Below are 461,373 nucleotides of genomic sequence, written 5' to 3'. Positions count from 1 at the left end.
CGTCGACCCGGACCTGCTGCTCACCGTCTCCGATATGAAGGACGGCTACAAGGTGCTGGCCAGCCCCTCGGATCCGGACGGCAGCACCCGCGCGGGCACCGGCGAACACGCCGCCAAGGCCTGGCTGGAACGGCTGCGCACGCTCGCACCCACCATGTGCGTGGTCGCGCTGCCGTTCGCACAGGTCGACCCGGAGGCGCTCGCCACCACCGGCGACATCACCCTGTCGGATCGGGCTCTCAACGCACCCGCCGACCTCATCGATCAATTGCTGTCGGTGAAATCCGTACGCGGTGTGGCCCTGCCCGACACGGCCAGCATCGACAACGAGGGCGCCGAACTGCTCGCACACCACGGGTACAGCACCGCGATCCTGGCCGACAATGCCGTGACACCCGCCGACGGCCGCGCCAATATCTCCAGCGCCAAAAACCCAGGGACCCCGGCCGATTCGGCCAGCCCGGACCTGGTGCGACTGGGCGGACTCACGCTGCCCGCGCCCGGCGGCGGGGAGGCCGCACCCGGCGCGCCCGAATTGCACGCCGCCACCTTCGACATCTGGTCCGCCACTGCACTGGCCGCCGTCGGCTCGCACCCGCCGACCCCACCGTTCACCCCGGACAAGGTGCGCTACGACGTCACCAACGACTCCCGGGCCGCCCGGCTGCAGGACGCGCTCGGGGCGATCACCTGGTCCGCGCTCAATCCACAACCCGGCCGGCCGCGCTCGGCGCTGCTCATGCCGCCGCAGCAGTGGGGCCCCAATCGAGATGAGGCCACCGCCCTGCTCGGCCAGCTCGACCTGATGTACCGCGCCAACCTCGCCGCACCGCGTTCGCTCACCGAACTGCTTGCGCAACAGGTGGATCCGCAACCCTACGACCTCGACTATCTGCCCGCCGCGGCCGCCGAAGCCGTCCCCGACCACTTCGCCGAACCCGTCCGGCAGCAGGCCCACAACCTCACCGAATTGATGAGCGCCCTGGTCGAGCAGCCGCAGCAGGAGCTCACCCCGCGCGGCTTCCTCACCCCGCTGCGCGACGACCTCATCCGCGTGCTCACCATGTCCGACCGGCGCGGCGCGCCCGCCCTGGCCGACACCACCGCGCAACGCCGCGTCGACCAGACCACCCGCACCGTCGACGAGCTGTTCCACTCGGTGACCGTGCTGCCACCCGGCGGCGTCTACACCCTCGCTTCGGAACAGAGCCCGCTGCTGCTGGTCGCCCGCAATGACCTGCCCGTCGCCGTTCGCATCAAATTCCGCATCGACGCGCCCGCCGAAACCAATATCACCGATATCGGCGAGCAGGTGCTGCCGGCCAAGGGCACCCGGTCCTTCCAGATTCCGACCGAGGTCTCCGACAGTCGAAACCTGGCGATACCCATCGCCCTTACCACACCCGACGGGGTGCCACTCGGCAATGCCGTATCGGTTTCGGTGCGGTCCAACGCCTACGGTCGAGTGTTGGCAATAATTACCGCAAGTGTCGGTGCACTGTTGCTCCTGCTCGTCGCCCGCCGACTCTGGCACCGCTTCCGCGGCCAGTCCGATCCGGCGGACGAGGGATTCGATTCCGAAACCCGGCGCAGGGTGAACAGGTTCCGGCGGGCGCGCAAGCGCGAACTGCGACACGAGGAGGCACGGTGAGCGAGTACGGCGGACCACGCTCGACCGGCCGACCCGAAGGCCAGGACGGGCCGCCCCCACGCACACCCGGGCGCGGCGACGGACCCGACGCTCCGGCACCGCGGCGCGCGCCCTCCGCACCATGGGAACGGGGAGTACCGCAGCAACGCGGCCCCCGACCGGGACCCCCGAGCCCCGGACCACGGGCGGGAAATCCTCCGTCACAGGGCATTCCGACCGTGCTGCCCGGTCGGCCACAATCGGGTCAACCGTCCGGTCCCGCTCCGGTGCGCGGACCACGCCCCGGCGAATCCGGGCCCATCATGGCGCGCCCACCCGGCCAGCCGCCGCGCCGGCCACAGCCGAACCCGCAGCAGCCGCAACCCAACCCACAGCCACCGCGACCCGCCGGACCACCGCCGGGCGGTGCGCACATCGCACCGGAAGACCGCTACCACTGGGGACACCGCCCCGGCGACCCGAACCAGCCACTCGGACCGGTCATGCGCAATACGCCCCCCGGCGGACAGCGCTACCCGACACCACAGTCGAATCCGCTGCCGCGCCCGGCACCACCGCTACCGCGCAGCGGACCGAACACCCGCGAACAGCACGCCGCCACGGCCCCCAAACCGGAGAGCTCGAACGCCAAACTGGTCCGGGACTCCGGCTCGATCGCCATCGCGACCCTGGCCAGCCGCATCACCGGCTTCGGAAAACAGCTCCTGCTGCTGACCGTGCTCGGCCCGGCCATCGCCTCCGCCTTCACCGTCGCCAGCACCATCCCGACCATGATCTCCGAGCTACTGCTCGGCGCCGTGCTGACCGCCATCGTGGTACCGACCCTGGTACGCGCGGAGAAAGAGGACCCGGACGGCGGCAGCGCCTTCGTCCGGCGACTCTTCACCGCCGCGCTCACCGTGCTCGCCACCGGAACCGTCATAGTCCTCGTCCTCGCGCCGGTCCTGACCACACACGTCTTCCTGTCCGACGACGGCAAAGTCAGCACCGCGCTCACCACCGCGCTCGCCTTCCTGCTGTTACCGGCCGTGCTGTTCTACGGCACCTCGGCGCTGCTCATGGCCATCCTCAATACCCACGGGGTGTTCAAACCCGGTGCGTGGGCGCCGGTGCTGAACAATCTCGTCGTCCTCACCGTGCTCATCGCCTACCGGATGACACCGGGTGAGATCAGCCTCGACCCCGTCCGCATGGGCGAACCGAAACTGCTCATCCTGGGCATCGGCGTGACCCTCGGCGTGGTCGTGCAGATGGTGAGCCTGCTGCCCGCCATCCGCCGCGAAGGCATCAACCTGCGGCCGCTGTGGGGAGTCGACGCCCGGCTCAAGCAATTCGCGGGCATGGGCGCGGCCATCATCCTGTACGTCGGCATCAGCCAGATCGGCTGGACCTTCGCCACCCGGATCTCCTCACACTGGGACAAAGCCGGACCCGCCATCTACCAAAACGCCTGGCTGCTCCTGCAATTGCCGTACGGCGTGCTCGGCGTGACCCTGCTGACCGCGATCATGCCGCGCCTGAGCCGCAATGCCGCCGCCGACGACACACCGGCCGTGGTCGACGATCTCGGCACCGCCACCCGGCTCACCATGATCGCGCTCGTCCCCGTGGTCACCTTCATGACCTTCGCCGGACCGCAGATCGGTGAAGCCCTCTTCGGCTACGGCCACTTCGGACCCGAACAGGCCGGCCGACTCGGCGAAGCCGTCTCCTGGTCCGCGTTCACGCTGATCCCGTACTCGCTGGTACTGATCCACCTCCGAGTGTTCTACGCGCGCGAACAGGCTTGGACGCCGACCTGGATCATCCTCGGCATCACCGGCGTGAAGATCCTGCTCTCGGCGCTGGCCCCGACGCTCGTCGCCGAGAACCACATCGTCATCGCGCTCGGCGTCGCCAACGGCCTCGGCTTCGTCACCGGTGCCGTCATCGGCGGCTGGCTGCTGCACCGCAGCCTCGGCGATCTGCGCATGACCAATGTCGGGCGCACCATCACCCGGGTGGTCCTGGCCTCGATGGCCGGCGGCGCGGTCATGCTGATCGCGGACAAGGTGATCGGCCTGCACCGGCTCTCGGACTCCTTCGGCGGACTCGGTTCACTGGTGCGCGTCGGCCTGACCGCCATCATCATGTTCGGCGTCGCCTTCGGTCTCATGCGACTCGCGGGCATTCCGGAGATCGTCGCCATCACCGTGGCCATCTCGCGGCGGCTCGGTTTCACCGCGCCCGCACCTGATCTCGAACTCGACGGCGGCACACTCGGCGATATGGGCGACACCACGCTGCTGCCCAAACCGGATCTGCGCGCCGCGCCCTACTACTACCGGTTCGACCCGTACCTCGACGCGCAGACCATGGTGCTGCCCGTCATCCGACCCGATGCGGTTGACAACACCGGCAAGGGTGAGTTCCCGTACCCTGATCGGCAGGCGAGCGCAGGCGCCGAAGGCTCTCGCGCGGCCTCGGACGAGGGTGTCCGCGGGACACCGGGTCCGGCCCAGCAACATCGGTCTCCGACATACCAGGGCGAAGGAGGAACGAGGGTGAGCGACGACGCGGCGAGCGGCGTCCCGGCCGCCGAATCCGCAGCGGCCGCGGGCGGTGGGCTCTCCACGGATGCGCCCCCGACTCCGGATCGCACGGACGGAAAACAGGGCGGTACGGGCCAATCCGCGCACCGGGACACCGGTCGCGATCGGCACGACTCCGGGGAGCTACCGGAGCAGGAGGCCCACGCGGGCCCCGAAACCGGTGTCTACGAGGCGATTTCGCCACAGATGCCGCCCATGCGGGTGGAGGCCACCAAGCGCATCCAGCGCGGGCCCAAGCTGCTGCCGGGCGCATCCGTCGCGGGCGGACGCTACCGACTGCTGGCCGGTCACGGCGGCGCGCGCGGCCTCAAATTCTGGCAGGCCCTGGATGTGAAGCTGGACCGCGAGGTCGCACTCACCTTCGTCGACGCCGACCAGCAGGCCGCCGACAACTCCGGACACGATGGGCCGCAGGCGATCCTGTCCCGCACCCTGCGCCTCGGGCGGATCAACTCGCCCGGCCTGGCCCGCGTGCTCGACGTGGTGCGCGGCTCCTCCGGCGGCATCGTGGTCGCCGAATGGACGCCGGGCCGCTCGCTCAAGGAGATGGCCGATACCGTGCCGTCCCCGATCGGCGCGGCCCGCGCCATCCGGGCGCTCGCGGCCGCGGCCGAACTCGCGCATCGCGGCGGCGGCTCGCTATCCATCGACCATCCGGATCGGGTGCGCATCAGCGCCTCCGGTGACGCCGTGCTCGCCTTCCCCGGCACCCTCGGCGACTCCGACGCACAGTCGGACGTACGCGGGCTCGGGGCCATGCTCTACGCGCTCATCACCGCGCACTGGCCGATCCGCACGGGCGGGGTCACCGGTTCGGCCGCGACCGTCGGCGGACTACCCCTGGCCGACTTCGGTCCGGACGGAACTCCGGTGGAGCCCAGGACAATTCGACCCGAGGTGCCCTTCGAGATCTCCGCGGTCGCGGTGCGCTCGCTGGAGTCCAACAAGGGTGTGCGCACCGCCGCCACCGTCCAGCACGTGCTGGAGCAGGCGTCGGTGGTCGATCAGAAGACCGATCTGATTCCGGTACTGCGGCTGGGCCAGCGCCCGCCGTCCGCGCCGGACGAGACCCTCGCCGATCCGGAACTCCTCGCCGCCGTGAAGGAACGCTCGCAGCGGATGATGTGGATTCTGGTCGGGCTCGGCGTGCTCGCCGCGCTGGTGGTCGGTGTCATCATCTGGTGGCTGCTGAGCGTCTTCGCGCCCGGTAGCTCCGACGCGCCGCTCAACGAACAGCGCAATATCGGACTCACCACCTCCAGCGTCGCGCCTCCGGCGCCGGGTGCGCCGGAGACCACCCCGGCCGCTGCCGTGGGCGTGCCGGTACCGGTGACCGGGGCCATGGTGTTCTCGCCCGAGGGCACCCCGGACGGTGTCGGCAGCATCGGGGCGGTACTGGACAACAATCCGACCACCGTGTGGCGTACCGACGCGTACTTCCAGCAGTTCCCCGCCCTCAAGAAGGGGGTCGGGATCCTGGCCACGCTGGGCAGCCCCAGCAAGCTCACCAAGGTGATCATCGATTCGCCGACGGCGGGCGCGCAGGTCGAGATCCGGACCTCGCCGACCGCCTCGCCGACACTGGATCAGACCCAGCTGATCGGGGCGGCGACGCTCGGCAACGGGACCACCGAGATCGCGGTGCAGGCCGATCAGCCCGCCCGATACGTGCTGGTGTGGATTACCGCGCTGGCGCAGAACGGCGGTCAGTACCAGACCTCCATCGCCGAGGTCCGGTTCGAAGCCGCGCCATGATTTCGTGATTTTCGGGTCGTTCCGGTTATCCGAGCCGCTGTCCGGTTCGCCCGAAAATGCCCGCTAGCTGCGCTTTTATCACGCAATCCATTGCTACCGAATCGTTATCTTCGATATGATCCTGCGTACTCTCTGCTGGTCTCAGGAGTTGCATTGTCGTATGCGAAGGATTCCGGAGTAGCGACCGAGCCACGAACTCGGCCCGCATCCACGGCTGTCCGCACCCGCCACCGGGTCTGCGAGGCCACCGATCGCGCCCTGCTCGCCGCGCACGCCCAGGGCGAACCGCACGCCTTCGCCGAGCTATTGCGCCGCCACCGCGACCACCTCTGGCAGACCGCGCTACGCGCCTCCTACACGCCCGAGGACGCCGCCGACTCACTCCAGGACGCCCTGCTCTCCGCACACCGCGGCGCGGGCGGCTTCCGCGGCGACTCCGAGGTGCGCAGCTGGCTGCATCGCATCGTGGTGAACGCCTGCCTGGATCGGATCCGTCGCAACAAACTGCGCCGCACGGTACCTTTGTCCGACGAGTCCGTACTCGAACCCCTTTATCCCCGCGACGATTTCGCGCGTCTGGACGCCACCCTGGTGGTCGATGCCGCGCTGTTCACGCTGCCCGCCGAACAGCGCACCGCCTTGGTCGCCGTGGAGCTGGAAGGGTATTCGATCGCGGAAGCCGCTGTGCTGCTCGGTGTTCCGGCCGGAACCATAAAAAGCCGGTGCGCCCGCGGGCGGCGGCGACTCGAAGAACACCTGAAGTCGATGAACACCTGAAGTCGGCGCGCGCGGCGCAGGATATTCGGGAACCGGAGGCGACTCCGGTGCGTCAAAAACTTAAGACAGGTCTGCGAATTCCCACACGGGTCCGATCTGGAGGGGCGATGAACGAGGACGACGCAGTAACCGGAGGAACAGTGGCGCAGGGACCGGTGGCCGCCGGAACCATCCCGCGACCGCCCTGGACCACCGAACTGCTCGCCGATCTGCACGCCGGGAACGTCCCGGCGGACCTGTCCGCACAACTGTGGACACAGGTACGCCGCGATCCCGACGCCATGCGCTATCTGCGCTCCCTCGACCAGGTGAACCTGCACCTGCGCGAGCTGGGCCGCGACGAGCACATCGCCCACCCCATGCCCACCGAGGTCACCGACCGGCTGGAGCGGATGATCGGCGATCTCGCCGCCACCGAGCTCACCGATCCGGGCCTGCTCGCCACCGTGCACCGACTGCCCGTCCATCGCCAATCCACCTATCCCGCAACACCTTCCACCACACCCATGCCGGTCTTGAACGGCTCCGCCATGTTCGACACCGGTCAACTCGACCCGCGCGAACTCGGCGAGCCGGCACCGGAGGAGCTGGAACAGGAGCCGGGGGAGTACGAGACGGCCGCGGAGCCCGTTCGCCCGGCCGAACCGCCCTCCCGCCGCCTGCGCTGGCTCACCACCGCCGCCGCGGCCGCCGCCGTGCTCGCCGGTGGCGTGGTCGCATTCGACGCCGTGCAGAACCGCACCGCCACACCCGCAACGGCACAGCCCGCCGACAGCACCCTCGCCCCGGGACTCGCTCCCGCCGATGTGCTGACCGCCATGGGCCGGCATGAGATCAGCGGCCCACTCGCCAAGGGCAACTCACTATCGGCCTGCCTCGCCGCGGCCCGGCTGGACCGTCCGGTGCTCGGCTCCCGCACCGTCACCTACACCGGTCAGCCCGCCGTCCTGGTGCTCCTGGCCGGGCCACACGCCCCGCAGATCACCGCCGCCGTACTCGGCAACGGCTGCACCGCGAACAACCCGCAGGTGCTCGCCAGCGCCGATATCGGCTGAGGCACAACGCCACTGGTCGGAAGGGGTTCGGGGCGCGGTTCCCGCAACCTTTTTCGGGGGAGTGTGCGGGCTCACCCCCGCGCCCTGCCCCCCGAGCCCCGGGAACAACACCGTTTACCCTGTTGTTGACCGACCTGCCTGATTCACATCTGCCTTCGGAGGCCCTCTTGACTACCGCTGTTCGCGACCTGATCATCGTCGGTTCCGGACCGGCCGGATACACGGCTGCCGTGTACGCCGCGCGAGCGGAGTTGCAGCCGTTGCTCTTCGAGGGCACCCAATTCGGTGGCGCGCTCATGACCACCACCGAGGTGGAGAACTTCCCCGGCTTCCGCGACGGCATCATGGGCCCCGACCTCATGGAGGAGATGCGCGAGCAGGCCAAGCGGTTCGGCGCGGACATCCGCAGTGAGGACGTCGACGCCCTCGACCTCTCCGGCACCATCAAGAAGGTCACCGTCGGCGGTGAGACCTTCGAGGCCTACTCCGTCATCCTGGCCATGGGCTCGGCCGCCCGCTACCTGAACATCCCCGGTGAGCAGGACCTACTGGGCCGCGGCGTCAGCGCCTGCGCCACCTGCGACGGCTTCTTCTTCAAGGGCCAGGACATCGTGGTGGTCGGCGGCGGCGACTCCGCCATGGAAGAGGCCACCTTCCTCACCAAGTTCGCCTCCAGCGTCACCGTCATCCACCGCCGCGAGGAGTTCCGCGCCTCCCGCATCATGCTCGAGCGCGCCAAGTCCAATGACAAGATCCGCTTCCTGCTGAACTCCGAAGTCACTGCGGTGCACGGTGATTCGGCCGTCACCAGCCTCACCGTTCGCGACACCCGCACCGGTGAGACCAGCGAACTGCCCGCCACCGGCCTGTTCGTCGCCATCGGCCACGATCCGCGCAGCGAACTCGTCACCGGCCAGGTCGAACTGGACGACGAGGGCTATGTGAAGGTGCAGGGCCAGTCCACCTACACCTCGGTGCCCGGCGTCTTCGCCGCCGGCGATCTGGTCGACCACACCTACCGGCAGGCCATCACCGCCGCCGGGACCGGCTGCCGCTCGGCCATCGACGCCGAACGCTGGCTCGCCGAGCAGGGTGACATCACCAGCAATACCCTCGATCACGCCGGTCGCCCGGTGGAAGTCAACAACTAAGGAGATCGACCATGTCCGACGCCAAGACCACCGCCACCATCACGGTCAGCGACAAGACATTCGCACAGGATGTGCTGGCCAGCGAGAAGCCGGTCCTGGTCGACTTCTGGGCGGCCTGGTGCGGTCCGTGCAAGATGGTCGCCCCCGTGCTCGAGGAGATCGCCGCCACCCATCCGGACGCGCTGACCATCGCGAAGGTCGACGCGGACGCCAATCCGGAGACCTCGAAGGACTACGGCATTCTGTCGTTGCCTACCATGGTGCTGTTCCAAGGGGGCAAGGAGATCAAGCGGATCGTCGGCGCAAAGGGCAAAGCGGCTCTTCTGCGCGAACTCGAGGGTGTTATCTAACGACGCGCCGTACGATGCCTGCACTCGACAGTTGCCGAAATCCGGTCCGGGTCTGAGACAATCGACCGACGCTCCGGTCGCGCATAGGTGTACACCTATGCGCGAGTGGGTACCCGGGTTGGCGGAAGGAAAGGGCTCTTACGCATGCACCGACTTCGTCACGGCGATACTGGACCAGCCGTAGCTGAGGTTCGGAGCACCCTCGCAAGTCTCGGATTCCTGAACTCACACCCCACTGCCGAAACCAATGGCCACGGCGCCATCGGCAATGGCGAGTACTGGAAAGACGTAGCAGCCACCTTCGACCACGACCTCGACTCCGCGGTGCGCGCCTTCCAGCAGTACCGCGGCCTGCTCGTCGACGGCGTGGTGGGCCCGGCCACCTACCGGGCCCTCAAGGAAGCCTCGTACCGCCTCGGCGCACGCACCCTGATCTATCAGCTCTCCGCACCGCTGTACGGCGACGATGTCGCCACCCTGCAGCGCCGGTTGCAGGATCTGGGGTTCTACGTGGGCCGGGTGGACGGCTACTTCGGACCGCACACACACGAGGGGCTCACCTCCTTCCAGCGCGAGATCGGCCTCGCCGGCGACGGCATCTGCGGGCCGGACACGCTGCGCTCACTCGAACTGCTGGGCGCGCGCGTCACCGGCGGCAATCCGCATCGCATCGCCGAGGAAGAAGTGGTGCACCGCGCCGGTCCACAGCTGACCGGTAAGCGCATCGTCATCGATCCGGGCCTGGGCGGGCCGGACAAGGGCTCGTCCGTACCCAGCGAATTCGGTGACGTCTACGAATCGGAGATCCTCTGGGATCTGGCCAGCCGCCTCGAAGGACGCATGGCCGCAACGGGTATGGAGACTTTCCTGTCCCGGCCGTGGGGAGCCAATCCCTCCGATGCCGAACGTGCCGAAACCTCCAATACCTTCGACGCCGATCTGATGATCTCGCTGCGCTGTGCCGGGAATCCCAGCACCTCCGCCAGCGGGGTGGCGAGCTTCCACTTCGGCAATTCACACGGCTCCACCTCGATGATCGGCCAGGTACTGGCCGGCTTCATCCAGCGCGAGATCGTGGCACGCACCTCGCTGCAGGACTGCCGCACGCACGCCCGCACCTGGGATCTGCTGCGGCTCACCAAGATGCCGACCGTGCAGGTCGATATCGGCTATCTGACAAGCGATTACGACTCGTCGGTGCTCACCAACCCGCGCATGCGGGATGTGATCGCCGAGGCGATTCTGATCTCGGTCAAGCGGCTGTACCTGCTCGGGCAGGACGATCAGCCGACCGGTACCTACACCTTCGCCGAGCTCCTCGCCGAGGAACTGGCTGCCGCAGACCGCATCTGAGATACGGATTTGAAGTACAAACAAGCCCTTTGCCCGTTGGACGGGCAAAGGGCTTGTTTTCCTTGGGGGGTTCAGGGGCGAAGCCTCTGAGAGCCTACGAGAGTTCTGTCATCGAGTCAGAGCGTGATCAGGCGGTTCGGCATGGCCAGCGCCGCGGTCGCGAGCAGTTGATCGAGCGCACGCTCCACGTCTTCCTTCCAGAGATGGTCACTATCCAGCTCCAGTCGCAGCCGCGGGAAACGGTGATGCGCGGCAACCACTTTGAAGCCGACCTCCTCCAGGAAATCGGCATCGATCATGCACGTCTCCGGCGAACACCCGGCCGACGGCGGCGGGGTCTTGGAGGCGCGCGGGGGAGTGGGGGCGATGCGCTCCATGAACATCATCGAACCCAGATCCGCCATGGCCGTGGTGGGCGGATCCCAGCGAATACCGAACGCCTCGATGGCCCGCACACCACGCCGCACCAGATCGCCCACCACAGCGTGAATGAGCTGCTGGGCGACATCCGTGCTGTCATACGGGAATTCGGCCCGCAGCGTGGTCAGCAGGACGGCATCCGGGCTCACCGGGGAGGTGGGGAAGAGTCCGGCGCGCGGCACCACATTCGGCGGAGAGTAGAGCGCGACGCCGGCCGACTGACCATCGACCAGAGCGACCTGCCCACACGACCCCCACTCCAGGAGTACGGTCGAGAGCCAGGCCTCCTTCTCGAAGACCGGGTCACTGAATTCGCGGGAGTCCGCTGCCACCGCCGGATCCATCTCCCAGAACACGCAACGCCGTGCGTGCGCCGGAAGTTTGTCGAGTCCGCCGAGGGTCAATGCGGTAACGCTGGTCGACACCGCTCTGCTCAGCCTCCAGCTGTCCGATTCATCCACACTCACGCCGCATCGATATCTACTCGCCAGCAAGAATAAGCGATCAAAGCAACACGCCTCTCGGGGGATAAAAACATGTGCGTCACAGTGACGTTTCCGCCTCGACCCCAGAGTAGGGCCGATTTCAGAGCTTCGATTGCTCCATCAGGCTGACAATTCGCTCGAGATCATCGATCGAACCGAACTCGACCGTGATCTTGCCCTTGCGCTTACCCAGCGCCACCGTCACTCGCGTGTCGAAGGATTCCGACAGTCGCTCGGCGACATCCTGCAGACCCGGCATTTGAATCGGCTTGCGCTTCGGCGCCAGGGGAGTGGCCGCCGCATCCGGATTCCGATTGGCCAACTTGACGGCTTCCTCGGTCGAGCGCACCGACATACCCTCGGCCACAATCCGCTTCGCGAGCTCCTCCTGCGCCTCGGCTCCCGCCTCCAGTGCGAGCACCGCGCGGGCATGCCCGGCGGAGAGCACACCGGCCGCTACCCGGCGCTGCACCGGAATCGGAAGTCTCAGCAGGCGAATCATATTCGTCACGACGGGTCGGGAACGGCCGATTCGCGAAGCCAGTTCCTCATGGGTGACACCGAACTCCTCGAGCAGCTGTTCGTAGGCCGCCGCCTCTTCGAGGGGATTCAACTGCACGCGATGGATGTTCTCCAGCAACGCATCCCGCAGCAGCGCGTCATCGGCGGTCTCACGCACGATCGCCGGAATGGCATCGAGCCCGGCGGCCTGGCTGGCTCGCCAGCGCCGCTCACCCATGATGAGCTGATACCGCGGTTCCGGCAGGCTCTCCACCTGACGCACCACGATCGGCTGCATGAGGCCGAACTCCTTGATGGAGTGCACCAGTTCGGCCAGCGCCTCATCATCGAAGACCTGACGCGGCTGCTTGGGATTCGGCACGATCTGCTCGGGCGGAATCTCCCGATAGGTCGCACCCGCGTCGATCTCCTCCACCACCACTTCGGCGGGATCCGGAACCCGGTGCAGGAAGGCCGAAGCCGGCTGCGGGCCGATCGGATCGAGACCGATGACAACATTGGCGGCAGCGCTGCCCAGACCTCCGGGTGTGGCTGCGGGCCCGGTGGGGATCAGCGCGGCGAGACCGCGTCCCAGTCCACCCTTCTTCGCCTGGCTCATCGGTCTAGGACCCCTTTCGTTGTACACCATGCACCGCAGCCGAGATTGTCATTACACACCGGATCCGGCGTCGGTGGTCGGCACCGACTCCGGGCGCGCCGCCTTGGCTGCCATCTCGCGACCCGCGTCCAAATAGCTCATGGCGCCGCGTGAACCCGGATCGTAATCGAGCACCGTCATGCCGTAGCCCGGCGCCTCGGAGACCTTCACACTGCGGGGGATGACCGAGCGCAGCACCGCGTCACCGAAGTGCGCGCGCACCTCCTCGGCCACCTGATCGGCCAGCTTGGTGCGACCGTCGTACATGGTGAGAACGACGGTGGAGACATGCAATTCGGGATTCAGATGCGACTGCACCAGACCGATATTGCGGAGCAGCTGACCCACACCCTCCAGCGCGTAGTACTCGCACTGAATGGGGATCAGCACCTCCTTGGCGGCCACGAGCGCGTTCACCGTGAGCAGGCCGAGTGACGGTGGGCAGTCGATCATGACGTAGTCGATGTCGTATCCGGCGAGGTTCGCCTCCTGGATGGCGGCCTTCAACCGGCCCTCGCGGGCGACCATGGAGACGAGTTCGATCTCCGCACCGGCGAGGTCGATGGTGGCGGGAATGCACAGCAGTCGCTCATTGTGCGGGCTCTGCTGGATCGCGTCACGGACCGTGCACTCGCCGATGAGTAGCTCATAGCTGGACGGGATTCCGGAGTGATGCGGGATGCCGAGCGCGGTGCTGGCATTGCCCTGCGGATCGAGATCGACCACCAGCACCCGCATCCCCTGCAGTGCCAGCGCGGCCGCGAGATTCACGGCGGTGGTCGTCTTACCCACCCCGCCCTTCTGATTCGCGATGGTGATGACGCGCTGTTCACGCGGGCGCGCGATCGCGGAGTTGCCGGGGTGCAGAACCTGACTGGCGCGCTGCGCTTCCGCCGCGATCGGGGTGTCGGTGGGGGAGATATTGCCGAACGGGGTGCGGCTGAACTCCTCTGCATCGAAGGCTCCGGTATCGAGCATGCCGGGTACCCGGGACGTTGTTTCCCGTGAAACATTCGCCGGACCGTTGGACATACAGGCTCCTAACCCCGAGAAACTCAAAGACACGTGGCCGAGTGGATGCGCGTAGGGAGAGCCGCCGGGCACCGCCACTGTGGGGCACTCACGCTCGACGTTCATAGCTTGCCAGTACGGGACACAATACGGAAGTTGAACGACAATCCCGCACCCGCGACACGCATAATCGCTCACCCCGAAGCGAATTCGACCGATGTTTCACGGGAAACCAAGCCGGACAACCGCTCTGCCCGATCATATGAAGATGGAACGGGCGCGACGGCGAGGCTTGCCGTCGCGCCCGTTCCGGGTCACGGTGGGGGAGTGGACTACTGGGCCGCGTGGCTTACCGAGCCATGCGGCCTACCGAACGGAGAGCGTGCCCGGTAATCCGGCGAGCGGGTTGCTTCCGAAGGAGCCGATGCCCCCACCCGGAGCAGTCGGCCGAGTCGTCACAGTGACGATGGCGGCCTCGGCTGATTTCAGCTACTTCTTGGGGCGAGCCTTGCGGCGATCGGCCCGCGGTAGCTTCTCCGCACTGATCACCATCGTGGGCGTCTCCAGTACGCCCACACCGCATTCCAGGACCTCGGTGCGGCCCGCGCCCGCTTTGGTGAGCTCGTCGCGATCGCGCTCCAATTCCTCGATCGCGCTGATTCCCTTGAGCGCCAACATCCGTCCGTGATCGCGGACCAGCGGCATGGACCAACCCGCCAGCTTCGCCAGGGGAGCGACCGCGCGGGAGGTGACGACATCCGCGCCGCCCGCCTCCTTCTTCACGCCGGGCTGCTCCGCGCGCCCGCGCACCACGGTCACCTCGAGCCCGGCGGCTTCGATGAACTCGGCCAGGAAGACGGTCCGGCGAAGCAGCGGCTCCACCAAGGTGATTCGAAGATCCGGCCGCGCGATGGCGAGTGGGATACCCGGCAGGCCCGCGCCGGAACCGATATCGACGACGGTCGCGCCCTGGGGGATGAGCTCACCGATGACCGCGCAATTGAGGATGTGCCGATCCCAGAGCCGGGGCACCTCGCGCGGTCCGATGAGTCCGCGTTCCACACCCGCACTCGCGAGGACCGCGTAGTACCGCTTGGCGATCTCCAGCCGATCGCCGAAAATCACGGCGGCAGCGGCGGGTGGCTCGATACCCAGATCTGTCATCTCGGTGCCAGGTTCCACGTGAAACATCCTTCCGACTAAACCCGACTCGCGGGACTCTCAGGGGCGCCGCCCCCGAACTCCCGGAAACACGTCGGGTACAACTCAGACGACTCCGGACAAGCGTAGGGCCCCCGGTCTCTTCGACGCGGGGGCCCTGTGTTCAGTGCGGTGCGCGTGTCACGCGGGGAGGACGACGACCCGTCGGCTCGGCTCCACGCCTTCACTTTCGCTGACGACACCGTCGACGGCGGCGACCGCGTCGTGCACGATCTTGCGCTCGAACGGAGTCATCGGGGTGAGCGCCTCCCGCTCGCCCGACTCCAGCACGCGCTTGGCGGTCTCGGTGCCCAGCGCGCTCAACTCACTACGACGGTTGGCGCGCCAGCCCGCGACATCAAGCATGAGCCGGCTGCGCACTCCGGTCGACTGCTGCACGGCCAGCCGGGTGAGCTCCTGCAGTGCGTCCAGCACCTCACCGCGACGCCCGACCAGCTTGGCCAGATCCTTGCCACCGTCGATGCTCACGATGGCCCGGTCGCCCTCGACATCGAGGTCGATATCGCCGTCGAAGTCCAGGACGTCCAGTAGCTGCTCCAGGTAATCCCCGGCGATTTCGCCTTCTTCGATGAGGGCTTCCTCGGCATCGACCACGGGCTCGGCCGCAGTCGCGGGCTCGGTCTCCGGTGCCGCCGTCGCAGCCGTCACTGTGGGGTCCCCTCCGTCGGTTTCAACAGTCATGGTTGTTTCCTTCATCTGGAGTTGTCGGCGCCGCTGCCGGTTGTCGCAGCGAGCGCCTCGAGAAGATCAGCGGCGCCGCTTCTGGTTGGCGCGCCCACGATTGCCGGACCGCTTCTTGGCCTGGCCCTGCTTGGCCTGACCCGACTTGGCGGAGCCGTTCTGATTGGCCTGCGGCGCATCGTTCTTGGCCATATCCACACCATTGGTGTCGGCCGGCGACGGGGCATCGACAACGGGCTTCTTACGCGTATCGACAGGCTTCGCGCCCGGCTTCGGTGCGTTCTGCACGCGACGCTCCAGGGCGGCGTCCTTCTTCTCCTGGTCTTCCTTCTCCATACGACCGAAGACGAGGTGCTGCTGCGCGTAGGTCCAGATGTTGTTGGAGACCCAGTAGATGAGGATGGCGATCGGCAGGAACGGACCACCGACGAGCACGCCCAGCGGGAACACGTACAGCGCCAGCTTGTTCATCATGGCGGCCTGCGGGTTGGCGGCGGCCGCCTCGCTCTGCCGCTCCACCGAGGCGCGCGCGTTGAAGTGCGTCGCCAGGCCCGCGATGATCATCAGCGGTACCGAGACGGCGATGATGGCGACCTTGCTCGGCACGCCGCCGTACTCGGCGAAGGACTGCAGCACGGTGTTCGTCTCGGTGATGTAGCCCGACAGCGGGGCACCGAAAAGGCGTGCGGTGAGGAAGGACTGGACGTCACCCGCGCTGAAGATGTAGTTCGCGGTGTGCGCGTTGTCGTACGGGGTCATACCGAGCTGACCGATACCGGTACCGGTCCGGTTGAACGAGCGCAGCACATGGAACAGACCCAGGAACACCGGCACCTGCAGCAGCACGGGCAGACAGCCCATGAGCGGATTGAAGCCGTGTTCCTTCTGCAGTTTCTGCATCTCGACCGTCATCTGCTGACGATCGTTCTTGTACTTCTTCTGCAGTTCCTTGATCTGCGGCTGCAGTTCCTGCATCTGTTTCGTCGTGCGGACCTGCTTCACGAACGGCTTGTACAGCACCAACCGCAACGTGAACACCAGGAACACCACGGCCAGCGCCCAGGCGAAACCACTGTCGTCGCCCAGCGCCCACCCGAAGACGCGATGCCAGAACCAGAGGATGGCCGACACCGGGTAATAGATGAAATCGAGCACGGCGTTATGTACTCCCGTCGTTCGTATCGCCGGTCACCGCGGACGGTGACCCTTCATTGGCTGCTGCCGCGTGCCGGTGACGCGAACGTTCCGGTACGGGGTCCCACCCACCAGGGTGCCAGGGCGCGCATTTCGCTATGCGCACGGCTGCCAGTGCGAGTCCGACGAACAGACCGCGCGTGCGCAGCGCCGTCACCGCGTACTCACTACAGCTGGGAGTGAAGCGGCAGACGGGCATGCGCGTGGGGGAGACGTAGGTCCGATACAGCTCGATGAGGAATATCAGAGCTTTGGCCGGTAAACGGGCAGCGGCGCGCAGGACGTTCATGAGTCGCTGCCAGCTGTTCCCGATTCGCCACCGGCCGGGCCGGATTCGCTGAGGGTGCCGAGTTTGCGCAAACCGCCCCGGATCTGTTTTTCGAGATCGACGGAGCAGGCTGTCGCCGCGCCCGGCAGAGCGCGCAGAACCACATCCGTGCTGTCGGGCAGATCCGCCGCGACGCTCGCACAGATATGACGCAGGCGGCGGGCCACCCGGTGGCGTACCACCGCGTTACCCACCGCCTTGCTGACGATCAAGCCGAAACGCGGACCGCCCACCCTGATGGATGGTTCCGGTCCGCTCGACTGATCGTCGTGTAGCAGTACGTGCACAACGAGATCCCGTCTCCCGATCCGCCGGCCTTGGCGCACCGTCCGGGAAAAGTCGGTACGTCGATGCAGCCGATACGGCTCAGGCAGCACCGACGATCTCGAATCAGGCCGTCAGAGACTTGCGGCCCTTGCCACGGCGCGCCGAAACGATGGCGCGACCCGCACGGGTACGCATCCGGAGACGGAAGCCGTGGACGCGCGCCCGACGACGGTTGTTCGGCTGGAACGTCCGCTTGCCCTTGGCCACGGTCAACACTCCTCTAGGTGGTGGGCGTCGGTTGACGCCCGAAGCTTTGTCGGTGAAACGGTCTGCCATCCGGCGAATCTGAGATCCATCGGCGCAAATACCCTTGTCGGCACGGGCAGCACACAGCCGCCACCGCACCATAGGGTGACTGTAGAAGGGTACTGATCTGCTGGACGAGGGTCAAACTCGGGGTAAAGACCGGGCTTTGGGCCGCTTCCAGGCGGTTCGACTGGGTGGCCCCGGTTCATGTACGGTCCATCGAGGCATTGGAGCGGCCTAGCGTGCAGTTGCCAGCTGATAGCTGAAGAACCGCAGGTCTACGCCCGATTCGGGGGATTCGACGGGATGCGACGCGCATCCCCAGGTTGTCCACATCTGTGGATAATTGTGTGGAAACACCCTTGGAGTGGCATATTCGTGGGGCTGACGGAGCTCGTCGACGCCCGGTTACCTGGGGGAATCGAGCAGTCGCCGCCCGTCTGCTCCAATCGACCTTGCTCCGGGGAGGACTACGTTCGTGGACGACGAGCAGAATGTGCTGACAGCTGTCTGGCCCGAGGTGATCGCCGAACTCGCGAGCGGATCCGCGGACGGGGAGATCCAGCCGGTCAGCAAGGCGCACAAAGCCTGGCTCGGCATCATCGAACCGATCACCTTCGCGCAGGGATTCGCCCTGCTCTCGGTGCCCGGAACCATGGCCCAGGAGGTGGTGGAGCGCGATCTGCGCGAGCCGATCCTGCGCTCGCTGGCCAGGCGTGGACTTCAGGTCGAGGGCCTCGGCGTGCGGATAAGGGCACAGCAGAATTCGCCTGTGGATCGCTCACCCAACGCGCCCCGGCACGCCCGGATGACCTCCCGCCCGGAACGCCCGCGTGAGCCCGATCACGCGCCGATGAGCTACCAGCCCGCACCCCCGCCACCGGCCCCGGTGGAGCGTCAGCAACCCCACTACCAGGCACAGCCGGAGTATCCACAGCCCCGCTACGCCCCTGCACAGGACTACCCCGCCGAGTACGGCGAGCGCGAATCTTATCCACCGGTGGAATTCGGTCAGCCACAGATGGCCGAAGAGTTGCCGGTCCCCGCGCCGGAGCCGCAGCAACAGCCGCGCCGCCGGGAGAACCACCGGCCGCCGGCCATGCCGCCCGGCCAGGAGTCACTGTTCTCGCCCGAACCGCCCACGCAATTCTCCGAGCCCGAACCCGCTCCCATGCCCGTCCAGCAGGCCCGCCGTCCCGTGGACGAGGACCATCACCAGGACGAGCCGGTCGTGAACGCGCGCAATTCGTGGCCGACCTACTTCAACAAGTCGCCCGAGCGGGAGACTCCACAGCCGTCCTCGGCGAACAGCCTGAACGCCAAGTACACCTTCGAGACCTTCGTCATCGGCGCGTCCAACCGGTTCGCGCACGCGGCCGCGGTCGCCATCGCGGAGGCCCCGGCGCGCGCCTACAATCCGCTATTCGTTTGGGGCGCTTCGGGTTTGGGCAAGACGCACCTGCTGCACGCGGCCGGGCACTACGCCCAGCGGCTGTTCCCGGGCATGCGGGTGAAGTACGTCTCCACCGAGGAATTCACCAACGACTTCATCAACTCGCTGCGTGACGACCGCAAGGTCGCGTTCAAGCGCCGCTACCGCGAGACCGACATCCTGCTGGTGGACGACATCCAGTTCATCGAGGGCAAGGAAGGTATCCAGGAAGAGTTCTTCCACACCTTCAACACCCTGCACAACGCGAACAAGCAGATCGTGGTCTCCTCGGACCGGCCGCCCAAGCAGCTGGCCACCCTGGAGGAGCGGCTGCGCACCCGCTTCGAATGGGGCCTCATCACCGATGTGCAGCCGCCGGAGCTGGAGACGCGAATCGCGATCCTGCGCAAGAAGGCCCGGATGGATCGCCTGGATGTGCCGCACGACGTGCTGGAACTCATCGCCAGCCGGGTGGAGCGCAATATCCGCGAGCTGGAGGGTGCGCTGATCCGGGTGACGGCGTTCGCCTCGCTCAACGGGCAGCCCCTGGACCTGTCATTGGCCGAGGTGGTGCTGCGGGATCTCATGCCCGATGCCGCCACCATGGAGATCACGGCGTCCACGATCATGGCCGTGACCGCGGAGTACTTCAACACCACCCTGGAAGAACTGACCGGTCCGGGTAAGGCCCGGCCGCTGGCGCAGGCCCGGCAGATCGCCATGTACCTGTGCCGCGAACTGACCGACCTATCCCTGCCCAAGATCGGTCAGGCCTTCGGCCGCGACCACACGACGGTCATGTACGCCGACAAGAAAGTGCGCAAGGAGATGACCGAGCGCAGGCGGGTGTACGACCAGGTTCAAGAACTCACAGCCCGAATTAAACAGCGTTCCCGCTGATCCACAGCTAACAGGCCCCCACGTCGGTTGACGTGGGGGTCTTGTGTTTTCGGGGTTGTGGATTCCTCGAGGAGTCCTCGAGGAAACTCTGTGGAATCCTCGAGTTGTGCACCGGTTTACCCACAGGCCGCTACTAACAGGCGTGCACAACCGGTAGTCCACAGTTCCCACAGGTGGATTCATCCTCGAGGTCTGACCTGGGGTGATGGAAGTTATGCCCTGTGGATTCCTCGAGGAGTCCCATGGGAGTCCTCGAGGAAACTCCGAGTTGTCCACCGATTCGCCCCCATGTGCGCAGGTAGCCCGGAAACCGGGGAGCAACTCGAGGATGACTCGAGGATGGATGTGGAAACTGGGTGTGACTCCACAGCCATCGGCCGTTCATCCTCGAGACACCCTCGAGACATCCACACGCCGCCGCACCCTCGGACCTGCGGAAAGGGGGGAAGTCCACAGATTCCACACCGCCTACTACTACTTCATTTCTCTCTAATTAGATTTCTCTTCTAAAACAGGTGTGTGGAAAGTCGGCCTGGGAGTGAACGGTTCGCTCGGATCGGTTCCCGGCTCGTGCACAGGGACGCCTGGAGAAGAACGGGCACCCCGGACTCCTAGGACCCCTCCGGCCCGGCGCGCGCAGATCGCGGGTACGGTTTGATGTCGGCCGCCTGTGCGAGACTGCATGGGTTCCAGGGGGAAGCCCCTGACGAATTCGCAGATCACTACTTGATCGAGACTTGGGAGAGGAACAGACCGGGCGATGGAGCTTGCAAGCATGAAGTTTCGGGTCGCTCGCGAGGACTTCGCCGAATCCGTAGCCTGGGTGGCCCGCAGCCTGCCGTCGCGGCCTCCGGTGCCTGTGCTCGGCGGTGTGCTCCTCGTGGCCGACGAAGATGGTCTTACCGTGTCCGGCTTCGACTACGAGGTCTCCGCGCAGATGCGCGTGGCCGCCGAGGTCGCCGGGCCCGGGCAGGTGCTGGTCTCCGGCCGCCTGCTGGCCGATATCACCAAAGCACTCTCCAACAAGCCGATCGATGTGTCCCTCGACGGCACGCGCGTCCTGATCGCCTGCGGCAGTGCGAAGTTCTCGCTGCCGACCATGCCGGTCGAGGATTATCCCCAGCTTCCCGAACTTCCTCCCCAAACCGGTGAGCTCGCGGTGGATCTGTTCTCCGAGGCGGTCGGCCAGGTCGCCGTCGCCGCGGGCCGCGATGACACCCTCCCCATGCTCACCGGTATCCGAGTGGAGATCGAGGGCCCCAAGGTCGTGCTGGCCGCCACCGACCGCTTCCGTCTCGCCGTGCGTGAGCTGGAGTGGAATCCGGGTCGCGCCGATGTGGAGACCGCGGTGCTGGTCCCGGCTCGCACGCTGTCCGAGGCCGGTAAGACGCTCGGCTCCTCCGACAAGCCAGTGCAGCTGGCATTCGGTACCGGTTCCGACGGCCTGCTGGGCATTGTGAACGGCGGCCGCCGCACCACCACGCGCCTGCTCGATGCCGAATTCCCCAAGTTCCGTCAGTTGCTCCCCAAGGAGCACACCTCCATCGCCACGCTCTCGGTGAGCGCACTGGTCGAGGCCATCAAACGTGTTGCCCTGGTGGCCGAGCGCGGCGCCCAGGTGCGGATGGAGTTCTCCGAAGAGGGCCTGCTGCTCTCGGCCGGTGGTGACGATGCCGGTCGCGCCGAGGAGTGGCTGGAGGCCGACTTCCGGGGTGAGCCGCTGACCATCGCCTTCAACCCGGGCTACCTGGTGGACGGTCTGGGCGCGCTGCGCACCGACAAGGTGACCTTCGGTTTCACCACCCCCAGCCGTCCGGCCGTATTCGTGCCCGCACCGGAAGAGGATCCGGCACAGCTGGATTCGGGTGCGTTCGCGGCGCTGGCCAGCAGCTACATCTACCTGCTGATGCCGGTGCGCCTGCCGGGCTGATCAAGCACAGGTCGGCGAAACACTGTGCACAGTGTTGACAAAGCTGTGAAAAACTCGGTGCGCGTTGGGGTTTCATCCCCCGCCGCCGGGTTTTTTCGCTGCACGGGCTGGGGCATCCCCAGTTCTACGAATGTTTTCCCCAGGTCGAAGGGCAGGGTGGGCTAGCCGGATGTATGTGCGCACCCTGTCGCTGCGCGATTTCCGGTCCTGGGAAGCCGCCGAGCTCGAATTACCGCCCGGCCGAACGGTTTTCCTCGGGTCCAACGGCAATGGCAAGACGAATCTGATCGAGGCCGTGGGGTATCTGTCCACCCTCGGCTCGCATCGGGTCTCCGCCGATGCCCCGCTGATCCGGATCGGCGCGCAGAAGGCTCGTATCGGTGCGACGGTGGTGAATACCGGCCGTGAGTTGCGCGTGGATATGGAGCTCAATCAGGGCGTCGCCAATCGCGCGCAGATCAATCGCTCGCCGGTGCGGCGGCCGCGCGAGATCCTGGGGATTCTGCAGACGGTGTTGTTCGCGCCGGAGGATCTGTCGCTGGTGCGCGGGGATCCGTCCGAGCGCAGGCGCTTCCTCGATGAGCTCGGTACCGCGCGACTGCCGCGCCTGGCGGGTGTGCGCGCGGATTACGACAAGGTGCTGCGGCAGCGCTCGGCGCTGTTGAAAACCGCTGGGCGACTGGCCCGTTCGGGTGGGCGCGGGGCGGAGTTGAGCACCCTCGATGTGTGGGACGGGCATCTCGCCGCGCACGGCGCGGTGCTGCTGGCGCAACGACTGCGACTGGTGCACGAACTTTATCCACATCTCGCACAGGCCTATGGATCGATTGCGCCGGAGTCGCGGCCGGCCTCCATCGTGTACCGAAGTGGTTATCTGCCACCGGAATTGCTCGATCCGGCGCGTACTCCACAGCTCGACGACGACGCCGATCTGGAGGCGATCCTGTTGCGCGAGTTGGCGAATGCGCGGCAGAAGGAGCTCGAGCGCGGGGTCTGCCTGGTCGGCCCGCACCGCGACGATCTGGATCTGATGCTGGGTTCCGCGCCCGCGAAGGGTTTCGCCAGTCACGGCGAATCCTGGTCCTTCGCACTGGCTTTGCGCCTGGGCGCGTTCGAACTGCTGCGCACGGCGGGCACCGATCCGGTACTCATCCTCGATGACGTGTTCGCCGAATTGGATCGCCGCCGCCGCACCGCACTGGCGGCGGTAGCGGCCGAAGCCGAACAGGTCCTCATCACCGCAGCGGTGCCCGAGGACGTCCCCGCCGAACTCGAGGCCGCGCCCATGCGAGTCGAGACCAGCGGCGCAGCCGACAGCCGCACCTCCCGCATCGCGGAGTAGACCGGGTCCATCCAGGAGTTATCCCCAATTCCCCAGGTTTCTCCCCAAGCACGCTTCACCCCGGTCGATGGCGCGAGTGCGACATCACCGCTGGCCATGGCGTGGCCGTCGGCGGCATGCGGCAGAATCCTCGGGAATGCTCACACGCGGACGAAGGGACTTGTGAATGGCCGAACAGCCGCAAGCACACGATCCCGCGCGTCCCGCCGCGGCGGGGGAATCCGGTTCGGCAGGTCCGGAATCCGAGTTGCGCGGTGTGGATCTCGCACGTCGTGCCCTCGAGGAGGCGCGGGCCGCCGCGCGTGCGGCCGGTAAGTCCGTGGGTCAGGGCCGGGCGTCGCCGCGTACGGGTGGGGTGCGGGCGCTGCGTGGTCGCCGTCGTGGCTGGTCCGGTTCGGGTCCCGATGAGCGCGATCCGCAATTGCTGGGCGCGTTGACCGGCAAGCTGGCCAAGGGGCGTGGCTGGTCCGGCAAGGTGGCCGAGGGCATGGTGTTCGGTCAGTGGGCGAAGGTGGTGGGGGAGGACATCGCCTCGCACGCGCAGCCGGTCTCGCTGGAGAACGGTGTGCTGAGCGTGCAGGCGGAGTCGACCGCGTGGGCGACGCAGCTGCGCATGTTCCAGTCGCAGATGCTGGCGAAAATCGCGGCCGCGGTGGGTCACGGGGTGGTCAAACAGTTGCGAATCAATGGCCCGACGGCTCCGAGTTGGCGCAAGGGGGAGCGGCATATCAAGGGTCGCGGCCCGCGCGACACCTACGGATAGACACCCGAAAACGCTTGTGCGCGAGACTGCTCCGCTGGTCAGGTGATCGTTTCACGTGGAACGTGGCGGAAAATCGCGGGTCCCGCGTACCGGGCCGGCGGTCCGCGGATCTCGATCGAGGCGAACCCTGTCGCAAACTCTCCCGACGCCGCACTGCCATCGCCCGCTGAAGGTCTCCGAACCCCCGTCACCCATGACCGGACATATTGCTGGTCGATTTCACGCACGTATGAGCCACTCAGGGGTGTCATAGGTGCATTCTGTGTCGGTCGTACCAGTAGGATGGTGGAGTAACTAGCGGCGATACCTCCCGGCGCGTTCGGCGACAGCTCGCGCGTGGACCCGTAACCCTCGAGCAGACATGCCCTGGGGCCCAGCGTGTGCTCCCCGTCCGGCGCCCGGAGGATCAGCAAGTAAGGAGAGCTACCGACCAGTGGCTGCCATGGACTCCAACGCAGACGGCTCGACCCAGCCCAAGTCGGGCAACCCCAGCTACGGTGCCGACTCCATCACTGTCCTCGAGGGCCTGGAAGCGGTCCGCAAACGTCCCGGTATGTACATCGGCTCCACCGGCGAGCGCGGTCTGCATCACCTGATCTGGGAAGTTGTGGACAACTCGGTCGACGAGGCGATGGCCGGTTATGCCAGCCGCGTCGATGTGACCCTGCTGGCCGACGGCGGTGTGGAGGTCGTCGACGACGGCCGTGGCATCCCGGTCGCCATGCACGCGCAGGGGGTGCCCACCATCGAGGTGGTCATGACCCAGCTGCACGCGGGCGGCAAGTTCGACTCCGACGCGTACGCCGTTTCCGGCGGTCTGCACGGCGTCGGTATCTCGGTGGTGAACGCGCTGTCCACCCGCTTGGAAGCGGATATCGATGTCGACGGCTACCACTGGACCCAGGAGTACAAGGATTCCAAGCCGGGCAAGCTGGTGCAGGGTGAGGCGACCAAGCGCACCGGTACCACCATCCGGTTCTGGTCGGATCCGAATATCTTCGAGACCACCGTCTACAACTTCGAGACGGTCGCGCGCCGCCTGCAGGAGATGGCGTTCCTGAACAAGGGACTCACCATCACCCTGACCGATCAGCGGGTGGCGGACACCGACATCACCGACGAGGTGGTCAGCGATACCGCCGAGGCGCCCAAGCATCTCGACGAGAACGCCCCGGCCGCCGCGCCGAAGGTGAAGACCCGCACCTACCACTACCCGGGTGGGCTCGAGGACTTCGTCAAGCACATCAACCGCACCAAGTCGCCGATCCACAATTCGGTGGTGGGGTTCACCGGCAAGGGCCCCGGGCATGAGCTCGAGGTCGCCATGCAGTGGAACTCGGGTTACTCCGAGTCCGTGCACACCTTCGCCAACACCATCAACACCCATGAGGGTGGTACGCACGAAGAGGGCTTCCGTGCGGCGCTCACCACGGTGGTGAACAAGTACGCGAAGGACAAGAAGCTTCTCAAGGAGAAGGAAGGCAACCTCACCGGTGACGACATCCGTGAGGGCCTGGCCGCGATCGTCTCGGTGAAGATCGCGGATCCGCAGTTCGAGGGTCAGACCAAGACCAAGCTCGGCAATACCGAGGTCAAGTCGTTCGTGCAGCGCACCTGCAACGAGCACCTCGCGCACTGGTTCGAGGCGAACCCGGCCGATGCGAAGACCATTGTCACGAAGGCGGTTTCGTCGGCGCAGGCCCGGGTGGCCGCGCGTAAGGCGCGAGAGTTGGTGCGCCGCAAGTCCGCCACCGACCTCGGTGGTCTGCCGGGCAAGCTGGCCGACTGCCGCTCCAAGGATCCGGTGAAGTCCGAGATCTACATCGTGGAGGGCGACTCCGCCGGTGGTTCGGCCAAGTCCGGCCGCGACTCGATGTACCAGGCGATCCTGCCGTTGCGCGGCAAGATCATCAATGTCGAGAAGTCGCGAATCGACAAGGTGCTCAAGAACAACGAGGTCCAGGCGATCATCACCGCCTTCGGCACCGGTATCCACGACGAGTTCGATATCGCCAAGCTGCGTTATCACAAGATCGTGCTGATGGCCGACGCCGACGTGGACGGCCAGCACATCTCGACCCTGCTGCTCACCCTGCTGTTCCGCTTCATGCGGCCGCTGGTCGAGCAGGGGCACGTGTACCTCGCGCAGCCGCCGCTGTACAAGCTCAAGTGGCAGCGCACCGAGCCGGAGTTCGCCTACTCCGACCGCGAGCGCGACGGTCTGCTGGAGCGCGGTATGGCCTCGGGCAAGAAGATCAACAAGGACGACGGCATCCAGCGCTACAAGGGTCTCGGTGAGATGAACCCGAAGGAGCTGTGGGAAACCACCATGGATCCGAGCGTGCGCGTGCTGCGCCTGGTCACCCTCGATGACGCCGCGGCCGCGGACGAGCTGTTCTCCATCCTCATGGGTGAGGACGTCGAGGCTCGCCGCAGCTTCATCACTCGCAATGCCAAGGACGTTCGGTTCCTCGACGTGTAGTGAGCCGGGGGTCGGGGGTTCGAATCCCCCAACCCCCTCCTGCGTCGAGCACCCTCCCAAAAGACTTCCTACGGAGACCAATTCATGACTGAAACTGAGCTTCCGCCGTCGGGCGGCGACCGCATCGAGCCGGTCGATATCCAGCAGGAGATGCAGAACTCCTACATCGACTACGCCATGAGCGTCATCGTCGGGCGCGCGCTGCCCGAGGTACGCGACGGTATGAAGCCGGTGCACCGCCGGATCCTGTACGCGATGTACGACAACGGTTACCGCCCGGACCGCAGCTATGTGAAGTCCGCGCGCCCGGTCGCCGACACCATGGGTAACTACCACCCGCACGGTGACACGGCCATCTACGACACCCTCGTGCGTATGGCGCAGCCGTGGTCGCTGCGGTATCCGCTGGTCGACGGTCAGGGCAACTTCGGTTCACGCGGTAATGACGGCGCGGCCGCCATGCGTTACACCGAGTGCCGCCTGACCCCCCTGGCGATGGAGATGCTGCGCGAGATCGACCACGAGACGGTCGATTTCACGCCGAACTACGACGGTAAGACGCAGGAGCCGACCGTGCTCCCGGCGCGTGTGCCGGCGCTGTTGATGAACGGCTCCAACGGTATTGCCGTCGGTATGGCGACCAATATCCCGCCGCACAATCTGACCGAGCTGGCCCAGGCCATCTTCTGGGCCCTGGACAATCACCTCGCGGATGAGGAAGCCACCCTGGAAGCCTGCATGGAGCGGGTGAAGGGCCCGGACTTCCCGACCTCGGGCCTGATCGTCGGCACCCAGGGCATCAATGACGCGTACCGCACCGGTCGCGGTTCCATCCGCATGCGCGGCGTGGTGGAGATCGAGGAGGACGCCCGCGGGCGCACCACGATCGTCATCACCGAACTGCCGTTCCAGGTCAATACCGACAATTTCGTGAATGCCATTGCCGAGCAGGTGAAGGACGGCAAGATCGCGGGTGTCGCCGACATCCACGACGAGTCCTCGGACCGTGTCGGTATGCGCATCGTGGTCACGGTCAAGCGTGACGCGATCGCCAAGGTGGTGCTGAACAACCTCTACAAGCACACCCAGCTGCAGACCTCGTTCGGCGCGAACATGCTCTCGATCGTGGACGGGGTGCCGCGCACGCTGCGCCTGGATCAGATGATCCGGCTGTACGTGAATCACCAGTTGGACGTGATCGTCCGGCGCACCAGGTACCTGCTGCGCAAGGCCGAGGAGCGGGCCCACATCCTGCGCGGTTTGGTGAAGGCGCTGGATCAGCTGGACGCGGTGATCGCGTTGATCCGCCGTTCGGCCGATACCGATACCGCGCGCACCGGCCTGATGCAGCTGCTGGAGATCGACGAGGTCCAGGCGACCGCGATCCTCGATATGCAGTTGCGTCGTCTGTCGGCTCTCGAGCGTCAGAAGCTGATCGACGAATTGGCGAAGATCGAGCTCGAGATCGCCGATCTGAAGGACATTCTGGAGAAGCCGGAGCGGCAGCGCGCGATCGTGCGCGACGAGCTCACCGAGATCGTCGACAAGTATGGCGACGATCGCCGCACCAAGATCATCGCGGCCGACGGCGATGTGCAGGACGAGGACCTGATCGCCCGCGAGGACGTCGTCGTCACCATCACCGAGACCGGTTACGCCAAGCGCACCAAGACCGACCTGTACCGCTCGCAGAAGCGCGGCGGCAAGGGCGTGCAGGGCGCGGGTCTCAAGCAGGACGACATCGTCCGGCACTTCTTCATCAGCTCCACGCACGACTGGCTGCTGTTCTTCACCAACAAAGGCCGGGTGTACCGGGCCAAGGCGTACGAGTTGCCCGAGGCCATGCGTACCGCGCGCGGCCAGCACGTGGCCAACCTGCTGGCGTTCCAGCCGGACGAGAAGATCGCGCAGGTCATTCAGCTCAAGACCTACGAGGATGCCCCGTACCTGGTCCTGGCCACCCGCAACGGTCTGGTGAAGAAGTCCCGCCTGACCGATTTCGACTCCAACCGCACCGGCGGCATCGTCGCGGTCAACCTGCGCGATACCGACGAATTGGTCGGCGCCGCACTGTGTTCCGCGGATGACGATCTGCTGCTGGTCTCGGCGCACGGTCAGTCGATCCGTTTCTCCGCCAATGACGAGGTGCTGCGCCCGATGGGCCGCGCCACCTCCGGCGTGCAGGGCATGCGGTTCAACACCACCGATGAACTGTTGTCGCTCAATGTGGTTCGCGAGGGCGACCAGACCTACCTGCTCGTCGCGACGGCCGGCGGATACTCCAAGCGCACGGCGATCGAGGAGTACACCGCGCAGGGTCGTGGCGGAAAGGGCGTATTGACAATCCAATACGACGTGAAACGTGGCAGTCTGGTCGGAGCGCTCATCGTCAATGACGATGATGAGCTGTACGCCATCACATCCGGCGGCGGTGTTATCCGGACAGCGGCCAATCAGGTTCGCAAGGCCGGACGCCAGACCAAGGGTGTGCGATTGATGAACCTCGGCGAAGGCGATACGTTGCTCGCGATCGCGCGTAACGCGGACGAGCCCGACCAGGTTGCCGAAGATGACACCAGCGGTTCGGCGAAGCAGTAGTTTCACCCCAGCAGCGGCGGCACAACGGATCGAAGGATTCACCATTGACCAATCAGCCGAATGACCAGCGCGGTCATGCCAATGGCGTGACCGAGAGAATCGCTCCGTCTCCGATTCCGCCGCGGCCGATTCCGCGCCCGGGTTCGGGAAATGAGGGTGGTGCGCCGCAGGTGCCGTCCAATAACGAAATGCCGGACAATTCCGGCGATTTCGGTTCGGACGTCACCGGGCGAATGAGCGATCCGACGGAGGTGACCGCCCCCGAAGCCGTGGAGGGTCAGTCCGCCGGTTCCCCCTACCAGGACGGCGGGTGGTCGCAGCTGCCGCAGCGGGAACCGCAGTCCAACCTGTACCGCCCGGGTCAGGCCCCCACCACCGGTCGTCCCGGTGGCGTGGGTCTGAACGCGGGAGTCTCCAATGCGCGCACCACGGCCGATCTGGCGGCCAAGGCGGCGCGTAAGGAGGCGGCCATGGTGAAGTCCGTCGGTATCGACGGGCCCACCCGCAGCATCGCCCGCCCGGAACTGGTGAAGGATCTGCCGGATCTGTCGGAGATCCGGCATCCGCTGCCGCCGCCGGAGCCGATTCCGCCGGCCGGTCCGGTCTCGCCGTCCGCCCCCGCGGCGGTGGCCGCCGCTGCCGCCACCGGTGAGCCGCTGCGCGCCACCGTGCAGGTCCGCCACATCGATCCGTGGTCGACCCTGAAGGTGTCGCTGGTCATCAGCGTCGCACTGTTCTTCGTGTGGATGCTGGCGGTCGGTCTGCTGTACCTGGTGCTCGAGGGTATGGGTGTGTGGGAGCGGTTGAATTCCACCTTCACCGATATGGTCTCGGACTCCTCGTCCGCCGGACTGATCGACGCGGGCACGGTGTTCGGCTACGCCGGTGTCATCGGAATGATCAATGTGGTGTTGCTTACAGCACTCTCGACCGTCGGCGTCTTCGTCTACAACCAGTGCACCGATCTGGTAGGCGGCATCCAGTTGACGCTCGCCGATCCGGACTAGAAACAGCTCTGCCGAACGGCCGGTCACACACCCTCGAACAGGGCTGTGACCGGCCGTTTTGCTTATCTGTACAACCTTCGGGTAATCTTCGGTCTCGGTTCGAGTGACACACTCGGAACCGGATGAGGGCCTATAGCTCAGGCGGTTAGAGCGCTTCGCTGATAACGAAGAGGTCGGAGGTTCAAGTCCTCCTAGGCCCACTCTCGAACATCACAGTAGGGTGGGATTCATGAAATTTCTCCTCATGGTCGGCGTCATCGCCGCGGTGGTCTTCGGAATCAGCAAGCTGCGTCAGCGCAATGACGCGGACCTCTGGCATGAGGTCACCACTCGCTGATCCGGCTCGGGGCCTTAGCTCAATTGGCAGAGCACTGCCTTTGCAAGGCAGGGGTTAGGGGTTCGATTCCCCTAGGCTCCACAAATTTTTCCCGTGCGTTGTGACACACGCTGTGTTCACACACGACATCGCCATATTTCCGGGTGCGTTCGCCCCGTAAGGTGGCGGCATGGCTTCCCCGGAGATCCTCAAACTGGTCCAGTCGGTGGTGGAGCCGTACCTGCTGAACGGGCCGCGTAAATACAATCGCCGTCAGGTCGCTCAGCGCACCGGTGTGCCTTCGTCTTTGGCTCGCAGGCTGTGGGTTTCGCTCGGATTTCCCGCCGATCCCGATGATGACGCGGTCGAGTACACCGATGCCGATGTCGAGGCCGCGCAGGCGTTCAGTCGGCTGAATGTGCTGGCGTCCGCGGACATTCACCGTCAGACCACCGCCGCGCGCACGCTGGGGCGGTCCATGGCTCGCCTCGCCGAGTGGCAGGTGGATCTGGTGACCGAGGAGATTCTGGCCCGGATCGCCGCGCGGACCGAGGCAGATCCCGGCGCCGACCGCGAGGAACTGGCCCGGACCGCCACCGCGGAGGTGCTGGAGGAGTTCGAAGCCTTGCAGCGCTACGCCTTTCGGCGTCATCTGGACGCGGCGCTGGCGCGTTCGCTGGACGAGGGCGCGGTCGCGGGTGACACCGTGCGGGTGCTGTCGGTCGGCTTCGCCGATATGGTCGGCTACACCCGCCTGACCCGCCACCTGGATCCGGAGGAGCTCTCGGCCCTGCTGGAAGCCTTCGAAACCGCCACCAGCAATGCGATTACGGCCAATGGCGGCTGGGTGATCAAGAACGTAGGCGACGAGGTCATGTTCGCCGCCAATACCGCCGACCAAGGCGCGTGCATCGCGCTGGCCATCCAGGAGGCCGCCACGGCCTCGTACGGCGTCACCCAGGAACTGCGGGTGGGTCTGGCCTACGGCGACGTCCTACAGCGCTTCGGCGACCTCTACGGCTCCGTCGTGAACGTCGCCGCCCGCCTCACCGGCGTGGCCCGCCCCGGCACCGTCCTCATCGACGAGGGCGCCGCCCAAGCCGTACAAGGCAATCCCCATTTCGATCTGCGCGATCTGCGCACCGTTCGTGTCCGCGGCATCAACCGTCTGCACGGACATGTCCTGCGCCGCAACGAAATTCGCCCGTTGGTATAACGCGACAACTGATCTGGTTCCGGTCGGGGTAACTCCGGGGGGACGGGCTGACTTGGCGACCGCGGAACCGCCGGTGGCCGACGTAACCGGGGTGGCACCTGAGCCGGGCTGAAAGTCGCCGAGAGGGGGTGCAGGCATAGGGGCGGGCCTCGGCGAAGGGGGGGAGTTAGCCGAGGCCCGCGTAGGTCGGCCCGGGGGGGAGGGGCCGACGGGAACGATCCTACGCGACACCGGGGGTTTGCGTGTAAATCGGGGCACTGCGTTCGAAGATTTTTTCCCGGAAAAGATGTCGTACCCGCGTGCGAACATACGTTCGTGCCCGGGATCACCGTGTCGGCGAATCGAATTCGAGTAGCGAACTACTCGCGTTCGGCCCCGCGTGCGGGCGGACCATCGAGGTGGCCGCATCCCGTACCGGTGACCCCGAGCACCGCCGGACCCCAAACGGGATGCGGCCTTCGCCGTGTTCGGGTGTGTGCGTTCGCCACGGAAAACGCGTGGCCTCCAGCCCCTCCCAGGGGCATACTCAGACCCGTATGTCCGGATTGTTCAGCAGCATCTGTGCAGTTCACAGCCCCCTGCGGCTGCCGCATCGCGAGACATCAGGAGAATCATGCCCGACGCAATAGTCGCCGCGGGTCTGGTCAAGAAGTACGGCAAACTGGTCGCTCTTGACGGACTCGATCTCTCGGTGCCCGAGGGCACCGTCACCGCCCTGCTCGGCCCGAACGGCGCGGGCAAGACCACCACCGTCCGTGTCTTCACCACCCTGCTCATCCCGGATTCGGGTCGTGCGACCGTCGCCGGGGTGGATGTGTTGCGGGATCCGCAGCTGCTGCGCGCTCGCATCGGCGCGTCCGGTCAGTACGCCGCGGTCGACGAATACCTCACGGGTTTCGAGAATCTCGAAATGGTGGGGCGTCTCTATCACATGGGCACGCAGCGCAGTAAGGATCGCGCCCGGGAGCTGCTGGACCGCTTCCGCCTCGCCGATGCCGCGGATCGGCCGGTCAAGGGCTACTCCGGCGGTATGCGCCGCCGGCTCGATCTGGCGGGCGCGCTGGTCGCGAATCCGCCGGTGCTGTTCCTGGACGAACCGACCACCGGCCTGGATCCCCGTGCGCGCCAGGATCTCTGGGATGTCATCGAGGAGTTGGTGGCGGGCGGTACCACGCTGCTGCTGACCACCCAGCACATGGAGGAGGCGGACCGGCTGGCCGATTCCATCGCCGTCATCGATCACGGCAGGGTGATCGCCGAGGGCACCGCGGACGAGCTCAAGGCCCTGGTGGGCGGCGACCGTATCGAATTGGTGGTGGACCGGGTGGACAATCTCGCGGTGGCACAGCGGGCCCTGGAAGGCTTGGCGCAGGGCGAGATTCGGCTCGAACCGAGTCTGCGGCGCATTATCGTGCCGGTGAACGACGGCTCGCAGGCGCTGGTGGATGCCATCGGTCAGCTCGCGAAACATGAAGTGGGGATTCATGATGTCGGCCTGCGGCGGCCCTCGCTCGATGATGTGTTCCTGTCTCTGACCGGTCACGAGGCCGATGAATTGATCAATGGCGCGAAGTCCGTCGCGTCGTCCGAGGGTGGCAAGCGATGACCGCCACCGGTCTCACCGCCGAAAAGCCCGCGCTCACAGCGCGTCTGGCGATGGTGTTCACCGACAGTGTCACCGTCACCAAACGCAATGTGATCAAGATTCGGCGCGTACCCGATGTGCTGATCTTCTCGACACTGTCGCCGATCATGTTCGTGCTGTTGTTCGCCTATGTCTTCGGTTCGGCAATCGAGTTGCAGGGCACCTCGTATCGCGAATTCCTGATCGCGGGCATCTTTGCGCAGACCGTGGTGTTCGGTGCGACCTTCACCGGTTTGAGCCTGGCCGAGGATATGCAGAAGGGCATTATCGACCGGTTCCGGTCCCTGCCCATGGCGCCGTCGGCGGTGCTGATCGGGCGCACCCTGGCCGATGTGTGCCTCAATGTGGTGAGCCTGATCGTCATGTCGCTGACCGGTTTGGCGGTGGGCTGGCGGATTCGCGGATCGTTCCTGGACGCGGTCTTCGCCTATGTGCTGCTATTGCTGTTCGCCCACGCCATCTCGTGGATCATGGCGGTGGTCGGCCTGCTGGTGCGAGCGCCGGAGGTCTACAACAATGCCAGCTTCATGGTGATCTTCCCGCTCACCTTCATCGCCAATACCTTCGTGCCGACCGCCACGCTGCCGACGGTGTTGCGGGTGATCGCGGAGTGGAATCCGGTGTCGGCGGTGACGCAGGCCAGCCGCAATCTGTTCGGCAATACCAGCCCGCTGGGGCCGAGCGCGGATGTGTGGCCGATGCGGCATCCCGAGGTGGCCACGTTGATGTGGGTCGTGGTCATTCTCGTTATTTTCGTGCCGCTGGCGTTGAAGCAGTACAAGCGCTCGGTGAGCCGCTAGGCCCGAAGAGCACGAATTACCGACTCAGCGAGCGGATTCCGCGAGCGGGGTGGGGGTGGAGCCGTTGCGGGAGTAGCCCAAACGCGGCGGCTCCGCCGCGGGGGCCGGCGGCTGCGGTCGTCGGCTCACGAAGAATGCGACGGCACCGCCCGCGATCGCGAGCGCTGCCGCAACGATGAATCGAGTCCGAAAACGCCCCATGCCCATCCGACCACTTTGGCACAGCAACGGATTTCGCGCACCCACGGGTTATCCGTAGTTACTCGACGGTAACGCTCTTGGCCAGGTTCCTGGGCTTGTCCACATCCCGGTTCAGGGCGATGGCCATGTGATAGGCCAGCAGCTGCAATGGAATCGTGAGGATGATCGGGTCGAGTTCGGTCGCGACGGCGGGAACGCGGATCACCGCGTCGGCCAGCCCGGCGGGCAGATCGGTATTGGTGATGGCGATGACCGGTCCGCCACGGGCCTTGATCTGCTCGATGGTGCTGATGTTCTTGGACAGCAGTTCATCGCCCGGAATGAGCACCACGCTCGGCATCTCCGGATCGATGAGGGCCAGCGGGCCGTGCTTGAGTTCGGAGCCCTGGTACGCCTCGGCGTGAATGTAGGAGATCTCCTTGAGCTTCTGCGCACCCTCGCGCGCCACCGGCCAGCCGCGCACCCGGCCCACGAAGAACATGCTGCGCGCCTTGGCGAAGCGTTCGGCGATCTCGGCGATCTCCTTGTCCTGTTCCAGGACCGCCTCGATGGCATCGGGCAGGGCGCGCAAGCCGGTGACGATGCGCTCGCCGCCCGCGGCGGAGAGGTCGCGCACCCGGCCGAGCAGTAGCGCCAGCATGGCGAAGGAGACGGTCATATTGGTGAGCGCCTTGGTGGAGGCCACCGACACCTCGGGTCCGGCGTGCAGGAAGATGCCCGCACCGCATTCGCGGGCGATGGCGCTGCCGACCGCGTTCACCGCGCCGATGACCCGGCCGCCCTTGCGCTGCAATTCCTGAACGGCCGCAAGGGTATCCAGGGTCTCCCCGGATTGGCTGATGGCGATGTACAGCGCGTCCGGATCGACCACCGGATTGCGGTAGCGGAATTCCGAGGCGGGTTCGGCGGTGGCGGGGATGCGGGCGAGTTCTTCGACCAGTTGCGCACCGAGCTGGCCCGCGTAATAGGCGGAGCCGCAACCCAGGAACACCACCTTGCGAATACCGCGCAGTTCCCGCGCGTCCATATTCAGGCCGCCGAGAATGGCGGTGGCGAAGCGTTCGTCGAGTCGCCCGCGCAGTGCGCGGCGGACGGCGTCCGGCTGTTCGGCCATTTCCTTGCGCATGAAGTCCGGGAATCCGCCGAGCGCGTAGTCCTCGGCCGCCATATCGATGGTGGTGGGTGTCTTGTCGGTGCGGCTGGCATCCAATCCGAGTGTGCTGGTGCGGAATTCGCCCGCGCGCACGGTGGCCAGTTCGCCGTCGTCGAGGAAGACCACGCGCTGGGTGTGATGCACGAGCGCGGCCACATCGGAGGCGACGAACATCTCACCGTCGCCGACGCCGAGCACGATGGGGCTGCCATTGCGGGCGACCACCAGTTCGTCGGGGCGGCGTGAATCCAGTACCAGCAGACCGAAAGTGCCTTCGACGCGGTGCAGTGCGGTGCGGACGGCGTCTTCCAGGGTTTCGCTGTCGTCGAGGGCGGCGGCGATGAGGTGTGCGATGGCCTCGGTGTCGGTGTCGGAGAGGAATTCGACGCCGTCGGCGGTGAGGGCGGCGCGTAGTTGTTCGGCGTTCTCGACGATCCCGTTGTGCACCACGGCGATTCGCCCGGATCCGTCGGTGTGCGGGTGCGCGTTGGCGTCACTGGGTTCGCCGTGTGTGGCCCAGCGGGTGTGTGCGATGCCGACGGTGCCGCGCAGGCGGGTGCCCTCGGCGTCCACGCGATTGCGCAGATCCTGTACGCGCCCCTGGGTTTTGGTGATGCGCAGTCGGCCGCGATGCGGTATGGCGAGTCCGGCGGAGTCGTAGCCCCGGTATTCGAGCCGGTGCAGCCCCTCCAGCAGGACCGGTACCGATTCGCGGTGCCCGATGTATCCGACGATTCCACACATTGCGCGAAGGTCTCCTCTTGGTAAGGCGTTGCGACTCAGCCGTACACGATCCGGCGTAGTTGGCGTTCGGTGAATTCGGGGGCGGCGACCCGCCGTTCGGCGAGTTCGGTGGTGACGCGCTGCCAGATTTCGGCATTGCGTACCTGCCTGCGTTGCAGTTCGGCGTGTCTGCGACGCACGAACTCCTCGGCGGTCTCGTCGAAATATCCGACGACATCGGCGACCACCCGGGCCGCTACGGCGCTGGGCAGCCCGGTGGAGGCCGCCACATGGCGTACCAGGTCGTCCGGAACCCCGTCGGTCACCGGACCGAGCCTGCCCTATCGCGGCGCTTTCGCCAACATCTGTGCCCGAATTCAGGCACAGAATCACAGCTGACCGGAGGTTGCGGGCGCTGGTGTGCCGTCAACGGCGCGGTCGGGGGCACCACCTACGCTGTTGGCGTGACCTCACCGAATCAGACTGCTGTTGCGACGCTGCACACCAATCATGGCGACATCAAGGTCGCGCTCTTCGGTAACCACGCTCCCGCGACGGTGCGGAACTTCCTCGGTCTGGCCGACGGCTCCGCGCCGTACAAGACGAAGAACGCCTCCGGTACCGCTGAGGGCCCGTTCTACGACGGTTCCGTCTTCTACCGGATCATCGACGGATTCATGATCCAGAGCGGCGATCCGACCGGTACCGGTCGCGGCGGGCCGGGCTACGAGTTCAAGGACGAGTTCCATCCGGAGCTGCGTTTCGATCGCGGCTACCTGCTGGCCATGGCGAATGCCGGTCCGGCGACCAATGGTTCGCAGTTCTTCATCACCGTCGGCCCGCAGCCGCATCTGAACCGCAAGCACACCATCTTCGGTGAGGTGGTGGACCCGGATTCGCGCAAGGTCGTGGATCTGATCGCCGATGTCGCGACCGACCGCGATGATCGTCCCAAGGACGACGTCGTGATCGAGAAGATCACCATCGCCTGAATCAGGCCGACTCCGAAGAGAATTCGTCATGAATCCGCAGCAGCCCGCCCAGAGTTGTTACCGCCATCCCGATCGGCCCACCGGTTTGGGGTGTAGCCGCTGCGGGCGTCCGGCCTGCCCGGAATGCCTGACCCCGGCGGCGGTCGGACAGCACTGCGCGGAGTGTGTGCAGCAGGGTCGCGCCGATGTGCGGCCGGTGCGCAATCAGGCGGGCGCGGTGGCGGGTAAACGCCCGGAACCGTATGTCACCTGGTCGCTCATCGCCGCGAATGTGATCGTCTTCGCGATTACGGCGATCCAGGCGCACAGCCTGATGGACAACAAATTCTCCCGGCTGTTCCTGGACTGGGTGCTGGTGCCGGCGCTGGTCGGGCACGGTGACTGGTGGCGGGTGCTCGGCTCCGGCTTCCTGCATATCGGCCCGATTCACCTGCTGGCCAATATGTTCGCGCTGTATGTGCTCGGTCCCTACTGTGAGACGGCACTGGGGCGGGCGCGGTTCCTGAGCGTGTATCTGGTGTCGCTGCTGGGCGGTTCGGCCGCGGTGACCGTCATGTCCGATCCGGTGTCGGCCTCGGCGGGTGCGTCGGGCGCGATCTTCGGCATCTTCGGCGCGGTCGCGGTGGTGATGCTGCGGACACGGCAGAACCTGACGCAGATTCTGGTGCTGTTGGTGATCAACCTGATCATCACCTTCGCGGTGCCCGGTATCTCGATCTGGGCGCATCTGGGCGGCCTGCTCACCGGTACCGCGGCGGCCGCCGGAATCCTGTATCTGCCGCGCTGGCTACGGGCGCGTACGCCCGCGGTGGCCATGCGGATCGGCTGGATCGCGGTGGCGGCGGTCGGTGCGATCGCCGTGCTGGCGACGCTGCTGGGCGCACCGACGCTGTTCTGAGTGCTCGCGTCTACTCTTCGACGAGGTAGGCGCGCAGCGTGTCCAGGACGTTCTCCGGGCGCGTGCCCAGATCCCAGCGGCCGAAGATGATGAGCTTCTCCTCGCCGTCGTGCCGCACATCCATTTCCAGCATGGGCATCCGGCGGCCGAGGCGGCGGTAATTCACAATGCGGGCGCGCAGCACCTGCTGTGGTGTGTAGTACTGCGGCCCGGTGAGGCCGCGCACCACGATCTTCGGCTCCGGTCCGGGTTCCACGGCCAGGCGCGGTCGCTGTCGTACTCCCATGAAGGCCAGGAACAGCAGGCCGAGCGCGGCCAGGCCGATGAGCAACCGGCCCGCACCGTCGTCGGTGACGAAGGCGGCGACGGTCATGATGACGCCACCGATGCCGCAGACGGCCACCGCGGCCGGGGGTGTGGACCAGGAGAGCTGGGGGTCGGTGGTCACTTTCCCCACTCTGTCCTCGAGTTGTCCACAAGGTCATCCACAGGTGTGTATGAATAACAATCGTGTAAGGCGGTCATCGCCAGCGCATGGTCATGATCAGGCCGACGACCATGAGGCCGAACCCGATCAGGAAGTTCCACGCGCCCATATCGCTCATCCAGGCGATGTGATCGGCTGCCAGGTAGTAGACGAGCAGCCATACCAGGCCGGCGAGCATGAAGCCCAGCATGATGGAGACGTACCAGACCGGCGACGGACCTGCCGACTTCACCTTCACAGGCGTGCGGCTGGCCGGGTTGATCGTGTAGTCGGTCTTCTTCCGGACCTTCGACTTGGGCATGACGTCCTCAGTTTCGGCGTGCAGTCTCAATAGACATTATCCCAGGTAACCCGAGCGCAACGGCCGCCAGCCACCCGCGGGGAATAAACGGCGGTATTGCATGCGACTCGAGCGCGCGAGCCAACTAGGCTCAATCCATGCGTGTTCTGGTGGTCGACAACTACGACAGCTTCGTGTTCAACCTGGTCCAGTATCTCGGACAGCTCGGTGTGGACGCGGTCGTCTGGCGTAACGACGACGCGCAACTGGCGGATGTGGACGCGGTTGTGCAGGACTTCGACGGAATTCTGATCAGCCCCGGCCCGGGCACGCCGGAGCGCGCGGGCGCCAGCATCGAGCTGGTTAAGGCCGCCGCCCGGCACGAGACGCCGCTGCTGGGCGTGTGCCTGGGCCATCAGGCCATCGGAGTCGCGTTCGGCGCCACCGTGACCCGCGCCCCCGAACTGCTGCACGGTAAGACCAGCGATGTCTTCCATATCGGCGCGGGCGTACTGGCCGGACTGCCGGACCCGTTCACCGCCACCCGCTACCACTCGCTGACCGTGCTCGAGGAGACCATGCCGCCCGAGCTGGAAGTGCTGGGCCGCACCGAATCCGGGATCGTCATGGCGCTGCGGCATCGCACCCTGCCCATCCAGGGCGTGCAATTCCATCCCGAATCCGTGCTCACCCAGGGCGGGCATCGGATGCTCGCCAATTGGCTGGGCGTGGTCGGGCAGCGCCCGCCGGAGGGTCTGATCGAAACCCTCGAGGCGGAGGTCGCGGCCCTGGTATGAGCGGTCAGGGGCGGCCGCGGGTGCTGCTGTCGGTGGCGGTGAGCCTCGACGGTTATATCGACGATGCGGGACCGGACCGGCTGCTGCTGTCCAATGCCGCCGATTTCGATCGGGTGGACGCGCTGCGCGCGGAATCGGATGCGATTCTGATCGGCGCGCGGACGCTGCGCAGTGACAATCCGCGGCTGCTGGTCAACAGTGCCGATCGGCGCGTGCAACGGGTGGCCGACGGGAAACCGGAGTATCCGCTGCGCGTGATCGTCACGGCCGCAGGGGATCTCGATCCCGAGCAGCGGCTGTGGCAGTGCGGTGGCGAAAGAATCGTCTACACAACCGATTCCGGGGCCGAGCGGATCGGGCAGCGCCTGGACGGTCTCGCCAAGGTCGTATCCCTCGGTGCGACAGTCGATTTCGCGGCCCTGCTGGATGATCTCGGCCGGCACGGTGTCGAACGGCTCATGGTGGAGGGCGGTGGTTCCATCCACACCGCGTTCCTGGCCGCCGATCTGGTCGACGAGATCAGCATGGCGGTCGCGCCCATCGTGGTCGGTGATCCGGCCGCACCGCGTTTCCTCGGGCCCGCGGAGTTCCCGGGCGGCCCGAACCATCGCATGCGGCTGGCCGAGGTCGCCCGCATCGGTGATATCGCCCTACTGCGCTATCTGCCGAAGGAGGATTCGAGTGTCGGATGAAGCACGGTCGGATCGCGGCTGGATGCGGCACGCCATCGGCCTGGCGCGACTGTGCCCGCCCAGCGATACCGCCTTCTCGGTGGGCGCGGTACTCATCGGCGCGGACGGGGTGGAGATCATCCACGGCTGGTCCCGCGAGACCGACGAGAAGGTGCACGCGGAGGAGTCCGCGCTGAACAAACTCGAACCCGATGACGATCGCCTGTCCTCGGCCACTCTCTACAGCACCCTCGAACCGTGCTCACAGCGTGCGAGCAAAGATCGCGCCCCGTGCACGGATCGCATTCTGGCGGCGGGCATTCGGCGCGTGGTCATCGCCTGGCGCGAACCCGGAACGTTTGTGGACAACTGCCAGGGTGTGGAGAAACTCCGCGAGCACGGCGTCGAGGTGGTGGAGCTCGCCGATCTCGCCGAAGAGGCGATATCGATGAACCGGCATCTGCGCCTCTAGACCGAAAAACGGGGTGTGGGGCAGTGCCCACACCCCGATTTCACAGACTCACGGCGGTCCGAGCGAAAGGACTCCGGTCGTGATGGTCACGGTCTGATTCTTGGCGATCGATGATCCGGCGGACGGCTGCTGGGCGATGACCCGGCCGACACTGCCGGCATCCAGAGTGCTCTGCGTGCTCTGGGTGATCTGCCCGTTCCAGCCGCGCTGGCGGAGGATATCCACAGCCTGTGCGGGAGTGAGCCCGATCAGGTTCGGCATCTGGATATTGTCGCCGGTGGAGACCTGCACGGTGACGGTGGAGCCCTTGTCGGCCATGGTGCCCGCGGCCGGGTTGGTGCCGATCACGGTGCCCTTGGGCAGGTTGTTGGGGACTTCCTGGACGCTTACCTTGAAGCCGGCGCTGTCGGCCAGATTGGGTTGCGCCACATCGATGTTCTGGCCGATCACATCGGGTACGCGGACCTTCTCGGGTCCGGAGCCCAGGGTGATGGTGACCTGTCCGCCGGCGTCGATCTTCTGCGCCTCGCCGGGGCTCTGGCTGGTGACCTTGTCTTTCTCGTCGACGCTGGACGCTTCGCGTTTCACATCGGTATTGAGGCGCAGGCCGACCGAGTTCAATTGCTGTTCGGCCTGCGATTGGGTCAGGCCCGCCAGGCGCGGCACCGGGACCTGCGACGGTCCGGTGGAGACCTGCAGGGTGACGGTGCTGCCCTTGTCGATGCGTGATCCGCCGAGCGGCTGGGTGGCGATCACATTGCCCTGGGCGATCTTGCTGTCCGGCTTCTCCTGGACGGCGACGCTGAATCCGAGCTTCTCCAGATCCCGCTGTGCGAGTTGGGAATTGTGATTCGACAACTCCGGGACGGCGATCTGATCGGCGTGACTGCCGGGACCGAGCAGCATCCAGAACAGCACCCCGCCGACCGCGACGACCGCGGCCACGACCGCCGCGATGAGTCCGGCGCGGCGGCCACCGCTGTCGGCAGGTTGGACGAGTTCCTGTTCGGTGGTGTCGTCGCGCCGCTCCACCGTGCGGTAGGAGCGCGGCGGCGGCAGTTCGTCGTCGAGGAAGCTGTTGCGGTCCTCGTCGTTCATGACCATGGGCGCGGTGGGCTTCTGCCCGCCCAGCACCCGGATCAGGTCGGCGCGCATTTCGGCGGCGGTCTGATACCGGTTGGCGGGGTTCTTGCTCATGGCCTTGAGTACGACGGAGTCGAGTTCGCGTGGCACGCCCGGATGCACATGCGAGGGCAGCCGCGGGTCCTCGCGCACATGCTGGTAGGCGACGGCGACGGGCGAATCACCGGTGAAAGGTGGTTCGCCGGTGAGGATTTCGTAGAGTACGCAGCCCACCGAGTACACGTCCGAGCGTGCGTCGACCTGTTCGCCGCGGGCCTGTTCGGGGGAGAGGTACTGGGCGGTGCCGATGACCGCCGCGGTCTGGGTCATGGGGTTGGAGCTGTCGGCCAGCGCGCGTGCGATACCGAAGTCCATCACCTTCACCGCGCCCGCGCGGTTGATCATGATGTTGGCGGGCTTCATATCCCGGTGCACGATGCCGTTGCGGTGCGAGAAGTCCAGTGCCGCACACACATCCGCGATGACCTCCATCGCGCGCCGGGGCGCCATCGGGCCCTTGCCACGCACGATATCGCGCAGGGTGTCGCCGTCGACGTACTCCATCACGATGTACGGCAGTGGGCCGCCGTCGATCTCGGCCTCGCCGGTGTCGTAGACCGCGACGATGGCGGGATGGTTCAGCGCCGCCGCGTTCTGCGCTTCACGCTTGAATCGCAGATAGAACGTGGGGTCGCGGGCCAGGTCGGCGCGCAGCACCTTGATCGCCACATCGCGGCCGAGCCGCAGATCGCGCGCCTTGTGGACCTCCGACATACCGCCGAAGCCGATGATCTCACCCAGCTCATAGCGGGAGGAGAGATTCTTCGGGGTCGTCATGACTGTCCTTGGGGGAGGGCTGGAGCACTGCTGTCAGTCTGTCCGAAATTGCCCCGGGCGCCACCGGGAACCGCCGGCCATGATGGTAGGTCCCACGGCGGTCGCGGGCCGCGGCTGGTGGTGGTCGGCGCGGTCGTGGTCTTGGGGACCGTGGTGGTGACCGGCGGCGTGGTCGTCGCGGGCGCTGTGGTGGTCGGTGGTGTGGTGGTGACGGGCGGTGTGGTGGTGACCGGAGGTTCGGTGGTCGGATCGTAGGTGGGCGGCGGCGGAACCGGCTTCTCCCTGGTGGTGGTGGTCGGCGGCACGGTCGTGGTGGTGATGGGTGGTGGCGGTGCGACCACGGCACTGGTGCGGGTGGCCGGGGTCGATTCGGTCGGCGAACCGCTCAGCAGTACGACCGCGGCGGCGGCGCCGAGGATCAGCGCGCCCACACCGAGTCCGGCCATGGCCTTCTGACTATTGCTGAAACGCCCGCCGTCCTCATTTCCGCCGTGGTCGCCGACCATGGCCGGGCCGGGCGGGGTGGGCGGTCCGGCGGGGGTGTGCGGACCCGACATCATGACCGTCGCACCGGTCATCTGCGGTTGCTGGGGCTGCCGCATGGATTGCGGCGGAGTCGGATAGCGGGTGGTGGCCTGATCGGCCCGGCCGCCCGGAATCATCATGGTCGGGCCGGGCGGCAGCACTCTGGTCGCACCGGTGGGGATGGCGGGATTGCCGCCACCGGGCGTGTGCGCTCTGCGCCCGGAGCGCACCGCGGCCACCGCATCGGCGAATTCGCCACCGGTGGCGAATCTTTGGGTCGGATCCTTGGCCATGGTGATCTCGATGAGTTCACGCACATTCGGCGGCAGATCCGCCGGCAGCGGCGGCGGGGCCTCGCGCACATGCTTCATGGCGACGGTCAGCGCGCCGTCGCCGGTGAACGGCCGCTCACCCGCGAGCGCCTCGTAACCGACCACGCCGAGCGCGTACACATCCGAGGCGGAGGTGGCGTCCTCACCGGTGGCCTGTTCGGGCGCGATGTACTGGGCGGTGCCCATGACCATGCCGGTCTTGGTGACCGGGGAGGCGTCCACCGCCTTGGCGATACCGAAGTCGGTGATCTTCACCTGGCCGGTCGGCGTCACGAGGATGTTGCCGGGCTTCACATCTCGATGTACCACACCCGCCGCGTGCGCGACCTGCAGCGCGCGACCGGTCTGCTCGAGCATGTCCAGACCCTGCTGGACCGAGAGCCGCCCGAGCCGGTTGAGCACCGCGTTCAGCGGTTCACCCTGCACGAGTTCCATGACCAGATAGGCGGTTTCGCCGCCGGAGGGGTCCATGGTCTCGCCGTAGTCGTAGATTCCGGCGATGCCCGGATGATTGAGCTGCGCGGTGGTGCGGGCCTCGGTGCGGAAGCGGTGCCGGAAGGTGGGGTCGGCGGAGAATTCCGCCTTGAGCACCTTCACCGCGACCCGGCGATCCAGCCGGGTGTCGAGAGCTTCCCAGACCTGGCCCATGCCACCGGTGGCGATCAGCCGATGCAGCCGGTAGCGGTCCGCGATCATCGCACCGTTGTTCAGCATTTGCGACCCTGTCTACCTTGCCCTGTCATGTAGTTCAGCCCCCCAGCCCGGCATCGAGTACCGCGCGCGCGACCGGCGCTGCCACCGAACCGCCGGTGGCGGCCAGGGCGCGATCGCCACCGTTCTCGACGATCACCGCGATGGCGATCTTCGGGTTCTGCGCGGGCGCGAACGCGATGTACCAGGCGTGCGGAGGCGTATTGCGCGGATCGTTGCCGTGTTCGGCGGTGCCCGTCTTCGACGCGATCTGGTAGCCGCGCTGCTGGGTGCCCCCCTGGGTGTTCTTCTCCGACTCGATCATCAGATTGGTCAGCTGACTGGCCACCGGTGCGCTGATCGCCTGCCCGACCGACATGGGTTTGACGGTCTCGAGCGTGCTCAGGTCCGGTGCCTGCAATTGATCCACCAGATGCGGTTGCATGCGGACGCCGCCATTGGCGACGGTGGCGGCGATGACCGCGTTGTCGAGCGGAGTCAGCGCCACATCGCGCTGTCCGATGCTGCTCTGGCCGAGGGCGGGAGCGTCGGGGATGGTGCCGACGGTGCTGTCCGCCCACGGAATCGGAATATTGGGATGGGTGCCGATACCGAACGCGGCCGCCTCGTCCTTGAGCTTCGCGGCCCCCACCTTGATACCGAGGTCCACGAAGGCGGTGTTACACGAAAACCTGAACGCGTCGGTCAGCGATGCGGTCGGCGCGTCACCGGGACCGCAGTGGCTGCCGTTGTAGTTCTCCAGCGTGGTCGTGGTGTCCGGCAGGGTGATTCGCGGCTGCGCGGTCAGCTGATCCTCCGGCTTGGCGATGCCGTTGGACAGCGCCGCGGCGGTCACGATCACCTTGAAGGTGGAGCCCGGCGGATAGGTCTGTGAGACAGCGCGATTCAGCATCGGCTGGCGCGGATCGGCCTGCAGCGTCTGCCACGCCTGCGATGCGGCCGCACCGTCGTGCCCGGACAGCAGGTTCGGATCGTAGGACGGCGTCGACACCATGGTGAGAATGCGCCCGGTGCTCGGCTCGATGGCCACCACCGAACCGGTGTAACCCTTGGCGGTCAACTGCTCGTACGCGACCTTCTGCATGACCGGGTTGATCGTGGTGATCACATTGCCGCCGCGCGGATCCCGGCCCGACACCATATCGATGAAGCGCCGCCCGAACAGCTGATTGTCCGACCCGTTCAGCACCGAGTCCTCGGCGTGCTCTAGCCCGGTGCTGCCGTACTGCATGGAGTAGAAACCGGTCGCGGGCGCGTATGCCAGGGGATCGGTCGGGTAGGTGCGCAGGTACTTGTAGCGGTCGTCGGTGGAGACCGAACTCGCGAGAACCGTTCCCTGCGCGGAGATCTGGCCGCGCTGGCGGGCGTACTCGTCGAGCAGTACCCGGCCGTTGCGCGGATCATTGCGCAGGCTGTCCGCCTTGCCGATGGGACCGAACTGCACCTGAATGTAGGTGGCGTTGATCAGCAGCGCGACGATCATCAGCATGACCGCCATCGCGACCCGGCGCAGGGGTGTGTTCACGCGGTACCACCCTTCGGTCGCCGGACCATTTCGGTGGGCGCGTCCGCGAGCGGCTCCGGAGCCCGTTTCCGGACCGGGGCCGGCGCGCGCGCGGCATCGGACACCTTGATCAGCAGGGCCAGGAGTGCGTAGTTGGCCAGTAGTGAGGAACCGCCGTAGGAGACGAACGGTGTGGTCAGGCCGGTCAGCGGAATCAGCTTGGTGACACCGCCGACGACCACGAACAATTGGATGGCGATGGTGAACGCCAGGCCCGCCGCGAGCAGTTTGCCGAAGCTGTCGCGTACCGCGATGGCGGTGCGCAGGCCGCGAATCACGAAGACGCAGAACAGCATCAGCACCGCGGCCAGTCCGATCAGGCCCAGTTCCTCGCCGATGGCGGAGATGATGAAGTCGGTCTTGGCGAACGGCACCTGCGAGGGCCGCCCGCTACCCAGTCCGGTGCCCGCGAGCCCGCCGGTGGCGAGTCCGAACAGCGACTGCGAGATCTGATAGCCGGTGTTGTTGTAGTCGGCGAACGGATGCAGCCAGGTCTCCACCCGCACCCGCACATGCCCGAAAGCGTTGTAGGCGAACACGAATCCGATGGCCAGCAGTATCGTGCCGACCGCCACCCAGCCGACCCGCTCGGTGGCGATGTAGAGCATGCACAGCACGGTGCAGAAGATGAGCAGCGAGGTGCCGAGGTCCTTCTCCAGCACCAGTACGCCGACGCAGACGATCCAGACCGCCAGCATCGGGCCCATATCGCGGGCGCGCGGCAGTTCCATCCCGAAGACATGCTTGCCGGCGGCGGTGAACAGGTCACGCTTGGCGACCAGTACACCGGCGAAGAAGATGATCAGCAGGATCTTGGCGAACTCACCGGGCTGAACACTGAAGCCGGGCAGTCGAATCCAGATCTTCGCGCCGTTCACCTGCGAGAACCGGTCCGGCAGGATCGCCGGAATGGCAAGCAGCACCAGGCCGATCAGCCCGAGCGTGTACGCGTAGCGGGCGAGCGTGCGGTAGTCGCGGAGCAGGATCAAAAGCCCCGTGAAAACCACCATCCCCAACCCCGTCCACAGCACCTGCTGGTTCGCATCGGGGGAGGGGATGGGCTGCGAGGCGAAGATCGCATCCTGCTTCTCGGCCAGGTCGAGGCGATGGATCAGTACCAGCCCGAGCCCGTTCAGCAGGGCCACGATCGGTAGTAGGAGTGGGTCCGCGAAGGCCGCGAACCGGCGCACCGCGAGATGGGCGACGCCGAACAACGCCAGATAGGCCGCGCCGAGTTTGGCGATCTCCCAGGTGATCGCCTGTTCCTGACTGGCCTCCACCAGCACCAGCGACACCGTGGTGACCACTGCCGCGAGCCCGAGCAGCAGCAGTTCCACATTCCGCCGGGTGGACGGCGGGGGCGCGGGAGCGAATCCGCCCGGTGGACTGGGAAAGGCCCCAGCGGACGGTGGTGCCGGTGCGGACATCAGTCCGCCACCCTGCAGTTCTGCCCCGGTGTCTGCGGAGCGATCGTGGTGGTGGGCACGGGCGCTGTGCTCGGTGCGGTGGTGACGGGTGCCGCGGGCGGGGTGGTGCCGCCCGGGGCGTTCGGATCGGCGGGCGGGATGCTCGTCGGCGGGGTGACGGGCGGGGTCGCGACGGGCTGCTTCTCGCACGGCGGCAGCAGGTCGTTGCGGGTCAGGCTCTGCAGCTGCTTCACCGCGTCCTCGCGGGAACCGGGCGGCAGGCCCTTGCTGACCGAATCCCGGCCGGTCGGCTTCAGATCCACCAGGCGCAGTTCACGGCAACCGGACGGAAAGTCCGAACCCGGTGCGGCCGTCTGCAAGTCACCATTGCGGGTGACACAGCCGATCTGATCCACATCGTGAATCGAGTAGCCCAGCACCGAACCCGGCAGGCCACGCAGCACCACGACCCGGTCACTCTCGGTGCCCACGTAGTAGTTGCTGCGAATCATGTTGTAGCCCACGGTGAGTCCCGCGCCGATGGCGACCAGCAGGGCCAGCGACAGCGCGATCCAGCGCAGCTTGTGACTCTTGCGCGGCGGCTCCGGCTCGGGCTGTTGCACCGCGCGACGCGGTGCGGCCCGCGGCGGGCGCATGGCGGCGGCCCGGCCGGCGGCGGTATTCGGCGGGGGCGTGTCATCGTCCTCGCCGGAGGCCGCACCGGCCACGATCGGATGGCTCTGCCCGTAGTCGAGGTCGATGACATCGGCGACCACGACGGTCACATTGTCGGGACCGCCACTGCGCAGAGCCAATTCGATGAGCCGGTCCGCCGATTCGTCGGTCGAGCCCTCGCGCATGGTGTTGGCGATGGTCTCATCGCTCACCACATCGGAGAGGCCGTCCGAGCACAGCAGATACCGATCCCCGGCCCGAGCCTCGCGCACCACCAGGGTGGGGTCGATCTCATTGCCGGTGAGCGCCCGCATGATGAGCGAACGCTGCGGATGGGTGTGCGCCTGCTCCGGTGTGATCCGCCCCTCGTCGACCAGCGACTGCACGAAGGTGTCGTCGCGGGTGATCTGGGTGAGCTCACCATTGCGGAGCATGTAGGCACGGGAGTCGCCGATATGGGCGAGACCCATTTTGCGGCCCGCGAACAGGATGGCGGTGAGCGTGGTGCCCATACCGTCGAGTTCGGGTTCCTCCTCGACCTGATCGGCGATGGAGGCATTGCCCTCGTGTACCGCGCGATCGAGTTTGCCGAGCAGATCATCGCCCGGTTCGTCGTCGTCGAGATGCGCGAGTGCCGCGATCATCAGTTGGGAGGCGACTTCACCGGCGGCGTGGCCGCCCATGCCGTCCGCGAGCGCGAGTAGGCGCGCGCCCGCGTAGACGGAGTCCTCGTTGTTGGCTCTTACGAGACCGCGGTCGCTACGGGCGGCGTAGCGCAGAACAAGAGTCACGATCGCAGCTCGATCACTGTCTTACCGACACGGACGGGGGTGCCGAGTGGAACTCGCACCGGGGTGGTGACCTTCGACCGGTCGAGGTAGGTCCCATTGGTGGAACCGAGATCCTCGACGTACCAATCTTCCCCGCGCGGCGACAGGCGCGCATGCCGGGTGGAGGCGTAGTCGTCGGTGAGGACCAGCGTGGAGTCGTCCGCGCGCCCGATCAGCACCGGCTGTGAGCCGAGTGAGATCCGAGTGCCGGCGAGTGAACCCTGAGTCACCACGAGATATTTGGCGCCCTTCTGGCCTCGGCGCAAGGATGGGAGCACCGCGGAACCGCCTTGGGCCCGCGGCGGCACCCGGATGCCGGAGGCCGCGTAGATATCGCTGCGCAGGGTCCGGAGCACCGCCCACACGAACAGCCACAACAACAGCAGGAACCCCGCACGGGTCAGTTGCAGGATCAATCCCTGCACGGTGCTCCACCTCCTGTTCGACCGTGTCGTAGGTACGGGCTGTCAGTACGGAGAAAAAGCTCCGCGACCCCCAACCGGTGCGCCTGGCCGGCGCGGCCCGTCGAGCCGCGAGTAATGGCAGCATCATAGGGCCGTCGACCGGTTGCGATCACGATACGGACGAGGAAAATCCCGCCATATCGTGATCTGCACCGCGAGCTTACGGGATCAGACGATCCGGATCAGGATCTCGGAATGCCCGGCGCGGATGACATCCCCGTCGGCGAGCTGCCAGTCCTGTACGGGCGAGCCGTTGACCAGCGTGCCATTGGTGGAACCGAGGTCCGAGAGCATGGCCGTCTGGCCGTCCCAGCGAACCTCGATGTGCCGCCGCGAAACCCCGGTGTCGGGCAACCGGAAGTGCGCGTCCTGGCCGCGGCCGATGATGTTGGAACCCTCACGCAACTGGTAGGTGCGACCGGAGCCGTCGTCCAGCTGCAGCGTGGCGGAGTAGCCGGAGCCGGTGCGCGCGGGTGCGGCATAACCGCCCGCGGCGGGCTGCTGGCCGTACCCGGCCGGCTGACCGTACTGGTCGTCGCCGTACCCGGCGGCGGGCTCGGCATAGCCCGGATCGGCGTACCCGGCCTGGCCGTACCCGGCCTGCTGGCCGTAGCCCTGCTGATCCGCGTAGCCCGGGTCGGCGTAGCCCGGCTGCTGCTGGCCGTACGCCTGATCGGCATAGCCCTGCTGCTGGCCGTAGCCCTGCTGGTCGTACGCCTGCTGGCCGTAGCCCTGCTGGCCGCCCTGATCGGCGTAGCCGCCGCCCTGCTGCTGGCCGTAGCCGGGATCGGCGTAACCGCCGCCCTGCTGGCCGCCGTAGCCCGGGTCGGCGTAGCCCGGCTGCTGCTGGCCGTACGCCTGATCGGCATAGCCCTGCTGCTGGCCGTAGCCCTGCTCGCCGTAGCCCGGCTGCTGGCCGTAGCCCTGCTGACCACCCTGGGCACCGGGCTGGTTGTAGTCGTAGCCGTTCTGGTACTCGCCGTAGCCCTGCTGATCGGGCGCGGCGCCGTAGCCCTGCTGATCCGGGTACTGCGGGGCAGCACCACCACGGCCGTATTCGCCGTAGCCCTGCGGAGCGGGTCGGCTCGCGGGCGGGGGCGCGTACCCGCGGTTACGTGGATCGGACTCCGCGGGCTCACGGCTTGGGTCGTAGCCTGAGTTCTGCGTCATGGGGCCAGCTCCTGGTTGCGGGTTGGGTCGTGGTGTGCGTTCAGGTCCCACCGCCGGACCCGCCCGGCGGTCGACACTACCGCCGACGGCGTCCGGGTCCACTCGACCGCGTGTCCTGAACTGTCCGGTGTGCAGCGTAGGGGATGCCTCGAATTCCACGTGCACTTCGCCGTAGGTCTGCCAGCCTTGCTCACGGATGTAGTCCTGTAAGTGTTTGGCGAAAGCCCGTACCGCGAGGTCGTGGTCGGCCTGTCCCTCGCCCTGGACGAGCTGCCCCAGGTCCGACTCGTTGATGGTGATGACGTAGCTGTTCGGCGCCAGCAGATGCCCGCCGCCGAGGTCCTGCAACCGGTCGGTGGCCTCGCGCTGCAACGCGGCCTCGACCTCCTGCGGAACCACGCTACCGCCGAAGACACGGGCGAAGACATCGCCGACAGCACCCTGGAGGCGACGTTCGAATCGCGAAACGATCCCCATCGGCCCTCCTCTCGGGTCAGGACGCTCCCTCGAGTGAAGCGTGCTGCGTGTGTAGTCGGTCTCCTGCCGGTGTCAAGCGACACGCGGACATGGCGTGTCGCCGTGGGGACACGGTCTTTGCATGATATCCACGATCGTCCACCCCTGTAACTCTTGGAAGCGGGTCCGGGTTCCCGCGTCGCCATCGGCCGCCCCCAGCGCCGATAACCAGGCGATTTCTTTTTGGCGCGTATCCCGTGATACGTTCTTTCAGTCGCTCGGGCGAGTGGCGGAATGGCAGACGCGCTGGCTTCAGGTGCCAGTGTCCGTAAGGACGTGGGGGTTCAAGTCCCCCTTCGCCCACCACGCAGAGAGCCCCATCCGGAATCGGATGGGGCTCTTCGCTTTTCGTCCGTGTTGTTTCCCCGCACGCACGTAGGCCGTCCGCGCCCCGCGGCAAACCGGGTGTGATGAAGATCGCAGGCATGCTGATGACTCCTCGGCCGAGGCGTTGCCGGGTGGCCTCCGGCGGTCCGCGGAGGGGTGAAAATCGATTGCCGGAAGGTGTCGGTTCGAGTATGCGCCCGATTTTCTCCGGCCATTGCCTGATGCTTGTTTAGCCAAAACTGAGTTAAACAGACTTGGGGTTTGTTTACTCGCTGGCGACTGCTTGGCAATGGTGCCGAGCTGGCGCGAAACACCAGCTTAACGCGGGTTGAACCACCGATGTTGGGTAATGGGGGAGTTATCGGCAAACCGGGCGACAGGGGTCATCACGAAGTCCGTGCGAGGGGTTGAAACTCGGTCGCTGAACGGTACCGCGCGGGTGGTTTCATAAGCCTCCGCAGACCGCCCGCAAAGGGTAAGCCAGCAATTAGCCAACGCAGCGGGTTGACTTCGCGCAAAAGGCATTTCGCCTGGTCGCCGCCTACGCCCACTCGGCAGGTAGGAGGTTGCGTAGCCATAACGATTGTGTAGAGTCAACGGCAACGCTGGCCGCAGCTGAGCCGGACTCGCTGCGGCCAGTGGAAATCACTTCAGGGCCGTTGCCGCCAGTGTCGAACCGAGCACTCCCGCAACCGGTTCCGGGTTCCCGCCCGGTATGTTGCCCGACATGTGCTCCCGCGCCGCGGCCGTCTCCTCCTCCAGCACCGCACGCCGGCCCAACCCGAACACGTAAGCCAGGAAACCGAGTTCGGCGAGCGCGCCGATACCGATCCGAACGGCCGTCGGCAGCCCGCTCGGGGTCACGAAGCCTTCCAGGAATCCGGAGACCAACAGGACTCCGACCAGTCCCGATGCGATAACGGCGGTGGCACGGCCCTGCCTGGCCAGGGCCTGCGGGCGACTCTCCCGACCCGGATCCACGAGTGTCCAGCCCAGTTTCAAACCCGCGCCGCCGGCCACGAAAATGGCGGTCAGCTCCAGCATTCCGTGCGGCAGGATGTACGCGAAGAAGGCGTCCAGGCGGCCCGCATCGGCCATCAGCCCGGCGCTCACACCCACATTGAGCGCGTTCATGGCCAGCGCGTACACCGCCGGCAGGATGAGTACCCCCATGAACAGGGCGACCGCGGCGACCGCCGCATTGTTGGTCCACACCTGGGCGGCGAAGGCGTCGTGCGGGTGCTCGTAGTAGTAGGTCTCGAAGTCGCCGCCCGCCCGGGTCAACCGGTCGGTATCGGTATCCAGTCCCAGATGCCGCCGCGCGGACTCCGAGCGTGCCACCCAGGTGCCCAGTACGGCCGAGGCGAGCACGAACACCGTCGCCACCGACACCCACCACGGCCAGGACCGGTACAGCGCCGCCGGGAAACGGTGGGTGAAGAAGCGGCCGATCTCGCGCAACGTGTCGGTGCGCGCGCCCAGCACCCGGCCGCGGGCCCGGGTCAGTACCGCGGAGAGCCCGGCCACCAATTCGGCGTCGGCGGAACGGGATTGCAGACGGGCCAGCTGTTGGGAGGTCAGGCGGTAGAGCCGGACCAGTTCGTCGGCCTCCGGGCCGGTGAGTTTCTTGCGGCGGGTGGCGAGATGATCCAGCCGATCCCAGGAAGGTCTGTGCAGGAACGTATACGCGTCCAGGTCCATTCGGTTGCCTTCCTGTGCCTTCGCTCGGAAGAATGCTAGTCGCCCCCCAGCAGGAGTGACATGGCACTTTTCACCACCGGCGAGGCAGTCGCCGTAGAACTGCCCATCGCGCGCATCCCCACGCGGGCCGCGGCGTTCCTGCTCGACCTGATGATCCAGCTGGTGATCGGGGTGACGGTGTTCGCCCTCGGCAGGTACCTGCTGTTCCGCTGGGACGCGGACACCGCGTGGATCGCCACCCTGGTGGTGGTGGTCCTCACGATGACGCTGATCGGTTATCCGGTGCTGAGCGAAACCCTCACGCGCGGAAGATCACTCGGCAAGATGGCGCTGGGCTTGCGGGTGGTCTGCGCGGACGGTGGCCCGGTCGACTTCCGGCACGCGATCACGCGTGGCCTGGCGGGCATTGTGGACTTCTGGATCCTGGGTACGGGATTGATCGCGGTGGTGGTGTCGCTGTGCTCCCCGAATGCCCGGCGTATCGGTGACGCGCTCGCGGGCACGGTGGTGGTGCACGATCGCAGCCGCCTGCCGTGGGCGGCCCTGGTGGTGCCGGTGCCGTGGTTGCAGGGCTGGGTGCGCCAACTCGATCTCACCGGTCTGCCGGACGAACTCGCGATCGCCATGCGCCAGTACCTGACTCGCTTCCACACCCTCACCCCCGAGGTGCAGGACCGCCTGGGCCGCACCCTGGTGATCACGGTCTGCGCCCGCCTGCGCACCCCGCCTCTGAACGGCTACCCGCCCGTCCAGATCCTGGGCGCGGTGCTCGCCGAACGCCAGCGTCGCGCCTTCCCGCCTCCGCCGAAGCCCGATAACGCCATCTACCAGCGCACCGCCGCCTGACGCAACATCCCCTCGTCATCCGGCGGAATCCCGGGGGCTATTCGCGCGGCATGGTCGGGATTACATTGCGCCGGTTTGCTTGAGCTCGAGGTACTCGTCCGCGAGTGCGCCCGGCAGCCGGTCCGGGGATTCGGTGATGACGCGTACTCCCATGCGGCGCAGGGTTTCCCGGGCGACCGCGTGTTCGGCGAGGACATTCTCGGCGGCGGCCGCGGCGTAGAGGTCGACGCGATGGGTGGCGGCGGCCGCGACATCCGGGTCGGTGACGGCGACGATCAGGACGCGGTGGCGTTCTGCCAGGACCGGCAGGACCGGGAGCAGACCCTCCTGCACGGTGGCGGCATCGAGGTGGGTGAACCAGACGACGAGGCTGCGGCGGCGGGCGCGTTGCAGGGTGGTGCGCAGCAGGCCCTGATAGTCGGTGTCGACCAGTTGCGGTGTGACGCTCGCGAGGGCGTGCATGAGCTTGTACTGCAGGCGTTTTCCGCCGATGCCACGTACCTCGGCGCGCAGCGAATTGTCGTAGGCGAGCAGGTCCACCGAGTCGCCGCCGGCCGCGGCGAGCCCGCCGAGCAGTAGCGCGGCCTCGATGGTGGCGTCGAGTCGGGTGCCGTCGCCGACCCGGCCCGCGCTGACCCGCCCGGTGTCCAGGAGCATGACCACGTGCCGATTGCGTTCGGGCCGCCAGGTGCGCACCAGGACGTCATTGGCGCGCGCGGTGGCCCGCCAGTCGATGGTGCGCACATCGTCGCCCGCGACGTATTCGCGGAAGGAGTCGAATTCGGTGCCCTGGCCGCGACGGTTGACGGTATTGCGGCCCTCGAGTTGTTGCAGCTGTTTGACTTTGGAGGCGAGCAGCTTCTCACTGCGGAACGGTGGCAGCGCGCGCAGCCGGGCCGGGACCTCGCGGCGCACCTGCCGTCCGGCCATGCCGAGTGGTCCGACCAGCCGCACGGTGACCGGTCCGGCGATCCGGTCGCCCCGGTATTCGGGGGTGAGTTCGGTGTGCAGCCGAATCCTGGTGTTGGGCGGCAGTTTCAGCGTGTGCGCGCGTCGCTGGGCGTGCGTGCTGGCGGGCCAGTCGTCCCACAGCCGTCCGCGCAGGATGCGGTCGCCGGTGTTCAACGCGCCGAGTTCGACCTCGATGCTGCGGCCGGAGCGCACGGTGGTGATCGGATCACGCGAAAACTCCAGTGCCCCGGGCGAACCCAGCAGCAGCACATCGGCGATCACGAGCGCGGCGAGCACCGCCGTCGCGGCGAGCAGTCCCACCCACGACGGCAGTACGAAGGTGACGAAGAGTGCGGCGACGCCCGCCGCGATGGCCAACCGGCCGGTGACGACCACGGCCTACACCGGTACGGGGACGGACATCAGCAGTGATGCCATCACCCCTTCGGCGGTGACGCCCTCCACCTCGTGTTCGGGCCGCAGTTGCAGGCGGTGCCGGAGCACCGTCGTGGCAACGGCTTTCACATCGTCGGGGGTGACGAAACCGCGGCCGTTGAGCCAGGCGAAGGCGCGGGCCGCCGCCATGAGCGCGGTCGCGCCGCGAGTGGACGCGCCGTGTGCGACGGCGGGGGAGGTGCGCGTGGCGCGGCACAGGTCCACGGTGTACGCCAATACCTCCGGGCTCAGCGTCACCTGGGTGACGGCCTTGCGGGCGGCGGCGATGTGCTCGGGTCCGGCCACCGGCCGTAACCCGGCGGCGTTCAGGTCGCGGGGATCGAATCCGGCGGCGTGCCGTTGCAGAATCCGGAATTCGTCCTCGCGCCCGGGCAATTGGACCTCGAGCTTGAACAGGAACCGGTCCAGCTGCGCCTCCGGCAGCGGATAGGTGCCCTCCTGTTCGATGGGGTTCTGGGTGGCGATGACCACGAACGGGTCAGGGAGCGACTGTGGGACGCCGTCCACCGTGACCTGGCGCTCCTCCATGGATTCCAGTAGCGCGGACTGGGTTTTCGGTGGGGTGCGGTTGATTTCGTCGGCGAGCAGCAGATTGGTGAAGACGGGTCCGCGCCGGAAGGTGAACTCGGCCGAGTGCGGATCGTAGATCTGCGAGCCGGTGACATCGCCGGGCATCAGGTCCGGGGTGAACTGGACGCGACTGTGCCGCAGGTCGAGGGCGGTGGCCAGGGCGCGTACCAGCAGCGTCTTGGCCACGCCCGGAACGCCTTCCAGCAGTACGTGACCCCGGCACAGCAGGGCGAGTACCAGGTACATGACCGCCTGGTCGTTGCCGACCACCGCCTTCCCGATCTCGGCGCGCAGGGCGAGCAGCGCCTGCTGGGCCTGTTCGGGTGTCGGCGTGTGGTTGGTATCCACGACGACTGTGGGCTCTGATCGGGTCACAAGACCTCCGCTTCGATCCATTCGAGTTGTGCGGCCACGAGTTCGAGGGCGCCCCGATCCGGGACCGGGTCGTACAGTGCGGCCCGCAGGGTGGCCGGGTCGGCGCGCAGGCGGGTGGCCAGGCCCGCGATCACCAGTTCGGGTGCGGTCTCGGCGGTGACGCCGAGCGCGGGTCGCAGCCGCCGCAGGGTGGCCGCCCGCAGTTTGGCCGCCACATGGTCGTGATCGCGGGATTTGCGGTACAGCCCGGCCTGTCCGGCGAGCACCTCATTGGCGGGGGCTTCCACCGGAAGAGGTTCGCGCACCACGGATCCGCGCCGACGGCCGCGCCACCAGAGCACGGTGCCCCAGGCGATGAGCAGCTGTGCGCCGCCGAAAGCCGCCCAGGCGGGCATGGTTTCGAAGATGGAGTCGTCGCCCTCGCCGAAGTTCGGTGCGTGCCGGGTGGTCGGCGGCGGCCGGGTCGTGGTGGTCGTCGACGTGTAGTGCGTGTTGTCATGATGCGGCGCGGGCGGCGGTGCGCCGATATTGGTCACCAGATAGACCAGCAGCACGATGGCGAGCAGCGCGCCCATGCCGGCCCAGAACCGCCAATTCCGCAGCAGCGCGGGCAGTTTCAGGGGTTCGCGTTCTTTCTTCGCGCGCGGGGCCCGCTTCTTCTTGGTGCGGCGTTCCTCGGTGATCTCCACCGGGGCGTGCTTGGGCGGCGGCGCGACCGAGAATTGGTCGGCCTGCTCCAGCCTGCGGTATTCGGCCTCCGCGCCGGGGCGGCCGCCGTACACGATCTCGTCGAAACTGTGTGCCGCCGAGGGCAATTCGGTGGCCTCAGGTAGTACCGCGGTGGCGGCCTGCGCGGTTTCGCGCGCGGTGCGGGCCCGCTGCTCCTGGAGAATGCCGCGCTGTTCCAGGCCGCGGGTGACGGCTCGGTAGCGCTCGCGCAGGGCGGTGCCGAAGTCGGCGCGCCGGGCGGCGTCCTCGGCGGCGGCCAGATGTGCGGCGGCGGGACCGAGTGCGGGTTCGGGCGGTACCGGCGGCGCGCCGAAGTCATTGCGCGGCAGACTGTCCGAATGCGGTGGTGGGGGAGTGCTCATGGGCGGTCCTCCGCGGGAATCTTGATATCCCAGCCTTCGCGGCGGCACCGGCGGTCCACGTATGCGATGACCTGGGTCGCGGACTCCACCAGTTCGGCGAGGGCGACGAAGAGCAGTGCGGCGGTAATGAGCAGGACGGTGACCGCCCAGCGCCGGGTCCCGGTGATACCCGCCGCGAATTGCGGCAGTGCCAGCAGCGGGACGATCAGCACCAGCAGTAGGCCGCGCAGATAGAGCAGTACTCCGACGAGCTGCCACTGGGTGCCGGCGGTCAGCAGTTTCGAGCGCTGCGTGCCGATCCGATAGCCGGTGGATTCGTCGAAAATGGCCGGGACCGTGGCGAATCGGCGGCCCCGCAGCCACAGCAGCCACACCACCGCGAACGGCGCGGTGAACATGAGTGGCGTCCCGATAGCGAGTACGCCGACTCCGATGAGGGTGTACATGGCCTGGTAGCTGAGCAGCGGTCCCGCCGCGGCGGACAGCTGGATCACCGCCTGCTGCCAGGTCATCGGCTGCCGGTGCACGACGGCGAGTCCGATGGGTACGGTGACGCCGCGCACGAACAGGCGCAGTACCCAGGCGGCGATGAGCGTGGTGAGCAGTGCGCCCCAGAAGGTTCCGCTGTCCGAATCGCCGGTGGCGAGGGAGACGAAGACGGTGACGCCGACCGAGATGCCGGCGGCCACCGCGACCGCGACCCCGAAGACGGCGGCGAAGGTACTGATCCGCGCCTGGATCAGCGCGAACGGCAGATCCAGCAGTTCACGGAACTGCATGGGGCGGACAGGGACCGGCGCCGGATCGGTGTGCGGTTCCCCCACCGAGCCGGCCGGCGGACCGACAGGGTCGGCGGCGGCTGGCAACACGCGCCGAACACTACCGCCTCCCCGCGCCTTTAGCGCGCGGCCTGGGAGCCGTTCGCCATTGGGGACGCGTGGTGCGGGTGGGTGCCGTTACCCATTTCGGGGGTGCCCCGGGAGGTACCCCGATCTTGCGAAATCAGTTGTCGCGGTCCCGAGGTGGTGGGGCGTCGCCGAGCACCCTGGTGACGATTCGGCGGTACAGCTCGGGCTCGACGGGCGGTTGGCCGAGCAGGGCGCGCAGGTAGACGCCGTCGCCGACCAGTCGCACGATCTCGGCTTTGACCGGATCGTGGATCTCGTTGTCCAGGGCGGCTTTCCAGCCGCTCATCATTTCGTCGAGGGCGCGGTCGGACTCGTCGACCGGGGCGTCCTGTGGGCCGTCGACGGTGCGCATGGCGGCCAGCATGGAGCGGTACATGGCCAGCTCGATGGCATCGGAGTCATTGTCCGGGTGCGGGGTCTGCAGATACCACTCGGCGACGGATTCGCCCTTGGCGAGGGCCTTGTTCAATTGCTGGTCGGCGCGTTCGCCGACGCGGCGCACCAGGCCGGCGAGCAGGGCGTCCTTGCTCTTGAAGTGGTAGAGCAGTCCGCCCTTGGAGACGCCGGCCGCGGCGGCGACGCTCTCCAGGGTCACCTGGGACATGCCCTTGTCGAGCAGCAAGGTTTCGAGTGCGTCGAGGATCCGATTGCGGGTGCCCGCCGGATCACGAGGGGTTGTCACGAGCATTCACTGTACGGCTCGCGGTCATGGTCACAGTGCATAACTGTACCGTCCGGACGGTAAGTCTGTTACTGTACCGTCCAGACGGTTCAACTCTGGAAAAGAAAGACTCATGACCACCCACACCACCGCCCGGTCCGGCACCGGATCCGAGGCGGTAACCCCGAAACCGAATCGTGCGACCCTTCGCGACTGGGCGGGCCTGGGCGTACTCGCCCTCGCCCTGCTGCTGGTCTCGGTCGACGCCACCGTGCTCGACCTCGCGGTACCCGCCATCTCCGGCGATCTCACCCCCACCACGCCGCAGCTGCTGTGGATCATCGACGTCTACTCGTTCGTGCTGGCGGGCCTGCTCATCACCATGGGCACGCTCGGCGACCGCATCGGCCGCCGCCGCCTGCTGCTGATCGGCGCGGCCGGATTCGGTCTCGCCTCGGCCGTCGCGGCCTTCTCGGTGAGCCCCGAAATGCTCATCGCCGCACGCGTTCTGCAGGGTGTCGCCGGTGCGACCCTCATGCCCGCCACCCTGGGCCTGATCCGGTCCATGTTCACCGACGCGCGCCAGCGCACCCTCGCCATCTCGGTATGGGGTGCGATGGCGGGCTCCGGTGCCGCCATGGGCCCGCTGCTGGGCGGCTGGCTGCTGGAGCACTTCTGGTGGGGTTCGGTGTTCTTGGTGAACCTGCCGGTGATGGCACTGCTGATCGTGCTCGGTCCGATGCTGGTGCCGGAGTCGCGCGATCCGAATCCGGGCCGCTTCGACCTGCTCAGCGCGGGGCTCTCGATGCTGGCGCTGATCCCGATCGTGTACGCGGTCAAGGAATTCGCCGCGCACGGCCCGGCCCTGAATCAGCTCATCGCGGGTGTGATCGGTGTGGTCTCGAGTGTGGTGTTCATTCGCCGTCAGCGTGAACTGGACTCGCCGCTGATCGACCTGGACCTATTCAAGCTGCCGCCGTTCCGGGCCGCCGTGCTCACCAACCTGCTGTCGGTGTTCGCACTGGCCGGTGTGCTGTTCTTCGGTTCGCAGTACCTGCAGTTGGTGCTGGACAAGGCGCCATTGCAGGCCGGATTACTGCTGATTCCAGGCACCTTCGGCAGTATGGCGGGTTCGCTCTTCGCGGCCTGGCTGGTCGGGCGCTGGCGTCCGGTGAGCGTGCTGTGTGGCGCGCTGATCACCGCCGCCGCGGGTGCCGCCCTGTTCTGGCTGCTCGAGGCCGATCCGTCCGCCTCGGTGCTGCCGTTCATGATCGGATTCCTGCTGATCGGCCTGGGTGTGGGTGTGGCACTGACGGTTTCGGCCGACATGATCATCACCACCGCTCCGGCCGAGCGCGCGGGTAATGCCGCGGCGATCTCCGAGACCGCCCTGGAAGCCGGTGTGGCGCTGGGTGTCGCGGTACTGGGCAGTGGTGTGATGGCCGCGTTCCGGCACGGCCTGGATCTGTCCGCGGTTCCGGCCGCGCACACCGAGGCGGCGCGGGAATCCCTCGGTGGTGCGGTGGAAGCCGCACGCACCCTGGATGAACCGGCGGCCTCGTCCATGCTGAGCGCCGCGCACAACGCGTTCGTGGACGGTGTCCATATCGCCGCGACCGGCACCACGCTGATCCTGCTGGTCACGGCGGTCATCACCTACCGCGCCGCGACCGCGAAGCGCAGGGCGAAGTAACAAACGCCGGTGTCTGTTCAATGAAAAAGGCTGTGGCCCGGCTGTTTCCGTGTTCTACGTGAAACATTCCGGGCCACAGCCCTATTGCGAGTACTTCGATACCGCTACCGCTTGCCCGGCGGGAGTTCGCGCGGGCCGCGATATTCCAGTTCCGGATTGTGCCGGCCCGGGATCTCGCCCTGCTGCTGTCCGGCGGGGAGCGGGTAGCCCGGCTCGACGACCTGACCTGGCGGCAGCGCACCGTAATTCGGGTACTGCTGGTAGGGCTGATCCACCACGGTCGAGGCCACGCGCTGCGCATGCTGCTGCGCGCCCGGGGGCAGTTGATATCCGTACTGCGGCTGATACATCTGCTGTGCCTGGGCGGAATCCGTGGAATCCATCGTCACCTTGCGAGTCCGCTTGAGCGTGAAGGTGATCTCCTCCGCCTCTTCGAACGCCTGTCGCACGGTGCGCAGCGGATGCGTGGCGGTGTCGATGGCATTGGCGACGAAGCTCGGCACCAGTGGCCGGATCCAGCGGGCGGCGGTATCGGTGAACGGCACCGTGCCGATGATCGGAAGTTCCAGTCCGCCACCCTTGTTCGCGGGTGCGGGCTGCGGTGCGGGTACGGCCGGTGCGAGCGCGCCGCCGTGGCCCACCGGCGTGACCGCCCCCTGGGTGAGCTGGGCGGGCAGGTTCGGCGTCGGTGTCACTATCCCCTCCTGGGACACGGAGCTGGCTGTTCTATTCCCGGCCGGCAGTTCAGGCTGTGCGGCACGGTCGAATTCGTCGATGGCGCGCTGTTGCGCCGGTTCGGTGATGCCGATCTGGAAATTGCCGATGGCCGCGATGATGCGGGTGCGCTGCTTCTCCCGGTCGATGGCGGTATCGGCGTGCAGGGCCAGTTCGGCGGCGGTGAGCTGCTGTTCGGCGCGCAGCTTCTCGGCTTCGACGCGCGTTTCGGCCTGCTTCTCCGCGATGGCGGTGGCGGCGGCCTGTGCGGCGCGGTCGGTGGCGGTGCGGGTGGCGAGTTCGCGATCGAAAGCTGTTTCGCCGCGCCAGAATCGGAGCAGCACCGGCAGCAGTGCGAGCACGATCAGCAGTAGAGCTACCGCCAGGCGTAAGGCCAGTGGTCCGGCGTGGCCGGTGGTGTAGTCGTTCATGGCGACCCAGCGCGCGCCGAGTCCGCGATCGCCGTCGGTGTAGGCGGCGGTGCGTGCGGTGCCGAGGGCCCGGTCCTTGTCGGTGATCTTGCTGTCGAGGCCGTCGATCTTGGCGCGTGCGGCGGTGAGCTGTGCGCGCGCGTCGTCGAGCATCTGATTGGCGGTGCGCGCCTCCGGCCCGTACCCGGGTACCCGGGTGATGCGGGTCGAGGGGCACTGCGGGTCGGGGTTGGTTTCGCAGCGCGCGGTCACCAGTGCGGTGTCGACATCGTTCTGCGCCTTGGTGATCTGCTGGTCCAGGTCTTTGCGATCGGTGCGGGCCTGGTCGAGTTCGGTGCGGGCGGTGACCACGGCGGGCGCGGATTCGACTCCGCGCCTGGCGGTTTCGTCGAGTAGCCGGTTGACGCTGCCGCCGAACAGTACGGTGCAGGCCATTTCGGCGATGACGATGCCGACGACCGCGGCGACGCCGATGCGCGCCCCGAATTCGGCTCGTGCTCGGGTGTTTTCGTCTTTACCTGGGGCGGCGGCGGTGGCGAGGGTGCGGGATATCGCACCTACCAGCAGTGTCGCCGTCGATGCCACCGCGACCGTGCCCGCGATGGGCCAGTTCGCGGCCCCCGTGGCGAGTGCGGTGATCACCCCCGCTGTCAGCGCGAACAGCGCCACCACGGCTCCGGTCACCGAGTATCCGGTGCGTTCGTGCCTGTCGGTGACTCCCGCGTGTGCGCCGCCGAGCCAGGTGAGCAGAACGGTCATGGGAGCTCACATCCTCTAAGTCCCAGGCTGATTCGGCTTCTCGAAACCGTCGCTTGATCGTTATAGCGGACACAATGTGGTCTCAGCCTGACAGGCGCGGACGGGTTACACCGAGCGTGGCGGCTGGGATGTGGCCAGGTTCACATCGGCATGTTTCCGGCGCGTGACGTGGTGTTGATCACGCTGGTACCGGGCCGTTTGCCGTCCGAAATAGTGACCCATCGATCGCTCACTGTTTGCCGGACGTGTGCTGAACCCCACAATTCGTAAAGATTCCGTACGGTCGGAACGTTGCATTGGCTTGTCGCCCGGACCGCCGAGTCGCGCACCGGACGGCGCCGGAAAGTTAGCCGCCCATCGCCCGGTTTGCCGGAAGCCTCTGTGGGGAAATCAGTTTCATTGCAGGTGAGAGGCTGTCCGGAGGCTGCGCCGACGTGGATCACCCGCGCTCTCGCGCGCGCGGAATCAAGTGGGCAAGTCAACTGAAACGGCCCTGCGCACCTGCTTTACACTGGACAACGCGCAGGCAGTGGAGGATCAATGAAAATGCCCAGCTAGGCACTGTTATTAGTGCTACCTAAGTTGGTTGGGCTGGAGTCCTGACTTATCGTTTGCTCTTACGCCGAACGCGACAAGTTCGGCATATCGCCTCATATCGCCAGAGACCCGATCGGTGCTCAGCGTATGGGCGAGAACGGCGCGGTTGGTAGCGAACACGTAAGCGTTCGGTTACCGCCGAGCACCCGACCGAGTACTCGAAGCGGGTGAACAACTGGAGAGTTGACTGCACGGGATGACCATCAGCGCCGCTGGTCTCTGACACGTCCGGGCGCAGTCCGACGGAGGCGTTCGACGAAGGCCGCAATTCTTCGAAGGCCTGTTTTTTGTGAAGGCAGAGGCATGACGCAAACTCCTGGCCACAGGTCCCCTACCGGCGGTGCCGGCTATGGACATGGACCCCGCGGGCTCTATGACCCGGCGAATGAACATGACGCCTGCGGCGTCGCATTCGTCGTCGATATGCACGGCCGTCGTAGCCGCGACATTGTCGACAAGGCTATTACCGCCCTGCTGAACCTGGAGCACCGTGGAGCGGCCGGCGCCGAACCCAACTCGGGTGACGGCGCGGGCATTCTGATCCAGCTCCCGGACAAGTTCTTCCGCGCGATCGTCGACTTCGACCTTCCCGCCGAGGGCTCGTACGCCACGGGTATCGCCTTCCTGCCGCAGGCTCGCCGCGAGGCCGCCCGCGCCGGTTACGGCGTGGAGAAGATCGTCCGCGAGGAGGGCCTCGAGGTCCTGGGCTGGCGTGAGGTTCCCATCGACGAATCGTCGCTGGGCGCGCTCTCGCGTGACGCCATGCCGACCTTCCGGCAGATCTTCATCGCCTCCCCGAAGGATGCGGCCGAGCCGCTCACCGGGATGGACCTGGAGCGCCGCGCCTACGTCGTCCGCAAGCGCATCGAGCACGAGCTCGGCAAGGCGGGCGCCGGCGAGGGCAGCGTGGGCAAGGAATCGGTCTACTTCCCGAGCCTTTCCGGTCAGACCTTCGTCTACAAGGGCATGTTCACCACGCCGCAGCTGCGCGCGTTCTACATCGACCTGCAGGACGATCGCGTCGAATCCGCGCTCGGCATCGTGCACTCGCGCTTCTCCACCAACACCTTCCCGTCGTGGCCGCTGGCGCACCCCTTCCGGCGCGTCGCCCACAACGGTGAGATCAACACCGTCTCCGGTAACGAGAACTGGATGCGGGCGCGTGAGGCGCTGCTGAAGTCGAACGCCTTCGGTATCGATCACGAGGGCAACAACCGCCTGGAGAAGATCTTCCCGGTCTGCACCCCCGGCGCGTCCGACACCGCTCGCTTCGACGAGGTGCTCGAGCTGCTGCACCTGGGTGGGCGCCCGCTGCAGCACGCGGTGCTCATGATGATCCCCGAGGCGTGGGAACGGCACGAGTCCATGGACCCGGCCCAGCGCGCCTTCTACCGCTACCACTCGTTCCTGATGGAGCCGTGGGACGGCCCGGCGTCGGTGGCCTTCACCGACGGCACCGTGGTCGGCGCGGTACTGGACCGCAACGGTCTGCGCCCCGGCCGTATCTGGGTGACCGAGGACGGCCTGGTCGTCATGGCCTCCGAAGTCGGTGTGCTGGATATCGATCCGGCCAAGGTGGTGCAGAAGACCCGCCTCAAGCCCGGTCGGATGTTCCTGGTCGACACCTCCAAGGGCCGCATCATCAGCGATGACGAGGTCAAGTCGGAGCTGGCCAACGAGCACCCGTACCAGGAGTGGCTGGACAACGGCCCGACCAAGCTGTCGGACCTGCAGGACCGCCCGCACGAGCACATGTCGCACGACCGCGTGCTGATCCGCCAGCAGATCTTCGGATACTCCATCGAGGAGCTGAACCTGCTGATCTCGCCGATGGCGCAGACCGGTGGCGAGGCGCTCGGCTCGATGGGCACCGACACCCCGATCGCGGTGCTGTCCTCGCGTCCGCGACTGCTGTTCGACTACTTCTCGCAGCTGTTCGCGCAGGTCACCAACCCTCCGCTGGATGCCATCCGCGAAGAGGTGGTCACCTCGCTGCGCAGCATGATCGGCCCCGAGGCCGACCTGCTGAACCCGAACCAGGACTCCTGTCGTCAGATCACCCTGACCCAGCCGATTCTGGACAATGACGAGCTGTCCAAGCTCGTGCACATCAATGACGACGGCTCGCGCCCCGACCTGCGTTCGGTCGTCGTGCACGGCCTGTACCCGGTCAAGAAGGGCGGCAAGGGGCTGCGCAAGGCCATCGAGGCTGTGCAGCAACAGGTTTCGACCGCCATCGACGGTGGCGCGCGCATCATCATCCTGTCCGACCGCGAGTCCAACGAGAAGCTGGCGCCGATCCCGTCGCTGCTGCTCACCGCCGCCGTCCATCATCACCTGGTGAAGGAGCGCACCCGCACCCAGGTCGGCCTGGTCGTGGAGGCCGGTGACGCCCGCGAGGTGCATCACATGGCGCTGCTCGTCGGTTTCGGCGCGGCCGCCATCAACCCCTACATGGCCTTCGAGTCGATCGAGGACATGCTGGAGCGCGGTCAGCTGGTCATGCCGGGAAGCACCGGCGATCATGCCGAGGACTTCAAGAAGGCCGTCTACAACTACAACAAGGCCGCCGGCAAGGGCGTGCTGAAGGTGATGTCCAAGATGGGCATCTCCACCATCGCCTCCTACCGGGGCGCGCAGCTGTTCCAGGTCGTCGGCCTGGCGCAGGAACTGGTGGACGAGTACTTCACCGGACTGCGTTCGCCGCTGGACGGCATCACCCTCGATGACATCGCGGGCGAGGTCGCCACCCGGCACCGGGTCGCGTTCCTGGAGAACCGCAATGAGCGCGCGCACCGCGAGCTCGAGGTCGGCGGCGAATACCAGTGGCGTCGCGAGGGCGAATACCACCTGTTCAACCCGGACTCGGTGTTCAAGCTGCAGCACGCGACCCGCTCGGGCCAGTACAAGGTCTTCAAGGAGTACACCAAGCTCGTCGACGATCAGTCGGAGCGTTTGGCGTCGCTGCGTGGCCTGTTCAAGTTCAAGTCCGGTCGCAACCCGATCTCCATCGACGAGGTCGAGTCCGCCGCCGCGATCGTGAAGCGCTTCTCGACCGGTGCGATGAGCTACGGCTCCATCTCCGCCGAGGCGCACGAGACCCTCGCCGTGGCCATGAACCGCCTCGGCGGTCGCTCCAACTCCGGTGAGGGCGGCGAACATCCGGCCCGCTTCGAGCCGGAGGAGAACGGCGACTGGCGTCGCAGTGCGATCAAGCAGGTGGCCTCGGGTCGCTTCGGTGTGACCGCGCACTACCTGACCAACTGCACCGATATCCAGATCAAGATGGCGCAGGGTGCCAAGCCCGGCGAGGGCGGTCAGCTGCCCGCGCACAAGGTGTACCCGTGGGTCGCCGAGGTCCGGCACTCCACGCCCGGCGTGGGCCTGATCTCGCCGCCGCCGCACCACGACATCTACTCGATCGAGGATCTCGCCCAGCTGATCCACGACCTGAAGAACGCGAACCCGCAGGCGCGGATTCACGTGAAACTTGTCGCGGAGCCGGGCGTCGGCACCGTCGCCGCGGGTGTGTCCAAGGCGCACGCGGATGTGGTGCTCATCTCCGGTCATGACGGTGGCACCGGTGCCTCGCCGCTGACCTCGCTCAAGCACGCGGGCGGTCCCTGGGAGCTCGGCCTCGCCGAGACCCAGCAGACGCTGCTGCTCAACGGGTTGCGCGACCGCATCGTGGTGCAGGTCGACGGTCAGATGAAGACCGGCCGCGATGTCATGATCGCCGCCCTGCTGGGCGCCGAGGAGTACGGTTTCGCGACCGCTCCGCTGGTGGTCTCGGGCTGCATCATGATGCGCGTCTGCCACCTCGACACCTGCCCCGTCGGCGTCGCCACCCAGAACCCTGTGCTGCGTGAGCGTTTCACCGGTAAGCCGGAGTTCGTCGAGAACTTCATGCTCTACATCGCCGAGGAAGTGCGCGAGCTGCTCGCATCGCTGGGTCTGCGCACCCTGGACGAGGCCATCGGCCGGGTCGACCTGCTCGACACCGCCGCGGCCAAGGAGCATTGGAAGGCCGCCAAGCTGGATCTGTCCCCGATCCTCGACGATGTCGAGACGGCGTTCATGATGCAGGACCGCCGCAACACCAAGAGCCAGGACCACGGTCTGGAGAAGGCTCTGGACAACCAGCTCATCGCGCAGGCCGCGGATGCGCTGGAGCGCGGTAAGCCGGTCAAGTTCGACACCAAGATCACCAATGTGAACCGCACCGTCGGCACCATGCTCGGCCACGAAGTGACCAAGCTGTACGGCGGAGTCGGCCTGCCGGACAACACCATCGACATCACGTTCACCGGTTCCGCCGGTAACTCGTTCGGTGCGTTCGTCCCGGCCGGTATCACCCTGCGGGTGAACGGCGACACCAACGACTATGTCGGCAAGGGTCTTTCGGGTGGCCGCCTCATCGTGCGGCCGTCCCTGAACGTGCCCGCCGACTTCGTCGCGGAGCGGAACATCATCGCGGGCAACGTGATCCTGTTCGGCGCCACCAGCGGTCAGGCCTTCATTCGCGGTGTGGCCGGCGAGCGCTTCGGCGTCCGCAACTCGGGTGCCACCGCCGTGGTCGAGGGCGTGGGTGACCATGCCTGCGAGTACATGACCGGTGGCAAGGTGGTCATTCTCGGCGAGACCGGCCGTAACTTCGGCGCGGGTATGTCGGGCGGTATCGCCTACATCTACAACCCGAACGGCACCTTCGAGAAGAACCTCAACACCGAACTGGTCGATCTCGAGCAGCTCTCCGCCGAGGAGACCTCGTGGCTGCGCGACACCGTCGCCCAGCATCGCGACGAGACCGGTTCGGCTGTGGCGGAACGTATCCTGAGCGACTGGTCGCAGCAGGTGAACCATTTCGTGAAGGTCATGCCGCGGGACTACAAGAAGGTCCTGCTGGCCATCTCGGAGGCCGAGAAGGCCGGCCGTGATGTCGACGCGGCGATCATGGAGGCCGCACGTGGCTGATCACAACCGTTTCATGTCGACGCGGCACCGTGATTATTCAAGGCCGCACGTGGCTGATCGCAACCGTTTCATGTCGACGCGGCACCGTGATTATTCAAGGCCGCACGTGGCTGACATGACCCGCACCGGATTTGATGGATGCGCCGAACACGGCGCGAAGTACGGAGTCGTAAATGGGTGACGCACAGGGCTTCCTGAAGCACACGAGTCGGGAACTGCCGAAGCGCCGTCCGGTCGAGCTGCGCCTGATGGACTGGAAAGAGGTCTACGAGGAGAAGTTCTCCCACGAGACCCTCCAGAAGCAGGCCAGCCGCTGTATGGACTGCGGTATCCCCTTCTGCCACAACGGTTGTCCGCTCGGGAACCTGATTCCCGAATGGAACGACCTGGTGTACAAGGGTTCCTGGAAGGAATCGTTCGACCGGCTGCACGCCACGAACAACTTCCCGGAGTTCACCGGCCGGCTCTGCCCCGCGCCCTGTGAGGCGTCCTGTGTCCTGGGTATCAACCAGGATCCGGTGACGATCAAGCAGGTCGAGGTCGAGATCATCGAGAACGGTTTCGACGAGGGCTGGGTCACCCCGGTGTACCCGACCCGTCTGACCGGTCGCAAGATCGCCGTCGTCGGCTCCGGCCCGGCCGGACTGGCCGCCGCCCAGCAGCTGACCCGCGCCGGCCACACCGTGACCGTGTACGAGCGCGACGACCGCATCGGCGGCCTGATGCGCTACGGCATCCCGGAATTCAAGATGGAGAAGCGCTTCATCGACCGCCGGATCGCGCAGATGGAGGCCGAAGGCACCATCTTCAAGACCGGCGTGAATGTGGGCGTGGACATCACCGCCGATCAGCTGCGCGAGCGTTTCGACGCCGTGGTGCTCTCCGGTGGCGCGACCATCGCGCGTGACCTGCCCATCCCGGGCCGCGATCTGGACGGCATCCATCAGGCGATGGAGTTCCTGCCGCTGGCCAACCGCGTGCAGCTGGGCGACCCGATCACCGATGAGAACGGCCTGCCGCGCATCAACGCGCACGGCAAGAAGGTCATCATCATCGGCGGCGGCGACACCGGCGCGGACTGCCTGGGCACCTCGCACCGTCAGGGCGCGGAGTCGGTCCACCAGTTCGAGATCATGCCGCGTCCGCCGCAGGAGCGCGCGGGTTCCACCCCGTGGCCGACCTACCCGCTCATGTACCGGGTCGCCTCGGCGCACGAGGAGGGCGGCGAGCGCCTGTTCTCCGTCAATACCGAGCGTTTCATCGGTACCGACGGCAAGGTCACCGGCCTGCAGGCGCACGAGGTCTCCATGGTGAACGGCCGCTTCGAGAAGGTCGAGGGCACCGACTTCACCCTCGAGGCCGATCTGGTGCTGCTGTCCATGGGCTTCGTCGGACCGCAGAAGAACGGTCTGCTCGAGGGTCTGGGCGTGGGCTACGACCAGCGCGGCAACGTCAAGCGCGATAACGACTGGGCCACTACGGTTCCGGGCGTCTTCGTCGCCGGTGACATGGGCCGCGGTCAGTCGCTCATCGTGTGGGCCATTGCCGAGGGTCGCGCCTGCGCGTCGGCCGTCGACAAGTTCCTCGAGGGCGAGACGGCGCTGCCGTCCCCGATCCGCCCGACCGATGTCGCACAGCGGTGATGAACCAGCTCTGAGCTGAATAATGAAGCGCCCGTGGACTCTTGGAGTCCACGGGCGCTTTCGTCGTTCGGCGACCCCGTCATTCCGGTGTGTCTTCGGCCGGAATCCACCACCGGAATGTGTTCAGCCGCAGGTAATCGCGATGCGGTAGTCGCCGGATGCGGTGGTGGCGGCGGTGATTCGCCAGCCGCCCGGCACCTGCAGTCGTCCGGTCTGGGCGATATTGCTTCCGGTGACCGTCGGATTCGCGCAGCGTTGCGAGACCCATAGATCCGCGGTGCTGCCGCTCTTGTCCGCCGTTCCGGTGAGAGTCATTGCGCCGGAAGGGATATCGGAGGTCATGGCGGTGAGGCCCGGTGCCGCGCGCGGATAGGAGCGGGCGATCACCGCGGCGGTGGCCGGATCATGATCCAGGCCGGTGTCCGGCGCGGTGCAGGTCGGGCGGTGGCCGCGGGTCTGGATATTGTGCGGATCGCCGCACGCCTGCCGCCACTGCCAATAGGTGCCGCCGACGAGGTACTTGTCCTCGAGCGCGGCGTAGCGGCGGGTCTTGTCGGCGATGACGGCCGGATCGCTGTCCCAGAATCCCCATTCACCGTTGAAGAACGTGGTTCCGTAGCCCGCCGCCGCGCTCGCCGTATCCGCGAAACCCGATGCGAGCGAACCGGGTAGCGGGCTGATGGATTCGTTGTACTGGTGCGGGGCGTAGACCAGGTTCTCGTCGCCCGATGACCCCGAAGCCGATCCGGAGGCTGATCCGGTGGCGGACCCCAGACCCGATCCGGTACCTGAACCGGAGGCCGATCCCGATGCGCTGGTGAATATCGGCAGCGGCCCCGGGAACGCCAATCCGCCTGTGATCACCGAGGGTTCGAAGAACATGATGTGCCGGAATCCACCCGCCGCCTGTTCGGCCGAGCGGATGGCGGCCATGGCGCGCCGATAGAAGTTGCCGAGCAGGACATAGTCGTCGAAGCCGACCAGCAGTCCCGGATTGGGTTCATTGAGCAGGTCGTAGCCGACGACGGCCGGATCATGTGCGAAGCGTGCCGCCACCGCCGCCCAGGTGTTCACCAGTTCGGTTTGGACGCCGTTGACATCGAGATAGAAGTTCTGGAACGAGGATTGGACGGCGACCGAGAGTTCGCGTTCGCTCACCCGGCAGGTCGCGGAGCTGCCGACCAGTGCGGTGGCCCAGGCCGGTGCGCCGTCCCAGCCGACGCCGGGCTGGCTGAACGGCGGGCAGTAGGCGCCGTCGGGGGTGTTCACCGCGGTGCCCCAGGCGTCCTGGTGCATATCGAGCTGGACGTAGATGTCATGTGCGCGAGCCCATTCGACGGCCTGCGCGATGCGGTCGAGGTAACCGTGGTCGATGACGCCACGCACGGGTTCGAGCGCGGACCAGGAAATGATGAGACGCACCACACTCGAGCCCAGTGCGGCGATGCGTTCGAAGTCGTCTTCGGTCAGTGTCGTGGTGGCCGGGAGGTCGGGCCATTCCTGGTAGTACTGCCCGAGTCCGTTCACATTGACCCCGCGCAGCAGTACGGTGCGGCCGGTGTCGTCGACTATCCGGGCATCGTGTCCCATGGTCGCGTGCAGGGGGTGTTCGACCTGGTGGGCCGGGGTTTCGAGGGCGGGGGAGGAGTGTGCCGCGGCGGGGCTTCCGGCGAGCGGAAGGGTAAGGGCGGCAAGGACTGTGAGGGCGCGGCGGCGCAATGTGAAATACGTTCTGGTCATTTGACCAGCAGACGTTAGCAAAGGCCGACCGGCCGTGCGAGCGGAAAGTTGGAATCGGACAACTTGTGATGGTCGCGTGGCGCGGGGCCTATTGCACCTTTATTGTTATCGGCGTTGTATCGCTGATCTCTGTCATACGGTCTGGTTTGCGCATCTCATACGGGGCGGCTACTTCGGTTAACCCCTGGTGCACCTGATTGTCATCCGGCGACGACACCATGATCAGGAATCGGGACGGCCAAGTAGTCCCGGGCAAGCGTGAACTGGGAGCAGTAGTGCGGTTGAAAAGAATTGTCGCGGCTGCGGGGGCAGCGGCGAGCGTGCTCATCACCGGAGTCGCACTGGGCAGCGGCAACGTTACGGCGGATCCCGGATGCCCGGTCATGTACACCGTGGCCATCCCCGGTACCTGGGAAACCGGTCACGACAAGTCACCCGGCCCCGGAATGCTGTCGCAGGTTACCAACGGGCTACCCGGCGAGGTGGACTACGTGACCTACGCGGCCACCGCCTTCCCCTGGGAGGGTGACGTCTACGGTGCCTCCAAGAAGGAAGCCACCGACAATGCGCGCGGCCTCATCCAGGCCATGGGGGCGCGCTGCCCGGGAACCAAGATCGCCATCACCGGCTACAGCCAGGGCGCCGACGCCGCCGGCGATATCGCCTCCGAGATCGGGTCCGGACTCGGCGTCGTACCGGCGGATCGCATTGTGGCCGTAGCGCTCATCTCCGATCCGCGCCGCTCGATGACGGACGTCCAGGTCGGTCCGATTGCGCCCGGTGCGGGTGCGGGCGGGGCGCGCGTGGGCGGCTTCGGCTGGATCGCCGACAAGGTACGGACCGTCTGCGCCGTCGGCGACCTGTACTGCTCCACCGAGGAGACCGATTTCATCAGCCGCTTCGCCGGATTCCTGGCGCAGACGTCCGATCCGAACCCGGCCAACCTGTGGCGCTACCAGCTCGAGGTCGGCGCGATCATCAACGATCTGATGGCAGAGGGCGGTATCCCCACCCTGCAGTCGCAGCTCAGCGATGGCGCGAATGAACAGCGCGCCAAGCAGTTCGAGCAGTTCTTCCGCACCGGACGGCACACCAGCTACGGCAACTACTCGGTCGGCGGCGGGCAGACCGCGCTGACCTGGATGCACAACTGGCTCGCTAACGCCGCCTAACTCTTGATCCCGAGGATCGCTCCCTGACGGGAGCGATCCTCGGCGGGAGGGATGAGGCGCGGCCCGCGGAGAGTCTCTGACGGGGGCGATCCTCGGTGAGACGGATGAGGTGCGCGGCCCGCAGGGGAGTCCCTGACGGGGAGGCGATCCTCGGCGGGAGAGAAGTGCGCGGCCCGCATACAGTCGAAGGTCGCTCCCATTCATATTGGGGGCGGCCTTCTTTCGTTATCCGAAGGAGCCGGTGCTCGGCGGGGTCCAGGCGGGCGGCTGATTGTTGTCGGGCTGCCGGTCGTGGTCGTGGTCGCCGCGGTCGTTGCGATGGTCGCGGTCGTGGTGATCGCGGTCCTGGTTCTGGTCCCAGCCGGGCTGATCGATCTGGATGGCGGCGGGGGTGTCCGGGGTGGCCGCGTTGGCGGGGAGGGCGACCAGGGCGAGCGTGATGGCGGCGAGTGCGCCGGCGGCGGCCAGGCGCAGGCCCATGCGGCGGGATTTGCGGGGAGTCGAGTTGGCGGTCAAGGTGAGTCCTTCCTCGGGGAGTCGCGGTGTGCGGCTCGTGTTCCCCATCGAAGGTTCCGGCGCTGGGAGCCCGATGCGACGACTCTGGGAATCGACTGCGAGACCCGATTCGGCTCCCGGCGGGGCCTCAGCCTCGGTGTCCGCTATTGCGTGGCAACAGGTCCCAGACATGCGCGTTCTCGTTCACGGTGGCTACGGTGCGGCGGCCGGTGCGCGAGTACAGGATTCGGGTGATCGAGCAGTAGTCGATCGGGAAGGTGAGCGGGCGCTCGAGGCCGAGCACGTCCTGGAGTAGGACATTGATCACGCCGCCGTGTGCGAAGGCGACCACGGTATCGGTGTGTGCGGTGGTGGCGGCGATATCGCCCGCGCTGTCCAGGACTCGGCGTATGAAGGCGTCGCCGTCGATCTGCTCGGGCAGGTATCCGGCTTTGATGCGGTCGTAGACGGCGCGGAAGTCCTGCTGCGCGTCCTCGATCGGGATGTACGCGGGCAGATCGCGATCGTATTCGGCGAGACCGTCGCAGATCTCCGCCTCCAGGCCGAGCTTTTCGGCTGTGGGCCTGGCGGTTTCGCGGGCGCGCAATTGCGGGCTGCTCACCACGCGCGCGATGTGATGCTGGGCGAGGGCGGCGGGCACCCGGCCCGCCTGCTCGACCCCGATCTCGGTGAGATCGGGGTCAGCCGGACCGCTGGCTCCCTGGACGCGTCGCGGCTGGGCGTGGCGTACGAGGATCAACTGCATATCCCCACTCTGCCGCACACGGCCGGAGCGTCTCGCCGGGGGGAAGCCCTACTGTCCCTGGTTCTTCTTCTTATTGGTCATCAGGTACACGATGCCGAGGATCAGCGCGATGACGCCGATGCAGCAGACGGCGGCGAAGATCCAGACGCTGCCGCCCTTCTTGGACGACTTCTTCTTGGCGGTGTACTCCAGGGCGGAGTTCCAGGTGTCCGGGTTGGTCCACACGTGGTGGTCCAGCAGGTTGGCCTGGGTCATCAGGTCTAGGTAATGCATCGAAACCCCATCCTCATCAATCGGTGCGCCCCCTCCCCGGGGCCGCACCAAAGATTAACTGGCGGAACCGGATCTGGGAGTCCACTGTGAATCGGCTGTGAACGCGGAAACGTTCACAAGATCGACGAAATTCTCGAATCGGTTATCCGGTACGGGGTTTCACGAGCGGGAACGGCAGGGTTTCGCGAATGCTGCGCCCGATGATGAGCATGACCACGCGGTCCACCCCGACGCCGAGACCACCGGTCGGCGGCATGGCGTGTTCGAGGGCCTGCAGGAAGTCCTCATCCAACTCCATGGCCTCCGGATCGCCGCCCGCGGCCAGCATGGACTGCTCGGTGAGGCGTTTGCGCTGCTCCACCGGATCGGTCAATTCGCTGTAGGCGGTACCCAATTCGACCCCCCAGGCGACCAGATCCCAGCGTTCGGTCACCCCGGCGATATGCCGGTGCGCGCGGGTGAGCGGGGAGACCGAGGTCGGGAAGTCGATATAGAAGGTGGGCTCCTCGGTGCTCGACTCCACCAGGTGCTCGTACATCTCGAGCACGAGTTGTCCGGCGTCCCAACCCAATTGCCACGGCACCCCGGCCTTGTCGCAGAGTATGCGCAGGCGTTCGGTATCGGTCTCCGGGGTGATGGTCTCGCCGAGCTTGTCCGAGACCGCGCCGTGCACGGTCTGCACCGGCCATTCGCCGGAGATGTCCACCTCGGTGAGTGTGCCGTCCGGGCCGGGCCGCATGGCCACCATCTTCCCGTTGGCGGCCAGCGCCGCCTCCTGGATGAGCTGGCGGCAGGCGTGCATCATGCGCTCGTAATCACTGTGCGCCTCATAGGCTTCCAGGATGGTGAACTCGGGATTGTGGCTGTAGTCCACGCCCTCGTTGCGGAAGACGCGCCCGAGTTCGAACACCTTCTCCATACCGCCGACGCACAGTCGCTTGAGGTACAGCTCGGGTGCGATACGCAGGTACAGGTCGAGATCGTAGGCATTGATGTGTGTGGTGAACGGGGTGGCGTTCGCGCCGCCGTGCACCTGCTGCAGCACCGGTGTCTCGACTTCCAGGAATCCCCAGCCGTGCAATGTGTCTCGCAGTGAGCGCACCACGGCGCTGCGCTTGGCCATCACCTCGCGGATATCGGTATTGATGGCCATGTCGACGTAGCGCTGGCGCACGCGCGCCTCGGGATCGGCCAGGCCCTTCCACTTGTCGGGCAAGGGGTGCAGGCATTTTCCGATCATGCGCCAGTCGGCGGCGAGCAGGGACAGCTCTCCGCTGCGACTGTGCCCGATCTTGCCGCTGACCTCGATCAGGTCGCCGAGGTCGAAGAATTCGTCGAAGTCGCCGCTGCGTTCGTCGCCGACCCGGCCGCGGTCGATGACCAGCTGGATCTCCCCGGACCAGTCGCGCAGCAGCGCGAAGGTGACGCCGCCGTAATCGCGAATCCGCAAGAGCCGCCCGCAGACTCGCACGGTGGTGCCCTGCGGCGATCGTCGTGCGGCGGCGACCGTATGGGTGGGCGGGTAGGCGACCGGATACGCGTCCACCCCGGAGTCGGTGAGTTTGCGCAGTTTGTCCATGCGCACCCGCACCTGTTCGGGGCGGCGCGGTCCGGACTCGTCGGGATCCTCCGGCGGCAGGTCCGGCAGGCTGCCGTCGGCGTGCAGTCCGCTCATGGTCGCCGGCACCGAGGAGCGCAGACCGGTATGCGCGGTCGCGTTCTGCTCCTTGCCGATTCGCGGTAGGAAGCCCTCGGCGAGCGCACTGGCGATGGCCACGCGCGGCAGTTGCCGGCGCTCCTCGAAGAGTGAGAAGCGCGGCACCCAATCTGGTTGGTACTTCACATTGGAGCGGTACAGCGCCTCCAACTGGTACCAGCGCGAGAAGAACATGAGCACCGAACGCCACAGTCGCAGTACGGGTCCCGCGCCGATCCGGCTGCCCTCCTCGAAGACGGCGCGGAAGACCGCGAAGTTCAACGAGATTCGGGTGATGCCGTACTGGTCGGAGGTGAGCGCCAGTTTGGAGATCATCAATTCCATGACGCCATTGGGGCTGTGGCGATCACGGCGCATGAGATCGAGCGAGACGCCGGTGCGGCCCCACGGCACCAGGGACAGCATGCCGAGGACGTGTTCGTCCGCATCGATGGCCTCCACCAGCAGGCAGTCCCCATCGTGCGGGTCGCCGAGCCGGTCCAGCGCCATGGAGAAGCCGCGTTCGGTCTCGGTATCGCGCCACAGGTCGGCGCGCCGCATGACATCGGCCATCTCCTCGGGGGAGATCTCCTTGTGCCGTCGCACGCGAACGGTGATGCCCTGCTTGGCAAGTCGGTTCACGGCCTGCCGGACCTGTTTCATCTCCGGGCCGGCGAGGGTGAAGGTGCGGGTCTCCAGAATGGCCTCGTCGCCCAGGCGCAGGGCGGAGAGTCCGGCGCGGCGGTAGGCGGTCGCGCCGAGCTCGCTCGCGCCCATTACGGCCGGGGCCCAACCGTATTCGTCGGCCAGGCGCAGCCAGGCGTCGATGGCGTGCGGCCAGGCTTCCTTCTTACCGATCGGATCACCGGATGCCAGGCAGACGCCGAGCTCCACGCGATAGGTGACGGCGGCCTTACCGCTGGGCGCGAACACCACGGCCTTGTCGCGGCGGGTGGCGAAGTAGCCGAGCGAATCCTCCACATCGGAGCGTTCGATGAGCCCGCGCAATGCGGATTCGTCGAGTCCGGTGAGTGCGTTGGAGGCGCGCTGCGACCGGAACAGCACCATCACCGCGGCCAGCAGCGCGATCGCGCCGAACAGGCCGAGCAGCAGGTTCACCAGGTGTGGCGGATGCCCGTCGAAGTCCTCATTGCTGACCAGGATCGCGCCGGTGACCCGGGAGACGGCCCACAGCGGCCGCTGCTCGTCCGGCGGCAGGCTGCCGGGGAACAGTTCCACCAGACCCCAGCCGATCAGGCAGCCGAGCGTCAGGCCGCCGATCAGTACACCGAACGCGCGCAGGATGGTGCCGCTGCGCACCCGGGTGTAGAACTCGGACCAGGCGGCGCCCAGCACGGCCATCACACCGAGGTGGATGATCAGCGCGACCAGCGCGTTGAGATCGCCTTCGGCGGCGAAGTCCAGGGCATTGGCCAGCGCGTACGCCGCCATATAGCCGAACAGTAACCACCAGGCGATGCGCTTACGGCTGGCGGTCGCGCCGGCGAGCAGGCCGACCACCAGCGCCCACACCAGCGAGGTGTCGGGCGAGTCGAAGTAATAGGTGTCGACGTAGTGCCGCAGGCCCGAGGTCAGGTAGCGCAGCCCGGGCGAAATACTCCACATGGCGCACAGGACCGCGAAGACGCCCAGGACCAGCCCCGCGACGTGCGGGACTTCCCGGAGCCGCCCGTGGCCGCGGTGCGGCACCTCGGGCGACGGCGCGTCGGGTCTGTGTTCGAGTTCCCGGTGCTGCCGGTCCTGCGTCGAAGTCACCGCACCAGTGTGTATGTTGCGCTCGCCCATGTGCACTCGGAACCCGGTTCGTGTCTCGTTGCGGGCCCCTTACCGGTTGGTTGCGGGGGCGATATTTGGTCTCCTGGAACCGGCGGGTGAGGATGTAAACATGTCGGATCCAGTCGATGTGCCGATCGAAGACGATGTCATTCGGCTCGGCCAATTCCTGAAGCTGGCGAACCTCATCGATTCCGGTTCGGAAGCCAAACAAGTCATCGCCGAGGGCCTGGTGCGGGTGAACGACGAGGTGGAGCTACGCCGCGGGCGTCAACTCTGCGCCGGAGACATCATCACCCTCGCCGGTCACAAGGTCCGCGTCGCCAACGGCTGAGCATCTTCGCCGCGCAACCCCGCTCACCCCGGCCCCACCCTGTACGCCGGGTGGCGAACGGGGTCGCTGAGAGTCTCCCCGGAGTTTCTCGAGAAGGCTCAGTCCTCGGCGCGGACGACAACCCCGTCGTGGTCGCTGTAGACCATCTCGCCCGGGACGAACTTCACGCCGCCGAACTCGACCGGCACGTCCTTGTCCCCGGATCCGGTCTGGGTGCTCTTGCGCGGGTTGGTGCCGAGCGCCTTGACGCCGATGTCCAGGGTGCGCAGGATCGCCGAATCCCGTACCGCGCCATTGACGATTACGCCGGACCAGCCGTTGTCCACTCCGCGGCCCGCGATGATGTCGCCGACCAGCGCGGTGTGAATGCTCGCCCCGCCGTCCACGACCAGTACGCGACCCTCGCCGGGCTCACCGAGGGTCTGCTTCACCAGGAGGTTGTCCTGGAAGCAGCGGATGGTCACGATGCGGCCCGCGAAGGCTTCCCGGCCGCCGAATTGGATGAACTGGGTATCGCAGCTGCGGATCTCGGGGCCGATCTCATCGGCCAGGTCAGCAGTGGCGACAAAGTTTGCTGATTCGGTCACCGGCCTATCTTGTCAGGCGGAATTCGGTACGCCCGTGCCGACCTGCGAGCGCATACTTGAATCCAAGTGACATCCACCGGGGAGGACCGGTTGTCATGGTTCGTGCGGAGGGCATGAGGTTGGAGTCTGCGATCGAGTCGGACGCTGTCGGCGAGACCCGCTCGCTGCTGACAGCAGTCGCGGCGCGCTTTGGCGCCGCATGGGAGGCGGCCGGTCACCCGCCGCCACTGGCCGAATTCCTGCCACCGGACCCGCAGACGCGGCGGTTGTGCCTGATCGAATTGATCAAAGTCGATCTCGAGTACCGCTGGATCCGCTACGACTTCCCCAAGCGCCTGGCCGAATATCGCCTGGAATACGACGAATTGCGCTCCGGCCCGCTTCCGCCCGACCTCGCCTACGAGGAGTTCCACGCCCTGCGCCGCTCCGGCCGCGGTATCGACGAGAGCGGCTTTCCGACCGAGGCCGCGCCCACCGAGGCCGCCTGGGGTGAACGCGACTATCGCAGCACCCTGATCGCCCGCCCGCGCGCCCGCGAAGCCCTGGACGGTATCGAAGTCGGGGACCGGGTGGACGATTTCGACCTGCTCGTCGAATTGGGCGCGGGCGCTTTCGCCCGGGTCTTCCTGGCCCGGCAGCGGTCCATGCAGCGGCTGGTCGCGGTGAAGGTGTCGCAGAATCACGGCACCGAATCCGAGACCCTGGCCCAGTTGGATCACGAGAACATCGTGCGCGTCTTCGATCAGCGCTTGATGGATGAGCGCGAACTCAAACTCATGTACATGCAGTACCTGCCCGGCGGCACGCTGTCGAAGGTGCTGAGCCTGGTGCGGCAGCGCCCGGTCGCCGAACGAGACGGCGGGCTGCTGCTGGCGGCGGTCGATTCCGCCATGCGGGACAAGGGCGGCCTGGTGCCCAGCGCATCCGCCACCCGCACCGCCATTGCCGCGCAGACCTGGCCGGAGACGGTGGCCTGGCTCGGTAGCCGGCTGGCTCGCGCGCTCGACTATTCGGCGGAGAACGGTGTGCTGCACCGGGATATCAAGCCCGCCAATGTGCTGCTCACCGCGGACGGTATTCCGAAGCTCGCCGATTTCAATATCAGTTTCAGCCTGCATGTGGCGGGCACCAGTCCGCTCGCGTACTTCGGCGGTTCGCTCGCGTATATGTCGCCGGAGCAGTTGGCCGCCTGCCATCCGCAATTACCGGATACCGCAGAGGAATTGGACGGGCGCAGCGATATCTTCGCGCTCGGAGTCGTGTTGTGGGAGCTGCTCACCGGGCAGCGGCCGTTCGACGACGAGACCCGGGCGGGGGATTCGGAATCCTCCCTGGAACGCATGCTGCGCATCCGGCAGCGCGAGATCGATCCGCGCCATCTGGAACAGCTCCCGCCCGATTGCCCGCCGACCCTGCGCCGCGTACTGCTCAAATGTCTTGCCCCGCATCGCGACGACCGCTGGGCCGATGGTGCGGCGCTGGCGCAGCAGTTGGATCTGTGCCTGGATCATCGGGCCCGCGATCTGGTGGATCCGCCGCGAAACAGCCTGCGCGCCAGGGTCGGACCGTGGTCGCTGGTTTTGCTGGTGACGGCCGCGAGTTTCCTCGGCGACTTCCTCGGCATGCTGTACGCGAATCTGCACAACAGCCCGCTATGGGATATCTGGTTCACCGAGGCCGAGCGGCACCATCTGCAGGCGGTGGGTGCGGGTCTGGCGCTGTTCACCACGCCCGCGGCGATCATTGTCACCAATTATCTGTGCCGCCGGGCCTTCATCGTGTGGCGTGGGCTGCGCCGGGGCCGCAGTTACGATCCGGAGACGCTGGGGCGGGCGCGCCGCGACACCCTCGTCGCGGGTGATCGGGTCGCGCTATTGGCATTCCTGTGGTGGGTGGTGTCGGCGATCGTGGCCGCCATCTCCCTGCTCGTCTATACCGATCTGTCGCCGGGCCGGATGGTGAATCTGATTGCGACCCTGCTGGTTTCGGGTGCGGTGGCGGTCGCGTACCCGTTCTTCCTGGTGACCTTCTTCGTGGTGCGCGGCTTCTATCCGCGGCTGCTCACCCACGGTGAGACCGCCGGTGACGAGCAGGCCCTGCGCGCGCTGGGCCGCCGCTGTACCCGCTATCTCGCTGTGGCCGTGGCGATTCCATTGATCGGGGTGGTCACCAGTCTGTTGTTCCTGACCCCGCACGAGGTGTCCCTGGTGATCGGCCCGATCAAATGGTTGTGCCTGGCCGGTGTGCTCGGATTCCTCGGCGACTATTGGCTTTTCCGGCAGTTGGAGGCGGATCTGCGCGCGTTCGAACGCGCGATCTCCTTCCGCTCCGATTTCAGGTGAGCCACAACCACGCGAACAGCAGCAGCCACACCCCGCCCGCCGCGACTCCGGCGATGGCGAACGCCTTGTCCTCGCGTTTGGGATCGATGGCGATGGCCGCCGCGCCCAATGCCACCGCCGGAATCGCGGTGATACCGCAGATGAATCCGAATACCCCGAGCACGAATGCGGTGAGCCCCATGCCATTCCACTGTCGCTGCCGGTTCTGCGCGTAGAACATCGGGGTGTTCGCGGGGATCGGCGTCATACCGGGCATGGGTGGCATGGGCCGCACCACGGGCAGCCCCTGCAATACGACATCGAGGTCGGCGAAGGTGCGGGCGTTGAAGGTCAGCCCTATTCGCTCGGAGAGTTCGTCGGCATTGATGCGGCCGTCGCGGAAACACTGATTGAGGCCCTCGATCACGCGTTCCCGGTCGGCATCGCTCGCTCGCAGATGTGCGGGATTCCAGTGCGGTTGCATGTGGTTCTCCATCGAACCCGAAGCGGTATTGCTCTTCTCGACGAGCGTATGCCCGCGTCGGCGGGTCGGCCCGTAATCGAGACCGGAACCACAGCGAATGCTCAGGCTCGGCCGTGCCGCTGTTCGTAGGAGTTGCGTTCGGCGGCTTCACGCTCGCGTCGCTCGGTGTCGGCGAGGTCCGGATCGAATCCGTGCTTGATGAGTTTGTTGCGCCGGAACACATAGGTGAGCGCGACCGTGAAGTAGATGAGCGGCAGATACAGCAGCGCCATCATGGCGAATCTCATCCAGAGCGGACCGGGTATGAGCAGGAACAGACAGAGCACCGGAATCATCGGTATGAGAATGCGGAGCAGATAGCGGCGGGTGGCGCCGGGACCGGTGAGGTCGGTGCGCACCCACTCCGACATCGAGGGCGGCAGGGTGCGGCCGCAGATATAGCCGATGCGCTGCGCGAGGGTCGGTGTGGTGCGTTCGGACATGAGCCCAGGATCCTCGCAGGAGCGGATCGGGACAAATGTCGGGGGGCCGGCGGCTCTGACGACCCCGGCGGGCTCAGGCGCTGGTGCGTTCGGTGTGGAATGCGGCGACCTGGGTCACCAGGTTGTGCGTGGAGCTCTTCACGGCGAGTTTCACGAACGGTTCGATGGTCTTGCCGAGCAGTTTTCCGGCCAGGCCGCCGGGCACCCGGTAGTCGACGATGGCGTCGATGGTGCAGGATTCCGCGCCCTTGTCGTGGAACAGGAACGTGGATTCGATTTCGAAGCCCTTGATGGACTTCACCGCGATGGCGTAGCCGGGTTCGTGCCGCACGATCTTGATGGTGGAGTGCAGTTTCACCGGGCCGAGTCCGATGGTGCCGTCGAAGGTGGCGTCGACGCCCTCGGTCTGCTCGGTGAGGGGTACGAAATCGGTGATCTCATTGATGAATTTCGGCAGGTGCTGGTAGTCGTTGACATAGGCGAAGGCGGATTCCGCCGAGGCGGCGCAGTCCGCGACGATCTTGACTTCGGTCATGCGCACGACAGTAACGGGTTCCATTTCCATGCGCAGATCATGAGGTGAGCGCCACAATCGGCCGCCGCGGCCCGATTTCTACGCGGTGACCGCGAGCGTTCCGGCCACGCCGAACACCACCGACATCAGCAGGACTTCGAAAATCGCACGGCGCAAAGAGGATTCCGCATCCATTCGATGATCGGTCGCGAGCGGTACCCAGGTGCGCCGCCACCACCAGCCCAGCGCGAGCAGGGCAAGCAGAATCACGGTCTTGGCCAGCAGAATCCGGCCGTATCCGGTGGTGCCGAATTCGGTGAGCCCGCCGACCCGGATCAGGCCGTTCACGATTCCGGTGACCGTCACCGTCGCCACCAAGGGCAGTGCCCAGCGGGAGTAGCGGGGGAGCAGTACCGCCCATTCGCCCCGGGTGCGCACGGTGAGTGCCAGCGCCAGCAGCACCCCGAACCAGGCCGAGGCGGCGAGGGCGTGCACCGCACCCAGTACCGAACCGAACATCTGCTGCGACATATGCCCGGTGATCGGGCGCAGCGCCAGGGTCACCGCGGTGAACACCAGCACCAGATCCGCGGTCACCCGGTCCGGATTGCGAAAACCGAAGGCGCTGTAGATCGCGACCGCGCCACTGCCGATGAGCAGTGCGATCCCGATCTGACCGCCGCTGACCGCGGTGAGGTAGTCGCCGAATTGTCCCGCCGACAGCTCGGCGAGCGGAATGCCCTGCACTTCGGAGGCTTCCAGCGCCAGCATGCCGAATTCCATCACCGCCCAGACTCCGGCGACGATGGTGAGCACCCGCCACGGGGGCGCGAGTCGTTCGGAAAGCCTTGGCAGCGCGGCCGATCCGAGCACGGTCGCGCCCGCCAGATCCGCGAGCACCCGCACGGCCGTCTCGGACTGCACGGGATCGCTGGCGGCGAGCGCCCAGGCCAGTGCCGCACCGCAGAGTCCGAGCGGAACGACCAGTAGCAGTAGCCATTTCAGTGAGCTGCTGCCGCCGGTCGTCCCGCGCTCACTGCGACGATCGGTGCGGTCGGACCGGTTCACCTACGCTGCTTGCCCCGCCCGCCCAGCAGTGCGAAGGCCAGACCGCCGCCGAACAGCACCACCGCGCCCGCGATGAACACCCACAGTGGGACACCGCCGCCACCGGAGCCACCCGACTTGGCCGAGGAGTCGGCCTTCGGGCCGGGAGTTCCATTGCCCGCCTTGGTGAGTGTGAAGGTGCGGGTACCGCTGACCGGATGCCCGTCGGCGGAGGTGACCCGGTACGCGATCTTGTACTCGCCGGTCGGACCGAGCTCGCCGACCTCGACGCTGACGGTCGCGCCCTCCACCTTCGGCTGCCCCTTGGACCACAGATTGCCGTCCGGGCCGGTGACCGTCATGGACGGATAACTCGCCTGCAGCTCCTCATTGAAGGTGACGCTTGCCCGCGCGGGGGAGAGGTCGATCTGCGCGCCGTTCTCCGGGCTGGAGCCGATGGCCGCCGAATGCGCATTCGCCACACCGCCGCCCAGCAGGGCGAATCCGGTGATCAGCAGGCCGGTCAGGGCACCGGCGAAAAGCTTGCGGCTCATGACTTGCGGCCCTTGATGACGCTGCCGATGCCCAGGGCCGCGCCGAGTGCGCCGAGCACCAGGCCGATACCGCCCAGCCAGCGGGCGGTGTTGTCGGTGTCCTTCGAATCCGCGGCTTCCTTGGCGTCGGTGGTGGTCGCGGCGTGGTCGTCATCGCCGCCGCCGGCCGCCAGGGTCAGGGTCGGGGCGGGATGCTCCGGCTCGCTGCCGTCCGGATTGTCCTTCTGATCCCAGACCACGACCTTGCCGTCGCTGTAGGTCTGGGTGGCGGGGAAGGAGACCTTCTCCTGCTTGGGCAGGGCGACCGAGAGCGCGAAACGCTGGAACTGCCCCGGCGCCACACCCGGGTTGCCCGGATCGGCGGTCCAGGTGACGGCGACGGCCTCACCCTTGTCGTTCTTGTCGACCTTCGACGCCCAGCCCGGCATGGGCTCGGTACGGGCGCTCTTCAAATTCGGCAGCGCCACACTGACTTTGGTGGTGGAAGCGGTATCGGATTCGGTCGGCACCTTGAAGGTGGCGACCGCGTACCCGCCCTGCGACGCACCCGGCGCGTCGACGGAGACATGCGCGGACGCGACGCCCGCGCCCAACAGCGTCAGGGTGGCGGCCGCCACGGCCGCGCCGAACGCGCGCGAAGGAGAGATATGCATGAGTGAACAGCCTTTTCTGGCAAAGGGTTACGAATGGACGCGACTCACACCGCAACCGGTGGTGCGCGAGATCCATTGGCCCCCGGCGCCAGTCGCCCCCGCATGACGCTGCCCGCGGCCCAACGTCCGGTTCCACGTGGAACCAGCAAAGCCGCAGGTCGGGTGAGCGCTGTCCGAACCGCCTGTGACACAAGCGCATACAGCCGCTCGGCCACCAGAATCAGTACCGCGAACAATACGGCCGCTGTGGCATGCGCCGCCGCCATCACCCCATCGTTCACGAAATCCATTGCCCCCGAGGCATGCCCGGGGTGCGCTAGCCCGCTCAACGCCATATGGCACACCGGCTGGCCCAGCGCCATGAGCGCGGGCAGCGCGATGGGGGAGCGCACCACCGCGGCTACCGCTCCGATCGCCGCCGCGGCGACCAACAGCAGGGTCAGCCCCGCCGAATCCGGATACCCACCACCCGCGACCCCATGTGCCGCGACAGCGAGCACCGTCATGGCGATGGCCGCGAGAGTGCCGCGGAGCGGGTGGCCACACATCAAGCCGCTGCCGGAGCGTAAGCCCCGGTTCTCGGCTGGTGTGCGGCCTCGCATGGATGCTGCTCAGTTCACGCCGAGGCGGGCGAGCACATCGGCTTCGATACCGGAGAGCTCGTTGGAGATGGAGGCGTGCACGGCACGCCGGCGCTGCACCGGCATCTGCGCGGCGGTCCGAATGGCGGCGGACAGCGATTCCAGCCGGTCGCGAGTGGCGGCCGCGAACTTCGCGGTATCCCCGTCCTTGGGATTCTTGCGCTCCAGTTCGGCGAGGGTGGTCTCCACATTCGCCTGTCGCGCCTGCAATTTCGCACCGGGCCCGGCGAATTCGCCGAGCTGATTCACGCCGATTCCGAGCTGCTGCGCGCGTCGCGTATCCAACTGTCCACGCACCATGGTCGCGCCCCGATAGGCGAGCGGCGCCAGCACCGGCACCAGAATCCGCGCCACACCGAGGTACTTGCGCACCGACGCGACACTGAACGCATCCCGCTCGGCCTTGGCGGCCAGCTTCAGCGCGACCTTCTCCTCGGCCTGCAGCTTGGAGATCTCCGCCTTCGCAACCTTCTTCTGCGTCCGCGCCTCACCCCGATGCTTCTTCCGCTCATTACGAGCCCCGAGCTTGGCCTCCATAGCGGCCTTGTGCTTCAACGCCTTGGCCTCGGCCCGCCGGCTGACCTTCTTCTTGCGCTTGGTGAACAACCCCATAGATGGCCTCCGTCATGCTGGTTCGCCATGGCAGCACAGGGCCGGGGGAATTGCCTGTCCGCCCATGAAACACAGTTTGCGCCCACCATATCGTTTACCGATCCAACCCCGCACCCGCCGTGCCACTTGAACCCCAATTCGCGCCACCGGCAGGGCTTCCCGCACACAGCCTCTCCCCCTCCGGAGCAGCGCTACCGAGCCCGCGTGCCACCCCGCCACCTTCCGAGGTCGCGGCTGCTTCGCCCCAGTCGCGGGGTGACAGCTTCGCGTTCCGGTGTCGCGGTCGCTCCGGTTCGGGGCGAAGCCCAAGCACCGGCGTAGCGCGGCCTCCACGGTCTTTCAGGGGTTCGGGGGCGAAGCCCAAGCACCGGCGTGGCGCGGCCTCCACGGTCTTTCAGAGGTTCGGGGGCGAAGCCCATGCGCCGACGTAGCGCAGTCTCCACCGTCCTTCGGGGGTTTGGGGGCGAAGCCCCCAAGACCTAGCGTCAGCTTCCCCCTTCACCAATTCGGGGCGCAGCGCCGACGGCGTTTTCCCACCACCCGGGGGGTGCGGGGGCCTGCCCCCGCATTCACTTCTCTGCGCGCCGAGGGGCGCGAGGCTTGGAGTGTCGGGGGATAAGGCCATACTGCTAGGCGTGTATTCGGGCATCGGTGACCATGGCGAGCGGGCCGCGTTCCTTGACGCGCGGGCCTTGATCGGCTGCCGCCACCGGCTGCTTTTGGACTCCACGCATCCGCAAGTGCTGTCGGGAGTCGCCGAGGATGCCGGGGTTCAGCAGCGGCGGGAGGCGGCGGCCGCGCATCGGATCAATGTGCGGGACACGCTGATCGGAGGCGATCCGGCGCGCTGGACGGTGATCGAACCGGGTCAGTCGGCGGGCCGGCGCGCGGAGGCGACCATGGCCGCGATGGCGGCGGGCGCGGATCGTATCTGGGGTGGGTTGCTGCCGCAGGAGGCGGATACGGGTCGTCGCGGTGGCTGCGAAATCCTGTGGCGGGACGCCGATCGCGGCGGTTACATCCCGATCGTGGTGGTCAATCACAAGGTGACCGATCCGCGTCAACCGGATCCGGCGGATTTCCATCCGATGACCAGTGGCCTGTACGCGTGGACGCCGAAGCCGGACCGCTACGTCCGTACGCGTCCGCAGCCGCGTGATCAGCAGCGCCTCGCTCACCTGTATCGCATGTTGCAGCGGCACGGTTATGCGAGTCCCGCCCTGGTGGGTGGTGCGATCGGTTATGCCTTCGACCGCATCCTGATTCACGATCTGGGCCCGATCCTGGACGATTACGACCGTCGCTACGCGGACCGTATCGCGGTGGTGCGCGGTGAACTTCCCACGGTCCCGTCGAAGGTCCCGGAGTGCCGGCAGTGCCCGTGGTGGTCCCGCGCCCCCGAGGAGGGCGGTCTCAGCTGTGAGAAGTGGCTGGTCGCGCATCGCGATGTGAGCCTGGTGGCCCCGGGCGCGCGCGCCGATGTGCTGCGCCGGCACGGCGTCGACACCATCGACGAGCTGGCCGCCTGGACCGGTGACGAACCGGACGATTGGCATTTCGAACTGTTCACCGAAACCGTTGTGACAGCGCGGGCCTGGGCCACCGGCGCCCCCCTGGTCCGCCGGGTCGATCAGGTGCGGGTGACGCGCGCCGATGTCGAGGTGGATGTGGACCTGGAGAGCTATCAGGAGCACGGCGCGTACCTGTGGGGCACCCTGCTGGATGGCGTCTACCGCCCGTTCGTCACCTGGGATCCGCTGCCCACCGAGGACGAGGGTCGTTCCTTCGCCGAATTCTGGGCGTGGCTGATGCGGGTCCGCGCGGACGCGGCGGCGGAGGGCAAAACCTTTGCCGCCTACTGCTATTCGCGAACCGCCGAGGACAAGTGGCTGTACGAGTCGGCGCGTCGTTTCGCCGGCATGCCGGGTATCCCCACCGAGCGCGATATCCAGAAGTTCGTGGACAGCCCGCAGTGGGTGGACATGTTCCAGGCGGTGTCGGAGCAGTTCATCTGCCCGAACGGTAAGGGTCTCAAGAAGATCGCCCCGGTCGCCGGTTTCTCCTGGCGTGATCCCGAGGCCGGTGGTGAGGCGTCCATGAGCTGGTATCGCCTGGCCGTCGCCTATGAGGGCGGCGAACCCGATATGTCGCAGCGCACCCGCATTCTCGAGTACAACGAGGACGATGTGCAGGCGACGAAGGTGTTGCGCGACTGGATGACCCAGCGGGCCGATCTGGAGGTTCCCGCCATCGCCGATTTCTCGGGACGTAATATCGCATCGTGACCGATCACGTCGAACATCTGGAGTTTCAGGCCGAAACCCATCAGCTGCTCGAGCTGATGATCCATTCGGTCTATTCGAATAAGGACACGTTCCTGCGGGAACTGATCTCGAATGCCTCGGACGCGCTGGACAAGCTGCGCCTGGAGTCGTTCCGCGACAAGGAATTGCAGGCCGACATCTCGGACCTGCACATCGAGCTGACGGTGGACCACGATCAGCGCGTGCTCACCGTCACCGACAATGGCATCGGCATGTCCCGCGCCGAGGTCGTGGACCTGATCGGCACGCTCGCCAAGTCCGGTACCGCCACCCTGCGCAAGCAGTTGCTGGAAACCACGTCCGATGCCGCCGCCGAGGAGCTGATCGGCCAGTTCGGTATCGGCTTCTACTCGACCTTCATGGTCGCGGACAAGGTCACCCTGACCACCCGTAAGGCAGGCGAAACCACCGGCACCCGTTGGGAATCCGCCGCGGGCAGCTCCACGTACACCATCGAGGAGCTGGACGACGCCCCGCAGGGCACCGCTGTCTCCCTGCAGCTCAAGCCCTCCGATGACGAGGACCACCTCTTCGATTACACGATGGAGTGGAAGCTCCGCGAAATCGTGAAGAAGTACTCGGATTTCATCGCCTGGCCGGTCCGCATGGATGTGGATCGCACCGTCACCGAGGGTGAGGGCGAGGACAAGACCGAGCGGACGATCACCGAAACCCAGACCCTGAACTCGCAGAAGGCGCTGTGGACCCGCCCCAGGAGCGAGGTCTCCGACGAGGAGTACAAGGAGTTCTACAAGCACGTCTCGCACGCCTGGGACGACCCGCTGGAGGTCATTCCGATGAAGGCGGAGGGCACTTTCGAGTATCAGGCGCTGCTGTTCCTGCCCTCGACCGCACCCTTCGACCTGTTCACGCGTGAGCACAAGCGCGGCGTGCAGCTGTATGTGCGGCGGGTGTTCATCATGGACAACTGCGAAGAGCTGATGCCGGAGTACCTGCGCTTCGTCAAGGGCGTGGTGGACGCACAGGACCTGTCGCTCAATGTCTCCCGCGAGATTCTGCAGCAGGACCGGCAGCTGCGGATGATTCAGAAGCGCCTGGTCAAGAAGGTGCTGTCCACGGTCAAGGATTTGCAGAAGGCCGAGGATCAAGCCAAGTACCAGACGTTCTGGCGTGAGTTCGGCCGAGTTCTCAAGGAGGGCATGCTCTCCGACGCGGACAATCGCGAAACCATCCTGGGTGTCTCGTCTTTCCCGTCGACGCACTCGACTGAAGAGCTCACCACGCTGGCCCAGTACGTGGAGCGCATGCCGGAGACCCAGCAGGCGATCTACTACATGACCGGCGAGTCCCGCGAGCAGATCGAGAACTCACCGCATATCGAGGCGTTCAAGGCCAAGGGCCTCGAGGTGCTGGTGCTGACCGATCCGGTCGACGAGATGTGGGTCGGTTCGGTACCCGAATTCGCCGGGCAGCCACTGCAATCCATCGCCAAGGGCGAGGTGGATCTGGAGTCCGAGGACGAGAAGAAGGAGTCCGAGGCCCTGCGTGAACAGCAGGACAAGGACTTCGCCGATCTGCTCGGCTGGCTGGCCGCCACCCTGGACGAGAATGTGAAGGAGGTCCGCCTGACCTCCCGCCTCACCACCTCGCCGGCCTGCATCGTGGGTGATGTGTTCGATTTCACCCCGCTGCTGGAGCGCATGTACCGGGCTTCGGGTCAGCTGCTGCCGGACTCCAAGCGCATCCTCGAACTGAACCCGGCGCACCCGTTGGTGACGGGCATGCGCGATGCGTTCGCCAAGGTCAAGGATGACGCCGACAAGCCCGCCGAGCTTGCCGAGACCGCTGAACTGCTTTACGGCACAGCCGTTCTCGCCGAGGGCGGCGAACTGAAGGATCCGGCGCGCTTCGCCCGAGTCCTCGCGGATCGCCTCACCAAATCGCTCTAGGTAGCCGAAAGTAGCGCCCTGGCCTGCGGACTCCTGTCCGCAGGCCGCCTTACTTTCTTCTCCCCCCGCATCTTGAGCGGCGGATTTTAGCCATGCCCGATTTGGCCTGAATGTGACGCTCGCAATGCCGCGAGGGTTTCGGGAACTCCCGCGCGGCGCGTACGTTGTACGTCTTGGTCGTAAGTTTTTCGTGTTCGTGTCTTACATGCTCGCGCTGAACATCGTGCGGGCGCTTCTCTTGCCAGCCAAGTTGCAAGCCGCCTTCTGATTCGACCCGGTCGCCGTGACCGCGGCGGCCGATGCAACATCCAGCAGGAGAAAGTTATGGTTCAGGGCACCGTCAAGTGGTTCAACGCGGAGAAAGGCTACGGCTTCATCGCCCGCGAGGACGGCCCCGATGTGTTCGTTCACTACTCTGAAATCGAAGGCAACGGCTACCGCCAGCTCGAAGAGGGCCAGGCCGTGAGCTTCGAAATCACCGAGGGCAAGAAGGGTCCGCAAGCTGCGGCCGTCCGCCCGCAGTAGCCGCCTCCCCGGAACTTTGGCGCACGGCTGGGTGCCGTAGCCAATTCCGTACGCGTAGAAGCGGTCAGGCGCGCAACCGATTTTGGGGGTACCCCGGGAGTTACCCCGACCCTCGCGAAATCAGTTGTCGCGACTTACAGCAAATAGCAAGGCCCGCACCGACATCCGGTGCGGGCCTTGTGTCGTTCTCGTGGTTAGCGCGGCGCCATGCGGAGAGCGCCGTCCATGCGGATGGTCTCGCCGTTGAGGTAATCGTGCTCGGCGATGTACTGCGCGAGCTGCGCGTACTCATCCGGGCGACCCAGGCGGGACGGGAACGGCACACCGGCCTCGAGGCCCTTGCGGTACTCCTCGGTGACACCGGCGAGCATCGGGGTGTCGATGATGCCGGGGGCGATGGTGTTGACGCGAATACCGAACTGCGCCAGGTCACGCGCGGCCGGAATGGTCATACCGGCGACGCCGCCCTTGGAGGCGGAGTAGGCGATCTGCCCGATCTGACCCTCGAACGCCGCGACGGACGCGGTGTTGATGACCACGCCGCGCTGGCCGTACTCGTCGACCGGTTCGGTCTTGGCCATGGCGTCGGCGGCCAGGCGCATCACATTGAACGAGCCGAGCAGGTTCACGGTGATGACGGTGCGGAACAGCTCCAGGTCGTGCGGGCCGTTCTTGGACAGGATGCGTCCCGCCCAGCCCACACCGGCGCAGTTGACGACAATGCGCAGCGGCACACCGGATTCCACGACCTTGGCGATTGCGGCGGCCACCTCGTCACCGCTGGTGACGTCGGTCGGGATCAGGGTGACGCCGGCCGGGACACTGTCGCCGGCGCGCTCGATCGACTGGGCCAGGTCCAGGCCGAACACAGTGGCGCCGGCATCGGCGAAGCGCTTGGCGGTGGCGGCACCGAGGCCGGAGGCGCCTCCGGTGACAATGGCGGCGGAACCGGAAATCTCCACGGTAAGTCCCTTCGAACGTGGGAGCGCCCTCTCACTGGCTCTCCGTCAACAAGCACTGTAATTTCTGCCCTCCGCTCTGCTCCGGGCGGGTTGGCGGCCCCGTACCACTGAATCCGAAACCGGGCCGAACCTGCACCATCAGCCCCGGTCGGGAACACGACCCCACGGTTTGCGAACAGGTGTGTTCGTTGAGTGCTACTGTCGGGTGTATGAACGCCCACGGGGCCCGACGTTCGCGCCGTGGTCTTCTCCACTCCGCGCGGCAAGTGCGCGGGCAACGCATTCTGGTAACCGGTGCCGCACGCGGTATCGGGGCGGCTCTGGCCCGGCAGTTGCATGCCCAGGGCGCCCGGGTGGCGCTGCTCGGTATCGAAGAGGGATTGCTGGCCGAGGTGGCCGCCGACTGCGGGGAGGCGCCGTGGCGCTACTGCGATGTGGGGGATCCGGCGCAGGTGCAGCGGGTGGTCAATTCGCTCACCATGGAGTTGGGCGGTTTGGACGCGGTGGTGGTGAATGCCGGTATCGCCCGGCAGCTTTCACTGCTGGACGGTGATCCGACCGTGTTGGAGGAGACGCTCACCGTCAATGTGCTCGGCGCGTACTACACGATCAGGGCGGCGGGTCCGCATATCTCGCATCCGGGCGGATATGTACTGCTGGTGTCCTCGCTGGCGGCCGCCATCCACCTACCCCTGGCCGGCGCGTACAGCGCCTCGAAGGCGGCCCTGGAGGCGCTCGGCGACACCCTGCGGATAGAGCTGCGCCACACCGGTGCGAAGGTCGGCATGGCGTACTTCGCCGAACTCGACACCGAAATGACCAGTCGCGGTTTCGGCACCGATGCCGCGCGCAGCATTCTGGGTCGCAGCACCGTCTCCGGTATCGCACCGCTGGGCCCGGCCATCGATGCCATGGAGCGCGCCCTGGCCCGCCGTTCGCGCCGGGTGTATTCCCCGTACTGGGTGGGTGTGGTGCTGAGTTTCCGGGGGGTGGGGCAGCGGGTTGTGGACTACGCTCTGCGGCACGGTGTCGCCCCGGGTTTGGCCGTGGCGCGCACCGAGCCGGTGGCTTTCACCACCGAACAGCCCGCCCGCCCGAGCAGAATGAGGAAGCTCGCCTGATGGCCGATTCGGCAGTCACCGCCCGCCAGCTGCCCCGCGGCCGCCACGGTCTGCCGCGGGAGACGGTGATCGCCGCACAACGCGACCGCATTCTGCTGGCCATGGCCGAGGCGATGGCCGAAAGCGGTTATGTCGGAACCCCGGTCGCCGCGGTCATCAAACGCGCCGGTGTTTCACGCGAAACCTTCTATGAGCAATTCCGTTCCAAGGAAGACTGTTTCGAGGCGGCCTACGAGCGCGCCGTCGAATTGATGCTGGCGGGCATTCTCGCGGTGACGGGCGCGGAGTTCGACGGTGAGACCCAGTCCGAACGTATCGAACGCGTACTGGGCGCGTACCTGGATGCCCTGGCCGCCGAACCCGCCTATGCCAGAGTGTTTCTCGTCGAGGTGTACGCGGTGGGCCCCGAGGCCATTATCCGCCGCACCCACCTGCAGGAAACCTTCGTCGCCATAGTCGCCGATATCCTGCGCGCCGATACCGAGGATCAGCGCTTCGCCTGCCAAACCTTGGTCGCCGCCCTGAGCGCCATGGTCACCAATCGCATTGCCGTCGGCGATATCGACGGCCTGCGCGCCCTCCGCGAACCCCTCACCGACCTGGTTCGCCGCAGCGGCAGTCTCTTCGGGATTACCGAGCTGACGGACTGAGCCGCTCAGGCGGTGCGGACCGGAACGTCCGGTTCGCCGGTGGTGTCCGCCCGCGCGATGGCCTTGCGCCGCAACATGATCAGCGCGGCGCCCGCGCCCACGGGCAGGATGGCGCCGATTCCGGCCGCGTCGAGCGTCCCGACGCCGGGGGCGAGGGTGCCGAGCAGGGTCACCGCGCCGAAGTACAGGAACAACAGCCCGGACGCGGTCGCGATGGTGCGCTCCGGAATGTGCTTGCCGACAGTCACTCCGATGAGAATGGCGAGCCCGCCCGCGGCGACCATGCCCGCGACCGAGCCGATCCACACCGCGATCCAGCCGTTCTTGGTGGCCAGGGCCATGGTGGCGAACATGGTGCGGTCGCCGAGTTCGGCGAGCAGGAACGCCGACAGTACGACCAGGAACGCCGAGCGCGATTTGGTCTGCGGCGCAGCGGTTTCCGCGTCGTCCTCGACCGCCGGGCCGGGCAGTACTTCGCGCAGTGTCCACAGGCCGACAGCGATCAGCGTGGCGGCCGCGAAGAGTGAGATGAGGTCGGTGGGCAGCGCCGCACCGATGAAGTGGCCGACACCGACGGCAATGAGGTTCACCAGCACGCTGGCGACGGTGATGGCGGAGAGCACGATCCACCAGCGGTACCGCAATGCGAAGGTCAAGGCCATCAGCTGCGATTTATCGCCCAGTTCGGCGAGGAAGAGCGCGCCGAAGCTCAGCAATATCGTGGTGATCATGTTTCCAGCTCCCAGGTTCTCCGGCCTGTCGGCTGATTCGCGGGGGCCGCTTCAGCCGACTTCCGCACCGTGATCGGTTTGGTTGTCATGGCCGAAGGTCTCGCCCACCGGATGATTCCGGTTCACGCAGCCGGATCCGAGATCGGATCAGTATGTCGACTACGCGATTGCGGGCTACTCCCCTTCGCTCCCGAGGATACTACTCCGGCAAACCTGGCATCCGCAAACGCGCATCGCCGAAATCGCAATGCGCACAATAAGTTTGGGCGCACTGCTGAGAGGTTTCGGGAACCCTTACGCGGCCAGCAGCATAGCCAGAACCGCGGTGTCGGGATCACTGATCGGATCGACGCCGACCCGGGACACCATCGAGGTCACGGCCCCGTCGACATCGGCTTCCACCCAGGCGGCGCGATGCTCCAAGCCCAGATGTGGCAGTCCGGGAAGCAGCAGTGTTCCCGAGGCCGCGCCCGCGCATTCGGGCAGCGACGGCTGCGTCTCGCGCGGCGGATGCAGCATGATCAAGGCCGGTGGCACATGTTCGGCAAACCTTCCCGGCAGCAGCGCGGACTCGCCGAGGATGGTGCCCTCCGCGATGACGAGCCCAACCATGCCGGGTTGTGGATCATCGGGTAGTTCTTCGCGCGCCCCGAATACGGTGGTGGTGGGCAGGATTCCGGGCAGGCTGGCCACTCGTACGGCGAGTACCAGGACTTGTGCCCATTCCTTGGTGGAGTCGGGCCAGCGCCCGGAGATCACGAACCCGCGCAGCGAACCGCGCGCATGTTCTGCGGATGAGAGAAACGGCAATACACCGATCTGCTCGCTCATCGCGTGCCTCCCGAAGTGACGAATCCGGGGCGGCTGTGCCCGTCCTAGTAGTACCCGAGTTTGTACCTGGTCATGTCTGGCACACAAGTACCAAAGAGTGCCAGCACTCGGATACCCCGTCCGACACCGGCTTCCGGAGACGCAAAAGACCCGCGAACCAACCGGTTCGCGGGTCTGAAGTGTCGGGGAGATGTGGGGCTGCGTCCCGGCTCTCCCGTCCAAACGTCGATTCCAGCATGTGACCGGGGATTGCGGGCTTGCGCCCGTTATCCCGTGATCCCATTCCCAGGGTCTTGGGGGCTGCGTCCCCATGACCTGGGTTTTGTCGCTGGAGCTTGGGGGCCTGAGCCCCCGATTTCCCCTTTTCTGGGGGGTGTGGGGGCGTCAGCCCCCATAGGTGTCCCCGGCAATCAGCCGAAGATCAGGCCCTTGCCCTGCGCGGTGGCGCGGGTGAAGCGGTCCTGCACCTCGGCCCAGTTGACCACGTTCCAGAACGCCTTGACGTAGTCCGCCTTGACGTTCTTGTACTGCAGGTAGAAGGCGTGCTCCCACATGTCCAGGCCGAGCAGCGGGATGATGCCCAGCGGCACATTGCCCTGCTGATCGGTGAGCTGGAAGGTGAGCAGCTTGCCGCCCAGGCTGTCGTAGCCCAGCCACGCCCAGCCCGAGCCCTGCAGGCCATTGGCGGCCGCGGAGAACTGCGCGACGAACTTGTCGAACGACCCGAACTGGTCGGCAATGGCCGCGGCCAGGTCGCCGACCGGCTTGTCGCCGCCGTCCTGGGACAGGCTCTTCCACCAGATGGAGTGGTTGACGTGGCCGCCCAGGTGGAAGGCCAGGTTCTTCTCGTTCAGGAAGATGGCGGAGTGGTCACCGGCCTCGCGGGCGGCTTCCAGCTTCTCGAGCGCGGCATTGGCGCCCGCGACGTATGCGGCGTGGTGCTTGGTGTGGTGGATCTCGTTGATCTGCCCGGAGATGAACGGCTCCAGAGCGCTGTAGTCATAGTCCAGATCTGGCAGCGTGTACTCAGCCACGATGTCCCTTCCTCAGTGTCGGGGCTGTGTGCCCTGCGCAATTGTGCCCAGGAGCACCCAACCATCATTCGTACACCCGCTTCGATGCAACCGGGGTGTGTGCCCCCTGATTCCGGTACTCGGCGAATGTTCCAACCTGTGGACTCTTCGGGAAAGTTACAGCGGCGGCACGATATTGGGCTTCATGGTGCGCGGATCGCCCGCGTCGTGCGCCTGCCACCAGCGCACACCGCCGGCGATGAATTCGGTGAGCGGAATGTCGTTGCCCTGCTTGTCCGCGACGGTGACGCCGTCGAACCACACCCGCACATCGAGTTCGCGTGGGTCGACGCCCTCCTCCTGCGCGATTTCGAGCATGTGCGCGGCCGGGCGGTCGCTGAGGATGGTGTCGAAGCTGAGCAGCTTGCGCCACTGGGTCCAGGCTTTGTCGCTGAGGTCGAAGAATTCCCAGCCGTGCAGTCCGCCGCCGCCGAAGCTGCTGACCGCGTCGTGCAGGCCGTCGAGTTCGAGGGGCAGTACGACCGCCTCGAGGTCGTCCCAGCGCTGTCGGCGCAGGGAGGCGGCGACGCGGCTGACCCCGGTGAGGGTCAGGTAGATGTCACAGTCCTCCGGCGGTGGCCCGCTGTCGGGCAGTGTGAGGACGTCGAGTTCCAGCCGTAGGGTTCCGGCCGTCGTGTCGACGTCTATTCCCAGGCATGTCGCCTCGGACAGCGCGGTGTTGAGTCCGCTGATGTCCAGTCCGTCGAGTAGCCCCCTGCTCATGGTCATAGCGCCAGGCTACCGATCTTGCCTGCGCACGCTGACTATTTCCGATTTTCTGTAGTGTTGTGGTTTTTTTCGGGTGCGAACGGAACCATTCCGGAGTCGCCGCCGTCCAACCAGTTGTCGGGTCGGTCGCTCCGTGACTTGGAGGGGACGTTTCGGAGCGGTCGACCGGGCGTTCCGGACAGTTCGACCAGACATTCCGGACAGTTCTCAACCTGTGGATCAGGTTGTGGATTATGTGGATAACTCCAACTCGGTTACACCGGTCCGGACGCTTCGCCGGGACAGAACTCCACGGCCCCCGCACGCCCGTGGCAGGATCGATTGCGTGACCAGTCCCCATGTCCCCTCGATCCCGATCGAGGAGGTGCCTGCGGAGTTCGACGCCGCCGCGCCCCGGGCGGCCACCGAACCCGCGCCCGCCCTACTGCTCGATGTGCGCGAGGAGGATGAGTGGCGGCTCGGGCACGCGCCCGGCGCCCTGCATATCCCCCTGGTCGATGTGCCCGCGCGCCTCGACGAATTGAACTACGACGCCGAGATCTACGTAATCTGCAGGCAGGGTGGCCGTTCGGTGACCGCGGTGCAATACCTGGAATCCGTCGGTTTCGAGGCCGTCATGGTCGACGGCGGCATGGTGGCGTGGCAGCGCGCGGGGCGTCCGCTCACGGGTGACAACCCGGACGAGGCGAAGGTCTATTGATGAACGGGGGGAACGTGGCAGATCAGCGATCCGCGGTCGTACAGCCGTGTGCCCGCTGCGGCGCCCGCTGGGCCGTGCAGGGCAAACCGCTGCACTGGTGCCCGCGCTGCCACGGCGTACTGCTCTCACCCGCCCCGGTGGACGCACCGCCCGCGCGCCGCAATTATCGCTGGGTGGCGCGCCCGCCCGGTCGCAAAGCGCATCCCGGGCAAGCGGTCCGGCCGCAGGTGTCCCCGGAGACGCCGCGCTACAACCAGATTCCGCGCTGGGGCCTGCGGGATCGGGTCCCCGATGAGGTCGCCGCTCCGGTCGGCCGCCTGGAGGCCCTGACCGCGCGACTGCCCAGCCTGCTGGTCGGCACGGCCGCCGTGTTCGGTCTCGCCGCTCTCGCCGAGCTGGGCCGGTACGGGATTCTGCTGCGCAACCGCAGATTTTTGATCCAGCCCTGGCTGCTGTGGATCTCCGATGGGGCGGTGACGGTTTCGGCGATCGTGGCCGCGCTGTTGGCCCTGCTCACCGCGGTCGCGCTGGTCGGCTGGCTGGTGCAGGCGCGCCGCACCGCGTATTCCGGTGTGCGCAAGGTGGATCCGCGACCACGCTTCGAACTGTTCCTGGGCTGTCTGATCCCGGGTGTGAATCTGGTGTGGCCCGGGGTGTTCCTCACCGAGACGGTGCGGGCGGGCGAGCTCGATCCGCGTCTGCTGCGGGCCGTCCGGATCTGGTGGGCGGCTTGGGTTCTCAACGGTCTGCTGGTGGTCGCGGTGGTGCTGTACCGGTTCGCCGGTTCGCTGCAGGTTCGTGCGGACGGTGTGCTGGTGACCATGTGGACCGATCTGATCGCCGCCGGCGTCGCGGTATTGACGCTGTGGCTGGTGCGCGCCTTCGCGGGGCTCGACCTGCGCGGTGAACCGCTCACCGTGCGTCGCTGGCTGCCCGCGACCGCGCCCGCCGTGCCGGTTATCGCTCCCGTGCGGCCGGTCGCCGATCGGGAATCGGGTTCCGCCGGGCGCGCGCCCGCGGACGCCGTCGGGAATGATGAGGCGACCGCACCGAATCCGGTGACCGCGCCCGCGGACGGCGCGCCGGAACCCGAGCACGAGGAGGTATTCGCGAAGTGAGCCGGGACAGTCGCGCACCATTCGTGGTGGCGCACCGGGGGGCGTCGGCGGCGCGACCCGAACACACCCTCGCCGCATACGAACTCGCGCTGCAGGAGGGCGCGGACGGTGTCGAATGCGATATCCGGCTGACCAAGGACGGGCACCTGGTCTGCGTGCACGACCGCACCGTGGACCGGACCTCGAACGGTATCGGCGCGGTGTCGGAAATGACCCTGGACGAGTTGCGGGCCTTGAACTTCGGTACCGCCGGGGAACCGTCTCCGGTGCTCACCCTGGCCGAACTCATCGAGCTGGTCCTGGATTGGAAGAGCCGACCCACCAAGCTCTTCATCGAGACCAAGCATCCGGTGCGTTTCGGCGCACTGGTCGAGACCACCCTGCTGAATGAATTGCAGCGCTATGGAATCGCGGCCCCGGCCTCGGCCGATCACTCGCGTGCGGTGGTGATCTCCTTCGCCGCCACCGCGGTCTGGCGGATCCGCCGCGCCGCGCCGCTGCTACCGACCGTGTTGCTCGGCGAGTCCTCGCTGTACCTCTCCGGCGGCGCGGCCACCACCGTCGGCGCGACCGCCATCGGCCCCTCGGTCCGCACCCTGCGCGAACACCCCGACCTGGTCGACAAGGCCGCCGCCGCGGGCCGCGCCACCTACGTCTGGACCGTCGACGATGCCGAGGACGTCCGCCTCTGCTCCGACCTCGGCGTCAGCTGGATCGCCACCAATCACCCGGGCCGCACCAAGGGCCTGCTGCCTGTCGCGTAAGTCGCTGCGCCGCAGCCTGCCTCGCCGGTCCGGATGCGGGCGGGTAGCCCGATGGCGGCACACCCCCGCGCCGTCGGCGATGGGCCTCGGCTGACCCTGTAGTTTTGCGACCTATGGGTAAGAGCAAGCGCAACAGTCCGAAGCCGGACAGTAACCGCGCGGAGAAGCTGGCCGCGCGCCGTGCCGAGCAGGAGCAGGCCGCGCAGACGATTACGCGGCCCTTCGAGGGTTTGGCCGCCGAATGCGATCTGGTCGCGCTCCGCGAGTTCGTGCCATCCGCCACCGCGACGCTGAAGCTGTCGCCGAGTGTGGCCGCCGAGCGCGCGGTGACCCTGGCGACGGTGCTGCCGGGTGCGGTGGCCGCGCTGGTGCGGGCGGGGGAGGAGCCGGTCGGTTTCGTCGGCACCCAGGTGCAGTTCCAGTCGGATAATCCGGCCGCCGATCTGGCCACCGCCATCCTGTGGACCCAGTCCGCCGAGCCGGGCGATTCGCTCGCCGCCGCGAGTGTCGAAGGCGCGCCGAGCCTTTCGGACGTGCTCGACAATGCCGGACTGGATGTGACCGTGCACCAGGACTTCAACTGGTGGGTGCCCGCGGGTGTCACCCCGGATCCGCAGGTGGCCGCCACCATCGAGCAGGCGAATCAGGCGATCATGCCGTCGGCCCGTCTGAATCTGGGTGCGGACGCCATCGGCGCGGCCTGGTGGGTGGATGCCGGTGAGAAGGCGCATCTGCGGTGGGTCCGCCCGGAGGACGAGGACGCGCTCATGCTGGCGCTGGCCCGCCTGCACGCGGCCGGTGAACTGCATCTGGGTGAGGGTTCGCGTTTCGCGGGCTCGTTCCGCACCCATGGTTTGCTGGTGCCGGTATTCGATCTGGATCCGGAGCGCCATGCCACCGAATGGGAGCCCGCCGCAAAGGAATTCGGCGCCCGCCTGGCGGCCGCGCTGAAGAATGACGAAGCGGTCAGCAGCGAGGTGCGCCGTTCACGCGACGGCCTGCGTTCGCGTCAGGTCACGCTGCGCTGAGCTGATTCACGCCGAGGTGGCTGATACAGCGAAAGGCCCGGTCCCCGTGTGGGACCGGGCCTTTCGTACCGAAACCCGAGAGCGCTGAATTAGAGCGCACCACCCGCGGTGTGCGGGGAGCCGGAAGTGTCCCTCGGAGAACTCATCTCACGCGAGACGAAATTCTCCAGGTCGAACATATTGGCGCTGGCGCGTTCGGCGACGGTGAGGAGGGTCTTCATGGTCGCGACCTCCTCGACCTGCTCCTTCAGGAACCACTGCATGAACTGCTCGCCTTGGTAATCGCCCTCTTCGCGGGCGGTCTTGGCGAGGTTCACGATCTGTTCGGTGACCGCCTGCTCCTGCGCCAGGGCCAATGCGATGGGCTCCTTGGCATTCTCGAATTGCGATTTCGCGGCGTCGCTATTGGTTACCTCGACCACGAAATCCTGATCGAGCAGGTACTGCCCGATCATCAGCGCGTGATTGCGCTCCTCGACGGCCTGCCTGTAGAAGTACTTGGCCAGGACCGGCAGATCGGCGTGATCGAACCACAATGCGACGGCGATGTACTGACGCTCGGCATTGAATTCGTTGCGGATCTGATCCTGCAGCAGGGCATGGAACTTGCTGCTCTTGGTTTGGGTTCGGCTGGACATGTGACAAGACATTAACCCTGGTCAAACCACGTGTCACCCAAGTACAGCCTTATTGAGTACAGCCTTATTGAGGCAAGTATTGCCTAATTTCCTTAATTTCCGATGGTGGTGATCAGGTCCGGCGGAACGGGTTTATCGGTGGCCAACGCATCGAAGAACTGACCGGCCCGGGTCTTGTCCCACAGCAGCACATTGCCACTGCCTTCCACATCCTCGAATCCGCCGACCGGCACGGTCGTAGCTATCGGATCGCCGGCCATCGCCTTGCCGAGCAGGGCCAGATTCCACACGTGTGTGCCCTCGTCGACCTTCAGCGCTTTCGTCAACCCCTGTATCAATGGCCAGGACCGGAACGGGTTGATCAGCGTGCTCACACTGGTCGCCTTCTTCAATAGCGCGCTGAGGAATTTGCGCTGGTTGAGCATGCGATCCAGATCGGCGAGACCGGTCGCGCGGGACCGCACGAAACCGAGCGCCTCGGCACCCTCGAGATGCTGGCAGCCCGCCTGCAGATTGATTCCGGCGAGCGGATCGTCGATCGGCTTGTCCAGGCAGATATCGATTCCGCCGACCGAATCCACGATATCGGCGAAACCGCCGAAGCCGATCTGCGCGTAATGGTCGATGCGCAGGCCGGTCGCGATCTCCACGGTCTGCGTCAGCAGTGCCGCGCCACCGAATGCGAAAGAGGCGTTGAGCTTGTCTTTTCCATGGCCGGGAATGCTCACGTAGGAGTCGCGCGGCAGACTGACCAGGGTCGGCTGCCCGGACTTGGGCAGGTGCACCAGGATGATGGTGTCGGTCCGTTCGGAGCCGACCTCACCTCCGGTGGCGAGGTCTTGCTCCTGTTCGGCGGTGAGCCCGGTGCGGCTGTCGGAGCCGACCAGAAGCCAATTCGTCCCGGGTGTGTCGCCGATCCGGCCGGAATAGCCGGGCAGCGCGTCGATGCGGATCAGATTGCGCTCCACATAGACGCCCGCGGCGATCGGCAGCAGCAGGATGATCAGCAGCAGCGACAGAATCCAGCGGAACCAGTGTCGTTTGCGTTTGCGCTTGGGGCCCTTCGGCGGACGATCCTCGCCACGGCCGCGTTTGACCGGCAGCGCGGGCGGCGGTGGCGGCGGATTCTCGCGGAAGGGTTGCGGAGTCTGTGTGGGCGCGTGCATCGTGGGCGCGTTCTCGCGATACCGGTCCCGCTGTGGTGCGCCTTGATCGCGCGGCGATGGTTGATTGCGTTGCGGCGGTACCGGATTCCGGGGCGGTACCGGATTCCGCTGTGGTGGCCGATTGTGTTGCGGTGGCGGCTGATTCCGCGGATTTCGCATGGCGGGCGGCACTTCCGACCAGGCCAGGGCGGGCGCGGGCGCGTCACGGCGGATCTTGTGGGTGGGCACCTGTGAATCGCCCGGATCGCCTTGGCGCGGGCTCGGATTCGGGCGCGGTCGGGGCGCCGGGGGCTCGCCCGCACGGTTCGGCGGCGGCTCCCGGCGCATCCGTGCGAATTGCTGCGGGTCGTCGCCGTTCATTATCGAAACTCTACTGATCGGACCCGCTCGGGGGTTCATTCCGATCGCATTACGGCAGCCAGGAGACGTGTCCGCGCAGTATCGAGTAGCCGAGATAGGCGATGGTGTCGATGAGCGCGTGCGCCAGCAGCAATGGCCACAATCGGTTCGTGCGCTGCCAGTATCGTCCGAAGACCAGGCCCATCACCAGGTTTCCGAGCCCGCCGCCGACTCCTTGATAAAGGTGATAACTGCCACGCAGCAGCGCCGACGCCAGCAGTGAACGATTCTCGGTCCAGCCCAATTGCCGCAGTCGCGTGATCAACCAGGCGACCACCAGTACCTCCTCGGCCGCCGAATTCGCCCACGCGGACAGCACCAGCATGGGCAGCCGCCACCAGTGATCCAGCGAACCGGGCACAATGGTGACGCTCACGCCCAAAGCGTGTGCGACCAGATACAACCCGAGCCCGGGAATCCCGATCACGGCGGCCAGCGCGAGCCCCGGCAGCACATCCGACCGCCACCGCGGTCGGGCCAGCCCGATCATGCGCGGGCCGATCCCGCTGCGCCACAACAGATAAATCCCCAGCGCCGCCCACCCCAGCAGCCGCGCCACACTCAACAGCTGGAACAGCAGATCGATCACCGATTGCGCCGCCCGCGACGGATTCAAGGCGATGGTCTGCCCGCCCACCCCACCCGGCGACAGCGCACTCTCCAACAGCGACAGCGCCGCATTGGCCCCGCTCAACCCGAATGTGACAACCAGCACCACCGCGATCTCGAGCCGAATCCCCCGCCGCTCCCGCTCATTCGACGCGGGCGCGGGCCAGATAGCCGAGGTCTCGGCTGCCGAATCCATGCCCGCCAATCTATGCGCCGCCCGCCCCCACCCAGGCATGCGTTGCCACCCCGTCATCCGGCATGCGGTGCCCTATCGTCATCCCGGCATGTTTTTGGCCGGGATCCACAACCTCAGATCCGGTGCAGCCCATGCTCGAAAGGGTTGGCGGCCAACGCCTGTACGGCCCGTGATAGCGATTCGACATCGTGCGCCGGGGTGGTGAACGGGAGGCGGATGTCGTGATCGGCCTCGGTGGCCTCGACGCGCAGCGTGACCCCGTACCGGTCGATGGCGAGCGGATGCACCAGCGCGCCACGCCGCAGGGCGGGCGGCAGATGCCGGGCGAGCCGGTCGATGACATCGGCGTGGTCGGCGTGCAGATGTTGCAGCCACGCGCCCTCCATGGCGCAGAACGGATCCGGCTGGGCCTGTCGAAGTTGTTCGCGCGAGACCGAATCCGCGCCGGAGGTATCGGCGACGACGGCGGAGTCCACGACGAGTCGCAGCAGGGTGGCGGTGTGGCAGACATCGAGCAGGGCCGGATTCGGGTGGTCCTCGGCGACGGCGACGGCGAGCGCGCGCTGGGTATTCCCGGGGACGGCGTGCACCCAGCCGCGCAGCCAGACCAGTGCGCGTACGGGTTCGCGCAGTGGCAGCGGGGCCTGGTCGGTGAGTTCGAGTACGGCGGGTGTTCCGGTGTTGCCGCAGCTCGTAACCAGTATGGCGGCAACCGAATTGGCGGGTACCGCGATGACGATGTCGCCGCACTGGCGCAGTAGATGTACCGAGGTGGGTACCGGGTCGAGGCCGGGCACGGCCAGCATCGCGCTCTCGGCGTTGGCGCAGGCGCTGTGCACGCGCTCGGCGGTGTGCGGCGCGACGACCGGGGCCGTGTGGGTCATTGCCTACCTCCAGGATTAATTAGGTAAACCTAAGCTAAATCAGAGGGTGATCTCGCGCAACCCATCGACTCGCTACGGTTGACCCGTGCCGCATGATTCCCACGCCCCCGAACCGGTCATCCTGCAACTGAGCGTCCCGAGCAAGCCGGGCGTGCAGGGCATTACCGACGGCCTGGTGCACCGCATCAGCGCCGATCCGGGCAAGGCCGAGGTGCTGGACCTGAGCCTCGACGACGAGGCCATCGCCGAATTCCTGGTGCGAATCGCGCACAGCGACACCGGTTTCCTGGCCCGCACCGACTCCGGCGAACGCGCGGTAGCCATTATCGCCGCCACCGTCGCCGCCCTCATGGGCGAGGACATCCCCACCGCGCTCGCCACCCCGGACCTGAATTTCCTCAGGGGCCTGAAACCACCCGCGGTGGAGGCCCTGCGAACCGTATTGCTCGCAATCGAGACCGATCAAGACGAGGTAGCCACCGCCCTCGAGGCCCTCGCGCCCTGACGGCCGGCCCCAATGGTTCGCGGCCCGTCCGGGTTCTGGACTGAGTGGAGCGGGGGAGCGAAGCGGAGGAGCGGAGGGAGGGAAGGTTCCGGACTCCCAGGGCCGCGAACCCGCCCGCAGCGAAGCGAAGGGCAAATTAAACACAGCACCCGCCCGTAGCGCAGCGGAGGGCAAATTGAACACCGTAGTGTCGTAGCCGTGCCGCGCATCGCCTATTTCGGGCCGTCGGGAACTTTCACCGAGATGGCCCTCGCAAAACTCGAGTCCTCCGGAGCCTTCGGCGGGCCGGTCGAGCGTGTCCCCGCCCCGAGTCAGGGCGCGACCATCGAACTGGTGCGAGCCGGGCAGGTCGAGGGCGCGGTGGTGCCGATCGAGAGTTCGGTGGACGGTTCGATCGCGCCGACCCTGGACGCTTTGGCGCTCGGTCCGCGGCTGCAGATCATCGCCGAGACCGAATTGAATGTGGCCTTCACGATCCTGGGCCGGCCGGGTATCGAACTGGCCGAGGTCCGGCAGATCGCGGCGTATCCGATCGCGGCGGCGCAGGTGCGGATCTGGCTGGCGCGCAATCTGCCCGAGGCGCAGCTGTACACCTCGGCCTCCAATGCCGCCGCGGCCGAGGATGTCGTGGCCGGGCATGCCGATGCGGCGGTTTCGACCATGCTCGCGGGTGAGCGACTCGGTTTGCCGGTGCTCGCCGCCGCTGTCGCCGATGTGGATGCGGCGGTCACCAGATTCGTATTGGTCGTGCCGCCGCAGCCCGCACCCCCGCGTACCGGCGCGGATCGCACCTCGATCGTGCTGGAGCTGGCCAACGAACCCGGTTCGCTCATGCGGGCTTTCGCCGAATTCGCCACCCGCGGTATCGATCTCACCCGGATCGAATCCCGTCCGACCCGCACCGGTATGGGCACCTACCGCTTCTACCTGGACTGTGTCGGGCATATCGACGACACCGCGGTGGCCGAGGCGCTGAAAGCGTTGCACCGCACCGCCGCCCGGATCCGCTTCCTCGGATCCTGGCCCGCGACCTCCGCGACCGGAACCCCGCCGCCCGCCGATGAACCCGCGTCGGCCTGGCTGGCCGATTTGAAGAAAGGGGTGGCGGACCTGTGACCGGCAAATTGATCCTGGTGCGGCATGGCGAGACCGAAGGTAATGTCGCCAAGCTCCTGGACACCCGGCTCCCCGGCCTGCCGCTCACCGAACGCGGTGTGGCACAGGCGATGACGTTCGGTGCGAAGCTGACCGAACCGCCGCGGCGGCTCTTCTCCTCGGAGGCCCTGCGCGCCCGGCAGACCGGCGGATATATCGCCGATGCCACCGGCGTGAAGCTGGAGGCCCTGGAGGGTTTGCAGGAAGTCCAGCTCGGCGACCTGGAAGGCTTGAACTCCCAAGAGGCGCACGAGGCATTCCAGGACGTCTACCACTCCTGGCATTTCGGTGATCTGAGCACCCGCGTACCCGGCGGCGAGACCGGCATGGAGGTGCTGGACCGCTACGTCCCGACACTGGACCGCCTGCGCCGCGAGTATCTGACCGATTCGGAATCCGGCGATGTGATCCTGGTCAGCCACGGCGCCGCCATGCGCCTGGTCTCCCGCGAATTGGCCGGTATCCCAAGACTTTTCGCCGCCAACAACCACCTCGACAATACCGAGACGATCGAACTGCAACCCGTGTCCGACGGCGGCTGGGAGTGCACCCGCTGGGGCCGCTACCTCCCACCCTTCGCCGAGGCCTCGTCACCGACAGGCGACGACCCGATGGGCTAGACCGGAAACTCTTGCCGCAGTGGGAGAGAGCCGATCAGCTCCTGTAGCGCGGTGCGCAGTCGCGCGGGGGTGCCGGTGGTGAGGGAGGTCCACTTGGTGCCGTCGTCGGCGGTGCCGGCGGTGGCCAGGAACCGGCCGTGCCGGGTGTTGAAGACCGCGATGTGATTGTCGGCGGTATCACGAGTCCCGTCGCCGTAGATCACGCCGACGATTTCGGCGTGTGAGTCGACCTGAACCAGTGCCGAGGCAAGGGTTTTCGCATCGCGCGGCGGTCTACCTACCTTGCTGAGGCGGTTCGCGGTGGTGGTCACATCGCCGGCGTCGTCGAAGATGGGCCCCAATTCCGCTGTGGGAGCGTTCATTCCGTCGAGTTCGAGGGGTTCGACCTGGCCGAGCGCGGCCAGCACCGTCCCGGCCAGGTCATGCCCGGCCTCGTCGATCACATAGGACTGCGGCCCGCGCAGCGCGACCACCTCGAAATCGTCGCCCTTGGCCAGGCAGAACCGGTTGACCTGCCCGTTCACATACCACCGCAGGGCGAGCACCCAGTGCGGTCGGTAGAGCACGCGCAGCCGTGCGGTCAGTTCCGGATGGACCTCGTCACCGTCGAGCAATTCACGTTCGGCGAGCGTGGCCGCCGCGACCGTCATGGCCGCGTCATGGCCGGCGGCATTGTCGTAGCGGCCCATGGCATTCAGCACCACGGGCAGTTCGTCGAACTCCAAAGTCTCTTGCAGATACTGCATTTCGTCGAGGGACAGCGTGACCGATCGCAGTAGCGACGGCCCGCGTCCCGCGCCGAGGACGGTCACCGATGCTCCGCCGGATCGCCGCCGATCACCGCGGGCGCGATGGCCCGGCCGTCGGCGAAATGCTCCACCGAGCGCGCGTAGTCGTGACCGCCGTGCGTCTCGTCCTCGTCGTTCCGACCCTGATTGCCCAGTAGCGGACTGGAATTCGCGGGCCGCACCGGCGCGGCGGCCTGCGTGGCGGGCGTGACGTTCACCGGTTCGGCGACCGCCGCGGCAGTCGGTGCACCACTGGGCATTCCGCTCCCGGCACCCCAGCCCTCGGGGAGTTTCAGTGTGCCGCTGCCGTTTCCGATGCTCACACCGGAGCCGCCGCCGAACGACACCGCACTGGTACTCAAAGCGGCTCCGCCCGTACCGGCGGCGGCAACGCCCGTTTCGCCGATACCCGGCATGACCGTGCCGGCCCCCGCAGGTGTCAGTGCGTTGGCCATGGCCGAGATCGCCGTGCTCGCGACATTGCCCGCGGTACTCGCGCCGGAGGTGACCACGGTCCCGGCCACCTGCGCGGCCTGGCTCATGGCGCTCAGCACCGCCGGATTATCGGCCAGTCCGGCCGCCGCGGCCAGCGCGGTCTGTACCGGATCGCCGGAGGAATCGCCGAAACTGCTTGCGCCATTGGCGGATCCGGCTCCCATGGCGATGGCGGGTGGCAGGAAGAATTCGCCGGGCGTGCTGACCAGCAGGGTGGTGGCGGCCTCGTAGGTCTCCATGACCAGCGCCGCGCGAATATCGAGGGCCAGTTTGGCGGCCTCGGCCGCCTCGGCGGTGCCGTTGAGCGCGCCGCCGGTGGAGTGCGCCGCGACGCGTGCGGCCTCGACCGCCGCGATCTCGGGCAGGCTCGGCATGACGATCGACGCGACCGTGTACGCGGTCACATTGGCGGCGGCCTTGGCGGCCATGGCGGCGGCCAGCACGCTCTGCTGTTCGGACCAGAGCGTGAATCCGGTGAGGCGGCCCAGCACATTCAGGCCGTTGATGCCCTGCAGCCCGACCCCGACCTCGGCCATGACCCGCGCGACCGTGGTGGTGGCATCCACCCAGGCGGCGGTGAGCCCGCCCCACGCGGTGCCGGCCGCGGCGATCGGAATGGCGTGCGCACCCGCGTTCAGGGTGACGGAATTGAGTTCGGCCATGCGGGGGAGCCAGAAGACTCCGGTGATGCCCAATGTCATTTCGAGTGTTCCCCTCTACACCTGGATGGCGGCGATACCGGCGGCGCGCACCGCGTCCTGCACCAGATACTGGGCGAGCTGACTGCGCAGGGTGGCGGCGGCGTGATGCAGTTCGAGCACGGCCTGAGCGGTTGCCCGATCGTGGCTGAAGGCCGCCTGATTGAAGTGTGCCGCGGCTAGGAAGGAGACTTCCTCGGTGCCGGAGGGAAGTACGTGGGTGGCGGGCGCGGTGAACGCGGAAGCCGCGGAGAGTCGTTCGGCGAGTAGGTCGAGCTCGAGAGCAGCGGTGAGAATGACCTCGGGCTGCACGGAGACGAGACCAACCATGAAGCGACTCCCTTCCGGGGTGTGGAACCGACAGCGGTACCGGCTATGAATCCTTGGACGCACCGGTTAGCTGAATGGTTCCCCGCAGCCCCGGTTCAGCCCCATCCCAGCTGATGGAGGCGGTCGTCGTCAATCCCGAAGTAGTGCGCGATCTCGTGAATCACTGTGATTGCTACCTCTTGCACCACCTCTTCTTCGCTGTGGCACATGCCCAGGATGGCCTCGCGATAGATGGTGATGGTGTCGGGTAACGCGCCCCCGTAGTGGCTGAAGTCCCGTTCGGTGAGCGCGATCCCGTGGTACAGCCCCAGCAGGTGCGGGTCCTCGTCGCTGCGGGGTTCGATGAGAACCACCACATTGTCGATGGCCTTTGCCAGTTCGCCCGGAATCAGATCCAGTGCGTCGCCGACCAACTCCTCGAAGCGGTCGTCGGACATGGAGACCGGCATCGTTAACGGATCTCCTCGAGGTGGGGGCTGATCACCGCGGCTGCGGGATGACCGGCGGGGCCGCGCCGGGTAGTGGCGGCGGGGTGTAGCGGCCGTTGTTCGGCGGCGGCACCGGGGCCTGACCGTCGATTTGCAGATCACCGCGTGCCGAACCGGTGATGGTGGCGAAGCCCTCCTGGTCCGCGCCCTTGCCGATCAGGCAGTTCAGGCTCTGACTACCGGCCAGCCAGCTGCGGGTGTCCAGGAAATCCCAGAACAGGGTGAGTGTCTTGTTGCGCAGTGCGTCCGGAGAGCCGAGGTAGTCGGTGGAGTCCTTGGCGCACTGGTCCTCCATGACCTTGTCCTGGTCCTCCTTGGTGGGCGGTCCACCCGGGAAGCGGGCGCCGAGGTCCACGGTGGAGACGATCTCGAAGGCGTGCGGCTGGGTGCATTCGACCGGATCGGTCGGCAGGTTCCGCGCGATGCCGACGCAGGTACCCACATCGAACACCTTGGACTGATTGGTGCTGCGCACACTGCCTGCGATGGGATGCGTTGCGGTGCCCGCGCTTCCGGTGACCTGCAGGCCGCAGCGCAGCGTGCGCTCACCCGCCTTCCAGCCCGCCTCACCCGGATTGATCAGGCCGACCACGAATTTGCCGCGCGGATCGAATTTGCCGCCGAGGTAGGTCTGGGCGGCGCTCACGCAGTGCTCGTCGCGCAGCTCGGAGAAGCGCAGCGAATCGGGAAAGCGTGAGCCGGGCCCGAATTCGCGGCCCGGGTATTTGCTCAGGTCGATATCGGCGGTGACCTCGAACAGGTGCTTGCTACCGCACTCGACCTTCACCAGATCGCTGGCATTGCCCTTGGACCAGCTCAGGCAATCGCCCTGCTTCGCGGTGCCGAAGGCCGCGCCCGCGACCGCTCCGGTGGGCTGTGCGCCGCCCGGGGTGTGTGCCTCGACCCGCCCGGAGTCGAAGCCGGAAAGCAGCACGGTGATGAGGGCGGCGACGACCGCGCCCACCGCGACGGCGAGCAGCCCCCAGCGCAGGGTCGGCGCGGAGAGCGGTGAGTCCGTATCCAGCTTCGAACGCACCGCGGACAGCGGACCCGACCGACCGGGCATCCGCCGGGAGCCCCCCTTGCGGGGACCGGCGGGTGGCCACGTGGGCTGTTCTGGCGGAGGGAACTGTTCGTCGGACATCGCGCTCCATCATGTCAGCGCGGCATCGCCCCCGCCATGTCCTACCGAACTTCGCACCCCCGGCCCGTGTCGCCCGTCTCGTCAACCCGAGAGCATCCCCTCGTCATCCCGGCCAAAAGCATGCCGGGATGACGAGAGGGTTCCGACGGGTGGCTTCCTACCCCGCGATGATGTCCGCGGCCTTCTCGCCGATGAGTACGGCGGGGGCGTGGGTGTGTCCGCGGGTGATGATCGGCATGACCGAGGTGTCGGCGATGCGCAGGCCCTCGACGCCGCGCACGCGCAGTTCCGGGTCGACGACGCCGGTGGAGTCCGAGCTCATCCGGCAGGTGCCGACGGGGTGGTAGAGGGTGTGCGAGTGGTCGTCGATGCAGCGTTTGAGTACCTCGTCCATGGGCGTGTCGGCGGGCATGGCGGGTTGCATGAGTTCGCCGATATGTTCCTTCAGCGCGGGCTGTGCGGCGATTTCGACGCAGGTGCGCAGTCCGGCCATGAGGGCGATGCGGTCGTTGATCTCGGCGACATAGTGCGGTTCGATGCGCGGTGCGGCGAACGGGTCGGCGGAGGTCAGGGTGATCCGGCCGATCGATTCGGGTTTGAGTAGCACGGCGGCGAAGGTGAGGGCGTGCCCGTCGGGTTCGGTGAGGCCCTCGCCGATGTAAGGCGCTGGGGCGAAGATCAATTCGAGGTCGGGGAGTTCCAGGTCCGGGCGGCTGCGCACGAAGCCGTATGCCTCACCGACATTGGAGGTGAGCTGCCCGCGCCTGCGCACCAGATAGTTGGCGAGTTCGAGCAGGTTCTTGTCCGCGCCGAAGAGGCTGCCCGCCTTGGTCCGGTAGACGATGGGCGCGGCGAGATGGTCGCGCAGATTGCGCCCGATCTCCGGATTGTGGTGTCGCACCGGGATTCCCAGTGCTTGCAGCTGGTCGACGGGCCCGATACCCGAGAGCATGAGCAGCTGAGGGGTATTGATCGCGCCGCCGGACAGGATGACCTCGCGTTTGGCGTGCAGCTGTTTGGTCTCGCCGCCGATCCGGTATTCGACTCCGACCGCGCGATTGCCCTCGAACAGCACCTGCGTGACATGCGCGTCGGTAATGATCGTGAGGTCGCGGTGCCGCTGCAACGCGGGCCGCAGGTACGCGTCGGCGGTGCTCCAGCGCGCGCCCCGCTTCTGGCTCACCATGGTCTGCGTGAACCCTTGCGGCACATCGTTATTCGCTGTTTCGAGGGTGAACCCGGCCTGGCTCGCGGCCTGTAGGTATTCGGCGGTGAGCGGTCGCGGACTACGTTGCGGCGCGATGTGCAGCGGCCCGGCACCGGTATTGCCCTCCGGTCCCTCGACCGTCTCCATGCGCTGGAAATAGGGCAGCACCTGCTCGAACGACCAGCCGGGTCCGGCGTGCTGCGCCCATTCGTCGTAGTCGGCGGCGAACCCGCGCACCCACATCATGGCGTTCATGGAGGAGGAGCCGCCGAGCATTTTGCCGCGCGGCCAGTACACCTGGCGGTCGTGCAGTTCGGTCTGTGGTTCGGTGCGATAGTTCCAGTCGTTCTCGCCCTGGAAGAGCTTGGGGAAGGCGGCCGGAGTGTGCACGAATTTGCCGCGGTCGGCGCTGCCCGCTTCTACGACGGCGACGCTGACGCCGGGCCGGTCGCTCAGCCGCGCGGCCACTGCCGCCCCGGCGGATCCGGCGCCGACGACGATGAAATCGACTGTGCTCGGCGTGTATTGGGGCATGGAGACTCCTCGGGAGGTCTGGCCAGGGGTAAGGACGCGGGCATAGCTGCGCTTCCGGCCGTACCCATGGCTCAACTCTGGTCGATTCGCCGAGCGGCGGCGACCCAAACGGGGGAATCCGGCGGAAACTGCGTGGTCGCGGCGAAAAGTGTGAGTGCGTGCCGACATTCGGCCGAGCCCGGACCTACGGGAAATTCACTGGCCCCCGCCCACTAGTCTGGAGGCCATGATCGACCTTCGATTCCTGCGGGAGAATCCGGACGTGGTACGCGCGTCGCAGCGCGCTCGCGGCGAGGATCCGGCCCTGGTGGATGCCCTGCTCGCGGCGGATACGGCCCGGCGGGCGGCGGTGGCCAATGCCGATGGACTGCGTGCCGAGCACAAGGCCCTCGGTAAGAAGGTCGGCAAGGCTTCTCCGGAGGAGCGTCCGGCGCTGCTCACGCGGGGGCAGGAGCTCTCGGCGCTGGTGAAGGCGGCCGAGGTGGCCGAGAACGCAGCCGACGCCGTCCTCGATGCCGCGCAGCGCGCGCTCTCGAATGTGGTGCAGGAGGGTGCGCCGGCGGGTGGCGAGGACGATTACATCGTGCTCGATCACATCGGCACGCCGCGCGAATTCGATTTCGAGCCCAAGGATCACCTGGAATTGGGTGAATCGCTGGGCATTATCGATATGGAACGTGGCGCGAAGGTTTCGGGTGCGCGCTTCTATTTCCTCACCGGTTACGGCGCGCTGCTGCAGTTGGGCCTGTTGCAGTTGGCCGCGCAGAAGGCCACCGCGAATGGTTTCACCATGATGATTCCGCCGGTGCTGGTGCGCCCGGAGATCATGGCGGGCACGGGTTTCCTGGGTCAGCACTCGGCGGAGGTCTATCACCTGGAGGAGGACGACCTGTACCTGGTCGGCACCTCGGAGGTCCCCCTCGCCGGTTATCACTCGGGCGAGATCCTGGATCTGAACGACGGCGCGAAGCGCTATGCGGGTTGGTCGTCGTGTTTCCGTCGTGAGGCGGGCAGCTACGGCAAGGACACGCGCGGCATTATTCGCGTGCATCAGTTCGACAAGGTGGAGATGTTCGTCTACACCCGCCCGGAGGAGGCCGATGCCGAGCATCGGCGGCTGCTGGCGTGGGAGCAGGAGATGCTGGCCGCTGTCGAGGTGCCGTATCGGGTGATCGATGTGGCCGCTGGTGATCTGGGTAGCTCGGCGGTGCGCAAATTCGACTGTGAGGCTTGGGTTCCGACGCAGCAGACCTACCGCGAGCTGACCTCGACCTCGAATTGCACGACGTTCCAGGCGCGTCGTCTGAATGTGCGCTACCGGGATGAGAACAACAAGCCGCAGACCGCCGCGACGCTGAACGGCACCCTGGCCACCACCCGCTGGATTGTCGCGATTCTGGAGAATCACCAGCAGGCGGATGGTTCGGTGCGGGTTCCGGCCGCGCTGGTGCCGTTCGTCGGAACCGAAGTCCTGAAGCCGATTCGCTGAAATTCACCGGCCCTCGAGGTTCGTGGCCCGTCTCGGTTCTGGACCGAGTGGAGCGGGGGAGCGAAGCGGAGGAGCGGAGGGAGGGAAGAACCGAGACTCCCAGGGCCGCGAACCAGCCGGAGCGAAGCGGAGGCAAAAATCAACAGAGCGTTTAGGCTAGGCGCTGTGCGAGGAATCGGGCATCGCGGCGATACCCGAACGCGGGTGCGTGCGGCATCGGCGCTGGCGACGGCAATGGTCATGGCTCGCACCACCGGGGCGTTCTACGTCATGGGTGGTGTGCTTGGTCTGGTGATCACGGCGGTCGCCCCGGGTGATGAGGGCAATAGGCCACTGGTGGGCATTGCGGCTTTTGTCGCGCTGTTGCTCGGTCTGAGCCTGCTCATCTGGGGTCCGCGGATGCCGCATTCGGTGCATCACGCGTATGTGGCGATGGCGACGGTACTGGTGACCGTTGCGGTGCACTGGTTTCCGAATACCGTCGGCGCCATCAGTCTGGCCGCGTTCTATGTGTTCGTCGCGTGTGATGCGGCGATTTTCTTCGCCTGGAAATGGCTGGGCGCGCATCTGGCGTTCGCGATCCTGTGCTGCCTGTGGGTGGTGCCCTCGCGTGGTCTGCCGTGGTGGTCGGGTCTGATTCCGGCGGGTATCACCTTCGGAATCGGCATTGTGGTCGGCATTCTCACGCGGATGGCGTCGGACGCGGATATCGATATGTTGACCGGTCTGTTGAATCGGCGTGGTTTCGATCGGGCGCTGGCGAATGCGATCGCGACCGCCACGCGCACCGGGCAGGCGCTGTCGCTGGTGCTGGTGGACCTGGACCGTTTCCAGAAGATAAATGACCATCTCGGGCATCGTGCGGGTGACGCGGTGCTGCAGCGGGTGGGTGATACCTGGTCGAAGTTGCTGACTCCGGAGCAGCGGCTGGCGCGTTACGGCGGTGACGCTTTCGCGCTGTTGCTGCCGAATTCGACGGAGCAGGCGGCGATTCTGCTGACCGAGCAATTGCGGGCCGCGGTGACCACGGGCTGTTCAGCCGGTGTCACCTCGTGGCAGCCGGGTGAGTCCGGTTCGCTGTTGGTGAGTCGCGCGGACGTGGGTCTGTATCGGGCCAAGCAGGCCGGTCGTAATCGTACGGTGCTGGAGTCGTCGCGGCAGTTGCCGCTGGCCGTGGAGCTGCGCGAGGCGATCGATCGCGGCACCCTGGATGTGCAGTATCAGCCGATTGTGAGCCTGTCCGACGGTGCGACGCGGGCGGTCGGGGTGGAGGCGCTGCTGCGCTGGTCCTCGAACGCGCAGCCGGATGTGACCACGGAGGGCTTGATCCGGGTCGCCGAGGAGTACGACCTCATCTCCGATCTGGACGAACTGGTTTTGCGTCGCGCCTGCGCGGACGCGACCCGCCTGCAGGAGACCTTCGCGCAGCTGGATCTGACGCTGAATGTGAATGTGAGCGGCCTGGAATTGGCCGAATCCGCCTATGCGGACCGGGTTTCCGGGATTCTCGCCGATACCGGCTGGCCCGCCGATCAGCTGGTGCTCGAGGTCACCGAGAGTGAGATCGCCGCCGAATCCGAGACCGCCATCGCGAACCTGCACAAACTCCGGGAGACCGGTGTGCGGATCGCCATCGACGATTTCGGTACCGGCTATTCGTCTTTGAGCCGCCTGGCCACGCTGCCCAGCGACATCTTGAAGGTGGATCAGTCGTTCGTGGCCGCCATCCGCTCGGATTCCCCGGCGCCGCCGCTGCTGGGAGTCATTGCGGCGCTGGGCAAGTCCCTCGATCTGCAGGTGATCGCGGAGGGTGTGGAGACCGAATATCAGGCGGCGGTCCTCACCGAGCTCGGTTTCGCGCTGGCGCAGGGCTACCACTACAGCGATTCACATCCGGTGTCCGAGCTGATCAATGATCTCAATGACCGGCACGGTCTGGTCGGCGCGGGGCTCAAGGAGCATGAGGTCAATACGGACGGCTGGATTCCGGTCGAGAATCCGTTTGACGGCGGGACGCCCGGCGCGCAGAGTTGATCGCATGCGCATGCTCGTCTACGCCTGTTGATCCCGGCTCGCATTCGTAGGTAACCGCCGCGCCGATCCGGTCCGCGGTCTCACGCTGCGCGCGGTGTTCTTCGCGTTCACCGCGGATCTGATTCCGTATTACGCCCTCTATGCCCTGCTCTTCGCGGACCACGGGTTGAGCACGGCGCAGATCTCGTCACTGCTGGTCATCTGGTCGGCGACCTCATTCCTGCTGGAGGTGCCCTCGGGTGCCTGGGCGGATACGGTTTCGCGTCGTGCTCTGCTGATCCTGTCCGGAGTCCTGCTGACGGCGGGTTTCCTGGTCTGGACGCTGCTGCCGTCCTATGCCGGTTTCGCGGCCGGATTCATCCTGTGGGGTACGGCCGGTGCGCTGCGCTCGGGCACCTTCGAGGCGCTGATCTACGACGATCTGGTCGCCCGGGCATCGACTTCCGCGTACCCGCGTCTGATGGGTTACACGCGTGCCGCGGCCGAATCAGCCGCTCTCATAGGCATTCTCGCGGCCGCGCCGCTGTACGCGTGGGGTGGTTTTGCCCTGGTGGGCTGGTCGAGTGTGGTGCTGGCGGGTGTACATGTGCTGTCGGCGACTGTCCTGCCCAGTGCGCCGAAGGTCGTATCTGCCTCGGACATAGAGGATCTGGAGGAGGAGCCGGGTTTCGAGCCGCCGCCGGTATCGGTGACCTCCGCACCGGCGGGTATGTCCCGCTATCTCCACATGCTCCGCTCCGGGCTACGAGAGTCATTGCAGGTTAGGGTGATTCGCCGAGGAGTGGTCCTGGTCGCGCTGCTGAACGGCATTACCGCGTTCGACGAGTATTTCGCCCTGCTCGCGGATCATGCCGGTGTCTCCCCGTCGATCTCGGCGGTATTGGTCGGGGTGACCGTGGCCGGTGCGCTGGCCGGTGCCACATTGGCCGGTCGGACCGAAAATGCCTCGGCCAGAGCATTTTCCATCGCACTGGGCATCGGCGGCGTGCTCTTCATCGGTGGTGCGCTGTTGTGCGGGACGGCCACCGCGCACCCCGGATTGATGTATCCCCTGACGGCAGTGGGTTTTACGGCCATCGCCATCGGTTACGGCATCGACTACAACGCGGATGTGCTCGCCTCGGCCCGCCTCCAGGACGTCATCGAGGGTCCGGCTCGTGCCACGGTCACCTCGGTGTCCGGCTTGGTCACCGAGGTGATCGCACTGATCGTCTTCGTCTTCGTAGGTGTGGCAGCCGGCCAGCTGCCCATTCCGGCGCTGGTGGCCGTGCTGGGCACCCCGCTGCTGTTGATCGCCGCGCTGGTGCCGACCTGGCTGCCGAGGGAGGTGGAGCGGTCCCCGCTCAGACCACCGACGGCCGACTGATACTGGACCGCAGCACCCCGCCCTGCTCCGCGAACCGCCGCGCGAGTTCATGCCGCGCGTCGGCGTCCCCCATCGAATTGTTCACGCAGAACCGCCCTTCCGGAACGGTCAGCAGCTTCACATTGACCAGCCGAATCGGTGACAGCGGCCCCGGCACGGTCTCGGGTAGCTCCGCGTCGACGAGCCCGAGCATGACCACCAGCGCGCCGTCCTCGTCGAGATACGTCCCGGCGGCCGCATCCGGCAACCGCGCATCATCGAGTTGAATGGTGATGACCCCGTACAGTTCCAACATCTCCGAGACCCGGAACCCGTACTGCGCCACCAGATTCGACACCGTCATGACGGTCTGCCCGAGCCAGGAGGTGGCCACCGAAATGGTGTCACTCCCGGCATCGATATCCGGCGATATCCCGAACACCTCCAACTCGTATCCGTTCGTGGGTTCGTTGTCATCCCACTCGGTCGGATCGGCCAGCCCGCTACTGGCCACCAGCAGCGCGTCATCGCGCCGCACAATGGCGTGCGCCTGCCGTAAAGCCGGCCACTGCGGCCCACCCATGAACGCCGGATTGATCAGGTGCGCAATAACATCGGTATCCAACCGCCCCCAAGAATTCCAAGCATCATCCAGTACCCGATAGGTTTCGGCGTCATACGTATCGCCGATGGTCGATTCGGTCACGCCCCGACCGTAACCGACCGCCGCCGCCCCGACCATTCCCAGGTTCTGTTCCAGCACAAGGCATCTCACTACTCCGGGGGTGGGCTGGCGGGCGCGTCGTGCACGTTGTGCTGCTGGAGTTCGGTGGCGAGCCGGGCGGCGGTCACGAAGTCGGAGTCATCGTGCAGGACGGTGAGGCCGTGATAAGCGGCGGTGGCACAGACCTGTAAGTCCACGGCGGATAGGCATTGATGATTGCCGTTTTCCGCTGCCCGCCACTGTAATCCGGCGATCCACAGGCTGGCCGACTTCGGAACGGTGACATCGCTGTAGAGCGTGTCGAAAATCGCGCAGTACTGGGCGTACTCCTTCAGGTTGCGGGCCGATCGGAGGAACTCGATCCGCTGTGGATAGCAGGAGTGCACCTCACCGGCAATGGTCGCTTCCCGCCACCGGGTATGGAGTTTCGGATCACGCAGTACGCGCCACAGCGCCGAGGAATCGAGCAGGTATCCGATCAATTCGGAGGTGGCTCCTTCTCCATCCGGTGCGCGGCTTCGGCGCCTTCCAGGTCCCAAGTTTGGGCGAGCTCGAAGTAGCGGTCATACGCGACGGCTCGGGAGAGCCGTTCGTTGTATTCGTGCAGGGCCGCGGCGACCGCGGCGGTCTTCGTGCGGTGCCCGCCCAGCTTCTTCGCCATTTCGAGGGCATCGTCATCGATTTCGATGTGGGTTAGTGACATAGCACCCTCCTGTACAAGAAATGACTATGTACGCCCTCATTATTGTACATTCCGGGGATTGGCGGGGAGTATTGAGCGGTGACTGGGCGACAGCGGGCGGGGTTGATGTTTGGGGGTTGTATCGGCGCGGGGGTGGCGGTGCAGGCGCGGATCAATGGTGCGCTGGGGGAGCGGTTGCAGGATGGGGTGGCTGCGGCGGTGGTGAGTTTCGGGTCGGGGTTGCTGGTGGTGGCGGTGGTCTGCGTGGGGAGCGGGAGCGGACGGGCCGGAGTGGTGCGGGTGTGTCGGGCGGTGCGGGGCGGGAGTCTGCGGTGGTGGCAGTTGCTGGGTGGGTTGTGTGGGGCGTTCTTCGTTGCCTGCCAAGGGCTTACGGTGGCGGCGATCGGGGTGACGGCGTTCACGGTGTCGGCGGTGGCGGGGCAGTTGGTGAGCAGTCTGGTGGTGGATCGGCAGGGGGTGGGGCCGGGTGGGCGTACCGCGGTGACCGGATGGCGGGTCGGGGGTGCGGTGGTGGCGCTGGGGGCGGTCGTGCTGGCCACGTTCGGGCGGCGGGGTGGGTCGGGTTCGGCTGGGCCGGGGTGGTTCGGGGCGGTGCCGGTGGGGGTTTTGATCGTATTGCCGGTTTTGGCGGGGGTGGGGGTGGCTTGGCAGCAGGCGGTGAATGGGCGGGTGGGTGCGGTGGGTGGACCGCGTACGGCGACGCTGGCGAATTTCGTGACGGGGACGGTGGGGTTGCTGTTGGTCGAGTCGCTGGTGGTGGTCGGGAATGGTTGGCCGGCAACGTTTCCCGCTGAGCCGTGGCTGTATCTGGGTGGGGTGATCGGGGTGTTCTTCATCGGCCTGGCGGTGGTTGTGGTGCGCTGGATCGGGGTGCTGCTGCTGGGGCTGACGTCGGTGGCGGGCCAGTTGTTGATGTCGTTGCTACTGGATTTGTCAGCACCGACCGGTCGGGCGCTTTCGGTGCCGGCGGTGGCGGGCTGCCTGCTCACCTTCGCGGCGGTGGCCTTGGCGGCACGCGACCGGGCCTGAAAACCGCTCCGTTCATTCGTGATTCGCGGGAATCGGGAATGTGCGATGGTGCGATTATGGCTATCGACTACGGGGTGTGGGTGGCTCGACTGGTACTGGCGGCGGTCTTCGGACTCTCCGCGTGGGGCAAGTTCGCGGATCCGCCGGGGACCAGGAAGGCGGTGGGGGAGTTCGGTATTCCACTGCGCCTGATTCCCACCGTCGGGCGGGCGCTACCGCTGCTGGAGGCGGTGATCGCCCTGGCGCTCCTACCGCGCTGGACGGCGGCCGCGGCGGCGCTCATCTCGGTGGGGCTGCTCGCGGCGTTCACCGGCGCGGTGGCGCGGCTGCTGCGGCAGGGCAAGCATCCGGCCTGTTCGTGTTTCGGTGCGGCGAGTTCCGCGCCGATCGGGACGGGAACCCTGGTGCGCAATGGCGTGCTCATGCTGTTGTCGCTGGTGGTCGCGGTCGGTTCGGTGGCGTATCCGCGGGTGCCCGCGGCGCTGCCGGCCGAGCATGCGGTGGGGATGGCGGTGGCGGCGGTCTTCGCCATGGTGCTGGTCTGGCTGTGGGGTGAGCTGCGTTCGCTGCGCCGGAGATTGGATGAGCAGGCGCTGTCGACGCTGGGCGGGGAGGGTTTGCCGACCGGTGCGGTGGCCCCGGAGTTCGACCTGCTGAATGCCTCGGGCGCGGGCAGTACCAGCCTGGAATCGCTACTCGCGCCGGGTCGTTCGGTGCTGCTGGTTTTCGTGCATCCGTCGTGCGAGATGTGCGCCGCGCTGGCACGGGAGCTGCCCCGCTGGCAGCTGCGGCGCGCGGATGCGGTGACGATAGCGGTGGTGGGCAATGGTGCGGATGAGCCGCATGCCGAGTGGGCACGCACGCAGGGTCTGGGTGCGATTCCCATGTTGGTGCAGCAGGGGAATGAGGCGTCGCTGCGGTATCGGGTGCGTGGTACCCCATCCGGGGTGCTGATTGCCGCGGACGGCCGGATCGCCGCTCCGGTGGCTCGCGGCGCCATGGCCGTTCGAGACTTACTGATGCAAACGAAACGGACTGGTACGCAACTGGTTTCCCAAAGTAACGGACAGCAGGTTTTCCAGGCGCGGTAATGCGAAACCTGGCTCCGGTTCCACCCGCGACATACGGCACGGTATCTTAATTCCGTTGCCGCACAATCGAATTTGATAAATTCCTGGCCGCGCCCCACCTACCATCGAAGAGCAGGTTTGTTTCCATCCGATAGATCAGTCGAGAGGGAATGTCATGGCCTACTTCGCATTCACCGATTACTCCGGCAAGGAATTCGTCTTCAAGCTGATCAATGATCAGCGCATTGCCGAGGCTCGCCGCATCCTGTCCGGCGAGGAAACGATGTCGACCCATGTGATGGGCAAGATTCGCAAGCGGCCCGAGCCCTACAATCCGGGCTGGTCCTTCGCCTTCGACCCGGACACCATCACGTTCTTCACCATGGCCATCGAGGTGTGCGACTCCAGCATTCAGTACACCGAGGACTATCTCGACGAGGCGTGCGGCGCGTTCCTGCCGGGCTGTTTCTGGTGCCCGTGGTCATCGCGGCTCACCCGGGAACTCCAGGACTCCGAGGTGCAGGGCTGATTCGCCGATTCCGGAGAATCCGGCTGGTGCCGTCACGGCACCGGCCGGATTCGTCGGCTAATTGGCGGGTAAGTCGAGCTTGCGCGAGCGCAGTTCATGCCCCTTGGAGGTCTTGCAGCGTCCCGATTCCAGATCCCACTGCCAGCCGTGCAGATTGCAGGTGAGGGTATTGCCCTCCACCACACCGAATTTCGACAGATCCGCCTTCAAATGCGGGCACCGCCGCTGTACTTCCCAGCCCTCGAGTTCGGTCGACGCCGAATCGTCGTGTGCCTCGGAGAACCAGCCGTCGGCGTAGGCGATGCGTTCGTCGGTGAGGCATTTGAAGAAGGTGTAGAGGAATTCGTTGTATCCGCCGATGCGCCAGGTGGTGAAGCGCGTGGACAGGAAGATGGTGTTCACCCAGTCGGGTTCGTTATCGCGCAGGACGGTGCGCACCAGGATCGGGTCGATACGGAATCCGTAGCGCTGCTTGCCTTCTCCCTCGACGGGTTCGCGCACGAGCCGCTTGGGGAAGTCCAGCACCACGGTCTCATCGCCCATGACGAGGGCGACTGAGTAGCCGATGCCGTCGCAGATCAGGTCGCTCTGCGCCATGATCGGTTCGAAGAGTTCCTTCAACCGGGGCAGTAGCGGCCCGTCGTCTTCGTTTGCCCAGGAAGCCTTTTCGGCGGCGAGGACCGGTGCGAACCGCTGTGCCATGGCCTCGATGTACGCGGCCTTGTCACCGTAGATGGAGTCCGGTGCGACGGGATGCGAGAGCTCGGCGAGGTCCTTGCCGTGCAGTTCCACGGTCGAGCCCGGGATCATCAGGATTCCACTGTTGTTCCCGTGCAGCTCCATCTGATCCAGGAAGACGACCTGATCGGGGAAGATATTGCCTTCATCCCCGCGATCGTCGTTCAGATAGCGCAGTTCGTCGTCCAGGAACACCGGCGGCCCGGCGGATGGCACGACCCAGGTGGCCCCGACCTGTTCGATATACGAGCGCGCCCGGTCCATTCCGCGCTGACGCTTCTGCTTGCCGAAGTTGGCCTTGGTCTTGGCTGGAATGTCGTAGACCATCGGGTACCAGATGGCCCCGGAGTACTGCAGCAGGTGGATGTCCACGTGCCCGAAGGCGTCGTGCAGCACATCCATATCGACCGGTCGCGCGTCATTCATGTTGAAGCACACGGTTTCACCGTCGGAGACGACGATGCCGGAGTCGCCGATGGGTCCGTCGGCGGGTGCGCGCAGCGCGATGATCATGATGTCGAGCTCGTTGCCGCCGGCACCGGTGATGGTGTGCTTGACCGAGTTCTCGGTTTCGAAGAACTTGGTGAAGCCCAGCTGCTCCAGCTCGCGGCGCAGATCCGGCACCGGATAGTCGGGGAGCAGGACCGTCGCGTCCTTATTGATCTTGTCGGCGAGGTGTTTCGCGTCGAAGTGATCGCGGTGCAGATGCGAGACGTAGAGGAAATCGCAGTTGCCGAGCGCGTCCCAATCCAGTTGGGTGTTGTCGGGGAAGGGAACCCATGATGCGAAATATGCCGGGTTGACCCACGGATCGCACAGGATCGTCCCCGCTGCGGTTGAGATGTGGAACCCGGCGTGTCCGACGCTGGTGATCTGCACGAGCTTCTTCCTCCTCGACCGTTACCAGCCACCCAGACTACTGGCTACCCGGAAACGTCGCCGATGCAGTAACCCCGGCTCCCGTACTTCAGGGTGAATGCCGGTTATTTCGCCCTCGAACCGGCCGTCGCCGGACGGTTGTTGCCTGGATCACTGGTCGCCACGCGGGTAGCGACTACGCTCACGGAATTGTGGAACCCGTCTACTTCCCGATTGTCGGGCTGGCTCGTACCGTCTTCGCGGCGCAAGGCCTGAAGTTCACTGTCACTGGCGACGAAAACATCCCGGCGAAGGGTGGCGCTGTCATCGCCATCAATCACACGGGTTACATGGACTTCACGTATGCGGGCCTGCCTGCGCGTACGTCGAAGCGCTATGTGCGTTTTATGGCGAAAAAGGAGGTTTTCGACAACTCGGTCATGGGTCCGATCATGCGGGCGCTCAAGCATATTCCGGTGGATCGCGCCGCGGGCGCGGATTCGTATCGTGAGGCTGTGAATCGGCTGCGCTCGGGCGAACTGGTGGGTGTGTATCCGGAGGCGACCATCAGCCGCAGTTTCGAGTTGAAGGAATTCAAGTCCGGCGCGGCTCGTATGGCCATCGAGGCGAATGTGCCGATCATCCCGATTGTGATCTGGGGCGCGCAGCGGGTCTGGACCAAGGGGCATCGCAAGCGCCTGGGCCGCACCAATACCCCCATCTCCATCGAGGTGGGCGCGCCGATCCAGCCGGTCGAACCGGCGTCCGCGCTGACCGACCAGCTGCACAAGACCATGGAAGCCATGCTCCTGAACGTGCAGAAGGATTACGTGCACGAGCCCGGCGCGTACTGGGTGCCCGCGCGATTGGGCGGCAGCGCACCGACTCTGGAAGAGGCGAACGAACTCGACCGGGCCGAGGCGGCGGAGAAGGCCGCGCGCCGCGCCGAGCAGTAGCGGAAAACGCAGCCCTTCCGGATCATGGGGTCCGGAAGGGACTGTGAGCCGGGGTTATTCGACCGATCAACTGGGATCGGACCCGCGAATCGCCGAAAACCACACCGCCGCACCCGCCCCCATCATGGTGGCGGCGGCGAAAGCCGTTGGCCCGCCGCCCGCTACATACACCCACAGCAGCCCTGCGAACGGCCCCACCACCGCAGACTGCGCGTCGAGCAGCAGCCGCCGCCCATACCGCGCGACCCGCAACGCTGTCACCGCCGCCCCGTCATCCGGCCGAGCCGGATTATCGATGAGCCGTCCCACCGGTTCGGTATTACGCAGCCGCCCAGCGGGATACACCCGCATCCCATCCACAGTGACTGTGCGCCCGGCCAATTCGGCATCGGTCTGGGTCAGCGTCACCAAGGTCGGATCGAAATACACCGGCAGCCAACGGGTCCGCCCACCCGTGGTGAACTCCAACCAAGACCGGCTGACCAGCCGATGCTGCTGCCGCACCCGCCGCACCCCCACATCCCGGCACGCGACACCTCGCGGCAGCCCGGCTGGCAGATACCCGAACGCACTCGTGACTTGAAATCCGCTGTACCCCAAAATAATCAGCGCCACCGTCCCCAACATGGCAACCTCCTCCGAACCGCCGAACGGCGCCCAAGCGAGGCAAATCGCGAGAGCGCCGATCGTCACAACGGCCGGATAGGTCAGCGGATGACCCGTCCGGGAGATCACTTGAGGAAGCCGACCTTGGTGTAGTCGGGGGAGGCCATACCGAACGCACCCCAGTTGGCCAGGTCGGTCCGGGCGGCGTGGGTGCCAGGTGCCTGGACGAGGGGCAGCGAATGAACTTCGGTCCAGATCATGGTGTCGGCCTTATTGGCCAGTTCGAGCGCCTTGTCCGGGCTGAGTTCGGTGAGCGTCTGGTCGATGACGGTATTGAGCTCGGGTGAGCCGATACGGGATTTGTTGCCCTGCCAGTTCTTCGGGTCGTAGTAGTAGACCTGCCGAAGCACGCCGAGCGGCAGGACGCCGCCCTGCAGGCTGTACTGGGCGAGGTCGAAGTTGCCCGGGTCGATCACATTGGTGAACAGCCCGGAGCCCGGCACTGTCTGGATTTCCAACTTGACGCCGATTTTTTGCAAGTCGGCCTGCATGAGCTTGGCGATATCAACCCAGCGGTCCTGTTGGTACATGACGTCACGCAGGATCAACTTGCGGCCGCCCTTCTCCCGCACATCGCCGTTGAGGACCCAGCCGAGGGCGTCGAGTTCCTTGGCGGCGGCATCGGGGTCATACCCGACGACCGCCGAATTGTCCTGGTAGCCCTTCTGGCCATCCATGAACACATGGCTGTTCAGCGCCTTCGGATTGTCCACGAGGCCATGCTGATTGGTTTCGGCGATGGTCTGCCGGTTGATGGCCTTGGCAACGGCCTGCCGCACCTTCACATCCTCAAGCACCGATCCGGGTGCGCCATTGAACGCGACAAGGCTGAACGTGGGTTCGGACGCGCGACGGATTTCCACTCCGGGGGCCTGCCTGGAGGCAGTGACGTTCTCCAGCCCGGACATGTACGCCTCGTCGAGTTCATTGTTCTGGATGGCCGGCAACCACGCCGCGATATCCAGCACGCTGAAAGTGATGTTGTCGAGCTTGGGCGTATCTCCCCACCATTTGGGGTTGCGGCTCAACGTGATTCGGCTCTGGGTCCGATCCAAGTTGGTGATCGTGAAAGGTCCGGCGCTGACCGGCAGCGAGTTTCGTGCCCAATCGTTGAACGCCTGCGGCGAGACGGTGTTCGCCTTCGGGTACAGCGGGCCGAACAGGCCCTTCCACTCGGCGTAGGGCTGTCGGAAGGTGACCACCGCCTGCCGGTCATCGGCCCCGCGCTCCACCTTTTCGATCTGGTCGTAGCCCTGGGTGCCGGCCACCAGGTATTCAGGGTTGACGCCGTTTTGCGACTGCCACTGCGACCGCATGTCCTCCCAGATGATGGGACTCCCATCGGTCCACACCGCCTTGGGGTTGATCGTGTACGTGATCACCTGCGGGCTATTGCCGGTCATCTGCACATCGGTGAAGTAGTCATGATCGATGTTGAGCTCGCCGGCGGCGTCGCTGACGAATGGCACGGGAAGCGTCGGGCTGATGACGTCATTGGTGTCGGTCGTATTGCCGTCGACGCTCAGGCCATTGAATGATTCCGGGAATGCCGTCAGCGCCAGCCGCAGGTTGCCGCCGTCCTTCAGATCCGATACGGGATGCGGGTTGATGGCATTGGTGGATCCCAGTGCGCTGGTGCCGCCCTCCCCGCTGCTGCCAGAGCTGCACCCGGACACGATCAGGCCGATCGCGGCCAGCGGGATCGCTAGCCGGGTCAATGTCGAACGTGTCCGCATGGAACGCTCCTTTCGCCGGAACGGCTGGTGGTTACTTCGGGCCTTATTTCAGGTACCCGATCTTGGTGTAGTCGTACGAGGCCAGGCCCGGCGCACCGTAATTGGCCAGGTCGGATCGCGTGCCGTAGTTGCCCTCGTTCTGGATCAGCGGCAGCGAGTGGCCTTCCTCGAAGACCTTGCGATCCACCTGATTGGCCAGTTGGACGGCCTTCTCCGGATCCAGTTCGGACAGCGTCTTGTCGATGAGGTCGTTGAGCTCGGGGGAGCCGATGCGGCCGAAGTTGGCCTGCAAATTATCGGGGTAGTAGCCGTAGATCTGCGGAATCCCGTTGTACGGGAACGCATCACCCTGGAAGACGAACTGGCAGACGTCGAAGTCGCCGGGCTGGATGACATCGGCGAAGTAGCGGTTTCCGGGCCGGGTGTCGATGGTCAGTTCGACGCCGACCTTGCCCAGGTCCTGTTGGATGAGTTTGGCGATCTGCACCCAGGTGTCGTCGTTGTACATGACGTCCCGAATCACCAGGCGCTTACCGTCTTTCACGCGTCCAGTGCCGTCGCGGGTCCAGCCGAGCGCGTCGAGTTCCTTGGCGGCGGCGTCCGGATCGAAGCCGAGGCTGTTGTTCTGATAACCGCGCTGGCCGCGCAGGAAGATGTGATTGTTCAGCGGTTCCGGCTTGGCGGTGAGCCCGTTCTGCATGAGGTCGGCGATCCGCTGCCGGTCGATGGCCTTCGAAATGGCCACGCGCAGTTGCGAATCCGCGAGGATGGAGCCCGGTGCGCCATTGAAGGTGAAGTGCCGCCACCGATTCAGTGGCGCGTGCCGGATGGTCAGGTCGGGCACCGCGCGCACGTTCTGCAGATCGTCGATGGTTCGGAGCAGGACCGCGTCGACCTCTTTGTTCTGCAGCGCCTGGGTCCACGCATTGCTGTCCAGCACCCGGTAGACCATGGTGTCGAGTTTGGGCTGATCGCCCCACCATTTCGGATTGCGGGCCAGGGTGATCAGGCCGCCGGTGCGGTCGGCGGAGCGCACCACGAACGGTCCCGAGGTGAGCCCGATCGCGTTCACCTCCGAGGTATTGAACGCATCCGGGTCGGTCGTCACCTGTTTCGGGTACAGCATGGAGTTCCCGGCGAACTGCCCCTTCCAATCCGCATAGGGCTTGTCGAAGGTGATGATCGCCTGCCGGTCGTCCGCGCCGCGCTCCACCTTGGCCACGCGGTCGAACCCGTTGGAGATGGCGATGAGGAAGCGTTTGTCCTTGCCGCTCAAGGCATTCGCCTGCGCGGCGATATCTTCCCAGGTGATCGGCGACCCGTCCGACCACACCGCCTTCGGATTGATGGTGTAGCTGACCACCTGCGGGCTGGTGCTGGTCATCTGCACGTCGGTGAAGAAGTCGTGGTCGATGCTGAGATTGCCGGCGGCATCGGTCTCGAATGACCGCGGCATGAGCGGTTTGATCATGTCGGCGACTTCGCCGTCATTGCCGTCGATCTGGAGCGTGTTCCAGTTCGCCGGGAACGAGGTCATGGCGAGCCGTAGATCGCCGCCGTCGCGAATGTCGTCGCGCGAATGCTCATTGATATCCGCGGTGCTGCCGAGGCTGCCCGTGCCGGTGGGCGCGGTATCGCCGCCGCTGCACGCCGCCAATGCCAGTCCGGCCGCGAGTACCAGTGCGGCGCAACCTCGTCCACTACGCATCCGACATCTCCTATCGAGTCGCTACCGGAACGGGTACCGCGTCGATCAGCGCACGGGTGTATTCGTGCTCCGGAGCGGCGAAAATGCGTTCCGCCGGACCGTATTCGACGATCTGCCCGCGATACATGACCGCGATGTCGTGCGCCAGATTACGCACCACCGAAAGGTCGTGGGAGACGAACAGATAGGACAGTCCGCGCTCGGTCTGCAGGTCGCGCAGCAGATTCAGCACGCCCGCCTGGATCGAGACGTCCAGGGAGGAAACCGGTTCGTCGAGCACCAGTAGTTCGGGATCCAGTGCCAGGGCGCGGGCCACATTGATGCGCTGCTTCTGGCCGCCGGAGAAGTCCGCCGGGTACCGGTCGGCATGTTCGGGCCGCAGCCCGACCTGTTCCAGCAGCTCCGGCACCCGCTTGTTGATCTCCTCGCGGGAGCGGCCGTTGATGCGCAGCGGTTCGGCAATGGCATCGGAGATGGGCAGGCGCGGATCGAGCGAGGACGACGGATCCTGGAAGACGATCTGCATCTTGCGCCGGATCTCGCGCCGCTGCGGTTTGGTCAGCGTGCTGACATCGTGGCCGAGGATCTCGATACTGCCGCTCTCGGGCCGCAGCAGATCCATGATCTGGGTGAGCGTGGTCGACTTACCCGATCCCGATTCACCCACCAGCGCAAGGGTTTTGCCCGACCGCACCTCGAAGCTGATGCCGTCGACAGCCTTGACCTCACCGGTACGGCGCTGGAACACCACACCTTTGGTGATCGGGAAGGTTTTGCGCAGGTCGGTCACCTTCAGCACCACCTGCGATTCGTCTACCTTCGCGACCTCGGCCGGGGCGTCGATCTCCTTGCGGTAGGCGGTGAACAGCTGTTCGGTGCCGATCTCGGCGGTACGAATGCAGGCGGCGCGATGCCCGGGACCGGTGTCCTCCAGGGGCGGTTCGGCGACCAAGCAGTCGTCGACGGCGATCGGGCAGCGCGGTGCGAAGGTGCAGCCCGCCGGGAGCGCGTGCATGGCGGGCGGTGCGCCCGCGATGGGAATGAGCGCCGCCCGGGCCGGACCGTCCATACGCGGAATCGAGCCGAGCAGGCCGACCGTGTACGGCATTCGCGGCTCGTGGAAAAGCTCTGCGGCAGGAGCGGTTTCGACGATCCGCCCGGCGTACATGACGGCCACTCGATCGGCGAGGGTGGCGGCGATACCCATATCGTGCGTAATGAAGATGACACCGGCTCCGGTGATATCGCGGGCCTTGCGCAGCAGATTCAAGATCTGCGCCTGCACCGTCACATCCAGTGCGGTGGTCGGCTCGTCGCAGATGATCAGCTCGGGATCATTGGCAATCGCCATGGCGATGACCACGCGCTGCCGCATACCGCCGGAGAACTCGTGCGGAAATGCCTTGGCGCGCACCGCCGGATCGGGAATGCCCACCAACTCGAGCAGTTCGATCGCCTTGGCGGCCGCCTCATGCTTGCTCATCTTGCGGTGCGCCAGTAGCGCTTCCGCGATCTGATCGCCGATGCGATAGACCGGGGTGAGCGCGGACAGCGGGTCCTGGAACACCATGGACACGCTGCTGCCGCGCAGGGTGGACATCTGCTTGTCGTCGAGTCCGAGCAGTTCTCGGCCGCGCAGCCGGATGGAGCCCTGGATGCGGGCCTGTTCGGGCAGCAGCCCCATGATCGCCATGGAGGACACCGATTTACCGGAACCCGACTCGCCGACGATGGCCAGCACTTCGCCGTCGTTCACGGCGAAATTCACGCCCCGCACCGCGTCGACGCGGCCTTCCTCACCGGGGAAGGACACGCGCAGGTCCCCGACTTCCAATAGCGGCGCGGTGGTCGTGCGCCGCCGCTCGGCCGAGGTCTCTTCGCTCATTTGCCGGCCTTCTTCCGCGCCTGCTTGGCCCGTGCCTTCTTCGCACTCGGGTCGAAGGCATCGCGCAATCCATCGCCCATGAGGTTGGCGCACAACACGATCGTGATCAGGAATCCACCGGCGAACATGAACGTCCACGGGTAGGTCAGCGCCGACTTGCTGTACGTGCCGATCAGCGAGCCGAGCGACACATCGGGCGGTTGTACGCCGAATCCGAGGAAGCTCAAACCGGTTTCGGCCATGACCGCGCCACCCACCGCCAATGTGGTGTCGATAATCAGGATGGACGCGATGTTCGGCACCACATGCGTGGTGATGACCGTCCAGGTGGAGGCACCCATATACCGTGCGGCGCGGACGAATTCGCGTTCGCGCAGGCTCATGGAGAGTCCGCGGATGATGCGCGCGCTGATCATCCAGCCGAATCCGGCGATGAGCAGGGTCAGCAGCACGATCGAGCCATTGCCCTTGGTCTTGGGTGCGAACAACGCGATCATGATGAAGCTCGGGACCACCAGCAGCAGATCGACCAGCCACATAATGGCCTTGTCGGTCCAGCCGCCGAGCAGACCTGCCACCGATCCGGCGATGGTGGCGATGAACGCGCCGATAATGGCCGCCCCGAACCCGATGATGAGGGACTTCTGCAATCCACGCAGTGTCTGCGCGAGTACGTCCTCGCCGATGGTGGTGGTGCCGAACCAGTGTTTCCCGCTGGGCGGCTGCAACTTCGCGGTCGGATCGATATCGGTATAGGTGTACGACAGGAAGTGCGGCAGCGTGAACGCCACCACGAAGACCAGCAGCAGCACGATGGTCGCGGTCACCGCGACCTTGTTGCGGAGGAAGCGCCGCCACACCAGCTTGCGTCGCCCGGTGGCGGCCTGTGGCGCACCCTGGACGATGATTTCGACATCTGTCATCCGACACGCACCCTGGGATCGAGGATCGCGTACGCGATATCCGACAGCAGACCGGACAGCAGCACCACCAGGCCTGCGAATACGGTCACGGTCAGCACGATATTGATGTCCTGGGCATTGATGCCGTCCACCAGCCATTCACCGACTCCGTGCCAGCCGAAGATCTTCTCGGTGAAGGTGGCGCCGGTAATGAGACCGCCCAGGCTGTAGGCGAACAGCGTCGCCATGGGGATCAGTGCGGTGCGCAGCCCGTGCTTGTAGAGGGCGCGGCTGCGCGGCAGCCCCTTGGCGCGGGCGGTGCGGATGAAATCGCTGCTCAGCACGTCGAGCATGGCATTGCGCTGGTATCGGCTGTAGGCGGCCATGGTGCCCAGCGCGAGGCCGAGGCTGGGGACCACCAAATGCTGGACCCGGTCGACCAGTTGATTCCACAGCCCGTGCACCTGCGTCGCCGAGGTCTCGCCGGTATAGAGGAAGATCTGCTTCCCGGTGGACAGATTGATCTCCAGCGCACCGTATTTCAGCAGTGTGGCGAGCAGGAACACCGGTGTGGACAGCAGTAGCAGTGAGACGACGGTACTTAGGTAATCGCTGAACTTGTACTGCCGGATGGCATTCGACGCACCGATGAGCACACCGAGCACGGTGCCGACCAGCGCACCGATAATGAGCAGGCGCAGGCTCACCCCGATTCGGCGGGGCAGCTCCTGCGTGATCGGCTGTCCGGCGAGCGTCTTGCCGAAGTCGCCCTGCACGACTCCGCCCGCCCACGCCAGATAGCGCTGCGGGATGGGCTCATTCAGGTGCAACTCGGCGCGCTTGGCATCGATGACCGACTGCGGCGGTCGCGGATTGCGCTGTTCCAGGTAGTCCAGTGGCGTGAACGTGAGCGATGCCACGGTGAATACCAGGAACGACGCCAGCACGAGCAGCACGACATAGTTCAGCGCGCGTCGCAGTAGAAAACCGGCCATCAGTCCCTCTCGGGTCGAGTTCTAGCCCAGATCATAGGGATACCTGTGGATAACCGTGTGTTACGGGACAGCAGTGGCGGGTAACGAGCATGCAGACAATGCCGGGCAATTCGCGCAGCGTTCTCATTTCGGGCGCGGGTTTCAGGCAGGATGGACTAGGTGACTCTCTTCCACCTGCCCAAACCCAAAATGGTGGCCACCGATGTCGATGGAACCCTCATCGACAACGGCGAGCAGGTGAGCTCGCGCACCAAAGCCGCGATCGACGCCCTGATCGCGGATGGCGTGCAGTTCGTGCTCGCCACCGGCCGGCCGCCGCGCTGGATCGATCCGGTCGTCGAAGGCCTCGGTTACGCGCCGTTGTGCGTGTGCGCGAATGGCGCGGTCATCTACGACAGCGCCGCGGACCGGATCCTTTCCACCCGCACGCTCGATGTGGAGACCCTGGCCTGGGCCGCGGATCTGGCCGAAACCCTGCTCCCCGGTTGTGGACTCGCGGCCGAGCGGGTCGGGGCGACCGCGCATGATGCGGCGACTCCGCAATTCGTGAGCTCCCCGGAGTACGAGCACGCCTGGCTGAATCCGGATGACACCGAGGTGTCGCGGGCCGAGGTGATCGCCGCGCCGGCCATCAAAATGCTGATCCGATTGCCGAGTGCCACCAGCGATGCCATGCGCGCGATTCTGGAGCCGTATCTGACGGGTCGCGCCGACCTCACCTATTCGACGGACAACGGCCTGATCGAACTGTCCGCTCCCGGCGTCACCAAAGCGACCGGTCTCGCGAGTGTCGCGCAACGCTTGGGCGTCCAGCACACGGCTTTGATTGCCTTCGGCGACATGCCGAATGACGTCCCCATGCTCAAGATGGCGGGCCACGGCGTTGCCATGGGCAATGCCCACCCCGAGGCGATTGCCGCCGCCGACGAGGTTGCCGCCCCGAATCACGAGGACGGCGTAGCCCAGGTTCTCGAACGCTGGTGGGTCTGACCGCCTCCGTCTAACGGCGGCGGTCTGCCGGCGCCTCGTCGAGCACGGCGCGCTGCCCACGTCATCCCGGCATGCTTTTGGCCGGGATCCACACCTGCCAATTGGATTCCCGGCCAAAATCACTGAAAGTTACGGTCCCGCAGCCGGAATCGGATCCGCCTGCTGGGCATCCCCGAGCACGGCGGGAATCGGCGCGGGCGCTTGACCTTGTCCGGCGGTCAGGTTCTTCAGCACGGTCGTCACAATCCCCGTCAACTGGCTGAAAATCAGTGACCCGTTCTGGAAGTCGGTTCGCACCCCGTCCTGCACCGGGTATTCACCGCTGGTGGGCAGGCCGAGCATTCCGGTGCCCGCCCCCAATTGCAGGAAGCGCTGGAGGATCTTCCCGACCACCGGGAACACCTGCCCGTCCGGTCCGGAGTACAGGTATCCGTTCACGAATTGCGCGTACTGTCCGCCGTTCCCGGTCGGCTGCGGTTCCGAAGTCGCCTGTCCCATAGGACCATTCGGCCCGCCGGACGCCCGGTAGTACTTGGCGACGGGACTGGTGTCGAGCATGCCGAGCAGCTTGGCGGTCAGGTCGGCGAGTGTCGCCAGATCGGTTTCGCTGTTCGGATTACTCTGCGGCTGTTGATTATTGGCATTGCGCTGCGGACGAGTCTGCGACGGCTTCTGCGGCTGCACCGGATTCGCCGAACTCGGTTTCCCCGCAACGGATTCCGCGATCGACCGGATCCGGTCCATCAGCTCGTAGGCCAGATCGCCGGGGCATGAGGTGTTGCCGACATCCCTGTGCGCGAAGATATTCGGCAGTTTCACGGCCTGTCCGAGGGCGTAGCGCGTGTAATCGCTGCCCTCGGAATACATGGTGGTCTTGCCCTCCGGATCGATGCCGGCCACCTTGGACCGCCATCCGATGAAGTTGCCCATCGCCTGGATGGCTTCCTCGGTCGGCGCTTCTTCCTCGTGATTGCCCATGAACGCGACACCGGCGGTATTGATATTGAATCCGCCCGCGTGCGCGCCTTCGACGGGACGATCCAGTCCGCCGAATCGTCCTTCGAAGATCTGCCCGTACTTGTCGACGAGTGCGTTGTAGCCGATGTCGCACCAGCCCAAAGTCTTTGCGTGATAGGTGTAGATGGAGCGCACGATGCCCGCGGATTCGGCGGCGGTGTAGTCATTGCGGCCGGCGGTGTGGTGCACGGTAATGCCGTTGACGCCGTCGTCGTAGGTGGGTTCCTCGCAGCGCAGGGATTCGTCCGCACCCCATTGCGCGCGGCTGATCACCTTGGGTCCGCCGCCGGGCAGCGGTGCGGCGACCCGATTGAGGTTCTCATCGGCCGCGCCGCGACCCGGATCGATGAGAATCGCGGCGAGTTTCTCCAGGTTGATCTGCGCGGGGTCGCCGGAGTGATCGGTGAACGGGGCGGCTTCGGGGCGTCCCGGCAGGGCTTGCGCGTCGGGATTGGGCGCGTTCGGTACGGGGGCACCGGGATTCGCGGGTGCGACCGGTGCCGGCGCACCGGGGTTGGGCGCGACTGGCGCGTCCGGATTGGCGGGAGCGTCGAGTACCGGGGCATCGGGGTTCGCGGGCGGCACTGCCTGAACATCCGCCGGCGGCACGGCTTGGGCGTCCACCGGCGGTGCGGCGGGGACATTCGCGGGCGCGTTCACCGGTTTCGCGGTGTTCTTGCGCGTCACCAGGATCTGCACGGATTTGGTATTGCCGACATAGATCGGTTCGGTGCCGCTGCGCCCGGCCTTCTTACTGGGCGTGTCGACGGCTTCGGTGGGATACCAAGGGCCCCAACCGCCGTCGGTGCGTTTGGCGCGAATGAGTGCGGTGGTGCCGATCAGCTCCGGCGCGGTCAACGCGACCATGCTGAACGGGGTGTCCCGGCTGAGTTCTTTGACCTGCGCCCCAACCTTGCTGACCAGCTCGTCCGGCACGGCATTGGGAGTCAGTGCGGGGGTGGTGGGATCGCCGATAATTTTCGGAAGATTCTCGGCTTGCGGTGCGGCAGTGGGATTTCCAGCGCCCGGTGCCGGCACTTCGGGTCCTGGGGCGGCGATGAAGCCCGGCGCGCTGCCGGGCTTACCTAGTCGCGGTAGTGGAATCTCGCTGGGTAGCCCGAGCCCAGGCACCAGTCCCGGCGGGATCTTGATCGATGCGGGCAGCGGCAGCATACGCAGATCGGACAGGTGGAGATCGGGCAGATTCATGCCGGTGAGTTCGCGCAGCGGCAGCACCAGATCGGGCGCGGAGGCGAGTGCCACCTCGGCCATCTCCGCTGGTATTGCTGCAAGTTTGCTTTCGTCGGTGGTCCGGATGTCGGGGGAGTCGCTCAGCGCCAGGATGCCGAGCGGCGCGGTGATCGCCAGGGCAGTGACAACCGGGAGAACATACGAGTGTTTCGTTCTGCGGTACGGCACGAGCAGCTCCCATTCGACGTCTAACCGTTGCGGATCGCCGGAATGCCGAGGTTGCGTCTCGACGAACCAACGATCACACTAGTCCCAACTGTCACAATCCATGAACGTGTGGTTGAGGATTAGCTTTCGGTTACTCGAATGTAGCTTCGGCTATCGACAGAATGGGTATGACATGCCGAACGGGTACTTACGTCAACGCCGGAGACGGCAACGCCTACTAGCCTTATCGCTCGCCGCGGGCACCCTCGGCGGTGCGACAGCGGGTCTGCTCTGGGCCTTGCCCGATCGCGAGTACACCTTCGCCGCCAGTCCGGGCCACGGCCGCGGCCTCAGCCAGAATGGCGCGTTCGACCGTGCCGTCGGGGGCAATACCGCCGAAACGATTCTGGCCCACTACTACCCGGGCGCGGCGCTCGATACCGTCGCGTCGACTCCGATCCGGGTCCGGCTGATGGGCTTGGACGGCAAGACTCTCGATGTCGAATCCGAGACCGGTCTCTATGTCGCGGGCCGCCGGGTGGTTCCGGGCCAGGCCGCGCACCTCACCCCGACCGCCACCGGCGCGGACGTCACCATCACCCGTGGTTGCGATGGCGCGGTCCTGTGGGAGGGCACGACCGACGACCCGTACGCCTATCCGCTGGAGAACGGCGCGAATCGGCCCATCGCCGAACAACTCGAACTCTGCGAGGGCTCGAATTATCGCGGTGTACTGGGTGTCACATTGGACGGCAACGAATCTCGTGTAATCAACGAGGTTGATATAGAGGACTATCTCCGCGGAGTCGTCCCCGCCGAAATGGTCCCCAACTGGGCCGATGAAGGCGGCGCGGAAGCCCTACGTGCACAAGCGATCGCGGCCCGCTCCTATGCCCTGGCCGACCAGCGCTACTCCTACGCCCAAACCTGCGACACCACCGACTGCCAGGCCTACCCCGGCACCGACCGCGAGGACGCCCGCACCACCACCGCCGTCCAGTCCACCGCGGGCCAGGTCCTGGTGTACGACAACCACATTCTGCGCGCGGAATACTCCGCCGCCCCCGACGCGGGAACCCCCAGCATCGACAACCTCGAAGTCGGCCCCGCACTGAGCGAATTCCAATCCGCCCCAACCCTTGTCGACCCGACGGTACCGACCTACACCGATCCGTCGACGACCGATCCGACCTACACGGATCCGTCGACCACCGACCCGTCCTACGCGGATCCAACCTTGACCGACCCCGCCACCCCCGGCGTTGCCACCGCACCCACGCCCCGGGATCTCACCGAAGCGGTCACCCCGCCCCTGATCAAGGCCTTAGAAATGCTCTCCAACGCACCATATTTCGCGAACCCAGTCACCCCGGGGCCACCGCTGAACCCTGGCCTCCCCGGCAACATGGCCTCCCCCAGCACCGCGTCAACCCCGACACCCCCCACCACCTCCGTCCCACTGTTCTCCGGCCCGGCCTGAGACCGAGCCCGATCCCGCTGGGCTCTGGATAGAATCAGCGAAGAAGGGCCTATGCGGGAATATCAACGTGCCTGGGATGGCGACAACATCAGATTCCCCAGGGCTCAATGGATTACAGAGTTCGATTCCCCGCTCGAATCCTATCCCGAGGTGGACTTCTCGCCGATCGACATGTCCTCGGCCTTCACTGCTATCTGGAGGGCAGAAGTTTCAGGTGGCGAGGAGTCGCCTAGGGATTGGGAGGAGACGGCCCGCTCCAAAGCTGGCTATTCCCTGCAATATTCGGAATGCAAGCTCTGATGACCATCCGGTGAACTGCTCGGTTGAATCCTATCCCTCGGATGCTCGGAATCGCTTGTGCGCGTGTGCTTGTTACCGTCGAGTTGGGTATGAATGTCGACTGGCTCGAGATCCATTGCGCTAGTGCTGAACTGACGAATTCCGCGTACAGATGTGTATACTGCGGCTCGTCAAGGTTGCTCGATTGCACTGCGTCACAGGGCATTACGCACGGGTGGGGTGAGATGGGTTAGGTGTGGAGGTGCCGCCCTGAATAACCGGGGGTACGGGTGGCAGATGGTTGCTGCTGTCCGATACAGGGGAATTCGGCTGGAGCTCGGCCGTTATCGACTGGTCGGCGGCCTGTTCCATGACCTATTCGGGGTCTGGAAGTCGGTTGTCCGTAGCTGACGGACCTCTAGTCGAGGGATTGTTTCAATCGTGGATACAGCGTCATTGGTGACGTGGTTCAGCAAGGTTTTCGATGCCGAAGCCATGATGGTGGTAGCTACCCGGTTGGGTGCCGAATTGGCACATCGAATCAGCTGTGGCAGACCCACCGTCGAGGATCTTTTCCTGGCGTCGGAGGTATTGGGGCGGGGCCTGATCGATCTACTCCCCAGAACCCTTGATCAGCTCGATGGACTTGGCGACGATCTCCTGCGGCGTAACGCCGAGTGCAGTGCATAGCGTGTACAGCTGAGTGAGGTCCGGTGACCGTTCGCCGTTCTCGAAGCGTTGAATCGTGCTCACCGCCAACCCCGAGGCATCGGCGAGCTCTGGGCGTGTCCATCCGCGCCGTCCGCGGGCGGCCCTGAGCTCCCCACCCACGGCGCGGTTGAGTTCGTGGAGATCCCGCTGTTCCATACGGACCATTCTGCGGTCCAAACGGCTCAGTTGCAAACAAGATCGGAGAACTCAAGGCTTAAACCCAAATATTTGTAACGATGAGATAACAGGTCCGTACGGACTTGTGACAGGTCCGTACGGACCTTAATGTACTCCGTATGGACTTGATTGGCAGAAGCGTGGCCGCCCGAGTCGGCTACGCCATGGTCGTATCGGGCGTCGACCTGCATACTTTGGCCGACCGCACCGGGTTCGACGAGGACGATCTCGCACGCAGATTGCGCTCGGCCGCCTCGTTTCAGCTCGACGAACTGGTGCTCATCGCCGGTGCGCTCGGCGGCGATCCGCTCGAGTTGCTCCCGGCGTTCGGGCCGGGGGATCGCGCGGTCGCGGGGGTCGCGGCATGATCGATGTCCTGATCGTGGGCGGTACCTGGGCTCCGTACGGGGAGAGCGTCACCGACACCTTCTCCCGGACCCTCGATCTGAGCCGGTTCGCGCCGCGCATGGTGCCGTATCCCGCGGACTACGGCGGCAAGGTGCCCTATGCCGAGAGCAGCGCGGCGGGGAAGTCCGCGCTGCTTCAGGCCATCGGCAAATCATCGAATCGTGTTGTCATCGCGGGATATTCACAGGGCGCGGCTATCGCGGGCGATCTTGCCGCCGAAATCGGCAGCGGGTTGTGGCCGAATCTCGAGGTCCTCGCCTGCGCGCTCATCGCGGATCCTTTGCGCCCGGCCGGACGGTCCGTGGGTCCGGATCCGGGCGGGTACGGCATCGCGGGGCAGCGGACGGTCACCGAGATCCCCACGTTCTGGGCCGCTGCCCCCGGCGATCCGATCACCGCACTACCGGCGGGCAACGCGCTTCGCCTGGTCGCCGATCTCTCTCAGTACTTCTGCATGTCGAGTCCCGAAGCGGCGCTGCGCTGGGGCCGAAGCCTGGTCGACGCCGTGCTCTACCGGCGAATTCAACGCTGGTGGGTGCCGCGAAATTGGAGCGCCTGGAGCGGCGCGCTCGCCTACGCCCGCGGCTACCTGACCGACGGCCGTCACACCGACGACTATGTGCGCTTCGGCCACGCCGCCTGTCTCGCCGAAACCATCAACCGGGAGGTCGCCTGATGCACGAATCCGAGCCGAATCACCTATTCCTCGACCGTGAAGCCATCCGCGACCTATCGTCCCTGCTTCGCGAAATCCCGGATATAGCAGCGGATCTCGAAGACTCGGTGACCCGCCGATCCCGCTTCGGGGCCCCGAACTCCCGCCTCGCCTCCCGCTCCGGCGACCAGCCCCTACCCTTCAGCCCCGCCGCCGCTCGAGCTCGCGACCACCTGCACGCTGTCCTGGTCTCCTGGGTCCGCCTGGTCTGCGAACAACGCGCCGTCGACTACACCGGTGCCACCTCGACCGCGGACCTAGCCCGCTGGCTCGACCACAACCTGATCGCCCTGGCCATGACCGAAGGAGTCGAAACCGCCCCCTCAGAAATCCGCGCGGCCATCCAGTCGGCCCTCCAAATCATCTGCCCCGCAACAACTCAACTCACCGTCACCACCGAACAACTCGAAGCCGCCCGCCGAGCCTGCTTGAACGTCACCGGAATCGCCACCCTCGCAAAAGAACTCGGCGAACCCTTCAAAACGGTCACCGTCCGCCGCATCCAAACCCTCCGCGACGCCGGACGCATCACCCCCGTCCCCGGCCCATGGGCGGCCGACTGGCCGGAGCAGTACATCCTCGGCGAAGTCCTCGAAGCACACCTCGCGCACCCCATCCGCAAACGGAAAGCCGCAACCAGGTGCGAGCCACACCAGCCGCTGCTTCGAGTTCAAGAACAGGCTGCCGGCTGACCAGTCGCGGCGGAACTACTGCTCCGCGAGATCATCGAACTCGCCTGCTTTGCAGCCCAAGAGCCAAGCGCGAAACTCGGCCCGCGTGAAGGCGAGGGTGCCGTCGTCCGGAGCGTTGCTATTCCGGACGAGCACCCCGCCCGGAGTCCGTGCAACCTCAACGCAGGTCTCTGGATTGGTGTAGCTCGACTTGCGCCAGGTTAGGTGGGTCATCGGTACTCCAGGTATTGGCAAGCTTCTCTATGTAGTCACGAGACTGTCTGGGCGACAGTGCGATACGGCATGCATCATCGAATGTCTCGCTGAAGTAGGCAACCTCATCCGCATCGCTGATGAAACGCCCACCCCCGTACCCCTCTATGTGTACGCGAGGAGTACCCCACGGGTGGTCCATCGCTACGAAGCCGCCGAATCGCCGAGCCGCGTACGGTCCCGCCGCGAAGGTTGTGATGTGCAACGCCACGTTCGGCAGAGCTGCAAGTTCCAGAATGGCTCGAAGCTGCTCTGTCATCACGGCCGGACTCCCAACGCGCAGGTGCAGAACCGATTCCGGCTGGACCACATCGAGCATGAGGCTGCCGTCTCGAATCCGCTTCTGCCTGTACAGGCGCTGCGCGACCATCTCCCGGATATATGAGTCCGATACCCCGGAGAGACACAATCCTCGCGCAAGATGCTCTACGTAGGCAGGAGTCTGCAGGAGCCCGTACACCGCTCGGGGCTCATATGCGCGAAGACGAGTCGCGGACTGCTCCATACCCAGGTACGTGGTGAGCCACTCCGGCATCTCGTTCGTTTCGCGAGGGATGCTGCTGAGCATGGCGTCCAGCTCATCGAGCGTTATTCCGAGTGCCTCGGCGTATCGAAGTCGCTGGTACGGGTGCGGAGTGGTCTCGTCTCGCTCCCACTTTCCGAGGGTCGTGCGGTCGACACCGACTAGCCGAGCGACCTGCTCCTGAGTCTTCCCGGCGGCCCTCCGTGCACTGACGAGCATCTCACGTCGCACAAATGCATCATAGCTGCCTCCTATCAACCGTGGATTCGATTGTGGTTCACGAGGACTCTGATAGCGAGGTCTCGCGATCACCCAATGTCCTGTTCTTTCAACACCATTCCCTGTCGCTGATGTGTGACTGACTTCGCTGAGCGGGCAGTCGGCGACGTCGGAGGTTCATCATGGATTACACATTGCTCGAGTTGATCGAGATGGCCGGCCACGCCGCACCGACGGACCCGCTCACCGTGGACCAGGCGCACGAGACGATGCGCCTGCACCGCGAGTGCTCGGCTTATCACTGTCCGCGAAAGATGGCGGCCTTCGACGTGCTGATCGAGGCGGGTCGCATCGTTCCTGACTCCGGGCGGAGGTACTGATGTTCGACGCCTTATACGTCCTCATCGTGTCCGCGGCGATGTTCGGCGCGGGGTATGCGGCCGGTCAGCGGGCGGACGCGAGACGCTACCGCGGGCGGCACCGTGTCCAGCATTGAAACTGAGAAGACCGTTCTACCTGCAATTTTCATGAATCTTCAGGATGGGTGTTGACATTGGGCGCCGCTTAAGTGAAGCTATGTGCAGCGCCACAGTTGCGCCTTCATCCCGAACTCACGGGAAAAACACACTCTGGCAAGAGGTTTCAGCCTCGTCAGGCATCTGCTTTCGATTCACCGGAACCCTCGATCCGTTCAAGGATCGGGGGTTCTGTCGTTGAGGCGCATCTCTTGCCTTCGAATCAGGAGGAACTGCAATGCTTTTCGGTCTCACCGTGGATCAGTGGCTCACCGTCGGCGGGCTCGTCGTCAAGTTGCTGGCGACCATCGTCCAGCTCATCGCCTAGTCCGTCCGCGGCCCCTGCTTCCAGAGCGGCAACGGGGTCCGTGGTTCTGCCGGAAGGAAAACATCATGCGTATCAACAGGGTTCCCGAGCCCGCTCTGGTGCGATCCGTGCTCGTCGCGATCACCGGACTCGCCGCCTACTTTCTCGGTCATCAGGTGAGTACGGATTGGATCGACGCTGTACTCACGCTGTACGGCCTGCTCACTCCGGTTATCGCCGGTGCGATCATCCGACCGGCGGTGACCCCTGTACAGCGTCTGGACGGTGAGGGCTGAATGCAGCAATGGCTCAGCCCCGATCTCGTTCAGACCACCGGCGCGGCAATGGCGACGGTCATAGGAGCCGTCACCGCATGGCAGGCCCGTGAGGTCGCCAAACTGCGGGAACGTGTTGCGGCACTGGAGGATCAGGCCGCGAGCGACCAGCGCCGATTCCGTGACGCCATCCGCCTCATCCGCGCTCTGCAGAGTCATATCGACGAGCTGCTGACCTTCCTGCGCCTGCACGTCCCCGGCCAGGAACCGCCGCTCGCGAAGTACCGGATTCCGGCGACTCTCGAAGAAGAAATCTGACGGCACAATACTTTTCGCCGTCCTCATGCCCGTGCGGCCCGCCCCCGAAACCTCTCGACAGGTACACAGCGGGATCAGAGCTTGCCGCATGCCCGCCCCTCGCGCGCCGGTCTCCCGCAGGTGGTCCGCGGTCGCAGACGTCCGTCGCCGCGCAGGGGCGCAATAGGTCCCGCCCCCGGTAGTCCCCCATCCCGGGGGCGGGACCTCCCATTGCCTGCGTTGATCCCAAGCCCGGGGAAGGGCTTGGGATCAGTCATGCCCAGACCCGAAAGGTCCGTGAATCCCATGTCCGGCAAGGAAATCATCGAATCGGTCCGCTTCGGAAACCACGCGCCCCCGTCGTCTGAGTACGTGAAGACCGACGCCGGCCAGCTGGTAACCCCGGAGTTCCTCTCCCTGATCCAGCAGACGCTTTCGGGCAAACTCGCCGAGTCCAAGCCGGATGAGGAGCTGGACCCCCAAGTCCGCGCTCTCGCAGAGGAACTCGCGGTAATCCATCTCCCCGAATGGCACAGCCAGGTAGGCCGCAAACTCGCCGACCCCACGGTGACCAGCATCAAACAGGCCACGCGTGTTGCCGAGTACCTCGTAAAGCGCGGCGTCCGAATGCATTCCGACCTCGAGGAAATCCGCTGGGCCCCCACCCCGGGCGGTCTCCCCGGCGCCTTCGACACCGGCATGCACATCACCAAGGACGCCGAAGGCAACTGGCCCGCCCCCGACCCCGAAACCTTCTACGACCTCGACCTCATCGAGGTGAAACAAACCGACGAAGGCTTCTGGTCCGCCACCCACCCCCGCGGCCTCTCCGCCGAAGCCCCCACCAAAACCGACGCCTACGCGGCGTTGGTCAACCAGCTCCGCCACCGAATCAACGAGGCGCGCAACTCACGTGAGGAGTGATCAATGTCGATTGCTCCAACCCTCGAAGTGCCGAGTTGGGTGGCAGCCCGAGCCGCGGCTTGGAACCAATTGCTCAGTGGTGCCACTGGCGAGCTGAACCTTGCCGGAGATGCGTTCGGATCTAGCAGTGGCGGGCGAACGTTCAACTTCTCCGGGATGACGGCTGCCGGCGCTGTGCAAAAGCTGAGCCGCATACAGGCCGCCGACGCGCTCGGGCAAACCGCGAACCAGGCGGTAGTCCCTACGCGGAATCCTATTGCCACACAGATAGATCAGCCGGTAGCGCCCCCTTCGAACAGCGGCCTTCAGCCACTGATCGACGCAATGACGAGTCCGGATCCCGGCCCTAGCGCCAACCCTCCACCAAAGTCGCTGGAGGACATGTACAAACCGCCGGAGCCGAAGTCGGCTCCCGCACCTGTCGCACCTCAACCTTCCACCCCGGCCGGAAACCCGCTCGAACAAGCACCGATTCCGGTGCCCGGCGGACAGCAGCAAAAACCGAGCGGGCCGGATACGAGTCTGCTGGATATGCCCGATACGGGCGGCCGCCCGGAAGGCAGTACCTGGGACGGCAAGATGCTCGACGGCCGCCCAGTCAAGTACTTCATTCCCCAGGGGAATGGTTCGAACACGGTCGACCTCGAGATCACCAATCCCAATGGCACTATCGATCACTGGCGCATCGCCAGCGACGGTCACGGCGGCCTCCAGCATTGGCACGACGACGCCGATGGCAATTCCTCGTACGCGAGCCGCACCGACCCGAACTCGAACTGGTACGTCCAGAGCTTCGATCCGGGAGCGTCAACGTCGGCCGCTCCGAGCCACGACCTCGAAGCCACCGCGACCTTCAGCCATGTCTTCACGCCGTCGTATGACGCGAGAGGCATGCGGGTCGGCACAGATGTCGGAATCGTGAACAAATTCGGCTTCTACGACAACAACCACGTCGACAATTTCGGCAATCTGACCATGACTACAGCCAGGCCGGATGGCAAGGGCGGTATCGAAAGCAATTTCGTCAAACAACTCGACAGCAACAGTTGGCGGTTCGGCACCGACGGTCAGATCTGGGAAATAGGCCCTGACCTCCGTGGTCACACCACCATGGGTCGCAATGTCCAATCAGATGAAGGAACCCATTCGCTCCTCATCTCCGATGGCGTCCTCTACGACTCATTCATCGCCCGAAACGATCCGGATCTCTTCAAACGCGGAATCCGTTCGTATACCCAAATGTTCAACGAGGACGGAACGAGTGTCCTCTGGTCTCCGAATGGCCCAAAGATCCTGCTGGGGAAGGACGGAAAGTATCAAAGCACGATACGTGACGTTCCAGATAGACGTGACTTCATCCAAAAAGCAGTGCAAACCGGTTGGGGCTTCACCAAGGAGCTAGGTAGCAGCCTCGGAAACTGGGCCTCGGCTCTTGCATCGAATTTCGATTTCGGCCCCGGCCTCATGGCTGCCGCGAACCCCACGAACCCGGCCTATCAAGCCGCAGCTGCCGAGCATTACGAGCGAGCCAACGACGCCATCCAAGCCCCGTTCCGTCTGATGATCATCGATCCGGCGAAAACGATTGGCGAATACGCCTACTACAAAATCGGTGGAGCCATGATCGGCATGACAGGCGACCCGATAACTCCTGCTGGTCGCGTCCGTGCTCAGCAGGGAATAGACCAGATGGACAAGGCTCCGAGCGAATTGGAGACACTCCTCGCAGCCTCCGCCTTCATTTTCCCGCAGTCTTCGTCAGCCCGTGTCGGTGCAACAACACTCCGTAGTGCCGATGTGGCTCTGGCGAAAATGACAGCCTTGGAGTCCCGCAGCCTTATCGCGCGAGCTGGAACCTCTATTTCCAGATCTGGCGACGTTTTTCTCGGTGCCACGAGGTTGGCGTTGGATACCCATGTCATTCCGATTTTTGAAAATGTGAGCTACGCGTCAGGTATAGGTATGGCAAGTACGCGTTCTAGCGTGACTGCCGCGATCGATGCCACTGCGTCTGCGAGCCGCCGAGGCCTTACGAACATGAAGTCCGGTGCACAGGATTTGATGCAGGACGTCGTGGTCTGGATGTCAGGCTATCCACGAGCCGCAGTTATTTCTGGTGGGCGTGACCTCACACGCGCCAATGAGCGCTGGGTGGCACCCCGATTCGATGTCAGACGCGGCCCCGTCACGGGCGGCGTCAATAAGCCTCCGGTGACACCACCGGTCGGTCCAGTCCAAATCAGAGCTCCACGAACTCACGTGATCAGATTCCATTACGGGGTCAATCCTGGAGTGCAAGGTAAGGAGCTGATTTTCCGCACTCAGGTTCCTGATCAGATAGCGGGAATCAACAGAATGACAGCGAACCAGGTGCTGCATAATTTCGCAACCGCCAAACGAAGTAAGACTGTGCAGAACCACGCGCGTGCACTCTATCGTCAGATAGCTGTACAGCGTGAGCTCCGAATCGCTGCGAAAATGTCCCTCGCGAATCGTCAAGGATTGACTCCGATAGCGTACGCGGAGGATGTAGTCGACAAACGTATGGCTGGCATGGCTGCTCTGCACGAGCCCGATCTTGCGGGTGGAGGAGCGGATATCATTCCGATCGGCGCCGATGGCCTGCCCAAGTTGGGAGACGCCGGAGTGAACAGCTCTATCGGCAGCCAATGGCGGGGGAAAAGGAGCAGACAACTGAAGGCGTATGCTAAGCAACTGGTCGCTGATGGTCACGGTGACTACTTGATGAACGTCCAATGGATACTGAGGTAGGCATGTCTTCCTTCATCGATGAGATCTCGGATTTCTGGGGCGCACCCTACAAATCGATCCCGATTCCTGCCGAACGATATGAGAAGTACCGAGGAATTGTCCCCGACCTTCTCTTGGAGGTTTGGCGAAATTTTGGATTCTCCGGATTCCAGGACGGAGCGGTATGGCTCTGTGACCCGGACGCATGGCAGCCGATCGTCGATGCCTGGACTGCGAATTTATCTCTCGCGACCGGACCTGATGAATGGCTTGCTGTCACACGGACGGCATTCGGTCACATGACCCTTTGGGGTCGTCGTACGGGAATGAGCTTGCATATCGTTCCTTATCGTGGCTGGATCGTTTTTGATGATTGCTCTGCCGAGATGGGAACCGGTGAGGACCGTGATATTCAAGTGCAAGCCGCGCTATGGACTATGAGCAGTGAATACGCTGAAGTGATAGGCGACGACGAAAAGCCGTTATTTCCGCGGTTGTTGAAGGACCTGGGGCCTATCGATGCCGACACTGTTTACGGATTTGTTCCCGCGCCCGCACTGGGCGGTGCGATGATACCGAGAGCGGCCGAAATTCTCGATGCCAATTCGTACTTACAACTGCTCAACGAAGTGACAGGCCGTACTGTCATGGCCGAGAATCCATATAACTAAGACATCCTGACTCAACCCGATCCCACTTGAGGGTCGGGTTTTTGTTTCTATCTACCGAAAGGAGATTTCTTGATGCCTGAACGGATCGTGTTTCCTGATATCGAGAAGATTTTGACTGATTTTCTTACGGCGCAGTTCGCTGCGTTGTCCGAGACTGCGAAGGCGGTTACGAGGGTTCCGGATCCCAAGCCGGTGCGGATGGTGCGGGTTAGCCGCAACGATCGCAAGGCTCGGGGGGATGTCGAGGATCAGGTGGGGCGTCGTGGCGCTCAGCTGGTGCTGGATCGGCCTCGGGTCGTCTTCGAATGCAGTGATGATGCCGGGAATGCGGCGGGGCTGGCTGCGCTGGTGCGCGGCATTGTGAACTCCGCTGCGCCCGGGTACATCGGCACTGTGTGGTGTGACTACGTGGAAGACGTGGGGGAGGAGAATGACACCGATCCGGTGACTGCCGCCCCGCGCTACACGATTGTCACCGACCTGATTGTGCGAGGCACTGTTCTCGCCTGACTCCCACCGCGGTGCGAGTTGAACAACTGAATACGCAAGATTCCCGAGGGCCTGCGCAAAATCCCAAGGGAGATAACAACAATGGCTCTGCCTTCCAGCAAGTACATCGGCTCCGGCACCCCCAATCTCGCGGTCACCGGTGGCGTTCTCGTCGCCCCGACCGGCACCGCGCTTCCGGCCACTGCGGCCGACGTCATCAACGCCTCGTTCAAGCCGCTGGGCTACGTCTCCGAAGACGGCATCGAATCCCAGGGTGAGCGCAAGGTCGAGACGGTCAAGGACTGGAACGCCGATATCATCGCCAAGCTGCAGACCGAACATTCGGTGCGCTTCGGCCTGACCCTCTACGCCGCGTGGGACAAGGACGTGCTGGGCGAGGTATTCGGTCCGGGCAACCTGACCGTCACCGCCCCCACCGCCACCACCGGCACCCTGCTGAAGATCAATGAGACCGGTTCGGTGCTGCCGCGCCGCGCCTGGGTCTTCGACATGCTGAACGACAAGAAGAAGCTGCGGATCGTGCTTCCGAACGCACAGATCTCCGCCGTCACCGAGAAGAAGTTCGTCTCGAATGAACTGGCCGGCTTCACCATCACCGTCGAGGCGTTCAAGGACGACACCGGTATCAAGGCGTACCGCTACCTCGACGACGGCATCACCACCGCCTAATTAGACCCCCAGCGGCGACGGGTTACTCACCTATGCGCAGGCCCGCCCGTCGCCGCTGGGCCCTTTTCTGCCCAAAACACCTATCGAAACTACGAAAGGGTCTGTGTACCAATGACTTCCCCGAAAGCCCCCATCACCGTCTCGACCCCGACCAAGGTGAAGGACGACTTCTCCTACCGGGTGAACGGCATCGATATCGAACTGCCGTCGCTGTCCTATCTGAAGCCGGGCCTGGTGCGACGCATCCGCCGCCTGGGTGATGTGGACGCGATGTACACCCTGTTGGAGCTGACCCTGACACCCGAAGCGCTTGCGGCCCTGGACGATATGGATCCGGACGCCTACCACGAACTGCTGGAGGCCTGGCGCGCGCACTCGGGGATCAGCCTGGGGGAATCCTAGGCCTCGATGCTCTTCTCGAAGAGCATTCCGAGGCAATCGAATACGACCTGATTGCCCTCGGCCTGCGGTTGCGTCAGCTCAGTTCGGAAGAGCTGAGCTGGCGCGACCTCAAGGCCATCGTCAGATTCCTGCCGCCCGATTCGGCGTTGACCCGCGACATGTACGCCGAAACCAGCCGGTGGCAGCTGGATCAATACCTACTCGCCGATATGGCCGACTGCCTGCGCTGGCTCGCGTGGTCCAAGAGCGATGACGCCCGGCACGGCCGCAACCGGCCGGAACCGATTCCGCGCCCCGGACTCGAGTCGGGACGCGAAAAGGTCGGCACGGCAGCGGATATCAACCAGATCAACGAGTTCCTCGGCTGGAGCCGGTAGTCGAATCGCCGATGGCCGAGCTAGGGCGCAATCAGCTCAGAAAGTGGATGAATTGTGGACAAGCAACGCCCATCGGCGATGACACTGCCGGACATTCTGGCGATGACGAGCACCGGGCAGCCCGGACCGGGTAAGAAGGTCACCCTGCCCAGCGGCGCACTATGGGAAGGCGGCCCCACCGCGGGCACCTCGCTGATCACGCTGCCCGACGGCGACCCGATCCTGGTCGCGGACAACGGTTCCGGGATATCGAACTCGATCGTCGGTCGCTCCGGACCATTCGGTGCGATGGCCCGCGTTTTCGAGGAAGTACTCGGTCACGTGCCGAGCTTCTTCGCCAATCGTGTTGCCGCGCAGGCTCTCGAGCTGGTTCGCGGCCTCCCGGAAGCGCATGACCGCGAAATCGAAACCCGCATCGTCAAATTCAGTTCCAAGGCCACGCTGCTCAACCCCGCCAGGAGTAGAAGCCGATCCGGATCCTCGAACGACCGGGATGATGCGGAAACCTTTGCGGTAGACCCGATCCGTCGTGCGAACGGCGGCTACATCGACGAGTCCGAATACCGGAACCGAGCCTCCGGCATGGTGCGCGGCCCCGGCGGCCCGCTCGGTGACGGTGTGCCCCTGCGAGCCTCGGACGGCGAGTACGTCGTCAAGGCATCCGCGGTCGACAACACCCTGCCCCTGCTGGAAATGATCAATGCCGGTTGGGTCCCGACAGCGCAGTTCCTGACCGGAATGCTGTCGGGATTCGCCACTCCGGCGGCAACTTCCCCCACTGGCGCGCAGAACTGGCGCGATCTGCTCGGCCAGGGCGTCATCGCCGACACCATCGGCAGTATCGGCAATGCCGCAGCGAATACCGGAGCCTGGGCGGGAGCCGCACTCGGTTCGGCCCTGGCCCCGATGTTCCAGCCCGGTGGCCTGCTGGTGCCCAGGCCAGGGTCCGGCGCGTCCACCGCATTGCCCCGGGATTCGGCGGAATCGCCGTCCGGGGTGACCGCGTCGATGCAGGCGACCCCCTCCGGAATTCTCGGCATGTTCGGTGGCGCGAAGGCCACCGGCACCGCGCGTGACGGCACCGAATTGACCTCGCTCGCACAGGCTCTCGGTTCCGGCATTGCGAGCGCGGCCACCGCGGCGGGCAGCAATCTCGGTGCGGCGCTGGGCAATGCGATCAAACCCGCGCTGGGGCCGGGCGGCGAACTCGCACCACAGATCGGCGAGCAACTGGGCCGATTGATCGGATCGCAGTTCGGCGGAGCACTGACCGCTTCGATGAGCGTCAAGACCGAAGGCGGTCAACTCAGCTCAGGTAGTGGTCTGGGCGGCGGCACATCGGTGGGCGCCGGAACATCCACCGGCGGTGGAACTTCGAGCGGCGACGGGTCATCCGGCGGTGGCGACACCGGCGGCCCCGAACCGACATCGGATGGTGGTGGCGGCGGAACCAGCGTCGTCGACACCTCGGGTCCGGCCGGCGGCTCCGGTGGAGGATCCACGGACACCGCTGCCCGCTGGGAGTATCTGAACGGCCAGGACGGCAACGGCAACCCGATTTCGGGCTGGGCCTACCTGGTACCCAAGTCGGATCAAGTAGGAGTGCTCCCCTCCGAGGTCCCCGACGGGATGGCCGTTGGGCAGTACATCAAGGACGACGGCACCGGCCCCATCGTCCGGGATGTGCCGGGTACGAGCTGGATCGACACACTGACCGGCAAATCGGATCCCGCGGGCGCACAGGACCTCGTCGGCACCGGCCACAGGTACAACCCGAACTCGGGCAATTTCGGCGACCTGCTCCAGGTCGCCGCGAACCAAGCCGGTGGCGACCTCGGCGAACTGCTTAAACCGGTCCTGGGTGAGAACGCTCCGGACATGGTGAAGACCTTCGCCGAGCAGCTGATGAAACCGATCGGTGACGCCTACAACGCCGCAGATCCGAATCACGATTACTCCAACACGCTCGGCACCTGGGTCGGCAACCTGTTCGGTATCAAGTGGACGCCCAATGGCCAGAGCAGCTCCTCGAACGCCGGCCAGCTGTCCCATGAACAGCAGGTGGGCGTCGCCGCGTTCGAGTCCGGTGTCGAGGGCCTGCAACAGCACGGCTTGCTCGGCGGTCTCACCGGAGCGATCTCCGGCGCGGCCTCCACCGGCGGCAGCCTGATCGGCGGCGCCATCGGCACCGCCATCGCGCCCTTCCTGGGACCTGCCGCCGCGCTCGGTCCCGCCATCGGCTCTTTCCTGGGTTCGATGGCCGGCGGCGTCATCGCCTCCGAATTCACCCGCCCTATCGAATGGGCAGGCAACGCGATCAAAGAACTGGTCGGAACAGGTTTCGGCCTCACCGATCTGGCCGACGGCCCGGGCGGGCACACCGTCCGCGGCGATATCTACAACTTCAACGGAACAGACCCGAAGAGCGCGTCCATCGCGACGGAGCGGGTTCGCCGGCGCCGGGCTGTGGCGCAGCAACGCGGAGGAGGTATGGGGCGATGACCCACCAACTTTTGGAAACCCACGGCACGAAGATTGTGGTGTGGGATGTGAACGGGCGGGTGTGGCATCTGTCCGGCACCAACTCCGGGCGTGAGGGCGTGCGACTGTCCCAGCAGAACGGGTTCATGTTCGCGCCCGTGCAGCTGCTGATCACGGAGGGTGCGCGCCAGGACGGCGCGACCTTCGAGCGCTCCGTGCGATCGAAGAAGGAATGGGATTTCCTGATCGTCATCTCGGGTGCGTCGAAAGACCCTGGCGTGGACCAGGTTCGGGACTTCCACGCCGTGCATGACGCCTGGTTCCGCGGCTGGTCCACCGATAAGCCGGTGACCGTCGGATACTTCACCCGGCATCAGGGCTGGCGGTTCCAGCAGGCGCAGCTCGACGCCGCGCCGGAGCCGGTCTCCAGTATCGATCCGGCGGTGAATGCCGTTGCCGCGTACAAGATGTCGGCCATGGCGCTGGACCCGTTGGAACACCACCTGCAAGAGAACTCGGTGTGGGCCAACACTTCCGGCGTGGGCCAGGGCATCGTGCGCGTGCGTAACGCCGCCGATCAGCCCGCCTGGCCGCGCTACACCATGAACGGCCCCGGCCGCTGGTCCATCCTGGACCCGAGTGATGGCGATCTGCTGCGCATGGTGCATACACCCACGCTGGTGGCAGGGGAGACGCTGCAGATCGACACCCATCCCCGGCATCGCACCGCACGCGTCTACTCCGGCGAGCATCCGACCGGCCGAAATGTGTGGGCGCAGTTGGCCGGTCGGCGCTGGCTGACACCGATGGATCCGTGGAGCGCCACCGATATCACCGTGAAGGTGGAGGGCGGCTCGCTCGGTTCGAGCATTGTCGCCGCCACCACGCCTCGTTCCTCGCGGCCGTTCTGATGGCCAATCCCGAGAGCGGCGAACCCGTCGTGTCCGGCACCGTCCCGGTGCCCGTCGAATTCGTCGAACCAATTGCGGATCAACCTGTTTCGCCCCGGCCGCTCACTATTCGGAGACCGCCCATGGGCGCCGTGGTCGCGATTGAAACCCCACCGGCTGATCCACCCGAGACCCCCACGGAAGGCGGTAACGATGCCTGACAGCCCGAACTGGGATCCGCAGGCCGAGGCCCGGCGTATGGACGAGGCGTTCCGCGTCGATCAGCAGCAGGCGCGCGATCCCGAAGTGCTGGTGCGCTATTGGGACAAGTTCATGCGCGAAGTCGGAGAAGAGCACAACTACCTCTCCCTCGAATTCACCTATCCGCGCAATGCCGCCGGCGGTTTGAAGATGATCTGCCCACGCGACATGGTGCATTTCGATCACTTCTTCAACAACGAGGACGGTGAGGACGCCACCATCCCGATTACCGTGAACACCAGGGGTTTCCGGTGGGACGGCTACATCACCAAGGCGTCGCTGGTGCGTGATGACAACGGCGTCGAGACTGTGGACATCGAAGCCATTCACGCCTGGAACCATGTGGCCACTATCTGCTGCTGGGCCTCGCCCTTCGCGCCGGTGCTGGCCCAATTCCCGCGCCACCACATCCTTTTCGGCCCGGTGCGCACGATTATCACCACCTATCTGACTATGAATCTGATGCGGTTGCAGGCGCCCGGCTGGGCGCCGCCGGGAACCGCCGACGATCCGCTGTGGAGTGGTGCGGGCAACCCCCTGTTCCCGATCGCCGTCGTACCGGTCGATCCCGCGACCGACACCAGCCGCTGGAGTGCGGCCTCGGCGCGATTCGATATGGCGGACAAACTCTTCGAGCCCATGCTCGAGGACTCCGGCGTCATGCTCACCGCCCGCTTCTTCCTGCCCGGCGAGGACGAGCAGCCCGCGCCGGACTGGTTCTTCCTGGAGCAGCCCACCGTGGTGCTCGAGACGGTGGACAAGTCCGGCGTCACCGGGCCGACGGGCACGCTGCTCGACGGAATCCTTTCGTGGATAGAGGAATTCGCCGACGACGGCACCACGCCGATCCGCTATCCGAGGTTCGACTCCACCACCGAATACGAGGCTGTCTACAGCCAGCCCGGGAAGTTCGGTACCACCAGGAACTTCCCCTGGGTCTGGTATTTCGAAGGCGAGTACTCCGGCATCGGCGCATCGGAAATCGCCCTGCACAAACCGCTCGCCACCGATGTCATCATCGGTGGCCGTTCACCCGGCTGGGTGAACGCCGGTATCGAAGTGGTGATCAAGGGCCTGCTGTCCCTGATCGGCCTGGACTGGCTGTATCGCGGACAACTCAACGACGTATTCCTGGCCTGGATGGTCTACCGGGATATGGCACGCGTGGATCGCGCGGGCCCCTACGCATTCCGCGAGCTCTACATCACCGGCAGCGACAAGGCCTTCAATCTCGACGGCCTGGTCGCCGCCCGCCAGGGCCTGCACCTGACCCGTGGCTACACCAGCCACAAGGTCACCATCGAGGACAACGCGCCCTACCTGCTCGGCCGCGATTTCGGGCTCGGCGATCAAATCGGTTTCGCCGTCGGTGAGCACGTATTCACCGACTACGTCACCGAATTGACCTTCCACGACGATCGCGAAACCGCCTGCAAATGGCAGATCACCGTCGGTGACGGCTCGGACGAAGAGGACTCGATTGTCAAGGCCTGGCAGCGCCTGGGCCGCTTCGCGCACGCCATCAAGGACCTGTCCACCGATGTCGGCGCAGACCTCGACCTGCTCATCTTCTGATTCGCCCGTGAAGGAGTGAAACCTATGGCGGACACCAGTTTTCCCGCCCACCTGAGCGTGGATCGGCAGCTCGATATCGACGGCGTGCCGATCCTCACCGCGTCAGTCTCGGTCTCCGATGATGTCGCTGCCCTGCCCCTGCCTGCCGGTCCGGCCGGTGCACAGGGGCAGCGTGGCCGCCCGCGCAGCACTTTTCGCAAGATGGGGGAGATCCCCAATCAGGCTGCCCGGCCGACCGGTCTGAACGCCGAAGACCGCGGCAAGTGGTGGCATCGGCTCGACGACAACGGCATGGACGTGTGGACCGGCACGGCGTGGAAGCATTCACCCGGTGCGGTCGGCGCGCGCGGGCCGGTCGCGGACGCCAACCAGATAACCACGGCGCCGACCAAGCACCTGCCGGACCTCACCACTCCCGCACTCGAATTCATCGGCGCGGGAGCACAACAGCAGTTGAACTCGACCGCGCCCGCCGGTGCGAAGGGCGCGAAGGGACCGGCCGGAGCCTCCGGGCAGATCACCAAGTCGACGGACTTCGACCAGACCTCCGGGCTCACCCACGGCGGCGTCTTCGCCTACCAGCGCTCCAGTGGGAAGTTCCGCGGTATGCCCACTCCGCTGGCGGTCGGGCCCTGGTCCTGGTACGAGTCCGATTTCAGCGGCGACCAGGAGGGCGCGGTCGCGCAGTTCATCGCCGGCACGTTCACGATTCCGGCGCAGCCGTTCGCGTGGCGGCCCGTCGTGTACGGGCATATGTCGACCTATTCGGTGAACAACGGGCAGCAGTCCGCGCGCGGGGCTGTGCGGCTGTACCACTCGCAGGGCCAGGTGGTCGGTGCGACGGCCGGTGGATCGGGTGTGTACCTGTACTCGCCGATCACCCCCACCTACCGCGATGAGCAGTCCACCCGAACCCTTTCGCCGACATCCGATTTCGCGGTTGTTCCTGCCGGACAGGCCGCCAGCCTGGTCGTAGCCGTCGAACGCGATACCGGCAACGGCGCGATCGGCTACCGGACCAGCAGGGCATCGCTCGTCGTCTACGCCCGACCCATCTGAGTGAGGTGACATGTCCACTATTGGTGAATACTTCGAACACACCCTCATCCGCGGACTCGACGAGGGCATCGGTACGCCGGGCCTGGTGCAGTCCATGCACGCCACCCCGCGTGACGGATCACTGGAACTGATGACCGGATCGCCGGGGCCCACCGGTCCCGCCGGTGAGGCGTGCCGGGCTTTCCGGTGGGAGGGCGATATCGCCGATCAAGCCGCACTGTCGGCGTTGTCCACGAAACTTGGTGTGGCACACGCGGGTAAGGCATGGCGCGTGCTGTCGACCGACACGTTCGTGTACTGGAACGGCAGCGGGTTCGACAACTTCGTCGACGCGTTCGGCGCCTCCGGCCCGGACGGCGCGTCGTGCACCGTCAGTATCGGCACCGTCGACACGGGGCCGGTCCACTCGGATCTACAGGCCACGATTACCGGTACCTCGCCGAACCTCGTGCTGAACCTGACGGTTCCGCGCGGAGTACAGGGCGGCAAGGGCGATCCCGGCAGTCCCGGGCCGATCCGCAACGCACCCGACTATATGAACGGCACACACGTCGATAAGGCTGTGCCCCAGTGGGATTCGGGCGCGGGCAAATGGCGGCCGCGGCCGTACCCGGGGCTGCGCGGCCCGTGGTCCCTGTACGACAACAACGCGTGGGATGGCGGTCCCGGATGGGCCGCCACCCAGTCGAACACCGGCGCTTCGCCGAATACCGTTGCGCGATTGAATATTCCAGCGCAGGACGTGGATTGGCGACCGGTCATCGCGGGCTCGGTCTATTTCCAGACCATGGAGGGCGAGCAGACCTTCGACACCCGTATCGACGCAGAGGTCCGCTTGGGCTCCGACAGCGGTCAGATCGTGGCATTGGGCTCCGGAACCCCCTCGGGCATCGATGCCCCGTGCCACTTCCAGCCGTTCTTCGGTACACGACTCACCCCCGACAGCACCGTCGGCGTGGTTCCGGCCGGTCAGCCGGTCGTGCTGTACGTCGTGCTGCGCCGCATGACCGGCGGTTCCAACTATTCCTACTACCAGGGCGTCGCTCAAATCCTTTGCTGGGCACAGCCTGTCGGCTTCGCGCCGACACTCGCCTGAGTTTGGAGCAACAGCTGTGACCAACGAACCCACTACCGTCTTCGACGACGATGTCATGATCACCATGCGCGGTATCGCCGACTCGATCGGGTTGCCGCACACCGTGAACCCGGTCGAACACGTCGACCGGGAAGCATTGATCGAACTACGCCAGGGACCGGCCGGTGACGCCGGACCCGTGGGAGACCCGGCCTGGCCGTGGGACTGGCAGGGCGATGTCGCCGATGCGGCTGCGCTGCAAGCGCTCAACCTCACCACCTCCGACGCGCGCAAGGCGTGGCGAGTGGTCGCCGAGAACGCGGTCTACTACTGGACCGGGCTCGAACTCGTCGCTTTCGCCAATGCCTTCGGCAAGGCGGGTGCGCGCGGAAAAGCCAACCGGCTCAGCGGATCCGCTGTGGCTGGTCCGACCGGCTCCGCCGCGAGCGCTCGGATCATCGGCACCGCGCCGAACCAGAGTCTCGAAATCACCTTTCCGCGAGGCGATACCGGTGACACCGGTGACGCGGGGGCCGCCGGGCGCATTCAGGATTCGGACGATGTCCTGGTGGACAACACCCATCAGCTCGGACAGGATGTCGTGCTTTCTTGGAACGCGGCACTCCAGAAATTCGTGCCCATCCCCAGCCCGCGCCTCGGCGGTCCGTGGGCCATCGGCCAGGGTCAGTTCACCGGCGGCACCGGGCTCAACGAGGACTCGAAAGTGCTGGCCACCATCACGATTCCCAGCCAATCCATGAATTGGCGGCCCCTCGTCGAAGGCTGGATCAATATCGGCACCGAGGGACCGCGCTACCGATCCCGCTGCAATGTCGAAATCCGGATCGGCGGCCCCGACGGGGATCTCATCGGCTTCGGGGCCGGCACCAGCTGCCCGAACTTCACGAGCGTCTGGATCACCCCGTGGTACCAGTATGTCGCGACACCGAACTCCACCTTCGGTGTCGTGCCCGCCAATCAGACCATCACGCTGTACGTCGTCGCGCGCCGCGCCTTCGGCTCCGAACGGTATTTCGTCAAGCCGAATGATGCGCAGGTAATCGTCTACGCCGATCCCGTGTAATCCCGGGCACGTCTGTCTCCCAGGCTCTTTCGGAGCCACACCCCTCTCAGGTATGCCGCTTCCGGCTGCCCGCTGTTCGAAAGGCATCCATTCATGGCCGATCTGCCCCCGCTGAAGTACGGAAAGGTCGTCGGGCGGTTCCTCGCCAATGTCGCCGACGGCCCCGACATCGGCGACCTGCCCGAATTCCCGCCTTTGGCAGGCACGCTCACCTTCACCGCCGACGCACCGAAGGTGCTGGTCGCGGGTGGTCAGCCCGCACCCGCCACCTACGTCCAGTTGCCCAACCACTATGTATGCGAGCTGGACGAGTTCGGCTACCTCACCTGGCGCGGTAAGCGCGGCATTCGCCTCGTCGCTCCCAGTGCCGACACCAATCCTGGCAATTGGACCTGGCGGGTATCGTTCGAGCTGAACTACGAAGGCGAACCCATCGCGCTCGATCCCTTCAGTTTCACTGTGGCCGAATATATTCCGGGCACGGACTCGGCCAATCCCGATGTCGGCTCCACCGGACTGGTCGACCTCACCCTGGTCTCACCGGTGCCCGCCAGCTCCGGCAACGCCGTGGTACGTGGCGAGCGCGGCAGCGGAATCCAGTTCGACGGCCAGGTCGCCACTTACGCGACGCTGCCCGCCGCGCCGAAGGACGGCGCACAGTACCTGGTGAAGGCCGACGGACTGCTGTACGTGTATCACACGGTCGGCGGCTGGACACCCAACGGACAGGGCATCGTGGTGCGCGGACCTGCGGGAACGACCGACTGGGCCGGGATCACCAATAAGCCGGCCACCTTCGCACCCATCACCGGAACCGCCTCCGGCACAGCGGCCGCAGGTGACGATCCGCGGCTGTCCGACGCGCGCACGCCGGTCGCGCACACCCATACCATGAGTCAGATCACGGACGCCTCGGGGTTTGGGCGCACGGTACTGGCCGTCGCCGACGCGAATACGTTGCGCACCAACCTATCCGCCGTCGCTACCAGCGACAGCCGACTGTCCGATGCACGTACGCCTACTGCCGCCGGGCAGGTGTACGACATCGCGTTCAAGTCGCACACTGGGACTCGCGTCGCCGGCGCGGGCAATGTGATGCCGGAAGGGCTACGGATCGAGCGCAATATCTCGATCAGTGCGATCACCTTCCGCTGCGAAACCGCCGGCACCGCCAACCTGGTGGTGGAACTGCGCAAGAACGGCACCACGATCGCGAACACGTCGGCGACGATCACTCCCGCCAACCAGATCCTGGATACCTTGGTGACGGCTGGTGGGCCGTATCCGCTCAGCGCCGGTGACCGTCTTACCGTATTCATCACCACCCTCGACACTGCGCCGGGCAAGGGATTGCAGGTCAGCCTGAAGGCGGTGACTTCCTGATGCCGGTGATCGTGGTCACCGGCGGTGACAGCTTTCTGCCGTCGAGCATGAACAAGAGCGGAACCCTGCCGATTCCGCTGAGCTACGCCGATGTCACCGGGTGGACTGCCGATACCGCCGGCTACCCCGGATCCACGCTGTCCGGCAATGGGTTGCGGAACCAGGGCGCCAAGCTCGCTGCCACCATCACCGCGACTTTGGTCTTCTCCGGTGGCAACAGCGGCTCCCTGATCCAGCAGGCCAAGATCATGGTGAACAACGTTGCCGTCGGCGCGCCCGGATCCGCGACCGGCGCTTCCGGAACCCTCATCGCCACCGCCACGACCTCACTCGTCGACGGCGACATCGTGACGGTTCAAGCCGTGTGCAATGCGGGCCTTGCCGCATGGGCGAGCACCATCCAGGTCGCGGGCAGCTCACTACGGATCACCTAGCCGACATCATCAGAAAGGCGAAAACCCATGTCCTGGACAGGAGATCCGATCTGGCTCGCTGACGTCCTGCGTGACGCGGGCCTGAAAGTCATCGAACAAGAAGGCTGGCGCGACCGCGGCCACGGCGATTTCGCCGACCTCCGCGGCGTGCTCTGCCACCACACCGCAGGCGGCACCACCGACGACTGGCGCATCGTCCAATACGGCCGCCCCGACCTGGAAGGCCCACTGGCCCAACTGGTTCTGGAACGCGACGGTACCTTCCGAGTCATCGCGGCGGGAGTGTGCTGGCACGCCGGCCGAGGTTCCTGGCCCGGCTGGCCCACCAATAACGCCAACTACTACGTCATCGGTATCGAGGCGGTCTCCCGTGGCGATGGAACCGACTGGACCCCAGTGCAATCGGACGCCTACAAACGCGGCTGCGCTGCCATCCTGCGCCGCATCGGCCGCAATGCCGACGATTGCGTAGCCCACCGCGAGTACAGCTCCGAAGGAAAAATCGACCCCGCCGGCATCGACATGGACGCCTTCCGCCGCGATGTCCAGGCATTCATTGATGGAGAGGACGCCCCCATGAGCGCCGCCGAAGTAACCCGCATCCAAGACTTCATCACCGCCTTCTGCGGCCCGATCAGCAGCGATGTCAAAGACATTCGCGAACAGCTGTGCGGCCAGGGCCAGCGCGACACCGGAGATTTCGCGGGCTGGTCCCAGCTCGGCAACCGCACTGTCGTCGACGCCCTCGCCGAAGTTCTCACCCGCCTGGAGAAGCTCGAGAAGTAGGAGGTTCCATGTCGAATCCGGTCCCGGCCTGGACGCCTGGAAGCTTCAGCGCCGCAACAGCTTCCAAAACCACCCGCGATGGCTCGAACACCTACAACCTCAACAATCTGCCGCAGCAGGACACCTTCCGGCGACTCGAACGACTGAGTGCGAGCCGACGGATGGTCAAGAGTTTCAAAACGAAACAGACGTAAACCCCAGCGCCGCAACCGCTCCCCATTCCCCTCTGGGATGGGGATTTTTCATGCCCGAATCCGAAAGGCGGACCAGTTTCCATGTCGAACATCGCGACCAAGACCGCAGGTCCGCCTTCCGGGATCACCCAGCACGGCAACTGGCTCGCGAGCGCCATTCCCGCGACCGGCGTCACGCCGGGTGGCGGCACCGTCGGCAGTCGCTCGGTCAGGGACGGTGTGTCCGCCGTCCGGCAGATCGCACGAATTCAGGCTGGATCCGATCTGGCCCTTGATGCACCGGGTGTCCCAGTCGCCCAGCAGATTTCCGTGAAGCCGGAACCAATCGGGCCGGAACCGGTTTCGCCGTTCCCCACCCACAAGGACTGGGAGACCGGTCAGACGGTCCCCGGCCTGCCGAACCCGGGTGCCGCGGACGCCTCCGCATCGTCGAAACCCGCACCGGGACAACAGCCCGCACCGGTCAACCCCGCAGCACCGGCCCCTGCCAGCGGTCTGCCGAATGTGCTCGATCAGATGTACGTCAATCCCGCTCCGCAGCCGGAGTCCCCGAAGACATTGGCGGAGTTGGCGGTACCGGGGTACAAGGAACCGGCCAAGCCGTCCGTGGTTGATCAGCTGGCCCAGCAGATGATTGCTCCGGCGCCGGATCCGGCGGCTGCCTCGACTCCGAAGACGCTGACGGAGTTGGCAGTCCCCGGTTACAAGGAACCACCCCCGGTGGCCCCACCGGTCACCGTGACCTGCACAACAGTCGTACCCGTTCCCGGCTTGCCCAAGTCGATCACCGGACCAACGAACAAGTTCCGGGTCGGTCTGGACGGCTACGGATTCAACTACCCCGCTGAACAGTTGGCCGCCGACCTGGCCCTGGTCCGGCTCGGTCCGGTCCAGACCGTGTCCATCGGGCCGACCCCATACCAGCAGGCGCTCGAACGGCTGTCCCAGGCGAATTACACCATCGAGGAACAGAACTACGACCTGCAGTGGGCGTTCCATAACCCCGAGGATGCGGACGAGAAGTCCCAGCAAGCCCAGGCCCTGACCCGCCTCCGAGAAATCGGGATCAACCCCTATGGAGATCCCGAGATCGAGAAGTACGCCAAGGATCAACTCGCCAAGACCCAATACCTGTCCTCACCAGGATCTTCCGCGCGTAACGCACCCCCGCCCCCACCCCGCCCGAAGATGACCAGCCTGGGCGACGACCTCTACGGCATGTTCGTCGAACCGGCGGTAGTGCTGTGGGAAGCCGCCCACGGCAAGGGCAACCACTCCGCGGGCGCAGTCGCCTGGGCCGCAGCAGAATTCGGCCTCAACGCCTCAATGTTCATCCCCGGCGTCGGCGCCGTAACCAGCGGAGCCAGAGTCCTGCGTGTCGGCGCCGCCGAACTGATGACCGGTACCCGTCTGGCTGCGGCCCTCACCGGTGCCAACGATGCGATCGCAGCGGCCTTCTGGCTGAAGGCAACCAGTATCGAGGAAGCTCATGTACGCCCAAATTTCAAAGACTGAGCCAGCGGAGGTCCTTCCTGGCTTCTGTGTGGATGCACTGTGGTGTGGAGAGGCCAACTGTGGGTAGGTTTGCGGTTCGGTGCGATATTCCTGCTGAGAAGTTTCTCCTTGATATCGCTTCGAAAATGTCTGAACTCTTCGGAATAAGCAATTATGAGGCTATTGCGAGGATAAATGAAAGATTCGCCGGATTGGATATATTCGGCGAAGATATGATCTACCATCAATCTGAAGAGTACTGGGCGATGGACATCATGTATGGACATGCCTTTTGGCGAGAAGGTCGGCAGATGCCAAGTCCCCTTCCTGCTCCGAGTCGGTTGCAGTGCTGGTTGCACCGGAGGTATTGGTGGCGACAATATTGGCGTCTGAGGCGAAAGCTATGGATGGCTCGAATGCTGCGTAAAGCCCATTGAGGAGTGGTCGATTCCAAAGGGCAGTCAGAGGTGCTCTTCTGATTGAAGGCGTCCGCCATCGAGGGGGCTCGGGTGCCCCAGTCGTAGTCGCCGAAAATTGCGGCCGAAGATGTTGTCGCTCGGTACCTTGCTGAGCGATGGTGGTGGGGTGCGCTGGCGAGAAGGTGGAATGGACGCGAAGGTTCGGGAGATTTTTCAGGCTGTCGTGCGTGCCGGTGTCGATCTGGACCGGATAGCCGGGGCTTACGACGAGGACATCGATGCGATGGCTGCTGAGCAGGGAGTTCCGGCGGTTCCTGCGGCTGTGCGCGCGTTGTTCTCGCTGATCGGGATCGAGGCTGGGCCGTACGCGGTGGCGGGGGCGATCGGACCAGGGGGTGTTCGGCCGCGGGACAAGCGTCTGGCATTGGAGCTTGTGGGGGAATTGCCTGGGCAGGCAGAACAATTGGCTGATCCGCCGCACATGTTGGTCATGGTGATGCACGAGAACGAGGTGTTCTCGATTATCGATGGATCGCAAGTGGCGGAACCGACTCCGCCGGTATGGCTGTTGCATGGTGATTACAAGCTCGAGCGGCGCTGGGGCTCGGTGACCGAGTGGTTCTCGGCGATCACCGATGAGGTGGTGGGCGGCCTGATGATCGATGAGGTCGTGGAGATATCCGAATGGCGGCCCGTGCCCAGCGAGTTGTACGCAGAGTGGCGTGAGGTGTTCAATCGCGACTGGTCGGGCGCTGAGGTCGAAAGTGCTTGCCCCGTCTGCGAATCCAAGACCCTGCGCAGGTGGTACGCGTTGGATGAGGATACCGCGATGGTTCTGAGGGGTGTGGAGTTCTCGGGGCAGGGGAGACTGTGGGAGTGGTGTTCCAGTTGCCAGGTGTACGAGACATTCCCCGACGGCTACGTTCCTGGATGGTGGTCACCGCCGTATCAGGTGGACGATTCTGCTCTCGGCCATGATCCGCATGCGATCGAGTGTGCGCGGTTGTCGCATCTTCGGGATATTCGATTGCAGAAGAGGAACGGATAGAACTGGAACTAGGTCTCAGTAACTCCGTCCTGGATGGGGATCAGGCGGTGTAGCCACCAGGGGCGGTCGGGGAACTCGGGGCTGTAGAGGCGGGCGTTCAGGTGGCGCACTTGGTGGTTCGAGGGGTCTCGGATGGTTATGTGATCGCGGAAGAGGGCGGGGGCCGGGAGGTCGGTGTTCCATAGGTGGTCCCATTCGGGGATGGCCTGGCATCTGTTGATGATTTCGGTGATGTGGGGGTTGGTGGCGGGGTCGGGGGTGAGGACGCGGAGGCCGTGGACGAGGCGGTGGGCCTCCCGGTGCCAGTCCAGGACGGTGTCGCGGGCGCACGGGTTCAATAGGAGCCACTCGATGAGGTTGGTGCCGTTCACTATTCCGGGGAAGGCGGTTCGGTAAGCGTCGTTGACCGCGACCATGGTGAAGGTCGGGACCAGGAAGAAGCCGGCGGGGTGGGGGAGGCTGGCGAGGTCTGCGAGGTCGGCGAGCGTTGGTTCGGGGACTGCGTCGGAGTTGTGGCCCAGGCCGCCCGGGAGGCTCAGGTTCAGGATGTAGCGGCGGTGCAGGGGTGGAACGTTCAGCCCGTCGAAGAGGGTTTTCAGGGTGGGGAGGGTGGTCGTGCGGGTGCCCAACTCGATTTTTTCGATCAGGGAGACCGACAGGTTGATGCGGTCGGCCAGTTGCTCTCGGGTCAGGCCCGCGGCCTTTCGCTGTAGGCGAATGTAGGCGCCGAATGGGTTGCCGGACAACGGGTCTCACCTGTCTTCGGAGGGATGGAGCCTATTCGATATGGGGTCCTCGCACGGATTGTGTGGACGGTGATCGTTGACCGTCCATCGTCTGATCTTGGATAATAGAACATATGTTCGAACAGCAACTGATGTGGTGGGCGTGTCTTCATAGATGAGGGCTCGTGCCACCCGTTGTGGCTCGAGTGGGAGGCGGTCCGAGTGGACTGGATGGGCAAATGTGTCGGCAAGAGGATTGAGCGCGCGATGACCGAGGCGGGGGTGAATCTCGGGGAACTCGCGCAGTGGAGCGGACTCCCCGAATGGCTACTCGGCGATCGCCTCGAAGCACCGGAATCTTTTCGACTCGACGAGCTCATTCTCATCGCCTCGGTAATGAAACACGAAGTGGCGGAATTACTTCCGTGCCCACCCGGGAATTCCAGGCTCGGGTGCGAATGCGATGACCCGATGACATGACCAAGGGCGGTACTCCTTCTGGAGTACCGCCCTTTTTCGTATTTCAGGTGAGGGTGGTGTCGCCGAGGGATTCGGAGAAGTGGCGGAGGAGGGTGGTCAGGTCGGCTCGGTGGGTGGGGGTTAGGGCCGCTAGGAGGCGTTGTTCGTTGGCCATGTGGAGGGGGAGGAGTTTGTCGACCAGGGTGCGGCCTTCGGGGGTTAGTTGGACTCGGATGGCTCGGCGGTCGACTGGGTCGGGGACTCGGGCTACCAGACCTTTGGCGGTTAGGCGGTCTATGCGGTTGGTGATGGCTCCCGAGGTGCGCATGGCGGCTTTGTTGAGGGCGCCGGCGGTGAGGCCGGTGTCGCCGCCGGAGCGGCGGAGGGTGGCCAGGACGTCGAACTCCCAGAACTCGAGGCCGTAGCTGCGGAAGAACTCGGCCAGGTCGCGTTCCAGGAGTTGGGACAGGCGGTTGATGCGGGCGACGATGTGCATGGGGGAAACGTCCACGTCAGGGCGCACTTTTTGCCAGGCGGCATAGATCTCGTCGACTGCGTCGGACACCTGGAATCCTCTCAACGGAAATAATCTCAACGTGAAGATACTTGACGCTGAGGTATCTCGATGGTTTTATCTCAACGTTGAGATTATCAATGAGGAGCTGACGATGACCACCATCACCCGCGGCAGCGTTTCGGGCTACGCCGGAACCCTCGCGCTCACCGGACTCGCACCGCTGGTGTGGGGCTCCACCTACGCGATCACCACCGAATTCCTGCCGCCGGACCGGCCCATGTTCACCGCACTCATGCGCGCCCTGCCCGCCGGACTGCTGCTGCTCGCCATCACCCGCAAACTGCCGCACGGCGAATGGGTATGGAAGGCAGGCATTCTCGGCGTGCTGAATATCGGGGCGTTCATGCCGCTGCTGTTCCTCGCGGCCTACCGGCTGCCGGGCGGCGTTGCCGGGGTGCTCGGCGCCGCCGCACCGCTGATCGCGCTGGGATTGGCCGCGCTGGCCCTCAATGACCGACTCACCACCCGGAAAATCCTTGCGGCGCTTATCGGAATCGCCGGAGTCGGCCTGGTGGTACTACGCGCCTCGGCCGCACTCGACACCATCGGCGTGATCGCCGGACTCGGCGGCGCCGCCTCCATGGCCGCGGGCACCGTCATGACCAAGCGCTGGGGACGCCCCGAAGGCGTCACGCCGCTGACCATGACCGGCTGGCAACTCACCGCCGGTGGTCTGATGCTGGTACCTCTCGCACTCCTCACCGAGGGCATGCCGCCCGCGTTGGATGGCCGCAATATCGCCGGCTACCTATACCTCGGACTCATCGGAACCGCTCTCGCATATGCCATTTGGTTCCGCGGCCTGGCCCGCACCAATGCCACCTCGGTCGCTTTCCTCGGACTGCTGAGCCCGCTCTCGGCCACCATTATCGGCTGGATCGCCCTCGGCCAGTCGCTCGCGCCGCTGCAGGTGCTCGGCATGGTGGTCGTGCTCGGCGGCACCCTGCTCGGCCAGACCGCGACCGCTCCCAAGCCCGCGACCGAACCGGTGGCGAAGTCGGCCGCCCGCATCGCGGCCTGACTCGAAACACACCCGCAGCCAATTTATCGAAGGAGTTCGAAAGTCATGCGTATCACCGTTTTCGGAGCCACCGGCGGGGTCGGCAGCCGTGTCATCACCGAGGCGCTGAGCCGGGGACATCGGGTCCGGGCCGTCTCCCGCGACGCCGGTAAAGTGCGCGGACTGCCCGAGGAGGTCCGGGTCGTCGAGGCCGACGCCACCGACGCCGAACAGATCAGATACGCCGTGGCGGGCAGCGACCTGGTGATCAGCGCGACCCGCCCCGGCATCGGTGATGAGCACGAACTGTCCAAGGTGGCCGCGGCGCTGCTGGAAGCCTTGGCGGACAGCGAGATTCGCCTGCTGGTGGTCGGCGGCGCGGGCAGCCTCATCGTGCCCGGCACCGATGCGATCCTCAGCGATCAGCCCGGCTTCCCCGCCGAACTACTGCCGATCGCCACCGCCTGCAATGACCAGCTGGCTGTATTCGAAGAATCCGGCACCAAGGTCGACTGGGCCTACCTCAGTCCGTCCGCCCTGCTCGAACCCGGCGAACGCACCGGCTCCTACCGCCTCGGCGCACACGAACTCATCGCCGATGACGAAGGCAATTCAGCGATTTCGATGGAAGACCTCGCGATGGCCCTACTCGATGAGGCCGAACACCCCAAACACCACCGCGTCCGATTCACCGCCGGATACTGAAGTGGCGCAATAAAAAACGGCATGGGTCCCGAAACACTCGGGGCCCACGCCGTTTTCACAGCTGAGATCAGAAGGGGCGGAAGCCCGCACCCGCGCCGCCGTGGCGGTCGATATCGGCCAGCACCATAGAAATGGTGGTGGAGAGCTCGGGCTCATGGATCAGATCGCCCGCACCCTTGCAGGCGGGGAGCTCGATCGAGATCGGACCGGCATCGAAATCGGTTCCGGCGACGACCATTCCGACCAGACGATCACCCAGGATCACCGGTGCGCCGGAGTCGCCGTGATTGGCGCAGACCTGGCTGCGGAACCAATTCGGCGTGGCCTCCCACACCGGGCCACAGGTGTAGCCGGTGGTGCGGCCGTTCTTGCAGGCGATATCACCGATAACCGGCGGCGCGCCGACACTGTTGATCACCGATTGCGCGACCTGCTTGGTCGGATTGACCCGGGACGGATCGAAAACGATTACCGCCCAGTCATTTCCGGCGCTCTTATTGGCGATCACACCGATACCACCGCTGCGGGTGTACTCGGCGGCGATCCGCGCGCCGACCTCACCGCAGTGCCCGGCGGTCAGGCCGACCAACTTGCCGTCGCGGTCGTAACCGATGGAGGTGAGGGTGCAATCGGCCGTGCTGCTCGGATCATCGAGCTGCTCGACATAGATACCGGAGCCCCCGCCGAGCGTCACCGGCGGCGCGGCGTCGGCCGTCCCGGAGAACAGCACGGAGGTGCTCAATGCGGTGACGGCGATGGCCGCCCAGGACAGCATGCGGGCGCGGCCCGTTACGAACATTGATTCCTCATCCCCCGGAAAAGATTTCGAGCGGCGCGATGAATACCGGTCTCCGCCACCGCGCGGGGCGATCGTGTCATGCGCTGTATCACCGAAGCAAGTTGTTCCACAAGTTCGGCGAAGCGTGGTGTACACACTACCGAGTACGCTCGACACTATGACTGACACGATCAATGTGCGCCAGCTACGCGAGAACCTCTCGGCGCGCTTGGACGCCGCCGAAGCGGGCGAATACACCGTGATCACTCGTGACGGTCAGCCAACCGCGGCATTGATACCGATCGACGTCTTCAAGACCATCGAGGATGCGGAAGACGAGCTGCTCGCCCGAAAAGCCGATGATGCGTGGGAAGCGGAAAAGGATCAGCCGCGGGTGTCGATGGCCGAGTTGATCGCCGACATGTTCGGGGAGCAGGCGGCGGGGTGAAATACAGATTCGAGTTCCTGCCTTCAGCTGCTCGTGCCTTGCGGGCTATACCGCAAACCCAGGCATTGCGCATTCTCACCGAGCTCTCGAAACTGGGAGATGATCCCTACAACACGACCGCAGATGTACGGAAACTTGTTGGTAGAGAAGGCTATCGGCTTCGAATCGGCGATTATCGGCTGATCTATCGGATCGAGGACGGCCGGTTGGTGATCCTGGTTGTACAGGTTGGGCACCGCCGCGACATCTACGACCGCTAGTCGAGAACGGAACGGGGCCTTGACCTTGGCGCTACGTCAACTTGCAGTGCAGCGGCACTACGACTGGGTGACCATTCGCCGTGGCGCGGCTCTAATTGGATAAAGCCGCAACCCCTTTCGGTCATAGCATCGGAAGAGGTTGTTGCCGTGCAGGTCACACGGGGTGAAATGAGATCGCCGGTGTCGGTGCGGCGCGGTAGAGTTCGCGCCAAGCGACACCGGGGGAGGGACCCATGAGTTATCCGTACGGTCAGCCGGAATATCCGGGCCAGGGGCAGCCCGTGCCGGGATATGAGCAACCGGGATATCCACAGCCCGCCTATCAGCAACCGGGTTATGCACAGCCCGGTTATCCCCAACCGGGTTATCCCCAACCGGGTTCCGGGTATCCCCAGCCGAATTATCCCGGCGGCTACCCCACCCAACCGCCCAGTGGTGCCACCGCCATCACCGCCGCGGTGCTGTCGATCATCTTCGCCGTCCTGGCCGGATTCGGCGGTCTCGCCATGATCATCTTCGCCGCGAGCTTCAGGTCGAGTTACTCGTCGGACGACTACAGCTCATCGCTCGACGACGCGACCACGGTCATTATCGGCCTGGGAGTTTTCGTCCTGGTGATGGGCATTCTGTGGTTCGTCGGCGCGCTACTACTACTCGCCCGGAAAACGGCCGGACGCGTCATGCTGATCGTGCTCACCTCGATCGGTCTGATCGGCAGTGTCGTCGGCATGGTCAAGAACCCGACCGGCCCGGACGTCATCGGCCTCGGGGTCGGACTGCTGATTCTCGTGCTCGCCGCCGTACCGCCCACCGGCCGCTGGATCGCCGCCGGCAAGAACCCGCCGCCGGCCCAGCAGGGCTATATGCCCTACCCCTACGCCTGAGCGAAAACCCGCACCGCACAGCCTGATCGGCTGCCGCTGAAACGCGAAACGGCCCGGGCGCAGTGCCCGGGCCGTTCACATCTGACGCTGATGAATCAGGCGGCGCACATGGACTGCATGACACCGCGCAGGATCGGCATGCCGTAGGTGGTCGGCGCGAACGCGAGGGTCTGCGCGATACCCAGCGGCGTGGTGACGGCCGAGGCCACACCGGTGAAACCGGCGACGGTGCTGCCCACGGTGATGAGCAGGCTGGTGGTGTCCAGGGTGAGGGTGATGAGGTCGAAGGCGTTCTCCACCTTCACATCCGCCAGCGGGACCGTGTTCAGGGCCTTGCCCTCGTAGATGTCGAAGCCGAGGTTGGCCAGGAACGTCATCGGGCCGTAGTCCATGGCGTTCACCAGCGGGCCGAGCTGTTCGATGCGGCGCATGGTGACCGCGTCGGCGACCCGGTTGTCCCGCAGGAAGCCCTGCAGCGCATCGGCATTGGCCTGCACGGCGGCGGGATCGACCGGGAGACCGGCGGTTTGGGTGAGGAAGGTGCGCGAGCGCTCGACCAGATCGGAGGTCTTGAGTTCGGCCAGCGGGGTGCAGGTGCCGTCGGCCTTGACCAGCTGATTGGCCAGATCCAGCAGCGGCTGCGGTACCGCGACATGCTCGTCCGGCAGCGGCTCGAGCGTCAACTTCTCATACGCGTTGGCGGCGTTGCAGTTCCGGGCCAGCTGCGCCTGTACCGAGCGGGCCAGGGACTTCACGCCATTGAAGATCGCGCCGACGATCGGCTTGAGAATGAAGCCCGCGGTCGGGACCAGGCTCGCGGCCAGCTGCGCCGGAATCTTCACGATGCGGGTGCCGAGAATGAACACCTCGACCACATCGGCGACGGTGATCCGGGACAGCGACACGGTGTTGTCGATGCGCCCGGTGCGGATCGCGTCCAGGTTGTTCACCAGGTACGACACGATCGGATCATCGAGGAATTCGAGCCGGTCACCCGTCCCGACCGGGCTGTCGGGCAGCCCGCGCCGGTGCACGTGCACGGTCGCGATGCTCTGCCGGAAGTCGTTCACCTGCTGATCGAAGGCGACCAGCTGGCCCGCCGGAACCAGGGTGCGGATCGCGGTGGCGGCATTGGTGACAATGTCGTCGAAGCTTGCCGCACCGTTGCCACAGAGGCCGGCCGATTCGGCGACCGGCATCGAGGCGAGGGTCTCCTCATCGGCATGCGCGGGGGCAGCGCCTGGAATGAGGGCAGCTGTGCTCAGTAGCGCGGAGAGGGTGAGCGCACCCACAAATGGGGCGAGGCGGGGGAACCGCATGGTCATCGAGGTCTTCCGGGTCGAGCGGGGGGCACGGCCGCGTGCTGGCTGCACGGCTACAAACTGGACGGATGCTCAGTCTGGTGCGTATGTAATACAGCCTGAATGAAGCGCCTGTAAGTGGTTTGGTGAATATTGAGCAAATAAACTGGCAACCATCCCGCTGACTGGGATGACGACCTGCCATTTCCGTCGTATCCTCACCGCCGCCGCACCCCTCGTACCGGAGCCCACGCGCGCCAATACCTTCTTCCACTACGCTGGGCTCCCGTGACCGTCGCATCCCCCTTCGATCTCATCATTGTCGGCTCTGGTTTCTTCGGGCTGACCATCGCCGAACGCACCGCCAACCTGCTGGGCAAGCGGGTGCTGGTGATCGAGCGCCGCTACCACCTGGGCGGCAACGCGTACTCGGAGGCGGAGCCTGAGACCGGCATCGAAATCCACAAGTACGGTGCCCACCTGTTCCACACCTCGAACAAACGGGTGTGGGACTACGTGAATCAGTTCACCGAGTTCACCAACTACCAGCACCGCGTCTTCGCGCTGCACAAGGGCCAGGCCTACCAATTCCCCATGGGGCTGGGCCTCATCTCCCAGTTCTACGGCCGCTACTTCAGTCCGCAGGAAGCCCGCGCGCTGATCGCCGAGCAGGCCGCCGAAATCGACACCAAGGACGCCGCGAATCTCGAGGAGAAGGCGATCTCCCTGATCGGCCGCCCCCTCTACGAGGCGTTCATTCGCGACTACACCGCCAAGCAGTGGCAGACCGATCCCAAGAACCTGCCCGCGGGCAATATCACCCGCCTGCCCGTCCGCTACACCTTCGACAACCGGTACTTCAACGACGCCTACGAGGGTCTGCCCAAGAACGGCTACACCGCCTGGCTGACCAAGATGGCCGAGAGCGACCTCATCGAGGTGCGCGTCGATACCGACTGGTTCGACGTCCGCGACGAGATCCGCGCGCAGAACCCGGACGCCCCGGTCATCTACACCGGACCGCTGGACGCCTACTTCGACTACGCCGAAGGTGAACTCGGATGGCGCACCATCGATTTCGAGACCGAGGTCTTGGAAACCGGTGACTTCCAGGGCACCTCGGTCATGAACTACAACGATGGCGACGTGTCCTACACCCGCATCATCGAGCCGCGCCACTTCCACCCCGAGCGCGACTACCCCACCGACAAGACGGTCATCATGCGCGAGTTCTCGCGCTTCGCCCAGACCGGCGACGAACCGTACTACCCCATCAACACCCCGGAGGACCGCGCCAAGGTGCTCGCCTACCGCGAGCGCGCCAAGGCCGAAACCGCCTCCGCCAAGGTGCTTTTCGGTGGCCGCCTGGGCACCTACCAGTACCTGGACATGCATATGGCCATCGGCGCCGCGCTCAGCATGTTCGACAATGTGCTGCGCCCGCACCTGGAGACCGGTGCGCCGCTGGTGGACACCGCCGAATGACCGCACAAGCCACCTTGGAAGACATGACCACCGAGACCCGCGCCAAGTCGCTGCTGCAGCGCATCATCCTGCCGCGGCCGGGTGAACCCCTCGACGTGCGCAAGCTGTACCTCGAGGAATCCGACACCAACGCGCGGCGGGCGCACGCCCCCACGCGCACCTCGCTGTCCATCGGCGCGGAGTCCGAGGTGTCGTTCTGCACCTACTTCAATGCCGTCCCGGCCAGTTACTGGCGGCGCTGGAGCATCCTGCAATCGGTGGTGCTGCGGCTGGAACTCTCCGGCCACGGCCGCGTGGACGTGTACCGCTCCAAGGCGGACGGTTCGCGAATCCACGTGCAGGGCAGCGAGTTCACCACCCCCGGCGGTGCGCACGACACCCTCGTCGAGTTCGAGGTGGATCTGGGACCGTTCGAGGACGGCGGCTGGATCTGGTTCGACATCACCACCGACAGCGCGGTCGAGGTCCGCAATGGCGGCTGGTACGCGCCCGTCGAGGCGCCGGGTGAGGGCAGCATCGCCGTCGGCATGCCCACCTTCAACCGGCCCACCGATGCGGTGAAAACCATTGCCGCCCTTGGCAATGACCCGCTGGTGCTGGAGAAGATCAAGGCCGTCATCATCCCGGATCAGGGCAATCGCAAGGTTGTCGACGAGCCGGGATTCGCCGAAGCCGCACTGCCCCTTGGTGATCGGCTCGCGATTCACAACCAGCCCAATCTGGGCGGGTCCGGTGGCTACAGCCGTGTCATGTACGAGGCGCTGAAGACCACCGATGCCGAATTCATCGTCTATATGGACGATGACATCGAGATCGAGCCGGACAGCATCCTGCGCGCGCTGGCCTTCTCGCGATTCGCCAAGTCGCCCATCCTGACCGGCGGCCAGATGCTCAACCTGCAGGAGCGTTCGCACCTGCATGTGATGGGCGAGATCGTGGACCGCTCGATCTTCATGTGGACCGCGCCCGCGAATGTCGACTACGACCACGACTTCTCGAAGAACCCGCTCAGCGACCGTGACAACTCGAAGTTGTTGCACCGACGTATCGATGTGGACTTCAACGGCTGGTGGACCTGTGTCATCCCGCGGCAGGTGGCCGAGGAGATCGGGCAGCCGCTGCCGCTGTTCCTCAAGTGGGACGACGTCGAATACGGTTTGCGCGCAAGGGATCACGGCTATCCGACCGTCACCCTGCCGGGTGCCGCGGTCTGGCATATGGCGTGGAGTGACAAGGACGACGCCATCGATTGGCAGGCGTACTTCCACCTGCGCAACCGCCTGGTGGTCGCCTCGCTGCACCTGCCGAACGACGGCCGTCCGATGGTGGTCAACACCATCAAGGCGACGCTGAAACACCTGCTGTGCCTTGAATATTCGACGGTCGCCATTCAGAACGAGGCCATCCGCGATTACCTCGCGGGCCCGGACAAGCTGTTCGAGTTGCTGCCCACCGCGCTCGGCAAGATACACGCCATGCGCAAGGAATTCCCGGACGCGGTGGTCGTACCATCCTCGACCGAGCTGCCGATGGCCAGCCGGGCCGAGGTGGGCGCGGTCGGCGAACCCGGCAATCCGCTCGCCAAAGTGGTCCGCCTCGGCAAGGGCATCGTGCACAACTTCCGCAAGGCGAACACCGCGCATCACGAGACGCCGCAGCTGAATGTCCCGACCCTCGACGCACGCTGGTTCCTGCTGTCACAGGTGGACGGCGTCACCGTCACCACCGCCGACGGACGCGGTGTCGTCTACCGCAAGCGCGATCCGCGTCAGGCCGCCGAGCTGTTCAAGGAGGCCATGCGGCTGCGCAAGGAGCTGGCCGAGCGATTCCCCGAGGTGCGCGAGCAGTATCGTGCGGCGCATTCACATCTCACCAGTAAGTCCGCGTGGGAGAACATCTTCGGCGTGAACTCGGCGAGCACCGACTCAGGGAACGAGACCGAATGACAGCGAGCCAGGCCGCCGAGGCCGACCGCGGATTGCATGTGGTTCCGGAGGCTCCGGCTCCGGCCGCGCCGCCCGAGGTCAAGATCCTGAACCTGGTGCAGGGCACCATAGGTCAGCATCCGGCCGTCATCAAGGCCGCGCGTGGAATGTCGCATTTCGGCGAGCATTCGCTCGGCTGGATCGGCATCGCGGCGGTCGGCGCCCTCGCCGACAAGCCGCGCCGCCGCCAGTGGGCCGGGGTCGCGGTCGGCGCGTTCGGCGCGCACGCCGCGTCCGTGGTGATCAAGCGGATTGTCCGCCGTCCCCGCCCGAATGATCCATCGGTGCAGGTCAACGTGTCGACGCCGAGCAAGCTGAGCTTCCCGTCCTCGCACGCGACATCCACCACGGCAGCGGCTGTGTTGCTCGGCAGGCTCACCGGGTTACCCTTGCCCGCGGTGCTCGTCCCGCCGATGCTGCTGTCCCGGGTCGTCCTCGGGGTGCATTACCCATCCGACGTGCTCGCCGGTTCCGCGCTGGGCGCCGCATCAGCCGCTGTTGTGCTTGCCGCCGAAAAGAGACTCGCGAAGTGACCGCTCAGGAAGAAAGAGCCCTTGTTGACATGAGCGAAGAGCCGACCAGCACCGAGCTGGACGAGGCAGTTGTCAAGGGCCCGCCCAAGACCCTGGCCGGTGGCCTGATCAAGGCCATGCGCCCGCGGCAGTGGGTCAAGAACGTACTGGTGCTCGCCGCGCCACTGGCCGCGGGTAAGACCGCCGCCGGTGACCTGGTGCTCACCGATATGTCGGTGCTCGGCCATGTCGCCATCGCGTTCGTGGTCTTCTGCATGGCGGCCTCGGGCATCTACCTGGTCAACGACGCGCTGGACGTGGAGGCCGACCGGGCCCACCCGACCAAGCGCTACCGCCCGATCGCGGCTGGCGTGGTGCCGGTGAATCTGGCCTACGCGCTCTCGATCGTGCTGCTGGTCGCCTCGATCGCGCTGTCCTTCGTCGCGTCCTGGCATCTGGCGGTCGTGATGGCCGTGTACATCGGTATCCAGCTCGCCTACTGCTTCGGCCTCAAGCATCAGGCCGTACTCGATATCTGCATCGTCTCCTCCGGCTTCCTGCTGCGTGCGGTGGCCGGTGGGGCGGCTGCGGATATCAAGCTCTCCCAGTGGTTCCTGCTCATCATGGCGTTCGGTTCGCTGTTCATGGCGGCCGGAAAGCGCTACGCAGAGTTGAAGATCGCGCTCGACACCGGTGCGAAGATCCGCAAGTCGCTGCAGTACTACACCGCTACCTACCTGCGTTTCGTCTGGACCGTCTCGGCCACCGCGGTGGTCGTGTTCTACGGGCTGTGGGCGTTCGAACAGGGCCGTATCAAGGAAACCGATTGGTTCGCGATCTCCATGATCCCGTTCACCATCGCGATCCTGCGCTACGCGGTGGATGTCGACGGCGGTGAAGCCGGTGAACCTGAAGAGATCGCCCTGGGGGACCGGGTCCTCCAGTTCCTCGCAATCGCCTGGATCGGAGCGGTAGGTGTCGCTGTCTATCTCACCTGACGTGGTAGAGGGAGAAGAGCGAGAGGGGGGCGCGCCGACGGCACAATTGCCGCTCGGGCGTAACCATCGGCGTGCGGATTCGTCCGGACGCCGTTTCTCGCGACTATCCCGCACTGTCTTCATCGGTGGGATCATCGCGACCGCGACCCTATTCGCAGCCGGCGGCTGGCAGCGGCGCTGGATCGCCGACGACGGCCTGATCGTGCTGCGCACGGTGCGAAACCTGATGGCGGGCAACGGCCCCGTCTTCAATGCGGGCGAACGCGTCGAAACCAATACCAGTACCGCCTGGACCTATCTGGTCTGGTTCTTCAGCTGGCTGACCCAATTGCGGCTGGAGTATGTGGTGCTCGGCATCGCGCTCACGCTGTCGGTGGTGGCCATCGTCTTCGCCATGCTCGGCTCGGCCCGGCTGTGGGGCGGCACCAAGGCCGCCTTCCTGGTTCCGGCGGGCGCGCTGGTCTATATCGCCGTGCCCCCGGCCCGCGACTACGCCACCTCCGGCCTGGAATCCAGCCTGGTGATCGCCTGGCTGGCGGTGCTGTGGTGGTTGCTGATTCGCTGGAGCCAGGCCGAACGGGTCCGGCTGACAAGCTTTTTCGGCCTGGTGTTCTTCGCCGGCCTGGCACCGCTGATCCGCCCCGAGATGACTCTCGTGGGCGCTCTGGCGCTGCTCATGATCTTCTGCGCACCACTGCCCGAGACCCGGCTGCGGCCGATCGTCCTGCGCGCGATCATCGTCTTTGTCGCGGGCCTGGTGCCGGTCGCGTACCAGGTCTGGCGGATGGGCTATTACGGTCTGCCCTACCCGAATACGGCGGTATCCAAGGACGCGGGCGGTGCGAAGTGGAGTCAGGGCTTCGTCTACCTGTGGAATTTCGTGGGCCCGTACTGGCTGCTGGTGCCGCTGGTCCTGCTCGCGGTGGCGGGCGCGTTCGCGGTGTGGTCGGGGCGCAATGACAACAAGACCGGTCGCCACGCTGACGAGGGTGACGAATCCGCCGAGACGCCGGACAAGAACTGGCGCAGCCGGATTCACGACTTCAGCCGGTGGCTGCACACCCCCGCGGCGGTGGTCGCGCTCATGGTCAGCAGCGGCCTGCTGCTGACGGTATACGAGATCCGCGTCGGCGGCGACTTCATGCACGGCCGCATGCTGCTGCCGCAACTGTTCTGCCTCATCCTGCCGGTGGCGGTGCTGCCGATCCGGGTGCCGCAGACGCTGTTCGGCGGTGCTGACGGCGTACGCAAACGCGGTATGCGCGCCTCGGATTGGGCATTCGCGGTGGTGCTCGCCGGTTTCCTCGGCACGGCCGGCTGGGCGCTGTTCGCGGCGAATACCACCGCCATCACCACCGGAACAAAGATCAGCTCCACCGGCATCGTGGACGAGCGAATCTACTACGTGCTCAATACCGGTCACGATCATCCGATCCGCGCCGAGGACTATCTGGACTATCCGCGCATGCGCGCCATGGTCCGCGATATTCGCAATACCCCCGACGGCGGCCTGCTGCTGAATTCGCCGTCCTTCATGTTCTGGTACATCGCACCGCCGCCGCAACCCATCCCGGGCGATCGCTCCGGACATACCGTCTTCTTCCTGAATCTCGGTATGACCAGCATGAACGTGCCCCTCGAGACCCGCGTGATCGATCAGATGGGTCTGGCGTATCCGCTTGCGGCGCATACCGAACGGCTCTCCGACGGCCGCATCGGGCATGACAAGAACCTCTACCCGGACTGGGTCGTGGTGGACGCGGGCATGGTGGATCAGAAGCCGTGGCTGCCCTGGTTCATGGATGACAAGTGGGTGGCGCAGGCGCGAGTCGCGCTGTCCTGCCCGGCTACCCAGGATCTGCTGGCGTCCTCGCGGTCGCCGCTGACCTTCGAGCGGTGGCGGCACAATGTGATGCAGGCGCTGGACTTTTCGAAGTACCGCATCGATCGGGTGCCCAAGTACGAGATCGAGCGCTGCGGATTGGTTGATCCGTACCCGCCGCCCAACTGAGCCGGCGTCCCACAGCCCCGTGTCCGATTCCGGACGCGGGGTTTTTCGTTCCCGTAGTCGGAAATATCGGCCGACTCGGTCGAAAGGCATTGTGGCGCAAGGGTTCCGGATGCGCTTGTCTCATTTCGGTAACACTCGGATGTGCCCGGCGCGATATGCTCCACGAGTACGCCCCGCCGCGTAACGCCGCGGTGGCTTATTACACGGACGAAAGGCCGGAGTGGATATGCGTAACGCGGCAATTGGTGGGATGGGGCAGAGACGCCGGCGAGCGCAGGGCTGGTTGAAGCGGTCGGTCGTCGGAGTTGCTGTGGCGCTGCTGCTACCGTTCGGGGTGTCGGTGGCAGGTGTGGGGGCCGCACACGCGGCCTTCGATCCGTCCGGTTTCGACTTCTGGACCGACTCCGCTATGGGTCCGATCAAATCGCGGATTTTCCGTGCGGCGGACGGCAATACGAGCCGGGTGGTGTACGCGCTCGATGGCGAACGCGCTCGTGAGGACCTCAACGGCTGGGAGATCGAGACCGATGTGGCGCGGGCATTCACCGCGGCCAATATCAATGTGGTCATGCCGATCGGCGGTCAGTCCAGTTGGTACGCGGACTGGAACGCGCCGAGCACGGTGCTGGGCATTCCGGCCGGAAGCTCCGGCTCCTCAACGGGTTCCGGTGCACTCGATGTGCTGACCGGTGGACCGGGTAAGAGCTACACCTACAAGTGGGAAACCTTCCTCACCACGGACCTGCGCAATGCGCTGAGCAGCCGTCTCGGGTTCCAGACATCCCGAATGGGCATTTTCGGGTTGTCCATGGGAGGTTCGGGGGCGCTGACGATAGCCGCCTACCACCCGGATATGTTCAGCTACGCGGGGGCGTTCTCGGGTCTGCTGAATCTCTCCGCGCCCGGTATGCGGGAGGCGGTCCGGGTGGCCATGCTCGACGCGGGCGGCTACAACGTCGACGCGATGGCTCCGCCGTGGGGCCCGCAGTGGTTGCGCATGGATCCGTTCGTCTCCGCGCCGCGCCTGAAGGCCAACAACACTCGGCTCTGGATCTCCGCGGCCAGTGGGCTGCCGGGCGCCGGTGACATCACCTCGGCCATGTCCATTATTCAGGGCATGCCGATCGAGACGATCGCCATGATCAACACCCGCTCCTTCCAGGTGCGGATGGCGACGCTCGGCTACAACAACGCGACGTACGACTTCCCGCTCCTGGGTGTGCACAACTGGAAGAACTGGGAGGCACAGGTGTACAAGATGCTTCCCGACCTCTCGGCCAATATTGGCTGATTCGATCACCGCACAGGGCCCCATGGCTGCTGCCACATCGCAGCCGTGGGGCCCTGGCGTATGTCCGGGTGTGCGGAATTCACGGCAGGGCACCGGATTGCTGAACGTGTGCGGTTCGGCCTCGGGGATGCCGGGGATGGTGCCGGGACGGGTTTCCGGAGGGTCCGGTCGGGCTGTCCCCGCAAGGGTCTGCGCAGTTCGGAGGCCACAAGATCGATCGAAAGTGGCTCGGGTCACAATTATCTCGATCTGATAACGCTTTGTTATCCAACAAGCGATAGGGTCCGAGGGACGCCCGCTGTAGTCACACGCACACGGCGGAAACGAACGATACGAAAGGCCCAACTGAGTATGCGAGGCGAGCAGGTAAGACGTCGGAGATCGAGCGGCGGATGGTTCAAGAAGTCGGCACTCGGGGTGGCTCTGGCGCTGCTGCTGCCGTTCGGGGCGTCGGTCGCGGGTGTGGCCGGAACCGCGACCGCGGCGTTCAACCCGGATGGCTTCGATTTCTGGGTGGATTCCTCCACCGGAATGGGCCCGATCAAGTCCCGCATCTTCCGCGCGGCCGACGGCAATACCAATCGTGTCGTGTACGCCCTCGACGGTATGCGCGCCCGGGACGACCTCAATGGCTGGGAGATCGAGACCGAGGTCGCCCGTGAGCTGACCAAGTGGAACATCAATGTGGTGATGCCGGTCGGTGGCCAGTCCAGCTTCTACGCCGACTGGGCCGCGCCCAGCCAGCTGCTCGGCATTCCGGGCGGTACCGGCTCCAGCTCCGGTTCGTCCTCGGGCTCGTCGTCGGGTTCGGGTGCGCTACAGATCATGTCGGGCGGACCGGGTAAGAGCTACCGCTACACCTGGGAGAACTTCCTGACCCAGGATCTGCGCAATGCGCTCAGCAGTCGCCTCGGTTTCAGCTCGCACCGCAATGGTGTCTTCGGCCTCTCCATGGGTGGTTCCGCCGCGCTGACGCTGGCCGCCTATCACCCGGACCAGTTCAGCTACGCCGGTTCGTTCTCGGGCTATCTGAACGTCTCCGCGCCCGGTATGCGGGAAGCGTTGCGGGTGGCCATGATCGACGCGGGCGGCTACAACATCGACTCGATGGCGTTGCCGTGGAGTCCGGCCTGGCTGCGCATGGATCCGTTCGTGTTCGCTCCGCTGCTGAAGAACAACAACACCCGCCTGTGGGTCTCCGCCGCCTCGGCCGTGCCGGCCGGTGAGGCCGTGGCCTTCTCGACGCTGAACGGTATGGCGCTGGAGGGTCTGGCGCTGGTCAATTCGCGTGCCTTCCAGGTGCGGATGGCCAGTATCGGCGCGGGCAATGTCACCTATGACTTCCCGGCGACCGGTATCCACAACTGGAAGAACTGGGAGGGCGAGGTCTATCGGATGATCCCCGACCTTTCGGCGAATATCGGTTAGTACACCGCCTCGGAGGCCGCGCCCCCGAACCGAAGCAGGCCTCCGCCCGACAGGGTGGGGGCCTGCTTTTGGATAACACGCCGAGTTGGTCATCCGAGAAGCCGTCGGTATCGAAGAAGATCAGTTCGGGAAGCTCGGTTCTGCTCCAACGAGAGGGCTAGGTCGATGCGTGGTTCGGGATTGAAACGGGCGGTATTGGGCGTCGCTACGGCGCTGCTGCTGCCATTGGGCATTACAGTGATCGCCGCGCCGCCCGCTACCGCGGCATTCACTCCGGCAGCCTTCGATTTCTGGGTCGATTCTCCGGTCATGGGGCCGATCAAGACGCGGATTCTGCGTGCGGCCGACGGCAATACCAATCGGGTCGTCTACGCCCTGGATGGTCAGCGTGCCACCGAGATTCTGAACGGCTGGGAGAACGACACCAATGTGGCCGAGGTGCTGGCCGGTTGGAATATCAATGTGGTGATGCCGGTCGGTGGTGAGTCCAGTTTCTATGCCGACTGGAATTCGCCGAGTTCGTTCCTCGGTGCCCCTGCGGGTGCGGGTTCCTCCGCGGCGAATACCGGTTCGGGTGCGACCGAGGCCATGGGCGGGGGTCCGGGTAAGAGCTACCGGTATGACTGGGAGAGTTTCCTCACCAATCAGTTGCGCTGGGCGCTGCGTGATCGACTGGGATTCAACCCTTATCGCAATGGTGTCTTCGGGCTGTCCATGGGCGGCAGTGCGGCGCTGACGCTGGCCGCCTATCACCCGGACCAGTTCAGCTACGCCGGTTCGTTCTCGGGCTATCTGAACATCTCCGCGCCCGGTATGCGGGAGGCGATCCGGATGGCCATGGTCGACGCGGGTGGTTACAACGTCGACTCGATGGCCCCGCCGTGGGGTGATCAGTGGTTGCGGATGGATCCGTTCGTCTTGGCTCCGACCTTGATCGGGAACAACACTCGATTGTGGATCGCGGCCGGCAGCGGTCTGCCCATGCAGCAGGATTTGGATATTCCGATCGGCGCCGCCGCGGACCGGCTGGTGCGTGGTTCGCCGCTGGAAGCGTTGGCGTTGGCCAATACTCGTGCGTTCCAGGTGCGCATGAATACTCTGGGTGCCCGAAATGTCGTCTATTCCTTCCCGAATGCCGGTCTGCACGCCTGGACCAACTGGCAGGACGAGGCATACCGAATGATTCCGGACCTTTCGGCCAATATCGGCTGACCTTTCTATCGCGCCCACCGGCGGCCGATTCAGTCACGATTCGGTCTCCGGGGGTGTTTGCCGGTCGATCGGCGCCGAATATGCGTCAATAGGGAAGCGAGAACGACAACAGCTTCGGCATTTCGGTGATCAATGGCGATCGCGTGCGAAAGGCGAGTTGATGCGGTCTGTTCGGAAATCCGGCACTGTCCCGGCTGGTCGTGGGCGCGCGCTGTTGCGTCGTTCGGTGGCGGGTCTGGCCCTCGCGCTGGTGCTGCCCTGGGGAGTCGCGATCGGCGGCGGCGCGGCCCCGGCGGCGGCCTCGTTCGATCCGGCCGGGGAGGACTTCTGGGTCGATTCGAGTATGGGGCCGATCAAATCCCGCATCTTCCGCGCCCAGGATGGCAATACCCAGCGGGTGGTCTATGCGCTGGACGGACTGCGCGCCCGAAATGACCTGTCCGGCTGGGAGATCGATACCGACATCTCGCGTGTGCTGCCCGCCTGGAACATCAATGTGGTGATGCCGATCGGCGGGCAGTCCAGCTTCTACTCCGACTGGATGGCGCCGAGCAATACCAATGGCCAGGCCACCACCTACGCCTGGGAGACCTTTCTGACTCGCGATCTGCGCAATGCGCTGGCCGGTCGACTGGGCTTCAATCCGCGCGGGAACGGCGTCTTCGGATTGTCCATGGGCGGCAGTGCAGCGTTGGTGATGGCCGCCTATCACCCGGATCAGTTCCGTTATGCCGCATCATATTCCGGTTATCTCAATATCTCCGCGCCCGGTATGCGCGAGGCGTTGCGGTTGGCGTTGCTCGATGCCGGCGGCTTCAACATCGACTCCATGTGGGGACCGCCGTGGAGCGAATTGTGGCTGCGCAACGATCCTTTCGTCTTCGCGCCACTGCTGCGCGGCAATGGCACTCGACTTTGGATCTCCAGCGGTAACGGCCAGCGCGGCCCGCGTGATGCGGTGAACTCGGCACTCGATGCCTACAACCTGACAAATGCGGCGGGACTGGAGACTGTCGCTTTGGCGAATACTCGTGCCTTCCAAGCCCGATTGGACTCGCTCGGTCCAAGCAATGTCGTCTTCGACTACACCTCGGAGGGTGTGCACAGCTGGAAGTACTGGCAGGACCAGGTCTTCAAGATGCTGCCCGATCTCAGTGCGAACCTCGGCTGACAGTTAGGGATTTTTCTGTTGGCGCGACATCTCAGATGATTCGCGATAAGGTCACCGCACGATTACGGTCGAGATTTAGCATCACCTTGCCAACCGCATGGAGGGTCGAATACCCTCCAGCGAGCGCCTGTGAGCAGACCGTGGTAGCGCTTCGTTCACTTCGAAGGTCGGGATTCGTGGTGAGCGCCAATCGCCTACGCCTGCAACGGCATTGCCGTGCGCGCTTTCGCGACTACAACTGAACTACAGCAGTAGAGAAGGAGCAGTATCCATGCGTTTCGGCAGGTCTGCCATTCCGGGTGGAGTCCAGTCCAGACGTGGTGCTCATCGTGGGTGGGGCACACGACTTCTGGCTGCGAGCGCCGCGGCGCTGGCAATCCCGACCGCCGCAGCAGTTGCGGCACCGACCATCGCAATGGCCGCTCCGATCACGGGCCCGGTGCATCGCTCGCCCGCGGGTGGCTATGAGGAACTGATGGTTCCTTCCAGCATGGGCCCGGTCAAGGTGCAGGTGCAGTGGGCCAAGAACGGCGGCGGTAAAGCGCTGTACCTGCTCGACGGTCTGCGCGCTCGTGATGACAAGAACGCCTGGACGTTCGAGACGAACGCCATGCAGCAGTTCGAGAATGACGATGTCACCCTGGTGATGCCGGTCGGCGGTCAGTCCAGTTGGTACGCGGACTGGACCCAGGCGAGCAACACCAATGGCCAGAAGTACACGTACAAGTGGGAGACCTTCATCACCAAGGAGCTCCCCGATTTCCTTGCCGGATACGGTGTTTCGCGTACGCAGAACGCCATTGTCGGGTTGTCGATGAGTGGTCCGGCCGCGCTGCGCATGGCCGCCTACCACCGCGATATGTTCAAGCACGCCTCCTCTTTCTCGGGTCCGTTGAATTGGAACGCGCCGGGTATGCGTGAGGCCATTCGCGTCATGATGCTCGACGCCGGACGCTTCAATGTGGATTCCATGGCCGCGCCGTGGAGCCCGGCGTGGCTGCGGATGGACCCGTCGGTGTTCGCGCCGCAGCTCAAGGGTCTGCCGATGTACATTTCGGCGTCCAGCGGTCTGCCCAGTGGGGCCGACGCGGCGGCGGGCGGCGCCTTCAATACCGCCACCGCCATGGGTATCGAGGCCATCGCGATGGTCACCACGCGCTTGTTCCAGGGCCGGATGAATTCGCTCGGTCTGGGTCAGAACGTGACCTACGACTACCCGGCGATCGGTGTGCACAACTGGAAGAACTGGGAAGCGGAGCTCTGGAAGGCTCGCCCGGCGATCCTGCAGGCGCTGAACTCCTGATTCTGCTCTGACGAGAAGTAGGCCCGTCCGAAATGGACGGGCCTACTTCGTTTTTCAGCGGTGGTGGGCACCCGCGACCGTGGTTACGCTCGGGCCGGTGAAGGTTACTCTGCTTACGCACGGGACGCGGGGCGACCTCCAACCGCATCTGAATGTCGCGCACGAGTTGCGCGTACGGGGGCATGCGGTGGTGGTCGCGGCGAACAGCAACAACCTCGGGGTGGTTCATCGAGCAGGTCTCGAGTCGTATGAGATTCCAGTGGATACCAGGGAACTGCTGGAGTCTCCGAAAATGCAGCGACTGCTGCTGTCCGGCCGGTCGTCGCAGTTCGGCCGGGAGATAGCGCGGTTCGAGGCGGTGCACGGTCCGGCCATGGACGCGGCGATGATCGAAGCCGCCCGTGATGCGGATGTGCTGGTGACGGGTCCGCTCACGGCGATGAGCGCCCTGTCGATCGCCGAGGCCGGGGATCAGGCCCTGGTGGGCTGCTTTCCCTATCCGGTCGAACGGACCCGGGAGTTCCCCTCGCCGTTTGTGGTCGAGCGTCAGCTGACCTCACCGATGCTGTGCCTGGCCACCTATGCGGCGGTGGATTTGGTGTGGCAGTATATGAATCGCGGTGCGACTCGGCGTATTCGGCGCACGCTCGGCCTGCGGGGCCGGGTCTCGAGCCCGTTCGCTCGCATCCGGGATCAGCGAATTCCGGTGGAGCTCATGGTAAGTCCGGTGTTGCTGCCGAAACCCGGTGACTGGCAGGACAATTACGCCGTCGCGGGTGCGCCGTTCCTCTCTCCCGAGCAGCGGCTCGCCTGGGGGGAGGGGGCGATCGATCCGGAGCTGGACGCCTGGCTCGACGAGGGTGAGCCGCCGGTGTATTTCAGTTTCGGCAGTCTGCCGGTGCTCGACCGCGCCGCCTGCCTGGAGATGATCGGTACGGTCGCCAGGCGTTCCGGGGTGCGCGCCCTGGTCGGGGCGGGCTGGTCGGATTTCCGTCCGGGGGTGAATGCCGACCGCAGCATGCTCGTCACCGGCGCCTTCGACTACGACCGAGTGCTCCCGCGCTGCCGGGCCGCGATCCACCACGGCGGTGCGGGCACCACGCACGATGTCGCCCGGGCGGGGATTCCCGCGGTGATCACGCACGTGTTCCCGGACCATATTCTCTGGGGCTGGCGGCTCGCGGCATTGGGGATAGGTTCGGCCGTGCCGTACCGAAAGGTGAACGCCGACTTGCTGATCGAGGCGCTGGCGCCGGTGCTGTCGAGCGCGGCGGCGCAGCGGGCACGGGCGGTGGGCGAGGCGATGTCGCGCGAGCGCGGTGCGAGTCAGGTCTGCGACACGATCGAACGGCAGGCGGCGGCATGAACTCGGTCGAATCGCATCGGCCGCTGAGTCCCATCGAGCGGATCTGGACCTTCATGCACGAGTTGTCGCCGCTGCACGTCACCGCAGCGGTGCGTATCGAGGGAGCGCTGAGCCCGGCAAGCTTGGCGGCGGCGGCGCGGGCCGCGGTGGCGGCCTACCCATTGCTCCGGGTGCGGATCGAGGCGCGGCCGGATGGCGGTGATCCGTGGTTCGATCCGGAGCTGCCGATCCGCACGGTGCCCGTGGATTCGTCGGATACCGCTGCCGCACACCGGGTAACCGAGCAGGAGCAGGTGTGGCCGCTCGATCCGGGCCGGGCGCCGCTGGCGCGACTGGTCGACGTGGTGCGCGGCGCGGGCACGGCGGACGAATCGCATGTGCTGTTGTTGACCGCGGCGCATGTCATCTCCGACGGCAGGGGCCTGATGTCGGTGCTGCGGTACATCATCGAGGCGGCCTGGCGGTTCGAGTCGGAGGGCACGGAACCGGTTGTGGCATCGCGGGTTCCGCTGCCCGCCACCGATGATCTGCTTCCGCGCGGGTCCCGGAATCCGGTTCGGGCGGCGGCGGTGACCGTGACCGATATGGTCACGACCGCGATCCAACGGCCGCTGCGTCTTCGGATCGATGCCCAGGTGCCACTTCGTGAACGCCGAACTCGGTTCGTACGAAGGCAATTGAGCCGCGATCAGGTCGATCTGCTCACCGCGGCGTGCCGCGAGCGGAGTGTGACCGTACAGGGCGTGTTGCTCGCGGCCCTGGCCGTCGCCCTGGGTGCGGATCTCGACGCCGCCGCGGGCGCCTGCCTGACCATCGGTTCCGCCGTCGATATTCGTGAACAGCTGGTGCCCCGGGTGGATCCGGACGCGCTCGGGTTCTATGCGGCGACCTTGCCGATCGCGGTGAAGTGCGGTCCGGGCGTGGACTTCTGGACGATCGCGGGGGATGCGGCCGTCCGGTTGCGCGCCCGGCTGGACCGCCGGACCCATCTGACCATGTTCGCGGCCACCCGCATGCTGACTCCGCGCGGGCGCGGCCGGGCCGCGCGCATGATCGAACTCGTCGACCGGAACGGACCGATCAATACCTTTGTCACCAATATCGGCCGAGTCGATCTGCCCGAGCGGGTGGGGACCTGGACGTTGTCCGAGGCGGAGTTCTCCGGCGGGTTGTCGTGTACGGGCCGGCTGGCGGTGTCGGTGACAACGCACGGTGGCGCGATGTGTTTGAACTTCATGTATGTCGGCGGGCTGCTCTCGGCCGAGCGGGTCGAGCGCATCGCCGGGCGGACCGTCGCGGCTTTGCTCGCGAACAGCGCCGCGAGCCGTTAGGCGTCGCGGCGCATTGTGATGCGGGCTACGTGCCGACCGGTGTGGTGGCGGCTGGGGGGCCGGGCGTGCATCCGGGGCTACCGCTGTCGAAGCCTCCCACCTGCCGGGTATGTCGCGGGCATCGAAAAGCTTTGGGGTACGCAAACTTTCGGTCATCATGTGCGGGTGGACGGGATCGGCTATTCCGTTTGACGGTGAACTGGACGACTGCTTGACTGGGTTTTGTCCATTCAGGACAGGGCAGTGCTGTTCGCGGGGCCGGCCTCTCGGCCATGCTTTCGCGAATTATCAACTGGGGGTGGGGATCCCGGGCGATCGATAGCCGATCGCCGCATTCCGCTTGCGCTCGGTCAGGTCGAGCGCACCCTCGGCGGCGTTGTCCGCGTTCGCGTAGTGGCGTGAATTATCGCTGTAAGACCTTGTGTCGCTTGCAATGTCGCAGGACGGCGCACGACGAGGGTGAGTGCTCATGTACCGTTCGTTCGCTGACGTGCTGGCTCTGCGGAGTTCGCTGCAGCCGGATCGCATCGCCTACCGCTATCTGGAAACCGGCGACGTCGACGGCGAGATCAGCACCATCACCTACGCGGGGCTCGAGCGCCGGGCGCAGGCCATCGCGGCCTGGCTGAGTGCGGGCGGTTTCACGAATCAGCGTGCGCTGCTGCTGTATCCGCCGAGCCTGGAGTTCCTGTCCGGATTCCTCGGCTGTGCGATCGGGTCCGTGGTCGCGGTGCCCGCGCCGCTGCCGCAGCTGCATGAGCTGAGTCGCTCGCTGCGCCGGTTGCGGCAGATCATGGCCGACGCCGAGATCCAGCTCGTGCTCACCACCCGGCCGGTGGTCGACGCGCTCGCCGCGGTGGTCGCGGAGCTGCCGGAGCTGGCCACGCTGACCTGGGTGGCCACCGAGGAGATCGGCGACGAGCTGGCCGCCGGGTACAAGCCCCCCGTGCTCGGGCCGGATTCCATCGCGTTTCTGCAGTACACCTCGGGATCCACCTCGGCGCCGCGGGGCGTTGTGGTCAGTCACGGCAACCTGCTGCACAACGAGCAGGCGATTGCCGAAGCCTTCGCGCACACACCGGATCTCGTCGCGGACTGGCCCGGCGACCTGTTCGTCAGCTGGTTGCCGGTCTTCCATGACATGGGGCTGATCGGCCCGGTGCTGCAGAATCTGTATCAGGGCACGACCACGACACTCATGTCGCCGCAGCATTTTCTGCAGCGGCCCGAACGCTGGCTGACCGCCATCTCGGCCTTCGGCGCACACACCAGTGGCGCACCGAATTTCGGCTACGAACTGGCCCTGCGCCGGGTCACCCCGGACCTGCTCGAGCGTTTGGACCTGAGTCGATGGCGGGTCGCCTTCAATGGCGCCGAGCCGGTGCGCGCCGGTACGCTCCGCCGTTTCGCGGCAGGCTTCGCGGCGGCGGGGTTCCGGAACGAGGCGTTGCTACCGGTGTACGGACTGGCCGAGGGCACCTTGATCGCCTCCGGCGCCGGCGGTGTCGACCGCGCCCCGACGATCGACCGCGGGGCGGGTCCGGACGCGGCGGCGGAGTGGGTCGGTTCCGGGCGCGCGCCCGAGGGGATCACGCTGGTGATCGCCGATCCGGAGACTCGGGTCCGGTGCGCGGACGGGGAGGTCGGCGAGATCTGGACCGCGGGCGCGAGTGTGGCGCGCGGATACCTCGGTCACCCCGAGCGCACCCGTGAGGTGTTCGAGGCCAGGCTCGCCGACGGCACGGGCCCCTTTCTGCGGACGGGGGATCTCGGATTCCTCCGGGGCGGTGAACTTTTCGTCACCGGGCGGGCCAAGGACGTACTGATCATCGACGGCCGCAATCACTATCCGCAGGATCTGGAGGCGACCGTCGAGTCGGCGCATGCCACGGTGCGGGCGGGCTGCGTCGCGGCCTTCTCCGTCGACGCGGGTACCGGGGAACAACCGGTGGTCGTCGCCGAGGTGAAGTCGACCGCCGCGCCCGAGCTGGAGGCGGCCGAAATGGCGATCCGCGCGGCCGTCGGCACCGAGCACGGGCTGCCGCTGCACGCGATCGTCTTCATCGGACCGCGCACGATCTTCAAGACCAGTAGCGGCAAGATTCAACGGCAGGCGTGCCGCACCGCTTTCCTCGCCGATGAGCTTGCCGTGGTCGAACGGGTACCGGCGAAGTCGCCGGCCGATCCCGGCCCGGACGAATCACACGGGAGCACAACGAAGTCCGTGCCGGATGGTTCCGGCCGCGGGGTCGCCGAGATCGGTGCGTGGCTGATCGATGCGGTGGTGACCAGAACGGGTGTGGATGCCGCGCGTATCGATACTCGGCGCCCGCTCTCGGAATTCGGCTTGGGCTCACGGGGTCTGGTCGAAATGGTGACCGAGCTGTCGGATTTCCTGGGCCGTGCGGTCGACCCCGGTCTGATGTTCGAACATCCGACCATCGCGGCCATCTCGGCGGCTCTGGGCTCCGGGAGCACGCCCACGGTGGCGCGGGCGCGGGATACCTCCGACGAGCCGATCGCGATTGTCGCGCTGGCCTGCCGACTGCCCGGCGCGGACGATCCGGAGGCGCTCTGGGAGTTGCTCACCGCCGGCCGTGATGTGGTCGACGAGGTCCCGGCGGGGCGCTGGCCCACCGCGGGTCTGCTCGATCCCGATCCGGAGGCGGTCGGCAAGGCGTACACGCTGCGCGGCGGATTCCTCGATGGCATAGATCGTTTCGACGCCGCCTTCTTCGGAATCGGCCCGCGCGAGGCCGCCGCCATGGATCCGCAGCAGCGGCTGCTGCTGCAATTGAGCTGGGAGGTGATCGAGCGGTCCGGACGTGATCCGCGATCGCTCGAGGGCAGTGCGACCGGTGTCTTCCTGGGTCTCTATGGCAGCGGCTATCTCGCGGGTGCGGGCCTGGACCAGATGAACGGTCACGTCGGCACGGGCACGGCGCTGAGCGTGGCCTCCGGTCGCATCGCCTACACGCTGGGTTTGCACGGTCCCGCGCTCACCGTCGACACCGCCTGCTCGTCGTCGCTGACGGCCCTGCATCTGGCGGTGCGCTCGCTGCGCGCCGGGGAGTGCGATGCCGCGCTGGTGGGTGGGGCGACCCTGCTGGTGTCGCCCGGTGCGCACGTCGAATTCAGCAGGCTGAGTGTGCTTTCCCCGACCGGCCGCACCGCGGCGTTCGGGGCGGACGCGGATGGGGCGGTGTGGTCCGAGGGCGCCGGGCTGATCATGGTCAAGCGGCTCGGCGATGCGGTGCGCGACGGTGACCGGGTGCTGGCGGTGGTGCGCGGGTCGGCCATGAATCAGGACGGCCGCAGTCAGGGGCTCAGTGCGCCGAACGGTATCGCCCAGGAACGGGTGGTGCGGGCGGCGGTCGCGGCGGCGGGGCTGACGCCCGCCGATATCGACTATGTCGAGGCCCACGGCACGGGTACCCGGCTCGGCGATCCGATCGAAGCACGCGCGCTGGCAAGGGTTTTCGGCGCGGACCGGGCGAGTGAGCGGCCGGTCGGCGTCGGTTCGCTCAAGTCCAATATCGGGCATACCCAGGCCGCCGCCGGTGTCAGCGGTGTGATCAAGCTGGTGCTGGCGCTGGCGCATGAGACGCTGCCCGCGACTCTGCACGCGGAAACACCTACCGCACAACTGGATTGGGAGCGCAGCGGGCTGCGTGTGCAGCACCGCCCGGCGGCGTGGACCCGCGGTGCGCGGCCGCGGCGAGCCGGGGTGAGCGCCTTCGGTATCAGCGGCACCAATGTTCATGTGATTCTCGAGGAAGCACCGGCCGTCGCGGCGGTACCCCGTGTGCCCGTCGATGATACGGGCGTGGCCGTACTGGTCCCGGTGTCCGCGCGCAGTGCGGCGGCGCTGGCGGGGCAGGCGGAGCGGCTGCGGGTGCTGGCCGAGTCCGATCCGGAGCTGACTCCGCGACGGCTGGCGCACTCGATCGCCTTGCACCGCACGCACTTCGAGCGTCGCGCCGCGGTCATCGCCCGGGATCGGACCGAACTGCTCGACGGGCTGACCGCCTTGGCGGCGCGGCGGACGGTCGACGGGGTGGTGGCCGGAGCGGCGGATGTGCTCACCTCCGGCAAGATCGCCTTCGTCTTCCCGGGGCAGGGTGCGCAATGGGCCGGTATGGCGCGGGATCTGTTCGCGAGCTCCGAACCGTTCCGTACCGAATTCGAACGCTGTGACGCGGTACTGCGGGCGCAGACGGGCTGGTCGGTGCTGGCCCTGCTCCGCGGTGACCTGGATGTCCCGCTGACACGGCCGGAATACATTCAGCCACTGCTGTTCTCGGTGATGGTGTCGCTGGCCGCGACGTGGCGGGCGGCGGGCGTCGAGCCCGATGCCGTGGTGGGCCACAGTCAGGGCGAGATCGCCGCCGCCTATGTGGCCGGGGCGTTGAGTCTGCGCGATGCGGCGGCCGTGGTGGCGCAGCGGAGCCGGATCATGGCCGAGGTCGCCGAGCCCGGTGCGATGGCGATGATCGGCCTGCCCGCCGGGCAACTGGCGGATCGCCTTGCCGGACTTGCCGGATCGGTCTCCGTCGCCGCGATCAACTCCGCGCGCGCCACGGTGGTGAGTGGTGCCGTGGCCGCGGTCGAGGCGCTGGTCACGGCATTGGAAGCGGAGCAGGTGTTCGTGCGGCGGCTCGAGGTCGATCGTGCCAGCCACTCCGAGTTCATGACACCGGTGCGGGAGCCACTGCTGGCGGCGCTGGCCGGACTGGAGACGCGGCCGGCCACGGTGGAGTGGTACTCGACCGTGCTCGGTGAGCGGGTGGAGCGGTCGCTGCCCGCCGAGTACTGGTACGACAATGTGCGCGAACCGGTTCGATTCGCCGACACCGTCGGGCGGATGCTGGACGACGGGTACCGGTATTTCGTCGAACCGAGTGCGCATCCGTCGATGCTGGCGGCCGTCGAGGCCGTTGCCGAGGATGCCGCGCGCGAGGTGGTAGCGGTCGGATCGCTGCGCCGGGATGCGGACGGACCGCACTGCCTGGACCGCGCGCTGGCCGAATTGTATGTCGCCGGCAGGGAATTGGACTGGCAGCGGCTGGCTCCGGGCACCGGCCGGGTGGAGCTGCCGACGTACGCGTGGGATACGCGGTCCTTCTGGCTGGAGCCCGAGCGGGCAGATCCGGAGCGGTTCGGCCTGTCCGTCGTCGCGCATCCGATACTGGGTGCCGTTGTGGCACCGCAGGATACGGGCGGGGTGCTGCTGACCGGGTCGGTATCGGCGCATGCCCAGCCCTGGGTGCCGGATCACGCGGTATCGGGAACGGTGCTGCTGCCCGGCGCGGCCCTGGCGGAATTGGCGGTGCGCGCCGGTGACGAGGTCGGCGCGACCACACTGCGGGAACTGGTGCTGCACGCGCCCGCGGTATTGCCGTCGAACGCCACCCTGCGCGTCCAGGTGAGTGTCGGTGGTCCGGATGCGCTGGGCGATCGCACGGTGGCCGTCTTCTCCCGGGCGACCGGTGCGGACACCCCGTGGGTGCACCATGCCCAAGGCGTGCTGGCCACCGAAAGCGTCTCCGGCGGAACCGAACTCACCGCCTGGCCACCCGCCGGCGCGGCCGCCGTCGAGCCGGCCGAGTGCTACGCCGATCTCGCCGCGCGCGGATACGAGTACGGCCCGGCCTTCCGCGGCCTGCGGGCCGCGTGGCGGCGCGCGGATGAGGTCTTCGCCGAGGTGGCGCTGCCGGAGGGGCTGGACGTGACGGGCTTCGGCCTGCATCCCGCGCTGCTCGATGCCGCGCTGCACGCCGCGCTGCTGGCCGATCTCCCCACCCCGCCCGGCGCAGTACTGCTGCCGTTCTCGTGGTCCGGATTCACGCTGCACGCCGCCGGAGCCACCGCATTGCGGGTGCGCCTGACCCGCACCGATGGCACGACTCTGCGTGTGGCGCTTGCCGATTCGGCTGGACGACCGGTCGCCGATATCGAGGCACTGACACTGCGGGCGGTCGCCGCCGGGGCGCTGGGCGCCGGCGGAGACACGGGTCCCGAGGACCTGTACGGCCTGGAATGGATTACCGTGCCACGGCAGCCGGGGGCGCTCGCCGAGCTTCCCTGGACGGATATCGCGGACGCGGCACCGGACCCGGACGCGCAGGCGGTGCTGCTGCTCACCCGCCGAATCGCGCCGGTGAGCGCGCGCCCGGAGCACGCCGTCACACCCACCGGGACAACGGATTTCGCCGCCATGGTGCGGGCGGAGACGGTCGCCGTCCTGGCCCGGGTACAGGACTGGCTGGCCGCCGCCGCGCCGGACCGCACCCTGGTGGTGCTCACCTGCGGCGCGGTCACCGTCGATGCGTTCGATGCCGGATCCGATCTGCTGCACGCCCCGGTCTGGGGTCTGCTGCGTTCGGCGCAGACCGAGCATCCGGGCCGTCTCGTGCTGGTCGATGTGGACGACCCCGCCGGCGCCGAAGAGGCGGTGGCGCTGGCCGTGGCCGCGGCGGAACCTCAGCTGGTGGTGCGCCGGGGCGTGGCCTACGCCGCCCGCATCGGCCGGATCGGCGGCGGAATCGCCGGCGGCGCAGCGCTGTTGGGGCAGCGCACGCCCGCCCGCGCGGTGCCGTGGCGGCTGGTGAAGCTCGGCGCGGGCACGTTGCACGGGGACAATATCGTGCTGACCGAGGACCCCGAGGCGGAGACCGCACTCGCCGCCGGGCAGGTGCGCATCGCGGTGCGGGCCGCGGGCCTGAATTTCCGTGATGTGCTCATCGCGCTCGATATGTATCCGGACGCGGCGGCCCCGCTGGGTGGTGAGGGTGCGGGCGTAATCGTCGAGGTCGCACCGGATGTCACCGATCTCGCGCCGGGTGACCGGGTGCTGGGGTTGTTCGCCGGTATCGCCGGCACGGTGATCGCCGATCGGCGCATGGTGGCGCCGATTCCGGCGGGCTGGTCGTTCATGCAGGCCGCGTCGGCCCCGATCGTCTTCGCCACCGCCTATTACGCGCTGGTCGATCTCGCGGGGTTGTCCGCCGGTGAGTCGCTGCTCGTGCACGCCGCGACCGGTGGTGTCGGTATGGCGGCGGTGCAGCTGGCCCGCCATCTGGGTGCGGAGGTCTTCGTCACCGCCGCGCCGCCCAAGTGGAGTGTGCTGCGCGCCATGGGTTTCGACGGCGACCGCATCGGCACCTCGCGCACCGTGGAGTTCGGGCCGCACTTCCGCTCGGTGACCGGTGGCCGGGGCGTGGACGTGGTGTTGAATTCGCTGGCCGGCGAATTCGTGGACGCCTCGTTCGACCTGCTGGGTCCCGGCGGCCGATTCGTGGAGATGGGCCTGACCGATGTGCGCGACCGTGCGGAGGTCGCCGCCCGCTTCCCCGGCGTCGGTTATCACCCGTTCGTCCTGATGGACGCGGGTCCCGATCGGCTGCGGGAGATCCTCTCCGCGCTGCTGGAGTTGTTCGCGGCCGGTGTTCTCACCCCGCTGCCCGTCACGGCCTGGGATGTGCGCCGCGCACCCGAGGCGCTGCGCGGCCTGAGTCAGGCCCGGCACATCGGTAAGAACGTCCTCACCGTGCCCACCGCCCTCGACCCCGACGGCACGGTCCTGATCACCGGCGGTACCGGCATGATCGGTTCCCGCCTGGCCCGGCACCTGGTCACCGCATACGGTGCCCGGCACCTGCTGCTCACCGGTCGCCGCGGCCTCGACGCACCGGGTGCGGCCGAGCTGATCGCCGAACTCGGTGAGCTCGGCGCGCGGGTGCGCGTGGTGGCCTGCGATATCGCCGATCGGGACGCGGTGCGCGCGCTGATCGCGGAACTGCCCGAGCGGCATCGGCTGACCGCGGTTATCCATGCCGCCGGCGTACTCGACGACGCGCTCTTCGAGGCGCAGCACCCCGAGCGGATCGAGGCGGTGCTGCGGCCCAAGGTCGATGCCGCCTGGCATCTGCACGAACTGACCGCCGACGCCGATCTGGCCGCGTTCGTGCTGCTTTCGTCGGCGGCGGGGGTGCTGGGCGGGCCGGGACAGTCGAATTACGCGGCGGCCAATACCTTCCTGGACGCGCTCGCACAGCACCGCCGCCGGCACGGTCTGCCGGCAGTGGCCCTGGCCTACGGCTTCTGGGCGGAGTCCGGCGGGATGAGCGGACATCTGGACGATCGCGACCGCGGCCGGATGAGCCGCGGCGGCGTGGCGGCCCTGTCCACCCGCGCCGGACTCGAATTGTTCGACGCCGCACTGGATTCGGGCCACGCGCTGGTATTGCCGGTCCGCCTGGACCCGGCCGCACTGGCTCGCGGCGGCGAGGTGCCGCCGCTGCTGCGTGGTCTGGTGCGGTCCACCCGCAGGGTGATCGAGGCGCAGCCGCGGGCCGGCGCGGCCGGTATCGCGGCGGAGCTCGCCGGACGTACCGTGAGCGAACAGCGGCAGCTGCTGCTGGCACGCATTCGCACGCATGCGGCTGCGGCGCTGGGGCATTCGGGCACCGAGTCGATCGCCGCCGATCGTACTTTCAAGGAGTTGGGTTTCGACTCGCTCGGCGCGGTCGAATTCCGTAATCGCCTGCAGGCGGCGATCGGCGTCCGGCTGCCCGCGACCGCCGTGTTCGACTACCCGACCCCGGCCGAGCTGGCGGAGTTCCTGCGTTCGGAAGTCGGTGTGGCGGAACCGGATTCCGGCACGGTCACCGAACCGCCGGTGGCCGCCGCGGATACGGCCGATCCGGTGGTGATCGTCGGTGTCGGACTGCGCTATCCGGGTGGAGCGACCACACCCGACGAGCTCTGGGAGATTGTCGAGCAGCGGCGTGATGTGCTGACCGGCTTCCCGGCGGACCGCGGCTGGGATCTGGAGGCGCTCTACGATCCGGACCCGGCCACCCCCGGCACCACCTATGCCCGCGCGGGTGGATTCCTGGACGGCGTGGCCGATTTCGATGCCGAATTCTTCCGGATACCGCCCCGCGAGGCCCTCGCGATGGACCCGCAGCAGCGTCTGCTGCTCGAGGTGTCCTGGGAGGCCGTCGAACGGGCCGGAATCGATCCGAAGTCCTTGCGCGGCACCGCGACCGGCGTATACGCCGGAGTCACCTACGCCGACTACGCCGCCCGCCTGACCGGCCGCGTGCCGGACGAGGTAGAGGCCTACCTCGGCGAGAGCAGCACCTTCAGCATCGCCTCCGGACGGGTGGCCTATGCGCTCGGACTGGAGGGTCCGGCGGTCACGGTGGATACCGCCTGCTCCTCTTCACTGGTGGCCATGCACCTGGCGGCGCAGGCGCTGCGGTCCGGAGAGTGCACGCTGGCTCTGGCCGGCGGGGTGACGGTGATGTCATCGCCCGCGGTATTCACCGGTTTCGCCCGCAAGCGCGGGCTGTCGCCGGACGGCAGGTGTAAGGCGTTCGCCGATGCCGCCGACGGGACGGGCTTCGCCGAAGGAGTGGGTGTCGTTGTGCTGGAGCGGCTTTCGGATGCCGTCCGCAATGGTCATCCGGTGCTGGCGGTGCTGGCCGGTTCGGCGGTGAATCAGGACGGTGCGAGCAATGGACTGACCGCGCCCAATGGCCCGGCACAGCAGCGGGTGATTCGGGCCGCGCTCGCGTCTGCCGGAATCTCGGCCGCCGAGGTCGATCTGGTGGAGGCGCACGGTACCGGCACCACCCTCGGTGATCCGATCGAGGCGCAGGCGCTGCTGGCCACCTACGGCCGCGATCGCCCGGCGGATCGACCGCTGCGGCTGGGCTCGATCAAATCGAATATCGGGCACACGCAGGCGGCCGCGGGTGTGGCCGGCGTCGTGAAATTGGTGGAGGCCATGCGGCGCGGCGTCATGCCCGCCACCCTGCATGTGGACGCGCCGAGCCGGCAGGTGGATTGGTCGGCTGGGGCGGTGGAACTGCTGACCGAGCCGCGCGAGTGGCCGCGTACCGGCGGTCCGCGCCGGGCGGGCATCTCCGGTTTCGGGATCAGCGGCACCAATGCGCATGTGATCCTGCAGGAGGCCCCGGCCGCCATCGCGGAACCGGTTGTGCGACAGGCGATGCCGCTGGTGCCGTGGGTGTTGTCGGCGCGTTCGGCCGCCGCACTGACCGATCAGGCGCGACGGTTGCTGGATCGGCCGGTGCCCGAGTTCGATATCGCCGATGTCGGCTGGTCCCTGCTCTCCGGCCGGACGCGGTTCGACGAGCGCGCGGTGATCCTCGGTTCCGGTCTGCCGGAATCGCTCGCCGGACTGCGCGCACTGGCGGCGGGTGAGCAGGCGGCCGGTGTTATCCGCGGCCACGCTCTCGGCACCGGCGGACCGGTCTTCGTATTCCCCGGTCACGGTGCGCAATGGGCCGGTATGGCGGTCGAATTGCTGGATACCGCACCGGTATTCGCCACGGAGTTGACGGTCTGCGCGGACGCGCTGGCCGAGTTTCTGGAGTGGTCCGTCCTGGATGTGCTGCGCGGCGCGGACGGTGCGCCGCCGCTGGATCGCGTGGATGTGGTGCAGCCGGTCATGTTCGCCGTACTGGTGGCGCTGACCGAACTGTGGCGTTCGGTCGGTGTGACACCGGCCGCGGTAATCGGTCATTCGTTCGGCGAGATCGCGGCCGCGTACACGGCCGGCGCGCTGTCGCTGCGCGATGCCGCCCGGGTGGTCGCGGCGCGCGGGCGGGTGCTGGCCCCGCTCGCCGGCACCGGAGCCATGCTGTCCGTTCCGCTGTCCGAAGACGCTGTGCGCGAACAGCTTTCGGAGTACTCGGGCCGACTGGTGGTCGCGGGCGTGAACAGTGCGGTGTCGACGGTCGTCTCCGGCGACCTCGCGGCCATCGAGGAGTTGTCCGCGCGCTACGCCGCCGAGGGTGTGCGGGCGCGCCGCGTTCCGATCGAATTCGCCTCGCACTCACCGCATATCGACGCGGTGCGCGCGGAACTGCGTACTGCCTGGGCCGGTATCGCACCGCGCACCGGGACGATTCCATTCCTGTCCACGGTGTACGGGGACGTACTCGACACCGCGGACCTGGACGGCGGCTACTGGTACCGCAATGTCCGCGAACCGGTGCGCTACGCAGATGCGGTGCGCCGTGCGCACGAACTCGGCCATCGGATATTCCTGGAGATCAGCCCGCACCCGGCCCTGGTGCCGGTGACCGCGGCGACCCTCGACGAAATCGGCGCGGGGCCGGACGTTTTCGCGGGCGGCACGCTCCGCCGCGGCGCGGGTGGCCGGGCGCGCTTCCTGGAATCGGCTGCCGAGGCATACGTCGCCGGGACCGAGGTGCGCTGGGCCGCACTCTTCGACGGTAGCGGTGCGCGCCGGGTCGACCTGCCCACCTATGCCTTCCAGCGCGAGCGGTACTGGCTGGACCCTGCCGCCGCGACGGGTGATGTGGCCCGGCTGGGTCAGCGCGAAGCGCGCCACCCGCTGCTCGGTGCCGTTGTGCCACAACCGGATTCGGACGGTGTCACACTGACCGGCCGATTGTCGCTGCGGGCGCAGCCGTGGCTGGCCGGGCACGCCGTCGCCGGTTCGGTGCTGCTGCCCGGGACCGGCTTCGTGGAGCTCGCCCTGCGCGCGGGTGACGAGGCCGGTGCACCGGTGCTGCGCGAATTGCTGCTGCGGGAGCCGCTGGTGCTCGCGGAGCGGGCGGGCCGGCAGGTACAGGCGGTGGTCGGCGCGGCCGAGGCCGACGGCGATCGAACGGTCGCGATCTATTCGCGGGCGGACGACGACGCCGCGGCGCCCTGGATTCAGCATGCGCAGGGCCTGCTTTCGGCCTCGGCGCCGGTACTCACGCCCGATTCCGGGGTCTGGCCGCCCGCGGGCGCGGAGCGGCTCGAGACCGGTGATGTCTACGAGCGACTGGCCGCCCGCGGCTACGAGTACGGTGCGGAGTTCCGCGGTCTGCGGTCGGCTTGGCGGCGGGGCGAGGAGTTCTTCGCCGAGGTCGCGCTGCCGAGCTCCGCGCATCGCGAAGCCGAACTCTTCGGCCTGCATCCCGCGCTGCTCGATGCCGCCCTGCATGTCATGGCTTTCGAACAGCAGGCCGATCGGCTCCTCCTGCCGATGGCGTGGACCGGTGTCACATTGACCGGTGCCGGAGCTCGTGCGCTGCGCGTGCGGATCACCCGTACCGGCCCCGACACCGTGCGCCTGTTCGCCACCGATCCGGGCGGGTGGCCGGTGCTCGCGGTGGAATCGGTACTGACCCGCGAGGTGACGCCGGAGCAGCTGGCGTCCGCCGATGCGTACCGAGACCTGTTCCAGCTGAGCTGGATACCGATGGCGCTGCCGGAATCCGCGCCCCGCCCGGCCTCGTCGGAGTGGCGCCTACTCGCCGATACGGTGCCCGAACTCGTTGTCTACGACGGACTTCCGGGCAATTCGGTGGCGGCCGTGCATACCGCGACCGGGGAATTGCTGGAGGTGCTGCGGCGATTCGTCACCGAATCGCGTTTCGCCCGTTCGCGTTTGCTCATCGTCACCAATGGTGCGATGGCCCGCGACGGCGAGGATGTGCGGGATATGGCCGGGGCGGCCATGTGGGGTCTGGCCCGCTCGGCACAGTCCGAACACCCGGATCGCATCGTGCTGGTGGACACCGACGACACCGTCGATCTCGCCGCCGTCCTGGCCGCCGGCGAACCGCAATTGGTGGTGCGCGGCGGGGTGGCGTACGCGGCACGGTTGCGGCGGATGCCACGCGAGACCGCTCCCGCGGCGGGCGGCACCGGTACGCCCGGCCCGCTCGCCGACTCCGACGGCCCGGTTTTGGTCACCGGCGCATCGGGTGCGCTCGGCACCCTGGTCGCGCGTCATCTGGTGACCGCGCACGGGGTGCGACGGCTGTTGCTGGTGAGCCGGCGCGGGCCGGACGCCCCGGGCATGGCGGCACTGCGGGCCGAGCTGACCGGATACGGCGCGGACGTGACGGTCGCGGCCTGCGATGTCGCGGACCGGGAGCAACTGCGCGCACTGCTGTCCGGGGTACGGCTCTCCGGCGTGGTGCACACGGCCGGTGTGGTCGACGACGGCACCATCGGCTCGCTGACACCCGACCGGCTGGCCGCCGTGCTGCGCCCGAAAGCCGATGCGGCACTGCACCTGCACGAACTGACCGCCGATATGGAGCTGTCGTTCTTCGTGCTGTACTCCTCGGTCGCCGGCATCCTCGGCGCGCCCGGCCAGGCCAATTACGCGGCCGCCAATGGGCTGCTCGATGCGCTGGCCGCACATCGCCGCGCCCGGCATCTGCCCGCGCACTCGCTGGCCTGGGGCATGTGGGATACCGGGCTCGCCGATGCGGTGGGTGCGGCCGACCGGGCCCGGCTGCGGCGCTCCGGGCTGCGGCCGATTCCGGCGGAGGCGGGAATGGCGTTGTTCGACACCGCGATCGGACTCGACTCGCCGGTGCCGATTCCGGTGCGCCTGGATCTGGACGCGCTGCGGTCGCTGCCGGAGCTGCCGCCGCTGTTCGACGGTCTGGTGCGGCCCCAGCCGCGCCGCGCCGCGGTGCGGGCCGAGGATGCCGCCGCGGCTTCGGGATTCACCGCGGGCCTGGCCGGGCTGCCGGAGCTCGAGGCGGTCCAGGTCACCCTGGAGCTGGTGCGCGGACACGCCGCCGCCGCGCTGGGCCACGCCACCGCGTCGGCGATCAAGCCGGAGCGGTCGTTCCAGAGTTACGGCTTCGACTCGCTGATGGCGGTGGAGTTCCGCAATGCGCTGCGGGCCGCCACCGGTCTGCCGCTACCGATCACCGCGGTATTCGACTATCCGAATCCGCTCGAACTGGCCCGCCATCTGGTGGGCGAGCTGCGGCCCGAACCGGCTGCCCCGGTCGCCGAGGACGAGCGGATTCGCGAAGTGCTGCGGACGATTCCACTCGACCGGTTGCGCCGGTCCGGCCTGCTCGACGCCCTGCTGGCCTTCACCGAGGACGGCGGTGAGCTCGCCCTGGACGATGCCCCCGGCGAGGTGGGCGCCGAGTTCGAGGACCTCGATGTCGACGCGCTCGTGGAAATGGCGCTCGGCGGCGAATCCGCCTCTTTCCCAGACGAATTCGACCTGTAGGGAGTTGTGAGATGACTGCTGCCGAAGATCGGCTCGTCAAGGCGCTACGAGCGTCCCTGAGCGATAACGAGAAGCTGCGGGTGGCGAACCGGCGGCTGGCCGCCAAAGATCGGGAACCGATCGCGATCGTCGGTCTCGGCTGCCGGTATCCGGGCGGTATCGAATCACCCGGCGAACTCTGGTCCGTCGTCGCGCAGGGCCGGGACATGGTGTCCGGGTTCCCGGACGACCGGGGCTGGGACACTGATCGGCTCTACGACGCGGATCCGGCCGCGATCGGCAAGACCTATGCGCGCGGTGGCGGATTCCTGCGCGGGGTGGCCGATTTCGATGCCGAGTTCTTCGACATCAGCCCGCGCGAGGCCCTGGCCATGGACGCCCAGCAGCGATTGCTGCTGGAGGTGTCCTGGGAGGCCCTCGAACACGCCGGCATCGACCCGAAAACGTTGCGAGGCAGTGCGACCGGCGTCTACGCGGGGGTCATGTATCAGGATTATCTGCTCCGCCTGAACGGCCGGGTGCCGGCCGAGGCGGAGGGGTATCTGGCCACCGGTAACGCCGGTAGCGTGGTCTCGGGCCGGGTCGCCTACTCGCTGGGACTGGAGGGTCCCGCGCTGACCGTGGACACGGCCTGCTCGTCCTCGCTGGTCGCCATCCACCTGGCCGCGAAGGCGCTGCGCGCGGGGGAGTGCGCGCTCGCGCTGGCGGGCGGTGTGACCGTCATGTCCTCACCGAGCACCTTCATCGAATTCGCGCGCCAGCGCGGCCTGTCACCGGATGGGCGGTGCAAGGCGTTCGCCGATGCCGCCGACGGTGTCGGCTGGGCCGAGGGCGCGGGTGTGATTGTGCTGGAACGGCTTTCGGATGCCGTCCGCAACGGTCATCCGGTGCTGGCGGTGCTGGCCGGTTCGGCGGTGAATCAGGACGGTGCCAGCAATGGCATGTCCGCCCCGAACGGTCCGTCTCAGCAGCGGGTGATTCGGGCCGCGCTGGCGTCGGCGGGGATCACCACCGCTGATGTGGATGTGGTGGAGGCGCACGGTACCGGCACCACCCTCGGTGATCCGATCGAGGCGCAGGCGCTGCTGGCCATCTACGGCCGCGATCGCCCGGCGGATCGGCCGCTGTGGCTCGGGTCGGTGAAGTCGAATATCGGTCACACCCAGGGCGCCGCGGGTGTGGCGGGCGTGATCAAGATGGTGCAGGCGCTGCGCCGGGACATCATGCCCGGCACGCTGCATGTGGACGCGCCGAGCCGGCACGTGGACTGGACAGCCGGCCGAGTCGAGTTGCTGACCGAGTGCCGGGACTGGCCGCCGGCGGATCGGCCACGGCGAGCGGGTATTTCGTCGTTCGGCATCAGCGGCACCAATGCGCACGTGATTGTCGAGGAGGCCCCGGCGAGCGCGCCGGCGGACATCGATCTCGCGGTTCGCCCGCGGACACTCGCGCTGGTGCTGTCCGGGCGCACCGGCGCGGCGGTGACGGCGCAGGCCGATCGGCTGGCCGCCCACCTGACGGAGCATCCCGAGCTCGATCCGTTCGATATCGCGCATTCGCTGGTGACCACCCGCTCGCTCTTCGACGACCGCGCCGTCGTGATCGGTTCCGGCCGAGCCGAATTGCTCGCCGGGCTGCGTTCGCTCGGTGCGGGGGAGGCGGGCGGCACGGTCGTGCGCGGCCGGGCGCAGGAGTGCGGCCCGCCGGTGTTCGTATTCTCCGGGCACGGCGCCCAGTGGGCCGGAATGGCGGTCGAGCTGCTGGATTCCGCGCCGGTCTTCGCGCAGCGACTGCACGAATGTGCCGAGGTGCTGGCCGAATTCGTCGACTGGTCGCTGCTGGATGTGCTGCGCGGCGCCGACGGCGCGCCGGAGCTGGATCGACTGGATGTGGTGCAGCCCGCCCTGCTCGCGGTGATGGTGGCGCTGGTGCGGCTGTGGGAATCGGTCGGGGTGCGGCCCGCCGCCGTCATCGGGCATTCCCAGGGTGAGATCGTCGCCGCCCATGTGGCGGGTGCGCTGTCCCTGCGCGATGCCATGCGATTGATGGCCCGCCGCGGCCTCGCGCTGCTGGCTCTCTCGGGCACCGGGGGCATGGCGTCGGTGGCGGCTCCGGTCGCCGAGGTGCGCGAATGGATCACCCGCTGGGAGGGCGCCCTGGAGATCGGGGCGATCAACAGTCCGGGTTCGACGGTGGTCTCGGGTACCGGGAGCGCCATCGACGAGCTGGTGGAATGGTGTGCGGCCCAAGATATTCGCGCTCGCCCGGTAGCCATCCGCTACGCCTCGCACTCCGCGCACATCGATACCGTCCGAGCCGAGCTGGCCGGGGTCTTCGCCGACGCCGGCGGTGCGGCAGCGGACCTCGAGTTCTTCTCCACCGTGACCGGAACGGCGCTGGACACCACCGAATTGAATGCCGGCTACTGGTATCGCAATGTGCGCGAACCGGTTCGGCTGCAAGAGGCGGTTCGCAGTGCCTATGAGCGCGGCCATCGCACCTTCCTGGAGGTGGGTCCGCACGCGGTGCTGACCTCCGTCATCGCCGAGACGCTCGACGAAATCGCCGCCGGTGAACGGGTTTTCGTGACGGGTACGCTGCGTCGCGACGACGGTGGGCTGCCGCGTTTCCTGCGCGCGGCGGCGCAACTGTTCGTCGCGGGCGGCGCGGTGCGCTGGGACACCTATCTCGACGCGGGCGCGCGCTGCGTGGAACTGCCGACCTACGCCTTCCAGCGTTCCCGCTACTGGCTCGAGCCGACCGGGACAGCCGGTGCCGCAAGCGATTTCGGACTGACCGCCGCCGCGCATCCCATGCTCGGCGCGGTGCTCGGCGCACCGGATTCGGACGGTGTGGCACTCACCGGACGACTCTCCGTCCATACTCAGCGCTGGCTGGCCGATCACGCGGTGTCGGGCACGGTGCTGCTGCCCGGCAGCGCCTTCGTCGAACTCGCGGTGCGGGCGGGCGATGAGATCGACCGTCCGGTGGTCCGTGAACTGGTGGTGCGCGCGCCGCTGGTGCTCGGGCCCGGGGCGGGTGCGCAACTTCGGGTGGTGGTCGCGGACTCCCTGTCCGGAGCGGACCGCGACTTCACCGTCTACGCGCGGCCCGAGGGTGATACCGAGCAGCCGTGGATCGAGCATGCGCACGGTGTTCTGACCGCCGAAATGGCCGGGACCACAACGGGATTCGATACCTGGCCGCCCACCGGCGCCGAACCGGTGGATGTCACCGGGGTGTACCCCCGACTGGCCGAGCGCGGCTACGCCTACGGCCCGCTCTTCCAGGGGCTGCGGGCCGCCTGGCGCGGTACGGACGAGATATTCGCCGAGATCGCACTGCCCGAGCAGGCGCATCGCGAGGCCGCCGATTACGGTCTGCACCCCGCCCTGCTGGACGCGGCCCTGCACACTCTGGCCCTGTTCGACGCCGCCGACGAGCGGGTGGTGCTGCCACTGTCCTGGTCCGGCGTGACACTGGCGGCCGGTGGTGCGACGGCACTGCGCGTCCGGCTGGCCCGCACCGGTCCCGACCTGTTCACCCTGACCGCCGTGGACGGGGCGGGACAGCCGGTGCTGCGAGTGGATTCGATTCTGGTGCGCGCGGTCACCGCCGAACATTTGGCCCTCACCCCCGCGGCCGGATTCGAGCCCGATCTGTATCGCCTGGACTGGCAGACCATCTCGCTCCCTGCGGATCAGGTTGCGTCACAACCGGTTCCGGAACTCATAGTGCACACCCCGGTGCCCGGTGCCACCGCCGCCGACGTGCACGCCGCCACTCAACGCATGCTCGAGGAGTTGCGCGCCTTCGTCACCGAGGAGCGGTTCGCCGCGAGCCGGATGCTGGTGCACACCCGGGGTGCGGTCGCGCTGCCCGGCGAGGATGTGCCGGACCTGGCGGGCGCGGCCGTCTGGGGGCTGGTGCGCTCCGCCCAATCGGAGAACCCGGGCCGAATCACGCTGCTGGACAGCGATACCGCGCTCACCGAGATCGATATCGCGACGGTGCCGGCCGCCGGTGAACCGCAGCTGCTGCTGCGCGCCGGCCGGGCGTACGCGGCGCGACTGGTCCGCACCCCGGCCGCCGTGACCGAGCCGGCTGCGGGTATCGGCGGTCCGGTGCTGATCACCGGTGCGTCGGGTGCGCTGGGCGCGCTGATCAGCCGGCATCTGGTGATCGAGCGGGGCGTGAAACACCTGGTACTGGCCAGCCGCCGCGGCCCGGACGCGCCGGGCGCGGCCGAATTGCACACGGAGCTGGTCGAACTCGGCGCCGAGGTCACCATCGCCCGCTGCGATGTGACCGATGCCGAACAGGTGCGCGCCCTGGTGGCCGATCTGCCCCTGGCGGGTGTGGTGCACGTCGCCGGAGTCAATGACGACGCCACCGTCGGCTCACTCACCGCCGCACAACTCACCGCCGTGCTGCGCCCGAAGGTCGATGCGGCCCTGCATCTGCATAACGCCACGGCGCATCTCGACCTGGAACTGTTCGTGCTGTTCTCCTCTGCCGCAGGTACATTGGGTGCGCCGGGGCAGGCGAACTACGCGGCGGCCAATGCCTTCCTCGATGCCCTCGCCACCCACCGCCGGGCGCACGGCCTGCCCGGGCAGGCACTGGCCTGGGGCCTGTGGGATACCGGCATGGCGGACGAGCTGGCCGTCGCCGACCGGCAGCGGCTCGAACGCACCGGGGTGCAGGCGATTTCGCCGGAGCGGGGCCTGGCACTGTTCGATGCCGCGCTCACCGTCGACGCACCCGCCCTGGTGCCCATGCGCCTGGATCTCGCCGCCCTGCGGCGGGCCCCGATGCTGCCCGCTCTGCTCCGGAGCCTGGTGCCGGCCCGGGTCCGTCGTACCGCGGCGGTTGCCGTGGACGCCGCGGCCGATGCGGGTCTCGCGGCCGAGCTGGCCGGCCTCGACGAGGCGGCGGCGATCGAGGCGGCGCTGCAACTCATTCGAGAGTTGACGGCGCGCGCGGTCGGACAGCACAGTCCCGGCGATATCGACCCGGATCGCTCCTTCCAGCAGCTCGGATTCGACTCCCTCATGGCGGTCGAACTACGCAATGGCTTGCGCGCGGCCACCGGACTGCCGATCCCCATCCCCGCCATCTTCGACAACCCCAGTCCGCGCGCACTGGCCCGCTATCTGCGCACCGAGGCCGCGAACAGCGCTACGGCACAGGCGATCTCGGACACCGCCCCGCCCACCGGGGACACCGGCGGGTCGGAGCCGACCTCGAACGCTCGGTCGGCCGTGCTGGACGAAGGCGGCCTGCGGGAGCTGCTGGCCGCGACTCCGCTGGAGCGGCTGCGAGCTACCGGAGTGCTTGCGGCACTGGGCGTCACGGTCGAGGCCGGACTCCCCGAGGTGGTGCGCGCGCCCGCGACCCGCGATGTCATGCGCCTGCTGCGCAGCGGGCACGGTGTGCCGACCGCGGCGGTCACCCTCGGCCTGGCCATTCGGCTCGGCACCGCCGTGACCACCGAATCCGAACTCACCGCTTTGCTCGCCCGGCTCGCGGCCAGGCATGCCGCACTGCGTCTCACCATCGAGCCCAGCGCGGAGCACGGTCGTGAACTGGTCGCGCACCGCGCACCCGTCGGTGCGCTGCTGCGCCGGACACCGGTCACCGACTGCGGCGCGGAGACGGTCGCGGAGCGGTTGCGCCTTTTGATGGAACCACCGTTCGACCCGGCCACCGGGGTGCTGTGGCGCTTCGCGCTGCTCGAAGCTCCGTCCGGTGCGCAGGTGCTCGTCTTCGGCGCGCACCACAGCGTGTGCGACGCCCAATCCATGCTGCTGGTGGCCGGTGAGATCGACGCCGAGCTCGCGGGCGCGGCGCTGCCGGGGACGGCCACGAACCGGGACTTCGACGATCTGCTCCGGGCACAGCGCGCACACACCGGCGGCAGCGACAATGCCGCCTGGCGTGCGGAATTCGCGGGTAGCCGGCGACTGGACCTGACGGTCTCGCGCCCCCGGCCGGCGCAACGCTCCTATCGGGCCGGAACCGCCGTGGCGGAGCTTCCGGACGGCCTGCTCGACCAGGTCACCGGGCGGGCCCGGGAATTGGGCATCACCCCGGCCGCGTTCTTCCTCGGTGCGCTGACCGTGCAGCTGTCCCGGCGCCGGCGGGTGGACCGCTTCGTGCTCGCGGTCCCGGTCGATACCCGTATCCATGTCGAATCCTTCGACGGCGTGGGCTATTTCGGTGTTCCGGTGCCGTATCCGGCGACCGTGGAGGCGGCGGACCGAATCGCGGATGTATTGCGCCGCACCGGGACTCGCCTGCACCGGCTGCTCGGCGAGGGAGCGGGATTCTCCGACACCCTGGCCACACTCGCCGCGGAGGGTCTCTACCGGGACAACGCGCCGATGGTGGAGGTCTACTTCAACTACCTGCGTTCGAATACCGGCTTCCGGCGCGCGGAACTGGTGCCCGCCGGCGTCGGCTACTCCGATCTCGACCTCATGGTCACGGTGATGGCGGACCTGAACCGGGTGCTGCTGACCTACAACCACGACATCATCGATGACGCCGGGGGAGCCGAGCTGGGCGCGGAGTACGTCGCGGTGCTGACCCAGGCGGTGCACGACCCCGACCGGCCGGTCGCCGTCGAGCAGGCGGACCCGGTGGCCGCCGTACCTTCGGGCGCGGGGACTGCCACGCCTGCGGACCCGGTGGCCGCCACGCCATCGGGCGCGGGGACCGCCACGACTCCGGAAGCCGGTGCACCATCCGCTGAATCGACCACCGGCACACCGGCATTGGCCGTCGCTGCCAGTTTCGCCCTGGGTAACTTGCCCGGGCTGCTGCGATACGCGTGCACCGACGTCCTGCCCGGTACGCCGCCCGGCGCCGCGCCGGAGTTGCTCGAGGCCCCGTATCACCAGGTGCTGGCCGCCCTGCGTGATCCGTCCGGCGTGCTGCGCGATCCCGCGACCCGGGTCGGCATCGTGCTGCTGCGCGCCGCCGACCTCGGCAGGTTCGGGCCGCTCTCCGATGAATTGCTCGCGGAACTGGCCGGCGAATTTCCGGCCGCCGGCACCGCGCTGGTGGAACACACCCGAAAGCCCTTGGTGGTCGGCCTGCTTCCCACCCGCACAGCGGCGGTGCGGGAAGAGCTGACCGGCTGGGAGGAGACGCTCGCCGACCGGCTGGCCGACGTGCCGGGCGTCGTGGTGCTTCGGCCGGATGACTGGACCCGCCAGCATGCGGTGACCGAGCGGTTCGACGAGCGCACCGAAGCGCTCGCGCACCTGCCGTTCAGCGCGGAATTCCAAGCGGCCGTGGCACTTACGCTCGCGGATGTGCTGCGCGCGATGCGCGCGGAGCTGCCCAAGGTGATAGCCGTGGACGGCGACCACACGCTGTGGAGCGGAGTAGCGGGCGAAATCGGGTCCGAGCATGTCGATCTCACCGGTCCGCGCGCCGATTTGGCCCGGAAACTGTTGCGGCTCAGGCAGTCCGGCGTGCTACTCGCGCTGGTGAGCAACAATGACGAGCAGACCGTGCGCGCGGTGCTGGACCGCCCGGACGCCCTGCTGCGGGCCGAGCACTTCAGCGCCATCTCGACCGGATGGGATCGCAAAGCCGCGCGCCTGACCGAGATCGCCGCACAACTTGCTCTCGGTGTGGACAGCTTCGCCTTCCTCGATGACAACCCCGTCGAAATCGCCGCCATGCGCGCCGAATTGCCGGAAGTCCTGAGCATCACCTGCCCTCCGGTGGAGGAACTGCCCGCACTACTCACCCGGCTCTGGCCACTGGTCCCGATCACCCGGACTGCGGAGGACGCCGGTCGCGCCGAGTTCTACCGGCAGGAGCGCGAGCGCGACTCCGTCCGGGCGCGTACCGAATTCGCCGAATTCCTCGCCCAGCTCCAGTTGGTCGTGGATATCGCCGAGGTCTCCGAGGACACACAGGAGCGTGCCGCCCAGCTCATTCGCCGCACCAATCAGTTCGCGTTGCGCAAGGTCGCCGACGGCGAACTCGAGCGCTGGCGCAGCGAAGGTGAGGTATGGACGGTCGCGGCCCGGGACCGCTTCGGCGACTACGGCCAAATCGGTTTGCTCGCACTGCGTTCCGAATCGGGCGCGCTCCGCGTCTCCGGCTGGCATCTGAGCTGCCGCGCGCTCGGCCGCGGCGTGGAGGAGCGCCTGCTGGGGTTCCTGGCCGACCGCGCCGAGGCACTCGGACACACCTCGGTGCGCGTCGTGGCGGAGGCGACGGCCCGCAATGTGCCCGCGCGGCGACTGATTTCGGCGCTGGGTGGCGGCGCGGTCGACGATCCGGTGCTCGACGCCAATACCGAGCTGCCCTACCTGCGGTCGTTTCGGTCGTGGGAACAGTGACCGTCAACAATGAAGGAGAGATTGTGATGGGAGACCAGCACAATGGTGTCCCCGTCCGAACCCCGGACGTCGATCGCCTCGACCAGGCCGAACTCGTCGAAAATGGCGGCGGCGCACTGGATATCGCCGCATTGCTGGCGGCGGCCGGTGGCGCGGGCGCGCCACCGGCGTCCGCCGTGCCGCCCGCCTCGATCGACGGGAACTGGGACCTCGAGCGATTGACCGCGGCCATCACCGCCATCGCGGCCCGGCTGGTCCCCGGTGCGGCCCTCGATGCCGATACCGATTTCTTCGAAGGCGGAGCGACCTCGGTCGCCGCCGTGGAACTCGTGGCCGAACTTGCCCGCGAACACGGTGTCGAACTGCCGCTCGACGATGTGTTCGCCGATGCCCGGCCGCGACAGCTGGCCAAACGCTGGTTGCGCGCCAACGGAATCGCCGTCGATACCGGAATGCCCGGGGACGGTACGGTACCGGCCGTCGTTGCCGCCCCGGGCGCGCCCGCCGTGTTCGCGACCACCCTCGGCGTCGACGCCACCGCGGACGACACCCTCGCCCAGATCCTGGCGGATATCGCCCTGGTGGATCGGCTGCCCTTCGTCGGACCGCCGCCACAGACCGCCCCGCGCCGCATTCTGCTCACCGGTGCCACCGGCTTCCTGGGCAGCCATATGCTGCTGGATCTTCTGCGGCACAGCGACGCTCACGTGATCTGCCTGGTGCGCGCCGCGGACGAGCAGGCGGGTCTGGTGCGGCTCGGTGACGCGCTGACCGGCTTCGATCTGCCCTGGTCCGTCGAGGTGCAACGGCGGATCACGGTACTGCCCGGCGATGTGCGCAGCCCGCGCCTGGGTCTGACCCCCGAGCGCTGGAACAGCCTTGCGCTGGAGGTGGATTCGATCGTCGGCGTGGCCGCGGCGGTGGACTTCCTGCGTGGCTACTCCTCGCTGCGGCAGAGCAATGTGCTCGGCGCCCTCACCCTGGCGGAGCTGGCCGTCACCGGCACGGTCAAACCGCTGCACCATATTTCGTCCATCGCGGTCTTCAACGAGGTCGGCGTCGCCGCGATCGGCGAGGATGTGCCCGTCGCGCGCATCGACAAGCTGGGCGCGGGCTACGACAAGACGAAATGGGCAGCCGAGGCCGCACTGCGGCGCGCCCGCGAGCACGGCCTCACGGTGACCTTCCTGCGCCCCGGCGGCATCGGTGGCCACCGTGAGACCGGTGCGCACAACCCGCACGACCTCAGCAGCGCCATGCTCGCGGCCATCTCCCGATTCCGCACCGTGCCCGAATTCCGGTGCTTCAATGTGGCCTCCGTCGACTGGGTCAGCCGGGTCGCCGCCGCCATCGTGTGCGAGCCCAGCGCCTGGGGCTACAACTACAACCTCACCGGCATCCCCCAGACCATGGACAGCACCGTGCGGGAGATGGCGCTGGCGGGAATGCCCGTGCGCGTACAACATTGGGAGCAGTGGCGCACCGAGGCACTGGACCGCATTCGCACCGAACCAGTCCCGGAACTCGACTTCCTGGCCTGGATGCTGCAATCACCGGGCGCGACCGATCTGATCCGGGGCTCGCTGACCGCACCGCCCGGCCGCTGCGACCGCACCCTGGCCTTCGTGCGCAGACATAAACTGCCCGAACCACTTCCGTACGATTCGCCGGCCCAGCAGAAGACCTTCGAACTGATGGCAGCGGCCGGTGTGGCACGGCTGCCACAGCGCGAGGACACCCCGTACCTGTGGTTCGCCGAGACCATGGCGGGCAGCGTCGGTGCGTCCGGTGCGCCCGCGGACATTCCGTGCGAGGCGGCGCTGACCCTGTCGATCACCAGCATGTACCAGCTGGTCAGTGCGCGGCGCGTCGATGTCGCCGGTGAGATCACCTGTCCCGGTGTGCATTCCGAGCCGTTGACGGTGGAGCGCGGTGACCTGTTCATCCGCCCGCAGCAGGGCGTGCCCTGGCGCCGGGGCGGCCTGACCCATCCGCTCATGCGCTATCGCCTGACCCTGCGCGACGCCGACGGATCCCGCTGGTGGCTGGAGGGCGAGAAATCCGCCCGGGCCCGCCGCGATGTGTGGCGGCAGGTCCGCGCGCTCAGCATCGAGATCGGCCGTGAGGGCGAACCGGCCGCATTCTCCGGCGAGATCGTCGTGCCGTCCGGCACCTACCTGCCCGACCAGATCGACGGGCTGCGGGTGAATCCCGATCTGTCCGAACGGCAACAGCGCCTGGCCAAGTCGATCTGGCTGGCCTGGTTCGGCGCGGAGGTGGGCCGCGGCGCGCTGCAGCCGATGCTGCGCGCCGCCGCGGAACTGCTCGACCTGCGCCGCGGCGCGACCCTGAAGGAGCTGCCCTGATGAATCTGGTTCCGCTGCACAAGCCGGTCTTCGAGGCCATGGTGGAGCAGATCCCGCTGCGCGTCGCCGACGGCACCCTGCTGGAGTTACGCCGCGTCACCGTCGACAACGCACCGCGGCCCGCGGTGCTGCTGCTGCACGGGCACACCGCCTCCTCGGACATGTTCCTGGTGCCCGAGATCCGCAACCTGGTCGAGGTGCTGCTCGACGCGGGTTATGAACCATGGCTGCTGGATTGGCGCGGCAGCTGCCGACTGCCCTACAACGAGACCGGGGCCCGATTCAGCTACGACGAGGTCGCGGTCTACGACATTCCCGGCGCGGTCGCGTTCATCCGGGAACGGATCGGCGGGCAGCCGCTCTCGGTGGTGGCGCACTGTATCGGCGCGCTCACCCTCGCCATGAGCATGGCGGCCGGACTCGTCCCCGGCCTGGCCGGAGTGGTGGCGCAGGGCGTCTTCCTGACACCCAAGATGAGCGGTCTGTCCCGGCTGCGGGTGGCGCTCGGCGGCGAAGTGCTGCGCTCCACCTTCGATCACGTGCCCACCGATTTCCGCAAGGTCGGGCTCTGGTCCAAGTACACCCCGCTGTTCGGGTTCATGTCCCGGCGTTCGGACTGCCCCGACCCGACCTGCCGCATGCTGCAGAGCAATTGGGGGATGGGCGGGTCGCTGTTCAATCACGAGAACCTGGATCGGCGCACCCACGACCGGCTGGCCGATCTGGTCGGCGCCATCCCACTGTGGATCCTGCCGCATCTGCGCCGGGTGGAGCTCGCCCAGACCATCGTCCCGTGGCACGACGGTGACGACCGCTTCGCCATGCTGCCCGCGAACGCGCTGGACAGCGCCGATCGCATCGACTGCCCGGTGCTGCTGCTGTCCGGCAGCCGCAATGAATTCTGGCGCGACTCGAACAAGCTGTGCCACGAGGTGCTTTCGGCGCGTCAGCCCCAGCTCGACGTGCGCTATGTCGAGGTGCCGGGGTACGGGCACTTCGACGCATTCATCGGGCGCGGCGCCGCCCTCGACGTATTCGGGCACATTCTGCGATTCCTCGGCGAACCGCGCTGACGGATCGCCGCACACGGAGGTTGGTTCGGCCATGGCACATACGGTTAACGAAAAGAACTCGGGCACAAGCGAAGTCAGGATCATCGGGGCGCCGACCGGGCGGTGGGCCGACAAGCTGCTGGCGCGCAGGCCACTGCGCCCCGCGGAGCTGGCCGCCGCACCCGCCGGCAGTGCGCTGAAACCGGTGACCGGCGACCGGGGCCTGCCGTTCGTGGGCATGATGCTCGACTACATGCAGTACGGTCCGGCGTTCCAGTACGAACTGCATCGCCGGCACGGTGACGTCGCCTGGTTCTACGGCATCGGGCTGAAGTTCCTCTCGGTGGCGGGCTCGGACGCGGTCCAAGCGGTGCTCACCAACAAGGACAAGGCGTACGCCAGCGGCTGGGGATATATCGGACCGTGGTTCGAGGGCGGCCTGGTCATGCGGGACGGCGATGTGCACCGCAGGCACCGCCGGATGATTCAGAACGCATACACCGAACAATCGCTGAACAGCTATCAAAGGCCCTCGGCGACCGCCATCGAGCGCGCCGTGGCGGCGTGGCCCACCGGCCGGACCATGCGGATGCTGCCGGCCGTCCGGCGACTCTCCATGGCCGCGTCCACCGAGATCTTCCTGTCCGAGCCGTACCAGCGCGACGGCGAGCGAATCATGCGCGCCATCGAAGCCTGCGAGATGGCCATCATGACCTCGGTGCGCGCTCCGATACCGGGCTCCCCCTGGTACCGCGGCATGAAGGCGCGAAAGTGGTTGCAGGACTGCCTCGCCGCCGCCGTCCCCGCCGCCCGCGCGCGCGAGGGCGCGGACTTCTTCTCGATCGTGTGCCGTGCCACCGATCAGAACGGCGAGGGCCTCACCGATGCCGAGATCGCCGATCACATGATCCTCACCCTGCTCGCCTCCGGTGACACCACGGTCTACACCGCGGCGGCCACCATCTACTTCCTGGGCCTGTACCCGCAATGGCAGCAGCGCGCCCGCGAGGAGTCCCTCGCCCGCGGCGACGGACCACTCGACGCCGCCGGTATGCGCGGGCTCGGCGTGCTCGACCTGGTCATCAAGGAGAGCATGCGACTGCTGCCCGCCACACCCACCCAACTGCGCCGCACGGTGCACGACACCGAACTGCACGGCCACTTCGTGCCCGCCGGGCAGCTGGTGAGCGTATGCACCGGTCTCAATGGCCTGCTGCCCGAATACTGGTCGCGGCCACAGACTTTCGATCCCGAGCGGTTCGCCGAGCCGCGCCGCGAGGATCGCGCGCACCGGGCGTCGTGGGTGCCGTTCGGCGCCGGGCATCACAAATGCATCGGCATGGATTTCGGCACCATGAAGGTCTTCACCGTGCTCGACGCCATGCTGCGCGAATACGAATGGACGCTGCCGGACGGCTACGACATGTCCTGGCGCTTCCGATTCCCCGGCGGCCCCTCACAGGGCCTGCCCATGACGCTGACCAGACGCGAAAAGCAGTAGCGAGAGCGGAGTCCGTGCCCGGACCGGGCACGGGTGGGGGAGGGAACCATGACGAAAATCGACAGCTCACCGGCCGGACGGCGCTGGCTGGTCACCGGGGCGGGCGGGCTCCTCGGACGAGAACTGGTCGAGCAGTTGCGATCTCGGCAGCTGGGGGAGATCATCGCGCTCGATCGCGCCGCACTCGACATCCGCGACGGCGCGGCGGTGGACGAGGTGCTGCGCGGCCTGCGCTGCGGCATCGTCGTCAACTGCGCGGCCTGGACCAATGCCAATGCCGCCGAGACCGCCGAGCCGGAGGCCCTGGCCGTCAATGCCCACGCGGTACGCAATCTCGCCGTCACCTGTGCCGCAACCGATGCCACGCTCGTGCACATCTCCACCGACTACGTCTTCGACGGGACCGCCCGCACGCCGTACGCGGAATATGACACCCCGCGGCCCGTGAACGCCTACGGCAGAACGAAACTGCTCGGCGAGCGCGCCGTACTGGAACTGCTGCCGTTCCGCGGCTTCGTCATCCGCACCGCCTGGGTCTACGGCGGCCACGGCCGCAACTTCGTGAACACCATGCTGAAACTGGAACGCGAACACGCCACCATCGAGGTCGTGAACGACCAAGTGGGACAACCCACCTGGTCGCGGGACCTGGCCGGCCGCATTGCCGAGATCGACTACGGCACCGCGCCGGCGGGTATCTATCACGGCACCAATGCCGGCCGGACCACCTGGTGGGAGCTGGCGCGCGAGGTCTTCCGGTACGCCGGCGCGGATCCAGATCGGGTGCTGCCCATCCCCACCTCCGCGCGCAACGATCCGGCCGCCCGCCCGCCCTTCAGCGCCCTCGGGCACGAGCGGTGGCGGGCGGCGGGGCTGGAACCCTTGCGGCACTGGCGTTTCGCGCTCGCCGAGGCGATGCCCGAACTGGCCGCTCAGGTATCGATGGCGGCGAGCACCGCCGCGACCGCGTCCCCCGCGATGCGTTCGGCGCGCGGCGTGGCGACCAGGCCCGCCACATAGCTGAAGTTCCAGTGCAGCGCGCTCGCGCCGGTCGTCACCGAACAACTGATGCGACCGGTGGGAGTGCTCGCGGTGAATTGCGCGTCCGACAACTCCCAGGCGCCGACCCGATCCGGGAAGTCGATCCGGCCCAGATTCGACAGGCCGACGCCGAACGGGCCCTGCCGGTCCAGGAAGGTGATCACCCGCCGATTCGTGTTCGCCCAGCGCTGCGGGAACAGCAGCCGGGCCGCGGTGAGGGTCGTCAGATGCTGCCCGAAATCCTTGCGCCGCACAATATTCCGTGATGCCATACGCGCGGTGTCCCAGAAGTTCACCGCCGGGCCGAAGGCGATATGACCGGGCAGGTCCGTGACATAGGAACCCAGCTCGTCCGGGCCGACCACCGGAATCAGATCGGCGCGCAGGTCGACCGCCGAGCCGATGGTGACCCGCCCCGTCCCGCCCGGAACCAGATCAGCGCCCACCGCGCCGGCCAGTGCCGCCGCCAGCGCGCCGTGCACCGTGGTCTGCTCCCGCCGGCACGCGTGCAGCAGCGCCTCGACTCGTTCGCCGGCAATGGTCCGGGACAACAGCCGTGTGCGCCGCTGCGGGATCGGAACCCAGTCGTCCACCGTGACTCGGCGCGGTCGCCGCACCGCCCCGATCAGCTGATCGCCCAGCATGACCGCGGCCGTTCGCCCCAGACCACGAGCGCGCGCCGGGATCAGATCGTACGGCGCCGGATGCCCGGCATCGACCGGAAGCTCATCGAATTCCGCTGCGGCCGTGATGATCTGCCGCAACAGCGCGAGCAGTGCGGTCGCGTCCACGATGACATGCGCACCGGTGAGGATCAGATCGTGCGCCTCCTGCGTCGTGCCCGCCGCGTGCACGATATCCACCATCCGCACCAATGGCGCGTGCCGCTGATCGATCGGCGTGCACAACTCCACCTCGTCGATCTCCCGGAATGCCGCCGCATCATCCTGCGGCGCGGCCGATACCGTGCGGATCGGCAGCCGCGCACCCGCCACCGGTTCGAACTCGCGGCGGCCCCGCTGCCCCGGACCGACGCGCACCCGCAACAGCGGATGCGCGGCGACCACCCACGCCGCGGCACGCGCCAGCCACTCGGCGCGCACCTCGCCCCGAACCCGAACCCACGCAACGACATTCAGCGGCGAGATATCGTGAATAGTCGCGAAGCCGTGCTCGTACGCACTCAGCGGCCGCCGGATCTCCGCCACCTCGACCGAAGTCACCGCCCTCGCCCGTTCATCCGGCGGCATGACGCTCGATGGTGTCGCACATATGCTGGGCGCCCCGCTCACCGGCGATCGCCGCCCCGGCCGCGGTCGCCCGCGCGCGCACATCGGACTCGGTGACCCGCGCCAGCGCGTCCAGCAGGCGCTGCTCGGTCAGCTTGCGGTAGGTGATGTCCACGCCGATCCCGGCCGCGGAAACCCGCCAGCCCCACAGGATCTGGTCGCCGAAGACCGGTGTGACGACCGACGGGATGCCCGCCCGCGCCACATCGTGCGTGGTCCCGGGGCCGCCCGCGTGTACCGCTGCCCGGCAGCGCGGCAGCACCTTGTCGTAGTCCAGCGGCCCGCACACCATGACCCGGCCGTCGGCCGACGGACCCAGCGGAAAGTTCGTATAGCCCGCGGCGACCAGCGCCCGGGCACCCAGCCGCGTGGTCACCTCGGTGATCATCGCCAGATGCGCGACCGGATCCTCGACCGGAATACTGCCCAGGCTGAAGAAGATCGGCGCTTCATCCGCCGCGAGCCAAGCCTCCAGACCGGGATCGAGCGCCACCTCGCCCCACGCCGCCCGCTGCCGCTCGGACAGAATCGGCGTACCACCGATGGTGCACCGGTCCGGCCAATCCCGCGGCTTCGGGAACAGCACCGGACTGACCAGCAATTCCATCGGCGTGCCCAGCTCCCGCAGCCGTGCGAACGGATTCGGCACCTGCTCCGGCATTTTCAGTTTGCGGCGCAGGCGGCGCAGGCCGGCGCGATTCGCCTGCAGGAAGGCCTGTTCGAAAACCGTGTGCGAGGCCCGGCGCAGCAGTGGCGTCGGCAGCGGACGGTCGTAGATGTGCGGGGAGGAGAACTCGCGGGACCGTTCGATCGGAAAGGGCAGACAGCCGACCAACGGCTGACCCGAGCGCTCGGTAATGGTCTGGGCGCGGGCGAAGATCATCGGCCCGGTGACCACCAGGTCGGCGCCCTCGCACGCCTGGATCAGCGCATCGTCCACCTCGCCACCGCGAATGGCCTCCAGTCGCGCGATCCGCCGGGCGAACTCCAATTTCCCCGGGAGATCCAGAATTCCATTCGCGAAGAGAAACCGCTGTGCCGCCGGCGAGGAGAGAAACGCGCGAATATCGACCGGAATCGGCACCGCGGTGATTCCGGCCCGGCGCACCGCCTCGAGATTGTTCTTATTGGCTGCTACCACGACATCGTGACCGCGCGTGCGCAACTCGTCCGCGACCGCCAGGTGGGGTTGGAAATCGCCACGTGACCCATACGTAAGCACTGCAACTCTCACCCGGCCGAGCCTATACCGGTATTCGAATCACCGTCGGATCGAAAGATGTTGCGGCGCCTGTGATTCCATGCACCTATCGGTCGCGCCAGCCGGGTGCGGCGGCATCCTTGGCCGAGCGGCGCAATTCCAGCGGCCTGCCGTCACGACCCCGGGTCGGCCAGGCGATCGCGAGATCCGGGTCCAGGGCGTCGATTTCCCGCTCCAGCGCCGGATCGTATTCGCGTGAACACAGATACAGCACCGTGGAATCGTCCTCCAGCGAGAGAATGGCGTGCCCCATTCCCTCGGCCAAATACACCGAGCGGCGATGCACATCATCGAGCAGCACACTGTCCCACTGCCCGTACGTGGGCGAGCCGGGACGCAGATCCACCACCACATCGAGCAGCGCCCCCCGCACACAGGTGACGTATTTCGCCTGCCCCGGCGGATTTTCGGTGTAATGGATGCCCCGCAGCACGCCGGCCGCAGACATCGAGGAGTTGATCTGGCACAACTCGAACGGGCGGCCGGCCACCTTTTCGAAGGCCGAGGACCGATAGGTCTCGGCGAACACCCCCCGTTCATCGTGGAACCGGGTGGGCGTGAACTCCCACGCCCCCGGAATCGACAATTCGCGAACCTGATGCGTCATAGCGCCCGTTCCTTCAGCAACCCGAGCAGGTAGGCGCCGTACCCGGACTTCAGCAGCGGTTTGGCCAGGGTGCGCAGCTGCTCATCGTCGATGAAGCCCTGCTGCCACGCGACCTCTTCGGGCGCACCGACTTTCGAGCCCTGGCGCTTCTCGATGGTGTGCACATAGTTGGCGGCGTCCAGTAGTGAATCGAAGGTGCCGGTGTCGAGCCACATGGCACCGCGCGTCAGCACCTCCACCCGCAGCTCACCCCGGTCGAGATAGACCTGATTGACATCGGTGATCTCGTATTCGCCGCGCGCCGACGGCCGTAGTCCGCGGGCGATCTCCACCACGTCGTTGTCGTAGAAGTACAGACCCGGAACCACGTGGTTCGACCGCGGCACGGCCGGCTTCTCCTCGATGGAAAGCACTCGGCCCGAAGCGAATTCGACCACCCCGTAGTCCTGCGGGTTCGCCACCGGGTAGGCGAATACCGCGCCGCCCTCGATATCGGCGAAGCGACGCAGCCCGGTGCCCAGGCCGGGACCGTGAAAGATGTTGTCGCCCAATATCAATGCCACGCTGTCGGTGCCGATGTGGTCCGCGCCGAGCAGGAAAGCCTGTGCCAGCCCATTGGGTTCGGGCTGCACCACATAGCTGAGCGCGATGCCGAACTGGGACCCGTCGCCGAGCAGTCTGGTGAACGTGGCCGCGTCGTCGGCGGTGGTGATGATCAGAATGTCGCGAATCCCCGCCAGCATCAGGGTCGACAGCGGGTAGTAGATCATCGGCTTGTCGTAGACGGGAATCAATTGTTTGCTCGCGCCGCGGGTGATCGGATGCAGACGCGATCCCGTACCCCCCGCGAGGATGATGCCTCGCACCATCCGAGTCTGTCGTGTTTGCACCGGCAGCTGAAGAGGTTCGTGCCGTAGGACACACCGTCGCGGGAATTCTCGTTACCGCGCGCCGCGCACAGTGCCGCGCCCGGTCCGAGTAGACATGCTCTGGCAAACGTTTCGCGACACCCATTCGGCGGAGTTCTCGAAAGGTAGTGCAGCGCATGAGAATGTTGTTCACCGCGGGAGTGACCGCGGCAATGATCGGACTGATCGCCACGGTACCCGCTGGTGCGGAGCCCGCCGGACCGGCGCCCATTGCCGGAACGGTCGCCGGCACGACCATCGAGCCGGCCATCGACTGCCTGCCCTCACCAGCGCATCCACACCCGGTGGTGGTGCTCCCCGGCGGGGACGGCACCACCGCGGAGACCTCGGAGCAGTGGGGTCCGGTGCTGCGCGCGCTGCGTGGCGCGGGCTACTGCACCCTGGTCTTCCAGGGCGGCATCCTCAATGGGAAGCGCTGGGCCGGTGACCTTCCCGCGAGCGCGCGGCAAACCGCGGACTTCATCGCGGCGGTCCGCGGGCGCACCGGGGCCGATCAGGTCGATATCGTCGCGCACTCGGTCGGCACGGTCGTCTCCAACTACTTCCTCAAGGTGCTGGGTGGCGCGCCCCAGGTCGCACACGCGATATTCCTCGCGCCCGAGGCCCGGGGCTGCGACGGTTCGGGTTTCCTGACCCAATTCGGCATCGAGAACTCGCCGATCACCCCCGCGCAGGTGCTCGCGGAACTCCCCTTCCTGGCGGCCGGACTCTCCGCGGTATCGCCCGAGATGGCGGTCGCCGTGCAGTTGACCCCGCAGTCCGAGGTCTACCACGCCGTCTTCGACGGTCCGATCACCCAGCCCGGCGTGCGGTACTCGGTGCTGTCCACCCGCAACGACGAATTCGCGACACCGGCCACCACCTGCTCGGTCATCGACGAACCGGGCGTGCGCACCACCTTCTACGAGGACCTCTTTCCGAGTGCGGCCGCCGTCGGGCACTCCAGCCTTCGGTCCAGCACCGAAACCACGCGATGGATCGTGGATCAACTCGCTCGCTGAAACCGGCTAGCGTGGTGGCTGACCGTATGCCGAGAGCGACTGCGAGGTAGCCAATCCATGTACCGGACCCGTAACAGGATTATCGGGGTGCTGGCCGCCTGCGCCGCGGCCGCACTGCTGACCGCCTGCGGCAGCGACGACTCGACCGCCACGAGCACCTCCCGAGCGACCGTCACCAGCGCGGCCGGCGCCACCTCCGCACCCTCGGCCGTACTCACCACCTCGGCCGCGCCGACCACGGAATCGGCGCAGCCGTCCACCACCGAGCCGGATCCGGGCGCCTCGGTCTCCTCGGAGCGACCGGCTCCGGTGCCGACGCAATTCCTGCCCACCGATACCCCGGCCCTGACCGACAAGGACAAGGCGTACCTCGCCGCACTCGCCAAGCGCGGTATCACCCCGGCCATGCCGCAGACCGCGGTCTCGGCCGGAACCATGGTGTGCCAGGGCAAATCCGGTGGCGCGTCGCAGGATCAGATCCTGACCTTCGTCGATGCCATCGCCGGATCCGATCCGAACTTCGAACAGTTGGGCATGCCGGTCGATCAGGTCGGCAAGATCTACTACGAGGTCGCCATCGCGAGCTACTGCGATAAATGAGGTCGTGATCCGGCGGGTTTTCCTCTGGCTCCCCATAATTCGCGGTGAGACGGTAGAAAACTATTGTGGCGCGTGTGGCAGGTGACAGACGGGGGAGGCAGGGGCGCAGAGGTTTCATAGCGCTCGTGGCGGTCACTACGGTCTGGATCGGAGGGGGAACGGCGGCCGCCGATCCGGCGGCGGCCCCACCGACTACACCGGCGATACGAAATGTGGTGTGGCTGACCGACAGACGCGTCGCGCTGTGGATCGATTCACCCGCGATGGGCACCCGGATTCAGGTGCAGCTGCTGCTGGCGCGAGACTGGAACGCCAAGCCCGCCGATCGATTCCCGATGCTGCTCATGCTGGACGGTATTAGTGCCGCCGACGATGCCAGCGGCTGGACGAAAGACGCTGGGGCCGAAGGCTTTTACGCGGACAAGAACGTCACCGTGGTACTGCCGGTGGGTGGACGGGCCGGTTGGTACACCGACTGGCGCAGACCCGACAACGGCAAGAACTATCGGTGGGAAACGTTCCTCACCAAGGAATTACCGCCACTGCTGGACAAGGATTGGCGCACCAGCAATGTGCGCGGCATCTCGGGATTGTCCATGGGCGGTACCGCGGCCATGACCCTCGCGGGCCGCAATCCCGGCTTCGCGCGCTACGCGGCATCCTTCTCCGGCCTGCTCACCCTCACCACTCTCGGTATGCCACAGGCGATTCAGTACGCGACCCGTGATGCGGGGGGCTTCGACACCGATGCCATGTGGGGGTCGTACACCGATGCGGAGTGGGGCACCCACGACCCGTACGCGCTGGCCGAGCGTCTCAAGGGCGTGAGTCTGTATGTCTCCAGCGGCAGTGGATTGGCCGGGCCGCATGACACTTCGTCCGGTATCCCGGGGGTGAGCACCAATTGGACGGGTATGGCCCTGGAGGTGCTGTCCCGGGCGTCGTCGCTGCAGTTCGTGGCCAAGCTGAACAAGCTGAGCATTCCGGTGCAGGTGAATTACCGTCCGTCCGGGACACATTCGTGGCCGTACTGGGATTTCGAGATGCGGCAGTCCTGGCCGGCGGCGGCGTCCGCGCTCGGGGTGGCGGCGGACAAGCCGGAGTGTGCCGCGGCGGGTGCGATTGCGCCTGTGGCACTGGCGAAATGGTGGCTGGGGGAGTGTCTCACCCCGGAGTTCGCGGTGGCGGGCGGTGTGACGCAGGATTTCAAGGGCGGGCGGGTGTTCTGGTCGCAGGCGGGCGGGGCGCATCCGGTGGGCGGAATGATCGGCGGCGCTTATGAAGGCGCGGCGGGACCGACCGGGGCACTAGGATTTCCGATTAGCGACGAAAGTCCTATTTCCGGCGGCGCGCAACAGAATTTCCAGCACGGCACCATTGTGTTTCGCGATGGAAAAGCCGAAATACACGCCAGCTGACTGAGATACCCGCCGGTTAACCGGTGCACACCGGTAATGTGCTCCGAGTCCGTGACGCCGGTCATCGTTTGGTGTCGTTCCCCCTTTGCGGTTCAGGAGCACATTCAGATGGCAGTACAGGGTGAGTCATGCCCAAGTTCGGTTCGCAAATCCATTTCGGCACAGCGTGGTTCGATCGCCCGGCGCGGGCGCTGGTGGCGGCGCCGGGTATTGGCGGCCGCCATTGCGGCGGCGGCACTGCCGGGTATTGCCGTGTTGCCCGGAATGTCAGGTCTGCCGGGAATATCGGGTAGCGCACAGGCCCTGCCACTGCGCGAATCACCCGATGGCACAGTCGAACCCGTCGGTGAGACAGGTGCCGGCCCCGCCCCCATTGCCGAGCCCGCCCCGCCGGGCGCACCCGTGGCCGAGCCCGCCCCGGCACCCCCACCGCGCTCGCGGTTCGCGGAGTTCATGGTTCCGTCGGGCATGGGCCCGATCAAGGTGCAGGTGCAGTGGGCCAAGAACGGCGGCGATGCCGCGCTGTATCTGCTCGACGGTCTGCGCGCGCGAGATGACTTCAACGCCTGGACATTCGAGACAAATGCCCTGCAACTCTTCGCCGACGACAATGTCACCCTGGTAATGCCGGTCGGCGGCCAGTCCAGCTTCTACACCGACTGGCGCGCGCCCTCGAGCACCAACGGCCAGAAGCTCACCTACCGGTGGGAGACCTTCCTGACCGAGGAGCTGCCCGCCTTCCTGGAGCCGATGGGGGTGTCCCGCACCAGGAATGCCATCGCCGGACTCTCCATGGGTGGATCGGCGGCGCTGGCACTGGCCGCCTATCACCGCGACATGTTCATGCACGCCTCCTCGTTCTCGGGGTACCTGAATATCTCAGCACCCGGAATGCGCGAGGCCATTCGCGTCGCCATGCTCGATGCCGGTCGCTTCAATGTGGATTCGATGGCGTGGCCGTGGAGTCCGCAGTGGCTGCGAATGGATCCGTTCGTCTTCGCACCGCAATTACGTGGTCTGCCCATGTACATCTCGGCGTCCTGGGGCGTGCTCGGCGCGCACGATGATCCGAGTTCGCCGATGGGCACCTTCAACACCATGAACGCGGTGGCCCTGGAGGCACTCTCGATGCTCAATACCGTCTCGTTCATGGCGCGGATGAATGAGCTCGGTATCGGCGCGCACTACAGCCTGCCGACCCGGGGTACGCATTCGTGGGGCTACTGGCAAGACCAGTTGACCGCCGCGCGGCCGGACATTCTGGCCTCATTGGGCGTGTAGTCGCGGACTCGTGCCGGGCGAGGCCAAAAAGAAACCGGTCGTTTGCTGATGTGTCCCCGATTCCCGCGCGTCCTACCGGATCGCGCACCCGATCGGGGGTACAACACTAATGTGGTTGGAGTTGTTCGTGGGACGAAGCGGGCGCGCCGACGCCGGGCGGCATGCGCCGCTATTGCTGTATTTCCGCTGGCTGTCGGCATTTTCGGCGGTGCGGGCGCAATAACGGGGCCGGGCCTGGCCTTTGCCGAACCCGAGGTACCCGCCGGAACGCCCGCCACCGTGCAGAAATTGGTGTGGCTGGGAGATCGCCGGGTGGCACTGTGGGTGAACTCGCCCGCCACCGGCGCACCCGTCGAGATACAGCTGCTGCTGCCGCGCGACTGGCGCGCCAAACCCGACGCCAAATTCCCGGTCATGTTCATGCTCGACGGCCTGCGCGCCACCGACGACGAGAACGGCTGGACCAAAGACGCCGGTGCGGCGGGCTTCTTCGCCGACAAGAACGTCATGGTGGTGCTGCCGGTCGGCGGCCAATCCAGCTTCTACACCGACTGGATCCAGCCCGACCAGGGCCGCAACTACAAGTGGGAAACCTTCCTCACCAAGGAACTCCCGCCGCTGCTGGAGAGCCAGTACCGCGCCACCAATGTGCGTGCGGTATCCGGACTTTCGATGGGCGGTTCGGCCGCCATGATGCTCGCGGCGCGCAATCCCGGCTGGGTGCGGCACGCCGCCTCCTACTCCGGCTTCCTCACCCTCACCACGCTCGGCATGCCGCAGATGGTCGATTTCGCCATGAAGGACGCGGGCGGATTCGACTCCAATGCCATGTTCGGGCCGCCGTCCAGCCCGGAGTGGAAGTCGCACGATCCGTACGAACTGGCCGACAAGCTCAAGGGCATCGGCCTCTACGTCTCCAGCGGCAGCGGCGCCGCAGGCGCGACCGATCCGCCCGCCGAACTACCCGGGCTCACCACCAATTACGCGGGTATGGGCCTGGAAGTGCTGTCCCGCTTGAGCTCTCAGAACTTCGTCACCAAGCTGAACAAGCTGAACATTCCGGTGCAGGTGAGCTACCGCCCGTCGGGCACGCACACCTGGCCGTACTGGGATTTCGAGATGCGCCAGTCCTGGCCGCAGATCGCCGCGTCACTGGGCGTGGACGGCACACCCAGTGACTGCAAGCTCGGCGGCGCCATCGGCGGTGCGTTGCAGGTGAACAATTGGCTCGGCGACTGCCTCACCGGCGAATACCCCGTCGCCAATAGTGGTGTGGCACAGGATTTCCGCAATGGCATGGTGTTCTACTCACCCGCCACCGGCGCCCAGCCGATCGCCGGTGCCATCGCGGGCAGCTACTCCGGCCTCAATGGTTCGGGCAGCGGACTGGGCTTCCCGACCGGTGGTGAACAGCCGCTGCCGGACGGCCGCGGGCGTTTCCAGTCCTTCCAGAGCGGCTCCATCTACTGGTCTCCGCAGACCGGTGCGCAGATGGTGCGCGGCGCGATCCTGGATCAGTGGGGCAAACAGGGTTTCGAACACGGTCCGGCGGGCTACCCGAGCGGTCCGGAGGCCGCCACCCCGAATCGCGACGGCGTGGTGCAGGGCTTCGAGAACGGGCCCATCTATTTCAGTCCCAAGTCCGGGGCGCATCTGGTGCAGGGCCTGATCCTGGGCCGGTACGCCCAAATCGGTTTCGAGAACAGCCCCTTCGGCTTCCCGATCGCGGAGGAGCAGTCACTGAAGGATCTCGGCCGCTTCGTGGGCTTCGAGGGCGGCAATATCTATTGGAGTCCGCTGTCCGGGGCATGGGGTGTGCGCAAGGGTCCGATCATGGATGCCTGGGGCGCACAGGGTTTCGAGAACGGCGGCCTCGGCTTCCCGATCGGCGATGAGGGCACGACCGCGAACGGTGCTGTACAGCAAGCCTTCCAGGGCGGTTCGGTGGTATTGGCGGACGGACGCGCCCAAGCGTTCGGACTCGATGGCAGGCCGATCGGCGCACCCGTCGGCGGCCCGCCCCCGGCCGAACCCAAGCCCGCACCGCAACCGGCACCGCAGCCCGCGGCCGCACCCGCCCAGCCGGTCGCACCGCCCGCGGAGCCCGCACTGCCTGCGGAGATTGTGCCGCCGCCCATTCCGGCCCTCGGCCCCGAAGTGCGTCCCAACTGACGGGTAGGGGTTTCCGGGGGCTGCCACCGGGTAACTGCCGGGGGAGAATCCGACGCTGAGAAGTGTATGAGGTTCACGGTCGAGGCAGGCGCGGTGAGCTCACTTGCCACTAACCTGGGTGCGACCTCGAGCTCGCCCGCAGACAGATCAAGGAAACGTACACATGCATCGGACCCGTGGAAAGGTGCTCGGCGTGGTGATGGTCTTCGCCGCGACCGGCCTGCTTGCCGCCTGTGGCAACAATGATTCGACCGCGACGAGCACGCCCACACTGGCTCCGACCACGGCCAAGACCACCGCGGCCCCCGTCACCCCCGCCCCCGGCGGCAATGCCCCGTCCGATCAGTCGCAGACCTCCGAGGCCGCGCCCTCCACGGTGTCGCAGGTCGAGCGCCCGCAGCCGGTGCCGGGCCAGTTCCTCACCACACCCAGCGGCACGCCGCCGCTGACCGATCGGGACAAGAGCTTCCTCGAGGAGCTCAAGAAGCGCGGAATCAATCCGGCCGCGCCGGATATCGCGCTCACCGCCGGCAGCCTGGTCTGCCAGGGCACCGCCGAGGGCGCCACCCAGGAGCAGATCATGACCTACGTGACCGCCATCGCGGGCTCCGATCCGTCCTTCGACGAGTCGAAGATGACCGTCGATCAGGCGGGCAAGATCTACTACGAAGTCGCCTCGAAGAGTTACTGCAACAAGTGACCATCTCGCGACGCCGCTCCGGACGCCGGTCGAAACCGGCGGGTTGCCTACTGCTCATCGCCGTGATCGTGATCGTCATCATCGTGGTGCTGCTGCTGTGGTACCTGCTGGCGGGCCGGCTGCGGTTGCCGGGTCCCAAGCCGCCCGGGCCGAAGGAGCCGACCTCGCAGTCGGCCGACTGCCCGGACGTGTTGTTCCTGTCGGTGCCCGGCACCTGGGAGTCGAACAGCACTGACGATCCGCACAACCCGTCCGCGAATCCGGCGTCGCTCATGCTCAATATCTCCAACCCGGTCCGGGAGAAGTTCCCGAACGACCGGCTGGAGGTCTACACCGTCCCGTACGTGGCGCAGTTCTCCAATCCGATCGCGCTGCCGCCGGACGGTCAGCAGTCCTATAACAACTCGCGTTCCGAGGGCACCAAGCGCGCGACCGACAAGCTGGCCGCCACCTACAAGGCCTGCCCGCTCACCAATTACGTGATCGTCGGCTTCTCGCAGGGCGCGGTGGTCGCCGGTGACGTGTCCGCGCAGATCGGTGCGGGCAAGGGACCGGTCCCGGCGAAGAAGGTGCTGGGCGTGATGGTCATCGCGGACGGACGGCGTGATCAGGGGCCTGGACAAGCGACCGAGATCGGGCAGCCGCCGGCCGGAGTGGGCGCGGAGGTGTCGCTGCGCGGTTTGAACGTGCCGGGTATCACCATGACCGGTCCGCGAGAAGGCTTCGGCGAGTTGGCCAATCGCGCCTTCACCATCTGCGCTCCGGGCGACCTGATCTGTGACTCACCCAAGCAGGCACTGAATCCGATGAATCTGCTCGGCAGCGTCGGCACCCTGGTGAAGGCCGCGGGCAATCCGGTGCACAGCCTCTACAACGGATACGCGGTGGAGGACAACGGAACCACGGCCACCCAATGGACCGTCAACTGGGCCGATGGCCTGATCGAGAACGCCCCGCACCCCGCGCACTCCTGAGAGTTCCGACCGACCCCCCAGTTTCAGGGTCACGCTGTAAAGTGCTGCGGGTCGTGGTACCGGCCAGTAGGGTGCCGAGTCTCGATCCGGACAGCCAGGAGCAGGTGTTGATGACAGCAGTGGGGTTCGGCACACCCGCGCCGTCCCTCGCCCGGGTAACCCGGGTGCGACAACTCACATCCTCGTCCCGTAGCGGGCGGGTTGCGCACCCATACAGCCACATTCGCGCCGGTGATCCCGTGCTAGCGAGTCGAGTGAGCTGGGATATGTTCAGCCGTCCAGAGCATGGCAGGGTGGCTCCTCTGTAACATGACCCTGGTTTGAGTACATCTAGCCAGTAGACGGTCACCGCGCAGACCGCAACAGAATTCTGCAGGTCGGCTCTCAACGAGAGCTCCCCGCGGGCGAAAAGTCGGGGCCTCACAGGCAACAGCGGCATAGTCGCCGTCATTGCTGCGTGTGCCTCGGAGGAGAAGAAGGAATGGACGAGACTTTCGACGATTACCTCGACGAAACGGGGAACATCACGATTCCCGAGGGGCGCACCCTCGTCGACTACGTCGAGAAGCACACGCACGGGAACGACGCCGATGATCTGGCCTACCGGTACATCGACTACTCACGTGAGCGCGACGGTGTTTATCAGGATCTGACCTGGAGTCAGTTCGGCGTTCGGCTGCGCGCGGTGGCTGCACGTCTTCAGCAGGTGACCAAGCGTGGTGATCGTGTCGCGATCCTGGCCCCCCAGGGCCTGGACTACGTCATCTCCTTCTTCGCTGCCATCTATGCGGGCACCATCTCGGTACCCCTGTTCGATCCGGACGAGCCGGGCCACACCGATCGCCTGCACGCGGTGCTCGGTGACTGCACGCCCGCGGCGATCCTGACGGCCAGCTCCTCGGCCGCCGGTGTCCGCCAGTTCTTCCGCGGACTCCCTGCGGCGCAGCGGCCCCGGATCATCGCGGTGGACGCGATCCCCGACAGTGTCGGCGAGTCGTGGATCCGCCCCGATATCGCGGTCGACGATATCGCGTACCTGCAATACACCTCGGGTTCGACACGCACTCCGGCGGGTGTCGAGATCACCCACCGCGGTGTCGGCACCAATGTGCTGCAGATGGTGAACGCGCTGGACCTGAACTGGAATTCGCGCGGCGTCACCTGGCTGCCGCTGTACCACGACATGGGTCTGCTGACGGTGATCCTGCCCGCCGTGGGCGGTAAGTACATCACCATCATGTCGCCGTCCGCGTTCGTGCGCCGGCCCTCACGCTGGATCCAGGAACTGGCCGCGGTCTCGGACGGCGCCGGAACCTTCGCCGCCGCACCGAACTTCGCGTTCGAGCACGCCGCCGCGCGTGCCGTGCCGAAGGCCGGTGAGTCGCTGGATCTTTCGAATGTGATCGGCCTGATCAACGGCTCCGAGCCGGTGACCACCGGGTCGATGAAGAAGTTCAACGAGGCGTTCGCGCCGTACGGCCTGCCCAAGACCGCCATCAAGCCCTGTTACGGCATGGCCGAGGCGACCCTGTTCGTCTCCGCCACCCGGCACGAGGACGAGGCCAAGGTCATCTACGTCGACCGCACCGAACTCAATGCCGGTCACATCGTGAAGGTCGAGCAGGGCACGCCGAACTCCATCGCCCAGGTCTCCTGCGGCTATGTGTCGCTCTCGCAGTGGGGTGCCATCGTGGACCCCGAATCGGTCGATGCCCCCGAGGGCGCGACCGAACTGCCCGAGGGCAGGGTCGGCGAGATCTGGTTGCACGGCAACAATGTCGGCATCGGCTACTGGGGTCGCGCCGAGGAGACCCAGAAGACCTTCCGGAACCGGATCGTCAACCGGGTCGCCGACGGCTCGCACGCCGAAGGTGTTCCGGCCGACGGCAATTGGCTGCGCACCGGCGACTACGGCGTGTACGTGGACGGCGAGCTGTACATCACCGGCCGCGTCAAGGACCTGGTCATCGTGGACGGCCGCAATCACTATCCGCAGGATCTGGAGTTCTCCGCACAGGAGGCCTCCAAGGCGCTGCGCCCCGGCTTCGTCGCCGCGTTCTCGGTTCCGGCCAACCAGCTGCCCGCGGAAGTCTTTGCGCAGGACAGTCATTCGGGCCTGAGCTTCGACCCGGACGACGGTTCCGAACAGCTGGTCATCGTGGCCGAGCGTGGTCCCGGTGCGGGCAAGGCCGATCCGGGTCCGATCGCGGATGTGGTGCGTGGTGCGCTCTCCACCCGCCACGGCGTCACCGCCCGCGACATTCTGCTGGTACCCGCGGGCTCGATTCCGCGTACCTCCAGTGGCAAGATCGCGCGCGCCGCCTGCCGGGCGGCGTACATCGAAGGCACGCTGCGTGGTGGTTACACGCAGCAGGCTTTCCCCGATGCTCCTGACGAGGAGTGAGGCGGAGCATCTAACGTGGAGTGGCGCGGGCCTTGACGGGTCCGCGCCACTCATGCATGAAGCTGGGCCGCTTCGAACGTCCGAATCACTGCCGCGCATCGAACGCAGACAGGTAGCTTGAGGAACTGATGGCTGAGAACGAGGGCACGTCCCCCACCCAGACGACCGACAATGCTCCGACGGCGTCCGACGCCGCGAAACCGGAACCCACCGGCGCGAATATGACCGTGACGGAGCTGCGTGAGTGGCTGCGCCGCTGGGTCGCCGACGCCACCGGGCAGCCGTACGAGCAGATCACCGTGGAACGGCCGATGGAGGAATTCGGCCTGGCCTCGCGGGATGCGCTCGCGCTAGGCGGGGATATCGAGGACCTCACCGGGGTCGTGCTCAATGCGACCATCGTCTATCAGCACCCGACGATCGCTTCGCTCGCGGAGCGAATCATCAACGGGGAACCCGATCTTCCGGCCGAATCGGCTGACGACTCGTTCTACACGGCGGGGTATTCGCCGGACGAGGCGCACGATATCGCGATCGTCGGTTTGTCCACGCGTTTGCCGGGTGCGGGCGAGACACCCGAATCCACGTGGGAATTCCTGATCAATCGCGGTGACGGCATCCGCGATCTACCCGAGGGCCGCTGGTCCGAGTTCATGAGCGACCCGCGAGCGGCCGAGGCCATCGCGAACGCGAACACGAAGGGTGGCTACCTCGATCAGGAAGTGATCAAGGGCTTCGACGCCGAATTCTTCGCTACCTCGCCGGTCGAGGTGGAGCGCATGGACCCGCAGCAGCGGTTGACCATGGAGCTCACCTGGGAAGCGTTGGAGCACGCCAGGATTCCGGCGAACACCCTCAAGGGGCGGTCGGTCGGCGTGTACGTCGGCTCGTCGGGCAATGAGTTCATGCTGATCGCGGCGATGGCAGTCGGCAGCACCCAGCAGGAGGCGAAGACGCCGCTGTCGGCCGAGGCATACGCCATCATGGGCAGCGTCTCGTCGATCATCGCCAACCGCACCTCGTACTTCTTCGACTTCCGTGGTCCGTCCGTGGCTATCGATACCGCGTGCTCGTCCTCGCTGGTGGCGGTCCACGACGCAGTGCGTGCGCTGCGCAGCGGTGAGGCCGATCTGGCGCTGGCCGGCGGCGTGAACGCGCTGGTGGCGCCGATGCCCACGCTGGGCTTCGACGCTAATGGCGGTATCGCGAAGGACGGCCGCCTCAAGGCGTTCTCGTCCGACGCAGACGGTTTCGTACGTGGTGAGGGCGGCGCCCTGGTGGTGCTCAAGCGCCTGGCCGATGCCGAGCGCGATGGGGACAAGATCTACGCCGTCGTCAAGGGTTCGGCGGTCAACAACGACGGCCGCTCCAATGGCATGCTCGCGCCGAATCCGGACGCGCAGGCCGAGGTGCTGCGTCGCGCCTACCGGGATGCCGGAATCGCGCCGTCCAGCGTCGATTACATCGAGGCGCACGGCACCGGCACGCTGATCGGTGACCCGATCGAGGCCGATGCGCTGGGCCGGGTGGTCGGTCGTGGCCGCGATGCCGACAAGCCTGCCCTGCTGGGTTCGGCCAAGACGAACTTCGGTCACCTGGAGTCCGGTGCGAGTGCGGCCGGTCTGGCCAAGGTGATTCTGGCGTTGCAGCACAACGTCATTCCGCCGACCATCAACTACACGAGCCCGAATCCCTTCATCCCGTGGGATCAGGTGCACCTGAAGGTCGTCGATCAGCCGACCGAGATCCCGCGTTACAGCGGTACCGCCACGATCGGTGTCTCCGGTTTCGGTTTCGGTGGCACCAATGCGCACGTGGTCATCCAGGAGTACGTGCCGCCCGCGACCGTGCCCGCGCGCTCCGATGCCGCGGACCTCGATGACGAGACCACCGATGTGGTCGCCGAGGCCGAGAAGCTGCTCGATGCCGGTGCGCCGGAACAGGAGTGGACCCGCGAGGAGCCGCTGCCGCTGATCCTGCCGGTCTCGGCGTACCTGCCCTCCCGCCGTAAGCGCGCCGCGACGGATCTTGCCGATTGGCTGGAATCCGAAGCGGGACAGGCGACTCCGCTCGCCGATGTGGCGCGATCGCTGGCCAAGCGCAATCACGGCCGCTCGCGCGGTGTGGTCATCGCCAAGAATCATGAAGAGGCCGTCGCGGGCCTGCGCGCCATCGTCGAGGGCAAGCCGGGCACCGGTGTCTTCACCGCCGATTCCCCCGCCGCCAAGGGCGCGCTGTGGGTGATGGCCGGTTTCGGTGCGCAGCATCGCAAGATGGGCAAGCAGCTCTACACCGAGAACACCATCTTCCGTAGGACCGTCGACGAGGTCGACGAGTACGTGCAGGACGAGGCCGGTTACTCGGTCGTCGAGATGATCCTCGATGACGAGCGGGACTGGGATATCGGTACCGGCCAGGTCGGTACCTTCACCATCCAGCTCGGCCTGGCCGCGATTCTGCGCGCGCACGGCGCACAGCCGGAGGGCGTGGTCGGCCACTCGCAGGGTGAGGTTGCGGGAGCGTACATTTCGGGCGGACTGCCCATGGAGGACGCGGTTCGCGTCATCTGCGCGCGCTCGCGGCTGATGGCCGAGGGCGAGGCCATGCTCACCGATGACCAGGTGCGCAATATGGCGCTGGTCGAGTACTCGGCCGAGGCCATCGAGGAAGTCCTCGTCGACTACCCGGATCTCGAGGTCGCGGTGTACGCCGCGCCCACCAATACCGTTATCGGTGGTCCGCCGGATCAGGTGCACGCGATCGTGGCGCGCGCCGAGGCCGAGGGCAAATTCGCGCGCGTACTGCAGACCCGCGGCGCCGGCCACACCTCGCAGATGGACATGCTGCTCGGTGAATTGGCCGCGGAGCTGGCCGGTTTGGAGCCGACCGCGCTGCAGCACGATCTGTACTCGACCGTGCACAAGGACGGCGTCTACCGTGCCGGGCACGCGCCCGTGCACGATGTGGACTACTGGGTCACGAATATGCGCGGCTCGGTGTACTTCACCAATGCCATCCGGCAGGCCGTGAACACCGGTATCACCACGTACCTGGAGCTCGCGCCGAATTCCGTTGCGCTCATGCAGGTTTTGGGCACCACCTTCGCGGCGGGCGTCCACAATGCGGCGCTGATTCCCACGCTCAAGCGCAAGGAAGACGAATCCGCCGCTGTCGTCTCGGCTTTGGCGCAGCTGTACGTGCAGGGCCACACGGTGGATCTGTCCTCGCTGCTGCCCGCCGGTGATTACGCCGACGTGCCGCGCACCGCGTTCCTGCGAAAGCAGTACTGGCCCAAGGTTTCTCTCACCGGCGACGCCGGCAGCAGCCGGATGCCGGGCTCGCATGTGGCGCTGCCGGACGGCCGCCACGTGTGGGAGGTACAGGCGAGTGCCGTCGAGGATCTCGCCGCGCTGGTGAATGCCGCTGCCGCACAGGTGCTTTCGGATGTCACCGTGGGCGCGTCCGTCGCGCACGGGGTGGTTCCGGCCGCCGGCACCCTCACCACCACGCTCACCCCGCATCCGGGTGGCGCGTCGGTATCGGTGCACGCCAAGGATGGCTCTGTCTTCCGCGCACTGTTCGACGCCGTCGTCACCTCCGGTGCGCCATTGCCGGAATCGGTTGTGGCACAGCCGGTCAAGGCGGTGGAAGCCGCTCCGGTCGCGGTCGTCGAGGAGGCCGGTGAGCGCTGGAACCCGAACGGTTCGCAGACCATCGAACAGCGCCTGGCGATCATTGTCGCCGAATCCATGGGTTACGCCGTCGAGGATCTGCCCATGGAGATCCCGCTCATGGAGCTGGGTCTGGACTCGCTGATGGCCATGCGCATCAAGAACCGCGTCGAGTACGAATTCGATATCCCGCAGCTGCAGCTGCAGGCGGTCCGGGACGCCAGCCTGCTCGAGGTCGGCAAGGTTTTGCGCTACGCCATCGAGCACCGCGAGGAGCTGGCCGATATCGCCGCCCGTCAGGCCGCCGGTGAGGAGATCACCGTCGACGGCGACCTGGTCGCCGCCGCCCGCGCGGCCATGGCGGCGGGCACCGACCCGGCAGCCGTACTGCCGGCCGCCGCCGATCGCCTGGACAACGAGTCCACCGATGTGATCGCCGAAGCCGAGACGATCACCGCGGAAGCCCCTGCGGTGGAATCGAATTCACTGACCGCGGCGGATGTCGAGACGGCTCCGGCCGGTATCGAAGCCGCACCGGAGTTCGCCGAGACCGATAAGGACAATGTGCCGCCGCGTAACGCGCCGGAGCGCCTGGCCTTCGGCACCTGGGCGCTGGCCACCGGCAAGTCCGCGGGCGGCATCTTCAACCAGCTGCCCGAACTCGACGAAGCCACCATGGACAAGCTCATCGGGCGGCTGTCGGAGCGGGTGAAGACCCAGGTCGACGCCGATCAGGTGCGGTCGGCCCGGACCATCGAGCAGCTGGCCGAGTTGGTGGCCACCTATCAGGAGCACGGCGACGATGTCGAGGGCTTCGTGCGTACCCTGCGCGCGCAGGCACCCGGTTCGGATGCGGTGCCGGTCTTCGTCTTCCACGCCTCGGGCGGTAACACCCTCGTCTACGAGCCGCTGCTGAAGCGTCTCCCGGCGGGTACCCCGATGTATGGTTTCGAGCGCGTCGAGGGTTCGATCGAAGAGCGTGCGCGCCAGTACATTCCGGAGATTCGCAAGCGGCAGCCCGAGGGCCCGTACTTCCTGTACGGCTGGTCGCTCGGTGGTGTGTTCGCGTTGAAGGTCGCCGAGCTCATGCGTGCCGAGGGCGCGGATGTGCGCGAGGTCGGTCTGATCGATGTGGCTCTGCCGTCGCAGCCGCATCTCGACACTCCCGAAGAGCGGGTGAATCGGGTTCGGCGCTTCCAGAACTTCGCCAAGAAGACCTACGGCTTCGAGGGTGAACTCGACGACGAGCAGCTCGAGGAGTTGGCCGGCGCATCCGATGCGGAGCAGATCGATATCGTCCTGGAACTGGTCAAGTTCGCCGGGGTCGATATCCCGGGTGGTGTGCTCGAGCATCAGCGGAGTTCGTACATCGACGGTGGTGAGTTGCAGCGGATCTCGCCGCAGCGTTATGAGGGTCACGTGGTGCTCTACCTGGCCGATCGCTACCACGACGGAATCATCGAACTGGAACCGCGTTTCGGTGAGCGGCTGCCGAACGGTGGTTGGGAACAGCACATTCCGGATCTGGAGATCATCCACATCCCGGGTGACCACATCGATATCGTCGACGAACCGCGTATCGGTGTGATCGGTGCCGACCTGGCCGAGAAACTTGGGGCAATCGACACGCATGCGAAATAGCCCCGCCGCGAAAAAGGTTCTGCGAAAGTAGGCTTCTGCCGAAGGGAGCCCCGTGACCACGACCGCAGAGAAACTCGCCGACTTGCGACACAAGCTGGCAATCGCGAGCGAACCGGCGGGCGAAGCGGGGATAGCGAAGCGGGCTCGGAAGGGTATCCCTTCCGCCCGCGACCGGATCAATATGCTGCTGGATCCGGGCACCTTCGTGGAAATCGGTGCGCTGGTGAAGAATCCGGGCGATAAGTCCGCTTTGTACAGCGATGGTGTGGTCACCGGGCACGGTTTGGTGGAGGGCCGCCCGGTGGCGGTCTTCTCCCATGATCAAACCGTGTACGGCGGTTCGGTGGGAGAGATGTTCGGCCGCAAGGTCGCTGGGATCATGGAGTTCGCGGCGAAGGTCGGCTGCCCGGTGGTGGGTATCAATGATTCGGGTGGCGCGCGGGTTCAGGAGGCGGTCACCTCACTGGCCTGGTACGCGGAGTTGGGCCGCCGCCAGGAGCCGCTTTCCGGTCTGGTGCCACAGATTTCGATGATTCTGGGCAGTTGCGCGGGTGGCGCGGTCTACGCGCCGATCAATACCGACGTCGTGGTCGCCACCGAAGAGGCGTACATGTTCGTCACCGGTCCCAAGGTGATTCGTGAGGTCACCGGCGAGGATGTCAGCCTCGAGGAGCTCGGCGGCGCACGCAATCAAGCCGAGTACGGCAATATCCATCATGTCGCGAAAGATGAAGCGGCAGCGTTCGATTGGGTCCGCCACTACCTGGGCTTCCTGCCGTCGAGCTGCCAGGAAATCGCCCCGATCGTGAACCCGGGCCTGGAACCGGAGATCACCGATTCGGATCTGGAACTGCGCGGTATCGTCCCCGATGCCGACAATGCGGGCTATGACATGCATGAAATCCTGCTCCGCATCTTCGACGACGGCGACTTCCACGAATTCGGAGAATCCGCGGGCCGCAACGTAATCTGCGGTTTCGCCAGAGTCGACGGCCGCCCGGTCGGCGTGGTCGCCAACCAGCCCATGGTCTACGCCGGAGCCCTGGACGCCCGCGCCTCGGACAAGGCCGCCCATTTCGTCCGACTATGCGACGCCTTCGAACTCCCGCTGGTCTTCGTGGTCGACACCCCGGGCTTCCTACCCGGTGTGGAACAGGAGAAGATCGGCGTCATCAAACGAGGCGGCCGCTTCATCTTCTCCTTCGTGGAGGCCACGGTTCCCAAGGTCACCGTGGTCATCCGCAAGTCCTACGGCGGCGGCTATGCCGTCATGGGCTCCAAACAACTCGGCGCGGACGTGAACCTGGCCTGGCCCACCGCCCGAATCGCCGTCATGGGCGCGGAATCCGCCGTAACCCTCATCGGCGCAAAATCTTTGAAAGCGGCCCCCGAAGATCAGCGCCGCGCCATGCGGCAGCAGATGATCGACTTCTACAACGCCACCATGGCCACGCCCTGGGTGGCGGCCGAGCGCGGCTACATCGACGCGGTCATCGACCCCGCCGCCACCCGGCTGGAAATTCGTCGTGCCCTGCAGTTGCTGCGCGACAAATCCTTGCCCCGCAGCCCCCGCAAACACCACCTGCTGCCGCTTTAGCCCGCACGACGGCTCGCGGCTCGCCGATTGTGCTGAATCGGTCGGTCGGGTGGGGTGGATGTGAGAGCCTTCAGCTATGAGTAGCTCACCTAAGGCAGTGCTCGAAGGCGGACCTGACGGGCTGGAACAGCGGATTGTGCCGATTACTCCGCCGGGGATCGAGTTGAGGGTTGCGCATGGGGATGGGTATGAGCGGTTCAAGGTGACGCCGCGGTGGCAGGACACCGCGGAGGGTAATTTGCCCGTTTACGAGTGGGTCGCACACATAGCGCACTGACAGCAGTCGAGCGGCATCGAGAACTAGGACTGGGCGGCGCGGCGGCGAATGGGCTGCCGCGTCGGGACCGGGTCGTTGGTCAGGAAGTTGGCGATCAGGGGGTAGACCTCGTTCGGCTTCTCCATGACCAGCAGGTGTGAAGTGCCCGGGATGACGGCCAGTTCCGAGTTGGGGATGGCGCGGTAGAGGGCGATGGTGTGCTCCAGGGAGACGGAGTCGTCGTCACTGGCCACCACCAGGGTGCGGGTGGGGAGTGCCCGCAGCTGCTCGGGGGTGAGATCGGGCTGGGTTTCCCACATTTCGGCGAGTTTGCGGGCCACGATCGGGAAGTGTTCTTCGCCGTCGGGGGAGACCTCGCCGTAGCTTCCGGCCAGATACTGCTGCACCGATTCGTCTTCGAAATCGTCCAGGACGCCGGGGATGATGCCGTCGTAATGGAAATTTCCGCTGATCAAGACCAGTTTGCGGACCAGGTCGGGGCGGCGCAGGGCCACCATCAGCGCCACATTCGCGCCGTCGCTGTGGCCGACCAGGTGGGCGGGTTCGCCGACGACCTTCTCCAGGAACGCGATCATGTCCTCGGCCATGACGTCGTACGAGAGCGGGCCCTCGACATCGGGGGTGTGGCCGTGGCCGCGGCGGTCGGTCTTGTAGACCCGGAAGCGGCCGACCAGAGAAGGCATGGCGGGGGCGAACATTCGCGAATCGACGAAGGCGCCATGCATAAGGACCACGGATTCACCGTCGCCGTGCACGTCGTACCAGGCCGCCACATCGCCGAGTTGAATGTTCACCATGGGGTTCATTGTCCGGGGTGGGTCCCGCCGGTTTCACAACGGGTGCCCGCTGGTGGTGAGCAACGGGTGCGGTAAGCGGGAAAACGGAAGCGGCCGCCCGCGTTTCGCAGGCGGCCGCTGCAGCCGTTCAGTCGGATATCAGGCCCGGAGTTTGCCCGGTGACCAGAGTCCGGAGCGGTTCTCGGTCCCGGTCTGGATCTCGGCCGCGGTGGCCGGGTAGTACGGCGTGTACTTCTCCAGCGAACCCCAGTCCCGTGCCCAGTTATCCTTCAGATAGGTGGGCACGGTCTGTGAGGAGCCGAGCATCTCCGCCCAGCCGAGCGGTCCGCCGAACTCCTCGGCCTGCCAGGTATTGGTGGAGCTGATGGCGAGCGGCCGGTCCGGCAGGATGCGGTAGTTCGGCACCTCGGCCACCCCGTAGCGGTGGTTGAACGGCCGCTGGCACGGGAATTGCAGGCCGACGGCCCAGTCCTCCAGGATCGGCTGATCCTTACCGAGGAAGCTGTTGAGCGTCTGCAACTTCGGCACCCGCGGCGGGGTGAACGCCAGCCACTGATCGCCGATGAGGATCGGGTCATTGGCATCGATGCGGATGACATCGGCATCGCCGGGCAGTGCGTCGACCGGCACCCGCAGATTGCGCCACGAAGGCGCGGGACCGATGTCCTTGGGCCGGTAGTTGCCCGGCAGCTGAGTGACGGTCCCGTCCGGATTCTGGTGTCCGTACTCGACCAGCAGGCCCTGCCCGTAGGTCATATTGCCGGTCTCGTCGAAGGACATGATGCGCCCGGCCGCCGAGATCACGATGAGCGGCGAGTCCGCGGAGCGTGCGGGCAGCTTGTACCAGCTGGAGGTGAGGCGTGCGGGCTGCTGCACGCCGTCCTGCCAGCTGCCCATGACCGGTGTGGTGGCGGGGTCGAGCCCGAACGGCAGTGCCACGGTGGAACCGTTGACGCCCTCCGCGCCCTTGCCGCCGCCGGTGCCGGCGTTCTGCCCCTTCTCGAAGGCGGGGCCGACGGTCTGGTTGGAGGTATTGCCGGTGCCCGGCTTCACCTCGACACTGTCGGCGTCGAGCTTCTCGGGAACTCCATTGGGGGAGAAGCCGACCGGTTCGGCCCCGGCGAGCGGGTCACCGTTCAGCGGCGGATGCGCCGGATCGATGATCGGCGTCAGATCGCCGCCGTTCGGATTCGGTTCCACCAGCACGTCATTGGCGAGCCCGCAGCTCTCACCCTTCAGGGCGTCGAAGTTGGAGCGTGCCAGCGAGTAGGCCGGGTACTGCGTGACAGCGCCCTTCACCAGCGAGACCACCTCGAATGCCACCATGAGCGCCGCGACGACGGTCAATGGAATGGCCGCGAACTTGCGAACCCGCTTGCCGCGCTTGGTCTTCCCGTTGTCCAGCGGTTTGGCGTAACCCTCGCGCAGCGACTGCCACGCCACCACCGCGAGCGCGAGCGCGAAGAACAACAGCATCAAGGTATTCGACTGGTAACCGTGCAGTGAGACGCGCTTGTCGAACCACGGCACACCGAAGCTGGACACATACCAGTAGCCGTTGATACCGGAGAACGCCAGCGCGAGCGTGAACAGCAGACCCGCCAGGAATACGGACCGGTTCTTGCGTGACCGCAGGGCCGTGGCCGATACCGCGACCGCGGTGACCGCCGCCAGCGATCCCGCGATGCCCGCGTACGAACCGAAGTGGTGTGTCCACTTGGTCGGGTTGAACATCATGAAGAAGATGGTTCCGAACACCACGCCCAGCAGTCGCCAGGTCGGTCCGGAGGCGATGCCCGGCACCTGACGCCGGCGCAGCAGCACCAGCATGGTGGTGACCAGGCACAGGATCATGACCAGGAACGCGAAGCGCCGCGACAGTGAACCGTCGACGGTCTCGACGAACAGGTAGTAGTACCGCAGATAATCCTCGTACCAGGCGAGATTCGGCCCGGTGGCCTGCCGGACGCGGTTCGCCTCCATGATTCCGGCGAAGGTCTGATCGCCGAAGACGACCACCAGCACCAGCACTCCGGCCGCCGCGATGGGCGCGAGCAAGGCGAGATCACCGAACTGCTTGCGCCGGCGCACCGCGATCCGTACCAGTGGCCGGATGCCCGCGAGTAGCGCTGCCACGCACATCAATCCGGTCGGTGCGGCGGCGAGGGTGAACGCCGCGACCAATACCGCCACCGCCGCGGGCAGCAATCGTGAAGTGGCAATGGCACGTTCGATGGACACCCAGGTCAGCAGCGCGCCCAGCGCCACGATCGGCTCGGACCGCAGGCCGTTGTCATAGGGCAGCCAGAAGGCCAGGAACACCAGACCGCCGGTCCACAGCGCCACCTTGGAGGTGGCGACCCCGCGCCCGAGCCGCGGCACCACCTCGCGGCTGATGACCAGCCAGCAGAGAATGCCGCAGAGCAGCGCCGGAATTCGCACCCACGGGCTGGCGGTGGAGATCTCCGAGAACGCCTGGATCACGTAGTAGTACCAGCCGAACGGGGCCTCCGGGACACCGAACCAGCGGAAGTAGTTGGCCATATAGCCCGCGTGCGGTGCGACCCGAACCATGGTGAGGATGTAGCCGTCGTCGGAGGTGTTGGCGCCCACGAAATGCCACAGCACCAGCGTGCCGATAATGCCGCCGTCCGCCCAGCTCGGCTGCAGCCAGTGCCGGGGGAAGATGCGCCGATGCCCGCGCCCGTCACTGGTGTCGAGTACCGCGAGCGCGCCCATGGCCAGCAGTGTCAGCAGTACGGCCGCGATGATGGCGGCCAGTTTCAGGATCGTCGGCGAGGTGGAGAACCGCGAATCCACATTCATGTGGAAGGACAGGCCCTGCGGGACATCGCCTTTCAGGTCGGTGAAGACGCCGACCACCTGCGGCCGCAGATCACCCTCGAGCGCGTTCTCGACCGGCACGGTGACGAGCTCACGGCCGCCGTCGGCGGTCGGCTTCTCGACGGTGCGGGTCAGCCCCTCGAATTTCGCGTAGGTCCGCTTGTCATCGGAGGTGATGACAATGGACGAGCATTCGCTCATCTCGGATCGCTGCGCCGACACCACCACCGCATTGCGATCGAGCACATCGACGTTATCGCCGGAGACGCGGACGAACAGCCCCTCCAGGTCCGCGCCCCTGCCCTGCGGTGGCGCGGTTGCCAGCAGAATGCCCCCGCGCGGATCCAATTGCTGTATCGCCGAACAGGGAATGCTCGCGGTCAGATCGATCGGCACCTGCGACATGAGCGGTGCGTCGACATTCCCGAGCGTGCCGTTCTGCGGCCAGTCCACCACCGCCGTGGTCTGCTCGACCGGAAGGAACGGCGTCGCCAGCGCGAACAGGGCTCCCAGCACACCGGCGACGATCGCGATCATCTTCGCGATGCGATAGTCGCGCGGCGTCGCGGTGGGAGTCGGCGGCGATGGCGGTTTGCTCAATACAGCGGAGGCGTCGGGCACGGTTGCTGATCGTACTGTCCGCGAACCCGAGTGGCGCTGTTCACTCCGGCGGTGCGACACGTATGCCACATCGCAGCGGATTCCTCCGTCATTCCGGCGAACTTCAACCAGTCATCCCGGCGCGTTTTTGGCCGGGATCCACTGATCACTGTGGATCCCGGCCAAAAGCATGCCGGGATGACGAGGGGTCACTTCGCCCGAATAGGTGCATCCTTTGCGAGCCCCGAACGGGTTTCGACGGTTACGTCCGGGTCGGCGGCTACGGCGTCGGGGACATAGGGGGTGTACTGCTCGAGCGAACCCCAGTCCCGGCCCCAGTCGTGGTCGAGGTAGGACGGGCGGGATTGGGATTTCAGGAGTAGACCGGTCCAGCCGAGCGGCCCGCCGCCGATATCGTCCTGCCAGGCGTTGGAGGCGTCCGCGCCGACACGGTCGGGCAGGATGCGCCATTCGGGGATCTGGGCGATGCCGTCGTGGTGGTCGAAGGGGCGCTGGCAGGGGAAGGCCAGGCCGACGTGCCAGTCCTCCAGCACCGGGGCGGTGTGGCCGACAAGGGTATCGAGGGTTTGCAGTTCGGGCAGGCGGGGTGAGGTGACGGCCAGCCACTGCTTGGGGGTGATGTCGCGGTCGTCGGCTACCAGGCGAATGCTGTTGGCTCCCACCGGGATATCGGCGATCGGCACGCGCAGGTTGCGCCAGGACGGGGCGGGACCGATATCGATCGGGCGGAGCTTGCCGGTATTGCTCACGGTGCCGTCGGCGGCGCGGGTGCCGTATTCGACGAACAGGTCGCCGCCGTAGGTCTCCACACCGTCCTTGTTGATGGATCGAATGCGGCCCGCCGCAGTCACAATGAGGACCTTGTAGGCCGGGTCGTCGCGCACGCTGTCGGACAGATCGACCTTGTACCACTCGGTGGTGAGCTTGGCCGGGGCCTGACCGCCGTCGGTGTAGCTGCCCATGACGGGCGTGCGGGCGGGGTCGAGTCCGTACGGCAGTGCGACCGTCGATCCGTTGATGCCGGCCTGTGCGGTCTTGCCGCCGCCGGTGCCCGCGCCGGTGGTGTTTTTGGTCTTGTTGTCGGAGTCCTTGCTCACCGAGTTGGCGCCGCCGCTGACGGTCTCCTCGGCATCGGCGGTGAGGTCGGTGGCGACGCCGTTCGGGCCGAATCCGGTGTTCTCCGAAGACAATCCGTCGGCGGCCGAGCCGGTCCACGGTTGCAGCAGGGAGTCGGCGGTATTCGTCTCCACCAGTACGTCATTGGCGAGCGAGCACGAATCACCGTGCAGTGCATCGATATTCGACTTGGCGATGCTGTACGCCGGGTACTGGGTGATCGCGGCCTTGGCGAGCGAGGCAACCTCGAACAACACCAGTATCGCCGCCGCGATGGTGAGTGGCATGCTCGCGAATTTGTCGAAGGTGCGCACCGGTTTCGGCTGCCGGTACGGTTCGCGGTAATGCTGGAAGGCGGCGATGAGCAGGCAGAGAATCGCCAGTCCGAGGAAGAGTGTGGAGAAGCCCTTGCCCCCGATCAAGGGTGCCTTGTCGAACCACGGCACCCCGTAGCTGGAGACGTACCACCAGCCATTGGGTCCGGTGAAGGTGATGGCCAGCAGGAACAGCACCGCCGCCGCGAAGAGTGTGCGATTGCGCGGGGATCGAATTCCGTTGACGCCCACCGCTACTGCCGCCAGTGCCGCCACCGATCCGGCGAGCCCGGCGTACACGCCGAAGTGGTGTGTCCACTTGGTGGGTGTGAACATCATCAGGAACAGCGCCATGAAGATAATGCCGAGAATCCGCGCCGACGGCCCGCGTGAGGTGCCCGGAATGCGCCCGTTCTTGCGCAGCATCACCATGACGCAGACACCCAGGCACAGCAGCATGGCGAGAATTCCGAAGCGGCGCGCCAGCGACCCGTCGGGGGAGAGCATGAGCAGGGAATCCCAGCGGGTGCGCTCGTCGAACCAGGCGACATTCGGGCCGATGAGTTTGCGCACCTGGGTCGCCTCCATGACCGAGGCGAGGGTCTGATCGGCGAAAACAACCACCAGCACCAGGGTTCCGGCGGCAATACCGGGTGCGAGCAGCGCGGCATAGCGCAGTACGGCCGATCCGGTGCCCTTGGCCTGCTCGAGGATCACCTGCAGTACCGGCCGCGATCCGGCGATGAGCGCGGCGATACAGATGAGCCCGGTCGGCCCGGCGGCGAGTGAGAAGCCCGCGATCAGCACGCCGATCGCCGCGGGCAACAGCCGCCTGGTCGCGATCGCGCGTTCGATGGAGCACCAGGTCAGCAGCGCGCCCGCCGCGATGAGTGGCTCGGGGCGCAGGCCGTTGTCGTACGGCATCCACGCGGCCAGGAATACCAGCCCCGCCGTCCATACCGCGACATTGTCGCGTCGCACCCGGGAACCCAAGCGCGGCAGCACTTCCCGGCTGATCACCAGCCAGCACACCATGCCCGCGAGCAGTGCCGGCAGCCGCAGCCAGGGGCTGGAGTCGCTGATCCGGGTCATCCAGACCAGCACCTCGTACGGCCAGCCGAACGGGGCTTCGGCGACGCCGAACCACCGGTAGTAATTGGCCATATAGCCCGAAACCTTCGAGGCCCGAGCCATATTCATGATGTAGCCGTCATCGGAGGTATTGGCCCCGATGAAATGCCACACCACCAGCGTGCCCAGCACCGCGCCGTCGGCGAGGCGGAAACGCCACCACTGCGCGGGCAGGAAGCGCCGCGGCCGCCGCCCGTCCCGGGTGTCGAGCAGATGCAGGGCGTAGAGCGAGAGGAGCGTGAAGAGTGTCGCGCCGATAATGGCCGCGCGCTTCATCCAGCTCGGGCTGGAGGTGAAGCGGGCATCGATATCCGCGTGTGCGGCAGCGCTTCCCAGCTGTGCCCGGTTCAGATCGGTGAACATGCCGACCACCTGCGGCCGGGTATCGCCACCGACCCGGCCGACGAACGGCGTGCCGTCCTTGCGGGTGACACCGGTGAGTTCGACTCGCGTCTCGGTGGCATCGGAGTGCAGGGTCAGCGCCGTACAGTCCTGGATCTCCGCGACCGGAGCGGACAGCAGCGGAATGTTCCGCAGCAGTACCGACAGCGTGCGCCCGCCCTCGGTGCTCGCCGCGCCTTCCGCTCCGGCGGCCGGGGCACTCTCCTCGATCTTGACGACCAGGCCCTTGTCCACCGCCTTCCCGGAGGCGACCGGCACCGTCGAGTACAGCGTCCCACCGGGCAGCTCCCGCAGTGCCTGGCACGGCAGGTTCACATCCAGGCTCAGCGGCACATAGGACACCAGTGGCGCCTCGATATTCACCGAATCACCCTGTGGCCAGTGCACGGTGGGCCGGTCCTGCCGCACGGGCAGGATCGGTGTCAGCACCGCCAGCAGGAATCCGAGAATTCCGGATACCACGGCGAGCAGTCGGACTCGATGAAACGCTCGGGTGTCTTCGCGCACGGTTCCCGATGCTAGCCACCCCGCCGGGTTTCACCGGTGACCGCACCCGGGCCCCGGCTGAAATACTCTGCGGCCCTTTAAGATGGTGGGTATCCGAACTGGGCGAGGGGCCGGGCCGGGAGAATATCGAGGGAGCATGACCGAGCTGCGACCGGGCGAAGTGATCGCCGGGTACGTCATCGCGCGGCGAATAGGTGCTGGTGGGTCGGGCGTCGTGTACGCGGCGCGGCATCCCCGGCTGCCCAGGTTGACGGCGCTGAAGATCTTGAAACGTGGTGCGGACGACCGGGCCGGCGAAGGCTGGAAGCGCTTCGAGCGGGAGGCCGATATCGCCGCCCACTTCGATCATCCCAATATCGTGCAGGTGTACGACCGCGGGATCGAGGACGAGCGGTGCTGGATCTCCATGCAGTACATCGACGGTACCGATGCCGGTGAGCTGCATGGGATTTCACCCGATCGGGCGCTGCGGATCGCGGAGGAGATCGGCGGTGCGCTGGACTACGCGCACGGCAAGGGCGTACTGCATCGCGATGTGAAGCCGTCGAATATTCTGATCGCGACCCCGGAGAGTGGCCGCCCGGAGCGGGCGCTGCTCACCGATTTCGGGATCGCCCGGCTGCGGGATGAGACCACCAATTTGACGCATCCCGGCAGGATCTCGGCGACCTTCGCTTTCGCGTCCCCGGAACAGGTTTCGGGCAAACCGGTCGGCCCGGCCTCCGATCAGTACTCCCTCGCGTGCACCCTCTTCGTCCTGCTCACCGACCAGCGCCCCTTCACCGCCGACAATCTGCTCGGCTGGGTACACGCCCACACCCAGGGAAAACCGCTGCGCGTCAGTGTTATTCGCCCCGAACTGCCCGCCGCGCTGGACGCCGTCTTCGCGCGCGCCCTGGCCAAGGACGCGGACGACCGCTTCTCCAGCTGCACCGAATTCGCCGAGGCCGCCACCTCCGCCTACTACTCCGATCCCGCGCTGGCCGTCACCGCGCCCGCCCGCGTCGCCGCGCGCGGTGCTCCCGCTCTCCGCGCGAAGCCACGAAAACTGCTGTCACAGCGGCTGTTCCACAGGCGCATCATCATCCCAATGCTCGCCGTCGCGGTGGTCGCGTCTGGTGTGGGATTCGCACTGTCCCGCAATGTATCCGAACCGGCGAATACCGGAATCGGCTCGGTACCGGACAAATTCGTCGGCACCTGGCTCGCCACCGAGGGACAGACCAACTATCGCCTCGTTGTGCAGCAGGGCCGGATCGGCGATTCCATCCTGCAGAACCGGGTCGACGGCGTCCTGCCCAATGGCGCGCCCTTCCACTGCGAATTCGCCGCCCCGCTCGGCCAGGTCCCCGTCGAGGGCGATCGCCTGCTCATCGGCACCTCCGAAATCGTCGACGGCCAACCCGCCAATGCCTGCCGCGCCAATGGCCCCACCACCCTCACCCTGCTCTCGGACGGCCGGGTGAGCCGCAAAACCGATGTGAGCGGCCTGATCACGTACACCAGCGCCGATCAGGTGGCGAACTCCTGGGGCGGCTCGTACACCGCCATCGCCCGGGCCTTCCCGACCCTGGTCGGGCAATTGGCCGCCAATGGCAGTGCGGTGGGCTGGCAGGGCGCGAACTGTATGAAGCGCGATCCCGGTCCCGGGGATGCCGCCGCCGCGCAGGGTGCGCACCGGGCCGTGTGTAATGCGCAGGACCCGACCGGGCAGGTGCGCTTCGACTTCTACGATTTCGGCACCCGCCCCGGGCAATCGGCGGGTGCGCTGTTCTTCAACGGCAGCACGCGCGGTACCCCGGTCAGTCATCAGGATGTGGCCGGGGAATTGACCGTGACCACCGACAATGCCGTGGATTCGGCCACGGCCACCGATACCGAGACCCGGCATGTACTCGCCGCGGTCACCTTCCCGGACGGCGATCCGCGATCGCGTTTCGTTTTAGTGCTCCGCTGGCCGGGTCACACCGTCGATAATGTTTTGAGCGACTGGCTTTCCCGAGCGCCGCTGAAGTAGGTGCGTCATGGCTGAACTGCGACCCGGTGAGGTGATCGCCGGATACGTCATCGAGCGCAGTGTCGGGGCGGGCGGTTCCGGCACCGTCTATGTGGCCCGGCATCCGCGCCTGCCCCGCCTCGCCGCGGTCAAGGTCTTCGGCAATGCCGGGGTGAACGCCGATGCCGAGGCGTGGCGCAGATTCGAACGCGAGGCCGATATCACCGCGCGCTTCGACCATCCCAATATCGTGGCCGTCTACGACACCGGCGAAGACGCTGGGCGACTGTGGATTTCCATGCAGTACGTGGACGGCAACGATGCCGACGCACTGCGCGGCACCCGGCCCGATCGGGCGCTGCGGATAGCGAGCGGGGTGGCATCGGCCCTGGACTACGCGCACGGCAAGGGCGTACTGCATCGCGATGTGAAGCCGTCGAATATCCTGCTCTCCCCGGCCGAGGACGGGCGGGCCGAGCGAGCCTTGTTGACCGACTTCGGGATCGCCCGGCTGCGTGATGAATCCACCCATCTCACCCGTACCGGGGATGTGGCGGCCACCTTCGCCTTCGCCTCGCCGGAGCAGGTCTCCGGTGCGCCGCTGGATCCGCGCACCGATCAATACTCGCTGGCCTGCACGCTTTTCGTACTGCTCACCGGGCATCGGCCGTATATGGCCAAGGATCTCGCGGGCTGGGTGCTCGCGCACACCCAGATTCCGCCGCTGCGCATTACCCAGGTCCGTCCGGACCTGCCGCGCGCACTGGATTTCGTCTTCGACCGCGCGCTGGCCAAGAATCCGGAGTACCGATTCGGCGGCTGCGCCGATTTCGTGGATGCCGCCTGGAATGCCATGTCCGGGCCGGTCACCGCCGACCAGTTGCCGTATGTGAGTGCGCCGCGGCCGATTCCACCGGTCGATCCCTCGCGGATGAAGACCACCATGCGCGCCTCGGGATTCCCGTCCGGGTACGCGCCGGAATCGACTCCCGCGCCCACACCGGTGCCCGTGCGCGTTCCAGCGCGCGGCAATTCGAGGGTGCTCGCCGGGGTGCTGGGCGGCGCGATCGCGATACTGCTGGCCGGTGGTGGCTTTCTGCTGGCGTACAAACTGGAGAGTCACGGAAACAGTGCCGGCGCACCGCTTTCGGCCATAGTGCAGACGGCCGCGACCGGTCCGCCCGGTGTATCCAGTGCGCCCCAGGGGCTCGCCACCACCGCGGCCACGCCCGCCGGGCGGATTCCGGCGTCCTACCTCGGCGAGTGGACCGGTTCGAGCGATCAGAACTCGGACGATTACCGCCTCACCATCCGGCAGGGGGAGGTGAACCAGGTGGTCGAAACCTCCCAGGTCTTCCGGGGCGGAACCCTGGTGTGCGCCTTCGACTATCGCCTGATCGACGTCTCGGCCGGGGAGATCACCGTCGGCAATGGCGTCACCACCAGCGGTGGTTCGAACTGTCATCCCCAATCCACCCAGGTACTACGCCTGGTGGGCGGCCAAATAGTCCGAGACCTCGACATCAGCGGCCACGTCACCTACACCCGGGTCAGTTGAGCATTCCACGCACATCCCAAAGCCATACGCCGTCAACGCGTTCGGCCGGTAAGCCGAGCAGCTGATCCACGGTGATCCGCAGTACATCGGCATTATCGGTGGGCGGCAGCACCATCACATCGGCCTGCCAATACCGCAGATCCGCCAGGGCCCGCGCCCGCGCCGCGTCATCGATGACCGGCACCTTGTTCGACTGCTGCGCCCTGATGAGCAGGCCGGCGGTGGGCCGATCGTCCGGCCCGTACCGCCCCTTCTTATCGGTTCCGGTGGGTCCGACGAAATACCCTCCGGCCAGCGGGAATCGGAAGCCGGCAAGGGTCTGCCACTGCAGGGCGCGCGCGTCCGGCGCGGTCGGCGGCGGCACGATCACCACCGAACCGTGCGAAACGTATTGCCGCACAGTGCCGTCCGAGAAGAAGGCGGGTGCGGGCGGCCGCTGCACCACCGGCAGAATGGTCGGGGTCAGCGGCAGCAATGCCAGGGTCATGGCCGCGAACCACGCGAGGGGTCGCCAATCGGTGGCGGACACCCGCCAATACTCCAGAGCGCGCTGGGTTCCCATGGCGAGCACGATCGCGATGGCCGGAATGGCGGCCATGGTGAATCGCGACTCCAGCACCGAATTGAGCAGTGGAACTTCCTCGAACCACCGCCACGGCAGTTTGATTCCGGTGTCGTGCTTGCCGATCAGCAGCGTCGACCCCAGCGACAGCACCGCACCCGCCACGATGACGGTGACCGCGGCCCGCACCACCCGCTCGCGCCACATGAATACGCTGGTCATGAGCACCAGCAGTAGTAGCGGCCAGCCGAAGTAGGAGTTCTCCTCGGTCGGGTTGATGGCCACGTTCTGCCCGTGCTGGATCATCCCGCCGAGCGATTCGGACGGGAATTGGAACAGCGCTTTCAGATCGTTCTGCATCGGCCCGTGGTCGATGGAACGGTAGGACTGCGGCCCGAAGAACTGCCACCACAGCGGAATCTCGGTGAGCGCCAGGGTGATTCCGGCCGCCAGCAGCACGGTTGGAGTGATGGTGCGCAGTGCTCGAAGTCCGGTGCGCGGTGCGTGCAGGTAGTACGCGAACGCGAACAGGCCGAAGGCCAGCGCGAATATCAGCAGCGGTTCCTCGCCCAGCGCGATCTGCAAGGCGACCAGCAGGCCGAGGATGAAGGCATCGCGCAGCTGTCGCGCCTTGCGCGTCTCCTTCGGACTGTGCGCCTGCCGGGCGACCCGGATGAGCTGCAGTGCGATGAGCGGAAGCAGCGCCAGCACAACGAAATTCGGATGCGCGTTGGCGTGCGAGATCATGGCGGGCGCGAACCCGCAGCACAAACCGCCCACGGCGGCAGCGAGTTTGGACGAGACGAGTTCCCGGGAGAACAGCCAGTACCAGGCGAAGGCGGTGCCGAACAGGCCGAGCGTGAGCACCAGTACGAAGGTGACGGTGGGCCCGAACAGCAGGGTGATGGGTGTCAGCGGTACGCCGACACCGAACATGGCGGTATTGGCCATCATGTTCACGCCGTCGGGATAGTTCTGCAGTCCGGTACCGAGCGGATTCTCCAGGTGCGCGATCTTGTGCGCGGTGACGGCGAAGAACCACTCCCACATGGTCTGGTCCTGACCGCTCTTGATCAGGTAGCCGCGATCGGTGTGCAGCCACTGCCCGGACAGCACCAGTACGGCGAGTGCGAGGTAGCCGGTGGCGGCGATCAGATCGGCGCGGGCCGAGCGCAACCGGTCCGCGACACGCTGTCCGCGAGTGCGCTCCGGGGCAACAGTTTTCGGTACTGTTGGGTCCAGAACCGCTACTGCCGATTGCTCTTCGGTAGTCCGGTCCGTATCCCACCCCTGTGCCACGCGATAACTCCTCTTGCCTTCACAATCAGCGGCCCACGCTACCGGCTACCGTTGAGATTGCGCCGGCAAGTAGGTGAGTTATCCACAGAAAAGGGTGTTCATCCACAGGTTTCAGCGTGTTTCTGTGCATAAGTGATCCTTGTCTCGAGTCCGAATCGAGACCTTGCCGTGGGCCACATCGCAATTCACGGCCCACGGCTATAACGCTCAGGGCCGCATCACAACCAGGGCAAACGGCCCGATATCGGTAACCCGGAAGTGCCCGTCCGCGAACAGCGACTTCGGGAACGTCACGGTATACCGCTTCACATTCGGATCATTCGGATACACGTCCTCGGACAGCCGCAGCGTGTAGTCGTCACCCGAACTACGGAACAGGAACGCATCCGGTGCGCGCCAAGGGGACTGCCGCAGCGCCTCGATGAGCTGCTGCGGCGACTTCAGGGTGCTCCACCGCTTGATCTCCGCCGACCGCGCCGCGAAATCGGCGAGGGGATTCGCGTAATGCGAAGTGAGAGCCTGGAATCCGTAGTACGGGTAGATCGCCAGGAAACTGGTGTCCGCGGTCAGCACCACACTCTGATCGCGCGGCCGCCCCGTCTGCTCCAGCAGCGCCGCGTCGACCGCCCGGTAATGCGTCACCGCCGAAGCTGGCCGCTTATCCGCCCGCTCCCCATTGCCATCGGTATCGGTGTACGCGGTGGTGATCTCATTCGCCAGCACATGCGGAATCTGCTGACTGAACGCGATCGCCCCGATCAGCGCGACCACCCCTGCGGCGAGCGGCATCCGCGCCGGCTCGTTCAACACCTGGTAGATCGCCCGCGCACCCTCCACGAACCCGAATGCCCCCGCCGCCGCGAGCAGCGCGTACAGCATCGGCTCGAGCCGGAATGACAACAGCGTGGTCCCGGCCGCGGTCGCCGTCATCGACAGCAGGCACCACAGGTAGATGGCCACCACGCCGATGCCCAATGCCTGTGCGCGCCGCGAACTTCCGGCGCGCAGCACCAGCCACACCGTGCCGAGCAGGCAGAACACACCCGGCAGCGAGAAGTCGAACATGGGCAGCGGCAATTGCGACCCACCCTCGGGCAGATAGTGGAATGCCGTGCCGGACTTGGGGATCGTCCCGCCCAGCAGCTTCAACAGGAACGGGAACCAAACGGTCAGGGCCAGCAGTCCCGCGATCATCCCCGCGACGATCAGCCGCAGCAGAATCGGCCACACCACCCGCCAGCGGCCCGGCACCGCCATGCTTTTCTCCCGATGCCGTTGCGCCCGAACCGCTTTACCGCGCTCCCGCAGCGCCAGCCCCGCCGCGACCAGCGCCATGAGGCAGACCGCGAATACCGCGACACCGAAGTACAGCGTGTAGAGCATGGCCCCCAAGCCCAGGAACAACCCGGTCCCCAGCACCGCACCCCACCCGCCGGCGGTAGCCGCGGCCGGTTCGGCGGGCCGGTACAGCGCACCCCAGGCCAGCACCAGCGCGGGCGCGAACAGCAATACCAGCGGCGCACTGTAAGCCTCGGGCGACCCATAAGCCAGCGTCACAGCGGTGGTAGCGGCCGCCACCGCAACGGCCCAATCGCCCCGAATCAGCTTGGACCACAGCACAACCGCGATGGCGGCGGTCACCGCCAACCCGATAATCGCGAACGGCTTGAACGCCTCCCACCCGGCCATCCCGGTCAGATTCGCGAACCGCCCACCAACCCAGAACCATCCACCCGGATAGAACGGCGGCAGATCCACATAGTTCATATCGTGCAGCGCCGCACTATCGGTCAACCGCGTCAAATACTGCGTCCGAAACTCCTGATCAACGGAGATCCCGAACAAGTACAACTTGGTGGCCGCCAGCGGCATGCCGAGGGTGACGGTCACAAACCCCGAAATCCCCACCCAGGACAGCGCTTTCGCCACCCAGGGCCACTTGTCCATCCGCACCAGCACGATCGCCGCCACCAGCACCGCCAGCGCGACAACCTGCCCCACGGTCGTCAAAGCCCGAGTCACATTGGAAGAGTTGAACGCGGGCCACTGCACGGTCCCGAAGGCCACCAGTCCGACCCCCGCGACAACGGCCGCCACCCCCGCCGCCAGCACACCCTCCCCGAGCGCACCCCCGGCCCGTCGCACCAGCACCGTCCCCCGGACGCCCGCTTCCTCGCTCATTCCCACTCCGCCTCCGGGTTCGCATCCATGGACCCAGCCACCCTAGCCAGCATCACCCGCCGCCACAGGTTGCGCCCCGCCAACCGCACTTCATGATCAACGGGACATGGCGGGCATCCGCCGAGAGGTGTCCGCCCGGAGGCCCCGTTGATCATGAACGACAACGAGCGGTGGCCGTGGGGCCACCGCTCGTGTGTCTGGTCGCGCTGCCTAGACGGGCAGTTTGCGGAAGATCGGGCGCGGGATGTGGCGCAGGATCATCATGATGTAGCGGAAAGTGCCGGGGGCCCAGACGATTTCCTTGCCCTTTTCGGAGGCTGCTACCGCCAGGGCGGCCACCTCTTCCTTGTCGACGGTCAAGGGGGCTTCCTTGACGTGCGCCGACATGCGGGTGCGGACCTGACCCGGGCGGATCACGGTGACGCGGGGGCCGTGCGGGCGCAGGGCCTCGCCGAGGCCCAGGTAGAAGCCGTCCAGGCCCGCCTTGGTGGAGCCGTAGACGAAGTTGGAGCGGCGGACGCGTTCGCCGGCCACCGAGCTCATGGCGATGATGCGGCCGTAGCCCTGCGCCTTCATCTTCTCGCCGACCAGGACGCCGACGGAGACGGCGGCGGTGTAGTTCAATTCGCAGGCGATGACGGCCTTGCGCTGGTCCTGCCACAGTTCCTCGGCATCGCCGAGCATGCCGAAGGCGACAATGGCGACGTCGATGTCACCGTTCGTCCAGGCGGCCTCGATGACCTTGGGGTGGGAGTCCATCTGCAGGGCGTCGAAGTCGATGATCTCGACCTCGGACGCACCGGCCGACTTCAGCTGCGCGACAGCCTCTTCGCGCAGTGGATCACCGGGTAGCGCCGCCAGAATGATCCGCGCGGGACCCTTCTTCAGGTACTCCGAGCAGATCGCGAGACCGATCTCGGAGGTGCCGCCCAGCAGCAGAATGGACTGCGGATTCCCTACCGCATTGATCACTGAAGCTCCAGCCTTCGGGCCATATCGGACATGAAAACGCCTGTGGGATCGACACTTCGGCGGATCTTGATCCACTCGTCGATCCGGGGGTACATCTTGTGGAAGGTCTCCGCCGTGGTGCGCGAGTCCTTCGCGGTGTAGAGCCGCCCGCCGAACTCGGTGACCCGGCGGTCCAGATCGGTGACGAGCTCATTGAGCCCGGCCCGGATCGGGAAGTCCACGCAGATGTTCCAGCCCGGCATGGGGAAGCTCAACGGCGCGGGGTTACCCGGGCCGAACAGCTTGAAGACATTGAGCGCCGAATAGTGCCCGGACGCCTGGATATCGATGATGATCTTCTTGAACTCATCGACGGCCTCGGTCGGCACCACGAACTGGTACTGCAGGAATCCGGCCGGACCGTACGCCCGATTCCACTCCGCGATCATGTCGAGCGGGTGGTAGAACTGCGTCAGGTTCTGGATCTTGCCGGTGTAGTTACCGCCCAGGGCGTAGTACGCCTCGCCGACCGAACCGAGGGTCAGCTTGTTTGCGGTGAAGCTGGGGAAGATATTCGGCACCGTGAGCAGCTGCGGCGCATCGAATTTCAGCGGATTGCGCTGCTTCTTCGCGGGCAGCTCATCCAGTTTGGCCAGTCGGCCGCGAGTAATGTTGGCGCGCCCCAACTTCGGCAGCGGGTTCATCACATCGAACCAGGCGCTGGAGTAGGTGTAGTTCGCCTCACTGCCGTCGCTGTGCGCGGCAATGGTCTCGTCGAGGCTGCTGGTCTTCACCCCGTCATTGATGAAGTAGGCCGTCTCCGTCGGCACCATTTCGATGGTGGCGCGCAGGATGATGCCGGTCAGGCCGTTGCCGCCGACGGTGGCCCAGAACAGCTTCGCGTTCTTCTTCGGCCCGATGGTGGAGACCTTGCCGTCGGCGGTGAGCAGGTCCAGGGACCGCACGTGATTGCCGAAGGAACCCTCGGAGTGATGGTTCTTGCCGTGGATATCGGAGGCGATGGCACCGCCGATGGTCACCTGCCGGGTACCCGGCAGCACCGGAACCCACAGCCCGAACGGCAATGCCGCCTTCATGAGCTGATCCAGGCTGACACCGCCGTCCACATCGACCATGCGGGAATCGCGGTCGATCCGGTGGATGCGGTTCAGCGCCGGCATATTGATGACGAGGCCGCCGGAGTTCTGTGCGTGATCGCCGTACGAGCGACCCAGGCCGCGCGCGATGACGCCGCGGCGTAGGTGCGCCGGCTTGGAGTCATTGTCTTGCGCGACCATGGTGACCGCCTTGACGATCAACTCCGGGTCGGCGGTCGACAGAACTTCAGACGTGGTGGCTGCGGTGCGACCCCAACCGGTCAGGCGACGGGTCTGCGTCGGCAGTTCGAAGGAACCGTTCGATGCTGCGTCCGCACCCTCGCTCGCCGATTTCGTCTCGGCAGCGGCCGTGGTGGTGGTCTGAGCTTTCGTGGACATCGGGATAGAGGCTACAGGCATAACCGTCTCGAGGCTTGTGTCCTGGGTCCCGACCGATACCCTCATGCCTTGTGACCGCGGAACCCCATCTGCCCCTGCCGCCCGAGCTGCCCCTCATCGACGAGCCCGGTGGCACGGATGTCGATCTGAAGACGCAGATCATCCGCTTCGGTCTCACCGGCGGTCTGTCGGCGATTGTCGACTACGGCCTCTACACCCTGTTCTTCCAGGTCTTCGGTCTGCCGCTGCCGGTGTCGAAGTCGCTGAGCTTCATCGCGGGCACCACCACCGCGTACCTGATCAATCGCCGCTGGACCTTCAAGGCGGAGCCGAGCCGGGCCCGTTTCATCGCGGTGATCATCCTGTACGCGGTGACCTTCGCCATTCAGGTGGGCATCAACCAGATCTGCTACTACGCGCTGGCCGACGAATGGTGGCGCATGCCGCTGGCCTTCTGTGTCGCCCAGGGCACCGCCACCGTGATCAACTTCATCGTGCAGCGCACTGTGATCTTCAAGATCAAGTAGCGCGGCGGTCTTCGAGCTCGAACAGCTCAGTAGTCCACCAGCGCGCCGGATTCGGCCTCGGTCTTGGTGCGGAAGTAGTCGCCGCCCTTGGCGCGCACATTGTCGGTGCCCCACTGCACGGCCTCGCGCTGTGCGGGTACCAGATGTGGAATGTGCTTGCGGCAGTGGATATAAGCCTCTTCCACATCCACCACCACCCAGCGTTCGGGCTGGCGGCCGCGCGCATCGGGCGGCAGATCGGCGACGCAGCGGCGCATGAGGGCGTCGTCCACTATGCGCGCGGTGCCGTTGATATGCAGGCCGATCAGGTCCTGGACGAAGTCGATGAGCAGGATCCCGATGTGCGGGTTCTCCAGCATGTTCCCCAGGCTGGCCAGGACACCGTTACCGCGATACTCGGGGTAGGCGAGCGTGCGATCGTCGATGACGTGCAGGAATCCGGGTTTGCCCGCGCGGAAGCTGTTGTCGCACTCGCCGTGTTTGTCGGCGGTGGCGATGAACGCCATATCCATACGGCCGATGAACTCGATCATCTGATGGTTCAGTTGATCTCGGACTTGATCGGAGTAGAAGCGCTCTGCTCGGTCTTGCGTGCCGTAGCGCTCCTGTAGTTCCCGTTCGCCGTCGCTGCCGTTTCTGATACCGGGCATCGTGCACCCCTTGTGGTAGCTGAAGACCGTGTGGAAGAGGCATGGCCACGAAGCTCGGCCATTCGAAATCCTATACGGTTTAACTAGTTTGGTGTGGCGAATGCGTGAACCGACATATCCGCGCTGGTGAGCGTGGATCGACTGCGTGTCGGACAAACCTTCTCGTGCGAGGATCCTCCCATTCGGAAGCAATCGCTGGAGTTCGGGGTAAATTGCCGACGGGATGCTGTCAAGCCCGGCTTACCGCCGCCGCTGCAATCGCGCCCGATCCAGCACCAGGATCGAGCCGCGTCCGAGCCGCACCACGCCCTGATCCTCCAACTCGCGCAACACCTTATTGGCGGTCGCGCGGGTGGTCCCGGCCATGGAGGCCAGATCCTCCTGGGTCAGCCGGATATCCGCGGGCTTACCGTCACCGTCGCCGTACACATCGGCCAGATGCGCCAACCGCCGCAGCACCCGCGTCTCCACCGGCAGGTACAGCGCCTCCAGCACCGCCGCCGAGAGCCTGCGCACCTGTGCCGCAAGGGAAGTGGTGAGGAACCGCTCCACCTGCGGATGCTCCCGGCGCAACCGCTCCAGCTGGGTCCGGTTCAGGGTGAGGGTCTCTCCGTCGGTGACCGCGACAATGGTCGCGGTGCGCCGGGCGTCCGGGCTCAAAAGCGCTTGCTCGCCGAACATTTCACCGGGACCGAGAATGGTGAGGGTGGCGGTATTGCCCAGCGGTGTGGTGATCCGCACGATGTAGCGCCCGGACAGGATCAGGTGTACGCAGTCGCCGGGATCGCCCTCATGACAGACGATATCGCGGCGGCGGAACCGGCGCGGGGTGCACGCCGCGATGAACTCACGGCGCTCGGCGGGCGAAAGCCCCTCCAGCAGTTCGAATTCCGCCATCACTACCTCACCGCAGACCGATCAGCCGATAGACCGTCACCGGCAGGCTCTTACCCTTGATATCGAAGTCACCGAGATTGCGCACCTCGGCGCGGTCGCCGAGCCGCTCCCGGGTCAGCGGCCCGACCGCGACCGTGCCCGGTTCGGCCAAACCCTCCAGGCGTGCGGCCAGATTCGTGGTGTCGCCGATGGCGGTGAAGTTCCGCATCTCCCGCGCACCCACATTGCCGACGATCGCGGGTCCGGTATTCACCCCGACCCGGAACATGGGCCACTCCAGCGTGTTCGAACCGCTCACCCGCGGAATACCGATGGTGTCGCCGGTGCCCACCCGGCCGCGGAGGTCGGCCGGCGGAATCGGTCCGGCCGGGATGCTCGCACCGCCGACGCGCTCCCGTACGGCAGCGGTCGCGCGCTGTATGGCCAGGCCGGCCCGCGCCGCCCGCAATGCGTGATCGGGTTGCCGCACAGGCGCATTGAAGATCGCCATCACGGCATCGCCGACGAACTGCACCACGGTCCCGCCCTCGGCCAGGATCTCCGGCACGATGGCCCCGTAATAGGTATTGAGCATGCGCATGACCTGCACCGGCCCGGCCTGTTCGGCGAACGGGGTGTAACCGCGCAGATCCGCCATCAGCACACTCACCTCGTGCACCGCACCGCCCAGCCCGGCCTGGGACGGATCGGCGAGCAGCGCCGTCGCCACCTGCGGCGACATATAGGACCGGAACAGGCCGTCCAATTGCTGGTAGAGCCGGGCGTTTTCGAGTGTCACCGAGGTCTGGCTGGCGAACGATCGCGCGATGGCGTGCTCGGCCGGCCCGAGCTGTGCGGGTGCGCCCGGTCGCAGCAACTCCAGTGCACCGGTGCGAATTCCCTTGACCGTCAACGGATATACGAAGGCCGCCGGATTGGGTGGTAGCCCGTCGCTGAAGTGCAGTCGCCCGTGCCGCAGTATTCCTATTCGCACCAGATCGCGGTCGAAGGCGTGATTGGCGAGCAGCTGGATCTCATCGAGCAACTCCGCCTCACCGCGAATCACATTGGCGCGCTCGCCGACCGCCACCAGCGCGCCGAGCCGCCGCACCTGTTCGCGTTCGTCACCGAGCGCCCGCGCGCTCTGCTGTAGCACCGCCACCTGCCGCTCGGTGAGTCCGAAGCGCCGCGAAAGCTGTTGCGCCACAGCACCGAGTGGTTCGGTCGACGGCACCCCGCCGCTGGCGCGCTGATCCAGCGCCAGCACCATCTCCTCCAGTGCGCGTGCGTAATCGCGCTGAATGGCCGCGACCGTACTGCGCTGGGTGACACTGTCGAACAGCCCGCGCGCCGACCCTTCCCGCCGGAAACTGCGATGCGCGCTCACGGCGATCAGCGCGAAGGCCGCCCCCAGCAGCACATGCCACTCCCACCAGGTGATCCGCCAGCTGCGCCCGAAGCCGACCGCGAACATGGCCTCGGCCAGCAGTACGAACGCGGTGAGCACACTCAACAGCACCGTCGCGCGATTGCGCAGATACAGCCAGGCATAGGCGGCCGCCGCTGTCAGATAGCAGCCGCCGCCGAGGAAGGCCGCCGCCACCAGCGGCCCCTGCACCTCGTCCGGATCGGGAATGGTGTCGAACGGCGGTATCCGGGTGAGCGAGGCCAGTGCCCACACCGCCATGAGAGTCGAAGGCAGGGCGGCGAGGAGATCGGTGAAGCGGTGCGCCCGCGCGGTGGGCCCGTACTCCACGATCGAGGCCAGCGCCGCCAGCCCGCCCAGCACCATACCCACCGGAACCGCTCCGGTGAACCCCACATTCGGTGTGGAGAGAATGACACCGGGCGTAGCCAGCGCGTGCAGGCCCAGAAAACCCGAATTCAATTGGAACACCAGCGAAACCAGGATCAACCGCATATCCCGGTGCGCGCGGGCGGCCCGCAACAGCAGAATCCCCAGCGCCAGCGACAACACCGCCGCACCGAGAATCAGCCAGAAGTGCATACCGCTGTGCATATACAGGTGATCCAGTCGCGGATGCGTGACCAGCAGCCACAATCCGGCCGCTGGCAGTGCCACATGCACCGCCCACAACGTGACCCGAACCACCGGAATACCCCGCGCCTCAACAGATTTCACTGTTCTCCCCACCCCGCTTCGAGCTCGCCGGATGTCAAGCGGGCGTCAGCGTGACCGGTACGCCGTTGAACACGGCATTCCCGGAGGGCACATCCACCAGCGAATCATCGGTCAGCGCATTGGCATTCACCCCGGCGTGTGCCCGCGCCACCGCCTGATCGGAATCCCCGTGGCCCCATCCGTGCGGCAGGCTCACCACACCCGGCATGATGTCCTCGGTCGGCTCCAGCTCCACCGTGATCGCACCCGCCGCGGACTTCACCACCGCCTGCCCATCCAACCCCAGCCGATTCAAATCGTCCGGATGAATATGCAGCGTGCACCGATTCGACCCACCCACCAGCGGCCCCACATTGTGCGACCAGCTGTTGTTCGACCGCAGCTGCCGCCGGCCCACCAACACCATCGCGGGTGCCGCATCCGCCAACCGCTCATGCAACCGCGCGACGTCCGCCAGCAATGCCTCCGGAGCCAACTCCACCTGCTTGGACGCGGTCAGCAACAACTCGGGCAGCCGCGGCTGTAGCGGACCGAGATCCAGTCCATGCGGATTGTCCAGCAGCACTTGCAGATTCAGCGTGCCGCCATTCCATTCACCGTACGGTCCGAGCTTGAGCATCAGATCGATGCGCTGCTCGATGCTGTTCTCGCCCAGCAACTCTCCGCGCCGATCGGCCCGCCCGGCCTTGTGCAGTGTCGCCGCGATGACGAATTCATCGACAGCCGCAAGCGGATTCACCCCCGGCTGCGCCTCCTGGCCGGTAATGGCCAGCGCGAGCCGCGCCATGATCTCCGATTCGGAGAGCTGGTCCGCACCCAGCGGCAGCAGTGGCCGCGAGTACCGCGCATAGTTGTGCACGGCGAAATTGAGCAGTGCGAAGTCGTAGTGCGGCGATTGCAGAATGCGCGGCGGCGGCAGAATCACATCGGCGTATCGGGTGGTCTCGTTGAGGTAGCGGTCCACGCTCACCATGAAGTCCAGGCCCGCGAAGGCGTCGGCCAGCCGCGGTCCGCTCGGCGCGGAGAGCACCGGATTACCCGCCACGGTCACCATGGCGCGAATCTGCCCCGCACCGGGCGTGCGGATCTCATCGGCCAGGGTCGCGACCGGCAGTTCACCCATGGCCTCGGGCAGTCCGCGCACCCGACTGTTCCAGCGCCCCAACCGGAATGCCCGGGTACGTACGATCCCCAGCGCGGCCCCGTTCGCGAACATGGCCCCGCCGGGCGAGTCCAGATTCCCGGTCAGCACATTGATCACATCGACCAGCCACTGCGTCAGGGTGCCGAATTCCGCTGTGCAGGTACCGATTCGCGCGTACACGGCGGCGGTGGGCGCACCCGCCAGTTCCCGTGCGAGCCGCACCACGGTCTCGGCCGCTGTCCCGGTGCGCTCTTCGACCACCTCGGGCGTGAAAGGTGCGGCGGCAGTGCGCACTTCCTCCAGCCCCCGCACATCCACTCGCACCGAGGTGAGCTCCCGCGCGAACAAGGTGTGCACAATCCCGAACAGCAGGTACGCGTCACTGCCCGGCCGCACGAACAGATGCTCGTCCGCGAGCTTGGCGGTGCGGGTGCGCCGCGGATCCACCACCACGAACTTCCCGCCGCGCTGCTGCAGCGCCTTCAATCGTCCCGGGAAATCCGGTGCGGTGCACAGTGATCCATTGGATTCCAGCGGATTCGCACCCAGCATGAGCAGATAGTCGGTGCGATCCAGATCCGGCACCGCCACCGTGAACGGATCCCCGAACATGAGCCCGGAGGACACCTGCTTGGGCATCTGATCGGCGGTACTGGCGGAGAACAGGTTTCGCGTGGCGAGCGCCCGAATCAGCACCGGCACATGCAGTGCCCCCGCCAGCGTGTGCGCATTCGGATTCCCGAGGTACAACCCCACCGACTGATTCCCGTACTCGGCGGTGAGCTGCGGTATCCGCTCCCGAATGAGCCCGAACGCCTCCGCCCAGCTCGCGGCCCGGCAGGTATCGGTGGCGCGATCCCGGATCATGGGGTGGGTCAGCCGATCCGGATCCTCGTCCAGCTGCCCGAGCGTCGCACCCTTGGGGCAGATGAATCCGCGACTGAACGGATCGGCCTTGTCCCCGCGTACAGCCGTGACATGGTCGCCGCCGTCGATGGTGATCTCCAGTCCGCACACCGCCTCACAGAGCGGGCAGGTGCGCGGCAGCGTCCGCGGGGCATTCGTGGCGGGGGTCATACCTCATCATCGCCCCGGGGCCGCACAAGGGAAACAGCATCGGATCAACTCGGCGGCAACGGAGTGTGTCGGGTACTCGACACACCGGGTGTGCGCGCGCGGACAGACACCGCCCACCCCGGCGACCAGGCTTGCCACATGCGGTTTCTGGAGCGAACACAAGCACTCGACGCCCTGCGCGCCGCCTGGGACGAGATTGCCGCGGGCACCGGATCGGTGGTGGTGCTCAGTCTCGGCGGTGAATCCGGTCTGTTCATCCGCCTGCCCGACCAGCCGCCCGCCCCTGCGGCTCCCCGCGTCGTCCCCGGCCTCACCAGCCGCCAGCAGGACGTCCTGGACCTACTTTGCGCGGGCCTGACGAATGCGGAGATCGCCGAATACCTGGTGCTCTCGGTCCGTACCGTCGACCACCACGTCTCGGCCATCCTGCGCCGCCTGGGCGTCCACAATCGCCGCGCCGCCCGAGCCAAGGTCCTCGATCACGCGCTGCCCCTGCAATCTGGCCATCTCCGCCGCCCCAGAGCGATACTCCCGCATCTCAACTCGCACCAACCCCAAAGTTCGCGGCCCGCCCCGTTTCTGGACTGAGCGGAGGGAGGGAAGAAACGGGGCTTCGGGGGCCGCGAACCGCCGGAGCGAAGCGGAGGCAAATTGAACACAGCAAAACCGCGGATGCCGGGGTGCATCCGCGGTTGCTGGGGTTATAGCTACGAGCTACTGGAGGGAGTGCTTATTCACCTGTGGTGCAGCACTTTTCCCTTCAGGAGGCGATTCGGGCCGCCTGCGGCTTGACGCCTTTGGCGGCGGCGCGCACCGCCGCGGCGATGGCTACCACCGGCGGCACCCAGCGCGCCTCGTGCGGGGCCACGCCCCAGCAGGCCGAGCCGTCGAACAGCTGGGTCGGCGGCAGCGGGATGCCCGCGCCGTCGGTGTGCACGATGACACCCGCCGCGCGCAGCGCCTCGATGGCCATGGCGGCCTTGCGCAGGCCGGTCACCAGGTGGATCTCGCGGCGCTCGGCGCCCGGGATCTCGATGACCGGACCGGTCAGGTCGTTGGCCCGCAGGTAGCGGCGCACGAAGGCCGCGGTCTCGCCCGTGACCTCGATGCCCGACAGATTTTCATCGGTGACCAGGCTGATGCCATTGGCCGTTTCGGCGACCGTCCATCCACGCTCGGTGTACTCCTGCGCAGAGGCGGCCAGTGCTGCCGCCATGACGGAAGACGAAAACGTCGTACGCACTGGTTTCTCCATTCCCCGGTAGATCTATGTCCTGCTCTGTGCGAGGTATCGGATCGGGGCGTTCGCTCCGTTACATGTTCTTTTTGCCGCGTCATGGTTTTTCCCTCCAAAAGAGACGGCTCGTCGTTGTAGCTGGCATGACAGCGCCTTCGTCGCATAAGCGACATATCGATCGGAGGGGTCCGCTGCCTGCGAAGACAGCGTCAAGGGAGCTATCGGCCGCGCGGCCCCCCGTTCGTTGCGTCCGGGGCGCGAAAGTGTTCTAGAACACATTGCCGCCACCTGTCCCGGCGTGGGGATTGCGATGAGACTTCGCAGGGTCGAAAAGATCTGCGGGGAGAGGAGATCGGCGGCATGACCGACCAATCGAACGGTAAGACAGCCGAACTCGGCGAGCTGGAGGTCGAGGAGTTCGAGATCGGGCGGTGGGCCGCCTTCCGGGACTCCGCGACGCGGCGCATGACCCGCAGGCTCGAACAGGAGGCCGTCGCCGAGGAGGAGCCGGTCGAACCCTTCGCCAGCCCAGGTGCTTTCGGCTCCTGGAGTGTGGACGCCGCCAAGGCGCTACTGGATGTGCAGTTCCATCGCGCGGCCACCCACACCTTGCTGCCGATGGCCTATCTACTGGGCCTGGCAGCGGCTTTCGTCATTCCGATCGTGGGAACCATAGGGCTGTGGCGTGTTTCGGCCTGGCTGGGCATCGTCTTCGCGGTGGTCTTCGCGATTCCGCTGGGCCTCATCATTGCCGCGGTGGTCCGCCTGCTGCTCGAGTTCGTCCTCGACGTCTCCCGTTTGGCAAGCCGGGTGGAGCACATCGCCGAGATGGGCGACGATCTGTTCCAGGCGCTCTCGGATGTGGCCGAACCGGTCAATCAATTGTCGGAAGACGTTCGCGCCGTGCAGTTCTGGCGGTTCGGGAAGCGGTCGCAGCGCAAGTAATTGTGCAACAATGCGAGCGCAAGACTCGTAAGGGGGAGGGATGGCACTACCGCAGGGGATCACCGGATCCACCATGCCGCGGCGGCAACTCGGCCGTCACCTGCGTGACCTGCGCAATCGCGCCCGGATGACGACCCGGGTGGCAGCGCAGCGGCTGGAATGGTCCGAAGCAAAGATCTGGCGCATAGAAACAGGGCAGACCTCGCTGCGCAGCCTCGATGTCGAGGCCATGTGCCGCATCTACGGTGCGCCCGAGGACGCCATCGAACCGCTCACCGCCCTGGCTAGGGAAACCAAGGCGCGCGGCTGGTGGACCGAGTACGGCGATGTGATCGACGAGGGGTACGAGGTCTACATCGGGCTCGAGGAGGCCGCGGCGCGGCTCACCACCTACGAAAACGAGTTGGTGCCGGGGCTTCTGCAAACCGAGGCGTATATGCGCGCGGTATTGGCGGGGGCGAATCCGGGCATCTCGGCCGAGCAGATGGACCGCCGCGTGCGGGTCCGCACCGCTCGGCAATCACTGCTCACGCGGGCCGAATCGCCGGTGCAGGTCGATGTGATCATCTCCGAGGCGGTGCTGTGGCATCGCATCGGCGGGGATGAGGTGACCATCGGTCAGCTGGACAAGCTGCGCAAATTCGGCGAGCTGTCGAATGTGCGGCTGCGCCTGCTGCCCGCGGACTGCGGCTACCACCACGGTATGGATGCCGGACGTTTCGTCCTGCTCGAATTCCCCTCCACCGCAACCGAACAGACCGAACCGCCGGTCGTCTACGTGGAATCCCTCACGGGCGCTTCCTATTTGGACAAAGAACACGATGTGGAGCGTTACCGCGAAGCCTTCGCGGCCGCGGCGACCATCGCGGTGGACGCGCTTCCGATGATCGAAACCATTCGCGCCACCGTCTGATTCGCGCCGCTAGTGCTGGAGTGACTGCTCCAGCACTTCGCGGTGGGTCGGGGCCGCCTTCGCGTGCAGTTCGCGCCCCTTGTCGGTCAGGCAGACGAAGATCGCGCGCCGGTCCTGTTCGCACAGGCTGCGGCTGACCAATCCATCGCGTTCCAGCCTGGCCACCGCGCGGGAGAGCGCGCTCTGGCTGAGGTGGATGTCATGAGCGAGATCGCTCATCTTGTAGCTCTCGACGCCGGCGTCCATGAGCCGGTCGAGGGTTTCGAATTCGCTGAGCCCGAGGTGGTGGCGGCCTTGCAGTTCCTTCTCGAGGGCGCAGGAGGTCGTCGCGTGCCGGGCCAGCAGATCGCGCCACTGCGCTACGAGAGCGCTCGGGACGACCTGATCGACAGTCGTTGTCGGCTTCGGCATGGCCGCCATCTTAGTGCGCCCGCGCAACCCATGCAACCGCATTTAATGTGTAGACAACTTATGCGCACGCATGTACTGTCCTCTCTCGTGACTTCCACAGACCTACGCCCCGCAGTGAGCACCGCGGCAGACTCCACGCAGTGGACGCTCCGGCTCTGGGGCATGCTCATCACCCTGTGCATCGTGCTGTTCCTCGACGGCCTGGACGTGTCGATGATCGGCGTCGCCCTCCCGTCCATCGGCACCGAACTCGACCTGCAGACCTCGACGCTGCAGTGGCTGGTCAGCGGATACGTTCTCGGCTACGGCGGCCTGCTGCTGCTCGGCGGGCGCACCGCCGATCTGCTCGGCCGCCGCAAGGTCTTCCTGATCGCACTGGCCGTCTTCGCCATCGCTTCTCTCGCAGGCGCTTTGGTGAGCTCCGGCCCGCTGCTGATCCTCACCCGATTCATCAAGGGCCTGGCCGCCGCGTTCACCGCGCCGACCGGACTCTCCATCATCACCACGAATTTCGCCGAGGGCCCGGCTCGTAACAAGGCGCTCTCCATCTACACCGTGTTCGGTGCGGGCGGCTACTCCATGGGCCTGCTCTTCGGCGGACTCATGACCGGTCTCGGCTGGCGCTGGACCTTCCTGCTGCCCTTCCCGGTCGCCATCGCGGCCCTGATCGCGGCCTTCTACCTGGTGCCCAAGGACGGGCCCGCCGAGGAGGGCGGTCACGATCTGCTCGGTGCGCTGCTGTCCACCTCGGGCATGCTGCTGCTGGTCTACACCGTGGTCTCGGCTCCGGAGGCCGGCTGGGCCTCGGCTCGCACCATCATCTCGTTCGTCGCCGTCGCCGCGCTCTTCGCCGGATTCGTCGCGGTCGAGAAGCGGGTGCGCTACCCCCTTGTGCGCCTCGGCATTCTGAAGAAGCCGACGCTGTGGCGGGCCAGCCTGGCCATTATCGCGGTCGCCGGTTCGTTCTTCAGCTGGCAGTTCATCACCACGCTGTACCTGCAGGACACTCTCGGCTGGTCGCCGCTGAAGCTGTCGCTCGCGCTGCTGCCCGTCGGTCTGCTGGTGGTCGCCTCCGCGTTCGTCTCGGACAAGCTGGTCGATCGCTTCGGCACCGGCCCGATCATCGCGGTCACCATGGTGATCATGGCCATCGGCTACCTGATGTACCTGCGCATCGACACCGCCCCGGCCTACCTGACGGTGCTGCTGCCCGCCGTACTGCTGGTCGGTATCGGCTGGGTCGGCTTCCCCGCCATCAATATTCAGGCCACCAGCGGAATCGATGACGACGAACAGGGCCTGGCGGCCGGTGTGCTGCAGACCGCCATGCAGGTCGGTGCGGCCATCGTGCTCGCGGTGACCACCGCGATCATCTCCTCCGGATCGCATACCGACACCAGCCCCGCCGCGGTGCTCGACAACTACCGTCCCGGACTGCAATTCGCCGCCGGGGTCGCCATTGTCGGTGCGCTGGTTGCCCTTACGGTCTACCTGCCCAAGCGCAAGTCCCGTAAGGCCGCCGAGGCCGCGGAGCCGGAGGTCGCGCTGGTCGGCTGACAATCCACGCCGGGCCGCGCCCGCCGCTCACACGGGCGACGCTCGGTCGACCGAAAGACGCTGGGGCGCACCGTATTACGGTGCGCCCCAGTTGCATGTCCACGCTCAGTGCGGAAGTTTCAGATCCGCCAATCGCGGTGCCGCCGCATCCTTCGGCGAGCGGGTGAAGCTCAGCGGTTTGCCGTAGCGATCCACCTTCGGCCATTCGATCCCCAGATCCGGATCGAAAGCGTCCAGATCCCGGTCGAATTCGGGCGAGTACTCCAGCGAGCAGAGATAGATGACGGTGGAATCATCCTCGAGCGAGAGCAGCGCGTGCCCGAGCCCCTCCGCGAGGAACACCGACTTGCGCTCCACATCGTCGATCACCACGCTGTCCCACTGCCCGAAGGTCGGCGACCCGGGCCGCAGATCCACCACCACATCCAGGAACGCCCCGCGCACGCAGGTCACATACTTGGCCTGCCCCGGCGGATCCTGCGTGTAATGAATCCCGCGCAGCACCCCCGCCGCCGAGGTCGAGGTATTGACCTGCAGCAGTTCGAATCCCCGCCCCACGATCTTCTCGAACTCCGAGGACTTGAAGGTCTCGGCGAAGACCCCGCGCTCGTCGCCGTGCAGGTCCGGGGTGAATTCCCAGGACCCCGGAATGGCCAGTTCGCGAATCCGCATACTCACTCGTCTCGTCCCTGTTCCAGCAGGCGCAGCAGGTAGGCCCCGTAACCGGAGCGCACCAGCGGCCGGGCGGCCGCGTCCAATTGCTCGTCGTCGATGAAACCCATACGCCAGGCCACCTCCTCGGGTACCCCGATCTTCAGGCCCTGGCGCTCCTCGATGGTACGGACGTAGTTGGCCGCGTCCAGCAGCGAATCGAAGGTGCCGGTGTCCAGCCAGGCGGTGCCGCGGCGCAGCACCTCCACATTCAATCGGCCCTGTTCGAGATAGGCGCGATTGATATCGGTGATCTCGTATTCGCCGCGATCGGACGGCTTCAGTTCGCGCGCGATCTCGAGGACGTCGTTGTCGTAGAAGTACAGCCCCGGAATCGCGTAGTTGGAGCGCGGCGCTTTCGGCTTCTCCTCGATGGAAATGGCCTTGCCGTCGGCGAATTCGACCACGCCGTACGCGGTCGGATCCGAGACCCGGTAGGCGAAGACCGCGCCGCCGTCCACCTGCGCGTACTGCCGCAGATTGGTGCCGAGGCCGGGGCCGTGGAAGATATTGTCGCCCAGCACGAGTGCGGCGGGCTCGTTGCCGATGTGCTCCGCGCCGAGCACGAAGGCGCGGGCCAATCCATCCGGCTGGGGTTGCACGACATAGCTGAGGTTGAGCCCGAACCGGCTGCCGTCACCGAGTAGCCGGTGGAACGCCGCCGCGTCCTCGGGGGTCGTAATGACCAGGATGTCCCGAATGCCCGCCAGCATGAGGGTGGACAGCGGGTAGTACACCATCGGTTTGTCGTAGACCGGGACAAGCTGTTTGCTCACCCCGCGCGTGATCGGGTGCAGACGTGACCCGGTGCCGCCGGCCAGGATGATTCCACGCATGTCACGAGAGTCTGCCAGTTCCATCCCGAGCGGGAGCGGTGAGGTTCCGACTGCACGGCGAAACGGTCACAACCGTTTGCGGCCATACCGATACGGCGATATCTGTTGCATAGGTCACGTTCTCGTGGTGTTCTGAAATAACGCTATGTGAGATGTCAGCGCCGACTCTCCCGCGCCGGGTAACCGAGCCCTCCTTCGGTCACCGGACGAACGGCTCGGCGCGCCAACAACGAAGTAGGTGCGCAATGGCGAGTACCCGCAAACACCATGCCGATGCTCCGGTGATCAATCCCGGCAATGTGAGCGTCTACGCGCGCACCCTCGAAGTGGCCTGCCGCAGCACGATTCGGCCCGCCGGCGAGCTCATGACCCTCACCGAAGGCGCCATGCCGATCGTCAGCGGTGTCATCAACACCCTCGCCAAACTGCGGCTCGCGCCCCGGGGAGTGGAACGGGAACAGGTACGGCTCAACGGCTTCCGCATGGAGATCGTGCGCCCCGCCGGAGCCCGCAGCTCGCTGAGCGACGGCGTCGTCATGTACATGCACGGCGGCGGCTTCTTCCTCTGCGGACTCGATACGCACCGGCCCGTGGTGGCCGCCATCGCCCGGCGCACCGGAATGCCCGTGGTGAGCGTGGAGTACCGGCAACTGCCGCAGACCGATATCGCCGGTTCGGTCGCCGACTGCCTGACCGCGTACCAATGGCTGCTCTCGCACGGCGTGCCCGCCTCGCGCATCGTCTTCGCCGGTGACTCCGCCGGCGGCTATATGACCTTCGCGACCGCTCTGCGCGCCCGCGATACCGGACTCCCGGTGCCCGCCGGACTCGTCGGCCTGTGCCCCGCGCTGGATCTGGACTGCACCGAGAAGCGCGCGCACCCCAACTACCGTCGCGATCCGCTCATCCCGCTGTCGGCGCTGGAGGCCGTGGTGAAACTCGGTGCGGAGGTGAACGGCCACCTGGATCCGCAGCTCTCACCGGTCAACAATCCGCTCGCCGGCCTGCCGCCCGCCCTGCTCATCGCCGCCGAGGACGAAGTGCTGCGCCGGGACAGCGAGATCATGGCGCAGCGGCTCGCGCAGGCGGGCGTACCGGCCACCCTGGAGATCTGGCGCGGTCAGGTGCACGCCTTCATGGCCATCTTCCCGAATATGCCCGAGAGCCGGGCCGCGCTCGCGCACGTCGCCCAATTCGTCCGTGCCCGAATCGAATCCGCGCAGATCGCGCGCACGGCGTGAGCTGATCCGGAGACGACGAATCCCCCGCCCGGGTGGTCCGGACGGGGGATTCGCTGGTGCTACGGGCGATTACTCGCGCCGACGCGATTACTTCGCGGGGGCGGGAACGATCGGGGCAGCGTTGATGGTGGTGAAGTACTGCACGGCGGCCAGGATCGCGACCGGGGCGGTGATGAAGATCTGACCGGCCAGGGTGCCCAGGAAGCCGACGACGCTCATGCCGACGATGCAACCGACGGCCGCGCCGCCGAGAGCGCCGAACATCAGGGTCAGGGTGCCGGTCACGGCACCGGCGGTGGCGCCACCGATGAGGCAGCCCACGGCCGCGCCGCCGATGCCACCGACCAGGGTGCCGATGGTGGCGCCCATGGAGATGGTGTCCTTCAGGCGGTTCCAGGCGGCCTGCTCACGGTCGTAGTCGTTCTTCCAGGGAGCCTGGTTCTCGTAAGGCAGGGCGACCGGCTTGTAGACAGCCTTGTCGGAGTTGAACTCGGGGGTCAGCGTCGCGGTGTGATCCGAGATGTTCGCGGCGATGGGGAACTCGAAATCGTCGACACGGAACTTCAGTTCGGAACCGGCGACGGTGGTGCCGTTGGCGGCCTTGACCTTGAAGACACCGTCCTCGACGACCATGGAACCGGAGTCGGTCCGGATGATGGTCTGGGTATCGGTGTTGGTCGCGGTGTAGTTGATCGGCGCGTTCTCGTCAGCGGTCGCGGGGGCCGCGTTGACGGTACCGGCGGTGATGCCCATCGCGGCGATCAGCAGCGCCGACGTGGCGGCGAATTTCCTCATCAGCATTTTTTCTCAGAACCTCATCGGAAGAGCTCGGGGGGACAACGAGAATCGAAATCCAGGACAGCTAACGCGCGGTGAACCGACTGTGACCGTTCGTTCAAGTTCCGTTCACCGGTCTGATCATGCGGTTCGTCAGGTTCCGGAAATGCGCTGCATAAGTACAGTTTTCGGGTTTGTCTATAAACACCCGGTTCGTTACCGAGAGGTCTGTTTGTGTCGAAGGTCACACGCGTCGCTCGGAAATTCGGAATGAATCACGAGTGAAAGTCTCGGAGCCGCCGAGGAATTGCGACTTTCGGTATGACGAACGCGTTTTCGCGTGGATATATTGTTTCCTTCTCGTGTCCGATACCGCGCACGGGAAGTGGGCAATCGGTGTAGGAATCGCAACACTCCGGACCGCCCGGCGGTGGACATCGAACGCGACGTAGGGTTTTCGATGTGCGATTGCTCGTAACCGGAGGCGCCGGCTTCATCGGCGCGAACTTCGTTCATCAGACCTTGGCCACCCGTCCCGGCGTTCAGGTGACCGTGCTCGACAAACTCACCTATGCGGGAAACCGGGTCTCGTTGGCGCCCATCGCCGATCACATCGAGTTCGTGCACGGCGACATCGCCGATGCCGCGCTGGTGGATCGTCTGGTCGGTGGTGTGGACGCGGTGGTGCATTTCGCCGCCGAATCACACAACGACAATTCCCTGGCCGATCCATGGCCGTTCGTGCAGACCAATATTGTCGGCACCTATTCGCTGCTGCAGGCCGTGCGCAAGCATCAGGTGCGGTACCACCACATCTCCACCGATGAGGTCTACGGCGATCTGGAGCTCGACGATCCGAGCGCGTTCACCGAGGCCACGCCCTACAACCCGTCCAGTCCGTACTCCGCCAGCAAGGCGTCGAGCGACATGCTGGTGCGCGCCTGGGTGCGGTCCTTCGGAGTGCGGGCCACCCTCTCCAACTGCAGCAACAACTATGGCCCGTACCAGCATGTGGAGAAATTCATCCCGCGCCAGATCACCAATCTCATCGACGGTGTGCGGCCACGCCTCTACGGCACCGGACATCAAGTGCGCGACTGGATCCATGTGGACGACCACAACAGCGCCGTCTGGGAAATTCTGGAACGCGGCCGAATCGGGCAGACCTATCTCATCGGCGCCGACGGTGAACGCGACAACAAATCAGTTGTCCAGTTGATTCTGCGGGCCTTCGGCCGCGACGCCGACGACTTCGATCACGTCACCGATCGCCCCGGCCACGATCTGCGCTACGCCATCGATTCTTCGCTGCTGCGTAGCGAACTCGGCTGGAATCCCCAATATGCGGACTTCCGAACCGGATTGGCCGCAACCGTCCAGTGGTACCGCGACAACGAGGACTGGTGGCGCCCCCAGAAGGCCGCCACCGAGACCGCCTACGCGACCGCCGGAGAAAAAGTCCTCTGACCGCGCCGGGCTCACCCCGCGGTGAGCCCACACCAATCACGGCTGTATCCCGACCAATCCTGCGGCGTAGCAGCGAAATCCACATACAGTGCCACCCCGAATGCGCTCCGCCCCGAATCGGTCCGCCCCGGCGATTCGGGCAGGCTGCCGTCATGTTCGAACCCTAGCGAGTTCGGCGCGGGGGTCAGCCCCAGACGAGGGTGGAGTACTTGATTACGGCGGCGGTGAGGGCGACGGTGGTGGAGAGGGTGACGACGATCGCGGGGATGCGGGTGGGGATGCGGCCGTCGGTTCCGGTGAGGCGCAAGGGCATCCAGCGGAGGAAGACGGCGAGGGTCAGTAGGGCCAGCGGGACGAAGTAGCGGCCCTGGACGCCGTCGATCATGAAGTAGCCGACGGGGGTGAAGGACATGTACAGGGTTACGTAGATCATGGCGACGCTGGCCAGCATGGTGAGCAGGACCAGCCAGGTGCGCAGGCGGTCACCGACCATTCGATCGGCGATGCCGATGCTCACCGCGAAGGCCAGCAGGCTGGCGCAGATGGTCAGGGCCGGGACATCGATGTACGAGAAGCCGAGTTCACCGAAGAACTGGGTGAACCAGCGCTCGTCGCGGCGCGCGATGCTATCGCCGAAGACGCTCAGGAAATGCCCGGGGTCGCTGAGGATTTCCTTCAGCTGATCGCCGGGACGGACGCTGCCCCACTGGTCCTTACCGCGCATGAGGCTCATACCGTCGCCGGTGGGCGCGGCGATCTTCATCCACGCCGCGAACGAAATGCCGCCGATGGCCGCTGCTGCCCAAGGCAGTACGCGCTGCCACACGGCGGGGCGCTCGGCATTGCCGAAGCCCAAGCGCTGCGCCGGGATCAGCACGGTGAGCATGGCCAGCAAAACATAGGTGGGCTTGCAGATCGGCAGCAGAATCGTCGCGGCAAGTGCCACAACGGTTTCCGGCCGCGACAGGCGCTGCCCCAGGAACAGGCTCTTCACGATGAGCGCCGAAACCGCCAGTGCCAGTGCGTTTGTCACCGTATCGGCGGTGACGGTGCCGGCCTGGAATACCGCGATCGGCAGTACCGCCACGGTCAGCGCCAGCCACTGCACCCGATGCCCGCGCAGCGCGCGAATCGCGAATCCGACGATCAGCAGATAGGCGAGCAGTCCGGCCCAGCGGGTCGCCAGCACCATCCCGCCGACATCGAGATCCAGCACCTCGGCCAGCCGAATGCCCACCGCCGCAGGCAGATACGGGACGGGGGAGTAGGCGGCGGTATTGGTGAACCACACCTGCGAGGTCTGCTTCGATACCGGCAGTGCGCCCAGCACGTCATAGTCGTGCGGGTTCTCGATCATGGGCTCGGGCTCATCGCGCTTGCTGTTGTAGTCGTCGAACGCGTACCCCGACAGCGCGTTGATGGTGACCGGCACCTGCCCACCCCAGGCGGGCCCGCGATCATCATGAATCTTCTCCGGCGTGAATCCGCCGTGCGCCACCTGATAGGCCCGCCCGAACTGGGTGATCTCGTCATGCCCCCAGAACGGCGGCGTCACCACCGACCACACCGCGCCGAACACACCCGCCAGCAGCAGGAACGCCAAAGTCGCCGCGCCGATGCGCTGTTCGATCCGCGCCGCGGCCCGCGTCCATCCCCCCGGCCGCTCCCCGTCGGCCGCCGGAGCGATCTTCGCCGGTTGCGCCAGTGCCGCCTCGGCAGACTCGACGGCGCTGCCCGACCTGGTTGCCGTGGCAGCCGCCACCGGTTGTGCCGCAAGGGTTTCGGCACCCGATGCGGCCGCCGGAGCGGTGCCGTGGGCCGGATCGGTGACCGTCTCGCCGTGCGGTGTGCTGCCGTTCTCGCCTATTTCGGTTGCCACGATGTCCGATTCTGCTGGACGGTCGACGGCAGTCATCGACGGGGACCACCGGTGTGTTCCTCGGCGCTGTCGTGCGCGCCGACGGCGGAGTAGCGCAGGTACATCAGGCGGGCGGCCTCGTGCCGGGAGCGGCGGATGCCGTCCAGTACCAGGCCCGCGGTCCAGGCCAGGCTGCCCAGCAGCAGCAGCGTGAAGCCCAGGAACAGCGTCGGGAAGCGCGGTACCTCGTGGATCTCGTAGAACTGGATCACGATCGGCGTGATCAGAATGATCGAGATCAGCCAGGCCAGGGTGCCGAACAGGCCGTAGAACGCGACGGGGCGTTCATGCCGGGCCAGGCCGACGATGAGGCGCAGGATCTTGAAACCGTCGTGATAGGTGCGCAGCTTGGATTCGCTGCCCTCCGGCCGATCCTTGAATCCGACCGGTACCGCGGTCTGCGGAACGCGCAGATGCAGGGTATGCACGGTCAATTCGGTTTCGATCTCGAATTCGCGCGACACCGCCGGGAAGCTCTTCACGAATCGCCGGGAGAACACCCGGTATCCGCTCAGCATGTCCTCGACATTCTCGCCGAACACCTGCGCGACAACGCTATTGAGCACCTTATTGCCGGTCTCATGCCCCGGCCGGTACGCGGATTCGCCCGCGATCTCGCGGCGCACGCCCAGTACATGGTCGTACGGTCCCGATAGCAGCGCCTCGATCATCCGCGGTGCGGCGGAGGCGTCATAGGTGTCGTCGCCGTCGATCATCAAATAGACGTCGGCCTCGATATCGGCGAAGGCACGGCGCACCACATTGCCTTTGCCCTTGCGATATTCGTGACGCACGATCGCGCCGGCCTCGCGCGCCCGCTCGGCGGTCGCGTCGGTACTCCGGTTGTCGTAGACATATACGACGATTCCGGGCACGGCGGCCTTGAGGTCGGTGACGACCTGTGCGACCGAGGCCTCTTCGTTGTGGCACGGAACCACGGCGGCAATTCGGAGCTCGGTGGGGTCCACCCGGTCAATCCTCGATGTGATCGGAAGGCAAATACGAACACGGGGAGGGTACCCGAGAATGCTGCGGTACCGTCGCCGAGTGCCCAGCAGTGAGTCGGCCGCCCCCGGCGTCAGCCCTACAGAATCAGCCGTTAGCCCAGCGGAATCCGCCGAGATCGTCCCGCGGTCCCTGATCGACAAGGTGCGCGCGGCATTGAAGCAGGGCGGTGCGTTCCTGGTCGTGGGCCTGCTCGGCTTCGCCGTGGACGCGGGCACCTACAACCTGCTGGTGTTCGCGGGCGGAGAAGGCCCGCTGTTCCAGCAACCGCTACTGGCCAAGATCATCGCCATCGGTGTCGCCACGGTCGTCACCTATTTCGGCAACAAATGGTGGACCTTCGCGCACAAGAAGGGCGGTAGCCAGACCCGCGAATATGTCCTCTACGCACTGTTCAATGTGGTTGCCATCGGATTGCAACTGGCCTGTCTGGGCTTCTCCAGGTATGTACTGCACCTGTCCAGTCCCTTGGCGGACAACATCTCCGGAACACTGGTGGGCCAGATCGTTGCGGTTGTCTTCCGCTACTGGTCCTATGACAAATTCGTGTTCACCGGCGTGCGCGATCAAACCCCTTGAACTCCCACGGATTTCCTGCTTCACCTGGGTGGTTAACGGCCCGGCTCGATTCTGGACTGAGTGGAGCGGAGGAGCGAAGCGGGGGAGCGGAGGGAGGGAAGAATCGGGCTTGCAGGGCCGTTAACCGGCCGGAGCGCAGCGGAGGCAAATAGATATTGATATTGTCGGCCCCGCCGAGCGGTGACAGTGGGTTGTGCGTCCTACGTCGGTGTTGCCGGTGTCTGTTGTTTTCGAGGGATGTCGAGGGAATTCATGGATGCGTCGGCTGGCCAAGCCGTGACCGAAATCAATGATCGGCTCAGTGTCGGAGCCCCCGCGACGCTACGTGCGGACCATGCGGCTCCCGAGCGGCTGGTGTTGGCGCGCGGCCTGTTCACCGGCCCCGCCCCGCGCATCAGCGATGAGCTGTACGCGGTGGTGAAGGGCGGTAAGGCGCACCGCGAACGCTTCAGCCTGCGGCTGGACAAGGGCGCGTCCGCGCACACCAATACCTACTTCGGGCGTTTCGCCGCCAGTTACTGGCAGCGCTGGACCACCGTCACCGCGGTCGAGGTCGCCATGACCCTCGTGGTCGGCGGTAAGACCAAGGTGCGGCTCGCCGCCTCCGATATCGCCGGGCATCGGCGTGTCGCCGCCACCGCGCAGACCAGCGAGTCCGGGCGGGTGGTACTGACCGCCGCTCTGGACATGTTCATCGACGGTGGCGCGATGTGGATCGAGGTCGACGCCATCGGCGGCGAGGTCACCATCACCGATCTGGAGTGGACCGCGCCCGCACCGGACCACATGCGCCCGGTGGCCATTGCCATCTGCACCTTCAACCGCGCCCCGGACTGTGCCGCCACCATGGCCGCGCTGGCCTCGGACGCGACCGTGCTGAACGCCATCGACGCGGTGTACGTGGTCGATCAGGGCACCGATCTGGTGCAGGATCAGCCGGTCTTCGCCGAAACCGCACCCAAGCTCGGTGACAAGCTGCGCTACATCCGGCAGCCGAATCTCGGTGGCGCGGGCGGCTTCACCCGCGGACTCTACGAGGTGTCGGGTGCGAACGAGCACGCCGATGTCATCCTCATGGACGACGACATCCTGTGCGAGCCCGAAACGGTGTTGCGGCTCAACGCCTTCGCGAATATGACCGTCGAACCCACCCTGGTGGGCGCGCAGATGCTGTTCCTGTTCAACCCCGACTACCTCAATGTCGGTGCGGAGGAGACGGATCTGGGCAAGCTGCGGCACGGCCAGAAGGTCTCCAAGGCGCTGCGCAATACCAGCATGCTCAAGAAGCATCAGGAACGCCGCGTGGACGCGGGCTACCAGGCGTGGTGGACCTGCCTGATCCCCGCCGAGGTGGTCAAGAAGATCGGGCTGCCGGTGCCGATCTTCTTCCAGTGGGACGATGTCGAATACGGTTTGCGCGCAAGGGAGAACGGTTTCGTCACCGTCACCCTGCCGAACGCGGCCGTCTGGCACGCCGACTTCTACTGGAAGGATTTCGACGACTGGGCGCGCTACTTCTCCTCGCGCAATTCGCTCATCGTCTCCTCGCTGCACGCCGACCTGGATCCGAAAGCCGTTACCCGGCAACTGTTCCGGGAGATCGCCGAGTACCTGGTCGGCATGCAGTACGGCCTGGCGCACACCACCCTGTCCGGTATCGAGGATTACCTGCGCGGCCCGAAAGCCCTGCAGGACGGCGGAATTCAGGCCCTGGCCGCCGCGCGTGGCTCCCGCTCGGACTACCCGGAGACCATCAAGCATCCGGCCGCCACGGCTCCGGTCGTGAACGCGCACGTGCATCAGCGCCGCGCGGGTGGTGAGCCCAGCCGCCCGCTGTTGATCCTGCTCAAGCGTGCGTTCACGCAGTGGACCGGCCGTACCATTCCGGGTGTCGTCGGGGTCACCCGCGAGGACGCGCACTGGTGGCATGTCGGCCTCTTCGATCACGTGGTCGTCACCGACGCCTCGCAATCCGGTGTCCGAATTCGCCGCCGCGACAAGGAAACCGCGCGTCGGCTGCTGGTCCGCGCCTACCGCGTGCTGAAGCAGCTCCGCGAGGAACTCCCGAGCCTGCAGCGGCAGTGGCGCACCGCCGTGCCGGAACTCACCAGCCGCGAGAACTGGGAACGCCTGTACGGCATCGACCCCAAGTGAGCTGAATACGAATAACGCGGCGGCCGTACCCGATTGGGTGCGGCCGCCGCACTATGCGCGGGTCGCGAGCAGCGTGCGCGTGGCCGCGAGCAGGTCGGCGTCGAGCCACTCCGGGAGCCGGCCGGTGGGGGCGTGACGGCGCAGTGCGGCATAGGGCAGGTCGATGATGGCGCGGCGAATGGCATCCATCTCGCGCTCGCCGTCCGTGCCGTAGACGCCGACGGCTATGCGGCGCAGCTCGGCGAGGAGCGGGGCATTCATCTCCGCGAGGCGCGTGCCGAAATCGGTATCGGGAGCACCGTCCAGGAGATCGCTGGGCCGCAGGTTCAGCAGCAGTTTCGCGTCTTCCAGGTGTTCGCGGCCGAAGACGAGCAGGGCGGTGGTCATGGCCACCGCCGCCTCGATCGGATCGGCCACCGCGCCGGCGGCGGTCAGCGCGCCGGATTGGAAGCGCTCCAGGGCGCGTAGCCAGGCGGCGGCGAGCACGCCATTGCGATTGCCGAAGCGGTGATACAGCGTGCCGACCGGTGCGCCACTGGCCTCGGCGATGGCGGCCACGCTGGCCGCGCGCGGGCCCTCGTGTAGTACCAGGGTGCGCGCGGCGTCCAGGATCACATCGGTGTCGTGCTTGCGGGGAGGGGCCATGTCCTAGTACGTTCCTTCTATATGGAGCAATTGCCCTATATCGATGAGCATTCCACAATAGTCACCGCCGATCGCGCCCACACCTGGGCTGCCCTGCTGCGCACGACCTGCAAGAACCCGGATGATCTCAGCACACTTCCGCGCGGATTCACCCTCGACGAGGCCGACCCGCCGAACCGATTGGCCACCACGGGCCGCCACGCCTTCTCCCGCTACGCCCTGGTCTTCACCCTCACCGAGGAATCTCCCACCCGAACCCGCCTCACCGCCGAGAGCCGGGGCGAATTCCCCGGCCTGCACGGCCGCATCTACCGCGCCCTGGTCATCGGCACCGGCGGCCACCGCCTGGTAGTCCGAAACATGCTGCACCGCATATCCGCCGCGGCCGCGTAACCCCCAGCGCATCGAACAGCCCGTGTGGCGATCGCGCAGCTTCTACCGGGGCTGCGCGATCGCTACACGGGCTTTTCGGTCAGCTCAGAGGAAGAGGTCGGTGGTGAGGGGGCCGTCGCCGGGGATTGCGCGGTACTTGTCCAGATCCGTAATCCCGTGTGCGGCAAGGACTTCGTCATCGATGAAGAAATTTCCCGAGGTGTCCTTGGCGGGGGAGGTCAGGACCAGGTACGCGGCGTCTGCGTAGATGTCGGGGGTGCGGGAGGTGGCGACCATATCGTCGCCGCCGAGCAGGTTGCGGACCGCCGCGGTGGCGATGGTGGTGCGCGGCCAGAGCGAGTTCACGCCGATACCGTATTTGCGCAGCTCCTCCGCCAAACCCAGTGTGGTGAGCGACATTCCGTACTTGGCGATGGTGTAGCCGAGTGAGGCACCCGCCCATTTCGGGTCCAGGTTCAGTGGTGGGGACAGGGTGAGGATGTGCGGATTGCGTCCCGCCTGGGCGGAATCCCGCAACGCCGGAATGCAGGTCTTGGCGAGCAGGAAGCTGCCGCGGCAATTGATGTCCTGCATGAGGTCGTACTTCTTCATGGGCAGAGTCTCGGTGGGGGACAGGTCGATTGCCGACGCGTTGTTCACCACCATGTCGATACCGCCGAAGCGCTGCACGGTCTGCTGTACCGCATCGGCGACCGCGCCGTCATCACGCACATCGCCGACGTATTTGAGTACCGTGCCGCCCGCCTGCTCCAACTCCGCCGCCGCGGTATGGATGGTGCCCGGCAGTTTCGGATGCGGAGCGTCGGTCTTGGCGATCAGGGTGATATTCGCCCCGTCCGCCGCTGCCCGTTTGGCGATCTCCAGCCCGATGCCGCGGCTACCGCCCGACATGATCATGGTTCGGCCCGCCAGCGGTTTCCGTGCTTGCGTCATGGTCAGCTCCCTCTCCCGTGCTGTCGCCCCCGATTCGATAATCCGCGCGTCCATGCGCGGTCGAGGCGAAACCTGCGATTCGGACAGTAGGCGCGATCGATCTATTATGCAACGAGTTGCATAGCATCGGGTAGCGCCAGCACTACCACGGATTGGGGTGCGCGCCGGATCGGCAGGTCAGAGCAGTCTTCCTAGGCTGGAATCCGCCGGACGACCCGGCGCGAACAGGAGGAACGCCTTCCCATGACGACACTTCGGCGGCATCGCGGCCGTACCGCGCTGGCCGGACTCGGACTCGTCGCCGCGCTCACCGCGGCGGGCTGCGGCAGTCCGGACACCACGTCCGAGTCGCCCGGTCCCGACCGCGACCGGGCCATCGTCGATGCCATGAACGCTGTCGTGCGGGGCGGATTCCCGGGCGTGCAGGTGGTGATCACCGGACCGGACGGCCCGCGCACGCTGACCGCCGGCGCGGGCGATCTCGCCACCGGCGCACCCATCCCCGACCATGCGCGCGTCCGAATCGGCAGCAATACAAAGACTTTCGTCGCCACCGTGGTTCTGCAACTCGCCGCCGAGGGAAGACTCGACCTGGACGCACCCATCGAGCGCTATCTACCCGGCGTCGTACATGGCACCGGCAATGACGGCGACAAGATCAGCGTGCGGCAATTGCTCCAGCACACCAGCGGCCTGCCCGACTACCTCGCGGGCGGCAACCCGGAGATCCGCGCCGCCGCGAATACCCCACAGCTGGAAGTACTTCGCGATGACGTCCGCTGGCGGCAGTACCGGCCGGCAGACCTGATCAGCTTGGCCATGACCATGCCACCGCAATTCGCCCCCGGCGCGCGCTCGGTCTACACCAACACCAATTACCTGCTGCTCGGCATGCTCATCGAGAAGATCACCGGGCGGCCCGCCGCCGCCGAAATCGGCACGCGCATTATCGACAAGCTCGGTTTGCCGGACACCTACTTCCCGGCCCCGGGTGAAACCGTCATTCGCGGACCACATCCCAAGGGGTATCAAGTGATCGACGGCAAGCAGGTGGACTTCACCGACCTCAACCCCTCCTGGGGTGACAGCGCCGGGGCCATGGTCGCCACCGGCGCGGACCTCGACCGCTTCTTCACCGCGCTGCTGAACGGTGAACTGCTGCCCGCCGCGCAACTGGAGCAGATGAAGCAGACCGTCCCCTTCGACCGAATGCCCGGAGCCGGTTACGGATTGGGCCTGATCCACCTGCCCGTCTCCTGCGGTAAGGACGTATGGGGTCACGGCGGCAGCATCCCCGGCTTCGGCACCCAGGGCGGCGTCACCGCCGCCGGCATCGCCGTGAATATCGCCGTCAACCAGCTCGCCACCAGCGACGCGACCGCAGATCTGGTCGACAAACTGCTGGACACCGCGCTCTGTGAGAGCTGACCACGCCGAACACCCGCGAATCACGCTGTGCGACAGCCACGGCGCGCAGGGTATCGGGGTAACCCCCGAATGGATGAGAGGAACGACAGTGCGCCAACGTTGGAGCGCCGCCGGTGGACTCCCCGCCGTACGAGAATCCGCCGCAGCCGCGCGGCGGCCGCAACGCAGGCGCGGGTCGATCACGGCGGTGGCGGCCGCACTCATGGCGCTCACCGGATCCGCGCTCACCGGGGCCGGGCCGGGCACGCCGATCGCCTCGGCCGACACCCCGCTGGACCGGTTCTACGGTCAGCGGCCGGAGTGGAAATCCTGCGATGATTCCCGCCTGGACGAGGCGGGCGCACACTGCGCCGATATCACGGTGCCGCTGAATTACGCTGCACCACAGGGCGAGACGATCACCATCGCCATCTCCCGGATCCAGGCCACCGATCCGGCGCGGCGGCACGGCATTCTTTTGTCCAATCCCGGCGGTCCGGGCGGCGCCGGCCTGGATTTCACCGTCGATTTCGGCGCGGCCATGACACCCGATGTGCGCGCCCGCTACGACCTCATCGGCATCGACCCGCGCGGGGTCGGCCGCTCCTCGCCCGTGCACTGCGGCTGGCCACGCGGCTTCGGCCTGCAATCCGCCGGCCTGGATGCCGTGGATTACGCCGAATCTGTTGCGGTGCAGGCTGATCTGGCCGCACGGTGCCTCACCGATGGCGGAGAACGGTTGCGGTACTTCACCACTCGCAATACCGCCCGCGATCTGGACGTCATTCGCGGCGTACTCGGCGAGGGGAAGGCCAGCTACTACGGCGCCTCCTACGGGACGTATCTGGGCGCGGTCTACACCCAGATGTTCCCCGAGCGCAGCGACCGTATCGTGCTGGACAGTGCGGTCGATCCGGCCCGCTACGGTGCGGTCGACATGGTTCGCGATATGGGTCCGGCGAATGAGGCCGCCCTGGACGAATGGGCCGATTCGGCCGCCGCGAAGGACAGCGAATACCGGCTCGGAACCACCCGCGATCAGGTGCGCGCCACCGTGCAGGATCTCATCCGCCGCTCCGCCGAAAAACCGCTGCGGGTAGGCGAATTCGATATCGACGAACACACACTGCCGATGATGCTGTTCACCGTGCTCGACGATCCGCGCGAACACGACACGGTCTCCACGATGGTCCGCATGTTCGCCGACGCGGCCGACGGCAAGCCGGTGACCCCGGACCCCGGGACCACCAAGGCGCTGGCCTACATGCTGAAGGCCGATCCCGAGGACGGTGCCGCGCAGATGGCCATCATGTGCGGTGATGTCGCGGTGCCCCGCGACCCGATGTTCTACTGGCGCAATATCGAAGCCGCCCGCGCCACCCAACCGGTGTTCGGGGCCTTCACCAACAACATCACCCCGTGCGCCTTCTGGGCTCCGCCGGTCGAACCGACGACGGTGGTGCGCAATTCCGTCCCCGCCCTGATCGTGCAATCCACCGGTGACACCCGCACCACCTACGGCAATGCACGGGGCATGCACCGCGCCCTCACCGAATCACGCCTGGTAACCCTGCAAAACGTGGCCATCCACTGGATCTTCGGTCGCTACCCGAACACCTGCGTCTACTCGGCGGTGAACACCTACCTCCTGGACGGCACCCTCCCCGCGAATGACCTCACCTGCCACCAGGATTGATGGACGATTGATCACCAGGCAGTCACCGTGGCATCGGCCCGAGAGCCGAGCCCGGTCAGTGCCTGGTGATCTTGCAGCTCAGGCGTTGAGGTACGCGAGCACGGCCAGGACGCGGCGGTGCCCGACTTCGTCGGCGAACAGGCCGAGCTTGGCGAAGATGCTCCGAATATGTTTGAGCACAGCACCTTCGGAGACCACCAGGCGCTCGGCAATGGTGGCATTGTCGTGGCCCTCGGCCATGAGCGCCAGGACCTCCCGCTCACGCGGGGTGAGCGCGGCGAGTGGATCATCCGCCTTGCGCCGCACCAGCAGTTGCGAGATCACCTCGGGATCCATGGCGGTACCGCCCTCGGCCACTCGCCGCAGTGACTCCAGGAACCGATCCACCTTCCCGACCCGCTCCTTGAGCAGATACCCCACCCCGCCCGCACCATCCCCGAGCAGTTCCGCCGCATAGCTGTCCTCCACCCAGGCGGAGAGCACCAGCACCGGCAGTCCGGGGTGAATCTGCCTGGCGCGCACCGCCGCCCGCAACCCGTCATCGGTGAATGTGGGCGGCATCCGCACATCCACCACCAGGGCATCCGGCCGATCCGCCGTCACCACCGCGAGTAGATCATCGGCATTGTCCACCGCCGCGACCACCTCGATCCCCGCCGATTTCAGCAGCAGCGCCAGCCCTTCGCGCAGCAGCGCGTCATCCTCGGCAATCACCACGCGCATGGCGACCCCGCTCGTGGCCCGGCGATGTTCTCGCTGATCATGATCCGCACGGTATCTCCACCCGCACCACGGTGGGACCGCCGGCCGGACTGTTCAGCAGCATGCGTCCATCCAAAGCCTCGGCCCGCCGCCGAATCCCCGCCAGCCCCCCGCCCTCGATATCCCGCGCCTCGCCCACCCCGTCATCACGTATCTCGACGGTCAGCAGCTCCACCGTCCCGCCGAGTGTCACCGAAACATGTTCGGCCCGAGAGTGTTTGGTCGCATTGGTGAGTGCCTCCGCGATCACGAAGTATGCCGCGGCCTCGACCGCCGCGGGACGGCGCGGGAAGGTGTCGACCGACCGCGGGTGCGGTTCGGTGATCGGGGGCTGTGCACCCGCGCCCCCACCGAGATCGATCGTGCACGGTATCGGGCTGCGCGCCGCCAAAGCCGAAATCGCGCTTGCCAATCCGCGATCCGAAAGCACCGGCGGATACACGCTGCGCACCACCTCACGCAGTTCGGACAGCGCCGCCGTAGCTGTGTCCTGCGCCTTGCGCACCAACTCGTCCGCCGCGTCCGGATCCCGTTGCCGCAGTTGCTCGGCCACCCCGAGCTGCATGATCACCGCCGCGATCCGCGCCTGTGCCCCATCGTGCAGATCCCGTTCGATACGCCGCAATTCCGCGCCGTGCGCATCGAGCGCCGCCGCCCGGGTGGCGGTCAATTCGGCCACCCGATGCGCCAGCATCGCATCTTCGGTGGGTCCGAGCAGCTGCGTGGCCCACCGCGCCTGCCACCGCGCCACCACCGGAACCTGCAACGCCAGCCACAGGAGGGGTAGTCCGGCAAGAGAGCTCACCAAGGCCAGTCCCCAGGAGTCGACGACGAACCCCAGCCCATCGATACTCCCCGGCCGCACCATCCGCCAGGACCATGGCCGCACAACCTGCGCCAGCCCGGCCACCGGCAGAACCACCGCCATGACACCCACGATGATCCCGGTCACCGCGTTCCACACCAGCCACCCCAGATCCCGCCGATTGGCCGGATCCCGCACCAGTGTCCCCCACTGCTCCCGCCAATCCCCGACCATCGGCTGATAAGGCCGCGGAATCTCCTCCCCCAAGAACCCTCCGGCCCGCCGCCGATCGAAATTCACCACCTGCCGCACCACCCGCACCGCCTCCGGCATAACCGGAATCCCCACCCCCACCAAACAGCCCGCCCCCACCAACACCAGCCCCACCACCGCGAACACCGAAATCAGCGAGCTGACCGCCCCCACCGCAAGAAACCACACGCCCCCCGGCATATTGCGCAACCGAGCCCCCACCCACCGCAGGGCAGGCATCACTTCACCCCGCACGGCATCGCCAAAGCTCCTCGCATCCCTCCAACCTATCCGCCCTGGCCCAGAGCGCGAGTGTGCACTCACGGCGGTGATTTCAGCGAATCTCCGCCCTGAGTGCACACTCGCGGGGGTCAGCGGCCGAATTGGGTGCGTTGGCGGTACATGCGGCGCTGGTCCTTGTTGATTTGTTTCCAGGCGCGTTCGCGTTCGGCGCGGAGGCGGGTGTCGGAGCGGGCGGCCATCCATTCGTTTTCGCGGGTGAGTTTGCGGTAGCTGGTGAGCCGGCGTTCGGGGAGGGCGCCCGATTCGATGGCCGCCTGGACGGCGCAGCCGGGTTCTCGATCGTGCGAGCAATCGGCGAATCGGCAATCCGCCGAAAGGGATTCGATATCGCTGAAGGTGCGGCCGATGCCCTCGGCGGCATCCCAGAGGCCGATGGAGCGCAGGCCGGGGGTGTCGATGAGGGTGCCGCCGCCGGGGAGCGGGCGGAGTTCGCGGTGCACCGTGGTGTGGCGGCCGCGTTTGTCGCCCTCGCGAACCGCGTTGGTGGCGAACACTTCCGAGCCGAGCAGGGCATTGGCGAGGGTGGATTTGCCCGCGCCGGAGGGGCCGAGCAGAGCTACGGTGCCGTCCAGGACGGCGGTCAGCACCTCCATGCCGAGACCGGTGGACGCGCTCACCGCGAGCACGGTTGCTCCGGGTGCGGCGGCGCGCACCTCGTCCAGTGAAAGATCCACCGCCAGATCGGCTTTGGTGAGCACCACGATCGGTTGCGCACCGGATTCCCAAGCCAGGGCGAGCATGCGTTCGATGCGCCCGAGATCCACATCCCCGTCGCCGGGCGAACAGAGCAGCACGGTATCCACATTGGCCGCCAACATCTGATCGGCGGCGCGGGCCCGCGAATCGGAGTGGCCGGAGACCGCCGCACGCACGATAGCGGTCTTGCGCGGCAACAGCTTTCGCACCACCGCGGAGTTCAGCATGCGGCGCGTGGTCGGCAGTTCGCCGGATTCATTGCTCAATCCGACCCAGTCGCCGGTGCACAGGCCGGTGATATCGGAGTCCGAGCGTGGGCAGCGGGCGCGCACGATGACGGCCTCCGCTCGATCGGGCAGACGGGTGGTGGCGATCGGTACCGCCACATCGCATTCGCTGCGATCCATGCGCAGCAGTCGCGCCGGGATCAGCGAATCACCCAGCAGCGGAAGGTATTCGGCGGCCACATCGGGGGTCCAGCCGTAGGGGGCGAGCAGGTCGAAATCGACCACAGACATGATGGGGGGTCCTTTGACGGGCTGAGCCCGTCCCAGGACTCAGCGCGGAGAATTCGAGGTGGATACGTACTGCGCGGTCAACACACGCGCGGGCACGACAATCCGTGCTGCTGTAGTCACGTAATCCACCTCCTCTGCTTTCCCCGGGCGGTCACCGAGGCGACCGCGATGCCGAACAAGAACGGCACAACCCTGTCAGGTCGGCCCGATCGGCGCAATCGATTTTCCGACCAGGCGCTTTAGGTCTTCGCCTCGGGCTTGCGGAACTGTTCGCGCCGCCCGAGCCGCTGCAACCGCAGCCACTCCATGAACCCCTGCGGATCCTTCTGCTGCAGCAGGAAGAACCAGCCGAACCGAGCCAGCTCCTGCGGCAACAGCTTTCGCATACCCGGCTGCGCCATCAGATACCCGCGATTGCGATAGGTGAAGTACCGCTTCACCGGATCGTCCGGGTACTGCGTGTGCATGCGCCCGCCCAGAATCGGCTTGAACTCCTCCGACCCGTTGGGGTGCAGGTACGCGGTCTGCAAACAGGTGCCGAACGGCAGCCCCGACCGCACCAATCGCCGATGTACCTCAACCTCGTCACCGCGCACGAACAGTCGCAGATCGGGCACGCCGATAATGTCCACGGCCTCCGCCGACACCAGCGCGCCATTGAACAGCGAGGCGATGCCGGGCAGGAAATCCTCGTCGCCGAGTTCGGAGCGCAGTCGCCGCCACACCACACCGCGGCGCAGCGGGAAGGCCAGCCGATCCGGATCGTCGATATCGGCGACCACCGGCGACACCTCGACCAGCTGATGCCGTTTCGCGCAATCGAACAGCGTGGCAAGCACTTCCGGCCCATCGGGTCGGCCGTCGTCATCGGCCAGCCACACCCAGTCCGCGCCCATGGTGAGCGCGTGCAGCATGCCGAGCGCGAATCCGCCCGCGCCGCCGAGATTGTGCGCCGACCCAAGATAGGTGGATTCGATGGGCTGATTACGCACCAGTTCACCGACCTCGGCCTCATTGCCGTTGTCGACCACAATGAGATGGTCGATCGGCCGGGACTGGGTGGAGAGCACCTTCAGCGACTCGGCCAGGAGTTCCTTGCGTTTATGCGTCACCACAATGGCGACGATGCGCGCATCATCGCCGAAGTGCGGGGTGGTCTGGTCTGTCATGCGGGATTCCGTTCGGGTTCACGTGCCAAATCCCGCAGCACCTGCGCCACGTGATCGCCCGCCTCCGGGCCTTCGTACGCGCGCACGACTTCCTCGATGCCGCCGTGCATGCGTATCTGTCCATGATCGATCCACATCGCGGAATCACACAGCTGGGCGAGGAATTCATTGGAGTGACTGGCGAAGACGAGAATGCCGGAACGGGAAACCAATTCCTGCAACCGGATTCGCGCCTTCTTCATGAATTCCGCGTCGACCGCGCCGATGCCCTCGTCGAGCAGCAGGATCTCCGGGTCGATGGAGGTGACCACGCCCATGGCCAGGCGCACCCGCATGCCGGTGGAGTAGGTGCGCAGCGGCATCGCCAAATAGTCGCCCAATTCGGTGAATTCGGCGATTTCATCGATCAGCGACAGCATCTTCTTGCGGGTCTGCCCGAGGAACAGGCCACGAATGATGATGTTGTCGTAGCCCGAGACCTCCGGGTCCATGCCGACACCGAGATCGAAGACCGGCGCGACCCGGCCGCGAATCCGCGCACTACCACGGGTGGGTTCGTAGATGCCCGAAAGCAGCCGCAGCAGTGTCGATTTGCCCGCGCCATTGTGGCCGACCAGGCCGATCCGATCGCCTTCCTTCAGCGACATGGTGATATCGCGCAGTGCCTCGACCACCACCACATCGGACTGATTGCGCCCGATGGCGCCGCCGGCGGACCCCAGCACCGCTTTCTTCAGCGAACGGGATTTGGCGTCGAAGATCGGGAACTCCACCCACGCGTTCTGGGCTTCGATACTCACATGGTCGGTCATTGAGCCTTCACACCCAGTAGGGGACTCGGGAACGGAACTTCTTCATAGCAAGTATCGCGACAATCCAGCCGACGACGGTGATCGCCACCACCACAATCCAGCTGCGCAGGTGAATCGGATCGCCGAGCAGGGGCGCGCGCACGATTTCCAGGTAGTGGAAGGTCGGCACCAGCTCGGCCAGTTTCGCGCGATCGCTCGCGGTGCCGGTGAGCGCCGTCGGCTTCCACATGACCGGGGTGAGCACGAACAGCATGAGCGTGGTGCTGCCCAGGATCGGTGCGAGATCGCGGTAGCGGGTGCTGAAGATGCCGAACACGATCGTCACCCAGAGCGCGTTGAGGAAGATCAGCAGCAGGCCCGGAATCGCCAGCAGCGCGGACCAGTGCAGATTCCGCCAGATGCTGAACGCGGCCACCATGATCACGTAGATGATCAGGTTGTGCGCGAAGAACAGGAACTGCCGCCACACCAGGCGATACACGTGCACGCTCAGCGCCGACGGAAGTTGTTTGATCAGGCCCTCATTGGCGATGAAGACATCCGAGCCCTCGAGAATGCTGGCATTGATGACATTCCAGACAATCAGCCCGACCGTCACATACGGCAGATAAGAACTGAGCGACTGCCCGAACAGGGTGGCATACAACACACCCATGGCCGCCGCCTGCAACCCGGTCGCGATGGTGATCCAGAACGGCCCCAGCACCGAGCGCCGATAGCGCTGCTTGATGTCCTGCCAGCCCAGCGCCAACCACAATTCACGCTGGGAGAATCCGTCGCGAAAGTCCTTGAAGGCACGCGCGAAGGACTGAGAATCCGACACTAGCGGCACCGGGTTTTCGTCCACGCGCACCTCGGACGTCGCCGAGTCGGGGGGAGCAGCAGCAGGCACAAGACCCGACCCTATCTAATAGCCCGCCCGTTGCGGCAGGAACCTGCTCCCGACCCGCGCCGGATCCCCCGATCCGACAGTGATCCTTGTCATCGCCGACGGGCGATGCTCAGAGGTACTGCCCGCCGCTACCGGATGATTGCCCACGCGAATCGGTTCCGCTCATGCCCGGCGGCAGGGCGTGCCGCATCTGTTCGAGCTGGGCGCGGGCCGCCATCTGCTGGGCGAAGAGGGCGGTCTGGATGCCGTGGAACAGGCCCTCCAGCCAGCCGACCAATTGCGCCTGGGCGATGCGGAGTTCGGCGTCCGAGGGGATCACGTCATCACTGAACGGGAGGGCGAGGCGTTCGAGCTCCTCGCGGAGTTCGGGGGCCAGGCCCTGTTCGAGTTCGCGAATGGAGGTCCGGTGGATATCGCGCAGCCGGGTGCGGCTGGCATCGTCGAGCGGCGCGTGCCGGACTTCCTCGAGCAGTTGTTTGATCATGGTGCCGATGCGCATGACCTTCGCGGGCTGCTCCACCATGTCGGCGAGCTGCTCATCCAGATCGCCCGATTCGTCGTAATTACCCTCACCGACAACCCGTCCGGTCACCTCCACGGGTTCACCACCGATCTGCGCGGCAGCCGGAATCATCAGCGGCTTGCCCTCGGGGCCGATCACGACAATGGATTCCGGCCCCCCATCCGATTGCGTCATGCCCCCCATCATGCCTGTGCCATTTGCCCTCCGCTTCGCTCCGGGCGGGTTCGCGGGCAGGCGCAGGGAGGTGGATGCCGTGGGAGTCCGGAACCTTCCCTCCCTCCGCTGCGCTCCCCCGCTCCACTCGGTCCAGAACCCGGACGGGCCGCGAACCTTCGAGGTGGACTATTGGCTTCGCTTCAAACACCCCACACCGTTACGCCGACTTGCCCTCTGCCTTTAGAGTGGCGAGCATGACTTACGACGTCGCAAGGGTTCGGGGCCTCATACCGTCCCTGGGCGACGGCTGGATCCACCTCGACCCGCAAGCGGGCATGTTGGTCCCCGATTCGGTATCCCGAGCCGTATCAACAGGTTTCCGGACCTCCGCCTTCTCGCATACCAATCGGCACGGCGCGGCCAAACGCAGCGCGGCCATTCTGGAGGCCGCCCGCGAGGCGGTCGCGGATTTGGTCGGCGGCGATCCGGCGGGCGTGGTGCTCGGCCCGGATCGCGCGGTACTGCTGGCCTGGCTGGCCGAATCGCTGAGCTCCCGGCTGGGTCTGGGCACCGGGATCGTGCTGTCGCGCCTGGATGACGAGGCGAATGTCGCGCCCTGGCTGCGCATCGCGAATCGCTATGGCGCACATGTGCGCTGGGCCGAGGTCGAGATCGAGACCTGCGAGATGCCCGCGTGGCAGTTCGAGGAACTCATCGGCCCCACCGCCCGACTGGTCGCGTTGACCGCCGCCTCACCGATCGTCGGCTCCGCGCCCGCCGTGCGGGTGGCCGCGGATCGCGTGCACGAGGTCGGCGGACTGCTCGTCGCCGACTGCTTCGGGGCAGCGCCCTACGCGCTCATCGATATCGACGAACTCAATGCCGACGTGATCGCGCTGAGCGCCCCCGCCTGGGGTGGTCCGCAGATCGGCGCACTGGTCTTCCGCGATCCCGCGTTCCTGGACCGGATTCCGTCCATGTCGCTCAATCCCTACGCCAAGGGCGCGGAGCGGCTCGAGGTCGGCGGCCATCAGTACGCGCTGCTGGCCGGACTCGCCACCTCCATCGACTTTCTGGCCGGACTCGACGAGCGCGCCACCGGCACCCGCCGCGAACGCCTCGAGATGTCCATCACCTCGCTGCAGGACTACCACGATCAGCTCTTCGAACATCTGATGTCGGTCCTGGACACCATCCCGAACCTGACCGTCATCGGCCGCGCCTCCACCCGCATCCCGACGGTGAGCTTCACCATTTCGGGCATGCAGGCCGAGAAGGTCTCGGCGAAACTCGCCGACGCCCGCATCGGCACGCTGAGCGGATCACACGGTGGCAGCCGCCTGCTCGACGCGCTCGGCGTGAACGACGAGGGCGGTGCCGTCACCATCGGTCTCGCCCCGTATACGACGAAATTCGAGATCGATCAGCTCGGCCGCGCCCTCATCGCGCTCGACACCTAGCCGATCCGCAGGATCACCTTTCCGACCGTCTCCGGCGCGTCCAGCAGCCGATGTGCCTGTGCCGCATCGGTAATGGGCAATTCGGCGGAGACCACCGGAACGACCGTGCCGTCGGAGATGAGCGGCCACACGTGGCGGCGCAGTTCGGTAATGATCTCGGCCTTGGAATGCCGCCCGTGCTCGGGCCGCCGCCGCAGGTTGGTGGCGTGAATGGTGCCGCGCTTGGCAAGCAGCGCAGCGAGATTCAGCTCCGCCTTCACCCCGCCCTGCATACCGATCACCACGAGTTGCCCGTCCTCGGCGAGCGCGTCAACATTCCGTTCCAGGTAGGCCGCGCCCATATTGTCGAGAATGATGTCCACGCCCGGATATTCACTGTGGATCACGGTCACGAAATCGTGCTCGCGATAATTGATCAACACCGTCGCGCCGAGTTCGCGGCACCGCTGGAGTTTGTGCTCGGAACCCGCAGTGACCGCCACCCGCGCACCGAGGGCCCGCGCCACCTGAATCGCATGCGTGCCGATACCGCTGCCGCCGCCGTGAATGAGCAGCAAATGGCCGCTGTGCAGGCCCGCCGTCATCACCAGATTCGACCAGACGGTGGCCGCCACCTCCGGAAGTGCCGCTGCCGCAGCCACATCCAGCTGTTCGGGCACCGGCAGCACCTGCGTCTCGGGTACCAAAACCCGCTCGGCATAACCGCCGCCCGACAGCAGCGCGCACACCTCGTCGCCGATATGCCGATCCCGCACGCCCGGCCCGACCGCCGCGATCACACCGGAGCACTCCAGCCCCAATATTTCACTCGCACCGGGCGGCGGCGGATAGAACCCTTGCCGCTGCAGCAGATCCGCGCGGTTCACCCCCGCGGCCACCACCTCGATCAACACCTCACCGGGTCCGGGCGGGGGCAGATCGGGTACCTGCGCCCACTTCATGACCTCTGGCTCACCGAAACCGTCGAGTGTCACCGCATACATGAAAGTGAGCCTACGGGCGGACCACACCGATTACTGTCAGGCCATGCTCGGGGTGGACACAGCATCCTGTCAGCTTCGGCGGTCATTGTTGGATGACCACATCCGAAAGGGAAAATCCATGCTCGGCTTCGTAACCGCTCTCGGCGCACTCACCATCCTGACCGCAATGGCCATTTCCGGCTTCGTCGCCGCCGAATCCTCGCGCGCCCTGGTGCGTGTACGGAACCGCTGAGAGAATTTCCGACACCCCCCGTACCACGAGTGTTGGTACTAGCGTTTGCCGAATGAGCAGTTTCGTCGACTTCCAGAACGAGATCTATCTCTCCGGACTCGCCGGCATCGTCCCCGCCCTACCCATGACGGCGGCCGGACTCGAGGCCCGAGCCCGGGAAGTACTGGAACCGGCGGCCTTCGCGTACGTGGCGGGCAGCGCCTCCGCCGAGCGCACCGCGGCGAACAATTTGCACGCCTTCGAGAAGTACCGGCTCATGCCGCGCGTACTGCGTGGCACCAGCGGTCCCGGCGCTCGCGACCTCTCGGTCGAGGTGCTCGGAACCCATTTGGCCGCACCGATTCTCACCGCACCCATCGGTGTGCTGGGCCTGCTGCACGAGCGCGGTGAGACCGTGGTCGCCGAGGTGACCCGCGAACTCGGTATCGGCATGGTGCTCTCCACCGCGTCCTCCTCCACCATCGAGGAGGCGGGCGCGGTCGCGGGGGACTGGTGGTATCAGCTGTACTGGCCCAATGACCCGGAGCTGGCCCGCTCCTTCGTCGAACGCGCCGAAAAGGCCGGAGCCAGAGCTATTGTCGTCACCGTGGACACCCCGGCCCTGGGCTGGCGGCCTCGCGATCTGGCGCTCGGGCATCTGCCGTTCCTGGCGGGCAAGGGCATTGCCAACTACCTCTCCGATCCGGTCTTCCGCGCCAAACTCGCGGTGCCGCCGGAGCAGAGCGACGATGCCATGCGTGCCGCCATCCTCACCTGGCTCGGCCTGTTCGGCAATCACGGCCTGCGCCCCGCCGATATCACCAAATTGCGCGACTGGACCACCCTGCCCATCGCGGTGAAGGGCGTCGTACACCCCGATGACGCCCGCCAATGCGTGGACGCGGGCGCGGACGCGGTCATAGTCAGCAATCACGGCGGCCGCCAGGTGGACGGCGCCATCGCCGCACTCGACGCCCTGCCCACCATTGTCGCGACCGTCGGCGACCGCGCCGACGTACTCTTCGACTCCGGTATCCGCACCGGCGCGGACGTCATGATCGCGCTCTCACTCGGCGCGAAAGCCGTGCTCTACGGCCGCCCCTGGGCCTACGGCCTGGGCATCGCGGGCCGCGACGGCGTCCGGCACGCGCTACGCACCCTGCTCGCGGATTTCGATGCGGCCATGGGCCTTTCGGGCTGCACCAGCCTGAATGACCTGAGCCGCACCATGATCAGTTCCTTCCGCTGACCCCAACCGGGCCCGGGGCGCAGCGGAGGGCAAATAACGCGGAGGGCAAATGACACAGTGGCTCACCCCGGAACAGCAGCGTGCCTGGCGGGCCTACATGGATGGCGGCCAGCGGCTCATGGCCGACCTCAATCGGCAGTTGCAACAGGACAGCGCACTCTCCTTCGCCGATTACCGGATTCTGGTGAAACTGTCCGAGGCACCGGGCCGCTCACTGCGGATGAGCGACCTCGCCGACGGCGTGCTCTCCTCGCGCAGTCGCCTCACCCATCAGATCCGCCGCCTCGAGGGGCAGCGCATGGTGCGCCGCGCCGCCTGCGAGGACGACGGCCGCGGCGTCCTGGCCCAGCTCACCGATGAGGGCATGCACCGCCTGCGCCTGGCCGCCCCCGGCCACGTAGCCGCCGTCCGCCGCTACTTCATCGACCTGCTCACCCCGGCCCAACTCACCGACTTGGCCACCGCGATGGAGTTGATCAACCTGGCCGGAGACCACCGCACGGACTGATCCACGGGTCACACCGCCGCAAGGTTCGCGGCCCGTCCGGGTTCTGGACTGAGTGGAGCGGGGGAGCGAAGCGGAGGAGCGGAGGGAGGGAAGGTTCCGGACTCCCAGGGCCGCGAACCCGCCCGCAGCGAAGCGAAGGGCAAATTAACACAGCACCCGCCCGCAGCGAAGCGGAGGGCAAATTAGGCACAGCACCCGCCCGGAGCGAAGCGGAGGGCAATTAGACACTGCTAACATCATCGGGCTGGAAGCGTGGCAGAGCGGCCGAATGCACTCGCCTTGAAAGCGAGCGTCGTGAGAGCGACCGGGGGTTCAAATCCCTCCGCTTCCGCTGGAAATACGCAGGTGGGCATGGGCTTTCGAGCCCATGCCCACCTCGCGTCGACACAGCTGTAGCGATGAGGGTGGTCCGTGCGCGGTTGGATCGGAATGGGAATCACGGTCCTCGCACTGCACGTTCTGGGCTGGGGCACCCTGCTGCTGTTCGTGGTGCCGGGCCATCACATGGTGCAGGGCGCGGTCTTCGGTACCGGCCTCGGCGTCACCGCCTACACGCTCGGCATGCGGCATGCCTTCGACGCCGACCATATCGCCGCCATCGACAACACCACGCGCAAACTCGTCGCCGAGAACGGGCGCGCCCGGACGCACACCGTCGGATTCTGGTTCGCCCTAGGCCATTCCAGCATTGTCTTCCTCATGGTGACGCTGCTGGCGCTGGGCATGCGCGCGCTCGCCGGACCACTCGAGGACGAAGGCTCGGCGCTGCACAGGTTGACGGGCCTGTGGGGCACCAGCATCTCCGGCACCTTCCTCATCGCCATCGGCCTGCTGAATCTGGCGTCGCTGATCGGGATCTGGAAGGTGTACCGGCGCATGCGCGGCGGCGACTTCGACGAGGCGCGGCTGGAGCACGAACTCGAGCATCGCGGTGCGCTCAACCGCATCCTCGGACCGGTGGTGCGGATGGTGCGCAAACCGTGGCAGATGTATCCGGTCGGCCTGCTGTTCGGGCTCGGCTTCGACACCGTCACCGAGGTCGGGCTGCTGGTGATCGCGGGCGGCGCGGCCGCCACCGGACTGCCCTGGTACACGATTCTCGTTCTGCCGCTGCTGTTCTCGGCCGGCATGACGCTCTTCGACTCGCTGGACGGTTCTTTCATGAGCTACGCCTACGACTGGGCGTTCGCGCGACCGGTGCGCAAGATCTACTACAACCTGGTGATCACCGGATTGTCGGTGGCGGTCGCACTGCTGATCGGCGTACAGGAGATCGTCTCCATTTTCGTCCAACGACTGGATATCACAACGGGATTCGTCGCCTGGATCGGCAATCTCGACCTCGGCGATCTCGGCTTCGTGATCGTCGGACTGTTCGTACTGACCTGGGCGGTGGCCATCGGCGTGTGGCGGCTCGCCGATATGGAGACTCGCTGGGAGCGTGATCTCGCCTCGGACTGAACTCTGGCAGCATTGGCGAGGTGGATCGCCGCCGTTCAGCACGGCGTCGCCTTGCCGGCGCCTTCGCCAGCGCCGCACTGCTCGCGGGTGCGGTGCTCCTGAGTCCGTCCCAATCGCTCGCGGAACCGCCCGTGGAATCGGGCTCCAATGAGGAGTCCGCGCCTGCGGTCGACGCGGTGCACCCCACCCTCGCCGCCATCGCGCACATCGAGAATCTGAACGACCGGCTACTGCAGGTCTCGGTCGCCTCACCCGCCATGGACCGCACCGTCGACGTACAGATACTGCTGCCCGCCGTCCGCGAGACACCCCGGCCCACGCTCTACATGCTGGACGGTCGCAGCGCCGCCCCCGACGCCAACAACTGGGCCGCCAAAGGCGGGGCACTGCGCTTCTTCGCCGACAAGAACGTGAATGTGGTCTTCACCCTCGGCGGGCCCGCCAGCTACTACACCGACTGGCAGCACGCCGATCCGAAACTCGGCACCAACCGCTGGGAAACGTTCCTCACCCGCGAACTGCCGCCCCTGCTCGACGCCGGCTTCGGCGGAAACGGCGTCAACGGCCTCACCGGCGTCTCAATGGGGGCCGAGGCAGCCATGATGCTGGCCGCCCGCCATCCGGAGCTCTACCGGGCAGTGGGAGCCCACAGCGGCTGCTACGCAATGAGTTCGGAGTTCGGTCAAGCCCAAGCACGCGCGGTGATCGGCACCTTCGGCGGCGACCCGGACAATATGTTCGGCCCATCGGGCGATCCACGGTGGGCCGAACACGATGTGGTCAACCAGGCGGAAGCCTTGCGCGGCAAGACCATCTACCTCTCCTCGGGCAGCGGTATCCCCGGCGAATACGACGGCCCGACGAATCCCGATGCGATCATGTTCGGCGGCCCACTCGAAGCCGGCGCCGACATGTGCACCCGCCAACTCGCCGACCGCCTCACCCAACTCGGCATCCCCGCCATGGTCGACCGCCGCCTCACCGGCACCCACTCCTGGCCCTACTGGGCCGATGAACTGCCCCACTCCTGGCCGACCATCTCCGCGGGCCTCGGAATCGGCTGAGCCCCAACAGAATACGGCACGACCCTCGCCGGGATGACGGGGTACGCCGGGATGGCGGTCGGTCAGCCCAGGAAGCGGCTGACTACCGCGGGGTCTGTCGCGAAGCTCAGGAACAGATCGTTCTCGTGCGGGTCGCCCGCGGTGATGCGTACGCCGTCATTTCCGTAGGGCCGCACCAGAACTCCGGCCTCGGCGCTGGCGGCACCGTATTCGGCGCTGTGATCGCCGAGCGGCAGCCACAGGAAGTTCGCGTGACTGTCGGCGACCCGGTAGCCCGCCGCCGCCAGGGCGTCGCGCATGCGATTGCGTTCGGCCACAACGGCATCGGTGCGCTCCAGCAGTTCGTGCCGGGCCTCCAGCGAGGCGATGGCCGCCGCCTGCGCAACCCGGTTCACGCTGAACGGGATATGCACCTTCATGAGCGCGGTGACGACGTCGGGAGCGCCGATGGCGTACCCGACGCGCAGTCCGGCCAGCCCGTAAGCCTTCGAGAAGGTGCGCAGCACAAGCACATTCGGCCGGGTGCGGCCGATCTCCACACCGTTCGGCTGGTCTTCGAGTCGCAGGTATTCGTAGTACGCCTCGTCCAGCACCACCAGCACATGGGCGGGCACCGAATCCACGAATCGGACCAGTTCCGCGGTGCCATGCGCCGTACCGGTCGGATTGTTCGGATTGCAGACGAAAACCACCCGCGTATTCGGCGTGATGGCCGCCGCGATGGCATCCAGATCGTGCGCGAAGTCATGATCGAGCGGCACGTGGATCGCCTGCGCCCCCGCCACCTGGGTGACGATCGGGTACGCCTCGAACGAGCGCCACGCGAACACCACCTCATCGGTGGGTGCGAGGCAGGTGATCTGCACCAGCTCCTGGCACAGCGCCACACTGCCGCAGCCGGCCGCCACGTTCTCGACCGCTACCCCGTGGAATTCGGCTATGGCCGTACGCAATTCGATCGCGGCATTGTCCGGATACCGGTTCACCAGCTCCGCGGCCTCGGCGATCGCCTTGGCCACCGAGGGCAGGGGCGGAAAGGTGGTCTCGTTGCTGGCCAGCTTCACCAGATCGGGGTGGCTGCGGCCGGCGACGTACGCCGGGATGGCATCGAGATCCGGACGAATGTGCGCGCTCACCCACCCAGCCTATGTCCCGGGGTCGAAGGCCCCGCGCACCGGTCTCACCCGGGATGCTCGAAGGTGGCGAATCCGGTAGTGCGCCAGCTGTAAGCGCATTTGTACCGGAAAATGTTCTGCATATCGGTGCCCGGAAAACATTAATCGCGAAGTTACCTTGCACAACTACTCTGACTGCATGGCGGGCATTTTCCGAGATCTAGCGCCTGTGCATGAGACGACGAGGGTTCCTCTCACTGTGATCGAACCGGATGGTCATGCACGAGGCGGCATCGTGGTGCTACACGAATCGCGCGAATTCACCGATCCATTGCTGGATCTCATGCGATCGCTGGCCGATGACGGCTGGACGGTCGTCGCACCCGACCTCTTCCATCGCGCGAATGGTGTGGTCTCCGATCAGGTTTTCGGCGCGGACCTGGTGGAGGACTTCGACGCCTGCTTCGACTGGCTCACCGGCCACGGCGTCTTCCAGGACTGCATCGGTGTGCTCGGCTTCGATTCGGCGGGCACGGCCGCGGCCCTGGTCGCCACCAATCGGCGCATCGGCGCGGCGATCAGCGTCGCCGCCCCCGGTATCGAAATCCCGCTCGGCCCGGACGCGCTCGCGCTCATCGCGGCCGTGCCGCAACTGCTCTCGCCTTGGCTGGGCCTGTTCGGCGCGGACGATCCGCGCACCCCACCCGATCAGATCGACCGGTTGCGCGATGCCGCCGCCCGCGCGGTAGTCGCCACGCTCGTGGTCACCTATCCCGGCCTTGGGCACCGCCCCGATCGCCCCGGCTTCGATCCGGCCGAACTCGACGACGCCACCCTCGACGCCCAGACCCGCATCTTCGAATGGTTCGACAGTAACCTGCGGTGAAAACACCACCGCCGATGGCCGGACTCGGGCCGCTGACCACCCGTTTTGCCTATTGGTCGGCTGCTGTGTAATCTTTCGTCCCGGCGGTTCGAAAGGACCGGCGCCCTCGTAAGAGAAGGCTCCAGGAGGCGTGCCAGAGCGGCCGAATGGGACTCACTGCTAATGAGTTGTCCCTTCACGGGGACCGGAGGTTCAAATCCTCTCGCCTCCGCCAAGCCCGGTTCGCCGGGCTGCTACAAATATATAAATGAATAATCCTGCGCCCGTAGCTCAACGGATAGAGCATCTGACTACGGATCAGAAGGTTAGGGGTTCGAATCCCTTCGGGCGCACAACAGGAAGTCCCGCACCAATGGTGCGGGACTTCCTTCGTTTCCGGACCCGATTCGCGGCGGGAGCCGAATCTACTTCCAGGCGGCCAGGTTCGGCAGCTCGCCGGTGAGGCCGTCGCCGGGGTAGCGGCCGATCAACCAGGCGGCGAGAACGGCCGCCGGTCCGGTGATCTCCGTCTCAGGCGTGCCGACCGTACCGGTGTAGCCGGTGTCGGTCGCGGTGACGGAGAAGCCGGGGCCGTCCTTGGCGGACAGGTCGGCGACAGCCTGGGGGAGCAGCCGGGCCACGAACGCGGCGGGCCAATCCTGCTGTGTGTAGCCGATATTCAGATCCACGTGGTGAATCTCCACCTCCAGCAGGCGCATCCACAGCACCCGGGCGGCGGGCATTTCACCGCCCTGACGGTTACGCACGGTGGCTTGCCAGCATTCGGTGGGCATCACCCGCGCCAGCGCCAGCCAGCGCTCGGAGGCGGCCGAGAGGTCCTCGAATTGGTCGCGCTGTGGGCGCAGTGCACCCGCCTCGATATCCGCCTCACGCAGGAAAGTGCTTGCGTACTGCGGCGTTTCGACGCCGGTGCGCGCCCACAGCAGCAGATTCACCAGGCTGTCGGCATTGCGGGCGGCATGCGCCAGCACATGCCCGCGGGTCCAGCCGGGTAGCAGGGACGGCTCCACCAGATCGGCGTCGGTGAGGCCGGAGACGGCATCGAGCAGGCGGGTGGTCGCGGCGGCGACCGTATCGAGCTGCGTGGCTATCTCGGTGAGTTCCGGTGCGTCGCTGGTCACATTTTCGACCCTACCCAGCGTTGCGGTCGGAATCCCGTTCGGCGACAACGATTTGCACCGCGAGCGCGATCAACCAGAGCGACATCGCGCCCACCTGGATGCGCTGTGCGATGCCCAGACCGTAATTGCCGGGCAGATTGTCGGCGATCAGCATCCACGCTGTCACCGCCGAACCGACAATGAGAATCCACAGGCCGGTATGCCGCAGAATCGGCCAGCGCCGGTATTTGAACGCCGCCACACTGAACGCGATCATCGCGATGTAGATCGAGAACACCGCCAGCGAACTGGTGAGCGCGTGAATCTGATGCAGCTGCGGGAACAGCCCGGTCTCCGAATACGTGTGCGTCACAGTCGGATCGATCGGCCACTGCGCATCGGCGATGGTGGAGAGCCCGAAGCAGGTGAGCGCGATCCAGCCGATGGTGGAGTAGCGGCGGCGCGAGAACAACAGCAGCCCACCGATACCGGCCGCCGCGAGCATGGCGCCCGAGACGGTGTCACCGGTGGTGAAGACCCAGCGGAACGGCGCACCCTTCTCGGCCAACTGGCTCAGGAAGGTGTTCGTCGGATCGCTGGGGATGGGTAGTAGGAACTCGAGCACCCAGGACGAGTAGCCGATTCCGGCGACCGCTATCAGGATCGCGATGCACCAGCGCAGTACCCGTCGCCAGCGTGGCGTAGGTGGCGAAGCGCTGGGAGCTGCCTCTGCCTGTTTCTGCTCGGTGGGCATCATCGCGGTACTCGCTTTCCCTGGCCTCGCTCGCTCTCGCAGCCGTACCGGTCGGACGGTCCGGTGGTAGGTCCATTGTCGCCCATCGACGCCACCAACCCCTCACACCTCGCTGGTCAAGGCCGAAAACACCAGGTCGGCCGCCGATTCCGCGGCCTCGTGTTCCCATACCCGCACCACGGTCCAACCCGCCGCCGTCAATCGCGCATCGGTATCGCGATCCCGCACCACATTCCCGGCCAGCTTCTCGGCCCAGAACTCGGCATTGTTCTTCGGCGACGTGGCGTGTTCGGGGCAGGAGTGCCAGAAACACCCATCCACGAAGACCGCCACCTTCCGCCGCGGGAACACGATGTCGGCTCGCCGCCGCATCTTCGGCAACGGAGCCCTGTCCACGAAGAACCGCGCACCCCGCCGATGCAATTCCCGCCGCAACGCCAATTCCGGTGCGGTATCGGCTCGCCGCTGCCTGGACATGCGCGCACTCGTCGCCGCATCGGTGGTCGGGTGCGGCACGCTCACCGGAGGTTCCGGCGGCTGCGGTGCGGCATGGGCGGCTCCTGGAATACGGGTCGGGTCGCTCCGATGTGCTCAGGCGGCCTCGCGCGGAAATCCTCCCATTCGGTCGAGGTGGTTCTCCACATCCTCGATGAATCCAGGGGGAAATCTCAGGGTGCCCATCGTGGTGCGGCGCAGGAAACCGGCCGTGGCCCGGGCCGACAAAAGATTCACATCATCGAGGAACCAGCGCAGATCCTCGTACGGCGCGTGAACGGGCCAGGTGGACACCGGAACTCGATGCACCACCCCATCGCGGCCCCATGCGGCGGACGGCCAGGCGCGGCGGGTGTGCGGCTCGCCCTCCGGAAATTCGTCATGGGCGGGATCGGCGAGACGCCCGGCGATCCAGGACGCCATGCGCACGCTCACCGCATTGCCGACCAGCTTCCAGCGATGCCCGCGCCGCACGCCCGGTACATCCAGAGCCGGTGTGGTCCAATCCCGATCGAAGCCCTGCAGCCGTTCACAGTCGGTGATACCCGGGGTGACCAGCTCACCCGAGGGCAGTCGAACCGCCGGCGGACTCGCGATCCCCAGCCCCGAACCACCCTTGAGCGTCGGCACCGCGTTCACCGCCCAGCCGAGTCCGCGAGTGCCCTCGGTCCAATAGAACCCGCACGGATCGTGCGCCGGATCGCCGACGGTCTGCGCCCCCGCATCGGTTCCGAACAACACCGGTCTCGGATCCTCGGTGCGCGAGGCCAGCATCAGCACCCGCTGCCGGCGCTGCGGCAGACCGAAGGCGCGGGCATCGACCACCCGATACGCCCAGGTGTAGCCGAGCTCCTCGAGCGCGCTCGTAATGTGCCGCATGGCCGCCCCGCCGCCGAGTTGCAGCATGAACGGCACATTCTCGATGAGCAGCCAGCGCGGTCCGCGCTTGCGCTTCACCAGGCGGAACACCTCGTCCACCAATCCCGAACGCGCCCCGGTGATTCCGGCCGTCCGCCCGGCCTGCGACAGGTCCTGGCAGGGAAACCCGGCCGCCACCAGATCGATCCCCGCGGGCAACGCCCTGAGCTTGGTCACATCCGAATGCAACTCCACCTCGGGAAACCGCGCCCCCAGCACCGCCTGCGCGCCGGTGTCGATCTCACACAGCAATTCGCTGCGCCACCCGTGCGCGGCCAGCCCGAGCTCCAGCCCGCCGATCCCGGCGAACAGCCCGACCATCCGCGCGCCAGCCACAGTTACCTTTCAGCCCCGAGTACCTCAATGCCCGCGACTACGTTACTCGAGTCCCGATGACCCGCCGCCCAGCAACACCAGGCATACCGGGCGGTCTGCCCCTGATCGCCGACCCCCCACGCCGAACGCCAGCCCGTATGTCTCCGCCAAGCCGCAACACACCCAAATACATAAACCCCAAGTTCGCGGCCCGCCCCGTTTCTGGACTGAGCGGAGGGAGGGAAGAAACGGGGCTCCAGGGGCCGCGAACCGCCGGAGCGAAGCGAAGGCAAAATAAACACAGCACGTACGGTTGTAGGCGTGACGGAGAGCGGGAGCGAGGATTCGAAACCGGCGGTGGCGAAGTGGCCGTCGATATTGACCTGGCGTGCGCATAACGCGTCGCGAATGGAATCGGTGCGGGTTGTGCTCAGCGGCAACCGGATTCGCGCCGCCGGCCGCATCATCGCGGGGGAGTGCGAGGATCATCCGGCCTTCAGTGCGTCGTATGACCTGGTCACCGACGAGAACGGCGTGACCCGCCGACTCTCCCTGCGCAGCACCCTGGCCACCGGTGAACGTCATGCCTCGATCGCCCGCGACGAGGAGAACTACTGGCTCATCGACGCCGGTGGCACACATGTGCGCTCCACCTTCGGCGGCGCACTCGATGTCGACGTGGTCCTGAGCCCGTTCTTCAACACCCTGCCGATCCGCCGCTACGGCCTGGCGCACGCCAGCGAGGACGTCCAGGTCCCGGTCGTCTACGTCCGCCTCCCCGACCTGCTCGTCCAGGAGGCCAGCCTCACCTACAGCAGCGGAGCCGACGGCATCCACGTCCTGTCACCCGTCTCCAGCGCAACGGTCACCGTCGACGCCGACGGCTTCCTCCTGGACTATCCAGGCCTGGCCGAACGCATCTGAGCTCCGCTCACCGGGCGTCCCCCGTCATCCCGGCATGCTGTTGGCCGGGATCCACGCTCGGCTCAGAGCGACTCGATCACCCCGCCGCGCCGCCCCGCGTCGGCGAGCCGCTCGGCCCAATCCTGGTCTCCCGGCCGCACATCGGTGATCGCCCAGCGCTGGTTGTCATCGAAGTCGACGCGCCCGTCATGCCCGGCATCGGCGAGCTGCCCGATGGTCCCGTTGTCCCGCAGACTGTCCCGCGCACCTTCGAGCACCCGCAGCGTGTCCTGCAGCACCTCCAGCAGCGCCGCCGCATTGGGATCGCAGATGGCGCGCACCAGATCCGGCGCGGTCGCCGCGACCCGGGTGCCGTCGCGGAACGACCCGGCCGCCAATCCCAGAGCCAGCGCTCCACCATTGGTGCCCTGGATCGCGAGCGCCTCGGCGAGCACATGCGGCAGATGTGAAATCCGCGCCACCGCTCGATCGTGTTCCGCGCTCAGCACCGGCACCACCACGGATCCACAGTCCAGCGCGAGCCGCGCCACTCGTTCCCAGGCGACCTTGTGTGTGCCCGGGTCCACGCTCACCGCCCACGCGGCGCGCTGGAACAGATCGGGAGTGGATGCGGCCCAACCCGATTCGCTGGTCCCGGCCATCGGATGCCCGCCCACATATCGTCCGGCCAGCTCATGCCTGTGCATGGCGGCGGCGACCGGAGCCTTCACACTCACCACATCGGTGAGTACGCATTCGGGCGCGAACGATTTCACATCCGAGAGAATCGTGTCGATGGCCGGCATCGGCACGCCGACAACGATCAAGGCATCCTCGTCCGCGGCGCGCCGCAGCACCGCTTCGATATCGCTGCGCACATCGAAATCGTCTTCGCGGGCGGCCTCGGCCCCGGCCTCCGACCGGTTGAATCCCCACGCCGCGTATCCGGCCGCGGCTGCGGCGCGCAGCACCGATCCGCCGATCAATCCGGTACCCAGGACACAGACTGCTGCTTTCGGATGGCCCGTCATGCGATCAGATTCGCATACGACTTCAACATTTACCCCGAAGCGGACTACCGTTGCGCGCATGGCAGCACAGCGCTCGAGCACGAACAGGGCGACGTCGGACGAGTACGACGACGTGGAAGGGTTCGCAGTGGCGGTTGTCCGCGAAGAAGCCGATTGGAAAGTTACGCCGCTGAGTGCGGCTGCGCTCTCCAGTCTTTCCGCGGCCGAGGCCGAATTGCGTGAGCTGCGAGCCTCCGGCGCGGTATTCGGCCTCATCGATATCGACGACGAGTTCTTCATCATCCTCCGTCCCGGCCCGACCGGCAGCAGAATCCTGCTCTCGGATGCGACCGCGGCCATCGACTACGACATCGCCGCAGATGTACTGGAGGAGTTGAATATCGAGATTCCGGATATCGATCCGGACGAACTCGACGATGTCGAGCCCTGGGAGGAGGGCGACCTCGGCGTCCTCTCCGACCTCGGCCTGCCCGAACCGGTCCTGAGCGTCATCCTCGCCGAAACCGATCTCTACCCCGACGAACAGCTCGGCATGGTTGCCCAGCGCCTCGGCTTCGCCAACGAATTCTCCGCTGTCCTGGACAAACTCCCACGCTGACCGCATGACCGACGAGGAGATGATCCGCGCGGCCATCGAGGCAGCGGCTGCCGCGGATCCCCGAGACGTACCCGTCGGCGCGGTCGTCTTCGACAGCGCCGGCCGAGAACTGGCCCGCGCCGCGAACGCCCGTGAAGCTCTGGGCGACCCAACCGCACACGCCGAGGTCCTAGCCCTGCGCGCAGCGGCGAAGGTGCACGGCGACGGCTGGCGTCTAGAGGGCGCGACCCTGGCGGTAACCCTCGAACCCTGCACCATGTGCGCGGGCGCCCTCGTCCTATCCCGAGTAGGCAAACTCCTCTTCGGCGCCTGGGAACCGAAAACCGGTGCGGTCGGCTCACTCTGGGACGTAGTCCGTGACCGACGTCTCAACCACCGCCCCCAAGTCCGAGGCGGCATCCTCGAACCCGACTGCGCCGCCCTACTGGACGATTTCTTCAAATTCCAACGCCCCTAACCCCCTTCCCAGCCGATTTCAGTATTGGGCCCACAGTCCGGTAAAGTCACCGGCGGTGGCGTGTCCGAGCGGCCTAAGGAGCACGCCTCGAAAGCGTGTGAGGGGTAACCCCCCTCCGAGGGTTCAAATCCCTCCGCCACCGCTGAGAAAGCCCCTCACCTGAATTCAGGTGAGGGGCTTCTTCTTTGGTCCGCATGTCGGGTCAGGCTCCGGCGGTCTCCCAGGCGAAGCCGTCGGGGTCGGTGTACGGGGCACCGGTGGTGTTGATGGCGAAGCGGTGGGAGCCGGTGCCTTCGGGGTCTACGCCCGCGTCCTTGGCGGCGGCTTTGCGGCCGTAGAGGGCCAGTTTGATCGAGCCGGCGGGGGCCTCGAATTCGACGTATTTGCTGCCGAAGCTCTTGGCTACGGTGAGGCCGTTGTCGATGTAGAACTGCTTGGTGGCCTTCACATTGTCGACGCCGAGCAGGATGACGATGTCGTCGATCTCGCGGGTGTGGGGGCCGATGTCCTTCTTGTTGGAGGTGGCGATCTTCCAGAGCACGCCGTCCGGGGCCTGGAAGACGCCGCCGTAACCCCAGAAGCTCTTCTTGGCGGGCTTCACCACGGTCGCGCCCGCCTCGAGGGCGGTACCGATGAGGCTGTCCACGGTGCTCGGCTGGGAAACCACCAGTGAGAGGACGAAGCCGCGGAAGCCGGAGGTGGGGGCCTGCGAGGCGCGGACCCGCAATTTGTCGCCGAGGCCGAACGCCGCGGCGTAGAACGCCTCGGTCGCGGCGGCATCGGTGGCCTCCATGGTGACGGCGGGGATGGCGGTCTGAGCTGCGGTGATGTTCATGTGAACAACGTTATGGGACGAGAAAGGCCCGGCGCTTCTCGATTCGTGATCGGTTCGCGCCGGGCCTTGCGGCAGTACTAGACGGTGGCCGGTTCCTTCTCGAGCGCGACCGGAGCCGAGGACTCCTTCAGCGCCGCGAGCTTGGCGCCTTCCACGTCGATATCGGGCAGGATGCGGTCCAGCCACTTCGGAATCCACCACGCGTACGGGCCCATCAGGACCAGCAGTGAGGGGATGAGCACCATGCGGACCACGAAGGCGTCGAGCAGGACGCCCGCCGCCATGGCGAAGCCCATGGACTTGGCCACCACATTCGGTTCCAGCATGAAGGCACTGAATACCGAGATCATGATGATGGCCGCGGAGGTCACCACGCGCGCGCCGTGGTGGTAGCCACTGATCATGGCGTGCTTGGAGGATTTGCCGTGTACGTACTCCTCACGCATGCGGGTCACCAGGAATACCTGGTAGTCCATGGCGAGCCCGAATACCAAGCCGATCAACATGATTGGCAGGAAGCTCACCAGCGGATGCGGTTCGACCAGGTTGAACTTGCCCTCCTGGAAGATGAGCACGGTCGCGCCGAAGGTGGCCGCCATGGACAGCAGGAAGCCGAGTGCCGCGGTGAGCGGGACCAGGATCGAGCGGAACACCAGGATCAGCAGCAGGAAGGCCGCACCGGCCACGATGGCCAGGTAGGGCACGATCTTGCTGAGCAGCCCGGCCGAGACATCGGCGTAAATGGCTGTGGTGCCGGTGATTCCGTACTCCATGCCGTACCGGTCGTTGAACTCGGATTCGGCATTGCGGGCGTGCTTGACCAGGTCCTTGGTGACCTTGTCGTTCGGTCCGGCCTCGGGCACGGCCATGAAGAGCGCGCCTTCGCCGTCCTTGCTGGTCTGCGCGAAGGTGAGGTAATCCAAACCGCCTTCGCCCTTGTAGGAGTCCAGCTTCGAGCGCAGCGCGTTGAGCGCTTCGGTGCGCTGATCCTGCGGCGTCTTGCTCATATCGACGGCGACCAGCAGGGTGCCGTTGGAGCCTTCACCGAATCCGGCGGTCTGCAGGTCGTATGCCTTGCGCAGGCTCGAATCCTTGGGCATGGAGTCGCCGCCGGGCAGGCCGAGCTGCATATTGAGCGCGGGCGCGGCCAGCAGGCCGAGCAGGACCACCGAGATGGCGAGCGTCAAAGCCGGTGCCTTGCCGATGAATCGGGCGAAGCGCTGACCGTTGGTGACCGAGTTCTCGTCCTCGGGATCGTGCTGGGCGACCAGCGGCAGCTTCGGCTTGAACAGGAAGCGGCCGAACGCACCCATGAGCGCGGGCATCAGGGTGACCGCGACCAGCACCGCCATGAACGCGGAGACCGCGCCGAAGATACCCATGTAGGTGAGGAAGCTGACGCCGACGAAGGCCAGGCCGGCGAGCGCGATGATGACGGTCAGACCGGCGAAGATGACCGCGGATCCGGCGGTGCCGACCGCGGTACCCGCGGCTTCTTCGGGCGAATTCGCCACGGCCAGTTCATGTTTGTACCGCGAGACGATGAACATGGCGTAGTCGATGGAGAGCGCCAGGCCGATCATGGACGCCAGGATCGGCGTGAAGGTCGGCACCGTCAGCCAGTGTGTACCGAACATGATGATGGAGATGGCGGTGCCCACGCCGACCAGTGCGGTGAGGATCGGCACGAAGGCGGCGACGACCGCGCCGAAGCCGACCATCATGACCACGAGTGCGACGGCGATGCCGATCATCTCGGAGGTGCCTTGCGAACCGCCTTGCTCCTGCGCGATGGAGCCGGTGAGTTCGATGGTGAGCCCGTTGGTGCGGGCCTCGTCGCCGATGTCGTACGCCTTCTTCTGGTCATCCTTGGTGATGTCCGAGAACTTGGCGATGTTGTACTTCGCCTTGATGGTGGCGACCGAGTCGGGATTGTCCTTGTTCAGCACGTTCAGTGGTGCGCTGGAGCAGATGCCGGAGAAGTCCGGCGAGCTCCGGTCACCGGTGCTGAGGCAGTCGACCTTGGCGGGTTCACCGATCTTCTTGGTGATATCGATCGGGTTCACCGCCGGCACGGACTTGTCGACGATGTCGAGCCCGTTCAGCCTGTCCACGAAGGCTTGCAGCGTGGCCGCGTTCTTCGGGTCGGTGAGTTTTTCGCCCGCGGGCGCGCCGATCACATAGGTGCCGGTGACCGCATTGGCATCGAAGTCGGCCGAGGCGCCGGGAAAGTGCTTATCGAGGATTTCGGTGGCCCGCTCCGAGGGGAGGCCGGGCATACTGAAACTGTCCTGGAAGGGTTTGGCGAGGGAGCCGCCGATGCCGCCGATCAGGATCAGCGAGATCAGCCAAACTCCGATGACGAGCCATTTTCGGCGGAAGGCGAACTTTCCCCACCGATAGAGGTAAACGGACACGAGGGGTTCTCCTGGCGATGTGTCTGCGGATTTCTGCCTACCGTGCGGTAGGTAGACTACCTATGAATTAAGTGGAGGAACAACCTCAACTTTTCCGGCGTCACTCGCGCCGCGACACGTGGTGAGAGGATGGGGCGCATGGTGGGCCGAAGTATGGCGGGAACTGTTGTCGCAGGTAGAAGCACGAAAGACGCGATCCGCGACGCCGCGATCGAGCTATTTACCAGCAAAGGATTCGAGCAGAGCAGCCTGCGCGAAGTAGCCGATGCGGTGGGAATCACAAAGGCATCGCTCTACTATCACTACGCCTCGAAAGTGGATTTGCTCATAGCGATAATCCAGCCGATGGTCGACGACCTAGGTGAGTTGGTGGAGAGCCTCGACGAAATACCGCATTCGCCCGAGACCGTGCGCGAGGTACTCGAATCACACCTGCGTTCCATTCTCGGGCATCGTGCCGCCGGCACCCTGTGCATGCGCGACACCGTCGCCATCCTCAATGCCCTCGGTGACCGCTATCCGGACATGATCGATCTCAGTCGCCGCATGTGCCGCTGGCTCGCCGGACCCGGCGCCGATGACGAGTCCACCCTGCGTGCGGCCGCCGCCATGCAGGTGCTCAGCGCAGCGCTCATGTCGCGGGAGAGCGTCCCCAACGCGTCCGAGGAGTTGATCGGCGGCGTACTCCTGGAAGCCGCGCTCGGTGTATTGAATTCGCCGCGATAGGATTTCGTTCGCCACCGAACGAGATCAGGAGAGAGAAGTGCACATCACCGCGAAGGTCGATTACGCGGTGCGCACCCTCGTGGAAATCGCGAAGGCACAATCGGATTCGGTGAAGGCCGATGCGATCTCCGCCGCGCAGGACATTCCGCCGAAGGTGCTGGAATCGGTTGTCGCGGATCTGCGGCGCGGGAATTTGGTGACCAGTCGCCGCGGTCCGGACGGTGGATATCGCCTTGCCCGGGCGGCTTCGGAAATCAGCATTGCCGATGTGATTCGGGCGGTCGAAGGGCCCTTGGCTTCGGTGCGCGGACAGCGTCCGGAGGATGTCAGCTACACCGGAGCGGCCGAACCGCTGCAGCGGGTGTGGATCGGCCTGCGGGTGAATATCCGTTCGGTGCTCGAGCGCGTGACCATCGCCGATATCGCGCACGACCTGCTCCCGTCCTTTCTGGACGAGCTTTTGCACGACCCGGATGCCTGGACTCGGCGCTCACGGACCTCCGACGGGCCGGTAGCCACGCAGTGGCAGGATCTGGACCGCCCGTAATGGTGTGACGTGGCGCACTCGGAAAACGGCGCGCCGCACTCCGCTCGATGGCGGTAGCCTGCCAGCATCATGTTGATTCGACTACTCCGCACCTTCTTGGCGCCCTACCGCAAGCAGTTGGCGGGGGTCGTCGTGCTTCAGCTGATCTCGGTCATCGCCATGCTGTATCTGCCGAGCCTGAACGCCGACATCATCGACAATGGCGTCACCAAGGGCGATATCGGTTATATCTGGAGCACCGGCCTGATGATGCTCGCCGTCACCGGCGTGCAGATCATCGCGCAGGGCATCTCGGTCTATCTCGGCGCACAGGCCGCCATGGCCGCGGGCCGCGATATGCGCGCGGCCCTGCTGCACCGGGTCGGCACCTTCTCCGCCCGCGAGGTCGGTGTCTTCGGCGCACCCTCGCTGATTACCCGCAATACCAATGATGTGCAGCAGGTACAGCTGCTCGTGCTGATGAGCGCGACCATCCTGGTGATGGCCCCGATCATGTGCGTGGGCGGTGTGATCATGGCGTTGCGCGAAAGCCTCGGCCTGTCCTGGCTGTTGCTCATCGCGGTGCCCGCGCTGGGTCTGGCCATGGCCTTGATCATCGCCCGCATGGTGCCCGGTTTCCGGCGCATGCAGGAGCGCATCGATGCGGTGAATCGTGTGCTGCGCGAACAGATCACGGGTATTCGCGTGGTGCGCGCGTTCGTGCGCGAGCGGCAGGAGGCGTGGCGTTTCGGTGTCGCCAATACCGAGCTGACCGAGCAGTCGCTGTATGTCGGCCGCTATATGGCGCTGATGTTCCCGCTGGTCATGCTGATCTCGAATGTGACCGCCGTGGGCGTGATCTGGTTTGGCGGCCACAATATCGACGACGGGACCATGCAGATCGGCTCGCTCACCGCGATGCTGTCGTACATCATGCAGATCTTGACCGCGGTCATGATGGCCTCGTTCCTGGCCATGATGGCTCCGCGCGCGGCGGTCTCGGCCGAGCGCATCGGTGGGGTGCTGGAGACCGACTCCTCGGTGACGGAGCCGCGGCTGCCGCAGGCGTTCAAGGAGGATCCCGCGATCGTGGATCTGGCCTTCGCCGAATTCAAGTTCCCGGGCGCGGAAAAGCCGGTGCTGCAGGCGATTCGGTTCCGTACCGAGCCCGGCACCACCACCGCGATTGTCGGCGCGACCGGTGCGGGTAAGACTACGCTGGTCAATCTGATTCCGCGGCTCATCGATGTCACCGACGGCGCCGTCTACGTGGGCGGCACCGATGTGCGGCATATCGAATTGGAGTCGTTGCGCAATCAGATCGGCCTGGTGCCGCAGAAGGCGTATCTGTTCTCCGGCACGGTCGGCTCGAATCTGCGCTACGGCAAGCCGGATGCGACCGATGAGGAACTGTGGCACGCGCTGGAGATCGCGCAGGCCGCCGACTTCGTCAGGGAGATGCCGCAGGGGCTGGAAACCCCTGTCGCACAGGGCGGTACGACCGTCTCGGGTGGTCAGCGGCAACGCCTGGCCATTGCCCGCGCGCTGGTGCGCAAGCCGCGCATCTACCTTTTCGACGACTGCTTCTCCGCGCTCGATGTCGCCACCGATGTGCGGGTTCGTGACGCACTGCGGCCGGAGACCTCCGATGCGTCGGTGATCATTGTGGCGCAACGGATTTCGACCATCCGTGAGGCCGATCAGATTGTGGTGCTGGAGGACGGCGCCATGGCGGGTATCGGTACCCACGACCAACTGCTGCGCGATTGCAAGGAGTACCGGGAGATCGTGGAGTCCCAGTTCAGCGTCGAGGAAGTCCGATGAGGCCGGGACAGCCGAATCCCGGCGCGCCCGATACCAAGGCCAAGTCTTTCGGGCCGTCGCTGCAGCGGTTGATGCGCCGCCTCGCTCCCGAACGTTTCTATCTCACAGTCGTTTTGGCGCTGGCCGTCGGTTCGGTGGTGCTCAATACGCTGGGTCCGCAGATTCTCGGTAAGGCCACCAACCTCATCTTCGACGGTGTGGTCGGTAAGCAGCTGGGCCAGGGCCTGCCGCCGGGGACCAGCAAGGATCAGGCCGTCGAGGCGCTGCGCCAGGGCGGGGACAAGACCTTCGCGGACATGCTCGCCAGCATGGACGTGATTCCCGGTGTGGGCGTTGACTTCACGGCCGTCGGCCATGTGCTGGCCCTGGTGCTGGCGCTGTATGTCGGCTCGTCGGTGTTCGGCTGGTTGCAGGCGTACCTGCTCAATGCGGTGATCAACCGGACGGTCAAGCGACTACGCGGTGAGATCGAGGAGAAGATCCACCGCCTGCCGCTGAGCTACTTCGACTCCATGCCGCGCGGTGATGTGCTCTCCCGGGTCACCAATGATGTCGACAATGTGGCGCAGACGCTGAATCAGACCATGAGCCAGCTGCTCATCTCGGTGCTGTCGGTGATCGGCATTCTGGGCATGATGTTCTGGATCTCGTGGCTGCTGGCGCTTATCGCGCTGCTGACCGTGCCGCTGGCCGTGATCGTCACCGCGCAGATCGCCAAGCGTTCCAAGCCGCATTTCGTGGATCAGTGGAAGCTGACCGGCCAGGCCAATGCCCAGGTCGAGGAGGCGTTCACCGGGCACGAGGTGGTGAGCGCGTTCGGCCGGGTGCGCGAGGTCGGCGAGAAGTTCGACGAGACCAACGACAAGCTCTACGACGCCTCGTTCCAGTCGCAGTTCATCTCCGGCCTGATCATGCCCGCCATCATGTTCCTGGGAAACCTGAACTACGTGCTCATCGCCGTGGTCGGTGGTCTGCGGGTGGCGTCGGGTCAGCTGTCCCTGGGTGAGGTGCAGGCGTTCATCCAGTACTCGCGCGGGTTCACCCAGCCGCTCACCCAGATCGGCTCCATGATCAACATGCTGCAGTCGGGTGTGGCCTCGGCGGAGCGGATCTTCGAGATCCTGGACTCCGAGGAGCAGGTGCCCGATCCCGAGGTGGAGGATTCGCGGCCGGTGGATCGCGGCCGCGTCGCCTTCGAGAAGGTGTCCTTCCGGTACGAGCCGGAGACGCCGATCATCGAGGAGCTGTCCCTCGTCGCCGAGCCCGGTCATGTGGTGGCGATCGTCGGGCCGACCGGTGCGGGCAAGACCACGCTGGTGAATCTGCTCATGCGGTTCTACGAGGTGGATTCCGGCGCGATCACCATCGACGAGGTGGATATCACCCGAATCACGCGTGATCACCTGCGTTCTCGTATCGGCATGGTGTTGCAGGACACCTGGTTGTTCGGCGGGACCATCAAGGAGAACATCGCGTACGGCAATCCGAATGCGTCGGAGGAGGAGATTCTCGCCGCCGCCCGGGCCGCGTATGTGGATCGTTTCGTGCACGCGCTGCCGCACGGCTACGAGACCATGATCGATGAGGAGGGCTCCGGCGTCAGCGCCGGTGAGAAGCAGCTCATCACAATCGCGCGTGCGTTCCTGGCCAAGCCGTCCATTCTCATCCTGGACGAGGCCACCAGCTCGGTCGATACCCGTACCGAGCTGCTGGTTCAGCACGCCATGGCCGCCCTGCGCCGGGATCGCACCAGTTTCGTTATCGCGCACCGCCTTTCGACCATTCGTGACGCCGATCTGATCGTCGTCATGGAGAAGGGCAAGATCGTCGAAACCGGCAACCACAAGGCATTGCTGGCCGCCCGCGGCGCGTACTTCCGCCTCTACCAGGCGCAGTTCGCCGCCCCGATCGAAGAGGACGAGGAGCCGGACGCCATCGAGCTCAGCAAGGTGAGCAGCTAGCCTGTTCGGGTGTCCGCTCCCGAATTCTCCTTCAAGGTTGGTACCCGGCTCGAAGGCCGTCATGGCCGGTCCGGGCTGATCAGCACCCCGCACGGGGAGATCGCGACGCCCGCGTTCATTCCGGTGGGTACCAAGGCGACCGTGAAAGCGGTCCTGCCGGAGACCATGAAGGAGATCGGGTCGCAGGCGTTGCTGGCGAACGCCTATCACCTTTATCTACAGCCGGGCTCGGACATTGTGGATGAGGCGGGCGGGCTGTCGAAGTTCATGAACTGGCCCGGACCCACCTTCACCGACAGTGGCGGCTTCCAGGTCATGTCGCTGGGTGTCGGCTTCAAGAAGGTCCTGGCCATGGAGTCCGTCGGCGTGCAGAACGACGATGTGATCGCCAAGGGCAAGGAGCGCCTGGCCCATGTGGATGACGACGGTGTCACCTTCCGCTCGCATCTGGACGGTTCCCGGCATCGCTTCACCCCCGAGGTGTCCATGGGCATTCAGCATCAGCTGGGCGCGGATGTCATGTTCGCCTTCGACGAGCTCACCACGCTGATGAATACCCGTGGCTACCAAGAGGATTCGCTGGAGCGCACGCGTCAGTGGGCGCAGCGCTGCCTGGACGAGCACGAGCGGCTCACCGAGGCGCGCTCGCACCGCCCCTATCAGGCGCTGTTCGGTGTCATCCAGGGCGCGCAGTATGAAGACCTGCGTCGCAAGGCAAGTCGCGATCTGGAGGCGTTACGTGGTTCCGCCGGAACGGAATTCGACGGCTACGGTATCGGCGGCGCGCTGGAGAAGCACAATCTCGGCACCATTGTCGGCTGGTGCAGTGATGAGCTCCCCGAGAGCAAGCCGCGTCATATGCTCGGCATCAGCGAGCCCGAGGATGTCTTCGTGGCGGTCGAAAACGGTGCGGACACATTCGATTGCGTGAATCCGTCCCGGGTGGCCCGCAATGCCGCCATCTACGTGGACCGGGGCCGGTTCAATATCGACACCTCTCGTTTCCGCCGCGATTTCACCCCGATCGACGAGAACTGCGACTGCTACACCTGCGCCCACTACACCCGCGCCTACCTGCATCACCTGTTCAAGGCGAAGGAGATCCTGGCCTCCACGCTCTGCACGATCCACAACGAGCGCTTCACCATTCGCCTGGTGGACCGTATTCGCGAGAGCATCGAGGGCGGGTACTTCGACGCCTACAAGGCCGAGTTCATGGGCCAGTGGGTGGGTCGCGTCAAGGCCCCGGAGGCGTAGCGGACTCACCGATGCCGAGATCATCGAAATGGCAAGGGACTACCCGCGTTTGCGCGGCCGCCGCACTGCGGGCGGCGTCCGCGCCGTGGCCGCCTACTCGTAGAGCGCCGAGCGCTCGCGTGGACGGTAGCTGGGCTCGCGCTTCTTGAGGAAGGCGATGCAGCGGTAGCTGATGGGCAGGATCATGGCCTCCACCAACGTCTTCCAGACGAAGCCGACCAGCACGTAGTTGATGAAGTCGGGCCAGGTGTGGATGCCGATGGCGGTGGCGGCGATGGAGCAGAACACCAGGGTGTCGCCGAATTCACCGGCGACGGTGGAGCCGAGCAGGCGGGCCCACAGGTGCTTCTCCTTGGTACGTTCCTTGATCATCACCAGGGTGACCGAGTTCAGGAACTGGCCGACGAAGTATCCGGCGACGCCGGCGACCACCAATTGCGGTGTGGTGCCCAGGACATTGCGGAACGAGTCCTGGTTCTCGTAGAAGTCGGCGGCGGGCAGCCCGATGGCGGCCCAGAAGGTGAGGACCATCAGCAGCAGCGCGCCGAAGCCGTAGTAGACGGCGCGGCGGGTGGCCTTGAAGCCGTAGACCTCGCTGAGGATGTCGCCGATGACATAGGCGAGCGGGAAGAGGAAGAACGCGCCGTCGGTATTGATCGGCAGCAGTTGGATCGGGCCGAGTGCGACATGCTTGTCGGCGAAGAATTGCACACCCTTGGTGGCACAGATATTGGAGATCAGCAGGACCGCCGTGAAAACCACGACCACCTGCGTGTAGTAGCCCCCCGCGGCCGAGGCGAATGCTGCGTGCTCGGGCGCGGGGTGTCCAGATCGGTCTGAATCGACCGTTTTCGTATCGCTCACCCGAGCAGTATCCCCGGTGTGATCGATGGTTATGGGCTGGTGGGGTGGCTTAGTCTTGTCGAATGACGCAACCCGGCGATTCCGACGAGTGGTGGAAGCAGTACGGCGGTGACAGCGCGCCCGGTGCCGCCGCGCCGCAGCCCACCCCACCACCGGCCGGATACTCTTCCGCGCCGAATCTCCAGAAGCCGCCGGCGACGCCCGGGCCGCAGCCGCTGCAGTATCCGCCGGTGAATCCGCCATCGCAGCCGCAGTATCCGAATTATCCTCCGCCGCAACCGAATCCGTCCGGCGGGTTCGCGCAGCCGAATTCCGGTGGGTTCGCGCAGCCGGCTCCCGGCCAGCCGTACAACTATCAGCCCGGGTATCAGCCCTACGGCTATCAGGCGCCGGGGCTGGGCACGAACGGCCTGGCCATCGCCTCGCTGATCGTCTCGGTGCTGGGCCTGTCGACCCTGTTCTTCTGCTTCCTGCCGATCGGTTCGCTGGTGGGCCTGGTGCTCGGTGTGGTGGCGCTGAATCAGGTGAAGCAGTCCGGGCAGGACGGCCGGGGTCTCGCGCAGGGCGGTATCTGGGTCGGTGCGGCCGGGCTGGCGCTGGGCATTGTGCTGTGGCTGATCCTCGGTGCCGCGTTCATCGGCGCGGGTAGCTCCTAGCCGCGACAGAGCCGAAAACCGAAGCGGGGCGCATCCATTCGAATGGATGCGCCCCGCTTCATGTAGCTGTTATCAGCCCTTGACGACCTGGGTGCCGCCCGCCAGCTTGTCGTGCCAGCCCTGCTTGTTCGGGTCCTGCTCGATGGTGATGGCGATGTAGATCGCCATACCGAAGCCGACCAGACCGCCCAGGCAGTACACGACATTCACCACGACGAACAGGTTGCGCAGCAGCGAAGTCTTCGGGTCGATCTTGGCCGCGCCGCCGGGCGCGAGCACGCGCAGGCCGAGCAGCTTCTTGCCCAGGGTGGTGCCCTGGGTGGTCTCCATACCGACGAAGTAGCCGGTGATGATGGCGTACATGACGAAGAAGCCGAGCACGGTGCCGGTGATGCCGCCGATGACCGCGGACAGCACGCCGTAGATGATGCCGGCCGGGATACCGGCGATGATGTAGTCGATGATTCGCGCGCCGAAGCGGGTCCACAGGTCACCGGGCTGTACGCCGCCACCGAATCCCGGTGCGTTGTAACCCGGTTGGCCGCCGTCGTAGGGCTGGTACGGCTGCTGACCGTAGCCGGGCTGCTGCTGCCCGAACTGCGGCTGCTGGTTGTAGGGGTCGGACGGCTGCTGCTGGCCGTAGCCCGGCTGCTGTCCGTAGGCCGGAGGCTGGCCGTACGCCGGAGGCTGCTGCTGGCCGTACGGGTCCGACGGCGGCTGCTGGCCATAAGGCTGCTGCGGCTGCTGACCGTAGGGCTGCTGGGGCTGCTGTCCGTAAGGCTGGCCCTGCGGGTACGGCTGCTGCCCGTACGGCTGGCCGCCCTGCGGATATTGGTTGGGGTCGTACCCACCGCTCGTCATTGTGTTCGCCGTCCTCGTCGAATTCGTTCGGGATCTGGGTCGAGTGCGTACGTTACGGACCTGATCAGGGTTGCAACAACCCGTTGGGGTCGAGTCTCCATGGTTCTTTCGGCAAGGTGTCCGGCCGGAATATGGTCGGTAACTGGGAGATTGTGGTTGCGTCGGGGTAGCCCAGTGAGGCCGTGAGGATGTTCGAAACCTGGGTTGCGGTCTCGCCGAGGGCGATTCGATCGTGCAGGGTGACTGCGCCGTCGCGCTTGGCCAGGCGCTGCCCGGCGGTATTGAGCACCAGCGGGACATGCGCGTAATGCGGAATCGGCAGTCCCAGCAGGGTGGCGAGGTACACCTGACGTGGGGTGGAGGGCAGCAGATCGTCCCCGCGCACCACCTGGTCGATGCCTTGCGCCGCATCGTCGACCACGACGGCGAGGTTGTAGGCCGGGCTGCCGTCGCCGCGGCGCAGCACCAGATCGTCGACCACGCCGCGATAGCTGCCGAGCAGCTCATCGGTGATCTCGAGTTCGGTGATGTCGGCGCGCAGGCGGATGGCCGCTGGTCGGCCTTGTGCTCGCCATTGTGCGCGTTCGTTTCCGGTGAGATCGCGGCAGGTGCCCGGGTACGCGCCCATGGGTCCGTGTGGCGCGCTGACGGCCTGCTGGATCTCCCTTCGCGTGCAGAAACATTCGTAGGTGCGTCCGGCGGCGGTCAGGCGTGCGATGGCGTCGTCGTACAGCGGCAGGCGTTCGGATTGCCGGACGACGGGTCCGTCCCAGTCGAGTCCGATGGCGGCGAGGTCGGCCAGTTGTCGTTCGGCCGCACCGGCTTTCACCCGATCCAGGTCTTCCATCCGGATCAGGAAGCCGCGTCCGGTCGAGCGCGCGAACAACCAGGCGAGCAGGGCGGTGCGCAGATTCCCGAGGTGCAGATCACCTGAGGGGCTGGGGGCGAATCGTCCGAATCCGGGCACGTTCGCCAATGCTAGGTGGGGTGCCCGGGCGCGGGCGCGAGGCCCCGGGTTCGCAGTCTTCGCCGGTTCTCCGGTGCTTCGCACTGTTGCGGGTGTACACACGAGTTGCGAAGTGGCAGTTGGATTGTGAACTCAGTGAATCCGCAGCTGCGGGCTCAGATCGGCCTCGGACAGCGGTTTCTGCTGGTCGAGAGCGATGAGCAGGGTGTGCGCGCGGGCGATGAGTCCGGTGCTGTCGATACCGTACGGGGGTGGTCCGAAGGCTGTGAGGCGCTGTGCCGCGCGTTCCAGCAGAGTGCGGGCGCCCTTCGGATTTTCGCGTTGAATGTGGGTCAGGCCAACGGCGTATTGCGCGAGCCCCTGCCACAGCATCCGCTCGGCGAACGGGCCGTGCTTCCAAGCGGCTTCGAGTACCTCGTGTGCGTTGAATGCCAGGCCGTCGTCGAGCAGGCGTTGTGCGTAGTCGAGGGTCTCCTCGGGGGTGAGTTGGAGATCATCCGGAATGCGCGGGATGCCGGTGCTGCCGAAGGGTAGTGGCCGACCGAATCGGTCGCGAGGTCGGGCATTCCGGGCACGCCCGTCGTCGTCGCGGTCGCGTTCGGTCTCTTCTTGCGGCTGTTCGCCCATGTACCCCATGATCCAGGATGCCGCCGCTGCCGGCGGAGCGGGAGATAGCCGGGAGATCCGCTAATGCACCGACAACCTAATTGCGGCCTTCATTATTTATGCGTTCAATTAGAAGGCTATTTCCAGGCAAATAATTAGCTGGCTAACCTTGCTGCAAATTTGCTGATTGAAAACGAAAGAATGCGATCTCCTTATGACGAACCCTGCTAGTGTTTAGCGCGGGAACGGCCATCGGGGGTGCATTCCCATCGTGAAGTGCAGAGAGCAGGTTGTACGGAGAGGTTGCGTGCAACTCGCGGCGTACGCAGGATCCGCGAATCTCGTTGGATGCCGGCGTTACCAAGATCGATGCCAGCAAGATCTCGTGCTTGATGCAGACAAGGAGCTAGTACAGTGAATGTGGATTTCACAGGCGCCGTATGGCGCAAGAGCAAACACAGCGGCCCGAACGGTAACTGCGTAGAGGTCGCTTTTCTCGTGGACGGCAATGTCGGGGTGCGTGACAGTAAGCAGCACGGCACCGGCCCTGTCTTGGCTTTCACCCCCGGCGAATGGGATGCGTTCCTTTCGGGCGTATCCGATGGGGAGTTCAAGCGCGCCTGAACGGCCGACTGAACCGAGAAACCAGGGCCCCGAGTCGATGTGGACTCGGGGCTTTTCACTGATATACGCCGTGCTGTTTACTCGCCGTTCTGCGCGTGCCGCAGCACGGCCAGCTGCCGGTGTTCGGCTTCCCGTTCGACCTCGGCGTTCAGGTCTCGCTCGGCGGGCGGGTCGGCCAGGAAGAAGCTTCCGGTCCCCGGGCGGCCGGCAATGCCGAGCTCGTTCATCTTCCGCGGTACCTTCGCGCCCTGGTATTCCATCGGTATCGGATGCCCGTGTGCATCCACGGGTCCGAGCGGTTGATGCAGTTCGATGTACTCGCCGTGCGGAAGTCGCTGCACCACACCGGTTTCGATGCCGTGCTCGAGTACCGCGCGGTCACCACGCTGCAAGCCGAGGCAGAGCCGGTAGGCGGCGAAGTACGCCAGCGGCGGCGCGAACAGCAGCGCGATGCGGAAACCCCATGTCGTCGCATTCAGCGAGATATGGAATTGCAGCGCGATGATGTCGTTGACACAGGCCAGTGTGAGCACCAGATAGAACATCAGCGACATCGCGCCGATTGCCGTGCGCACCGGCACATCTCGCGGTCGTTGCAGCAGATTGTGCCGGGCGCGGTCGCCGGTCAGCCGTTTCTCTATCCACGGATAGCCGATGAGGACGCCGAAGATGACCGGCATCATCAACGCGACGGAGAACGCGCCGGGCACCATATGCCCGAACAGGTGTAGTTCCCAGGCCGGGAACAGGCGTAGGAACCCGTCGGTCCACATCATGTAGAAGTCCGGCTGGGTGCCCGCGGAGACCTGGGAAGGGTTGTAGGGCCCCAGATTCCAGATCGGATTGATCTGCAGTATGCCGCCCATAATGGCGAGTACGCCGAGGGTGAAGGCGAAGAACGCGCCCTGGTCGAGGGAGAAGACCGGCACGATGCGGGTGCCGATCACATTGTGTTCGCTGCGGCCGGGCCCCGGGTATTGGGTGTGTTTCTGATACCAGACCAGTGCGATATGAGCGGCTATGAGCGCCAGCATGATTCCGGGGATGAGCAGTACATGTGCGATGTAGAGCCGCGGAATGATGATGTCGCCCGGGAAGTCGCCGCTGAACATGAGCCATTGCAGCCAGGTGCCGATGACGGGTGCGCTCATGGTGATGCCCGCGAAGGCGGCACGCAGGCCGGTGCCGGAGAGTAGGTCGTCGGGGAGCGAGTAGCCGAAGAAGCCCTCGAACATGGCCAGGATCAGCAGGATCGAGCCGATCACCCAGTTGGCCTCGCGGGGTTTGCGGAAGGCGCCGGTGAAGAAGACGCGGCACAGGTGCACGATCATGGAGGCGGAGAAGAGCAGTGCGGACCAGTGGTGCACCTGGCGTACGAAGAGTCCGCCGCGCACATCGAAGGAGATATCGAGGGCGGATTCGTAGGCGCGGGACATGGTGACTCCGCGCAATGGTTGAAAGCGCCCGTTGTAGACCACTTCGGTCATGGAGGGGTCGAAGAACAAGGTCAAATACACGCCGGAGAGCAGCAGGATAATGAAGCTGTAGAGCGCTATTTCACCGAGGAGGAACGACCAATGGGTCGGAAACACCTTGTTGATTGATCTTTTGACGAATGCCGCGGCCCGGTACCGCTCATCCGCCGCATCGGCCTGTTCGGCCAGACGGTTACGAGTTGCCATTGCGGTCACCCGCCTCGAAAGAGAATGGTAAGGCTTCTACTACACACGGTAGCACCCAGACCGGCTCGGCTCTACGGCCTTTCGCTAGGCTCTTCGCGTGAATCACCCGCCCGGCCCCGCCTCCCTGGCGGGCACCGCCTTGGCTCCCCGGGACGCCACCATGTACTGGCTCTCCGCGCGCACCCGCAACGATCTCTTCCTGCTGTATTGCTTCGAAGACGCCGGCCGGCCCACTGCCGAGCTCCGTGCAACCCTCGCGGATCGAGTCACTCACATTCCAGATTTGCTGGTGCGCGTGCTGGACACCCCTGCAAACATTGCGTATCCGATTTGGGCTGATTGCGAATTCACTGCTGAGCAGTTCGCCGAACATGAACTGCCGGTGGCGGATTGGCCGCACCTGACCGCCGCCCTGGGTGATCTCCTGGCCACCGGAATCGATGCCGCTCACCGCCCATGGCGGCTGCATATCTTCCGCGATATCGCCGATGCTCCCGGTTTCGCGCGCGGCCGACAGGCCTTGGTCGCGGTCCTGCAAATCTCCCACGCGCTCGCCGACGGCCGCCGCGCGGCGGCTCTGGCCCGGGCTCTCTTCGCGGATTCGCCCGGCAACCCGGTCGTGGTCGAAAACAGCCGGTCTCTCCCGAATCTGCTGGACCCTGCAATCCCCACCGGCTGGCTGCCTGCAACTCGGGCCGTCCGCACCGCCTGGCTGCACACGGCCCGCGCTATCCCCGAGTTCCCGATATCGATGGCGCGCACCATAGTCCGAGGTTTCGCCGCCTACCGTTCCGAACGACGCCTGGCCGAGCTGACGGCCGCCGGTGCGATCCCGCCCCCGCCGTCCCCCGCATCGCCAAATCTCCTGAACGGCAACGGTTCCGCCCCGAAGACGCACGCCGCCCGCATGATCGTCCGCCCCGCAGCGGACCTGAAAGTTCCGGGCCATACCGTCACAGTCGTAGCCGCCACCGCCATCTCCCTGGCCCTACAGCGCTACCTCGCCACCCACGGTGATCCCGCCGAAACCGTCCTGGCCCAAATCCCCATGTCGGTCGCCACCGACTCCGGCCCGCACAACAGCTACCGAGACCTCTCGGTAAACCTGGCCGTCCAGGAGCCGAATCTCGCCCGCCGAGCCACCCTGATAGCCGCAGACCTGGCCGCCCGCCGCGAACGCGCCCTACACCCGCTACAAGAGTCCCGCTCCGGAGCAACCGAAGTCCTCCCCGCCCCCATCCTGCATCGAGACGTCTCCACCTACCCGATAGATGTTCTCCCCCAACAGGTTTCAGGCCACACGGTAATCTCGAGCGTCCACCGAGGCCCCGCCGACCTCACCTTCGGTGACGGCCGAGTCCACTTCACCGCAGGTTTCCCCGGCCTGGGTTCGGTAATGCACCTGACCCACGGCCTCAATGGCCTGGGCGACACCGTAACCCTCTCCATCCACGCCGACCCCGCGGTAATCCCCGACCTCGACGACTACGCCAACCTGGTGAACAAGGCCCTGACAGAAGTAAATTCGGCCCTCACCGAGCCCCCATATCCGCCACCGCATCCGGCGGAATAATCCACCGCGCATAAGTCTGCTCCGGCGAAATCGTGACAACGTCGACCACAGCAACCAGCTCCTCCGGCACCCCACCGCCGAAATGCTCGACACCGGGAACGATCACCGCCTCGGCACCCCGCGATGTGACGGCCTCGATCACCTTCTGCAAGGGATTCTCGGTATACGAGTTGAGCACAAGCGTTTTCGACAGCGTGTACCCGAGCCGCCTTGCCACACTACGAATCTGAATCTGATCCCACTCCATCCGCTGCCCCGAAACATCGCTCCGCAGATATCCGATAGCCGCAGGAGTCTTGAACATCTCCATCATCGCGAACTCCTGCCGCCGAATGCAGCGAGTTCTCTCGCCAGCCGAGCCTCGATATCGGCTACAGAGGGACCGTGATGATGGCGCGGGGCGGACCGTTCGGTGCTTGCGATTACGAGTACTGCCGCGTAGATCAACGCGGCCAAAGCGACGAGGATGACTTCCATGTGCGGTTCCTCCCGGCTCGACGGTTGTATGCGCCTGATTTCGGCGTCGGTACCGCTTCGAGGGTCGCGCGAAGGGGAGGGCGGCAACAATGGCACTTTGGTCGAGTGCTGTCCGGAAGTACCACTGAGTCGCTGCGTGAGCAGGGCGTTCTGTGGAGCAGGCCGATGCGCTAGTAGTCGACCTTGATGATGTCGGCGAGTGTGCGCATGTCCGCGGTGAGGGTGCGGCGCTTGGCTATCATCTGCCCGAGCAGGTCACGCGCTATGTGTTGTTCGACCAGCCATGGTCGTGCTTCGCGCGAAAGTTGTTGCAGTATTTCGAATGACGCGTCATATCGGCGCAACTCCGAGTGCGCCGACGCGACGTCGAGCAGATATCGGTTCCGATTGTCCGAGGTCGGTCGTAAACCCGGTGGTACCTCTCGCGCAAGCCGCAGCGCAAGATCCGGACGGTTGTCGACCACAGCGTTCTCCACCCGCTTCATCGCCACCGTGGCTGGGCCGAACGTCGTCCAATACTGGTGGTAGCCAAAGCCTTCGCGGCGGATCGCGACCGCGCCGGCCTGCGCCAGGCGCATCATGTCGTCGGCCTCGTCGGGCCGGTTGTCCCGGATGGCGGCAGCCGATCCGCGCAGCAGCAGCCACCCCCACGTGGAGATTTCCTGTTCGGTCGCGACCGAGAGCCGCGGTTCGACACGATCGGCCCACCGCGTAGCCAGGGTTCGAACCTGATCGAATTGCCGCTCGACCAACAGCAACCAGCACAGCGTGATCACTGCTGACGCAGCATCGAGCACATTGCCGGTCGCTTCGGCCTCCGCGAGGGATTGTTGGAGCGCTGTCCTGGCGGTGCGCAGCTGCCGAGTCTGGACCATGACCGACCCGGCCAGTTGCAGTACGCGGGACCGCATCAGCGGCGAGGCACCCTGCCCCTCATCGATCAGCTTCGGCAGGATCCGGGCCAGCTGGTCGTATTCATTGTCGTGGTAGAGCTTCACGGCCGCGGTAAGGGATTCACCGAGCCCACGTTCCTCCGCCGGATCGAGACCGATCCCATTGCGCGGCATGGTGATCGCGTCCCGAGTCGGCCCCCAGATCTCCCCGTCCCGGCTTTCCGGAGGCGTCGGATCAGTACCGATCAGAACTGTTAAAGAACATTTGAGCGCCACCGCCAGCCGCCGGATCTTATCCATCCGCACGTCATCCCGCTCGCCCTGCTCGATCTTGCGAATGAACGACAGCGAAACCCCCGAAACCTCCGCGAGCTCACGCTGAGTGAGCCCCCGCCGCTTCCGCACAGACTGGAGGCGTTCCCCCAAATCCCAGCTCATCCGTCCAGGCTAGGTCCGCCAACCAATCCCCGCACCGGCATGTCGAGAAACGTGTTGTCTCGAGGGGTAATGGTGGTGGCTACGCCGGTTTTGTCCGCTCTCTCGGCCTGCGTCCCCTGTGCCGCTGTCGCTTTCGACCATTCTCGTCAACATGCATGTAATGACGCTGGTAAACGTCGAGAAGGTACCTGCGTGATGCCATGCGTCAGTGGGTGGTGAAGGTGGCCATCATGGCCATGTCTTCGTGTTCGAGGTTGTGGCAGTGCAGGACGTAGCGGCCGGGGTGGTCGGTGAAGCTGATGGCTACTTCGGCTACTTCGGTGGCGGTTAGGTTTAGGGTGTCTTTCCAGCCGGCGTCGGTGGGGTGAGGGGGTTTGTTGTTGCGGGAGAGGACCTGGAAATGGTTCAGGTGTAGGTGGATTGGGTGGTTTAGGTCGGTGGTGAAGCGCCAGATTTCCAGGTCGCCCAGGCGGGGGTCGGCGATGGAGTCGCCGGGGCTGTAGGGGTGACCGTTGATGCGCCAGCCTGTCATGCCGCCGACTTCTCCACGGCGGAAGTCGAATTGGCGGGTGTGGACGGCCTCGGCGGGGTTCAGGCGTTCGATCGGGACCAAGGCGTCGGGGATGGGGGAGATGTCCTCGACTCGGGCGGCGATTACGAATCGCATTATCTGCGTGGTGTTTCCGGATCCGAGATCATTGTGGAGGGTGATCTGGTCGCCGATCGCGCAACCGGTGAAGTCGACGATCACGTCGAAGCGCTCGCCGGGGGCGATGTCCAGGGTCGAGAGTCGTTGTGCGCGTTCGAGTAGTCCGCCGTCGGAGCCGATCTGAACGAATTCGTTCGCCCGGCCGCCGGGGGAGTCGAAGCGCAGCCGATAGACGCGGGCATTGGAGGCATTGACCAGCCGGAGCCGGTAGCGGGCGGTGCCGACGCGGTGCACCGGCCAGGGGACGCCGTTGACGAGGATGACATCACCCAGCACGCCCTGCACGTATTTCCCTGTCACGCCGGGCTTTTCCATCATCGACCGATCGACCGCCGGATACCGGAGCGATCCGTCGGCGCGGAATGCGCGATCGGTGATCATGACCGGCAGGTCGCGGTCCCCGGCGGGCAATCGGAGCCGGTTCTCGTCCTCGTCGACGACCAGATGTAGACCGGCCAGCCCCTGCCATACGGCGGCACCGGTGAAATCCATCCGATGATCGTGGTACCAGAGCGTCGCGGCCGGCTGGTTCATCGGATAGGCGTAATCGCGTTCGCCGATCATGTTCTGCGACAACGGATCATCGTGCATGGCCATGGTGTGGGTCATACCGTCCGAGCCGACCGGCAGCAGCAGATCGGTGGGATAGCCGTCGGCATCGTGTGGCACATGACCGCCGTGCAGGTGCACGACCGTCGGCACCGGTAACTTGTTGCGATGGGTGACCACGGTGCGCCTGCCGCGCGCCGAGACAATCGTCGGCCCGGGAAAAACACCGTTGTAGCCCCAGATCGGCGTCGCGTACCCCGGCAGGATCGAGGCGGCCGCCACCCGCTGCGTCACGCGGTAGTAATCCGTTGTCGCATCACGACTTTCGGGTGCCAGCACCGGCGGCACCACGAACGGCACCGTGAACGGCTCCGGCAATCGTGCCTCGGAGGTCAGCTGCGCGCCGACCACGGAACTGTCGGAAGCGAACCGGAACCCCGCCGCCACCCCGGCCGTGCCGACCACACCCAGCGCGCCCGCCAGCCGGAACATATCGCGACGGCTCATCGAATTCACTGTTCCCCCACCGGGTTCGCCGCCGACACGATCGGGCCGCGCCACACCCGCACGAACAGCGCGAGCACCCCGGAGACGATCAGCACCCCCAGCGGTACATGCACCGCGAGTATCGCGTTGTGCCCCAGCACGACTTCGACACCGCACGCCACCGTGAGCCCCCAGCTCATCAGTGCCGCCCACCGGGGCGCGTTCGCCAGTCGCCACGCGATTGTGGAAACTGTTGCCAGCAAAAGCATTCCGACCGCCAGCGCGGCGCCGTTGATCGAATGAGCGTCCAGCGCACGGTAACTGCCGGACATGAACCGTCCCGCGAACATCGCCTGCGTCACCCCGTCCACCGCCGCCAACAGTGTCAGCCCGCGCATGGCCCACACCAGCGTCCGGGTCAGCGTGCCGTGTTGTGGAGCGGTCATGGTCATCCTCCCGTCGCCCGGCAACGGCCGGGCTCCGATAGTTCACGTTTCCGAACACTTCATATTTCTGAACTATCCAGAAGTGTGAAGTTGTAGGCTTGCCCTGTCAAGGACCGGATCGCGATACGAAGGAGTGCAGGTGGCTGAGCCACAACCGGCGAGCGGGCAGGCCCAACCGGTCAGCGCCGAGGAGTTGCGGCAGCTTCAGGCCGTGGTGCCGATGATCTCCAGCCACTTCAAACGTGCGAAGAGCGATATGTCGCCCACTCTGCGTGACGCCTTCGAATCCGACGGCCTCGGCCCCCGCCACGGCGCGGCACTGGCCTACGCGCTCTCGGCCGGCCCGATCGGCGTCGGCGAACTGGCCCGCCAACTCGGCATCGGCATGACCAATGCCAGCCAACTAACCGGCGACCTGGCCCGCGCCGGCTGGCTCCGCCGCGATTCCGACCCCGCCGACCACCGCCGCACCCTACTGTCGGTCCCCGACGAACGCCGCGACGAAGTCACCGAATTCATCGCCCGCCGCTCGGACCGCCTGCTGCGCGCCATGACCCGCCTGACGCCCGAGCAGCGCGCCGGCTTCATCGCCGGTCTCAACGCCTGGGCCGAGGCTCTCGCCGAATAGCGATACCAATGACGAAGGCCCCCACCGAAACTGGTTCGGTGGGGGCCTTCGTGAGCGGAGGATAGGGGATTTGAACCCCGCCTCTGACCTGGGCAAACACCCGTATCTTGCGCGAACGTGCCTGTGCTGATTCGTCGGTGCATCGTGCGACCTGCAGGTTACGCGGGCGCCGTTGCCACGGCAACGCTCCTGCAGGCCAATTTTTCTGACCGGTCCGGGGCCTCTGACGCCCGCAGATCGGTCGGTCGAGGCGGTCTGATGATCAGGGGATCCGCGCCCGAAAGGGCTTGCCGCTGAGTGCAATCGGGGGGCCGGGCACAGCCTGTTTGGTAGTCGCCGGAAAGGTGCTGGGCACACAGCGCATTGTCTGTGACCTCGTGGAATACGTAGTGCTACAGACGTTTTGTGCCCAATTGTCAATTGCGCGTGTCAATTTTAAGGATTAACCGCAGTCTGTGGTAACCCGCGAGTGTACGTCGAGCGTGTTGCTACGGGGTAAGTTTCCGCCCAGTAATTTTGCGAATTCGGTTCCGCCCAATATCGTTTCGAGTAGCGTTCGGCCTGGGGGTTATGGGACCGGGCGGTTCCTTAGACCCTCATTCTGTTTCTTAGATCACTCGAGTTCATATGCAACGCAGGGGATGTCACGTGGCTTCACACCGCGGCAGGGTCCGAGACCTACCAGGCGCGGGCTGATGGGCGGCGACTATCATTCTCCCCCCGGCCACAGCCAGCACGGTTCCGAATGCGATGTACTAGCCGATATCGGAGCGTCTGTGGCCGAGTACCTCGCGGCAATGAAACAACTGGGCATTGTGGTCCAGCCGTCGGCCGGCCGGATCGATGTCGACCTCGACAGAGGGCGATCGAAAATCGGTCACCTTGTTTTGGCTGGTAGCGGGGTGGATGTGTACCCGAGATTCGGTGTGACGCTGCAACAATTCGGGGAGCTGATGCGGCAGGCGCAGATCGCCCGGCTGTCGGGGCACGACCCATCGGCGGGATGGCGGCAGGTCCGGGGTGTGGGTTGGAGCGTTGCTGTTTACCAACCGGTGCATGTGTCAGGTTCGGCGGTCGACAGGTGTCGCCCGTTGTTGCGCCCGGCGCGCGGCACGGAGCATCGCGTCGTCCTCGGTCGATTGCTGCCCGGTGAAGGATCCCTCGCCGACTACCAATGGTCCGACCGGTTCGCCGGTGGGAAGTGATTGGCGGGACCGGTTTCGTCGCAATGCTTCTTGTGCTTCGGCTTTGAGTTCGGCGAGCCGCCGCGGCCCCCCGACGTTTGTCGCGGCGACTTTCTGCGCGGTGCGGGTGAGTTCGTATACCGAGTCGACGAGAGTATCCAGGACTTCCAATATCTCGGCGATGTCGTCGGTCTCGGTGTAGCCGTCGGCTGCTCGGGCGTGTGCTTCCACATCGTCGGCGCGGAAGGATAGCTCGACGAACCGGCGGGTGGCTCGCTGCGTTTCGAGTTCGGCTTCGGTGGCTGCCGCGGCGAACGCTGCCGGTTCGGGTAGGCCGGCGAGGTAGGCGATTGCCTTGATGGTTTGGGGTGTGGGTGTTGATTCGTAGGCGCCGCGGCGGATCCGGTTGAGGGTTGCGTGCGATACGTCGTGGCCGGCCTTCTGTGCGAGTTCGGCGAGGCGTCTGCCGGAGGCGCCGTTGTGGCGGTGGGATGCGGTCTCTATCAGCTCAGCGAGCGTGGTACTGGCGGTGGTCACGCTGGAAACGCTGCCCTTCTCCTCATCACTCGTATCAGGTGTCGCACAAAATTCTCTGACAAGTGGATCATGCACCATGCCTGTTCAGAGTATCTGAAATCCACTCATCACCTTGACAAGTAGGTGACACATGGCGCATGCTCCACTTGTCAACCTGACGATTGGGGAGCATCATGAGAAACCGGACGACACGTACGCATTTGCCCACACGCAGAAGGGAGGTATGGATGCAGGTCAAAGACGGTCGTCAGGTTCGCCGGTGGCGCATGCAGCGCCGGTTCAGCCAGCGCGAATTGGCTTTCCTCGTGCGCCGTACCCAGAGCACCATCCACCTCATCGAGACCGGCAAGCTTCGGCAGATCAGTGAAGACCTGGCTGTCGCTATCGCCGCTCGCCTCGATGTCCCTTGGGATGATCTTTTCGAAGCCCACGAGGTTGAGCTTGTATCCGAGGTGGCACATGGCTCATGTGCCGAGAGTCAATCAACGCCTGTGTAGCGGCGCTCATGCGCCAGGGCGACCGGAAAGGACAACACCGTGACGACCATGGAAACCAAGACCTACGACCTCGACTACGTGGTCGCGCAAACCCACGCCTGTTCGACGCGCTGGATCAAACACAAGCTCAATGCGGGCCTGATCCCCGGCCGCAAGGCGGGCCGCCACTGGTACATGACCGAGTCCGACATCGCGGCACTGGTCGAGTACATGGGCCAGTCCACCCGCAGCCGCACGGCGATCGCCGCTGTGCCCGACATACCCGCCGAGTCGCCCTCGCGGACCGGGCTCACCGAGCGGGCCCGCCGGAACCTGCACCGCCAGAGCGCATAACCCCGAGCTTCCCTGTGCGGCATGCCGACGCTGCACCGGGATCGCTGCCCTCGGTGAGGGCCACCAGGCGGAATCCCTCAGCGCCTGCTCTCCGAGGGCAGCACCACCTACAGAAGGAAGATCGCAAATGTCCGAGCTGACCGAGGACCGGATCCGCGAGATCGTCCGCGAAGAGATCGCCGCCGAGACCGATCGGCAAGCGGTCACCGCGCGCACCGAGATCGGTGCGGCACTGGCTCGGCTCGGCCGCCGCCCCGTCGATGGCACGGCCCGATGATCAGCGCGACCGCGCTGGAACAGGAGCGCCATCGCATGAGTCTGCACGACCGGGTCGAAGCCCGGCGCGCCCTGGATGTGGCGGACGGAATCACCTATCCGCCATTGCCCGATACCGCCGCCGCCACACTGGCGCGGCTACTGACAGGAGACCGGACATGCTGAAAACCCTTGAACTGGTGATCAATCCGTGGCGCTTCGTCGCCCCGATGCTGACCCTCGATATCTGGAACTGGGGGCCGGGGCTGTGACCGCCATGGCAGCGGCCGAGTCGACGGCGCGCAGCATGATCGACACCGCCTACCGTCAGGCCGGGTGGATGGCGGCAGGGGAGAACGCGGCAAGTACCGCGTACATCCTGGCCGGGCCCGAGAGTGGCGCGCTGGTCACGGTGCTGTGGGACGGGGCCGGGGATGTGTTCGCCGCGACCCGTGTCGGGGTCGGCGGGCAGCCGGTACCCGAGCGGCTCGGAGTGATCCCGATGGGCGACACCGCCGCCGCGCAGGCGGTCGTGCTGGGCTGGTCCCATGCCCGCGACCAGGTGCGCCCCGAGGTGCAGGATCTGAGCACACCGCCGGCCACGGTGACCGAACTCGATTCGGTGATGCGGCGGGTGATGCGCCCATGATCGGCGAGCGCATGTTCCTGCCGTACGTCGCCTGTAAGGGCACGCCTATGACGGCATTCTTTCCGACCGAGCCGGTAGGGGAGGAGCGCGACGAACTCACCGCCGCGCTGCGTGAGCGTTGCGCGCAGCGTTGTCCTGTGCAATCGGCCTGCGCAGCAGATGCTTTGCGCCGCAAAGCATTTCATGGGGTGGTTGCGAGTGTCGATCTCGGCCCCGGTCCGGTGCCGCGACCGGATGCAGTAACGCACCTGCATCGGATCGCGGTCCGGGTCACCAGCTACTAACCAAGTCCCGCAACCCGGCGGGGGTACCGCCACCCCCGCCGGGACCTAACCAATGAAACAGTAGGAGTGTATCCATGAATATCAAACCGATCTCCGGCAGCCCGGCCCCCGCCGATGTCGCCTCCGACCTGCGCGCGCTGGCCAACCTGATCGAGCACGACACCGACGGATATCTGGCGGCCGTGCTCCACGGCATCTTCAAGCTCCCCATCTGGCCCGCACATGCAGCGGGCTATGAGTACGACGCCGAGAAGGGGGCGATCATCCGCGACCGACCGGCGATCATGGCCGAAGCCATCCGCCGGTTCAAAACCATCGCGGTCGGACCGGTCACCAAGGTCTACACCGATCGAGGCGATGGATATTTCGAGGCGGTGATACCGCTGCGCGGCCTGCCGCTCACGCTGACCGATGAGCGCGCCGAGGTCTGCGAGCGGGTCGTGATCCATGTCGAGACCGTGACCGAGCAGGTGCCGGATCCGGAGTACCTCGCCGCCGCGCCGACCGTGGCCGTCGAGCGCGAGGTGGAGCACGTCGAGTGGAAGTGCACTCCGATCCTCTCTCACACCGAGGCGGTCAGTGCATGATCGAGAACGCCGGGGAGATCACCACGATTCTCCGATCTGCCGAGTCGCTGATGCGTGCCGCGATCGCGGCGGCAGATTCTGATCCCGCCCTCGCGGTGCGGTCCATCGAGTCCGCCATCGGCGCAGTGCAATCGGTGCGGGGGTTCCTGCTGTGAAGCACCGCACCGACTACCACGCGCCCACGGACTGGCCGACCCGCCCGCTGCCGATGCCGCGCCCGTGCCCGCCGTTGCCGCCCGCTCACCTGCCGCCGCGTGAGGAGTTCGACGACTCGCCGACCCTGGTCGATCAGGTGGTGCTGCTGATCGTCGGGGTGTTCTTCGGGACGTTCTTCGGTTTGCTGATCGGCCTGACGTGCTGAGCGGGCGACGCGCGGCGCTGTGCGATGCGCGCTGGGAAGCCGAGGAACAGCGCAGCGTCGAAGCGGCCTACGACTACCGGCCCACCGCGCAGGCGCGCACCCTCGAGGATCCGGACGGGCCGAGCGATTGGGACCTGCGATGACCACGACATTCGATATCCCCCATGGCTGGCACCAGTCTGCGGCGTGCGGGCAGCACAAGAACCCCGAACTGTGGAACGCGGCCGTGAACTCGGAGGATGCGTTGGAAGCCAAACGGATTTGCGTGAGCTGCCCGGTGTGCCGGGCGTGCGCGTTCGACGCGGTGCGCCAGGGTGAGCGTCGCGGGATCCACGGCGGATTCCATCTCCCGACCGATGCGGAGCGGCGTGCGATGCATGCATGGCTGGGTATCGATCCGCCCAAGACCGGCCGCAAGATCGAGGCGGACCAGCCCGCGCCGGCCCCGGCGGTGGTGGCGGGCGCGGTCATGATGACGTGCGGGTGTGGCACACAGTTCGAATCGGAGTCCGGTCGCACCGTCAGCAAACGCGGGAAGTTGTTGCGCTGCTACATGTGCCGCAACGATCTCGTGCCCGTGGGCCAGGTGCAGCCGCGTGTGCGCGAGGTGTTCGAGGAGACCGGCGAATACCGGGCGACGGCGCGGCAGCTGGGCATCGGGCCCGAGCATGTGCGGAACATTCTGGTAGCGGACAAGAAGTATGTGAAGCGCAGCACCGCTGAAACGATCCTCGGTATCGAGATCGCGAAAGCGTCGTGATGGCAACGTATCTCGATCACTGCGCCGAGGTGCTGCCTCGTGATGCTGTGCGCGCGGAGTGGTTGCGGGTGCGTCGTCAGGGTGTGGGCGGGTCGGACTGTTCGGCGGTCATGGGGATGGCCGGGAAGTACGGCAGCCCGTACACGGTGTGGGAGGACAAGACCTGTCGCGCACCGGAAATCGACGAGTCCGAAGCGATGCTCTGGGGCAACCTGCTCGAACCGGTCATCCGCGCCGAAGCAATGCACCGGCTCGGGCTGACGTTCACCCTGCCGGGCATGCTGCGCTCACTCGAAAACCCTTGGCAGCAAACCAATCTCGACGGGTACGCCAGCGACGGCGGGATCATCGAGTGTAAGAACACCGGTCAGTGGATGGCAGCGGATTGGGATGGTCAGGTGCCCGATCATGCCGAGCTGCAATGCCAGCACAACATGGCGGTGACCGGTGCGCCGCATGCGTGGGTGGCCGGCCTGGTCGGTGGCAACCGATTGAAGATCGCTCGGGTCGAGCGCGATGAGGATCTGATCGCGGACATCATCGCGGAGGAATCGCGGCTGTGGCATGAGCATGTGCTCACCGATACCCCGCCGCCTGCGGATCCATCCGAAGCCACCAAGGCCGCGCTGATGCGGCGCTTCGGTCTCGATGATCGGACCATCGCACTCGATGACCTCGACGACAGCGCCGAGCTGCTGCGTGCGCTGGGCCTGGCCGAGCAGTGGCAGGCCGCGCACGCGCAGGAAGCGGCGGGCAAGGGTGCGAGGTTGCGGGCCGAGTCGGCGCTGCGGCTGATCATGGGCGGGGCGAACCGGGCCACGGTCGCCGGTAAGACCATCGCCAAGATCACCGGCGGCGGTTGGGCGCCCAAGCAATTCGAGACCGCGCACCCAGATATCGCGGCGCTGTACCGCAAGAAGATCGATGTCCTGGACTCGCACGCGCTGCGCAAGGAACGGCCCGAGCTGTGGCGCAAGTTCCAATCGCAGGTGTTCAGGGCCGTTCCCTATATCTCCGACACGGAAGGATGACCAGTGGGGCAGAACCTCGCCGCCCGTACCCGCAAAGCCGTGGCCGACCGCCACGCCCCCGCGCCGCCGGACGGGGCACCGGCCGCCGACGACGTGCAGAAGATGGCGAACTACATCGCCAGCCTGCAGGAGCAGATCGCGCGCGCCTTGCCCTCGCAGATGGACGCGGCCCGGATGACGCGTATCGCGCTGACGGCACTGCGCCGCGATCCGCGGCTGGCATGGTGCACGCAGCGCTCACTCGCGGGGGCGGTACTCACCGCGGCCGCGCTCGGCCTCGAGCCGGGGGTGGCCGACGAGTGCTGGCTGCTGCCCGAGCACAACACCGGACAGGGCTGGGAATGCCGCTTGGTTGTGGGCTATCAGGGATACATCAAGCGCGCCTATCAGTCCGGTCTCGTCACCTCGATCAGCGCGCAGTTCGTCTGTGAGCGTGACGAATTCGAGCACGAGTTCGGCACCAATGCGTTCCTGCGGCACCGGCCGGCGCGCGGTGATCGGGGCGCGATCGTCGAGTATTACGCGATCTCTCAGCTGCCGAGCGGGCCGGGCCCTTTCGAGGTGTTGTCACCGGAGGAAGTGGAGGAACTGCGCGGGGGAAAGGTCGGCCCGTCCGACGGGTTCGAGGACCCACAGCACTGGATGGAACGTAAGACCGTGGTGCGGCAGCTGACCAAGCTGCTACCGAAGTCGGCTGTGCTGGCCGCTGTGCTAGCGGCCGACGAACGCGGCGGCACCGATCTCTACGCCGACCGGCTGGCCGAGCGTGAGGCTGCCGACATTCTCGACACTGCCGCCGTCGACACCGCACCCGACAGCCCGCCATCGGGTGAACCGGACGCCGACCCCGCGCCGGGCCCGGACGCCGTTCACAGCGGCCCGCCCCGCCAGGGTCGAGGCAAGCGGCGGAACCGGCGGGCCGGGCACGCACGCCGAGCTGCCGGACGAAACCGCACCTGAACGTTGGCCGCCGACCGGCGCGCCACGCACCACCGAGAATGGAGACAGCCAATGAATGACGGCATCAGCATCCGCATCACCTCGACCGGCCACACCACCACAACGCGCCGAGTGCACGCGGAATTTCACACTGCGGTGGCGGGGACGGATATGGTCCTGGCCGACCTGCGTGAGACGCTCGCGGCTGCGGCGCACCTGCCCGACATCGCGACCGTGCAGGTGTACATGAATGGCGCGTGGCGCACACCCAACTCGATGCTCATCGAGCACAGTGAGCAGAGCGCCATCGAGCCCCAGGACGCCGATTGCGGTCACCGGGAGCGAATCGAGAGCACACCCAAAACCCTTGCCGCACTGCGTGCTTCAACCAATCAGTTTGAAGACATACGCGTCTTGATCGATGCCGATCCGCTGCTCGTGCGCGTGCTGCTGCTGGAGGCGATCGGTCAGCTGCCGCCGCCGATCCAATAGCAGTCCACACCAACAACTTTCACCACCGAGGAAGGGCATTCCACTATGGCTAAGGTGATCAACCACAACGGGGTTTCCGGCGGCACCGCCGACGGGTTCACGAAGTACCGGTTTTCCGGAAGCCCTACCGATCAGTTCGAACACCGGGGCGAGGTCGGGGAGATGCGGCAGATGACTGTGCAGGTCGAATGCGTCGCCGAGGGATACGACGCCATCAATGATGGTGTGCGGCACCAGACGAAATGGCGGGTGCTGAACGCGACGTTGGGCGAGACGATCGAACGCCCGGAGGATCCGCAGCTGGCTTTCGATGGGGACGGGGAGGACGGCGAGTACGGCGACTACGCCGACGCTCCCGAACCCGAGGGGCCCGCCGCTGACGATAACGTGGTGGCCTTCTCCGACCACGCCAACGCTGACGCCTGACCGATGAATGCCGGTAACAGTTCCACTGTCGCAGGTGATTCGAAGGTGACCGCCGCACGGCATCCGCGTGATGCTGCTGCGGCGGGCCCGCCGTGCTTGACGTGGGCGGTCATGGCGACCGCGGCTTATGTGCGAGCGCTGGCCGACTACTACGCGCTGCTCGGGCGGCCACTGCCGGACCTGCAGGCCGACCCCGCCGGCGGTGAGTATGCGTGAAACCGCGCGCGGGGTGCTGTGTCTGGTGTTCGTCATGGCCGCGTTCAGCACGTCCATGTACCTGCTCGCCACCGTCGGCGCGTGGTGGTGGGGCTGATGCCGATCCGCCCGGAGAACCGCCCGCGCTACCCGCCGAACTGGCGGCAGATCTCGGACTGGATCCGGTTCGGGCGCGCGCAAGGCCGGTGTGAATGCCGAGGGGAATGCGGGCGCCCGGTCGTGCACCTCGCAGGCGATGGCCGGTGCCGGAACGTGCACGGACAGCGCGCATTCGGAACCGGATCGCCGGTGGTACTGACCACCGCGCACCTCGACCACGTGCCAGAGAACTGCGACCCGGAGAACCTGCGCGGGTTCTGCAACGGCTGTCACCTGCACTACGACGCCCCGCACCATGCCCAGACCCGAGAGGCCACCCGGCGCGCGGCGATCGAGGAGCAGATGCATCCGCTGTTCGAACTGGGGGACCAGTGATGTGGAGAGGTGGTGGCAATGGAGCTGGTACCGGTCGGGCGATTCGACTGGGAACGCTGGATCAAACGGCTGCCGCTCACGCCGAAGGACAAATTTATGGCGCTGATGCTCGCGACCTACGCCGACGAAGACGGCAGCCGCGTGTTCCCCGGCACCAAGGAACTGATGGCCGTGATGTGCCTGAGCAGCCCCACAGTCAAACGGCAATTGAGCACGCTGCGCGAGCTGGGACTGATCGAGCTGGTCAGCCGCGCCAACCGCTACCAGGGATTGGCCGACGAGTACCGGCTGACGGTACCGGCGAACGTGACCGAAACGCCGGGGCTGCTCGCACCGGACGAAGGCCACAAGGACAGGGCTCGCCCGTGAGCCCTGACCGTGGGGCTCACGGCTCACCGGCGAGCCATGACATGACGTTTCCTCACAGCTCACCGGTGAGCCCTGGCTGTGGATAACAGCTATCCCCACCTGTGCACAACTCCCGCTCCGGGCCCGGAAGTTAGGGCACCATCAGGGCTCATTTCGAGGGGGGTCAGGGCTCATTTCCGAGGGGGTCAGGGCTCACTGCTGAGCCCCCACCATATTTACCAACCACCCACCAACCCAGTTCCAGCGCGCGGACTCCCAACGCAACTCACTACCGGCACCGCGCCTGTGGACAAACCCGATCTCTCTTGGAAGGAACACCGAACGATGCGACACCTGCACCAGATCGACGGGACTGTGACGCCCGCCGAGCAACTCGCCGCGATCGACATGGTCGAGGAAGCTGCCCGCGCTCACATCCCAGGAAGAGGGTTGCGCAACATCCTCGACCAGCTGCGCACGGCAGTAGTGAAAATCGCCGAGGAGGATCGCGCCCTCGGCACCGCCATGCAGAAACAGCTTCTGGCGGATCTGTGGCCGGATCAAATGCCCGGCGGGTACCAGCTGCCTATACCCGGCGAGCACAACGAAACTTTCACCGCTGGCGACAGCGAGCACGCGACCCTGCTCGGCGCGATGGTCCGCGCTGCCGTCGCCGCGACCGGCGCCACGATCACTCCCGGCCCCGCCGCTGATACCGAAGGGCCGGCCGATGCCTGATGCGTTCGATGTCCTGACCTACCGTCGTGGCGCTCGCACGATCACATGCCCGGAATGCGCACACGGCATCGACCCGCACGGCACCGACCCCGGCGGCCCGTGCGGCGTAGGTGACAAGTGGGGCCAGCCGTGCCCATGCCTCATGCAGCCCAACGGAATTGCCTGCGCCACCATCGCCGAACTGGAGACCGACCGAGAAATCCTCCGCGCCGCCGCGCTGGAGCAGCAGGCCAAGCCAGTTGGCTACCTGGCCGCGCATCGCGATGCACTCGCGCAGTGGTGGGCGCAAGAGCAATTGTGGGCAACGCGCGACGGCGCAGAGGCGGACATGCTCGACATGGCGAATGCCCTGCCGGGTGCCGATTGCCGAGTGCTCACCTGTTTCGACGATAGCCCCGAGCCGTACCGGGCCGGTCGGCCGGAAGCGAGCGACCGATGAGCCTCGAGCTGATCCCGGATGAGGAAATGCCGGCAGTGCTGGCCGCTGTGCGCGAAGGCCGCTGCATCTGCTGTTACAAGGAATTCCCCGGCGAAGGCTTCTACTGCCCTGACTGCGACGACACAGGCGAGGACGAATGATGATGCCCCACAACGTGAACCGTCTCCTGCTTGAAGGTGTGGTCGGATCCACCGCCTACGGATTGGCCACCGACAGCAGCGATCTCGACTACACCGGCATCTACGTACAACCCACCGCGGACCTGCTCGGCCTGCACCCACCCCAACGCGAACGCGGCACGATCATCAGCCGCACTGTCGGCGTCGACAGCTGCTGTCATGAGATCGGCAAGGCCATGGCGCTGATGCTCTCGTGCAATCCGACCGCGTCGGAAATCCTCTGGCTCGAGGAATGGACGCACGCCACCGACGAAGGTCTCGACCTGATCGGATTGCGCGAGTGTTTCCTGTCCGCACGCCGAGTCAGAAACTCTTACTTCGGTTATGCCACAAGCCAATTCAGCCGGTTGATCGAACGCGGACGGTTCGCGGGCAGCCTCGAAACCCGGCGCGAGAAACACGCCCGCCACCTGATGCGCCTGCTGTGGCAAGGCCACACCCTCTACACCACCGGGCACCTGCCCATCCGTGTCGAGAACCCCGAACGGTTCCACGACTTCGGCCGCCGGATTGCTGCCGACCCGGACGCGACCGCCGCCCGCGAGCTGCTCGCCGAATACGAAACCCTGTTCGACAACGCGACCACCGTGCTGCCCGACGAACCCCCGCTCGAGGATCTACTGCAGCGCATCCGGCGCCGCGCATATCTCACCGACCAGCAGCACGGCATCACCCCGTGAGCCGCGGTCAACTCGCGCGCACCCCGGCCAACTACCCGGCCATGAAACACCGGGCCGCCAAACGCCAGGCCAGCACCGCGAACACTGCCTCGCCCATGGCCTCGCTCGCCGCCGCTCTCGCCGCTCTCGCCGCCGCATTGAGTGGCTTCGGTGCTGCACTCCGCAAAGCCTTCGCGTCCGTCGACTGGCCCGCCATTCACCACCTCGCACCCCAAGGAACTCTCATGCCCGCACCCGACCCCACCTACCACGCACTCATCGACTGGAGCACCGGCACGATCAGCATCAACGGGCGCGTGCTGCCGTGGCTGATCCTCGCCGACGGGCTGACCGTCGTGCACCCCACCGACGACTACCCGGTCGGCACCATCACCTGCACAGTGCTGGCCGAACGCATCGACCTCGACGGCATCCACATCGAACTCGACAACGAAACGATGCCGTGGCGGCTCGACGCTGCGGGCCCACGTGTGCGATGGATGGAACGGATCTGGGCCATCGAGTTGCCGATCCTCGTGGACGACATCACCGAACACGGCACCCGCACGCAACCGGCTGCCGCCATCCCCAACGAGGACCAGGCCGACGAGTACGCCGACCCGGACGCCGAAGAGTGGAGCGAAGGGGAAGGCGAATGCGATCGGTGTCTGATGGCACCGGGCGAGGTTGGGCCACTGGGCATCTGCTGTGCCTGCTCGATCGGGCAAGGCGCACCCGCCGACGAATGCGAGTGCGGCCCCGATATGCCGGTGCGGCCCGGCAGCGACCCGGACCCCGACACCGACCGCGATATCGAACACGCCATCGCGAACGGGATGCTGTGAATCCCATCATCGGCGCACTGCTCGCATGGGCAGTGATCGCCGCCGCCCTCGACGTGGCAGGCCGGCGCCTGCCCTCGCCGATGCTGCGGCAGGTCGCACTCGTGCAGGCCCTCACCATCGGTATCGCCCTGATGCTCTACGCCCTCACCACGGCGGCGATCGATGGCTGACCTCGCCTGGTTACTGGAGCGTGAGTGCGCACAGGTCGTGCCCTGCCCGGCCTGCCACGCCCCCACCGGCCACACCTGCACCCGACGCACCAGCACGGGGGAACGGGTGCCCGTGGTCGGGATGCCCGCCCATTCCGCCCGCATCAAAGCGGCCGATCGGGCCCACGCACAGGAAGCCAACAAATGACCATCGTCGTGGGTATCGACCCCAGCCTCACCGGCACCGGCCTCGCCGTCATCGGCACCACACCGACCGGCGACCCGTGGGCCCTCGACCCCGTGCGCCTGCACACCATCGCCTCACGCGGCAAACGCTCGGACACATGGGACATGCGCGCCGCGCGCCTGGTCCAACTGCGCAACGACACCATGCACCTGATCCCACGCGACACCGCGCTGGCTGTGTTGGAGGGGCCCGCGTTCGGGGCGCAGGGCGCCGGGCAACATGACCGGTCCTGGTACTGGGGGAAACTGTTCGACGCGCTCACCTCGCTCGGTATCCCGGTGGCGGTGTGCCCGCCCACCACCCGCGCCAAGTGGGCCACCGACAAAGGCAACGCAGGCAAAGCTGATGTGGCCATGGCGATCACGAAGCTGTGGCCGGCGCTCGATATCCGTGGTGACGATCAAGCCGATGCCCTGTGCCACGCATCCATCGGCGCCCAGCACCTCGGCCTGCCGGTCCCGTACCGGGTACTGGAACGGCACAAGCTCGCGCTATCGAAAATCGTGTGGCCCTAGCACCTGAGATACTTGGAAACAGTCACACTGTCACCTATGGAAAGGGGTTGAGGTCATGGTCAAAGCGGGCAAGCAAGGCGCGCGCCGCCTGGCCTCTGCCGCCACCCGCCGCGAATACGCCCTCGAAATGTTCCTGGCAGGCAAGACCTATCAGCAGATCGCGGACGCCCTGGACTACTGCGACCGCGGCAGCGCACACCGTGCCGTGCAGGGTGCGCTCGCCGAGTCCGCCGAGCGCACCACCGAACTTGCCGACCAGGCGCGCCCGATCATCCTCGCTCGCCTCGATCGGCTGTGGGGCCCGTGGTTCAAGAAGGCTCGCGGCGGTGACCCGAAGGCCGCTGATATCTGCCTGCGCATGGTCGATCGCTACTCGAAACTGCACGGCCTCGACCGCATCCAGATCGACGCGACCGTGACCAGTCGCAGCGAGATCGATGCCGAGATCGAAGAACTGATGACCAAGCTGCGCGCCACCCCGGCCGCCGCCCCGAACCCTCAACCCCAACCCGAGGAGAACCACCATGTCCGCTGATCTGTCCGCCCTGCCCTGGCCGGTCATCCTGCACTACGCCGCCAAGGTGGCGATCGCCCTGCTGAGCCTGTTCTAACCCTCGACCATCTGAATGGTTCGTGGTGCGTCAAACCGGAACGCGAACCGGCAAGCACCCCAAGGAGCACCTGCGCAATCCCGCCCCCTTTCAAACCGGGAGGGCACGCTGCGCACCACGAACAGTGACACCGGGCGCGGCGTGCAGCGTTGCCCGCCGCGCCCGGACCACACCACACCAGCCACCGCCACCGCATCCACCGCAGGGACACCATGAACGCCATCTACAGCGCCGGCCCGTGGCCGTACGAACTGACCCTCGTATGCCAGCTGCCCGACACCACCACAGCCGACCTCGCTACCCGCCGCACGGGCAGCCGCGACTACCTGGCCGGCACCATCACCACCGACGCCGACACAACCCGCGCCCTGCTGCAAGAGAACGATCCCAAAACCCAATGGGTGCAATGGGACAGCGTCTATCTGCGCATCCAGGTTGTAGCCCTCGCCGCGCGCGGCCGCGGCATCATCACCGTGGATCAGTCCATGCCTGCCCTGTCTGCCACCCAGCCCGGCGGCGGCCGGATCGCGGTCCGCCTGGTCGAACCCTCACCGCCACAAGCCACCGCCGATTGGGTGCCCGCCGAACGTGAACGCGCCGTTGCTGACTACTACGCCGAGCAACAGGCAGGCCGGCACATATGAGCGACGCATACCAACTGATGGGCCCGACCGGACCAGTCGTCAGGGCCCTGCTGCTGCGGCACCTGGCCTCGATCTTCCCCGCGTGGACAGTGCACGATGACCCCCTGGCGCCGGCCCCGCTACCGGTCCGGTGCCCGCCGCTCGGCCGTGTCGCTGTCCTGCCTGCGCTGACACTCACACAAACCGAGCAGCTGGACAACGCCGCATGGGCGGCAGTGCATGGGCGTATCCGTCTCTGGAATTCCCGCTGGCGACTGCTCGCCGACTTCGTGCGACCGGTCGCCGCTCGGTTCACCAACCGCGGCGGATCGATCACCCTGCCTGGCAACGTGCAACCACCCGACGGAACCACCGTCTTCCTCGACCGCGCTGGTACCCGGTGGGCCGGACAGATGCACGAGGGCCGACTGCTGCACCTGTCCGAGCTGGTTCGCGCATGGCCGACGTGGGCTAGCCCGTTCCTCGGCGGTCCGGTGTTCACCACCCCCGAGCGACCCCACTTCTATCGGCCACCGCGCCCGCAGCTGCCCGCTGGTGAATCCGCGCGACGGCTCGCCCTGCCGTGGGGTGATAGCGCCTACACCAGCCTTACGCATGTGGGTTGGCTGCCGGGCGACCCAGCACCAGACCCGGAGAGTCGATGGGACTTCGGCCCGCCCCTCACGCTCACCCCGTCGAGCGAGGGTCCGCGCCGCCGCTACCAAGCCGAGTGGCGTCACCTGTCCGGGTACTTCCCTGCGGTCCGGCGGCCGTACATGCACCAGCAGTTCCCGCTCGCGCCAGGCGACCGAGTCGGCTGGATCGACACCGACAGCGCACTGCAGATCGATATCGTCGGACGACCCCGCCCCGTGGACTCCGAAGCATGGAAAAGATTCTCGGCCGCTGTCGCTGCGATTTCCGTGCTGGTCGATGAGATCGCTTGTGACACAACAGGAGAAGCGAACCCATGAGTGACATAGCGCTGCCCGCACCCGATGGGCACCGAGGTAACGGCGAACCGTCTGCCGATGAATTCGAGCGCGCCTACGCCGCGCGAAGTGGCATCACGGTCGCCGCGCTACGCGCGCACGGCCGGATCGTCAGGCCGTGCGAGTGCGGCGACGTTCTCTGCGAAGGCTGGCAATCGGTCAGGGCCGAACCATGAGCGACGACATCGTGCAATTCATCCACGCCCGCCTCACCGAAGACGAGACCGGCGCATCGGCTGCAGCTCGACCGGCCGTGATCCCAGACGCCGGCGGTGTGTTGCTGGTGACCAATCTGCGCATCGAGCGCGATGCCCTCACCGTGCAACGCAGATGCATCATGATCCGCGCAATGTTGCGACATGCGGAGGCGGGCGGGCAATTCGAGAAGGATGTGATGGTGCGGCATTACGGCTGGACGGAAAGCGAACTCGAGGACCACCCGCTGATCCACGCTCGCATGTACCGCGATATCGCCGCGTACTGGAACACCCACCCCGACTACCAACAGAGCTGGCGTCCGAGCGGCCCAGCCTCATCGACTCCGGGAGATGCCGTTGACCGCCGAACATCCTGAAGACTCGACCCGCAGCCGTATGGATGCCATCCTGCAGCAGTTCACCGATGCGGCCGCGATAGCCGGGCACACCCTGACCGTTCAGGCAGCGATGGGGTGGATGTGGCGCGGCGACCTCGACCACGCCCGCACCAGCCTGCGCGCACTTCCGGCGGACAAACTCCGCGAACTGTCGGCTGCCGCCGCTGCGCTGTCAGCGCTGGCCGATGAGATCGCCTGCGAGACAACAGGAGAGGCACAGCCATGACCATGAGGGAATCCCGCATCGGTGACCGACGATGAAAGACGACCCGCTCGGAGATGAGTCCAACGGACAGGGCGCGCCACCGAAACGGACCGACAGAGCCGAGGCATGGCGGGTGTTCCTGCGGAACAAGGGCACAGGTTTGGACCTGGACTACGCGAGCCGATCGGACATGATCGAGTGGTGGGAAGCCACGCACGGATTGCGCAGGACTGACCCGATCACCCCGAGGGGCCGAGGGAACGATGAAGGAAGACCGACCCGGCGATGAGTCCGGCGGGCCCGGCTGGGAGGTCCACGACTCGGCACGCTGCCGCACCTGCGGACACCGCCGCGACTGGCACCACCGAGGGCGCGGCGGCTGCGACTACGGCCCCGACGGATGGGAATCGTGCGGCAACTGTGTCGAGTTCAATTCACCGGTGATCGAAGATCTCGAGGTGTGCGAGTGCGGGCACCATCGCGGCGTGCACGACCCGGAGGGCTGCGCGGCGCCGTGGACCAGCGGCCAGCTCGACCGGTGCATCTGCCACCAGTTCACCCCCACCCGCAGCGGCACATTCGTCTGCGAGGAATGCGATACACCGTGGGTCGCCGGGCAGGAGCAGTGCCGCGCCTGCGGTAACCGCACATGGGCGCAGCATCCATGACCGCCATCGGTCTGCCCGCGATAGGTTCGACCCATGGCGAGAGACCGGCTAGCCGACCTACGGGCCGAACTCGCATGGATCCTGCGGCAGATGGATGCGGCGATCGAGGCCGGCCGCGATACGGAAGATCTCGAGCGTCAGGCATGCCACGTCGAGGACCAGATGGGTAGCGAGCTGGACCAGCGCGGCGCGGCCGTGCAGGAAGAGATCAAGAACCGCCCGAAACGTGAACCCCCGCCATCGTCGGAACGGCTGTTCTGACGGGCGAGAATGGGTGGGGTGACGAGCGTTTTCGAGGATGGCAGTTGGCGCGAGCTACCCGCCCGCGACAAAGAGCATTTGCGTGACCGCCTGCGCGAAGCGTGTGCCCGCATCGGTATGCCACTGGAAACAAGCAGCACCCCCGGTGATCTGGCCGAGAAGCACGAACCGCACCTCACCATGCGGCGCGACTACCTCGACGCCATGGACAGCGAGCTGACCAGGCTGCGCGACACCCCCAATGGCAAGCTGATGATCTTCACCCCCAGCCAGGTCGGCAAGTCCACCAAGGTCAGCCGATGGTTCCCGTTCTGGTGGCTGACCGAACGCACCCGAGACCGCATCATCCTCGCCGGGTACGCCTCACGCTTGGCAGCCGGCCATGCCGCTGCCTGCCGTGACCTGGTCCTCAACTACGGCCGGCACTACGGGCTGCGCCTGCGCGCCGACGAAGCGACCCGCGCGGACTGGACTCTGACCACCGGAGGCGGGTTGCGCGCCCGCGGTGTGCGCTCCGGCCTGGTCGGCAACCCGATGGATCTGGGCATCATCGATGATCCGTACGCCGACCGTGCAGCCGCTGACAGCCCCGTCATCCGCGCAGCGGTGTGGGATTGGTACAGCTCCGCGTTCGTGTCCCGGCGTGCACCCGAATGCCGGGAGGTAATCGTCATGCACCGCTGGCATATCGACGACCTCGCCGGGCGCCTGCTCAAACGCGAAGGCCGCGTAGAGGAAGGCGGCGAGTGGCGGGTGCTGCATCTGCCCGCGATCGCCCTGCCCCCGGATCCGGTGCGCGGCATCTACCCCGACCCGCTCGGCCGTGAACCCGGTGCGCCACTGCAGCATCCACGGATCCCGGCCGACGACATCGGCGCGCAGCTGGCCCATTGGGACCGGGCCCGCACCAGCATGACCGTGCGCGACTGGGCCGCACTGGGTTTGGGTGTACCGATCAGTGCGGCCGGTGCGCTACTGGATGAGAAGTCGATCGAGGATCGCACCGGCACACCTGGCACACCGGTGCGGGTCGGGGTCGGAGTCGACCCCTCCGGTGGCGGCCGGGACACCGCGGGCATCATCGCCGGACTGGTCGATGACACCGGCCGATTCTGGTGGACCCATTCACGTACGGGGCGCATGTCCTCGGACCGGTGGCCGCGCGAGGTGTGCCTGCTCGCATACGAGGTCGGCGCGGACCGGATCGTGTTCGAAGCCAACTACGGCGGCGACATGGCAAAGACCCTGATCCAGCAAGCATGGGACGCACTGCAACGCGAGGGCCTAATCCCGAAATCTGCGCTGTGCCCGTACGTCAAAAGCGTGCACTCACGGCGGTCGAAGCTGCTGCGCGCCGAACCGATCGCGCAGGCGGTCACCACAGACCGAGCATGGTTCGGCCCTGACCCGTCGCTGCGCAAAGACTTCCGCAAGGAATGGACCCAATGGGAACCGGGATCGAAGTGGTCGCCCGGCGCTCTGGATGCGGGAGTGCATCTGGCATGGGACATGATCCCGGCGATCGGCGCCGGCGCTACCACCCACTCGGTCGCCGCCAAGCGCCGCGACGGGGCCGCCGGGCAGAGCGCGGTCGCTGCCCGCCGCCGCTGACCGCGCAGCTAATCGGTGACATCCACCCCGTCGACGCTGACGTGCACGATCCCACCGAGGTCGGTGAAGATTCTCAGGATCGGGCCGACCCGCTCGCGGATCGTGTCCAGCACGGTCGCGAAATCGACGGCCGGATCCGGGGGTGCGGTGAACCGCAGCACCAGCTCGCGTGGTGTCGTCGAACGCCGATCCGGTCCCATCACTGCACCCCGACCCAGTGCCGTCCCCGCTCACCAGGGCGGGCGGTGACCGGGTCGCTGTGCTGGCGTAGCCGCTGCTCGACCGCGTGACGGGCCAGTAGCTGCGCCACGGTCAACTCTGGAGGATGTGAACCGGCAGGCTCGCGCAGCAACGCCCAGAAGATGAGGGCGGCGATCGACGCCAGGCCCACACCGAACAGCACCGCCATCATCGCTGCGCCTCCGTATCGCTGACGGCGACCGGTTCGACTGTGACGGTCGCGTGCTGCGGCAATGCCAGCTGTTCTGGTGCGGCATCGAGTTCGAGTTCGGCGGCCGGTTCATCGATAGGGAATCCGTCGTCGCCGAGGGCGTGGATCCCGGTCTCGTCATGACGGAATCCCAGCGGCCCGTCGTCGCGGCCGGGGTTCTGTTCCTGTTGTAGGTAGCCCATCACACGACCCCGCTGCTGCGTGCGAGCCCGAGACTGAACGCGAGCCCGCGACCGAAGTCGGTGATCCGATAGCGTGCCGTCCCGAACGGGCCGGCCGTGATGGCGCCGCGTCCACGCAGTTCGCAGATCGCGATGCGGACGCTGATCCCTCTGATCTCGCCCTGTGTGGCGATCTGCTCGACGGTCAGATGACCGCCGGGCACCAGCACCGATAGCACCGTTTCCTGTGCCTTGCTGATTCCTCGCATTGGTCCACTCCTAGTGGCAACCCTAGTCCTGTGACCGGACTAGACCCCCTAGTCCGGTCACAGGACTATACGTCCAATCCCCCGAGGGCGCGCCGTGAATCGCGTATTGTGGCTAGTGGAATAAGGACCATTAACCGGACTAGGGGTATCTCTCGCATGTCGATCGCGCATGTCATCCGCGACCGCCGCAAAGCTCTCGGCCTCACCCAAGAAGAACTCGGGGCAGCGGTGGGCGTCACCGAGAAACAGGTGAGCCGGTGGGAATCGGTATCGACGCGCGTATCGCAGGAACCCGCCGCGACGAACTGCCGCAAGCTCGCGGTCGCGCTCGGGCTGACCCTCGATGAACTACTCGGGGTGAGCCCCGTCGGATTGGACCTGTCCGGGCAGTGGTTCGCCGCATGGGACACCACCCGCGACGGACAGCCGGTCATCGACCGGCACGTGATCATGGCGAACCATCGCGGCAGCACCCTGACCTTCGCCGCGACCGGCGACTACCTGTGGACCGGTGATCTGCGCTTGGTTGAAAACTCCCTCATGGGCACCTACCTCGCTACCGATTCCCACGGTGTGCAGCGCGGCAGTCTCTACTTCCTACTAGGCCCGAAAGCGGATGCGGCACTGGGCCGTTGGAGCGGCCGGTCTGTCGACTCGATGATCGGGCACGGGTGGGGTGTACTCGCCCGCACCGAGGACCGCGCCGCGGAGCTGTTGAAGCTCGCCATCCACCGCGACGGCCCCGTAGAGCAGTGGCCCGACAGCGACGACGAACTACTCGACCGCATGGCCGAACTCTCTTCGATCGACACAGACCCCGACGGGCCCTCACCGGTCCACTAGGAGGACGTAAACCCATGGCGTACAACGGATGCAGAACCACCGCAGATGTGCGCGTGTGGTGGCAGCAGGACACCGGCGACGTAGTGCGTGTGTCCCTGATCCACGACCCCGCCCGCACCGATGACGCGCTGCTGTGGCCCGACCGCCCGGCTCCCGGTCTCACCGCCGGACATATCCGGTTCGACCCGCCGGCCACCCTCACCGACGTACGTGCCGCGCTGCCGCACTACGCCGATGCGTTCGATGCCGCGTACGCCGCGCACGCGGAAACCCTTGCCCGCCACCGGGAAGGCAGCGCCGATGCTTCCGCACACCGCGGGTTCTTCGGTCCCGTGGAAACCTTGGAAGCCTTCGCCGGTTAGCTCGCGCGCGGGTCGCCCGGCAACATCGCCACCACCTCATCGAGCGGTGTCATCACACTCGTGCAGGGCGCGCAGCTATCCACGCGCACCGTCACTGTCATTGTGCCGCCATGGATTCCACCGGACGGGCCACGCGGCATCCACGACCCCAGCACCACATCCTGCGGCAGCCCGGCGCACTGCACAGCCCGCATCATCGCAGCCGCATCATCGGCGATATCGCGGGCCATGCTGTCGAGGATCTCGATCGGGGGCATCGAGTTGTCCTCGGTAGACCAGTAGCAGCGGTCCACACCCAACTCGATCACCGCCGCCAACTGCACCACTTCCCCCGGTGCCGCCACCCCCGAGATCGGTTGCGGGAACCGGATCGTCGGGGCGATCGACACGACCCGTGTCCATGCCATCCCCTCGGCATTGTCCTCGCATTTGCACCACCCGTACATCGGGGTCGAGGTGCCAGGATGCACCACCGAAACACATGGGGCGCCAGCGCGTGTAGAGGCCAGCGCCGCGGTGAGCGCACCGATCAGGGTGTGCGCCACCTGATAGACGCCGGTGTCCATCAGCGCACCCGGATCGGTTCGAGCCCGTCGACCGAGTACACCCGTGAGGGTGCGCGCCGCTGCCCCGGATTCACCGCGCCCAGCCACCGGTCTACCGACTCGACACCGGTCAAACCGTTCTCGAACAGGGTCGCCGGGTCGATCAGCTGAATGTCCATTCCCTGGCGCGAAACCTGCTGTGCGCGTGCGGGTATCGCACACTTGCCCGACCCGGTGCGTGCCTTCAGGAACTCGACCGCCAGATCGACCAGAATGATCAGCGCCGATGCGGGGATCGGCAACCCCCGCATAAAGGTCACCTCGAAATCAGCCGGCTTCCCATGGATCGGCCACAGCTGCCCATCGGTGCGCACCAACCACCGTGCGTTGTGCACCTCGTACGCAGCGGCGTCGAGCACCACACCGTCCAGGCTCACCGAAGTGACCGACTGCACCGGCCCCGCCAGAGCGACCCGTTTACGGGCGACCGCGCACCGGCAGCTGCCCGCACACTCGCACGTCACCGGACCGAACCATGCCGTCCACGCGGTCGGTACCGGGCGGGTCGGACCGATGTACGTCGCAGGCCGGGCCGGGGCGACCCGCGGCGACAGGGTTTCTTCGCACACCCCGAACACCCGCCCCGACAGCGCCCATAGGGTGAGCGCTGCCAGGGCTTCGGCCGCGGATTTATCGGCGGTGTCGGCCGTGTCGTAGGCGGCCGGCCACGCCGGTACATGCCATCCGCACGCTGGCATCAGGCCAGGACCAGCGCCGTCGCCGCGCACGCCACCGCAGGCGGCGGCACAAACGTCACCGTCATCTGCAGTTGCTGATCAGCGGCGATCGGGGTCAGCAGCTTGCCCGGCACCGGCGGATCAGTCGGAACGGTCGCCTCGTTCAGTTCCACGAGGTACGGGCCGGTCCCCCACAGCGAATTGGGGCGCGTGCGAGCGTTCTCGATTTTGAATTCTGCGTTGCCGTTATTGATGGTGAACGACGCTAGGCGCCCACCGTGCAGCCAGGGCGCCAGGAAATAGCCGTACGGCTTACCTTCGGCGCAGGCCACACCAGGAATGTCGGTCCAGGTTTCCAAAGCCCAATCGGTGGCCACGACCTGCCCGAGCCGGATACCGACCGCGTTGCCCGCATGGTCGAGCACGACCGGCTGCCCGAGGATCAGGCCCAGCGCATCCGGGTTGACCGAGGTGAACTGAATGGTCGTCTGCACCCATTTGAGCTGGTCATCGGACTTGTCCAGGAACGCATACCGGCCGTCGGCCTTCTTCAGGCTGGTCTCTTCGCCGTCCTCCCATTCCGGGGCGAACTCGATGGACACGAAACCATCGGTAGCGAGGGTGTTCTTCGTGCCGGCGACGGGCGCACCGCAGGAGGAGATCTTGGTGAATCGGGCGACCTTGCCACGGACGGACGGCCAGCAAGTAGTGGTCATCGGGGACTCCAACCGAAGGGGTTCGGGTGGCTCGGCCCGCAGCCAGCAGCACGCTTGATAGCAGGATAGTCGGCACGGTCGCCACATCCACGGTGTCGCGCCGCGCCATCACAGGTCTCACAGGTCGTACGCCTGGATCGAATCGATCGCCGGGCTGCGGTATTCGCCGTTGAAAATGGGGAAGTTGCCTTCGACGACCAGACCGAACCGGCGGTTGGTGGACCCGCTGCTGACAATGTTGCTGCTGTCGGTCCAGGTCAAAAGGGATGTGCCATTGCGGTAGGCGGTGAACACATTGCCGACGCGCCGCAATTCGATCAGGTCGGTCACGGCGATATTCGTCGAGGTCGACACCTGGATTGTTTGCCCGGAACCCCCGGAACCTACACCCGAACCGGGCGGTGACCCGGCCTGTGTGATGATCGCGCACCCACTGCCGGTGGTGACACCGAACAGGCACGATGTGCCCGACCCGAACGTGTCAGCGACCGCCAGGACAATGCATGTCAGGTTGTCGCTCGCGATGCTGCCCGGTGAGATCAGCTGCGCTTTCACACCGTAGTTGTCGGTAGCGAGCTTGCCGGTATTCGTGCCGCCCTGGTAGCTGGCCCAGTTGCCTGCGCGGCCGTCGCCGTTGCCCATGGTCTTCATCAGCGCGCGGTTCGTCACGATCTTCGGCTGGCTGTTCATGTCCACCCGCCAGTTCGAACCCAGCGTCGAGGAGTCGGCGCGGTTGAAGTCGTCGCTGTAGCTGCGGCCCCCGACCACAACGGGCACCGGCATCGACGCTGCGGCCTGCATCGGTGGCACGATCACATTCGCTGCTGCGGTGATCGTCGGTACGAGCAGCCCGGCCGTTGCTTGGGCGGGCGGCGCAATGATGTTCGCGGCGCCGCGAACAACCGGTACCGGGGCAGTACTGGTCGCGATGAGTGGCGGCACAACAAGATTGGCGGCACCCGCCATGACCGGCAGCGGCATATCCGCGCTGGCCGTCATCGGCGGCACGGCCACAACGGCACCCGAAGTCACCAGTGGCACAACCATATCCGCGCCAGCGGCCATTGCTGGTGCGGGTGCCACACCTGGTGCGAGTGCGGCAGGGGTGGCCGCCCGCAAGTCCGCGGTCGCGCTCATGCGCGGCACGATCACCTCGGCGGGGACGTCCGGAGTCACCGGCCCCATCCCGACCGCCGCGGTCATCGGCGGCACCACAACATTGACCGCACCCACCACAGACGGCGGATCGAAACTATCGGCAGAGGCAAGCATCGGTGGCACCGAAACCCGCTGGCCCGCTTGATGCGTGGGGGCGGTCATCGTGGCGGTTGCGGTCATGTGCGGGACCGCGACGACCGCGGGAATGGTGCCGTCGAAGATCAGAATATCGCCGAGGTACACCTTCGCGACCGGCTGGCTGACACCGTCGGCGTCGATCCAGCGAATGTATTTCGGTGCTTGACCGCGGCTGAAAACAGACACATCAGGACACCGTGATCGTGGCGATACCCGAGCTGTCCCACGTGATCGTGAATGTCGACCCGGTCACCGAGATGTCCGCATCGAACAGGATGTACCCGATCAGCGGGCGCACACTGTCGCTGGCCGGTGTGGAGTCGTACAGGACAGCGTTACGAGCGGTGAACGTCGCACCGGTCCATTGCGTGTTCGCTGCGGACAGGGCAAGAACATTCGTCGCCCCGGTGTAGGACACAACCACAGAGGTGAGGGCCAGGCCGCCGGCCGTGTACCCGGTGCCGGTGATCTCACTGGTCACCGACGACTTGTATTGGTGCGCATCCTGATCCGGTGTATACGACGAGGTGCACAGCATCACCTTCAAGGTGTCGCTGTCGAGGTCGATTTCCTTGTTCGCCAGGGACACAAAGAACTTGCCGTAATACTTGGCCACGTGAGCCATCGGGGTCTCCTTCGAATTGTGTTGTGGCCGTTACGTGTTCGGCAGAACGTAGTAGATGGTTTCCGGATCGTGCGGGCTGGCCGAGAACTGGGCTTCGGTCACGACCTTGGCGCGGCGCACCCCGCCACCGTTGCGGATGAACCCGCCATCATCCGGTGGTGGCGGCACCGCGGCGTCGATCAACGGCCACAACCGGACCGTGTCGGCGTCGGGCACCACCAGGTCGTAGGCGACACCGCGGATCCGGACCATCGCCGGGCCCGGCTCCAGATTCGGGCTCGTGAACGTCCCGTTGCTGGCGACCGTGGCCGCTACCCACTGCGGGGTGATGATCTGTGTGGTCGATGCCGACTCACGCAGACCGGGGGCGTAGAAGTACACCGCGTCGATATCGGGGCCGCGCCCGAGATCGACCATGGCGTCGGAGATGACAGTCACCGCAAGCTACTTCGCGCGGGAGCTGGTGCGCGGTGTGTGCTTGGCCGGCGCTTTCTTCGGCGCCGCCAGCTCTTGCTCGGGTCCACTCTGCGCGCTGTCGTCCTCCGGTTCGGGTACGGAGTCCGGCGCAGGATCGGCGTCCGCGTCGTCGTCGAGATATCCGGCGGCGCGCGCGATGTCGTCGGGAACCGAGAAACCGAGGTAGGTGCCGCCGGTCACGACCTGCACCAGATCGGCGCGGTCACCGGCAGCCGCGAGCAGCCGCGCCGCGATCTGTTGGCCGTTGTCATCGACAGCGAGGATGGTGGGCATGGGGGTGTCTCCTAGGTGAGGGTGATCGGGACCGCGGCACGAACGCAGTCGTCCCACGCCACGACATATGCGCGCTCGGCGACCGCCCGGAACGTGTTGGTGGACGGGTCGAAAACCTCGCGCGGGGAAGGGCTGCGCCGGAACGTGACCGGGGTCCGCCGGAACGTGACCGCGCCGGTGACGACCAGCCAGGCCGTGCCCGCGGCGGCAGCAGTGCCGTCGGGGCCGGTGTTCGGGTAACCGCTGCCGAAGGACCACCGGTTGCCCAACGGCGTCACCAGGCGGCCGGGTTCGGTACCGAGCAGCTGCGCGGTTCCCGCATGCGCGGCGACCATGCGCGGTGCGTGCACCACACCGATACCGCCGTAATGGGCACCGAGGAACCCTTCGACCAGTCCCAGCCCGCGCGTCACCGATACCGGAGTCTCCGACAGCACAACGGTATTGGGGGGATCGCCGGGCACCATGTCTTCCGCGGCCACATCACGCATCAGCCGCAGATACGTGCTCGACCACACCGCTGCCTCGACCGCGGCCCATTCGCCCGAGGACAGCGCCAGCGTGGCACGGCCCGTCATCTGGTCCTGGCTCAAACCCACAGCGGAGCAAGTGAATCCGGCATACACCCGGATCGCGTCGGCTTCGTCGAGGCCGATGCCTGCGTCGAGTTCGCGGGCGGTCGGGGTGTCCCCGCACAGGGCGGGGTCGGTGTGCGCGGGCCCGCACGGGTTCGGCTCCCACGCCACCCCACTGGCGATGCGGCCGGTCTCGGTGATCGGGTCGGCAGCCGAACCCAGACCGAACCGGGCCGGGGTCAGTGGGGGAGTGGGAACGATCAGTGCCGGAACAGCCACCGGAAAATCCTCCTGAATGGGGTGCGAGCAACCACGAACCCCGGCCACCGCGGAACGGTGGCCGGGGTAGATGGTTATGCCGCAGGAACGATCTTGCCGTTGGCATCGAGAATCTGACCGGCCGCCGTGGTGCCGTTGGCGGACAACGCGATTCGGACAAGGCGCGGCTTGTACCGGCGCTTGATCACCAGCAACTTCTCTTCGGTGAACAGGTGCAGCACATCGTTCACAGCGAGATTGGTGGTGTCGTACACCGCGGACATCGAGATCACATCACCGCGGCTACGCAGGTAGCTGCCCGCGATGTACACCAGCGCATCGACCGTGGTCGGCCAGGCCGTGATCGCCGACGCGCCACCGAACCCGCCGCTGACACCAGTGAAAGCGTCTTGCCAGTCATACACCCACTGCACCACCGCATTTCGCTTGGCGAACCAGTCGTTGATCTTCGCGTCTTCGAGGGTGTAGGCGGTCTCCTGCTCGGAGTTCGTGCGGATCGACTGATCGGCGCGGATGACCGGCTTGACCCAGCGCGGCAGCACCACCTCGAGCGGGGTGCCGTCACCGATACGGTTCGCGTACCGGATGTCCTCGATCTGGATATCGATCGAGTTGAGCAGCTGCGGGGTCGCAGAGGAACCCAGCGACAGCGTGATCGCCGAACCCGCATCCGCGACCATGCGGCTGATCGTGCGAGCGTTCACACGGTGCGAGTGCGCGATCAGCGAATGCGCCACCACATCCTCGGTCAGCTCGCTGTAGGTGTCGTTCTGCAGGATGCCGCCGGCCACACCGAAACCGATCGCTTCGGCGCGCTGCTCGGGCCAGCTCGACGGGCACGGCACCCGGTAAATCGGCTTGGTGGTGCCGGTGACCGTGCCACCGATCGCCGTGGTGAAACCACTGCCCGCGAGCGCCTGCGCTTCGGTCTGGATGAAACCGGTGCCCGAGTAGATCGCGGTGTAGTCCGGGCCCTCGGTCCAGGTCAGACCACCACGCGCGGACTGCACATCCGGCACGTCGATCAGGCCGGCATTGGCGTCGGCCAGGATCGGGGACATTTCGTACAGACGCTCCGACGGCGAGCACCAGCCACCGGCGGCGACGAGTGAACCCTTGGGCAGTCGCGACTGATCCACGGCCCGATCGAAAACCGTCTCGTCATCGGAGGCGCGCCGCGAAATCAGGTCTTCGGGGAACTGCACAGCGAACTGCGCGATCGATGCCGCCACATGCACATTGGGCACGTGCCCGCTGGGGAAGGCATCGAACTTCGCGGTGCCTGCCCGCGCGACCGCAGCAAGGTCAGCCATCTGCGCACCGGCCGCGTAACCGGGAAGTTCAGCGGCGGCGGTGATCACCACACCGGCCGGGGCCGGATCCGGGCGGCGGACCTCACGAGCCGGGATATCGGACAGACGCACCGCGCGACGGCGCGGCGCCGGGGCCGCAGCCACTAGTGCCGGTTCCGGCGCGGCGCCCGCGCCCGCGTCGGAGGCCACGGCCGCACCGGAATTCTCACCGGCCACCGCAGCGGCACCGGTATCGACAACGGCACCGGTATCGGTGGCACCTTCGGCGCCCTGACCTTCGGTGCCGCCCTCACCGCCGCTCTCGCCACCGTCAGTGGTGCCGTCGCCCTCGCCAGCGTCGGCGGGAGGATTGACGCGGGCGGCGAGGTCGGCGATGCGGGAAGCCTGATCCGAGACTGCCTGCTGACGGCGGCCGACCTCGATACGAACACCGGTGGCAACCTCGGTCAGCGCTTCGAGTGCGGCTACTTCGTCTTCGCTGTAGGTGGTGCCGTCCTCGCCGCGCAGCTCACCGAACTTGGCGATGGCTTCATCGAGCAGCACGGCCGCGTCGATGGTGCTCGGTGCGTCGGCTAGCAGGGCAGCGACCGCATCGGCCGGGGACTGGCCCTCGGGTGCGGCAGCTGCGGCATCGATAAGGGACTGAAGGGTGATCTTCACTGCATTGCCTCCGGGTGGGCAACCAAAAAGATGGTGCCCGGCCCAGAGCCAGCGGCTTAGCTGCGTTAAGAGTAGCCGCTCACCGCTGTATCGCCTGGTACGTGCCGCCTACCTGCCGCGCAACTTCCCGCGCTTCAGGCTCCGACGCGTAGGTGATGGTCTTGCCGCCGGGGTGCACCACCTGGTGCAGCAGCTTGGTCGGCCCGCAATTGCATCCCATGATTTACCGTCCCTTCGAGGTAGCGAGAGCAGACTGCAGACGTGCGACACGGGCGGCGGCGGTGGTGGCCCGGATCGCGCGTACCTGCCCGGCGGCGCGCTCGACCCGGCGCCGGTGCAGCAGATCGGCAAGCGCTGGCCGCGCTGCCGGTGCGGGCCGGGAGCGGTGGGTGACCCCGGCCGCGAGCAGTGTGCGCACCCCGGACGCGGCGAGCGCCCTGGTCCTGGGCACCGGGAAGCCGGGCACATTGACCGCCAAGACCGCGACCAGCTCCAACGCGGTCGAGCCGCGGCGGATCCCGCGCCAGTCACCCGATACCCCCGAGCGGCGCAGTTCCTCGACCCGGTCATCGGTGACACCGGGCAGGATGCGCCCGGACATCCACGGCCCATGTGCACCGTCGCGGGCACGTACTACCGCGACCGCGCTGCCGGTGTTGTCGTAGTGCTCGGCCGCGACGCGTGCGCTGGCGTGCAGCGACGCGTGCCCGGTGCCGAGGGTGATCTTACCTACGGCCAAAGGTCCTGTGTCGGTGCGGATTTCGCCTTGATGGAAGTAGGCGTATTCGGATGCGCTGGTCGGTGGTGACACACAGATGTCCGCCGATCCGATGTGGCAGGAATCTTTTCCGGCGAGGTGCCCGTATACCCGGCCGTCGTCGGTGATCGTGATCGCGGTCAGCTCATCGGGTTCGGGCTGCTCGAAATCGTGATGGTCGTAGATCACCGCCGCCGCGGTGAGCGCGGCGGTCACCGGTTCCAGGGGGATGTCGTCGTTCGACCCGGCGAACGCGATCCGCAGCCGGTCGAACCGGATCGGTCCGGTCGCGGTGAGCTGCTCGACCGGCAGCCCGTAACCGGCGGTGACATGGGCGATGAAATCGTGTTGCTCGGGCATCGGGCCGCCGGTATCGAGCAGGGCACCGAGTACCGCTTGGCGAAGATCGGTGAGCCCGTCTGCCTCGACCAGGTACACCGCGCACGGTTCTTTGCCGTCGGTGTCCGGGTTGAACAAGGCGTGTCCCCACACCGAGCCCATCAGCGGGCCGGCCGGGGAGATCTCGGCGATGCCGTTGCCGACCGCAGCGACCTGCTCGGGTGTCCAGTCCGCGGCCTCGCCCAGGTAGGCGAGGGTCAAATGCAGTTCCTCGACCGGTTCGCCGCCCTCGACAAGGAGGCGCTGTGCGTCCTCGGCGCAGGGAACGAGCGCGATCATGGCGCCGGTGTGCTCGGATGCCGCATCATCGTCGGGATCAGGATCGGCACCAGGATCGGGGATCGAGCCCGGTGCGGCGGCGGCGGTCAGCGCCTGCAGGTCGTAGACCGGTTCGATACGGGTCTGCTCATAGGCGGGCTGCGAGAGCATCGTGACCCCGGAAATCTTCCACTGGTCGATGCGCCATATCCATTCGGCCACCGGATCCGGGGGCAGCGGCTGATCGAGGTCCGGTGGTGTGTTCATCCACGCGGCCAGCACATCATCGGGAATCTCATTGCCTTGCGCGTCCAAAGGCACCTCGACCGCGGCGATGTCGGAGAAATCCACCGACACCCACCCGGCGAACCCGCGCCCGAGCTTGCCCGCCCAATCAGCAGCGACCGGGTCGGCGAGGTCGAACAGTCCTTCCCCCCACACCGCGTTGTCCTGCACCCACAACCGAGTGATGACCCCGATACCGATCGCCCCGTCGTGCCCTTCGGCGATCTGTAGCTGACCCTGCAGCGGCAGCGGTAGCGGTCGCTGCGGCACCTCGGTGCCGACCAGGACATATTCGCGGACCAGGTCTTTCGGGTCACCGGATCGGGTATTGACCGCGAGGATCGGACCCCGCCATCCCGGCGGCACACCTTGCGGTGCGGCAGCAGGCGCATCCTGCGGGGGTGGGTCGGTGGCTACGGTGCTCGGGTCGGCCTCGACCAATGCAGGCGCGGTCATAGCTGCTGCTCTCCAATCAGTGGAAACAGTTGAACTGTATCCATGATGAGGCAGAGTGCCCCCAGTCTTCAGTCGCGGCGCTGGGGGCCCCACCGATTGCGACTGTGCACCGCGCTACCGAGCTGCGCTACCGTGCCCCGCGGACAACACCCCGACCGAGTGCTGACCGCACGGCCCGTGCGGGATTCGAACCCACGACCTGTGCAACGAGGTCAGAATACTGCGCCCGCCGACAACTGCGGTAGCGGTGGGTAATCAGGCACCTGCCCGGTCGCGACCGCTGCGGGGATCGCCCACAACGCGGCGGCCAGCAGCTGCGACTCGCCGGGCCCGTACCCGCGTTGCAGTGGCCCGGTCGGAGTCAGAGGGAACAGCAACCCCGGCATGTGCAGGGTGTCGGTGGTGACCGGGTCCGCGGTCCAGTCCTGCCCGTCCCAGCTCAGCCAGCGGTCGCCGTCGCCGTTGTTGCTGTTGTCGCGGCTGTCGACACGGAAGGCCATAGCAGCAGCATCGCCCCCAGCACGAAAGCGGTCAACTGCCCCCCGGCCACGTCACCGTAGATGGTGCTGGAGCGGCCGAGCACATCCTGAATGCCGACCTGGAAAACCTCGTGCGCGATACGGGCGGGGAACAGGCTGCCATCGGCGTACGTCTTGCCCGCGTAGGCATTGCGCCACAGGTCCGCCAACGCGTATTCGCCACTGCCCTTGTAGATTTCGGTGCGTTTCTCCAGCCGGGGCCCGTCCATCGCGCGCCGGCGCACCAAAGCGAATTCCAGCGGCGCCAGCCCCGGCACCGCCTTTTCCATGCGGTGACCGAGTTCGTGCGCCATCACCTCGCGCTGCGCGGAAGAGAACGCCCCGTCATAGTCCGGACGGCGGGCATCGGAGGCGGCGACCATGTCGCGGCCCCCACCGCCACGGCCAGCAATGAAGAACGCCCGCTGTGCGGCACCGAGTGCCAGTTCGCCGCGTGCGTCTGCGGCCTCGAGCCATTCGCGCGGGAACACCTGCTCGGCCCCGCGCAGATCCTCGAGCACCGGCGTTCCGGCCGGGCGCACAGGATCGGTGGTGCGCTGATACGCATCGGGCCTGCGGTTGGTGGTTGCGCGCTGTTGGTGCCCGCCGAACTCGCGATACTCGCCCATGGCCTGGCGGATGATTTCCACTTCACGGCGAGCGACTTCACGATGGGCATCGATGCGGGCGGTCGCGCCGATGGCTTCCGATTCCTGCTGGCGTGCGTGCCCCAGTTCGGTGTCGCCGTCCATCGCTTCGGCGATGTCTTCCCACGCGGCCCACCCGGCATCGAGCACTTCGTCGAGGTGCCCGTCGAGATCTTCCCCTGCGATGAGGTTGCCGTCCGCATCGCGGCGGTAGTCGTGCGCGGCTCGGTCCCATTCGCCTGCGTCGGCGGGCAACGCGGCCCGCGCCCGGTCGAGCTGCTCGCGTACGTCCTCGCTCAGGATCGGCGCGGGCCCGGTATCGGGTTCCTCGACGGCAGGTTCGTCGGCGGCCGGTTGCTCCTGATCCGGTGCGCCCTCGTGGCCGGTGTCCTGCGGTGGCGGGGTCGGGCCGTGATCGTCGGTGTCGCCGCGCTGCTCGCGCTGCCACTTCGTCAGGGCCCCGGCCGCGTCGTGCGGGTCGTCGGGGCCGATGCGCGCATGTCCGGGGCCCACACCGCGCCCACCCCACGGGCCTTGTAGCTCGGCCTGCACTTCGTCTTCGCGCAGATACCGGGTCGAGCACCGGCAATTGATCACCTCATCGGCGGGCCCGCCGGCCTCACCCGCATGTTGCAACCGTGCCCGCCCAACCTGGAACGGCTCATGCAGTTTCACGATCTGGCCCTCGGCAACGACATGGGTGCCGCGGGTGCGCTCATCGGCGGTGGCAAGCCAGCCCTTGTACACGGCCTGCCCGCCCGCCGCCGCGACCGCCTGCGCCCCGGCCAGTGCCCCGCCTTCCATCGCACCGTGCGTTTCGGTGCGGGCGATACGCCGTGCCAGCCACTGCCATTGCAGCAGTGATTCATCGTGCTGATTCCACAGGTCGCGTTTGCGGGCGCGCAGTGCCGCCTTGTCCGACCGCGACAACGTCAAGGCAGGGTCATCGAGTTGCCGATCGATCTCGCTGATCTGCGCGCGAATACGCCGCGTCGGCGCATCGATGTTCAGAATGCGCCCGATGCGTTCGGTCATCTGGTCGTGGTCCATGCCCTCGCTGAGCATTTCGAGCAGCTCGGGCCGCAGTTCCTCGAATGCCCCGACCGGCCAGATCTTCAGCCGGTCGTTCACCGTTTCCAGATAGTGCAGCTGGAACGGCAGCGGGGAGATATCGGCGCGGCGCGCAGCATCGGCGAAACCCTCGCCGAAGGCTTGGGACAGTGCAGGATCCACATGCTCGGCGACCCCGCGCGCCCACACCTGCGACGCGGCGCGGGCCGCGTCGAAGTCCGGCACATCAGCGGCGGCGGTCACGGCGGCCGGGGTAGCGAGCAGCCGCGCCGCTTCCGCTGGCAACGGCTGCCCGAGGACCAGCGCGCGCGCGGCATCGAGCCATACCGTCATCGCCGCCATCACCCCGGCGAATACCGCAGCCTCCGCACGACGCAACCGCCCTGCCGCGTGCAGGCGTGCCGCCAGCAGCGGATCAGCTGTGCGGCTCACACGCCACCGCCAGCACCCGCCGCAACTCCGTTGCCCGGTGCGGTTGCCCGGTCACGATCAGCTGCCGGGTGTACCAGTCGGCAGCCTCGATGATCCGCGGCTGATCCGGCAGCACCATTCGCAGCAGATCCCACACCCCTATCAGCAGCCGGTCGCACTGCTCATGGGTGCCGGCCAGCCGATGATGGGTGTGCACCTCCCATGCGGTGAGCTTGTACAGCTCGCCGCGTCCGGGCCGGCCGCCGGTGTGGCGGGCCCGCTTGCCCGCCAGCTCCAGCGCTCGCAGCACCCCGACTTCGGTCGCGAGCATCACGCAATCGGGATCGATCACGGTGCACCGCCGGAGTCGGGTGCGCTCCCGGAATCGGGGGCAGAGGTGGAATCGGGTGCCTCCGGTAGCGCCCGGTCTTCGCCGCCGCTGTCGGCGGGCGGGGGCGATGCTGCCTGATCGCCGGGTGCGGGGGTGTCGCCGCCGGTGGCGGCGGCGATATCGCTGGTCTTGTCGAGCACGCTCGCATCGACCTCGATGCCCAGCAGCGGAAGCAGCAGCGGCGCCAGGCTCGGCGCACCGACCAATAGCTTGGTCAGAAGGATGGTCCGCTTCTGGTCCTCGGTGGGGGTGTCGGTCGCAGCGAACCCGTTCTCTCGCAGCATCGCCGATTCGGCGAGCGCCCCCCGGTCGAACAGATCGCGGCTGTCGGAACTGCGGTCCGGGCGCAGGCGCAGCGCGGACGCGTCGAACCACACCAGGTGCTTTTGCCAGTCCTGCACACCGGAGGCCTGCAAGATCGGGTGCAGCCACCCGGTGGTGAGGGCATGCAGGATGACCACCGCGACCGGGGCCACAGCGAGTTTCACATCATCTTCGGAGATCGCCCACGCAGACCAGTGATTGCTACCGCTACCGAGACCGAGCAGCACTTCCGGCGGGGAATCCATCCCGAGCGCGATGCGCCGGATCGCCTCGCTGCGCAGTTCCTGAGCCTGCGGATCCAGGGGTGTCGCAAAAGACAGATGCTTGATCTTGTCCAGGTACTGGGCGGGGACCTTCGCGACCAGCGGCACCAGGGCCGCGGCGCTGGCCCGGTCCCTGATCGGGGTCAGCATCATTTCCATCAGGTCGCGGATGAACGGGTCGAGATCGTCATCCTCGGCGCCGTCGGGGCTGCCCTGCCCGCGCAGGGTTTCGATCTCCTGCGGCACGAGCAGCAGACCCGCACCGGCCAGACGCGAATCGATCTGTGCCGACACATGTTCGGTGAGGGCGCGCAGCTCCCGCGCTACCGGCAGCACCGCCCGCGCACCACAGTCGGCCCATGCACGCTGGCGCGGGTTCGGGATCCACGCACGCACCACGTGCTCGGTGGGATCGATTGCGCGCGTGTCTATTCCGTCGTTGTAGGACCAGGACTTACCGGCTGGTGTCAGCTCCTGCACACTGCACGGTTCCCATGTGAACGTGTCGTCGTCACCATCACCGAGCAGCACCAGCGTCTCGCCGTTGAAACCGATGTGCTGGGCCGCACGGAACATGCGCTGTGATGTCGCGGACGGGTTCGAAAACATCTGCATGCCCACCTCGGCCGGTATGCCGTCGGTGACCTCGGTCGGCTCGTCACCGAGCGATTCGACCTTCGCGATCATCGGCCGCATCAAGCTCACCGAGCGGGCGATACGGTCACCGCTGAAACGGAATTCGCCGATCTCATCGCGCAAGGTCCACGATTCGTCCTGCCATTTCTGTTTCGTCGATCGGGCGCTGGTGCGTGCGACGGTCGGCCCGGCGAGGATCTGCGCCGCCGCGGTGATCGTGCGCGGCGGCGCGTCCGGGTTCCGGCGGGTGCGCTGGTCGATATCGAACTCGGCGAACACCGCACCGGGCAGCTCGCGCATCCGGTTGCGGCGCGCGAGCTGGATGGGCAGGCGTGCGGCGCGGGCCCGCTCCTGGGTGTAGTTCTCGTTCAGGCGGTCGAGGATCTGGGCCGCGGTCGATTCCGGGCGGCGCTTCACTGCTCGGTCCCATCGAGATGGGTGGCGATGAGCCCGTATACCCACGATGCGGCCAGGGCGGCGGCCGGCCAGATGAACCACGGTGCCGTGCCGTAGAAGTAGGCGAGGGTGAACATGCCACCGCAGGCCCACAGCCCCGAGCACCACGCGCAGGTGACCAGGTAGGACAGGTCACTGGTGACGCCGGTGCGCCGGACCACCCACACCCGCAGATACCGGGTCAGATAGTCATCGGTGATCAGCCGTGTCAGCCGGGCCGCCGCGCCGAACGCGAGCAGAAATGTCATGAATGGCACGCCGTGCACCCTTCTGAGCAGCAATCCATAGAGACAGTGTGACTGTATCCTCAGCATCATGACGCAGGTGACGGTCCGTGCAGAGCAACGCTTCGGTGATTGGGCCCTCGGTGAGGTGCGCACAATCGCACGTACCCGGCTGGTCGAGACGCTGATCAGTGACGGGCGTGTCAGCGTGGCAGCGGAGTACGCCGATCCCGTTCCCGCACCACCGGCCGCAGATCCTGATCCCGCGTCCATCGATGCCGACACCGCCGACCGCGACGAAGCCGAGCCACCGGCCCCGCCCGAGCCTGCGCGTCGCCGCCGCCCCGACAGGGCATAACCGATGTCGTCAGTACAGATGCACCGCGACCGCATCGACTCGGTCATGCAAACCGCAGGCGGGCAGTGGGGTGACCGGGTGGGCCGCGAGGTCGCCAACCGGGCCCGCGCGAACTGCCCGGTCGATGAGGGCCGCTTGCGCTCATCGATCACACATCTGGTCACCGCCACACCGACCGGCGTCATCATGCGTGTGGGATCCCCACTGGCATACGCACGCTGGCGGCACGAGGGCACCGGTCTCTACGGGCCCCATCACGCGCTGATCGTGCCCGTCAGCGCGAAGGCACTGAAGTTCCGGCAGCCGAAAATGCAGGGTCCGCTCCCGGCCGGCGTGCGCAACCTGCCCACCAGCCGCCGCCCCTTCGTCTTCGCCAAGAGTGTGCGCGGCACACCCGGCAGCCCGTACCTGACCCAAGCGCTCGAAGAGGTTTTCGGGCCCGGCATCACCCGCCACCCCACCACCTAGACAGGAACCCGCACATGCCCCCTCGCGCCCGCAAGTCCGCGAAGATCACCACCCCGCCGCTGCCGGATGAGAACGTCGACGACGCACTCGCGGTGATCAATTCGCCCGAGGCGATCGCGCCGATCCTCGATGACGGCGCGCAGGCGATTCCGGCGGCGCTGCAGTTCACCACCGCCGCCGCCGATGAGGACAGCAGCGAGGTCAGCGACGCCGAAGTCCTCCCGTTCACGGTAGATGGCACCGTGCTTCATGCGATCAAACCGACCCCGGAACAGTGGGGTGTGCTCATGGGCATGATCTCGGGTGCCTCGACGATCACCGATCGCATCTTCGGCATGCAGCAGTTCGCTTCCCACGTGCTCGATGAAAGCTCCTACCTGTACGTGCAGTCGCGGCTGCTGGACCGCACCGATCGGTTCGGCACCGAGGTGTACAGCAACATGCTGACCGCGATCATCGATGCGTTCGCGCCGAAGCTCAACCGCGAGGAGAGCCGGCGCGCGGCCCGTGCTTCGCACCGCTAGGTGTCCGCGGTATGGAAAGCGGAGGCGGGTGCGTGGCTGCTCGATGGCCGGATCGTGCACCTGCTCAACCCGCTACCTAGTACCCGCGATCTGGTCGGGCTGACCCTGTCGCAATATTCGTGGCGGGTGCTGGTCGCCACCATGCGCGACCGCACCGATGCCGGGTGGCTGCTCGAGGCGATCGTGGCCGGCGAGATCACCGACAGCCAGGTCGAGGAGATCGCCGACGCACTGGTCGAGCAGATCTTCGGGCAACCACGCTGGGTGGTGGTCCGGATCTGGGGTGAAACGCTCGCGGTGTGGCGTGAGGTCGATGCCGAACTCGGAGCACACGGGATCGACCTGCTGGCCCTTGCTCCGGACCGGGCCACCAATATCGCGTTCGGGGTGCTGCAGCGGCGGCACTCGGGCACCGAGAGCGCCGCACAGCGCTGGCTCTCTGAGCTGGAGGAAGTACCCGCCCGTGCCCGCCGCACCTCGGTCAGCGCGGACGTGGCGGCGGCGGATTGGTTCGCGATGGCCGGGATCCTGGGCGGTGTGGCACCGAAGATTCCTGAGGCGATGAGAGGTGTCGACTCCGAGCTGACCATCACCTAGACCGATACCCTTACCGATGTAGTGCTGCTGGCTGCGGGCCGGGCAACGAAATTCGTTGTCCGGAGGCCGCGCGGTGACACTGCCATTCGCAGAGGCGCACGTTTCCGCGCAACTGGATTGGAACGACCTCGACGCGCAGCTCGAAGCGCGCGTTATCGCGGCAGCTGAGAAGGCCCGCAAAGCCCTGCAGGGAAAGCTCGACAAGTGGAATCTGTCCGCCGCGGTCAAGTTGAAAGCGGACACCGCAGGGTTCCTGACCGCCGTGCGCACCCACCTCAAAGGGTTGGACCTGGCGGTCGATGTCAAGGTCCGAACATCTGACGCGTCGCTGAAAGCCTGGTCCGACCAGCTGCAGCTACGGATCGATAAAAAACGGTTCACGGTCAACGTGAAGCCGGTCCCGGATGTGGCCCGGTTCCCGACGGAGATGCTGCAACGCCTGCGGCAGATGTCGAAATTGTTCGGGTTCGAGATCTCGGTGCGCGCCGTCCCGGACGTGGCCCGATTCCCGAAGGATCTGCAGCGGGCGCTGCGGGAGATGTCGAAGCTGTTCGACTTCAAGATCCCGGTCCGCGTGGAATTGAACCTGGCGGCGGCACGCGCTGACCTGCAACGGTTCTTGCGCGAGCGCAGCATGCAGGTTCGGCTCGAGATCACCGGCCTCGACCGGCTCAAGAACCTGAAGATCCCCGACCTGGGCTCGATGGCCGGGGAAGTGTTCAAGGTCGCCTCGCAGATGGCGGTATTGGTCGGTGCCGCTGGTGCCGCAGCCGGCGCGGTCGCCGTGCTCGGTGTGGGGCTGCTGTCGCTGGGCCCGGCCGCTCTCGCAGGCGTGGCCACTCTCACCGTGGGTTTGTCCGGGGTCAAGGACGCATTCAGCGCGCTATCAGCAGCGCAGGACTCGGCCGGCACCGACGCCCAGGCCCAAGCCACTGCGACCAAAGCAGCCTCCGATCAGGTCGTCAGCGCAGAACGGTCGGTCCGCGATGCCAAAAAGGACAGCACGCAGGCCGAAAAAGATCTGACCACGGCACGCAAGGACGCGCAGAAACAGATGCGCGATCTCAACCTCGAGGTGCGCGGCGGTGTCATCTCCGAAAGGGAAGCGCAGCTCGATCTCTCCGATGCCCGCCGCGACGCACTCTCGGCCAAGCCTGGTGAGGAGTACGAGCGCGCGCAGCTGGCGATCGCCAAGGCTGAGCAGTCCCTCACCGAAGTCCGTTACCGCAACAACGATCTCGCCGAAAAGCAGCAGGACTCACTCGCCAAGGGTGTCGAGGGTAGCGACCTGGTCGTCGCGGCACAGGACAAAGTCGCGGCGGCACACGAAAAAGTCGACGACACGACCAAGGCCCTGACCGATGCGCAGGAAGCGCTGACCGCTGCGCAGACGAAATCCTCAGGGGCACAGGACAAAGCGGCGCAGGCCCTGGCAAAACTCGCACCGAACGCCCGCGATTTCGTGGTCGCGGCCCGCTCGATCGGACCGGCATGGGACTCGCTGGTCAAACAGCCCACACAGAACGCGTTGTTTGCCGGGGCGGCCGACGGAATCAAAGACCTCGCCACCGTCGCACTGCCCGTGCTCGGTCAGGGAATGACCGGGGTAGCAACTCAAATCAACTCGGTCACAAAGGATTTCGCGAACTTCTGGAAGGCCCCGGAAAACCTCGGCGCTGTTAAAACGATCTTCGACGGGGCCGCGACGTTCATCGGCGCACTGAGCCCCGGCCTGCAGCAGGCCACCCAAGGATTCCTCTCGCTCGGTCAAGCCTTCACCCCGGTTGCCGCGACGGTCGGCAAGGGCGTCGGTGACCTGCTCGGGCAGGTCGGGCAGGCATTCACCACCGCGTTCCAATCCGGTGCGCTGACCGAGCTGATCGGAAACTTCGGCAACCTGCTCAGCGGCCTCGGCGCCGGACTCAATCCGCTGATCGGCGGGCTGATCCAGATCGGCAATATCGTCGGCCCGACCCTGGGCCCGCTGTTCGCGACCCTGGGTCAGTCGATCGGGCAGATCGCGCCTGGGCTCGGGCAGATCGGCGCCGTGTTCGCCCAAACCCTGACCACCTTGATCCCGCAGCTGGTCCCGATCATCAACACCCTGACCAGCGCGCTGACCCCGATCCTGCCCGTGATCGGACAGATCGCCTCCGCGCTGCTGTCCGCGATCGGGCCCGCGATCGGCCCCCTGTCACAGGTCGCGCAGATCGTGGGAGGTGCACTCGCACAAGCGATTACGGCACTGGCACCCTCGATCGGACCACTGGCGGACGCCTTCGCGTCCATGGTCGGCGCGTTCGCACCGATCATTCCCGTTGTGGCACAGGTCGTCTCGGGTCTGGTCGCCGCCCTGGCCCCCGCCCTGACCACAATTTTCGGCGCGCTCGGACCGGTGATATCGCAGGTCGCGGACCTGATGATGCCGATCTTCCAGCAGCTGCAGCCGATCCTCGCGCAGGTCGCCGAGCAGCTCGGCACCGCGATCGCCAGCGCCTTGCAGCAGCTCGCCCCCATGCTGCCGGGGCTCGCTGCGTCCTTCGGTGGGCTGATCGCCGCGATCGCCCCGCTGCTGCCGCAGCTGCTGCAGATGGCGCTGCAGCTGCTGCCCCCGTTCCTCGACATCGTGATCGCGATCCTGCCGCAGATCGAGAAGATGATCGACGTTTTCACCTGGCTTGTGACGAATGTGATTGTGCCACTGGTGATTCCGCAGATCGAGAGGCTGACCAAAACGCTCGGCGATCAGATGGACAACGCCGCCGCGATCATCACCACCGTGCGCGATGTCTTCTGGGGCGCCCTCGGCAAGATCGGCGAGTTCTTCACCGGCCTCGGATCCACGGTCAGCGACGTGTTCTCGACGATCAGAGGGGCGATCAAGGCCGCGGCCCGCGAGATCGGCAATTTCCTGATCGGGCTGCCGGAGATCAAAATCCCTGACCTGCCAGGCATTCCCGGTCGCGGCACCACCGTCGGGTTCGCCGGTATCGGCCGGGCGATGGTCAACTGGGCCGGCGCCGAAGGCAAAGCCACCGGCGGCCGGCTGATCCGTGGACCTGGCACCGGCACGTCCGATTCGATCCCCGCACTGATGGACGGGATCAAACCGCTGCGCGTGGCCAACGGCGAATTCATCAGCACCGCACAGGCATACGCGAACGGCGGGCCGCTGCTGCAGGCACTCAATGCCGGGTGGATTCCGTCGCCGGAGTTCCTGCACATGCTCACCGGTACCGCACCGGGGTTCTCCGGCGGCGGTCTGGTCACCCCCGAGCAGCTCGAAGGTTTCGCCAAGGGTGTCGAGGGCGCGCCCTACAACTGGGGCGGGATCCATTGGGGCGACTGCTCGGCCGCGGTGAGCGCGCTCGCGAACTACGCCACCGGCAAAGAACCCTTCGGCAGCCGGTTCTCGACCGGGACCATGAGCCAAGCGCTGACCGCGATGGGCGCACAGCCGGGGCTCGGCCCGAGCGGCAGCCTCTCGTTCGGCTGGTTCAACGACGGACCCTACGGCGGGCACACCGCGGCGACGCTGCCCAACGGCACCAAGTTCGAGATGGGCGGCAAGCGCGGGGACGGTCAGTACGGGGGCCAGGCCGCCGGCGCCAATGACCCGGAGTTCAGCGATCACATGCATTTCCCGCCGGAGTTCTTCCTGGGCGGTGACCCCAAGAGCGTCGGAGGCGGTGGCGCGAGCACGACCACCGGCGGTGGTTCGTGGACCGCGGGCACCAGCTCGGCCACCCAGAGCGCCACGACCGGCGGCACCGGGGCGCCGGTGATCGGCGCTACCGGCGAACCCGCGATCCCCGATCTCAACATTCAGAGCACACCGGGCACCGGCATCGATGCGGCCAATACGTGGGCGGCCGGGCAGGACTTCCCCGGCAAATTCCAAACCTGGGGCGTGGACGCACTGAAGTCGGTAGTAGGCGAATTCTCGGACATGTTCGGGCTGAAGTCGTTGACCGACAAGGGAATCGACAACGGCGTCGAGGCGATCAAGAACCTGAAGTTGGCCGACACCATGAACTTCTACGGGATGGATCCGCAGAAGGTCGCCGATGAGACCAGCAAGATGCTCAACCGGCTGAGCCCCATATCCGAGACCTACAGGGCGGGGTGAGCCGGTGGCTATCTGTCTGACCAATCCGGGCCGGATCATGCAGCTGATCCTGCGCGACAACACGGCCGGCAGTCCGACGTTCGGGCACGACCTGATCGTGTTGGATCTGCTGGGCCCGCGCGGAGGCGAGCAAGGTATCCACCTGCTCGAAGGATCGTGGGATGACCTGTGGCACGCCCCGATCACGCAGGTCCGCGAGTCCTGGGCGTACCAGGAAGGCAGCACCCTCGACGACATCCCGCGCGTGAACGAGCGCCTGTGCACGCTGAAGCTCGGCACGATCGGGCGCACAACCCGCGCATGGGAAGAGATCGACGATCTGCTGTGGCGGGTACTGGGTCCGGGGTGGGATTGCTACCTGCGCGCGTTCTCCGAAATCAGCGAACCGCGCGAGCTGCGCATGCGGTGGGAGAAGGCACCCAAACCCCTGACCCAGCGCGACCCCGGCCGCACCAAAGCCCTCGCGTGGGAAGTGCCCACGCTGAGCGTGGATCCGTACTGGTACGCCCCCGAGCTGAGCTTCGCGATCAAGCGCAGCCAGATGGTCGAGATCAACCCCACCACCGGCGCACCGCAATCGGGCACCGGGGTATGGCAGGGCACGATCCCGATGCTCAACCGCGCCGATGTGGAGTGCTGGCCGCAGTACGCCAGCAACGGCCTGGAAGCCGACACCGTGGTCTGGCTGCCCGACGGGCTCTCGGGCAACACGGTGGCCGTGCCCGCGATCGGTGCGCTCGGGCCGGGCAAAGAGTTCCTGATCCGCACGTACCCCCTCGATGAAACGCTGCTGGTCCGCGACGATTCGCAGGAGTGGGCGAACATGAACGGGGTTGCGTTCGAGTCCGCGATCCCGGCCGGTACCGGGTCGCCGGTGCAGGTGCCGATCCGTATTCAAGGCGGCACCGCGAACACCACGATCACCGCCTATTACTCGCAGCGGTACACCCGTTTCATGGGTGGTGAGGCCTGATGCCTCCGCTCATGTCCTGCGATGAGGTGCGTTCCTCGATCCTGCAGAACTCGATCGCACGCCTCGAAGAAATGCGCAGGCCCGCCCGCATCACCCTGTGGGATAAGAACTGGGAGAACCCGGTCCGCCTATTCGGTGTCGTGTCCGCGAGTTTCGAGGAGCGACTGAACGAGACTGGCGAGGGCGCGCTGGTTATTCAGGCGTCGAGCAAATTGTATCGGCTGCTGATCGAAGATCTCGGCGATTACGAAGACCTCCATATCTCCGCTGACATGTCCGGTAAGCGCTGGTCAGGCAAGTGTGCGACGATCACCGAGGGGCAGAAGTCCGGCGAGGTCGCACATATCGAACTCAAATTTTTGCACGAGTACGAGCACGTCAAAAAGATCGTGTGCTTTGCAAATCCTCTGTTGCCGCCGGAACTACAGGCGCCGAAAATGTTCGCATTCGTGGGGCCCTCCGTTTTCGGTGCGAAGACTTTACTATTCCTGAATCTACTTCGACGGTTCGCGCCATTGTGGGCATTGCCGGAGGACATATTCAACCCGGAAAATTGGCTGGCGAATCTCGACCCGAACAACTGGCCGATCGTGGTCATGCCCGATGCCGGGCTGCTGTTCGATACCTCGATGTGGTCGGTGATCTCGACCAGGTTCGGCAACGCGCACGACGTGCTGGCCCCGACGCTGTCGGATGCGGGGCTGCAGCTGCTGGTGCGGCGCTGGTTGCCGGGCGATCCGCAGCCGGCACCCGATCACATGACCCTGACCAAGCCGACGCTGCTGCTCGATGTGGTCGACAAGTCCGGGTATCGGGGTCTGACCGGCACCGCGATCGACGGACTGATCCACTACGTGACCGCCGTCGCTGATGATCTGATCAACGAAGTCGCGACCGCGGTCGGGATCCCGGACGCCCCGCAGTACGCAGTGTCCGGATTCCTGGGGACCGCACCGCAACGGCCGTGGGTGGCCTGGCGCAACGCCACCCGCACCGGCATCAGCGGGATCGGTGAATGGCAGGCCACCGTGCACAAAGCCCTGGCCGGTGCGATCGTGACCGGCGGTCATAGCCCTGACTGGGTCAATACTGGGCTGAAGCTGCTGGCCAACGGACTTTTGGGGTACATCGGCGCGATCTTCGGCAATCCCGGATTGACGCTCGGAATCTTCGACAGCCAGATCGAGGATGTCGTGCTGGCTTTCCACCGGGTCGGCAACCCGATACGCATCGCGGATATGGGGATCCGCGGGCCCGCGTACGGCGAGTACTGGGAAAGCACCGGCGGAACCGGATTCTCGCTGTCGGCGTTGCAGGCGATCCGGACCGGGTTCGACCGCACCAAGGCATACCGGTCATACAAGGTGTCCGTGCAGAACGGCATGCCCTACTGGGTTGGCCGGCACTTCGATATCGGCGACCGGGTCGCGGCCGAGGTCGGACGCGATGGGCGCTGGTACATCGACCATGTCTACGCCCTGAAGTACGTGATCAACCGCAACGATGTCGCGCACTGGGAAATCAGCATCGGCGATGACAAAGCCGAGGATGATGCGGCGGCGATGCTGGCCCGGCACGTCGCACAGATCAAGTCCCTCGTGCAGATGATCGGCGTATCGAGCTGACCCAGAAATACTGGATACAGTCACACTGTCACCACGTGTAGAGAGGTTGGGTTGTGGTCAAGCAGAGCAAACCGCGCCGACCGGGAGCACCGGGGATGACGTGGTCGCAGCGCGCGGACCGCCTCGACGGGATCCGCCGCGATCCCGAGACCGGGATCGTGTACGCCCGCGAATCACGCCACCCGCTCGCGGACTGGTTCCGGTCGGTGCCGATGGGGCAAGGGCTGCCCGGCATGCAGATGCCGCCGGAAATTCAGCACCTGCTCGCCATCCACGTGTTCGACAATCTGCGCCTGCCAGCGCCGACGGATGCGCTGTACAAGCCGCGCCGCGACAAGAACGCCACCGCCGCTACCGGGCACGACGCCGTGACCTGGGTGCCGATCGGCGCACCCGATGAGGGCCAGGGCGAGGACATCACCGAAGCCCCGGTGCTGGTCGCCGATATCACCGGATACACCCCCGCCCAGATCGCTGCGATGAAAGCGCAGATCAGGCAGGAAGAAATCCGGCAGAAGATGCTCGCCCAGTCCGACACCGGCGGCGCGCCGTGACCTCCCCGAATTTCCCCGCGGACCCCGCGCTACCGGATAAGGCGTACCTGCCCTCTACGGTGTCGCAGCTGCAGGATGTCACCGCCGAAAATCTGGCGATCGCCGACAACCAGGGCACCTATGACCAGGCCGAAGATGTGCGGGCGCAGTTCTTTTCGGTGATCTATCAGCAGGTGCAGCAGATCCCGATCATCGGTGGCCTGATCGGCGACATTATCGAGATCATCACCGGCGTCGAGGATGGCGACCTCGGCGACCTGGGTACCTGGGTCAACAACCTGGGCAACCTGATCAATTCGTTCATCGCCGGTGCCCTGCACGCCCTCGCTGACCTGCTGGAATGGATCCCCCTGGTCGGCGATGACATGGCCTCGATCATCGACGGCATCGCCGACGGCATGAACCGAACCCACGCCACCGCCACCGCCACCGTGCACGGCATCACCGGCGGCACCGACGCCACCAAAGTCGCCACCACCGTCGGCGGGATCCAGGACAACCTGGCCGCGAACAGTGCGGCGATCGCGGCACTGCAAAACCAGCAGACCGGCGGCGGGGTGGGCGGTACGAGCTACACGGTCACTTTCCCCAACACGATTCTCGGGAACCTCGGACCCGGTTGGACTTTGGGCGGGCAATCCACCGCGCTCTGGGCTACCGCTGGCGCGGCCGGACTGCAGCCGGACAACGCACACGGGTCGGGCGTCCGGTGGGCGCTGAACACCACGATCATGCAGACCGATGACCACGAGGTGGTGATGGTCGCCAGCACTGCCGGATACCAGCAGGCGATGACTTCGCTGCTTGTGCGCGCGTCCACGACATTGTCGAATTTCGTGTACCTCAACGTATTCCAGGACCACGCCTATCTGGGGTACGGGGCATGGAACGGCAGCAGCTACACGTTCCACGACTGGGCGGACGTGGCAATCAACCTGTCCACCGGCAACACTCTTGCCCTGACCGTGCAGGGAAACACCTACGTCGCGACCATTAACGGCATCGGCATTCTGGCGCACACCGATACCGCCGGACAGGCCGCCAGTGGCGTGAGTTACCGCAGTGTCGGCATGCTCTCGCAGCAGCAGGTCGATTTCTTCGGGTCCGCGTGGACCGGCTGGAACGTCAAATCATTCAGTGCCGCCGACGTTTCCAGCCCGCCGGTTATCGGTACCGGATGGTCGATCTACCAGTCGACATCCAGTGTCGCGCTACCCGGTAGCGGCTGGACCACGGTAGGCGCCAACACCTTCGACACCCTGCGTCAATCCGCCGGCGTCACCGTCGATCTGCCGAACGGCACCATCACCATCACCAAAACTGGTTGGTACATGGTGGCATTCGCCGCAACGCTCAACATCTACCAAATCACGGCCGCCGCAGGGTTCTATTACCGGCCCTCGGGCAGCTCGACATCGAGCCTCGTGCGCCAAGGCGTGCGAGTCGACGGCGGCGGTGGCGGCGATAACACCGCGACCTACACCGTCGCGACATCGAACGTGTTGTACCTCAGTGCGGGGGACAAGGTGATGCCCGCGATGTATACCGGCACCGGCAGCGGCACATTGACCGGCACGGGGGCTGGCGGTGTCGGTTACAAGACCTACTTCGAGGGCGCGCTACTCAACGGCTGACCTAGCCTCCCGCTATTCTCCGAGAGAACGCTGCTGGCTGCGGGCCGGGCATTACTCGCTCACCCGAGGAGCCCCGCCATGGCGCAGTGCTACCCGCCGCCCGGACCGGACGCCGATACCGCGACCATGTTCGGCATCGATGTGTCGAACAACAATGGTGCCGTCGACTTCGCCGCCGCCGCGGCCGAGGGATTCACCTTCGCGACCCACAAGATCACCGAGGGCGACGGGTTCCGCGATCCGTACTGGCCGCGCGCCCGCGACCAGATGGCGGAACATTTCCCGCGCCGCTGGGGTGGGTATGTTTTCTGCCGCGTCGACAGCCACCCGGAAGCGGAAGCCGATCTCGCGCTCGCCCATTCGGGCGGCACCGACGTGCCGATCCAGATCGACTACGAGGATCCCGATACCGACGGCAGCATCGGCGACCTACTCGCGCGGGTGACCGCGTTGCAGGACAGAGGGTTTCGGCTGCTGCCGATCTACCTGCCGCGCTGGTACTGGTCCGGGCATATGGGATCCCCTGACCTGTCCGGGCTGCCCGTCGGGTTGTGGAACAGCGCCTACGTGAACGGCGTGGACTACGCCTCCAACCTGTACCCCGGCGATGACGCCCCCGGCTGGGCCCCCATGGGCGGCAAGGCCGTCGACATTCTCCAATTCTCCGACAAAGCCCTGGTGGCTGGGCAACGCCTGGATGTGAACGCCGTCCGTGGTGCAACGAAACTCGCCGAACTCTTCGGCGACCGATCGGAAGGAAACCCGATGGCGGCACTCGATCCCAATGAGCAGCGTGAACTGCTCGACGGCATCCGCTACATCCGTCAGCAGCTCAGCCCGTGGCCGCAGCTCGGTCACAACGCGCAGGGCGCACCGCTCACCCTCATCGATGCCGTCGCCGAACTGCGAAAGGGACTGCCGCAGTGAGCAACTCAACCCCGCAGCCGGGCGCTGCACGCATCCCCGAACCCGCGCTCGTTCGCTCGTTCCTGATCACCGTCACCGGCATCATCGCGTTCGCGGTCGGCCACAACGTGGACACCGCATGGGTCGATTCGGCGACCACGGTGTACGGGTTGATCGCCCCGCTGATCGCCGGTGTGCTGATCCGCCGTGCGGTCAGCCCGAAAGATCAGGCCAGCGCCCCATGAGCCCGGAACAGATCACCGCGATCGGTGGCATCGTCGCCGCACTGCTGGGCACCGCCACCGCGTGGCAGGGCCGCCGGATCGCCGAGCTCCAGTCCCGCCTCGACAAGGTCGAAACACAACTGGAGGACTCCAATGAGCTTGTGCGAGAAGCGATCCGCTACATCCGGAAGCTATTGAAGCACCACGACGAAGTCGAGATGGCATGGCGGCTCGGCGTCCCACCGCCGCTCATCCCGGAGATTCCCGCCCTGCTCGCGAAAGAGATCTGATGAAGCTCGGCAAGCTCGCCGCCCGCCCGAACGCGGTCACGTTGAAGTTCTCGACATACCTCAATACCACTGCGCTGCCACCGATCCCGGCCGAATTCGGCCACGAGCACAGCGTCACGACGTGGGGGATGCTCGGAAACGATAGCGTCGGCGACTGTGTTTTCGCCGGTGCCGCACACGAAACACTGCTGTGGACCACCACCGCCGGCCACCCGGCGAGCTTCACCGATATCTCAGTGCTGTCGGACTACAGCGCGGTCACCGGCTACAACGCGGACAACCCCGACAGCGACCAGGGCACCGACGTGCAGGCCGCCGCGTCCTATCGTCGCCGGGTCGGCGTGCTCGATGCCGCAGGCAACCGGCACAAGGTCGCCGCATACCTGGCGTTGGAGCCGGGCAACGTCGAGGAATTGTGCGCTGCCACATACCTTTTCGGTGCTGTCGGTGTGGGACTCCAGTTCCCGGACACCGCCATGGCGCAGTTCGACAATCAGGAACCGTGGACTGTGCGGCGCGGCGCGAAGATCGAAGGTGGGCACTATGTGCCCGTGGTCGGCCGCCGTAACGGCGCCATCGACGTGATCACCTGGGGGCGTGTGCAATCGATGTCCGAATCGTTTTACCGCAAGTACGCCGATGAGGCGGTCGTCTATCTGTCACCCGAATATCTGACCGGCAACGGGCTCACCCCGGAAGGGCTCAATATCGTGCAGCTGCGGGCCGATCTGACGGCAGTGGCGCAGCTCTGAGGAACCCGCCCACCGACTACGGCCACCCTGGATCCCAGGGTGGCCGTACGCGTATCGGAGAAGGCTCACCGGACGGGGCGGGTACAGTCCCCGATCGTAGGTAACAGTGCACGATCGGAAGGGGTGACAGTGTCGCGTGCGTATGGGTGGCTGCCTGATGGCAAGACCGTCGATCCTGGTGAGGCCAGCGAGATTCACCGATGGGCGGACTACCTACTCGACAGCGACGCTGACCCCCGGCCTTCCCGCCGAGGGCTGGCAGCGGACCTCGCCGCCCGTGGCGTCGCCACAGTCTCCGGTGCGCCGTGGTCTCCGACGGTACTGCGCCGCGCGCTGGTAGCACCTCGCATGATCGGGCACCGATTCGATGCTGACGGGCAGCTGGTCGACGCCGGCATCGAACCGATCCTCGACCGCGATACCTGGCAGCAGCTGCGCGAAAAACTACTCGACCCCGACCTGCAGAAGTTCACCCCGAGCAGGGACGCGATCTACCTGCTGTCGGAAAAGCTCGCGCGCTGCGACGAATGCGGGCATCACCTGACCTACAACACCAGCGGCGACCGGGCCGCTGTCTATGAATGCAGCGTCACCGGCGGCGGCTGCGGAAAAGTCAGCATCACCGCGGCGCTGCTGGAAGACGACATCACCGAGCGCGTACTAGCGCGCCTCACCGATGCCAAGTACCGGCGACAGCTCAGCCGTGCCCTGCTCGCAGCGGGCACCATCGAACAGCAGCAGCAGACCATCGAGGATCTGCGCGAGCGCCTGGCCGTGCTCGGCCGCGACTTCGCCGACCGGCTGATCGAGCGCGAAACCATGCTCGAAGGAACCGACCGGGCCCGCCGCAACATCGCCGCGGCCGAGCGCCTCATACAGTCGATGACCACCGTGGGCGATGTACTCGCCCCGACCGTCGATGATGTGCTGGCATGGTGGGAGGAAGCCCTGCCGGTGCGCCGTCATGAGATCGTCGCATACCTGCTCGACCACGTGGTCGTGCGTTCCTCGCAGGGGCGGCAGATACGCGGCGCGGATCGCGTCGATCCGCACTGGCGCACATTCAAATAGTGGCTACCGCATCGATCCGCCGGGCAAGCACTCGGCGGCGAACCCCTTGCTGCCGTCCTCGAAAATCCCGGTACCCGGCTGGTAGTTCTCGTCCGCGCACCCGACCAGCGCGCCGCCCGTTCCCGTCGGCCGGCCCTGCGAGTCCAGCCCGGTCGGCGGTGCGACCGGGGCAGGCGCAGGCACCGACGCGCGAGCGGTTGTCATCGGAACCGTTGGGGCACTGACTGTTTCGCTGGTCGGCACCGGATCGCCGCTAGCGTCCGCGCCAGCGGACACGGCAGCGGGCACACCGACACGGATCGTGGCCGGCGCCGGGGTCAGCATCTTGATATTGCCCGCGGTCGAACTCTGGTCCCCGACCATCGGCGAGTAGACCAAGGTGGTCGGCGCCGACGCCAAGCGCACCTCGAGCCATCCCTGCGTAGCCCCGCCCGGCGCTGCGGTCACCGCCTGCGGATAGTCCGCATCGCATCCGTAGACGCTCGCGGTCTCGACACCACGGGTCGCGCCGGTCGAGTCCACATATTTGAGCTGGTAGACATCGGGCACAGGCAGCTGCTCGCCGGACCCGTTGACGATCTCGACCTGTACCGCGAGCGTGATGCCGGTACGGATGCCCGCGATGCAGTCGGTCGGCAAAGCCTTGATCGCGGTAAACCGGATCTCGCCGATCCTTCCGCCGGTGTCGGTGCGCGTGATCACCTGAGACTGCCCGAGCGCGAGCGCATCCGGCGCCCCCGCACTGGCGGCTGTGCTCGCCGCTGCGGGAGTGGGCGCGCTGCCGCTGTCGTGGGTAGCCGAGCAGGCTGTGAGCGCGGCAGTGGCGCACAGGACAGCGGCAGTGGAGTGGACACGACTATGCAAGTGAATCCCCCTGGAGGACTGGCGAAGTCAGGCGCCGCCACGCTAACACCAGCGCGGCGGCACCTGGGTTCGAATCAGGCAGTCGGCAAACGCAACACGGCGAGCGTGCTACTGCCGAGCTGCGCCGCCACTTCCTCCACCGGCACACCAGCATTCAGCAGCTGCGCACCGCACATCTGCCGCAACGCGTTCACGCGGGGCCGGCGGTCCAAATCTGCGGCAACCACATTCACCGCGTGCGCCCACACCTTCCGGTACCGATGGATCAGGCCAGGCCCCGCAGCCCGGTCGACACGGAACAGTTCCTCATCGGTGCGGTCGAGGTCGAGCGCTTCGACGATCACCTCGGGCATCTGCACGCAGCGAACCACCCTGGCGGACTGCAGATACCAGCACCGCACACCAGGCACCCAGGTACGGGAGACCTGGCACAGTCCGGCACCGGCGTCGATATCGTCCACTCTGAGCGCGGCTGCCTCACCCAATCGCATACCCGTCACCGCGAGGAACCCCGACAGCGGGCGCCACTGGTCCGGGATCTGTTCCGCGATGGTGCGATAGTCCGCGGTGTCGAGAACCTGTTCGATGCCGATCATGCCGCCGCCCCGTTCCGTACGGCCGTCAGCTTGCGCGGGCCCGCCTTCGGCAGCCGCTTGCTGATCGCCGCCGCCGCCCGCTTCCCGGCATCACGCGAAACATGCCCGTATCGATCCTTCGTGGTCTGGATGCTCTCGTGTCCCATGTGTTCCTGGACATCACCGATCGGCACCCCGTCGTCGAGCATCCACGACGCGCACGTATGGCGCAGATCATGGATCCGCGGCGCCTTCCCGTTCAGCGGATCCGCCGGGTCGAGCTGCATCCGCCGCACCGTCGGCACCCACACCTGCTTATAGAACGTGCTGATCTGCACCGGGTCACCGTTGCTGTTCGTGAACAGCCACGACTTGTAAGGCCGGCCGGACAGCGGAAGACTCGCCACCAGATCGGCATCGAGGTTGATAGTCCGTTTGGACTTCTTAGTTTTCGTCGGGCCGAGAACGCGCGCACCACCGGTGTACGTCCACGCCTGCCGGATCCGCGCCGTGCACCGCTTGCGGTCGATGTGCCCGACCTGCAGCGCCGTCGCCTCACCCCACCGCACACCGGAGCTGACAAGGAACAGCACCAGAAAACGCCATTCCTCGGGCAGCGCCTGGTGCAGCGCGGCGAATTCGTCCGGCTCCAAGAAACACATCTCTGCCTGATTGACCACCGGCAGTTTCGTTCCCTTGCACGGGTTCTTGGTGATGGCCTCTGATTGGTGCAGCCACTGCATCAGGCCATAGAGAAACCCGTGTTTGTTGGCAACGGTTTTCGGTGACGCGTGTTGGTCGCGGACCATGTGATTAATCCAGCGGGACACCGCGGCCGATGTGACCGCATCCACAGGTAAGTTCGCGTGGAAGAACGGCTCGATGTCGTTGGCCATATATCGCGAATAGCGTTTGCGTGTGCCTTCATTGGCTCGCGTGAGGCTGTCGATGTAGTCGATGCCGGCCTGGTGCAGTCGCGGGCATGGGCTGTCACTGTCTTCGATGCGCAGCATTTCCAATGCCATCGCAGAGCCGCGGTCATTGAAGATATTTCGCCACTTCACTGCGTCGGCGTAGTCGACGAACTCGATCGACGGCTGCTTACCGTTGTGCCTGTACTGCAGCTGATATGTGGTGTTGCCGCCGCTGTCGGTGCGTGTGCGGATGGATGCCATCTGCGGTGGTCCTGTCGGTGGTCGGGGCTTGGTTAGCCGACTACCCGCAGAGACCGTTCACAGGGTGTGTTGCCGTGGCTGTTGCCATGGCCCCTGGTCAGGAACGGAAAAACCATCCCTGACCAGGGTCTTTCCCTGGCGGAGGATAGGGGATTTGAACCCCTGAGGGCGTTAACCCAACCCGCGTTCCAGGCGAGCGCCATAGGCCACTAGGCGAATCCTCCGTGGAGCAATATACCGGGGGACCCCCTGTGGAAAGCAAATCGCGAAGATCGGGGCGAGCTCGATCACTTTTTGCGGAGGCCGTTCAATGCCTTCTGGACCTGGTCTTTGGCGATTTGGGCTACGTCGTCCTTGGTGATGGTTTCGCCGCTGCCGCGGTCGACGCTGATCTTGACCTTGACCGAGACATTGCTGTCCTGGGCGGCGACGGTGTAGTCGAGGACGGTGAAGGAGGAGTAGTCGCGGGTTTCGGCGTGCCAGTACGCCTGTGAGCCCAGGCCGGTGATGTCGCCGGAGGAGCGGCCGCTGCCGGTGGTGCCGGTGTCGTAGGTCTTCCAGGAGTCGTAGTCGGGTTTGCCGTAGGCGCTGTTGAAGTCCACATCGAGGGTGATGTCGGCCTCGTTGGTGTGGTACTTGCTGGTGCTGGACTGGCCGGAGTAGCCGGCGGTGCAGGACAGGCGGCCGCCGCTGTAATCGGTGGGCTTGGTCTCGGAGTGTTCGGGATTGCCCTTGGAGGTGGAGGACCACTTGGTCAGCACGGTCGGATCGATCAGGCTGCACGCATTGCCGACCTTGTCCATGCTGTAGTTGCCGTCCATCGTCTTCTTCTTGTCATCACCGAGCGGACTGAGCGGTTTGTCCTTACTGGTGAGCGCGATCACGCCGATACCGATACCGACGATCACCACCAAACCCACCACGATGCCGATGATCCAACCGGCTTTACCGCCACCACCCGAGGGCGGCTGCGGCGCGTAGTTGTATCCGCCGCTCATGGGCGGCTGCTGCGGCGGGCTGAACTGCGGCTGCGCGTATCCGGGCTGCGCGGGCTGTTGATACGCCGGCGCGGCCTGGTAGTTCGGCGCGGACTGGTAGCCCTGCGCGGGCGGAAACGCTTGTGCCGGTGGGGTGTACTGCGCTCCGGCGGTGCCGTAGTTGAGCATGGTGGGATCCGCGCCGACCACCGGCTGGCCCGCATCGGTTCCGGTGGGCGGGGTGGCCCACCACTGCGCGGTCTCCTGGTGATTGGCGGGATCCTGGGGCCCGCCGGGTCCTGAGCTCGTCACTACTGGTTTCCCCTCCGGTACTGAGCGGGTCACCCCGCGATGTCGGAAGGATCGTATCGACCCCCGTCGGCGAAGGCATCCATGAGCCGCTACACTGGCCGACGGATCCAGCGCGGCGCGCATCCTGTGAACTCCCCCAGGGCCGGAAGGCAGCAAGGGTCAACGGGCTCTGCCGGGTGCGCTGGGTCCCCTTTAATTTTCGGGGCGGATCTTCCGGGTGTGCGTGGGCGATATATAGCTCCCCCTCGGCCGGACATACCAAGTAACGTGACCGGTTGGGTTCGCCATGCGGCCCACATACATTGCCCCTAGCCCCTGGAAAGGCTGCACTGATGCCTCGGCAGACGCAGATCGGTTTGATGAGCCATGCGGAACTCGAATCGGAACACGAGACGCAGACCGCGAACTACGCGAAGCTCAAGACCGAAAAGCTGACGCTGGACATTACCCGCGGCAAGCCCGCGCCCGAGCAGCTCGACCTGTCGCTGGAGCTGCTGTCGCTGCCGGGCAATGACGACTACCGCGACGGCAATGGCACCGATGTGCGCAATTACGGTGGCCTGCACGGGCTTCCGGAGCTGCGTGCCATCTTCGGTGAACTGCTCGGCATCCCGGTGTCGAACCTGCTGGCCGGGAACAATGCCAGCCTGGAGCTCATGCACGACGTGATCGTGTTCTCCATGCTGCACGGCAATGCCGACTCCACCCGCCGCTGGGTCGATGAGCCGTCGATCAAATTCCTGTGTCCCGCACCGGGTTACGACCGGCACTTCGCCATCACCGCATGGCTCGGCATCGAGATGATCCCGATTCCGATGGATCACGACGGCCCGGATGTGCACGCCATCGCGGAACTTCTCGCGTCGGATCCGAGCATCAAGGGTCTGTGGGCGGTGCCGAACTACTCCAACCCGACCGGCGTCACCTTCTCCGAAGCCGTTACGCGGGAACTGGTTTCGATGCCGACGGCGGCCCCGGACTTCCGCCTGTTCTGGGACAACGCGTACGCGGTGCATCCGCTCACCGATACCTCCGATCCGGTGCTCGATGTGCTGGGTATGGCGGCCGCGGCCGGAAACCCCAACCGCCCCTACGTCTTCGCCTCCACCTCGAAGATCACCTTCGCCGGTTCCGGTGTGAGCTTCTTCGGCTCCTCCACCGCCAACCTGGACTGGTATCTCGGGCACGCCGGGAAGAAGAGCATCGGCCCGGACAAGGTGAATCAGCTGCGGCATCTGCGTTTCTTCGGGGACGCGGAGGGCGTACGCCTGCATATGCAGAAGCATCGCGCCATCCTGGAGCCGAAATTCAAACTGGTACTGAGCATCCTGGAGGACCGTCTCGGCGCCTCGAAGGTGGCGTCCTGGACCGAACCCAAGGGCGGCTATTTCATCAGCCTGGATGTCCTGGAGGGCACCGCGACCCGCGTCGTGGCCCTGGCCAAGGAAGCGGGAATCGCGCTGACTCCGGCGGGTTCGTCCTACCCGTATGGAAAAGACGTGGAGGACAAGAACATTCGCATCGCACCGAGCTTCCCCTCGGTGGGTGAGCTGGAGAAGGCGATGGACGGCCTGGCGACCTGTGTACTGCTCGCCGCCACCGAGAAGCTCCTCCGCCTCTCCGCGCCTTAAGCGCACGGCTCGGGTGCGCCAACCGCTGGCAACGCGTGCCGGCGGTTGGCGCACTGGTCACGTTTCGGCCGTACCCGACGAGTTACCCTCGGCTCGCGAAATCAGTTGTCGCGTTGAGAATCTCGTCGGTTCGTATCTCAGGCGGGCTTGTGGGCCAGCACCGCGAAGATGGTCACCGACAGGTGGATATCGCCGCTCGCGGCTCCCGCCTCCAGATCGGCGATGAGCTGATCCCGCTGCGCCTCGGTGATCGATCCGCGCGCCACCGACATATCCGCGATCCGCGCCACCAGCGCACCCGCGCCGATACCGCCGTCCTGGACGAGCGCGTGCGAGCCGATATCGTCCACGACCAGTCCGGCCGCGGTGAGCTGTCCGGCGAGCCGCCGCCCCGCGAACGGATTGGTGGTTCCGGCGACCATGGTCTCGATGACCTGGTGCACCACGTTCCGGTCGCCCGGGTGCACGACCGCCGTACCCCAGTCGCTGTCCATGACCACCACGCGCCCGCCGGGCTTGAGCACACGCGCGATCTCACCGGCCGCGCGGGCGGGTGAGGTCAAGTGCTGGAAGACGCGCTCGCACAGCGCCGCGTCGAAGGTCTCGCTGCCGAGGGGCAGGCCGTACGCGTCCCCGGAGACGAATTTCGCGGTGGATTCGTGCTGCTTCGAGCGCCGTTCGGCGGCCGAGAGCAATTGCGGATCGGGCTCCACCCCGAGCGCGGTCCCGGTGGGGCCGACCCGGTCGGCGAAGGCGAAGACCTCGGATCCGGTGCCGGATCCGATATCGACAGCATTTTCGCCGGGTTGCAGTGCCAGTGCGTCCTGCGCCCAGTTCCGCAGCCGCCGAATTCCGGGTAGGGCGGCCTGCAAATCCTGGACATCGACCAGTTGATCCTGGCCTTCGCGGTCGAAACGGTCCGGTCGAGAGCCGGCGGCGCCACTGTGCGGCATGGTTCCCACTCTAGAAATAGCCATGGTGTCGGGCATGTCGACGAGACTAGTCGTGACCCGCGTCACCGCAACCGAGGATGGGTGGGAGAATCGCCCAATGGTGAGTCGCGCTGTGTGTATTGCTCAGGACCCTGCCGCCGACGCCCTGCTCACGGCGGACGATTTCGCGCTTTTGGTGGGTATGACCCTGGATCAGCAGTTCCCGATGGAGCATGCTTTCCGCGGCCCGCAGAAGATCGCCGATCGGATGGGCGGCTTCGATATCCATAGGATCGCCGCCGCCGATCCCGCCGAATTCGAGGAGCTGGCGGCCACTCCGCCCGCCATCCACCGCTACGGCCGGTCCATGGCCCGCCGGGTGCAGGAATTGGCCCACTACATCGGCGAGCACTATGACGGTGAGACCTCCGGCCTGTGGATGGCCGGCGACCCGGACGGTAAGGAAGTCCTGAAGCGGCTGAAGGCTCTTCCCGGTTTCGGCGATCAGAAGGCGCGAATCTTCCTGGCGCTCTTGGGAAAACAGAAAGGCTTCACCGGCAGAGGCTGGCGTGAGGCCGCCGGTGCGTATGGCGAGGACGGCTCCCGCCGTTCGGTCGCCGATGTCACCGATGCCGAATCCCTGTCCCAGGTACGGGAATTCAAGAAACAAGCCAAGGCCGCCGCCAAGGCGAAATAGTACCTCGCGCGCACCCGATCGAATCAAGCTGGTTTTTAACCTCGGGTAATCGCGCCGTTTGCTTAATGCTTGCCGCCATCAGTTCGTTTCGGCAGTGGCGAGGAAGCAGTACCAATGAAGATGAGGAAATACGCCGGTATCGCGGCGCTGGTGATCGCGGCACTGGGCGCGGCCACCGGGACCGCGGGCGCGGCACCGGCCCAGGCCGATGCGGGTGCGATCAATTACAGCCTGACCAATACCGAGACCGATACGGTGGTGCGCACCGATGCGGGTTCGCTCGTGGTCGAGAACGGTGTTTTCAAGGTCAAGGCCGCCGACGGCAGCACGGTGGCGGGCACCGAATTGAGCTTCCGGGTGGACGATTTCGTCTTCCCGATCGCGGCGCAGATCAAGGACCGCACCGCGACCCTGACCCCGCAGTTCGACCAGGCGCACGCGGTCTATCAGCCGGTGGCCCTGCCCTATGAGAACCAGGCCCCGTGGAAGTCCGATTACGACCGTGAGGTGGCCGCCTGGACCCGCCTGACCAGTACCATCTCCGCGGGCGCCACCATCGGCACCCTGGTCGGTGGTATCGGCGGAGCGGCCCTGGGTTGCGTGCTCGGCGCCGGTGTCGCGGTCGCCGCGACGGCTCCTCTGGCGCTGTTGTTCGGCACCGGTCCGCTCGGCGGCTGCGTTATCGGCGCGAGCCTGGTGGGTTTTCTCGGCACTGTCGCGGGTCAGATCTTCGTGACCGCTCCGGTCGCCATTCTGGCTGCGGCGCAGTATTTCACGACAATCAATCAGCCGTCGGTGACACCGGCGAAATAGTTATTACGCTGGGTGAATTCGAGGGTGCCGCGCAACTGTTCATGTTGCGGGCATCCTCGAGTCATCTCGTGTTCTCGTCACAGGGTTTCGATCTTCAGGTTCCCCCTGCGGACTGCCTGATGAGGAAAACCGAACACATGCTTTCGAAGAAATTCGCCGCTACCGCGGCGCTGCTGATCGCTGCCCTGGGCGTCACTGCGGGCTCCGCCGGTGCGGCCCCCGAGGCCGCCGATGCGGGTGTCATCAACTACACCTCCACCAACAATGAGGTCAACACGATCATCCGGACCGATGGTGGTTCGATGGTCGTCGAGGACGGTGTCTTCAAGATCAAGGCCGCGAACGGCACCACCGTCGCGGGCACCGAGCTCAACTTCCGGGTGGACGACTACGTCTTCCCGATCGCCGCGCAGATTTCGGATCACACCGCGACGCTGACTCCGGAGTTCGTCGCGGACAAGGCTGTTTACAAGCCGATCAACCTGCCGTACGAGAACCAGGCCCCGTTCAAGTCGGAGTACGACCGTGAGCAGGCCGCCTGGAAGCGCATGACGGACACCATCTCCATGGGCGCCACCATCGCGACCCTGGTCGGTGGCATGGGCGGCGCGGCCGTGGGTTGCCTCATCGGTGGCGCCACCGCCGGTGCCGTGACCGGCACCCTGACCCTGATGTTCGGTGCTCTCGGCGGCGCGGCCGTCGGTTGCATCGTCGGCATGAGCGTCATGGGCTTCATGGGCACCCTGGCGGGCCAGCTGTTCGTGACCGCCCCGGTCGCGATCATGGCCGCGTACAACTACTTCACCACCATCAACCAGCCTTTCGTCGCGCCGAAGTAACTCGCGACTTCCTGATAACGAAAACCCCCGCCCGGACCACCCGGGCGGGGGTTTTCGTATTCCGTTGCGATCCTCCTGAATTCAATCCTGTCGATATCGCCGCCCCGCTGATGAAGTGGGGCGATGGGTGAGCTGACCGAGATTCGTGACGGTGTGGCCGCGCTCTCCTCGGTGGAGGGAGCGGATCTGCGTAAAGCGTTCGCGCACTTCCCCAGTGGGGTGGTGGCGGTGTGCGCGCGGATAGGCGGGGTTGCGCACGGGATGGTGGTGAGCACCTTCGTGCCGGTCTCGCTGGATCCACCGCTGGTGTCGCTGTGCGTGCAGTATTCGTCGGAGACGTGGCCGCGGCTGGCGAAGGCGAGCCGGGTGGGTTTGAGCCTGCTCGGCAATGATCAGCAGGGTGCGGCGCGCAGTCTGAGCTCCCGTTCCGGGGATCGATTCCGGGATGTGGAGTTGCACATCGGGAATGGCAATGCCGCCTTCGTCGAGGGTGCCACGGCCTGGCTGGAAGCCTCTGTGCACGAACAGGTTCCGGCGGGTGATCACGCCGTCGTGCTGTTGCGAGTGCACCGGCTGAGCGCACGGCCGGATTCCGAGCCGCTGGTCTTCCATCGCAGTGGTTTCCGTGCCCTGGACGCCGCGGTATGAGTACCGTTGCCGCGCTTTCGGATTCGCGCACCGAAGACGTAGCCGATGACAGTGTGCTGACCGTCGCGCCCGCCCGGCATCCGTGGCGGTGGGTGGTCGGCGCGATCGCCCTGCTGCTGGTGGCGCAGTTCGCGCACGGCCTGATCACCAATCCGGGCTGGGATTGGTCCACCTTCGCGCAATACCTCACCGCGGCGTCGGTGCTGGCGGCATTGCAGGTGACCATCGAGCTGACCCTGTGGGGCACCCTGCTCGGATTCTTCCTCGGCATTTGGCTGGCCATCGGCAGGCTCTCGAAAAACCCGGTGCTGAAGGCGATTTCGTGGTCCTACGTCTGGCTCTTCCGGTCCATCCCGCTGATCGTGCAACTGCTTTTCTGGTTCAATATCGCGTACCTGTACAAGACGCTGTCCGTGGGTATTCCGTTCGGCCCGGAGTTCTATCGCTTCGATGTGAACGGTGTGCTGAGCGGATTCACCGCCGCCGTCATCGGTTTGGCGCTGCATCAGGCCGCGTATTCGGCGGAGATCATTCGCGCCGGGATCATTTCGGTGGATCAGGGGCAGTGGGAGGCCGCGAAGGCGCTCGGGCTGCCGTGGCATCGGCAGTTCTTCGGGGTGATCGCGCCGCAGGCCATGCGCGGCATTCTGCCCAATGCGGCGAATGAGGTGATCAGCCTGTTCAAGGGCACCTCGATCGTCTCGACCATGGCGATCGCGGAGCTGTTCTATCAGGTGCAGGTGATCTTCGGCCGTAATGGCCGGGTGGTGCCGCTGCTCATGGTGGCGACGGTCTGGTACATCGTGCTGACCACGATTCTGAATATCGCGCAGTACTACATCGAGCGGCACTTCGCGAAGGGCAGTGCGCGATGAGCGAATACGCGATCGAATTGCGGGGCGTCCGAAAGTCTTTCGGCGATCTCGAGGTGCTGGCCGGGGTGGATCTGACGGTGCGTCCCGGTGAGGTGACCGTCATTCTCGGGGCGTCCGGGTCCGGTAAGTCGACCCTGTTGCGCACCATCAATCACCTGGAGAAGGTGGATGCCGGGACCGTCCGGGTCGGCGGTGAACTGGTCGGCTACCGCCGCCGCGGCAATCGGCTGCACGAGCTGCCCGAGCGCGAGATCCTGCGGCAGCGTTCGCGGATCGGATTCGTCTTCCAGAACTTCAATCTCTTTCCGCACAGGACCGTTCGGGACAATGTGGCGTTCGCGCCTATCGGTGCGCAGCGCCGGCCGAAGGCCCAGGCGCGGGCCGAGGCGCTGGAGTGGCTGGCCCGAGTCGGCTTGGCGGACAAGGCCGATGAGTATCCGCGCCGGCTCTCCGGCGGTCAGCAGCAGCGGGTGGCGATTGCCCGCGCGCTGGCCTTGCGCCCGCGGGTACTGCTCTTCGACGAGCCCACCTCGGCACTGGATCCGCAGCTGGTCGGCGAAGTGCTCGATGTCATCCGGGGCCTGGCGCGATCGGGTTCCACCCTCGTAATCGTCACGCACGAACTGGGTTTCGCGCGTGAGGTCGCCGACACCGTGGTGCTGCTGGACGCCGGTCGGATTGCCGAACAGGGTCCGCCCGCGCGCGTCTTCGACGAGCCCGCGCATGAACGCACCAAAGCCTTTCTCGCACACGCGCTCTGACGCGCCGACTCACCCGAAGGATTCGAATGTCTTTGTCGAGCCGTCACAGACGGATGAGTACCGCCCTCGCGGTGGCGGTGCTGGGATTGTTCGTCGGCGCCTGCGGTAATGGTGACGGCGGCGCGAACAGCGTGCAGACCGCCAACGGCACCGTCTACGACCTCACCCCGCAGCAGTCCGGCCGTATTCACGCCGACAAGGTGGAATCCATTGCCGCGCAAGTGCCCAAGGCGATTCGCGATCGCGGGACGCTGATCGTGACCGGTTCCGCGCAGTCCGCGCCACCGCTGCGCTTCCAGGCCAACGACGATCGCACGCTGATCGGCTCCGAGGTGGATTTCGCGATGCTGTTCGCCGACATTCTCGGTCTGAAGGTGGATCTGCGCTCCGCCGACTGGGCGCAGAATTCGGTGAAGGTCGACTCCGGTGAGGTGGACGCCTTCATCTCCAATGTGACCGTCACCGAGGATCGCAAGGAGAAGTTCGACTTCGCCACCTACCGGCTGGACAATCTCGCCCTCGAGGTGCCCAAGGATGCCACCTGGTCCTTCGCCGATCGGAAGTCACTGGCGGGCAAGCGCATCGGTGTCGGCTCGGGCACCAATCAGGAACAGATCCTGGTGCAGTGGAACGAGGCGAATATCGCCGAGGGCCTGCCGAAGATCGATATCGCCTACTTCCAGCAGGTCACCGACTATTACCTGGGGCTCTCCTCGGGCCGCCTGGACGGGTTCCTGGGCCCCAACCCGGCGGCGCGGTATCACGCCGCGACCGCCGGTCAGACCAAGGTTATCGGCACTCTCTCCGGTGCGGGTGATGCTCTGCAGGCCGAGATCGGCGTGCTCGTCAAGAAGGACAACGGCCTGATCGGTGCGGTGCACCAGGCCATCCAGTACGCCATCGACAACGGCAGTTACCGCAAGGTCATCGACCGCTGGGGTCTGAGCGCCGAGGCGGTCCCGCAGTCCCGGATCAACCCGCCCGGCCTGCCGAAGAAGAAGGGCTGAGCCCGTGAAATTTCTACTGCTGACCCTGATTACGCATACCCCCGATCCGGTCACCGGTGTCACCGAGACGCCCCGGCAGCGGCTGCGCCGGGTGGTCGACAGCGCTCGGCTGGCCGAGGAGCTCGGCTATGACGGCTTCGCGGTGGGGGAGCGGCACGAGGACCCGTTCATCTCCGCCGCGCCACCGGTGGTGCTCAGCCATATCGCCGCTGTCACTTCACGTTTGGCGCTGTTCACCGGCGTCACCACACTGAGCCTGCTGGATCCGGTGCGCGCTTTCGAGGACTACTCCACCCTCGACAATCTCTCCGGCGGTCGCCTCGAATTGATTATCGGCAAGGGCAATGGCGCGGCCCAGGCGCAGCTGTTCCATGTCACCACCGAGGATCAGTGGGAGCGCAATCGGGAAGGCTACGAACTGTTCCGGGAACTCTGGGCCAGTGACAGCGTCACCTGGAGCGGCAAATTTCGCCCGTCCCTGACCGCGGCGAAAGCGCTGCCCCGCCCGCTGCAATCGCGCCTGCGCATCTGGCACGGCAGCGCCACCAGCCGGGAATCCGCGGATTACGCCGCGCTGCACGGTGATCCGTTGTTCTCGGCGAATGTCACCTATCCGGTCGAACCGTATGCCGAGCTGGTGCGGCATTACCGCGAGCGCTGGGTGGCCTACGGTCACGACCCGGCGCAGGCCCTGGTGGGCGCGGGTACCGCGGGCTTTCTGGTCACCCACGATTCGCAGGAGGCGGTCGAGCTGTACCGCCCCCTCTTCGACGCGCGCACCGCCGCGGCTCGAAAGTTCAACGTGCCCATCGTCTTCGACACCGTCGAGGACTTCGTGGAACGCTCCTCCGCCCTCATCGGCTCACCCGCGCAGGTGCTGGACAAACTGCACCGCTACCACGAGCAGCTCGGTCACGAGGTGCTGCATCTGAGCGCCGATGCCGACGGCCGCACCGACAAACAGCACCGCGAATGCCTCGAACTGTTCCAGGCGGAGGTGGCACCGCAACTGCGCCACCACATTCCGAGCCGTCCGCTCGGCGCCGATCGCTACCCCTCCGGAGATCCACAGTGAAACGTCCCCTGCACCGCCCCGTCGCGCTGGTCGGCGCGCTCGCCGCCACCCTGACCCTGGCCGCGTGCGGTAGCGGTGACACCGCGGGCGCGGCGGCCGGTCCGCCACAACCGGGCGGCACCCTGCGCTACGGCCTCTCGCTGGCCCCGACCTGCTCGGATCCCGCACAGTCGCAAAACAATCAGACGCTCTACGTGACCCGTCAGGTGGTGGATTCGCTCACCGATCAGGACCCGGCCACCGGGCAGATCCGCCCGTGGCTGGCGGAGAGCTGGTTCGTATCCGCCGATGCGAAATCGTTCACCTTCCATCTGAAGGAGGGCATCACCTTCAGCGACGGCAGCCCGCTCACCGCGGATTCGGTACGCAAGAACTTCGATTCGATCCTCACGCTGGGCGCGGTGAAGGCCCCGCAGGCCGCGAGCTTCCTGGCCGGATACACCGGCAGTACGGTGCTGGACCCACGGACCGTGCGGGTCGATTTCAACGCGCCGAACGCGCAGTTTCTACAGGCTTCCTCGACCACGCAGCTCGGCATCCAGGGCGATACCACGTTGGCCAAGTCCGTCGATGATCGCTGCCTCGGCGGCAATATCGGCAGCGGGCCGTTCACCTATGCCGAGTGGAAGCAGAACGCCTCCGCCACGCTCGCCAAGCGGACCGGATACCGGTGGGGCTCAGCGCTTTTCGCCAACAAGGGTGACGCGTATCTGGACAAGATCGTCTTCACCGTCGTCCCCGAATCGGGGGTGCGCACCGGCAGCCTGTCGTCGGGGCAGTTGGACGCCATCAGTGACGCCCTGCCGCAGGATGCCGCACAGATCGAGGGCGCGGGCGGCAAGGTCCAGTTCACCTCCAATCCGGGCGTCCCATTCGGCTTGCAGCCCAACCTGACTCGCGGACCGCTGCGCGATCCGGCGGTGCGCGCGGCGCTGCTGACCGCCATCAATCGCAAGGAACTGGTCGACACCGTGCTCGGCCCGCAGTTCAAGTCGGCCACCAGCGTATTGGCCTCGGCCACCCCCGGTTACCTGGACCTGTCCGCCCGGGTGAAGTTCGATCAGGCGGCGGCCAGGCAGGTCCTCGATGCCGCCGGCTGGGTGCCCGGTGCGGACGGCATTCGCGTCAAAGACGGTCAGCGGCTCTCCTTCGGCGTGCTGTTCGCCGCCGCCTTCGCCGGTAATCAGGCGATTCTGGAGTTGACCCAGCAGCAGGTGCGCACCGTCGGCATCGACCTGCGGCTGGAGCCGACCTCGGTGGCGGAGAACACCACCCGGCAGAACAACAAGGACTATGACGTCGTCTACTACAACGTCAGCCGCGCCGACGGCGACATCCTGCGCCAATTCGCGGTGAACGGGCGAAACCTCAACGCCCGCAGCGAAACCGACAAGCTCGACACCCTGCTTACCCAGCAGCTCGAGGCCACCGATACCGCGGCGCGCACCCGCATCCTGGGCGAGGCACAGAACGCGGTACTGGACGACGGGCTGTGGATTCCCACCATCGAACTGTCACAGGCCATCGGCGTCGCCGGTCCCGTCGCCGATATCACCTTCGACGCCTCGGCCCGCCTGCAATTCCACGACACCTGGGTGCGGAGGTAATCGCCATGCGCCGGTACGTGATCGGACGAATAGCGCAGGCCGCACTGGTGCTGTGGGCGGCCTTCACACTGTCCTTCGTAGTGCTGTTCCTGCTGCCGTCCGATCCGGTGGCAATGGCTGCGAACGCCGCCGAGGGCCTGCCCGTCGACGCCGCCGCCATTGCCGAGATGCGCGCCAGATACGGCCTGGATCAACCGATTCGGGTGCAGTATTGGCAGGCGCTCTCGCATGCGGTGCGCGGGGATCTGGGGCACTCCATCGGTACCGGCCAGACGGTCACCGGCGCACTCGCCGACGCCCTGCCCTACACCTTGGCGCTGGCCGCCGTGGCTCTCACCTTCGCGGTGCTGGGCGGTACCGCGCTGGCCGTGGCGGCGGCGTATACCGAGCGGCCGTGGCTGCGCAATCTCCTCACCGCGCTGCCGCCGATCGGTGCGTCCATGCCGCAGTTTTGGGTGGGACTACTGCTACTGCAACTGTTTTCATTCCGGCTGAAGCTGGTGCCCGCGTTCGGCGGCACCGGATTCGGCGCGACCATCCTGCCCTCGATCACCCTGGCCCTCCCGGTCGGCGCGGTCATCGCCCAGGTGCTGTACTCCAGCTTGATCGCCACCTGGCGGCAGCCCTTCGTAGAGGTTGCCTTCGCCAAGGGCGCATCGCGCTGGTGGGTGCAGCTACGGCATGTCCTGCGCCCCGCGACCGCGCCCGCACTGACCGTGGCCGGACTGTGGGTCGGCACGGTGCTGGCGGGCTCGGTGATCACCGAAACCGTCTTCTCCCGCCCCGGTATCGGCCGCCTGACCCAGGAATCGGTTATGCACCAGGACATTCCGGTGGTGCAAGGGATTGTCGTCTTCGCCTCCCTGGTCTTCGTGACGGTCAACCTGCTCATCGATCTCGCCTACCCGCTACTCGATCCCCGAGTGGCGCAGCGCGGTTCGCGGAAGGAGGCCACCCATGTCTGATGCCCTCGTGCTGCCCGAAACCCGCACGCTGCCAAGTCTTCCCGTGCGGAAGGTGTGGACCTGGGCGCGTGGCAATACCGGTCTGCTGCTCGCCGGAGCGGTACTGCTGCTGGTGTTCGGCTGGGCCGTATTCCCCGCGCTCTTCGCGAGCGGGGATCCACTGCGCGGCATACCCGCGCAGAAGCTGCGCGCACCCGGCGCACAACACTGGTTCGGCACCGATAATCTCGGCCGCGACCTGTACACCCGCATGGTGCACGGCGCGGCCCTCTCGATCAGCGCCACCGTCTTCGCCGTCCTGCTCGGATTGCTGATCGGGTCACTGATCGGCCTGGTCGCGGGTGCGGCGGGCGGTTGGATCGACGGCGCGATCATGCGAGTCGCCGACATCCTGCTCTCGATTCCGGATCTGCTGCTCTCGCTGACCCTGATCACGGTGCTGGGCATGGGCACCCGCAATGTCGCCATCGCCGTGGGTGTTTCGCTCATCGCCCGCTTCGCCCGCGTCATGCGCGGTGAGGTGCTGCGAGTACGCCGCGCCCCCTATGTCGAGGCCGCCTTCGCCTCCGGGGTGCGGCGGCACACCGTCCTGTTCCGGCACGTCCTGCGCAATGCGTACGGACCGGTCGCCGCGCTCGCGGTCATCGACTTCGGTATGGCCGTGCTGTTCGTGGCCTCGCTCAGCTTCCTCGGTTACGGCGCCGTGCCACCCACCCCGGAGTGGGGCTCGCTGATCTCCGAGGGCCGGAACTTCCTGGCCACCGCCTGGTGGCTGACCACCCTGCCCGGCCTGGTGATCATCGCCCTGGTGCTCGCCACCCAGCGCCTGGCCCGCGCCCTGCACAAGGACAGTGCCCGATGAGCGAACCACTATTGAGCATCGACGACCTCCGGGTGGAGTACCGGGGGAGTACCGGCACGACCACGGCGGTCGACGGGGTGTCGCTGGAGGTCGCGCGCGGCGAGACGGTGGCGCTGGTCGGTGAATCCGGTTCGGGGAAGTCCACTCTCGCGCACGCGGTGATCGGACTGCTGAACGGCGGTGTACGCACCGGGGGTGCGATCACCTTCGCTGGACAGCGCCTCGATCAGGCGAATGAGCTTGCCCTGCAAGCGATTCGCGGGGCGCGCATCGGACTGGTACCGCAGGATCCCGGCACCGCGCTGAATCCGGTGCTGCGCATCGGTGATCAGGTGGCGGAAGTGCTGCGCATTCACGGCCGCGCCGATCGCCGGACCGCGCGACTGGAGGCGCTCCGGATCCTCACGGAGGCCGGACTGGACCGGCCCGAGGTACGGGCAGGACAGTATCCACAGGACCTCTCCGGTGGACAGCGTCAGCGCGTGCTCATCGGGATCGCCCTGGCCTGCGGACCGGAGCTGATCATCGCCGATGAACCGACCAGCGCCCTCGATGTCACCGTGCAACGCCGGATTCTCGACCATCTCGCCGGTCGCACCAACGATTCGGGCACCGCCGTCCTGCTCATCACCCATGATCTGGCCGTCGCCGCCGAACGCGCCGACCGGCTGGTGGTGATGCGGCAGGGCGTGGTGGTCGAAACAGGTTCGGCCACACAGGTTCTCCGTGACCCACAGCATGAATACACGCGACGGCTCATCGCCGCCGCCCCGAGCCTGCACACCGAACTGCCACCGCGCCGCGAACTCGGCGACCGCGCACCGCTGCTCGTCGCCACCGGGCTGCGCAAGGTTTTCCACATCGCACACGGCACCGAACTCAAGGCTGTGGATGATGTCTCGCTCGCGGTCGGGCGCGGCGAAACCCTCGCGGTGGTAGGCGAATCCGGCTCCGGGAAGTCCACCACCGCGCGCATCATCGCCCGACTGGAACAGCCCGACACGGGTTCGGTCACCTTCGACGGCCAGGACATCGGCGGGCTGCGCGGTGCGAAACTGCGGGCATTCCGCCGCCGGATCCAGGTGGTGTATCAGAACCCGTACATCTCCCTGAACCCGAAGCTCACCATTGCCAGGATCGTCTCGGAACCGTTGCAGGCGTTCGGAATCGGTGATCGCAAGGCGCGTCGTGACGCGGTTGCCGAACTCCTCGATCAGGTCGCGCTGCCCGCGTCCTACCTCGATCGCCGCCCCGCCGAACTCTCCGGCGGTCAGCGTCAACGGGTGGCCATTGCCCGTGCCTTGGCCCTGCGCCCGGAGCTGCTGGTGCTGGACGAACCGGTCTCGGCCCTGGATGTCTCGGTGCAGGCGCAGATCCTCGACCTGCTCGAACAGTTGCAGACCGAACTCGGCCTCGCCTACCTGTTCATCTCCCACGACCTGGCCGTAGTTCGCCGCCTCGCCGACCGGGTCGCCGTCATGCGGTACGGGCGGATTGTCGAAACCGCCGATACCGCAGATCTTTTCGCCTCACCGGCACACGAGTACACCCGCGAATTGCTCGCGGCCGTACCCGGTGGTTCGGCCGAAACCCTCCTCCCTCTCGAAAGGACCGCGTGATGCCGCACCCCGCACCACTGCTGCTGGGCCTGGAACTCTCCGGCACCGGCACGCACCCCGCCTCCTGGCGTCGCCCGGACTCGCGCGCCGAGGAATTGTTCACCGGCGCGTACTGGGCCGACGCGCTGCGCGCTGCCGAGGACGCGGGGATCGATCTCGCCTTCCTGCCGGATTCGTTCGCGTTGCAATCCGCCGGTGCGGTGGGCCGCCTCGACGCGATCGCCATTGCCGCCCGCGCCGCCGCCGTCACCCACCGAATCGGCTTGATCCCGCAGGCCCCCGTCACCCACACCGAGCCCTTCCACCTCTCCAAAGCCATTGCGAGCCTGGACTTCGCCAGCCATGGCCGCGCGGGCTGGGAGACCACCGTCTCCGCCGACGGCGCGGCGAAACTCTTCGGCCGCAAGCCCGAACAGGACGCCCATTCCCGCTGGTTCGAAGCCGACGAGGCCGTGGAAGTCATTGCCCGCCTGTGGGATTCGTGGGAGGACGACGCCGAGGTCCGGGACACCGCCACCGGCCGCTTCATCGACCGCGATCGCCTGCACTACATCGACTTCGTGGGCGACAACTTCTCGGTGAAGGGCCCCTCCATCACCCCGCGCCCACCGCAGGGACAACCCTTGGTCGCCGTGCGCGCCGCCGATACGCACAGCACCCGGGTAGCGGTGCACCGCGCCGACCTCATTCGCATCACCGCCCCCGATCTGGACGCGGCCGCCGCCTTGCGCACCGAACTCCGCGCGGCCGTCGCCGCCGCCGGACGCGATCCGAATCAAGTTCGGGTACTGCTGGATATCGATATCCACCTCGCTGCCACCGCCGACGAGGCCGCGCATGAGGTCTCCCGGTTGGAGGATTGGGCCCCAACCGCCGCACCCGGCACGGTCTTCCACATCGGTACGGCCGCCGAGCTGAAAGAACTGCTGGCCCGGATCGAAACCGACTGCCACGCAGACGGAGTGGTGCTCCGGCCACTGGCACTCGCCGCCGCTCTCACATATCTGGGCGCAGCGGTGGACATCTCCACCGCGCGCACCCTGCGTGAGCGCCTCGGCCTCCCGCGCCCCGTCAACCGCTACGCCCACGCCTGAGGAGAGCCATGCCGGAACATCGCCTACGCAAGCAGATTCACCTCGCCGCCCACTTCCCGGGCGTCAATCACCACACGGTGTGGAACGACCCGGGCTCGGGCAGTCAGATCGACTTCGACTCCTTCGTACACCTGGCCCGCACCGCCGAACGCGGACTCTTCGACTTCTTCTTCCTCGCCGAGGGCCTGCGACTGCGCGAACATCGCGGACGCATCCACGATCTGGATGTGGTGGGGCGCCCGGACACCTTCACGGTGCTGAACGCTCTCGCCGCCGTCACCACGCGGCTCGGGCTCGCGGGCACCATCAACACCACTTATAACGAACCCTTCGACCTGGCACGGCAATTCGCGTCCCTGGATCATCTGTCCGGTGGGCGCGCGGCCTGGAACGCGGTCACCTCCTCCGATGCCTTCACCGGCGAGAACTTCCGGCGCGGCGGCTATCTGGAGCACGCCAAGCGGTACACCCGCGCCAATGAGGTGGTCGAGGCCACCCGCGCGCTGTGGGACAGCTGGTCCGCCGATGCCCTCGTGGTGGATCGTGAGCGCGGCATCTTCGCCGCGCCCGCACCCAGGGTGCGTTTCAGCAGTGAGCAATTCGAGATCGACGGCGAATATGTCCTGCCGCGCAGTCCGCAGGGCTATCCCGTGCAAATCCAGGCCGGTGACTCCGATGACGGCCGCGAATTCGCCGCCGCCAAAGCCGATGTCATCTTCAGCGCGCACGGTGAACTCGAGGACGGGCAGCGCTTCTACACCGATGTGAAGGATCGCCTGGCCAAGTACGGCCGCGCCCGCGACGATCTGAAGATCCTGCCCGCCGCCGGCTTCGTACTCGGCGACACCCCGGCGGAGGCCGCCGAGAACGCCCGCCGCATCCGCCTGCAGCAGGTGAGCGGAGCGACCGCCATCGCATTCCTGGAACAGGTGTGGGGCAGCGACCTCTCCGCCTACGACCCCGACGGTCCACTGCCGGATATCGATCCGGTCGACAATGCCGACATCACCCGCGGACGGGTCCGGCATGCCAAGGATCCACTGGCGGTGGCGAACGCGTGGCGCGCCAAGGCCGAAGCCGAGCACCTCAGCATTCGTGAACTGATTATCGAGACCACCGCGCGCCAGCAGTTCGTCGGCACGCCCCGCGAAGTGGCGGTCGCCATCGACCACTACGTACAGAGCGATGCCGCCGACGGCTTCGTCCTGGTCCCGCACCTCACCCCCACCGGCCTCGACGAATTCGTCGACAAGGTGATCCCGGAACTCCAGGAGCTCGGCAGTTTCCGCACCGAGTACACCGGCCCCACCCTGCGCGACCACCTCGGTCTGCGCCATCCACAGCACCACACCGAAGGAGTACGCGCGTCATGACCGCCACCGTCACCGAATTCGAACAGCAGTGGGCCACTTGGCGTTCCGAGCGCGATGCCTGGGCGCGGCAGCCCCTGGGCTGGCTCAGCCTGACCGGACTGCACTGGCTCGGCAAGACCGATGAGACCGTCGAGGGGCTGCCCGGCCACTGGCATGCGGACACCGAAAACGTCTACGTGACAGTCGAATCCGGCGCGCTGACCTTTGACGGGAAGGCGCTCTCCGGTACCACCGCCCTGACGCCCGCCGAGGGCGCGCCCGGTCTCGAGGTGCGCACCGGCGACCGCCTCATCGAAGTCATCCGCCGCAGTGGGCAATTCGCGCTGCGGGTGCACGATCCGGCCGCACCGGGCCTGGCCGCCTTCACCGCGATACCCGCCTTCGCACCGGACCCGCGCTGGACGGTCACCGGCCGATTCACCCCCTTCGAGGTGGCGCGCGTGGTCACCACGGGGGCCGTCGTGCCGGGCCTGGAGCATCACCATGTCGCCACCGGCACAGTGGCTTTCGAGCTCGACGGTCTCGAACGCCGCCTGGTGGTGTTCGGCAATCAGACCTCCGGCCCGCACCTGCTCTTCACCGACGGCACCAGCGGGGTAACCACCTACGGTGGCGCGCGCCGCCTGGACCTGCCCGAGCCGGCGGCCGACGGCACGGTGCTCATAGATTTCAATCGCACGGCCAATCTGCCCTGTGCCTTCACCGATTACGCCACCTGCCCGGTCGCCCCGGCGGAGAACCGGCTCACCGTGGAAATCACGGCGGGTGAGCAGGATCCGCGAAGGGGGCAGCGGGCATGACCATCCCACTCTCGGTACTGGACCTGTCCCCGATCAGCGCGGGCTCCGACGCCCGGCAGGCGCTGCGCAATACCGTTGACCTGGCACGGCAGGTCGAACGCTGGGGCTACCGGCGCTTCTGGATCGCCGAACACCATTTCGTCAACGTCGCCAGCGCCGCACCGACCACGCTGATCGGCCTGCTCGCCGCTGCCACGGAATCGATTCGGATCGGCACGGCGGCAGTGCAATTGGGGCATCACACCTCGGCCTCGGTGGTGGAGGCATTCGGCACGGTGGATGCCCTGCACCCGGGCCGCCTCGACTTGGGCCTGGGCCGTTCCGGTCATCGTGGCGCACAGCTGCGTTCCGCCGGGGTGCCGCCGGTGCCCAGCCAGGATCGTCCGGTCCAAGTCCGGGACGGCGTGGTGCTGCCGCCACCGTTCAATCCGGGGCAACTGCTCGATACCTCCCGTCTCGCAGCGAGTTTGGAGGCGCTGTACCTGCCGGGCGCGCAACCGCTGCCCTATGCCGAACAGGTCCGGCAGATTCGCGATCTACTGGAGGGCACCTACACCGGCAGTGACGGCGTACACCTGCGTGCCCTGCCCGGCGAAGGCGCCGACGTGCAACTGTGGTTGTTCGGCAGCAGCGGCGGCGAAAGCGCCCAGCTGGCAGGCGAATCGGGACTCCCGTTCGCCGCGAACTATCACGTCTCCCCGGGCACCATTGTGGAGACGGTGCAGGCGTACCGCGACGCCTTCCGCCCCTCCGAGCGGTTCCCGCGCCCCTACCTGGTGGTATCGGCGGATGTGGTTGTGGCAGAAGATGATGCGACCGCCCGCCACCTGGCCTCCAGCTACGGGCACTGGGTCTACAGCATTCGCAGCGGTGCGGGCGCGGCCGAATACCTCGACCCGGATACCGCGCCGCCGCTCTCGGATCAGCAGCGCCGCCTGGTCGAGGATCGGGTCAGTACACAGTTCGTGGGCTCGCCGGGCGCGGTGGCCCAGCGGCTGCGTTCGCTCCAACAGCTCACCGGGGCAGACGAACTCGTCATCACCAGCGTCACCCACGATCACGCCGACCGGTTGAACTCGCACCGTCTGCTCGCTCGCGAATGGGGCCTGAGCCACATTCGCGCGGCCTGAAAGCTCCGCCGCTCGTGAGGGGAAGGGGACTCCGCGAGCGAGCGGCGGGATACCGCATCCGCGCGGATGGGCCAATTCGCGGATGCGGCAATAGAACCGGGCCCGGACCGTGGACCGTCCGGGCCCGGTTCGCCGCTGCAAACCTAGCGCGCGGTGCGGGTGGCGCGCCGCATGGCCGAGACCGGATCGGCGTAGAACACACTGAGCGAGGTCACCGCCGCGGCGAACTCTTGCACCCGGCCGCCGAACCGGCTGATCCGCAGATCCGCGGCGGGGAGCGTGCTGGCCTCCGCGAAAGCCTTTGCCACCCGCTCCATTCCGGGCCGATACCCGGTGAAAGCCTGACCGCCCAGTACCACCCGATCCGGATTGAACATATCCCGCACCAGAGCCGCTGTGTGCCCGAGGATCTCGGCCCGCTCCAACAGGGCCTCGCGCGCCGCCTCCGAGCCCGCGTCGGCGGCCCGGTACAGATCGGTGATCACCGGACGACGCTGCGCCTCCGGCTTGGGCAGCACACCGCGGCGCACCGCGCGCTCCAGAAAGAAACGCTCACCGATGGTGGCCTCCAAGCAACCCCGCCGACCGCAGGTGCAATCGGCATCCGAGCCGGTCGGCAGGTGCGCGATGGAACCCGGACCATTGGTCGGCGTATGCACCCGATCGTGCAAAGTCACTGCGATACCGGCGGTTTCACGCGCGTAGATGTACAGACTCGAACCCGGTCGCGGACCCTCACCCGGCTCCCGGCCCGCCAACAGCAGCTCCGAGGCCGCCATCGCCTCCACATGCGCGGAGACCGAAACCGGCAGATCCAGCACACTGCTGAACACCGCCGCCACCGGCGCGGCCTGCCAGCCCAGTCGCGGATGATCCACCACACCGGCCGCCGGATCGACCCGGCCCGCCAGCGCCACACCCGTCCACAGTGGGCGCCGCCGCGGCAGCCGATCCAGGAAAGCCTTCGCGCTGCGCGCCACTATGGTCAGCGCCGCGTCCTGACCCGTTTGGGGAGTGGCGATTTCGAGCCCGCCCAGAATCTTGCCGGACAGATCCGCGGCCACGATCCGGGTCAGCGTGGAACCGATATGCACACCGAGGGTCACGAACGAATCGGTATCCACCTCGAACGGCACCCGCGGCCGGCCGACCGCACCGGAGGCGGTCAAATCGGCACGCTCACGCAGCAGGCCCACCGAAAGTAGAGCCGACACTTGGCGATTCACGGTGGCAATGCTCAAACCCGTACTCTGCGCTGCGATATCGCGAAAGATCGGGCCGCGGGTGGCGGCCCGCAGCACGGCCGCGGCGGGATTATCGGTAATGCGCAGCTCCGGCGGCACCGCGGGCCGGGCCGGGGCCAGTCGAGCGGTGGCAATCGCGCCACGGGTGCGTTTTTCAAGGGTGGGACTGGTCATTGTGAAGTCCTTGCTGCGGTCCCGACCCGGTGACAGGGGGACGAATGCCTACACGAAGAGATTTCAGCGGTGCAGCGAGGAGGCCCGGACCGGGCGACGAATCGTGCTGGATTCGAGGCGAATCGGGGGTGTCAGAACTCGGCTGCGGGACGGCAGGGACAACACAGTTCCCGCTGGCGAGGCAGCCGCACACCCAGCGCCACGGTCACATAAGTGACCCGTGCGACATGAGTGTGATCGGCAGACATGTATACAAAGCTAACATCCCGCCCGAACCGAACGGAATCCGTTCTCCCATATCTCGAGAAATGAGTGCCACCTCACCCTGCCGATCTCGACCCGCGCGGTCAGTGATCGGTGAACAACTTCTCCAGTTCGGTGATGAAGTACGGGAAGTGGGCGGCGAAGCGGTAGAGGTCCTGGTCGCCTTCGAAGCCGCCGAACCAGTACAGGCCGGGCTCGCCGTCATCGGTCGGATCCAGGTTGCGGAAGGTACGGACCCATTGATCGGTGCGGCGACCGGCCACCATGAACGGGAGGGCGCGGGAGAACACCATCTCCTGGTCCGGAGCGGGAAGCTGCTGTGGGACAACGGTATCCAGGCTGCGGAGCATGGCCTGCACCCGGGCGGCCAGCTCGCGGCCCAGGGCCGTGCGGGAGGGCAGATAGCGGGGGAGCAGTAGCGCCGCCACCCCGCCGAGGATCAGCGCCACGCCGATCAGCGCGTGTCCGGGACCCAATGCGAGCGCGAGTGTGGTGATCGCACCGGCCACGACAAGCGTTGCGCCGAGCCAGAATTCGAAGCCCTTACGAGTCCGGTCGATGAAACTGCCCTGCGCGGTCGCCTCGTCGATGAGGGTGCGGCGCACCGCCCGCACATTCACCTTGTCGCGCAGGTCCGACAGCAGTACCGCATCGGTGCCCGCCGGCAGGAATGCCTCGTAGACCGCGCGCTCGGACGCGGTGAGCCGATCGTCGATCGGATTCATTCGGCTTATCCGCCAATCGGATTCGCCGACCACCGCGACCCAGAGATAGCTGCGCACCGCCAGATCCACCACCGTGGCCGCCAGATCGGGCGCATCCACATAACCGTCGACCAGCAATCCGGCCGTACCGGGCAGGATGCCGTCAGGGGAGGTGAACTGCACGCGATTGCCATGGCGCACCAGCGGATCCAGCACAGCCGTACCGGTCGGCTGCCGCCGGCGCGCCCAGATCACGTACCCGGCCGCCGCGGCGAGCGCGGCCAGCAGCACCCCGAACGCCGCCAGCACCGGACCGGTCAGCGAGAACGGGCCGGGCGCATCGTCATCCTGGATATCGGCATTCGCCTTCACAGTGCCCGGCGGCACCTGCAGGGTCACATCGATGAGGTCGCCCTTGCGCAGATCGGTCTTCTCCAAATGCGCCACGCCATCGGGCTCGACGCGAATATCCGCACAGTCCTCCGCCTTTCCGGGCGGGCCGATCGTGCACTTGGTGACACCCATCCGGAAGTCCGGGCTGGTCATGGTCACACTGATGGACGCCACATCGGTATTGAGCACCCCGCTCCACCGGAACGTCTGCGCGCCACCGGAATCGGCGACCGTATTGTGCACCGTGTACTTGAACGTCACCTGCCCGGACCGGGCATCGATGGTGAACCGGTCATCCGCGACGGTCGCCTCACCATCACCGGTGGCCTGGATATCGCTGACCTGGAAGGTCCGCTGGATGCTCTCGCTGACCTGCACCCGCAGCGGTAGCACCTGCCGGAACTCGCTACCCTCCGGCACTTCCACGGTTTCGACCACCCGCAGCAGACCATCGTCGCCGAGATCCACATCAGCGGTGATCCTCACCCCATCGGGCTGCTGCGCCTGAGCGGCCGGGGCGACTACTCCCGCCAGCGCGAGCAGCAGCGCCACGAGGACGCCCCCCCGAAAAATCTGCATGGTTGGTCACTCTAGCCAGCTTGCTATTCTTCCTCAGCGGCTGTCGGATATCGGTGAGAACGAGGGGGTGCGGGGGTATGACTCGCCCACCGTCCGGCTACGGACCGAATGCCCCGGGTGCCTGGCCCCCGGAACCGGACCCTCGTCGTCGGCAACAACCGGCGGGGCAACCGCCGCAAGGCAATCCGCCTCAGCCCGGCGGTCATCCGGGCCGTCCACAGCAGCCCGGCGGTTATCCGCCCCCGCCGCCCGGTGGGTATCCCTCCCGGCCCGGCGGCTATCCCGTACAACCGTCCGGCCCGGCGGCCCCGCCCGGCGGATTCCCACTGCAACCACGCACCGGTTATCCACAGCGCTCGGGTTATCCACAGCAGCAAGGGTTTCCACCGCCCCCGGGATATGGCGCGGCACCCACCTTCGCTCAGCCGCGGCAGCCGGCGTACCGCCCGCCCATGCCGCCGCCCGCCGCGTACACCCAGCCTGGCATGCCCGCACAGCAGCGCCCCGCCCCGCCGCGCCGTCGCCGCTGGGGCACCCTGGTGGTCATTCTCATCCTGCTGGTCTCCACCGTCGTCCTGCGCACCGCCATCCGAACCGGCTTGAGCGCCTTGGGATCCGGCGACAAGGTACAGACCACCTACAGCAACGATCCAGGCAGCGAGAACGCCGGTGTCGCCAAGACCTCGGACAATCCGCTGGTCACCGACGACAGCCTCACCCTCATCCCGGAACGCTGCAATTACTCGCCGTGGGGCACCGACGTCGAGGTGGCGCGCAAGTTCTTCGAAACGGCCGCAAGCTGTCTCGCCGATGCCTGGAAACCGCTCTTCGACGACATCAAACTGCCGTTCGAACCGCCGAAACTGAATGTCTCGGCCACCACCAGCGGTATCACCACCCTGTGCACCGGCAACAGCAGCAATTTCGCCGCCTTCTACTGCTCGGCCGACAAGACCATCTATATGCCGGTCAGCCAGCTGCAAACCGATATCTACAAGAACAACTGGGTGGTCTACCTGTCGGTGTTCGCCCACGAATACGGGCATCACGTACAAGCCGAATCAGGCATCCTCGGCAAGGTGCATCAGCAGCGCCGCGATGCCGGCGCCCGCAGCGATACCGGCCTGGAACTGTCCCGCCGCACCGAACTTCAGGCCAACTGCTTCGACGGCATGTTCCTGTCGTCCTCGAACAACGGCGGTTCACTGTCCAACGCCCAGATCGGCGTCGCCCGCAACGACATGTACCACCGCGGCGACGCCCCCGGCGATATGCGCGACCACGGCACCTCGCAGAACGGCGGCGGCTGGTTCGAACTGGGTTACGACAGAAACCGTACGGCCCAGTGCAATACCTTCGCCGCCGCCGTCAGCAAGGTGAACTGAGAGCTCAGTGCCCGAAGGGCCCTTCGCCGGTCCGCTTGATCTGATGCCCGTGCCCGTGCACGCCCTCGGCATACGCGGTCTCGGCATGCAGCGCGAAGTCGATACCGGAGACCTCTTCCTCGCGGCTCACCCGGAATCCGATGGTCTTGTCGATCACCTTGCCCAGCGCGAACGACACACCGAAAGCGAACGCCGCCACCGCGATAACGCCCACCAGCTGCTTACCCAGCTGCCCGAGCCCACCGCCGTACAGCAGCCCCTCGGGACCGTTCGCACCCGTCATGGCCCGATTCGCCAGGAAACCGATGAGCAGCGTGCCCACAATGCCACCGACGAAGTGCACGCCCACCACATCGAGCGAATCGTCGTAGCCGCCCTTGAACTTCCAGCCCACCGCGAACGAACACACCGTGCCCGCAACGAGTCCCACGATGAGCGCGCCCATGGTGTTCACCGAACCGCAGGACGGGGTGATGGCGACCAGACCGGCCACCGCACCCGACGCCGCACCGAACGTGGTCGGGCGTCCATCGCGCACCTGCTCCACGATCAGCCAGCCCAGCATGCCCAGACAGCCTGCCACCAGCGTATTGAGGAAGACCGCCGCGGCGGTTCCATTGGCCGCCAAGGCCGAACCGGCATTGAACCCGAACCAGCCGAACCACAGCAGACCCGCGCCCAGCAGGACGAACGGCAGATTATGCGGGCGCATGGCATCGAGCTTGAAGCCGACGCGCGGTCCCAGCACGATCGCCATGGCCAGAGCCGAAGCGCCCGAGGCGATCTCGACAACCAGACCACCCGCGTAATCGAGGGTGCCGAAGGAGGCCAGCCAGCCATTCGGCGTCCACACCCAGTGCGCGATGGGCGCGTACACAATGAGCGCCCACACCGGTACGAAGATCATCCACGCGGAGAATTTCGCGCGGTCCGCGATCGCGCCGCTGACCAGTGCCACGGTCAGAATCGCGAAAGTCAGTTGGAAGGTGACGAAGAGCAGTTCCGGAATTCCGCTGCCCGCGTGCACAGTCGTGGGATCAATTCCGGAAAGTCCGAAATGTCCGAGATTTCCGATGAGTCCGCCACCCGAGTCATCACCGAACGCGAGACTGTATCCCAGCACCAACCACGCCACCGTGACCAGCGGAATCGAGATGAAACTCATCATGAGCATGTTCAGCACACCGCTGGAGCGCACCATGCCGCCGTAGAAAATCGCCAGGCCAGGCGTCATGAGCAGCACCATGGCCGTGGCCGCGAGCAGCCAGGCCGTAGCGGCCGGATCGATGTTCATGGGGGTAACTCCTTCCGCGCGTTATCGCGTTGCAGGGAAGTTACCGAAAACTCACGTTTCCGCGCTGTTACGAAAATGAGGAATTGGATACCTGTACGTAACAGTCTCAGCCGCGCCGCTCTTTACCTTTACGCGACAGCGCGCGCATTCCACGCGGTCCGGGCACGGGCAGATCCTCTTCCAAGGTCACCCACTCGGCCGTGGTCAGCCACTGCTGCTGTACGCGGGCATCCGCTGTGTCGTTGAACACGCGGCGACCGCGATCATCACGCAGCTCATACGCCAGCACCGACCAGCGCGGCGGACGCCCCTGCTCGGTCACCTGATCGCGCAGATACGCCGCCACCAGCGTGCCGATCGCGGTCACCGGGCGCAGTGACACCCGATTACCGAACCGCGCGGCATGGAAACGCCTTCCGGCGCAAAGGGATCGGGGTGTCGCGTTATAGGCGATCCAGCCCGCGCGCTGCGCCCGCTCGATCAGCCACAGATGCTTGACCGCGGTCGGCGCGATATCGCCCACCCGATCCCGGATCAACTCCACGATCGGCTCCGACAGCAGAATGTCCCGGCGCGTCGGCCCGGTGCCGTGCGCGATCCAGTACTCGTCGGTGAGCTTGGCCAGCACCCGGCCGAAATCGTCGACACTGCGCTGGGCGCGGCGGCCCAGACGTTCGATGCGCTCGGCCTCGGCGCGCATATCGTTCTGCACGATGAGGGTCTGAATGGCCGCCAGCGTCGGCACCTGACCGCGCTGCAGCAGCTCCAGAATGGCGCCCGCGGTCGCCGGATCGGCGGCGGCAGACACCGGTAGCGAATCACGCTTGATGTCGTAGTTCTGTGGGCTGATGGCTCGACTGAGCAATCCGACCGCGGCGAGATCACCGGCGAACTCGGTGCTGGAGAGCCAGGCTTCTGCGATGTCGTCGTGCGACGGCACTTGGGCGTTCCTCCAAAGAAATTTGGTTGTGCCCCGGTCGGGATGAGGGACCGGCCGGGGCCACCAACCTGATGAAGGTTTGGCTACCGAAGTTGCCGATGTCCACGGTAGCCAAACGATTGCGATCTTGCTGCATGGGGTGATGGGATCGTTATGTCCGGTCTGCGGAGTTGAAACCGAACACACATCCGTAAATGGCGATCTTCGACGTAGGTAGCGTCCGGCTATCTCCCCTGGACACCCACGCCAAGAATTTGCTCGGGGGTAGGACCCGCATCGGGTTCAGTCCGGTCGGTATCGAACGGGCATCCGGACTGGATGTGACATAACGCACAGTTTGACGCGCGGGAGTGGCGGAATCGGGCGCATCGGTAGCCGCGCGGGCAGTGAATCGTTCGATGTCGGGGGTACTCGGTACCCTCGTGGCCGTGGCTCTGTACCGGAAGTACCGACCGGCAACGTTCGCTGAAGTTGTGGGGCAGGAGCACGTCACCGACCCCCTGAGCATCGCGCTCGACACCGGGCGGATCAGTCATGCCTATCTGTTCTCCGGCCCGCGCGGCTGCGGTAAGACCTCCTCCGCGCGGATTCTCGCGCGCTCACTCAACTGTGTGGAGGGGCCGACCTCCACCCCGTGCGGGGTGTGCTCGTCCTGTGTGGCGCTGGGCCCCGGCGGGTCCGGCAATCTCGATGTCATCGAACTCGACGCCGCGAGCCACGGTGGCGTCGACGACACCCGCGAACTCCGCGACCGCGCCTTCTACGCGCCCGCCGAATCCCGCTACCGCGTCTTCATCGTCGACGAGGCGCACATGGTCACCACCGCGGGCTTCAACGCGCTGCTCAAGATCGTCGAAGAGCCGCCCGCCCACCTGATCTTCGTCTTCGCCACCACCGAGCCGGAGAAGGTGCTCCCCACCATCCGCTCGCGCACCCACCACTACCCCTTCCGGCTGCTGCCGCCCGCCACCATGCGCGGCCTGCTCGGCAAGATCTGCGACCAGGAACACGTCGAGGTCGAAGAGTCGGTGTACCCCTTGGTGATTCGCGCGGGCGGCGGTTCGCCCCGCGACAGCCTCAGCGTGCTGGACCAGCTCCTCGCGGGCGCGGGCCCCGAAGGCGTCACCTACCCCCGGGCCGTCTCCCTGCTCGGTGTCACCGATGTCGCGCTCATCGACGACGCGGTGGACGCCCTGGCGAACTCCGACGGCGCGGCCCTGTTCGGCACCATCGACCGCGTGGTCGAGGCGGGCCACGACCCCCGCCGCTTCGCCACCGACCTCCTCGAACGCCTCCGCGACCTCATCCTGCTGCGCGCCGTCCCCGACGCCACCGAACGCAACCTGGTCACCGGCCCCGGCGACGTCATAGCCCGCATGCAGGACCAGGCCGCCCGCCTCGGCCCCGCCACCCTGGCCCGCCACGCCGAACTCCTGCACGAGGGCCTCGGTGACATGCGCGGCGCGACAGCCCCCCGCCTGCTCCTCGAGGTGGTCGCTGCCCGCATGCTGCTGCCCGCCGCCTCCGACGCCGAAACCGCCACCCTGCAACGCCTCGAAACCCTCGAGCGCCGCATGTCCGGCGGCGCCATACCCCCCGCCCAATCCGCCGCACCGGTCGCCGCCACCGGACAAGCCGTCTCCACCCCGCCCGCTGCTGCTCCCGCTCCGGCCGTCGACGCCTCGGGAGCCCCCCGCCGCCGCGGCGCGGAGGCTCTCGCCGCCCTGCGCGGAACCCGAGGCGGTCCAACCACTCCCACCACACCCCAGCAGCAACAAGCGCCAACCTCACCGCAACAGGCAGCGCCCGCCGCGCCGCAGCAACCGGTCGTGCCCCCGGTGCCGGAAGCTTCCACAACCGCTGCGCCACATGCTGATTCGTCAGCGCACGCCCCGGTCGCAGCGGTGCGCCCGCCAGAGATGTCCGCCGCGCGCGTCCCGCTCAGCGACGCCGCACCGGATGCCGCTGCGGCGGGTGTGGAAGCGGCAGTGCCGCAGCCGATTTCCGTGGTCGATACCGCGTCGACCGCACCGGTCGAGTTCGCGCAGGTCGAGAGTGACGCTCCTGCGGCCGCGCCGGTCACCGCCGTGTCGAGTGTGGAAACTTCCGCGCAGCCGGTCGAAGTCGCTGCCTCGCAGGGTGATTCGGGTATCTCCGCGGGGTCGGTCGGAGGCGCGTCGCCGGCTGCTGTCCTCGACGACGTCGAAATCGATCCGGATCAGATGGCGCTCGGCGCGGATATCGACGCGTCCGATGCCGAATCGGCGGATGATCCGGTGCCCGCGTTCGCGTTCTCGGGGGAATCCGGCGGTGCGGCAACCGTTTCCGAGGTCGCTGCCCGGTTCGCAGCCGAGGCCGAGGCCACGGGCGCGGTAGCCGCGACCGGCGATACTGCCGCCGTGACCGGTGCGGCCGTGGGTGGTGAGCCCGTATGGGCGGTGGCGAGTGCGGTGGTCGATTCGGAACCCGCCGTTGCGCCGGAACCTGTTGCCACACCGGAACCTGCTGCTGAGTCTGCGGCGGTCGCGGTGCCTGGTGCGGCAGATTCCGATGATGTGCTGCGGGAGATCGAAGCCGCCTGGGCGGATATTCGGGCCAAGGTGCGGGAGTTCGGGGCCGCGGTTCAGGCGCTGCTCTCCGGGGCTTCGGTGTCGCGGCTCGAGGGCGGGACGATTGTCTTCGCGCATCAGCACGCACCGCTGGCGCAGCGGTTGTCGCAACCGCAGAACTTGGATGCGGTGCGGTCGGCGGTCAAGGCGGTGCTCGGGCGCGAACATGACGTGAAGTGGGAAGTGGGGGGTGGGGGCGCGCCCGCTGCCCCGCAGGGGAGTGCCGGTGCGGCGGGGAAGGGGCCTGCCGGTGCGGGCGCGGCCCCGAAGAAGGTCGCGGCCAAGTTCTCCCGGCCGAGTCAGGCCAAGGGTGCGGCGAGTGTGGCCGCCACCACCGTGGCGGCACCGGTGGCTTGGGGGAGCCCGGCGCCGAGCGGTGGCTCATCGGATGGGGCGGCCGGTGACTCCGCCGCGAACGTGAGTGCGCCGAGTGCGGGTATCGCGTCGGCGAGTGGTTCGGGCACGGCGGTCGCGGAGCCCGCACCGGCGGCGGAATCTTATGTGCGGCCGAGTGCTGCGGCGGTGCGCAACGCACCCCCGGAGGACGATATTCCGCTGCCTGACGGGCCGGACTATCCGGACGACCCGGGGCCCTCGGACTACTCGCCAGTAGGTTATGACGGCGTCCCACCTGCTACTACGGCGGAGGAGGAGCGCGAGCTACTGGCCGCCGCGGCGGTTCCGATCCCCGCCGAGGAGCGCCGCGACCCTGATGATGTGGCCTTGGAACTCTTGCGGTCCGAATTGGGGGCTACTCCGCTGGAGGGTTGACAGTTGCCCTGTGAGTCGCATTAAGTTAACCGGAGTTCGCATCGGGCGGTACTATGATCGGGTGGCCGTGAGTAGCGGTCGGTCGAGAGGCCGATCGGTGAGGTTGCCCGCGGTCGCCCCGCACAACGCGGTGTCGGCGCACATTACGGAAGGAAAAACTCCGATATGACCACAGAGGCCTACATTTACGAGGCCATCCGCACCCCGCGCGGCCGCAACCGGAACGGGTCGCTGCATTCGGTCAAGCCGATCGACCTGACCACCGGTCTGGTCGAGGAGCTGCGGAAGCGCTTTCCGAACCTCGAAGAGGATCGGATCTCGGACATCATCCTGGGTGTCGTCTCCCCCGTGGGTGATCAGGGCGCCGATATCGCTCGCACCACCGTGCTCACCGCCAAGCTGCCCGACACCGTCGGTGGCTTCCAGATCAACCGCTTCTGCGCCTCCGGCCTCGAGGCCGTGAACCTGGCCGCGCAGAAGGTCCGCTCCGGCTTCGATGACCTGGTCATCGCCGGTGGCGTCGAGTCCATGTCCCGCGTGCCGATGGGCTCCGACGGCGGCGCCATGTTCATGGACCCGAAGACCAGCTACGAGGCTTACATTGTCCCGCAGGGCATTTCGGCCGACCTGATCGCCACCATCGAGGGCTTCACCCGCGACGATGTCGACGCCTACGCCGTGCGCTCGCAGAACCTGGCCGAAAACGCCTGGAAGAACGGCTATTTCGCGAACTCGGTCGTCCCGGTCAAGGACATCAACGGTCTGACCGTGCTGGACACCGACGAGCACATGCGCCCCGGCACCACCGCCGCCGACCTCGGCAAGCTGAACCCGGCCTTCGCCGGTATCGGTGAGATGGGTGGCTTCGACGCGGTGGCCATGCAGCGCTACACCTACGTCGAGTCCATCAACCACGTGCACCACGGCGGTAACTCCTCGGGCATCGTCGACGGCGCCGCCATGGTGCTCGTCGGCTCCGAAGAGGCCGGCGCCGCTTCGGGTCTGACCCCGCGTGCCCGCATCGTCGCGACCGGCACCTCCGGTGCGGATGCCACCATCATGCTGACCGGCCCGACCCCGGCCGCGGAGAAGGCTCTCGCCAAGGCGGGCCTGAAGCGTGAGGACATCGACCTCTACGAGATCAACGAGGCGTTCGCCTCCGTCGTGCTGAAGTTCCAGAAGGATCTGCAGATCCCGGACGAGAAGCTGAACGTCAACGGCGGCGCCATCGCGATGGGCCACCCGCTCGGCGCCACCGGCGCGATGATCACCGGCACCGTGGTGGACGAGCTGCACCGTCGCAATGCCCGCTACGGCCTGATCACCCTGTGCATCGGCGGCGGCATGGGTGTTGCCACCATCATCGAGCGCGTCTAACGCCCACCGACTTTTTCTCGAGGAGAACCAAAAACTATGACTGAGAACATGATCGGCTGGGAAAAGGACGCCGACGGCATCGTCGTGCTGACCATGGACGACCCCAACCAGGGCGCCAACACCATGAACCAGCTGTACAAGGACTCCATGAAGGCGACCGTCGATCGCCTGGAGGCCGAGAAGGACGACATCACCGGTGTCGTCATCACCTCCGGCAAGAAGACCTTCTTCGCCGGCGGCGACCTGAAGAACATGATGAAGACCACGCCGGAGAACGCGGCGGACATCATGGAGGAGCTCGGCAATATCAAGGGTGACCTGCGTCGCCTGGAGAAGCTGGGCAAGCCGGTCGTCTCCGCGATCAACGGTGCTGCCCTCGGTGGCGGCCTGGAGATCACCCTGGCCACCCACTACCGCATCGCCGCGGACGTGAAGGGTGTGCAGCTGGGCCTGCCCGAGGTCTCCCTCGGCCTGCTCCCGGCCGGTGGCGGTGTCACCCGCATCACCCGCATGCTGGGCATCGCCAACGGCCTGATGGGTGTGCTGTTGCAGGGCAACAAGTTCACCCCGGCCAAGGCCAAGGCCACCGGTCTGATCAACGAGGTCGTCGGCTCGATCGAGGAGCTGGTTCCGGCCGCGAAGGCGTGGATCAAGGCCAACCCGGACAAGGGCGTGCAGCCCTGGGATGTCAAGGGCTACAAGATCCCCGGCGGCACCCCGACCACCCCGGCGCTCGCCGCCAACCTCCCGGCGTTCCCGGCCAACCTGCGCAAGCAGCTCAAGGGCCAGAACATGCCGGCGCCGCAGGCCATCATGGCCGCCGCGGTCGAGGGCGCGCAGGTCGATTTCGACAACGCGTCGCTGATCGAGTCGCGCTACTTCGTCTCGCTGCTGACCGGCCCGGTCGCGAAGAACATGATCCAGGCGTTCTTCTTCGATCTGCAGTCGATCAACAACGGTGGTTCGCGTCCCAAGGACGTGCCCAAGCGTGAGATCAAGAAGATCGGCGTCGTCGGCGCGGGCATGATGGGCGCGGGCATCGCGTACGTCTCCGCCAAGGCCGGTTACGAGGTCGTGCTGAAGGACGTCACCATCGAGGCGGCCAACCGCGGCAAGAACTACTCGGAGAAGATCGAGGAGAAGGCACTCTCGCGTGGCAAGACCACCGCGGAGAAGTCGGCCGCGCTGCTCGCCAAGATCACCCCGACCGCCGATGCCGCCGACTTCGCCGGTGTCGACTTCGTGATCGAGGCCGTCTTCGAGAAGCCCGAGCTCAAGAACGCGGTCTTCCAGGAGATCGAGGACATTGTCGACGCCGACGCGCTGCTCGGCTCGAACACCTCGACCCTGCCGATCACCCTGCTGGCCAATGGTGTTAAGCGGTCCGAGGACTTCATCGGCATCCACTTCTTCTCCCCCGTGGACAAGATGCCGCTGGTCGAGATCATCAAGGGCGAGAAGACCTCCGACGAGGCGCTGGCTCGCGTGTACGACTACACCCTGGCGATCCGCAAGACCCCGATCGTGGTCAACGACAGCCGCGGCTTCTTCACCTCTCGCGTCATCGGCACGTTCATCAACGAGGCCATCATGATGCTCGAGGAGAACATCGATCCGGCGACCATCGAGCAGGCCGGTCTGCAGGCGGGCTACCCGGCCGCGCCGCTGAAGCTGAGCGATGAGCTCAACTTCGAGACCATGAACAAGATCTTCAAGGAGACCCTGGCGGCCGCCGAGACCGAGGGCAAGGTCATCTCGGCCGCGTCCCTGGCGTCGGGTCGCATCATCGACACGATGATCGACAAGTTCGACCGCAAGGGCAAGGCCGCCGGCGCCGGTTTCTACAACTATGTCGACGGCAAGACCGCCGGTATCTGGGAGGGCCTGCGCGAGACCTTCGGTTCCCAGCGTGAGCTGCCCGCGGGCGTCACCCTGCAGGACCTCAAGGACCGCATGCTGTTCATCGAGGCCATCGAGACCCAGAAGTGCTTCGACGAGGGTGTGCTGACCACCACCGCCGACGCGAACATCGGTTCGATCTTCGGTATCGGTTACCCGGCCTGGACCGGTGGCGTGCACCAGTTCATCGTCGGCTACCCGGGTGGCACCGCCGGCTTCGTCGCTCGCGCGGACGAGTTGGCCGCCAAGTTCGGCGAGCGTTTCGAGGTTCCGGCCTCGCTGCGTAAGTAGTAGGTAAATACGGAAGCGATTGCCGCACTGCGGTTTCGCTGACCGACACGGCCCGGGTTGTGCATCACAACCCGGGCCCTGTCGTATTCGCGGCCTGTTCCGGCGCACCGAACCTGGGCACTTTCCCGCACACTTGTCCACAGGGCGCGCTACGTTTGGAATATGCGCGGGTAGAACACCGGTATCGCCCGTACTTCCGGTGCGCGCTCGTCCAGTGCGAGGTGGGCAGGGATGGAACCACAGCCACGCCCGGGGGAAACCCGGAGCGACTCTTCTCGGCCTGAAACTGCCACGCAGGCATATGTTCCCATGAGCATTATCGACGAACTCGAGGCCATGGGGCTGGTCGATGCCGACGAGGTCGGTCGTGGCGGCTTCGGGGTGGTCTTCCGCTGCACGCAGCGGGTATTGGATCGAATTGTCGCGGTGAAGGTGCTCTCCACCGAGATAGACGCGGAGAGCCTGGAGCGTTTCCTGCGCGAGGAGCACGCCATGGGGCGGCTCTCCGGGCATCCCAATATCGTCGACATTCTGCAGGTGGATGTGACGGCCAGCGGTCGGCCGTACATTGTGATGCCCTATGCCACGCACGGTTCACTCGAACAGCTGGTCCGCGATAATGGCCCGCTGACCTGGTCCGATTCCCTGCGGGTCGGGGTGAAATTGGCGGGCGCGATCGAAACCGCGCATCGCGCCGAGGTGCTGCACCGAGATGTGAAACCGGCGAATGTACTGCTCAGCCGGTATGGCGAACCGCAGCTCACCGATTTCGGTATTGCCAGAATTCCGGGCGGCTTCCGGACCTCCACCAGTCTGATCACCGGCTCGCCCGCCTTCACCGCGCCCGAGGTGCTCAAGGGTGATGAGCCGACGGTGCGCTCGGATGTCTACGGTCTGGGCTCCACCCTGTTCGCTTTGCTCACCGGTCACGCCGCCTATGAGCGGCAGGCGGGGGAGAAGATCGTCGCCCAGTTCCTGCGGATCACCAATCAGCCGGTGCCGGATCTGCGCGAGCAGGAGATTCCACCGGATGTGGCGGCCGCGATCGAGGCGGCCATGTCGCCGGATCCGCGGCATCGGCCGGAGTCGGCGGTGGAGTTCGGTGAGCTGCTGCGCACGGTGCAGAGCGGGCACGGGCAGGTGCCGGACGAAATGGCGCTGCTGGACGGCAGTGTCGCGGGGGAGGCCACCGAATCCGATGCCACCCAGCAGTATTCGCGTCGCACGGTGGTGAACTCGCCGCGTAATCGATCGCTGACCCTGCGCCCGTCCACCACGCCGAGTGGCACCTACTCGCCCATGGGCGGGTCCGTCACACCGACCGGGAATACGCTACCGCCCACCGCCGCAACGAAATTCCGGCCGCCGACGCCCGCACGCGAGCCGGTGCCGCGGCCTCGACTGCTGGAGCCATTGCGGGCCGGTGGCCGACGGCGGCTCGCGGTTATCCACGGCCCGGCGGGATTCGGTAAGAGCACCCTGGCCGCGCAATGGTGTGCCGAGCTCACCGATCGCGGGGTCGCGGTGGCCTGGATCGGTATCGACCGGTACGACGACAATGAGGTGTGGCTGCTCGCGCACATTATCGCCGCCATTCGCCGGGTGCGGCCCGAACTCGGGGCCGGGCTGGAGCAGGTGCTGGAGGAGCGGCCCGCCGAGGCGGTGCCGTACGCGATCTCCGCGCTCATCGACGAGGTGCACGCGGGCGGTAACACCATTGTCGTGGTGGTGGACGATTGGCATCGGGTGACCGATACCGGTGCGCATCGGGTGATGGACGCGCTGCTCGACAATGGTTGTCACCATTTGCGTTTCGTGGTCACCGGCCGCGAGCGCGCCGGATTGCCGTTGAGTCGCATGCAGGTCGCCGATGAGCTGGTCGAAATCGATTGCGATCAACTGAGTCTCACCGCCGAGGAGACCCGGCAGATCCTGGTGGACCGGACCGGTCTGGAGCTCACCGACCGGCAGCTCGAGCAGATCTACACCGCCACCGAAGGCTGGCCCGCCGCCATTCAGCTGGTGAGTCTGTCACTGCGCGCCGCCGGGGCCGACGCGGATCAGCTGATCGCCCGAATCTCGGGGGACAACAAGGCGATTCGCGAATACCTCGCCGAGAATGTGCTGGACTCGCTGGAGCCGCGCATGCTCGACTTCCTCGCTGCCATCTCGGTGCCGGAGCGGGTCGATGCCTCCCTCGCCGAGGCGCTGACCGGCAGCGCCGACGCCGGTGAGCTGCTGGAGCAGGCCGAACAGCGGGAATTGTTCCTGCACCGGCTGTCCGAGGATTCGTCCTGGTATCGCATGCAGCCGATGGTGGCCGAACATCTGCGCGCCCGCTTGGAGCGCGCGCAGCCCGGTCAGGTGAAAGCCTTGCACCGCAGGGCATCCCGCTGGTTCGCCGAACATCAGCTGCTGCGGCAGTCGGTGGATCACGCGCTGGCGGCCACGGATTTCAAGTTCGCGCTGGATCTGGTCGAGAACGGCGGTATGGATCTGATCGACCGTTCCCGGCTGGCCACACTCTTCGGGACGGTGTCGAAACTGCCTGTGCAGCAGGTGACTTCACGCAGCAAGCTGTTGATGGCGCTGGCACGGGCGAATGTGAACCTGCAGCAGTCGGGCGCGGCGCGTACGGCGCTGGGCCGGCTGTCCAGCATGCTGGCGCGTAGTTCGCCGACCGACGCCGAGGCGGTGAATCAGCGCTGTCAGGCCGCGGTGCTGGCGGCCGCCGATCAGGTGGCGCGGGATCGCACCGATGGCGTGCTGGAGAAGCTCGCCGATACGTTGCGGCTGGCCGATGACCTGCCGCCGTGGACCGTCTCCACCGCCGCGAATCTCGCCTCCTACGTGCATCTCTGCGATTTCGATTTCGACGAGGCGCGGCGGGTGCAGGAGTGGGCCACGCCCTATCACGCTCGCTCCGCCGATCCGCTGGGCGCGGTGTTCGGGCTGTGCAGTCAGGGTGACGCCGCCTATGAACGGCTCGATATAGCCGCTGCCACAGCGTATTTCGAGCAGGCGTGGCAGACGGCGCGGGATCGCTCGGGTCCACACTCACAACCTGTGCGGGTCGCCGCCGCGCTGCTGGGCGAACTCGCCTACCGCCGCAATGATCTGGACAACGCCGAACGCCTGCTGGATCAGAGTTATCAATTGGCCGCCCATGTCGGCCCGGTCGACTTCCTGATCAGCACCTTCGTCATCGGCGCGCGGGTGAAGGCGGTGCGCGGCGATCTCGATACCGCCACCGCCCGCCTGGACGAGGGTGCGCGAATCGCCATGGACCGCAAGCTGACCCGGCTCGCCGCGCAGATCAAGGCCGAGCGTTTCCGCCTCGGCCTGCCGCCGGATCAGCTCACCGCGGGCCTGGTCACCGACCCCATGACCCGGTCCGTCCGGCATCTCTCCGGTGCGGCGGTACTGGCCGGCGAAGCCGAGGAGTTCGCCACCATCCGCGCCCTGCTGTCGCGGCACTATCGCGGCGACGATCGCGGCCCCGCCGACGATCTGGCCCCCCTCGGCACCGATGACACGGCGGTGAAACGGGCCCGCGCCCTGCACGCCCGCATTCGCGAGAAGAACCGTCCGCGAGCCGAAATGGATGCCGCGCTGCTGCTCACCGAATGCCTGTCGGCCTCCGGCTGGGTGGGTGAATCCATCGCGGTCCTCACCCCCGTGGTGGTGCGCTTCGCCCCGCTCGGCTGGTCCCGCCCATTCCTGGACGCGGGCCCGGGCGTGCGGAATATCCTGCGGACGATGCGAACCCAGCTCGGACTGGTCGACCTCGGGAGCTCGGACGCACCCGAACTCCCGCGCGCCTTCCTGGACGCGCTGCTCTGAGCCCAGCCGCCAGGTGACCTCGAGCTTGTTCACAGCGAATCTCGAGGAATGCCGCCGACAATCGCCGTCGTGCTGTTCACCCGTGTGCTGTCGCAGAGTCCGCCGCCGGCCCCTCCTCCCGCGCAAGTGGGTTCGGGGCACCAGGGTGGTTTCCAGCACGGGGTTTCGCTATTGCACGGCTGGGTGCCGCAGGTCGCGATGTTCCTGGCGGTGTTCTTCCTGGTGGTGGCGATCGCGCGGTTCACTCGGCGCTGGTGGCTGCTGTGGGTGCCGGCCTGTGTGGCGATCTCGGCCGGGGTGACCTGGGTGGCCTGGGCGTATATGAACGACGAGGGGCTGGCGTCGGATCCGGCCCCCGTACTGCTGTGGGTCTGCATCGGGATGATCGCGGCGGCCGTGGGCCTGGTGGTGGTTGGCTGGCAGGACGGGGCGTGGTGGCAGCGGGTGGCCGCGGTGCTGGCGGTGCCGCTGGCGCTGGTGAATGCCTTGATCGTGCTGGACCAGTGGGTGGGGTACTACCCGACGGTGCAGTCGGCGTGGGCCGCGGCGACCGCCGAATCGCTGTCGCATCAGACCGGCCTGGCGTCGCTGTCAGGTCTGCGGAATACCGATGTGGGTTCGGGACGCATTGTGCCGGTGGATATTCCGGAGTCGGGCAGTCATTTCAAGCATCGCCGCGAGTACGTGTATCTGCCGCCCGCGTGGTTCGCGGGTCCGAAACCGCCCGCGCTGCCGGTGGTCATGATGATCGGCGGCGAGTTCAATACCCCGGCGGATTGGGTGCGCAGCGGTCAAATCATGCCCCGTGTAGATGATTTCGTGAAAAGGAATGACGGTCAGGCGCCGGTGCTGGTGTTCGTCGACTCCGGTGGCAGCTTCAACAATGACACCGAGTGCGTGAACGGTACCCGCGGTGATGCCGCCGACCATCTCACCGATGATGTTCCGGACTATATGAAGTCGACCTTCGGGGTGTCCGCCGATCCGGCGCGGTGGGCGGCGGTGGGCTGGTCCATGGGCGGCACCTGTGCGGTGGATCTGGCCGTCATGCACCCGGAGCTACTGCACACCTTCGTCGATATCGCCGGTGATCTCGGGCCGACGGCGGGCAACAGGGAGCAGACCATTCGCCGCCTCTACGGCGGAGACTCCGATGCCTGGGCACAATTCGATCCGCAGACGGTGATGGCGAAGCACGGACCGTACTCGGATATGGTCGGCGTCTTCGACGACCTGACGCCGCCCCAGCGGCAGGGAGGTCAGGGTGGCAATCACAGTTTCCGGCCGAATCAGCCTGCGGCCGAGGATGATTCGGTCGGTCTGGGCGGGCATGATGGCGTCTTCGACACCGGTGAACTCGGTGCGGCGAACACCCTCTGCGAGGATGGCCGCCGCGTGGGCATCGAATGCACGGTGAACACCACGCAGGGTGGTCACACCTGGCAGTTCGCGTCCTCGGCATTCACCTCGACGCTGCCATGGTTGACCGCCCGGCTGGGGTTATCCGTCCCGAACCAGTCCTAGGCCTTCCACCACGGTCGTAGCGGTACCGTCCACGCCTTGTCCTCGCCGAGCTTGACGCCCAGGACCTGGTGCAGCTGCACCACATTGCGTTCGAAGCCGAGCTGGCAGCCCGCCATGTACAGGCCCCACACCTTGGCGGTGCCCTCGCCGACCTCGTCGACGGCGGCTTCCCAGTTCTTCACCAGGTTGTCGCACCATTCGGCCAGGGTGAGGGCGTAGTGCCGGCGCAGGTTCTCCTCGTGCAGCACCTCGAGACCCACATTCTGGATATCGGAGATGATGCGGCCGGAGCCGGAGAGTTCGCCGTCCGGGAAGACATAGCGGTCGATGAAATCGCCCGCCTTGGTGGTGCGGGTGTTGTCCGGGCGGGTGATGGAGTGGTTCAGGAAGGTGCCGCCGACCCGCAGCTTGGATTTGATGAATTCGAAGTAGGCCGGGTAGTTGTGCACGCCGATGTGCTCGGTGAGCCCGATGGAGGAGACGGCGTCGAAGTCGCTCTCGCGCACATCGCGGTAGTCCGAATGCCGCACCTCGGCGAGCTCGGAGAGTCCCTCTTCGGCGATCTTCTGCCGCGCCCACTCCGCCTGTTCGGCGGAAAGCGTTGCGCCGATGACCTTTACGCCCTTCTTGGCGGCGTAGCGCACCATGCCGCCCCAGCCGCAGCCGATATCGAGCAGCCGGTCGCCGGGCTTCAGCTCGAGCTTGTCGAAGACGAGCCGGTACTTGTTCTCCTGCGCCTGCTCCAGGGTCCGCTGCTCGTCCTCGTACACCGCGCAGGTGTAGGTCATGGAGGAGCCGAGTACATACTCGTAGAAGGTGTTCGAGACATCGTAGTGGTGGTGGATGGCCTCGGCGTCGCGAGTCTTGCTGTGCCGCAACCCTTCCAGTGCGATGCGCCGCCAGCGCGGCAGTGTCTCCTGCGGCGGCGGGGCGACCGGCTTGAGCAGTTCCCAGCCGAGCGAGCGCGCGATGGCGACCAGTTGCATGGCGGTGGGGCGCCGGAACTTCAAGCCCGCCATGGCTTTCAGCAGTTCGTACGGGTCGCCCGGGTGCACGCCGTGCGCCAGCATGTCGCCGGAGATGTAGGCGCGGGCCATGCCCAGATCGCCGGGCGCGTTGGCGACATAGTTGACCCCGCGCGGGTGAATGATCTCCAGGCCGAATTCGGAGTCCTGCGGGCCGGTGCTGCTGCCGTCGTACGCGGTGAAGCGGATCGGCACCGGGCCGTCGATGAGGGTCTCGAAGATCTCGGCAATGGTGAGTTTTGTGCCGAGCTCCGCGAAAACATCGGAACGATCCTTGAACGTTGTCACTTGCGTTGCACCGCCTTCGAATACAGATCCAGTAGACGAGAATCCGGGTCGTAGGTTCGCTTGAGTTGGGCGTAGGTGTCGCCGCCGTAGTAGAGGCCGGCGAACTCCTCCTGCGCGTAGTAGGAGTCCGAATACAGCGATTTGTGGCCGTCGAGTGCGGACACCTCGTGTTCGATGGCGCGGTTGGCCGCGCCCTCCTGCTGTCCCGGCGTGGTCGGCACGGCCGACCAGAAGCCGATGTTCACATAGGTGCGATCGGGTTCCAGGGGATACAGTGGCCACGGCCGCTTCGGGCCGTTCGCATCCCGCAATCGCAAGGGGCACAACCAGATCGGTTCGATCGGTATCTCCCGCAGGAACCAGTGCAGGAAGTCGGCGGTGCGCTCGATGGGCACCTCGATGTCCTGCACCACGCGCTCGCGCGGCGGGTTGCCCTGCCGGGCCTCCATGCGGTCCCCGATGTGGTACTTGTGGTCGAGCGCGATGAGCTTCCAGTAGAAACTGCTGCGGCGGTAGGGTTTCGGCCAGAATCTGCGGATCTTCGGGTGCTGCGCTCCGAAGGCGCGTGAGCACCAGAACCAGTCGGTGTCCCAGCGCCACAGGTAATCCGAGATGGTGAGCCGGTCGCGTTTGGGCTCTTTCGAATCGTGCTGGATGGACCGGTAGAAGATGTCCATATCGGTGTAATCGCTGACCGGGCCGGGTTCATCGGTCTGGCGGCCGAGCACCAGATAGCTCTCGTCGGCGGTGAAGACCACGCCGTCGAGGTAGTCGACTCGCTCCCCGGCATACGAGCGGTCCGCGATGATCTGCGCCATGGTTGTTTCCAGCTCCCGCAGTTCATGAAACCTTATGTGCCGCAGGGCCACATAGGGTTCGACCGCTTCGAGCTGAATCTTCAACCGGGTGGAGTAACCGAGGGTGCCGTAGGAGTTCGGGAACCCGCGCAAGAGATCGGCGTACTCACCGTCCGGTGTGGCGGTGATGATTTCGCCCGCGCCGGTGAGGATATCGATCTCCAGCACCGACTCGTGCGGTAGCCCATTGCGGAACGAGGTCGATTCGATTCCGAGTCCGGTCACCGCGCCACCGAGGGTGATGGTCTTGAGCTGCGGCACCACCAGCGGTGCGAGCCCGTATTGCAGGGTGACCGCGACCAGATCCTCATAGGTGGTCATGCCCGCCACATCGGCGGTCTCGGCCTGCGGGTCCACCGCGATGACCTGCGTCAATCCGGAGACGTCCAGTCCCGGTGCGGTGTTCTTCGCCCGTGCCCGGAACAGATTGGAGGTTTTCTTGGCCAGTCGGACGTTCGCATCGCGCGGTATCGCGCGATAGGAGGCCAGGAGTCGATCGACCCCGGCCTGATGCGCGGCGAACCCTGATTCCTGCGCGGCTGGTGCGCGGCCAGCCTTCCCCAACAGACTCAATGCCACCCCCGGAACGCTAGCCTGCACCGACCGGTACGGCCAGCAGAACCACACCGGCGGGCCAGTTTTTCACACATAGTTTGCATATGCCGCAACACCCGCTACCAGCCCCATATCGAGTCTATTCCCGTGGACGTCGTGATTATAGTTACTACTGCTAACTATCCTGCTGGTTCGGCCGGGCTGCCAGAAGTCTCGGGGAGGCGGTTACGCGGCGTAGCATTTCTCAGCGGCACAGGGCACCTAGCCGGGAAAACATAAGGAGCACATGGTGGGACAGGTCAGCGCCTCCAGTTCGGTTGTCGTGACGGCAGATCCGCAGCGGACCCTCGAGGCGATCGCGGATTACGAGTCGGTGCGGCCGCGCATCCTCTCCTCGCACTACCGGGATTACAAGGTGGTCGAGGGCGGTAAGGGTGCGGGGACCGTGGTGGATTGGACGCTGGACGCCACCGAGAAGCGGTCACGCAATGTGCACGCCACCATCTCGGTCTCGGATTCCATGGTGACGGAACGGGATTCGAACTCCTCGATGGTCACCACCTGGACGGTCACCCCAGAGGGTGGCGGCTCCCTGGTCACCACGCGCACCAGCTGGAAGGGCGCCGGCGGTATCGGCGGCATCTTCGAGGGCATCTTCGCACCGCTCGGCCTGAAGAAGATCCAGGCCGAGGTGCTCGCCAACCTCAAGGAAGTCCTCGCGTAAGCCCGTAACCAAAACGGTCGGCCGACGAGCTGGCATCGCCTAATCCGCTGCCTTCTCGACCGCGATATCGAACAGGTTGCCCTCGGGGTCGGCGAACGTCGACCAGATGACGCCGTACTCGTCGAAATCGGCGATGTGCTTGGCGCCGAGGGCAACCGCGCGTTCGTGCTGCGCGCGCAGATCGTCGGCGGTCAGATCCAGGTGCACCACATTCTTGCCCGGCGTCTTGTCCGGGACCTGGATGAACATCAGCGTCGGCGAGAAGCCGGTGCTCTCCCCGACGGTGGCGAAATGCTCGTTGCCGCCCGGGTCGACGGTGCGCTCCAGCAGCTGCGCCCAGAATCCGGCCAGCTCTGCGGCATTGCCGCAATCGATGGTGATGTTGGCGATCTTCAATCCCATGAGATGTCTCCTGTTCAGAGCCGGCCGATGGGCCAGCAGATTTCGGTGATGTAGTCGGCCTCGGCGACATCGCCGGGACCGGCCAGGTAGAGCTCGCGAACAGGTTCGGCGAGTGCGGTGTCGTGTTCGGCGACATGGCTGCCCAATGCGCCGTAGCTGAGGTCGAAGTCGGTGAAGGGGCCGTTGTGTACGGCCACGGCGAAGCGGCGGGCGGGTAGATCGACCACGGTGCCGAACGCTCCGGCGCGGTCCCGATCGGCCGGAGCGATGGGTACGAATGCCACCACCTCGCCGCGATCGTGTTCGAAGAACTCCAGTGCGTAGGTCGCGCCGCCGGGACCGCCGGGTTGGATGCCCCCGGCTTCCAGGGACCGGTACAGCGTGGCGAAGCTGGCATCGCACCATTCGCCGATCACCTCGCGTGCGACCACCTCGGCCACCGACAGTGCGGGATAGCTTGCGACGGAACGGTATTCGACCCGTAGCGGTTTGTCGCTCGGCGGTAGTAGCAAGGCCCGCAGCGAGGCCACCACATCGCGGGTGCGGGTGAGCTCGGCCTCCATTCGCTCCAGATGCGCCCGCAGTGCGGCATCGCGTGCCGCCCGATCCGGCGCGGACAGTACCGCTTTGATCTCCGGCACCGGCATATTCAGTTCGCGCAGCCGGCGAATGAGATGCGCCTGCTCGACCTGATCGGTCGAGTAGAACCGGTACCCGGTGCTGGGGTCCACCGAGGCGGGCGCCAGCAATTCGATCTCGTGGTAGTAGCGCAGCGCTTTCACACTGAGGTAGCTGAGCCGGGAGAACTCCCCGATCGGAACCGTCGCTGTCATGCCTTCAGCGAACACTCTCCCACCGGGGGAGAGTCAAGAGGGGCGCGCGGATCTGCGGCTAGGCTGATTCGGTTACTTCCCCCGCAGAGAGGACACGCCGTGCAGCCCGGTGGAGAGTTCGATATCCAGCAGTTGATGGCCCAGGCCCAGCAGATGCAGGCGGCCATGATGGCCGCACAGCAGGAGATCGCCCAGTCCGAGGTCGAGGGCGAGGCCGGCGGTGGTCTGGTGCGTGCCAGGATCCGCGCCACCGGTGAGGTGCTGTCGCTGACCATCGACCCGAAGGTGGTCGATCCCGAGGATGTCGACACCCTGCAGGATCTGGTCATCGGCGCGCTCAATGCCGCCATGGAGAACGCCCAGCAGCTGGCCGCCGATCGGCTGGGCCCGCTCGCCGGTGGTCTCGGCGGCGGCGCGCTCCCGGGCTTCTGATGTACGAGGGTCCGGTTCAGGATCTCATCGACGAGCTCGGCAAACTGCCCGGTGTGGGTCCGAAGAGCGCGCAGCGCATCGCTTTTCACCTACTGGGTGTGGAACCGCCGGAGATCGACCGCCTGCAGGCGGCGCTGCAGAAGGTGCGCGACGGTGTGCGGTTCTGCGCCGTCTGCGGCACGGTCTCCGATGGTGAGCTCTGCCGTATCTGCTCCGACCCGCGCCGCGACCGCACCATGATCTGCGTGGTCGAGGAGCCCAAGGATGTGCAGGCCATCGAGCGCACCCGCGAATTCCGCGGCCGCTACCACGTGCTCGGCGGCGCGCTGGATCCGCTCTCGGGTGTCGGCCCGGATCAGCTCCGCATCCGGGAACTGCTGCAGCGCATCGGAAATCAGGACGACGGTGTCGACGTCAGCGAGGTGATCATCGCCACCGACCCCAATACCGAGGGCGAGGCGACAGCCACCTACCTGGTCCGCATGCTCCGGGATTTCCCCGGCCTCAGCGTGACCCGCCTGGCCTCCGGCCTCCCGATGGGCGGAGACCTGGAATTCGCCGACGAATTGACCCTGGGCCGAGCCCTTTCCGGCCGCCGCGCTTTGTAAGGCGGGGAGCGCCGAGTCGGGGTTCCGGGCGAGAGCCTCCGGGTATTCGGGGTTTCAGGGGTTTACCCCTGAGAGCCTACGAGAGTTGTCATGTCCATACCGGCGGTGCCAATGCCGCCGGATGTGGGCATGGAATGTGCTGGCTGTTCCGGGGTATATCAGCGCCCGCTCCGGTCGCATGTAATGCCACTACCGCGGCGAGCGCTGCGGCGATACCTGCCAATACGGCCAGGCTCTTACGCAACCTCGGAGTCGCGGCCTTCTTCGGGCGTAGCCTCACACTTCTCTCCTTATTCCGGGTCGAACCTGGGAACAGCGGAGCACGAAATTAGTGAAAGGCTAGCGTTCCTGCACCCGCGCAGACTTACTTCTGCGGGTGCCGAATACCGAATCGAGACCCGGTTGTTATTGGAAGGTGAGGCGTTGCCAATCGAGCGCCTCGAAATTCGAGCGGTCGTCGATTGCCCATGACCAGATGAGATCGGCGACGGTCGAGGGATCATCGACTCGTACGCTGTAATGCAAATCCGCCGATCCGTCCCGGTATTCGACGTCGTAGCGCCCGTCCTCGTGCCGGTAGGTCTGGATATAGACCTGGTCGCCGCGCTCCGCGATCAGATACGGTCCCGGCGCGCCCAGCTCGGGCACCCAGAGGTGCGCGAGTTCGCAAGTCAGATACGGGAATTCCCCCGCGCCGCCATGTGACACCGAAACCGGTACCGCCCCGGCGGGATCCATCAGCCAGGCCAGCTGCGGATCGTAGACCGCATAGCCGCGTGGGGTGGCCAGCTCGAACAGCAACCCGCGCACATGACCGATGGCGTCATAGGGGCTGGACACGAACAGCGCCTCGCCGATCGCCCCGTCCGCGGCGGGCGCGCCGAGGAATTCGTCCGCCTCGGCGAGTTCACCATTGCGCTTGTCGAGCTCGGCGGCCAGCTCGGCCACGAGCTCGGCGGCGGGCCGGCCGTTCTGCGCGGTCAGGAACGCGTCGAGCTCGGCGGGCGTCGGGGCGACACCGGAGGGCAGCAGCACATGGTCGTAGCTCACTTGACCAGGCTAGTAGTCACCCGGCCAGGGTCTGCCGCCCGGTACCCGCGGTGAACTCGGGCTGCACGCATTCGCAACCGCCCGCGATATCGGAGCAGTCGGCCAGGTACGGGTGGCGTAGCCGGTCGGTATCGGCGCACGCCCAATCCGTGCACTCGGCCGAACCGTCGGCGTGTGCGATCAGTGTCCCGAGACAGTGGTTCATGAAACCTCCTTCGACCGTCTGCCGAAATCCAAGCACTCGGGTACGACAACCGGGGGAGGTCACCGCGTGTCGTCCGATCTGTCTGGATAAACCCTGCGTGTCCCGGTCCGGCGTGGTGAACTTGACTATGGGGATTCGGGTTTCCCTCGAACATCGCACCACTTACACCTTCGATCGCCCCGTGCGTATCCATCCGCACGTGGTCCGATTGCGACCCGCGCCGCATACGCGCACCGCGATCCAGAGCTACTCCATGCATGTCACCCCCGCCGATCACTGGGTGAACTGGCAGCAGGACGCCTTCGGAAACTTCTTGGCGCGCCTGGTATTTCCGGAACCGGCGCAGGAGCTGTCCATCACCATCGGGCTGATCGCGGATATGGATGCGATCAATCCGTTCGACTTCTTCATCGAGGACGCCGCCGAATACGTCCCCTTCACCTACGCGCCCGCCCTGGCCGCCGACCTCGAGGTGTACCTGCGCCCGGTCGACGAGGGCGAATCCGGTTCCGGGCCAGGGCAATCGGTGCGCGATTGGGTGCACCGGCACCGGCCGCAGGGCAGTACGCGCACCATCGAATTCCTGATCGGCCTCAATCAGGCGCTGCGCGAGGATGTCGGTTACAGCATCCGCCTCGAACCCGGTGTGCAGACACCGGATCACACCCTCGACACCGGTATCGGGTCCTGCCGTGATTCGGCCTGGCTGCTCGTCTCCATCCTGCGCGAATTCGGCCTGGCCGCCCGCTTCGTCTCCGGGTATCTCATCCAATTGGCCCAGGACGTACCGTCTTTGGACGGCCCCTCGGGTCCGCCCGCCGACTTCACCGATCTGCACGCCTGGACCGAGGTGTACCTGCCCGGCGCGGGCTGGGTGGGCCTGGACCCCACCTCCGGTCTCTTCGCCGGTGAGGGGCATATCCCGCTGGCGGCGACCCCGCATCCGGTCTCCTCGGCACCCATTACGGGCGCGACCGATCCGGTGCGTGCCACCCTGGATTTCTCCAATACCGTCCACCGCATCCACGAGGATCCGCGAGTCACGCTGCCCTACAGCGATATTCAGTGGCAGCGCATAGCCGCGGCGGGCGCGGCTATGGACGCCCGCATGCGGACCGCGGGCATAGACCTCACCATCGGTGGTGAGCCCACCTTCGTCTCGCTCGACGATCAGACCGGTCCGGAGTGGACCACCGATGCCGACGGACCCCGAAAGCGTGAGCGTGCGGCCGATCTCGCCCAGCGCCTGCGCCGCATCTACGCCCCCGACGGTCTGGTGCAGTACCGGCAGGGCAAGTGGTATCCGGGAGAACCCTTGCCGCGCTGGGAAATCGCCATGCTGTGGCGCACCGACGGCCAGGCGCTCTGGCAGCATCCCGGCCTGCTGCGCAATCCGTGGCTGCCACCGGCTCCGTCACCTCCGGTGGCATTGCCCGAAAGACCGCGTCCCGCTGGGGGTTCCACGTCGAGCCGGGGCGCCGGAGTCCCCGCACGCACGCAGACCGCCGCGGTGGTCGAACCGCAGGTGACCACCGCGGCGTTCGTGAATGGATCCGATGCCGCAGTCGATGTCCCGCACAGGACAGCCCTGGGCGATACCAACGGCGATACGACCGAACTCGAATCCGACTCGGAGAAAGACGAATCCGGCGCGCAGGTGGACGCCGGAACCGCCTGGGCCTTGATCGCGCATGTCGCACAGGGGCTGGGGCTACCGGATTCCCAGGTGCGTCCCGCGTTCGAGGATCCGCTGCTGCGCGTCGCGACGCAGGCCGCCCAGCCGATGGGCGTGCCCGTCGACTCCGGTGACGACCTTGCGCCGGAACAGGATTCGGCCCGATCCCGCCGGGCGCTGCTGGCCCGACTGGATACCGCCGTGGGGGAGCCGGTCGCCTATGTGCTTCCGCTGTACCGGCGTTCGGACGAAGCCGGTTGGGCGAGCGCGGATTGGCGGCTGCGGCGCGGCCGAATCATGTTGACGGAGGGCGATTCTCCGGCCGGATTACGGCTACCGCTGAGCTCGGTCTCCTGGCGTGCTCCCGCGCGCCGACCCGAGTCGGATCCTTTCGCGCCCCGCCTGCCCCTGGAGATCGACGAACCGGATGCCATTGTCGAATCGGCCGATCGCGCGCCGATCACCGCGCTGGTGGCGGAGATTCGGGACGGGCAGCCGTTCATCTTCCTGCCACCGGTCGAGGAGTTCGGGGCCTTCTGCGATCTGGTGCGCCGGGTCGAGGAGGCGGTGCTGGCGGTCGGCCAGCCCGTGGTCCTGGAGGGGTACGGCCCGCCGGTCGATGCCCGGCTGCAATCGCTCTCGATCGCCCCGGACCCGGGCGTGATCGAGGTGAACGTGCAGCCCGCCGCGAGCTTCACCGAACAGTCCGAGCTCCTCGAAACCCTTTACGAGCAAGCAAGATCGGCACGCCTGAGTACCGAATCCTTCGATGTCGACGGCACCGATCGGGGTACCGGCGGCGGCAATCACATCACCCTGGGCGGGCCCACCCCGGCGCGGTCACCGCTGCTGCGCCGCCCGGATCTGCTGGTCTCCATGCTCAGGTACTGGCAGCGGCATCCCGCGCTGTCCTACCTGTTCTCCGGTCGCTTCATCGGTCCCACCTCGCAGGCTCCGCGCGCCGACGAGGGCCGGGTCGAGGCCCTCTACGAAATGGAGATCGCCTTCGACGAGATCGCGCGGCTCACCAATGGTTCCGGCGGACCACCCGCCGAGAATGCCGCCGCGCCCTGGGTGGTCGACCGCGCCCTGCGGCATCTGCTCACCGATCTCACCGGCAATACCCATCGCGCCGAATTCTGTATCGACAAGCTGTACAGTCCGGATTCCGCACGCGGCCGCCTCGGCCTGGTGGAGTTGCGCGGCTTCGAGATGCCACCGCATTTCCGCATGGCCATGGTGCAATCGCTGCTGGTGCGGGCGCTGGTGCTGCGGTTCTGGGAGCGCCCGTACACCGCTCCGCTGCTGCGGCACGGCGCCAATCTGCACGGCCGCTATCTGCTCCCGCATTTCCTGGCCGCCGATATCGCCGATGTCGCGGCCGATCTGCGCTCGCACGGTATCGAATTCGATATCAGCTGGCTGGAACCGTTCTCCGAGTTTCGTTTTCCGAGGTTCGGCACGGTGGTACTCGGGGATATGGAAGTCGAACTGCGCGGGGCCATCGAACCGTGGAACACCCTCGGCGAGCAGACCACGGCCGCCGGCACCGCCCGCTATGTGGATTCCTCGGTGGAGCGTATGCAGGTGCGGGTGACCGGGGCGGATCGTGGCCGCTATGCGGTGACCTGCAATGGTTTCCCGATCCCGCTGATGGCCGCCGGCAGGGACGATGTGCAGGTCGGTGGCGTCCGGTATCGCGCCTGGCAGCCACCTGAATCACTGCATCCGACTATCACCGTGGACGCCCCGCTGATCTTCGATGTGGTGGATCTGGAGACCGGTCTTTCGCGCGGGGGCTGCACCTATCACGTCTCGCATCCGGGCGGCATGTTCTATGCCGGGCCGCCGGTGAACGCGATGGTGGCGCAATCGCGGCGCAATCGGCGTTTCGAACCGGCCGGACATACTTCGGGCCCGGTCGACATAGCGGATCTGCGTGCCAAAATGGCCATACAGGCCACCGATATCGGCGCGCCCGGGATCCTCGATCTACGCCGGGCGCGCACGGTGTGGGGCGCCGGCGACCGGTAGGCATACGCCCGAAAGTGGTGACGGTGACAGTGTTCGACACGACGGCACCCGGCGAATACGCGAAATACCGTGCGGCAGCGGCCGATACGGGCTCGATCGATGCGGTCGGCCTGCCCACCGACGGCTACTACGACGAATTGGTGAACGGCGGCGGCCGGCTGCGCCCCAGCTGGGCGGAGCTCTCCGCCGAATTCCTGGAGCAGGGCCGGGACGGTCTGCACGCCCTGGATTCGCGGGTACGGCGGCTCGTCGAGGACGACGCCATCACCTACACCGAACTCGGCAGCACCGCGAATGAGCCCGCGCCGCCGCGACTCTGGCGCTTGGACCCGATCCCACTGCTGCTCGATGCCGCGGATTGGCAAGATCTGGAGGCGGGCGTGGTACAGCGCTCGCGACTACTGGACGCCATCCTCGCGGACGTATACGGCCCGCGCCGCACCCTGACCGCAGGCCTGCTACCGCCGCGGGTGGTCTTCGGCCACCACGGGTATATGCGTGCGGCACACGGGATTTCACTCCCGGGACGACATCAGCTGTTCCTGCACGCCTGCGATATCAGCCGGTGGAGCGACGGCGGCTTCCGGGTGCTGGCCGACTGGGCACAGGCGCCGTCCGGCGCGGGCTACGCGCTCGCCGACCGGCGCGTGGTCTCCGCGGCCATACCCGAGGCGTTCGAACTGGCCAGCCCGCTACCGTTGAATCCGTTCGTGCGCGCCATGCGGCTCATGCTGGTCGAGGCCGCGCCGCATGCCGCCGATGAGGAGCCGGTGGTGGTGGTGCTCAGCCCCGGCCCGCAATCCGAAACCGCCTTCGATCAGGCCTATCTCGCGTCCGTGCTGGGTTTTCCGCTGGTGGAGAACGCCGATCTGGTGGTGCGTGACGGGCGATTGTGGATGCGCTCGCTCGGCACCCTCAAACAGGTGGATGTGGTGCTGCGCCGCGTCGACGCCGAATTCTCCGATCCACTGGATCTGCGCCCGGATTCGCGATTGGGTGTGGTCGGGCTGGTCGAGGTGCTGCGCCGGGGCGCGGTCACGGTGGTCAACACGCTCGGCAGCGGACTGCTGGAGAGTCCGGCACTCGGGGCATTCCTGCCGGAGCTGTCCCGTGCGCTGCTGGATGAGGACCTGAAGCTGCCGAGTATCGAAACCTATTGGGGCGGAGACGATTCCCAGCGATCACATCTCATCGGAAATCTGCATCGGCTGATCCTGCGCTCCACCCTCGACGATACGGCCACCGTCTTCGGGCCACTGCTGACCCGGTTGCAGCGCGCGGAGTGGCGCGAACGCATTGCCGCCGAGGGCTGGCGCTGGGTGGGGCAGGAACCGGCCCGATTCTCGGTGGCCCCCGCGGTCGCCGCCACCGGTGATCTCGCCGCCGCACCCGTCGCAGTGCGCCTGTTCTCACTGGCCGGTCGCGTCGGATACCGCGTCATGGCAGGCGGACTCGGCCAATTGCATCAGCGCACCGGACCCGACGGCATGATCGGGGAGGTCGCCGCCAAGGACGTCTGGGTGCGCGCCGCCCCGGCCGCGGTCCCGGCCGTGGAGGTCATCGAGGAACGCGACCGCCGCGTCCCCGCCATTGCCACCGTGGATGTGATCAGCTCCCCGCGCGTGCTCAACGATCTGTTCTGGATGGGCCGCTACGTCGAACGCGCCGAGGCCACCGTCCGCCTGCTCGACGCCACCCACGACCGCTACCAGGACTACCGCTACCGCCCCTGGCTGGAGGGCTCGGAGGCCATGCCGATCCTGATAGCGGCCCTGGGTCATATGACCGGCACGACGCCGCCTCCGCCCAGAAGAACCGCACCGGCATCGGACGAAACACGAAGCACCGCGGAGCCGTACCAGGCTGTGCAGCATCAGGATTCGAGCGGTCAACGTCAAGTCCAGAGCGGTCAATCGCAGAGCCAAGGCGGCCAGTCACAGAGTCAGGGCGGCCGGTCGCAGAGTCAGGGCAGAGGTTCGGAGGAATCAACCAGGGAGCTGCGGGCCGAGATGTCCGCCGCGCACCGCCGCCGCGAATTCTCCGATCAGCCCACCATGCCCATCGCGCTGCCCGGCGCATCGCGACGCGAGCACGACTACCTGGTCTCGCTGACGGTCGACCGGGAGCTCTCCGGCTCACTGGCCTTCGCGGTCGAGCGCTATGGCACCGCGGCTCGCGCTGTGCGAGACCAGCTTTCACCGGATACCTGGATGATCATGGGTGCGGTGGATCGCGCACTGTCGGAGTACCTCTCCGCCCGCGGCGATCTGGGCGCGGCACTGTCGGCCGTACATTCCCGGGCCTTGGCGGCCCTGCTCTCATTGTCCGGTATCGACGCGGAATCCACTGTGCGCGATACCGGTTGGCATGTCATGGATATCGGCCGCCGCCTGGAGCGCGGCCTCGCGCTGACCTCGCTGCTGGCGGCCGCGCTCACCGACACGTATCCGGCGGAGGTGGGCCGGGTGGTCACCGAGGCGGTGCTGCAGGCCACCGTCTCGTCGGTGAGCTACCGGCGGCGGCACCGGGATTCGCTCCGGGTCGCCGCGGTCGCCGGTCTGCTGCTGTTCGACCGGAGCAATCCGCGCTCGCTGGCCTATCAGCTCGAACGCCTAGAGGCGGACTTTCTGGCCCTGCCCGCCGCCTCCGGATCCACCCGCCCGCAACGACTCTTGACCGATGCTCAGCGCATGCTGCGCCGTGTCGATCCGGCCGATCTGGAGGTCACCGACGCGACGGGCTGCCGCACCGAACTCGCCGAACTGCTGGACGGCGTGCACCTGCGACTGCGCAAGATCTCCGAATCCTTCGAAACCACCAGGCTTTCGGTGCCGCGCGAGATCCAGCCGCTGTGGGGCTCCACCCGGGTGGTGGGGTGAGGGTGCGCCGCTATCGGGTGCTGCACAGCACCGTCTACGTGTATTCGGACGAGGTCACCAGTTCCTACGGCCGCGCCTATCTGACGCCGCGCGCATTCCCCGGCCAGCGGCTGCTGTCGCACGATATCCGGGTCGATCCGGTGCCGTCGGATCGTTCGGTCGGCACCGATGTGTATGGCAATACCACCCTGTATTTCCATGTCACCGCCGAACATCGCCGCCTGGAGGTGACGGGGGAGTCGATGGTGGAGGTGACGAATCCGCCGGAGATCCCCGCGCCCGGTCCGTGGGAGAAAGCCTGCCCGGATATCGAGAACGGCCCGCTCGCAGTGGAATTCACCCTCGACCTGAATCCGCCCGAGATCACTCCGGCGGTCGCCGCCTATGCCGCCGAATCCTTCCCGCCCGGTCGCCCACTGCTGGAAGCCGTGCAAGAGCTGACCGCCCGCATCCACACCGATTTCACCTATGAATCCGGCTCCACCACCGTCAGCACCCGCGTCGCCGATGTCTTCGCCGATCGCCGTGGCGTCTGCCAGGACTTCGCGCGCCTGGGCATCGCCTGCCTGCGTTCACTGGGGCTGGCCGCCCGCTATGTCTCCGGCTATCTCGCCACCGACCCGCCGCCCGGCCGGGAACGGATGGTCGGGGCGGACGCCACGCACGCCTGGGCGGCGGTGTGGCTGCCCGATGGCAGCGCCGACGGGCACTGGGTCGACTTCGATCCCACCAACAACCAATTCGCCGACGAACGCTATGTGACCGTGGCCTGGGGTCGCGATTATGCCGATGTGCCGCCGGTGCGCGGCATCATCTACACCGACGCGAAGGAGAGCACCATCCGTGTCTCCGTCGATGTGGCCCCGCTCGAGGCGTGCACCGATGCGTGATTCCACCTACCTCGACAGTGTGTTCGCCCCTGCTTCCGGCACCGTATTGCCACGTTGTAAACTCCTGATCATCATGCAGCGGGCAAGCCTTCTCCTCGGCCGCCGCGGCGGGGTCTGATACGGACCGGCTCCCGTCGCGGGTGTTCGTCGTGCCGGTCTACCCCATAACTGGGATCCAGCCACACTCTCGGAGATAAATCGCCATGTCACCCGCTGATGCCTTCGTATCCGGTTCGCGCACGATCAATGTGCCGTCCAAGCCTGCTCCTGCGGATCAGCCCGCCTGGAACACGCAGAAGAACTCCTCCATGCCGACTTTTCGGTATCGGCCGTTCGCCGAGGAGGTCGAGCCCGTCACGCTGGCCGACCGCACCTGGCCGGACAAGGTCATCGACCGTGCCCCGCAGTGGTGTGCGGTCGACCTGCGCGACGGTAATCAGGCGCTGATCGATCCGATGAGCCCGGCCCGCAAGCGCCGCATGTTCGACCTGCTGGTGCGAATGGGTTACAAGGAGATCGAGGTCGGCTTCCCGGCCGCGAGCCAGACCGACTTCGACTTCGTCCGCGAGATCATCGAGGACGGCGCCATCCCGGCCGACGTCACCATTCAGGTGCTGACCCAGTCCCGCCCGGAACTGATCGAGCGCACCTTCGAAGCCTGCGCGGGCTCCCCGAACGCCATCGTGCACTTCTACAACTCGACCTCCATCCTGCAGCGCCGGGTGGTCTTCCGCGCGGACCGCGAGGCCGTCAAGAAGATCGCCACCGACGCCGCCACGCTGTGCCTGGAGATCGAGAAGAAGTACCCGGACACCAACTGGCGCTACGAGTACAGCCCCGAGTCGTACACCGGCACCGAGCTGGATTACGCACTGGACGTGTGTGATTCGGTCTCCGCGATCATCGCGCCGACACCCGAGAAGCCGCTGATCATCAACCTGCCCGCGACCGTGGAGATGGCGACCCCGAACGTCTACGCCGACTCCATCGAGTGGATGAGCCGCAATCTGGCGCGCCGCGATTCCATCGTGCTGTCGCTGCACCCGCACAATGACCGCGGCACCGCCGTGGCCGCCGCCGAACTGGGCTACCAGGCCGGCGCGGATCGCATCGAGGGCTGCCTGTTCGGCAATGGTGAGCGCACCGGCAATGTCTGCCTGGTGACCCTGGGGATGAACCTGTTCTCCCGTGGTGTCGACCCGCAGATCGACTTCAGCAATATCGACGAGATCCGCCGCACGGTCGAATACTGCAACCAGCTGCCCGTGGCCGAGCGTCATCCGTACGGCGGCGACCTGGTCTACACCGCGTTCTCCGGTTCGCATCAGGACGCCATCAACAAGGGCCTGGACGCCATGAAGGCCGCCGCCGACGCCGCGGACTCCGATGTGGCCGATATGACCTGGGCGGTTCCGTACCTGCCCATCGATCCGAAGGATGTCGGCCGCACGTACGAGGCTGTCATCCGGGTGAATTCGCAGTCCGGCAAGGGCGGCGTGGCCTACATCATGAAGACCGATCACGGCCTGGCGCTGCCGCGCCGGCTGCAGATCGAGTTCTCCCAGGCGGTGCAGAAGATCACCGACGGTGAGGGCGGCGAGGTCACCCCGAAGGAGATGTGGGACGTCTTCGCCGAGGAGTACCTGACCCCGATCGTGCCCCTGGAGCGCATCCGCCAGAAGGTCACCGCCTCCGAACTGGACGGCGGCGTCGACCATATCGAAGCTGTCGTCAAGGTGGACGGCGTGGAACAGGCCATCTCCGGTGAGGGCAACGGCCCGCTCGCCTCGTTCGTGGACGCGCTGGCCACCATCGGCTACGACGTGCGGGTGCTGGACTACAGCGAGCACGCCATGTCCTCCGGCGACGACGCGCAGGCCGCGGCCTACGTGGAGTGCGCCATCGGCGACAAGGTGACCTGGGGCGTAGGCATTGCCACCTCGATCACCACCGCCTCGCTGCGCGCCGTGGTCTCCGCGGTGAACCGGGCCGCGCGCGGCAACTGACAGACCCTCGATGAGCCCGCTCCGATTGTCCGGGGCGGGTTTTCATTGTCCGAGGGTGATGAACTCCTGGTTGCGGTGCAGTTGCGCAGGGGTGCAAAGGGTTACCAGGCCAGGATGAGAGCGGGTCAGCAATGCTAGCGTGGTGGCTGCATTAGCGCCGAGCTCTCTGTTCGAGCTGTCGAGCAGATGGGGGACACGTGACTACGAACGATCAGAATTCGACCTCGCAGGCGGCTGGGCTGCCGGTGGATGGCGATGATGCCAAGGACGAGCGACCCTCGTCCGGCGTGGGTACCCCGGAGGGGGACCAGGCCACCGCGGCCGAAGGCGACGGTGAGCAGGGTGCCGGGTTCTTCCCGCCGGTGCCGGACTCGATCGAGCAGACCGTCTTCCAGCCCGAAGGCGCGGGACCGTACGGTCCGGGACCGAATTCCTTTGCGCCGGGCGGATTCCCGCCCGCGGGCCCGTACGGCGCACCCTTCCAGGGCGGTCCGAACGGACCGTTCGACGGGCAGGGGCCGTTCGCGGGGGGACCGTTCCAGAATGGTCAGCAGGGTTTCCCGCCCAACGGTAACTTCGCCGCGCCCGACTCGGGCCAGTTCGCGCCGCCGCCGAATCCCGGTGCGCCGGGGCCGTTTCCGGGTCCCGACGGGCTCTACGGTGAGGTGCGCGAGGACACCCCGTACGGCGAGATCCGGCAGGAAATCGGTAGTGACGGCATGGTTCGCCGGGTGTTTCCCGATCAGCCCGGCGACCCGAACGGTGCGCCCGGTCAGTTCGGGCAGCCCGGCCAGTTCGCGCCCGCCAATGATCAGCCCGGCGGGCCGATCTACAGCTGGTCTCCGCCGCCCGCACAGCCGCCGCAACAGCAGATGCAGCAGCCGGGCTTCCCACCGCCGGGCTGGAATGGCCAGCCGCAGCAGGGTTTTCCGCAGCAGCCGGGCGGTTTCCAGCAGCCGCCACCGCCCGCACACTCGGTCAATGACCTGAACCTCTTGCGCCGGGCGCGTCGTGCGCCGCGCAGTGGTTGGCGGCGGGCCGTGCACAAGGCATCCGGCGGTGTGATCAACCCGGGTGAGTCGCCCGCGGATCTGATGCACGCCCAGTTGGTGGACCGGGTGAATCAGCCGGTGCGCGGCGACTACCGGATCGCGATCCTGTCGCTCAAGGGCGGTGTCGGAAAGACCACCACCACGGTCGGTTTGGGCTCCACCTTCGCCTCCGAGCGCGGTGACCGCGTCATCGCCATCGACGCCAATCCGGACCTGGGCACGCTCGCCCACCGGGTGCCGCGGCAGACCCGCTCCACGGTGCGAAACCTGTTGGAGGACAGCCACATCAGCCGTTACTCCGATGTGCGCGCACACACTTCACAGGCGCCGAGTCGCCTGGAAGTGCTTGCCAGTGAACAGGATCCGGCGGTATCGGAGGCGTTCAGCGAGGCGGATTACCGCAAGGCGATCGGCATTCTGCAGCAGTTCTACAACATCATCCTCACCGACTGCGGTACCGGCCTCATGCACTCGGCCATGTCCGGCGTACTGGATATGGCGAGCTCGCTGGTGCTGGTCACCTCGCCCGCCATCGACGGTGCGCGCAGCGCCTCGGCCACCCTGGACTGGCTCGATCACCACGGCTATCACAAGCTGGTGGAGCGAACCGTGGTGGTGGTCAACGCTTCTCGTAAGGGTTCCTCCACGGTGGACCTGGATCAGCTGCGCAAACTGTTCCTGGACCGTACCCGCGCGGTACAGGTGGTGCCGTTCGACGATCACCTCGCCGAGGGCGCGGAGATCGATCTGGAGCTGGTCTCCAAGCCCACCCGCCGCGCACTGCTGGAGTTGGCCGCCATGGTCGCCGACGATTTCGGTTATCACGCTGCGCAGCAAGGCTTCCAGCCGCGCCAGCACTGAGCTCGACAACCAGAAGAACGCCCCGCGACAGTAGTTGCGGGGCGTTCTCGTATCTACGGGTTCAGTTGTGCACGAGCGGTGCCAAGGCCCGCCCGGCCAGCTCCACGGTGCCGGGCTCATGCCCATTGGTGACCAGGTTGACGATGAGCCCGTCGATGCCGTGATCGAGCACCCGGGACTGCAGCTGTTCGGCCACCTCATCGGGCGTGCCGACGAACTGCCGGTCGGCGGGAGTCTGCCGCAGCGCCGCCACGGGGAGCGCCGACAGGTCCGTAATACCTTGCCGCGCAAGCATATCCGCCTGAATCTTGCGTGCCCGGTCGCCGTCCTCGTCGACAATGACGAAGGCCAGAAAGCTGGTCTCCAGGGTCTCCGGATCGCGCCCCGCCTCGTCCAGCCGAGCATGCAGCGCGTCGATCTTACGGGGCAGTTCGGAGGCATTGCAGATGATATTGAGATGGTCGGCGAACCGCGCCGCCAGCGCGAACGTCTTCTTCTCCCCGCCGCCCCCGAGCATGATCGGCAGATCGTCACGCACGCGCGGCTCGTTCATGGCGTCCTCGGTGTGATACCAGCGCCCGTCGAACGTGGAGTGCTGTCCCCGCAGCATCGGCGTGATGATTTCGAGGGCCTCCTCCAGCCGCTCGAAACGCTCTGTGAAGGTACCGAATTCGAACCCGTACGCCTGATGCTCGAGCTCGAACCACCCCGCCCCGATCCCGAGCACCGCCCGCCCACCGCTGACCACATCCAAGGTGGTGACGGTCTTGGCGGTGAGCGCCGGATTCCGGTACGTATTCCCGGTAACCAAGGCGGACAACTGAATTCGCTCGGTAGAGGCGGCCAGCCCCGCGAGCGTCGTATACGCCTCCAGCATCGGCTGATCCGGCGTCCCCAGCAGCGGCAGCTGGTAGAAGTGATCCATCACGAAGGCTGCGTCGAATCCCGCCGCCTCCGCCTCCCGCGCCTGCGCGGCCACCGCCGCGAACAACTCACGCGGCGGTACCCCATAGCTGAAGTTGGGCATTTGATATCCGAGACGAATGCTCATGCGGGCCACGCTAAGACCTGGAGTGCACTCCAAGTCAAGCCTCGGGATCGGGTGTGGTCGCGCGCCGCGCCGCCCGCTGGAAGGCGGCGAGCACGGTCGCGACGGCCGGTCGCTTCTCCGCGTGTGGGCGGGTGGCCAGATCGTAGAGGCGGGCGGCGCGCACGCCTGCGAGGCGGAGCATGACTACGTCCGGATGGCGGACGGCGTGGCGGGGCATCAGGGCGATGCCGTAGCCGGAGGCGACCAGGGCTTCGATTACGGTGAAGTCGTTGAGGCGCTGGGCTATTCGCGGTTGTACGCCGGTGACGGTGGCGATCGAGCGGAGTACGTCGTCCACCGGGAAGCCGCCGCGCACGCTCAGCCAGGTTTCGTCCGCCAGTTCGGCGGGGACCACGGCGCCGTGGTGGGCCAGGCGATGTTCCGGGCCGACCACTACATCGATCGGTTCGCGCATGAGTACCCGTGAGGCCACGCGCGGTCCGCCGACGGATGCGGATCGCTCATCCCGATGGGTGAGGACCACGTCGTAATCGGCGAGGAGTCGGGGCACTTCCACCGGGGGTACATCCTCGTCGGCGGCGATCATCTCCACTCCGGTCTCGGCCAGTTCGGCGAGCACATGCGGCAGCAGAAGCGCTGCGCCGGAAGGGAACAGCGCCACCCGCACCTGCCCGCGCGGTGATCCTCGATACGAAGCCATCTCCGCGGCGGCCTTCTCCATGGCCGCGAGCACCTCATCGGCTCGCACCACCAGCGCCCGCCCCGCATCGGTCAGCCGCACCCGCCGTCCGTCCGGCTCCAGCAGTGCCACCCCGGCTTCGCGCGCGAGCACCTTCAATTGCTGCGATACCGCGGAAGGCGTCATCGACAGCGCTTCCGCCACCGCCGCGACGGTCCCTCGATCGGCCAGTTCGCGCAGCACCCGCAGCCGCTCGACCGACATGAGTGACCCGCCATCCCGCTCTGCAGGGCGGGGCCGTGGTGGTGTGGTGTCGGAGTCTTCGGGGCCGGGCATGAGTAAGTTCTACTACATCATCGGTGCAGAATTATTCGATTGTTCTTATCTATTGTCGCCCGCAGTATTTGCGGCATGACCAATCGTGATCGGCTGCTCGGCCTGGGTGTTGTGGTGTTGTGGGGGCTGAATTTCCTGGCCATTCGGGTTGGGCTCGACCACTTTCCGCCGTTCTTCTTCGCGGCGCTGCGGTTCGCGGTGATCGCGGTGCCGGTGCTGATCTTCGTGCCGCGACCGCAGGTGCCTTGGCTCTGGCTGCTGTTGTACGGCGTCGGATTCGGGATTCTGCAGTTCGCGTTTCTGTTCAGTGCCATGCGCGCCGGTATGCCGACCGGATTGTCGTCGCTGGTGCTGCAGTCCTCCGCGCCGTTCACGGTGCTGCTGGGTGCGGTGTTCCTGCGCGAGCGGCTGCGTCCGATCCAGTTCGCCGGAATCGCGGTCGCCATGGCGGGTATGGCGGTAATCGGCTGGGACCGTTCGCATTCCGCGGCGCTGCCGCCGCTGATCCTGACGCTGCTCGGCGGATTGGGCTGGGCGTTCGGCAATATCGGATCCCGTATGGCCGCAGCGCATTCCGCGCCGTCGCCCGCCCGCCCGGTGAACCCGCTCCACCTGACGCTGTGGATGACGGTCATTCCACCGCTGCCGATGTTCGCACTGTCCGCCATGACCGAGGGCCCCACCACCGGCCTGCGTGATCTGGCCGACTCGTTCTCCGCGAGTGGCTGGCCCGCATATGCCGCTCTCGCCTACATCGTGCTGCTGGGCACCATCGCCGGTTCGGGCCTGTGGACCTATCTCATGAGCCGCTATCCGGCGGGCACGGTCGCCCCACTCTCGCTCATGGTTCCGGTGGTGGGTATCGCCGCCTCGTGGGCGTTCCTGCACGAGCGGCCGTCGGGCATCTCCCTGCTGGGTGCGGCCATTGTGATCGCGGGCGCGTTCACCGCGACCTCGGCGGGCGCTGCGAAGTCTGCGAATCCGGCTCCGGAGCCGACGGCGACCCCGTCACCTCGGGTGATTCCGGGGGAATCGGCCGCGCGCCTCGCGGAGGTGTAGCGAACGGTCGGCATACACACATCAAAGGACGACACGGGGTACGAAAAACCGACCCTACGGACCCGCCGCCGGTTCCCGCTGCCTAGGATTCCCCAAGGCGTGGGAGGTAGGGAATGACGGGACAGCGTTTGTCCGTCACGCGGCGAACGGTGCTGCGTGGCGCGGTCGCGGCGGGCACTCTGGCGGGCACGGCCGCCACCCTGCGCCCGACCCTCGCGTCGGCCGATCCCAGCCGCGGCGTGGTGGTGCTCGGCGGTGGTGTCGCCGGGCTGACCGCCGCGCACGAACTGGCCGAGCGCGGCTTCGATGTCACCCTTTACGAGCGCCGGGCACTGGGTGGCAAAGCCCGCAGCATCCCGGTGCCGGGTAGTGGCCGCGACGGCCGCCCGGAGCTGATGGGCGAGCACGGCTTCCGCTTCTTCCCCGGTTTCTACCGCCATATTCCGGACACCATGCGGCGAATCCCGTTCGCGGGCAACGCCAATGGAGTCTGGGACAATCTGATCGCGGCCCCCGAGGCGCGCTTCTCCCGCCGCGACGCCGATGATGTGATCCTGCCGCTGGGCCGCGCGGGCCGCATCTGGGCCACCCCCGACGATTTCCGCGAAACCGTCGGCTCGGCCATTGCCACCAGCACCAAGATGTCCGAATCAGACGCGCTCTACTTCGCCAATCGGCTGCTGGTCTTCAACACCAGCTGTGATGCACGCCGATATGGCCAGTGGGACAAGGTCTCCTGGCGTGATTACGTCGGCGCGGGCCGCCGCTCCACCGAATTCCGCATGCTGCTCTCGCGCACGCTGACCACGCTGCTGGTGGCCGCCAAGGACGATCTGGCCAGCACCCTCACCATCGGCAATATGGGTGAGCAGTTCCTCGGCAACCCCCTGGAAGTCGCGAATGACGGTGCGCTGGACCGTCTTCTGAACGGCTCCACCAATGAGGCGTGGATCGATCCGTGGGTCGCGCGGCTGCGCGAACTCGGTGTGAAATTCGCGACCGGTGAGGTGCGCGGACTCGATATCGCCGATGGCCGCATTACCGCGGCCCGCATTGTCGACGGCTCCGGCGCGGCCCGGCAGATCGAGGCCGATTACTTCGTCTGCGCCGTCCCCACCGAGGTGGCGCGCACGCTGTGGAGTCCCGAAATCCTTTCCCGCCGACCGGATCTGGCGGGTATGAGCCAGCTCATGGTGGACTGGATGACCGGCATCCAATTCTTCCTGAAGCGTGAGATCGGTATCGCGCGCGGCCATGTCGCCTACGTGGATTCGCCGTGGTCGCTGACTTCCATTTCGCAGAACCAGTTCTGGGCGCGTACCCCGGTCACCGGCCTCGGTGACGGCACCGTGCGGGACTGCCTGTCGGTGGACATCTCGGATTGGAACACCCCCGGCCTCCTCTACGGCAAACCAGCCAAGGAGTGCACCCACGATGAGATCGCCCGCGAGGTATGGGCGCAGCTCAAAGCGCATCTCAACGATCAGCGCGAACTGCTCGCCGACGCGGACCTGCACTCCTGGTTCCTGGACACCGGCATCACCTGGGACGGTGCGAACAAGCGCAATACCAATGCCGATCCGCTGTTGATCAATACCGCGGGCTCTTGGGCACTGCGCCCGGAATCGCATACCGCCGATATCGAAAATCTTTTCCTGGCAGGCGATTACGTGCGCACCAATGTGGATCTGGCGACCATGGAGGGCGCGTCCGAGGCCGCGCGCACGGCGGTGAACGCGCTGCTGGAGGTGTCCGGCTCGAATGCCCCGCGCTGCCGGCTCTTTACACTCTACCGTGCCTCCGAGCTGGAACCGTTCCGGCAGTTGGATATCGCGCGTTTCAAGTCCGGTCAGCCGAACCTCTTCGACGCCCCGCTTTAGGCAGATACCGCACAATTCACTGGCGGCGCAGGGCGGTTCGCGCGTTGAATCGAATCATGAGCGAGATCGTCGATCCGGCCGAATTGCGTGAACTCCTGGGTGCTCCGACACCCCGGGCCGTCGCCAAGGAGCGCGTCGCGCTCCATGCCCGTGACAAGGAATGGATCTCCCTCTCTCCCTTCGTGGTGCTGGCCACCAGTGACGCCGACGGCAAGTGCGATGCCTCGCCGAAGGGTGATCCGGCCGGTTTCGTCCGCGTACTGGACGACCACACCATCGCCATTCCGGAGCGTCCGGGTAATCGCCGCGCGGACGGCTATCTGAATATGCTGAGCAATCCGCATGTGGGCGTGATCTTCCTGATTCCCGGTCGCGGTGAAACCCTGCGCATCAACGGCCGCGCCCGCCTGGTGCGTGATGCCCCCTACTTCGACGACATGGTGGTGCAGGGCCATCGCCCGATCCTGGCCGTCGAGGTGGCGGTCGAGCAGATCTTCCTGCACTGTGCCAAGGCTTTCCTGCGCAGTGGGTTGTGGAAGCCGGATGAGTGGCCGGCCGACACCCTGCCGAATCAGGCTCATCTGGTGAAGGAATTGCAGCCGGACAGCACCGAGACCCTCGAACAATTGGAAAAGCACTACTCGCACACGTACGAGGACCTGCTCTACAAGTCCTGATTGCGGCGCAGCTCACCCCACCCGGGTCTATGCCGCCTGCGCATCGGCGCGGTCGCACCAATAAACTCGCGGCGTGGCAGACATTTCGGTACGCGGACAGCTGGCGCTGCGGGCGGCGACGGCGGCGTCCTGGGCGTCGCGGCGCGCCGGGCGCGGCAATGGTTCGATGATCGGCGGCCTGATCGCGCTGAAGATCGATCCGACGATCATGACGCAGTTGGGGCGCGGCCGCCGGACGGTGCTGGTCACCGGCACCAACGGCAAGTCGACCACCACGCGCATGACCACCGCCGCACTACAGACGATCGGCGCGGTCGCCACCCAGGCCGACGGCGCCAATATGGATGCCGGAATCGTGGCCGCGCTCACCGCGAATCGCACCGCGCACCTGGCCGCCATCGAGGTGGACGAACTGCATCTGCCGCATGTGGCCGATGCCCTCGAGCCCGCCGTGGTGGTGCTGCTCAATCTCTCCCGCGATCAGCTGGACCGGGTCGGCGAGATCAATATGATCGAGCGCCGCCTGCGCGCCGGTATGGCCCGGCATCCGAATGCCGTGCTGATCGCCAATTGTGACGATGTGCTGGTCACCTCCATCGCCTACGACCATCCGAATGTGGTGTGGGTATCCGCCGGGAGCGGCTGGTCGGTGGATGCCACCAGTTGCCCGCGCAGCGGTGAACCCATCCTGTGGGAGGGCGAGCACTGGTACAGCACCGGAACGGATTTCAAGCGCCCGGAACCGCAATGGCGGGTGGACGAGCACACCGTCTACGGTCCGGATGGCCTGGAATTGCCACTGGCCCTTGCCCTTCCGGGTCGCGCCAATCGCGGTAACGCGGCGCAGGCGGTGGCCGCGGCCGTCGCCATGGGCGCGGATCCCGCCGCTGCCGCGCGCGCCACCGGCACCGTGAACGAGATCGCGGGCCGCTACCGCACTGTCGAGGTGAACGGGCATACCGCCCGCCTGTTGCTGGCCAAGAATCCGGCCGGCTGGCAGGAGGCGCTGTCCATGATCGACTCCGCCGCAACGGGTTTGGTCATTGCCGTGAACGGCCAGGTGCCCGACGGCGAAGACCTGTCCTGGCTGTGGGACGTCCGCTTCGAACATTTCGAGGGCACCCAGGTGGTGGCCGCGGGCGAACGCGCCACCGATCTGGCGGTCCGCCTCACCTATGCCGGTGTGGAGCACACCACAGTGGCGGATCCCTTGCGCGCCATCGCATCCTGCCCGCCCGGCCGGGTGGAGGTGCTCGCCAATTACACGGCCTTCCGTGACCTGAACCGAGACCTGGAAGAGAAGGCGCGGGCATGAGCGATTCGACCGTACGCATCGGCCTCGTGCTGCCCGATGTCATGGGCACCTACGGCGACGGCGGCAATGCCGTGGTGCTGCGCCAGCGCCTGCGCATGCGCGGCCATGCCGCCGAAATCGTGGAAATCACGCTCTCCGACCCGGTTCCGGACTCCCTGGATGTCTACCTGCTCGGGGGCGCGGAGGATTCCGCGCAGCGGCTGGCCACCCGTCACCTGCAGCGGTATCCGGGCCTGCAGCAGGCCGCCGGCCGTGGTGCGCCGGTGCTGGCCATCTGCGCCGCCATCCAGGTGCTGGGGCACTGGTACGAGACCTCCTCGGGCGAACGAGTCGACGGCGTAGGGCTTTTCGACGTCACCACCTCCCCGCAGGACAAGCGCGCCATCGGCGAGGTTGCCACCCAGCCCCTGCTCCCCGGCCTCACCCAACCGCTCACCGGATTCGAAAACCACCGTGGTGGAACGAAACTCGGCGGCGCGGCGACCGGCCTGGCGCGGGTCGCCAAGGGTGTCGGCAACGGTGTGGGCGACGGCCTCGAAGGTGTGGTCCAGGGGTCGGTGCTGGGCACCTACATGCACGGCCCCGCGCTGGCCCGCAATCCCGAACTCGCCGACTATCTGATCAAGAAAGTCCTCGGCGTGGATTCCCTTTCGCCCCTGGATCTTCCGGAGGTCGACCAGCTGCGCCGGGAACGCCTGCGCGCCTGACGGGCCGCGGCGCTTACCACGCCGCACCCGTGACACATAGCCGACACGCATAACGAACGTGGTTGCTCACGCCGTATATGTTGTCGCGAAGCTGACCGACCGGTAATCTCGCGCGCGGCCTACTTGATGAAGGAGGTGGCCGGTTGCGCAGGCGCGCCGTGTTGAAGGCTGCGGGGGTAGCGGCTCTGCTCGCGGGCATGGGATCGGGGGTTGCCGCGCGCGGCGCCGGGACCGCGTCGGCGAATCCGGTGTGGAACGCACTGTTCGAGGGCTGGGTGCCGGAAATCTTTGCGCCGCTGCCGGATCCGCCGGAGTACACCGAGGCGATCGTCATCGGCTCCGGATTCGGTGCGGCCGTGACGGCCTTGCGGCTGGCCCAGGCGGGCGTGCGGAATACGGTGCTGGAGCGCGGATCTCGCTGGCCCAATGATCCCAATCGGGAGATCTTCACCGGCGACGATCTGCCGGACGGCCGCGGCTTCTGGCATCGCACCAGCTTCACCGGCGTCACCAAGGTGCCGATGACCTTCGCCGATTTCGGCGGGGTACTCGATGTCACCGAGTTCGGCGGAATCGATGTGTGGCGCGGTGCGGCGGTCGGCGGTGGGTCGGTGATATTCAGCGGGGCCATGGTCGCGCCGCCGAGGTATCTGTTCGATTCGCTGTACGGCGGTATCGCCGACTACGAAGAACTCGATCGCGTCTACTACCCGCGGGTGCGGGATGTGTTGCGGCTCAGTGCAATGCCCGCCGATATCTACAACACCGCGCCGTTCTCGCATTCGCGGGTGTGGGATCGGCAGGTGCGCACGGCGGGTTACGACCCGATACCCAATGATTCGATCTTCAACTGGGATGTGGTGCGCGCCGAACTGGCCGGCACCTCGAGGGCTTCGGCGACCGTCGCGCGCAGTAATCTCGGCAACTCCAATGGCGCGAAGTTCGATCTCAATCAGAACTATCTGCGCTACGCCGAGGGCACCGGCCGCACCGGAATCTTCCCCGGGCATCGGGTGGATTCGATCGGTCAGGACGGCACCGGCAAATACGTGGTGTCGGTCACCAAGCTGGCCCCGAGCGGTCAGGTGCTGCGCACCCGCACCCTGACCTGTGATCGGCTGTTCCTCGGCGCGGGCTCGATCGGCACCTCCGAACTACTGGTGCGTGCCCAGGCCACCGGCACGCTGCCGAATCTCAATGAGTACATCGGCGACGGCTGGGGCACGAACGGCGATGTGGTGCTGGCCCGTAGCGTCGACGAGCCGACGCTCACCGGCGGCGGCGTACCCAGCGCCACCCGCATCCACGACCAGAGCGATACCCCGCTGACTCTCGAAAACTGGTTTATCCCAGGCATTCCGGTGGACACCATGGCCATCGCGTCGCTCGGTATCGTGCTGGATCCGACCCGCGCCCGCTTCGTGTACGACCGCGCGCACAATACCGTCGGCCTGAATTGGCCACGCGGCGTACAGGATCGGGTGATGGCGGCGGCCCACGCGGTCGATCGCCGGATCGCCGACCGCTCGAACTCGCCGGTCGACTACGGGCCCATCGGTTATGACGCCAATGCCTTCTTCACCGCGCATCCGCTCGGTGGCGCGGTCTACGGCCGGGCGACCGATGCGAACGGTCGCGTGCACGGCCACCCCGGCCTGTATGTGATGGACGGCGCGGGTATCCCCGGCAGTACCGCGACGGTGAATCCGTCGCTCACCATTACCGCGCTCGCCGAACGCAATATCGAGGCGATCGTTCGCGCGGGCAGTTAGCCGGCTCGCGGGCTGCGATGTTGCCGGGTGCGCAGCGCAGCCTGGTCCCGGCATTCGGGGCATATTCCGTCGCGGCAATTACGCTGGCCCATGACCGTTCGATGAGGAAGGGGTCGGCGTGAGCGAGACCAGCGCACCGGAGGCGGGGGAGTTCCCGCACAAGCCGCCCGCCCTGTGGACGGATCTGTTCATGCTCGCGCTGGCGGTGGTGTCGGTGGTGCTGGTGGTCTGGGTGACGTTCTTCCACGTCTCCGACCACACGTACCACGTGATCCGGATCGTCGACTACAGCATCTGCGCGATCTTCCTGGCCGAATTCCTGTGGCGCTGGCGGCGTGAGGGCTGGAGTTGGACGTTCCCGTTCATCTACTGGTACGAGGTGCTGGGCATGATCCCGGTCACCAGCCCGTTCTTCCGCGGCTTCCGGCTGTTGCGGATCGTGGTGATCGCGGTCCGGGTGGGCCGGGTGGCCGATCGCGCCTTCGGTGACCGGGTCACGGCGGCGGTGGTGAATCGTTCGGTCGGGGTCATTGTGGAGACCATCAAGCGCCCGGTGGCCATGGCCGTGCTGGACGAGGTCGGCGAGGTGCTGCGCACCGGCCACTACACCCGCAATATCGCCAATGCGCTGGAGGAGAACCGGGGTGAGCTCGATCAGATGATGCTCGAGCTCATTCGCCAGGATCCCGCCCTGGGCCGGGTGCGTTATCTCCCGTTCCACGAGGACATCATTCGCGGTATCGCCGATGCCAGTTTCCGGCTGGTCTTCCAGGTGCTGGCCGATCCGCGCACCGATGAGCTGGTGGCGGATGTATTGCGGGAGAACATCGATCAGATGCGGGAGTCGGTGCGGACCGGGGCGCGGGTGCCGGAGTCGGTGAATCACCGGACCCCGCAATAGTTCTCGGTTACCCGCCGTGCCGGATGTGATCGCGTTTCTGCGCGTATCGCATTGTCTCCCAGACGATCATGGCCAGCAGCACCATGCACAGCATGCCGAGCGAGGTCAGTGCGGGCAGGGCCGTGGCGAGCGGGATGAGCGCCAATAGCGCCACCGAGGCCACCACACGCGGAATCAGCAGTTTATGTGTCGCGTAGTACCGGAAACCCGCCAGCGCCAGCAGATAGGCCACAGCGCCCCCGTAAAGGGCATACAGCGGTATCCCGTACAGCTTGTCCTCGAGCGAATGTCCTTGCGCCCCGCCCACATAGCCGAGCACCTTCTTCAATCCCAGTGACATGGCCACGATTCCGGCGATCATCGGGAAGTGCCAGTAGGTGTAGCAGCCGCGCGCGATCTGCACCCGCCGCTCGCCGGTGGCGTGCTCCATCTCGTGCTCGACCACCAGGGCCGCCACATCGAAGTACGCCCACCACATGAGCCCCGCGACCGCGAGACCGAGCATGGAACCGAGGGTGATGGCCCAGGAGATCGGCAGTCCGGCCACGCCCACGCCGATCGAGACGATGGATTCGCCCAGCGCGATGATGACGATCAGCCCGTACCGTTCGGCAAAGTGCTTGGCGGAGTTGAGCACCCAGTCATTGCCGGAAAATCCGGTCCACAGCATCTCCGCGGCGAGCGCGGCCAGCCAGAACAGAATCTGCCAGTCGCCGTGACTGCGCACACCGGCCAGCAGCAGGATCGCGCTGATGGTGAGCGATCCGGTGGCCCAGCGAATGACCTGTCCGCGCAGTTTCTCGTCATCGGCGCTGGCCATCCAGAACACCCACAGGTGTACGAAGCGCGCCACGAGATACGCGATGACGAAGACGAGCGGCCCGTACCAGCCGCCCGGAAGATCATGGAAGGCTTCGGGAATGGTCAGCGCGATGACGAAGGCCGAGCCCATGGCCACGAACATGGCGACCCGCGCGATGCCCTCATCGGCCTTGACCACATTGCCGAGCCAGGAGTAGCCGATCCACATCCACCACAGCAGCATCAGGATGACCAGGGCGCGAAGCAGATTCACGGCGGTGGTCTCGTGCGCGGCCAGATCGGTGACCATGGTGAACGCGAAGACGATCACGAGGTCGAAGAAGAGTTCCAGCTGGGTGACCGAGGCGTCTCGCGCCACCGGCATTATCCGCTTTCGTTGCGCACCAGGCATACTGGACATACTGCCAGCAGGAACCCCTGTTTACGCGGTCCCGAAGCCCGGCTCCAACCGGCCGCCGTAACTCAGTGGCTGCACATAGCTGGTGGGCTCGTACCCGACCGGTTCGACATACGGCGCCTCCTCGACTTCACCGAGTCCTTCGACGCCGGTGACCGATTCGACGAAGGCGATGAAGTTCTCCACGGTGGCCTCGCCCTCGCGGCGCGCGGTGCGCTTGAGGAACATGCCGGGCGCGGGAATCGGCAGGTAGAGCTCGGTGTGGTACCAGACCTCGGTGCCGCCGTCGTCGGTTTCGGTGAGTTCGAACCAGCCCTGGCCGCCGGCCCCGGCACTGGATTCGGAGACCTTCCAGGCGACCCGGTTCTCACCGCAGGTGTATTCGACGACCTGACGGTCGGGCCGGCCCATGAGCGTCGCGGAGACATAGGCCCGCTTGGGGCGGCCCAGTTTGTCGCGGGTGGCGACCCGGACATCCTGGTATGACGGGGACCAGTCGGGAAGTTGCTCGACCATGAGCAACGCCTCCATCACCTGATCGAGATCGATGTCGATGATGAAGCGGTGATCAGTTTTCGTGCGCATTGCCTACCCTCCAGCTTGGGCACCGATTGTGACCAGCGTCGCTCCGCGAGTCAACTGTGTCCCAGACCGCCCGGTCCTGTCCGTACCGCCGGAATTGTGAATGTCACTGTCTTGCAATGGAATCGGAACCCGCCCGTGAGCAAGTTTCATTTCCTGATTTAGTGACCCAGGTCACATGAGCGTTCGCTCATCGGTGTCGCCGTTCGTGATCGGATCGAGCGCGGCCGATTGTTCAATACCCTCGCCGGGTCGCCGGAGGCTGCCCGGTAGTCTTGTGGGTCGGTAGCAGCAGTTTGTCGATCTTGGAGGATTCCCGCAGTGGCTCTCGTCGTCCAGAAGTACGGAGGATCCTCGGTCGCCACCGCCGAGCGCATCCGCAGGGTCGCCGAGCGAATCGTCGAGACGAAGAAGCAGGGCCACGATGTGGTGGTCGTCTGCTCCGCCATGGGTGACACCACCGACGAGTTGCTGGATCTGGCCCAGCAGGTTGCTCCCGCACCGCCCGCCCGCGAAATGGACATGCTGCTCACCTCGGGTGAGCGCATTTCGAATGCGCTGGTGGCCATGGCCATTCACTCCCTCGGTGCCGAGGCCCGGTCCTTCACCGGTTCCCAGGCCGGTGTCATCACCACCGGCACGCACGGCAACGCCAAGATCATCGATGTCGCTCCGGGTCGCGTGCAGAACGCACTCGCCGAGGGCACCATCGTGCTGGTCGCGGGCTTCCAGGGGGTGAGCCAGGACAGCAAGGACGTGACCACGCTGGGTCGTGGTGGTTCCGATACCACCGCCGTCGCGCTGGCCGCCGCGCTCAATGCCGATGTGTGCGAGATCTACACCGATGTGGACGGCGTCTTCTCCGCCGACCCGCGCATCGTCGCCGATGCCCAGAAGCTGGACACCGTCTCCTATGAGGAAATGCTGGAGATGGCCGCCTGCGGCTCGAAAGTTCTGATGCTGCGCTGCGTCGAGTACGCGCGCCGCTACAACGTGCCGGTTCATGTGCGCTCGTCGTACACCGACAAGACCGGCACCCTGATTTCCGGATCGATGGAGGACATCCCGTTGGAGCAGGCAATTCTCACGGGCGTCGCGCACGACCGCAGCGAGGCCAAGGTGACCGTGGTCGGCATTCCGGATAAGCCGGGCTATGCCGCGAAGGTGTTCCGGGCCGTCGCCGATGCCGAGGTCAATATCGACATGGTGTTGCAGAACATCTCGAAGGTGGAGACCGGCAAGACCGACATCACCTTCACCCTGCCCAAGCTGGACGGTCCACGCGCCGTCGAACTGCTGACCAAGCAGCAGGGCGAGATCGGCTTCTCGCAGGTGGTCTACGACGATCACGTCGGCAAGGTGTCCCTGGTCGGTGCGGGCATGAAGTCGCACCCGGGCGTGACGGCCACCTTCTGTGAGGCCCTCGCCGAGGCGGGCATCAATATCGACCTCATCTCGACTTCGGAGATCCGAATCTCGGTGCTGGTCAAGGACACCGACCTGGACGAGTCGGTGCAGGTGTTGCACAAGGCGTTCGATCTCGGCGGCGACGAGGTCGCGGTCGTGCACGGCGGAACGGGGCGATAAGGCGATGGGTGTACGCGTAGGAGTCGTCGGCGCGACCGGACAGGTCGGCGCCGTCATGCGAAAGCTGCTGGAGGAGCGCAACTTCCCGGCCGACGAGGTGCGGTTCTTCGCGTCCGCGCGCTCGGCCGGTAAGACGCTGCCGTTCCGCGGTAAAGACATTGTCGTCGAGGACACCGAGACCGCCGATCCGACCGGACTCGATATCGCGCTGTTCTCCGCCGGTGCCACCATGTCCCGCGTCCAGGCCCCGCGTTTCGCGGCGGCCGGTGTCACGGTCATCGACAATTCGTCGGCCTGGCGCAAGGATCCCGAAGTGCCGCTGGTGGTTTCCGAGGTGAACCCGGAGGCCACCCGCAACCTGGTCAAGGGCATTATCGCCAACCCGAACTGCACCACCATGGCGGCCATGCCGGTGTTGAAGGTGCTGCACGATCAGGCCGGTCTGCAGCGGCTGATCATCTCCAGCTACCAAGCGGTTTCGGGTAGCGGCCTGGCGGGCGTCGAGGAACTCGTCACCCAGGTGCGCGCGGTCATCGACGATGCCGAGAAGCTGGTGCACGATGGTTCGGCCGTGGATTTCCCGGCTCCGAACAAGTATGTCGCTCCCATCGCCTTCGATGTGATCCCGCTCGCGGGCGCGCTCGTCGACGACGGTTCGGAGGAGACCGACGAGGATCAGAAGCTGCGCAACGAGTCTCGCAAGATTCTCGGCCTGCCGGAGCTGCTGGTCAGCGGCACCTGCGTGCGTGTTCCGGTCTTCACCGGCCACTCGCTCTCGATCAATGCCGAGTTCGCCGAAGCGATTTCGGTGGAGACCGCCAAGAAGCTGCTCGCCAATGCCCCCGGCGTGAAGCTGGTGGATGTCCCGACCCCGCTGGCGGCCGCCGGTATCGACGAGTCCCTCGTCGGCCGCATCCGCCAGGATCCGGGCGTTCCGGACGGTCGTGGTCTGGCGCTGTTCATCTCCGGCGACAACCTGCGTAAGGGCGCGGCGCTGAACACCATTCAGATCGCGGAAGTTCTGATCGCGGACCGCTGATCGTGTAGGCGGAAACGGGCCGTTCCATCCATTCCGGATTGAACGGTCCGTTTTTCATATTTGTGACTTCTTCAGTCCGTCCAGAGTTCCGCACACGGTAGTGGTGGAAGCCGATCTACCGGGGAACCCTCGGGGGTGGTATCGGATGGCCCGATGGTGACTTCAATTCTGTACGGACGCAAGTGCGCCGCGAGCCGTTCGGCAATTGCCTGCCCGGCTCGGTAGTCGAGCACCATGCCACCCGGAAAGCGTAGGCGCACATGGACTTCGCGCGTTTGCGGTGCGGCGGTCATGTGCCACCTCTTGTCGTCGGATTGGTGCGACGGGTCACCGATAAACGTTAAACACAGAAAAATTGCGGTGCAATAAGAAAAATACATGTTCCATACTGTGCGCCGTAAGCTCCCCCGGTCTGGAATCCTTGTCCGCAGATCCCACTGGGAAGGAGAAGGGCATGGTAGGAATCGGCGAAACAAGCGGGCGGTGACGGCCGGGAAAGCCGATCAGGCAGAAGGAGTTTGACCCGGTGGCCGAAAGTACCCTAGGGGCACGGGTAGCGGAGTTGCGCCGGCGGCGGGGACTATCGCAGAAAGAGTTGGGCGCAGCGATCAGGCGCTCGGAAAGCTGGGTGTCGCAAGTCGAACGCGATGTACTGCCGGTCGAAAGACTGTCCGTACTGCAACGACTGGCCGACGTCCTCGGAGTCGCGGTGCGAGACCTGAGACCCGAGGCGGCCGAACCGATGGCCGCCGATCGCGGTGACAGCCATCGACCCGGATCCGCCGTTTTCGAACAACTGCGATTGTTGCTCACCGGACATCCCGCACTGGAGCAACTTCTCGGTGACGAGGCCGATCGCGAGTCGGCCGATGAGTTGCCGGAGCTACAAGAACGAGTCGATCTGGCATGGCAGTTGGCGCACGAGTCCCGACTTGTGGAGGTCGGCAGCGCTCTGCTGGAACTGATTCCGGATCTCGAACACGCGGCGCGGACCACCTCCGCGAAACGGCCGGAGGTGCTGACACTGCTGTCACGCGCCTATCAGGTGGCCGCCACCGCATTCACCCGTCAGGAGGAAGTCGACGCGGCGTGGGTGGCCGCCGATCGGGCGCTCACCGCGGCCGAGGAATCCGGTGACGCGCTCGGCGTGGTGGCCGGAACCTACCGCATGGCACAGGCTTTCCTGCGATTGCAACGGCTGGAACAGGCCGAACAGGCGGCTCGGGTCTCGGTGACGGCGCTCGCGCCACAGGTCGCCGATGCCGGGCTGGTACGTCCGGAAGTATTGTCGCTCTACGGATCTCTGCAGCTCATGCTGGCGGTGATCGCGGCGACCGATGGCAATCGGACGGCCGCGCGCACCGGACTGACCGCCGCGCGCATCGCCGCGCAGCGACTCGGTGAGGGCCGCAATGATTTCGACACCGAATTCGGTCCGACCAGTGTGGCCGTGCACGCGGTCGCGGTGGCGGTCGAATTGGGTGACGCGGGTGAGGCGCTCGATACCGCGGCCTCGGTGGACGCCTCGGTGCTCTCACCCGAACGACAGGCGCGTTTCCTGGTCGACGTGGCTCGCGCGCATGCGCAGCGACGGCAGGCACAGGATGCGCTGGGGGCCTTGCTCAATGCCGAGCGGCTGGCTCCGGAGCTGGTGCACCATGATCCGCGCGCCCGGGAGGTGGTGCGCGATCTACTGCAGTTCGCGGGCCGCCGACCGGCCGATGATCTGCGTGAACTGGCCGGCCGCGCCGCCGTCACTCCCTGACGCATCCGTGGGTTCGGGGACCCACGGATGCCGGGCCGCGCCTCAATGAATTCCGGGGGTGCGCGGATCCGGGCCGAAGCATGCCAGTAGCTCGCAGCCCGGGGGTGCGTCGCTGAACGGCGGCGCGAGCGGAGTGTTCAAGCAGGACAACGCATTACAGCCCGGGTAGGCGTCCGGGCCGAGGCCGAAGACGGCGAGCGCGATATCGGCGTCGAAGTATTTGGAGGCGTCGAACCGCAGCGGCGGCTCCACGAACTGTCCGGGATCGGGGACCGGGGGATCGTCGAAGGCGGCGAACAGCTCCCGGAAGAACTCGTGCGAAACCTCCATGCCGTACTGCAGGATTCCGCTCGCACCCTGATCGGTGTGTACGCCGAACACCCCGGTCCACACCACCAGCAGATCCAGGCTGGGGATGACGAACACATGCTGTAGACCCAGCCCCGACATGGAAAACGTGTCGGCGGGCAGGAATTCGGCATTCTCGGCGCAGTCCGGCCCGAGCCAGAACAGATAGCCGTAGCAGTTGTTCGTGGCCGAGGAGGTGGTGGCGCGGGTCAGATAGGCGTGCGAGACGATCTCGCGGCCCTGCCACCGCCCGTCGTTCGCGGTGAGCATGCCGAGCCGGGACAGATCATCGGGCGGGATCATCAGATGCGCGTAGCCGTAGGTGTGCCCGGACCGGTCCCGCGCCCAGTAGTAGTCGCCGCGCTGGATACCGATGGGCCCGAACAGTTCCCGCTGCGCGAACTCCTGCAGCGGTTCCCCGATGGCCAACTCGATCACATACGACAGCAGGTCCACATTGCGCTGACTGTAGGAGAACTTGCTCCCCGGCGGATTGTCGAACGGCACCCCGAGGGCCTGAACCCCGCTGAACGGGTCCACCGGAATAACGCCGGTGAGTCCCTCGGCGACAAGTCCGATGCGCAGTCCCGAGGTTTCGGTGAGCAGATTCTCGACGGTGATCGCCCGGTGTTCCGGATCACCCACGCCCGGCGGAAGATACCGGTCGATAGGCGCGTCGATATCGAGTCTCCCTTGATCCCAGGCGATTCCCGCGAGCAGCGACACAATGCTCTTGGTGACACTCCAGACATTCCAGGGAATATGTCCGGTTTGTGAGTTTTGTGGCCCCTCGCCAATCAGGCAATTGTGTCGGAAAATCTGCACATTCAATCGATTCCGGCTCGCCGCGAAGTTCAGCGCGTCCAGCAACCGCTGACTATCCAGCCCCGCCTGTTCCGGTGCTGCCCGTTCGAATTCCCGCCCCTCCGGTTGCGCGCACCGAATTTCCCCCGCCGAAATTCCCTCCGGCCACGCCTGCCCGGCCCCGCCGCCGAAGATCATGATCGCCGCCACCACCGCGCCGGCCAGCCCCCTGCGCTTGCGCACCATGGGTTTCAGGCTAGCCGCACGTCCCGGCCGTGGACGGCGAAACGCCGCCAGGCGGGGGGAGTCCTGGCGGCGTTGCTCGCAGCGGTGCCGCGAAGTAGCGTCGACGCCCAACAAGCGCCTCTCGGCGGGTGGTCGCTCGTAGCGACAAAGGGTGCGGCCCGGGGCTGTTACCGACGCCGACAGTGGGGGTCAACCAGCGGGGTTGTAGTTCTATTCCGCCCCTGTCACCGGAACCGTTTAGCATTCGCAACAAAGCCCATACTTGTCCCTGGGGGGGAAGCCTTGACCGACGATCCGGTGATCATCGAACTGCTCAGCGTGCTCGAGCAGAACCCGGAGCTGCTCACCCTCCGCCTGCGCGTGGTGGAGCTGCTGGCCGATCGCGAGCGCTACGCGGACGCGCTCACGCACTGCGCGACGGCGCTGGGCCAGGATCCCGGCAATGTGACGGCGATGGCGCTGCTGCAACGCTGTTCGGCCGCGCTCGCAGCAGGCGCGAGTCCGGCCCCGGCCGCCCCCGCCGAGCCCCCGAAACCCGCCAATGGTTTCGACTGGGCCGCCGCCGAACGCGAGGTCGGCGACATCATCAAACCCGCCTTCGTGGACGACGACGGTGAACCACTGGCCGTCGTCGAGGGCGATGTGGGCCTGTTCGAGAAGCCCAAGCTGTCGCTCTCCGAGGTCGGCGGTATGCAGGACGTCAAGGAGCAGCTCGAACTCTCCCTGCTCGGCCCACTCCGAAATCCGGAGCTGGCCAAGGCATTCGGGACCAGCGCGCGCGGCGGCCTACTGCTGTACGGCCCGCCCGGCTGCGGTAAGACCTTCATCGCCGCGGCGGTCGCCGGTGAGCTCGGCGCGAACTTCTACCCCATCGAGATCGCCGACATCCTCGATATCCACCTGGGCGCGAGTGAACGCAATCTGCATCAGATCTTCGAGGTGGCGCGGCGCAACGCGCCCTGCGTGCTGTTCATCGACGAGATCGACGCGCTCGGCTACAAGCGCAGCCAGATGTCCGGCTCGGCGGGCCTGCGCACGGTGGTGAATCAGCTGCTCACCGAAATGGATTCGGCGACAGGCGATAACGAGGGCGTCTACATTCTCGGCGCGACCAACCACCCCTGGGATATCGACGTGGCGCTACGCCGCCCCGGCCGCTTCGACCGCATGATCCTGGTGACCCTGCCCGACCCGGACGCCCGCGTCTCCATCCTGCGCCACCACCTGAAGGACCGCCCGATCGAGGGCATCGACCTGAAGGCGATAGCCATTGCCACAGAAGGCTTCTCAGGCGCGGACCTGGCGCACATCGCCACCTCGGCCACCCAACTGGCCATGGCCGACTCCCTGAAAGCGGGCGCCATCCGCCCCATTCGCATGCCGGATATCGAACAGGCCCTCGCCGGCATCCGCCCCAGCACCGGCGCCTGGTTCGAATCCGCCCGCAACGTAGTCGAATTCGCCAATAACGACGGCGCCTACGACGAACTCGCCACCTACATGAAGCGCATGAAGCTCCGCTGAGCATCGGAGTCGGCAGAGCTTGTTCTGAGAGGTTTTCGGGGGATGGATAGCAGGATCGAGAAGGCCAGGGTGCTGGCGGAGCTCGGGCGACTGGAGGGTGCCCGGGAGCTGCTGGGGGAGGTGCTCGCCGGGGAGCCGGAGAACTGGGCGGCACTGGTTCACATGTCGCTGGTCGCTCTTCGTCTCGGCGAGGTCGAGCGATCGTTGCGGTGCAGCGCGGTCGGGCTCCGGGCGTATCCGGAGGCATCGTGTTTCTGGCGCTACCGAGCGATGGGGTTTTGGGAGATGATGCGTGCAACCCCGGACGACTCCAAGATACGGCGAATGCAATATGACGAGGCGCTGCGCGCGGCGGCGCGGTCGGTAGAACTCGACCCGGTGGACGTCGACAATCTTCGCTTCCTCGCTGTAGTGCAAAGTGCTACCGATTCGGATGCCGCCTTGGCGACCCTGGACCGGGCATTGGAGATCGACTCTGACCAGGCGGGACTCCATGCGGTGCGCGGTGTGGCGCTTCGCCAGCTGTGGGCGCGCGGTCCCGAATTCACCGAACAGGCCGAGGCGGCCTACCGCGAAGCGCTGCGGCTGGACCCGGAGAACGCCGCGGTCGCGTTCGAGTTGGCGCGCCTCGAGTACGACCTCGGTGGCCGCGAGCTGGCCCTCGACCACTTTCGTATGGCCGCGCGGCTCGATCCGGGGATCGGTGATTCGGCGCGGCAGTACATCGACAAGATCGAGGAGGAATGCGCGCGGCTGGCCCCGGTCGATACGGCCGACACCGACGAAGCGGTGAAATCGCATCCGCCCGAACCGGACCCGGCGGGGCCGACCGGCGGCCCGAGCACCCGCGAGTTGGCCGCCGCCACCCCCCTGCACCGGCCGCGACGATCTCGTGGTGCATGGCTGCTGCTCTTCCCGGTGCTGCTGCTCCTGCGGCTCATGCTGAGTAGCTGTTCGGCGGATTCGGACGGTCATCATCCGGCGACGGTGACCCCGACAAGGCAGGTCCCGCCCTACAACCCATGGAGTGATCCGGGCTTTCTGTCCGATCTGAGATCGCAGCAGCCGGTGCCGCATGGATAGCCGGATCGAGAAGGCTCGGGTGCTGGCGAGTTTGGGGCGGCTGGACTCGGCTCGGGAGATGCTGGGGGAGGTGCTCGCCGGGGATCCGGAAGATGTTGTGGCACTGGCGGATATGGCCAATGTGGTGTTGCGGATCAAAGAGTATCCACGGGCCGTGGAGTACAGCGCCGCGGCCTTGCGCGGTGACCCGGAGAACACCTTCGCCTGGCGGGTGCGGGCACTGGCCGAGTTGGGCATGGCCCGCGATGCCGAGTTGGGTCCCGAGGCGGCGCGGGAGCATCGGGGGCGGGCGGTGGCGGCGGCCGAGCAGGCGGTGAAGATCGATCCGGGGAACACCGACAATCTGCGAATCCTGGCCTCCACCAAGCGGGACAAGGATCCGCGGGGGGCCTTGCAAACGCTGGAGACGGCACTCGCACGCGATCCCGACGATGTCAGCGTGCATCTGCTGCGCGGTTTCATTCTGCGCCGAAACCTCGAGGGGCAGAACAACACCGAGCAGGCCGAGGTGGCATTCCGGGAGGCGCTGCGCCTGGACCCGGCGAACGCGGAGGCACTGTACGAGCTGGCGCTGATGGATATCGGTCGCGGCAATCGCGCTGTGGGAGAAGAACAATTGCGCCGCGTCGCGCTGCTGGACCCGGAGTACGGGACCGCGGTGCGCGAGCATCTGGAGTGGCTGGCGCAGGAGGACGCCCGGCTGGCGAACCGCTATGCCACCACCCCGCAGCCGCAATTCATCTACGACACCACGAAGAAATCGGGCGGCGGTCGCGCCGCCCGATGGGGGATCGGGGTGCTGGTGCTGATCGTGATCCGATTGATCGCGGCGGGTGCCTCCAATGATTCGAGCGGCCCCGTGCACACCCCGCCTCCGGTCATCCCGTCGTGGATGCGCACACCTCCGGCAACCTATCGCCCGCTCCCCAGCTTCCCGCCGGACATCCCGCGGGAATGGCCGTCGAATATCCCGCGTCCGACGTTCCGCAACCAGCCGCCGGTGGTCCCGACGACCCCCGCGACCCCGCGATTGACGGTTCCACCTGGCGTCAATCCCTTCCAGTGAATCCTTTTCTTGACTAATTCCAGAAAATGGCGCAAGGTTGTGGCACTGTCGTAGATGTCGACTGTGTCGTGGGTGCGCCCCTCCTACCTGGGTCGTTGCCCCGCATGTGCACTTCCCGCATCCGAAGGAGGCGTCGAATGACCAAGCCGACCACCACCGATACCGGCACCCCGGTAGTCAGCGACGACGAATCGCTCACCGCCGGAACCCAGGGTCCGATCCTGCTGCACGACCACTATCTGATCGAGAAGCTGGCCCAGTTCAACCGCGAGCGGGTGCCCGAGCGGATTGTGCACGCCAAGGGTGCGGGCGCGTTCGGCGAACTGGTGGTTACCGGCGATGTCAGCCGCTTCACCAAGGCCAAGCTGTTCCAGCCGGGCGCGCGCACCGAATCGCTGGTGCGTTTCTCCACCGTCGCCGGTGAGCAGGGCAGCCCCGACACCTGGCGCGATCCGCGCGGTTTCGCGGTGAAGTTCTACACCCCCGACGGCAATTACGACCTGGTCGGCAATAACACCCCGATCTTCTTCATCAAGGATCCGATCAAGTTCCCGGACTTCATCCGATCGCAGAAACGCCTGCCCGGCAACGGACTTCGCGATCACAATATGCAGTGGGACTTCTGGACCCTGCGCCCGGAGACCGCACACCAGGTGACCTGGCTGATGGGCGATCGCGGTATCCCCAGGTCCTACCGGCATATGAACGGCTACGGTTCGCACACCTACCAGTGGATCAATGCCGCGGGTGAGCGCTTCTGGGTGAAGTACCACTTCAAGACCGATCAGGGTGTGCGGAGCCTGACCCAGGCCGAGGCCGACACCCTCGCCGGCACCGATCCGGATCTCCACCGCCAGGATCTGTGGGAGTCCATCGAGCGCGGCGAATTCCCCAGCTGGACACTGCATGTGCAGGTGATGCCGCTCGCCGACGCGGCGGGCTACCGGTTCAACCCGTTCGATCTGACCAAGGTGTGGTCGCATCAGGACTACCCGCTGATCGAGGTCGGCAAGTGGACACTGAACCGCAATCCGGGCAATTACTTCGCCGAGATCGAGCAGGCCGCCTTCGAACCCTCGAACGTGGTTCCGGGCATCGGCTTCTCACCGGACAAGATGCTGCTGGGCCGCGTCTTCGCCTACGGCGACGCGCACCGCTACCGCATCGGCACCAATTACGCGCAGCTGCCACCCAACCAGGCCAAGGCGGCGCAGGTGAACTCCTACTCCAAGGAGGGCGCGATGCGGTACGCGTACAACGACGCGAATACGCCCGTGTACGCACCGAATTCGTTCGGCGGCCCGCACGCCGAGCCGGAGCTCGCACCCGACGGCGGTATCTGGGACTTCGAGCCGACCATGGTGCACGCGGGCTATATCGAGCACGCCGAGGACGGCGACTTCACCCAGGCGGGCACCATGGTTCGCGAGGTGCTCGACGACGGTGAGCGAGATCGCCTGGTGGGCAATGTGGTTGGCCATGTGCTCGGCGGCGTGCGGGAGCCGGTGCTGAGCCGGGTCTTCGAGTACTGGAAGAGCGTGGACTCGGACCTGGGCAAGCGCATCGAGGAAGGCGTGCGCGCGGGGATGAACAGCTAGAAGAAGAACGCAGCGCCCGCACCACGAATCATGGTGCGGGCGTTACTGTTTCAGCAGCGCGTCGGTAAATTCCGCGGCGGTCTCTCGATCCAGCGGTGCGTGCCCGATCAGGAACCGATACCAGAACAATCCGTAGAACTGATCCAGCATCAGATCCAGATCCGCGTCCGCCCGTAGTTCTCCCCGCTGCTGTCCCCGCGCGAGAATCTCCCGCGCGACTTCCCGCCGTTCCAGGGTGAACTTCCGCATGAGTTCGGCGAGGTGGTCATCCCACGCGGCTTCCCGCACCACGGTCCGCAGCGCGGGTGCGGTCGGTTTACGTTGTGCCCCCGCGAATGTGGACTCGATCAGAATCAACAGATCCTCGCGCAGCGACCCGGTGTCCACGGCGGGCACGTCCTGTTCGGACCGATCGGTGAGCGCGTCCAGCAGCAGCGCCCCCTTCGACGGCCACCATCGATAGACGGTCTGCTTCCCGACCCCGGCCGTCCGCGCGATGGCGTCGATATTCACCGTCGCCCCTTCGGACTTCGCGAGCAGCTCCAGCGTGGCGTCCAGAATCGCCTGGTGCGTCGCCTCATTGCGCCGCCGCCCGGTATGCGGACGTTCCATGCCGACCTCCTGTGACTCAACTCACCGATTTGCCGAGACTAAAAGTCTCGATAACGGCGTTGTCGAGACTGCGAGTCTCGTAAGCATAGGGCGGGACACCAACCGAAAGGCATTCGACATGACCACAGCGGATTCGGCCACCGCGCAGCGCGTAGTCGTCATGGGCGGCAGCTCCGGCATCGGCGAGGCCACCGCCACCCTCTTCGCCGCGGCGCAGGCCGAGGTGATCATTACCGGCCGCACCCAGGACAAGATCGACGCCGCCCTGACCCGTATCGGCGGCAAGAGCACCGGCTACCGCATGGACGCCACCGACCGGGCCGAAATCGCGGCCTTCTTCGCGCAGTCCGGCCCCGTCGACCACCTGGTCATCGCGGTCAGTGGCGCGGCCGGCAGCGGTGTCTTCGCCGACCTGAACCTGGACGATCTGGAGTCCGGCTTCACCCAGAAGTTCTGGCCCCAGGTCCGCATTCTGAAAGCCGCACTCCCGCACCTGAATCCGACCGGTTCGGTCACCCTGATCACCGCCGCCTCCGCCCGTGCCGCCTTCGCGGGCACCGCCGGTTTGGCCGCAATCAACGGCGCGTTGCAGGCCATGGTCCCCCCGCTCGCCGTCGAACTCGCCCCCATCCGCATCAACGCCGTCTCCCCGGGTGTCATCGACACCCCGTGGTGGGACCGTATCCCGGATGACCAGCGCCGCAACCTCTTCGACGGCCTGGCCGCCACCACCCCGGTCGGCCGGGTCGGCCATCCGGAGGAGCTCGCCCGCGCCGTGCACTCCCTCGCCACCAATGGCTTCATCACCGGTGTGGTCCTGGATGTCACCGGTGGCGCGAACCTCCCGACCGGGCGCTGATCAATTCCTGTTCGCCGTAAGGGAATACGGGCCGCGAGCAGGGGCGTCGGCGGCTATCGGTCGATACGCTGCGGGAATGTCAGACCCGCAGCTCACTCCGCGCCGTGCCACCTGGTTCGAACTCTTCGGGGATCTGGTCTTCGTCGCTGTATGCGGTGCATGCCAATCGCGCCGATCGGGACAATGTCGCGCACCGGCTGATCACCACCTTCGGTCTGGTAGGCGTGGTCGGTATGGCGGTATTCGCGGGCACTGCTCACCGCGCTCGCGGTGCTGCCGGCCGGGTCCGTCATGCTGGAGGCCCCGGCTCATCGCCGCCGAATATCCACTGCCGCAGCCTGATTCAGCGTCCGGCGCGAAACTCCGGATCGAGCCCGTCGAGAATGCGGTTGATCTGAATATCGAAGGCCCCGGTCCGCATCCGATGCAGATCGACGTCGGGCCCGGCGGTCTTCTCGTCGAAGTTGATATAGCGCCGATGCAGGGTCGGGTAGGGCCTGGCGGCGATTTCGGCGGCGGGCATGAGCTTTCGATACCACTCGACCTCGTCGAGGCCGCTGCGCCGAATGGTGATGGCGGCGGCGGCCTCACTCAGCGCCAAGCCGATGACGAAGGAGAAGATCACCGTCACGGCGGTGTCGGCGTCGTCGGGCGGGAAGCCGGCATCTTCGAGCAGGGTGAGCACGGATTCGTTGAGCCGCAACATATTCGGCGCGAGGTAGAGCAGGCCCATTTCGCCGAGCGCCGAGGACAGCCATGGATGCCGCAGCATCATCGCGCGCAGATCGTGGCTGAAGGCCAGCATGGCCGCGCGCCAGCCCTCGGATCCCACGACCAGCGGGTCGAGTTCACCGAATACCGCATCGGTAATGAGCTCCATGAGCTCTTCCTTATTGGCCACATGCGTATAGAGCGAGGTCGCGCCCGCGCCGAGCCGGGTGCCGAGCTTGCGCATGCTCAGCGCCTCCATGCCCTCCTCGTCCAGTAGGGCGAGCGCTTCGGAGACGATCTGATCCCGGCTGAGCGCGGGCTGATCGCGGCGACGGCTGCGCTGCGGTTCCCGGGTCCACACCGATTGAATCTGCTGTTCTGCCTCGCCCATGGTTTCGGCTCCTTCGCTCTTCGAAAGTCTAATACAGCGTTCGGTTTTGCGAACACTGTACGGATGCCGTACAGTGTTCGACAACACCGCACACTGTGCGGAAGGCACTCCGAAGGGGAAAGAAATGACTGCGAAGGACTTGGCCGCGGCGGTGACTTCACCCGTGGCACAGCGCAATCCGAGGCGCTGGCTGATTCTGATCGTGCTCTGCCTGAGCTCGCTCGTGCTGGTGATCGACAATATGGTGCTCAATGTCGCGATCCCGCAGCTCTCCACCGATCTGGGCGCCACCACCCAGGACATCCAGTGGGTGCTGGACTCCTACATCCTGGTCTTCGCGGGCCTGCTGCTCACCTCGGGCAGCCTCTCGGACCGTTTCGGCCGCAGGCTGGTAATGGTGATCGGCCTGGCCCTGTTCGGCGCCGCCTCGCTGCTGGCCGCCTACGCCTCGACACCCGAAACGCTGATCGCGGGCCGCGTGATCATGGGAATCGGCGGCGCGCTCATCATGCCGAGCACGCTCTCCATCCTGATCACCGTGTTCGACGAGGAGGAACGCCCCAAGGCCATTGCCGCCTGGAGTGCGGTGGCCATGGTCGGTATGGTCGGCGGCCCGGTCATGGGTGGCG

General features: G+C 66.3%; 404 protein-coding genes, 8 tRNA genes, 1 other RNA gene and 1 pseudogene (2 of these 414 running past the window's edge). 246 read left to right on the top strand and 168 right to left on the bottom strand.

Annotated features, from left to right (window positions below; all coding sequences use genetic code 11):
- From GFY24_RS02340 to GFY24_RS02310, 7 genes are all read left to right on the top strand, one after another.
- Positions 1-1,651 carry the 3' portion of a DUF6049 family protein gene (locus GFY24_RS02340; RefSeq protein WP_153803242.1) on the top strand. The gene continues 881 nt to the left of window position 1, outside the view, so 1,651 of the gene's 2,532 nt are visible here — the last part of the coding sequence; its start codon lies beyond the left edge, outside the window; the stop codon is at positions 1,649-1,651.
- Positions 1,652-2,133: 482 nt separating this feature from the next.
- Entirely contained in the window at positions 2,134-5,997 is a 3,864-nt protein-coding gene (gene murJ, locus GFY24_RS02335; RefSeq protein WP_228565902.1) for a murein biosynthesis integral membrane protein MurJ, read from the top strand.
- Positions 5,998-6,255: 258 nt separating this feature from the next.
- On the top strand, positions 6,256-6,774 hold the full coding sequence (gene sigM, locus GFY24_RS02330) for an RNA polymerase sigma factor SigM (protein ID WP_375335993.1): 519 nt from the start codon (positions 6,256-6,258) through the stop codon (positions 6,772-6,774).
- A 107-nt stretch (positions 6,775-6,881) separates the two neighbouring features.
- Positions 6,882-7,829, top strand: a complete 948-nt coding sequence (locus tag GFY24_RS02325) for a hypothetical protein (RefSeq protein WP_153803240.1) — start codon at positions 6,882-6,884, stop codon at positions 7,827-7,829.
- A 167-nt stretch (positions 7,830-7,996) separates the two neighbouring features.
- Positions 7,997-8,980 (top strand): thioredoxin-disulfide reductase, encoded by a 984-nt coding sequence (gene trxB, locus GFY24_RS02320; RefSeq protein WP_153803239.1) that lies wholly within the window; start codon positions 7,997-7,999, stop codon positions 8,978-8,980.
- 11 nt (positions 8,981-8,991) lie between these two features.
- Positions 8,992-9,330 carry a thioredoxin gene (gene trxA, locus GFY24_RS02315; protein ID WP_153803238.1) on the top strand — a complete coding sequence of 113 codons (339 nt, stop codon included), beginning with the start codon at positions 8,992-8,994 and terminating at the stop codon, positions 9,328-9,330.
- Between the two features lie 144 nt (positions 9,331-9,474).
- Positions 9,475-10,683, top strand: coding sequence for an N-acetylmuramoyl-L-alanine amidase (locus GFY24_RS02310; protein ID WP_153803237.1), 1,209 nt, complete (start codon positions 9,475-9,477; stop codon positions 10,681-10,683).
- Positions 10,684-10,799: 116 nt separating this feature from the next.
- Here GFY24_RS02310 and GFY24_RS02305 read toward each other — a convergent pair whose 3' ends face one another.
- The 9 genes from GFY24_RS02305 to rpmH all read right to left on the bottom strand — a co-directional run bounded on the left by GFY24_RS02305 (position 10,800) and on the right by rpmH (position 17,716).
- Positions 10,800-11,528 (bottom strand): GNAT family N-acetyltransferase, encoded by a 729-nt coding sequence (locus tag GFY24_RS02305; protein WP_309230416.1) that lies wholly within the window; start codon positions 11,526-11,528, stop codon positions 10,800-10,802.
- A 160-nt stretch (positions 11,529-11,688) separates the two neighbouring features.
- A complete protein-coding gene (locus GFY24_RS02300; protein WP_153803236.1) occupies positions 11,689-12,708 on the bottom strand; it encodes a ParB/RepB/Spo0J family partition protein in 1,020 nt (339 codons plus the stop codon).
- 51 nt (positions 12,709-12,759) lie between these two features.
- Positions 12,760-13,725, bottom strand: coding sequence for a ParA family protein (locus tag GFY24_RS02295; protein WP_194852731.1), 966 nt, complete (start codon positions 13,723-13,725; stop codon positions 12,760-12,762).
- 522 nt (positions 13,726-14,247) lie between these two features.
- Positions 14,248-14,949 carry a 16S rRNA (guanine(527)-N(7))-methyltransferase RsmG gene (gene rsmG / locus GFY24_RS02290; RefSeq protein WP_153803234.1) on the bottom strand — a complete coding sequence of 234 codons (702 nt, stop codon included), beginning with the start codon at positions 14,947-14,949 and terminating at the stop codon, positions 14,248-14,250.
- A 150-nt stretch (positions 14,950-15,099) separates the two neighbouring features.
- Positions 15,100-15,660 (bottom strand): protein jag, encoded by a 561-nt coding sequence (locus GFY24_RS02285; RefSeq protein WP_153803233.1) that lies wholly within the window; start codon positions 15,658-15,660, stop codon positions 15,100-15,102.
- Positions 15,661-15,726: 66 nt separating this feature from the next.
- On the bottom strand, positions 15,727-16,815 hold the full coding sequence (gene yidC / locus GFY24_RS02280) for a membrane protein insertase YidC (RefSeq protein ID WP_309230341.1): 1,089 nt from the start codon (positions 16,813-16,815) through the stop codon (positions 15,727-15,729).
- 4 nt (positions 16,816-16,819) lie between these two features.
- Positions 16,820-17,143, bottom strand: a complete 324-nt coding sequence (gene yidD, locus GFY24_RS02275; RefSeq protein WP_153803232.1) for a membrane protein insertion efficiency factor YidD — start codon at positions 17,141-17,143, stop codon at positions 16,820-16,822.
- Positions 17,140-17,559, bottom strand: a complete 420-nt coding sequence (gene rnpA / locus GFY24_RS02270; RefSeq protein WP_309230340.1) for a ribonuclease P protein component — start codon at positions 17,557-17,559, stop codon at positions 17,140-17,142. The genes yidD and rnpA overlap by 4 nt, the downstream gene beginning before the upstream one ends.
- 13 nt (positions 17,560-17,572) lie before the next feature.
- Entirely contained in the window at positions 17,573-17,716 is a 144-nt protein-coding gene (rpmH, locus tag GFY24_RS02265) for a 50S ribosomal protein L34 (protein ID WP_083898281.1), read from the bottom strand.
- Between the two features lie 517 nt (positions 17,717-18,233).
- On the opposite strand from rpmH, the gene dnaA reads away from it, so the two are divergent.
- From dnaA to GFY24_RS02205, 13 genes are all read left to right on the top strand, one after another.
- A complete protein-coding gene (dnaA, locus tag GFY24_RS02260) occupies positions 18,234-20,087 on the top strand; it encodes a chromosomal replication initiator protein DnaA (protein WP_309230338.1) in 1,854 nt (617 codons plus the stop codon).
- 760 nt (positions 20,088-20,847) lie between these two features.
- Positions 20,848-22,017, top strand: a complete 1,170-nt coding sequence (dnaN, locus tag GFY24_RS02255; RefSeq protein ID WP_153803229.1) for a DNA polymerase III subunit beta — start codon at positions 20,848-20,850, stop codon at positions 22,015-22,017.
- Positions 22,018-22,186: 169 nt separating this feature from the next.
- A complete protein-coding gene (gene recF, locus GFY24_RS02250; RefSeq protein WP_153803228.1) occupies positions 22,187-23,359 on the top strand; it encodes a DNA replication/repair protein RecF in 1,173 nt (390 codons plus the stop codon).
- A gap of 166 nt (positions 23,360-23,525) precedes the next feature.
- The gene (locus GFY24_RS02245) at positions 23,526-24,122 is read left to right on the top strand and encodes a DUF721 family protein (RefSeq protein ID WP_153803227.1); all 597 of its coding nucleotides are present in this window, start codon (positions 23,526-23,528) and stop codon (positions 24,120-24,122) included.
- Positions 24,123-24,564: 442 nt separating this feature from the next.
- Complete coding sequence (gene gyrB / locus GFY24_RS02240) at positions 24,565-26,604, top strand: DNA topoisomerase (ATP-hydrolyzing) subunit B (RefSeq protein ID WP_153803226.1); 2,040 nt, start codon at positions 24,565-24,567, stop codon at positions 26,602-26,604.
- A gap of 84 nt (positions 26,605-26,688) precedes the next feature.
- Positions 26,689-29,202, top strand: coding sequence for a DNA gyrase subunit A (gyrA, locus tag GFY24_RS02235; protein WP_153803225.1), 2,514 nt, complete (start codon positions 26,689-26,691; stop codon positions 29,200-29,202).
- Positions 29,203-29,246: 44 nt separating this feature from the next.
- A complete protein-coding gene (locus GFY24_RS02230; protein ID WP_228565901.1) occupies positions 29,247-30,209 on the top strand; it encodes a DUF3566 domain-containing protein in 963 nt (320 codons plus the stop codon).
- Between the two features lie 126 nt (positions 30,210-30,335).
- A tRNA-Ile gene (locus tag GFY24_RS02225) sits at positions 30,336-30,409 on the top strand.
- A gap of 29 nt (positions 30,410-30,438) precedes the next feature.
- A complete protein-coding gene (locus GFY24_RS41585; RefSeq protein ID WP_228565900.1) occupies positions 30,439-30,546 on the top strand; it encodes a DLW-39 family protein in 108 nt (35 codons plus the stop codon).
- Positions 30,547-30,554: 8 nt separating this feature from the next.
- Positions 30,555-30,627: transfer RNA gene (locus tag GFY24_RS02220), tRNA-Ala, on the top strand.
- Between the two features lie 88 nt (positions 30,628-30,715).
- Entirely contained in the window at positions 30,716-31,741 is a 1,026-nt protein-coding gene (locus tag GFY24_RS02215; RefSeq protein WP_153803224.1) for an adenylate/guanylate cyclase domain-containing protein, read from the top strand.
- A 613-nt stretch (positions 31,742-32,354) separates the two neighbouring features.
- Entirely contained in the window at positions 32,355-33,347 is a 993-nt protein-coding gene (locus GFY24_RS02210; protein WP_153803223.1) for an ATP-binding cassette domain-containing protein, read from the top strand.
- On the top strand, positions 33,344-34,186 hold the full coding sequence (locus GFY24_RS02205) for an ABC transporter permease (protein WP_194852711.1): 843 nt from the start codon (positions 33,344-33,346) through the stop codon (positions 34,184-34,186). The genes GFY24_RS02210 and GFY24_RS02205 overlap by 4 nt, the downstream gene beginning before the upstream one ends.
- Before the next feature lie 24 nt (positions 34,187-34,210).
- On the opposite strand, the gene GFY24_RS02200 is transcribed toward GFY24_RS02205, so the two are convergent.
- Genes GFY24_RS02200 through GFY24_RS02190 form a run of 3 tightly spaced genes read right to left on the bottom strand, consistent with a single transcriptional unit; the run spans position 34,211 to position 36,589 of the window.
- Complete coding sequence (locus GFY24_RS02200; RefSeq protein ID WP_153803222.1) at positions 34,211-34,393, bottom strand: hypothetical protein; 183 nt, start codon at positions 34,391-34,393, stop codon at positions 34,211-34,213.
- Positions 34,394-34,445: 52 nt separating this feature from the next.
- On the bottom strand, positions 34,446-36,284 hold the full coding sequence (glmS, locus tag GFY24_RS02195; RefSeq protein WP_153803221.1) for a glutamine--fructose-6-phosphate transaminase (isomerizing): 1,839 nt from the start codon (positions 36,282-36,284) through the stop codon (positions 34,446-34,448).
- A gap of 35 nt (positions 36,285-36,319) precedes the next feature.
- A complete protein-coding gene (locus GFY24_RS02190) occupies positions 36,320-36,589 on the bottom strand; it encodes a hypothetical protein (RefSeq protein WP_309230335.1) in 270 nt (89 codons plus the stop codon).
- Positions 36,590-36,727: 138 nt separating this feature from the next.
- On the opposite strand from GFY24_RS02190, the gene GFY24_RS02185 reads away from it, so the two are divergent.
- Both GFY24_RS02185 and GFY24_RS02180 read left to right on the top strand, forming a co-directional pair.
- Positions 36,728-37,255, top strand: coding sequence for a peptidylprolyl isomerase (locus tag GFY24_RS02185; RefSeq protein WP_309230334.1), 528 nt, complete (start codon positions 36,728-36,730; stop codon positions 37,253-37,255).
- Positions 37,256-37,283: 28 nt separating this feature from the next.
- Complete coding sequence (locus tag GFY24_RS02180) at positions 37,284-38,153, top strand: rhomboid family intramembrane serine protease (protein ID WP_153803219.1); 870 nt, start codon at positions 37,284-37,286, stop codon at positions 38,151-38,153.
- 10 nt (positions 38,154-38,163) lie between these two features.
- Here GFY24_RS02180 and GFY24_RS02175 read toward each other — a convergent pair whose 3' ends face one another.
- Together GFY24_RS02175 and crgA are read right to left on the bottom strand one after the other, a co-directional pair.
- Positions 38,164-38,601: a PH domain-containing protein gene (locus GFY24_RS02175; protein WP_309230333.1), complete on the bottom strand. Its 438-nt coding sequence runs from the start codon at positions 38,599-38,601 to the stop codon at positions 38,164-38,166.
- A gap of 73 nt (positions 38,602-38,674) precedes the next feature.
- Complete coding sequence (gene crgA, locus GFY24_RS02170) at positions 38,675-38,941, bottom strand: cell division protein CrgA (RefSeq protein ID WP_153803218.1); 267 nt, start codon at positions 38,939-38,941, stop codon at positions 38,675-38,677.
- 137 nt (positions 38,942-39,078) lie between these two features.
- Here crgA and GFY24_RS02165 point away from each other — a divergent pair, with 137 nt between their 5' ends.
- The 3 genes from GFY24_RS02165 to GFY24_RS02155 are packed head-to-tail and all read left to right on the top strand — an operon-like array spanning position 39,079 to position 40,860.
- A complete protein-coding gene (locus GFY24_RS02165) occupies positions 39,079-39,717 on the top strand; it encodes an aminodeoxychorismate/anthranilate synthase component II (RefSeq protein WP_153803217.1) in 639 nt (212 codons plus the stop codon).
- Positions 39,714-40,409: a dihydrofolate reductase family protein gene (locus tag GFY24_RS02160; RefSeq protein WP_153803216.1), complete on the top strand. Its 696-nt coding sequence runs from the start codon at positions 39,714-39,716 to the stop codon at positions 40,407-40,409. The genes GFY24_RS02165 and GFY24_RS02160 overlap by 4 nt, the downstream gene beginning before the upstream one ends.
- The gene (locus GFY24_RS02155) at positions 40,399-40,860 is read left to right on the top strand and encodes a dCMP deaminase (protein ID WP_309230332.1); all 462 of its coding nucleotides are present in this window, start codon (positions 40,399-40,401) and stop codon (positions 40,858-40,860) included. The genes GFY24_RS02160 and GFY24_RS02155 overlap by 11 nt, the downstream gene beginning before the upstream one ends.
- A gap of 48 nt (positions 40,861-40,908) precedes the next feature.
- Here the strand turns inward: GFY24_RS02155 and pknB are convergent, their stop codons facing one another.
- The 7 genes from pknB to GFY24_RS02120 form a co-directional block, all read right to left on the bottom strand.
- Positions 40,909-42,819, bottom strand: coding sequence for a Stk1 family PASTA domain-containing Ser/Thr kinase (gene pknB, locus GFY24_RS02150; protein WP_153803215.1), 1,911 nt, complete (start codon positions 42,817-42,819; stop codon positions 40,909-40,911).
- On the bottom strand, positions 42,816-44,390 hold the full coding sequence (locus GFY24_RS02145) for a protein kinase (protein WP_153803214.1): 1,575 nt from the start codon (positions 44,388-44,390) through the stop codon (positions 42,816-42,818). The genes pknB and GFY24_RS02145 overlap by 4 nt, the downstream gene beginning before the upstream one ends.
- Positions 44,391-44,424: 34 nt before the next feature.
- Positions 44,425-45,912, bottom strand: coding sequence for a penicillin-binding protein 2 (locus tag GFY24_RS02140; protein ID WP_309230331.1), 1,488 nt, complete (start codon positions 45,910-45,912; stop codon positions 44,425-44,427).
- Positions 45,909-47,378 (bottom strand): FtsW/RodA/SpoVE family cell cycle protein, encoded by a 1,470-nt coding sequence (locus GFY24_RS02135; RefSeq protein WP_153803213.1) that lies wholly within the window; start codon positions 47,376-47,378, stop codon positions 45,909-45,911. Before GFY24_RS02135 ends, GFY24_RS02140 begins: the two co-directional genes overlap by 4 nt.
- Positions 47,378-48,823 (bottom strand): protein phosphatase 2C domain-containing protein, encoded by a 1,446-nt coding sequence (locus tag GFY24_RS02130; RefSeq protein WP_309230330.1) that lies wholly within the window; start codon positions 48,821-48,823, stop codon positions 47,378-47,380. The genes GFY24_RS02135 and GFY24_RS02130 overlap by 1 nt, the downstream gene beginning before the upstream one ends.
- Positions 48,820-49,287, bottom strand: a complete 468-nt coding sequence (locus tag GFY24_RS02125; RefSeq protein WP_309230329.1) for an FHA domain-containing protein — start codon at positions 49,285-49,287, stop codon at positions 48,820-48,822. Before GFY24_RS02125 ends, GFY24_RS02130 begins: the two co-directional genes overlap by 4 nt.
- A gap of 207 nt (positions 49,288-49,494) precedes the next feature.
- Positions 49,495-50,973: a DUF3662 and FHA domain-containing protein gene (locus GFY24_RS02120; protein ID WP_153803212.1), complete on the bottom strand. Its 1,479-nt coding sequence runs from the start codon at positions 50,971-50,973 to the stop codon at positions 49,495-49,497.
- Positions 50,974-51,232: 259 nt separating this feature from the next.
- Here GFY24_RS02120 and GFY24_RS02115 point away from each other — a divergent pair.
- Positions 51,233-51,318 (top strand) — tRNA-Leu (locus tag GFY24_RS02115).
- 666 nt (positions 51,319-51,984) lie between these two features.
- On the opposite strand, the gene GFY24_RS02110 is transcribed toward GFY24_RS02115, so the two are convergent.
- Positions 51,985-53,040 carry a stage II sporulation protein M gene (locus tag GFY24_RS02110; protein ID WP_153803211.1) on the bottom strand — a complete coding sequence of 352 codons (1,056 nt, stop codon included), beginning with the start codon at positions 53,038-53,040 and terminating at the stop codon, positions 51,985-51,987.
- A gap of 60 nt (positions 53,041-53,100) precedes the next feature.
- On the opposite strand from GFY24_RS02110, the gene GFY24_RS02105 reads away from it, so the two are divergent.
- A complete protein-coding gene (locus tag GFY24_RS02105; RefSeq protein ID WP_153803210.1) occupies positions 53,101-53,886 on the top strand; it encodes an RDD family protein in 786 nt (261 codons plus the stop codon).
- A 60-nt stretch (positions 53,887-53,946) separates the two neighbouring features.
- Here GFY24_RS02105 and GFY24_RS02100 read toward each other — a convergent pair whose 3' ends face one another.
- From GFY24_RS02100 to GFY24_RS02080, 5 genes are all read right to left on the bottom strand, one after another.
- The gene (locus tag GFY24_RS02100; protein WP_309230328.1) at positions 53,947-55,233 is read right to left on the bottom strand and encodes a DUF58 domain-containing protein; all 1,287 of its coding nucleotides are present in this window, start codon (positions 55,231-55,233) and stop codon (positions 53,947-53,949) included.
- Between the two features lie 3 nt (positions 55,234-55,236).
- A complete protein-coding gene (locus tag GFY24_RS02095) occupies positions 55,237-56,259 on the bottom strand; it encodes a MoxR family ATPase (RefSeq protein ID WP_153803209.1) in 1,023 nt (340 codons plus the stop codon).
- Positions 56,235-57,329 carry a DUF4129 domain-containing protein gene (locus GFY24_RS02090; protein WP_153803208.1) on the bottom strand — a complete coding sequence of 365 codons (1,095 nt, stop codon included), beginning with the start codon at positions 57,327-57,329 and terminating at the stop codon, positions 56,235-56,237. The genes GFY24_RS02095 and GFY24_RS02090 overlap by 25 nt, the downstream gene beginning before the upstream one ends.
- Complete coding sequence (locus GFY24_RS02085; RefSeq protein WP_309230327.1) at positions 57,326-58,198, bottom strand: hypothetical protein; 873 nt, start codon at positions 58,196-58,198, stop codon at positions 57,326-57,328. The genes GFY24_RS02090 and GFY24_RS02085 overlap by 4 nt, the downstream gene beginning before the upstream one ends.
- A 133-nt stretch (positions 58,199-58,331) precedes the next feature.
- Positions 58,332-58,925, bottom strand: a complete 594-nt coding sequence (locus GFY24_RS02080) for a TetR/AcrR family transcriptional regulator (protein WP_153803207.1) — start codon at positions 58,923-58,925, stop codon at positions 58,332-58,334.
- A 106-nt stretch (positions 58,926-59,031) separates the two neighbouring features.
- Between GFY24_RS02080 and GFY24_RS02075 the strand changes: the two genes are divergently transcribed.
- Positions 59,032-60,591, top strand: coding sequence for an MFS transporter (locus tag GFY24_RS02075; protein WP_153803206.1), 1,560 nt, complete (start codon positions 59,032-59,034; stop codon positions 60,589-60,591).
- Positions 60,592-60,695: 104 nt separating this feature from the next.
- Here the strand turns inward: GFY24_RS02075 and GFY24_RS02070 are convergent, their stop codons facing one another.
- A complete protein-coding gene (locus GFY24_RS02070) occupies positions 60,696-62,495 on the bottom strand; it encodes a DUF4407 domain-containing protein (protein WP_153803205.1) in 1,800 nt (599 codons plus the stop codon).
- Between the two features lie 900 nt (positions 62,496-63,395).
- Between GFY24_RS02070 and gltB the strand changes: the two genes are divergently transcribed.
- Positions 63,396-68,066: a glutamate synthase large subunit gene (gene gltB / locus GFY24_RS02065; protein WP_153803204.1), complete on the top strand. Its 4,671-nt coding sequence runs from the start codon at positions 63,396-63,398 to the stop codon at positions 68,064-68,066.
- A 173-nt stretch (positions 68,067-68,239) separates the two neighbouring features.
- Positions 68,240-69,709, top strand: a complete 1,470-nt coding sequence (locus tag GFY24_RS02060) for a glutamate synthase subunit beta (protein WP_153803203.1) — start codon at positions 68,240-68,242, stop codon at positions 69,707-69,709.
- Positions 69,710-69,832: 123 nt separating this feature from the next.
- Here GFY24_RS02060 and GFY24_RS02055 read toward each other — a convergent pair whose 3' ends face one another.
- Positions 69,833-71,449 (bottom strand): glycoside hydrolase family 5 protein, encoded by a 1,617-nt coding sequence (locus tag GFY24_RS02055; protein WP_153803202.1) that lies wholly within the window; start codon positions 71,447-71,449, stop codon positions 69,833-69,835.
- A gap of 281 nt (positions 71,450-71,730) precedes the next feature.
- On the opposite strand from GFY24_RS02055, the gene GFY24_RS02050 reads away from it, so the two are divergent.
- Entirely contained in the window at positions 71,731-72,621 is an 891-nt protein-coding gene (locus GFY24_RS02050) for a cutinase family protein (RefSeq protein ID WP_228565948.1), read from the top strand.
- Between the two features lie 225 nt (positions 72,622-72,846).
- On the opposite strand, the gene GFY24_RS02045 is transcribed toward GFY24_RS02050, so the two are convergent.
- From GFY24_RS02045 to lysX, 4 genes are all read right to left on the bottom strand, one after another.
- A complete protein-coding gene (locus GFY24_RS02045) occupies positions 72,847-73,185 on the bottom strand; it encodes a hypothetical protein (RefSeq protein WP_228565899.1) in 339 nt (112 codons plus the stop codon).
- A 79-nt stretch (positions 73,186-73,264) separates the two neighbouring features.
- Complete coding sequence (locus tag GFY24_RS02040; RefSeq protein WP_153803200.1) at positions 73,265-73,882, bottom strand: histidine phosphatase family protein; 618 nt, start codon at positions 73,880-73,882, stop codon at positions 73,265-73,267.
- A 48-nt stretch (positions 73,883-73,930) separates the two neighbouring features.
- A complete protein-coding gene (locus tag GFY24_RS02035; protein ID WP_153803199.1) occupies positions 73,931-74,155 on the bottom strand; it encodes a hypothetical protein in 225 nt (74 codons plus the stop codon).
- A 142-nt stretch (positions 74,156-74,297) separates the two neighbouring features.
- Entirely contained in the window at positions 74,298-77,657 is a 3,360-nt protein-coding gene (lysX, locus tag GFY24_RS02030) for a bifunctional lysylphosphatidylglycerol synthetase/lysine--tRNA ligase LysX (protein ID WP_153803198.1), read from the bottom strand.
- A gap of 100 nt (positions 77,658-77,757) precedes the next feature.
- Here lysX and GFY24_RS02025 point away from each other — a divergent pair, with 100 nt between their 5' ends.
- The gene (locus GFY24_RS02025; RefSeq protein ID WP_153803197.1) at positions 77,758-77,979 is read left to right on the top strand and encodes an RNA-binding S4 domain-containing protein; all 222 of its coding nucleotides are present in this window, start codon (positions 77,758-77,760) and stop codon (positions 77,977-77,979) included.
- A 98-nt stretch (positions 77,980-78,077) separates the two neighbouring features.
- Here the strand turns inward: GFY24_RS02025 and rraA are convergent, their stop codons facing one another.
- On the bottom strand, positions 78,078-78,566 hold the full coding sequence (gene rraA / locus GFY24_RS02020; protein ID WP_309230325.1) for a ribonuclease E activity regulator RraA: 489 nt from the start codon (positions 78,564-78,566) through the stop codon (positions 78,078-78,080).
- Positions 78,567-78,679: 113 nt separating this feature from the next.
- Here rraA and GFY24_RS02015 point away from each other — a divergent pair, with 113 nt between their 5' ends.
- Positions 78,680-80,908 carry a serine/threonine-protein kinase gene (locus tag GFY24_RS02015; protein ID WP_153803196.1) on the top strand — a complete coding sequence of 743 codons (2,229 nt, stop codon included), beginning with the start codon at positions 78,680-78,682 and terminating at the stop codon, positions 80,906-80,908.
- Here the strand turns inward: GFY24_RS02015 and GFY24_RS02010 are convergent.
- From GFY24_RS02010 to GFY24_RS01975, 8 genes are all read right to left on the bottom strand, one after another.
- Positions 80,901-81,371 (bottom strand): DUF1707 domain-containing protein, encoded by a 471-nt coding sequence (locus tag GFY24_RS02010; RefSeq protein WP_194852710.1) that lies wholly within the window; start codon positions 81,369-81,371, stop codon positions 80,901-80,903. The two genes, GFY24_RS02015 and GFY24_RS02010, sit on opposite strands and share 8 nt — an antisense overlap.
- Before the next feature lie 101 nt (positions 81,372-81,472).
- Positions 81,473-81,853 carry a DUF5313 family protein gene (locus tag GFY24_RS02005; protein WP_153803194.1) on the bottom strand — a complete coding sequence of 127 codons (381 nt, stop codon included), beginning with the start codon at positions 81,851-81,853 and terminating at the stop codon, positions 81,473-81,475.
- A 73-nt stretch (positions 81,854-81,926) separates the two neighbouring features.
- Positions 81,927-82,388 (bottom strand): SRPBCC family protein, encoded by a 462-nt coding sequence (locus GFY24_RS02000; protein WP_153803193.1) that lies wholly within the window; start codon positions 82,386-82,388, stop codon positions 81,927-81,929.
- Positions 82,389-82,466: 78 nt separating this feature from the next.
- Complete coding sequence (locus GFY24_RS01995; protein ID WP_309230323.1) at positions 82,467-83,435, bottom strand: CopD family protein; 969 nt, start codon at positions 83,433-83,435, stop codon at positions 82,467-82,469.
- Positions 83,432-83,968, bottom strand: a complete 537-nt coding sequence (locus GFY24_RS01990) for a copper resistance CopC family protein (protein WP_153803192.1) — start codon at positions 83,966-83,968, stop codon at positions 83,432-83,434. The genes GFY24_RS01995 and GFY24_RS01990 overlap by 4 nt, the downstream gene beginning before the upstream one ends.
- Positions 83,965-84,621, bottom strand: coding sequence for a YcnI family protein (locus tag GFY24_RS01985; RefSeq protein WP_153803191.1), 657 nt, complete (start codon positions 84,619-84,621; stop codon positions 83,965-83,967). Before GFY24_RS01985 ends, GFY24_RS01990 begins: the two co-directional genes overlap by 4 nt.
- A gap of 44 nt (positions 84,622-84,665) precedes the next feature.
- The gene (locus GFY24_RS01980; protein WP_153803190.1) at positions 84,666-85,169 is read right to left on the bottom strand and encodes a hypothetical protein; all 504 of its coding nucleotides are present in this window, start codon (positions 85,167-85,169) and stop codon (positions 84,666-84,668) included.
- A gap of 63 nt (positions 85,170-85,232) precedes the next feature.
- Positions 85,233-85,874, bottom strand: coding sequence for a DUF6474 family protein (locus GFY24_RS01975; protein WP_153803189.1), 642 nt, complete (start codon positions 85,872-85,874; stop codon positions 85,233-85,235).
- Positions 85,875-86,509: 635 nt separating this feature from the next.
- Here GFY24_RS01975 and GFY24_RS01970 point away from each other — a divergent pair.
- The 3 genes from GFY24_RS01970 (at position 86,510) to GFY24_RS01960 (ending at position 90,633) form a co-directional block, all read left to right on the top strand.
- On the top strand, positions 86,510-88,159 hold the full coding sequence (locus tag GFY24_RS01970) for a TM0106 family RecB-like putative nuclease (RefSeq protein ID WP_309230322.1): 1,650 nt from the start codon (positions 86,510-86,512) through the stop codon (positions 88,157-88,159).
- Complete coding sequence (gene htpG / locus GFY24_RS01965; RefSeq protein ID WP_309230320.1) at positions 88,156-90,108, top strand: molecular chaperone HtpG; 1,953 nt, start codon at positions 88,156-88,158, stop codon at positions 90,106-90,108. The genes GFY24_RS01970 and htpG overlap by 4 nt, the downstream gene beginning before the upstream one ends.
- 324 nt (positions 90,109-90,432) lie before the next feature.
- Positions 90,433-90,633 (top strand): cold-shock protein, encoded by a 201-nt coding sequence (locus GFY24_RS01960; RefSeq protein WP_153803188.1) that lies wholly within the window; start codon positions 90,433-90,435, stop codon positions 90,631-90,633.
- Positions 90,634-90,827: 194 nt separating this feature from the next.
- Here the strand turns inward: GFY24_RS01960 and GFY24_RS01955 are convergent, their stop codons facing one another.
- Positions 90,828-91,595 carry an SDR family NAD(P)-dependent oxidoreductase gene (locus tag GFY24_RS01955; RefSeq protein ID WP_309230319.1) on the bottom strand — a complete coding sequence of 256 codons (768 nt, stop codon included), beginning with the start codon at positions 91,593-91,595 and terminating at the stop codon, positions 90,828-90,830.
- Positions 91,596-91,804: 209 nt separating this feature from the next.
- Here GFY24_RS01955 and GFY24_RS01950 point away from each other — a divergent pair, with 209 nt between their 5' ends.
- Both GFY24_RS01950 and GFY24_RS01945 read left to right on the top strand, forming a co-directional pair.
- Positions 91,805-92,716: an SDR family NAD(P)-dependent oxidoreductase gene (locus tag GFY24_RS01950; RefSeq protein WP_153803187.1), complete on the top strand. Its 912-nt coding sequence runs from the start codon at positions 91,805-91,807 to the stop codon at positions 92,714-92,716.
- Positions 92,716-93,366 (top strand): TetR/AcrR family transcriptional regulator, encoded by a 651-nt coding sequence (locus GFY24_RS01945; RefSeq protein ID WP_153803186.1) that lies wholly within the window; start codon positions 92,716-92,718, stop codon positions 93,364-93,366. Before GFY24_RS01950 ends, GFY24_RS01945 begins: the two co-directional genes overlap by 1 nt.
- A 5-nt stretch (positions 93,367-93,371) precedes the next feature.
- Here GFY24_RS01945 and GFY24_RS01940 read toward each other — a convergent pair whose 3' ends face one another.
- The 4 genes from GFY24_RS01940 to GFY24_RS01925 all read right to left on the bottom strand — a co-directional run bounded on the left by GFY24_RS01940 (position 93,372) and on the right by GFY24_RS01925 (position 96,730).
- Positions 93,372-94,097 (bottom strand): TMEM165/GDT1 family protein, encoded by a 726-nt coding sequence (locus tag GFY24_RS01940; protein WP_153803185.1) that lies wholly within the window; start codon positions 94,095-94,097, stop codon positions 93,372-93,374.
- A gap of 294 nt (positions 94,098-94,391) precedes the next feature.
- On the bottom strand, positions 94,392-94,928 hold the full coding sequence (locus tag GFY24_RS01935; protein ID WP_153803184.1) for a peptidase: 537 nt from the start codon (positions 94,926-94,928) through the stop codon (positions 94,392-94,394).
- A 410-nt stretch (positions 94,929-95,338) separates the two neighbouring features.
- Positions 95,339-95,962: a superoxide dismutase gene (locus GFY24_RS01930; protein ID WP_309230318.1), complete on the bottom strand. Its 624-nt coding sequence runs from the start codon at positions 95,960-95,962 to the stop codon at positions 95,339-95,341.
- Between the two features lie 156 nt (positions 95,963-96,118).
- The gene (locus tag GFY24_RS01925) at positions 96,119-96,730 is read right to left on the bottom strand and encodes a hypothetical protein (RefSeq protein ID WP_153803183.1); all 612 of its coding nucleotides are present in this window, start codon (positions 96,728-96,730) and stop codon (positions 96,119-96,121) included.
- Positions 96,731-97,055: 325 nt separating this feature from the next.
- On the opposite strand from GFY24_RS01925, the gene GFY24_RS01920 reads away from it, so the two are divergent.
- The 4 genes from GFY24_RS01920 (at position 97,056) to GFY24_RS01905 (ending at position 100,340) form a co-directional block, all read left to right on the top strand.
- Positions 97,056-97,430, top strand: coding sequence for a rhodanese-like domain-containing protein (locus GFY24_RS01920; protein WP_375335984.1), 375 nt, complete (start codon positions 97,056-97,058; stop codon positions 97,428-97,430).
- Complete coding sequence (locus tag GFY24_RS01915; protein ID WP_153803182.1) at positions 97,430-98,548, top strand: DUF4328 domain-containing protein; 1,119 nt, start codon at positions 97,430-97,432, stop codon at positions 98,546-98,548. Before GFY24_RS01920 ends, GFY24_RS01915 begins: the two co-directional genes overlap by 1 nt.
- Entirely contained in the window at positions 98,545-99,312 is a 768-nt protein-coding gene (locus GFY24_RS01910; RefSeq protein ID WP_309230317.1) for a glycerophosphodiester phosphodiesterase, read from the top strand. Before GFY24_RS01915 ends, GFY24_RS01910 begins: the two co-directional genes overlap by 4 nt.
- Before the next feature lie 113 nt (positions 99,313-99,425).
- Positions 99,426-100,340: a DUF5926 family protein gene (locus tag GFY24_RS01905; protein WP_153803181.1), complete on the top strand. Its 915-nt coding sequence runs from the start codon at positions 99,426-99,428 to the stop codon at positions 100,338-100,340.
- Positions 100,341-100,429: 89 nt separating this feature from the next.
- Here GFY24_RS01905 and GFY24_RS01900 read toward each other — a convergent pair whose 3' ends face one another.
- The 4 genes from GFY24_RS01900 to GFY24_RS01885 all read right to left on the bottom strand — a co-directional run bounded on the left by GFY24_RS01900 (position 100,430) and on the right by GFY24_RS01885 (position 104,232).
- Positions 100,430-100,978 (bottom strand): ferritin, encoded by a 549-nt coding sequence (locus GFY24_RS01900; RefSeq protein WP_153803180.1) that lies wholly within the window; start codon positions 100,976-100,978, stop codon positions 100,430-100,432.
- 92 nt (positions 100,979-101,070) lie between these two features.
- Positions 101,071-102,504, bottom strand: coding sequence for an LCP family protein (locus tag GFY24_RS01895; RefSeq protein WP_153803179.1), 1,434 nt, complete (start codon positions 102,502-102,504; stop codon positions 101,071-101,073).
- Positions 102,505-102,553: 49 nt separating this feature from the next.
- Positions 102,554-103,348 carry a CPBP family intramembrane glutamic endopeptidase gene (locus GFY24_RS01890; protein ID WP_153803178.1) on the bottom strand — a complete coding sequence of 265 codons (795 nt, stop codon included), beginning with the start codon at positions 103,346-103,348 and terminating at the stop codon, positions 102,554-102,556.
- Between the two features lie 113 nt (positions 103,349-103,461).
- Positions 103,462-104,232 carry a DUF2470 domain-containing protein gene (locus GFY24_RS01885; protein WP_153803177.1) on the bottom strand — a complete coding sequence of 257 codons (771 nt, stop codon included), beginning with the start codon at positions 104,230-104,232 and terminating at the stop codon, positions 103,462-103,464.
- An 85-nt stretch (positions 104,233-104,317) separates the two neighbouring features.
- On the opposite strand from GFY24_RS01885, the gene GFY24_RS01880 reads away from it, so the two are divergent.
- The 3 genes from GFY24_RS01880 (at position 104,318) to GFY24_RS01870 (ending at position 106,512) form a co-directional block, all read left to right on the top strand.
- Positions 104,318-104,737, top strand: a complete 420-nt coding sequence (locus GFY24_RS01880; protein WP_309230316.1) for a hypothetical protein — start codon at positions 104,318-104,320, stop codon at positions 104,735-104,737.
- Positions 104,738-104,935: 198 nt separating this feature from the next.
- The gene (gene pheA / locus GFY24_RS01875; RefSeq protein WP_309230315.1) at positions 104,936-105,853 is read left to right on the top strand and encodes a prephenate dehydratase; all 918 of its coding nucleotides are present in this window, start codon (positions 104,936-104,938) and stop codon (positions 105,851-105,853) included.
- Entirely contained in the window at positions 105,850-106,512 is a 663-nt protein-coding gene (locus GFY24_RS01870) for a histidine phosphatase family protein (protein WP_309230314.1), read from the top strand. Before pheA ends, GFY24_RS01870 begins: the two co-directional genes overlap by 4 nt.
- On the opposite strand, the gene GFY24_RS01865 is transcribed toward GFY24_RS01870, so the two are convergent.
- The 6 genes from GFY24_RS01865 to GFY24_RS01840 all read right to left on the bottom strand — a co-directional run bounded on the left by GFY24_RS01865 (position 106,509) and on the right by GFY24_RS01840 (position 112,196).
- Entirely contained in the window at positions 106,509-107,324 is an 816-nt protein-coding gene (locus GFY24_RS01865; protein WP_309230313.1) for an ESX secretion-associated protein EspG, read from the bottom strand. The genes GFY24_RS01870 and GFY24_RS01865 overlap by 4 nt on opposite strands.
- On the bottom strand, positions 107,321-108,496 hold the full coding sequence (locus GFY24_RS01860; RefSeq protein WP_153803175.1) for a PPE domain-containing protein: 1,176 nt from the start codon (positions 108,494-108,496) through the stop codon (positions 107,321-107,323). The genes GFY24_RS01865 and GFY24_RS01860 overlap by 4 nt, the downstream gene beginning before the upstream one ends.
- Positions 108,497-108,511: 15 nt before the next feature.
- A complete protein-coding gene (locus tag GFY24_RS01855) occupies positions 108,512-108,823 on the bottom strand; it encodes a PE family protein (RefSeq protein ID WP_153803174.1) in 312 nt (103 codons plus the stop codon).
- Positions 108,824-108,918: 95 nt separating this feature from the next.
- Complete coding sequence (locus GFY24_RS01850; protein ID WP_153803173.1) at positions 108,919-109,272, bottom strand: metallopeptidase family protein; 354 nt, start codon at positions 109,270-109,272, stop codon at positions 108,919-108,921.
- Between the two features lie 31 nt (positions 109,273-109,303).
- Positions 109,304-110,377: a septum formation family protein gene (locus tag GFY24_RS01845; protein WP_153803172.1), complete on the bottom strand. Its 1,074-nt coding sequence runs from the start codon at positions 110,375-110,377 to the stop codon at positions 109,304-109,306.
- A 235-nt stretch (positions 110,378-110,612) separates the two neighbouring features.
- A complete protein-coding gene (locus GFY24_RS01840) occupies positions 110,613-112,196 on the bottom strand; it encodes a GMC family oxidoreductase (RefSeq protein WP_153803171.1) in 1,584 nt (527 codons plus the stop codon).
- Positions 112,197-112,422: 226 nt separating this feature from the next.
- On the opposite strand from GFY24_RS01840, the gene serS reads away from it, so the two are divergent.
- The 3 genes from serS to GFY24_RS01825 all read left to right on the top strand — a co-directional run bounded on the left by serS (position 112,423) and on the right by GFY24_RS01825 (position 117,085).
- Entirely contained in the window at positions 112,423-113,685 is a 1,263-nt protein-coding gene (gene serS, locus GFY24_RS01835; RefSeq protein ID WP_153803170.1) for a serine--tRNA ligase, read from the top strand.
- 165 nt (positions 113,686-113,850) lie between these two features.
- Complete coding sequence (locus GFY24_RS01830; RefSeq protein WP_309230310.1) at positions 113,851-115,719, top strand: EAL domain-containing protein; 1,869 nt, start codon at positions 113,851-113,853, stop codon at positions 115,717-115,719.
- Between the two features lie 94 nt (positions 115,720-115,813).
- The gene (locus GFY24_RS01825; RefSeq protein WP_309230309.1) at positions 115,814-117,085 is read left to right on the top strand and encodes an MFS transporter; all 1,272 of its coding nucleotides are present in this window, start codon (positions 115,814-115,816) and stop codon (positions 117,083-117,085) included.
- On the opposite strand, the gene GFY24_RS01820 is transcribed toward GFY24_RS01825, so the two are convergent.
- From GFY24_RS01820 to GFY24_RS01810, 3 genes are all read right to left on the bottom strand, one after another.
- A complete protein-coding gene (locus GFY24_RS01820; protein ID WP_153803168.1) occupies positions 117,063-117,770 on the bottom strand; it encodes a hypothetical protein in 708 nt (235 codons plus the stop codon). The genes GFY24_RS01825 and GFY24_RS01820 overlap by 23 nt on opposite strands.
- Before the next feature lie 68 nt (positions 117,771-117,838).
- Positions 117,839-118,270: a PIN domain-containing protein gene (locus GFY24_RS01815; protein WP_153803167.1), complete on the bottom strand. Its 432-nt coding sequence runs from the start codon at positions 118,268-118,270 to the stop codon at positions 117,839-117,841.
- Positions 118,267-118,491: a type II toxin-antitoxin system VapB family antitoxin gene (locus tag GFY24_RS01810; RefSeq protein WP_153803166.1), complete on the bottom strand. Its 225-nt coding sequence runs from the start codon at positions 118,489-118,491 to the stop codon at positions 118,267-118,269. The genes GFY24_RS01815 and GFY24_RS01810 overlap by 4 nt, the downstream gene beginning before the upstream one ends.
- 78 nt (positions 118,492-118,569) lie before the next feature.
- Here GFY24_RS01810 and GFY24_RS01805 point away from each other — a divergent pair, with 78 nt between their 5' ends.
- The 3 genes from GFY24_RS01805 (at position 118,570) to GFY24_RS01795 (ending at position 121,119) form a co-directional block, all read left to right on the top strand.
- Positions 118,570-119,520, top strand: a complete 951-nt coding sequence (locus GFY24_RS01805) for a DMT family transporter (RefSeq protein ID WP_309230308.1) — start codon at positions 118,570-118,572, stop codon at positions 119,518-119,520.
- Positions 119,521-119,576: 56 nt separating this feature from the next.
- Positions 119,577-120,611, top strand: coding sequence for a MauE/DoxX family redox-associated membrane protein (locus GFY24_RS01800; RefSeq protein WP_194852709.1), 1,035 nt, complete (start codon positions 119,577-119,579; stop codon positions 120,609-120,611).
- Positions 120,612-120,765: 154 nt separating this feature from the next.
- Entirely contained in the window at positions 120,766-121,119 is a 354-nt protein-coding gene (locus GFY24_RS01795) for a calmodulin (protein WP_153803164.1), read from the top strand.
- Between the two features lie 57 nt (positions 121,120-121,176).
- Here the strand turns inward: GFY24_RS01795 and GFY24_RS01790 are convergent, their stop codons facing one another.
- The gene (locus GFY24_RS01790; RefSeq protein ID WP_309230306.1) at positions 121,177-122,736 is read right to left on the bottom strand and encodes a Rieske 2Fe-2S domain-containing protein; all 1,560 of its coding nucleotides are present in this window, start codon (positions 122,734-122,736) and stop codon (positions 121,177-121,179) included.
- 191 nt (positions 122,737-122,927) lie between these two features.
- On the opposite strand from GFY24_RS01790, the gene GFY24_RS01785 reads away from it, so the two are divergent.
- Positions 122,928-123,671: a lysophospholipid acyltransferase family protein gene (locus tag GFY24_RS01785; protein WP_309230304.1), complete on the top strand. Its 744-nt coding sequence runs from the start codon at positions 122,928-122,930 to the stop codon at positions 123,669-123,671.
- 66 nt (positions 123,672-123,737) lie between these two features.
- On the opposite strand, the gene GFY24_RS01780 is transcribed toward GFY24_RS01785, so the two are convergent.
- The 6 genes from GFY24_RS01780 to GFY24_RS01755 all read right to left on the bottom strand — a co-directional run bounded on the left by GFY24_RS01780 (position 123,738) and on the right by GFY24_RS01755 (position 131,563).
- The gene (locus GFY24_RS01780) at positions 123,738-124,298 is read right to left on the bottom strand and encodes a hypothetical protein (RefSeq protein WP_153803492.1); all 561 of its coding nucleotides are present in this window, start codon (positions 124,296-124,298) and stop codon (positions 123,738-123,740) included.
- A 104-nt stretch (positions 124,299-124,402) separates the two neighbouring features.
- Positions 124,403-126,073 carry an ABC transporter family substrate-binding protein gene (locus tag GFY24_RS01775; protein WP_153803163.1) on the bottom strand — a complete coding sequence of 557 codons (1,671 nt, stop codon included), beginning with the start codon at positions 126,071-126,073 and terminating at the stop codon, positions 124,403-124,405.
- Positions 126,074-126,116: 43 nt separating this feature from the next.
- Positions 126,117-127,781: an ABC transporter family substrate-binding protein gene (locus GFY24_RS01770; protein ID WP_153803162.1), complete on the bottom strand. Its 1,665-nt coding sequence runs from the start codon at positions 127,779-127,781 to the stop codon at positions 126,117-126,119.
- A 10-nt stretch (positions 127,782-127,791) separates the two neighbouring features.
- Entirely contained in the window at positions 127,792-129,666 is a 1,875-nt protein-coding gene (locus GFY24_RS01765) for an ABC transporter ATP-binding protein (RefSeq protein ID WP_153803161.1), read from the bottom strand.
- Entirely contained in the window at positions 129,663-130,589 is a 927-nt protein-coding gene (locus tag GFY24_RS01760; RefSeq protein ID WP_153803160.1) for an ABC transporter permease, read from the bottom strand. The genes GFY24_RS01765 and GFY24_RS01760 overlap by 4 nt, the downstream gene beginning before the upstream one ends.
- Positions 130,586-131,563, bottom strand: coding sequence for an ABC transporter permease (locus GFY24_RS01755; RefSeq protein ID WP_153803159.1), 978 nt, complete (start codon positions 131,561-131,563; stop codon positions 130,586-130,588). The genes GFY24_RS01760 and GFY24_RS01755 overlap by 4 nt, the downstream gene beginning before the upstream one ends.
- Positions 131,564-131,752: 189 nt before the next feature.
- On the opposite strand from GFY24_RS01755, the gene GFY24_RS01750 reads away from it, so the two are divergent.
- On the top strand, positions 131,753-132,553 hold the full coding sequence (locus GFY24_RS01750; protein ID WP_153803491.1) for an HAD family hydrolase: 801 nt from the start codon (positions 131,753-131,755) through the stop codon (positions 132,551-132,553).
- 129 nt (positions 132,554-132,682) lie between these two features.
- On the opposite strand, the gene GFY24_RS43180 is transcribed toward GFY24_RS01750, so the two are convergent.
- Positions 132,683-134,989 (bottom strand): N-acetylmuramoyl-L-alanine amidase, encoded by a 2,307-nt coding sequence (locus tag GFY24_RS43180; protein ID WP_309230302.1) that lies wholly within the window; start codon positions 134,987-134,989, stop codon positions 132,683-132,685.
- Between the two features lie 172 nt (positions 134,990-135,161).
- Between GFY24_RS43180 and GFY24_RS01740 the strand changes: the two genes are divergently transcribed.
- A complete protein-coding gene (locus tag GFY24_RS01740; protein ID WP_153803157.1) occupies positions 135,162-136,448 on the top strand; it encodes a SpoIID/LytB domain-containing protein in 1,287 nt (428 codons plus the stop codon).
- Between the two features lie 891 nt (positions 136,449-137,339).
- On the opposite strand, the gene GFY24_RS01735 is transcribed toward GFY24_RS01740, so the two are convergent.
- Complete coding sequence (locus GFY24_RS01735; protein ID WP_194852708.1) at positions 137,340-137,594, bottom strand: helix-turn-helix domain-containing protein; 255 nt, start codon at positions 137,592-137,594, stop codon at positions 137,340-137,342.
- Between the two features lie 140 nt (positions 137,595-137,734).
- Here GFY24_RS01735 and GFY24_RS01730 point away from each other — a divergent pair, with 140 nt between their 5' ends.
- The 3 genes from GFY24_RS01730 to GFY24_RS01720 are packed head-to-tail and all read left to right on the top strand — an operon-like array spanning position 137,735 to position 139,430.
- Positions 137,735-137,983, top strand: a complete 249-nt coding sequence (locus tag GFY24_RS01730; RefSeq protein WP_153803155.1) for a hypothetical protein — start codon at positions 137,735-137,737, stop codon at positions 137,981-137,983.
- Positions 137,980-138,699 carry a PE-PPE domain-containing protein gene (locus GFY24_RS01725; RefSeq protein ID WP_153803154.1) on the top strand — a complete coding sequence of 240 codons (720 nt, stop codon included), beginning with the start codon at positions 137,980-137,982 and terminating at the stop codon, positions 138,697-138,699. The genes GFY24_RS01730 and GFY24_RS01725 overlap by 4 nt, the downstream gene beginning before the upstream one ends.
- A complete protein-coding gene (locus tag GFY24_RS01720) occupies positions 138,699-139,430 on the top strand; it encodes a hypothetical protein (RefSeq protein WP_153803153.1) in 732 nt (243 codons plus the stop codon). Before GFY24_RS01725 ends, GFY24_RS01720 begins: the two co-directional genes overlap by 1 nt.
- Before the next feature lie 15 nt (positions 139,431-139,445).
- On the opposite strand, the gene GFY24_RS01715 is transcribed toward GFY24_RS01720, so the two are convergent.
- Together GFY24_RS01715 and GFY24_RS01710 are read right to left on the bottom strand one after the other, a co-directional pair.
- On the bottom strand, positions 139,446-139,643 hold the full coding sequence (locus tag GFY24_RS01715; RefSeq protein WP_153803152.1) for a DUF397 domain-containing protein: 198 nt from the start codon (positions 139,641-139,643) through the stop codon (positions 139,446-139,448).
- Positions 139,588-140,436, bottom strand: coding sequence for a helix-turn-helix transcriptional regulator (locus tag GFY24_RS01710; protein ID WP_153803151.1), 849 nt, complete (start codon positions 140,434-140,436; stop codon positions 139,588-139,590). The genes GFY24_RS01715 and GFY24_RS01710 overlap by 56 nt, the downstream gene beginning before the upstream one ends.
- A gap of 170 nt (positions 140,437-140,606) precedes the next feature.
- Between GFY24_RS01710 and GFY24_RS01705 the strand changes: the two genes are divergently transcribed.
- The 22 genes from GFY24_RS01705 (at position 140,607) to GFY24_RS01600 (ending at position 162,305) form a co-directional block, all read left to right on the top strand.
- On the top strand, positions 140,607-140,804 hold the full coding sequence (locus GFY24_RS01705) for a hypothetical protein (protein ID WP_153803150.1): 198 nt from the start codon (positions 140,607-140,609) through the stop codon (positions 140,802-140,804).
- Positions 140,805-141,332: 528 nt separating this feature from the next.
- Positions 141,333-141,542: a hypothetical protein gene (locus GFY24_RS01700; RefSeq protein ID WP_153803149.1), complete on the top strand. Its 210-nt coding sequence runs from the start codon at positions 141,333-141,335 to the stop codon at positions 141,540-141,542.
- The gene (locus GFY24_RS01695) at positions 141,543-141,839 is read left to right on the top strand and encodes a hypothetical protein (protein WP_153803148.1); all 297 of its coding nucleotides are present in this window, start codon (positions 141,543-141,545) and stop codon (positions 141,837-141,839) included.
- A gap of 285 nt (positions 141,840-142,124) precedes the next feature.
- The gene (locus GFY24_RS01690) at positions 142,125-142,742 is read left to right on the top strand and encodes a hypothetical protein (RefSeq protein ID WP_153803147.1); all 618 of its coding nucleotides are present in this window, start codon (positions 142,125-142,127) and stop codon (positions 142,740-142,742) included.
- A gap of 3 nt (positions 142,743-142,745) precedes the next feature.
- The gene (locus tag GFY24_RS41575) at positions 142,746-145,514 is read left to right on the top strand and encodes a polymorphic toxin type 15 domain-containing protein (protein ID WP_228565898.1); all 2,769 of its coding nucleotides are present in this window, start codon (positions 142,746-142,748) and stop codon (positions 145,512-145,514) included.
- A 2-nt stretch (positions 145,515-145,516) separates the two neighbouring features.
- Entirely contained in the window at positions 145,517-146,164 is a 648-nt protein-coding gene (locus tag GFY24_RS01680) for a GAD-like domain-containing protein (protein ID WP_194852707.1), read from the top strand.
- Between the two features lie 72 nt (positions 146,165-146,236).
- Positions 146,237-146,674, top strand: coding sequence for a hypothetical protein (locus GFY24_RS01675; RefSeq protein ID WP_153803145.1), 438 nt, complete (start codon positions 146,237-146,239; stop codon positions 146,672-146,674).
- Positions 146,675-146,755: 81 nt separating this feature from the next.
- Complete coding sequence (locus GFY24_RS01670; protein WP_153803144.1) at positions 146,756-147,343, top strand: hypothetical protein; 588 nt, start codon at positions 146,756-146,758, stop codon at positions 147,341-147,343.
- A 111-nt stretch (positions 147,344-147,454) separates the two neighbouring features.
- Positions 147,455-147,745: a hypothetical protein gene (locus GFY24_RS01665; RefSeq protein WP_153803143.1), complete on the top strand. Its 291-nt coding sequence runs from the start codon at positions 147,455-147,457 to the stop codon at positions 147,743-147,745.
- Between the two features lie 68 nt (positions 147,746-147,813).
- Positions 147,814-148,122: a DUF5361 domain-containing protein gene (locus GFY24_RS01660; protein WP_153803142.1), complete on the top strand. Its 309-nt coding sequence runs from the start codon at positions 147,814-147,816 to the stop codon at positions 148,120-148,122.
- A gap of 102 nt (positions 148,123-148,224) precedes the next feature.
- On the top strand, positions 148,225-150,624 hold the full coding sequence (locus tag GFY24_RS01655; RefSeq protein ID WP_153803141.1) for a hypothetical protein: 2,400 nt from the start codon (positions 148,225-148,227) through the stop codon (positions 150,622-150,624).
- Positions 150,621-151,514: a phage tail protein gene (locus GFY24_RS01650; protein WP_228565897.1), complete on the top strand. Its 894-nt coding sequence runs from the start codon at positions 150,621-150,623 to the stop codon at positions 151,512-151,514. Before GFY24_RS01655 ends, GFY24_RS01650 begins: the two co-directional genes overlap by 4 nt.
- Positions 151,515-151,706: 192 nt before the next feature.
- Positions 151,707-153,329 (top strand): phage tail protein, encoded by a 1,623-nt coding sequence (locus GFY24_RS01645; RefSeq protein WP_228565896.1) that lies wholly within the window; start codon positions 151,707-151,709, stop codon positions 153,327-153,329.
- A gap of 24 nt (positions 153,330-153,353) precedes the next feature.
- Positions 153,354-154,388 carry a hypothetical protein gene (locus GFY24_RS01640; RefSeq protein WP_153803140.1) on the top strand — a complete coding sequence of 345 codons (1,035 nt, stop codon included), beginning with the start codon at positions 153,354-153,356 and terminating at the stop codon, positions 154,386-154,388.
- A 10-nt stretch (positions 154,389-154,398) separates the two neighbouring features.
- Positions 154,399-155,484 carry a hypothetical protein gene (locus GFY24_RS01635; RefSeq protein ID WP_153803139.1) on the top strand — a complete coding sequence of 362 codons (1,086 nt, stop codon included), beginning with the start codon at positions 154,399-154,401 and terminating at the stop codon, positions 155,482-155,484.
- Between the two features lie 16 nt (positions 155,485-155,500).
- Entirely contained in the window at positions 155,501-156,547 is a 1,047-nt protein-coding gene (locus tag GFY24_RS01630; protein ID WP_153803138.1) for a hypothetical protein, read from the top strand.
- 93 nt (positions 156,548-156,640) lie between these two features.
- Positions 156,641-157,930, top strand: coding sequence for a hypothetical protein (locus GFY24_RS01625; RefSeq protein WP_153803137.1), 1,290 nt, complete (start codon positions 156,641-156,643; stop codon positions 157,928-157,930).
- A complete protein-coding gene (locus GFY24_RS01620) occupies positions 157,930-158,364 on the top strand; it encodes a hypothetical protein (RefSeq protein ID WP_153803136.1) in 435 nt (144 codons plus the stop codon). Before GFY24_RS01625 ends, GFY24_RS01620 begins: the two co-directional genes overlap by 1 nt.
- A gap of 27 nt (positions 158,365-158,391) precedes the next feature.
- Positions 158,392-159,150, top strand: a complete 759-nt coding sequence (locus tag GFY24_RS01615) for an N-acetylmuramoyl-L-alanine amidase (RefSeq protein ID WP_153803135.1) — start codon at positions 158,392-158,394, stop codon at positions 159,148-159,150.
- Between the two features lie 8 nt (positions 159,151-159,158).
- Positions 159,159-159,344, top strand: coding sequence for a hypothetical protein (locus tag GFY24_RS01610; RefSeq protein WP_153803134.1), 186 nt, complete (start codon positions 159,159-159,161; stop codon positions 159,342-159,344).
- An 81-nt stretch (positions 159,345-159,425) separates the two neighbouring features.
- Positions 159,426-160,859: a hypothetical protein gene (locus tag GFY24_RS01605; RefSeq protein ID WP_153803133.1), complete on the top strand. Its 1,434-nt coding sequence runs from the start codon at positions 159,426-159,428 to the stop codon at positions 160,857-160,859.
- A 585-nt stretch (positions 160,860-161,444) separates the two neighbouring features.
- Positions 161,445-162,305, top strand: coding sequence for a hypothetical protein (locus tag GFY24_RS01600; protein ID WP_153803132.1), 861 nt, complete (start codon positions 161,445-161,447; stop codon positions 162,303-162,305).
- Between the two features lie 8 nt (positions 162,306-162,313).
- Here the strand turns inward: GFY24_RS01600 and GFY24_RS01595 are convergent, their stop codons facing one another.
- Both GFY24_RS01595 and GFY24_RS42825 read right to left on the bottom strand, forming a co-directional pair.
- Positions 162,314-163,051 (bottom strand): helix-turn-helix domain-containing protein, encoded by a 738-nt coding sequence (locus tag GFY24_RS01595; RefSeq protein WP_153803131.1) that lies wholly within the window; start codon positions 163,049-163,051, stop codon positions 162,314-162,316.
- A gap of 502 nt (positions 163,052-163,553) precedes the next feature.
- Positions 163,554-164,054, bottom strand: coding sequence for a MarR family transcriptional regulator (locus GFY24_RS42825; RefSeq protein WP_309230301.1), 501 nt, complete (start codon positions 164,052-164,054; stop codon positions 163,554-163,556).
- Between the two features lie 103 nt (positions 164,055-164,157).
- Between GFY24_RS42825 and GFY24_RS01585 the strand changes: the two genes are divergently transcribed.
- On the top strand, positions 164,158-165,087 hold the full coding sequence (locus GFY24_RS01585; protein ID WP_153803130.1) for an EamA family transporter: 930 nt from the start codon (positions 164,158-164,160) through the stop codon (positions 165,085-165,087).
- Between the two features lie 45 nt (positions 165,088-165,132).
- On the top strand, positions 165,133-165,771 hold the full coding sequence (locus GFY24_RS01580) for an NAD(P)-dependent oxidoreductase (protein ID WP_153803129.1): 639 nt from the start codon (positions 165,133-165,135) through the stop codon (positions 165,769-165,771).
- 67 nt (positions 165,772-165,838) lie between these two features.
- Here GFY24_RS01580 and GFY24_RS01575 read toward each other — a convergent pair whose 3' ends face one another.
- On the bottom strand, positions 165,839-166,570 hold the full coding sequence (locus GFY24_RS01575) for a S1 family peptidase (RefSeq protein ID WP_228565895.1): 732 nt from the start codon (positions 166,568-166,570) through the stop codon (positions 165,839-165,841).
- A gap of 157 nt (positions 166,571-166,727) precedes the next feature.
- Between GFY24_RS01575 and GFY24_RS01570 the strand changes: the two genes are divergently transcribed.
- The 3 genes from GFY24_RS01570 to GFY24_RS01560 all read left to right on the top strand — a co-directional run bounded on the left by GFY24_RS01570 (position 166,728) and on the right by GFY24_RS01560 (position 168,141).
- The gene (locus tag GFY24_RS01570; protein ID WP_153803128.1) at positions 166,728-166,997 is read left to right on the top strand and encodes a type II toxin-antitoxin system Phd/YefM family antitoxin; all 270 of its coding nucleotides are present in this window, start codon (positions 166,728-166,730) and stop codon (positions 166,995-166,997) included.
- Positions 166,994-167,257, top strand: coding sequence for a type II toxin-antitoxin system RelE/ParE family toxin (locus tag GFY24_RS01565; RefSeq protein ID WP_309230300.1), 264 nt, complete (start codon positions 166,994-166,996; stop codon positions 167,255-167,257). Before GFY24_RS01570 ends, GFY24_RS01565 begins: the two co-directional genes overlap by 4 nt.
- 233 nt (positions 167,258-167,490) lie before the next feature.
- The gene (locus GFY24_RS01560) at positions 167,491-168,141 is read left to right on the top strand and encodes a DUF4064 domain-containing protein (protein WP_153803127.1); all 651 of its coding nucleotides are present in this window, start codon (positions 167,491-167,493) and stop codon (positions 168,139-168,141) included.
- A 95-nt stretch (positions 168,142-168,236) separates the two neighbouring features.
- On the opposite strand, the gene GFY24_RS01555 is transcribed toward GFY24_RS01560, so the two are convergent.
- Entirely contained in the window at positions 168,237-169,466 is a 1,230-nt protein-coding gene (locus GFY24_RS01555; protein WP_228565894.1) for a hypothetical protein, read from the bottom strand.
- A gap of 264 nt (positions 169,467-169,730) precedes the next feature.
- Here GFY24_RS01555 and glf point away from each other — a divergent pair, with 264 nt between their 5' ends.
- The 18 genes from glf (at position 169,731) to rfbD (ending at position 213,881) form a co-directional block, all read left to right on the top strand.
- Positions 169,731-170,927: a UDP-galactopyranose mutase gene (glf, locus tag GFY24_RS01550; protein ID WP_309230299.1), complete on the top strand. Its 1,197-nt coding sequence runs from the start codon at positions 169,731-169,733 to the stop codon at positions 170,925-170,927.
- Positions 170,924-172,873 carry a glycosyltransferase gene (locus GFY24_RS01545; RefSeq protein WP_153803125.1) on the top strand — a complete coding sequence of 650 codons (1,950 nt, stop codon included), beginning with the start codon at positions 170,924-170,926 and terminating at the stop codon, positions 172,871-172,873. The genes glf and GFY24_RS01545 overlap by 4 nt, the downstream gene beginning before the upstream one ends.
- Positions 172,870-173,445 (top strand): phosphatase PAP2 family protein, encoded by a 576-nt coding sequence (locus tag GFY24_RS01540; protein WP_153803124.1) that lies wholly within the window; start codon positions 172,870-172,872, stop codon positions 173,443-173,445. Before GFY24_RS01545 ends, GFY24_RS01540 begins: the two co-directional genes overlap by 4 nt.
- Before the next feature lie 29 nt (positions 173,446-173,474).
- Positions 173,475-174,422, top strand: coding sequence for a decaprenyl-phosphate phosphoribosyltransferase (locus tag GFY24_RS01535; RefSeq protein WP_153803123.1), 948 nt, complete (start codon positions 173,475-173,477; stop codon positions 174,420-174,422).
- Position 174,423: 1 nt separating this feature from the next.
- On the top strand, positions 174,424-176,433 hold the full coding sequence (gene zomB, locus GFY24_RS01530; RefSeq protein ID WP_375335983.1) for a flagellar motor control protein ZomB: 2,010 nt from the start codon (positions 174,424-174,426) through the stop codon (positions 176,431-176,433).
- A 250-nt stretch (positions 176,434-176,683) separates the two neighbouring features.
- The gene (locus tag GFY24_RS01525) at positions 176,684-177,724 is read left to right on the top strand and encodes an alpha/beta hydrolase family protein (RefSeq protein ID WP_153803122.1); all 1,041 of its coding nucleotides are present in this window, start codon (positions 176,684-176,686) and stop codon (positions 177,722-177,724) included.
- A gap of 351 nt (positions 177,725-178,075) precedes the next feature.
- On the top strand, positions 178,076-179,152 hold the full coding sequence (locus GFY24_RS01520) for an alpha/beta hydrolase family protein (protein WP_153803121.1): 1,077 nt from the start codon (positions 178,076-178,078) through the stop codon (positions 179,150-179,152).
- A 165-nt stretch (positions 179,153-179,317) separates the two neighbouring features.
- Positions 179,318-180,364 (top strand): alpha/beta hydrolase family protein, encoded by a 1,047-nt coding sequence (locus GFY24_RS01515; protein ID WP_153803120.1) that lies wholly within the window; start codon positions 179,318-179,320, stop codon positions 180,362-180,364.
- A gap of 160 nt (positions 180,365-180,524) precedes the next feature.
- On the top strand, positions 180,525-181,535 hold the full coding sequence (locus GFY24_RS01510) for an alpha/beta hydrolase family protein (protein ID WP_153803119.1): 1,011 nt from the start codon (positions 180,525-180,527) through the stop codon (positions 181,533-181,535).
- Between the two features lie 271 nt (positions 181,536-181,806).
- Positions 181,807-182,838, top strand: a complete 1,032-nt coding sequence (locus GFY24_RS01505; RefSeq protein WP_153803118.1) for an alpha/beta hydrolase family protein — start codon at positions 181,807-181,809, stop codon at positions 182,836-182,838.
- A gap of 97 nt (positions 182,839-182,935) precedes the next feature.
- A complete protein-coding gene (locus GFY24_RS01500; protein WP_194852706.1) occupies positions 182,936-184,204 on the top strand; it encodes a glycosyltransferase in 1,269 nt (422 codons plus the stop codon).
- On the top strand, positions 184,201-185,535 hold the full coding sequence (locus GFY24_RS01495; RefSeq protein ID WP_153803116.1) for a hypothetical protein: 1,335 nt from the start codon (positions 184,201-184,203) through the stop codon (positions 185,533-185,535). Before GFY24_RS01500 ends, GFY24_RS01495 begins: the two co-directional genes overlap by 4 nt.
- Positions 185,536-186,004: 469 nt before the next feature.
- Positions 186,005-199,576: a type I polyketide synthase gene (locus tag GFY24_RS01490; RefSeq protein WP_153803115.1), complete on the top strand. Its 13,572-nt coding sequence runs from the start codon at positions 186,005-186,007 to the stop codon at positions 199,574-199,576.
- A gap of 11 nt (positions 199,577-199,587) precedes the next feature.
- Positions 199,588-207,942 (top strand): type I polyketide synthase, encoded by an 8,355-nt coding sequence (locus GFY24_RS01485; protein WP_153803114.1) that lies wholly within the window; start codon positions 199,588-199,590, stop codon positions 207,940-207,942.
- Positions 207,943-207,968: 26 nt separating this feature from the next.
- On the top strand, positions 207,969-210,308 hold the full coding sequence (locus GFY24_RS01480; protein WP_153803113.1) for a thioester reductase domain-containing protein: 2,340 nt from the start codon (positions 207,969-207,971) through the stop codon (positions 210,306-210,308).
- Positions 210,308-211,381 carry an alpha/beta fold hydrolase gene (locus GFY24_RS01475; RefSeq protein WP_153803112.1) on the top strand — a complete coding sequence of 358 codons (1,074 nt, stop codon included), beginning with the start codon at positions 210,308-210,310 and terminating at the stop codon, positions 211,379-211,381. Before GFY24_RS01480 ends, GFY24_RS01475 begins: the two co-directional genes overlap by 1 nt.
- A gap of 31 nt (positions 211,382-211,412) precedes the next feature.
- A complete protein-coding gene (locus GFY24_RS01470) occupies positions 211,413-212,861 on the top strand; it encodes a cytochrome P450 (protein ID WP_194852705.1) in 1,449 nt (482 codons plus the stop codon).
- 48 nt (positions 212,862-212,909) lie between these two features.
- Positions 212,910-213,881: a dTDP-4-dehydrorhamnose reductase gene (gene rfbD / locus GFY24_RS01465; RefSeq protein ID WP_153803110.1), complete on the top strand. Its 972-nt coding sequence runs from the start codon at positions 212,910-212,912 to the stop codon at positions 213,879-213,881.
- Here the strand turns inward: rfbD and GFY24_RS01460 are convergent.
- The 4 genes from GFY24_RS01460 to rfbA (GFY24_RS01445) all read right to left on the bottom strand — a co-directional run bounded on the left by GFY24_RS01460 (position 213,794) and on the right by rfbA (GFY24_RS01445) (position 217,925).
- On the bottom strand, positions 213,794-215,125 hold the full coding sequence (locus tag GFY24_RS01460) for a hypothetical protein (RefSeq protein WP_153803109.1): 1,332 nt from the start codon (positions 215,123-215,125) through the stop codon (positions 213,794-213,796). The two genes, rfbD and GFY24_RS01460, sit on opposite strands and share 88 nt — an antisense overlap.
- A 13-nt stretch (positions 215,126-215,138) precedes the next feature.
- A complete protein-coding gene (locus tag GFY24_RS43255) occupies positions 215,139-216,425 on the bottom strand; it encodes a glycosyltransferase (protein ID WP_153803108.1) in 1,287 nt (428 codons plus the stop codon).
- Between the two features lie 73 nt (positions 216,426-216,498).
- Positions 216,499-217,059, bottom strand: coding sequence for a dTDP-4-dehydrorhamnose 3,5-epimerase family protein (locus GFY24_RS01450; protein WP_153803107.1), 561 nt, complete (start codon positions 217,057-217,059; stop codon positions 216,499-216,501).
- The gene (rfbA, locus tag GFY24_RS01445; protein ID WP_309230412.1) at positions 217,056-217,925 is read right to left on the bottom strand and encodes a glucose-1-phosphate thymidylyltransferase RfbA; all 870 of its coding nucleotides are present in this window, start codon (positions 217,923-217,925) and stop codon (positions 217,056-217,058) included. The genes GFY24_RS01450 and rfbA (GFY24_RS01445) overlap by 4 nt, the downstream gene beginning before the upstream one ends.
- A 179-nt stretch (positions 217,926-218,104) precedes the next feature.
- Between rfbA (GFY24_RS01445) and GFY24_RS01440 the strand changes: the two genes are divergently transcribed.
- The 11 genes and pseudogenes from GFY24_RS01440 (at position 218,105) to GFY24_RS41565 (ending at position 235,724) form a co-directional block, all read left to right on the top strand.
- Positions 218,105-218,989: a triacylglycerol lipase gene (locus GFY24_RS01440; RefSeq protein ID WP_153803105.1), complete on the top strand. Its 885-nt coding sequence runs from the start codon at positions 218,105-218,107 to the stop codon at positions 218,987-218,989.
- Between the two features lie 57 nt (positions 218,990-219,046).
- Positions 219,047-219,589 (top strand): DUF732 domain-containing protein, encoded by a 543-nt coding sequence (locus GFY24_RS01435; protein WP_153803104.1) that lies wholly within the window; start codon positions 219,047-219,049, stop codon positions 219,587-219,589.
- A 65-nt stretch (positions 219,590-219,654) separates the two neighbouring features.
- Positions 219,655-220,968, top strand: a pseudogene (locus tag GFY24_RS01430) (alpha/beta hydrolase-fold protein); the annotation flags it as partial.
- A gap of 303 nt (positions 220,969-221,271) precedes the next feature.
- Positions 221,272-222,288, top strand: a complete 1,017-nt coding sequence (locus GFY24_RS01425; protein ID WP_153803481.1) for an alpha/beta hydrolase family protein — start codon at positions 221,272-221,274, stop codon at positions 222,286-222,288.
- Between the two features lie 111 nt (positions 222,289-222,399).
- On the top strand, positions 222,400-224,460 hold the full coding sequence (locus GFY24_RS01420; RefSeq protein WP_375335982.1) for an alpha/beta hydrolase-fold protein: 2,061 nt from the start codon (positions 222,400-222,402) through the stop codon (positions 224,458-224,460).
- Positions 224,461-224,623: 163 nt separating this feature from the next.
- Complete coding sequence (locus GFY24_RS01415; RefSeq protein ID WP_228565893.1) at positions 224,624-225,160, top strand: DUF732 domain-containing protein; 537 nt, start codon at positions 224,624-224,626, stop codon at positions 225,158-225,160.
- 2 nt (positions 225,161-225,162) lie between these two features.
- Positions 225,163-226,134, top strand: coding sequence for a cutinase family protein (locus GFY24_RS01410; RefSeq protein WP_375335992.1), 972 nt, complete (start codon positions 225,163-225,165; stop codon positions 226,132-226,134).
- 481 nt (positions 226,135-226,615) lie between these two features.
- Positions 226,616-228,538 (top strand): long-chain-fatty-acid--AMP ligase FadD32, encoded by a 1,923-nt coding sequence (fadD32, locus tag GFY24_RS01405; protein ID WP_153803102.1) that lies wholly within the window; start codon positions 226,616-226,618, stop codon positions 228,536-228,538.
- Positions 228,539-228,666: 128 nt separating this feature from the next.
- Positions 228,667-233,850 carry a polyketide synthase Pks13 gene (gene pks13, locus GFY24_RS01400; RefSeq protein WP_194852703.1) on the top strand — a complete coding sequence of 1,728 codons (5,184 nt, stop codon included), beginning with the start codon at positions 228,667-228,669 and terminating at the stop codon, positions 233,848-233,850.
- A gap of 52 nt (positions 233,851-233,902) precedes the next feature.
- Positions 233,903-235,447 carry an acyl-CoA carboxylase subunit beta gene (locus tag GFY24_RS01395; RefSeq protein ID WP_309230297.1) on the top strand — a complete coding sequence of 515 codons (1,545 nt, stop codon included), beginning with the start codon at positions 233,903-233,905 and terminating at the stop codon, positions 235,445-235,447.
- 76 nt (positions 235,448-235,523) lie between these two features.
- Positions 235,524-235,724 (top strand): DUF5988 family protein, encoded by a 201-nt coding sequence (locus tag GFY24_RS41565; protein WP_228565892.1) that lies wholly within the window; start codon positions 235,524-235,526, stop codon positions 235,722-235,724.
- A 23-nt stretch (positions 235,725-235,747) separates the two neighbouring features.
- Here GFY24_RS41565 and GFY24_RS01390 read toward each other — a convergent pair whose 3' ends face one another.
- The 3 genes from GFY24_RS01390 to GFY24_RS01380 all read right to left on the bottom strand — a co-directional run bounded on the left by GFY24_RS01390 (position 235,748) and on the right by GFY24_RS01380 (position 243,456).
- Complete coding sequence (locus GFY24_RS01390) at positions 235,748-236,521, bottom strand: alpha/beta fold hydrolase (RefSeq protein WP_153803101.1); 774 nt, start codon at positions 236,519-236,521, stop codon at positions 235,748-235,750.
- A gap of 138 nt (positions 236,522-236,659) precedes the next feature.
- A complete protein-coding gene (locus GFY24_RS01385; RefSeq protein WP_375335981.1) occupies positions 236,660-239,986 on the bottom strand; it encodes an arabinosyltransferase domain-containing protein in 3,327 nt (1,108 codons plus the stop codon).
- 188 nt (positions 239,987-240,174) lie between these two features.
- Positions 240,175-243,456 (bottom strand): arabinosyltransferase domain-containing protein, encoded by a 3,282-nt coding sequence (locus GFY24_RS01380; RefSeq protein WP_309230296.1) that lies wholly within the window; start codon positions 243,454-243,456, stop codon positions 240,175-240,177.
- A 136-nt stretch (positions 243,457-243,592) separates the two neighbouring features.
- Between GFY24_RS01380 and GFY24_RS01375 the strand changes: the two genes are divergently transcribed.
- Positions 243,593-245,473: a serine/threonine-protein kinase gene (locus GFY24_RS01375; protein ID WP_194852702.1), complete on the top strand. Its 1,881-nt coding sequence runs from the start codon at positions 243,593-243,595 to the stop codon at positions 245,471-245,473.
- 7 nt (positions 245,474-245,480) lie between these two features.
- The gene (locus GFY24_RS01370; RefSeq protein ID WP_153803099.1) at positions 245,481-247,010 is read left to right on the top strand and encodes a serine/threonine-protein kinase; all 1,530 of its coding nucleotides are present in this window, start codon (positions 245,481-245,483) and stop codon (positions 247,008-247,010) included.
- On the opposite strand, the gene GFY24_RS01365 is transcribed toward GFY24_RS01370, so the two are convergent.
- The 4 genes from GFY24_RS01365 to GFY24_RS01350 form a co-directional block, all read right to left on the bottom strand.
- Complete coding sequence (locus tag GFY24_RS01365) at positions 247,003-248,814, bottom strand: 6-pyruvoyl-tetrahydropterin synthase-related protein (protein WP_153803475.1); 1,812 nt, start codon at positions 248,812-248,814, stop codon at positions 247,003-247,005. The genes GFY24_RS01370 and GFY24_RS01365 overlap by 8 nt on opposite strands.
- Before the next feature lie 264 nt (positions 248,815-249,078).
- Positions 249,079-251,052, bottom strand: a complete 1,974-nt coding sequence (locus GFY24_RS01360) for an arabinofuranosyltransferase (protein ID WP_153803098.1) — start codon at positions 251,050-251,052, stop codon at positions 249,079-249,081.
- A gap of 210 nt (positions 251,053-251,262) precedes the next feature.
- Positions 251,263-252,024 (bottom strand): decaprenylphospho-beta-D-erythro-pentofuranosid-2-ulose 2-reductase, encoded by a 762-nt coding sequence (locus GFY24_RS01355; protein ID WP_309230293.1) that lies wholly within the window; start codon positions 252,022-252,024, stop codon positions 251,263-251,265.
- On the bottom strand, positions 252,021-253,505 hold the full coding sequence (locus GFY24_RS01350) for an FAD-binding protein (protein WP_375335991.1): 1,485 nt from the start codon (positions 253,503-253,505) through the stop codon (positions 252,021-252,023). Before GFY24_RS01350 ends, GFY24_RS01355 begins: the two co-directional genes overlap by 4 nt.
- Positions 253,506-253,570: 65 nt before the next feature.
- Between GFY24_RS01350 and GFY24_RS01345 the strand changes: the two genes are divergently transcribed.
- Complete coding sequence (locus GFY24_RS01345) at positions 253,571-254,026, top strand: GtrA family protein (protein WP_309230292.1); 456 nt, start codon at positions 253,571-253,573, stop codon at positions 254,024-254,026.
- A gap of 26 nt (positions 254,027-254,052) precedes the next feature.
- Here the strand turns inward: GFY24_RS01345 and GFY24_RS01340 are convergent, their stop codons facing one another.
- From GFY24_RS01340 to GFY24_RS01325, 4 genes are all read right to left on the bottom strand, one after another.
- A complete protein-coding gene (locus GFY24_RS01340; protein ID WP_153803095.1) occupies positions 254,053-254,676 on the bottom strand; it encodes a pyridoxamine 5'-phosphate oxidase family protein in 624 nt (207 codons plus the stop codon).
- A 240-nt stretch (positions 254,677-254,916) separates the two neighbouring features.
- Complete coding sequence (locus GFY24_RS01335; RefSeq protein ID WP_153803094.1) at positions 254,917-255,573, bottom strand: Crp/Fnr family transcriptional regulator; 657 nt, start codon at positions 255,571-255,573, stop codon at positions 254,917-254,919.
- A gap of 7 nt (positions 255,574-255,580) precedes the next feature.
- Positions 255,581-257,695 carry an adenylate/guanylate cyclase domain-containing protein gene (locus tag GFY24_RS43250; protein WP_153803093.1) on the bottom strand — a complete coding sequence of 705 codons (2,115 nt, stop codon included), beginning with the start codon at positions 257,693-257,695 and terminating at the stop codon, positions 255,581-255,583.
- A gap of 34 nt (positions 257,696-257,729) precedes the next feature.
- Entirely contained in the window at positions 257,730-259,916 is a 2,187-nt protein-coding gene (locus GFY24_RS01325; protein WP_153803092.1) for a molybdopterin-dependent oxidoreductase, read from the bottom strand.
- Between the two features lie 138 nt (positions 259,917-260,054).
- On the opposite strand from GFY24_RS01325, the gene GFY24_RS01320 reads away from it, so the two are divergent.
- Positions 260,055-260,504 carry a response regulator transcription factor gene (locus tag GFY24_RS01320; protein WP_228565891.1) on the top strand — a complete coding sequence of 150 codons (450 nt, stop codon included), beginning with the start codon at positions 260,055-260,057 and terminating at the stop codon, positions 260,502-260,504.
- Positions 260,505-260,676: 172 nt separating this feature from the next.
- Here the strand turns inward: GFY24_RS01320 and GFY24_RS01315 are convergent, their stop codons facing one another.
- The gene (locus GFY24_RS01315) at positions 260,677-261,159 is read right to left on the bottom strand and encodes a hypothetical protein (RefSeq protein ID WP_309230290.1); all 483 of its coding nucleotides are present in this window, start codon (positions 261,157-261,159) and stop codon (positions 260,677-260,679) included.
- A gap of 354 nt (positions 261,160-261,513) precedes the next feature.
- Between GFY24_RS01315 and GFY24_RS01310 the strand changes: the two genes are divergently transcribed.
- Both GFY24_RS01310 and GFY24_RS01305 read left to right on the top strand, forming a co-directional pair.
- Complete coding sequence (locus GFY24_RS01310) at positions 261,514-262,098, top strand: DUF4282 domain-containing protein (protein WP_153803089.1); 585 nt, start codon at positions 261,514-261,516, stop codon at positions 262,096-262,098.
- 40 nt (positions 262,099-262,138) lie between these two features.
- Positions 262,139-263,011: a helix-turn-helix transcriptional regulator gene (locus GFY24_RS01305; RefSeq protein WP_153803088.1), complete on the top strand. Its 873-nt coding sequence runs from the start codon at positions 262,139-262,141 to the stop codon at positions 263,009-263,011.
- A gap of 9 nt (positions 263,012-263,020) precedes the next feature.
- On the opposite strand, the gene GFY24_RS01300 is transcribed toward GFY24_RS01305, so the two are convergent.
- Complete coding sequence (locus tag GFY24_RS01300; protein ID WP_153803087.1) at positions 263,021-263,422, bottom strand: MarR family transcriptional regulator; 402 nt, start codon at positions 263,420-263,422, stop codon at positions 263,021-263,023.
- A gap of 87 nt (positions 263,423-263,509) precedes the next feature.
- Between GFY24_RS01300 and GFY24_RS01295 the strand changes: the two genes are divergently transcribed.
- A complete protein-coding gene (locus GFY24_RS01295) occupies positions 263,510-264,979 on the top strand; it encodes an MFS transporter (protein ID WP_309230288.1) in 1,470 nt (489 codons plus the stop codon).
- 105 nt (positions 264,980-265,084) lie between these two features.
- Here the strand turns inward: GFY24_RS01295 and GFY24_RS01290 are convergent, their stop codons facing one another.
- Positions 265,085-265,651, bottom strand: coding sequence for a dTDP-4-dehydrorhamnose 3,5-epimerase family protein (locus GFY24_RS01290; protein ID WP_153803473.1), 567 nt, complete (start codon positions 265,649-265,651; stop codon positions 265,085-265,087).
- Positions 265,652-265,653: 2 nt separating this feature from the next.
- A complete protein-coding gene (gene rfbA / locus GFY24_RS01285) occupies positions 265,654-266,526 on the bottom strand; it encodes a glucose-1-phosphate thymidylyltransferase RfbA (RefSeq protein ID WP_153803085.1) in 873 nt (290 codons plus the stop codon).
- A 245-nt stretch (positions 266,527-266,771) separates the two neighbouring features.
- On the opposite strand from rfbA (GFY24_RS01285), the gene GFY24_RS01280 reads away from it, so the two are divergent.
- Positions 266,772-267,767, top strand: a complete 996-nt coding sequence (locus tag GFY24_RS01280; RefSeq protein ID WP_153803084.1) for an alpha/beta hydrolase — start codon at positions 266,772-266,774, stop codon at positions 267,765-267,767.
- Between the two features lie 87 nt (positions 267,768-267,854).
- Here the strand turns inward: GFY24_RS01280 and GFY24_RS01275 are convergent, their stop codons facing one another.
- The gene (locus GFY24_RS01275; RefSeq protein WP_153803083.1) at positions 267,855-268,568 is read right to left on the bottom strand and encodes a hypothetical protein; all 714 of its coding nucleotides are present in this window, start codon (positions 268,566-268,568) and stop codon (positions 267,855-267,857) included.
- A 438-nt stretch (positions 268,569-269,006) separates the two neighbouring features.
- Between GFY24_RS01275 and rfbB the strand changes: the two genes are divergently transcribed.
- Positions 269,007-270,011: a dTDP-glucose 4,6-dehydratase gene (gene rfbB, locus GFY24_RS01270; protein ID WP_309230284.1), complete on the top strand. Its 1,005-nt coding sequence runs from the start codon at positions 269,007-269,009 to the stop codon at positions 270,009-270,011.
- A 184-nt stretch (positions 270,012-270,195) separates the two neighbouring features.
- On the opposite strand, the gene GFY24_RS01265 is transcribed toward rfbB, so the two are convergent.
- Together GFY24_RS01265 and GFY24_RS01260 are read right to left on the bottom strand one after the other, a co-directional pair.
- Positions 270,196-271,890: a DUF2142 domain-containing protein gene (locus tag GFY24_RS01265; protein WP_309230283.1), complete on the bottom strand. Its 1,695-nt coding sequence runs from the start codon at positions 271,888-271,890 to the stop codon at positions 270,196-270,198.
- A 32-nt stretch (positions 271,891-271,922) separates the two neighbouring features.
- Positions 271,923-272,897 (bottom strand): glycosyltransferase, encoded by a 975-nt coding sequence (locus GFY24_RS01260; RefSeq protein WP_309230282.1) that lies wholly within the window; start codon positions 272,895-272,897, stop codon positions 271,923-271,925.
- A gap of 79 nt (positions 272,898-272,976) precedes the next feature.
- Here GFY24_RS01260 and GFY24_RS01255 point away from each other — a divergent pair, with 79 nt between their 5' ends.
- Together GFY24_RS01255 and GFY24_RS01250 are read left to right on the top strand one after the other, a co-directional pair.
- Positions 272,977-273,513, top strand: coding sequence for a GtrA family protein (locus tag GFY24_RS01255; protein ID WP_309230280.1), 537 nt, complete (start codon positions 272,977-272,979; stop codon positions 273,511-273,513).
- A gap of 252 nt (positions 273,514-273,765) precedes the next feature.
- Positions 273,766-275,667 (top strand): glycosyltransferase, encoded by a 1,902-nt coding sequence (locus GFY24_RS01250; RefSeq protein ID WP_153803080.1) that lies wholly within the window; start codon positions 273,766-273,768, stop codon positions 275,665-275,667.
- A gap of 51 nt (positions 275,668-275,718) precedes the next feature.
- Here the strand turns inward: GFY24_RS01250 and GFY24_RS01245 are convergent, their stop codons facing one another.
- Positions 275,719-276,312 (bottom strand): TetR/AcrR family transcriptional regulator, encoded by a 594-nt coding sequence (locus tag GFY24_RS01245; protein WP_153803079.1) that lies wholly within the window; start codon positions 276,310-276,312, stop codon positions 275,719-275,721.
- Between the two features lie 21 nt (positions 276,313-276,333).
- On the opposite strand from GFY24_RS01245, the gene GFY24_RS01240 reads away from it, so the two are divergent.
- Complete coding sequence (locus GFY24_RS01240) at positions 276,334-276,705, top strand: hypothetical protein (RefSeq protein ID WP_153803078.1); 372 nt, start codon at positions 276,334-276,336, stop codon at positions 276,703-276,705.
- Between the two features lie 84 nt (positions 276,706-276,789).
- On the opposite strand, the gene GFY24_RS01235 is transcribed toward GFY24_RS01240, so the two are convergent.
- Positions 276,790-277,638, bottom strand: coding sequence for an NAD(P)-dependent oxidoreductase (locus GFY24_RS01235; RefSeq protein ID WP_153803077.1), 849 nt, complete (start codon positions 277,636-277,638; stop codon positions 276,790-276,792).
- A 243-nt stretch (positions 277,639-277,881) separates the two neighbouring features.
- Between GFY24_RS01235 and GFY24_RS01230 the strand changes: the two genes are divergently transcribed.
- The gene (locus GFY24_RS01230; RefSeq protein WP_153803076.1) at positions 277,882-279,066 is read left to right on the top strand and encodes a serine hydrolase; all 1,185 of its coding nucleotides are present in this window, start codon (positions 277,882-277,884) and stop codon (positions 279,064-279,066) included.
- An 88-nt stretch (positions 279,067-279,154) separates the two neighbouring features.
- Positions 279,155-280,741: an alpha/beta hydrolase gene (locus GFY24_RS01225; protein WP_309230278.1), complete on the top strand. Its 1,587-nt coding sequence runs from the start codon at positions 279,155-279,157 to the stop codon at positions 280,739-280,741.
- Between the two features lie 78 nt (positions 280,742-280,819).
- Here the strand turns inward: GFY24_RS01225 and GFY24_RS01220 are convergent, their stop codons facing one another.
- The 7 genes from GFY24_RS01220 to GFY24_RS01190 all read right to left on the bottom strand — a co-directional run bounded on the left by GFY24_RS01220 (position 280,820) and on the right by GFY24_RS01190 (position 287,647).
- Positions 280,820-281,464 carry a response regulator transcription factor gene (locus GFY24_RS01220; RefSeq protein WP_153803075.1) on the bottom strand — a complete coding sequence of 215 codons (645 nt, stop codon included), beginning with the start codon at positions 281,462-281,464 and terminating at the stop codon, positions 280,820-280,822.
- Positions 281,465-281,501: 37 nt separating this feature from the next.
- On the bottom strand, positions 281,502-282,800 hold the full coding sequence (locus tag GFY24_RS01215; RefSeq protein WP_153803074.1) for a sensor histidine kinase: 1,299 nt from the start codon (positions 282,798-282,800) through the stop codon (positions 281,502-281,504).
- 131 nt (positions 282,801-282,931) lie between these two features.
- The gene (gene rsgA, locus GFY24_RS01210) at positions 282,932-284,077 is read right to left on the bottom strand and encodes a ribosome small subunit-dependent GTPase A (protein WP_153803073.1); all 1,146 of its coding nucleotides are present in this window, start codon (positions 284,075-284,077) and stop codon (positions 282,932-282,934) included.
- 239 nt (positions 284,078-284,316) lie between these two features.
- On the bottom strand, positions 284,317-285,246 hold the full coding sequence (locus GFY24_RS01205; protein WP_153803072.1) for a glycosyltransferase: 930 nt from the start codon (positions 285,244-285,246) through the stop codon (positions 284,317-284,319).
- Positions 285,243-286,058 carry an ABC transporter ATP-binding protein gene (locus GFY24_RS01200; protein WP_153803071.1) on the bottom strand — a complete coding sequence of 272 codons (816 nt, stop codon included), beginning with the start codon at positions 286,056-286,058 and terminating at the stop codon, positions 285,243-285,245. Before GFY24_RS01200 ends, GFY24_RS01205 begins: the two co-directional genes overlap by 4 nt.
- Before the next feature lie 7 nt (positions 286,059-286,065).
- The gene (locus GFY24_RS01195) at positions 286,066-286,890 is read right to left on the bottom strand and encodes an ABC transporter permease (protein WP_309230277.1); all 825 of its coding nucleotides are present in this window, start codon (positions 286,888-286,890) and stop codon (positions 286,066-286,068) included.
- Positions 286,891-287,059: 169 nt separating this feature from the next.
- Positions 287,060-287,647 (bottom strand): bacterial proteasome activator family protein, encoded by a 588-nt coding sequence (locus GFY24_RS01190; protein ID WP_194852701.1) that lies wholly within the window; start codon positions 287,645-287,647, stop codon positions 287,060-287,062.
- Positions 287,648-287,883: 236 nt separating this feature from the next.
- On the opposite strand from GFY24_RS01190, the gene GFY24_RS01185 reads away from it, so the two are divergent.
- Complete coding sequence (locus GFY24_RS01185; RefSeq protein ID WP_153803070.1) at positions 287,884-289,089, top strand: cysteine desulfurase-like protein; 1,206 nt, start codon at positions 287,884-287,886, stop codon at positions 289,087-289,089.
- Here the strand turns inward: GFY24_RS01185 and GFY24_RS01180 are convergent.
- The gene (locus tag GFY24_RS01180) at positions 289,086-290,072 is read right to left on the bottom strand and encodes an NAD(P)H-quinone oxidoreductase (protein WP_153803069.1); all 987 of its coding nucleotides are present in this window, start codon (positions 290,070-290,072) and stop codon (positions 289,086-289,088) included. The genes GFY24_RS01185 and GFY24_RS01180 overlap by 4 nt on opposite strands.
- A 284-nt stretch (positions 290,073-290,356) precedes the next feature.
- On the opposite strand from GFY24_RS01180, the gene GFY24_RS01175 reads away from it, so the two are divergent.
- The 5 genes from GFY24_RS01175 (at position 290,357) to GFY24_RS01155 (ending at position 294,565) form a co-directional block, all read left to right on the top strand.
- Positions 290,357-291,532 carry an alpha-hydroxy-acid oxidizing protein gene (locus GFY24_RS01175; RefSeq protein WP_153803068.1) on the top strand — a complete coding sequence of 392 codons (1,176 nt, stop codon included), beginning with the start codon at positions 290,357-290,359 and terminating at the stop codon, positions 291,530-291,532.
- A gap of 49 nt (positions 291,533-291,581) precedes the next feature.
- Positions 291,582-292,040, top strand: a complete 459-nt coding sequence (locus GFY24_RS01170) for a MarR family winged helix-turn-helix transcriptional regulator (RefSeq protein WP_228565890.1) — start codon at positions 291,582-291,584, stop codon at positions 292,038-292,040.
- A 246-nt stretch (positions 292,041-292,286) separates the two neighbouring features.
- Positions 292,287-292,371 (top strand) — tRNA-Ser (locus GFY24_RS01165).
- A 98-nt stretch (positions 292,372-292,469) separates the two neighbouring features.
- Positions 292,470-293,501 (top strand): HoxN/HupN/NixA family nickel/cobalt transporter, encoded by a 1,032-nt coding sequence (locus tag GFY24_RS01160; protein WP_153803067.1) that lies wholly within the window; start codon positions 292,470-292,472, stop codon positions 293,499-293,501.
- A 20-nt stretch (positions 293,502-293,521) separates the two neighbouring features.
- Positions 293,522-294,565 (top strand): alpha/beta hydrolase family protein, encoded by a 1,044-nt coding sequence (locus GFY24_RS01155; protein WP_309230274.1) that lies wholly within the window; start codon positions 293,522-293,524, stop codon positions 294,563-294,565.
- 62 nt (positions 294,566-294,627) lie between these two features.
- On the opposite strand, the gene hisC is transcribed toward GFY24_RS01155, so the two are convergent.
- A complete protein-coding gene (gene hisC / locus GFY24_RS01150) occupies positions 294,628-295,701 on the bottom strand; it encodes a histidinol-phosphate transaminase (RefSeq protein ID WP_309230273.1) in 1,074 nt (357 codons plus the stop codon).
- Between the two features lie 178 nt (positions 295,702-295,879).
- Here hisC and GFY24_RS01145 point away from each other — a divergent pair, with 178 nt between their 5' ends.
- The 3 genes from GFY24_RS01145 (at position 295,880) to GFY24_RS01135 (ending at position 296,898) form a co-directional block, all read left to right on the top strand.
- Complete coding sequence (locus tag GFY24_RS01145; RefSeq protein ID WP_153803066.1) at positions 295,880-296,566, top strand: dienelactone hydrolase family protein; 687 nt, start codon at positions 295,880-295,882, stop codon at positions 296,564-296,566.
- A 124-nt stretch (positions 296,567-296,690) separates the two neighbouring features.
- A tRNA-Ser gene (locus tag GFY24_RS01140) sits at positions 296,691-296,780 on the top strand.
- Positions 296,781-296,825: 45 nt separating this feature from the next.
- Positions 296,826-296,898: transfer RNA gene (locus GFY24_RS01135), tRNA-Arg, on the top strand.
- Between the two features lie 72 nt (positions 296,899-296,970).
- On the opposite strand, the gene GFY24_RS01130 is transcribed toward GFY24_RS01135, so the two are convergent.
- From GFY24_RS01130 to GFY24_RS01115, 4 genes are all read right to left on the bottom strand, one after another.
- Positions 296,971-297,687 carry a maleylpyruvate isomerase family mycothiol-dependent enzyme gene (locus GFY24_RS01130; protein WP_309230272.1) on the bottom strand — a complete coding sequence of 239 codons (717 nt, stop codon included), beginning with the start codon at positions 297,685-297,687 and terminating at the stop codon, positions 296,971-296,973.
- Positions 297,688-297,697: 10 nt separating this feature from the next.
- Positions 297,698-298,423, bottom strand: a complete 726-nt coding sequence (locus GFY24_RS01125) for a DUF998 domain-containing protein (RefSeq protein ID WP_153803065.1) — start codon at positions 298,421-298,423, stop codon at positions 297,698-297,700.
- A 99-nt stretch (positions 298,424-298,522) separates the two neighbouring features.
- Entirely contained in the window at positions 298,523-298,936 is a 414-nt protein-coding gene (locus tag GFY24_RS01120) for a very short patch repair endonuclease (RefSeq protein WP_309230409.1), read from the bottom strand.
- Positions 298,937-299,011: 75 nt separating this feature from the next.
- Positions 299,012-300,154: a DNA cytosine methyltransferase gene (locus GFY24_RS01115; protein ID WP_153803463.1), complete on the bottom strand. Its 1,143-nt coding sequence runs from the start codon at positions 300,152-300,154 to the stop codon at positions 299,012-299,014.
- A gap of 315 nt (positions 300,155-300,469) precedes the next feature.
- Between GFY24_RS01115 and GFY24_RS01110 the strand changes: the two genes are divergently transcribed.
- The gene (locus GFY24_RS01110) at positions 300,470-301,072 is read left to right on the top strand and encodes a putative glycolipid-binding domain-containing protein (RefSeq protein ID WP_309230271.1); all 603 of its coding nucleotides are present in this window, start codon (positions 300,470-300,472) and stop codon (positions 301,070-301,072) included.
- A 62-nt stretch (positions 301,073-301,134) separates the two neighbouring features.
- Here the strand turns inward: GFY24_RS01110 and GFY24_RS01105 are convergent, their stop codons facing one another.
- The gene (locus GFY24_RS01105; protein ID WP_153803064.1) at positions 301,135-302,082 is read right to left on the bottom strand and encodes a prephenate dehydrogenase; all 948 of its coding nucleotides are present in this window, start codon (positions 302,080-302,082) and stop codon (positions 301,135-301,137) included.
- A 58-nt stretch (positions 302,083-302,140) separates the two neighbouring features.
- Between GFY24_RS01105 and GFY24_RS01100 the strand changes: the two genes are divergently transcribed.
- The 3 genes from GFY24_RS01100 (at position 302,141) to GFY24_RS01090 (ending at position 303,279) form a co-directional block, all read left to right on the top strand.
- The gene (locus tag GFY24_RS01100; protein ID WP_153803063.1) at positions 302,141-302,680 is read left to right on the top strand and encodes a tRNA adenosine deaminase-associated protein; all 540 of its coding nucleotides are present in this window, start codon (positions 302,141-302,143) and stop codon (positions 302,678-302,680) included.
- Positions 302,681-302,684: 4 nt separating this feature from the next.
- Complete coding sequence (locus GFY24_RS01095; protein ID WP_153803062.1) at positions 302,685-303,137, top strand: nucleoside deaminase; 453 nt, start codon at positions 302,685-302,687, stop codon at positions 303,135-303,137.
- Between the two features lie 54 nt (positions 303,138-303,191).
- Positions 303,192-303,279 (top strand) — tRNA-Ser (locus GFY24_RS01090).
- A 60-nt stretch (positions 303,280-303,339) separates the two neighbouring features.
- Here the strand turns inward: GFY24_RS01090 and GFY24_RS01085 are convergent.
- The gene (locus tag GFY24_RS01085) at positions 303,340-303,972 is read right to left on the bottom strand and encodes a glyoxalase (RefSeq protein WP_153803061.1); all 633 of its coding nucleotides are present in this window, start codon (positions 303,970-303,972) and stop codon (positions 303,340-303,342) included.
- Positions 303,973-304,049: 77 nt separating this feature from the next.
- Positions 304,050-306,389, bottom strand: a complete 2,340-nt coding sequence (locus tag GFY24_RS01080; protein WP_309230270.1) for an MMPL family transporter — start codon at positions 306,387-306,389, stop codon at positions 304,050-304,052.
- A gap of 138 nt (positions 306,390-306,527) precedes the next feature.
- On the opposite strand from GFY24_RS01080, the gene GFY24_RS01075 reads away from it, so the two are divergent.
- The 5 genes from GFY24_RS01075 (at position 306,528) to tgt (ending at position 312,683) form a co-directional block, all read left to right on the top strand.
- The gene (locus GFY24_RS01075; protein WP_153803060.1) at positions 306,528-307,115 is read left to right on the top strand and encodes a TetR/AcrR family transcriptional regulator; all 588 of its coding nucleotides are present in this window, start codon (positions 306,528-306,530) and stop codon (positions 307,113-307,115) included.
- 37 nt (positions 307,116-307,152) lie between these two features.
- On the top strand, positions 307,153-307,662 hold the full coding sequence (locus tag GFY24_RS01070; protein ID WP_309230269.1) for an Rrf2 family transcriptional regulator: 510 nt from the start codon (positions 307,153-307,155) through the stop codon (positions 307,660-307,662).
- Between the two features lie 69 nt (positions 307,663-307,731).
- On the top strand, positions 307,732-309,465 hold the full coding sequence (locus tag GFY24_RS01065) for an ABC transporter ATP-binding protein (RefSeq protein ID WP_153803059.1): 1,734 nt from the start codon (positions 307,732-307,734) through the stop codon (positions 309,463-309,465).
- Positions 309,462-311,426, top strand: a complete 1,965-nt coding sequence (locus GFY24_RS01060; protein ID WP_153803058.1) for an ABC transporter ATP-binding protein — start codon at positions 309,462-309,464, stop codon at positions 311,424-311,426. The genes GFY24_RS01065 and GFY24_RS01060 overlap by 4 nt, the downstream gene beginning before the upstream one ends.
- Positions 311,427-311,435: 9 nt before the next feature.
- Entirely contained in the window at positions 311,436-312,683 is a 1,248-nt protein-coding gene (gene tgt, locus GFY24_RS01055) for a tRNA guanosine(34) transglycosylase Tgt (protein WP_309230268.1), read from the top strand.
- Positions 312,684-312,776: 93 nt separating this feature from the next.
- Here tgt and GFY24_RS01050 read toward each other — a convergent pair whose 3' ends face one another.
- Complete coding sequence (locus GFY24_RS01050; protein WP_309230267.1) at positions 312,777-313,547, bottom strand: queuosine precursor transporter; 771 nt, start codon at positions 313,545-313,547, stop codon at positions 312,777-312,779.
- Between the two features lie 62 nt (positions 313,548-313,609).
- Here GFY24_RS01050 and GFY24_RS01045 point away from each other — a divergent pair, with 62 nt between their 5' ends.
- Positions 313,610-314,203, top strand: a complete 594-nt coding sequence (locus GFY24_RS01045; protein WP_153803057.1) for a DUF4190 domain-containing protein — start codon at positions 313,610-313,612, stop codon at positions 314,201-314,203.
- 72 nt (positions 314,204-314,275) lie between these two features.
- On the opposite strand, the gene GFY24_RS01040 is transcribed toward GFY24_RS01045, so the two are convergent.
- The 3 genes from GFY24_RS01040 to GFY24_RS01030 all read right to left on the bottom strand — a co-directional run bounded on the left by GFY24_RS01040 (position 314,276) and on the right by GFY24_RS01030 (position 316,658).
- Positions 314,276-315,064 (bottom strand): RDD family protein, encoded by a 789-nt coding sequence (locus GFY24_RS01040; protein WP_153803056.1) that lies wholly within the window; start codon positions 315,062-315,064, stop codon positions 314,276-314,278.
- Positions 315,065-315,128: 64 nt separating this feature from the next.
- The gene (gene gluQRS, locus GFY24_RS01035; RefSeq protein WP_309230265.1) at positions 315,129-316,031 is read right to left on the bottom strand and encodes a tRNA glutamyl-Q(34) synthetase GluQRS; all 903 of its coding nucleotides are present in this window, start codon (positions 316,029-316,031) and stop codon (positions 315,129-315,131) included.
- A gap of 132 nt (positions 316,032-316,163) precedes the next feature.
- The gene (locus GFY24_RS01030) at positions 316,164-316,658 is read right to left on the bottom strand and encodes a DUF309 domain-containing protein (protein WP_153803054.1); all 495 of its coding nucleotides are present in this window, start codon (positions 316,656-316,658) and stop codon (positions 316,164-316,166) included.
- A 393-nt stretch (positions 316,659-317,051) separates the two neighbouring features.
- On the opposite strand from GFY24_RS01030, the gene GFY24_RS01025 reads away from it, so the two are divergent.
- Positions 317,052-317,261, top strand: a complete 210-nt coding sequence (locus GFY24_RS01025; protein ID WP_309230263.1) for a DUF397 domain-containing protein — start codon at positions 317,052-317,054, stop codon at positions 317,259-317,261.
- Positions 317,262-317,338: 77 nt separating this feature from the next.
- On the opposite strand, the gene GFY24_RS01020 is transcribed toward GFY24_RS01025, so the two are convergent.
- Positions 317,339-318,943 (bottom strand): cytochrome bc complex cytochrome b subunit, encoded by a 1,605-nt coding sequence (locus tag GFY24_RS01020; RefSeq protein ID WP_153803053.1) that lies wholly within the window; start codon positions 318,941-318,943, stop codon positions 317,339-317,341.
- A gap of 97 nt (positions 318,944-319,040) precedes the next feature.
- Between GFY24_RS01020 and GFY24_RS01015 the strand changes: the two genes are divergently transcribed.
- Positions 319,041-320,516, top strand: coding sequence for a wax ester/triacylglycerol synthase domain-containing protein (locus GFY24_RS01015; RefSeq protein ID WP_153803052.1), 1,476 nt, complete (start codon positions 319,041-319,043; stop codon positions 320,514-320,516).
- Here the strand turns inward: GFY24_RS01015 and GFY24_RS01010 are convergent.
- From GFY24_RS01010 to GFY24_RS00995, 4 genes are all read right to left on the bottom strand, one after another.
- Positions 320,476-320,829 (bottom strand): hypothetical protein, encoded by a 354-nt coding sequence (locus GFY24_RS01010; protein ID WP_228565888.1) that lies wholly within the window; start codon positions 320,827-320,829, stop codon positions 320,476-320,478. The two genes, GFY24_RS01015 and GFY24_RS01010, sit on opposite strands and share 41 nt — an antisense overlap.
- 334 nt (positions 320,830-321,163) lie before the next feature.
- On the bottom strand, positions 321,164-322,324 hold the full coding sequence (locus GFY24_RS01005; protein ID WP_153803051.1) for a helix-turn-helix domain-containing protein: 1,161 nt from the start codon (positions 322,322-322,324) through the stop codon (positions 321,164-321,166).
- A 205-nt stretch (positions 322,325-322,529) separates the two neighbouring features.
- Complete coding sequence (locus tag GFY24_RS01000; protein WP_153803050.1) at positions 322,530-324,089, bottom strand: multicopper oxidase family protein; 1,560 nt, start codon at positions 324,087-324,089, stop codon at positions 322,530-322,532.
- Positions 324,090-324,094: 5 nt separating this feature from the next.
- Entirely contained in the window at positions 324,095-324,514 is a 420-nt protein-coding gene (locus GFY24_RS00995) for a hypothetical protein (protein WP_153803049.1), read from the bottom strand.
- Positions 324,515-324,653: 139 nt separating this feature from the next.
- Here GFY24_RS00995 and GFY24_RS00990 point away from each other — a divergent pair, with 139 nt between their 5' ends.
- A complete protein-coding gene (locus GFY24_RS00990) occupies positions 324,654-325,142 on the top strand; it encodes a MarR family transcriptional regulator (protein ID WP_153803048.1) in 489 nt (162 codons plus the stop codon).
- A gap of 1,061 nt (positions 325,143-326,203) precedes the next feature.
- On the opposite strand, the gene GFY24_RS00985 is transcribed toward GFY24_RS00990, so the two are convergent.
- Positions 326,204-326,863 carry a helix-turn-helix domain-containing protein gene (locus GFY24_RS00985; protein WP_309230262.1) on the bottom strand — a complete coding sequence of 220 codons (660 nt, stop codon included), beginning with the start codon at positions 326,861-326,863 and terminating at the stop codon, positions 326,204-326,206.
- Between the two features lie 227 nt (positions 326,864-327,090).
- Between GFY24_RS00985 and GFY24_RS00980 the strand changes: the two genes are divergently transcribed.
- The 33 genes from GFY24_RS00980 to GFY24_RS00815 all read left to right on the top strand — a co-directional run bounded on the left by GFY24_RS00980 (position 327,091) and on the right by GFY24_RS00815 (position 343,852).
- Positions 327,091-327,360, top strand: coding sequence for a helix-turn-helix transcriptional regulator (locus GFY24_RS00980; protein WP_153803046.1), 270 nt, complete (start codon positions 327,091-327,093; stop codon positions 327,358-327,360).
- A gap of 39 nt (positions 327,361-327,399) precedes the next feature.
- Positions 327,400-327,693, top strand: coding sequence for a DNA-binding protein (locus GFY24_RS00975; protein ID WP_153803045.1), 294 nt, complete (start codon positions 327,400-327,402; stop codon positions 327,691-327,693).
- A 127-nt stretch (positions 327,694-327,820) separates the two neighbouring features.
- Positions 327,821-327,970 (top strand): hypothetical protein, encoded by a 150-nt coding sequence (locus GFY24_RS00970; protein ID WP_153803044.1) that lies wholly within the window; start codon positions 327,821-327,823, stop codon positions 327,968-327,970.
- The gene (locus GFY24_RS00965) at positions 327,967-328,134 is read left to right on the top strand and encodes a hypothetical protein (RefSeq protein WP_153803043.1); all 168 of its coding nucleotides are present in this window, start codon (positions 327,967-327,969) and stop codon (positions 328,132-328,134) included. Before GFY24_RS00970 ends, GFY24_RS00965 begins: the two co-directional genes overlap by 4 nt.
- An 82-nt stretch (positions 328,135-328,216) precedes the next feature.
- Positions 328,217-328,597 carry a hypothetical protein gene (locus GFY24_RS00960; RefSeq protein WP_153803042.1) on the top strand — a complete coding sequence of 127 codons (381 nt, stop codon included), beginning with the start codon at positions 328,217-328,219 and terminating at the stop codon, positions 328,595-328,597.
- The gene (locus tag GFY24_RS00955) at positions 328,594-328,881 is read left to right on the top strand and encodes a WhiB family transcriptional regulator (RefSeq protein WP_153803041.1); all 288 of its coding nucleotides are present in this window, start codon (positions 328,594-328,596) and stop codon (positions 328,879-328,881) included. Before GFY24_RS00960 ends, GFY24_RS00955 begins: the two co-directional genes overlap by 4 nt.
- A gap of 74 nt (positions 328,882-328,955) precedes the next feature.
- Entirely contained in the window at positions 328,956-329,468 is a 513-nt protein-coding gene (locus GFY24_RS00950; RefSeq protein ID WP_153803040.1) for a hypothetical protein, read from the top strand.
- Positions 329,465-329,623 (top strand): hypothetical protein, encoded by a 159-nt coding sequence (locus GFY24_RS00945; RefSeq protein WP_153803039.1) that lies wholly within the window; start codon positions 329,465-329,467, stop codon positions 329,621-329,623. The genes GFY24_RS00950 and GFY24_RS00945 overlap by 4 nt, the downstream gene beginning before the upstream one ends.
- The gene (locus GFY24_RS00940) at positions 329,620-329,829 is read left to right on the top strand and encodes a hypothetical protein (RefSeq protein ID WP_153803038.1); all 210 of its coding nucleotides are present in this window, start codon (positions 329,620-329,622) and stop codon (positions 329,827-329,829) included. The genes GFY24_RS00945 and GFY24_RS00940 overlap by 4 nt, the downstream gene beginning before the upstream one ends.
- On the top strand, positions 329,823-329,972 hold the full coding sequence (locus GFY24_RS00935; RefSeq protein WP_153803037.1) for a hypothetical protein: 150 nt from the start codon (positions 329,823-329,825) through the stop codon (positions 329,970-329,972). The genes GFY24_RS00940 and GFY24_RS00935 overlap by 7 nt, the downstream gene beginning before the upstream one ends.
- The gene (locus GFY24_RS00930) at positions 329,969-330,589 is read left to right on the top strand and encodes a WhiB family transcriptional regulator (protein ID WP_153803036.1); all 621 of its coding nucleotides are present in this window, start codon (positions 329,969-329,971) and stop codon (positions 330,587-330,589) included. The genes GFY24_RS00935 and GFY24_RS00930 overlap by 4 nt, the downstream gene beginning before the upstream one ends.
- On the top strand, positions 330,589-331,620 hold the full coding sequence (locus GFY24_RS00925) for a YqaJ viral recombinase family protein (RefSeq protein WP_153803035.1): 1,032 nt from the start codon (positions 330,589-330,591) through the stop codon (positions 331,618-331,620). Before GFY24_RS00930 ends, GFY24_RS00925 begins: the two co-directional genes overlap by 1 nt.
- 3 nt (positions 331,621-331,623) lie before the next feature.
- On the top strand, positions 331,624-332,580 hold the full coding sequence (locus tag GFY24_RS00920; protein WP_153803034.1) for a recombinase RecT: 957 nt from the start codon (positions 331,624-331,626) through the stop codon (positions 332,578-332,580).
- A 51-nt stretch (positions 332,581-332,631) separates the two neighbouring features.
- Positions 332,632-333,051, top strand: coding sequence for a hypothetical protein (locus GFY24_RS00915; RefSeq protein WP_153803033.1), 420 nt, complete (start codon positions 332,632-332,634; stop codon positions 333,049-333,051).
- Positions 333,052-333,096: 45 nt separating this feature from the next.
- Entirely contained in the window at positions 333,097-333,477 is a 381-nt protein-coding gene (locus GFY24_RS00910) for a hypothetical protein (protein ID WP_153803032.1), read from the top strand.
- 45 nt (positions 333,478-333,522) lie between these two features.
- Complete coding sequence (locus GFY24_RS00905) at positions 333,523-333,693, top strand: hypothetical protein (protein ID WP_153803031.1); 171 nt, start codon at positions 333,523-333,525, stop codon at positions 333,691-333,693.
- Between the two features lie 96 nt (positions 333,694-333,789).
- Entirely contained in the window at positions 333,790-334,167 is a 378-nt protein-coding gene (locus GFY24_RS00900) for a hypothetical protein (RefSeq protein ID WP_153803457.1), read from the top strand.
- Positions 334,168-334,185: 18 nt separating this feature from the next.
- Positions 334,186-334,536, top strand: coding sequence for a helix-turn-helix domain-containing protein (locus GFY24_RS00895; RefSeq protein ID WP_153803030.1), 351 nt, complete (start codon positions 334,186-334,188; stop codon positions 334,534-334,536).
- A gap of 324 nt (positions 334,537-334,860) precedes the next feature.
- Positions 334,861-335,253: a hypothetical protein gene (locus GFY24_RS00890; RefSeq protein WP_153803029.1), complete on the top strand. Its 393-nt coding sequence runs from the start codon at positions 334,861-334,863 to the stop codon at positions 335,251-335,253.
- Positions 335,254-335,395: 142 nt separating this feature from the next.
- A complete protein-coding gene (locus tag GFY24_RS00885) occupies positions 335,396-335,692 on the top strand; it encodes a hypothetical protein (RefSeq protein ID WP_153803028.1) in 297 nt (98 codons plus the stop codon).
- Positions 335,689-335,832, top strand: coding sequence for a hypothetical protein (locus GFY24_RS00880; protein WP_153803027.1), 144 nt, complete (start codon positions 335,689-335,691; stop codon positions 335,830-335,832). Before GFY24_RS00885 ends, GFY24_RS00880 begins: the two co-directional genes overlap by 4 nt.
- Before the next feature lie 14 nt (positions 335,833-335,846).
- Positions 335,847-336,551: a DNA polymerase beta superfamily protein gene (locus GFY24_RS00875; RefSeq protein WP_309230260.1), complete on the top strand. Its 705-nt coding sequence runs from the start codon at positions 335,847-335,849 to the stop codon at positions 336,549-336,551.
- The gene (locus GFY24_RS00870) at positions 336,548-337,375 is read left to right on the top strand and encodes a hypothetical protein (RefSeq protein WP_153803026.1); all 828 of its coding nucleotides are present in this window, start codon (positions 336,548-336,550) and stop codon (positions 337,373-337,375) included. Before GFY24_RS00875 ends, GFY24_RS00870 begins: the two co-directional genes overlap by 4 nt.
- The gene (locus tag GFY24_RS00865) at positions 337,372-337,545 is read left to right on the top strand and encodes a hypothetical protein (protein ID WP_153803025.1); all 174 of its coding nucleotides are present in this window, start codon (positions 337,372-337,374) and stop codon (positions 337,543-337,545) included. The genes GFY24_RS00870 and GFY24_RS00865 overlap by 4 nt, the downstream gene beginning before the upstream one ends.
- A gap of 183 nt (positions 337,546-337,728) precedes the next feature.
- Entirely contained in the window at positions 337,729-338,286 is a 558-nt protein-coding gene (locus tag GFY24_RS00860) for a hypothetical protein (RefSeq protein ID WP_153803024.1), read from the top strand.
- Between the two features lie 55 nt (positions 338,287-338,341).
- The gene (locus GFY24_RS00855; protein WP_153803023.1) at positions 338,342-338,821 is read left to right on the top strand and encodes a hypothetical protein; all 480 of its coding nucleotides are present in this window, start codon (positions 338,342-338,344) and stop codon (positions 338,819-338,821) included.
- Positions 338,822-339,109: 288 nt separating this feature from the next.
- On the top strand, positions 339,110-339,541 hold the full coding sequence (locus tag GFY24_RS00850; RefSeq protein ID WP_153803022.1) for a hypothetical protein: 432 nt from the start codon (positions 339,110-339,112) through the stop codon (positions 339,539-339,541).
- A complete protein-coding gene (locus GFY24_RS00845; protein WP_153803021.1) occupies positions 339,538-340,494 on the top strand; it encodes a hypothetical protein in 957 nt (318 codons plus the stop codon). The genes GFY24_RS00850 and GFY24_RS00845 overlap by 4 nt, the downstream gene beginning before the upstream one ends.
- Positions 340,495-340,684: 190 nt before the next feature.
- Positions 340,685-341,086: a DUF6221 family protein gene (locus GFY24_RS00835; protein WP_153803019.1), complete on the top strand. Its 402-nt coding sequence runs from the start codon at positions 340,685-340,687 to the stop codon at positions 341,084-341,086.
- The gene (locus GFY24_RS00830; RefSeq protein WP_153803018.1) at positions 341,061-341,333 is read left to right on the top strand and encodes a hypothetical protein; all 273 of its coding nucleotides are present in this window, start codon (positions 341,061-341,063) and stop codon (positions 341,331-341,333) included. The genes GFY24_RS00835 and GFY24_RS00830 overlap by 26 nt, the downstream gene beginning before the upstream one ends.
- Before the next feature lie 419 nt (positions 341,334-341,752).
- A complete protein-coding gene (locus GFY24_RS41555) occupies positions 341,753-341,980 on the top strand; it encodes a hypothetical protein (RefSeq protein ID WP_228565887.1) in 228 nt (75 codons plus the stop codon).
- Between the two features lie 90 nt (positions 341,981-342,070).
- A complete protein-coding gene (locus GFY24_RS00820) occupies positions 342,071-342,241 on the top strand; it encodes a hypothetical protein (protein WP_153803016.1) in 171 nt (56 codons plus the stop codon).
- A gap of 18 nt (positions 342,242-342,259) precedes the next feature.
- A complete protein-coding gene (locus GFY24_RS00815; protein WP_153803015.1) occupies positions 342,260-343,852 on the top strand; it encodes a hypothetical protein in 1,593 nt (530 codons plus the stop codon).
- 8 nt (positions 343,853-343,860) lie between these two features.
- On the opposite strand, the gene GFY24_RS00810 is transcribed toward GFY24_RS00815, so the two are convergent.
- Genes GFY24_RS00810 through GFY24_RS00795 form a run of 4 tightly spaced genes read right to left on the bottom strand, consistent with a single transcriptional unit; the run spans position 343,861 to position 344,733 of the window.
- Positions 343,861-344,052 (bottom strand): hypothetical protein, encoded by a 192-nt coding sequence (locus GFY24_RS00810; protein ID WP_153803014.1) that lies wholly within the window; start codon positions 344,050-344,052, stop codon positions 343,861-343,863.
- Entirely contained in the window at positions 344,052-344,264 is a 213-nt protein-coding gene (locus GFY24_RS00805; protein WP_153803013.1) for a hypothetical protein, read from the bottom strand. The genes GFY24_RS00810 and GFY24_RS00805 overlap by 1 nt, the downstream gene beginning before the upstream one ends.
- Positions 344,261-344,485: a hypothetical protein gene (locus GFY24_RS00800; protein ID WP_153803012.1), complete on the bottom strand. Its 225-nt coding sequence runs from the start codon at positions 344,483-344,485 to the stop codon at positions 344,261-344,263. The genes GFY24_RS00805 and GFY24_RS00800 overlap by 4 nt, the downstream gene beginning before the upstream one ends.
- Positions 344,485-344,733 (bottom strand): hypothetical protein, encoded by a 249-nt coding sequence (locus tag GFY24_RS00795; protein ID WP_153803011.1) that lies wholly within the window; start codon positions 344,731-344,733, stop codon positions 344,485-344,487. Before GFY24_RS00795 ends, GFY24_RS00800 begins: the two co-directional genes overlap by 1 nt.
- 156 nt (positions 344,734-344,889) lie before the next feature.
- Between GFY24_RS00795 and GFY24_RS00790 the strand changes: the two genes are divergently transcribed.
- Positions 344,890-345,576 carry a helix-turn-helix transcriptional regulator gene (locus GFY24_RS00790; RefSeq protein ID WP_153803010.1) on the top strand — a complete coding sequence of 229 codons (687 nt, stop codon included), beginning with the start codon at positions 344,890-344,892 and terminating at the stop codon, positions 345,574-345,576.
- A gap of 14 nt (positions 345,577-345,590) precedes the next feature.
- Positions 345,591-345,938, top strand: coding sequence for a hypothetical protein (locus tag GFY24_RS00785; protein WP_153803009.1), 348 nt, complete (start codon positions 345,591-345,593; stop codon positions 345,936-345,938).
- Here the strand turns inward: GFY24_RS00785 and GFY24_RS00780 are convergent.
- From GFY24_RS00780 to GFY24_RS00705, 16 genes are all read right to left on the bottom strand, one after another.
- A complete protein-coding gene (locus GFY24_RS00780; protein WP_153803008.1) occupies positions 345,935-346,504 on the bottom strand; it encodes a hypothetical protein in 570 nt (189 codons plus the stop codon). The two genes, GFY24_RS00785 and GFY24_RS00780, sit on opposite strands and share 4 nt — an antisense overlap.
- Positions 346,504-347,241, bottom strand: a complete 738-nt coding sequence (locus GFY24_RS00775; protein WP_153803007.1) for a hypothetical protein — start codon at positions 347,239-347,241, stop codon at positions 346,504-346,506. The genes GFY24_RS00780 and GFY24_RS00775 overlap by 1 nt, the downstream gene beginning before the upstream one ends.
- A complete protein-coding gene (locus GFY24_RS00770; RefSeq protein ID WP_153803006.1) occupies positions 347,241-347,822 on the bottom strand; it encodes a hypothetical protein in 582 nt (193 codons plus the stop codon). The genes GFY24_RS00775 and GFY24_RS00770 overlap by 1 nt, the downstream gene beginning before the upstream one ends.
- A 231-nt stretch (positions 347,823-348,053) precedes the next feature.
- Entirely contained in the window at positions 348,054-349,418 is a 1,365-nt protein-coding gene (locus tag GFY24_RS00765; RefSeq protein WP_153803005.1) for a hypothetical protein, read from the bottom strand.
- A gap of 1 nt (position 349,419) precedes the next feature.
- Positions 349,420-349,857, bottom strand: coding sequence for a hypothetical protein (locus GFY24_RS00760; protein ID WP_153803004.1), 438 nt, complete (start codon positions 349,855-349,857; stop codon positions 349,420-349,422).
- A gap of 30 nt (positions 349,858-349,887) precedes the next feature.
- Positions 349,888-350,295, bottom strand: coding sequence for a hypothetical protein (locus GFY24_RS00755; protein WP_153803003.1), 408 nt, complete (start codon positions 350,293-350,295; stop codon positions 349,888-349,890).
- A gap of 6 nt (positions 350,296-350,301) precedes the next feature.
- The gene (locus GFY24_RS00750) at positions 350,302-350,607 is read right to left on the bottom strand and encodes a hypothetical protein (RefSeq protein ID WP_153803002.1); all 306 of its coding nucleotides are present in this window, start codon (positions 350,605-350,607) and stop codon (positions 350,302-350,304) included.
- An 11-nt stretch (positions 350,608-350,618) separates the two neighbouring features.
- On the bottom strand, positions 350,619-351,461 hold the full coding sequence (locus tag GFY24_RS00745) for a hypothetical protein (protein WP_153803001.1): 843 nt from the start codon (positions 351,459-351,461) through the stop codon (positions 350,619-350,621).
- Between the two features lie 74 nt (positions 351,462-351,535).
- Positions 351,536-353,434, bottom strand: coding sequence for a major capsid protein (locus GFY24_RS00740; protein ID WP_153803000.1), 1,899 nt, complete (start codon positions 353,432-353,434; stop codon positions 351,536-351,538).
- A gap of 79 nt (positions 353,435-353,513) precedes the next feature.
- Positions 353,514-353,654: a hypothetical protein gene (locus GFY24_RS00735; protein WP_153802999.1), complete on the bottom strand. Its 141-nt coding sequence runs from the start codon at positions 353,652-353,654 to the stop codon at positions 353,514-353,516.
- A 3-nt stretch (positions 353,655-353,657) separates the two neighbouring features.
- Positions 353,658-355,589, bottom strand: a complete 1,932-nt coding sequence (locus GFY24_RS00730) for a 2'-5' RNA ligase family protein (RefSeq protein WP_153802998.1) — start codon at positions 355,587-355,589, stop codon at positions 353,658-353,660.
- A 212-nt stretch (positions 355,590-355,801) separates the two neighbouring features.
- Complete coding sequence (locus GFY24_RS00725) at positions 355,802-356,089, bottom strand: hypothetical protein (RefSeq protein ID WP_153802997.1); 288 nt, start codon at positions 356,087-356,089, stop codon at positions 355,802-355,804.
- A complete protein-coding gene (locus GFY24_RS00720; RefSeq protein WP_153802996.1) occupies positions 356,029-358,257 on the bottom strand; it encodes a phage minor head protein in 2,229 nt (742 codons plus the stop codon). The genes GFY24_RS00725 and GFY24_RS00720 overlap by 61 nt, the downstream gene beginning before the upstream one ends.
- Positions 358,241-358,567 carry a hypothetical protein gene (locus tag GFY24_RS00715; protein ID WP_153802995.1) on the bottom strand — a complete coding sequence of 109 codons (327 nt, stop codon included), beginning with the start codon at positions 358,565-358,567 and terminating at the stop codon, positions 358,241-358,243. The genes GFY24_RS00720 and GFY24_RS00715 overlap by 17 nt, the downstream gene beginning before the upstream one ends.
- Before the next feature lie 17 nt (positions 358,568-358,584).
- Complete coding sequence (locus tag GFY24_RS00710; protein ID WP_153802994.1) at positions 358,585-360,267, bottom strand: hypothetical protein; 1,683 nt, start codon at positions 360,265-360,267, stop codon at positions 358,585-358,587.
- The gene (locus GFY24_RS00705; protein ID WP_153802993.1) at positions 360,264-360,554 is read right to left on the bottom strand and encodes a hypothetical protein; all 291 of its coding nucleotides are present in this window, start codon (positions 360,552-360,554) and stop codon (positions 360,264-360,266) included. Before GFY24_RS00705 ends, GFY24_RS00710 begins: the two co-directional genes overlap by 4 nt.
- Positions 360,555-360,621: 67 nt before the next feature.
- Here GFY24_RS00705 and GFY24_RS00700 point away from each other — a divergent pair, with 67 nt between their 5' ends.
- The 14 genes from GFY24_RS00700 to GFY24_RS00635 all read left to right on the top strand — a co-directional run bounded on the left by GFY24_RS00700 (position 360,622) and on the right by GFY24_RS00635 (position 374,635).
- Complete coding sequence (locus GFY24_RS00700) at positions 360,622-360,888, top strand: hypothetical protein (protein ID WP_153802992.1); 267 nt, start codon at positions 360,622-360,624, stop codon at positions 360,886-360,888.
- Between the two features lie 3 nt (positions 360,889-360,891).
- Positions 360,892-361,356, top strand: a complete 465-nt coding sequence (locus GFY24_RS00695) for an HK97 gp10 family phage protein (protein WP_153802991.1) — start codon at positions 360,892-360,894, stop codon at positions 361,354-361,356.
- Between the two features lie 14 nt (positions 361,357-361,370).
- Positions 361,371-361,880: a hypothetical protein gene (locus GFY24_RS00690; RefSeq protein ID WP_153802990.1), complete on the top strand. Its 510-nt coding sequence runs from the start codon at positions 361,371-361,373 to the stop codon at positions 361,878-361,880.
- Complete coding sequence (locus GFY24_RS00685; RefSeq protein WP_153802989.1) at positions 361,881-362,477, top strand: hypothetical protein; 597 nt, start codon at positions 361,881-361,883, stop codon at positions 362,475-362,477.
- Between the two features lie 73 nt (positions 362,478-362,550).
- A complete protein-coding gene (locus GFY24_RS00680; RefSeq protein WP_153802988.1) occupies positions 362,551-366,606 on the top strand; it encodes a hypothetical protein in 4,056 nt (1,351 codons plus the stop codon).
- A gap of 4 nt (positions 366,607-366,610) precedes the next feature.
- On the top strand, positions 366,611-367,579 hold the full coding sequence (locus tag GFY24_RS00675; RefSeq protein ID WP_153802987.1) for a hypothetical protein: 969 nt from the start codon (positions 366,611-366,613) through the stop codon (positions 367,577-367,579).
- A complete protein-coding gene (locus GFY24_RS00670; RefSeq protein ID WP_153802986.1) occupies positions 367,579-369,204 on the top strand; it encodes a hypothetical protein in 1,626 nt (541 codons plus the stop codon). Before GFY24_RS00675 ends, GFY24_RS00670 begins: the two co-directional genes overlap by 1 nt.
- A 95-nt stretch (positions 369,205-369,299) precedes the next feature.
- The gene (locus GFY24_RS00665; protein ID WP_153802985.1) at positions 369,300-369,758 is read left to right on the top strand and encodes a hypothetical protein; all 459 of its coding nucleotides are present in this window, start codon (positions 369,300-369,302) and stop codon (positions 369,756-369,758) included.
- Positions 369,755-371,392 (top strand): hypothetical protein, encoded by a 1,638-nt coding sequence (locus GFY24_RS00660; protein ID WP_153802984.1) that lies wholly within the window; start codon positions 369,755-369,757, stop codon positions 371,390-371,392. The genes GFY24_RS00665 and GFY24_RS00660 overlap by 4 nt, the downstream gene beginning before the upstream one ends.
- Positions 371,393-371,470: 78 nt before the next feature.
- Positions 371,471-372,319, top strand: coding sequence for a glycoside hydrolase family 25 protein (locus tag GFY24_RS00655; protein ID WP_153802983.1), 849 nt, complete (start codon positions 371,471-371,473; stop codon positions 372,317-372,319).
- On the top strand, positions 372,316-372,543 hold the full coding sequence (locus tag GFY24_RS00650; protein ID WP_153802982.1) for a hypothetical protein: 228 nt from the start codon (positions 372,316-372,318) through the stop codon (positions 372,541-372,543). Before GFY24_RS00655 ends, GFY24_RS00650 begins: the two co-directional genes overlap by 4 nt.
- Positions 372,540-372,812: a hypothetical protein gene (locus tag GFY24_RS00645; protein WP_153802981.1), complete on the top strand. Its 273-nt coding sequence runs from the start codon at positions 372,540-372,542 to the stop codon at positions 372,810-372,812. The genes GFY24_RS00650 and GFY24_RS00645 overlap by 4 nt, the downstream gene beginning before the upstream one ends.
- Complete coding sequence (locus tag GFY24_RS00640) at positions 372,812-373,564, top strand: hypothetical protein (protein ID WP_153802980.1); 753 nt, start codon at positions 372,812-372,814, stop codon at positions 373,562-373,564. Before GFY24_RS00645 ends, GFY24_RS00640 begins: the two co-directional genes overlap by 1 nt.
- Positions 373,565-373,687: 123 nt before the next feature.
- Positions 373,688-374,635: a recombinase zinc beta ribbon domain-containing protein gene (locus GFY24_RS00635; protein ID WP_153802979.1), complete on the top strand. Its 948-nt coding sequence runs from the start codon at positions 373,688-373,690 to the stop codon at positions 374,633-374,635.
- A gap of 3 nt (positions 374,636-374,638) precedes the next feature.
- Here GFY24_RS00635 and GFY24_RS00630 read toward each other — a convergent pair whose 3' ends face one another.
- The 5 genes from GFY24_RS00630 to GFY24_RS00610 all read right to left on the bottom strand — a co-directional run bounded on the left by GFY24_RS00630 (position 374,639) and on the right by GFY24_RS00610 (position 378,538).
- Positions 374,639-375,337, bottom strand: a complete 699-nt coding sequence (locus GFY24_RS00630) for a hypothetical protein (protein WP_153802978.1) — start codon at positions 375,335-375,337, stop codon at positions 374,639-374,641.
- Between the two features lie 236 nt (positions 375,338-375,573).
- The gene (locus GFY24_RS00625; protein WP_153802977.1) at positions 375,574-376,095 is read right to left on the bottom strand and encodes a tyrosine-type recombinase/integrase; all 522 of its coding nucleotides are present in this window, start codon (positions 376,093-376,095) and stop codon (positions 375,574-375,576) included.
- Positions 376,092-377,249, bottom strand: coding sequence for a site-specific integrase (locus tag GFY24_RS00620; RefSeq protein ID WP_153802976.1), 1,158 nt, complete (start codon positions 377,247-377,249; stop codon positions 376,092-376,094). Before GFY24_RS00620 ends, GFY24_RS00625 begins: the two co-directional genes overlap by 4 nt.
- Before the next feature lie 136 nt (positions 377,250-377,385).
- Positions 377,386-377,473 (bottom strand) — tRNA-Ser (locus tag GFY24_RS00615).
- Between the two features lie 63 nt (positions 377,474-377,536).
- A complete protein-coding gene (locus tag GFY24_RS00610; RefSeq protein ID WP_153802975.1) occupies positions 377,537-378,538 on the bottom strand; it encodes a hypothetical protein in 1,002 nt (333 codons plus the stop codon).
- A 100-nt stretch (positions 378,539-378,638) separates the two neighbouring features.
- Here GFY24_RS00610 and ffs point away from each other — a divergent pair.
- Positions 378,639-378,733, top strand: an RNA gene (gene ffs, locus GFY24_RS00605) — signal recognition particle sRNA small type.
- A 137-nt stretch (positions 378,734-378,870) separates the two neighbouring features.
- Entirely contained in the window at positions 378,871-380,169 is a 1,299-nt protein-coding gene (locus tag GFY24_RS00600) for an aminotransferase class I/II-fold pyridoxal phosphate-dependent enzyme (protein ID WP_153802974.1), read from the top strand.
- A gap of 137 nt (positions 380,170-380,306) precedes the next feature.
- Here the strand turns inward: GFY24_RS00600 and GFY24_RS00595 are convergent, their stop codons facing one another.
- Entirely contained in the window at positions 380,307-381,122 is an 816-nt protein-coding gene (locus GFY24_RS00595) for a methyltransferase domain-containing protein (RefSeq protein WP_153802973.1), read from the bottom strand.
- 97 nt (positions 381,123-381,219) lie between these two features.
- On the opposite strand from GFY24_RS00595, the gene GFY24_RS00590 reads away from it, so the two are divergent.
- From GFY24_RS00590 to GFY24_RS00515, 16 genes are all read left to right on the top strand, one after another.
- Positions 381,220-381,798: an HhH-GPD-type base excision DNA repair protein gene (locus tag GFY24_RS00590; RefSeq protein WP_153802972.1), complete on the top strand. Its 579-nt coding sequence runs from the start codon at positions 381,220-381,222 to the stop codon at positions 381,796-381,798.
- A gap of 114 nt (positions 381,799-381,912) precedes the next feature.
- Positions 381,913-382,611 carry a hypothetical protein gene (locus GFY24_RS00585; protein WP_153802971.1) on the top strand — a complete coding sequence of 233 codons (699 nt, stop codon included), beginning with the start codon at positions 381,913-381,915 and terminating at the stop codon, positions 382,609-382,611.
- Between the two features lie 137 nt (positions 382,612-382,748).
- Positions 382,749-383,450 carry a hypothetical protein gene (locus GFY24_RS00580; RefSeq protein WP_153802970.1) on the top strand — a complete coding sequence of 234 codons (702 nt, stop codon included), beginning with the start codon at positions 382,749-382,751 and terminating at the stop codon, positions 383,448-383,450.
- 123 nt (positions 383,451-383,573) lie between these two features.
- On the top strand, positions 383,574-384,098 hold the full coding sequence (locus GFY24_RS00575; protein WP_153802969.1) for a flavin reductase family protein: 525 nt from the start codon (positions 383,574-383,576) through the stop codon (positions 384,096-384,098).
- Positions 384,095-384,973, top strand: a complete 879-nt coding sequence (locus GFY24_RS00570) for an amino acid ABC transporter permease (RefSeq protein ID WP_153802968.1) — start codon at positions 384,095-384,097, stop codon at positions 384,971-384,973. The genes GFY24_RS00575 and GFY24_RS00570 overlap by 4 nt, the downstream gene beginning before the upstream one ends.
- Positions 384,970-385,734: an amino acid ABC transporter ATP-binding protein gene (locus tag GFY24_RS00565; RefSeq protein ID WP_153802967.1), complete on the top strand. Its 765-nt coding sequence runs from the start codon at positions 384,970-384,972 to the stop codon at positions 385,732-385,734. Before GFY24_RS00570 ends, GFY24_RS00565 begins: the two co-directional genes overlap by 4 nt.
- A 53-nt stretch (positions 385,735-385,787) precedes the next feature.
- Positions 385,788-386,741 carry a transporter substrate-binding domain-containing protein gene (locus GFY24_RS00560; protein ID WP_228565886.1) on the top strand — a complete coding sequence of 318 codons (954 nt, stop codon included), beginning with the start codon at positions 385,788-385,790 and terminating at the stop codon, positions 386,739-386,741.
- A gap of 4 nt (positions 386,742-386,745) precedes the next feature.
- On the top strand, positions 386,746-387,816 hold the full coding sequence (locus GFY24_RS00555; RefSeq protein ID WP_309230256.1) for an LLM class flavin-dependent oxidoreductase: 1,071 nt from the start codon (positions 386,746-386,748) through the stop codon (positions 387,814-387,816).
- Positions 387,813-389,423 (top strand): ABC transporter substrate-binding protein, encoded by a 1,611-nt coding sequence (locus tag GFY24_RS00550; RefSeq protein WP_309230255.1) that lies wholly within the window; start codon positions 387,813-387,815, stop codon positions 389,421-389,423. The genes GFY24_RS00555 and GFY24_RS00550 overlap by 4 nt, the downstream gene beginning before the upstream one ends.
- A 5-nt stretch (positions 389,424-389,428) precedes the next feature.
- Positions 389,429-390,388 carry an ABC transporter permease gene (locus tag GFY24_RS00545; protein WP_153802964.1) on the top strand — a complete coding sequence of 320 codons (960 nt, stop codon included), beginning with the start codon at positions 389,429-389,431 and terminating at the stop codon, positions 390,386-390,388.
- Positions 390,381-391,250 (top strand): ABC transporter permease, encoded by an 870-nt coding sequence (locus GFY24_RS00540; protein ID WP_153802963.1) that lies wholly within the window; start codon positions 390,381-390,383, stop codon positions 391,248-391,250. Before GFY24_RS00545 ends, GFY24_RS00540 begins: the two co-directional genes overlap by 8 nt.
- The gene (locus GFY24_RS00535; protein ID WP_153802962.1) at positions 391,247-392,869 is read left to right on the top strand and encodes an ABC transporter ATP-binding protein; all 1,623 of its coding nucleotides are present in this window, start codon (positions 391,247-391,249) and stop codon (positions 392,867-392,869) included. The genes GFY24_RS00540 and GFY24_RS00535 overlap by 4 nt, the downstream gene beginning before the upstream one ends.
- On the top strand, positions 392,869-393,963 hold the full coding sequence (locus GFY24_RS00530) for an LLM class flavin-dependent oxidoreductase (RefSeq protein WP_153802961.1): 1,095 nt from the start codon (positions 392,869-392,871) through the stop codon (positions 393,961-393,963). Before GFY24_RS00535 ends, GFY24_RS00530 begins: the two co-directional genes overlap by 1 nt.
- An 8-nt stretch (positions 393,964-393,971) precedes the next feature.
- Positions 393,972-395,336 carry an NtaA/DmoA family FMN-dependent monooxygenase gene (locus GFY24_RS00525; RefSeq protein WP_153802960.1) on the top strand — a complete coding sequence of 455 codons (1,365 nt, stop codon included), beginning with the start codon at positions 393,972-393,974 and terminating at the stop codon, positions 395,334-395,336.
- Complete coding sequence (locus GFY24_RS00520) at positions 395,333-396,136, top strand: DUF1684 domain-containing protein (RefSeq protein ID WP_153802959.1); 804 nt, start codon at positions 395,333-395,335, stop codon at positions 396,134-396,136. The genes GFY24_RS00525 and GFY24_RS00520 overlap by 4 nt, the downstream gene beginning before the upstream one ends.
- A complete protein-coding gene (locus GFY24_RS00515) occupies positions 396,133-397,266 on the top strand; it encodes an LLM class flavin-dependent oxidoreductase (RefSeq protein WP_153802958.1) in 1,134 nt (377 codons plus the stop codon). Before GFY24_RS00520 ends, GFY24_RS00515 begins: the two co-directional genes overlap by 4 nt.
- 143 nt (positions 397,267-397,409) lie before the next feature.
- Here the strand turns inward: GFY24_RS00515 and GFY24_RS00510 are convergent, their stop codons facing one another.
- Entirely contained in the window at positions 397,410-398,684 is a 1,275-nt protein-coding gene (locus GFY24_RS00510; protein ID WP_153802957.1) for an ROK family protein, read from the bottom strand.
- A 347-nt stretch (positions 398,685-399,031) separates the two neighbouring features.
- The gene (locus tag GFY24_RS00505; protein ID WP_153802956.1) at positions 399,032-400,624 is read right to left on the bottom strand and encodes a DUF2207 family protein; all 1,593 of its coding nucleotides are present in this window, start codon (positions 400,622-400,624) and stop codon (positions 399,032-399,034) included.
- Positions 400,625-400,701: 77 nt separating this feature from the next.
- Here GFY24_RS00505 and GFY24_RS00500 point away from each other — a divergent pair, with 77 nt between their 5' ends.
- Positions 400,702-402,009: a neutral zinc metallopeptidase gene (locus GFY24_RS00500; protein WP_228565885.1), complete on the top strand. Its 1,308-nt coding sequence runs from the start codon at positions 400,702-400,704 to the stop codon at positions 402,007-402,009.
- Positions 402,010-402,013: 4 nt separating this feature from the next.
- Here GFY24_RS00500 and GFY24_RS00495 read toward each other — a convergent pair whose 3' ends face one another.
- Both GFY24_RS00495 and GFY24_RS00490 read right to left on the bottom strand, forming a co-directional pair.
- Complete coding sequence (locus GFY24_RS00495; protein ID WP_153802955.1) at positions 402,014-403,303, bottom strand: ammonium transporter; 1,290 nt, start codon at positions 403,301-403,303, stop codon at positions 402,014-402,016.
- A gap of 106 nt (positions 403,304-403,409) precedes the next feature.
- Entirely contained in the window at positions 403,410-404,243 is an 834-nt protein-coding gene (locus GFY24_RS00490) for a hypothetical protein (RefSeq protein WP_228565884.1), read from the bottom strand.
- A 428-nt stretch (positions 404,244-404,671) separates the two neighbouring features.
- Between GFY24_RS00490 and GFY24_RS41550 the strand changes: the two genes are divergently transcribed.
- The 5 genes from GFY24_RS41550 to GFY24_RS00465 all read left to right on the top strand — a co-directional run bounded on the left by GFY24_RS41550 (position 404,672) and on the right by GFY24_RS00465 (position 416,557).
- Positions 404,672-407,623, top strand: coding sequence for a DNA polymerase III subunit gamma and tau (locus tag GFY24_RS41550; protein ID WP_309230252.1), 2,952 nt, complete (start codon positions 404,672-404,674; stop codon positions 407,621-407,623).
- A 165-nt stretch (positions 407,624-407,788) separates the two neighbouring features.
- Complete coding sequence (locus GFY24_RS00480; RefSeq protein WP_153802954.1) at positions 407,789-409,000, top strand: acetyl-CoA C-acetyltransferase; 1,212 nt, start codon at positions 407,789-407,791, stop codon at positions 408,998-409,000.
- Positions 409,001-409,036: 36 nt separating this feature from the next.
- On the top strand, positions 409,037-411,190 hold the full coding sequence (locus GFY24_RS00475; protein WP_153802953.1) for a 3-hydroxyacyl-CoA dehydrogenase NAD-binding domain-containing protein: 2,154 nt from the start codon (positions 409,037-409,039) through the stop codon (positions 411,188-411,190).
- A gap of 309 nt (positions 411,191-411,499) precedes the next feature.
- On the top strand, positions 411,500-415,033 hold the full coding sequence (locus tag GFY24_RS00470; protein WP_375335980.1) for a protein kinase: 3,534 nt from the start codon (positions 411,500-411,502) through the stop codon (positions 415,031-415,033).
- Positions 415,034-415,081: 48 nt separating this feature from the next.
- Complete coding sequence (locus GFY24_RS00465) at positions 415,082-416,557, top strand: alpha/beta hydrolase family protein (protein ID WP_153802951.1); 1,476 nt, start codon at positions 415,082-415,084, stop codon at positions 416,555-416,557.
- Here the strand turns inward: GFY24_RS00465 and GFY24_RS00460 are convergent.
- Both GFY24_RS00460 and GFY24_RS00455 read right to left on the bottom strand, forming a co-directional pair.
- Entirely contained in the window at positions 416,554-417,870 is a 1,317-nt protein-coding gene (locus tag GFY24_RS00460; RefSeq protein WP_309230251.1) for a class I SAM-dependent methyltransferase, read from the bottom strand. The two genes, GFY24_RS00465 and GFY24_RS00460, sit on opposite strands and share 4 nt — an antisense overlap.
- A complete protein-coding gene (locus GFY24_RS00455; protein ID WP_153803453.1) occupies positions 417,867-419,300 on the bottom strand; it encodes an FAD-binding oxidoreductase in 1,434 nt (477 codons plus the stop codon). Before GFY24_RS00455 ends, GFY24_RS00460 begins: the two co-directional genes overlap by 4 nt.
- Before the next feature lie 271 nt (positions 419,301-419,571).
- On the opposite strand from GFY24_RS00455, the gene GFY24_RS00450 reads away from it, so the two are divergent.
- Positions 419,572-420,006 carry an SRPBCC family protein gene (locus GFY24_RS00450; protein WP_309230407.1) on the top strand — a complete coding sequence of 145 codons (435 nt, stop codon included), beginning with the start codon at positions 419,572-419,574 and terminating at the stop codon, positions 420,004-420,006.
- 39 nt (positions 420,007-420,045) lie between these two features.
- Here the strand turns inward: GFY24_RS00450 and GFY24_RS00445 are convergent, their stop codons facing one another.
- Together GFY24_RS00445 and GFY24_RS00440 are read right to left on the bottom strand one after the other, a co-directional pair.
- On the bottom strand, positions 420,046-420,408 hold the full coding sequence (locus tag GFY24_RS00445) for a VOC family protein (RefSeq protein WP_153802949.1): 363 nt from the start codon (positions 420,406-420,408) through the stop codon (positions 420,046-420,048).
- 14 nt (positions 420,409-420,422) lie between these two features.
- Positions 420,423-421,241 (bottom strand): MerR family transcriptional regulator, encoded by an 819-nt coding sequence (locus GFY24_RS00440; RefSeq protein ID WP_153802948.1) that lies wholly within the window; start codon positions 421,239-421,241, stop codon positions 420,423-420,425.
- Positions 421,242-421,340: 99 nt separating this feature from the next.
- Here GFY24_RS00440 and GFY24_RS00435 point away from each other — a divergent pair, with 99 nt between their 5' ends.
- Complete coding sequence (locus GFY24_RS00435; protein ID WP_309230250.1) at positions 421,341-421,673, top strand: YbaB/EbfC family nucleoid-associated protein; 333 nt, start codon at positions 421,341-421,343, stop codon at positions 421,671-421,673.
- Positions 421,673-422,281, top strand: coding sequence for a recombination mediator RecR (recR, locus tag GFY24_RS00430; protein WP_067569305.1), 609 nt, complete (start codon positions 421,673-421,675; stop codon positions 422,279-422,281). The genes GFY24_RS00435 and recR overlap by 1 nt, the downstream gene beginning before the upstream one ends.
- Before the next feature lie 405 nt (positions 422,282-422,686).
- On the opposite strand, the gene GFY24_RS00425 is transcribed toward recR, so the two are convergent.
- Positions 422,687-423,331, bottom strand: coding sequence for a hypothetical protein (locus GFY24_RS00425; protein ID WP_309230248.1), 645 nt, complete (start codon positions 423,329-423,331; stop codon positions 422,687-422,689).
- 16 nt (positions 423,332-423,347) lie between these two features.
- A complete protein-coding gene (locus GFY24_RS00420; protein WP_153802947.1) occupies positions 423,348-423,536 on the bottom strand; it encodes a hypothetical protein in 189 nt (62 codons plus the stop codon).
- A gap of 127 nt (positions 423,537-423,663) precedes the next feature.
- Here GFY24_RS00420 and GFY24_RS00415 point away from each other — a divergent pair, with 127 nt between their 5' ends.
- The 5 genes from GFY24_RS00415 (at position 423,664) to GFY24_RS00395 (ending at position 434,933) form a co-directional block, all read left to right on the top strand.
- Positions 423,664-427,245, top strand: a complete 3,582-nt coding sequence (locus GFY24_RS00415) for a DUF2126 domain-containing protein (protein WP_153802946.1) — start codon at positions 423,664-423,666, stop codon at positions 427,243-427,245.
- A 23-nt stretch (positions 427,246-427,268) separates the two neighbouring features.
- Positions 427,269-430,124: a circularly permuted type 2 ATP-grasp protein gene (locus tag GFY24_RS00410; protein WP_309230247.1), complete on the top strand. Its 2,856-nt coding sequence runs from the start codon at positions 427,269-427,271 to the stop codon at positions 430,122-430,124.
- On the top strand, positions 430,121-431,014 hold the full coding sequence (locus GFY24_RS00405; RefSeq protein ID WP_309230246.1) for a transglutaminase family protein: 894 nt from the start codon (positions 430,121-430,123) through the stop codon (positions 431,012-431,014). Before GFY24_RS00410 ends, GFY24_RS00405 begins: the two co-directional genes overlap by 4 nt.
- A 203-nt stretch (positions 431,015-431,217) precedes the next feature.
- On the top strand, positions 431,218-433,020 hold the full coding sequence (leuA, locus tag GFY24_RS00400) for a 2-isopropylmalate synthase (RefSeq protein WP_153802945.1): 1,803 nt from the start codon (positions 431,218-431,220) through the stop codon (positions 433,018-433,020).
- 197 nt (positions 433,021-433,217) lie between these two features.
- A complete protein-coding gene (locus tag GFY24_RS00395; protein ID WP_309230245.1) occupies positions 433,218-434,933 on the top strand; it encodes an AAA family ATPase in 1,716 nt (571 codons plus the stop codon).
- A 61-nt stretch (positions 434,934-434,994) separates the two neighbouring features.
- Here the strand turns inward: GFY24_RS00395 and GFY24_RS00390 are convergent, their stop codons facing one another.
- Together GFY24_RS00390 and GFY24_RS00385 are read right to left on the bottom strand one after the other, a co-directional pair.
- The gene (locus GFY24_RS00390) at positions 434,995-435,984 is read right to left on the bottom strand and encodes an LLM class F420-dependent oxidoreductase (protein WP_153802944.1); all 990 of its coding nucleotides are present in this window, start codon (positions 435,982-435,984) and stop codon (positions 434,995-434,997) included.
- Positions 435,985-436,018: 34 nt separating this feature from the next.
- A complete protein-coding gene (locus GFY24_RS00385) occupies positions 436,019-436,927 on the bottom strand; it encodes a LysR family transcriptional regulator (protein ID WP_153803447.1) in 909 nt (302 codons plus the stop codon).
- A 147-nt stretch (positions 436,928-437,074) separates the two neighbouring features.
- On the opposite strand from GFY24_RS00385, the gene GFY24_RS00380 reads away from it, so the two are divergent.
- From GFY24_RS00380 to GFY24_RS00350, 7 genes are all read left to right on the top strand, one after another.
- Positions 437,075-438,058: an EamA family transporter gene (locus tag GFY24_RS00380; RefSeq protein ID WP_153802943.1), complete on the top strand. Its 984-nt coding sequence runs from the start codon at positions 437,075-437,077 to the stop codon at positions 438,056-438,058.
- 113 nt (positions 438,059-438,171) lie between these two features.
- Positions 438,172-439,938, top strand: coding sequence for an FAD-dependent oxidoreductase (locus GFY24_RS00375; RefSeq protein ID WP_153802942.1), 1,767 nt, complete (start codon positions 438,172-438,174; stop codon positions 439,936-439,938).
- Positions 439,939-439,994: 56 nt separating this feature from the next.
- Positions 439,995-440,615, top strand: a complete 621-nt coding sequence (locus GFY24_RS00370; RefSeq protein WP_153802941.1) for a pyridoxamine 5'-phosphate oxidase family protein — start codon at positions 439,995-439,997, stop codon at positions 440,613-440,615.
- A 73-nt stretch (positions 440,616-440,688) separates the two neighbouring features.
- Positions 440,689-441,930, top strand: coding sequence for a MurT ligase domain-containing protein (locus GFY24_RS00365; RefSeq protein WP_309230243.1), 1,242 nt, complete (start codon positions 440,689-440,691; stop codon positions 441,928-441,930).
- Positions 441,927-442,637: a type 1 glutamine amidotransferase gene (locus GFY24_RS00360; RefSeq protein ID WP_153802940.1), complete on the top strand. Its 711-nt coding sequence runs from the start codon at positions 441,927-441,929 to the stop codon at positions 442,635-442,637. Before GFY24_RS00365 ends, GFY24_RS00360 begins: the two co-directional genes overlap by 4 nt.
- A 143-nt stretch (positions 442,638-442,780) precedes the next feature.
- A complete protein-coding gene (locus tag GFY24_RS00355) occupies positions 442,781-444,409 on the top strand; it encodes a GMC oxidoreductase (protein ID WP_153802939.1) in 1,629 nt (542 codons plus the stop codon).
- A 118-nt stretch (positions 444,410-444,527) separates the two neighbouring features.
- Entirely contained in the window at positions 444,528-445,310 is a 783-nt protein-coding gene (locus tag GFY24_RS00350; RefSeq protein ID WP_309230242.1) for an ion transporter, read from the top strand.
- 7 nt (positions 445,311-445,317) lie between these two features.
- Here the strand turns inward: GFY24_RS00350 and GFY24_RS00345 are convergent, their stop codons facing one another.
- The gene (locus GFY24_RS00345) at positions 445,318-446,523 is read right to left on the bottom strand and encodes a low temperature requirement protein A (RefSeq protein ID WP_153802938.1); all 1,206 of its coding nucleotides are present in this window, start codon (positions 446,521-446,523) and stop codon (positions 445,318-445,320) included.
- A 30-nt stretch (positions 446,524-446,553) separates the two neighbouring features.
- A complete protein-coding gene (locus GFY24_RS00340; protein WP_153802937.1) occupies positions 446,554-447,114 on the bottom strand; it encodes an SRPBCC family protein in 561 nt (186 codons plus the stop codon).
- 318 nt (positions 447,115-447,432) lie between these two features.
- Here GFY24_RS00340 and GFY24_RS00335 point away from each other — a divergent pair, with 318 nt between their 5' ends.
- The 3 genes from GFY24_RS00335 (at position 447,433) to GFY24_RS00325 (ending at position 451,502) form a co-directional block, all read left to right on the top strand.
- Positions 447,433-448,698, top strand: coding sequence for an aspartate kinase (locus GFY24_RS00335; RefSeq protein WP_309230240.1), 1,266 nt, complete (start codon positions 447,433-447,435; stop codon positions 448,696-448,698).
- Positions 448,699-448,702: 4 nt separating this feature from the next.
- Complete coding sequence (locus tag GFY24_RS00330; RefSeq protein ID WP_153802936.1) at positions 448,703-449,737, top strand: aspartate-semialdehyde dehydrogenase; 1,035 nt, start codon at positions 448,703-448,705, stop codon at positions 449,735-449,737.
- A 526-nt stretch (positions 449,738-450,263) separates the two neighbouring features.
- Complete coding sequence (locus GFY24_RS00325; RefSeq protein WP_309230239.1) at positions 450,264-451,502, top strand: helix-turn-helix transcriptional regulator; 1,239 nt, start codon at positions 450,264-450,266, stop codon at positions 451,500-451,502.
- A gap of 42 nt (positions 451,503-451,544) precedes the next feature.
- Here the strand turns inward: GFY24_RS00325 and GFY24_RS00320 are convergent, their stop codons facing one another.
- Positions 451,545-452,900, bottom strand: coding sequence for a serine hydrolase (locus tag GFY24_RS00320; RefSeq protein ID WP_228565883.1), 1,356 nt, complete (start codon positions 452,898-452,900; stop codon positions 451,545-451,547).
- A gap of 282 nt (positions 452,901-453,182) precedes the next feature.
- On the opposite strand from GFY24_RS00320, the gene GFY24_RS00315 reads away from it, so the two are divergent.
- From GFY24_RS00315 to GFY24_RS00300, 4 genes are all read left to right on the top strand, one after another.
- Positions 453,183-454,424, top strand: a complete 1,242-nt coding sequence (locus tag GFY24_RS00315; RefSeq protein ID WP_153802935.1) for a 26S protease regulatory subunit — start codon at positions 453,183-453,185, stop codon at positions 454,422-454,424.
- Positions 454,425-454,466: 42 nt separating this feature from the next.
- On the top strand, positions 454,467-455,507 hold the full coding sequence (locus GFY24_RS00310) for a tetratricopeptide repeat protein (RefSeq protein WP_153802934.1): 1,041 nt from the start codon (positions 454,467-454,469) through the stop codon (positions 455,505-455,507).
- Positions 455,500-456,573 carry a lipopolysaccharide assembly protein LapB gene (locus GFY24_RS00305; protein WP_153802933.1) on the top strand — a complete coding sequence of 358 codons (1,074 nt, stop codon included), beginning with the start codon at positions 455,500-455,502 and terminating at the stop codon, positions 456,571-456,573. Before GFY24_RS00310 ends, GFY24_RS00305 begins: the two co-directional genes overlap by 8 nt.
- Positions 456,574-456,710: 137 nt before the next feature.
- Positions 456,711-458,171, top strand: a complete 1,461-nt coding sequence (locus GFY24_RS00300) for a catalase (protein WP_153802932.1) — start codon at positions 456,711-456,713, stop codon at positions 458,169-458,171.
- Positions 458,172-458,213: 42 nt separating this feature from the next.
- Here GFY24_RS00300 and GFY24_RS00295 read toward each other — a convergent pair whose 3' ends face one another.
- The gene (locus GFY24_RS00295; RefSeq protein WP_153802931.1) at positions 458,214-458,783 is read right to left on the bottom strand and encodes a TetR/AcrR family transcriptional regulator; all 570 of its coding nucleotides are present in this window, start codon (positions 458,781-458,783) and stop codon (positions 458,214-458,216) included.
- A 118-nt stretch (positions 458,784-458,901) separates the two neighbouring features.
- Here GFY24_RS00295 and GFY24_RS00290 point away from each other — a divergent pair, with 118 nt between their 5' ends.
- Positions 458,902-459,642, top strand: a complete 741-nt coding sequence (locus GFY24_RS00290) for an SDR family oxidoreductase (protein ID WP_228565882.1) — start codon at positions 458,902-458,904, stop codon at positions 459,640-459,642.
- A gap of 343 nt (positions 459,643-459,985) precedes the next feature.
- On the opposite strand, the gene GFY24_RS00285 is transcribed toward GFY24_RS00290, so the two are convergent.
- Entirely contained in the window at positions 459,986-460,744 is a 759-nt protein-coding gene (locus GFY24_RS00285) for a TetR/AcrR family transcriptional regulator (protein ID WP_153802930.1), read from the bottom strand.
- A gap of 124 nt (positions 460,745-460,868) precedes the next feature.
- Between GFY24_RS00285 and GFY24_RS00280 the strand changes: the two genes are divergently transcribed.
- Positions 460,869-461,373: the beginning of an MFS transporter gene (locus GFY24_RS00280; protein WP_153802929.1), read on the top strand. Its footprint extends 1,025 nt past the window's final position; the window shows 505 of its 1,530 coding nt (coding positions 1-505); its start codon is at positions 460,869-460,871; its stop codon lies off the right edge, out of view.

Origin of the sequence: Nocardia sp. SYP-A9097 (assembly GCF_009649815.1) — a bacterium.
Lineage (GTDB): Bacteria > Actinomycetota > Actinomycetes > Mycobacteriales > Mycobacteriaceae > Nocardia.
This window is presented reverse-complemented; position numbering and strand designations above follow the sequence as displayed.

Coding starts and splice junctions, on each gene's coding strand:
- murJ (WP_228565902.1), top strand. CDS start 2,134: ATGCGCAATACGCCCCCCGGCGGACAGCGCTACCCGACACCACAGTCG.
- GFY24_RS02325 (WP_153803240.1), top strand. CDS start 6,882: ATGAACGAGGACGACGCAGTAACCGGAGGAACAGTGGCGCAGGGACCG.
- trxA (WP_153803238.1), top strand. CDS start 8,992: ATGTCCGACGCCAAGACCACCGCCACCATCACGGTCAGCGACAAGACA.
- GFY24_RS02310 (WP_153803237.1), top strand. CDS start 9,475: ATGCACCGACTTCGTCACGGCGATACTGGACCAGCCGTAGCTGAGGTT.
- GFY24_RS02300 (WP_153803236.1), bottom strand. CDS start 12,708: ATGAGCCAGGCGAAGAAGGGTGGACTGGGACGCGGTCTCGCCGCGCTG.
- GFY24_RS02295 (WP_194852731.1), bottom strand. CDS start 13,725: ATGCTCGATACCGGAGCCTTCGATGCAGAGGAGTTCAGCCGCACCCCG.
- rsmG (WP_153803234.1), bottom strand. CDS start 14,949: ATGTTTCACGTGGAACCTGGCACCGAGATGACAGATCTGGGTATCGAG.
- GFY24_RS02285 (WP_153803233.1), bottom strand. CDS start 15,660: ATGACTGTTGAAACCGACGGAGGGGACCCCACAGTGACGGCTGCGACG.
- yidD (WP_153803232.1), bottom strand. CDS start 17,143: ATGAACGTCCTGCGCGCCGCTGCCCGTTTACCGGCCAAAGCTCTGATA.
- dnaN (WP_153803229.1), top strand. CDS start 20,848: ATGGAGCTTGCAAGCATGAAGTTTCGGGTCGCTCGCGAGGACTTCGCC.
- recF (WP_153803228.1), top strand. CDS start 22,187: ATGTATGTGCGCACCCTGTCGCTGCGCGATTTCCGGTCCTGGGAAGCC.
- GFY24_RS02245 (WP_153803227.1), top strand. CDS start 23,526: ATGGCCGAACAGCCGCAAGCACACGATCCCGCGCGTCCCGCCGCGGCG.
- gyrB (WP_153803226.1), top strand. CDS start 24,565: ATGGACTCCAACGCAGACGGCTCGACCCAGCCCAAGTCGGGCAACCCC.
- gyrA (WP_153803225.1), top strand. CDS start 26,689: ATGACTGAAACTGAGCTTCCGCCGTCGGGCGGCGACCGCATCGAGCCG.
- GFY24_RS41585 (WP_228565900.1), top strand. CDS start 30,439: ATGAAATTTCTCCTCATGGTCGGCGTCATCGCCGCGGTGGTCTTCGGA.
- GFY24_RS02215 (WP_153803224.1), top strand. CDS start 30,716: ATGGCTTCCCCGGAGATCCTCAAACTGGTCCAGTCGGTGGTGGAGCCG.
- GFY24_RS02210 (WP_153803223.1), top strand. CDS start 32,355: ATGCCCGACGCAATAGTCGCCGCGGGTCTGGTCAAGAAGTACGGCAAA.
- GFY24_RS02205 (WP_194852711.1), top strand. CDS start 33,344: ATGACCGCCACCGGTCTCACCGCCGAAAAGCCCGCGCTCACAGCGCGT.
- GFY24_RS02200 (WP_153803222.1), bottom strand. CDS start 34,393: ATGGGCATGGGGCGTTTTCGGACTCGATTCATCGTTGCGGCAGCGCTC.
- glmS (WP_153803221.1), bottom strand. CDS start 36,284: ATGTGTGGAATCGTCGGATACATCGGGCACCGCGAATCGGTACCGGTC.
- GFY24_RS02180 (WP_153803219.1), top strand. CDS start 37,284: ATGAATCCGCAGCAGCCCGCCCAGAGTTGTTACCGCCATCCCGATCGG.
- crgA (WP_153803218.1), bottom strand. CDS start 38,941: ATGCCCAAGTCGAAGGTCCGGAAGAAGACCGACTACACGATCAACCCG.
- GFY24_RS02165 (WP_153803217.1), top strand. CDS start 39,079: ATGCGTGTTCTGGTGGTCGACAACTACGACAGCTTCGTGTTCAACCTG.
- GFY24_RS02160 (WP_153803216.1), top strand. CDS start 39,714: ATGAGCGGTCAGGGGCGGCCGCGGGTGCTGCTGTCGGTGGCGGTGAGC.
- pknB (WP_153803215.1), bottom strand. CDS start 42,819: ATGACGACCCCGAAGAATCTCTCCTCCCGCTATGAGCTGGGTGAGATC.
- GFY24_RS02145 (WP_153803214.1), bottom strand. CDS start 44,390: ATGCTGAACAACGGTGCGATGATCGCGGACCGCTACCGGCTGCATCGG.
- GFY24_RS02135 (WP_153803213.1), bottom strand. CDS start 47,378: ATGTCCGCACCGGCACCACCGTCCGCTGGGGCCTTTCCCAGTCCACCG.
- GFY24_RS02120 (WP_153803212.1), bottom strand. CDS start 50,973: ATGGGGATCGTTTCGCGATTCGAACGTCGCCTCCAGGGTGCTGTCGGC.
- GFY24_RS02110 (WP_153803211.1), bottom strand. CDS start 53,040: ATGGACCTGGACGCGTATACGTTCCTGCACAGACCTTCCTGGGATCGG.
- GFY24_RS02105 (WP_153803210.1), top strand. CDS start 53,101: ATGGCACTTTTCACCACCGGCGAGGCAGTCGCCGTAGAACTGCCCATC.
- GFY24_RS02095 (WP_153803209.1), bottom strand. CDS start 56,259: ATGGATCGAAGCGGAGGTCTTGTGACCCGATCAGAGCCCACAGTCGTC.
- GFY24_RS02090 (WP_153803208.1), bottom strand. CDS start 57,329: ATGAGCACTCCCCCACCACCGCATTCGGACAGTCTGCCGCGCAATGAC.
- GFY24_RS02080 (WP_153803207.1), bottom strand. CDS start 58,925: ATGCTCGTGACAACCCCTCGTGATCCGGCGGGCACCCGCAATCGGATC.
- GFY24_RS02075 (WP_153803206.1), top strand. CDS start 59,032: ATGACCACCCACACCACCGCCCGGTCCGGCACCGGATCCGAGGCGGTA.
- GFY24_RS02070 (WP_153803205.1), bottom strand. CDS start 62,495: ATGACCGTTCTGCTCACCTGGCTCGGCGGCGCACACGCGGGAGTCACC.
- gltB (WP_153803204.1), top strand. CDS start 63,396: ATGACGCAAACTCCTGGCCACAGGTCCCCTACCGGCGGTGCCGGCTAT.
- GFY24_RS02060 (WP_153803203.1), top strand. CDS start 68,240: ATGGGTGACGCACAGGGCTTCCTGAAGCACACGAGTCGGGAACTGCCG.
- GFY24_RS02055 (WP_153803202.1), bottom strand. CDS start 71,449: ATGACCAGAACGTATTTCACATTGCGCCGCCGCGCCCTCACAGTCCTT.
- GFY24_RS02045 (WP_228565899.1), bottom strand. CDS start 73,185: ATGGGGAACACGAGCCGCACACCGCGACTCCCCGAGGAAGGACTCACC.
- GFY24_RS02040 (WP_153803200.1), bottom strand. CDS start 73,882: ATGCAGTTGATCCTCGTACGCCACGCCCAGCCGCGACGCGTCCAGGGA.
- GFY24_RS02035 (WP_153803199.1), bottom strand. CDS start 74,155: ATGCATTACCTAGACCTGATGACCCAGGCCAACCTGCTGGACCACCAC.
- lysX (WP_153803198.1), bottom strand. CDS start 77,657: ATGGGCGAGCGCAACATACACACTGGTGCGGTGACTTCGACGCAGGAC.
- GFY24_RS02025 (WP_153803197.1), top strand. CDS start 77,758: ATGTCGGATCCAGTCGATGTGCCGATCGAAGACGATGTCATTCGGCTC.
- GFY24_RS02015 (WP_153803196.1), top strand. CDS start 78,680: ATGAGGTTGGAGTCTGCGATCGAGTCGGACGCTGTCGGCGAGACCCGC.
- GFY24_RS02010 (WP_194852710.1), bottom strand. CDS start 81,371: ATGCAACCGCACTGGAATCCCGCACATCTGCGAGCGAGCGATGCCGAC.
- GFY24_RS02005 (WP_153803194.1), bottom strand. CDS start 81,853: ATGTCCGAACGCACCACACCGACCCTCGCGCAGCGCATCGGCTATATC.
- GFY24_RS02000 (WP_153803193.1), bottom strand. CDS start 82,388: ATGACCGAAGTCAAGATCGTCGCGGACTGCGCCGCCTCGGCGGAATCC.
- GFY24_RS01990 (WP_153803192.1), bottom strand. CDS start 83,968: ATGAGCCGCAAGCTTTTCGCCGGTGCCCTGACCGGCCTGCTGATCACC.
- GFY24_RS01985 (WP_153803191.1), bottom strand. CDS start 84,621: ATGCATATCTCTCCTTCGCGCGCGTTCGGCGCGGCCGTGGCGGCCGCC.
- GFY24_RS01980 (WP_153803190.1), bottom strand. CDS start 85,169: ATGTGTGGCCACCCGCTCCGCGGCACTCTCGCGGCCATCGCCATGACG.
- GFY24_RS01975 (WP_153803189.1), bottom strand. CDS start 85,874: ATGGGGTTGTTCACCAAGCGCAAGAAGAAGGTCAGCCGGCGGGCCGAG.
- GFY24_RS01960 (WP_153803188.1), top strand. CDS start 90,433: ATGGTTCAGGGCACCGTCAAGTGGTTCAACGCGGAGAAAGGCTACGGC.
- GFY24_RS01950 (WP_153803187.1), top strand. CDS start 91,805: ATGAACGCCCACGGGGCCCGACGTTCGCGCCGTGGTCTTCTCCACTCC.
- GFY24_RS01945 (WP_153803186.1), top strand. CDS start 92,716: ATGGCCGATTCGGCAGTCACCGCCCGCCAGCTGCCCCGCGGCCGCCAC.
- GFY24_RS01940 (WP_153803185.1), bottom strand. CDS start 94,097: ATGATCACCACGATATTGCTGAGCTTCGGCGCGCTCTTCCTCGCCGAA.
- GFY24_RS01935 (WP_153803184.1), bottom strand. CDS start 94,928: ATGAGCGAGCAGATCGGTGTATTGCCGTTTCTCTCATCCGCAGAACAT.
- GFY24_RS01925 (WP_153803183.1), bottom strand. CDS start 96,730: ATGACCATGAGCAGGGGGCTACTCGACGGACTGGACATCAGCGGACTC.
- GFY24_RS01915 (WP_153803182.1), top strand. CDS start 97,430: ATGAACGGGGGGAACGTGGCAGATCAGCGATCCGCGGTCGTACAGCCG.
- GFY24_RS01905 (WP_153803181.1), top strand. CDS start 99,426: ATGGGTAAGAGCAAGCGCAACAGTCCGAAGCCGGACAGTAACCGCGCG.
- GFY24_RS01900 (WP_153803180.1), bottom strand. CDS start 100,978: ATGTCCAGCCGAACCCAAACCAAGAGCAGCAAGTTCCATGCCCTGCTG.
- GFY24_RS01895 (WP_153803179.1), bottom strand. CDS start 102,504: ATGAACGGCGACGACCCGCAGCAATTCGCACGGATGCGCCGGGAGCCG.
- GFY24_RS01890 (WP_153803178.1), bottom strand. CDS start 103,348: ATGGATTCGGCAGCCGAGACCTCGGCTATCTGGCCCGCGCCCGCGTCG.
- GFY24_RS01885 (WP_153803177.1), bottom strand. CDS start 104,232: ATGACCCACACGGCCCCGGTCGTCGCGCCGCACACCGCCGAGCGCGTG.
- GFY24_RS01860 (WP_153803175.1), bottom strand. CDS start 108,496: ATGACATTGGGCATCACCGGAGTCTTCTGGCTCCCCCGCATGGCCGAA.
- GFY24_RS01855 (WP_153803174.1), bottom strand. CDS start 108,823: ATGGTTGGTCTCGTCTCCGTGCAGCCCGAGGTCATTCTCACCGCTGCT.
- GFY24_RS01850 (WP_153803173.1), bottom strand. CDS start 109,272: ATGCCGGTCTCCATGTCCGACGACCGCTTCGAGGAGTTGGTCGGCGAC.
- GFY24_RS01845 (WP_153803172.1), bottom strand. CDS start 110,377: ATGCCCGGTCGGTCGGGTCCGCTGTCCGCGGTGCGTTCGAAGCTGGAT.
- GFY24_RS01840 (WP_153803171.1), bottom strand. CDS start 112,196: ATGCCCCAATACACGCCGAGCACAGTCGATTTCATCGTCGTCGGCGCC.
- serS (WP_153803170.1), top strand. CDS start 112,423: ATGATCGACCTTCGATTCCTGCGGGAGAATCCGGACGTGGTACGCGCG.
- GFY24_RS01810 (WP_153803166.1), bottom strand. CDS start 118,491: ATGTCACTAACCCACATCGAAATCGATGACGATGCCCTCGAAATGGCG.
- GFY24_RS01800 (WP_194852709.1), top strand. CDS start 119,577: ATGGCTATCGACTACGGGGTGTGGGTGGCTCGACTGGTACTGGCGGCG.
- GFY24_RS01795 (WP_153803164.1), top strand. CDS start 120,766: ATGGCCTACTTCGCATTCACCGATTACTCCGGCAAGGAATTCGTCTTC.
- GFY24_RS01780 (WP_153803492.1), bottom strand. CDS start 124,298: ATGTTGGGGACGGTGGCGCTGATTATTTTGGGGTACAGCGGATTTCAA.
- GFY24_RS01775 (WP_153803163.1), bottom strand. CDS start 126,073: ATGCGGACACGTTCGACATTGACCCGGCTAGCGATCCCGCTGGCCGCG.
- GFY24_RS01770 (WP_153803162.1), bottom strand. CDS start 127,781: ATGCGTAGTGGACGAGGTTGCGCCGCACTGGTACTCGCGGCCGGACTG.
- GFY24_RS01765 (WP_153803161.1), bottom strand. CDS start 129,666: ATGAGCGAAGAGACCTCGGCCGAGCGGCGGCGCACGACCACCGCGCCG.
- GFY24_RS01760 (WP_153803160.1), bottom strand. CDS start 130,589: ATGACAGATGTCGAAATCATCGTCCAGGGTGCGCCACAGGCCGCCACC.
- GFY24_RS01755 (WP_153803159.1), bottom strand. CDS start 131,563: ATGGCCGGTTTTCTACTGCGACGCGCGCTGAACTATGTCGTGCTGCTC.
- GFY24_RS01750 (WP_153803491.1), top strand. CDS start 131,753: ATGGTGGCCACCGATGTCGATGGAACCCTCATCGACAACGGCGAGCAG.
- GFY24_RS01740 (WP_153803157.1), top strand. CDS start 135,162: ATGCCGAACGGGTACTTACGTCAACGCCGGAGACGGCAACGCCTACTA.
- GFY24_RS01735 (WP_194852708.1), bottom strand. CDS start 137,594: ATGGAACAGCGGGATCTCCACGAACTCAACCGCGCCGTGGGTGGGGAG.
- GFY24_RS01730 (WP_153803155.1), top strand. CDS start 137,735: ATGGACTTGATTGGCAGAAGCGTGGCCGCCCGAGTCGGCTACGCCATG.
- GFY24_RS01725 (WP_153803154.1), top strand. CDS start 137,980: ATGATCGATGTCCTGATCGTGGGCGGTACCTGGGCTCCGTACGGGGAG.
- GFY24_RS01720 (WP_153803153.1), top strand. CDS start 138,699: ATGCACGAATCCGAGCCGAATCACCTATTCCTCGACCGTGAAGCCATC.
- GFY24_RS01715 (WP_153803152.1), bottom strand. CDS start 139,643: ATGACCCACCTAACCTGGCGCAAGTCGAGCTACACCAATCCAGAGACC.
- GFY24_RS01705 (WP_153803150.1), top strand. CDS start 140,607: ATGGATTACACATTGCTCGAGTTGATCGAGATGGCCGGCCACGCCGCA.
- GFY24_RS01700 (WP_153803149.1), top strand. CDS start 141,333: ATGCGTATCAACAGGGTTCCCGAGCCCGCTCTGGTGCGATCCGTGCTC.
- GFY24_RS01695 (WP_153803148.1), top strand. CDS start 141,543: ATGCAGCAATGGCTCAGCCCCGATCTCGTTCAGACCACCGGCGCGGCA.
- GFY24_RS01690 (WP_153803147.1), top strand. CDS start 142,125: ATGTCCGGCAAGGAAATCATCGAATCGGTCCGCTTCGGAAACCACGCG.
- GFY24_RS41575 (WP_228565898.1), top strand. CDS start 142,746: ATGTCGATTGCTCCAACCCTCGAAGTGCCGAGTTGGGTGGCAGCCCGA.
- GFY24_RS01680 (WP_194852707.1), top strand. CDS start 145,517: ATGTCTTCCTTCATCGATGAGATCTCGGATTTCTGGGGCGCACCCTAC.
- GFY24_RS01675 (WP_153803145.1), top strand. CDS start 146,237: ATGCCTGAACGGATCGTGTTTCCTGATATCGAGAAGATTTTGACTGAT.
- GFY24_RS01670 (WP_153803144.1), top strand. CDS start 146,756: ATGGCTCTGCCTTCCAGCAAGTACATCGGCTCCGGCACCCCCAATCTC.
- GFY24_RS01665 (WP_153803143.1), top strand. CDS start 147,455: ATGACTTCCCCGAAAGCCCCCATCACCGTCTCGACCCCGACCAAGGTG.
- GFY24_RS01655 (WP_153803141.1), top strand. CDS start 148,225: ATGACGAGCACCGGGCAGCCCGGACCGGGTAAGAAGGTCACCCTGCCC.
- GFY24_RS01650 (WP_228565897.1), top strand. CDS start 150,621: ATGACCCACCAACTTTTGGAAACCCACGGCACGAAGATTGTGGTGTGG.
- GFY24_RS01645 (WP_228565896.1), top strand. CDS start 151,707: ATGCCTGACAGCCCGAACTGGGATCCGCAGGCCGAGGCCCGGCGTATG.
- GFY24_RS01640 (WP_153803140.1), top strand. CDS start 153,354: ATGGCGGACACCAGTTTTCCCGCCCACCTGAGCGTGGATCGGCAGCTC.
- GFY24_RS01635 (WP_153803139.1), top strand. CDS start 154,399: ATGTCCACTATTGGTGAATACTTCGAACACACCCTCATCCGCGGACTC.
- GFY24_RS01625 (WP_153803137.1), top strand. CDS start 156,641: ATGGCCGATCTGCCCCCGCTGAAGTACGGAAAGGTCGTCGGGCGGTTC.
- GFY24_RS01620 (WP_153803136.1), top strand. CDS start 157,930: ATGCCGGTGATCGTGGTCACCGGCGGTGACAGCTTTCTGCCGTCGAGC.
- GFY24_RS01615 (WP_153803135.1), top strand. CDS start 158,392: ATGTCCTGGACAGGAGATCCGATCTGGCTCGCTGACGTCCTGCGTGAC.
- GFY24_RS01610 (WP_153803134.1), top strand. CDS start 159,159: ATGTCGAATCCGGTCCCGGCCTGGACGCCTGGAAGCTTCAGCGCCGCA.
- GFY24_RS01605 (WP_153803133.1), top strand. CDS start 159,426: ATGTCGAACATCGCGACCAAGACCGCAGGTCCGCCTTCCGGGATCACC.
- GFY24_RS01600 (WP_153803132.1), top strand. CDS start 161,445: ATGGACGCGAAGGTTCGGGAGATTTTTCAGGCTGTCGTGCGTGCCGGT.
- GFY24_RS01585 (WP_153803130.1), top strand. CDS start 164,158: ATGACCACCATCACCCGCGGCAGCGTTTCGGGCTACGCCGGAACCCTC.
- GFY24_RS01580 (WP_153803129.1), top strand. CDS start 165,133: ATGCGTATCACCGTTTTCGGAGCCACCGGCGGGGTCGGCAGCCGTGTC.
- GFY24_RS01575 (WP_228565895.1), bottom strand. CDS start 166,570: ATGTTCGTAACGGGCCGCGCCCGCATGCTGTCCTGGGCGGCCATCGCC.
- GFY24_RS01570 (WP_153803128.1), top strand. CDS start 166,728: ATGACTGACACGATCAATGTGCGCCAGCTACGCGAGAACCTCTCGGCG.
- GFY24_RS01560 (WP_153803127.1), top strand. CDS start 167,491: ATGAGTTATCCGTACGGTCAGCCGGAATATCCGGGCCAGGGGCAGCCC.
- GFY24_RS01555 (WP_228565894.1), bottom strand. CDS start 169,466: ATGACCATGCGGTTCCCCCGCCTCGCCCCATTTGTGGGTGCGCTCACC.
- GFY24_RS01545 (WP_153803125.1), top strand. CDS start 170,924: ATGACCGCACAAGCCACCTTGGAAGACATGACCACCGAGACCCGCGCC.
- GFY24_RS01540 (WP_153803124.1), top strand. CDS start 172,870: ATGACAGCGAGCCAGGCCGCCGAGGCCGACCGCGGATTGCATGTGGTT.
- GFY24_RS01535 (WP_153803123.1), top strand. CDS start 173,475: ATGAGCGAAGAGCCGACCAGCACCGAGCTGGACGAGGCAGTTGTCAAG.
- GFY24_RS01525 (WP_153803122.1), top strand. CDS start 176,684: ATGGGGCAGAGACGCCGGCGAGCGCAGGGCTGGTTGAAGCGGTCGGTC.
- GFY24_RS01520 (WP_153803121.1), top strand. CDS start 178,076: ATGCGAGGCGAGCAGGTAAGACGTCGGAGATCGAGCGGCGGATGGTTC.
- GFY24_RS01515 (WP_153803120.1), top strand. CDS start 179,318: ATGCGTGGTTCGGGATTGAAACGGGCGGTATTGGGCGTCGCTACGGCG.
- GFY24_RS01510 (WP_153803119.1), top strand. CDS start 180,525: ATGCGGTCTGTTCGGAAATCCGGCACTGTCCCGGCTGGTCGTGGGCGC.
- GFY24_RS01505 (WP_153803118.1), top strand. CDS start 181,807: ATGCGTTTCGGCAGGTCTGCCATTCCGGGTGGAGTCCAGTCCAGACGT.
- GFY24_RS01495 (WP_153803116.1), top strand. CDS start 184,201: ATGAACTCGGTCGAATCGCATCGGCCGCTGAGTCCCATCGAGCGGATC.
- GFY24_RS01490 (WP_153803115.1), top strand. CDS start 186,005: ATGTACCGTTCGTTCGCTGACGTGCTGGCTCTGCGGAGTTCGCTGCAG.
- GFY24_RS01485 (WP_153803114.1), top strand. CDS start 199,588: ATGACTGCTGCCGAAGATCGGCTCGTCAAGGCGCTACGAGCGTCCCTG.
- GFY24_RS01480 (WP_153803113.1), top strand. CDS start 207,969: ATGGGAGACCAGCACAATGGTGTCCCCGTCCGAACCCCGGACGTCGAT.
- GFY24_RS01475 (WP_153803112.1), top strand. CDS start 210,308: ATGAATCTGGTTCCGCTGCACAAGCCGGTCTTCGAGGCCATGGTGGAG.
- GFY24_RS01470 (WP_194852705.1), top strand. CDS start 211,413: ATGGCACATACGGTTAACGAAAAGAACTCGGGCACAAGCGAAGTCAGG.
- rfbD (WP_153803110.1), top strand. CDS start 212,910: ATGACGAAAATCGACAGCTCACCGGCCGGACGGCGCTGGCTGGTCACC.
- GFY24_RS01450 (WP_153803107.1), bottom strand. CDS start 217,059: ATGACGCATCAGGTTCGCGAATTGTCGATTCCGGGGGCGTGGGAGTTC.
- GFY24_RS01440 (WP_153803105.1), top strand. CDS start 218,105: ATGAGAATGTTGTTCACCGCGGGAGTGACCGCGGCAATGATCGGACTG.
- GFY24_RS01435 (WP_153803104.1), top strand. CDS start 219,047: ATGTACCGGACCCGTAACAGGATTATCGGGGTGCTGGCCGCCTGCGCC.
- GFY24_RS01425 (WP_153803481.1), top strand. CDS start 221,272: ATGTCAGGTCTGCCGGGAATATCGGGTAGCGCACAGGCCCTGCCACTG.
- GFY24_RS01415 (WP_228565893.1), top strand. CDS start 224,624: ATGCATCGGACCCGTGGAAAGGTGCTCGGCGTGGTGATGGTCTTCGCC.
- fadD32 (WP_153803102.1), top strand. CDS start 226,616: ATGGACGAGACTTTCGACGATTACCTCGACGAAACGGGGAACATCACG.
- pks13 (WP_194852703.1), top strand. CDS start 228,667: ATGGCTGAGAACGAGGGCACGTCCCCCACCCAGACGACCGACAATGCT.
- GFY24_RS41565 (WP_228565892.1), top strand. CDS start 235,524: ATGAGTAGCTCACCTAAGGCAGTGCTCGAAGGCGGACCTGACGGGCTG.
- GFY24_RS01390 (WP_153803101.1), bottom strand. CDS start 236,521: ATGGTGAACATTCAACTCGGCGATGTGGCGGCCTGGTACGACGTGCAC.
- GFY24_RS01375 (WP_194852702.1), top strand. CDS start 243,593: ATGACCGAGCTGCGACCGGGCGAAGTGATCGCCGGGTACGTCATCGCG.
- GFY24_RS01370 (WP_153803099.1), top strand. CDS start 245,481: ATGGCTGAACTGCGACCCGGTGAGGTGATCGCCGGATACGTCATCGAG.
- GFY24_RS01360 (WP_153803098.1), bottom strand. CDS start 251,052: ATGAGCGAGGAAGCGGGCGTCCGGGGGACGGTGCTGGTGCGACGGGCC.
- GFY24_RS01340 (WP_153803095.1), bottom strand. CDS start 254,676: ATGCCCGGTATCAGAAACGGCAGCGACGGCGAACGGGAACTACAGGAG.
- GFY24_RS01335 (WP_153803094.1), bottom strand. CDS start 255,573: ATGGCGGAATTCGAACTGCTGGAGGGGCTTTCGCCCGCCGAGCGCCGT.
- GFY24_RS01325 (WP_153803092.1), bottom strand. CDS start 259,916: ATGACCCCCGCCACGAATGCCCCGCGGACGCTGCCGCGCACCTGCCCG.
- GFY24_RS01320 (WP_228565891.1), top strand. CDS start 260,055: ATGCGGTTTCTGGAGCGAACACAAGCACTCGACGCCCTGCGCGCCGCC.
- GFY24_RS01310 (WP_153803089.1), top strand. CDS start 261,514: ATGACCGACCAATCGAACGGTAAGACAGCCGAACTCGGCGAGCTGGAG.
- GFY24_RS01305 (WP_153803088.1), top strand. CDS start 262,139: ATGGCACTACCGCAGGGGATCACCGGATCCACCATGCCGCGGCGGCAA.
- GFY24_RS01300 (WP_153803087.1), bottom strand. CDS start 263,422: ATGCCGAAGCCGACAACGACTGTCGATCAGGTCGTCCCGAGCGCTCTC.
- GFY24_RS01290 (WP_153803473.1), bottom strand. CDS start 265,651: ATGCGGATTCGCGAACTGGCCATTCCGGGGTCCTGGGAATTCACCCCG.
- rfbA (WP_153803085.1), bottom strand. CDS start 266,526: ATGCGTGGAATCATCCTGGCCGGCGGCACCGGGTCACGTCTGCACCCG.
- GFY24_RS01280 (WP_153803084.1), top strand. CDS start 266,772: ATGGCGAGTACCCGCAAACACCATGCCGATGCTCCGGTGATCAATCCC.
- GFY24_RS01275 (WP_153803083.1), bottom strand. CDS start 268,568: ATGCTGATGAGGAAATTCGCCGCCACGTCGGCGCTGCTGATCGCCGCG.
- GFY24_RS01250 (WP_153803080.1), top strand. CDS start 273,766: ATGGATGCGTCGGCTGGCCAAGCCGTGACCGAAATCAATGATCGGCTC.
- GFY24_RS01245 (WP_153803079.1), bottom strand. CDS start 276,312: ATGGCCCCTCCCCGCAAGCACGACACCGATGTGATCCTGGACGCCGCG.
- GFY24_RS01240 (WP_153803078.1), top strand. CDS start 276,334: ATGGAGCAATTGCCCTATATCGATGAGCATTCCACAATAGTCACCGCC.
- GFY24_RS01235 (WP_153803077.1), bottom strand. CDS start 277,638: ATGACGCAAGCACGGAAACCGCTGGCGGGCCGAACCATGATCATGTCG.
- GFY24_RS01230 (WP_153803076.1), top strand. CDS start 277,882: ATGACGACACTTCGGCGGCATCGCGGCCGTACCGCGCTGGCCGGACTC.
- GFY24_RS01220 (WP_153803075.1), bottom strand. CDS start 281,464: ATGCGCGTGGTGATTGCCGAGGATGACGCGCTGCTGCGCGAAGGGCTG.
- GFY24_RS01215 (WP_153803074.1), bottom strand. CDS start 282,800: ATGCCTGCCCTGCGGTGGGTGGGGGCTCGGTTGCGCAATATGCCGGGG.
- rsgA (WP_153803073.1), bottom strand. CDS start 284,077: ATGTCTGTGGTCGATTTCGACCTGCTCGCCCCCTACGGCTGGACCCCC.
- GFY24_RS01205 (WP_153803072.1), bottom strand. CDS start 285,246: ATGACAGACCAGACCACCCCGCACTTCGGCGATGATGCGCGCATCGTC.
- GFY24_RS01200 (WP_153803071.1), bottom strand. CDS start 286,058: ATGACCGACCATGTGAGTATCGAAGCCCAGAACGCGTGGGTGGAGTTC.
- GFY24_RS01190 (WP_194852701.1), bottom strand. CDS start 287,647: ATGACGCAATCGGATGGGGGGCCGGAATCCATTGTCGTGATCGGCCCC.
- GFY24_RS01185 (WP_153803070.1), top strand. CDS start 287,884: ATGACTTACGACGTCGCAAGGGTTCGGGGCCTCATACCGTCCCTGGGC.
- GFY24_RS01180 (WP_153803069.1), bottom strand. CDS start 290,072: ATGTATGCGGTGACACTCGACGGTTTCGGTGAGCCAGAGGTCATGAAG.
- GFY24_RS01175 (WP_153803068.1), top strand. CDS start 290,357: ATGAGCAGTTTCGTCGACTTCCAGAACGAGATCTATCTCTCCGGACTC.
- GFY24_RS01170 (WP_228565890.1), top strand. CDS start 291,582: ATGACACAGTGGCTCACCCCGGAACAGCAGCGTGCCTGGCGGGCCTAC.
- GFY24_RS01160 (WP_153803067.1), top strand. CDS start 292,470: ATGGGAATCACGGTCCTCGCACTGCACGTTCTGGGCTGGGGCACCCTG.
- GFY24_RS01145 (WP_153803066.1), top strand. CDS start 295,880: ATGGCGGGCATTTTCCGAGATCTAGCGCCTGTGCATGAGACGACGAGG.
- GFY24_RS01125 (WP_153803065.1), bottom strand. CDS start 298,423: ATGATGCCCACCGAGCAGAAACAGGCAGAGGCAGCTCCCAGCGCTTCG.
- GFY24_RS01115 (WP_153803463.1), bottom strand. CDS start 300,154: ATGGTCGGGCTGTTCGCCGGGATCGGCGGGCTGGAGCTCGGGCTGGCC.
- GFY24_RS01105 (WP_153803064.1), bottom strand. CDS start 302,082: ATGACGGGCCATCCGAAAGCAGCAGTCTGTGTCCTGGGTACCGGATTG.
- GFY24_RS01100 (WP_153803063.1), top strand. CDS start 302,141: ATGGCAGCACAGCGCTCGAGCACGAACAGGGCGACGTCGGACGAGTAC.
- GFY24_RS01095 (WP_153803062.1), top strand. CDS start 302,685: ATGACCGACGAGGAGATGATCCGCGCGGCCATCGAGGCAGCGGCTGCC.
- GFY24_RS01085 (WP_153803061.1), bottom strand. CDS start 303,972: ATGAACATCACCGCAGCTCAGACCGCCATCCCCGCCGTCACCATGGAG.
- GFY24_RS01075 (WP_153803060.1), top strand. CDS start 306,528: ATGGTGGGCCGAAGTATGGCGGGAACTGTTGTCGCAGGTAGAAGCACG.
- GFY24_RS01065 (WP_153803059.1), top strand. CDS start 307,732: ATGTTGATTCGACTACTCCGCACCTTCTTGGCGCCCTACCGCAAGCAG.
- GFY24_RS01060 (WP_153803058.1), top strand. CDS start 309,462: ATGAGGCCGGGACAGCCGAATCCCGGCGCGCCCGATACCAAGGCCAAG.
- GFY24_RS01045 (WP_153803057.1), top strand. CDS start 313,610: ATGACGCAACCCGGCGATTCCGACGAGTGGTGGAAGCAGTACGGCGGT.
- GFY24_RS01040 (WP_153803056.1), bottom strand. CDS start 315,064: ATGACGAGCGGTGGGTACGACCCCAACCAATATCCGCAGGGCGGCCAG.
- GFY24_RS01030 (WP_153803054.1), bottom strand. CDS start 316,658: ATGGGCGAACAGCCGCAAGAAGAGACCGAACGCGACCGCGACGACGAC.
- GFY24_RS01020 (WP_153803053.1), bottom strand. CDS start 318,943: ATGGCAACTCGTAACCGTCTGGCCGAACAGGCCGATGCGGCGGATGAG.
- GFY24_RS01010 (WP_228565888.1), bottom strand. CDS start 320,829: ATGATGGAGATGTTCAAGACTCCTGCGGCTATCGGATATCTGCGGAGC.
- GFY24_RS01005 (WP_153803051.1), bottom strand. CDS start 322,324: ATGAGCTGGGATTTGGGGGAACGCCTCCAGTCTGTGCGGAAGCGGCGG.
- GFY24_RS01000 (WP_153803050.1), bottom strand. CDS start 324,089: ATGAGCCGTCGCGATATGTTCCGGCTGGCGGGCGCGCTGGGTGTGGTC.
- GFY24_RS00995 (WP_153803049.1), bottom strand. CDS start 324,514: ATGACCGCTCCACAACACGGCACGCTGACCCGGACGCTGGTGTGGGCC.
- GFY24_RS00980 (WP_153803046.1), top strand. CDS start 327,091: ATGCAGGTCAAAGACGGTCGTCAGGTTCGCCGGTGGCGCATGCAGCGC.
- GFY24_RS00970 (WP_153803044.1), top strand. CDS start 327,821: ATGTCCGAGCTGACCGAGGACCGGATCCGCGAGATCGTCCGCGAAGAG.
- GFY24_RS00965 (WP_153803043.1), top strand. CDS start 327,967: ATGATCAGCGCGACCGCGCTGGAACAGGAGCGCCATCGCATGAGTCTG.
- GFY24_RS00955 (WP_153803041.1), top strand. CDS start 328,594: ATGATCGGCGAGCGCATGTTCCTGCCGTACGTCGCCTGTAAGGGCACG.
- GFY24_RS00950 (WP_153803040.1), top strand. CDS start 328,956: ATGAATATCAAACCGATCTCCGGCAGCCCGGCCCCCGCCGATGTCGCC.
- GFY24_RS00945 (WP_153803039.1), top strand. CDS start 329,465: ATGATCGAGAACGCCGGGGAGATCACCACGATTCTCCGATCTGCCGAG.
- GFY24_RS00930 (WP_153803036.1), top strand. CDS start 329,969: ATGACCACGACATTCGATATCCCCCATGGCTGGCACCAGTCTGCGGCG.
- GFY24_RS00925 (WP_153803035.1), top strand. CDS start 330,589: ATGGCAACGTATCTCGATCACTGCGCCGAGGTGCTGCCTCGTGATGCT.
- GFY24_RS00915 (WP_153803033.1), top strand. CDS start 332,632: ATGAATGACGGCATCAGCATCCGCATCACCTCGACCGGCCACACCACC.
- GFY24_RS00910 (WP_153803032.1), top strand. CDS start 333,097: ATGGCTAAGGTGATCAACCACAACGGGGTTTCCGGCGGCACCGCCGAC.
- GFY24_RS00900 (WP_153803457.1), top strand. CDS start 333,790: ATGCCGATCCGCCCGGAGAACCGCCCGCGCTACCCGCCGAACTGGCGG.
- GFY24_RS00895 (WP_153803030.1), top strand. CDS start 334,186: ATGGAGCTGGTACCGGTCGGGCGATTCGACTGGGAACGCTGGATCAAA.
- GFY24_RS00890 (WP_153803029.1), top strand. CDS start 334,861: ATGCGACACCTGCACCAGATCGACGGGACTGTGACGCCCGCCGAGCAA.
- GFY24_RS00885 (WP_153803028.1), top strand. CDS start 335,396: ATGCAGCCCAACGGAATTGCCTGCGCCACCATCGCCGAACTGGAGACC.
- GFY24_RS00880 (WP_153803027.1), top strand. CDS start 335,689: ATGAGCCTCGAGCTGATCCCGGATGAGGAAATGCCGGCAGTGCTGGCC.
- GFY24_RS00860 (WP_153803024.1), top strand. CDS start 337,729: ATGACCATCGTCGTGGGTATCGACCCCAGCCTCACCGGCACCGGCCTC.
- GFY24_RS00855 (WP_153803023.1), top strand. CDS start 338,342: ATGGTCAAAGCGGGCAAGCAAGGCGCGCGCCGCCTGGCCTCTGCCGCC.
- GFY24_RS00850 (WP_153803022.1), top strand. CDS start 339,110: ATGAACGCCATCTACAGCGCCGGCCCGTGGCCGTACGAACTGACCCTC.
- GFY24_RS00845 (WP_153803021.1), top strand. CDS start 339,538: ATGAGCGACGCATACCAACTGATGGGCCCGACCGGACCAGTCGTCAGG.
- GFY24_RS00835 (WP_153803019.1), top strand. CDS start 340,685: ATGAGCGACGACATCGTGCAATTCATCCACGCCCGCCTCACCGAAGAC.
- GFY24_RS00830 (WP_153803018.1), top strand. CDS start 341,061: ATGCCGTTGACCGCCGAACATCCTGAAGACTCGACCCGCAGCCGTATG.
- GFY24_RS00820 (WP_153803016.1), top strand. CDS start 342,071: ATGGATGCGGCGATCGAGGCCGGCCGCGATACGGAAGATCTCGAGCGT.
- GFY24_RS00810 (WP_153803014.1), bottom strand. CDS start 344,052: ATGGGACCGGATCGGCGTTCGACGACACCACGCGAGCTGGTGCTGCGG.
- GFY24_RS00805 (WP_153803013.1), bottom strand. CDS start 344,264: ATGATGGCGGTGCTGTTCGGTGTGGGCCTGGCGTCGATCGCCGCCCTC.
- GFY24_RS00800 (WP_153803012.1), bottom strand. CDS start 344,485: ATGGGCTACCTACAACAGGAACAGAACCCCGGCCGCGACGACGGGCCG.
- GFY24_RS00795 (WP_153803011.1), bottom strand. CDS start 344,733: ATGCGAGGAATCAGCAAGGCACAGGAAACGGTGCTATCGGTGCTGGTG.
- GFY24_RS00790 (WP_153803010.1), top strand. CDS start 344,890: ATGTCGATCGCGCATGTCATCCGCGACCGCCGCAAAGCTCTCGGCCTC.
- GFY24_RS00785 (WP_153803009.1), top strand. CDS start 345,591: ATGGCGTACAACGGATGCAGAACCACCGCAGATGTGCGCGTGTGGTGG.
- GFY24_RS00780 (WP_153803008.1), bottom strand. CDS start 346,504: ATGGACACCGGCGTCTATCAGGTGGCGCACACCCTGATCGGTGCGCTC.
- GFY24_RS00775 (WP_153803007.1), bottom strand. CDS start 347,241: ATGCCAGCGTGCGGATGGCATGTACCGGCGTGGCCGGCCGCCTACGAC.
- GFY24_RS00760 (WP_153803004.1), bottom strand. CDS start 349,857: ATGGCTCACGTGGCCAAGTATTACGGCAAGTTCTTTGTGTCCCTGGCG.
- GFY24_RS00750 (WP_153803002.1), bottom strand. CDS start 350,607: ATGCCCACCATCCTCGCTGTCGATGACAACGGCCAACAGATCGCGGCG.
- GFY24_RS00735 (WP_153802999.1), bottom strand. CDS start 353,654: ATGGGATGCAATTGCGGGCCGACCAAGCTGCTGCACCAGGTGGTGCAC.
- GFY24_RS00730 (WP_153802998.1), bottom strand. CDS start 355,589: ATGACCGCGCCTGCATTGGTCGAGGCCGACCCGAGCACCGTAGCCACC.
- GFY24_RS00725 (WP_153802997.1), bottom strand. CDS start 356,089: ATGGCCTTCCGTGTCGACAGCCGCGACAACAGCAACAACGGCGACGGC.
- GFY24_RS00715 (WP_153802995.1), bottom strand. CDS start 358,567: ATGCTCGCGACCGAAGTCGGGGTGCTGCGAGCGCTGGAGCTGGCGGGC.
- GFY24_RS00705 (WP_153802993.1), bottom strand. CDS start 360,554: ATGACATTTCTGCTCGCGTTCGGCGCGGCGGCCCGGCTGACACGGCTG.
- GFY24_RS00700 (WP_153802992.1), top strand. CDS start 360,622: ATGACGCAGGTGACGGTCCGTGCAGAGCAACGCTTCGGTGATTGGGCC.
- GFY24_RS00695 (WP_153802991.1), top strand. CDS start 360,892: ATGTCGTCAGTACAGATGCACCGCGACCGCATCGACTCGGTCATGCAA.
- GFY24_RS00690 (WP_153802990.1), top strand. CDS start 361,371: ATGCCCCCTCGCGCCCGCAAGTCCGCGAAGATCACCACCCCGCCGCTG.
- GFY24_RS00670 (WP_153802986.1), top strand. CDS start 367,579: ATGCCTCCGCTCATGTCCTGCGATGAGGTGCGTTCCTCGATCCTGCAG.
- GFY24_RS00665 (WP_153802985.1), top strand. CDS start 369,300: ATGACGTGGTCGCAGCGCGCGGACCGCCTCGACGGGATCCGCCGCGAT.
- GFY24_RS00655 (WP_153802983.1), top strand. CDS start 371,471: ATGGCGCAGTGCTACCCGCCGCCCGGACCGGACGCCGATACCGCGACC.
- GFY24_RS00645 (WP_153802981.1), top strand. CDS start 372,540: ATGAGCCCGGAACAGATCACCGCGATCGGTGGCATCGTCGCCGCACTG.
- GFY24_RS00640 (WP_153802980.1), top strand. CDS start 372,812: ATGAAGCTCGGCAAGCTCGCCGCCCGCCCGAACGCGGTCACGTTGAAG.
- GFY24_RS00625 (WP_153802977.1), bottom strand. CDS start 376,095: ATGATCGGCATCGAACAGGTTCTCGACACCGCGGACTATCGCACCATC.
- GFY24_RS00620 (WP_153802976.1), bottom strand. CDS start 377,249: ATGGCATCCATCCGCACACGCACCGACAGCGGCGGCAACACCACATAT.
- GFY24_RS00600 (WP_153802974.1), top strand. CDS start 378,871: ATGCCTCGGCAGACGCAGATCGGTTTGATGAGCCATGCGGAACTCGAA.
- GFY24_RS00595 (WP_153802973.1), bottom strand. CDS start 381,122: ATGCCGCACAGTGGCGCCGCCGGCTCTCGACCGGACCGTTTCGACCGC.
- GFY24_RS00590 (WP_153802972.1), top strand. CDS start 381,220: ATGGTGAGTCGCGCTGTGTGTATTGCTCAGGACCCTGCCGCCGACGCC.
- GFY24_RS00585 (WP_153802971.1), top strand. CDS start 381,913: ATGAAGATGAGGAAATACGCCGGTATCGCGGCGCTGGTGATCGCGGCA.
- GFY24_RS00580 (WP_153802970.1), top strand. CDS start 382,749: ATGCTTTCGAAGAAATTCGCCGCTACCGCGGCGCTGCTGATCGCTGCC.
- GFY24_RS00575 (WP_153802969.1), top strand. CDS start 383,574: ATGGGTGAGCTGACCGAGATTCGTGACGGTGTGGCCGCGCTCTCCTCG.
- GFY24_RS00570 (WP_153802968.1), top strand. CDS start 384,095: ATGAGTACCGTTGCCGCGCTTTCGGATTCGCGCACCGAAGACGTAGCC.
- GFY24_RS00565 (WP_153802967.1), top strand. CDS start 384,970: ATGAGCGAATACGCGATCGAATTGCGGGGCGTCCGAAAGTCTTTCGGC.
- GFY24_RS00560 (WP_228565886.1), top strand. CDS start 385,788: ATGAGTACCGCCCTCGCGGTGGCGGTGCTGGGATTGTTCGTCGGCGCC.
- GFY24_RS00545 (WP_153802964.1), top strand. CDS start 389,429: ATGCGCCGGTACGTGATCGGACGAATAGCGCAGGCCGCACTGGTGCTG.
- GFY24_RS00540 (WP_153802963.1), top strand. CDS start 390,381: ATGTCTGATGCCCTCGTGCTGCCCGAAACCCGCACGCTGCCAAGTCTT.
- GFY24_RS00535 (WP_153802962.1), top strand. CDS start 391,247: ATGAGCGAACCACTATTGAGCATCGACGACCTCCGGGTGGAGTACCGG.
- GFY24_RS00530 (WP_153802961.1), top strand. CDS start 392,869: ATGCCGCACCCCGCACCACTGCTGCTGGGCCTGGAACTCTCCGGCACC.
- GFY24_RS00525 (WP_153802960.1), top strand. CDS start 393,972: ATGCCGGAACATCGCCTACGCAAGCAGATTCACCTCGCCGCCCACTTC.
- GFY24_RS00520 (WP_153802959.1), top strand. CDS start 395,333: ATGACCGCCACCGTCACCGAATTCGAACAGCAGTGGGCCACTTGGCGT.
- GFY24_RS00515 (WP_153802958.1), top strand. CDS start 396,133: ATGACCATCCCACTCTCGGTACTGGACCTGTCCCCGATCAGCGCGGGC.
- GFY24_RS00510 (WP_153802957.1), bottom strand. CDS start 398,684: ATGACCAGTCCCACCCTTGAAAAACGCACCCGTGGCGCGATTGCCACC.
- GFY24_RS00505 (WP_153802956.1), bottom strand. CDS start 400,624: ATGCAGATTTTTCGGGGGGGCGTCCTCGTGGCGCTGCTGCTCGCGCTG.
- GFY24_RS00500 (WP_228565885.1), top strand. CDS start 400,702: ATGACTCGCCCACCGTCCGGCTACGGACCGAATGCCCCGGGTGCCTGG.
- GFY24_RS00495 (WP_153802955.1), bottom strand. CDS start 403,303: ATGAACATCGATCCGGCCGCTACGGCCTGGCTGCTCGCGGCCACGGCC.
- GFY24_RS00480 (WP_153802954.1), top strand. CDS start 407,789: ATGACCACAGAGGCCTACATTTACGAGGCCATCCGCACCCCGCGCGGC.
- GFY24_RS00475 (WP_153802953.1), top strand. CDS start 409,037: ATGACTGAGAACATGATCGGCTGGGAAAAGGACGCCGACGGCATCGTC.
- GFY24_RS00470 (WP_375335980.1), top strand. CDS start 411,500: ATGAGCATTATCGACGAACTCGAGGCCATGGGGCTGGTCGATGCCGAC.
- GFY24_RS00465 (WP_153802951.1), top strand. CDS start 415,082: ATGCCGCCGACAATCGCCGTCGTGCTGTTCACCCGTGTGCTGTCGCAG.
- GFY24_RS00445 (WP_153802949.1), bottom strand. CDS start 420,408: ATGGGATTGAAGATCGCCAACATCACCATCGATTGCGGCAATGCCGCA.
- GFY24_RS00440 (WP_153802948.1), bottom strand. CDS start 421,241: ATGACAGCGACGGTTCCGATCGGGGAGTTCTCCCGGCTCAGCTACCTC.
- recR (WP_067569305.1), top strand. CDS start 421,673: ATGTACGAGGGTCCGGTTCAGGATCTCATCGACGAGCTCGGCAAACTG.
- GFY24_RS00420 (WP_153802947.1), bottom strand. CDS start 423,536: ATGAACCACTGTCTCGGGACACTGATCGCACACGCCGACGGTTCGGCC.
- GFY24_RS00415 (WP_153802946.1), top strand. CDS start 423,664: ATGGGGATTCGGGTTTCCCTCGAACATCGCACCACTTACACCTTCGAT.
- leuA (WP_153802945.1), top strand. CDS start 431,218: ATGTCACCCGCTGATGCCTTCGTATCCGGTTCGCGCACGATCAATGTG.
- GFY24_RS00390 (WP_153802944.1), bottom strand. CDS start 435,984: ATGAGCATTCGTCTCGGATATCAAATGCCCAACTTCAGCTATGGGGTA.
- GFY24_RS00385 (WP_153803447.1), bottom strand. CDS start 436,927: ATGTCGGTCGAGCGGCTGCGGGTGCTGCGCGAACTGGCCGATCGAGGG.
- GFY24_RS00380 (WP_153802943.1), top strand. CDS start 437,075: ATGACCAATCGTGATCGGCTGCTCGGCCTGGGTGTTGTGGTGTTGTGG.
- GFY24_RS00375 (WP_153802942.1), top strand. CDS start 438,172: ATGACGGGACAGCGTTTGTCCGTCACGCGGCGAACGGTGCTGCGTGGC.
- GFY24_RS00370 (WP_153802941.1), top strand. CDS start 439,995: ATGAGCGAGATCGTCGATCCGGCCGAATTGCGTGAACTCCTGGGTGCT.
- GFY24_RS00360 (WP_153802940.1), top strand. CDS start 441,927: ATGAGCGATTCGACCGTACGCATCGGCCTCGTGCTGCCCGATGTCATG.
- GFY24_RS00345 (WP_153802938.1), bottom strand. CDS start 446,523: ATGCCTGGTGCGCAACGAAAGCGGATAATGCCGGTGGCGCGAGACGCC.
- GFY24_RS00340 (WP_153802937.1), bottom strand. CDS start 447,114: ATGCGCACGAAAACTGATCACCGCTTCATCATCGACATCGATCTCGAT.
- GFY24_RS00330 (WP_153802936.1), top strand. CDS start 448,703: ATGGGTGTACGCGTAGGAGTCGTCGGCGCGACCGGACAGGTCGGCGCC.
- GFY24_RS00320 (WP_228565883.1), bottom strand. CDS start 452,900: ATGGTGCGCAAGCGCAGGGGGCTGGCCGGCGCGGTGGTGGCGGCGATC.
- GFY24_RS00310 (WP_153802934.1), top strand. CDS start 454,467: ATGGATAGCAGGATCGAGAAGGCCAGGGTGCTGGCGGAGCTCGGGCGA.
- GFY24_RS00305 (WP_153802933.1), top strand. CDS start 455,500: ATGGATAGCCGGATCGAGAAGGCTCGGGTGCTGGCGAGTTTGGGGCGG.
- GFY24_RS00300 (WP_153802932.1), top strand. CDS start 456,711: ATGACCAAGCCGACCACCACCGATACCGGCACCCCGGTAGTCAGCGAC.
- GFY24_RS00295 (WP_153802931.1), bottom strand. CDS start 458,783: ATGGAACGTCCGCATACCGGGCGGCGGCGCAATGAGGCGACGCACCAG.
- GFY24_RS00290 (WP_228565882.1), top strand. CDS start 458,902: ATGACCACAGCGGATTCGGCCACCGCGCAGCGCGTAGTCGTCATGGGC.
- GFY24_RS00285 (WP_153802930.1), bottom strand. CDS start 460,744: ATGGGCGAGGCAGAACAGCAGATTCAATCGGTGTGGACCCGGGAACCG.